286 protein-coding genes, 5 other RNA genes, 10 pseudogenes and 1 CRISPR repeat array (1 of these 302 running past the window's edge) are annotated in these 357,377 nt (G+C 66.2%); of the genes and pseudogenes, 136 read left to right on the top strand and 165 right to left on the bottom strand.

Annotated features, from left to right (window positions below; genetic code table 11):
• Together ACCQ05_RS20395 and ACCQ05_RS20400 are read left to right on the top strand one after the other, a co-directional pair.
• Positions 1-632 carry the 3' portion of a helix-turn-helix domain-containing protein gene (locus ACCQ05_RS20395; RefSeq protein ID WP_372392283.1) on the top strand. It extends 43 nt beyond the left edge of the window, so 632 of the gene's 675 nt are visible here — the last part of the coding sequence; the start codon falls outside the window, past its left edge; its stop codon occupies positions 630-632.
• Between the two features lie 73 nt (positions 633-705).
• Positions 706-1,065: a VOC family protein gene (locus ACCQ05_RS20400; protein WP_372392285.1), complete on the top strand. Its 360-nt coding sequence runs from the start codon at positions 706-708 to the stop codon at positions 1,063-1,065.
• A 316-nt stretch (positions 1,066-1,381) separates the two neighbouring features.
• On the opposite strand, the gene ACCQ05_RS20405 is transcribed toward ACCQ05_RS20400, so the two are convergent.
• Positions 1,382-2,014 carry a TetR/AcrR family transcriptional regulator gene (locus tag ACCQ05_RS20405; RefSeq protein ID WP_372392286.1) on the bottom strand — a complete coding sequence of 211 codons (633 nt, stop codon included), beginning with the start codon at positions 2,012-2,014 and terminating at the stop codon, positions 1,382-1,384.
• Between the two features lie 100 nt (positions 2,015-2,114).
• Between ACCQ05_RS20405 and ACCQ05_RS20410 the strand changes: the two are divergent.
• Positions 2,115-3,181, top strand: a pseudogene (locus ACCQ05_RS20410) (MBL fold metallo-hydrolase).
• 104 nt (positions 3,182-3,285) lie between these two features.
• Here the strand turns inward: ACCQ05_RS20410 and ACCQ05_RS20415 are convergent.
• Positions 3,286-4,040, bottom strand: a protein-coding gene (locus tag ACCQ05_RS20415; protein ID WP_372360522.1) for an IS5 family transposase whose coding sequence is annotated in 2 segments (ribosomal slippage) — positions 3,286-3,713 and positions 3,713-4,040 — 756 coding nt in all. Because the reading frame shifts where the segments join, the coding sequence is not laid out codon by codon here.
• A 384-nt stretch (positions 4,041-4,424) separates the two neighbouring features.
• Here ACCQ05_RS20415 and cas1f point away from each other — a divergent pair.
• The 7 genes from cas1f (at position 4,425) to ACCQ05_RS20450 (ending at position 17,383) form a co-directional block, all read left to right on the top strand.
• Positions 4,425-5,414, top strand: coding sequence for a type I-F CRISPR-associated endonuclease Cas1f (cas1f, locus tag ACCQ05_RS20420; protein ID WP_372392287.1), 990 nt, complete (start codon positions 4,425-4,427; stop codon positions 5,412-5,414).
• The gene (gene cas3f / locus ACCQ05_RS20425) at positions 5,411-8,794 is read left to right on the top strand and encodes a type I-F CRISPR-associated helicase Cas3f (RefSeq protein ID WP_372392289.1); all 3,384 of its coding nucleotides are present in this window, start codon (positions 5,411-5,413) and stop codon (positions 8,792-8,794) included. Before cas1f ends, cas3f begins: the two co-directional genes overlap by 4 nt.
• 395 nt (positions 8,795-9,189) lie before the next feature.
• Positions 9,190-10,560, top strand: coding sequence for a type I-F CRISPR-associated protein Csy1 (csy1, locus tag ACCQ05_RS20430; protein ID WP_372392290.1), 1,371 nt, complete (start codon positions 9,190-9,192; stop codon positions 10,558-10,560).
• The gene (gene csy2 / locus ACCQ05_RS20435; RefSeq protein ID WP_372392291.1) at positions 10,557-11,570 is read left to right on the top strand and encodes a type I-F CRISPR-associated protein Csy2; all 1,014 of its coding nucleotides are present in this window, start codon (positions 10,557-10,559) and stop codon (positions 11,568-11,570) included. Before csy1 ends, csy2 begins: the two co-directional genes overlap by 4 nt.
• Complete coding sequence (csy3, locus tag ACCQ05_RS20440; protein ID WP_372392293.1) at positions 11,498-12,634, top strand: type I-F CRISPR-associated protein Csy3; 1,137 nt, start codon at positions 11,498-11,500, stop codon at positions 12,632-12,634. The genes csy2 and csy3 overlap by 73 nt, the downstream gene beginning before the upstream one ends.
• 4 nt (positions 12,635-12,638) lie before the next feature.
• Positions 12,639-13,205, top strand: a complete 567-nt coding sequence (gene cas6f, locus ACCQ05_RS20445) for a type I-F CRISPR-associated endoribonuclease Cas6/Csy4 (protein ID WP_372392294.1) — start codon at positions 12,639-12,641, stop codon at positions 13,203-13,205.
• Positions 13,206-13,334: 129 nt separating this feature from the next.
• Positions 13,335-16,782: direct repeats of the CRISPR family, unit length 28 nt; unit sequence GTTCACTGCCGCGTAGGCAGCTCAGAAA.
• Between the two features lie 19 nt (positions 16,783-16,801).
• Complete coding sequence (locus ACCQ05_RS20450) at positions 16,802-17,383, top strand: SDR family NAD(P)-dependent oxidoreductase (protein WP_372392295.1); 582 nt, start codon at positions 16,802-16,804, stop codon at positions 17,381-17,383.
• Positions 17,384-17,470: 87 nt separating this feature from the next.
• Here the strand turns inward: ACCQ05_RS20450 and lepB are convergent, their stop codons facing one another.
• The 6 genes from lepB to arfB form a co-directional block, all read right to left on the bottom strand.
• Entirely contained in the window at positions 17,471-18,100 is a 630-nt protein-coding gene (gene lepB / locus ACCQ05_RS20455) for a signal peptidase I (protein WP_372392296.1), read from the bottom strand.
• Positions 18,101-18,525: 425 nt separating this feature from the next.
• The gene (dcp, locus tag ACCQ05_RS20460; RefSeq protein WP_372392298.1) at positions 18,526-20,706 is read right to left on the bottom strand and encodes a peptidyl-dipeptidase Dcp; all 2,181 of its coding nucleotides are present in this window, start codon (positions 20,704-20,706) and stop codon (positions 18,526-18,528) included.
• Between the two features lie 403 nt (positions 20,707-21,109).
• The gene (locus ACCQ05_RS20465; RefSeq protein ID WP_372392299.1) at positions 21,110-22,120 is read right to left on the bottom strand and encodes an isoaspartyl peptidase/L-asparaginase family protein; all 1,011 of its coding nucleotides are present in this window, start codon (positions 22,118-22,120) and stop codon (positions 21,110-21,112) included.
• Between the two features lie 199 nt (positions 22,121-22,319).
• Complete coding sequence (locus tag ACCQ05_RS20470) at positions 22,320-22,589, bottom strand: hypothetical protein (RefSeq protein WP_372392301.1); 270 nt, start codon at positions 22,587-22,589, stop codon at positions 22,320-22,322.
• A 118-nt stretch (positions 22,590-22,707) separates the two neighbouring features.
• Positions 22,708-23,337 carry a lysophosphatidylcholine acyltransferase gene (locus ACCQ05_RS20475; protein WP_372392302.1) on the bottom strand — a complete coding sequence of 210 codons (630 nt, stop codon included), beginning with the start codon at positions 23,335-23,337 and terminating at the stop codon, positions 22,708-22,710.
• A 2-nt stretch (positions 23,338-23,339) separates the two neighbouring features.
• The gene (gene arfB / locus ACCQ05_RS20480) at positions 23,340-23,771 is read right to left on the bottom strand and encodes an alternative ribosome rescue aminoacyl-tRNA hydrolase ArfB (protein WP_047694425.1); all 432 of its coding nucleotides are present in this window, start codon (positions 23,769-23,771) and stop codon (positions 23,340-23,342) included.
• A gap of 90 nt (positions 23,772-23,861) precedes the next feature.
• On the opposite strand from arfB, the gene ACCQ05_RS20485 reads away from it, so the two are divergent.
• Positions 23,862-24,401: a DUF2059 domain-containing protein gene (locus ACCQ05_RS20485; protein ID WP_372392303.1), complete on the top strand. Its 540-nt coding sequence runs from the start codon at positions 23,862-23,864 to the stop codon at positions 24,399-24,401.
• 457 nt (positions 24,402-24,858) lie between these two features.
• Here the strand turns inward: ACCQ05_RS20485 and ACCQ05_RS20490 are convergent, their stop codons facing one another.
• The 6 genes from ACCQ05_RS20490 to oleC form a co-directional block, all read right to left on the bottom strand.
• The gene (locus ACCQ05_RS20490; protein ID WP_372392304.1) at positions 24,859-25,629 is read right to left on the bottom strand and encodes a pseudouridine synthase; all 771 of its coding nucleotides are present in this window, start codon (positions 25,627-25,629) and stop codon (positions 24,859-24,861) included.
• Between the two features lie 95 nt (positions 25,630-25,724).
• On the bottom strand, positions 25,725-27,398 hold the full coding sequence (ubiB, locus tag ACCQ05_RS20495; RefSeq protein ID WP_228963238.1) for a ubiquinone biosynthesis regulatory protein kinase UbiB: 1,674 nt from the start codon (positions 27,396-27,398) through the stop codon (positions 25,725-25,727).
• Positions 27,395-28,039: a ubiquinone biosynthesis accessory factor UbiJ gene (locus ACCQ05_RS20500; protein ID WP_372392305.1), complete on the bottom strand. Its 645-nt coding sequence runs from the start codon at positions 28,037-28,039 to the stop codon at positions 27,395-27,397. Before ACCQ05_RS20500 ends, ubiB begins: the two co-directional genes overlap by 4 nt.
• A 517-nt stretch (positions 28,040-28,556) precedes the next feature.
• Positions 28,557-28,715, bottom strand: coding sequence for a DUF1328 domain-containing protein (locus ACCQ05_RS20505; protein WP_003468167.1), 159 nt, complete (start codon positions 28,713-28,715; stop codon positions 28,557-28,559).
• Positions 28,716-28,779: 64 nt separating this feature from the next.
• Positions 28,780-29,790 (bottom strand): 2-alkyl-3-oxoalkanoate reductase, encoded by a 1,011-nt coding sequence (oleD, locus tag ACCQ05_RS20510; protein WP_104541158.1) that lies wholly within the window; start codon positions 29,788-29,790, stop codon positions 28,780-28,782.
• Between the two features lie 99 nt (positions 29,791-29,889).
• Complete coding sequence (gene oleC / locus ACCQ05_RS20515) at positions 29,890-31,542, bottom strand: olefin beta-lactone synthetase (RefSeq protein WP_372392306.1); 1,653 nt, start codon at positions 31,540-31,542, stop codon at positions 29,890-29,892.
• A 635-nt stretch (positions 31,543-32,177) separates the two neighbouring features.
• Between oleC and ACCQ05_RS20520 the strand changes: the two genes are divergently transcribed.
• Complete coding sequence (locus ACCQ05_RS20520; protein ID WP_228315516.1) at positions 32,178-32,561, top strand: YkgJ family cysteine cluster protein; 384 nt, start codon at positions 32,178-32,180, stop codon at positions 32,559-32,561.
• Positions 32,562-32,787: 226 nt separating this feature from the next.
• Here ACCQ05_RS20520 and ACCQ05_RS20525 read toward each other — a convergent pair whose 3' ends face one another.
• From ACCQ05_RS20525 to ACCQ05_RS20540, 4 genes are all read right to left on the bottom strand, one after another.
• Entirely contained in the window at positions 32,788-33,714 is a 927-nt protein-coding gene (locus tag ACCQ05_RS20525) for an alpha/beta fold hydrolase (protein WP_372392307.1), read from the bottom strand.
• A 144-nt stretch (positions 33,715-33,858) separates the two neighbouring features.
• On the bottom strand, positions 33,859-34,998 hold the full coding sequence (fic, locus tag ACCQ05_RS20530; protein WP_372392308.1) for a protein adenylyltransferase Fic: 1,140 nt from the start codon (positions 34,996-34,998) through the stop codon (positions 33,859-33,861).
• A gap of 83 nt (positions 34,999-35,081) precedes the next feature.
• On the bottom strand, positions 35,082-36,098 hold the full coding sequence (locus ACCQ05_RS20535; protein ID WP_104541163.1) for a 3-oxoacyl-ACP synthase III: 1,017 nt from the start codon (positions 36,096-36,098) through the stop codon (positions 35,082-35,084).
• 101 nt (positions 36,099-36,199) lie between these two features.
• The gene (locus ACCQ05_RS20540) at positions 36,200-36,520 is read right to left on the bottom strand and encodes a DUF4156 domain-containing protein (protein WP_104541164.1); all 321 of its coding nucleotides are present in this window, start codon (positions 36,518-36,520) and stop codon (positions 36,200-36,202) included.
• Positions 36,521-36,904: 384 nt separating this feature from the next.
• On the opposite strand from ACCQ05_RS20540, the gene ACCQ05_RS20545 reads away from it, so the two are divergent.
• Both ACCQ05_RS20545 and ACCQ05_RS20550 read left to right on the top strand, forming a co-directional pair.
• Positions 36,905-37,366, top strand: coding sequence for an XAC0231 family protein (locus ACCQ05_RS20545; protein WP_228963231.1), 462 nt, complete (start codon positions 36,905-36,907; stop codon positions 37,364-37,366).
• 26 nt (positions 37,367-37,392) lie between these two features.
• A complete protein-coding gene (locus ACCQ05_RS20550) occupies positions 37,393-37,869 on the top strand; it encodes a tRNA (cytidine(34)-2'-O)-methyltransferase (RefSeq protein ID WP_372392309.1) in 477 nt (158 codons plus the stop codon).
• Positions 37,870-38,184: 315 nt separating this feature from the next.
• Here the strand turns inward: ACCQ05_RS20550 and ACCQ05_RS20555 are convergent, their stop codons facing one another.
• The 6 genes from ACCQ05_RS20555 to poxB all read right to left on the bottom strand — a co-directional run bounded on the left by ACCQ05_RS20555 (position 38,185) and on the right by poxB (position 45,667).
• Positions 38,185-39,408 carry an MFS transporter gene (locus ACCQ05_RS20555; RefSeq protein WP_372392310.1) on the bottom strand — a complete coding sequence of 408 codons (1,224 nt, stop codon included), beginning with the start codon at positions 39,406-39,408 and terminating at the stop codon, positions 38,185-38,187.
• A gap of 104 nt (positions 39,409-39,512) precedes the next feature.
• Positions 39,513-40,151, bottom strand: a complete 639-nt coding sequence (locus ACCQ05_RS20560) for a hypothetical protein (protein ID WP_372392311.1) — start codon at positions 40,149-40,151, stop codon at positions 39,513-39,515.
• Positions 40,152-40,244: 93 nt separating this feature from the next.
• Positions 40,245-40,949, bottom strand: a complete 705-nt coding sequence (locus tag ACCQ05_RS20565) for a hypothetical protein (RefSeq protein ID WP_372392312.1) — start codon at positions 40,947-40,949, stop codon at positions 40,245-40,247.
• A gap of 185 nt (positions 40,950-41,134) precedes the next feature.
• Positions 41,135-42,481, bottom strand: coding sequence for a sigma-54-dependent transcriptional regulator (locus ACCQ05_RS20570; protein ID WP_372392313.1), 1,347 nt, complete (start codon positions 42,479-42,481; stop codon positions 41,135-41,137).
• Positions 42,466-43,908: a sensor histidine kinase gene (locus tag ACCQ05_RS20575; protein WP_372392314.1), complete on the bottom strand. Its 1,443-nt coding sequence runs from the start codon at positions 43,906-43,908 to the stop codon at positions 42,466-42,468. Before ACCQ05_RS20575 ends, ACCQ05_RS20570 begins: the two co-directional genes overlap by 16 nt.
• Positions 43,909-43,957: 49 nt before the next feature.
• Positions 43,958-45,667 (bottom strand): ubiquinone-dependent pyruvate dehydrogenase, encoded by a 1,710-nt coding sequence (gene poxB / locus ACCQ05_RS20580; RefSeq protein WP_372394199.1) that lies wholly within the window; start codon positions 45,665-45,667, stop codon positions 43,958-43,960.
• Between the two features lie 364 nt (positions 45,668-46,031).
• Here poxB and ACCQ05_RS20585 point away from each other — a divergent pair, with 364 nt between their 5' ends.
• Positions 46,032-46,628 (top strand): OmpO family porin, encoded by a 597-nt coding sequence (locus ACCQ05_RS20585; protein WP_064507944.1) that lies wholly within the window; start codon positions 46,032-46,034, stop codon positions 46,626-46,628.
• Positions 46,629-47,051: 423 nt separating this feature from the next.
• Here the strand turns inward: ACCQ05_RS20585 and ACCQ05_RS20590 are convergent, their stop codons facing one another.
• From ACCQ05_RS20590 to ACCQ05_RS20615, 6 genes are all read right to left on the bottom strand, one after another.
• The gene (locus ACCQ05_RS20590; protein WP_372392315.1) at positions 47,052-48,077 is read right to left on the bottom strand and encodes an NAD(P)H-dependent glycerol-3-phosphate dehydrogenase; all 1,026 of its coding nucleotides are present in this window, start codon (positions 48,075-48,077) and stop codon (positions 47,052-47,054) included.
• Positions 48,078-48,092: 15 nt separating this feature from the next.
• Complete coding sequence (secB, locus tag ACCQ05_RS20595; protein ID WP_104541175.1) at positions 48,093-48,611, bottom strand: protein-export chaperone SecB; 519 nt, start codon at positions 48,609-48,611, stop codon at positions 48,093-48,095.
• Between the two features lie 109 nt (positions 48,612-48,720).
• On the bottom strand, positions 48,721-49,155 hold the full coding sequence (locus ACCQ05_RS20600) for a rhodanese-like domain-containing protein (RefSeq protein ID WP_104541176.1): 435 nt from the start codon (positions 49,153-49,155) through the stop codon (positions 48,721-48,723).
• A 66-nt stretch (positions 49,156-49,221) separates the two neighbouring features.
• Positions 49,222-49,644 carry a hypothetical protein gene (locus ACCQ05_RS20605; protein ID WP_228962994.1) on the bottom strand — a complete coding sequence of 141 codons (423 nt, stop codon included), beginning with the start codon at positions 49,642-49,644 and terminating at the stop codon, positions 49,222-49,224.
• Positions 49,645-49,672: 28 nt separating this feature from the next.
• Positions 49,673-50,143, bottom strand: coding sequence for a YiiD C-terminal domain-containing protein (locus ACCQ05_RS20610; protein WP_372394201.1), 471 nt, complete (start codon positions 50,141-50,143; stop codon positions 49,673-49,675).
• A gap of 276 nt (positions 50,144-50,419) precedes the next feature.
• Positions 50,420-51,229: a glycosyltransferase family 25 protein gene (locus tag ACCQ05_RS20615; RefSeq protein ID WP_372392316.1), complete on the bottom strand. Its 810-nt coding sequence runs from the start codon at positions 51,227-51,229 to the stop codon at positions 50,420-50,422.
• Positions 51,230-51,440: 211 nt separating this feature from the next.
• Here ACCQ05_RS20615 and ACCQ05_RS20620 point away from each other — a divergent pair, with 211 nt between their 5' ends.
• The 3 genes from ACCQ05_RS20620 (at position 51,441) to ACCQ05_RS20630 (ending at position 54,554) form a co-directional block, all read left to right on the top strand.
• Positions 51,441-52,211 carry a uroporphyrinogen-III synthase gene (locus ACCQ05_RS20620; protein ID WP_228962992.1) on the top strand — a complete coding sequence of 257 codons (771 nt, stop codon included), beginning with the start codon at positions 51,441-51,443 and terminating at the stop codon, positions 52,209-52,211.
• Positions 52,212-52,314: 103 nt separating this feature from the next.
• Positions 52,315-53,292: a uroporphyrinogen-III C-methyltransferase gene (locus ACCQ05_RS20625; protein ID WP_228962991.1), complete on the top strand. Its 978-nt coding sequence runs from the start codon at positions 52,315-52,317 to the stop codon at positions 53,290-53,292.
• Positions 53,289-54,554: a heme biosynthesis protein HemY gene (locus ACCQ05_RS20630; RefSeq protein WP_372392317.1), complete on the top strand. Its 1,266-nt coding sequence runs from the start codon at positions 53,289-53,291 to the stop codon at positions 54,552-54,554. Before ACCQ05_RS20625 ends, ACCQ05_RS20630 begins: the two co-directional genes overlap by 4 nt.
• Before the next feature lie 203 nt (positions 54,555-54,757).
• On the opposite strand, the gene ACCQ05_RS20635 is transcribed toward ACCQ05_RS20630, so the two are convergent.
• Both ACCQ05_RS20635 and ACCQ05_RS20640 read right to left on the bottom strand, forming a co-directional pair.
• Positions 54,758-55,303: a hypothetical protein gene (locus tag ACCQ05_RS20635; protein WP_372392318.1), complete on the bottom strand. Its 546-nt coding sequence runs from the start codon at positions 55,301-55,303 to the stop codon at positions 54,758-54,760.
• 113 nt (positions 55,304-55,416) lie between these two features.
• Complete coding sequence (locus ACCQ05_RS20640) at positions 55,417-56,712, bottom strand: acetyl-CoA C-acetyltransferase (RefSeq protein ID WP_372392319.1); 1,296 nt, start codon at positions 56,710-56,712, stop codon at positions 55,417-55,419.
• Positions 56,713-56,800: 88 nt separating this feature from the next.
• On the opposite strand from ACCQ05_RS20640, the gene ACCQ05_RS20645 reads away from it, so the two are divergent.
• The 3 genes from ACCQ05_RS20645 (at position 56,801) to xopAG (ending at position 60,511) form a co-directional block, all read left to right on the top strand.
• Complete coding sequence (locus ACCQ05_RS20645; RefSeq protein ID WP_228964769.1) at positions 56,801-57,685, top strand: hypothetical protein; 885 nt, start codon at positions 56,801-56,803, stop codon at positions 57,683-57,685.
• Positions 57,686-58,571: 886 nt separating this feature from the next.
• Positions 58,572-58,820, top strand: coding sequence for a hypothetical protein (locus ACCQ05_RS20650; RefSeq protein WP_228964768.1), 249 nt, complete (start codon positions 58,572-58,574; stop codon positions 58,818-58,820).
• 173 nt (positions 58,821-58,993) lie between these two features.
• Positions 58,994-60,511, top strand: a complete 1,518-nt coding sequence (gene xopAG / locus ACCQ05_RS20655) for a XopAG/AvrGf1 family type III secretion system effector (RefSeq protein ID WP_372392321.1) — start codon at positions 58,994-58,996, stop codon at positions 60,509-60,511.
• A 133-nt stretch (positions 60,512-60,644) separates the two neighbouring features.
• Here xopAG and ACCQ05_RS20660 read toward each other — a convergent pair whose 3' ends face one another.
• The gene (locus ACCQ05_RS20660; RefSeq protein ID WP_372392323.1) at positions 60,645-61,292 is read right to left on the bottom strand and encodes a superoxide dismutase family protein; all 648 of its coding nucleotides are present in this window, start codon (positions 61,290-61,292) and stop codon (positions 60,645-60,647) included.
• Between the two features lie 46 nt (positions 61,293-61,338).
• On the bottom strand, positions 61,339-61,938 hold the full coding sequence (locus ACCQ05_RS20665) for a superoxide dismutase family protein (protein ID WP_372392324.1): 600 nt from the start codon (positions 61,936-61,938) through the stop codon (positions 61,339-61,341).
• Positions 61,939-62,285: 347 nt separating this feature from the next.
• On the opposite strand from ACCQ05_RS20665, the pseudogene ACCQ05_RS20670 reads away from it, so the two are divergent.
• A pseudogene (locus ACCQ05_RS20670) lies at positions 62,286-63,030 on the top strand (IS110 family transposase).
• Between the two features lie 339 nt (positions 63,031-63,369).
• Here ACCQ05_RS20670 and ntrC read toward each other — a convergent pair.
• From ntrC to glnA, 5 genes are all read right to left on the bottom strand, one after another.
• Positions 63,370-64,794 carry a nitrogen regulation protein NR(I) gene (ntrC, locus tag ACCQ05_RS20675; protein ID WP_372392326.1) on the bottom strand — a complete coding sequence of 475 codons (1,425 nt, stop codon included), beginning with the start codon at positions 64,792-64,794 and terminating at the stop codon, positions 63,370-63,372.
• Positions 64,787-65,836, bottom strand: coding sequence for a two-component system sensor histidine kinase NtrB (locus tag ACCQ05_RS20680; RefSeq protein ID WP_084624364.1), 1,050 nt, complete (start codon positions 65,834-65,836; stop codon positions 64,787-64,789). Before ACCQ05_RS20680 ends, ntrC begins: the two co-directional genes overlap by 8 nt.
• Positions 65,837-66,110: 274 nt before the next feature.
• A complete protein-coding gene (locus ACCQ05_RS20685) occupies positions 66,111-67,550 on the bottom strand; it encodes an ammonium transporter (protein WP_372392327.1) in 1,440 nt (479 codons plus the stop codon).
• Positions 67,551-67,572: 22 nt separating this feature from the next.
• The gene (locus ACCQ05_RS20690) at positions 67,573-67,911 is read right to left on the bottom strand and encodes a P-II family nitrogen regulator (RefSeq protein ID WP_002808480.1); all 339 of its coding nucleotides are present in this window, start codon (positions 67,909-67,911) and stop codon (positions 67,573-67,575) included.
• A gap of 274 nt (positions 67,912-68,185) precedes the next feature.
• Positions 68,186-69,595, bottom strand: a complete 1,410-nt coding sequence (gene glnA / locus ACCQ05_RS20695; RefSeq protein WP_104541188.1) for a type I glutamate--ammonia ligase — start codon at positions 69,593-69,595, stop codon at positions 68,186-68,188.
• 223 nt (positions 69,596-69,818) lie between these two features.
• Between glnA and ACCQ05_RS20700 the strand changes: the two genes are divergently transcribed.
• Positions 69,819-70,613, top strand: a complete 795-nt coding sequence (locus ACCQ05_RS20700) for an undecaprenyl-diphosphate phosphatase (RefSeq protein ID WP_372392328.1) — start codon at positions 69,819-69,821, stop codon at positions 70,611-70,613.
• Positions 70,614-70,746: 133 nt separating this feature from the next.
• Positions 70,747-71,565: an META domain-containing protein gene (locus ACCQ05_RS20705; RefSeq protein ID WP_372392329.1), complete on the top strand. Its 819-nt coding sequence runs from the start codon at positions 70,747-70,749 to the stop codon at positions 71,563-71,565.
• Between the two features lie 317 nt (positions 71,566-71,882).
• Here the strand turns inward: ACCQ05_RS20705 and ACCQ05_RS20710 are convergent, their stop codons facing one another.
• The 11 genes from ACCQ05_RS20710 to ACCQ05_RS20760 all read right to left on the bottom strand — a co-directional run bounded on the left by ACCQ05_RS20710 (position 71,883) and on the right by ACCQ05_RS20760 (position 83,727).
• Positions 71,883-72,503 (bottom strand): YbhB/YbcL family Raf kinase inhibitor-like protein, encoded by a 621-nt coding sequence (locus ACCQ05_RS20710; protein ID WP_372392330.1) that lies wholly within the window; start codon positions 72,501-72,503, stop codon positions 71,883-71,885.
• Positions 72,504-72,791: 288 nt separating this feature from the next.
• Positions 72,792-74,864, bottom strand: a complete 2,073-nt coding sequence (locus tag ACCQ05_RS20715) for a tetratricopeptide repeat protein (RefSeq protein WP_372392331.1) — start codon at positions 74,862-74,864, stop codon at positions 72,792-72,794.
• A 57-nt stretch (positions 74,865-74,921) separates the two neighbouring features.
• Entirely contained in the window at positions 74,922-75,908 is a 987-nt protein-coding gene (locus ACCQ05_RS20720; protein WP_228961997.1) for a YheT family hydrolase, read from the bottom strand.
• Between the two features lie 63 nt (positions 75,909-75,971).
• Positions 75,972-76,871, bottom strand: coding sequence for a lysophospholipid acyltransferase family protein (locus tag ACCQ05_RS20725; RefSeq protein ID WP_372392332.1), 900 nt, complete (start codon positions 76,869-76,871; stop codon positions 75,972-75,974).
• 21 nt (positions 76,872-76,892) lie between these two features.
• Positions 76,893-77,321, bottom strand: a complete 429-nt coding sequence (locus ACCQ05_RS20730) for a hotdog fold thioesterase (RefSeq protein WP_372392333.1) — start codon at positions 77,319-77,321, stop codon at positions 76,893-76,895.
• Positions 77,322-77,575: 254 nt separating this feature from the next.
• Positions 77,576-79,600, bottom strand: a complete 2,025-nt coding sequence (locus tag ACCQ05_RS20735) for a phospholipase D family protein (protein ID WP_372392334.1) — start codon at positions 79,598-79,600, stop codon at positions 77,576-77,578.
• Complete coding sequence (locus ACCQ05_RS20740; RefSeq protein WP_104541197.1) at positions 79,597-80,169, bottom strand: YceI family protein; 573 nt, start codon at positions 80,167-80,169, stop codon at positions 79,597-79,599. Before ACCQ05_RS20740 ends, ACCQ05_RS20735 begins: the two co-directional genes overlap by 4 nt.
• A 3-nt stretch (positions 80,170-80,172) precedes the next feature.
• Positions 80,173-80,649, bottom strand: a complete 477-nt coding sequence (locus tag ACCQ05_RS20745) for a SixA phosphatase family protein (protein WP_042820960.1) — start codon at positions 80,647-80,649, stop codon at positions 80,173-80,175.
• Between the two features lie 15 nt (positions 80,650-80,664).
• Positions 80,665-81,297, bottom strand: coding sequence for a nucleotide-binding protein (locus ACCQ05_RS20750; protein ID WP_104541198.1), 633 nt, complete (start codon positions 81,295-81,297; stop codon positions 80,665-80,667).
• Positions 81,298-81,631: 334 nt separating this feature from the next.
• A complete protein-coding gene (locus ACCQ05_RS20755; protein ID WP_372392335.1) occupies positions 81,632-82,549 on the bottom strand; it encodes an AEC family transporter in 918 nt (305 codons plus the stop codon).
• A gap of 542 nt (positions 82,550-83,091) precedes the next feature.
• Entirely contained in the window at positions 83,092-83,727 is a 636-nt protein-coding gene (locus ACCQ05_RS20760; RefSeq protein ID WP_372360265.1) for a tetratricopeptide repeat protein, read from the bottom strand.
• Positions 83,728-83,921: 194 nt separating this feature from the next.
• Here ACCQ05_RS20760 and ACCQ05_RS20765 point away from each other — a divergent pair, with 194 nt between their 5' ends.
• The 3 genes from ACCQ05_RS20765 to ACCQ05_RS20775 all read left to right on the top strand — a co-directional run bounded on the left by ACCQ05_RS20765 (position 83,922) and on the right by ACCQ05_RS20775 (position 89,398).
• Positions 83,922-87,629: an indolepyruvate ferredoxin oxidoreductase family protein gene (locus tag ACCQ05_RS20765; protein ID WP_372392336.1), complete on the top strand. Its 3,708-nt coding sequence runs from the start codon at positions 83,922-83,924 to the stop codon at positions 87,627-87,629.
• Between the two features lie 185 nt (positions 87,630-87,814).
• Positions 87,815-88,075, top strand: coding sequence for a helix-turn-helix domain-containing protein (locus tag ACCQ05_RS20770; protein WP_372392337.1), 261 nt, complete (start codon positions 87,815-87,817; stop codon positions 88,073-88,075).
• A gap of 3 nt (positions 88,076-88,078) precedes the next feature.
• Positions 88,079-89,398, top strand: coding sequence for a type II toxin-antitoxin system HipA family toxin (locus tag ACCQ05_RS20775; protein WP_372392339.1), 1,320 nt, complete (start codon positions 88,079-88,081; stop codon positions 89,396-89,398).
• Between the two features lie 47 nt (positions 89,399-89,445).
• Here ACCQ05_RS20775 and egtD read toward each other — a convergent pair whose 3' ends face one another.
• A complete protein-coding gene (gene egtD / locus ACCQ05_RS20780) occupies positions 89,446-90,432 on the bottom strand; it encodes an L-histidine N(alpha)-methyltransferase (protein ID WP_228962002.1) in 987 nt (328 codons plus the stop codon).
• A complete protein-coding gene (egtB, locus tag ACCQ05_RS20785) occupies positions 90,429-91,712 on the bottom strand; it encodes an ergothioneine biosynthesis protein EgtB (protein WP_372392340.1) in 1,284 nt (427 codons plus the stop codon). Before egtB ends, egtD begins: the two co-directional genes overlap by 4 nt.
• 71 nt (positions 91,713-91,783) lie before the next feature.
• Between egtB and ACCQ05_RS20790 the strand changes: the two genes are divergently transcribed.
• The gene (locus ACCQ05_RS20790; protein ID WP_372392342.1) at positions 91,784-92,968 is read left to right on the top strand and encodes an aminotransferase class V-fold PLP-dependent enzyme; all 1,185 of its coding nucleotides are present in this window, start codon (positions 91,784-91,786) and stop codon (positions 92,966-92,968) included.
• A gap of 296 nt (positions 92,969-93,264) precedes the next feature.
• Here the strand turns inward: ACCQ05_RS20790 and ACCQ05_RS20795 are convergent, their stop codons facing one another.
• From ACCQ05_RS20795 to ACCQ05_RS20810, 4 genes are read right to left on the bottom strand one after another with little or no spacing between them, the layout of a single operon-like run.
• The gene (locus ACCQ05_RS20795; RefSeq protein ID WP_372392343.1) at positions 93,265-94,737 is read right to left on the bottom strand and encodes an ABC transporter permease/substrate-binding protein; all 1,473 of its coding nucleotides are present in this window, start codon (positions 94,735-94,737) and stop codon (positions 93,265-93,267) included.
• Positions 94,734-95,471 (bottom strand): ATP-binding cassette domain-containing protein, encoded by a 738-nt coding sequence (locus ACCQ05_RS20800; protein WP_228962006.1) that lies wholly within the window; start codon positions 95,469-95,471, stop codon positions 94,734-94,736. The genes ACCQ05_RS20795 and ACCQ05_RS20800 overlap by 4 nt, the downstream gene beginning before the upstream one ends.
• Positions 95,472-95,519: 48 nt before the next feature.
• Complete coding sequence (locus ACCQ05_RS20805; RefSeq protein ID WP_228962010.1) at positions 95,520-95,846, bottom strand: EF-hand domain-containing protein; 327 nt, start codon at positions 95,844-95,846, stop codon at positions 95,520-95,522.
• 58 nt (positions 95,847-95,904) lie between these two features.
• Positions 95,905-97,110 (bottom strand): DesA family fatty acid desaturase, encoded by a 1,206-nt coding sequence (locus tag ACCQ05_RS20810; protein ID WP_372392345.1) that lies wholly within the window; start codon positions 97,108-97,110, stop codon positions 95,905-95,907.
• 143 nt (positions 97,111-97,253) lie between these two features.
• Between ACCQ05_RS20810 and ACCQ05_RS20815 the strand changes: the two genes are divergently transcribed.
• From ACCQ05_RS20815 to ACCQ05_RS20825, 3 genes are all read left to right on the top strand, one after another.
• The gene (locus ACCQ05_RS20815) at positions 97,254-98,081 is read left to right on the top strand and encodes an ABC transporter ATP-binding protein (protein ID WP_372392346.1); all 828 of its coding nucleotides are present in this window, start codon (positions 97,254-97,256) and stop codon (positions 98,079-98,081) included.
• A gap of 154 nt (positions 98,082-98,235) precedes the next feature.
• Entirely contained in the window at positions 98,236-99,246 is a 1,011-nt protein-coding gene (locus ACCQ05_RS20820) for a TIGR00266 family protein (protein WP_104541211.1), read from the top strand.
• 921 nt (positions 99,247-100,167) lie between these two features.
• Complete coding sequence (locus tag ACCQ05_RS20825; protein WP_372392347.1) at positions 100,168-101,205, top strand: patatin-like phospholipase family protein; 1,038 nt, start codon at positions 100,168-100,170, stop codon at positions 101,203-101,205.
• Positions 101,206-101,588: 383 nt separating this feature from the next.
• Here the strand turns inward: ACCQ05_RS20825 and ACCQ05_RS20830 are convergent, their stop codons facing one another.
• Together ACCQ05_RS20830 and ACCQ05_RS20835 are read right to left on the bottom strand one after the other, a co-directional pair.
• Entirely contained in the window at positions 101,589-103,790 is a 2,202-nt protein-coding gene (locus ACCQ05_RS20830) for a TonB-dependent siderophore receptor (protein ID WP_372392348.1), read from the bottom strand.
• Between the two features lie 239 nt (positions 103,791-104,029).
• Entirely contained in the window at positions 104,030-104,512 is a 483-nt protein-coding gene (locus tag ACCQ05_RS20835; protein WP_104541214.1) for an Lrp/AsnC family transcriptional regulator, read from the bottom strand.
• Positions 104,513-104,641: 129 nt separating this feature from the next.
• On the opposite strand from ACCQ05_RS20835, the gene phhA reads away from it, so the two are divergent.
• Positions 104,642-105,532 (top strand): phenylalanine 4-monooxygenase, encoded by an 891-nt coding sequence (gene phhA / locus ACCQ05_RS20840; RefSeq protein WP_104541215.1) that lies wholly within the window; start codon positions 104,642-104,644, stop codon positions 105,530-105,532.
• 333 nt (positions 105,533-105,865) lie between these two features.
• Positions 105,866-106,510, top strand: coding sequence for a DMP19 family protein (locus ACCQ05_RS20845; protein WP_372392350.1), 645 nt, complete (start codon positions 105,866-105,868; stop codon positions 106,508-106,510).
• Between the two features lie 409 nt (positions 106,511-106,919).
• Here the strand turns inward: ACCQ05_RS20845 and ACCQ05_RS20850 are convergent.
• The 11 genes from ACCQ05_RS20850 to ACCQ05_RS20900 all read right to left on the bottom strand — a co-directional run bounded on the left by ACCQ05_RS20850 (position 106,920) and on the right by ACCQ05_RS20900 (position 119,460).
• A protein-coding gene (locus tag ACCQ05_RS20850) for an IS3 family transposase (protein ID WP_372392351.1) occupies positions 106,920-108,007 on the bottom strand; the annotation gives its coding sequence in 2 pieces (ribosomal slippage) (positions 106,920-107,755 and positions 107,755-108,007; 1,089 coding nt in all).
• A 177-nt stretch (positions 108,008-108,184) separates the two neighbouring features.
• Positions 108,185-109,303, bottom strand: a complete 1,119-nt coding sequence (locus ACCQ05_RS20855) for a GDSL-type esterase/lipase family protein (RefSeq protein WP_372392352.1) — start codon at positions 109,301-109,303, stop codon at positions 108,185-108,187.
• 281 nt (positions 109,304-109,584) lie between these two features.
• Entirely contained in the window at positions 109,585-110,241 is a 657-nt protein-coding gene (locus tag ACCQ05_RS20860) for an RpiB/LacA/LacB family sugar-phosphate isomerase (protein ID WP_104541217.1), read from the bottom strand.
• Positions 110,242-110,501: 260 nt separating this feature from the next.
• The gene (kduD, locus tag ACCQ05_RS20865; RefSeq protein ID WP_228964741.1) at positions 110,502-111,257 is read right to left on the bottom strand and encodes a 2-dehydro-3-deoxy-D-gluconate 5-dehydrogenase KduD; all 756 of its coding nucleotides are present in this window, start codon (positions 111,255-111,257) and stop codon (positions 110,502-110,504) included.
• 180 nt (positions 111,258-111,437) lie between these two features.
• Positions 111,438-112,292 (bottom strand): 5-dehydro-4-deoxy-D-glucuronate isomerase, encoded by an 855-nt coding sequence (gene kduI / locus ACCQ05_RS20870; RefSeq protein WP_104541219.1) that lies wholly within the window; start codon positions 112,290-112,292, stop codon positions 111,438-111,440.
• 520 nt (positions 112,293-112,812) lie between these two features.
• Entirely contained in the window at positions 112,813-113,871 is a 1,059-nt protein-coding gene (locus tag ACCQ05_RS20875) for a LacI family DNA-binding transcriptional regulator (RefSeq protein ID WP_208622735.1), read from the bottom strand.
• 127 nt (positions 113,872-113,998) lie between these two features.
• Positions 113,999-115,582, bottom strand: a complete 1,584-nt coding sequence (locus ACCQ05_RS20880; RefSeq protein WP_372392353.1) for a family 43 glycosylhydrolase — start codon at positions 115,580-115,582, stop codon at positions 113,999-114,001.
• Between the two features lie 205 nt (positions 115,583-115,787).
• Positions 115,788-117,071: a TRAP transporter large permease gene (locus tag ACCQ05_RS20885; RefSeq protein WP_104541222.1), complete on the bottom strand. Its 1,284-nt coding sequence runs from the start codon at positions 117,069-117,071 to the stop codon at positions 115,788-115,790.
• Positions 117,071-117,592, bottom strand: a complete 522-nt coding sequence (locus ACCQ05_RS20890) for a TRAP transporter small permease (protein WP_372392354.1) — start codon at positions 117,590-117,592, stop codon at positions 117,071-117,073. The genes ACCQ05_RS20885 and ACCQ05_RS20890 overlap by 1 nt, the downstream gene beginning before the upstream one ends.
• Positions 117,593-117,602: 10 nt before the next feature.
• Positions 117,603-118,601 carry a TRAP transporter substrate-binding protein gene (locus ACCQ05_RS20895; protein ID WP_104541223.1) on the bottom strand — a complete coding sequence of 333 codons (999 nt, stop codon included), beginning with the start codon at positions 118,599-118,601 and terminating at the stop codon, positions 117,603-117,605.
• Positions 118,602-118,638: 37 nt separating this feature from the next.
• Entirely contained in the window at positions 118,639-119,460 is an 822-nt protein-coding gene (locus tag ACCQ05_RS20900) for a 2-keto-4-pentenoate hydratase (RefSeq protein WP_372392355.1), read from the bottom strand.
• A gap of 137 nt (positions 119,461-119,597) precedes the next feature.
• Here ACCQ05_RS20900 and ACCQ05_RS20905 point away from each other — a divergent pair, with 137 nt between their 5' ends.
• From ACCQ05_RS20905 to ACCQ05_RS20915, 3 genes are all read left to right on the top strand, one after another.
• Positions 119,598-120,671: an alpha/beta hydrolase gene (locus ACCQ05_RS20905; RefSeq protein ID WP_372392356.1), complete on the top strand. Its 1,074-nt coding sequence runs from the start codon at positions 119,598-119,600 to the stop codon at positions 120,669-120,671.
• On the top strand, positions 120,668-122,296 hold the full coding sequence (locus ACCQ05_RS20910; protein ID WP_372392357.1) for a carboxylesterase/lipase family protein: 1,629 nt from the start codon (positions 120,668-120,670) through the stop codon (positions 122,294-122,296). The genes ACCQ05_RS20905 and ACCQ05_RS20910 overlap by 4 nt, the downstream gene beginning before the upstream one ends.
• Positions 122,297-122,404: 108 nt before the next feature.
• On the top strand, positions 122,405-123,265 hold the full coding sequence (locus tag ACCQ05_RS20915; RefSeq protein WP_372394203.1) for a rhamnogalacturonan acetylesterase: 861 nt from the start codon (positions 122,405-122,407) through the stop codon (positions 123,263-123,265).
• Between the two features lie 308 nt (positions 123,266-123,573).
• On the opposite strand, the gene ACCQ05_RS20920 is transcribed toward ACCQ05_RS20915, so the two are convergent.
• From ACCQ05_RS20920 to ACCQ05_RS20955, 8 genes are all read right to left on the bottom strand, one after another.
• Positions 123,574-124,722, bottom strand: coding sequence for an aldo/keto reductase (locus tag ACCQ05_RS20920; RefSeq protein WP_372392358.1), 1,149 nt, complete (start codon positions 124,720-124,722; stop codon positions 123,574-123,576).
• 68 nt (positions 124,723-124,790) lie between these two features.
• Positions 124,791-125,255 (bottom strand): metallophosphoesterase family protein, encoded by a 465-nt coding sequence (locus ACCQ05_RS20925; protein WP_228964747.1) that lies wholly within the window; start codon positions 125,253-125,255, stop codon positions 124,791-124,793.
• A gap of 113 nt (positions 125,256-125,368) precedes the next feature.
• Positions 125,369-126,919 carry a PepSY-associated TM helix domain-containing protein gene (locus ACCQ05_RS20930; RefSeq protein ID WP_372392361.1) on the bottom strand — a complete coding sequence of 517 codons (1,551 nt, stop codon included), beginning with the start codon at positions 126,917-126,919 and terminating at the stop codon, positions 125,369-125,371.
• Positions 126,916-127,188: a hypothetical protein gene (locus ACCQ05_RS20935; RefSeq protein ID WP_228964749.1), complete on the bottom strand. Its 273-nt coding sequence runs from the start codon at positions 127,186-127,188 to the stop codon at positions 126,916-126,918. The genes ACCQ05_RS20930 and ACCQ05_RS20935 overlap by 4 nt, the downstream gene beginning before the upstream one ends.
• Positions 127,178-127,471, bottom strand: a complete 294-nt coding sequence (locus ACCQ05_RS20940; protein WP_372392363.1) for a hypothetical protein — start codon at positions 127,469-127,471, stop codon at positions 127,178-127,180. The genes ACCQ05_RS20935 and ACCQ05_RS20940 overlap by 11 nt, the downstream gene beginning before the upstream one ends.
• A gap of 510 nt (positions 127,472-127,981) precedes the next feature.
• The gene (glgB, locus tag ACCQ05_RS20945; protein WP_372392364.1) at positions 127,982-130,156 is read right to left on the bottom strand and encodes a 1,4-alpha-glucan branching protein GlgB; all 2,175 of its coding nucleotides are present in this window, start codon (positions 130,154-130,156) and stop codon (positions 127,982-127,984) included.
• 20 nt (positions 130,157-130,176) lie between these two features.
• Positions 130,177-133,527: a maltose alpha-D-glucosyltransferase gene (gene treS, locus ACCQ05_RS20950; RefSeq protein ID WP_372392365.1), complete on the bottom strand. Its 3,351-nt coding sequence runs from the start codon at positions 133,525-133,527 to the stop codon at positions 130,177-130,179.
• Positions 133,524-136,640: a maltotransferase domain-containing protein gene (locus ACCQ05_RS20955; RefSeq protein WP_372392366.1), complete on the bottom strand. Its 3,117-nt coding sequence runs from the start codon at positions 136,638-136,640 to the stop codon at positions 133,524-133,526. Before ACCQ05_RS20955 ends, treS begins: the two co-directional genes overlap by 4 nt.
• 371 nt (positions 136,641-137,011) lie before the next feature.
• Here ACCQ05_RS20955 and ACCQ05_RS20960 point away from each other — a divergent pair, with 371 nt between their 5' ends.
• Positions 137,012-137,899, top strand: coding sequence for a hypothetical protein (locus ACCQ05_RS20960; protein WP_372392367.1), 888 nt, complete (start codon positions 137,012-137,014; stop codon positions 137,897-137,899).
• Positions 137,900-138,278: 379 nt separating this feature from the next.
• On the opposite strand, the gene ACCQ05_RS20965 is transcribed toward ACCQ05_RS20960, so the two are convergent.
• The 4 genes from ACCQ05_RS20965 to ACCQ05_RS20980 all read right to left on the bottom strand — a co-directional run bounded on the left by ACCQ05_RS20965 (position 138,279) and on the right by ACCQ05_RS20980 (position 141,301).
• The gene (locus ACCQ05_RS20965; RefSeq protein ID WP_372392368.1) at positions 138,279-138,773 is read right to left on the bottom strand and encodes a hypothetical protein; all 495 of its coding nucleotides are present in this window, start codon (positions 138,771-138,773) and stop codon (positions 138,279-138,281) included.
• Positions 138,774-139,090: 317 nt separating this feature from the next.
• Entirely contained in the window at positions 139,091-139,648 is a 558-nt protein-coding gene (locus ACCQ05_RS20970) for a hypothetical protein (RefSeq protein ID WP_228964755.1), read from the bottom strand.
• Between the two features lie 183 nt (positions 139,649-139,831).
• A complete protein-coding gene (locus ACCQ05_RS20975; protein ID WP_372392369.1) occupies positions 139,832-140,359 on the bottom strand; it encodes a hypothetical protein in 528 nt (175 codons plus the stop codon).
• 246 nt (positions 140,360-140,605) lie between these two features.
• Positions 140,606-141,301 carry a DUF6058 family natural product biosynthesis protein gene (locus ACCQ05_RS20980; protein ID WP_372392370.1) on the bottom strand — a complete coding sequence of 232 codons (696 nt, stop codon included), beginning with the start codon at positions 141,299-141,301 and terminating at the stop codon, positions 140,606-140,608.
• Between the two features lie 521 nt (positions 141,302-141,822).
• On the opposite strand from ACCQ05_RS20980, the gene ACCQ05_RS20985 reads away from it, so the two are divergent.
• Positions 141,823-143,406, top strand: a complete 1,584-nt coding sequence (locus ACCQ05_RS20985) for a hypothetical protein (protein WP_372392372.1) — start codon at positions 141,823-141,825, stop codon at positions 143,404-143,406.
• Positions 143,407-143,490: 84 nt separating this feature from the next.
• Here ACCQ05_RS20985 and ACCQ05_RS20990 read toward each other — a convergent pair whose 3' ends face one another.
• Positions 143,491-143,958, bottom strand: a complete 468-nt coding sequence (locus ACCQ05_RS20990) for a lytic transglycosylase domain-containing protein (protein ID WP_372394205.1) — start codon at positions 143,956-143,958, stop codon at positions 143,491-143,493.
• On the opposite strand from ACCQ05_RS20990, the pseudogene ACCQ05_RS20995 reads away from it, so the two are divergent.
• The 4 genes and pseudogenes from ACCQ05_RS20995 to ACCQ05_RS21010 form a co-directional block, all read left to right on the top strand.
• Positions 143,945-144,199 (top strand): annotated as a pseudogene (locus tag ACCQ05_RS20995) (IS4 family transposase); the annotation flags it as partial. The gene ACCQ05_RS20990 and the pseudogene ACCQ05_RS20995 sit on opposite strands and share 14 nt — an antisense overlap.
• Positions 144,200-144,485: 286 nt before the next feature.
• A complete protein-coding gene (locus ACCQ05_RS21000) occupies positions 144,486-144,800 on the top strand; it encodes a hypothetical protein (protein ID WP_228964759.1) in 315 nt (104 codons plus the stop codon).
• A gap of 146 nt (positions 144,801-144,946) precedes the next feature.
• Positions 144,947-146,416, top strand: coding sequence for a hypothetical protein (locus ACCQ05_RS21005; protein WP_372392374.1), 1,470 nt, complete (start codon positions 144,947-144,949; stop codon positions 146,414-146,416).
• A complete protein-coding gene (locus ACCQ05_RS21010; RefSeq protein WP_372392375.1) occupies positions 146,413-147,129 on the top strand; it encodes a hypothetical protein in 717 nt (238 codons plus the stop codon). The genes ACCQ05_RS21005 and ACCQ05_RS21010 overlap by 4 nt, the downstream gene beginning before the upstream one ends.
• Before the next feature lie 142 nt (positions 147,130-147,271).
• On the opposite strand, the gene ACCQ05_RS21015 is transcribed toward ACCQ05_RS21010, so the two are convergent.
• On the bottom strand, positions 147,272-147,691 hold the full coding sequence (locus ACCQ05_RS21015) for a SymE family type I addiction module toxin (RefSeq protein ID WP_372392376.1): 420 nt from the start codon (positions 147,689-147,691) through the stop codon (positions 147,272-147,274).
• Between the two features lie 374 nt (positions 147,692-148,065).
• Complete coding sequence (locus tag ACCQ05_RS21020; protein WP_372392377.1) at positions 148,066-148,257, bottom strand: hypothetical protein; 192 nt, start codon at positions 148,255-148,257, stop codon at positions 148,066-148,068.
• Between the two features lie 167 nt (positions 148,258-148,424).
• Here ACCQ05_RS21020 and ACCQ05_RS21025 point away from each other — a divergent pair, with 167 nt between their 5' ends.
• The 3 genes from ACCQ05_RS21025 (at position 148,425) to ACCQ05_RS21035 (ending at position 151,286) form a co-directional block, all read left to right on the top strand.
• Positions 148,425-148,859, top strand: a complete 435-nt coding sequence (locus tag ACCQ05_RS21025) for a hypothetical protein (RefSeq protein ID WP_372392378.1) — start codon at positions 148,425-148,427, stop codon at positions 148,857-148,859.
• Positions 148,856-150,304, top strand: a complete 1,449-nt coding sequence (locus tag ACCQ05_RS21030; RefSeq protein ID WP_372392380.1) for an XVIPCD domain-containing protein — start codon at positions 148,856-148,858, stop codon at positions 150,302-150,304. The genes ACCQ05_RS21025 and ACCQ05_RS21030 overlap by 4 nt, the downstream gene beginning before the upstream one ends.
• A 176-nt stretch (positions 150,305-150,480) precedes the next feature.
• Positions 150,481-151,286 (top strand): IS5 family transposase gene (locus ACCQ05_RS21035; protein ID WP_372390521.1). Its coding sequence is split into 2 segments (ribosomal slippage): positions 150,481-150,811 and positions 150,811-151,286, totalling 807 coding nucleotides; the frame shifts between segments, so codons are not numbered across the junction.
• A 79-nt stretch (positions 151,287-151,365) separates the two neighbouring features.
• On the opposite strand, the gene ACCQ05_RS21040 is transcribed toward ACCQ05_RS21035, so the two are convergent.
• From ACCQ05_RS21040 to ACCQ05_RS21080, 9 genes are all read right to left on the bottom strand, one after another.
• Positions 151,366-151,725, bottom strand: coding sequence for a hypothetical protein (locus ACCQ05_RS21040; protein WP_228961556.1), 360 nt, complete (start codon positions 151,723-151,725; stop codon positions 151,366-151,368).
• 569 nt (positions 151,726-152,294) lie between these two features.
• On the bottom strand, positions 152,295-152,612 hold the full coding sequence (locus tag ACCQ05_RS21045) for a hypothetical protein (RefSeq protein ID WP_372392382.1): 318 nt from the start codon (positions 152,610-152,612) through the stop codon (positions 152,295-152,297).
• A gap of 66 nt (positions 152,613-152,678) precedes the next feature.
• Complete coding sequence (locus ACCQ05_RS21050; protein ID WP_372392383.1) at positions 152,679-153,098, bottom strand: DUF6367 family protein; 420 nt, start codon at positions 153,096-153,098, stop codon at positions 152,679-152,681.
• Positions 153,099-153,509: 411 nt separating this feature from the next.
• Complete coding sequence (locus tag ACCQ05_RS21055) at positions 153,510-157,355, bottom strand: LamG-like jellyroll fold domain-containing protein (protein WP_372394207.1); 3,846 nt, start codon at positions 157,353-157,355, stop codon at positions 153,510-153,512.
• Between the two features lie 77 nt (positions 157,356-157,432).
• A non-coding RNA gene (locus tag ACCQ05_RS21060) (sX9 sRNA) lies at positions 157,433-157,508 on the bottom strand.
• 64 nt (positions 157,509-157,572) lie between these two features.
• On the bottom strand, positions 157,573-158,601 hold the full coding sequence (gene pelA / locus ACCQ05_RS21065) for a pectate lyase (protein WP_372392385.1): 1,029 nt from the start codon (positions 158,599-158,601) through the stop codon (positions 157,573-157,575).
• A complete protein-coding gene (locus ACCQ05_RS21070) occupies positions 158,601-159,575 on the bottom strand; it encodes a pectinesterase family protein (protein WP_228964355.1) in 975 nt (324 codons plus the stop codon). Before ACCQ05_RS21070 ends, pelA begins: the two co-directional genes overlap by 1 nt.
• Positions 159,576-159,587: 12 nt before the next feature.
• Positions 159,588-162,782, bottom strand: a complete 3,195-nt coding sequence (locus tag ACCQ05_RS21075; protein ID WP_372392387.1) for a TonB-dependent receptor — start codon at positions 162,780-162,782, stop codon at positions 159,588-159,590.
• A 239-nt stretch (positions 162,783-163,021) separates the two neighbouring features.
• Positions 163,022-165,802: a TonB-dependent receptor gene (locus ACCQ05_RS21080; RefSeq protein ID WP_372360272.1), complete on the bottom strand. Its 2,781-nt coding sequence runs from the start codon at positions 165,800-165,802 to the stop codon at positions 163,022-163,024.
• A gap of 284 nt (positions 165,803-166,086) precedes the next feature.
• Here ACCQ05_RS21080 and ACCQ05_RS21085 point away from each other — a divergent pair, with 284 nt between their 5' ends.
• Positions 166,087-167,109 (top strand): PfkB family carbohydrate kinase, encoded by a 1,023-nt coding sequence (locus tag ACCQ05_RS21085; RefSeq protein ID WP_372392389.1) that lies wholly within the window; start codon positions 166,087-166,089, stop codon positions 167,107-167,109.
• A 445-nt stretch (positions 167,110-167,554) separates the two neighbouring features.
• Here ACCQ05_RS21085 and fabV read toward each other — a convergent pair whose 3' ends face one another.
• Positions 167,555-168,763, bottom strand: a complete 1,209-nt coding sequence (fabV, locus tag ACCQ05_RS21090; protein ID WP_372392390.1) for an enoyl-ACP reductase FabV — start codon at positions 168,761-168,763, stop codon at positions 167,555-167,557.
• A 283-nt stretch (positions 168,764-169,046) separates the two neighbouring features.
• On the opposite strand from fabV, the gene ACCQ05_RS21095 reads away from it, so the two are divergent.
• Together ACCQ05_RS21095 and ACCQ05_RS21100 are read left to right on the top strand one after the other, a co-directional pair.
• Positions 169,047-172,397, top strand: a complete 3,351-nt coding sequence (locus ACCQ05_RS21095) for an nSTAND1 domain-containing NTPase (RefSeq protein ID WP_372392391.1) — start codon at positions 169,047-169,049, stop codon at positions 172,395-172,397.
• Positions 172,394-172,795 carry a hypothetical protein gene (locus ACCQ05_RS21100; RefSeq protein WP_372392393.1) on the top strand — a complete coding sequence of 134 codons (402 nt, stop codon included), beginning with the start codon at positions 172,394-172,396 and terminating at the stop codon, positions 172,793-172,795. Before ACCQ05_RS21095 ends, ACCQ05_RS21100 begins: the two co-directional genes overlap by 4 nt.
• A 217-nt stretch (positions 172,796-173,012) precedes the next feature.
• On the opposite strand, the gene ACCQ05_RS21105 is transcribed toward ACCQ05_RS21100, so the two are convergent.
• The 3 genes from ACCQ05_RS21105 to ACCQ05_RS21115 all read right to left on the bottom strand — a co-directional run bounded on the left by ACCQ05_RS21105 (position 173,013) and on the right by ACCQ05_RS21115 (position 175,625).
• Complete coding sequence (locus tag ACCQ05_RS21105) at positions 173,013-173,141, bottom strand: hypothetical protein (protein WP_372392394.1); 129 nt, start codon at positions 173,139-173,141, stop codon at positions 173,013-173,015.
• A 628-nt stretch (positions 173,142-173,769) separates the two neighbouring features.
• Positions 173,770-174,402, bottom strand: coding sequence for a response regulator transcription factor (locus ACCQ05_RS21110; RefSeq protein WP_372392395.1), 633 nt, complete (start codon positions 174,400-174,402; stop codon positions 173,770-173,772).
• Positions 174,399-175,625 carry a sensor histidine kinase gene (locus ACCQ05_RS21115; RefSeq protein WP_372392397.1) on the bottom strand — a complete coding sequence of 409 codons (1,227 nt, stop codon included), beginning with the start codon at positions 175,623-175,625 and terminating at the stop codon, positions 174,399-174,401. The genes ACCQ05_RS21110 and ACCQ05_RS21115 overlap by 4 nt, the downstream gene beginning before the upstream one ends.
• Before the next feature lie 170 nt (positions 175,626-175,795).
• Here ACCQ05_RS21115 and ACCQ05_RS21120 point away from each other — a divergent pair, with 170 nt between their 5' ends.
• The 3 genes from ACCQ05_RS21120 to ACCQ05_RS21130 all read left to right on the top strand — a co-directional run bounded on the left by ACCQ05_RS21120 (position 175,796) and on the right by ACCQ05_RS21130 (position 178,532).
• Positions 175,796-176,362, top strand: coding sequence for a methyltransferase family protein (locus ACCQ05_RS21120; protein WP_372392398.1), 567 nt, complete (start codon positions 175,796-175,798; stop codon positions 176,360-176,362).
• A 234-nt stretch (positions 176,363-176,596) separates the two neighbouring features.
• Positions 176,597-176,989 carry a DUF2141 domain-containing protein gene (locus tag ACCQ05_RS21125; RefSeq protein ID WP_372394209.1) on the top strand — a complete coding sequence of 131 codons (393 nt, stop codon included), beginning with the start codon at positions 176,597-176,599 and terminating at the stop codon, positions 176,987-176,989.
• A gap of 25 nt (positions 176,990-177,014) precedes the next feature.
• Positions 177,015-178,532 carry a carotenoid oxygenase family protein gene (locus ACCQ05_RS21130; protein WP_372392400.1) on the top strand — a complete coding sequence of 506 codons (1,518 nt, stop codon included), beginning with the start codon at positions 177,015-177,017 and terminating at the stop codon, positions 178,530-178,532.
• On the opposite strand, the gene ACCQ05_RS21135 is transcribed toward ACCQ05_RS21130, so the two are convergent.
• Both ACCQ05_RS21135 and ACCQ05_RS21140 read right to left on the bottom strand, forming a co-directional pair.
• Positions 178,529-179,479 (bottom strand): IS481 family transposase, encoded by a 951-nt coding sequence (locus ACCQ05_RS21135; RefSeq protein ID WP_372391432.1) that lies wholly within the window; start codon positions 179,477-179,479, stop codon positions 178,529-178,531. The two genes, ACCQ05_RS21130 and ACCQ05_RS21135, sit on opposite strands and share 4 nt — an antisense overlap.
• Positions 179,480-179,600: 121 nt before the next feature.
• Entirely contained in the window at positions 179,601-180,848 is a 1,248-nt protein-coding gene (locus tag ACCQ05_RS21140; protein ID WP_372392401.1) for a serine hydrolase domain-containing protein, read from the bottom strand.
• 263 nt (positions 180,849-181,111) lie between these two features.
• Between ACCQ05_RS21140 and lldD the strand changes: the two genes are divergently transcribed.
• Positions 181,112-182,272, top strand: coding sequence for an FMN-dependent L-lactate dehydrogenase LldD (gene lldD, locus ACCQ05_RS21145; RefSeq protein WP_228963802.1), 1,161 nt, complete (start codon positions 181,112-181,114; stop codon positions 182,270-182,272).
• A 247-nt stretch (positions 182,273-182,519) separates the two neighbouring features.
• On the opposite strand, the gene ligD is transcribed toward lldD, so the two are convergent.
• Genes ligD through ACCQ05_RS21160 form a run of 3 tightly spaced genes read right to left on the bottom strand, consistent with a single transcriptional unit; the run spans position 182,520 to position 186,047 of the window.
• Complete coding sequence (gene ligD / locus ACCQ05_RS21150) at positions 182,520-184,694, bottom strand: DNA ligase D (protein ID WP_372392403.1); 2,175 nt, start codon at positions 184,692-184,694, stop codon at positions 182,520-182,522.
• Between the two features lie 4 nt (positions 184,695-184,698).
• On the bottom strand, positions 184,699-185,649 hold the full coding sequence (ku, locus tag ACCQ05_RS21155) for a non-homologous end joining protein Ku (protein WP_228963799.1): 951 nt from the start codon (positions 185,647-185,649) through the stop codon (positions 184,699-184,701).
• On the bottom strand, positions 185,649-186,047 hold the full coding sequence (locus ACCQ05_RS21160; protein ID WP_372392404.1) for a hypothetical protein: 399 nt from the start codon (positions 186,045-186,047) through the stop codon (positions 185,649-185,651). Before ACCQ05_RS21160 ends, ku begins: the two co-directional genes overlap by 1 nt.
• A 152-nt stretch (positions 186,048-186,199) precedes the next feature.
• On the opposite strand from ACCQ05_RS21160, the gene ACCQ05_RS21165 reads away from it, so the two are divergent.
• On the top strand, positions 186,200-186,361 hold the full coding sequence (locus tag ACCQ05_RS21165; RefSeq protein WP_372392405.1) for a hypothetical protein: 162 nt from the start codon (positions 186,200-186,202) through the stop codon (positions 186,359-186,361).
• A gap of 50 nt (positions 186,362-186,411) precedes the next feature.
• On the opposite strand, the gene ACCQ05_RS21170 is transcribed toward ACCQ05_RS21165, so the two are convergent.
• Positions 186,412-186,807, bottom strand: coding sequence for a DUF779 domain-containing protein (locus ACCQ05_RS21170; RefSeq protein ID WP_372392406.1), 396 nt, complete (start codon positions 186,805-186,807; stop codon positions 186,412-186,414).
• 116 nt (positions 186,808-186,923) lie between these two features.
• Here ACCQ05_RS21170 and ACCQ05_RS21175 point away from each other — a divergent pair.
• From ACCQ05_RS21175 to ACCQ05_RS21185, 3 genes are all read left to right on the top strand, one after another.
• Positions 186,924-186,999: non-coding RNA, sX9 sRNA (locus ACCQ05_RS21175), on the top strand.
• Between the two features lie 195 nt (positions 187,000-187,194).
• Positions 187,195-187,755: a hypothetical protein gene (locus tag ACCQ05_RS21180; RefSeq protein WP_372392408.1), complete on the top strand. Its 561-nt coding sequence runs from the start codon at positions 187,195-187,197 to the stop codon at positions 187,753-187,755.
• A gap of 117 nt (positions 187,756-187,872) precedes the next feature.
• Complete coding sequence (locus ACCQ05_RS21185; protein WP_228963794.1) at positions 187,873-189,207, top strand: peptidoglycan-binding domain-containing protein; 1,335 nt, start codon at positions 187,873-187,875, stop codon at positions 189,205-189,207.
• Between the two features lie 152 nt (positions 189,208-189,359).
• Here the strand turns inward: ACCQ05_RS21185 and adh are convergent, their stop codons facing one another.
• From adh to ACCQ05_RS21200, 3 genes are all read right to left on the bottom strand, one after another.
• The gene (adh, locus tag ACCQ05_RS21190) at positions 189,360-190,889 is read right to left on the bottom strand and encodes an aldehyde dehydrogenase (RefSeq protein WP_228963792.1); all 1,530 of its coding nucleotides are present in this window, start codon (positions 190,887-190,889) and stop codon (positions 189,360-189,362) included.
• Positions 190,890-191,239: 350 nt separating this feature from the next.
• A complete protein-coding gene (locus ACCQ05_RS21195) occupies positions 191,240-191,782 on the bottom strand; it encodes a hypothetical protein (RefSeq protein ID WP_372392409.1) in 543 nt (180 codons plus the stop codon).
• Between the two features lie 377 nt (positions 191,783-192,159).
• Entirely contained in the window at positions 192,160-194,286 is a 2,127-nt protein-coding gene (locus ACCQ05_RS21200; RefSeq protein WP_228963788.1) for a TonB-dependent receptor family protein, read from the bottom strand.
• A gap of 156 nt (positions 194,287-194,442) precedes the next feature.
• Between ACCQ05_RS21200 and ACCQ05_RS21205 the strand changes: the two genes are divergently transcribed.
• The 7 genes from ACCQ05_RS21205 to ACCQ05_RS21235 all read left to right on the top strand — a co-directional run bounded on the left by ACCQ05_RS21205 (position 194,443) and on the right by ACCQ05_RS21235 (position 201,812).
• Complete coding sequence (locus ACCQ05_RS21205; protein ID WP_372392410.1) at positions 194,443-195,645, top strand: amino acid aminotransferase; 1,203 nt, start codon at positions 194,443-194,445, stop codon at positions 195,643-195,645.
• Positions 195,646-196,109: 464 nt separating this feature from the next.
• Positions 196,110-197,120, top strand: a complete 1,011-nt coding sequence (locus ACCQ05_RS21210; protein WP_372392411.1) for a class 1 fructose-bisphosphatase — start codon at positions 196,110-196,112, stop codon at positions 197,118-197,120.
• 308 nt (positions 197,121-197,428) lie between these two features.
• Positions 197,429-197,881, top strand: a complete 453-nt coding sequence (locus tag ACCQ05_RS21215; protein WP_372392412.1) for a hypothetical protein — start codon at positions 197,429-197,431, stop codon at positions 197,879-197,881.
• Between the two features lie 254 nt (positions 197,882-198,135).
• Positions 198,136-198,603: a DUF4410 domain-containing protein gene (locus ACCQ05_RS21220; RefSeq protein WP_228963781.1), complete on the top strand. Its 468-nt coding sequence runs from the start codon at positions 198,136-198,138 to the stop codon at positions 198,601-198,603.
• A 145-nt stretch (positions 198,604-198,748) separates the two neighbouring features.
• Entirely contained in the window at positions 198,749-199,087 is a 339-nt protein-coding gene (locus ACCQ05_RS21225; protein ID WP_372392413.1) for a hypothetical protein, read from the top strand.
• Between the two features lie 554 nt (positions 199,088-199,641).
• The gene (locus ACCQ05_RS21230) at positions 199,642-200,196 is read left to right on the top strand and encodes an RDD family protein (protein ID WP_372394211.1); all 555 of its coding nucleotides are present in this window, start codon (positions 199,642-199,644) and stop codon (positions 200,194-200,196) included.
• A complete protein-coding gene (locus ACCQ05_RS21235) occupies positions 200,193-201,812 on the top strand; it encodes a hypothetical protein (RefSeq protein WP_372392415.1) in 1,620 nt (539 codons plus the stop codon). Before ACCQ05_RS21230 ends, ACCQ05_RS21235 begins: the two co-directional genes overlap by 4 nt.
• 192 nt (positions 201,813-202,004) lie before the next feature.
• Here the strand turns inward: ACCQ05_RS21235 and ACCQ05_RS21240 are convergent, their stop codons facing one another.
• Positions 202,005-203,516 carry a S10 family serine carboxypeptidase-like protein gene (locus ACCQ05_RS21240; protein ID WP_372392417.1) on the bottom strand — a complete coding sequence of 504 codons (1,512 nt, stop codon included), beginning with the start codon at positions 203,514-203,516 and terminating at the stop codon, positions 202,005-202,007.
• 438 nt (positions 203,517-203,954) lie between these two features.
• On the opposite strand from ACCQ05_RS21240, the gene ACCQ05_RS21245 reads away from it, so the two are divergent.
• The 3 genes from ACCQ05_RS21245 to ACCQ05_RS21255 all read left to right on the top strand — a co-directional run bounded on the left by ACCQ05_RS21245 (position 203,955) and on the right by ACCQ05_RS21255 (position 206,571).
• Complete coding sequence (locus ACCQ05_RS21245) at positions 203,955-205,301, top strand: S41 family peptidase (protein WP_372392418.1); 1,347 nt, start codon at positions 203,955-203,957, stop codon at positions 205,299-205,301.
• A 398-nt stretch (positions 205,302-205,699) separates the two neighbouring features.
• Positions 205,700-206,089, top strand: a complete 390-nt coding sequence (locus tag ACCQ05_RS21250) for a hypothetical protein (RefSeq protein WP_372392419.1) — start codon at positions 205,700-205,702, stop codon at positions 206,087-206,089.
• 77 nt (positions 206,090-206,166) lie between these two features.
• The gene (locus ACCQ05_RS21255) at positions 206,167-206,571 is read left to right on the top strand and encodes a hypothetical protein (RefSeq protein ID WP_372392420.1); all 405 of its coding nucleotides are present in this window, start codon (positions 206,167-206,169) and stop codon (positions 206,569-206,571) included.
• 76 nt (positions 206,572-206,647) lie between these two features.
• Here the strand turns inward: ACCQ05_RS21255 and ACCQ05_RS21260 are convergent, their stop codons facing one another.
• On the bottom strand, positions 206,648-207,922 hold the full coding sequence (locus tag ACCQ05_RS21260) for a right-handed parallel beta-helix repeat-containing protein (protein ID WP_372392421.1): 1,275 nt from the start codon (positions 207,920-207,922) through the stop codon (positions 206,648-206,650).
• Positions 207,923-208,250: 328 nt separating this feature from the next.
• On the opposite strand from ACCQ05_RS21260, the gene ACCQ05_RS21265 reads away from it, so the two are divergent.
• The 9 genes from ACCQ05_RS21265 to ACCQ05_RS21305 all read left to right on the top strand — a co-directional run bounded on the left by ACCQ05_RS21265 (position 208,251) and on the right by ACCQ05_RS21305 (position 221,962).
• On the top strand, positions 208,251-209,879 hold the full coding sequence (locus tag ACCQ05_RS21265; protein ID WP_372392422.1) for a TldD/PmbA family protein: 1,629 nt from the start codon (positions 208,251-208,253) through the stop codon (positions 209,877-209,879).
• Between the two features lie 855 nt (positions 209,880-210,734).
• Entirely contained in the window at positions 210,735-212,369 is a 1,635-nt protein-coding gene (locus ACCQ05_RS21270; RefSeq protein ID WP_372392423.1) for a TldD/PmbA family protein, read from the top strand.
• A gap of 14 nt (positions 212,370-212,383) precedes the next feature.
• A complete protein-coding gene (locus tag ACCQ05_RS21275; protein ID WP_372392424.1) occupies positions 212,384-213,718 on the top strand; it encodes a TldD/PmbA family protein in 1,335 nt (444 codons plus the stop codon).
• A complete protein-coding gene (locus ACCQ05_RS21280) occupies positions 213,715-214,533 on the top strand; it encodes a DUF4159 domain-containing protein (protein WP_372392425.1) in 819 nt (272 codons plus the stop codon). Before ACCQ05_RS21275 ends, ACCQ05_RS21280 begins: the two co-directional genes overlap by 4 nt.
• A gap of 214 nt (positions 214,534-214,747) precedes the next feature.
• Positions 214,748-215,740, top strand: a complete 993-nt coding sequence (locus ACCQ05_RS21285) for an AAA family ATPase (protein WP_372392426.1) — start codon at positions 214,748-214,750, stop codon at positions 215,738-215,740.
• Positions 215,741-215,756: 16 nt separating this feature from the next.
• Positions 215,757-216,647 carry a DUF58 domain-containing protein gene (locus ACCQ05_RS21290; protein ID WP_372394213.1) on the top strand — a complete coding sequence of 297 codons (891 nt, stop codon included), beginning with the start codon at positions 215,757-215,759 and terminating at the stop codon, positions 216,645-216,647.
• 43 nt (positions 216,648-216,690) lie between these two features.
• Complete coding sequence (locus ACCQ05_RS21295) at positions 216,691-217,878, top strand: BatA domain-containing protein (protein ID WP_372392427.1); 1,188 nt, start codon at positions 216,691-216,693, stop codon at positions 217,876-217,878.
• Positions 217,875-220,151, top strand: a complete 2,277-nt coding sequence (locus ACCQ05_RS21300; protein WP_372392428.1) for a hypothetical protein — start codon at positions 217,875-217,877, stop codon at positions 220,149-220,151. Before ACCQ05_RS21295 ends, ACCQ05_RS21300 begins: the two co-directional genes overlap by 4 nt.
• On the top strand, positions 220,148-221,962 hold the full coding sequence (locus ACCQ05_RS21305) for a carboxypeptidase regulatory-like domain-containing protein (protein ID WP_372392429.1): 1,815 nt from the start codon (positions 220,148-220,150) through the stop codon (positions 221,960-221,962). Before ACCQ05_RS21300 ends, ACCQ05_RS21305 begins: the two co-directional genes overlap by 4 nt.
• Before the next feature lie 270 nt (positions 221,963-222,232).
• On the opposite strand, the gene ACCQ05_RS21310 is transcribed toward ACCQ05_RS21305, so the two are convergent.
• Complete coding sequence (locus tag ACCQ05_RS21310; protein WP_372392430.1) at positions 222,233-222,868, bottom strand: DUF938 domain-containing protein; 636 nt, start codon at positions 222,866-222,868, stop codon at positions 222,233-222,235.
• A 184-nt stretch (positions 222,869-223,052) separates the two neighbouring features.
• Here ACCQ05_RS21310 and ACCQ05_RS21315 point away from each other — a divergent pair, with 184 nt between their 5' ends.
• Complete coding sequence (locus tag ACCQ05_RS21315) at positions 223,053-223,409, top strand: hypothetical protein (protein WP_372392432.1); 357 nt, start codon at positions 223,053-223,055, stop codon at positions 223,407-223,409.
• 82 nt (positions 223,410-223,491) lie between these two features.
• On the opposite strand, the gene ACCQ05_RS21320 is transcribed toward ACCQ05_RS21315, so the two are convergent.
• Positions 223,492-224,286, bottom strand: coding sequence for an EcsC family protein (locus ACCQ05_RS21320; RefSeq protein WP_372394215.1), 795 nt, complete (start codon positions 224,284-224,286; stop codon positions 223,492-223,494).
• 170 nt (positions 224,287-224,456) lie between these two features.
• Here ACCQ05_RS21320 and ACCQ05_RS21325 point away from each other — a divergent pair, with 170 nt between their 5' ends.
• A complete protein-coding gene (locus tag ACCQ05_RS21325) occupies positions 224,457-224,915 on the top strand; it encodes an SRPBCC family protein (RefSeq protein ID WP_372394217.1) in 459 nt (152 codons plus the stop codon).
• 150 nt (positions 224,916-225,065) lie between these two features.
• On the opposite strand, the gene proP is transcribed toward ACCQ05_RS21325, so the two are convergent.
• From proP to ACCQ05_RS21360, 7 genes are all read right to left on the bottom strand, one after another.
• Positions 225,066-226,556, bottom strand: coding sequence for a glycine betaine/L-proline transporter ProP (proP, locus tag ACCQ05_RS21330; RefSeq protein ID WP_228962520.1), 1,491 nt, complete (start codon positions 226,554-226,556; stop codon positions 225,066-225,068).
• A 700-nt stretch (positions 226,557-227,256) separates the two neighbouring features.
• Complete coding sequence (locus ACCQ05_RS21335; RefSeq protein ID WP_228962521.1) at positions 227,257-227,586, bottom strand: thioredoxin family protein; 330 nt, start codon at positions 227,584-227,586, stop codon at positions 227,257-227,259.
• A 299-nt stretch (positions 227,587-227,885) separates the two neighbouring features.
• Positions 227,886-228,284, bottom strand: coding sequence for a host attachment family protein (locus ACCQ05_RS21340; RefSeq protein ID WP_104541359.1), 399 nt, complete (start codon positions 228,282-228,284; stop codon positions 227,886-227,888).
• A gap of 228 nt (positions 228,285-228,512) precedes the next feature.
• Positions 228,513-229,553 (bottom strand): AI-2E family transporter, encoded by a 1,041-nt coding sequence (locus ACCQ05_RS21345; RefSeq protein WP_372392433.1) that lies wholly within the window; start codon positions 229,551-229,553, stop codon positions 228,513-228,515.
• A gap of 7 nt (positions 229,554-229,560) precedes the next feature.
• Positions 229,561-229,854 carry a hypothetical protein gene (locus tag ACCQ05_RS21350; RefSeq protein ID WP_372392434.1) on the bottom strand — a complete coding sequence of 98 codons (294 nt, stop codon included), beginning with the start codon at positions 229,852-229,854 and terminating at the stop codon, positions 229,561-229,563.
• A gap of 170 nt (positions 229,855-230,024) precedes the next feature.
• Positions 230,025-233,747 (bottom strand): M48 family metalloprotease, encoded by a 3,723-nt coding sequence (locus tag ACCQ05_RS21355; RefSeq protein WP_372394219.1) that lies wholly within the window; start codon positions 233,745-233,747, stop codon positions 230,025-230,027.
• A 368-nt stretch (positions 233,748-234,115) separates the two neighbouring features.
• On the bottom strand, positions 234,116-234,556 hold the full coding sequence (locus tag ACCQ05_RS21360; protein ID WP_372392435.1) for an NUDIX domain-containing protein: 441 nt from the start codon (positions 234,554-234,556) through the stop codon (positions 234,116-234,118).
• A gap of 240 nt (positions 234,557-234,796) precedes the next feature.
• On the opposite strand from ACCQ05_RS21360, the gene ACCQ05_RS21365 reads away from it, so the two are divergent.
• The 3 genes from ACCQ05_RS21365 (at position 234,797) to ACCQ05_RS21375 (ending at position 236,935) form a co-directional block, all read left to right on the top strand.
• On the top strand, positions 234,797-235,453 hold the full coding sequence (locus tag ACCQ05_RS21365; protein WP_372392436.1) for an SDR family oxidoreductase: 657 nt from the start codon (positions 234,797-234,799) through the stop codon (positions 235,451-235,453).
• Between the two features lie 109 nt (positions 235,454-235,562).
• Positions 235,563-236,627: a M4 family metallopeptidase gene (locus ACCQ05_RS21370; protein WP_372392437.1), complete on the top strand. Its 1,065-nt coding sequence runs from the start codon at positions 235,563-235,565 to the stop codon at positions 236,625-236,627.
• Positions 236,624-236,935: a protealysin inhibitor emfourin gene (locus ACCQ05_RS21375; protein WP_372392438.1), complete on the top strand. Its 312-nt coding sequence runs from the start codon at positions 236,624-236,626 to the stop codon at positions 236,933-236,935. Before ACCQ05_RS21370 ends, ACCQ05_RS21375 begins: the two co-directional genes overlap by 4 nt.
• Positions 236,936-237,435: 500 nt before the next feature.
• Here the strand turns inward: ACCQ05_RS21375 and ACCQ05_RS21380 are convergent, their stop codons facing one another.
• On the bottom strand, positions 237,436-237,876 hold the full coding sequence (locus tag ACCQ05_RS21380; RefSeq protein WP_228962526.1) for an SRPBCC family protein: 441 nt from the start codon (positions 237,874-237,876) through the stop codon (positions 237,436-237,438).
• A gap of 272 nt (positions 237,877-238,148) precedes the next feature.
• On the opposite strand from ACCQ05_RS21380, the gene ACCQ05_RS21385 reads away from it, so the two are divergent.
• A complete protein-coding gene (locus ACCQ05_RS21385; protein WP_372392440.1) occupies positions 238,149-239,309 on the top strand; it encodes an HDOD domain-containing protein in 1,161 nt (386 codons plus the stop codon).
• 460 nt (positions 239,310-239,769) lie between these two features.
• Here the strand turns inward: ACCQ05_RS21385 and ACCQ05_RS21390 are convergent, their stop codons facing one another.
• Together ACCQ05_RS21390 and ACCQ05_RS21395 are read right to left on the bottom strand one after the other, a co-directional pair.
• Positions 239,770-241,962 (bottom strand): ATP-binding protein, encoded by a 2,193-nt coding sequence (locus ACCQ05_RS21390; RefSeq protein ID WP_506191558.1) that lies wholly within the window; start codon positions 241,960-241,962, stop codon positions 239,770-239,772.
• A gap of 178 nt (positions 241,963-242,140) precedes the next feature.
• Positions 242,141-242,947 (bottom strand): IS5 family transposase, encoded by an 807-nt coding sequence (locus ACCQ05_RS21395; RefSeq protein WP_372360436.1) that lies wholly within the window; start codon positions 242,945-242,947, stop codon positions 242,141-242,143.
• 72 nt (positions 242,948-243,019) lie between these two features.
• On the opposite strand from ACCQ05_RS21395, the gene ACCQ05_RS21400 reads away from it, so the two are divergent.
• Positions 243,020-243,466, top strand: a complete 447-nt coding sequence (locus tag ACCQ05_RS21400) for a hypothetical protein (RefSeq protein ID WP_372392442.1) — start codon at positions 243,020-243,022, stop codon at positions 243,464-243,466.
• 118 nt (positions 243,467-243,584) lie between these two features.
• Here the strand turns inward: ACCQ05_RS21400 and ACCQ05_RS21405 are convergent, their stop codons facing one another.
• Complete coding sequence (locus ACCQ05_RS21405) at positions 243,585-243,992, bottom strand: VOC family protein (RefSeq protein ID WP_372392443.1); 408 nt, start codon at positions 243,990-243,992, stop codon at positions 243,585-243,587.
• Positions 243,993-244,303: 311 nt separating this feature from the next.
• Entirely contained in the window at positions 244,304-245,194 is an 891-nt protein-coding gene (locus ACCQ05_RS21410; protein WP_372392445.1) for a LysR family transcriptional regulator, read from the bottom strand.
• A 142-nt stretch (positions 245,195-245,336) separates the two neighbouring features.
• On the opposite strand from ACCQ05_RS21410, the gene ACCQ05_RS21415 reads away from it, so the two are divergent.
• The 7 genes from ACCQ05_RS21415 (at position 245,337) to ACCQ05_RS21445 (ending at position 251,655) form a co-directional block, all read left to right on the top strand.
• Positions 245,337-245,984, top strand: coding sequence for a hydrolase (locus ACCQ05_RS21415; RefSeq protein WP_104541328.1), 648 nt, complete (start codon positions 245,337-245,339; stop codon positions 245,982-245,984).
• 79 nt (positions 245,985-246,063) lie between these two features.
• Entirely contained in the window at positions 246,064-246,708 is a 645-nt protein-coding gene (locus ACCQ05_RS21420; RefSeq protein WP_372392446.1) for a hydrolase, read from the top strand.
• 29 nt (positions 246,709-246,737) lie between these two features.
• The gene (locus tag ACCQ05_RS21425) at positions 246,738-246,920 is read left to right on the top strand and encodes a hypothetical protein (protein WP_372392447.1); all 183 of its coding nucleotides are present in this window, start codon (positions 246,738-246,740) and stop codon (positions 246,918-246,920) included.
• Positions 246,921-247,675: 755 nt separating this feature from the next.
• Positions 247,676-248,179, top strand: a complete 504-nt coding sequence (locus ACCQ05_RS21430) for a hypothetical protein (RefSeq protein WP_372392448.1) — start codon at positions 247,676-247,678, stop codon at positions 248,177-248,179.
• Positions 248,180-248,518: 339 nt separating this feature from the next.
• Positions 248,519-249,028 carry a hypothetical protein gene (locus tag ACCQ05_RS21435; RefSeq protein WP_372392449.1) on the top strand — a complete coding sequence of 170 codons (510 nt, stop codon included), beginning with the start codon at positions 248,519-248,521 and terminating at the stop codon, positions 249,026-249,028.
• A 61-nt stretch (positions 249,029-249,089) separates the two neighbouring features.
• On the top strand, positions 249,090-249,743 hold the full coding sequence (locus ACCQ05_RS21440) for a hypothetical protein (protein WP_372392450.1): 654 nt from the start codon (positions 249,090-249,092) through the stop codon (positions 249,741-249,743).
• A gap of 79 nt (positions 249,744-249,822) precedes the next feature.
• A complete protein-coding gene (locus ACCQ05_RS21445; RefSeq protein WP_372394221.1) occupies positions 249,823-251,655 on the top strand; it encodes an XVIPCD domain-containing protein in 1,833 nt (610 codons plus the stop codon).
• Between the two features lie 53 nt (positions 251,656-251,708).
• Here the strand turns inward: ACCQ05_RS21445 and ACCQ05_RS21450 are convergent, their stop codons facing one another.
• On the bottom strand, positions 251,709-252,659 hold the full coding sequence (locus ACCQ05_RS21450) for an IS481 family transposase (protein WP_372360283.1): 951 nt from the start codon (positions 252,657-252,659) through the stop codon (positions 251,709-251,711).
• Positions 252,660-253,068: 409 nt separating this feature from the next.
• Between ACCQ05_RS21450 and ACCQ05_RS21455 the strand changes: the two genes are divergently transcribed.
• Positions 253,069-253,290, top strand: a complete 222-nt coding sequence (locus ACCQ05_RS21455; RefSeq protein WP_372392451.1) for an XAC0095 family protein — start codon at positions 253,069-253,071, stop codon at positions 253,288-253,290.
• A gap of 385 nt (positions 253,291-253,675) precedes the next feature.
• Here the strand turns inward: ACCQ05_RS21455 and ACCQ05_RS21460 are convergent.
• A non-coding RNA gene (locus ACCQ05_RS21460) (sX9 sRNA) lies at positions 253,676-253,751 on the bottom strand.
• 392 nt (positions 253,752-254,143) lie between these two features.
• Between ACCQ05_RS21460 and ACCQ05_RS21465 the strand changes: the two genes are divergently transcribed.
• The 4 genes from ACCQ05_RS21465 (at position 254,144) to ACCQ05_RS21480 (ending at position 258,172) form a co-directional block, all read left to right on the top strand.
• Positions 254,144-254,950, top strand: a complete 807-nt coding sequence (locus ACCQ05_RS21465) for an IS5 family transposase (RefSeq protein WP_372360436.1) — start codon at positions 254,144-254,146, stop codon at positions 254,948-254,950.
• A 19-nt stretch (positions 254,951-254,969) separates the two neighbouring features.
• Positions 254,970-256,310, top strand: coding sequence for a hypothetical protein (locus tag ACCQ05_RS21470; protein WP_372392452.1), 1,341 nt, complete (start codon positions 254,970-254,972; stop codon positions 256,308-256,310).
• 89 nt (positions 256,311-256,399) lie between these two features.
• A complete protein-coding gene (locus ACCQ05_RS21475) occupies positions 256,400-257,164 on the top strand; it encodes a DNA adenine methylase (RefSeq protein WP_372392453.1) in 765 nt (254 codons plus the stop codon).
• 390 nt (positions 257,165-257,554) lie between these two features.
• On the top strand, positions 257,555-258,172 hold the full coding sequence (locus ACCQ05_RS21480) for an NAD(P)H-dependent oxidoreductase (protein WP_372392455.1): 618 nt from the start codon (positions 257,555-257,557) through the stop codon (positions 258,170-258,172).
• 394 nt (positions 258,173-258,566) lie between these two features.
• On the opposite strand, the gene ACCQ05_RS21485 is transcribed toward ACCQ05_RS21480, so the two are convergent.
• Entirely contained in the window at positions 258,567-259,478 is a 912-nt protein-coding gene (locus ACCQ05_RS21485) for a LysR family transcriptional regulator (protein WP_228961686.1), read from the bottom strand.
• Positions 259,479-259,602: 124 nt separating this feature from the next.
• Between ACCQ05_RS21485 and ACCQ05_RS21490 the strand changes: the two genes are divergently transcribed.
• A complete protein-coding gene (locus ACCQ05_RS21490; protein WP_372392456.1) occupies positions 259,603-260,343 on the top strand; it encodes an SDR family oxidoreductase in 741 nt (246 codons plus the stop codon).
• Positions 260,344-260,401: 58 nt separating this feature from the next.
• Positions 260,402-261,301, top strand: coding sequence for an SDR family NAD(P)-dependent oxidoreductase (locus ACCQ05_RS21495; RefSeq protein WP_372392457.1), 900 nt, complete (start codon positions 260,402-260,404; stop codon positions 261,299-261,301).
• A gap of 43 nt (positions 261,302-261,344) precedes the next feature.
• Here the strand turns inward: ACCQ05_RS21495 and ACCQ05_RS21500 are convergent.
• The 4 genes and pseudogenes from ACCQ05_RS21500 to trhA all read right to left on the bottom strand — a co-directional run bounded on the left by ACCQ05_RS21500 (position 261,345) and on the right by trhA (position 262,749).
• Positions 261,345-261,421, bottom strand: a non-coding RNA gene (locus ACCQ05_RS21500) — sX9 sRNA.
• A gap of 53 nt (positions 261,422-261,474) precedes the next feature.
• Positions 261,475-261,775: pseudogene (locus ACCQ05_RS21505) on the bottom strand (type II toxin-antitoxin system RelE/ParE family toxin).
• Positions 261,763-262,020, bottom strand: coding sequence for a type II toxin-antitoxin system Phd/YefM family antitoxin (locus ACCQ05_RS21510; protein WP_029218202.1), 258 nt, complete (start codon positions 262,018-262,020; stop codon positions 261,763-261,765). Before ACCQ05_RS21510 ends, ACCQ05_RS21505 begins: the two are co-directional and overlap by 13 nt.
• A 66-nt stretch (positions 262,021-262,086) precedes the next feature.
• On the bottom strand, positions 262,087-262,749 hold the full coding sequence (gene trhA / locus ACCQ05_RS21515; protein ID WP_372392459.1) for a PAQR family membrane homeostasis protein TrhA: 663 nt from the start codon (positions 262,747-262,749) through the stop codon (positions 262,087-262,089).
• Positions 262,750-262,921: 172 nt separating this feature from the next.
• On the opposite strand from trhA, the gene ACCQ05_RS21520 reads away from it, so the two are divergent.
• Both ACCQ05_RS21520 and ACCQ05_RS21525 read left to right on the top strand, forming a co-directional pair.
• Positions 262,922-265,417 carry a DEAD/DEAH box helicase gene (locus ACCQ05_RS21520; protein ID WP_372392460.1) on the top strand — a complete coding sequence of 832 codons (2,496 nt, stop codon included), beginning with the start codon at positions 262,922-262,924 and terminating at the stop codon, positions 265,415-265,417.
• Positions 265,414-266,970: a ribonuclease H-like domain-containing protein gene (locus tag ACCQ05_RS21525; RefSeq protein ID WP_372392461.1), complete on the top strand. Its 1,557-nt coding sequence runs from the start codon at positions 265,414-265,416 to the stop codon at positions 266,968-266,970. The genes ACCQ05_RS21520 and ACCQ05_RS21525 overlap by 4 nt, the downstream gene beginning before the upstream one ends.
• Before the next feature lie 176 nt (positions 266,971-267,146).
• Here the strand turns inward: ACCQ05_RS21525 and avrBs2 are convergent.
• Positions 267,147-269,342, bottom strand: a pseudogene (avrBs2, locus tag ACCQ05_RS21530) (type III secretion system effector avirulence protein AvrBs2).
• A gap of 97 nt (positions 269,343-269,439) precedes the next feature.
• Complete coding sequence (locus ACCQ05_RS21535) at positions 269,440-270,597, bottom strand: ROK family protein (RefSeq protein WP_228961693.1); 1,158 nt, start codon at positions 270,595-270,597, stop codon at positions 269,440-269,442.
• A 106-nt stretch (positions 270,598-270,703) separates the two neighbouring features.
• Between ACCQ05_RS21535 and ACCQ05_RS21540 the strand changes: the two genes are divergently transcribed.
• Both ACCQ05_RS21540 and ACCQ05_RS21545 read left to right on the top strand, forming a co-directional pair.
• On the top strand, positions 270,704-273,364 hold the full coding sequence (locus ACCQ05_RS21540) for a TonB-dependent receptor (RefSeq protein ID WP_372392463.1): 2,661 nt from the start codon (positions 270,704-270,706) through the stop codon (positions 273,362-273,364).
• Positions 273,365-273,374: 10 nt separating this feature from the next.
• Positions 273,375-274,163, top strand: coding sequence for a DUF1868 domain-containing protein (locus ACCQ05_RS21545; RefSeq protein ID WP_372392464.1), 789 nt, complete (start codon positions 273,375-273,377; stop codon positions 274,161-274,163).
• A 285-nt stretch (positions 274,164-274,448) separates the two neighbouring features.
• On the opposite strand, the gene ACCQ05_RS21550 is transcribed toward ACCQ05_RS21545, so the two are convergent.
• A complete protein-coding gene (locus ACCQ05_RS21550; RefSeq protein ID WP_104544070.1) occupies positions 274,449-275,810 on the bottom strand; it encodes an MFS transporter in 1,362 nt (453 codons plus the stop codon).
• A 192-nt stretch (positions 275,811-276,002) separates the two neighbouring features.
• Positions 276,003-276,554, bottom strand: a complete 552-nt coding sequence (locus ACCQ05_RS21555; RefSeq protein ID WP_372392465.1) for a YdeI/OmpD-associated family protein — start codon at positions 276,552-276,554, stop codon at positions 276,003-276,005.
• Positions 276,555-276,793: 239 nt separating this feature from the next.
• Here ACCQ05_RS21555 and ACCQ05_RS21560 point away from each other — a divergent pair.
• Positions 276,794-277,341: pseudogene (locus tag ACCQ05_RS21560) on the top strand (RNA 2'-phosphotransferase).
• 165 nt (positions 277,342-277,506) lie between these two features.
• Positions 277,507-278,772, top strand: a complete 1,266-nt coding sequence (locus tag ACCQ05_RS21565) for a phospholipase D-like domain-containing protein (RefSeq protein ID WP_372392466.1) — start codon at positions 277,507-277,509, stop codon at positions 278,770-278,772.
• Positions 278,773-278,796: 24 nt separating this feature from the next.
• On the opposite strand, the gene ACCQ05_RS21570 is transcribed toward ACCQ05_RS21565, so the two are convergent.
• Positions 278,797-279,324 carry a CcdC protein domain-containing protein gene (locus tag ACCQ05_RS21570; protein ID WP_372392467.1) on the bottom strand — a complete coding sequence of 176 codons (528 nt, stop codon included), beginning with the start codon at positions 279,322-279,324 and terminating at the stop codon, positions 278,797-278,799.
• 240 nt (positions 279,325-279,564) lie between these two features.
• On the opposite strand from ACCQ05_RS21570, the gene ACCQ05_RS21575 reads away from it, so the two are divergent.
• The 7 genes from ACCQ05_RS21575 (at position 279,565) to ACCQ05_RS21605 (ending at position 285,217) form a co-directional block, all read left to right on the top strand.
• Positions 279,565-279,771, top strand: coding sequence for a hypothetical protein (locus ACCQ05_RS21575; RefSeq protein WP_104544072.1), 207 nt, complete (start codon positions 279,565-279,567; stop codon positions 279,769-279,771).
• A complete protein-coding gene (locus ACCQ05_RS21580; protein ID WP_372392468.1) occupies positions 279,758-280,870 on the top strand; it encodes a type II toxin-antitoxin system RelE/ParE family toxin in 1,113 nt (370 codons plus the stop codon). The genes ACCQ05_RS21575 and ACCQ05_RS21580 overlap by 14 nt, the downstream gene beginning before the upstream one ends.
• Before the next feature lie 139 nt (positions 280,871-281,009).
• Complete coding sequence (locus ACCQ05_RS21585; RefSeq protein WP_104544076.1) at positions 281,010-281,264, top strand: FitA-like ribbon-helix-helix domain-containing protein; 255 nt, start codon at positions 281,010-281,012, stop codon at positions 281,262-281,264.
• Positions 281,261-281,686, top strand: coding sequence for a PIN domain-containing protein (locus tag ACCQ05_RS21590; protein ID WP_372392469.1), 426 nt, complete (start codon positions 281,261-281,263; stop codon positions 281,684-281,686). The genes ACCQ05_RS21585 and ACCQ05_RS21590 overlap by 4 nt, the downstream gene beginning before the upstream one ends.
• A gap of 226 nt (positions 281,687-281,912) precedes the next feature.
• Positions 281,913-281,988: non-coding RNA, sX9 sRNA (locus ACCQ05_RS21595), on the top strand.
• 69 nt (positions 281,989-282,057) lie between these two features.
• Positions 282,058-283,038 carry an IS5 family transposase gene (locus tag ACCQ05_RS21600; protein ID WP_372392470.1) on the top strand — a complete coding sequence of 327 codons (981 nt, stop codon included), beginning with the start codon at positions 282,058-282,060 and terminating at the stop codon, positions 283,036-283,038.
• A 568-nt stretch (positions 283,039-283,606) separates the two neighbouring features.
• Complete coding sequence (locus tag ACCQ05_RS21605) at positions 283,607-285,217, top strand: alpha/beta hydrolase (RefSeq protein WP_372392471.1); 1,611 nt, start codon at positions 283,607-283,609, stop codon at positions 285,215-285,217.
• Between the two features lie 247 nt (positions 285,218-285,464).
• On the opposite strand, the gene ACCQ05_RS21610 is transcribed toward ACCQ05_RS21605, so the two are convergent.
• Positions 285,465-285,866 (bottom strand): hypothetical protein, encoded by a 402-nt coding sequence (locus tag ACCQ05_RS21610; protein ID WP_372392472.1) that lies wholly within the window; start codon positions 285,864-285,866, stop codon positions 285,465-285,467.
• A gap of 205 nt (positions 285,867-286,071) precedes the next feature.
• Here ACCQ05_RS21610 and ACCQ05_RS21615 point away from each other — a divergent pair, with 205 nt between their 5' ends.
• Positions 286,072-286,527, top strand: a complete 456-nt coding sequence (locus ACCQ05_RS21615; protein ID WP_372392474.1) for a hypothetical protein — start codon at positions 286,072-286,074, stop codon at positions 286,525-286,527.
• Positions 286,528-286,679: 152 nt separating this feature from the next.
• On the opposite strand, the gene ACCQ05_RS21620 is transcribed toward ACCQ05_RS21615, so the two are convergent.
• The 4 genes from ACCQ05_RS21620 to ACCQ05_RS21635 all read right to left on the bottom strand — a co-directional run bounded on the left by ACCQ05_RS21620 (position 286,680) and on the right by ACCQ05_RS21635 (position 289,354).
• Positions 286,680-287,159: a nuclear transport factor 2 family protein gene (locus ACCQ05_RS21620; RefSeq protein ID WP_228963155.1), complete on the bottom strand. Its 480-nt coding sequence runs from the start codon at positions 287,157-287,159 to the stop codon at positions 286,680-286,682.
• A gap of 38 nt (positions 287,160-287,197) precedes the next feature.
• Positions 287,198-287,758: a TetR/AcrR family transcriptional regulator gene (locus ACCQ05_RS21625; protein ID WP_372392476.1), complete on the bottom strand. Its 561-nt coding sequence runs from the start codon at positions 287,756-287,758 to the stop codon at positions 287,198-287,200.
• A 261-nt stretch (positions 287,759-288,019) separates the two neighbouring features.
• Positions 288,020-288,334 carry a hypothetical protein gene (locus tag ACCQ05_RS21630; RefSeq protein ID WP_372392477.1) on the bottom strand — a complete coding sequence of 105 codons (315 nt, stop codon included), beginning with the start codon at positions 288,332-288,334 and terminating at the stop codon, positions 288,020-288,022.
• A gap of 123 nt (positions 288,335-288,457) precedes the next feature.
• Positions 288,458-289,354 carry a pseudouridine synthase gene (locus tag ACCQ05_RS21635; protein WP_372392478.1) on the bottom strand — a complete coding sequence of 299 codons (897 nt, stop codon included), beginning with the start codon at positions 289,352-289,354 and terminating at the stop codon, positions 288,458-288,460.
• A gap of 223 nt (positions 289,355-289,577) precedes the next feature.
• On the opposite strand from ACCQ05_RS21635, the gene ACCQ05_RS21640 reads away from it, so the two are divergent.
• Complete coding sequence (locus ACCQ05_RS21640) at positions 289,578-290,528, top strand: IS481 family transposase (RefSeq protein WP_372391432.1); 951 nt, start codon at positions 289,578-289,580, stop codon at positions 290,526-290,528.
• 99 nt (positions 290,529-290,627) lie between these two features.
• On the opposite strand, the gene ACCQ05_RS21645 is transcribed toward ACCQ05_RS21640, so the two are convergent.
• Complete coding sequence (locus ACCQ05_RS21645) at positions 290,628-292,637, bottom strand: TonB-dependent receptor (RefSeq protein WP_372394223.1); 2,010 nt, start codon at positions 292,635-292,637, stop codon at positions 290,628-290,630.
• A 175-nt stretch (positions 292,638-292,812) separates the two neighbouring features.
• Between ACCQ05_RS21645 and ACCQ05_RS21650 the strand changes: the two genes are divergently transcribed.
• From ACCQ05_RS21650 to ACCQ05_RS21695, 10 genes and pseudogenes are all read left to right on the top strand, one after another.
• A complete protein-coding gene (locus ACCQ05_RS21650; RefSeq protein WP_372392480.1) occupies positions 292,813-294,009 on the top strand; it encodes an acetyltransferase domain-containing protein in 1,197 nt (398 codons plus the stop codon).
• A gap of 237 nt (positions 294,010-294,246) precedes the next feature.
• Entirely contained in the window at positions 294,247-295,485 is a 1,239-nt protein-coding gene (locus ACCQ05_RS21655; protein ID WP_372392481.1) for an alpha/beta fold hydrolase, read from the top strand.
• Between the two features lie 212 nt (positions 295,486-295,697).
• Positions 295,698-296,192, top strand: a complete 495-nt coding sequence (locus tag ACCQ05_RS21660; protein ID WP_228963150.1) for a hypothetical protein — start codon at positions 295,698-295,700, stop codon at positions 296,190-296,192.
• Positions 296,193-296,466: 274 nt separating this feature from the next.
• Positions 296,467-297,162, top strand: a pseudogene (locus ACCQ05_RS21665) (restriction endonuclease); the annotation flags it as partial.
• 33 nt (positions 297,163-297,195) lie between these two features.
• A pseudogene (locus ACCQ05_RS21670) lies at positions 297,196-297,597 on the top strand (transposase); the annotation flags it as partial.
• Between the two features lie 127 nt (positions 297,598-297,724).
• The gene (locus ACCQ05_RS21675) at positions 297,725-298,942 is read left to right on the top strand and encodes a S1 family peptidase (protein WP_228963149.1); all 1,218 of its coding nucleotides are present in this window, start codon (positions 297,725-297,727) and stop codon (positions 298,940-298,942) included.
• 371 nt (positions 298,943-299,313) lie between these two features.
• The gene (locus ACCQ05_RS21680; RefSeq protein WP_372392482.1) at positions 299,314-299,646 is read left to right on the top strand and encodes a hypothetical protein; all 333 of its coding nucleotides are present in this window, start codon (positions 299,314-299,316) and stop codon (positions 299,644-299,646) included.
• 296 nt (positions 299,647-299,942) lie between these two features.
• A complete protein-coding gene (locus ACCQ05_RS21685) occupies positions 299,943-301,856 on the top strand; it encodes a M61 family metallopeptidase (protein ID WP_372392483.1) in 1,914 nt (637 codons plus the stop codon).
• A gap of 458 nt (positions 301,857-302,314) precedes the next feature.
• The gene (locus ACCQ05_RS21690) at positions 302,315-302,569 is read left to right on the top strand and encodes a type II TA system antitoxin, ParD family (RefSeq protein WP_372392485.1); all 255 of its coding nucleotides are present in this window, start codon (positions 302,315-302,317) and stop codon (positions 302,567-302,569) included.
• Positions 302,569-302,784 (top strand): annotated as a pseudogene (locus tag ACCQ05_RS21695) (type II toxin-antitoxin system RelE/ParE family toxin); the annotation flags it as partial. The gene ACCQ05_RS21690 and the pseudogene ACCQ05_RS21695, both read left to right, overlap by 1 nt.
• Positions 302,785-302,913: 129 nt before the next feature.
• On the opposite strand, the gene ACCQ05_RS21700 reads toward ACCQ05_RS21695, so the two are convergent.
• The 6 genes from ACCQ05_RS21700 to ACCQ05_RS21725 all read right to left on the bottom strand — a co-directional run bounded on the left by ACCQ05_RS21700 (position 302,914) and on the right by ACCQ05_RS21725 (position 318,543).
• On the bottom strand, positions 302,914-303,204 hold the full coding sequence (locus ACCQ05_RS21700) for a HigA family addiction module antitoxin (RefSeq protein ID WP_372394225.1): 291 nt from the start codon (positions 303,202-303,204) through the stop codon (positions 302,914-302,916).
• Between the two features lie 16 nt (positions 303,205-303,220).
• Positions 303,221-303,502: a type II toxin-antitoxin system RelE/ParE family toxin gene (locus ACCQ05_RS21705; RefSeq protein ID WP_372392486.1), complete on the bottom strand. Its 282-nt coding sequence runs from the start codon at positions 303,500-303,502 to the stop codon at positions 303,221-303,223.
• A 139-nt stretch (positions 303,503-303,641) separates the two neighbouring features.
• Positions 303,642-306,065: an AAA family ATPase gene (locus ACCQ05_RS21710; protein WP_372392487.1), complete on the bottom strand. Its 2,424-nt coding sequence runs from the start codon at positions 306,063-306,065 to the stop codon at positions 303,642-303,644.
• On the bottom strand, positions 306,062-310,048 hold the full coding sequence (gene recB, locus ACCQ05_RS21715) for an exodeoxyribonuclease V subunit beta (RefSeq protein ID WP_372392489.1): 3,987 nt from the start codon (positions 310,046-310,048) through the stop codon (positions 306,062-306,064). Before recB ends, ACCQ05_RS21710 begins: the two co-directional genes overlap by 4 nt.
• Positions 310,045-313,449: an exodeoxyribonuclease V subunit gamma gene (recC, locus tag ACCQ05_RS21720; RefSeq protein ID WP_372392490.1), complete on the bottom strand. Its 3,405-nt coding sequence runs from the start codon at positions 313,447-313,449 to the stop codon at positions 310,045-310,047. The genes recB and recC overlap by 4 nt, the downstream gene beginning before the upstream one ends.
• 288 nt (positions 313,450-313,737) lie before the next feature.
• The gene (locus tag ACCQ05_RS21725; protein WP_372394227.1) at positions 313,738-318,543 is read right to left on the bottom strand and encodes a putative Ig domain-containing protein; all 4,806 of its coding nucleotides are present in this window, start codon (positions 318,541-318,543) and stop codon (positions 313,738-313,740) included.
• Positions 318,544-319,035: 492 nt separating this feature from the next.
• On the opposite strand from ACCQ05_RS21725, the gene ACCQ05_RS21730 reads away from it, so the two are divergent.
• The 4 genes from ACCQ05_RS21730 (at position 319,036) to ACCQ05_RS21745 (ending at position 321,337) form a co-directional block, all read left to right on the top strand.
• Positions 319,036-319,587, top strand: a complete 552-nt coding sequence (locus tag ACCQ05_RS21730; RefSeq protein ID WP_104543687.1) for a phage tail protein — start codon at positions 319,036-319,038, stop codon at positions 319,585-319,587.
• Between the two features lie 67 nt (positions 319,588-319,654).
• Positions 319,655-320,182 carry a phage tail protein gene (locus tag ACCQ05_RS21735; protein ID WP_372392491.1) on the top strand — a complete coding sequence of 176 codons (528 nt, stop codon included), beginning with the start codon at positions 319,655-319,657 and terminating at the stop codon, positions 320,180-320,182.
• Positions 320,183-320,242: 60 nt separating this feature from the next.
• Complete coding sequence (locus ACCQ05_RS21740) at positions 320,243-320,779, top strand: phage tail protein (protein WP_372392492.1); 537 nt, start codon at positions 320,243-320,245, stop codon at positions 320,777-320,779.
• A gap of 9 nt (positions 320,780-320,788) precedes the next feature.
• Positions 320,789-321,337 carry a GNAT family N-acetyltransferase gene (locus tag ACCQ05_RS21745; RefSeq protein WP_372392493.1) on the top strand — a complete coding sequence of 183 codons (549 nt, stop codon included), beginning with the start codon at positions 320,789-320,791 and terminating at the stop codon, positions 321,335-321,337.
• A gap of 169 nt (positions 321,338-321,506) precedes the next feature.
• On the opposite strand, the gene ACCQ05_RS21750 is transcribed toward ACCQ05_RS21745, so the two are convergent.
• Positions 321,507-321,794: a DUF6916 family protein gene (locus tag ACCQ05_RS21750; RefSeq protein ID WP_104543679.1), complete on the bottom strand. Its 288-nt coding sequence runs from the start codon at positions 321,792-321,794 to the stop codon at positions 321,507-321,509.
• Positions 321,795-322,173: 379 nt separating this feature from the next.
• On the opposite strand from ACCQ05_RS21750, the gene ACCQ05_RS21755 reads away from it, so the two are divergent.
• The 6 genes from ACCQ05_RS21755 to ACCQ05_RS21780 are packed head-to-tail and all read left to right on the top strand — an operon-like array spanning position 322,174 to position 326,265.
• Positions 322,174-322,968, top strand: coding sequence for an ABC transporter ATP-binding protein (locus ACCQ05_RS21755; RefSeq protein ID WP_104543677.1), 795 nt, complete (start codon positions 322,174-322,176; stop codon positions 322,966-322,968).
• On the top strand, positions 322,968-323,717 hold the full coding sequence (locus ACCQ05_RS21760; RefSeq protein ID WP_039441429.1) for an MlaE family lipid ABC transporter permease subunit: 750 nt from the start codon (positions 322,968-322,970) through the stop codon (positions 323,715-323,717). Before ACCQ05_RS21755 ends, ACCQ05_RS21760 begins: the two co-directional genes overlap by 1 nt.
• Positions 323,718-323,725: 8 nt before the next feature.
• Positions 323,726-324,259 (top strand): outer membrane lipid asymmetry maintenance protein MlaD, encoded by a 534-nt coding sequence (gene mlaD, locus ACCQ05_RS21765; protein ID WP_064507882.1) that lies wholly within the window; start codon positions 323,726-323,728, stop codon positions 324,257-324,259.
• Complete coding sequence (locus tag ACCQ05_RS21770) at positions 324,256-324,918, top strand: MlaC/ttg2D family ABC transporter substrate-binding protein (RefSeq protein WP_372392494.1); 663 nt, start codon at positions 324,256-324,258, stop codon at positions 324,916-324,918. Before mlaD ends, ACCQ05_RS21770 begins: the two co-directional genes overlap by 4 nt.
• The gene (locus ACCQ05_RS21775; protein ID WP_104543671.1) at positions 324,908-325,201 is read left to right on the top strand and encodes an STAS domain-containing protein; all 294 of its coding nucleotides are present in this window, start codon (positions 324,908-324,910) and stop codon (positions 325,199-325,201) included. Before ACCQ05_RS21770 ends, ACCQ05_RS21775 begins: the two co-directional genes overlap by 11 nt.
• An 11-nt stretch (positions 325,202-325,212) precedes the next feature.
• Positions 325,213-326,265: an MlaA family lipoprotein gene (locus ACCQ05_RS21780; protein ID WP_372392495.1), complete on the top strand. Its 1,053-nt coding sequence runs from the start codon at positions 325,213-325,215 to the stop codon at positions 326,263-326,265.
• Positions 326,266-326,343: 78 nt separating this feature from the next.
• Here ACCQ05_RS21780 and ACCQ05_RS21785 read toward each other — a convergent pair whose 3' ends face one another.
• From ACCQ05_RS21785 to ACCQ05_RS21810, 6 genes are all read right to left on the bottom strand, one after another.
• Positions 326,344-326,877, bottom strand: a complete 534-nt coding sequence (locus tag ACCQ05_RS21785) for a hypothetical protein (RefSeq protein WP_372392496.1) — start codon at positions 326,875-326,877, stop codon at positions 326,344-326,346.
• A 66-nt stretch (positions 326,878-326,943) separates the two neighbouring features.
• Positions 326,944-327,318 carry a hypothetical protein gene (locus ACCQ05_RS21790; RefSeq protein WP_228964476.1) on the bottom strand — a complete coding sequence of 125 codons (375 nt, stop codon included), beginning with the start codon at positions 327,316-327,318 and terminating at the stop codon, positions 326,944-326,946.
• A 15-nt stretch (positions 327,319-327,333) separates the two neighbouring features.
• Positions 327,334-327,879 carry a glutathione peroxidase gene (locus tag ACCQ05_RS21795; protein ID WP_372392497.1) on the bottom strand — a complete coding sequence of 182 codons (546 nt, stop codon included), beginning with the start codon at positions 327,877-327,879 and terminating at the stop codon, positions 327,334-327,336.
• A gap of 155 nt (positions 327,880-328,034) precedes the next feature.
• Positions 328,035-328,436, bottom strand: a complete 402-nt coding sequence (locus ACCQ05_RS21800; RefSeq protein ID WP_228964474.1) for a hypothetical protein — start codon at positions 328,434-328,436, stop codon at positions 328,035-328,037.
• Positions 328,437-328,720: 284 nt separating this feature from the next.
• Entirely contained in the window at positions 328,721-328,873 is a 153-nt protein-coding gene (locus ACCQ05_RS21805; protein WP_506191532.1) for a hypothetical protein, read from the bottom strand.
• Between the two features lie 41 nt (positions 328,874-328,914).
• The gene (locus ACCQ05_RS21810) at positions 328,915-330,447 is read right to left on the bottom strand and encodes a DNA recombination protein RmuC (protein WP_372394229.1); all 1,533 of its coding nucleotides are present in this window, start codon (positions 330,445-330,447) and stop codon (positions 328,915-328,917) included.
• Positions 330,448-330,766: 319 nt separating this feature from the next.
• Between ACCQ05_RS21810 and ACCQ05_RS21815 the strand changes: the two genes are divergently transcribed.
• Positions 330,767-332,182, top strand: a complete 1,416-nt coding sequence (locus ACCQ05_RS21815; protein ID WP_372392498.1) for an amino acid permease — start codon at positions 330,767-330,769, stop codon at positions 332,180-332,182.
• Positions 332,183-332,599: 417 nt separating this feature from the next.
• Here the strand turns inward: ACCQ05_RS21815 and ACCQ05_RS21820 are convergent, their stop codons facing one another.
• The 3 genes from ACCQ05_RS21820 to ACCQ05_RS21830 form a co-directional block, all read right to left on the bottom strand.
• Positions 332,600-335,077 (bottom strand): GH92 family glycosyl hydrolase, encoded by a 2,478-nt coding sequence (locus ACCQ05_RS21820; protein ID WP_372392499.1) that lies wholly within the window; start codon positions 335,075-335,077, stop codon positions 332,600-332,602.
• Between the two features lie 471 nt (positions 335,078-335,548).
• Positions 335,549-337,360 carry a sensor domain-containing diguanylate cyclase gene (locus tag ACCQ05_RS21825; protein WP_372394231.1) on the bottom strand — a complete coding sequence of 604 codons (1,812 nt, stop codon included), beginning with the start codon at positions 337,358-337,360 and terminating at the stop codon, positions 335,549-335,551.
• Positions 337,361-337,513: 153 nt separating this feature from the next.
• Positions 337,514-338,680: a glycerate kinase gene (locus ACCQ05_RS21830; RefSeq protein ID WP_372392500.1), complete on the bottom strand. Its 1,167-nt coding sequence runs from the start codon at positions 338,678-338,680 to the stop codon at positions 337,514-337,516.
• A gap of 398 nt (positions 338,681-339,078) precedes the next feature.
• Here ACCQ05_RS21830 and ACCQ05_RS21835 point away from each other — a divergent pair, with 398 nt between their 5' ends.
• A complete protein-coding gene (locus ACCQ05_RS21835) occupies positions 339,079-340,932 on the top strand; it encodes an Svx/AvrXca family virulence/avirulence protein (RefSeq protein ID WP_372392501.1) in 1,854 nt (617 codons plus the stop codon).
• Between the two features lie 120 nt (positions 340,933-341,052).
• Here the strand turns inward: ACCQ05_RS21835 and ACCQ05_RS21840 are convergent, their stop codons facing one another.
• On the bottom strand, positions 341,053-341,373 hold the full coding sequence (locus tag ACCQ05_RS21840; RefSeq protein WP_104543651.1) for a hypothetical protein: 321 nt from the start codon (positions 341,371-341,373) through the stop codon (positions 341,053-341,055).
• 304 nt (positions 341,374-341,677) lie between these two features.
• Complete coding sequence (locus tag ACCQ05_RS21845) at positions 341,678-342,844, bottom strand: class I SAM-dependent rRNA methyltransferase (RefSeq protein WP_372392502.1); 1,167 nt, start codon at positions 342,842-342,844, stop codon at positions 341,678-341,680.
• Between the two features lie 262 nt (positions 342,845-343,106).
• Here ACCQ05_RS21845 and ACCQ05_RS21850 point away from each other — a divergent pair, with 262 nt between their 5' ends.
• The gene (locus ACCQ05_RS21850) at positions 343,107-344,063 is read left to right on the top strand and encodes a TerC family protein (RefSeq protein ID WP_104543647.1); all 957 of its coding nucleotides are present in this window, start codon (positions 343,107-343,109) and stop codon (positions 344,061-344,063) included.
• 436 nt (positions 344,064-344,499) lie between these two features.
• Positions 344,500-345,285 (top strand): rhomboid family intramembrane serine protease, encoded by a 786-nt coding sequence (locus tag ACCQ05_RS21855; RefSeq protein WP_372392504.1) that lies wholly within the window; start codon positions 344,500-344,502, stop codon positions 345,283-345,285.
• Positions 345,286-345,648: 363 nt separating this feature from the next.
• Here ACCQ05_RS21855 and ACCQ05_RS21860 read toward each other — a convergent pair whose 3' ends face one another.
• Both ACCQ05_RS21860 and ACCQ05_RS21865 read right to left on the bottom strand, forming a co-directional pair.
• Positions 345,649-346,749, bottom strand: coding sequence for a glycerophosphodiester phosphodiesterase (locus tag ACCQ05_RS21860; RefSeq protein ID WP_372392505.1), 1,101 nt, complete (start codon positions 346,747-346,749; stop codon positions 345,649-345,651).
• A gap of 239 nt (positions 346,750-346,988) precedes the next feature.
• Positions 346,989-349,304, bottom strand: coding sequence for a TonB-dependent receptor (locus tag ACCQ05_RS21865; RefSeq protein ID WP_372392506.1), 2,316 nt, complete (start codon positions 349,302-349,304; stop codon positions 346,989-346,991).
• Positions 349,305-349,501: 197 nt separating this feature from the next.
• Here ACCQ05_RS21865 and ACCQ05_RS21870 point away from each other — a divergent pair, with 197 nt between their 5' ends.
• Positions 349,502-350,359, top strand: a complete 858-nt coding sequence (locus ACCQ05_RS21870; protein ID WP_372392507.1) for an acid phosphatase — start codon at positions 349,502-349,504, stop codon at positions 350,357-350,359.
• Positions 350,360-350,494: 135 nt separating this feature from the next.
• Here ACCQ05_RS21870 and mnmE read toward each other — a convergent pair whose 3' ends face one another.
• From mnmE to rpmH, 5 genes and pseudogenes are all read right to left on the bottom strand, one after another.
• Positions 350,495-351,835 (bottom strand): tRNA uridine-5-carboxymethylaminomethyl(34) synthesis GTPase MnmE, encoded by a 1,341-nt coding sequence (gene mnmE, locus ACCQ05_RS21875; RefSeq protein ID WP_372392508.1) that lies wholly within the window; start codon positions 351,833-351,835, stop codon positions 350,495-350,497.
• Between the two features lie 163 nt (positions 351,836-351,998).
• Positions 351,999-354,692 (bottom strand): polysaccharide deacetylase family protein, encoded by a 2,694-nt coding sequence (locus tag ACCQ05_RS21880; protein ID WP_372394236.1) that lies wholly within the window; start codon positions 354,690-354,692, stop codon positions 351,999-352,001.
• A gap of 79 nt (positions 354,693-354,771) precedes the next feature.
• Positions 354,772-356,499 (bottom strand): membrane protein insertase YidC, encoded by a 1,728-nt coding sequence (yidC, locus tag ACCQ05_RS21885; RefSeq protein ID WP_372392509.1) that lies wholly within the window; start codon positions 356,497-356,499, stop codon positions 354,772-354,774.
• 25 nt (positions 356,500-356,524) lie between these two features.
• Positions 356,525-356,958: pseudogene (rnpA, locus tag ACCQ05_RS21890) on the bottom strand (ribonuclease P protein component).
• A gap of 38 nt (positions 356,959-356,996) precedes the next feature.
• The gene (gene rpmH, locus ACCQ05_RS21895) at positions 356,997-357,137 is read right to left on the bottom strand and encodes a 50S ribosomal protein L34 (RefSeq protein WP_002805908.1); all 141 of its coding nucleotides are present in this window, start codon (positions 357,135-357,137) and stop codon (positions 356,997-356,999) included.
• Positions 357,138-357,377: the final 240 nt, after the last annotated feature.

Below are 357,377 nucleotides of genomic sequence, written 5' to 3' on the forward strand. Positions count from 1 at the left end.
CGGCCAGTGCGCCGGTGCGGGTATTGCCCGACGGCTGTGTCGACCTGATCTGGGATGGCGCTTCATTGTTCGTCGCCGGCCCTGACCATGCCGCAGCCATGGCCTGCGTGGACGCCGGCAACGTGCTCACCGGCGTGCGCTTGGCCGCAGGCGCGGCTGCCGGGGTGCTCGGTCTTCCGCTGCACCACATCGCCGACCAGCGCGTGGCACTGGATGCGCTGTGGGGCCGCCATGCGGGCGACTGGCAACAGAAACTGCGCGATGGCGCCGACGCGGTGCAGACATTGCACGCGCTGTGTCTGCAGCGCGCAGCGCCAGTGGATCGGCAGATGGCGTTTACTTTCGCACAGCTGACCGGCGCAGCGGCGCCGCGCCTGCCTGCGTTGTGCGCAAGCCTGGAAATCAGCGAGCGTCAGCTGCGGCGGCGCTGCCACGCCGCGTTCGGTTATGGCCCCAAGACGCTGGAGCGGATCTTGCGGCTGCAGCGTTTCCTGCGGCTGGCAGTCAGCCAGCCCACGCTGACCGCCGCTGCACTGGAGGCCGGGTATGGCGATGCGCCGCATCTGGTGCGCGATGCCCGCCAGCTGGCCGGTCTGAGTCCCCGCGAGCTGGTGCAGCAGCACGCGCAGTGATGGCCGTTTTCGCCAAGCCGCAGGGGCGCTGCGCGAGGCACGCTGTGCAACCACCGACCGCGAGGACATCGCCATGCAACACAGCGCACAGCACCGTATCGACTATCTGGAATTTGCCGTGACCTCCATCGCCACCGCCAAGGCGTTCTACGCCGCGGCGTTCGACTGGACGTTCCAGGACTACGGCCCGGACTATTGCGAGTTCCGCGATGGCCGCCTGAGCGGCGGCTTCTTCCACGGAGCGCCGCAGCCCGGTGGCGCCCTGGTGGTCCTGGCCTCCGACGATCTGGCCGCCTCCCAGGCACGCATCGAAGCCGCTGGCGGCACCATCACCCGCCCGGTGTTCGCATTCCCGGGCGGGCGGCGTTTCCACTTCACCGACCCGCACGGATACGCGCTGGCGGTGTGGACGCAGGATGCTGCCGGCGCGTGAGCCGCGCCGACACGATTACCGCCGACTGCGCGTAGACAGACGTTCTCAGCCTTCCACGGTGCAGGTACGCAACCAGCGACAGGCACGTTGGGCATTGCCGGTGCGCCTGCGGGCACGCAGCGTGTTCGAGCGCCATGTCGATGCTGGACGATGCCTGCCGGTGCGCACGGCTGCATTGCAGCGGCAGGCAGAACATCGCAAGTCAGACAGCGGCGCATGGACGGCACGAACAGCGCGCAAGGTAGGAGCGGCACGGCCGCTTTCGGGCAGAGGGCCGCACCCGGCTGCGCACGCGCCGCCATGTTGCAAAAGGCGCTTACGTGCGCCCGTACAGCGCCAGGAACATCGCCACCGCCGATTCGGCCACCTGCGCCTGCTGGGCGGCCGACAGCGGCGGCTGGCCGAAGGCCAGCTGCGGCCAGAACGCAAACCCCTTGATCAACGACTGCAGCTGTTGCGAGGCGAATTCCGGGTCCACCGGCGCCAGGCGGCCATCGGCCTGCGCGGCGCGCAACCAGGTGGTGGTGCCCTCTTCCTTGCTGCCCAGTTGGGCCAGCAGCGCGCGTGCGCGCTCGGGCGAGTGGATGCCTTCGGCAATGGCCACCCGCGACAGATCGATGAAGGCCGCATCGTCGAGCAGGCGCAGCTTCTGCTGCAGCAATTGCGTCAACTGCGTGCGCAATGATTGGTCGGCGCAATAGGCCAGATTCACCGCTTCGGCACTGCGTTGCCATAGCCCGCGCAGGATCTCGCCGAACAAGGCGTCCTTGCTGGGGAAATGGTTGTAGACGGTGCGCTTGGAGACACCAGCGGCGGCGGCGACCCGATCCATGCTGGTGGCCTCGAACCCGTGCTGGCGGAACTGTGCGATGGCTGCCTCGAGGATGGCGTGGCGCTTGCGGTCGGTGAGCCGCTGCGGCGCCGGGGCCGAATCGGATGAACTGGACATGGCCGCATGTTACACCGGCCAGTTTACATTTTCAGAATAAAACTACACTGTGTAGTGCAAGTAGAGCCGTTGCTGATGCCGGCTCCCCTCTACCCCAACGATGGAACCGTCGTGCTCGCCAAATCCCACCCGCTCTCCCAGGCCGCATCGCACGCGGCTTCGCCGCAATTTCGCAACGGGCGGTTTCGCAACGCCTTGCCGACCTCGCTGAGTTCGCCCGGCTTGCTGGGTGGCCTGCGGCTGCTGTGGGAACTGCTGTTCAACAAGCCCGTCCACACGGTGCCGTCCCAGGCGCTGCCGGTCACGTCGTTGACCGCGGCGCAGTTGCAGGCCGCGCCGGATCGCAGCCTGTTCCGGCTGGGCCACTCCACCGTGCTGATGAAGCTGCGCGGCGGCCTGTGGCTGACCGACCCGGTGTTCTCCACGCGCGCCTCGCCGTTCGCGTTTGCCGGGCCCAAGCGCTTCCATGCGCCGCCGATCGCGCTGGACGCGCTGCCACCGCTGGCCGGGGTGATCCTCTCGCACAACCATTACGACCACCTGGACCGCACCACCATCCGCGCACTGGCCGACCGCGTCGGCGTGTTCGTCGCCCCGCTGGGCGTGGGCGATCTGCTGGTGCGCTGGGGCGTGGATCCGGCCAAGGTGCGGCAGCTGGACTGGTGGCAGTCGGTGCAGGTCGATGGCCTCACGCTCACCGCCACGCCGTCGCGGCATTTCTCCGGACGCGGGCTGTTCGATCGCGACCGCACGCTGTGGTGCTCGTGGGCGATCCAGGATGCCGACCTGCGCGTGTTCTTCAGCGGCGACGGCGGTTACGGCCCGCATTTCAAGGCGATCGGCCAGCGCCTGGGGCCGTTCGATGTGGCGCTGATCGAAAACGGCGCCTACGACCCACTCTGGCCGGATGTGCACATGCAGCCGGAGCAGAGCCTGCAGGCATGCATGGATATCGGCGGCCGCATCCTGCTGCCGATCCACAACGGCACCTTCGACCTAGCCATGCATGTCTGGTCCGACCCGTTCGAGCGCATCGTGGCGCTGGCAGCAGCGGCAAACCTGCCGCTGACTACCCCGCAGATGGGCGAGCGGGTGGATCTGCGCCAGCCGGCCACCGGCGCGCGCTGGTGGCGCACGCTGCCGGAAACGCGGGCGCTGGCGCAATGAGCGGCTGGACCCTGGCCGACCTGCCGCCGCAGCGAATGCGCGTGGCCGTGATCACCCGTGCACTCCCGGCGAGCTGGATTACGACAACGCACTAAGGGGTGTCATCAATTGAGCAAGATGACGGAGGCGATCCAGTAGATCGCTCCAAGGAAGTTGCAGGCGGTCTTGTCGTAGCGAGTCGCAATGGCGCGGTACTGCTTGAGTTTGGCAAAGAAGTTCTCAATCAGATGTCGATCCTTGTACAGCACCCGGTCGTAGTCGCGCTGCACCTTACGGGTCGGATGGGAGGGGATGACGATCTGCGTCCCCCGCCGCTGCATCGGTTCGATGACCCGTGCACTGGCATCGTAGGCTCGATCAGCAAGCAAGGCTCCCACCGACACGTGCGGCAACAAAACATTTGCACCTTCCAGATCCGACGCCTGGCCTGCGCTCAGATGAAACGCCACTGGATTGCCCAGCGCATCGACCACTGCGTGGATTTTGCTGCTCAGTCCTCCGCGACTACGTCCGACGGCTTGTGGCTCCCCCCTTTTGCCCCGGCGCTGTGCTGATGCGCCCGGACGATGGTGCTGTCGATCATTGCGTATTCGTTGTCGGCGTCTTCGGACAGCGCCTGGAACACACGTTGCCAGACGCCGGCCCGACTCCAGCGGCTATGTCGCAGGTGGATCACGCGGAAATCACCGAAGCGCTCGGGCAGATCCCGCCAAGGGATGCCGGCTCGGTAGCGGTACAGCACCGCTTCGACAAAGAGCCGGTTGTCTTTGGCGGTGACACCGACGTAGCCGACTCGGCCAGGAAGCAGATCGCGGATGCGATCCCATTGATCGTCTCGCAGGGCGTAGCGACGTGCCATTGCAGGAGAGGGTGAAAAAAGGACAGCAAGCATCGCCTATCCGATCAATTGATGACACCCCCTAGCTGGTGCCGAAGCCAGTCTCGTACTGACCACGTGCAACCTCGACAAGGGCGAAGCGGCGCGACAAGCGCTGTGTGTCAGGTATGCGGATGCTGGCGTGCGTGTCGAGTGGTCAATGGAATGAGGGACGTCCGCGGTATGCGCTCTGCACCACTGCACACCGCGCATCACCGGGAAAGCAGACGCTTTTCATTGCCTTACCATGGCCGAAAAATGTCAGTTCGCCGATGCGGGAGCCAGCTTGCGAAGCCCGCTTGATAAACCTTAGTATCGGAAGAGGAAGACTGCCGACAGGTCACCTACTCAAGGAGAGATCCGCACATGGAAGAACTGTCGGCATCGGACCTCAAGACCATCCTGCATTCCAAGCGCGCGAACATCTACTACCTGCAGCACTGCCGCGTCCTCGTCAACGGTGGCCGCGTCGAGTACGTCACCGACGCAGGCAAGCGCGCGCTGTACTGGAACATCCCGATCGCTAATACCACCACGGTCTTGCTCGGCACCGGCACATCCGTCACACAGGCGGCGATGCGTGAACTGGCCAAGGCAGGCGTGCTGGTGGGCTTTTGCGGTGGCGGCGGTACGCCGCTGTTCTCGGCCAACGAAATGGATGTGGAAGTGGCCTGGTTCTCGCCGCAGAGCGAGTATCGGCCCACCGAATACCTGCAGGCTTGGGTGTCTTTCTGGTTCGAAGACGACTTGCGGCTGATGGCCGCCAAAGCATTCCAGCAAGCGCGCACCCTACGCATCAGTGAACAATGGCAACAGCGCGCGCTCAAGGAAGCGGGTTTCGCGCCGGATGGCGCCAGACTGGATGCGTTGCTGGCGAAAACCCGCCGCACTATCGAGCAGGCCCAGGACAACACCGCATTGCTGACCGAAGAAGCAAGGCTGACCAAAGCATTGTTCAAACTTGCCGTCGATACCGTCGGCTATGGCGACTTCACCCGCGCCAAGCGCGGCAGCGGAACCGATCCGGCCAATCGTTTCCTCGATCATGGCAACTACCTGGCATATGGCTTGGGCGCCACCGCCAGCTGGGTCCTAGGCCTGCCGCACGGACTGGCTGTGCTGCATGGCAAGACCCGACGCGGTGGCCTGGTGTTCGACATTGCGGACCTGATCAAGGACGCCAGCATCCTGCCGCAGGCTTTCCTGTCGGCGATGCGCGGCGACGATGAGCAGGCCTTTCGTCGCAACTGCGTCGAAGCCCTCACCCGCAGCGAAGCCTTGGACTTCATGCTGGATACGCTCAAGGCCATCGCATTGCAGACCGCCGCGACGAAGAGCGCGGGACCGACGCGGTGAACATCCTGCTGATCTCACAGTGCGACAAGCGCGCCCTGACCGAAACCCGGCGCATCCTCGACCAATTCGCCGAGCGGCGCGGCGACCGCACATGGCAGACGCCGATCACCGAAGCCGGCCTGACGACATTGCGCAGACTGCTGCGCAAGACCGCGCGCAAGAACAGCGCCGTCGCCTGCCACTGGATCCGCGGCCGCGACCATTCCGAACTGCTGTGGATCGTGGGAGACGCCCGCCGCTTCAATGCCGAAGGCGCGGTGCCCACCAACACCACCACGCGCAACGTGCTGCGGCGCGAAGACGAAAACGACTGGCACACCGCCGAGGATATCCGCCTGCTCGCGCAACTGGCGGCCCTGCTGCACGACATGGGCAAGGCCAGTATCGCCTTCCAGGCACGGCTGCGCGGGCAGCTGCAGGAGCGCAACCCCTATCGCCACGAATGGGTATCGCTGCGCTTGTTTCAGGCCTTCGTCGGCAACGACGACGATGCGCAGTGGCTGCAACGACTGGCCGACCCGGACGCTTGCGACGAAGCCGACTGGTTGGCCGACACGCGCTACCAGCGCGACGGCATCAACGCGGTGTCCCACTTTCCCTTCCGCGAGCTGCCACCGATTGCGGCGGCCGTGGCGTGGCTTGTGCTCACCCATCACCGGCTTCCGGTGGTGCCGGTCATCCAGGACAACGGTACGCAGGCAAGGCTGGGCAAGCGCGCGCCCACCTTCCATTCCGCATGGCTGGAGACGCCGCTATCGCTGCTGGCGCACGACTGGAACGAAATCCGCCAACCGGCCGACCCCAGCAGGATCCAGCCGTACTGGACACCCGCGGGCACCCTCCCGGTGATGGAAACGAAGTGGCGCGCACAGGCCGCGCGCCTGGCCAAACGCCTGTTGAAACGACGTGCGGGCCGCGCGGACAATTGGCTCGACAATCCATACGTCATGCATCTGGCCAGACTCAGCCTGATGCTGGCCGACCATCATTATTCGGCGCTACCCAAGGCCTCGCCGCAGCGCTTGCACGGCGATGGCCAAACGCAGCTGTACGCCAATACCGACCACGACGGCAACCTGAAGCAACCGCTGGACGAGCACTTGCTCGGAGTGGCCCGCGATGCTGGCCTGATCGCGCATGCGCTACCGAGCTTCGAACGCCATCTGCCAAGGCTTGCCAATCATCGTGGACTGCGCAAACGCAGTGCCGATCCACGCTTTTCCTGGCAAGACAAGGCATTCGATGCGGCCGCCTCGTTGCGCGAGACGGCGCGTGACCAAGGCGCCTTCATCGTCAACATGGCCTCGACCGGTTGCGGCAAGACGCTCGCCAACGCGCGCATCCTTTACGCCCTGGCCGATCCCCAGCATGGATTGCGCGCCACCTATGCCCTGGGCCTGCGCACGCTGACCTTGCAGACCGGCCGCAGCTTCCGCACCGATCTGCATCTGGACGAGGACGAACTGGCGATCCGCGTGGGCGGCTCGGCCAGCCGCGCCTTGTTCGAGTTCTACGAACACAAGGCCGAAGCGCATGGCTCGGCATCCGTGCAAGACCTGATCGAGGAAGACAGCCATGTCCTGTACGAAGGCGTCACCACCGATCACCCCTTGCTAGCGCGGGCGCTGCATGACCCGGAAATCGGCAAACTGCTGTCCGCGCCCATGTTGGTCTGCACGGTGGACCACATGGTGCCGGCAACCGAGTCGCTGCGCGCTGGCCGCCAGATAGCGCCGATGCTGCGCTTGATGAGCGCAGACCTGATCCTCGACGAACTGGACGACTACGATCTCGACGACCTGCCGGCCCTGACACGCCTGGTGCAATGGGCCGGCATGCTCGGCACGCGCGTGTTGCTATCCTCAGCCACGCTGCCGCCGTCCTTGGTTACCGGCATGTACCAAGCCTACCGCGCGGGACGCCAACACTACCGGCGCAATCGTGGAGAAGACGGCGGTCGGGCGGACATGGAGCTGGCGGCCCCTTGCCTGTGGAGCGACGAATTCAGCGTGCAGGTCGGCACATGCACAAGCGGCAGCAGTTTCCTCGACCAGCACTCGCAGTTCGTCGAGAAGCGCGCCACGCGGCTCGCCAAGGCCACGCCATTGCGACGCGGCGAACTGCTGCCATTGGACCTGCCGTCTCATCTACAGGATGCGTCACTGCATGCCACATTCGCCACGCATGTCCGCGATGCCTGCCTGCGCCTGCATGGTGCGCATGCGGAACACGATCCCGTCAGCGGCAAGCGCATCAGTTTCGGCCTGGTGCGCATGGCCAATATCGACCCCCTATTCGATGTCGCGCAGGCCTTGTATGCCGCTGGGGCGCCGCAGGACACGCAGATCCACCTGTGCGTCTATCACGCCCGCTTTCCACTGCTGCAACGCTCGGCCATCGAGCACCAGCTCGACGCGGCCTTCAATCGACGCGGCGATGGCAAGGGCGTCTACCACCTACCGGCCATCCGTGCGCTAATCGACGCCCACCCGCAACGCGAGCAGATGTTCGTGGTGCTGGCATCCCCCGTGTGCGAGGTCGGTCGCGATTGGGACGCCGATTGGGCGGTGGCCGAACCCTCGTCGATGCGCTCGCTGATCCAGCTCGCCGGGCGCGTGCAACGCCATCGTGGCACCACCGGCGACACCCCAAACGTACTGATCTTCGACACCAACCTGCGGCATTTCCGCCATGGCAACCAGGGCCGTCCGACCTATCTCAAGCCTGGATTCGAGAAGCAAGGAACGGACAGATCCGCAAAGCGGTTCCAATTGACCAGCCCATGGCTGCGAGATTCCCTGCTCACGGACGAATACCGCACGCTCACGGCCTTGCCACGCATCCGGCCACGGCCCAACGCGCAATGGCAACCGTCCAGCCGCTTCGTCGACCTGGAGCAGGCCCGCATTGCCACCTGCATGCTGAAAGACCTGACGTTGGATGCATCCAGCGGCTTGTCCACTCCACTGGAGACCGATCAGGCCGCCGTCGCCTGGAAGTATCCGCAAGCTGCCTTGACCGGTGTGCTGCCCCAGCAACAGCCGTTCCGTCACGATAGCCAACCCAGCACCACGTTGGCGTTCCTGCCGGACGAGGACGAGGCACTGCGCCTGCACAGGGTCGAACAATCGCCAGGTGGTCGCGGCACCGACCTCTATGTGCGCATCGAGCAGAGCCAACGGCGCGAGATCGTACTGACTCCCGCCCCCGGCATCGGCCCATGGGGCAGCTTCGAACTGGCAAGCCTGCTAGCCGAGCAGGCCGAGTACCTCGATCTGACGCTGGAGGCCTGCGCAAAAAAGCTGGCCACGGTGAAGGTCCCGGCCAACGACCAAGGCTGGCGGTATCACCCGTGGTTGGGGTTTGCCCTAGCGAAATAAGGGCGTCCCTGCCCTGCACTGCCTATGCGGCAGTAAGAGCGAACCGCAGTATTGACCTAGATTTCCTGAGCTGCGTATTCCGCAGTGACTTGCAAGATGACTTGCCAGTCGTATAGTAGCAGGACGCGGACTGAATTTTTTCGAACTGGGGTTTTGACATAGATGGTTAAAAACCCGGAATTGCTGGCAGGCAATTCCGGGTGGAAAGCAGAAGCCGGGTGCGAGTCCGGGCCTAGCACTGAGATTTGAAGTGCAAAGGAGGATATGAAGTGTTTAATCGACGCTTGGGAAGAAGAGTCGCATGAGGGATTGACCCTCCCAACACCCCACGACAGCTTGCTGCCGTGGGGATTCTACACGCGCGACTTATCAAAGGTCGAACGAAAGGATTCTCAATGAATGCAGAGCCAGGACAGACATTACGTTCCGAACGCTTCCGCACAGCCATCGCCGCTTTCATCGAAGCACGACGGCAGGCCAAGCTGAAGGACGAGGAAGGCGAGGACGCCACCGGAGCGGCGTCGAAATACGACTACGGGACCTGGTTGGCCGACGCCGCGCGCCGGGTGGGCCAGATCCAGGCCGTCACCCATGTGCTCAAGGCCACCCATCCCGATGCGCGCGGCAGCAGCCTGCACGTACCGCCCGGCGACCTGCCGCGGCATGCCGAGATCGGCAGCCACCTTCTGGGCGATGACTATGCGCAGGACGTGGTCGGCAACGCCGCCGCGCTGGACGTGTTCAAGTTCCTCAAGATCGAGATCGAGGGACGACGGCTGCTGGGCTGGATGCAGGCCGGCGACAGCGACCTGCGCGCCGCCCTGCACGCCGACGCCGAAGTCGCCGACGGTTGGATGCAGGCATTCGGTGCCTTGGTACGTAGCGATCCGCAAGCGCTTTCGCACGCGCAGGCCAAGCAGGTCTACTGGCTGGTAGGCGACCAGCCGACCGACGATACGCAGTACCACCTGCTGCAGCCGATGTTCTCCAGCACACTGGCGCATGCGGTGCACGCGGACATCCAGGATGCCCGCTTCGGCGAGACGAACAAGCTGGCGCGCCAAGCATGGCGCGCCAGGGAGCCGCATGCCGGCAGCTACCGCGATTACCGCAACCTGGTGGCACGCAAGCTCGGCGGCACCAAGCCGCAGAACATTTCCCAGCTCAACAGCGAGCGTGGCGGCGTGAACTATCTGCTGGCGTCGCTACCACCGACCTGGACGCAGGATCGGCCACGCAACCTGCTGAAGATCGGTTCGGCCATCGACCGGCTCGGCTATTTCAACGGCGTTCGCGCCATGGTGAAGCAGCTATCCGATTTCCTGCTGACAGAACCGCCGTCCAACCAGCAGACGCGCGGTACCCGTGAACGGATCGAGCAAGAACTTGGCGCGCAGCTGGCACTGTTCGCCGCAGAAACCCACGCCCGCTTCCCACCCGGCTGGACCCGCGATGCTGACTGCCAGCTTCCGCTGTACGAACGGCTGTGGCTGGACCCGGAGCGAGCCGAACTACCCGTTCGCATCGATCCACAACACCCCGAATGGACCCAGGACGATGAAGCCTTCAACGCTGCCCACACCTTCGGCGACTGGCCGGACGCGGTCGCCGATCACTTCGCCAACTGGGTCAACGCGCGGCTGCACGCAGCCGGGCTGACCAGCGTCGGCGACAGCGAACACCGCCACTGGGCCAGACAGGCGATCGTCGACGCAGCTTGGCCAGTGCCGCTGCAACGGCGCCCGCTCGCGGGGAGTCACCCATGAATGCCTGTCCCGCTTTCAGTCATCTGCTGGTGTTGCCCCGCCTGCAGGTGCACAACGCCAACGCCGTCTCCAGCCCGCTGACGCATGGTTTCCCGTCGATGACCGCGCTGCTGGGAGTCATGTGGGCGCTGCAACGCAAGACCCATGCTATCGGTCTGGACCTGGCATTTCGGGCGGTTGGAGCGATTTGCCATGACCACCAGGAGCACGTGACGCAGGGCGGCTTCGTCAAGGCGTTCCATCTGACGCGCAACCCGGTCGGCAAGGACGGCAAGACCGTCGCCATCGTCGAGGAAGGCCGTATCCATCTGGAGCTGAGCCTGTTGCTTGGCGTGCAAAGCAAGCGCTGGATGGACGACCCGCATGCCCATCAGGGCGACACGGCCAAAGTGGCCGAGATTCTCGCCGGCATGCGCATCGCCGGCGGCAGCGTGCAGCCACCGGCGATGCCATCGCGGCACCGCTACCAGCCATGGACGCTGGACCTGACCGGCACCGAGGACGACCGTACCGCGCAATTCCGCAAGACGCGCATGCGGCTGCTGCCCGGCTTCGCGCTGGTGGAACGTGGCGACCTACTCGACACCCGTGTCGCCGAACTGCAGGCCATCAACCCTGCCGCCACCCGGCTCGATGCGTGGCTATCGTTGTCGCGCATCAATTGGCACCACCGCCCGGGCGAGCACCCGAAAGACGACAGCGCATGGAGCAACGACCGCAGCGGAAGCGGCTGGATCGTACCTATCCCGGTGGGCTACGGCGCGCTGAGCGATTTACATGCGGCTGGCAGCGTGGCCAACGCACGTGATGCCAGCACACCGTTCCGCTTCGTCGAAAGCCTTTACTCGCTTGGGCAGTGGATCAGCCCGCACCGCCTGGACACCCCGCAACAGTTGCTCTGGTACGCAAGCAACTCCCCGGACCGGGGGCTATACCGTTGCCGCAACGACTTTGCCACTGCAACAACCGTGTCCGAACTGCACGACGATTTCAATTTCGCTCTCGACTGACCGACCTCACGACAAGGAATTCCAACATGGCAACCGAACTCAAGACCGCCTCTGTTCTCGCCTTCGAGCGCAAACTCGACCCGTCCGACGCATTGTTGTTTTCCGGCAGCTGGGCCTCGCGCGCCGCATCCGACGATTGGAAGCCCGTCAAGTTGCGCGAGAAATCCGTGCGCGGCACCATCTCCAACCGGCTCAAGACCAAGGATCAGGATCCGGCCAAGCTCGATGCGGCGATCGAGAATCCCAACCTGCAGACCGTGGACGTGGCCGCCTTGCCGCTGGAGGCAGACACGCTGAAGGTACGATTCACCTTGCGCGTGCTTGGTGGCACGGGCGATCCCTCGGCCTGCAACGATGCCGACTATCGCAAGAAACTTGCCGCCACGGTCGCCGGCTACGTGCAACAACACGGCTTCGACGCTCTCGCCCAGCGCTATGCAGCCAATCTCGCCAATGGACGCTTCCTCTGGCGTAATCGCATCGGCGCAGAACAGGTGGAGGTTCATGTGGCGCACCTGAAGAACGGGACACCCGCCGCGCAATGGACGTTCCAGGCACACGCACACTCGTTGCGCAGCCTGCAGGCTCCAGCGGCTGAAACCGCGGATCTGGCTGCTTTGTCCGCGCTGGTCGCCTCCGCGCTGGCGGGCAGCACACATGTGCTGCTGCAGGTTACCGCCTTCGCCCGCGTAGGCGCGGGCCAAGAGGTATTCCCCTCCCAGGAGTTGATCCTGGACAAGGGCAGCAGCAAGAAGAGCAAGACGCTTTACCACGTCGGCGAGGGCGACAACGCCGTGGCCGCCATCCATTCGCAGAAGATCGGCAACGCGTTGCGCACCATCGACACCTGGTACCCGGAGGCTGAAGAGAATGGCCCGATTGCGGTCGAACCGTATGGCTCGGTCACCACGCAAGGCAGGGCCTACCGGCAGCCCAAAGCCAAGCTGGATTTCTACAATCTGCTCGACGGCTGGGTGATCAAGGACAAGTTGCCGGAGCCAGAACAACAGCACTTCGTGATCGCCACGCTGATCCGGGGCGGCGTCTTCGGCGACGCGGGCTGACGCTATGGACCACTATGTGGATATCCAACTTCGCCCCGACCCGGAGCTTGCGCCGCATCAACTGCTCAGCGGCCTATATGTTCGCCTGCATCGGATGCTTGCGCAGCACGGGCGACAGGACATCGGCGTCAGCTTCCCCCGCTACGATTTGCGCAAGCCCACCCTGGGTACCCACGTGCGCCTGCATGGATTACTTGCTTCGTTACATACAGTGATGGCCCTGCCTTGGCTGCAAGGCATGCAAGATCATCTGGCGGTATCGGACATCAACGCGGTGCCGGCTGACGCACAGCATCGACAAGTGACGCGGGTACAGGCCAAGAGCAGCCCGTCGCGCCTGCGCCGCCGGGCGATGCGGCGTCACGGACTGGATGCCGAAGCAGCGTTGCAGCGCATCCCGGATTCGGCCGCCGAACAGTTGCAACTGCCCTTCGTGGTTCTGGGCAGCCGCAGCACAGGGCAACCGTCGTTCCCACTCTTCATCCGGCAGGGCCCACTGTCGTCCACAGCACTACCGGGCATCTTCAATAACTATGGCCTGAGCCAGGACGCCACCATCCCCTGGTTCTGACCCTTTTTTCAGGAGCGGCACGCAGATCCTGAAAATCAACGACTTGGCGGGCCTCCCGGGAAAAGGGGCCCGTTCTTTTTGAGGGGTGCTTTTTCCGTAGCTTCAATGGGTTGAGTGATTTTTTGTCTAGTTCACTGCCGCGTAGGCAGCTCAGAAAAAGCTCGCTCACGCGCGCGCGCAACAGCACCAGTTCACTGCCGCGTAGGCAGCTCAGAAACGCATCCAGCAGCTCCTGCACCTTCGCCAGCGCGTTCACTGCCGCGTAGGCAGCTCAGAAATACGCAACCGCTTCGACGAGATGCGGCTGGACGTTCACTGCCGCGTAGGCAGCTCAGAAATGTCCAAGGTCGACAAGCACTCATCTGGGTGCGTTCACTGCCGCGTAGGCAGCTCAGAAATATGGCTCCGCGTCCGGCAAGGGTAGATTGGCGTTCACTGCCGCGTAGGCAGCTCAGAAAACCAGCGCAGACACGGTGCGCATCCTCATCAAGTTCACTGCCGCGTAGGCAGCTCAGAAAATGCCCATGCGGGTTGCAATTGCCAGGGCGGCGTTCACTGCCGCGTAGGCAGCTCAGAAATCATGGACGGACGCAATATACGCGCGTCGAGAGTTCACTGCCGCGTAGGCAGCTCAGAAAGTCATGCGACGCGTCTGGATGCCCAGGTTTACGTTCACTGCCGCGTAGGCAGCTCAGAAATCCGCCAGGAATGTTCTGGTATGCATGGGGCGGTTCACTGCCGCGTAGGCAGCTCAGAAAAAAGGCCGAAACATCCAGGCTGGTGCGCGCATGTTCACTGCCGCGTAGGCAGCTCAGAAAACGCGAGCAAGGCCATATCCAGGCAATGCATAGTTCACTGCCGCGTAGGCAGCTCAGAAATGGGTTTCCAGTAGCGCCGGGCTGCCGAGTCGGTTCACTGCCGCGTAGGCAGCTCAGAAAACGCCGGCACGCGCATGACGGGCCTGCCCACGGTTCACTGCCGCGTAGGCAGCTCAGAAATGGCCGTTGGTGAGGCGCATGCGCACGATGTGGTTCACTGCCGCGTAGGCAGCTCAGAAAGTCCTGCGAAAGAGCGACGACGACAGGCGCATGTTCACTGCCGCGTAGGCAGCTCAGAAAGCCTTCGAAGCGCACCTGCAGCGGCGCGCCGCGTTCACTGCCGCGTAGGCAGCTCAGAAAGGCGCGGAGATCCGCTATACCGCGGCGCCGGAGTTCACTGCCGCGTAGGCAGCTCAGAAATTGGTCGCCTTGCGGTACATCGCCGCATTGATGTTCACTGCCGCGTAGGCAGCTCAGAAAATGCAATCCCTCGCGAAAGCGCTGCCGAGCGGTTCACTGCCGCGTAGGCAGCTCAGAAAATGTTGACCACGCCCGAGAGCGGCTGCTCGTCGTTCACTGCCGCGTAGGCAGCTCAGAAATACTGGGAAGCCAAGGCAAAGCAGCTGGAGCTGTTCACTGCCGCGTAGGCAGCTCAGAAATGGAGGCCCACCGGTTGGAGTGGATCTTCGGTGTTCACTGCCGCGTAGGCAGCTCAGAAAATCGGGGACAGCGGCCGAGGCGCCGAAAACGTGTTCACTGCCGCGTAGGCAGCTCAGAAAAAGTGGTGCCCGCGCCCTTAGATGCGTCCGCGGTTCACTGCCGCGTAGGCAGCTCAGAAACCATTCGCGGGTTCCCGAATGGCTATTGGTATGTTCACTGCCGCGTAGGCAGCTCAGAAATTCAGCCCATTGATGCGCGCATAGGCGGCACGGTTCACTGCCGCGTAGGCAGCTCAGAAAAGCACGGGACCACGTTCAAAGCCAAGATTCCAGTTCACTGCCGCGTAGGCAGCTCAGAAAAAGATCGTTGCCGCCGCCGGCCAGGCCGCAATGTTCACTGCCGCGTAGGCAGCTCAGAAATCCTTGGCGATGCCGCCGATCACGTCCTCCACGTTCACTGCCGCGTAGGCAGCTCAGAAAAATCGATCTTGTTGCTGATCGACCATGATGCGGTTCACTGCCGCGTAGGCAGCTCAGAAAACCACCGACACAGCGCAGCAAGCCGGAGCACGGTTCACTGCCGCGTAGGCAGCTCAGAAATAATTGAGATTTGGGTATTGTGTGGTTGTAGCGTTCACTGCCGCGTAGGCAGCTCAGAAATGGGGCCGCAGCTGGTGGCGGCGAAGGTGCTCGTTCACTGCCGCGTAGGCAGCTCAGAAATGTACGGCATCAGCACGCCGCGGCGGATGGCGGTTCACTGCCGCGTAGGCAGCTCAGAAAAATACCGGCATCCCGGTGCTGGAAACGGTCATGTTCACTGCCGCGTAGGCAGCTCAGAAATCAGTAGGTGGTCGGTTCGACCATAGGTTCGCGTTCACTGCCGCGTAGGCAGCTCAGAAAGCACAGGGGCGGTGGTAGAAAACGACGATATTGTTCACTGCCGCGTAGGCAGCTCAGAAACTGCAGGTCCGCGATTGGGTCGGAAGGCTGGTGTTCACTGCCGCGTAGGCAGCTCAGAAATACTAGGAGAAGATCATGAAGGAACGTGTTTCGTTCACTGCCGCGTAGGCAGCTCAGAAATTGCAAGCTACCGCGTGCATAGCATCCACATCGTTCACTGCCGCGTAGGCAGCTCAGAAATACATCGAGCCCACGGAGGGCTGATCATGGAAGTTCACTGCCGCGTAGGCAGCTCAGAAAGCAGAGATTCACAGGCGATACCGCCTGCCAGCGTTCACTGCCGCGTAGGCAGCTCAGAAAACGCGCTTGAGCGCCACGACGTTCGTTCCAGCGTTCACTGCCGCGTAGGCAGCCCAGAAAATCAACATCGGCGCAGCTGTGTCGGGCACGACGTTCACTGCCGCGTAGGCAGCTCAGAAAGCCCCGAAGATCCTGCCCAGCGATCGGGCGCAGTTCACTGCCGCGTAGGCAGCTCAGAAATTTCCAGCCACAAGCGATCTGGAGCGCGCTGGGTTCACTGCCGCGTAGGCAGCTCAGAAAATTTCAGACGGCGGCCAGTGGAAGATGGCCGCGTTCACTGCCGCGTAGGCAGCTCAGAAAGCAAAATCCAAGGCCTCTCGTCCCGTCATCGTGTTCACTGCCGCGTATGCAGCTCAGAAAAGTGGAATCGACGCCTGCGCCTGAGTGGTTCGGTTCACTGCCGCGTAGGCAGCTCAGAAATTGGTAATGCCGATCTGGAGCTGTCCCACATCGTTCACTGCCGCGTAGGCAGCTCAGAAATCAACGCCACCACCTCTTCGGTGCTCGACTGGGTTCACTGCCGCGTAGGCAGCTCAGAAATCAACCGGGCCAAGACCCGCGGTACCCAGTCCGTTCACTGCCGCGTAGGCAGCTCAGAAATTGTCAAAGCCAAGGATCTTGGTCAATTGCGCGTTCACTGCCGCGTAGGCAGCTCAGAAAACGCAGCAAGGTCTTCGTGCATGTCAACGCAGGTTCACTGCCGCGTAGGCAGCTCAGAAATCGAGGAAGCCCTGCCGGATCTCCTCGGTGGTGTTCACTGCCGCGTAGGCAGCTCAGAAAAGCTGCACGGAGCGCAGCACCCCGGAACTGGCGTTCACTGCCGCATAGGCAGCTCAGAAAATGCACCACCGCCGACGGAATGGAGCTGCAACTGGGCAGCAACTACCTGGCACATTTCGTGCTCACCGCACGGCTACTGCCCTTGCTGCGCGCCGCCTCGGCACCGCGCGTGGTGAACCTGTCCAGCATTGCCCATCGCTCGGCGCGCATCGACTTCGACGACCTGCAGGGCGAACGCCCCTATCGCGCCTGGAAGGCGTACGGCCAGTCCAAATTGGCGATGCTGATGTTCAGCAGGCAGCTGCAGCGGCGCAGCGATGCGCACGGCTGGGGCCTGCGCGCAGTCGCCGCGCATCCGGGCATCGCGCAGACCGCCTTGATCGCCAATGGGCCGGCGGCTGGAGGTCGCCGCACGGCGATCGACCTGCTCACCCGATGGCTGGGTCCGGCCATCAGCCAGAGCGCAGCGGCCGGCGCCCTGCCCACGCTGTATGCGGCAACCGCGCCGCAGGCACAGGCCGGCGGCTACTACGGCCCGGGCGGGCTGTTCGAGCTCAAGGGCAGCCCGGCCCCGGCCAGCGTGGCCCGCCAGGCACAGGACCCGGACGTGGCGGCACGCCTGTGGGAAGCCTCATGCACGCTGACCGGCGAGATGTTCTGACCTGGGGCGGAGCCGTGCGCGCCCCCCTTGCGCGCACGGCATGGATGCGCAGGACGGCGCGGTGAAACGCGGCCATCGCTGCGCCGCTTACAGCCGGATCCACTCCAGCCCGTCGCCGCGCCGGTAATACACCGCCACCACCTTGCCATACACCGATGCGGCATCGACGAACCCGAAGTAACGTCCATCCAGGCTGTTGCCGCGATGGTCGCCCACCACCAGCAGCTTGCCCGCCGGCACCTGCACATCCTGCAGATCCGGCCCGCCGCCTGCATCCAGGTCCAACTGCGCCATGCGCGTGCCGAAACGTTCGCGCGTGGGGTCGTCGTCGATCTGCAGCGGCTGCCCGTTGATCGACAGATGCCCATCGTGCAGATCCACGCGGTCGCCGGCCACCGCCACCACGCGCTTGATCAGGCGGGTGCCGTCGCGTGGCGAATCGAACACCGCTACCTCGCCGCGCTGCGGGTGTGCGCCCTCGATGAGGACGTGGTTGCTCAGCGGCAACCGCCAGCCATAGGCATGCATGTCGACCACCACGCGATCGCCTGGCTGCAGCGTCGGCTGCATCGAGCCGGTCGGCACCTGGTAGTGATTGGCGAACGAGGAGCGCGCGGCGGTCAGCAGCACCAGCATGACCAGCAATGGCAATAGCTCCTTGCGCGACCAGCGGGCAGCGCGCTGCCAACGGCAGGAAGGGGAATGCGATAAGGGCATGACAGACCTGTCGGGCGGCAGCGAGCCACGTCGGCTCGAGGCGACGATGCGCCTGCATGGCAAGCGGCGATGGTGACGAAAGGCATGGCAGCGTGGGCGGCATCGGTCGCTGGCCTGCCTCTTCCTGGCTCACGGCGATTGCTGCCTGCGTTGTGTCTGCCGCCGGCATCGCCGCAACATGCCCGCTCGATCCGCACACCCGAAAACGGGATGGCGCATGGCCATCCCGTTCCGGTGTGCAGGCAACAGGTCGTGCATGCGGCCGGCCTCGCAGCAATGCAACGCTGACTCGGTCGACCCACGGTTTTCCAGCAGCGTCTTCACGCTGGGAGCCTTGCCAACGACGCAAGGAAAACGGGATGGCCGCAAGGCCATCCCGTCTTGGTTCATCGCTGGCAGCCGCGTGCGTCGCGCACGCAGGTGCCTCATTCGGTCAAGCCACGGTTTTCCAGCAGCGCTTTCACGCTGGGATCCTTGCCGCGGAAATCGCGGTACAGCGTGGCCAGGTCGACCGTGTTGCCGCGCGAGAGGATCTTGGCGCGGAAGGTGTCGCCGTTCTTGCGGGTCAGGCCACCGTTTTCCTTGAACCACTCGAACGCATCGTCATCGAGCACTTCCGACCAGAAGTACGCGTAGTAACCGGCCGAGTAACCGCCGCCCCAGATGTGATCGAAATAGGTGCTGCGGTAACGCGGCGGCACTTCGGCCAGGTCCACCTTGAAGCGCTTCAGCGCATCGGCTTCGAACTTGCTGACGTCCTGTAGCGGCGCATCGGCCGGCTGGGTGTGCCAGGCCAGATCCAGCAGCGCGGCCGACAGGTATTCGGTGGTGGCGTAGCCGCTGTTGAAGGTCTTGGCCTTCTTGATCTTTTCCACCAGCTCGGCCGGCATCGCTGCGCCGGTTTGATAATGCTTGGCGTAATTGGCGAAGACCTTGGGATCGGAGGCCCAGTGCTCGTTGAACTGCGAGGGGAATTCCACAAAATCGCGCGAGGTGCTGGTACCGGCGATCGAGGGGTACTTCACCTTGGAGAACATGCCGTGCAGCGCGTGGCCGAACTCGTGGAACAGCGTGGTGACGTCGTCGAAGCTCAGTAGCGCCGGCTGGCCGGCGGCCGGCTTGGTGAAGTTGCACACATTGTAGACCACCGGCTTGGCACCGGTGAGGCCGTCCTGTTCGACGAACACGTCCATCCAGGCGCCACCGGACTTGCTGTCGCGCTTGAAGTAGTCGGTGTAGAACAGCGCCATCGAGCTGCCGTCGGCATCGAAGACTTCATACACCTTCATGTCGGCGTGGTAGGTCGGGATGTCGGTGCGCTGTTTGAAGGTGATGCCGTACAGCTGCGTGGCCGCATAAAACACGCCGTTCTGCAGCACATTGTCCAGTTCGAAGTACGGCTTGATCTGCGATTCGTCCAGGTCGTACTTGGCCTTGCGCACCTGCTCGGCGTAGAAGTCCCAGTCGGAGGCGGCGAGCTTGAAATCGCCGGTCTTTGCATCAGCACGCTGCGCGTCGATGACCTTCTGCATCTCGGCCGCTTCGCGGCGTGCCTTGGCGGTGGCGGCCGGCACGGTGTCGGTCAGCAGCTTGAGCGCCGCTTCCGGGGTCTTGGCCATCTGGTCGCCCAGGCTGTAGGCGGCGTAGTTGTCGAACCCCAGCAGCTTGGCCTTTTGCGCGCGCAGCTGGGCCAGGCGCTGGATGGTCTGGCGGGTGTCGTTGGCATCGCCCTTTTCGGCGCGGGTTTCAGAGGCCTTGAGCACCTCGGCACGCAGCTGGCGGTCCTTCAGCGAGGCCAGCACTGGCTGCTGGGTGGTGTTCTGCAGGGTGAGCAGGTACTTGCCGTCGAGCTTGCGCGCCTTGGCGGCATCGGCGGCGGCGGCGATATCGCCCTCGCTCAGGCCGTCGAGCCGGGCCTTGTCGTCCACGACCACCGCACCGGCGGCCGAGGCGGCAACCAGACGGGTGTGAAACTGGGTGGAGAGGGTGGTTTCTTCCACGTTGAGCTTGCGCAGGCTGTCCTTGTCGGCATCGGACAGTTGCGCACCGGCGCGCACCAGTTCTTCGTAATCGCGCTCGAGCAGGCGCTTTTGTTCCGGCTCCAGGTTCAAGGTATCGCGCTGGTCGTAGAGCGTCTTGACGCGCGCGAACAGCTTGGGATCGAGATTGATCTCGTCCTGGTGTGCGGCCAGCTTGGGCGCGATCTCTTCCTGGATCTTCTGGCGTGCGTCGCTGGTATCGGCCTGGACCAGCCCGAAGAAGATGCGCGACACGCGCGTGAGCGTCTCGCCGCTGCGCTCCATGGCTTCGATGGTGTTGTCGAAGGTGGGCGGCTCGTTGTTGTCGGCGATCTTGCGCATGTCGGCCAGGTGCTGGCGCATGCCCTCCTCGAAGGCCGGCAGGTAATCGGCGTCCTTGATCTTGTCGAACGGCGGCGCCTGGAACGGCAATGTGCTGGCGGTCAGCAGCGGGTTCGGCGCGGCATCGGCGGCGGGGGTGACGGTGTTCTCGGACACGGGGGTGGACTCCTTACCGGACGGCTCTTTTCCAGAACATGCGGCCAGTGCCAGGGTGATGGCAGCGGCCAGAACGACGGTACGCGACATGGCGTGTAATTCCTGAGTGGTTGGTACGGCAGCCGGTCACGCTAGCGGGTTTGCGCGGCGGTGGCATGTGCCGTTGGCTGGGGCCGCTGAACGGCGCCCTCATCCGCCCTTCGGGCACCTTCTCCCGCAGGCGGGAGAAGCGTGGAGCCACGAGCGGGAGCGGGGAAGCTACGGCGAGGTTGCGGTGCGCGACTTGCGGGCAGAGTGGCTGGGCGAGGTCGTGCGGCTGCAGGCGAGGTGGGGCTGCCCGCCGGGGTGGGGCTGCCCGCGGCGGCTGCCCGCGCACGCAAGGCAGCCGGCGGGCGGGCGGTCGCTGGAGACCGCCGCCGGCTGGAGGTCGTCGGCACCAGCTGCGCCAATGCTGCCGGGCGGCGAGCGCCCCGCACCGGTACGCAGCGCGTCCTTACAGCGTCTCGTCCTTGAAGATGGCCACATGCGGGGTGCCGTCCGCGCCGATCCAGCCGCGGTACATGCCTTCGGTATTGAACGGAAATGCGATGTTGCCCTGCGCGTCCAGCGCAATGGCGCCGCCATCGCCGCCGGCGGTGGGAATCTCCTGGTCGATCACCGCCTCGGCCGCCTGCTGCAACGAGTGCCCGGCGTATTTCATGCGCGCGCAGATATCGTAGGCCGCCACCGCGCGGATATAGAACTCGCCCCAGCCGGTGCCGGAGACCGCGCACTGCGCATTGGCGTAGGTGCCGGCGCCGATGATGGGCGCATCGCCGACGCGGCCGTAGCGCTTGTTGGTCATGCCGCCGGTGGAGGTGCCGGCGGCCAGATGGCCGTCGCGGTCCAGCGCCAGTGCGCCGACGGTGCCGAAATGCCTGGCGGTTTCCAGCTCCAGCGCGGCCTGCGCCTGGCGGTCGCCGGCCTCGGCCTTGAGCGCCTTCTGCAGCTGCTGCCAGCGCTTGTCGGTGCGGAAATAGCTTGGATCGACCAGGGTGACGCCCTGCTCGCGCGCGAATTGCTCGGCGCCGTCGCCGACCAGCATCACGTGCCTGGAGCGGTCCATCACGCGGCGCGCCAGCTGGATCGGGTTCTTGACCGTGTGCACGCCGGCAATCGCCCCGGCCTTGCCGCTGGCGCCATCCATGATGGCCGCGTCCAGCTCGTTCTTGCCGTCGTGAGTGAACACCGCACCGCGCCCGGCATTGAACTGCGGCGCATCCTCCAGCACGGAGATGGTGGCTGCCACTGCATCGACCGCACTGCCGCCGCGGTTCAACACCGCATGCCCGGCGCGCAGCGCGCGTTGCATCGCCTCACGCGCCTGGGCTTGTTCGTCGGGCGAGAGGCTGGATTTCTCCACGCCCGCACCACCGTGGATGACCAGCATCGGCGTGGCCGCGAGCGCCGGGCCGGTACACAGCAACAAGGACAGGCAGAGCGCACGGACGGATAAGCTGATCATGGTGTTTCCTCCTTGCAAGTGATCAAGATACTCGGTGGGGCGGGCACGGGCCGGCTCTCTGTCGCAAGCGAGCAGGACATGTTCGGCTTCGAGCGAGACGTTCGGTTGCAAGTAACCGCAGCGCCAAAGTGGGGTGCTGCACGAATCACGCAAGAGCTGAAGCAGCCAACCGATGAACAACATCTGGCCTGCGCGTCTTTCAGGGAAGATCGCGCATTGCATGGGACAGTCGTTGCTGAAACCTCGTCCCCAACATGCGATCCACCGCGCCGAGCCTGGTGACCTCACTCTCGGGATCGAACGACCGGCCTTGCAGCACCGCCTCCGCATCGTTGTGCAGTGCATACGCCAGGTGCGCGGCGGCACGCACCGATGGAGGCGATTCACTCTGGCTTCCGAGGTGCCCGGCCAGCATGCGCCGGAGCTCATACAACGCGAATGCGAACAACTGTTCCAGGGTGATGTTCATTCGAACACTCTCTTCCTGTGCTCGTAGGCCTGATTGCCTTGCCGCGCACCGCATCGTGTTTCCAAGCAGCCGCGGCACTGGGTGGACTCACACGCACGTGCCGCGACTCGTCCGCGTCCTACAACGTATCGCGGTGCTTGCCGCGCCACGGGCGGTACCAGCTGCGGATGGCGGCGATGTCGGCCGCCATGTCGGTGCCAGTCCAGAACGGCTCGCCGATGCCCACGGTCTTGCTGGGGTAGTCGAAATACACCGGCAGGATCGGCACCTGCGCGTCGGAGGCGATCTTCCAGAAGCCGGCCTTCCACTGCTCCACCCGCTTGCGCGTACCTTCGGGGGTGATCACGTACCACATCTGCTCGGAATTGCGGATCAGCCGCACCGCCTGGCCGATGGTGCCCTGGGGCGAGCTGCGGTCCAGCGGGATGCCGCCGAGCTTGCGCAGCAGCGGGCCCAGCGGCCACCAGAACAGCTGCGCCTTGCCCAGCACGCGCACTTCGAAGCCCAGCGCGAACTTGGCCGCAAAGCCCAAAAAGCCGTCCCAGTTGGACGAATGCGGCGCCACGATCATCACCAGCTTGGGCTCGTCGGGCAGCCGCCCGAGCAGGCGCCAGCCGGTCAGACGCAGCGCTGTGCGGCCCAGCCAGCGGCCGAAGCGGCCGTGCGCACGCGGCATTCTGGGCGGGGATGGCTGCAGCAGGATGTTGGCCTGTGTTACCGGTGGCAACGACGGGTCGGGTTGACTCACGCTTACTCCCAGTGGGACGCCGAGCGTCCACGCTTGATCTGACTGCGCTCACGCTTGGCATCCAGCCGCCGCAGCTTGGCGCCATGACTCGGTTTGGTGGCGACCCGGCGCTTTGGCACCGACAGGCACGCACTGATGATCTCGGCCAGCCGCTCGCGCGCATCGTCGCGGTTGCGGTCCTGGGTGCGGAAGCGCTGTGCGTCGATCACCAGCACGCCCTCGGCGGTCATGCGGCGGTCGCGCCGCGACAGCAGCCGCGCACGCAACGGCTCGGGCAGCGACGGCGATCCAGCCACGTCGAAGCGCAGCTCCACCGCGGTGGAGACCTTGTTGACGTTCTGCCCACCGGCGCCGCTGGCGCGCACGAAGCGTTCGACGAGTTCGCTGGGCGGAATCGTCAGGCTGGGGGTGATCTGGATCGGGTCGCTGGCCATACGCGTCGATTGTATCGGCAGCGGCATGCATGCGCGCGCGAACGCCGGCTTCCCGTATGCTGCGGCCGGTTCCCACTGCAGGATGCTCCGATGACACCCGATTCGCTCGCCGCCGTACGCGCCCTTGCGCGCCGCCTGAGGCTGCTCGCCTTGCTGGCCCTGGCCGCCCCGGCCGCGCTGGCGCAGGCGCCCACCGATGCCGACGTCAACCGCCTGCTGGCCGCCTCGCGCGCGCAGACCATGCTGGACACCATGTTGCCGCAGATCGAGGCGATGCAGCAGCAGCAGTTCGCCCAGCTCACCGCGCAGCGCCAGCTCGATGCCGCCCAGCAGGCACAGCTGCAGCGCATCCAGGAGCGCACCCGCCAGACCGTGCGCAAGGCGCTGTCCTGGTCGGAGCTGCGGCCGATGTACGTGGACATCTACAAGCGCTCGTTCTCGCGCGAGGACGTGCTGGCGATGGCCGAGTTCTACGAGAGCTCGGCCGGCCAGAGCCTGCTGGACAAGACCCCGGCGCTGACCCAGAACCTGATGGGTGCCATCCAGCAGAAGATGCTGCCCCTGTTTGCCGATCTGCAGAAGGATCTCGAGCAGATCGTCAATACGCCTGCCCCGGCAAGGAAGCCTTGAGGGGCGGGATTGGAGAATCGAGATTTGGGAGTGGGAACCGCGTGATCGCTGCGACGGGTGTGGGCGTGGGATTGGACTGCGTTGTTGGTGACGGCAGTGCTCTACCTGTTCGGTGACGGAAGAACACGGTGCGTTCTTCTCTTTGCGGGAGAGCGCCTGTTACGAGCCGACCCCCATCCGCCCTTCGGGCACCTTCCCCCGCAGGCGGGGGAAGGAAGCAGCACGGGGAGGCGAGCATTGGGCGTCGCGCTCGAGCGCCTCTTCCGCCCGCGCGCCCGAGCCCCTTTCCCGCTCGCGTGCTCAAGCCCCCTCTCCCGCTCGCGCGCCCGAGCCCCTATCCCGCTCGCGTGCTTGAGCCCCTCTCCCGCCCGCGGGAGAGGGGTTGGGGTGAGGGACGCTTGCGCGGATGTCCAGCGGACTGAGTGGACGTCTCGATCTCCGAACCAGGCACGCCACATCACGCAGGCTGCATGACTCCCAACCCCGCCATCTCCCACCCGAACAACGCACACGCCTTGGAAAATTCCACATCCAGCGGTGCGGTGACGCTGATACGCCTGCCGTCGGCCGGGTGCGGAAATTCCAGGCGTTCGGCATGCAGCAGCATGCGGTGGATGCCGAGCATGCGGAAGCTGCGGTTGTGGCGGCCATCGCCATGGCTGGTGTCGCCGATCATGTGATGCGACAGGTGCTTCATGTGGCGGCGGATCTGCCGGAAGCGGCCGGTCTGTGGCTGGCAGCGCAGCAACGCATAGCGCGAAGTGGTAAACCCGGTGGACGGGATGTCCAGCTCACCGGTGGCAAGACGTTGGAAATGGGTCACCGCCGGCTTTTTCACCGGTTTGCCCGGGCCGCCATCCAGGTCGTGGTCGACGACGAACTGCGCCTCGGCCGGCCAGCCGCGGCATACGGTCAGGTAGTGCTTGTCCACCTCGCCGGCCATCAGCGCCTTGCCCAGCGCGCTGGCGCTGTCGCGATCAAAGGCCAGCAGCAGGCAGCCGCTGGTGGCGCGGTCGAGCCGGTGCACCAGGAAGATCGGCCGGCCCAGCTGTTCGCGCAGGCGGTCGGCCAGGAAGTCGTCTTCCCCACGCGCCAGCTTGCTGTCGTGGACCATCAGGCCCGCGGGTTTGTCGACGACGGCCAGGACCTCGTCCTGGTAGAGAATCTGCAGATGCTTGGGGGATGTGCTCACCGGCGGATTATCCGCATCGCTGACACCGCGTGCCACTGCGTCGGCACTGCCCCGCGCTGGCCCATGCCGCTCTCCGGCAGCGCACTGGCGCCGCGCACCGCAGGGCGTGCGCGGCGCAGCCAACGCGCCGCCTAGCGGCGCAGCCAGGCCACCAGCAATGCGGCCGAGCCGGCGCCGCCGCTGATCCAGCTCCACACCGGCACCGTGCCCAGGTACCAGCCGTCCGGATGCAGGCCGTACAGCACCGCGGCGACCACCAACAGCCCGCTGCCGGTGATGGCGGTGACCACGCGGGTCTGCAGCTTGCGCAGACTCAATTCCAGCGCGCGCAGTTCGGTGGAGCGGATCTCCAGCTGATGGCGGCCTTCCACCTGCTGTTTCAGCCAGCTGTGCACCAGGCGCGGCATGTCCGGCGCATGGGTCATGATCTCCGGTAGCCGTTTGCCCAGCTCGCCGAGCACGCGGCGCGGGCTGTAGCGCTCGCGCAGGATGCGTTCGAGCACCGGACGCGCCACCGCCCAGATGTCCAGCTTGGGGTCGAGCTGGCGGCCCACCCCTTCGATGTTGAGCAAGGTCTTCTGCAGCAGGATCAGCTGCGGCTGCAAGGTCAGCTCGTAGCGCTGCGCCACGCGGAACAGCTTGATCAATACCTGCGCCAGCGAGATTTCCGACAGCGGCCGGGTGAAATACGGCTCGCACACCGAGCGCGCTGCCGCTTCCAGTTCGTCGATGCGCACGTTCGAGGGCATCCAGCCCGCTTCAACGTGCAGCTCGGCCATGCGGCGGTAATCCTTGTGGAAGATCGCCATGAAGTTCTCGGCCAGGTAGTACTGATCTTCCTGCGAGAGCTGGCCCATGATGCCGAAATCCAGCGCGATGAAGCGCGGATTGAGGCGGCGCTCCGGGTCCGCATCGACCCAGATGTTGCCGGCATGCGCATCGGCGTGGAAGAAGTTGTCGCGGAACACCTGGGTGTAGAACACGCGCACGCCCTTGGCCGCCAGCGCCTTGCGATCGATGCCGGCCGCATCGAGCCTGGCGATGTCGTCGGAGGGAATGCCGTACACGCGCTCCAGCGTGAGCGCGCGCTCGGCGGTGTGCGACCAGATCACTTCCGGCACGTACAGATCGTCCGAGCCTTCCCAGAACCGGCGCAGCACGCTGGCGTTGGCGCCTTCGCGCTGCAGGTCCAGTTCGGCAGCCAGGGTGCCTTCGATCTCGGCCACCACTTCGCGTGGGCGGATCTTCTCGGCGCGCGGATGGGTGCGTTCGACCAGCGTGGCCAGCGAGTGCAGCAGCGCGATATCGGCATCGATCTGGCGCTCGATGTCCGGGCGCAGCACCTTGACCACCACCGCGCGGCGCACGCCGTTGGCGTCGGGCGGCAGCGTGGCCGCATGAACCTGCGCGATGGAGGCAGATGCCAGCGGCACGGTGTCGAAGGAGGCGAACGCCACGCTGACCGGCAGGCCCAGCGCAGCTTCGACGATCAGCCGGGCGGCCTCGCCGTCGAACGGCTTGACCCGGTCCTGCAGCAAGGTGAGTTCTTCGGCCACGTCGGCCGGAATCAGGTCGCGCCGGGTCGACAGGATCTGCCCGAACTTGACGAAGATCGGCCCAAGCTCCTGCAAGGCCAGCCGCAGCCGCGCACCGCGCGATTGTGCGGCGATTTCGGCACTGGCACGCGGCACGAACGGTTTGGCCAGGCGCAACCAGCGCTCGGCCGGGGTGCCTTCGAGCAAGGCATCCAACCGGTAGCGCAGAATCACACGGCCGATGCGGCTGGCCCGCAGGATCGCCTTCATGCCGCGCCTCCGGCGGCGCGCAGGCGGGTGACGCGTGCAGCCAGGCGTTCGACAGCGTCGCGCAGCTCGTCCACGTCATCGTGGAAAGCCTCAAGCTCGGCACGCGGCACCACATCGCGCGATTCTTCGGTGACGAATTCGGCCGCGCTGTGCGCCAGATCCACCGCGCTGCGCCGTACCTGCTGCAAGGCGGCACGCACCGCGCCGGCGATCTGCACGCCCAGGATCTCGCCAAACACCGCCACGAACGGCAGCTGCCAATCCGGATCGAAGCGCCCGGCCAGCTGCTGCAGCTGACGCGCCAGCTCCGCATCGCCAGAGACCTTGAGCCGCCCCGCCGGCGCACCGCTGCGGCGCGCGTTGGCCAGCAACGGCAATTGCCCAAGCAGGCCGGCCAGGCTGCTGCGCACCGCCAGGTCCGGTTCCTGCGCCGGGTCGACCGGCCCAACCAGCAGCCGGCGTTCGTGCACGCGGATCTGCAGCGCCAGGGCGGGCGCGTCCAGGGTCAGCGCGATGCGCTGGCCTTCCAGCGGCAGCAGGGCGTCGCGGGTATCCGGGTCCAGTGCCAGCGCGCGGTTGAGCGCTGCCTGCAGGGCCTGGCCGGCGAGGGGCTTGAATGAGTCGAAGAATGATCCGGGCATGGCGGCATTCTACCGCCACCGCATGTCGCAGCCGCCTGACGGCGGTCTGCCTGCCGCTGCTGCTGCCGCTGCGTGCCAGGTACGAAGGCACGACCATGATATCGACGTCTCAAGCCGGCTGTGGCCGGTGCCAACTCCGCCTGGCTGGCCGAACGCTTGCGCACATGGTCCATGTCGACCGGAGCGTGAGGCACGCGCATGCGCAGCGGCGCCTGGCGATCCGGCCGTAGGACGCTCTCATCCGTAACGTGCACCAAGCAGCAGCCGCGCGCAGTGTGCGAGGTGAAGCGTGTGCCGCCCAATCCTGCATCGCTCGCTCTGATCGGCAGCTTGGACGTATCGCCATCGGCGAGGCATCGCTGGCGGGCGGCGACGCGGGCGCGCTCTGTGGAACGCCTGTAGCGCGCATCCCAGGCTTGGCGGAGTGCCACAACGCAGATGGCCCGCCTCCTTGCGGAAGCGGGCCATCGCGCGCCGATCGGCAGCGCCGCTGCCGGGACGTAGCGTGCGTGAGGCGTTATACCTTGCCGCGACGGAACATCGAGATCACTGCCAGGATCAGGAACACCACGAACAGGATCCAGGCGATGTTGGTCGCCGCACCGGCGATGCCGCTGAAGCCCAGCACAGCGGCAATGATGGCGATGACGAAGAAGATGATGGCGTAATGCAGCATGGCAATGATTCCAAAAGTTGTCGTGCCGAATCGGCGCAGACGTATCTTGTGGATGCAGCAGTCTTTATCGGGTGATGGCAATGTCGTTGGAAGATGAGGATCGCAAGCGGTTGAGTCCCTCTTCGATGCTGATGCGCGGTACATAGCCGAAGTCGCGGCGCGCCGGCTCCATGCTGTACCAGTGCGGCGTGCACAGCTGCTCCACCAGAAATCGCGTCAGCGGCACTTCGCCTGGCAGACGCAACAATGGCCACAAGGTCTCGCACACCGCGCCGATCCGGTAGGCGGTCTTGAACGACAGCGAACGCGTCACCGCCGGCGCGTCCACCGCAGCCAGCAGGCGGTTGAGCAACTCGCGCATCGGCAGCGGCTCGCCGTTGGAAATGAAGTACGCCTTGCCGGCGCAGGCCGCGCCCGGCGCAAGATGTTCGAACGCATCGAAGTGGGCCTGCGCAGCGTTGTCGATGTAGGTGCTGTCCACCAGGTTGCTGCCATCACCCACCATGCGTAACCGCCCGGCACGTGCGCGCGCCGCCAGACGCGGCAGCAGATGATTGTCGCCCGGCCCCCAGATCAGGCGCGGGCGCAATGCCACCGTCGCCAGCTGCGCGTCGTTGGCCGCCAGCACCGCGCGTTCGGCGATCGCCTTGGTGGCGGCATACGCGGCGCGCAGGTCTTGCCCATACGGCACTTCGTCGGCGCCCAGTCCTTCCACCGGGTTGGTGGCGCGATGGGTGACGCTGGGCGTGGAGGTGTAGATCAACCGCGGCACGCCGTTGGCGCGGCAGGCATCGAGCACGTTCTGCGTGCCCACTACGTTGGCCTGGTGGTAGCTGTCGTAGCTGCCCCACGCACCGGCCTTGGCCGCGTTGTGGAACACCGCATCGATACCGGCGAATGCATGCCGCACCGCCTGCGGGTCGGCCAGATCGCCGCGGATCTGGCCCACGCCCAGCGTCTGCAATACCGGGTAATCGCCACGCTGGAAGCTCACCACCTCATGCCCGCGCGCGCGCAGGCCGCGGCACAGCGCCTGGCCCAGGAAGCCGCCACCGCCAGTCACCAATACCTTCATCGCGCCATACCGTTCATTGGAGGGAGCACACCATAGCCGGCCGCCATCGCCTTGGCGAATGGCCCGCCGACACGCCGCCAGTGGGTTTGCTGCAGACCGTTATCCACGCTGTTGCGCCGCCCACACCGCCAAGGTCTCGCGGCCGATCTTGGCGTTGTGGCGGATATCCACCGGAAAGCCCGGATGGCGCAGGAAGCGCGTGATGCCGGCGGTGTGCGCCTGCGCCGCGCCCAGCGCGCGCAACGCGGTTTCCACCTGCGCAAATGCCGAGGCCGGCACGCCCGGCTGCAACTCCACGCACAGCACCGGCTGCTGTTGTCCAATCGCACCGACGCCGACCAAGGCGGTGCGACGCACCTGTGGGTGCACGTTGAACACCGGCTCCACCTGTTCGGTGTACAGCGGACCGGTGGCGGTTTCCACGCGGTGGGTCTTGCGGCCGCAGAACCACAATTGGCCTTGCGCATCGAAATAGCCGACATCGCCCATGCGATGCACGACCCGCTCGCTGCCGTCGCTGCAGCGCTCGCGAATCTTGGCGATACGGGTGGCCGCATCGCGGTTGAAATAGGTATCGGTGGCAGTGGGCCCGGCGACGGTGATCTCGCCCACCTCGCCCGCTGCCAGGACGCGTGCGCCGCTCCACTCGGCGATCGGCGCATCGTCGATGGCGATGATGCGCACCTGGTTGGGCGCGACCACCTGGCCGACACAGGTGCCGGCACCGGCCTCGGTGGCCGCACGCGTGGCATCCAGGGTGCGGCCCTCGATCGCCGCCACCGGCAGGCATTCGGTCGCACCGTATGGCGTCCAGAATTGCGCATCGGCAGGCAGCAGCGCGCGGATCTTCGCCACTACATCCGGCGGCACGGGCGCACCAGCGGAGGTGGCCAGGCGCACGTTGGGCAGCGGCTGTCCGTAGTCCGCGAGTACGCGCATCAGCGCCGGCGAGCCGAACAGCTGGGTCACACCGAAGCGTGCGATTGCGTCGTGCAACTTGCGCGGGTCGGCCGTGGCCGGGCGGGTCGGATCCATGTCCGGAATCACCGAGGTCAGCCCCAGCGCCGGGTCGAACAAGGCGAACGGCGGAAAGGTCGGCAGATCCACGCCGCCAGGCTGCATGCCGAAGGCGTTGCGCAGCAATTCGATCTGTCCGACGAAATGCCGGTGCCGGTACACCACGCCCTTGGGCACGCCGGTCGAGCCGCTGGTGAACAGGATCGCCGCCACATCATCGGCCGCGGTCTCGGCCAGCTGCGCCGCGGCGCCAGCCCCATCGCGCTCCACCCGCGCCAGGGTCACCCCGCCCCAGCCGTAACGGCCGCCGACGGTGACGATCCGCTGCGCGGACCGCGCCCAACGCAACAATCGCCGCGCCAGCTGCGCCAGCGCAATGCCGATGAAGGCCTGCGGCTGCGCTTCATCCAGGCATTGCTTGAGCGCGCGCTTGTCGATACCCGGGTCCACCAGCACCGGTACCGCACCGGCCTTGAACAACGCGAACATCAGCAGGAAGAACTCCGGCGACGGCCGCACCATCACCACCGTGCGCATGCCGCGGCCGATGCCGTGCACCGCCAGCCCGGCCGCAATCGCATCGCTGCGCGCGTCCAGTTCGGCATAGCTCAAGGTCACATCGTAGGCCGCAAACCCATTGGCGCCGCGGCGCCCCGGGCAACGGATGGCAATCTGGTCGGGGCGCTCGCGCGCCAGCTGCGGCAGCGTGGCCGCGATATTGCAGGGACTGGTCATCGCGTGATTATCGCGGATAACGCGGCAGTTACGGGCCTGCGTGCGAAAAACTTGCACAGCCTTTTCTGCCTGCGCTGGGAACGATCGCCCTGTGCGACGGGCAAGCCGCAACACAGGTAGGAGCGTGGCGGTACTCATGCACGAGGCCTGGATGTAGACGCGATGGAGACGCGTCGCACGGCTCTCGGCACCCCAACACGTGACCGCAGCTGCGCAAGCAGGGCGTGTCGTTGGACATCGGTAATTCATTTGCACGCTCTCCATGCGCACCCATGGGAGCAGGCGCTCGGCGCACGGCGTGTGCGTCGCTCCGGGCTGGCCACGTGCTGCAATCAGCGATGCTGCAACGACGATGGCACCATTGCAGAGCATGTCGCCGTCCACACTGCTGGCGAACGCGGCAAGGCGGCGCGGTGTCGCAGGGCAAGCGGCAGATCGGCGCTGCCCGACCGCCGCCGCGGATGGCGGCCCAGCCGAACCCCGTTCTGGTCCTGCCCTCGGCAGGCAGGCCCTTGCCACGCCGCCGCCCAATGAACCGCTAATGGGGCCACGCAGGCGCCCCTTGTGTCAGCGCGCAATTCGGTCAGAATGCCGCGCTCTCCACGTTTGTTTTGCCGCGCAAGGCCCGGCATGCCATGGCACATCCCTGCCTTACCTGCGGCGCCTGCTGCGCCTATTTCCGCGTCAGTTTCCACTGGAGCGAAGCCGATCCCGCGCTGGGCGGCAGGGTGCCGATCGAATTGACCGACGCGCTACGCACCCACGAACGGGTGATGCGCGGCACCTCGCAGTCGCAGCCGCGCTGTATCGCGCTGGATGCCGACATCGGCCGCTACAGCCGCTGCAGCATCCACGACCGCCGCCCGTCCTCCTGCGCAGCCGTGCCGGCCTCGCTGGAATTCGGCCAGCGCAGCGCGCAGTGCGACAAATCGCGCCTGGCGCATGGCCTGCATGCATTGACCGAAGCCGACTGGGTCGGTGTGGACGACGCGCAGCGCAATCCGCTGCCGACCCTGTAAGGTTCAGCGCGCCGCGCCGGCGCGCGCTTTTCCAGTGCGGGAAGCTGGCGCTCTACGGGCACAGCCTTGGCCGCGCAGCATGCACTGCAGTGCGGCTCCCCGCACAGCCCCGGCCGTACGGCTCAGCGACGAGCCGCAGACACCTTGAGTGAAGCACGGCCCGGGCAGAGGCGGCGACGCGCGAAAGGCCCGTCGTCGTCTTCGATGCACACGTGCGTGCGGTGCGCTACACGCGCTGGAGCGGATTGCGCTCAAGGAACGCCCGGATCGCCGGCACCAGTACCTCATGCTTGTCTTCCAGCACGTAGTGATTGGCATCGTCGAACGCGGTGACCTCGGCCTGCGGCAGCGCACGGCGGAAACCGTCCAGAAAGTGCTTGTCGAAGCAGATGTCGCGCAGGCCCCAGGCAATGAACGCAGGGCGGTCGGCGAACGAGGGCAATGCCTGCGCCGAGCGTTCCAGCAACGACCAGCCCTTGTCGGCCGGCGACAGCGGGATGTCCTGCATGAAGCGGATGGTGGAAATGCGATTGCGCCAGCTGTTGTACGGCGCCACGTAGGCGCGGCGCACGGCCGATGGCATGCGTCGCGACACGCCCAGCCAGGAGGCGCCGGACGAGAACGCGTTGAAGGTGCGGATGAACCATTCGCCCGGCCGCCAATGGCGTCCCATCGCGATCTGCCAGGGCATCGGCTTTTCCGGCGGCAGCGGAAAGGCCGCCGTGTTGGTGATCACCAGCCGCTTGACCTGCGCATGGTGCGACAACGCCCAACCGAAGCCGATCATGCCGCCCCAGTCGTGCACCGCCAACGTGATCGGGCCGGTGATGCCCAGGTGCCGCAACAGCGTGTCCAGGTCGTCCACGCGCGATTGCAGGGTGTAGTCGTAACGCGGCTGCGCGTCAGGCGCATCGTCGGGCTTGTCGGACAGGCCCATGCCGATGTGGTCGGGCACGATGCAGCGGTAGCGATCGGACAAGCCGCTCACCAGATGTCGCCACAGATAGCTCCACGACGGATTGCCGTGAAGCATGACAATCACCTCTGCAGACGCCACCTCGCCATCGCGCGGGCCTTCGTCCAGGTACGACATCGCAATGCCGGGACGCACCTCAAGGCGCTTGGGGGTGAAGGGATAGCCGGGGTAGTTCATGCCAAAAGGATCCGATTTATTTCGAGAAGAGCCAGATCGCGCTGGCGTTGGCCCGGGCGATGCGGATAAAGACTCCTGCAGCGATCACGTGTCCCTCCACATCAAACGGCAGCGATTGGCATACATTTGCAGGAATCGTAGAGATCATTGTGCTTCTTGCGGGCTTGCTCGGTAAGGCGGCAGTTGATGACTGTCGGCAGAGAGTAATTGCAGGAAGGCAGGATGCAGGAACAACTTCTCCTTGCCCAAGCGCTGCTCCTTGAGCACGCCGATATCCACCAACTCCTTGAGATGACGCGCTGCTGTCTGACGCGTCACCCTGAGCGCATCCACCACGTTCTGAATGCGGCAATAGGGTTGATTGAAAATCACATCGACAAGCTCGCGGCTATATGCCCTGGGTGCAAGAAGGCGAACGTGATCGCGCGCCTGTGCCTCCAGGCCGCGGATCGCCTGAATTTTCGCAGTTGTCCAGGCAGCGGTCTCCGCGACGGCAGCAAGCATGTAATCAATCCACTCGGCCCAGTGCCCATGCCGCGTCACGTCCAGCAGCAGGCGGTAGTAATCGCTGCGGTGGCGGAGGATGTAGCGCGACAGATACAGCACCGGAACATCGAGCAACCCCTGTTCGATCAGCATCAGCAGATTCAATACTCGCCCGGTGCGACCGTTGCCATCGGTAAATGGGTGGATTGCTTCGAATTGGTAATGCGCCACTGCCATCCGGATCAGGGGATCAACCTCGGTGTGGTCGTGGATGAAGCGCTCCCAGTTCGCGAGTTTGTCGCGCAGCAGCGTTTCGCCCACCGGCGGGGTATAGATGATCTGCTGAATCTGGTCGTTGGCCAGCGCAGTACCCGGTACCCGACGAATCTGCATTTGCACCGCCTTGATGCGGCTGCATACCACTACTGCAGTGTCAGTACATAGCGGCCGCTGCTGAAGCGATTGAAATCCTTCGTGCAGCGCACTGCGGTAACGCAGCGCTTCTTTGGTCGCGGGATTTTGGGCGCGCTCCTGATCGTCTGCGTACCGAAATAAATCGTCAGTGGTCGTGACGATGTTTTCGATCTCCGAACTTGCTTGCGCTTCCAGGACCGGAATCGTGTTGATCAACACCGTTGGGTTAGGCAACAACGCCGTGGCTTGTTTCAACTCGGCCAGGGCGGTGCGGGCAACAATGCAAGCCTTGAGCAGGCTGCGGGTTTCGATGTCTCCCGCCGGCGGCAGCGGCGGAAGCGCATTGTGGGGCTTGGTCGGATCGAAAGCGGATGTGTCGTCCATGTCACCTGCTCATGTTGCGGGAACGAACATGATGCAGAGACGAGTTCTAAAAATCCATTTTTTTTAACACGTCCCTACAGCATTTACCAAACCACTTCCGCCATCGAGCAGTTCAGTCCAGAACCAATCCCCATCAGGGCGATACGGTCGCCCTTCTTCAGGCGGCCCAGCTCCTTGAGCTTGCTCAACACGATCGGCACCGAGGCCGGCCCGATGTTGCCGTGCTCGCCGAAGATGGTCATGACCTTGGCCGGGTCGATGCCGAACGACTTCACGAACGAGGCGGTGTGCGGGCGGCTGACCTGGTGGATGACGAACTGGTCCACCTCGTCCACCGCCCAGCCCAGCACCTGCTTGGCGGCCAGGAAGGTCTTCTGCGCCAGCTTGATGCCTTCGATCAGCAGCAGGCGGGTGTCGGTGACCATGCGGTCCAGGTTGCCCCGGCACAGCTTGTTCCACTCGGTGGCCGAGCGGGTCACCCCGCCCTTGTAGCGCGGTGCGTCCGGCACCAGCTCCGAGCGCGCCATCACCATGGCGGCGGCGCCGCAGCCCAGGGTCAACGCGGCCAGCTCGTTGCGGAACTCCTCTTCGGTGACGTCCGGCGAAGTCATGCGCTCCAGGGTCTTTTCATAGACCAGGTTGGCGGTCTCGCCATCGACGACCAGCGCGTAGTCGATCTCCCCGCGCTCGAGCATGCGCGCGGCGATGTCCATGCCGTTGATGAAGGCCAGGCAGGCGTTGGCGACATCGAACGTCATGCAGTGGTCGCCCACGCCCAGGTTGCCGGACACGATGGAGGCCGTGGACGGCTCCAGGTAGTCGCGGCTGACCGAGGTGTTGACCAGCAGGCCGATCTTCTCGATCCCGATCCCGGCATCGACCAACGCCTTGCGCGCAGCCTGGGTGGCGGCGTCGGATGCCTGGACATCCTGATCCCACAGCCGCCGTGCATGGATGCCGGCAACGTCGCCCAACACGTCGGTCTTGATCCCGAGACGGTCGTAGGTCGGTTGCAGGCGCTCGTTGATTTCCTTGGAAGTCAGCGTGTGCGGCGCATCAATGTGCGCCAGTCCCGCGATGGAGACATTCTGGAAGAGCATCGAAGTAGCGCCATGGCGTCAGGCGAGGGGGCGCTAGTCTAGCTGCTGGCCGGTTTTACCGCATCTTTACAATTGAATCGCCCCCGCCCCAGCCCAACGGTTCAGCGCGGCGGGCAGCGGAAAGCGGTGAAGCGCTGGCTTCCGTCGGCCGGTTGACCCTGCGCCTGGACCGCATTGGCATTGGCGCCCGGGGCCTCGTTGCGCGCCAGCGTTTCCAGTTCTTCCTGCACGCGCAGGGGGTTGCGGTTGTAGAAGCCGACCTTGCTCTTGACCGACACCACCACCTCGCCCTGCTGCTGGCAGCCTGCCGGGACCGGCCCTGCGGGCAGCACCTGCACGCCTTTGCCGCTCTGCTCGATCGGCACCCAGGTGCATGCCGCGGCGGTGGTGGCAAGCAGAACAGACAGCATCAGCACGCGCATACGTCGTCACACCTGAGGGCAAAACCGGATTGTGCCGCAGTTGCCCGGTCGCCAAGCGCGCGGCCGGGCGCAGGCCGTAAGCCGCATTCAGCACGTTCGAACACGCCGGCCCGCTTCGCGCGCCACCACCGTGGCGCCATCGGTTGCCGGACGCCGCGTCCGGGTGTCCGGACACGGACACCATCGCCTCTCAAGAAACTCATTGAAAACAAATACATAAAGCTGGCACGCCGTTTGCTCCGGTTATCGGGCAACCGCGTCATCGGCTGAAAAATGAATTTCTGCTGAATCTTAGAAAAAGAAACGCGAAAGTTCTTGCGCTTACCGAAACGGTGTACTACCTTACTACCACACCACTTATCACACACACCAAGAGACCCCGCCATGAACGCTCAGACCCTGCGCATCGCCCTCTCCGCCGCCCTGCTTGCCGGCACCTCCCTGACCGGTTTCGCCCAGGCCGCCACCGTCACCACGCTGGACACCGTGCAGGTGCGCCCGGCTGCCGACCAGATCGCCCAGCAGACGCTGGAACGCAACAGCGACATCCGCACCCTGGCCGCCGTGCAGGTGCGCCCCTCGGCCGAGCAGCTGGCCGCCCTGGCCGCCGAACAGGCTGGCCCGCGTGTCGTCACTCTCGCGGCAGTGCAGGTGCGCCCCTCGGCCGAACAGCGTGCCGAACTGGTCGTGCGCAGCAGCGCAGCGACCGCCCAGGCCGCCTCCAGCCAGGCAGCTGCCGCGATCGGCGCGCTGATGGGCCAGGTCATCGTCAACCTGCCGGTGCCGCAGCTGCAGCCCTCGCCGGCCGAACTGGAAGCACTGGTCGGCGCCGCCATCAGCCTCTGAGCACGCGCGCGGCTACACTTGCGCGCATGCCAACACCTGTCCTCGATGTCATCCTGTTTCAACCGGAAATTCCGCCCAACACGGGCAATGTGATCCGCTTGTGCGCCAATACCGGCGCGCGCCTGCACCTGATCGAGCCGCTGGGCTTCGACCTCAGCGACAAGCAGCTCAAGCGCGCCGGCCTGGACTATCACGAATATGCGCCGCTCAAGGTGCATGCCGATCTGCCGACGGCCCTGGCGGCCATCGCGCCCCGGCGCGTCTTTGCGCTGAGCACGCGCAGCACCGTGCGTTACGACACCCCGCAATTTGCCGATGGCGATGCGTTCCTGTTCGGCCCGGAAACCCGCGGCCTGCCGGCCGAAGTGCTGGAGTCGATCCCGCCGCAGCACCGGCTACGGCTGCCGATGCGCCCGGACAACCGCAGCTTGAACCTGTCCAACACCGTGGCGGTGATGGTGTTCGAAGCCTGGCGGCAATGGAACTTTGCCGGCGGCCAGTAACCACACCCGGCAACAGCGACCAGCACGCAGCGGCTGGCATCGGCATCCATTACGCCCCGGCGCCGTTTCCAATGTACCGCGCATGCTGCGCCGACCATTGCAGACTTTGCGTGGAAGGGCATCCGCAGTGTTGCCCCTGCATGTCTCAGCATTTCCTGGCCCTTCGCGAGTTTCCTGCGCGAATGCATTCTTGTTGTCTGTCGCCGCCAGCACCGGATCGACGCTGGCCAGCGTTGGCGTCGCATCGCCTTGAACAAGCGCTGGCCGCCGCGCACCTTCCTTCAGCGTTGCGCCCCGCGTGAGCGCACGCGCGCATCACGCTGCCGGCTGCAGACCGGTGGCCGCCTGCACCATGCCGCGGCAGCCGGCCCATAGCGCCACCGCCAGCAACGCGATCGCGCCCAGGGTCAGGAACGCGATGCGATAACCGAAGGCATGCGCCAGCCAGCCACCGAACGCCGGGCTCAGTGCTGCGCCAATCCCCTGCACCGTCATCACCGCGCCCTGGCCGACATTGACCCGGCCGGTGCCTTGCAGCAGGCGCGCCACCAGGGCCGGCACCACCACGCTCTGCAGCCCGGCGCCCAGACCATCGAGCACCTGTACCGGGAACACGCCCCAGCCATGGATCACCGAGGCGGCCACCAGCGCGCGCAGCGGCAAGGCCAGGAAGGCCACCAACAACACCCACCAGTGCCCGTGCACCCGGATCCAGCGCATCGCCAGCAAAGCCACCACCACCATCGTGGCCTGCGCCACCACGATCGTGGTGGCGGTCAGCGCGCTCGGGTCGCCGGCGTGCGCCGCCACGATCGCCATGCCGTACAGCGGCAGCATCGCGGCGTTGCCGAGATGGAACAGCCCCAGCGTGACGGCCAGCAGCGCCAACGGGCGGCAGGTCAGCAAGACCCGCCAGCCGCCCAGCGTGTCTGCGCCGTCGGCATGGCGCAGGCCACGTGCGGCACGGTGATCGATGGCATTGGCCGGAATCGCCAGCACTGCCGCCAGTGCCAGCACACCAAACACCGCCGTCAGCGCAAACACCGCACCAAATCCGTAGCGCCACCCCAACCATCCGGCCAGCACTGCGGCCAGCATGTTGCCGGCATGGTTGGCGACCTGGTTGCGTGCCAGCTGATGGTCGAAGCCGCGCGCGTGCACCAACCCCAGGGTGATCCCGGTCAATGCCGGGCCGATGCCGGCCGCCGCAAGCGCCGAGGCGATCTGCGCGGCGACCACACCGGATGAGGTGGGCCGCAGCCAGATCAGCGCGGTGGCCAGCAGGATCGCCACGCAGCCAATCACCACCACCGCGCGCTTGCGCCGGGTAGCATCGACCAGCGCGCCGGCCGGCGTGGTGGCGAGCATGCCGGCGATGCCACCCACGCTCATCACCGTGCCGATCGCCGCCACCGACCATCCCCTGGACTGCAGAAACACGCTGAGAAACGGCCCCAGCCCGTCCTGCACATCGGCCACGCTGAAATGCAGCGCTTCCAGTGCGCGTGTACCGCGCGGCCTGGCCTTGGTCATCGGCATGGCAGTGCTCGGCCATGCGATGCAACGCCGGCACACAGGCCGGCGTGCGTGACCGACCGGAGGGCAACCATCTCGACCGAACACGGTGGCTGCATGTCCGGCTCCTAATGCTTGGGCTTGGGCTTGGGCTTGGGTTTGGGCTTGGGTTTGTGTGCAGGGCCGTGCGGCGGATGCGCGATTTGCTTCAGCGTCGCCGCCTTGCCGCCCAAGGCATGGGCATGGATCAGCAGGCCGTGCGGGGTTGCCTTGGTATCGCCTTCGGCAACCAACGGTTTGCCGACCACCAATTGCCTGGCGAACTGCGCGCCGGCGTGCGGCGGAAACCGCACCGTCACCTCGTCGTCGAGCAACACGCCATGCACCTGCCCGTGCGAGCCGTGCAACAGCCGCGCGATGGTGCCGGCGTGCTGGGTGAGCTGCGGCTTGGGCGGCTTGCCGGCCGGCGGCTTGGGCGTGGGTTTGGCGTGCGGCCCGTGCGGGCCCTCATCGACGATGCGCTTGCCACCCTGCGGGTCGATCGCCAGCGCCACCAGCATGTGGACATCGCGCGGCTTGAGGCCACGCACGGTCAATGCGCTGCCCGGCTTGAGCGCCTTGAGCAGGGCCGCCGACAGGTGCGGCGGGGTGTGTACCTCGGTGCCGTCGGTCAGCAGCAGGCCATCGATATCGGCCTTGGGATTGAGCAGGAAACGCGCCAGGGTGCCGCGGGTTTCGGGAAGGAAATCAGGATCGACCCAATGCATGGAGGACTCCAAAAAAGCGACCGGCACGGCCGGTCGAACCGCTGGCCGCGCAGGTGCGTGGCCAGCGGAGTTACGAACGAGGAACCTGCCGGCTCAGCGAACGGCCGGCGGCACCGGAGCGCCCGGCGGCGGCAGCGGGCCGTCCGGACGCGGCGCGGTGAACAACGCGCGCAGCGAGGCGCGGTCACGGCCCAGCTGGGTGGCTTCGATGGCGCGGCCGTCCGCGGTGGCCACGCCGAAACCGTTGGCGCTCAGCGGCGCGCCCACGCGCAGCAGGTCGGTGAACTGCAGCGCCCGGTGCGGCGGCATCCGGACCACGCTGCCATCGCTGACCAGCGCGCCATGGACCTCGCCGGCAGGCCCGTACACCAGGCGCTGGATGGTGCCGTGGGACTGCAGCGGCGTCAGTTGGCCGGGAGTCGGCGGCGGCGGTGGCGGCGCGCCGAAGGTGGGCGGGCGATCGACCACCTCGCGGCCGCTGCGGCTGGAGCGGATCGAGCTGGCCTGCAGCACCGGCAAGTTGCCCAGCCGGAAGCCCTGCACCACGACGCTGTCGCCGGCACGCACGGCAGTCTTCACCTCGCTGGACAGGTGCGGCGGGAAGCCCACCTGGGTGCCATCGCGCAGCCACAGGCCGTCGATATCGCCATTGGGATTGAGCATGAAGCGCTCGACGCTGCCGTTCACGCTCACCGGCGCGGCGGCGACGGGCGGCGGCGGGGGTGGCGCACCAACCTGGGCGGCAGCGGCGCCGATGGTGCAGGCCAGGGCGAGTGCAAGAACGGTCTGACGCATCATGGGAATGTCTCCGGCGCGGCGGAAAGGGGCCGCGTGCCAATACCACAGCAGCAATCGTGCCAACCGATAATTGGCTGTTTTATAAGGGAATTGCTGCACAAGTCAGCGAACGCAGACGTCTTGATTTCATCCACCTTGTCCGCTTTGGGGACACCCCGGAGCCGACGGTGGAGCGTGCGCAGGCGTCACAACCCGTATTCCTCCAGTTTGCGATAGAGCAGCTGCCGGTGGATGCCCAGCCGACGCGCCGCCTCGGCCCGGTTGCCCAGGCTCTGTGCCAGCGCCGCCTGGATCATCTCCCGCTCCAGGCGCGCCACCGCCTCGGGCAGGCTCCCGACCGGCGCCGGGGTCGACGGTGGCGATGGTTCGCCGGCATCGGCCAACGCCTCGTCCAGGTCGGGCGCATCGATGCTGGTACCGCGCACCAACACCTGGCTGCGCTGCATGACATTGCGCAACTCGCGCACGTTGCCCGGCCAGCGGTGCGCCAGCAGCCGTTCCTGCGCCGCCGACGACATCCCCTGCCCCCGCCTCGTGCCGCCGCGCAGGAAGTACTGCGCCAGCAGCAGGATGTCCTGGCCCCGCTCGCGCAACGGCGGCAGTTCGATCGGCACCACGTTCAGGCGATAGCGCAGGTCGCTGCGAAACCGCCCGTCGGCCACGCAGGCCGCCAGATCGCGGTGGGTGGCGGCCAACACCCGCACGTCCACCTTCTGCGGGCCACTGCCCCCCAACGGCGTCACCTCGCCTTCCTGCAGGAAGCGCAGCAGCTTGGCCTGCATCGGCAGCGGCATGTCGCCGATTTCGTCCAGGAACAGGGTGCCGCCATCGGCCTCGCGAATCAGCCCGAGCCGGTCACTGCCGGCGCCGGAGAACGCACCCTTGCGGTGGCCGAACAACTCGCTTTCCATCAACTCCAGCGGGATGGCCGCGCAATTGACCGCAACGAACGGCGCGTTGGCACGCGCACTGGCGCGATGCAGCGCACGCGCGGCCAACTCCTTGCCGGTACCGGTTTCGCCGGTGATCAGTACCGGCAGGTCGGACGCGGCCGCCAGCCCGATGCGCTTGTGCACGGTGCGCATCGCCGGGCTGTGCCCGACCAGGGCATCGTCTTCCTCGGCCGGTTGGGTGATCTCATCGGTCTCAGCTGCCGTGTCGTGCACGCGGCTCAGCAGCGCGCGCTGTACCACTTCGACGATGTCTGCGCGCCCCACCGGCTTGACCAGATGATCGAAGGCGCCCAGCGTCATCGCCTCGATGGTGTTGCCGCTGGACACATGCGCGGTGAGCATCACCAGCGGCACCTGGCGCGCCTGCGCATCGCCCAGGCGCGCCCGCAGGACCTCGATGCCATCCATGCCGGGCATGCGGAAATCCACGAACGCCATGTCGATACCGCCTTCGCTCAGTCGCGCCAGCCCGTCCGGCCCATTGTCGGCGGCGACCACGGTGTGGCCGAGCGAGCGCAAGGTGGCCTGCAAGGTCGTGCTAAACGCCGCATCGTCGTCGATGATCAGGATGCGCGCCATGGCAGCTCCACGATGAAATCGGTCAGCCCGTCGGTGTGTGCGTAGCGCACCTGCCCGCCGTGCGCGCGCACGATCTCGCGCACCAGCGCCAGCCCGAGCCCGTTGCCGTCGCTGCGCCCGCTGACGAACGGCTCGAACAGCTGCGCGGCGATCGGCTCGGCGATCGCCGCGCCACGGTTGGAGACCCGCAGCTGCAGCACGCCATCGGCTTCTGCCGCCTGCAGCGTCACCTCGCTGCCCGGCTCGGCGTGCTGTACGGCATTGCGCAACAGGTTGTGCACCGCGCGCCCGAGTTGCTGCCGATCCAGTGTCCAGCGCAGCGGCGCCGCCGGCACCTGCAGGCGGGGCGGTGGCATGTCCGGTGGCAACAGGTCCGGGGCCAGCAGCGCACCCAACCAGGCCTGCACCTCCACTGTCTCCAGTTGCAGACGGATCGGCTGCACCATGCCGAGCAGGCTCTCGACCACTCCATCCAGGCGCTGGATCTGCGCCAGCATGATCTCGGCGTGGGCGGCCGCGTCGGGCGTGGCATCACGCTGGGCGATCTCGTTCTCCACCGCCAGCCGCATCGTGGCGATCGGGTTGCGGATCTCGTGCGCCACCGTGGCCGTCATCCGGCCAAGCGCGGCCAGGCGTTCATGCCGCGATAGCTCGTCGGCCAGGCGACGCGTCTGTGCCAGCGCCTGTGCGTTGCGTTGTGCGTAGTCGTTGACCGCCGCGCCCAGCCGATCCAGTTCCGGCGCGCCGGTGGGCGGGATGTGCGGCGTCTGCGCATCGGCCGCCAGTGCCTGCTCGATACGCCGCAAGCGCTGGCTCCAGCGCCGCACCACCAGCCCCAGCGCAATCGCCGAGACCGCCACCATCGCGAAGATCAACAGCATGCCGACGACCAGCGGGCGCCAGGCATCGGCCTTGCTGGCCGGTACCCGCGTCATCGTCCATGCCGCACTGCCCGACACCAGCGGACAGGCGCTGATCAGCAGCACTTCGCGGCGACCAGCCCGACGGTACTGAACGGCAGTCCTGTCCTTCACCGCCTGCTGCGCCGTGCCCACGATGGTGGTCCATTCGGCCGCGGGAATATCGGTCTTGTGGTCGCTCCCATCGTAGGTGGGGTACGCGTAGGCGATGAAGCCCCGGTGCAGGTCCCAGACGCCACCTTCGACACCCGGCGCGTCGGCCAGCACCAGCTGCACCACCACGGCGGCCAGGCCGATTCCATCGTCGCCGGTGCGCGCCGCCTCGCTCGCCCCGGCATACCGCTGCACGATGCGCGCGCATTGCGCGCTCACTTGCTGGCGCGCTTCCTCCAGCCGCACGCCCTCGGTCTGCTGGTACAAGCCGTACAACATCGTGGCCACGCCCACACAGGCGGCCACGATGACCACCCAGATCAACAGCAATTGCCGCAGCAGCGAACGAGGCATCGAACGACCCCAGGAAGATCAGGCGGTAATGTGCAGCGCGGCCGCTGCCTCAACGCAGATTGGTCTTGACCAGCTGCAACACCTCATCACCGCGCCCGCTCATCACCGCCTTGAGCATGTACAGGCCCATGCCCTTGGCCTGTTCGAGCTTGATAGCCGGCGGCACCGCCAGCTCCTGGCTGGCGATACGCACATCCACCAGCGCCGGCCCGGAATGCGCAAATGCCTGCCGCAACGCGCGCTCCAGCTGCGAGGACTCATCGACACGGATGCCCAGGATGCCCATCGCATTGCTCATTGCGGCAAAGTCCGGATTACGCAACTCGGTGCCGGTATCCAGATAACCGGCCGCCTTCATCTCCATCGCCACGAAGCCGAGCGAGGCATTGTTGAACACCACCACCTTCACCGGCAGATTCAGTTGCGCCAGCGAGATGAAGTCGCCCATCAGCATCGCAAAGCCGCCATCGCCGGACAACGAAATCACCTGACGCCCGGGAAACGCCGCCTGTGCGCCCAGCGCCTGCGGCATGGCATTGGCCATCGAGCCATGATTGAAGGACCCCAGCAGGCGGCGCTTGCCATTCATGCGCAGATAACGCGCTGCCCACACGGTGGGCGTACCGACATCGCAGGTGAACACCGCATCCTGATCGGCGATCTGGCTGATCAGCCGGGTGACGAACTGCGGATGCAGCGGTTCGCCCGGATCGGCGGGCACTGCCAGGTCATCCAGTCCGTCGCGTGCGCTGCGATAGTGCTCCAGCGATTTTTCAAGAAAGCGGCGATCGTCCCGGCGCTGCAACTGCGGCAACAAGGCCGCGATGGTTTCGCCCACATCCGCCGCAATGCCTAGTTGAAGCGGCGTGCGCCGCCCCAGCGCGCCCGGGTCGCGGTCCACTTGTACGACGGTGGCATCCTTGGGATAGAACTGCCGATACGGAAAATCCGTGCCCAACATGAGCAAGGTGTCGCAGTTGAGCATGGCGTGGTAGCCGGAACTGAAACCGATCAAGCCGGTCATGCCCACATCGAAGGGATTTTCCCACTCCACGTATTCCTTGCCGCGCAGCGCATGCACGATCGGCGCGCCCAGCGTATCGGCCAGCGCCACGACCGCGTCGTGCGCATCGGCACACCCGCTGCCGCACAACAGGGTGACCGCCTTGCTCTGCTGCAGCAGCTCGGCCAGCTGCTGTACATCCTCGGCAGCCGGCAGCACGCGCGGCGCACGCAGCGCCGGCCACGCGCTGGACATGTGCTTGTCCACCTCCAGCAACGCGATATCGCCGGGAATCACCACCACCGCCACTCCCTGCTGCAGGATGGCCGTACGCATCGCCCGGTGCAGCACTTCCGGCAGCTGCGCCGGGTTGGTGACCAGCTCGACGAAGTGGCTGCACTCGCCGAACAATTCCTGCGGATGGGTTTCCTGAAAGTAACTCAGGCCGATTTCGGACGAGGGGATATGCGCGGCGATCGCCAGCACCGGCTGGCGGCTGCGATGGCAGTCGAACAGCCCGTTGATCAGATGCAGATTGCCCGGCCCGCAACTGCCCGCGCACACCGCCAGTTTGCCCGTCACCGCCGCCTCGGCGCCTGCGGCAAACGCGGCCACTTCCTCGTGGCGCACATGCATCCACTTGATCGTCTGCATCTCGCGCAAGGCATCGGTCAACCCATTGAGGCTGTCGCCGGTCACGCCCCAGATCCGCTCCACGCCCGCGCTCTGCAGCGTCTCGGCCAGCAACCGCGCCAACGTCTTCTTCTTGCCCACGATGCAGCTCCGCTGTTGGTTCAACGAACTGCAATGCTCCCAGCGACCATGTCACTGCAATGTGCTGGTGGACCGACGACGCGCAAGAATTGTCGTTTCTGCGGCTTTTTCAGCCTTCTGCCGATCCATGGTCACATAAGCACCAGCACGTCACGCTTTGCCTGGGCACTACGCGCATCGACAAGCCACCACAAGAAAGCGCAGCTGAATCTGGCGCGATGATTCATCAACTGCTCAGTCCAGAATTCATGTCGCGTTCCATCGAATAACGGAGAATTTACATCTCGGCAGCGAACGGCATCCGCCTCAGCGCCGGCCCAAACCAATAAGTACAGGTATCTCGATCATGAAGACTTCTCTGCTGGCCCTCGGCCTTCTTGCAGCCCTGCCGTTTGCGGCCTCCGCTGCCGAAAACCTCTCCTACAATTTCGTCGAAGGCGACTACGTGCGCACCCCGACCGAAGGTCGCGATGCAGACGGTTGGGGCCTGAAGGCTTCGTACGCCGTCGCTCCGAACTTCCACGTGTTCGGCGACTACAGCAAGCAGAACGCCGACGACAACGACAACGTGTTCGAAAGCTCCAACTCCGACTTCCAGCAGTGGGGCGTGGGTGTGGGCTACAACCACGAGATCGCCACCAGCACCGACTTCGTTGCGCGAGTTGCGTACCGCAAGCTGGACCTGGATACCCCCAACATCAGCTTCGACGGCTACAGCGTGGAAGCCGGTCTGCGTAATGCCTTCGGCGAACACTTCGAAGTCTATGCCCTGGCTGGCTACGAAGATTTCTCCAAGAAGCGTGGCATCGACATCGGCGACAACTTCTACGGCCGCCTTGGCGCCCAGGTGAAGTTGAACCAGAACTGGGGCATCAACGGCGACATCCGCATGGATGGCGACGGCAACAAGGAATGGTCGGTCGGCCCGCGCTTCAGCTGGTAAGCCGCACGTTTGACTGCAGCGCGACTCTCTCTCCCGCGCTGCATCGGAAGCCCGGTCCCCCGACCGGGCTTCTTTCTTTTGGGCGATCGGTGGCGGTGCGCCTTGGCGCGACGGTCGGCCATCGCTGGCATTGCCGGTCGATCAGCGATTGGCCACCCGCTGGCATGTCGCATGTCGGCCATATCGATGCGCCAAGACGATCGTGGCGACACCGCAAGGCGCAGCGCGGGACCACCTCGGCGCACAGGCATCATGGATGCGCGATCACCACCAAGGCAATGCGGTACTGCGCCAAGGCGCACTCCTGCTGCCCTTGCGGGTTCGACGCAGCGGCGAACGACGCTCCCCCTCCAACCAAAACGCCCGGCAATGCCGGGCGTTTTGGTTGCTTCAATCACATTGCCGCCATCGGCATGCGAACGATCAGGTAAACAAGGTCTGCGGATACTCGGGCTTGCGCTCGCGTGCCAGCAGGCCCTGCAAACCGGCCTCCGGGGTCATCTCGCCATGCAATACCGCGCGCACGGCGTTGGAGATCGGCAATTCGATACCGTGCTGCTCGGCCTGGCGCATGACCTCGTCGGCCGTCTGCACCGATTCGACCACCTGACCGATCTCGCGGATCGCATCGCTCAGGCTCTGCCCACGCCCCAGCGCAAGGCCCAGCCGGCGGTTGCGCGACAGATCGCCGGTGCAGGTGAGCACCAGATCGCCCAACCCGGCCAGTCCCATCAAAGTCTCCGGACGGGCACCGATCACCGCGGCCAGGCGCAGCATCTCGTTCAAACCCCGCGTGATCAGCCCGGCACGGGCGTTGAGACCAAGCTGCATGCCGTCGGCCACACCGGTGGCCACGGCCAGCACGTTCTTCATCGCGCCACCCAGTTCGGCACCCACCATGTCATCGCCGGTGTAGGCGCGGAACGTGGGGCCATGCATCGCATCGGCCACGACCTGCGCGAACGCGGCGTCCTCGCCATGCACGGTGATGGCGGTCGGCAATCCGAGCGTGACCTCCTTGGCGAAGGATGGCCCGGTGACCACGGCCAGCGGAACCGCCGGGCCGAGCAGATCGCGCGCCACTTCATGCAGGAAGCGTCCGGAACCGGGTTCGAACCCCTTGGTCGCCCATGCCACGCCGGCGTTGGCCGGACGCAACGGGGCGATCAGCCGGATCGTTTCGGTGAAGGCATGCGAGGGCACCACCACCAGAATCCAGGCGGCGTCGGCGACGGCCGTCTGTAGGTCGGTGGTGGCGCGCAGACTGTCGGGCAGCGCAATGCCGGGCAGGTAACGCACGTTCTCGTGGGTGCGGTCGATGGCATCCACCATCGCCGCATCGCGCCCCCACAGCACGGTCGGGTGACCGTGCCTGGCCAGGAGCGCGGCCAGGGCCGTGCCCCAGGAACCGGCGCCGAGAACGGCGATCTTGTGGGTCGAATCGCTCATCGGCGCAACCGCAGCTTAGGCGTTGCCGGCCGGCTCGGAATCGGCCAGCGAGGTGCCTTCGCCCTGCGAACGCTGACGCAGGGTCTCGGCGTACAGCGCTTCGAAGTTGATCGGCTGCAGGTAGAACGGCGGGAAGCCACCGGCCTGGATCAGGTCGCTGACCAGGGTGCGCACATACGGGAACAGGATGTTCGGGCACTGGGTACCGAGCAGCACGTCGATCGCCTGCGGCTCCAGGCCGACCAGGCCGAACACGCCGGCCTGCTGCACTTCGGCCACATAGGCGGTCTTGCCACCGGCGGTGCAGGTCAGGGTCACGGCCAGCACCACTTCGAACGCGTTGTCGTTGAGGCGCTGCACCTTCTGGTTGAGGTTCAACTGCAGCTCGGGCTGGTTGGCGTCGTTGAACACCGCCGGGGCGTTGGGCGATTCGAAGGACACGTCCTTGACGTAAATCTTTTCGATGGTGAAGGCGGGACCAGCAGCAGCGGCGTCGGCCGGCGCAGCGGCGCCGTTGAGGATTTCGTCGGACATTCCTAACTCCAGAAACGGTTCGGTGGATGCAGCGTTGAGTGATGCAGACGTGAAAGCGCGAGTATCTCATGCAAGCAATGGGGGCTTGCCAGGTGCCGCACAAGGCGGATCAGCGGCCCTTGATCAGAGGCAGCTCGGCCATTTGCCAGGCGGCGATGCCGCCTTCGAGCCAGTAGACCTTCTCGAAGCCGGCTTTCTTCAGCGTCTTGGCCGCACCGGCAGAGGTGTTGCCGCTACGGCAGACCACCACCACCGGCGATGCCTTGGCGTTGGCCAGCAGCTTGCTGGCCGGGTCGAACTTGGCCAGCGTCACGTTGCGGCTGCCGGCGATATGGCCTTTTTCGAAATCGGCGGCGGGCGACAGGTCGATCACAAGCGCGTCTTCGCTGTTGATCAGGCGGGTCAACTCGGCCGGCTTGAGTGCGCGGTAGCCGCGGAACAGGCGCGCAACCTCGGTGACGATCAGGGCGATGGTCAGGCCCACCAGGGCCAGCGACAGCATGGGGTTGCGGCCGACAAAGGCCTGCAGCTCTTCGAAATTCACGGGGTCAGGGTCAGTCGAGCGGGCGGGAATTGTCGCACGCACGACGGCCAGCGCACACCGGCCTGGCTATTGGCCCTGCCACAGGTCGGGCAGGCCGCTGGCCAGCCACCAGCGTTTGCGCTCGGCATCCCAGCGCCAGATCTCGATGCTGCGCACCAGCCGTTCGGCCTGGGTATTGCGGTTGATCACCCGCAACTCCACCTCGCGGCGCAGGTCGCCGTTGGCGTCATCGCCGGTGCGCAGCTCGCGGTAGCCTGAAATCTGCACCTGCTCGTAGCGCGAGCGTTCCAGGTCGCTGACCGGGTGGGCCTGGGCATAGGCCGGTTCGACAAACCCCTGCGCGGCGTCGAAATCGCTCCAGCGCACCGCGGCCGCATAGGCCGCCTGGGTGGTTTCCAGCGCACGCGCCTGCGCCCGGCTGCCGGCCGAGGCCACCCCGCTCAGCAGCGCCAACCCCAGCACGAGCACCGCTCCAATGACTGCACGCATCCGCATTCCCCCCGATCCAGCCCGCATCCTACCGTTTCGGGAACGCCACGAAACGCCCGCTCAAGGTGGCTGCGGCCGTTCCCGAACCTAGCGCGATCTGCGCGCGCATGCCGATCCGCGCCTTGCCGCGCTGTTGGAAGGTGGCCAGAAACGCCTCCCAGCCGCCCAGCTCGGAGGGCGCCGCGTCGGCCACCAGTTCTTCGTACACCGGCGCCACGTAACGCAGCTGGCTATCGGCCACATAGACGTCGGCGTCGTGCCCGGCCAATTGCAGTTGCAGCGTCAGCCAGCCCCAGCCGGCCAGCGTCATCAGCGATGCCAGGCTGCCACCGAACGCATTGGCCTTGTCGTTGACATTGGCCTGCAGCGGCGCACGCAGGCGCAAGGCGCCGTCGTGCAGTCCATCGACGGCGATGCCCATCGACAGCACCGGCGGCATGGCGATGAATTGCTGCTGCAGCGACTGCAGGGCGGATGCGAGCGTGTACGAAGGAGTCATCGACGAAGGCTGGAAGACGGCGAAGGGCGGCATCATGCCGCAATGTCCGGCGAGCGTCTTGTGCATGGACATGACATGCGGTACCGCATGGTGAACGCATGCGGTATCGGCATCGCCACTGGTGGTGCCGATACCGCAGCACACCGGCGCGCTGGTCGCTGGCCAATCGCAGCTCAGGCACCGCCGACCGCGCGCGCGAGTGGCCTGCCTTGCGCACTGCCGGCGCAGGCGCGATGACTCCGGCGTTGGCAGCGCGCAGGCGCTGCGTCGGCGTTTTCAGGGGGCAAAGACCACCTTGCGGTAGCCCTGCGCCACCCGCAGCAGTGCGGTGGCCTTGGCCTTCCATTGCGCGCTACGCTGCTTCTGTGCCTGGGTCAGCGGCGCGTCGATGGTGCTGGTGAACACGATCTGCTCCGGTGCTGCATGGAAGAACTTGTCCTGGATGCAGGCCGCCGGGGAGAGCTGGTAGGTGGCCAGCCGGTGCGCCACCGGCGACTCGTTCCAGCCGAACAGAAAGATATCGGCCATGGTGTGCCAGCGCGCATCGGCGGCAAGCAGCACCCGCGCCGCCTCGCGGCTGAGGATCAGCGCGCCGGCGCACACCGGCCAGCAATGCTGGTGGCGCGATGGCCGTACCAGGCGCAATTGACGGCCGGCAATCTCGGTCACCTTGGCATCGAGCTTGATCCGGTTATAGGACGGTTCCAGCCGCACGATGCTGGTGCCGGGCGGGAGCCAGTCGGTGCTGCGCAACAGCGCCGGCAATGCATCGGACAGATGCATGTCGTCTTCGAAGATGGCGATATAGGCATCGTCGGACTCGGCGGCGATGCGCCAGGCCGCCTGGTGGCTCAGGAAGCAGCCGATGTTGGAGGCGGTCCAGCGACGCGGGCCGCTGCTGTAGCCATCGCCGGATCCTTCCAGCGGGCGCTCACGCACGAACGCGGCGATCTGCTCCGGCGTCAAGGTCGCGCCATCGACCGCGGGCAGCCGTTCGAACGCCAAACCCAGCGCCTGGAACCGCGCCGACATCGCCTGCAGCCGGTCACCGCTGCGCTGCATGTTGATGAGGTAGGACTTGATCACGGCGCCACTCCAGCTCGGTTGTCGTGGCGGATCGTGGCGCGATCGGGCGGATTTGCAAGAGGGGATGAAATGAGATGCTGGTCTCACACATGCTCCGCACTGCGCTGGACCGCTGTGCACACCTCGTGCGCCTGTGCCGGCCCGGCTGGTGGTCACCCGAATGCCCAGCGCCCAGGCGCGCACGACAGCGATGCTCTCGCATAATCGCGGCATGACCCGTACGTCCACCGCCAGCTGGACCCTGATTTCGCTGCGCCCCAGCGGCGAGCATGCGCCGCTGCGGCGAGCCGCCGCGCGCCACGGCGGGCGCGTGCTCGCGCTGTCGCCATGGAGGCTGCAGACCAACGACACCGCGCCGGCGCGCAGCGCGTTGCAGCAGGCCTTGCAGGCACCTGTCGTGGTGTTCACCAGCCCCGCCGCGGTGCAGGCGGCGCAGCGGCTCGCACCCTTGCGCCGGCCGCCGCAGGCGCACTGGGTCAGCGTGGGCGAAGGCACCGCACGCGCGCTGCATGCCTGCGGCGTCGAGGCGGTGGTGCGCCCGGCCCGCATGGACAGCGAAGGCCTGCTCGCGCTGCCGCTGTTGCAGCCGCCGCTGCACACGGTGGGGCTGATCACCGCACCCGGGGGCCGCGGCATGCTCGCGCCGGCGCTGGAGCAGCGCGGCGCCCGCATCCTGCGCGCAGAGGTGTATCAGCGTGTTGCGTTGCCTCTGCGCCGCGCGGCGGTGCAGGCGCTGGTGGCGGCACTGCCGCGCAGCGTGCTGGCGCTGAGCAGTGGCGAGGCGCTGGCGCTGGTCCTGCAGCAACTGCCAGGCGCGCTGGTGGACACATGGCGGCAACGTCCGGTGGTCGCCTCCAGCGAGCGCATGTGCGCGTCCGCGCTGGCAGCCGGATTCGATCATGTGGTGCGTGCCGACGGCCCCCTGCCAGCGCAGTTGGCCGAAGCCGCCGCTGCAGTCATGACACGGCCGCGACCTTGCTGAACTGCGAACTCGAGCGCGGCTTGCAGGCGTCCGCCGACGCACGCCATGCTGTGGCCGATGACTGCGGCGCCCGCGCCTGTGGCGACCATCCGAGGATGTGCGAATGACCGAAATGCCCGCTCCCGCGCGACGCGTTCCCTGGGCCTGGCTGCTGCTGGCGATCGCCGTGCTGGCCGTGGGCGTGGCGCTGTTTCTCGGCTGGCGTGCATGGCAGGGCTATCACGCCGCGCAGTTGCAGGCGGCACAGGCGCAGCAACAGCGCTGGGACGGTACGCAGCAGCTGCTGGAGACGCTGCGGCGCGACCAACGCCTGGCCAACGAGCGCCTGCAGGATGCGGCTGCCACCAATCGCGTGTTGCGCGACGAAATGCTGGGCCTGAGCCAGCGCAGCGCGCTGCTCGAAGAGACCGTACAAAAACTGGCCGATCCCAACCGCCACGGCGCCCAGGCACTGCGGCTGGATGAAGTGGAACTGCTGCTGCGGCTGGGCCAGCAGCGGCTCAGCATTGCCGGCGACGCCGATGGCGCACGCCGCGCGTACGCGCTGGCTAACGGCGCGCTCAACGGCATCGACGATCCGGGCTATCTCAATCTGCGCCAGGCGCTGGTGCAGGAACGCGACGCGCTAGATCGCTTGGGTGCCGGCCCGCAGGCGCAGGTGGGGCAGAACCTGGACCGCATCGCTGCCGATCTGCAGCGCCTGCCCGAGCAGACCGCGCAGGCCAGCGACGCGGCGCGGCCGTGGTGGCAGAAAGTGCTGGCGCCGCTGGTGGAGATCCGTCCCAGCCGCGGCGATGCGCTGCTGACCGGAGGCGAGCGCCATGCGGCCGGCGACGCGCTGCAGATCGAACTCAGCCTGGCCCGCGCGGCCGCCGAGCGTGGCGATGCGCAGGGCCTTGCCCAGGCGCTGCGCCGGGTGGACACCTGGGCCACCCGGCTGTGGCCGGATTCACCGCAACGCAGTCAGGTGCGCTCGCGCCTGCGCGCCTTGCAACAAGCGCCGCTGCGTCCGCAATTGCCGGAACTGGGCACCACCCTGCTGCAACTGCAGGCCATGCGTGAAGGGAGATCCACCCAATGAAAGTGTTGCGTACCGTGTTGATCCTGTTGGTTGCCGTGGCGCTGGGCGTGCTCGGCGCGCAATGGCTGTCGCACCAGACCAGCTACGACCTGGGCAATGTGGTGGTCAGCGTCGGCGGTAACGACTACCGCGCCGCGATGCCGCAGGCGGCATTGATCCTGATCATCGCGTTGCTGGTGCTATGGCTGCTGTGGACCTTGATCAGCCTGCCGTTCCGTGTGTGGGGCAAATATCGTCGCAAGAAGGGCCGCGCGCGCCTGATCGAAGGCCTGCGCGCCGCCGATCACGGCCAGTGGCAGCGCGCCGAGCGGCTATTGGTCAATGCCAGCGAAGACGAGGAAGTCAGCGGCATTGCGTTGGCCGGTGCGGTACGGGTGGCCGATGCACGCGGCGATGAGGCGGCAGCCAATGCGCTGGCCCAACAGTTGGCCGAGCGCGATCCCACCGCGCATGCCCTGCTGCAGGGCGAGCGCCATCTGGCACGACAGCACCCGATCGAGGCAATCAATGCGCTGGATGCCGCCGGTGCCCAGCCATTGCCGGCGCGCGGCCTGCTGCTGCGCACCCATGCGCTAACCCAGATCGGGCGCGCCGACGAGGCCTACGGCCAGCTGGGCGCGCTGCGCCAGCAAGCGGTGCTCGCGCCGGAGGCCTACAGCGCGCTGGAGGCCACGCTGGCCGAACAGACCCTGCTGCAGGCCGGCGATGCCAACGCGCTGGCCGAACGCTGGGAAGCGTTGCCCAAGCCGCTGCGCACCCAGCCGGCGGTGGTCGGCGCCTATGCGCAGCGCGCCGCCGTGCTGCATTGGGACGACGCCGCCGTGCACAGCCTGGAACAGGCGCTGGAGACGCAGTGGGACGAATCGCTGGTGCGCCTGTACGGGGTGCTGCCGCTGGAGAAATATGATTCGCGCCGTGCCAGTGCGCAGCGTTGGCTGACCCAGTATCCGGACAGCCCGGGCTTGCTGTTGACGCTGGCACGTCTTGCCCGCCACCAGCAGCAGTGGTCGCAGGCCGAAGAGTTCCTGCATCGCGCGCTCGCCAATGGTGCCGGCAGCGACGCCTGGGAAGAGCTGGGACACGGGTTTGCCGCTGCCGGCGATCTGCTGTCGGCCCAGCATTGCTACGCCAATGCGTTGCGCGCGGCGCGCGGCGAGCCGGTGATCGAGGGCATGCCGCAGCAGTCGCCGCGCGGGCCGCTGATCGCGGTCGGCACCACGCCTGCGTCCGATCCGCTCGCATCGGACGATCGCCTGCCTTGACCGGCTTGGCGTGTGCCGCTCCCGGCCGGGAGCGGGGAGCGAGGCGCTGGCTGGCGATCACCGATACGCCGACCCATGCGATGGGTTGGCCGCTGCGATAGCGCCCTGTACAAGCACTCGCGCAGCCAGTGCGCGCGCGTGCCTGGAAAACGACGCGCCATGTGCAACCGTCAACAGCCGTAGGGCCCTGGCGCTACATCCGATCAGTTGCCGCGCCAGGCCGCGGGCGGTGGCGGCGGCAGTTCCTGCAGGAAGGCGTCGCAGGCCCCCAGATACCGCGCCTGCCGATGACCGATCGATCGCGGCGACAACACCCGCGACCCCAGCCTTCCCACCAGCAGCATTGCCGCCATCACCGCACTGCCGATCACCCAGCGGAACTCGCTATGCAGCGACAGGCCGCACACCAGCAGCGCCGACACCGAGGCCAGCGCCACAGCGACATAGCGCACCCGGCGGCGCTCGTGCAGGCTGCACAGGGTCAGCACATGCCCGCTGCGCTTGCGCAGCGCGATCGCCAGAATCAGATACGGCAGCACGCCCAGCAGCAGCGCGGCGTAGATCACCGGGTGGTGCCAATGAAAGATGTAGCGGCGCGGCGGCATATCCGCCGGCGCATTGCACTTGACGCAGCGTGGCGGCAGGTTGGCCCCTGGCGTGCACACCAGCTCATCGCCCTCGCGCCACACATCGCCCTGCACTGGCGTCAGGTACAGGCTGGGTGGCTCGTGCTGCGTATCGTTCGACATCCATGCGTCCTTGCAGGTTGGGGATTCGGGATTCGGGAGTGGGGATTCGCTAGAGCGGGTTCGCGTTTGCGAATCCCGAATCCCGAATGCCCAATCCCACGCTGCGCAGCAGCCTAGCGCTCGACGATCGCCACCACGCCCATGCCACCGGCGGTGCAGATCGAAATCAACGCACGGCCGCCGCCGCGTTCTTCCAGCTGCTTGGCGGCGGTGGCCACCACGCGGGCGCCGGTGGCGGCGAACGGGTGGCCGGTGGCCAGCGAGGAGCCCAGCGGATTGATCTTGTCCGGATCGATCCGGCCCAGCGGCGCATCCAGGCCCAGCCGGTTGCGGCAGTAATCCTCGCTTTCCCATGCCCGCAGCGTGCACAGCACCTGCGCGGCGAAGGCTTCGTGGATTTCGTAGATGTCGAAATCCTGCAGGGTCAGGCCCTGGCGCGCGAGCATCTGCGGCACCGCGATGGTCGGGGCCATCAGCAGGCCTTCGCCGTGCACGAAATCCACCGCCGCCACCTGCGCATCGCGCAGGTAGGCCATCGGGGTATGGCCGTGCGCCAGCGCCCAGGCCTCGCTGGACAGCAGCACGGCGGCGGCACCGTCGGTGAGCGGGGTGGAGTTGGCAGCGGTTAGCGTGCCGCGCCCGGAGGTCTTGTCGAACGCCGGGCGCAAGGTGGCGAGCTTCTCCAGCGAGGTGTCCGCGCGCAGGATGTTGTCGCGCGACACGCCACGGAACGGGGCGATCAGCCCATCGAAGAATCCGCGCTCGTACGCCGCCGCCAGCTTGTGGTGCGAGGCCACCGCCCACTCGTCCTGCGAATCGCGGGAGATGTTCCATTCCTTGGCCATGTCCTCGCAATGGTCGCCCATGCTCTTGCCGGTGCGCGGCTCGGCCACGCCGGGAAACTCGGGCTTGAGCTCGCTCAGCTTGAAGCCGCGCAGCAGCGCCTTGAGCTTGTCGCCGGTGGCCTTGGCGCGGTTGGCGGCCATCAGGCGCGCGCGCAATTTCTTGCCATAGACGATCGGCACTTCGGAGGTGGTGTCCGAACCGCCGCCGATGCCCGAATCGATCTGCCCCAGCGCGATCTTGTTGGCGATGGTGATCACCGAATCCAGGCTGGTACCGCAGGCGCGCTGCAGGGTGATGCCGGGGGTCAGCGGCGACAGGCCCGACGACAGCGCGGCCTCGCGGGCCAGGTTCCAGTCGGAGGAGTGCTTGATCACCGCGCCCATCGCCACTTCGCCCAGCTGCTGGCCGTGCAGCCCGAAGCGCTCGACCAGCGCGCCCAGCGTGCGCACCGACATGCCCAGGTTGCCCACGTCCGCGTATGCGGTGTTCTGACGACAGAACGGGATACGGACGCCGCCGAGGATGGCGACGGGACGGGCTGCGGGCATCGGTTGACCTGGCATGAAGGACTCGGGGACATGGCCTGCACAGGGCCGGCAGGCATAATGGCGGCAGTGTAGCTTCGACCCCGTGATGGGCCAACCGCGAATCATGAGCAAGACCGAACACGGCGTGACCGCCATGGGTGTGCTGGCGCTGGAACTGACCGGCGGCACCGCCCCCGAGCGCGGCGCCCTGGCGCCCGAGCAGGCCGGCATGCTGGCCGAGCGGATCGGCCGCGACCTGGCGCAATGGATCCCCGAAGTGCGCGAGCTCGAGCTCAGCGTGGCCATGGCGCACTTCGACCCGGCTGAAGTGCTGCGCCCGGGCTGGCCGCTGCACCGCCGGCTGGAAGAACTGCATGCCCGCGCCCCGGGTCGCGAGCAGGGCCCGCGGGTGCTGGCCTTCGGCGCCGATGCGCAGGGCGAGGTTCCGCTGCCGTTCCAGGCCGACGCGCAGCTCACCGGCGGCGGGCTGCGCGTGTTGCCGTTCCTGCTCACCGGCGATGCGCAGATCGTGGCCACCGTGGCCGAGGCGATGGAAGAGGTGCTGCTGGCCCAGGGCATGGCCCAGGCCGACACCGCGCTGCTGGCGCAGGAGAGCTTCGGCGCGCGCATCGAGCATGCGCGCTACCTCACCGCCCACGATCTGGCGGCGATGATCTCGATGCAGTACGACAACCAGGGCCTGGCACCGCTCTGGCCGTTGATCGAGGCCGCCCTGCTCGCGCCCACCAGCGAAGAATGGCTGGAGCAGGCGCCGGAGCCGGTACTGCGCTATGTCGATGGCGAAGTACGCATCGCCCTGTTCGATCCGGCCGGCTGGTGCGACTACTACGCGCACGACCGCGAACACTGCGAGCGCCTGCGCGGGGTCTACGAACAATTCCTCTCGCGTCAGCGGCAGATGGCCGCGGTGCTGGAGGCACACGGGCTACCGGTGCTCTACGTGCATGTGGAGCCGGACCAGGATCCGCGGCAGGCGCTGGCTGCGTAAGCCCGACGACCCGCTCTATCGCTCCCGCATTGCGTGATTCTAGAGGCGGGATTTACGTGGCCGATGCAGCGAAGCACGCATGGCCGCCTTCGCGGCTGGGTCTGGCAAGGTATTGCAGCTCTCGTGCAGGCCGGCAACGCTGCCATCGTCACTTCGCGCGGCGGCACGATTCCGCCACAGGATCAGCCAGGACGGACGCGGGACGGGCCGGGCGGCGTCCACCGATGCTTCGCCTGCACAGGAAGCGCATTCGCAGGCCCGCAACGTACCTATCGGAGCCCGCATACGGTAACCCGGTGGCGGCGATGGCGTGTATTTCCGATACCCAATCGGCACCTGGTCGCATCGGCGACGCCAGGCGCGGACCAAACAGCTAAGCGTTCGCGCGAATGATGACGCTGACATTGCGCGTTGCAACGCTGGCTGCATCTGTTGATGACGTCATGGAAGCATGGGTAGGATCGCCCGCCGACACGGCTGCGCGGGGATCGCCACGCGTAGCAGGTGGAGTTGCAGACAGGCGTTGCAAACCACGCTCTGCAACTCTTTGCACCTGGAGCGCCCGCGCGCATTGCGATGACCTGCGCAGCGCACTTCGACGCTTGCCATCTCCAGCATGGCTCATGACCCACCAGCAAGCAGTCGTCAGTGCTGGGGCGGACGGCGCGCAGGAATCGAAGTAGACGCGTGGCACATGCCGGTTCCGAGCACCGGCACGCCCTTCTGGCGACCGCAAAGTAGTTGTTGGCTGCTCTTAGCCGTCGAACGATTCCAGATGGGGCGATACCCATCCTGATCTTCAATCTCCCTACCTGCATGTCTTGGTCGATATCACGCGTGCATGGCTCTGCCGGGCCGCGGTAGATCGCTCGACCGGATGCGACAGATGCCCCTCAGCGCACCTGCTCGTTTACGACATCACGTCTTCGCAGTGGAAATGGATGCGCGCCTAAGCATCAGGCACAGTCGTTACGCGATTCGACGGAAGCAGCCCGCATGGCGCCACGCTCAGATTTCCGATGCTGTGATCACCACTGCGCGCATCATCGACATTGCCGGCCGACATATCGAAGCGGCTTCAGCACTCCGCAACGACGCGCGCGACAACCCAAACCATGACGTAACTGCACGCTGATTGGCGGCCGTTCTCTGCTGATGACCCAGCGCGAATCAACGTTACCGGGAACACGCAACCGCACATCGCGACACTCAGCTACTCGACCAACGGCCCTTTCGTCGCGATGCTTCGCCGAGTCTCGACTCTCAACCAGTACAGCTGGTCTCTATTCTGCATCGAGAGGACACATCATGCGCACCAAGACCACACAAACATTGACCACCCTTCAACGGCATCTTGTCCCCACCTCCTCGCCAACGCAGCACCCGCCTGCAGCGTCACTCACATCGCCGGGCCCCAACGAGGCGACCGGTTTGCTGGGGGCCCTACCCGCCCGAAAAGCCCGGCAAGCAGCGCAAGAAGGCCCACACCAGGAAAACGGCGGACGCGTTAGAAGCTGGGCCTCTCGGGCCGCCAAATATGCGCTGGGAATCGCGGGCGCCGGTTATGTTGTAGACAACTTTTTCTTGTCCACGACCGCACTGGTCGATGGCAAAGCCGGATTTACCAGCAATGAGCGCCTGGAAAAGGCATGTGCAAAAGCGGAGAAATATTACGCTCGGTACCACAGCGCCACCGAGGAAGAACGCGTATCTCATGGCCGTCCTTTCGTACCGATCAAGACATGCGGTTCCAACCAGTTCGCCACCATGAGCGACTACCGCGCGGCAACCAAGGTCCATGTCAGCCATCTGTTCGACACCAAGAATGCACGGGAATCGCTGCTGACCAACCTCAGCTGTCTCAAGGGCGAGCGGATCAAGCAGGAGTGCATCGCCAAATATGCGCCTGCGCAGGTGCCGGCCGACCCGGACCTGAGCAAGAGCCAGATTTACGACAAGAAGAACAAGTATTCGCTGACCGGCGTAGCCAATGCCGAAACCGGAGCGAGTGGATATATCTCGCGCTCCATCACCCACCCCTTCATCAACCGCGGCATGCAGCACTTCAAGCAGGCTTCCAATAGCGATAAAGCGCTGTCTCTCAAGCAATGCATGGAGTCGCTTCAACGCGCATTGGATGGTAATGACACGCTCGGCGCGCAGGCGCAGCATGCCGCCGGCCAGGCAATCCTGAATTTTCGGCAAGTCTATGCGGCCGACGAGCATTGGGGCCACCCCGAAAAAGTGATCATGAAGACCCTGATCGCAAACGGGCTGCTGTCTCAGGAGCAGACCGACAGGATCGATGCGACCCTGATGTTCGAAGATCCCTCCACCAGTATCCTGAAGAGAAACACCAGCATCGCCGGGCCGTTTCTTCAAAAACTGGACACGAAGATTCAGTCCAGGCGCCTGCAGGATCAGCCCGAAGCGCTTGCGGACTTCATGGAGATGGCAAAGCAGAAGAACATGGAAGGCCTGCCGATCGCGCACTTCAAACTCAACGCCGAAGGCACCGGCTTTGAAGACTGCTCCGGCTTGGGCGACTCGTTCACCAGTGCAAACGCCGTTGCGTGCATCAACCATGCACGCTTGATGAGCGGCGAGCCACGCCTTTCGAAACAGGATGTCGCGGTGGTGGTTGCCTGCCTGAATGCCGTATACGACGACGCCAGCAGCATCCGGCATTCGTTGCATGAAATCGCACGCGGATGCTTCGTGGGCGCTGGCTACTCCACCGAGGACGCCGATACATTTTATGAGCAGATTTGCAAGGATGCTGCGCAGGCTTTCTACGCAGGAAAATCGATGATTAGCAGCGACTAGAGCTATTTGACCAAGCTCTGCCCACGCATCCGCACTGGATGCAACACAACGCCGGGTGAGCATTCCAGAGTCGCGATGGTGTGCCACTGACGCATTGCGCCGCGGCGTGAACCGCCGCGCAATGCGTGCGCGCTTACTTGGTGGCAGCCTGCGCGTTGTCGGTGGTGATCACGCCACAGGCCAGGCGGCCGCCGGCGTTGCCGGTGGGCTGGGTTTTGTAGTCGTCGGCATCGGCATGCACGATCACCGCGTGGCCTGCAATGTCAAACTGATCGGCCTTGCCCAGGTTGACGTTGCTCGACACCGGTCCGTCGATGCTGGCATTGCCCTGTGCGTCGGCCTTGATGTTGGGCATGTCGCCGCCGTGGTGCGGATCGGCCGTGACGCTGCCATGGTCGGACTGGCCCGGATTGAAGTGGCCACCGGCGCTGCTGCCGTCCGGCGCGCTGCAATCGCCTTTTTCATGGATGTGGAAGCCGTGTTCGCTGTCGGGCTTGAGGCCGCTCAGCTGGCCGGTGACACGCAGTGCGCCGTCGACGGTCTTGAAGGTGACCGTGCCGGTGACCTGGCTGTCCTTGGTCGGCTTGAGCTCGGCGGTGGCGGTAGTAGTGGCCGCCGCTTCGGTGACCATGGCCGCGGCATGCTCGCCACCGTGCGCCGCTTCGGCCGGCGTGCCTGCCTGCGGCGCGGGAGCGGGATCGGCCGGTGCGGGCTCCTCGCGCTTGCATGCGGTCAATGCCAAGGCAGTGGCCAGAAACAACGTGGTGGGAAGAATGCGCATGGAAAGCTCCTGTAGGGACCGCGAATGCGGCCATGGATGCCCCGACTCAGGGCTGCGAAGGGGATGAGCGCCACTTGGTGACGCGAATGACGCCGCAGGCCAGCCGTGCGCCGGCGTTGCCGCTGGGCTGGCTGCGGTAGTCGTCCGGATCGGCATGCACGACCAGTGCCTTGCCGACCACGTCGCCGGGCGCACCGTCACCCAGGCTGATGCCGGAGACAATCATGTCCAGATGCGCGACGCCCTCGGCATCGGCGCGCAGGTTGTCCATGTCGCCCAGATGGTGCGCGCCGTTGCCGGCCCGTCCATGCGGGGCATTGGCGGGATTGAAATGCGCACCGGCGCTGCTGGCATCGGCAGCACTGCAATCGCCGCGCTCATGCGCGTGGAAGCCGGCCACTGCACCGGCACGCAGCCCACCGACGGTGCCGGTGATGCGGATGCCCTGCAAGGCAGGCACCAGCACCACACGGCCGCTGACCAGGCTACCCGAGGCCGACGCGAGCGCGGCCTCGGCCTGCTGCACCGAGCGCGCGGGCACCACGCGCGCTGCCGGGGGCGGCGGCGGAGGTGGTGGGGGCGTGCTGCTGCAGGCAGCGAGCGCCAGAGCGGTAAGAGCAACGATCGTGGACGACCGGTAACGCATCGAGCTGTTCTCCTGATCAGGCTGGAAACCTATGCGGGCGCATGTTCACGTGTCATGAAATGCGCTTGGGCAGCCCAGGAGTTTACGAGGCTGGTGTCGCGAGCCGGCATATGTGCAAAAGCGCCCCTCACCCCAACCCCTTATCTCTTGGCGATCTGCCAGATTAGGCGTCGAGAGCCGGCGTGGTCGACCGATAGCCCACAGGTCTGAGTGACCGCGGGAGAGCGAGGTCGCCACGCCGGAATCTCCTGGCAAACGCCCGAACAGTTGCTCGAGTAGGCGCTCGTAACGATAAGGCTGGGCTGCACAGGAGAGCTCTCGACCCTTGGAGCATAGCGGAGTTATCCATGAACGACAGTGCAGGAATCGATGTCTGCAAGCAGTGGCTGGATGTCCATATTCACCAGCTGCGTCAGGGGCGGCGCTTTGCCAACAACGCTGCGGGCCTGCGCCAGGTGTGCGCCTGGCTGGGATCCATGGAGCTGCATCAGGTGGTGCTGGAGGCAACCGGCAACTATGAGCAGATGGCGCTGGACGCATTGCATGCGGCCGGCCTGCCGGTGGTGCGCATCAATCCTCGGCAAGGGCGCGACTTTGCCCGGGCAACCGGGCAACTGTCCAAGACCGATCAGCTGGATGCACGGGTGCTGGCGCAGATGGCAGCAGCAGTTGAGTGAATTGGACGCGCGCATTGCCCAGCAGGTGGCTGCACGTGCGGAGCTGGAGGTGCTGCGTCAGGTCAAGGGGGTCGGCCCGGTCCTGCTGGCGAGCCTGGCGGCGCAGTTGCCGGAGTTGGGCCGCTTGACCGGCAAGGCGATCGGCAAGCTGGTCAGGGTGGCGCCGCTGGCACGCGATAGCGGCCTGATGCGCGGGGTCCGCCACATCTGGGGTGGACGGGCCTGCGTGCGCCAGGTGCTGTACATGGCGACGCTGGTGGCGGTGCGCTTCAACCCGGCACTGCGCGACTTTTACCAACGGCTGCGTGAGCGCGGGAAGGCCGGCAAAGTGGCCCTGGTCGCGGCAATGCGCAAGCTGCTGGTCATCCTCAACGCCAAGATGCGAGATCAACTGGCGGCTGACGCCGCCGGTTGATCAAGACAGTTGCTCTCCCGCAGGCGGGAGAGGGGCTCGACTGCGAAGTTTTATGCCTGCCTTGCCTTGCCCGCCTTGCCTGTCTTGCCTTCCCCCGCGTGCGGGGGAAGGTGCCCGAAGGGCGGATGGGGGGCGTCGTGCGCCGCCAGATAATCGAGACAGTGACGCGTGCGAGCACACGGCCAGCCCATGCACGCTTACCGTCGTGATGCTCATCAAACTCACCGGTTCGCTACATGTTTCCAATACCTGCGCGCAGTACGGCTCTTCGCAGGCGCCCCGCCCCCCCAACCCCTTTCCCACCGGCGGGAGAGGGGCTCAACTCCGCGTGCGGGCTAATCAACGACGCTTGCGTCCTGGCCCGAGCTTGCGGGTGATGGTATTGCGGCCCAGCCCCAGGCGGGCGGCGGCTTCGGCGCGACGGCCCTGGGTCAGTTGCAGGGCAGCTTCCAGAAGCGTCTTGTCCAGGCGTTCGCGCGCTTCGGCATGCAGGCCCTGCGCGCCTTCGCTCAGGCGTTGCGCGGCCCAGCTGGACAGCATGTCGTCCCATTGCCCGACGCTGCTACGGCCGGCGCGCTGGCGGCCGCGCGCCAGGGCAGCGTCCACGTCGACCAAGTCGATGATATCGGCCGTGGCCAGCGCGGCCAGGCGCCAGCAGACGTTTTCCAGCTCGCGCACATTGCCGGGCCAGTCGTACTGGCGCAGCGCTTCCAGCGCCGGTGAAGACAGCCGCTTGGGCAGCATGTCGAGCTTGCGCCCGGCCATGGCCAGGAAGTTTTCCGCCAGTTGCGCGATGTCGCCGCGGCGTTCGCGCAGCGGCGGCAACTGCAGGCGCACCACGTCCAGCCGATGCAATAGGTCGGCGCGGAAGCGGCCCTGTTCGACCAGCGCTTCCAGGTCCTGGTGGGTGGCGGCGATCACGCGCACATCGACGCGGATCAACTCGCGGCCGCCGACGCGGAAGAACTCGTTCTCTGCCAGCACGCGCAGCAGGCGCGTCTGCAACGGCAACGGCATGTCGCCGATTTCGTCCAGGAACAAGGTGCCGCCATCGGCCTGTTCGAAGCGACCGATATGGCGTTTGGTGGCACCGGTGAAGGCGCCGGTTTCGTGGCCGAACAGTTCGCTTTCCAGCAATTCGGCCGGGATGGCAGCGGTATTGAGCGCCACGAACGGTTTGCGCGCGCGCGGCGATTCGTTGTGCAACGCGCGTGCGACCAGCTCCTTGCCGGTGCCGGTTTCGCCGTTGATCAATACCGACAATGGCGCCTGCGCCAGCCGGCCGATGGCACGGAACAGCGCGCGCATTGCCGGGGTGTCGCCGATCAGCGCGGCCGAGCCTTCGGCCAGTGGAACGACGCTGTCCTCGACCGCCGCATCGGCATCGGGCAGGGCGCGGGCGGCCAGCGCCACCGCATCGTCCAGGTCGAAGGGCTTGGACAGGAATTCGTGCGCACCGCCGCGGAAGGCGCCGGCGGTGCTGGCGACATCGGTGTAGGCCGACATCACGATCACCGGCAGCTGCGGGTGCCTGGACTTGAGCTTGTCCAGCAGGGTCAGGCCGTCTTCGCCGGGCATGCGCACATCGGTGAACAGCAGGTCCGGCGTGGGCCGCATCGCCAAGGCCTGCAGCGCGGCGGCGGCGCTGTCGAAACCGTCGACGGCGTAGCCGGCATCGCGCAACGCGGTGGACAGCACGAAGCGCACCGAACGGTCGTCGTCGACCACCCAGATATGGTGGGATGCGGCGGCGGCCTCAGCCATGCAGGTGCTCCTTGTCGTGGTCGCCGGCCAGTTCGGGCAGCAGCAGGGTGAAAACGGTATGGCCCGGACGCGAGCGGTAGGTCAGCGTGCCGTGGTGTTCGCGCGAGACCTGCTGGGCCAGTGCCAGCCCCAGGCCGCTGCCTTCGGCGCGGCCGCTGACCAGCGGCAGGAACAGGTGCTCGGCCAGCTCTTCGGGCACGCCGCCGCCGTCGTCGATGATCTCCAGCCGCAGCGACATCGCATGCACGCGGTCGCGGATGCGCTGGCCGTGTTCGACGCGGGTGCGCAGCGTGACCCGGGTGGCGCCGGCCTGGAAGGCATTACGGACCAGATTCCACACCGCCTGGGTGAGCCGGTCCACGTCGCCGAGAATGTCGGGAATGCTGGGGTCGTAGTCGCGCTGCACCTGCACCGACCAGCCGCCTTCGGCCTCGGCCAGGCGCAGCACCCGTTCGAGTACCACGTGGATGTTGAGGCCCTCGTGCGGGCGCAACGGCGAGGGCGAGAGCAGGCGTTCGAGCAGGGTGTTGAGGCGTTCGATCTCGGTGCCGATCAATTCGATCAGCTCGCGCTCGTCCTCGTCGCGGCCGCCCGAGCGGCGCGCCAGCAGTTGGGCGGCCCCCTTCAGGCCGGCCAACGGGTTACGCAGTTCGTGCGCCAGGCCCTTGAGCGCAGCGCTCAGGGCGTTGGGCAGGGCATGGGTGGGATCGAGCGCGGGAAATTCGTCGACCGGATGGGTCTCCAGCAACCAGCCACCGTCGTCCAGCCGCGACAGCCAGCCTTCGGCAAAGCGCGGGGCGTCGTTGGGCAGGCCCAACGCCAGCCGATGCAAGCGCAATACGTCGCGCTCGTCGTTGAGCAGGAACCGCGCCAGCGCATCGCCCTGCACTTCCAGGGCGGCCAGGGGCTGGTCGACCAGCCGCCGGGCGCTGACCCCGAGCCAGCGCGCAAAGGCCGGATTGACGCCCAGCACGCGGCCCTCGCGATCGGCCCAGGCCACCGGGGTGCCCAGGCTGTCGAGCGACGGGGTGGAGGTCGTCATCGGCATTGCACCAATTTAGTGCAAGCAGCGTCGGCGTGCGCGAATGGCCCGCCGAACGATGCTTGCGTTGAAGACGGTGGCCGGGCTGGCCGGCGGTGGGCTGCTCCGACCCGGCGTGCATCCGCGCCAACCGTGACGGGCGAGAAGCTGGTCATGCAGGCACCTTTTCAGTGGATCCGCAGCCCCACCGGCCGCGGGAGACACCGACCCGGCACAGGCCGCGCCGGCCGGGTCGTCACGCCACCCGCGGCAACGTCGCCGCGGGCGCTCATGCTCAGGACTCGTACGCGGCTTCGCCGTGCGAGGTGATGTCCAACCCCTCGCGCTCGGCCTCTTCGGTCACGCGCAGGCCGAACACCAGCTTGGCCACCAGGAACCCGACCACCGACACCACGCCGATCCAGCCCACGGTGATGCCCACGCCCAGGGCCTGTATACCGACCTGGTGCACGATGTCGTAGTCGCCGCCCTTCTGGCCGCCCAGCGAGGCCGCCGAGAACACGCCGGTGAGGATCGCGCCGACGATGCCGCCCAGGCCATGCACGCCGAACACGTCCAGGCTGTCGTCGGCACCCAGCAGGCGCTTCAGACCGGTGACGCCCCACACGCACAGCACGCCGGCCGCCAGGCCGATGACGATCGCACCGAACGGCCCCACGGTGCCGCAGGCCGGGGTGATGCCGACCAGGCCGGCGACCATGCCCGAGGCCACGCCCAGCGCGGAGGACTTGCCCTTGATGATCTTCTCGGTCAACGACCAGCCCAGGATGGCGGCCGCGGTGGCCAGCAGCGTATTGAGGAAGGCCAGCGCCGCACCGGCATTGGCTTCCAGGTTGGAGCCGGCGTTGAAGCCGAACCAGCCCACCCACAGCAGCGAGGCGCCCACGAAGGTCAGGGTCAGGTTGTGCGGCTTGATCGCCTCACGCCCGAGGCCGGCGCGCTTGCCGACGAAGTAGGCGCCGACCAGGCCGGCGATACCGGCGTTGATATGCACCACCGTGCCGCCGGCGAAATCCAGCGCGCCCAGCCCGAACAGGTAACCGCCGGTGGCCCAGACCATGTGCGCCAGCGGCAGGTAGCCGAAGGTGAACCAGATCACCGAGAACAGCAGCACCGCAGCGAACTTCACCCGCTCGGCGAAGGCGCCAACGATCAGCGCGCCGGTGATGCCGGCAAAGGTGGCCTGGAAGGCGACGAACACGTACTCCGGCAGGCTCACGCCCTTGGTGAAGGTCGCTGCCAGGGTCTCGATGGTGACGCCCTTGAGCAAGGCCTTGTCCAGATTGCCGATCCACGCGCCTTCGCCCGAGAACGCCAGGCTGTAGCCGTAGACCACCCACAGGATGGTCAGCAGCGAAAAGACCGTCGCGATCTGGATCAGCACCGACAGCACGTTCTTGGCGCGCACCATGCCGCCGTAGAACAACGCCAGGCCTGGCACCACCATCATCAGCACCAGCAGGGTGGAGGTGAGCATCCAGGCGACATCGCCCTTGTCGACCACCGGTGCGGCCTCGGCGGCCGCCGTCGGCGCCGGCGGTTGCGCGGACGGCAGCGGTTCGGTGGTGACCGGCTCGGTCGGCAGCGGGGTGATCTGCGCACCGGACTGCGCCTGCGCGCTGCCCATGCCGCCCACCACCAGCGCGCTGAACAGCATCAGCATGCACACGCTGTAGAACCGGGCTTTCCACCCGGCAAAAAGAGCTGTCTTCATACGAACTCCGGAGGGGGTGGACTCAGAGCGCATCGGCGCCGATCTCGCCGGTGCGGATCCGCACCACTTGCTCGATCGCGGTCACGAAGATCTTGCCGTCGCCGATCTTGCCGGTGCCGGCGGCGTTCTGGATCGCCTCGACCACCGCGTCCAGCCGGTCGTCGGTCACCACCGTTTCGATCTTGATCTTGGGCAGGAAATCCACGACGTATTCGGCGCCGCGATACAGCTCGGTGTGGCCCTTCTGGCGTCCGAAGCCCTTGACCTCGGTGACGGTGATACCCGACACGCCAGCGGCGGACAGGGCCTCGCGGACCTCGTCGAGCTTGAACGGCCGGATGATGGCGGTGATCAATTTCATGCGCATACCCCGAAAGGTGGAAGGAACCGGCCGGCATTGCGCCGACCGGCGGTGTCATTCACCTGGATGCCAACCCCGGCATCCAATCGTTCGCAGAGCGCGCAGACCTCGGCCGATGCCATGCATCGGCCACGTGGGAGAGGTCAGGACCGCGCAGTGCGAACGGTGTGCTCTCTCGTACCCCTGGACTCCCCGGCGGTGCCAGGGAGCCATCGAACATGAGCGGCGATGGCGGAGGTGGGAGGGGGGGCCTCCGCCATCACCGCGGTGGAACTCAGTTGCCGTAGTACAGCTGGTATTCCAGCGGATGCGTTGCCGCACGGAACTTGGTGACTTCCTGCATCTTCAGCGCGATGTAGCCATCGATGAAGTCGTCGCTCATCACGCCGCCGGCCTTGAGGAACTCGCGGTCCTGGTCCAGCGCTTCCAGTGCCTGGTCCAGGCTGGAGCAGACCTGCGGGATCAGCTTCTCTTCTTCCGGCGGCAGGTCGTACAGGTCCTTGTCGCTGGGAGCGCCCGGGTCGATCTGGTTCTTGATGCCGTCCAGGCCGGCCATCATCAGCGCGGTGAAGGTCAGGTAGCCGGACTGCAACGGATCGGGGAAACGCATTTCGATGCGACGCGCCTTCGGATTGGTGACCCACGGAATGCGGCACGAGGCCGAACGGTTACGCGCCGAGTAGGCCAGCATCACCGGTGCTTCGAAGCCCGGCACCAGGCGCTTGTAGCTGTTGGTGCCGGAGTTGGCGAAGGCGTTGATGGCGCGGGCGTGCTTGAAGATGCCGCCGATGTACCACAGCGCCAGCTGCGACAGGCCGCCGTAGCCGTCGCCGGAGAACAGGTTGGTGCCGCCCTTGGTCAGCGACTGGTGCACGTGCATGCCGCTGCCGTTGTCGCCGACGATCGGCTTGGGCATGAAGGTGGCGGTCTTGCCGTTGCGGTAGGCGACGTTCTTGATGATGTACTTCATCGTCAGCAGCTCGTCGGCCTTCTGCACCAGCGAGGAGAACTTGGTGCCGATCTCGCACTGGCCGGCGGTGGCCACCTCGTGGTGGTGCACTTCGGTCTCGATGCCGACCTGCTCCAGGGTCTTGATCATTTCCGCACGCAGGTCGTGCAGGGTGTCGGTCGGCGGGACCGGGAAGTAGCCGCCCTTCACGCCGGGGCGGTAGCCGCTGTTGCCGCCGTCGTACTTGGCGCCGGTGTTCCAGGCTGCCTCTTCCGACCCCACCTGGAAGAAGGTGTGGCCCATGTCGTTGGCGAAGCGGACCGAATCGAAGATGAAGAATTCCGGTTCCGGACCGAAGAAGGCCTGGTCGGCGATGCCGGAGGACTTCAGGTAGGCCTCGGCGCGTTTTGCAATCCCGCGCGGATCGCGCGTGTAGGCCTGCATGGTCGCCGGGTCCAGGATATCGCAGGTCAGCACCACGGTCGGGTCGGCGAAGAACGGATCCAGGTAGGCGGTGCCGGCATCGGGCAGCAGCACCATGTCCGACTCGTTGATGCCCTTCCAACCCGCGATCGAGCTGCCATCGAACATCTTGCCTTCTTCGAACAACGCCGGCTCGATGATGTTGGCCGGAAAGGTCACGTGCTGCTGCACGCCACGCATATCGACGAAGCGCAGGTCGACGAACTCGACCTTGTTGTCCTTGATCAGCTTTTCAACATTTTCCACGGACATCGGAAGAAACCTCGGATTGGAGTGAAGTGGCTCGTGGGCGGAACTACAGCAGGGACCATGCCAAGCCGCAGGGCTTCACAAGTCGTTGATTTTGCTAACCTCGGTCGAGATCGCTGGCGGGGCGAAAACACCGAATTGGTGCAAATCACCGCCATCGTGCACCGATATGGTGCATGCCGCAATGCACTATCCTCTCGCCTCCCCCGCACTCCTTTCCCGCCCGATGTCCGACCTCATTTCCGCCCTGTTGCTGGGCATTCTCGAAGGCCTCACCGAATTCCTGCCGATCTCCAGCACCGGCCACCTGCTGATCGCCGAACAATGGCTCGGACGCCGCTCGGACTTCTTCAATATCGTCATCCAGGCCGGTGCCATCCTGGCCATCTGCTTGGCGCTGCGGCAGAAGCTGTGGACCCTGGTCACCGGCCTGGGCGAGCGCGCCAACCGCGACTACGTGCTCAAGATCGGCGTGGCCTTCCTGGTCACCGCGGTGGTGGGCCTGATCGTGCGCAAGGCCGGCTGGCAGCTGCCGGAAACCATCCAGCCGGTGGCCTGGGCGCTGCTGATCGGCGGTGTGTGGATGCTGGTAGCCGAGCATTTCGCCAGCAAGCTGCCCGAGCGCGACGTGGTGACCTGGAAAGTGGCCATCGCGGTGGGCTTGGCGCAGGTGGTGGCGGGCGTGTTCCCGGGCACCTCGCGCTCGGCCTCGGCGATCTTCCTGGTCATGCTGCTGGGCCTGAGCAAGCGCTCGGCGGCGGCGGATTTCGTGTTCATGGTGGGCATCCCGACCATGTTCGCGGCCAGCGGCTACGCGCTGCTGGAGATGTACAAGGAGGGCGGCATCGGCAGCGAAAACTGGACCGACGTGGCAGTGGCCTTCGTGGCCGCCACCCTCACCGGCTTCGTGGTGGTGAAGTGGCTGCTGGGCTACATCAAGAAGCACCGCTTCACCGTGTTCGCGGTATACCGCATCCTGCTCGGCGCGGCCCTGCTGCTGTGGTTGCCGGCGGTGGCCTGAGGCATCAACGCCGCCTTGCCCCTGTCGGTTGCCGCGTGCGGCCGATAGGGCGCATGCGCGAGCAGTGACGCCGGTCATTGCCCTGGCGGCGGGCTGGCAGTATCACTGAGGCATCGACCACCGGGAGCCACCCATGCGTGCCGTGTTCTTCGCCCCGGCCCTGCTGGCGGCGGGCATGACGGCCTGCGGCTCGGGCGCGCCGCCCGACGTTGCCAAGGCCGGCCATTCCGGACCGGACACCGCCGCCGCGCCGGCGGCCGTGGACGCAGCGGTTGCCGAGGCCGCCCCGTTGCGCGCGGCGCTGCAGGCCCGCCACTGGCAACTGCTGCAGGCCAGCGATGCGCACGGCACCGCGCTGGCCAGCCTGTTCGTGGCCGGCAGCGCGCCGCTGCAACTGGATTTCGGCGATCGACGCATCCAGGTCAGCCAGACCTGCAACGCGCTGGGCGCCCACTACAGCGTGGCAGCCGCGCAGCTGCAGATCGGCCGGGTGGTGTCCAGCAAGCGGCTGTGTGCGCAGCCGCGGAAGATGGCGCAGGAACAGGCGGCCAGCGCGTTGCTGTCCGGCCGGTTTGCCGTGGCGCTGGACACCACCCAGGCCGCCCCGCAGCTGCGCCTGACCCGCAGCGATGGCACCCGCCTGTTGTTTGCCGGCATGCCCACGGCCGACACCCGCCACGGTGGCCCCGGGCAGACGCTGTTGCTGGAAGTGGCGGCCGACACCGTGCCCTGCCCCGCCGACCCGGCACGCGCGTGCCTGCAGGTGCGCGAGCAGACCCCGCAGGGGCGGCCTGCGACCGCGCAATGGACACCGCTCGACGGCAGCATCGAAGGCTTCGAGCACGAGACCGGCATCGGTACCTTGCTGCGCGTCACCCGTTACCCTGCCACCCCGGGCTCGGAGGATGCGCCGGTGTATGTGCTGGATCAGATGATCGAGGCGAGGGGGTAGTTCGGGATTCGGGATTCGCAGGAGCAGGTCGCCGGGCGGTCCGGCGGCAAGAGGTTGTGTAGATCACTCACAGGCGCATCGGATCGGATGCGACTACGCAGCAGAACACCAGGACGCGTCCAGCGATGAGTCCGGGTCTTCGCAATCGACGATCACATAGCGAGAGCGACCGCGTAGTCGCTGCGCGGCCGCACTACCGCTCTTAGAGCGGCTAATGGTCGTCAGGTTGCGCACGGCGCGGAGGAACCGGGTGTACGTGTGGTACACCTCGCACCGAGCACCGGCTGCGCCCGCCTGGCGGCAACGCAGTCGTCTTGTCAGCTGCCTTGGCGCAGCGACGGATTCAGCGTGTAGGTGCCGTGCAACGCGGCCTCGGCCAGCACGTGGCCCTGCATCGCCGACAGCAGCTCAGCGGCGGTGAACGGGGTCGGCAGCTGCAGCTGCGCCACATCCAGCGCGAACACGCGGAAGAAATAGCGGTGCACGCGCAGGTCGTTGAACGGCGGGTACGGGCCGTCGTAGCCCAGATAGTCGCCGGCCATGTCGGGGTTGCCGGCAAACCACTGCGTGTAGGAGTTCAGGCCCTGGCGAGCGCCCGCCGGGCCAGCCGGCTGCTGCTTGCCCTTGGGCACGAAGCCGTCGCTGCAGCTGCCTGCCGCAATGGCGTGCACGTTGGCGGGGATATCGGCCATCGCCCAATGCACGAAATCGGTGCGTGGCTGTTCGACCGGAATCTGCACGTCCGCGCGACCCACCGTCTCCGGCACCGTAGGTACATCCGGGTCCAGGCACAGCAGCGCGAACGACTGCGTGCCGGCCGGGACCTCGCTCCAGGCGAGCTGCGGATTACGGTTGGGGGCGAAGCCGTCCGGGGTGCCGGCGGCAAATTCCGCCGCGATCGGCTTGCCGTTTTCGATGCTGGTGCTGGTCAAGCGCATGCTCAAGTCTCCGTGGATCGGGGTGCCTCAGCGTGCCTGGATCGACGCGGCAGCGGAAGCCGTCACCGTGGAACCGTGTGTGGCGCGGAGCTGAGCGCATGCATTGCCAGACGCGCCAGCCGGGATAGCTGGACATCCGTAGGAGCGGACCTGGCCGCGACAGGCTTCACCGGCATCGGTCATGCTGCGTCGCGGCCGGGGCCGCTCCTACGACTGCCGTGCGCATCGCAATCGCCTGTTCCTACGACTGCCGCGTCGCTTGCGGAACGGCAAGCGACAGGCCGTGCGTCAGTCCTGCGGGTAGCCGAAGCGCACCGCGATCAGGGTGAGCAGGTCGAACTGGGCACCAAGCACGCTGCGGTAATCGCGCCAGCGGCCTGCGGCCAGGCGCGCCGGGCCGCGCGGTTCCACCAGCGGGAAGCGCAGTCCGAAGGCCTGCTCCAGCGCGTCGGATATGCCCTGCGGATCGCTTTCGATACCGTCCAGCCGGATGATCCGGTGCGGGTACAGATCGCGCTCGTGCAGCACCGCCAGTTGTTCCAGTGCGGCCAGCAGCCAGTCGGCGGCCTGCTGCGGCGATTGCAGCGCCAGCGGTGCCGGGGCACCGGCCGAGAGCCAGTCCAGCAGCATGTCGCGCGGGTCGCGCAATGCGATCGCCAGGCGCCCCTCGGGCAGGTGCGGGCGCAGCGCGGCGAGCAGGCTGTTGTCCCACCACAGCAGCCAGTCGATCACATTGCCGTCGTCGATGCCGCGACGCGGCAGCTGGGCCTTCCAGCCTTCCACCAGCGCCATCGGCGCGAGCTCGCCGGAGGCCAGCTGCTCGACGGTGCGGTAGCTCTGCAGCGCGTCCGACGGCGGGGTGGTGCCGTAGCGATCGCCGCGTACCAGCGGGGTGGCGGCGTCCATCACCGCGATCAGGCGCTCGACATGCGAGCCGGGCACGCCCCAGACGAACAACGGGCGCGCGGTGACGCTCTCGGGAATGGTCCCCAGCGCCGGCCACTGCATCGGCTGCCTGGCAGCCTGCGGCGGCAACGGCAGGCGGTGCGGGGCCTGTTCGCGCTGGAACTGCATCCAGGTGGCCAGGGCCGCGTCGGGCTGGCCGGCGCGGTCCTGCACGTTGCCCAGCCAGGGCCGCAACACGGTCTGCTGCGGGGCGGGCAGGGATTCGATCAGCGATTGCACGCAGGCGATCGCCGCCGGCGGGTCGCGCTCGAGCAGGGCTTCGACGATGCGCTGCTCGCCGCTGATGCGGCCCGGCTCCACCGCCACGATCTGGCGCGCCACCATTTCTGCGTCATCGGCATGGCCCTGCATGTCGTGCACGCGCATCAGCGCTTCCAGCGCCGGCAGGTGCTCGGGCATGGCCAGCAGCCAGCGCTCGATCACCGCCTGCGCCTGCGGCCCGCCGACCGGCTCCACCGCCAGGCGGGCCAGCCACAGGTCGTGCGCATTGGCCGAGGTGGCCAGCGCCGCGTCCAGGGTATCGCGCGCATCGTCCACCGCGCCCAGCCGCTCCCAGGCGGTGAGCAGCGCATGCAGGGTGCGGCGGTCGGTCGGCCAGTGCGCCAGCGCCAGGCGCAGATGCGCCACGGCCTGGTCCGGGCGACCGGCCTGCAATTCCATCTCGCCGGCGAGCCGGCGCATGGCCGGGATGTCGCCGCCGGGCTGGGCCAGCACGCCCTGCATCGCGGTCAGTGCATCGTCCAGGCGCCCCTGGCGCTGGGCCAGCTGGGCGATGAAGGCGCGCAACGCGGTGCCGGGCGGATTGAGCTCCACCACGCGCTCGAACGCGCGCTCGGCAAAGGCGAAATGCTCTTTCTGCAGGTAGGCAAAGCCCAGCGCGAACATCACCCGTGCATCGTCGGGCAACTGCTCGGCGGCGCGGGTGAGCAGCGCCAGCGCGCGGTCGGCCTGGCCGCGACGCATGTCCACCACGCCATCGACCGCCAGCAACTGCGGGTGCTCCGGCGCCAGCCGCGCAGCGGTGCGGCTCAGCCGCTCGGCTTCGTCCAGGTCGCCGCGCGCCACCGCCAGGTGCGCCTGCATCACGTAGGCGTTGAACTGGTTGGGGTCCAGCGCGGTGCTGCGCGACAGCGCGGCATCGGCGGCGGCCAGATCGCGTGCGGCCAGCAGCAGGCCGGCGCGCAGCAGGTGCAGATCGGCGTCTTCCGGGGTCAGCGTCAGCGCGGTGTCGATGCTGTCCAGCGCCAGCGCCGGCTGACCTTGCTGCTGCAGGGCCAGCCCGAGCCAGCGGTGCGGCTGCGCATCGTCCGGCGCACTGGTGGCCCATTCGCGGGCCAGCGCCACCGCATCGTCGGCCGCGTTGCGGCGCAGGGCTTGAAGAATGGCGTCTTGCATGGCGGCGGTGTGTCCCGGACAAACCGCTATTGTAACGATGCGCGCCGCAGCGCCGACCTACCGGGTGGCGGTCAGCCGCTCGGCCACCCAGCGCTCGGCAAAGCCGTCGCCACGGGCGTTTTCCAGGAAGCCGCAATGGCCGCCCCAGCGCGCGATCTCCAGCTGCGCGTGCGCCGGCAGGCGCCAGGCGGCGAAGTCTTCGAACGGGATCACCGGGTCGTCTTCGGCCATCAGGATGTCCGAGGGCACCTGCAGCCCCGCCAGGCGCTCGCCGGCGATCGAGTAACTGTCGAAATAGGCCTCCAGCGAGCCATGCCCGGTGTGCTGCACCGCCAGCCAGGCCATCAGCTCGCGCATGTCCAGCGCCAGGGTGGCGTCGTCGTAGCCGTGCTGGTCCGGGAACAGGGCGCGCTTGCGCAACAGCGATTCGCGCCATTTGCGGCGGAAATACCAGTCGTAGAACTGCGGGCCCTTTTCCAGCCGGGTCATCGTCGCCGCCGGATCCAGCAACGGACATACCGCCGCCACCCGTGCCAGCGGCAGGCCGGCGGCCGGCGCACGCAAGGCCAGCCGCAGCGCGAAATTGCCGCCCAGCGAATACCCGGCCGCCAGCAGTTGCGCCGACGGAAAGCGCTGCCACAGATCGCCCGCGGCGTTGACCACCTCGTCGATGCGGTCGGAGTGGAACAGGTCCACGTTGAGGTGATGGGTGCCGCCGTGGTCGCGGAAATTCAGCCGGAACACCTGGTAGCCCAGGCCGAGCAGGCGCGCGGCGGTCAGCCGCATGTAGTTGGAGTCGGCGCTGCCTTCCCAGCCGTGCAGCAGCAACACGGTGCCGCGCACCGGCGCATCGCCGGGCGGCACGCTCATCCAGCCCTGCAGGCGCACCCCGTCGCCGCCGTCGAGAATATGTTCGCTGGTGACCGCGCCACTGGCGGCCAGCAGCTGCCGGCTGCGCAGCCGGCGCAAGGCACTGCTGCCCAGCACCGATTGCACGTGCGGGTTACGCAGCCAGCGCGGCGGCTGGTAGTCGGAGGCGTTCATGCGCGCGCCGGGCCGGACAGTGGCGTGGTGACCATCGGGGCGATGCGCGCATGCATTGCCGGCTCAGGACTCCATCGCGGCGATGATGCGCTGCCGCGAGGTCTCGGCCAGACGGCGGCGGCCTTCGATATCGAACGCGCCGATCGGCTCCAGGAAGTGCACCTCCGCCAGCCGCGACGGCTCGCCCAGCAGGCGCACGATATTGGCGAAGAAGCTCTCGCGTTCGCCGAAGGCCACCACCGCCTGCGCATCGCCGCGCACGCCATAGCGCAGCGCCACCGGCTGCACCGGCACGCCGGCTTCCACCGCGGCCTGGAAGATGCGCGCATGGAACGGGCCCACTTCGGTGCCGCCGCGGGTGCGCCCTTCCGGAAACACGCCGACCGGCTTGCCGCTGCGCAGGCGCTGCAGCATTTCCTGCAGCACGCCGCCCAGCGATTCGGTGCTGCCGCGCTGGTGGAAGATGGTCTGGCCCTTGGTCGCCAGCCAGCCCACCAGCGGCCAGCCGGCAATCTCGCGTTTGGCCACGAAGCCCATCACGCGCTGGCTGTGCAGCATGGAGATATCCACCCAGCTGACGTGATTGGCCACGAACAGCGTCGCGCCCGACAGCGGCGTGCCGAAGCGGCGCAGGCGGAAGCCGAAGATGCGCATCAGGTTGCCCTGCCACCAGCGGATCATCACCTCGTCCAGGCTGTCATCGCGCCCGGTGCGGATGCGCGCCAGCGGCGGCGCCACCACGCACAGCATGGTGACCGGCAGGCAGAGGCACAGATGCAGCAACAGCAACGGCACCCGATACAGGTACCGGAACCAACGCAACGCGCCGCGAGCGTCGCGCGTGGCGTCCAGGGATGACTCGCTCATTCGACCAACGGGACCGGTAACAGGGGAAGAAGGCACAGCTATTGTGACAGCAGCTTGGCGGCGGCGCAGTGCCGGCGACGGGTGGCGCTGTTCCACCCATGCCGTTGCCGGGCCTGCTCAGCCATGGGTGCGTGCCACCACCGCCAGGGTCAGCCGCGACACGCAGACCCGCTTGCCGGCCGGAGTTTCGATGACGATATCCCAGACCTGGGTGCTGCGCCCCACGTGCACCGCGCGCGCGGTGCCGATGACCAGGCCATCGGTGGCGGCGCGCAGATGATTGGCATTGATCTCCAGCCCCACGCACATCTGGCTGGTCATATCCACGCACAGATTGCCGGCGCTGCTGCCCAGGGTTTCGGCCAGCACCACCGAAGCGCCGCCATGCAGCAGGCCGTACGGCTGTTTGGTGCGCGTATCCACCGGCATGGTGGCGCGCAGCCAATCGTCGCCGGCCTCGGTGAACACGATGCCAAGATGCTCGATCAGGGTATTGCGGCTGGAGGCGTTGAGGGTGGCAAGATCGACGGGTTCGCGAAAGGTCATGGGCTGGGAATCGGGAATCGGGAATCGGGAATCGGGAATCGGGAATCGGGAATCGCAACAGCATCTGCGGCGTCGGGGCCTGATGCAACGACAGCGACGGGTTGGCTCACGCGGTGACGGTAACAGGCCAGGAAGGTGGTTGCTTGTCGGACGCTGGCGGAATCGGCCCCACGCACGGTGGCCTCGAGTCCAGCGCCCGGCACTGGTGCTGCAAGCGGCGCCGGCATCGCGTTGCGGTACCGTGCCGCCCAGGCTCAGAGAATCGGCACCAGGCCGGCACCGAACGCGGTGAGCATGCGCACCAGCAGCCACTTCGGTCCCACGTTGACCTCGGGGAAATCGCCGACCGCCACGTAGCACTGGCGAAACTGCGGGTCCTGCCGCTTGAGCGGGAATGGGCAGTCCGGACCGGGCTGGAACTCGTAGTTGGTGGCATAGCGCCAGGGCCAGAAGTCCAGCACCGGCAATGCCTCGGAGACCTTGCCTACGCTGTAGTTCAAGCCGCTCAGCACCGGCGGTTTTTCGCGCGGGGCCACGGTCCAGGCGTTTTCCGGGCTGATATCGCGCTCGATGCTGGCCGCCAGGGCCTGCGCAAAGCGCGCATCGTCGATCACCACCGCCGCCTCGGTGTTGTAGTTCTCGCTGCGCGGGTCGAAGTTGTGCGTGCCGATTACGCCGATGCGGCGGTCCACCACCAGCGACTTGGCATGCAGGCCCATGCGTGCACCCACGCGCGTTACCGGCAGCGGCTTGTTGACCGCGCGCGTGCCCAGGAACGAGGGCCGGGTTTCGGTACGCAGCACGCGGCGATCGACCTCGCTGCCACCGCGCGCACGGCCGCCACCGCTGCTGCCGCGCAACGTGCTCGCCGGCGCCCGCGCTGCGTCGCCGTCGCCACCGCCACTACTGCCACGCATCGCATTGCCGGCGGCGCTGCCACCGATCAGGCGGTTGTCGCGGCTGTCTTCGTTGGTCTCCGATGCCGGGTTGAGCGGGTCCGGCACCAGGTTGGCGTAGTCCACCGGCGCATCCAGCGGAAACGGCTTGAACTCGTAGACGTTGAAGCCCAGCTCGCGCATGTTGCGGCGTTTGAACTTGTAGGACAGCGCATACACGATAGGGTTGTCGGTGGCGGCCAGGCTGTTGGTGGACACCACGATGCGCGGCGGCTGCGGGCGGGCGCGCAAGCTGCGGAAGATCGCCTGGGCTTCGTCGGACAACACCAGATAAGGTGTCTGCAGCAGCACCTCCCGCTGCGCACCGGCGATCAGGCCATCGAGCTCCGGCGCGGTGGACACCGCCTTCGAGGCGTGCTCGCGGCGATGCTTCTGCGGCAGGTCGGCCACGTACACCACACGTTGCACCGGCATGGCCGGGGTGACGAAGACATCGCGCACGAACTGCGGATCGCTCGCCTCCTGGTCCACCCGCGCCACCCGGTCCGGGCGCCGGAACTGCGCCGGCGGCATCTGCGGGGCGCCCTGTTCCAGCAGCAGGCGGCCAACATCGTTCAGGCGTTCGGCCGGCACGCTGCGCCGCGCGCGCCAGAACGCATCGAAATTGGCGGCCATGGCGCGCACCTCCGGCCCGGCCAGGATCACGTCGCGGTCGCGGAAGTTGTACTCGCTGTCCCAGTCGTAATAGTCGTCCTGGTAATTGCGCCCGCCGACCACGCCCAGCACGTCGTCCACCACCAGCAGCTTGTTGTGCATGCGCTGGTTGAAGCGCCGGAAACAGCACAGCACGCTGCCGGCGTAGTCGAAGTAATTGAGCTTGACCTTGCCGAAGGTGGGGTTGTAGATGCGCAGCTGCAGGTTTTCATGGCTGCTGGCGAGCGCACCGAGAATCTGCAGGTCGGCGATCGCCGAGAGCTGGTCGATCAGGATGCGTACCTTGACCCCGCGCCTGGCGGCGTCGGTCAAGGCATCCAGCACCATGCGGGCGCTGTCGTCCTTGTCGAAGATGTAGGTCTGCAGGTCGATGCTGCGGGTGGCACTGCGGATCAGGTTGAGCCGCGCCACCAGCGATTGTTCGCCATGGTCGACGATGGTGGCGTAATGGCGCGGCAGCGTCGGCGTGGAGGCGGTGATGGCCTGCCCGCCCAGCGCGCGCAACGGCGAGGGCTGGGCACAATGATTGGCCTGGGTGCACTCCACCACCGTGCTGCGTGCGGCGGCAGCGACACCGGCAGCGCGGTTGCGCTCGGTTTGCGACAGGCCGGCGCATCCGGTGCCGAGCAACAGCGTTGCCAGCACCAACCCCCTGAACAAAAACTTCACGGGCGCCGCGCCTCCTGCAACCGCCCACGCAGAATGAACGTCACCCTGTCGCCCAGGGCCATCTGCCACGCATTCATTCCGTAACGTCCACGCAGCACCGTACCTCGGCTGATCACGTCGCAATCATAGCCCGGTCGTGCGCATTCAGCTGGCGCCACATGCAGCGTCTCGATGTGGGTGATTCCGCGAATGGTCAGGTTGCCGGTGATGTCCCCACCGTCCTTGATCGCCTCTTCGGTGTACGGCAGCGATTCGAATTCCACCACCGGGTAGCGCGCGACATCGAAGAAATCCTCGCCGCGCATCCAGCCGGTGTAGCGGTCCTTGCCCGGGATCTCCACCTGGGTGGCATCCAGCCGGAAGCGCACCTGCTGGCGCTTGTCCGGCAGCTCCACCACTTCACCGCGAAAGCGCGGGAAAAACCCCTCGATCTTCATCCCGAAGCGGGTTCTGATCTCGAACCCGAAGCGCGATTGCGCCGGATCGATGGTATGCACCTTTTGCTGCGCCAGGCAGGGAAGCGTGACCCAGAGCGCGAGCCAGGCGAACCAGCGCAGCGACGATGACACGGATCAAGGCCACCAGAAGGCGGTCAGGCGGGCGATGCCCGGCTCGATGGTGGCCTCCAGCGGCAACGCCAGCAATGCGATCGAGGCCGTCGGCATGCCGCGGTAATCGCCGGTCTGGCCGCTGTGCATCAGCGCGGCCAGCCGCTCCAGGCCGGGGTTGTGGCCGACCAGCAACAGGCGCTCGGCCTCGCGGTGCTCGTCCACCAGGCTGGCCAGGGTGCCGGGGGTGGCCTCGTAGATGCGCTCGTCCAGGCGTTGTTCGATATAGCCGGTGAGTTCGAGTACCGCCTCCAGGGTTTCGCGCGCGCGCCGGGCCGGCGAGCACAGCACCCGGTCCGGTACCAGCCGCTGTTCGCGCAGCCAGCGCCCGGCCGCCTCGGCCTCGGCGATGCCGTGCGGCGACAGCGGGCGATCGAAATCGGCCTGACCGGTGTCGGCCGGCTCGGCGTGGGCATGTCGCAACAAGATCAATTCGCGCATGGGAACTTTCCGGTTCTAGGACTTCTTGAGCCACTTCAACAGCGGCTCCCAGTCCTGTTGATGGTCGCGCACCTGCGCCGAGCGATAGTCGAACAAGCTGCGCCCCAACCCGGCCATGACCACATAGGCCTGGGTGTCGCGCAATTGGGTCACCAGCGGATACGGCCAACTGCCGATCATGTCGGCGGCCTGTTGCGAGGTCTGGGTCCATGGGCGGGCGCGGTTGAGCACCAGGCCCACCGGCAGCTTGCGCTGGTGCACGCGCGGCACCTTGGCCAGCGTGTTGAGAAAGCCCACCACCGCTTCGATATCCAGCGCCGAGGACAGCACCGGCACCACGATGGCATCGACATGGTCCAGGAAACCGCCCAGGTCGTCTGCCATGGCACCGGCCGGCGCGTCGATGATCAACGTATCGGTGCCTTCGGGCACGGCGGCCTGCCAGTTGCGGCGTTTGGTGGCGTCGATCGGCAATACCGCGCTGTCCAGACCGGCCCGGCGCTGCGCCCAACGCGTGGACGACCCCTGTGGATCGGCATCGGCCAGCACGGTGCGCTGGCCCTGCAACGCCGCATGGGCGGCCAGATTGGTGGCGATCGTGGTCTTGCCGACGCCGCCTTTGGAGGCGGCCACCAGGACTGTCTTCATGCACGCCTCGCTTCCGGGAGCTGGTCCGCAGCGTACACCGCGCCAAGGTGAGGAAGTAGTCGAAACGCGTTAAGCGCGGCGACCGAGCGTCAGCGCACGAGGTTGCGGCAGCTGCGTCGCGCAGACGAATGCCGCCATGGCGAGCGCTGCGCGCGCATGCCTCGCGCTGGCCAAGACCGCTGCGTGGTGTGGCTGACCGAGGCCGGGCATGACCGACACGGTGCGGTCATCGCAATGCAGCATCCGAAGAGGACGCGCGACAGCGCCAGGTCCGCATGCTGGACAGGCAACCCCAGCACGGCGAACAGTCCTGGCCGTGCGCGGTGCGCCCCGCTCACGCCACCAGCCGCGCCAGCAGCCAGGACCAGGCGGGCAAGGTCAGCAGCGACAGCAGGATGCTGTAGCCGACCATCGCGGCGGCCAGGCGCGGCGCCAGCCGGTGCGAGATGGCCAGCGCGGCAGCGGTGATCATGGTGGGCATGGCCGATTCGAGCACGGTGGTCTGCAACATCAGCCCGTGCAGGCCCAGCGCCCAGGACAGCGGCAGCGCCAGCATCGGCATCACCGCCAACTTGAAGGCCAGGCCCAGCGCCAGCGGCCTGAGCTCGTCGGCGGGCAGACGCAGTTGCAGCGAAAAGCCCACCGCCAGCATCACCAGCGGCAGCATGGCATCGGCCAGGCTCTTCAGGCCCGAGCCGATCCAGGCCGGCGGCTGCGCGGGCATCAGGGTCAGCGCGAACAGCAGTGCCCACAACGGCGGGAATTTCGCTACCCGGGCCAGGATCGTCATGGCGCTAGGCGGGGCGTCGCCGCTGTACCGGGCCAGCACGTACAGGCCGAAGGTGGACAGCAGCACGAAGGTGCCGAACTGGTCGTAGACCACTGCGTAGGGCAATGCCCGATCGCCAAGCATTGCGCGCACCATCGGAAACCCGATGAAGCTGGAGTTGGTGAACACCACGCACATCAGCAAGGCGGCGTAATCGGCGCGACCGATGCGCAGCAGCCGGCTGCAGCCCCACAGCAGCGGCACGATGAGTGCGGTCAACAGCCACGGCATGGCGATCACCCCGCCCAGCGAGGCGTCCAGATGCAGCCGCGGCACATAGGTCAGCACCGAGGCCGGCAGGCAGATGTACAGGACGATGCGGTTGAGCACATCGGCGCTGTTGTCCGGCAACACCTTCAGTCGCGCGAATACCAAGCCCAGGCCCAGCATTGCCAGGATCAACGCAAATGCATCCACCGCCATGGAGTGATCGTGTCCGTTGAAAACCGGGTGCAGGATCGCATGGCACGCTCTCACCGGTGCGTGGCGGCGCCTGGACCGGTCATGCGCAACCTGCGATCCGCAGCAGGGATCGTCGAACCGAACGGACCGGTCGCTCACGCGCAGCGCGCCACAGGCTCCCGCATGCAGAAAGGACAGCGCAGCGTGAAGTTGAGCTCAGCGTTGCGAACGGCGGTACGCCGTGATGACGGCGTCCCGCAGCGGCTCGCCCAGAAGCTGCAAAGCCGACCGGGCCCGATCACCCAGCCAATGCATGCAAGGCGAGGCTTGCACATGCACATCGGTGATCTCGGCAGCGTCCTGCAGCGTTTGCCTGGCCGCTCGCCATCGACCGGGTCGTCGACCGCATGGACGCCGCCGACACGCCCACGACCGTCCTTGCGGCATGCCCCGCCACAGTGCCTGGACAACGGCCCTGCCACCGACCAGGCCAATGGCCGGCCGCTATGGCCACCGCATGCAGCGCCCGCGCTGCGGGCTATCCCCACAGCGCGGCGCCTTGCTTACGGAAACGCCGGCGGGTTGGCCTGCCAGGCGGCATGCACCTCGGCCAGGCTGGCGCGCTCTGCCTCGCGCCAGTCCGGCAGCAGGCTGGCGTAGTTGGCGGTACTGCTCCAGCGGTCCGGCCAGGTGCGCACGGCGGCGGCATACCATTCGGTCGCCTCCTGCTTGCGTCCGGCCCGCCACAGGGCCAGGGCGGCCGCGGTCGGCAGCCATTGCGGCGTGGCCGGGCGGCCGTTGGCCAGATTGGCCCATTGCTGCAGCGCCTGGTCCGGCTTGTCGGCACGCAACAGATCCCAGCCATAGTTCCAGGTGATTGCGCGGTATTGCTGGCTGCCGTTGGAGACCAGGGCCAGCGCACCCTGGTACAGCTCGTCGCCCAGCTGCGTGCGTCCGCCGGCGTAGGCCAGCGAGGCCAGCTGTGCGCGTGGCTCGGCGGCACGTGCGTCGCGTTGCACCATCGCGGCCAGGCGATCGACGACGGCATCGCCCTGGCCTTGCACGGCCACCACCGGTTTGGTCGTGGCACGGTCTTCGTCGAAATAGAACTCCTTGGGCTTGGGCAGGTGTTGCGCCTGCGCCAATGACCACACGCCTCCGAGCAGGGCCAGTGCGGCCCATGCGTATTTCCTTTTCACTGTGTTTTCCCCTGACAGCAAACGACCCTTCCCGTTCCCATCCTACCCGCAGCACGGCGGCTGCGCATCCGCATGCGAACGGGCGCGTGAAGGCTGACTGTTACACTTTGCGCCGCCGTTTTGGAATCCGACGGGCAGGTCAGATGGTTTCAGATGACACGCACCGGGTCCCAGCCACCCTTTCCGGGCACGCCATGACCAGTACTGCTGCACTTTCCTCTCCCGACTCTGCCAACACGCCGGAGCTCGGCCGGGTGGATGCGGACTACACGCTGGAGCACAAATACACGCGCGCCGATGGCCGCATCTACCTGTCGGGCGTGCAGGCGCTGGTGCGGCTGCCGCTGATGCAGCGGCTGCGCGACCAGGCCGCCGGCCTGGATACGGCCGGCTTCGTCAGCGGTTATCGCGGCAGCCCGCTGGGCGGGCTGGACTTGGAACTGTGGCGCGCGCGCAAGCATCTGGACGCGGCCCGGGTGACCTTCACCCCCGGTCTCAACGAGGATCTGGCCGCCACCATGGTCTGGGGCACCCAGCAGACCAACCTGTTCCCCGGCGCCAAGGTGCAGGGCGTGTACGGCATGTGGTACGGCAAGGGGCCGGGCGTGGACCGCAGCGGCGACGTGTTCAAGCACGGCAATGCCGCCGGCACCTCCCCCTATGGCGGCGTGCTGGCGCTGGCCGCCGACGACCACGCCTGCCGCAGTTCGACCCTGCCGCATGGCTCGGAAGACGAATTCGTCAGCGCGATGATGCCCATCCTCAACCCGGCCGGGGTGCAGGACATCCTGGACATGGGCCTGCTCGGCTGGGCGATGAGCCGCTATACCGGGCGCTGGATCGGCTTCAAGACCATCGCCGAGACGGTGGAATCGTCCGCCTCGGTCGAGGTGAACCCGTTCGCGCGCAGCATCGTGCTGCCGGAGGACTTCGCGCTGCCGCCGGGAGGCCTGAGCATCCGCTGGCCTGACCCGCCGGTGGATCAGGAAATGCGCCTGCATCGCTATGCGGTGGCCGCCGCGCAGGCGTTCGCGCGCGCCAACGGCATCGACAAGGTGGTGCTGGATTGCCCGCAAGCGCGGCTGGGCATCGTCACCACCGGCAAGAGCTACCTGGATGTGCTGCAGGCGCTGGAATATCTGGGCCTGGATGCGCGCGCCTGTGCGCAGATCGGCATCCGCGTCTACAAGGTCGGCATGACCTGGCCGCTGGAGCCGGTGGGCATCGGCGCGTTTGCGCGCGGGCTGGAAGACATCGTGGTGGTGGAGGAAAAGAAGGCCTTCATCGAGCGGCAGATGAAGGAGCTGTTCTACAACTGGCCGGCCAGCGCCGGAGCGCGGCCGAGCATCGTCGGCAAGTACGACGAGCATGGCGCGTGGATCCTGCCTTCCACCGGCGAGCTGACCCCGGCCACCATCGCCGCGGTGATCGGCAAGCGCATCCTGCGCCTGCTGCAATCGAGCACGATCAACACCGATTCGATCGAGCAGCGCCTGCGCTGGATGGATGCCAAGGAAGCGGAAATGGCGCTGCCGCGCGCACAGTTCCCGCGTGTGCCGCACTACTGCTCCGGCTGCCCGCACAACACCTCCACCGCGGTGCCGGAGGGCTCGCGTGCACTGGGCGGCATCGGCTGCCACTACATGGTGACGTGGATGAATCGCGCCACCGACACCTTCACCCACATGGGTGGCGAAGGCGTCACGTGGTCCGGGCAGGCGCCGTTCACCGACACCGCGCACGTGTTCCAGAACCTGGGCGATGGCACCTACTTCCACAGCGGCTCGCTGGCGATCCGGCAGTCGGTGGCCACCGGGGTCAATATCACCTACAAAATCCTCTACAACGATGCGGTGGCGATGACCGGCGGCCAGCCGGTGGACGGCACGCTGACCGTGCCGGACATCGCGCATCAGTTGCGTGCCGAAGGCATCCACGAGATTGCCGTGGTCAGCGACGACATCGGCAAATGGACGCGGCGGCGCGACCTGTTTCCTGCCGAGGTGGCCTTCCACGACCGCAGCGAACTGGAGGCGGTGCAGCAGCATCTGCGCACGGTCAAGGGCGTGTCGATCCTGATCTACGACCAGACCTGCGCCACCGAAAAACGCCGCCGCCGCAAGCGCGGCAAGCTGGTCGATCCGCCCAAACGCGTCATGATCAATTCGCTGGTGTGCGAAGGCTGCGGCGATTGCGGCGAGAAGAGTTTCTGCGTGTCGGTGTTGCCGAAGGAAACCGAATTCGGCCGCAAGCGCCAGATCGACCAGTCCAACTGCAACAAGGATTATTCCTGCGTCTCGGGCTTTTGCCCGAGCTTTGTCACCGTGCACGGCGGTGCGCCACGCAAGGGCAAGCGGCGCGACGCCAGCGCGCTGCTGGACAGCCTGCCCGAGCCGCCGCAGCGCACTACGCTGGAGCATCCCTGGAACATCCTGATCACCGGCGTCGGCGGCACCGGCGTGGTGACCATCGGCGCGCTGCTGGGCATGGCCGGGCATCTGGAAGACAAGGGCGCCACCGTGCTGGACCAGACCGGGCTGGCGCAGAAAGGCGGCGCGGTGACCACGCATATCCGCATCGCACGCCAGCCCGACGACATCCACGCGGTGCGCATCGCCGCCGGCGAAGCGGATCTGGTGCTGGGCTGCGACATGGTGGTGGTCAACGACTATTGGGCGCTGTCCAAGGTGCGCGAGGGCCGCACCCAGGTGGTGCTCAACACCTACGAGGCGATGCCCGGCACGTTCACCACCCAGCCGGACCTGCAGTTCCCCGCCGCGCAGATCATCGCCGGCGTGCGGACCGCACTGGGCGGGCGCGATCCCTTGCTGCTGGATGCCACGCAACTGGCCACCGCACTGCTGGGCGATGCCATCGCCAGCAATCTGTTCGTGCTGGGCTATGCCTGGCAGCATGGGCTGGTGCCGCTGTCGCATGCGGCGCTGATGCGCGCGATCGAACTCAATGGCGCGGCGGTGGCGATGAACCAGCAGGCTTTCGCGTGGGGCCGCCTGGCTGCGATCGATCTGCCTGCGGTGCAGCGCGCTGCGGGCCTGGCCGGCGCACCTGCGCCGGTGCACCTGCAGGGCGACACGCCGGCGCCACACGCGCCAGGCAGTTGGGAAGACCACGACCTCAGCGGCCAGAGTGCGCCGCGCGCGTTGGCGCAAACCGATGGCGGCACGCTGCATCGCGAAGTCGATGCACCGGCCGCGCTGCTCGACGACGAGCAGCTGGCAGCCTCGCTGGACGAAGCCATCGCGCGTCGCATCGCGTTCCTGACCGACTACCAGGATGCGGCCTACGCGCAGCGCTATCGCGCACTGGTGGACCGCGTGCGCAGCCACGAGGCACAGCGCGTGCCCGGCAGCAGCGCACTGACCGAAGCGGTCGCCCGCTACGCCTTCAAGCTGATGGCCTATAAGGACGAATACGAAGTGGCGCGGCTGTACACACGCGGCGATTTCCAGCGCCGGCTGCAGCAGCAGTTCGAGGGCGACTACACGGTGCGCTTCCATCTGGCGCCACCGTTGCTGGCAAAGAAGGACGCGCAGGGCAACCTGATCAAGCGCGAGTACGGGCCGTGGATGTTCACCGCCTTCAAGCTGCTGGCGCGGTTGAAGTTCCTGCGTGGCGGCAGGCTCGACGTGTTCGGCTACACCGCCGAGCGGCGCGGCGAACGCCAGCTGATTGCCGACTACAGTGCGACCGTGGCGCTGCTGCTGGAACGCCTGGATGCCGACAACGTGGGCCTGGCCGCACAGATCGCCAGCATTCCCGAACATATCCGCGGCTATGGCCACATCAAGCATGCGCATCTGCAGGACGCCAAGGCGCGCGAAGCGGCGCTGCTGGCGCAATGGCGCAATCCGAAGGCGCTGCATGTGGTGCAGATGGCCTGATGCGATGCTCAAGTCACAGGGGCTGCGCCAGGGCCCCTCATCCGCCCTTCGGGCACCTTCTCCAGCAGGCGGGAGAGGGAAGGGATAAAAGCAATCTATAGATTGCTTTTTGGTAATGCAACTTATAAATTGCTTTTTAGCAAGGAACGTCATACGTTGCCAATTCCTGACGCCCGTCATTCTCTATGGCTCTTTCCGCCTTCCCTATCCAGACGCCGCATCAACTGGGCCCGCTACTCAAGGCAATCCGCAAGCAACGGGGTTTGACCCAAGACCAGTTGGCAGAGCAGCTGGGCATTACACGTCAGGCGGTTGGCGCCCTGGAACGCATGCCCGAAGCGGCTACCTTCGAGCGTCTGATGCGCGTCTGGGCCATCCTCGGCGTGGAGGTGTCACTGGCCGTGCGCAACACCGATCCCCGCATGCCTCTCGAAGAAGATTGGTAAGCCATGGCCGACTTATATGTCTGGATGAACGGACAACGCGTCGCGCAGTGGCGTGAAGATCCACAGAGTGCACGACTGACCTACTTGCCAGAATGGCTGGATTCCTCCCTGGCGCGTCCCCTCTCGTTGTCGCTACCGCTGCTCCCGGAAGGCCAGTCGCATCGCGGCGATGTCGTCACGCACTATTTCGACAACCTGTTGCCTGACAGCACGAACATCCGGCGTCGCATGCGGGAACGCTTTAGGACCGACTCGGCCAGCACCTTCGACCTGCTGCGGGCGGTCGGCCGCGATTGTGTCGGTGCGATCCAGTTGCTCGCAGTCGATCAAGAGCCCGAGCATCTGCGCACCATCCAGAACAGGCCACTGACCGAGCTCGGCGTCGCCGATATGCTGCGCGGGGTCACCGCGCCCACGTTGCCCGGGCACCATGGTGATGGCGACGAATTTCGGCTGTCATTGGCTGGCGCCCAGGAGAAGACCGCTCTGCTATTGCACCAGCGGCAATGGTGCGTGCCGTTGGGCAGCACGCCGAGTACGCACATCTTCAAATTGCCGCTGGGTCTGGTCGGCAATATGCGTGCCGACATGCAGGAATCGGTGGAGAACGAATGGCTGTGCGCGCAATTACTGGCTGCCTTCGGTATTCCCGTTGCAGCAACCACGATGGGGCGGTTCGAAGATCAGCGCGCTCTCATCGTCGAACGGTTCGACCGACGCCTTTCGTCGGATGGACAGTGGTGGATGCGACTTCCGCAGGAAGACCTGTGCCAGGCATTTGGCGTGTCTTCGTCCAAAAAATACGAGAGCGACGGCGGCCCTGGCATTGTGGAAATCATGGAGTTACTGCGCCAATCGAGTGAGCCCTCCGACCGCGCGACCTTTTTCAAGTCGCAAATCCTGTTTTGGCTACTCGCAGCCACCGACGGGCACGCAAAGAATTTCAGCCTGATGATCGAGCCTGGTGGCCGGTTCCGCATGACACCGCTTTACGATGTTCTATCGGTTTATCCCATCCTTGGCCGCCGCCCCCAGCAATTGGATCCACATCGCGCGTCGCTGGCGATGGCCGTCGTTGGTAAGAACCGGCATCGCCGCCTGAAAGATATCCGGCGTCGCCACTGGAACGACACTGCACGGGCCTGCGGAGTGCGTGGCGGTGCAGAGTCCTGGATCGAAGAACTGTTGGGGCAGGTGGAAGGCGCATTGGATCGTGTCGCCAATACGCTTCCACTGGAATTTCCGAGTCTCCTCGCAGAAACCGTCTTCGGCGGCATCAGACAAGCGGCCAAACATCTGCGTGAGATGCCGCCAGACCGCTGATAGCAGCCAAATACATCCTCGACCAATCGTAGGCTTGCCTGGCAACCCTACGCAGGACGCAGCAAGCGCAGACCGAACCAGTCCTTGGCATCGTTCCAGCCGTGGGTGACCTTGAGCCCGGCCGCGGCGGCCAGTTCGGCGAAGCGCGCATCGGTGTACTTGTAGCTGTATTCGACCTGCATCGCCTCGCCCTCGGCGAAGGCAATGTCCTGGCCACCCACCTGGACGCGCTGGTCGCGCTGGCTGACCAGGAAGGTCTCGATGCGGCCGCGTTCGCGCGCATAGACCGCCTTGTGACGGAAGCCATCGAGATCGAAATCGCTGCCGATCTCGCGGTTGAGCCGCGCCAGCAGGTTCAAGGTGAACTCGGCGGTGACGCCGGCGGCATCGTTGTAGGCCGCCTCGATCAGGCCGGCGTCCTTGTCCAGATCGATGCCGATCAACGCGCAGCCGTCGCTGCCCATGGTCTGGCGCATCGCATCCATCAGCGCGATGGCGGCGGTGTCGGTGAAATTGCCCAGCGTCGAGCCGGGGAAGAACACCAGATGCCGGCGCGCCGGGCGCTGCGCATCGGGCAGGCGCAGCGGCTTGGTGAAGTCGGTGCAGACCGGCAGCATCTGGATCTGCGGAAACTGCTGGGCCAGCCGTGCGGTGCTTTCCAGCAACGCGGTGCGCGAGATTTCCAGCGGCGTATAGGCCACCACATCGCGCAGGCCCTGCAGCAGCAGCTCGGTCTTGCGGCCACTGCCGCTGCCGTATTCCACCACGTGCACACCGGCACCGATGGCCTGGGCGATCGAACCCATGCTGGCTTCCAGCAAGCCCAGTTCGGTGGCGGTGAGGTAATACTCCGGCTGCCGGGTGATGGCCTCGAACAACTGCGAGCCGCGCGCGTCGTAGAAATACTTGGACGGCAGCGTCTTGGGCGTCTGCGCCAGCCCGGCCAGCGCGTCGGCGGTGATGTCGTCCGGCTGCGGACGCAGGTCGGTCAGCGCGGCATGGGCGCGTTGCATGGCATGGGCGGCAGCGTTCACGGCAGATCCTTGGCAAGGCGCACACCGGCAAACTGCCAGCGCGCGTCGGAGGGGAAAAAGTTGCGGTAACTGGCGCGCATGTGGCTGGCCGGCGTGGCACAACTGCCGCCGCGGAGCACCCATTGCGCGTTCATGAATTTGCCGTTGTATTCGCCCAGCGACCCCGGCCACGGCGCAAAGCCCGGATACGGCAGATACGCGCTGCCGGTCCACTCCCAGACATCGCCAAACAACTGCTGCAGGCCGGTATCCACGGCCTGCGCGCCGCGCGGATGCAAGGCATCGCTGTCGACAAAGTTGCCCTGCACCGGCACGCCGGTGGCAGCCAGTTCCCATTCGGCTTCGGTCGGCAGGCGTGCGCCGGCCCAGCGCGCGAAGGCGTCGGCCTCGAACAGGCTCAGATGGCAGGCCGGCGCGTGCGGATCGCGCACGCGCCAGCCATCGAGCGTGAACTCGCGCCCCTGCGCGTCCCAGTACAGCGGGTGCTCCCAGCCCTGCGCCTGCACCATCGCCCAGCCGTCGCTGAGCCAGGCGCCGGCGTTGCGGTAGCCGCCGTCGTCGATGAACTGCTGGAATTCGGCATTGCTGACCACGCGGCTGGCCAGCGCATGCGCACCCACCAGTACGCGGTGACGCGGCGACTCGTTGTCGTAGGCGAAGCGCTCGCTGTGCGGCCAGGCAGGCGCACCGATCTGTGCAATCTGCTCCTCGCGCGCATGCCAGCGCACCGCACTGCCAACGGCCGGCGGCGCTGCAGGCGTCTGGCGGTAGGCAGGCTGCAACGGGTTGCTCCATAGCGCGTGCTTGATGTCGGTCAGCAGCAGCTCCTGGTGTTGTTGCTCGTGCTGGATGCCCAGCTGCACGATGGTGCAGGCCTGCGCATCCAGCAGGCCGTCGCGCAGGCGTTGCTGCATGTGCGTATCCACCGCCGCGCGGTAGTCGCGCACCTGCTGCAACGACGGTCGCGACAACACGCCGCGGCGCGCGCGGGCATGCATCGGGCCAACGCTCTGGTAGTAGCTGTTGAACAGGAAGTCCCAGGCCGGATCGAACACGCGGTAGCCCGGATCGGTCTGCAGCACGAACCGTTCGAAGAACCACGTGGTATGCGCCAGATGCCATTTGCTGGGGCTGGCATCGGGCATGCTCTGCACCATGGCGTCTTCGGCGCTCAGGGGTGCGGCGAGGCGATCGCTGAGCGCGCGGGTCTGCGCATAGCGGTCCAACACGCTGAGCTGCTGGTGCTGGTGCTCGACCAGCAAGGGTGAGAGTGCAGACATCGCCGTATGCTTGGGGAGCGCCCGTGAACGCTCCGTGTCGGCGCGATGGCAGCCGGCGGTAAGCTGTACGCATGTCATCGTCCCTGTTGTCCAGCCCGCTCCCCGCTCCTCTGGATTGGGCACACCGCCAGCAGGCGTTCGTGCTGCCCGGCGAGGTCGTTTATCTGGATGCCGCTTCGCGCGGACCGTTGCTGCATGCGGTGCAGCAGGTGGCACACCAGGCCGTGGATGCGCTGGCCGCGCCCTGGCGCTTGCCTTTCGATGCGTGGCTGCAGCAGATCGAACATCTGCGCGCACTTGCGGCCGGCCTGTTCGACCATGATGTCGATGCGGTGGCACTGCTGCCATCGGCCGCGCATGGCCTGGCCACCGCCGCGCGCAACCTGCCCTTGCAGCGCGGCGATGCGGTGCTGGTGCTGGAGGGGCAGTTCCCGTCCAACCTGCTGATCTGGCAACGCCGCTGTGCGGAGGTGGGTGCGCAGGTCGTGGCAGTACCGACGAGCACCGGCAGCGTGTTGACCGATGCCGTGTTGCAGGCCATTGCCGACACTCCGGCGCTACGTATCGCCAGCCTGCCGCAGGCGTACTGGCTGGATGGGCGGCAGCTGGATCTGGACCGCATCAGCGCCGCGCTGCAGGCACGCGGTGCAGCGCTGGTGCTGGACCTGAGCCAGAGCCTGGGCGTGCTCCCTACCGACCTGCCGCGCTGGAAGCCGGAGTTTGTGGTCAGTGTCGGCCACAAATGGCTGCTGGGGCCGATGGGCCTGGCCTGGCTATGGGTAGCGCCGCGGTGGCGTACACAGGGCGTGCCGATTGAAGAACACTGGATCGGCCGCGATGCCGGTAGCAGCTGGGAGTTTCCGGTTGCACAGTCTCCGCAGTATCGCGACGGAGCACGCCGCTTCGATGCCGGCGGGGTGGCCGATCCGCTGCGCATTGCGATGGCGACGGCCGCGCTGCAGCAGGTCAGCGCCTGGCAGCCGGTGCGCATCGCACAGGCGCTGGGCAGCCTGACCACGCGGTGGGACGCCGCCTTGCATACACGTGGCCTGGGCCACTGGTGCACGCCTGGACATGCACCGCATCTCACCGCCCTGCAGCCGCCCGCCGCTGCGCTGGATGCGGTAGCAACGACGCTCGGCGCGCTCGGAGCGATCTGCACGCGCCGGCACGGGCGCTTGAGGATTGCGCCGCATTTGAATGTCACCGATCACGCGCTGGACCGCGTGATCGCAGCGCTTGCGGGTGAACGCTGAGGTATGGGCAGCGTTCCCGGTCACCTGCGCCCCGACGCGTAGGAGCGGACCTGGCCGCGACCGGGCTGGCCCGAAGGCTTCGCGCTGAGCGAGGCGGACAGGGGCTGTGCCAGGGCCCCTCATCCGCCCTTCGGGCACCTTCTCCCGCACGCGGGAGAAGGAGGTGACTGACGCTGGTGGGAGAAGTGAGGTGACTGACGCTGGTGGGAGAAGGACGTGTTCGGTGCTGGCGATGGCGGGCGGATGCAGCTGGGACAACGCTCGATGACGGCAAGCCCAGACCCGCAGGCTGCGTCTTAGCGCTGCTGGCCGATTCGCACACCGCGCGGCGTCGCCCAGCGCTCGAGCCCCTCGAATACCGCCTGCACCAGCAACGCCAGCAGCGCGGCCGGGATCGCGCCTTCCAGGATCAAACCGATATCGTCCAGGCGGATACCGGTGAGGATGGGCTGGCCATAACCGCCCGCGCCGATCAGTGCGCCCAGGGTCGCGGTGCCTACGTTGATTACTGCGGCGGTCTGGATGCCGGCGACGATCGTGCGGCGTGCCAGCGGCAGTTCGATGCGCCACAACCGCGTCCATGCCGGCAGGCCGATCGCTTCGGCGGTCTGGCGCAGCTCGCGTGGGATCGAGGTCAGCCCGGCGTGCGTGTTGCGCACGATCGGCAGCAGGCTATACAGGAACAGTGCCGCAATCGCCGGCCTGGCGCCGATGCCGAACAGCGGGATCATGAAGACGAACACCGCCAGTGAGGGCAAGGTCTGCAGCACGCCGGTCAGCGACAGCACCAGCTGGCCCAGCCGTGGCCGTCGTGCCGCCAGCACGCCCAATGGCAGGGCGATCAGCAATGCCAATCCCAACGAGCTGCCAACCAGTGCCAGATGCTCGCCGGTGTAACGCCATAACCGGCTGATGCGCGAGGCGGTGTCCGAGACGGGCTTCACGCCCAGCCATTGTGCGGCCACTGCAGATTCGCTCTTGCGCTCCAGCTTCACCTGCGCATTGAGTTGCTGCATGGCCGCTTCGTCGATGCGTCCCTGCAGGCCGTGCAAGGTCTGCAGCATCTTCGGCGCACGCTGTGCCAGATCCTTGCGGTACAGGAACACGGCCTGGTACTCGGGAAAATAATGAAGGTCGTCGCGCAGCACTTGCAGCTTGTAATACGGAATTTCCGCATCCGTGCTGTACAGATCGGTGACCTCGATGGCGCCGCTCTCCAGCGCGCGATAGGCCAGATCGTGATCCAGGCCGGTGGCGGCCTGCGGCAGGGCATAGGCGGCGCGCACGCCCGGCCAGCCGTCGGCGCGCTGCATGAATTCGTTGCTCAGCCCGATCTTCAAATCCGGGTGGCGCGCCAGTTGCGACAACGTGGTGATGCCCAGCGCCTGCGCGCGCGCGCGCCGCATGCCGAACGCATAGGTGTTCTGAAAGCCGAGCGACTGCGTCATCGCCAGTCCGCGCGCGTCCAGTGCAGCGCGCAGCTCGGCCTGGCTGGCCTTGGGCAGTTGCAGCAGTTCCTGCGCCAGGGTGCCGGTATATTCGGCATAGGCATCGATCTGCCCGGTTTCCAGCGCACGCCACAGGATGCGTGTGCCGCCGAGCTGGGCGCGATGCTGCACATCCACCCCGTCGCGCTTGCCGGCAGCGGTGGCGATTTCGCCCAGGATCACCGCTTCGGTGAAGTTCTTCGAGCCCACGGTGACCTGCGCCGCGTGTACGCCCAGGCTGCACAGCAACAGCAGCACTGCCACCACCGCACGCGCGCTCATGCGAACTCGCCGATGCTGCGCTGGGCAGTGAGAAACCGCTGCACGAACGGGTCGGCCGGGTGCTCGAGCAGCGCGCGCGCACTGCCCTGCTGCAGCACGCGACCGGCGCGCATCAGCACCAGGGTGTCGGCCAGATACGCCGCCTCGGCGACATCGTGGGTGACCAGCACCACGGTCTTGCCGAGCCGAGCGAACAGCGCGCGCATCTGTTCCTGCAGGTCGTAGCGCACGATGGGATCGAGCGCGCCCAGCGGTTCGTCCAGCAACAGCGCCGGTGGGTCGAGCATCAGCGCGCGGATCAGGCCCACGCGCTGGCGCTGACCGCCCGACAGCTCGGCCGGGTAGCGCGCCAGCAACTCCGGCGGCAGCTGGCACAGCGCGCACAGCGTCTGCAGGCGCGCATCGATGCGTTCGCGCGTCCAGCCCAGCGTCTGCGCCAGCAACACCACATTGCTGTGCGCATCCAGATGCGGAAACAGACCGCCCTCCTGGATCACATAGCCGATGCGCTGACGCTGCGCCTGCAGCCGCTCGCGTTGCAGTGGCGTGCCATCGAAGCCGACCGTGCCACTGTCGGGCCATTCCAGCCCGACCAGCAGGCGCAGCACGGTGGACTTGCCAGCGCCGCTGGGCCCGATCACCGCGGTGGTGACGCCGCTGGCGAACGCCAGGCTGACATTGTCGAGCGCGAGGGACTGGCCGTAGCGCCGGCTGACCTGATCGAGTGTGAACATGCGCTCGAGCTTGCCGAAGGCGACGTCAGTCGAGCGCGAAGGCGTGCATCAGCGCGGCGGCGCCAGCAGCTCGCGTGCGCTCAGGTAGCCGTCGCCGTTGGCATCCTGGCGCGCGAAGCGCTCGATCAAGGTGGCGCGATGCGCGGCACGGGTGATCGGCTTGCCGCGCCGACCAGGCAACTCCTCGCCCTGCAGCACGCCGTCGCGATCGGTATCGCGCTGATCGAAGGCGTAGCTCATCCAGGCCAGATATTCGTCGCGACTGACCCGGCCGTCGCCATCGCCGTCCATGCGCTTGAGATACTCCTGGCTGTCCTGCACCTGGGCGTGCACGCTGCCTGTGGCGGCGCACGCCAGGCAGAACGCCAGCAGCAGGCGCGCGCCCGATCCGCTCGGCGCACTGACCCACTTGGCCGCCAGCGCGCCGCTGCGCTTACGCACCACTCAGCGCATACCCCTTGAGCCGTGCCGCATAGGCCTGCAGCGCGGCATTGCCGCTGGCTTCGGCTTCGTGGCACCACTGCTGCAATTGCTTGAGCCGTTCGGAGGCGTCATGGCTGCGCGCTTCCAGCACCGCGGTCAGACGCGCGCGATAGTCCACCAGCGTGCGCATGCGCGGGCGTTGCGCCACCCAGGCCTGCAGCTGCGCGCGTGCATCCGGCTTGAGCCAGCGGCCATCGTCGACCAGACCCTTGCGCAGGCGCCGCGGCAACAACTCGCGCAGCTTGGCGCCGGTGGCAGCGGCCTCTTCGCGCAGCGCCGGCTTGAGCACGTTGCGCTGGTAGTCGGTCATGGCCTGGAAGCGATGCGACAGCAAGGCCTTGAGCGTGTCCGCATCGGGCACGGCGATGTTGGGGCGGATATCCAGCGACGGCGCCACCCGCAACACCTTGGCAAGGCCCAGCGCCTGCAGGCCGACAATGGCGATCCAGCCGATATCCAGCTCCCAGCGCCGCATCGAGAAACGCGCCGAACTGGGGAAGGCATGGTGGTTGTTGTGCAGTTCTTCGCCACCGATCCACAGCGCCCACGGCGTGAGGTTGGTGGAGGTGTCGGCCGATTCGAAATTGCGATAGCCCCACCAGTGGCCCAACCCGTTGACCACGCCGGCGGCCCAGAACGGAATCCACGCCATCTGGATCGCCCACAGCGCGATGCCGGGCAATCCGAACAGCACCGTGTTGATCACGCCCAGCGCGATCGGGCCGGCGTTGGCATGCGGGGTATACAGATGCCGTTCGATCCAGTCCGACGGCGCGCCCTTGCCGTATTGCTCGATGTCCGCACGCTCGGCACGCGCCTGGCGATACAACTCCACACCGCGCCAGAACACCTGACCGATGCCCTTGGTCTGCGGGCTGTGCGGGTCTTCGTCGGTTTCGACCTTGGCGTGGTGCTTGCGATGGATCGCCACCCATTCGCGGGTGATCATCGAGGTGGTGAGCCAGGTCCAGAACCGGAAGAAATGCGCCAGCACCGGGTGGAAATCCACACCGCGATGCGCCTGGCTGCGATGCAGGTACAAGGTCACCGCAAAGATGGTGAGCTGGGTGAACACCAGCAGCACCGCAAGCATGCCCCAGACACCTAGACCGGCAACGCCGGCGGTCAGGAAGTCGATGATCGGGTCGGGCAGCATCGGCAAGTCCACAGCGGCGGCGTCTCGTTGGTTGATGCAGACATGATGGGGGCGATCGCGGCAAACTTCACCCTTCGCTTGCGTAGGGTGTTGGCTACCTTCCTAAGCGATTCACACGTCTCCCCATTGCCGATCTTTTCCGTATGACTGTTGCTGTCTCTTCTTCCGCCGATACGAACGCATTGATCGAACTCGACCAGGCAACTGTGATGCGCGGCCAGGTTCGCGTGCTGCACAGCTTGTCCTTGCGCATCGCGCTGGGGCAGCACACCGCCATCCTCGGACCCAATGGCTGCGGCAAGTCGTCCTTCATCAAGCTCATCACCCGCGAGCTGTATCCGCTGGCGCGCGGCGATGGCCAGGCGGCAGTGAAGGTGCTGGGGCAGACGCGCTGGCAGGTGGACCGGTTGCGCTCGCAGCTGGGCATCGTCACCGGCGATCTGAGCGTCAACCTGGCCGACATGCCGGGACTGGATGTGGAAAGCGCGGTGCTGTCAGGTTTCTTCGCCAGCTACGTGGTGCCGCCGCATCGGGAGATCGACGAGGACATGCGCGCCCGTGCGCGCGAAGCGCTGGCACTGGCGCGCGCCCTGCCGCTGCTGGACCGCCCGTTCGCCGAATTGTCGGCCGGCGAAGCCCGCCGCGTGCTGATCGCCCGCGCCCTGGTCAACCGTCCACAGGCGTTGCTGCTGGACGAGCCTTCCACCGGCCTGGATCTGGTCGCCCGCCAGCACCTGATCGATACCATGCGCGATCTCGCCCGGCAGGGCATCACGCTGGTACTGGTGACCCACCACATCGAAGAGATCGTGCCGGAGATCGCACGGGTGATCCTGCTGCGCGCCGGCAAGGTGGTAGCCGATGGCAGCCGCGATGCCTTGCTGACCGATGCCAGCCTGTCGGCGGTGTTCGATGGCCCGGTACGCGTGCAGCGCGATGGCGAGCGCTATTGGGCCACGGTAGGCGCATGACGCGCTGCCCGCCGTGAGCAGCGCGGCGCGTTGCCATACCGGCGTCCTTCGCAGCTGCAGCCCGACCGCCGCGTGAGGTCGTGACCTTGGACAGGGGGCGCAAGCGCTGCCGCTAAGGCTAGACTCCGCACACACACAGACAGGAGTCGTCCCGATGGCCCAGTGGTATTTCCATGTTCCCGGACAGGCCGACCGCATCGGTCCGCTCGACGATGCCAGCGCGCGCGCGCACGCTCAGCGCCAACCCGACGCATTGGCCTGGCGCGACGGACTCGATGGCTGGACCCCGGCCCGGCAGCTGGCCGAGCTGCACAGCGGCGGCAGCGCCCCGCCGCCGCTGACCGGCGCGGCCGGCAACGCCGACGAGATCGATTACCGCATCGTCGGCAACGACATGCAGTTCGTCGAAGTGGAGCTGGACCCGGGCGAAAGCGCGATCGCTGAAGCCGGCGCCCTGATGTACAAGGATTCGGCCGTGCAGATGGACACCGTGTTCGGCGACGGCTCGCATGCCGGCCAGAGCGGCGGCGGCGGACTGATGGGCAAGCTGCTGGCGGCCGGCAAGCGCGTGGTCACCGGCGAAAGCCTGTTCACCACCGTGTTCACCCATGCCGGCAGCGGCAAGGCCAAGGTGGCGTTCGCCGCGCCCTACCCGGGCACGGTGCTGGCGCTGCGCCTGTCCGAACACGGCGGGCGGCTGATCTGCCAGAAGGACAGCTTCCTGGCCGGCGCGCGCGGGGTGTCGCTGGGCATCGCGTTTCAGAGGAAGATCCTCACCGGCCTGTTCGGCGGCGAGGGCTTCATCATGCAGAAACTCGAAGGCGACGGCTGGGTGTTCGTGCACGCCGGCGGCACCGTGATGGAGCGCGAGCTCGGCCCGGGCGAACGCATCGACGTGGACACCGGCTGCGTGGTCGCCTATCACGCCGGCGTGGACATGGACGTGCGCCGCGTCGCCGGTCTGAAGAGCATGTTCTTCGGTGGCGAAGGCGTGTTCCTTGCCACGCTCACCGGCCCTGGCAAGGTGTGGCTGCAATCGCTGCCGTTCTCGCGCATGGCCGGCCGCATGCTGCAGGCCGCCCCGCAGGCCGGTGGCCAGCAACGCGGCGAAGGCTCGGTGCTGGGCGGCCTGGGACGGCTGCTGGATGGCGACAACCGGTTCTGAGGGCTTCGGCGCGGTCGGGCCGCGTTTGCCGCGTTCTGTGGAACAAGCGCCATTCGGTGAACGCCCAGAAGCGGCGGCCAGATCCGGCTTGCCTCGGAAGTGCGCCTGTCCTGGGCGACTGTCGCCCCCGCTGCCCCCATCCGCCCTTCGGGCACCTTCCCCCGCAGGCGGGGGAAGGACATGCATGGCGTCGAGGTCTGGGGGAAGTCGATCTGCGCGAGCATGTGTGGCGTCGAGATCTCGGAGAGTCGGTCACTGCGCGAGCGGGGGTTGCGTTGCGCCGTCGCTCACTGAGCGGTACAGACATGCGCAATGGCGCTACTGCACGGGCTGAGCCGGCACGCTCGGGCTGAACCGGCACACTGTCCGTCCCCCGTAGACGGCCCCTCTCCCGCCTGCGGGAGAGGGCTGGGGTGAGGGCAGCAGGTTCGCCCGCTGGCGCGATTGGCGACGCCTGGACGCTGCTGGAACGGCCTCCCCCCCATCCGCCCTTCGGGCACCTTCCCCCGCAGGCGGGGGAAGGACATGCATGGCGTCGAGATCTGGGGAAGTCGGTCCCTGCGCGAGTAGGGGTTGCGCTGCGCCGTCGCTCACTGAGCGGTACAGACATGCGCAATGGCGCTACTGCACGGGCTGAGCCGGCACGCTCGGGCTGAACCGGCACACTGTCCGCCCCCGCAGACTGCCCCCTCTCCCGCCTGCGGGAGAGGGCTGGGGTGAGGGCAGCAAGCAGGCACCGTATCTGAAGCGCGCACCGTCCTCGCCCGTTGGCGCGATCGGCGACGCCTGGACGCTGCCGGAACGGCCTGCCCCCATCCGCCCTTCGGGCACCTTCCCCCGCAGGCGGGGGAAGGACATGCAGGGCGTCGCCCTGTCCGCGAGGCGTGTATTCTCCCTCGCCTTTCCCAACACGTTTCCGCCATGACTGCGCTCCACTGCCCCCGCTCGCTTACGCTGTTGTGCATGCTCGGTCTGCTCGCGGCCTGCGGTGGAGAGCCGCGCGCGGCCGCACCGGCGCCGGTCGTGAAGCCGCCCACCACCGCCGCGCCCAAGCCGGTGAAGATCGGCATCGCCCTTGGCGGCGGTGCGGCCAAGGGCTTTGCGCATATCGGCGTGATCAAGATGCTCGAGGCCAACGGCTTCGCACCAGTGGTGGTGTCGGGCACCAGCGCCGGCAGCGTGGTCGGCGCGTTGTATGCCAGCGGCATGGATGCGTTCCAGATGCAGGAAAAAGCCGTCGCGCTCGACCAGACCAGCATCCGCGATGTGCGGCTGTTGTCCGGCGGCCTGGTGCAGGGGCAGAAGCTGCAGGACTACGTCAATGCGCAACTCGGCGGCAAGCCGATCGAGAAGTTGCGCAAGCCGTTTGCGGCCGTGGCAACCCGCCTGGAAGACGGCGAACGCACTGTGTTCGTGCGCGGCAATGCCGGCCAGGCGGTGCGCGCGTCCAGCAGCATTCCCGGCGTGTTCGAGCCGGTGACCATCGGCAAATACCACTTCGTCGATGGCGGCGTGGTCAGCCCGGTGCCGGTGGATGCGGCGCGCCAGCTTGGCGCCGAGTTCGTGGTGGCGGTGGATATTTCCAGCAAGGCCAGCGGCAAGAATCCGGGCGATCTGCTGGGGACGGTGAACCAGTCGATCTCGATCATGGGCCAGCGCCTGGGCGAGGCCGAACTCAAGCGCGCCGACGTGGTGATTCGCCCCAAGGTCAGCGATATCGGCTCGGCCGATTTCAACCAGCGCGGCACCGCGATCCTGGAGGGCGAGCGCGCGGCGATGGCGGCGATGCCACAGATCCGCGCCAAGATCGCGCAGTTGCAGGCCGCACGCAGCAGCGCCGTGCGCAACGCCGCCGAACAGGCCGCCGCCGCAAAACAACAGGCCTACCAGCGCTGCCTGGAACAGCGCTCGCGCTGGGACAAGCTGCGCGGCAAGGACGAGGACTGCGTGGCACCGTGAGGCCGCTGCAGGTGCGATGGGAGGCCTGATGGCACCGCGCGATAGCGCCGCTGCCGCGCAGCGCGCGTAGCACTGCAGTCGTACACGCACACGATCGACATCGCCGGCCATGTGGCATCGCGGGTAAAGCTTCTCGCCTGCTTGTGCAAGGACCAATCGAAGGCAACGCAATGACAGTGGATGCTGGCGCCGGATGACCGATGCGGCGCGAGATACGCCTCGGCTGGGTTGATCGGTACGGCATCGCGGCCAGGGCCGCTCCTACAAGAGCAGGCGCACTTTTCGTGTGTGCTGCGTGGCCTTGGCGTGTCGTCAACCGCTGGAAACCGCTCCCCGTCGGAACGGCCCCGGCCGCGAAGCTCTACCAATGGCTCCGCACGCGCTCAATACCGCCAGCGCAACGACAGGCTGATGAAGCGCGGTTCGCCGTAGTTCTGGTAGTCCAGGTTCGCCCAATAGGTCTTGTCGAAGGCGTTGCGCACCGCCAGCGTGGCAGTCCACTGGTCGCTGATGCGGTAGTTGGCGTTGAAGTGCACCAGCGCGTAGGGGTTCTGCACCACGGTGACCGGGGTGGTGGCGCCGCTGCCATCGCCGGTGGGCCGCGCGATATTGAAGCCGCGCACCGCACTCTGCCAGCTCACGCCGCCGCCGATGCTCAGCCGGTCCCACGCACCCGGCAGGCGCCACTGGGTGGAGAGCTGCAGATAGTCTTCGGGCAGGTTGGCGTAGATGGCGTCGGTGGGCGCGCGGGTGACCTTGACGTGGGTATAGCCGGCATTGATCGTCCAACCGGGCAGCACTTCGCCGTTGAAGTCCACTTCCCAACCGCGGCTCTTGGTGCCGTCCACGCCGATGAAGGCCGAGGTGCCGTCCGGCAGCGAGCCTTCCGGCTGGGTCATGTCGCGCACCGCGAAGTTGTCCTGCCTGGCTTCGAACACCGCCGCGGTGGCCATGGCGCGGCCATCGAGCAACTGCGCCTTGATGCCGGCCTCCAGGTTGGAGCCTTCCACCGGCGCGAGCAGGTTGTTGTCCTTGTCGCGGTAGTTCTGCGGGTTGAAGATTTCGGTGTAGCTGGCATACACCGACACGTCCGGCACGATGTCGTAGACCAGGCCCACATACGGGGTGACTTCATCGCTCACCTCGTAGCGGCCGCTGGTGCCGGTGTAGGCACCGGCCGCATTGAAGGACTGGGTGCGGGTCTCCCACGAGCTCAGGCGCGCGCCGGCGATCAGCGACAGCGGATCGGCCAGGCGAAACCGCGTCGAAGCGTACACGCCGCGCTGGGTGGTCCGCGCTTCGTTGCGCCGGCCGGTGCGTGCGTAGGTCACTTCGGAAATGTCGCCGTCCCAGTTGCGGATGTTCGGAATGAAATAGCAGCGCTCGCGCACGCCGGTGGGGCTGACGCAGGTGGCCCAGTCGGCGGGATAGGTTTGCGCGGTGGGATAGGCGGTGGACTGCAGGTCCTGCCAACTGCCGCCGATGACCACGTCGTGCTGGCGGCCGAACAGCGAGAAGCCACCGGACAGATACACGTCCACGCCGTCGCGGGCGTCTTCGGTTTCGCCGGCGGCGGTGCGCAGGAACACGCCGCTGCCATCGGCCGCTGGATAACCGGTGCCGTAGACGCGCATGTTCTGCACCTGGCCCTTGGTGTGCGCGTAGTTGACGCGCAGCAGCCAGTCCTCGCCGATGCGTTGCTCGAGGTTGGCGAACGCGGTGCTGGTTTCGCGCTGCCAGCGCGTCCACTTCGGTGCCATGTTGGTCGAGCGCGCCAGATTGGCGAAGGAGCCGTCGGCCGCGAAGAACGGCACCGTGCCCCAGGTCGAACCGACCGGGGTGTTGTCCTGGCGCTGATAGCCGACGGTGAGCGTGGTGGCCTCGGTCAGGTCGCCTTCCAGTACCGCCATGCCGGACATCTTGCTGTCGTGATAGCGGTCGTAGTAGTAATCGCGGTCCTGCCAGGCGGCCACCACGCGGCTGCGCCAGCGCCCGTCGCTGCTCAGCGGCGCATTGACATCGGCCTGCATGCGACGGAAATCCCAGCGACCCGCACTCACGGCGAACGAGGCATCGAACTCCTTGCCGGGGCGCTTGCGCAGCAGGTTCACCGTGGCCGAGGGGATGCCCGCACCGGTGAGCAGGCCGTTGGCGCCGCGGATCACTTCGATGCGGTCGTAGAAGACCGTGTCGTATTCCTGGTTGGTGGCGCCGCTGTAGGTGGGCAGGCCGTCGACCTGGAAGTCGGTGATCTGGAACCCGCGCGCGAAGTACAGCGGGCGCTGGGTGTCGTAGAACGAGACGTTGACGCCGGTGACGTTGCGCATCACATCGTCGATGCTGAACAGCGATTGTTCTTCCAGCCGCTGCAGGCCGATCACGCTCACCGACTGCGGGGTTTCCTGCAAGGTCAGCGGCAGCCGCGTGGTGGTGGCCGGCTGTGCGCGGCTCACCGTCCCGTTGACGTTGACCTGGTCAAGGGTGGTGGCGTCGGCCAGGTCGGCGGCGTGGACGGCGGGCGCCAGGCTCAGCGCGCACAGCAGTGCGACAGACAGCGGGGTCGGTGACGGGGTGAGTGCAGGCATTGGTTTCTCGTCGAACGGGCGCGCACGCCAGGCGTGGGCGGCACAGGGGGTCGGGGCGGCGTCGTGCTCAGGCGATGGACTGGCTGGCCTGGCAAGGCTGGCGGATCGACGAGAAGGACATGGCTGGAACGGCCAGATGTTACGCAAATGTAAATCGTTAGCGTTTGCGAGGCAAGGTTTTGCGTGAATCGGCGGCGGCGGGCGATTGCGATGTCCGCGCCCGCTCCCGCGGGTCGCGCTCAGGCCAGGTGCGACAGCGGCAGCCCCTCGGGCGCCTTGACCGTGCGCAGCACAAAGCTGGAATTGACGTCGGACACGCCGGTGGCGTTGAGCAGGCGGTCGAGCAGGAAGCGCGAGAAGTGTTCCAGGTCGCGTACCTGCACCTGCAGCAGGTAGTCCATATCGCCGGTCAGTGCCCAGCAGGCCACCACTTCATCCCAGCCACGCACGCCATCGGCGAACAGCTCGATATCGGCCTGGCCGTGCTGTTCCAGTTGCACCCGCACGAAGGCCTGCAGCCCCAGCCCCAGCGCACGCGCATCCAGCCGCGCGCCATAGCCGGCGATGATGCCGGCCGCCTCCAGCCGCTGGGTGCGGCGCAGGCAGGCCGAGGCGGACAGATTCACCTGCATGGCGAGTTCGGCATTGCTGCTGCGCCCCTGCGTCTGCAACAGGGCGAGCAACCGCAGATCGGTGCGGTCCAAGGCGATGGGTTGATCCATATGTTGCGCAGCAGCAGACCAAGACGCATGAATCTTGCGCGCCAGCGGCCGTGCTGCGCAAGATTCGCAACCCTGTTGCGCAACTCTCCGGTTAAGGTGAAGCCCTGCCGCCACGGACCTTCTGCACGCATGAATACCGCCCCGCGCCGCGTCGAAAACCAGCTCACCGACAAGGGCTACGTACCGGTCTACACCACCGCGGTGGTCGACCAGCCGTGGGACGGCTACAGCGCCGACGACCACGCCACCTGGGGCACGCTGTACCGGCGCCAGCGCGAGTTGCTGGTGGGCCGCGCCTGCGATGAATTCCTGCAGGCGCAGGACGCCATGGGCATGGACGACACGCAGATCCCCCGCTTCGACGCACTCAACGCGGTGCTGCAGGCGGCCACCGGCTGGACCCTGGTGGGTGTGGAAGGCCTGCTGCCGGAACTGGACTTCTTCGATCACCTGGCCAACCAGCGGTTCCCGGTGACGTGGTGGATCCGCCGTCCGGACCAGATCGATTACATCGCCGAACCGGATCTGTTCCACGACCTGTTCGGGCACGTGCCGTTGCTGATGAACCCGGTGTTTGCCGATTTCATGCAGGCCTACGGCCGCGGCGGGGTCAAGGCGCATGGCATCGGCGCGGACGCGCTGCAAAATCTGACGAGGCTCTACTGGTACACGGTGGAATTCGGCCTGATCAACACCGCGCAGGGGCTGCGCATCTATGGCGCAGGCATCGTGTCGTCCAAGGGCGAATCGCTGTATTCGCTGGAATCGGACGCGCCCAACCGTATCGGCTTCGACCTGCAGCGCATCATGCGTACGCGCTACCGCATCGACACCTACCAGAAGACCTATTTCGTCATCGACAGCTTCGCGCAGTTGATGGACGCCACCAGCCCGGACTTCACCCCCATCTACGCCGCGCTGGCGCAGCAGGCGCAGCTGCCGGCCGGCGATGTGCTGGACAGCGACCGGGTGTTCCAGCGCGGCAGTGGCGAAGGCTGGAGCCGCGACGGCGACGTGTGAGGGCGCAAGGCGCCACTGCTGTGGCACGCGGCACGCGGCACGCGGCACGCGGCACGCGGCACTGCAGCTTACGCGCCAGCGCTCTGCCGGCAAGCTGACGCCAGCTGGGCGCGCACGGCGCCTTCGCGCCACGCGTTGACGGTCGCATGCGGGACAGGTCCCGGCGCCTGCTGGTTGCCGACGCCGCGCGCGCTGACGCATGCGGAGTCGATCGTTTGCAGACACCGGCCCTGCCGTCTTCCCTGGGGAATTGGACATCGCGTGCAGGCGCAGCGGCTCGACAGCATCGCCACTGCGCACTAAGGTCGGGGTTCCCCACATCGCCTTCGCCCAATGGACCTGACGCATCTGCGGATCCGGCGCCTGGAGCTGGACGACACCCGCCTGCTGTTCACCCTGGCCAATGGCATGCGCATCGATGAGCCCATCGCGGCCCATCGCCTGCTGCAGCGGGCCGCGCCACCGCAGCGCGCGCACTGGCAACTGACCGACGATGGCTTCGGCGTGAACTGGCCGGCGATCGCACCGCCCACGGCCGACGGCCTGCTCAACATGCCAGAGCTGCTGTGGCGCCGCCGCGCCGCGCGCGCGCAGGCCAAGCTCGTCAGTCTGCGCGGGCGTCCGGATGCGCTGTCGCCCGGCGAGCGCGAACTCATCGCGCTGGCACGGCTGGAGGCGGACATGAGCGAGAGCGGCTACGCCCGCTATTTCGACCGCTGGGATGCGGCGACCCGCAGCGATGCGTTGCGCGGGCTGGCGGCGATGGGCGCGACGCAGACGCGGCAGGCCATCGAGGGCCTGGGCGCGGTGTTCGAACGCCTGGAAGAAGACCCGGACCTGCTCAGCATCGAAGACATCCTCGATGCGATGAACGAGACCGACCGCCAGCGCGTGCAAGGCTGGGAAGAGGTGTATTACCGCCGCCTCGGCGACCTGGCGCGGCTGGGATTGACGCACTACGGGGTGGACAAGGCCTGAGCGGCGCAGGCACTGCGGGTAACGCAGCGTGCCTGCAGATCACACGAGACAGCTCGCGCAGCGCAGGCAGACAGCGCACGACGCTCCTGATGCAAGCGCGGGTGTGATCGCACGCAGGCACCCGCCCCACTTGCGTGCCAACAGCGGAAGGCACGTTGGATGGCGGCGGTGGATACAGCCAAACGCGAGGCATCGGCAGTTCGTAGCGCCACGCACTCCCACCAGCAACGTCGTACGCATCATGCATCCTGCAAGACGAACATGCTGCAGGCAGACAGCGCATGACGCTTCTGGTGAAAGCGCCACGTGTAATCGCACGCAGGCATCCGCTCCGCTGTACCAACATAGAGCATGTTCGATAGCGGCGATGGGGTAATCCCCCCGCTTTTAGCGGTCGACAAAAGTGGAGCTAAGGGGCCATCGCAAATTTCATCGCTGGCGTGATGCCGCCGAGCGCCATATTGGGGCGCTCGTGGTTGTACGTCCATAGCCAGCGTGTGGCTTTGTCCTGAACCTGCTCGATGGTGTCGAACAACGTTGTGGCCAGCCAGGCATAGCGGACGGTGCGGTTGTAGCGTTCGACGTAGGCGTTCTGTTGCGGCTTGCCGGGCTGGATGTGCTCGATCCGAATGCCTCGCTGCTGTGACCAACCTAACAGCGCGCCACTGATGTACTCCGGGCCGTTGTCGCAGCGAATGGTTTTTGGCTTGCCGCGCCACTCGATGATCTGCTCCAGCGACCGGATCACCCGGGCCGAGGGCAGCGACAGGTCGACCTCAATGCCCAGGCCCTCACGGTTGAAGTCGTCGAGCACGTTGAACAACCGGAAGCTGCGACCATCAGCCAACTGGTCATGCATGAAGTCCATCGACCAGACCTGGTTGATCGTCTCCGGCACTGCCAACGGCTCTGGCCGCTCGCGCACCAGCCGCTTCTTCGGCTTGATCCGCAGGTTCAACTCCAGCTCCCGGTAGATGCGGTACACCCGCTTGTGGTTCCAGCCAAAGCCCTTCACGTTGCGCAGGTGCAGGAAGCACAAGCCGAACCCCCAATCCCGATAGGTGGTGGTCAACCGGACAAGCCAATCGGCAATCCGGGCGTTCTCCTCGCTGGCCTTGGCTTGATAGCGAAAGCAGGTCTCGCTCACCGCAAAGGTCCGGCAGGCATGCCGGATGTTTGTGTGGCCACCATCTACTGCCCATTGGGCCATCTCCCGGCGTTGAGATGGCCTCACCATTTTTTTGCCATCGCCTCCTTCAGCAGATCGGCACTGAGCTGGGCATCTGCGTACATCTTCTTCAAGCGCCGGTTCTCGTCCTGCAGCTCCTTGAGCTGGGACATCAGTGATGCGTCCATGCCGCCGAACTTACTGCGCCACTTGTAAAACGTCGCCGAGCTGATTCCGTGCTCGCGGCACAGCTCCGGCACCGGTGTGCCGGCCTCGGCCTGCTTGAGCACGGCGATGATCTGGCTGTCGGTGAAGCGGGATGTCTTCATGGAAACTCCTCGGAAAAGGGTACGAGAAAATTCCACTTCTGGCGTCAGCTAACCTGCGGGGGGATTACCATGGCGGCGGATACCAAACGCGGGGCATCGACGGTGCGCAGCGCCATGCGCTCCAACCGGCAGCGTCGTACGCATCGCGCATCCTGCGCGACGCATACCGTGCAGGGCTCAGCCCGCTGGCTTGACCGTGTATGCCAGCAGCACGACCAGGTCCTCGTCGCCGGTCTGCTGCAGCGCATGCGTGCTCCCCGGCCGCGTGAGCAACGCATCGCCGGCAGCGACCTCGTATTGCTTGCCATCCAGCGCGTACAGGCCCCGGCCGCTGACGATGTAGTAGATCTCGTCCTTGTCGTGCAGGTGCAGGCCGATGCCGGCGCCCTTGTGCAGCACGCGCTTGCGCAGGACGAACTTGAGGTCGGGCGCGTCGGCGAAGAACGGATACGCCGTGGTGGGGCCGGCACCGCCGTGCGGGCCGGGTTGTTCGCGGGCGAGGTCGCGCTCGTGCACCACCAGCGAGGGATGCGCCTGCGCGGCGCGGCGTGCCGCTGTATCGGGCGCTGCACCGCAATCGGCATCGCGGCGCAGCTGCGGTTTGAGCGCCGGTTGCAGCTGCACCCAGCCGTGCACCACCAGGCAGGCGATGGCGGTGGCGCCAGCGCGGCTGAAATGGGTGCCGTCGGCCATGTTCTTTTCGGGCACGAACAGGAAATACGGTTTGGCGGCCTGCTCGCCGAGCGCGCGGATCCAGTCGCTGGAGCTGGCGTTGAGATCGATCATGCCCACCTGTTCTTCGGCAGCCAGGTGCTGCATGGCCAGGGTGTAGCGACCGTGCGTGTCGAGCAGCGCGCCGAAGTCGTAGAGCAGGCGTGCGGCGGGGGTGATCAGGATGGGGGTGGCGCCGGTGTCGCGTGCGGTGGCAATAAAGCGGCGCAGGAACTGCACGTAGTCGGTGTTCGGATCGGTGTAGCGGCTAGGATCTTCGCGCTTGGCGTCGTTGTGGCCGAACTGGATCAGCAGGATGTCGCCGCGTTGCAACTCTTTTGCGATGGCATCAAGTCGCCCTTCGGCGATGAAACTGCGGGTGCTGCGGCCGCCCTTGGCATGGTTGTGCACCTGCCACTGCGCAGGGTCGAACCAGCCTTGCAGCAGTTGCCCCCAGCCGGCCTGCGGCGCGCGCTCGGGCCCGTACTCGGCGGCGGTGGAATCGCCGGCGATGAAGATGCGTTGTGGCGCGGCCTGAGCAAGGCCGGTGCAAAGCAGCAGCAAGGCAAGGAGCAGCAGACGCATGGTGGCTCCGGGGAGGTGGTAAGTACACAGCGCTGTTCCTTCTCCCTTTGGGAGAAGGTGCCCGGAGGGCGGATGAGGGTGCGGGTGTACTGAAAATCCTGGACCGCCTTACTGTCGTCTCACGTCTTTATCCGTTTGAGGCAACCGTCTTGCGCCGTACCCTCACCCCAACCCCCCGCTCCGCGCCCCGGCCCGCGCTGGCAGCGCGGACGCTCCAAGGCACGCGCGCCAGTGGCGCGCAAACAGTGCCTCCGCGCCCCGCAGGAGAGCGGCGTTAGCCGTTACGCAGCTGCGGCTTCGGGCTTGCCCAGTACACCGGCGACGAAGGCGCGGATCTCGGCGTCCTGGGCATTGTCGAAGAAGCACTGCTGGAAACGCTCGCCGCCGATGGCCTGCTTGATCAGTTCCGGGTCGATGGCGCGCAGGCCGTCCAGGTACGACTTAGCGGTGGCCTGCTTGACTTGGGTCAGGATGCCGGCGTTGGCGACCTGCGATTCACGGCGCTCGGCCGGGTAGCCCATGCCGCGCTCGCCACTGAAGGCCTTTTCGAAGATGTAGCGCACGTTGATCTCCGCGCCCCAGCCGTAGCCCTTGGCGAACGCCAGCGACAGCGCGTTGCCGTTGTTGACCTGGGCGAACAGGTAGGCGTCGGTCGGCTCGATGCAGTAGCCGCAGAACACGCCCGGATGCGCATTGAGCGACATCATGGCGCCCTGGCCGGTGCCGCAACCGGCGACCACGAAGTCCACCGCCTTGGAGTTCAGCAGCAGGCTGGCGACGATGCCCAGGTGGATGTAGGTCAGGCGGTGGTCGTTGTCGCCGTCCATGCCGACGTTGAACACGCTGTGGCCCTGTGCGCTGGCGACGTCGTTGAGCTGCTGCAGGATCACCGGGTTCTTGGCGGCCTGGCTGAACTCATTCATGAGTGCGATTTTCATGGGAATGCTCCGATTGGGTTGGGGAAGAGTGGTTCGGAAAAGATGGAAGCGATGATGCTGCCGCGAGACGGTTCGATTGCGGTGCCTGTGCGGGGTGCGCTGGAGGTGACCAAGACGCTGCGCGCCGTTGATTGCGGTTCCGGGCGGGGCTGCTGCCCTCATCCGCCCTTCGGGCACCTTCTCCCGCAGGCGGGAGAAGGACACCACATCGCGGCGGCGGCACGCGTTGGACGCTGCGCGCCATCGCCGTGCGATCTGGATCAGCGTGCCAGCCAGCCGCCGTCGACCGGAATGATGGCACCGTTGACGTAGTCCGAGGCACTGCTGGCCAGGAACACCGCGGTGCCGCCGAGGTCGGCCGGTACGCCCCAGCGCGCGGCCGGGATGCGCTCCAGGATCGACTGGTTGCGGGCTTCGTCGGCACGCAGCTGCGCGGTGTTGTCGGTGGCCATGTAGCCCGGTGCGATGGCGTTGGTGGTTACGCCCTTGCTGGCCCATTCGTTGGCCAGCAGGCGGGTGATGCCGGCGATGCCGGACTTGCTTGCGGTGTAGGACGGCACGCGGATGCCGCCCTGGAACGACAGCATCGAGGCGATGTTGATGATCTTGCCGCGGCCTTGGGCGATGAAATGGCGGCCGGCGGCCTGCGCCATGAAGAAGGCCGATTTCAGGTTGACGTTAAGCACGTCGTCCCAATCCTGCTCGCTGAAATCGACCGCGTCGGTGCGGCGGATCAGGCCGGCGTTGTTGACCAGGATATCCAGCCCGCCCAGGCCGGCGAGGGTTTCCTCGACGATGCGCTGCACCGGCTCGATGCTGATCAGGTTGGCTTCGATGGCGATGAAGCGGCGGCCCAGCGCCTTGACCTTTTCCTCGGTCTCGGTGGGTGCCTGGATGCCGGCGGCGGCGATGTCGGCACCGGCCTCGGCCAATGCCAACGCGATGCCCTGGCCCAGGCCGGTATTGGCACCGGTGACCAGTGCGACCTTGCCTTCGAGACTGAACGGATTGCTCATTACCTTATCGCTCCTGCTGGGTGTATCACGGTGTGAGGGATGGACCGCGCAGCGCGCGGCAGAGTGCGTTGATGCGTTTGGACTGCGGCGTCGCCAACGCCCAAGGTCGAGCGCGCCGACGGTGTCGGTGCCGGCCTGGATCGCAGGCCTCACCGACGCGAACGAGGGAAAAAATCTGGTTTATTTGAGCTGGCAGATATCCAGCACGTGCATGTCGGTGTAATCCAGGTTTTCGCCGCCCATCGCCCAGATGAAGGCGTAGTTGCTGGTGCCCGCGCCCATGTGGATGGACCACGGCGGCGACACCACCGCTTCGTTGTTCTGGATCACGATGTGGCGCTGCGCGTCGGGCTCGCCCATGAAGTGATAGACGCGGTCGTTGGCACCGAGATCGAAGTAGAAGTACACCTCGCTGCGGCGGTCGTGCAGGTGCGGCGGCATGGTGTTCCAGACGCTGCCCGGCTTGAGTACGGTCAGGCCCAGCAGCAGCTGCGAGGACTGGCAGGTGGCCGGCACGATGTACTGGTAGATGGTGCGCTCGTTGCTGGTTTCCAGCGCGCCACGCTCCAGTGCCACCGCGTCCTTGATCGACAGCTGCTTGGTGTCCAAGCGCGCATGCGCCGGCGTGGAGGCCAGGTAGAACTGCGCCGGGTTGGCCGCATCGGCCGAGGCGAAACTGACCTCGGTGCTGCCCATTGCCACGTACAGCCCGTCCTTCGGCCCCAGCGTGTAGACGGTGCCGTCCACGGTGACCGTGCCAGTGCCGGCACCCACGTTGATCACGCCGAGTTCGCGCCGTTCCAGGAACGGGTGGCCCGCTGCGGACGCCGGTTCGGTCTGCCTGGGCAGCTCCAGCGTCTTGCCGACCGGGGCGGCGCCACCGAGCACGAAGCGCTCGTAGTGGGTGTACTTGAGGGTCACCGCATCGTTCACGAACAGGCCGTCGAGCAGATAGAGCTCGCGCAGGTCGTCGTTGCTGGCGCCCTTGATGGCGTCGGGATGGGTGGCGTAATGGGTTTTGCAGTACAGGGACATGCGCCTCTCCGGTGACAAGCGGGTGGGGTCGTGGGCTTGCACCAGGCCATTCTACCGACTCTGGTTAACCGGTGTCATTGCGCAGTGCACGAAAGACGGTGTCGGTGGCTTTGGTCCCTTCTCCCATCGGGAGAAGGTGGCGCGTAGCGCCGGATGAGGGTGCGAGGCTGCGCACGGCGTTGGATGTGCGGCTTGATTGGTCGGGTAGAAGCTCATGTGCGCCTCCTCCGTCAGCTCGTGCCTGAGCTTTTTGGATGGCTGTCTGCCGCCGTACCCTCACACCCTCACCCCAACCCCTTTCCCGCAGGCGGGAGAGGGGCTTCACGGCAGCGACCGGCGGACTGCCTTCCCCCGCCTGCGGGGGAAGGTGCCCGAAGGGCGGATGGGGGCAAGCTGTTGGCCGATCGAGCCAGCTGTTCTCACCCTGTCGGGCACGACGCCCTGCAAGGCGGAGCAGAAGGCCGGCACCGTGGGGCGCGGCGCGCGGCCCTCACTCTTCCGGCGCGGCACGGCGCAGCGCTCAATCTTCCGGCGGTTGGCAGGAGTCGCGCACGATCAGGTGCGGGCGCACGCTGGCGGTGGGCAGCTGCGGGGCGTTGTCGGGCTGGATCAGCATCGCGGCGGCAGTACGCCCGGTGTCACGGGTGTGTCGGCGCACCGAGGTCAGCGGCGGCCACAGGCGCGAGGCCAACGAGCTGTCGTCGTAGCCGATCACCGACAGCTGGCGCGGGATGCTGATGCCGGCGCGCAAGGCCACCTTGTAGATACCGGCGGCCATTTCGTCGTTACCGGTGAAGATGGCGGTGGGGCGCTTCTTGCCCAGCAGCAGCTTTTCGGCCGCGGCCACGCCCGATTCGAAGGTGTAGCCCGCCTCCACGATGCGTTCGGGCGGCAACTCAATGCCGCGCCGGCTCAAGGCGTCGGCAAAGCCGGAGGTGCGCTCGATCGAAGACCGGTAGGCGCTGGGACCGGTGACCAGGGCGATGTCGCGATGGCCGAGCGAGAGCAGATAGTCGGCCGCCTCGGCGGCGCCATCGCGGTCGTGGGTGATCACCGTCTGCGAGGTGGTGTCCAGCGCGATCGAGGCGATGCGGGTGTAGCGGCAGCCGATCTCGGCGAGCATGTCGGCCAGCGCCTGGTCTTCGGAGGCACGCGGCACCAGGATCACCCCGTGCAGCTTCTGCGCCTGGGCGAAGCGGCGCACGCCTTCGATGTAGCCGGGGCTGCGGCTGTCGCAGGGGTGCACCACCAGCTCGAAACTGGAACCGCGCAGCGCGTCCAGCGCGCCGTACTGCATGTCCACGATGTATTGCGCGGTAGGGTTGTCGTAGACCATGCCGATCAGGAACGAGCGCCGGAAGGCCAGCCCGCGCGCCAGCGGGTCGGGTGCATAGCCGACCTCGCGCATCAGCGCCTCGACCTTTTCGCGGGTGTCCTGCCGCACCAGCGGCGAGTTGTTGATGATCCGCGAGACGGTCTTCTTCGACACGCCCGACATCCGCGCGATGTCGTTGATCGTGGCGACCTTGCCCTTCGGCAGGCCGGGCATTCCCTCTTCAGGCATCTTGCGGGCGGGCATAGCGGTCAACCAGTGAAGTTGATTGGATTCTACCGGCCCTGGGGCCGGCAGACCTGAGCGAGGCCTGCCGCTGCACCGCACCTGCCGCAGCCGGCAGCGCGGCGGCAGGCCCGGCGGTGCAGGACGGTCAGTCCAGGGCGCGGTAGCGGAAGTTGCGGAACTCCACCTGGCCGTTACCTGCGGCATACAGCGCCGGCTTCAGGGCCAGGAACTTGCCGGCGACATTGTGGTGGTAGCCGGACACTTCCATCTGCACCGGGTATTTGGTCCAGGCCTTGCCGTCGGTGCTGCTGTGGATGGTGACGATGTGGCGGTTGTTGGTGACCCGCAGCCACAGCGTGCCGCCGGTGCTGCTGGGCGCCAGCTTGGCCGGGCGCTCCTCGCCGTAGCGGTGCATGACGAAGTGTTCGCCATTGCTGCCCACCCCTGCGTAGAGCTTGTCGCTGTAGAACAGCAGCGCCCCACCCTGGCCGCCCGGGCTCACCGTCATCTGCACCTCGAACTGGTAGGCCGGGTCGGTGGCGATCACCGTCAGCGGCGAGGCATCGCGCGGCGCGCTGCCCTTGCCTTGCAGCCGCAATACGCCATCGCCCACCTGCAGGCGCCTGGCCTCGTCGGCGGCCGGATTGAAGAACGCCCACTGCGGGCCGAGCGTGCTGGCGCGGAAGTCGTCCGACAATGCCAGCCCGTGTTGCAGGGCCTGGCCGCTGGGCTTCTTCAGCGGTTTGCCCAGGTCCCCACCCTTGGCGACGAACCAGCCATCGGGCGTCCATTCGATCGGGTCCAGCAGCGCCTGCCGGCCCAGCGTCCAGAAGCCGTTCTCGTAGCCGTGGTAGAGCATCCACCAGCGCTGGTCGGTGCCTTCCACCAGGGTGGCATGACCACGCGACCACCATGGCTCGTCGGCGCTCTTGGTACGAGTGATCGGGTTGTTGGGCGCGTTCTGCCAGGGGCCATGGATGGAGCGCGAGCGCGCAGTGATCACCATGTGCCCGGTGGGCGGGCCGGCGGTGCCGCCCACTGCGGTGGTCATGTAGTACCAGCCGTTGTGGCGGGTGATCTTGGGGCCTTCCTGCGCATAGCCTTCCACGTCCCAGCTTTCCGGGTACTTCCAGCCGTCGTAGACGTGCTTGGGCGTGCCTACCACCTTCAGGCCGTCGTCGGAGAGCTGCACGTAGTCGCCGCCACTCAGGAACAGGTAGCGCTTGCCGTCTTCGCCCACCGCATGGCCAGGGTCGATGTACTTACCAAGACCGATGTCGATCGGCTTGCTCCACGGGCCGGCGATGTCATCGGCCCAGACCACGAAGTTGCTGCGCTCGCCCTGGTCGCCGCGCCGGGCCGGGAAATAGATGTAGTAGCGCTTGCCGTGCTTGATCAGGTCCGGCGCCCAGATCGCGCCCACGTTCTGGGTGATGGCGTGGCCCAGCGGCTGCCAGTTGACCAGATCGCGCGAATGCCAGATCGGCAGGCCAGGATAGGCATCGAACGACGACAGCGTGAGGTAGTAGTCGTCGCCGTCCTTGAGCACCGAGGGATCGGGGTGATCGCCGGCCAGCACCGGATTGAGGTAGGTGCCATTGCCCTGATCGGCGATGCGTTGGTTTTCGATGCCGCGCTTCCAGTCCGCCGCGCCGCTCAGGCCCGCGCACAACAGCAGTCCGCCGGCCAGCAGCCAACGCCATCGGGGTGAGGTGGTACGTACACGCATGCTCTCTCCTGGTCCCCGCGCTGCGGGGCGATACGGTTGCCGGTGGCAATGCCACCGGTTAACCAGATGAGGCGGAACCCTCCCGCCGGCAGCGATGCCATGTGCCCTGGACGCGGCATCGCACGCGGCCGGCAGACGGCGGGACCGCAACGGCGCCCAGGCCGCCGCGATCGCCCGTGCACCGGGCACGCAATCGCTCAGCTCCTCATGCGCGCAACGCGCGCGGCAACCACAACGACAATTCGGGGAAGAACGCCACGATCAGCAACACGCACAGCGCCGCCAGCCAGAACGGCCAGATGGTGCGCATGCTCTGGGCGATGGTGATCTGCCCGATCGAGGTGCCGATGAACAGCACCGAGCCGATCGGCGGAGTGATCAGGCCGATACCACCGGCCAGCACCATCACCAGACCGAAGTGGATCGGGTCGATGCCATAGGCCTTGACCACCGGCAGGAAGATCGGCGTGCAGATCAGGATCTTCGGCGCCAGGTCCATGAACATGCCCAGCAGCAGCAGCATCACCACGATCATCAGCAGCACGGTGTTCTTGCTGTCGGCGATGGCCTGCAGGAACTTCACCGCCGCTGCCGGCACCTGCAGATAGGCCAGCAACCAGCCGAACACGGCCGCGGTGGCGATCACGAACAGGATCACGCCGGTCGTGCGCGCCGCATGCGTCACCGCAGCGAAGAACTCGGCCCAGCGCAGCTGGCGATACAGCAGCGCGGTGACGATCAAGGCGTACACCACCGCGATCGCGGCGCTTTCCACCGCGGTGAAGATGCCGGCGCGAATACCGATGAAGATCAACGCCACCAGGCCCAGGCCCGGCAATGCACCGATCAGGCGCAGGGCCACCGCACGCCAGCCAGGAAACGGCTCGGTGCCATAACCGCGATGGCGCGCCACCGCGTAGCCGGTGACCATCATCGCCGCGGTCATCAGCAACGCGGGGACGATGCCGGCCGCGAACAGGTCGGCGATCGACAGGCCGCCACCGGCCGCAGCCGAGAACAGGATCAGGTTATGCGAGGGCGGCACCAGCAAGGCCACCAGCGCCGCGGTCATGCTCACGTTCACCGCGTAATCGCGGTCGTAGCCGCGCTTGATCATCTGCGGAATCATCGTGCCGCCCACTGCCGACACGTCGGCGATCGCCGAGCCGGAGACGCCGCCGAAGAACAGCGACGACAGCACGCTGACCTGGCCCAGGCCACCGCGCACACGCCCCACCAGGGACGAGGCCAGCGCGATCAGGCGTTCGGAAATGCCACCGCGCAACATCAGCTCGCCGGCGAAGATAAACAGCGGAATCGCAATCAGCGAGGCCGAGCCGCTGCCGGCGGAGATCTGCTGCACCAGCACCACGGTGGGCAGGTCCAGATACAGCAGCGTGGCCAGTGCAGCCGCGCCCAGCGCGTAGGCGACCGGCACGCCGATCAGCAGCAGCACCACGAAGGTACCCAACAACATCGCGATACCCATCAGCGCACTCCTCCGACATGGACCGGGCGCAGCACACGCCACAACTTGTACAAGGCAAACACCACCATCAGCGCACCGCCGATCGACAGCGGCAGGTAGTTGATGCTCTGCGGCATCTGCGCGCCGGCCATCTTGATGTCCAGGCCATCGAGAAGCAGCGCCGCGCTCCACCACGCCAGCACCGCACCGATGGCGATGATCATCAACGGGCGTATCACTTCGAAGATCCGGCGCACCAGCGGCGGCACGTGCTCGCCCAGCAGGTAGAAGCCGAAATGGCGGTTGGTATGCACGCCGGCGGCAGCGCCCAGGCTCAGCGCGGTACTCAGCAGCAACAGCGTCACCGGCTCGGTCCAGCTGGGAGAGTCGTTGAGCACGTAGCGGGTGAATACCTGCCAGCCCTGCACGACCACCAGGCCCAGCAACGCGATGGATGCCACGCCAACGGCGGTATCGGAAACGCGGTCCAGCGCGCGCTGCAACGGCGCGACCGGGACAGCAACGGTATCGGGTTCGGTCATCGGGACACCTCTATGCAAAATCGCGAATGCGGCGGTACAGCGCTTCGATCTCCGGCTGCTTGCGGTATTCGGCCAGCAGCGGCGCGGCGGCGGCGCGGAACGCCGGCATGTCGACCTGATTGAGCTTGACGCCGTAATCGATCACCTGCTGGCGCGCGACCGTCTCGGACGCATCCCACAACTCGCGCATCACCGGCACCGACGCGCGCGCCAGTTCCACCACTAGGCCGCGATCGGCCGCGCTCAGCGACTCGAAGCTCTGCCGCGACATCACCAGGATGTCCGGCGCATAGGAATGCTCGCTCTGCGACCAGTACCGTGCCGCTTCGAAGTGCCGGCTGGACTGGAAGCTGCGCATATTGTTTTCCGCACCGTCGATCATGTGCGTTTCCATCGCCGAGAACGTCTCGCCCAGCGACATCGGCGTGGGGTTGGCGCCCAGCATGCGCATCAGCTTGAGGAAGATGTCCGACGAGGCCACGCGCAGCTTCAAGCCCTTGAGGTCTTCCGGGCGGTGCAGCGGATGCTTGGTGTTGTAGAAGCAGCGCGCACCCGAATCGTAGATCGCCAGGCCCACCAGGCCGCGCTGTTCGAAGCTGCGCAGCACGCTGTCGCCCACATGCCCGTCGATGGCACGGCGCAGATGCGGCACCGAATCGAACACGTACGGCAGGCACAAGGCCTGGGTCAACGGAAAGGTGTTGTTCAACGCGCCCGAATAGACGCGGGTGATATCGATGGCGCCGAAGCGCGCCATGTCGATCGCTTCCGACTCGCGGCCCAACTGGCCTGAGTGGTACTGGCGCAGCTTGAGCCGGCCGTTGGTGCGGGCTTCGAGCTGCTTGCCGAACCAGCGCACCGCTTCCACGGTGGGGTAGTCACCCACATGCACATCGGTGGCGGTCAGCAGCTGGCCGCCGGGAATCGGCGTGGTGGCGCCGGCGCCCAGCCAGGGGCCGGCAGCGGCGGCACCGAGCCCGGCACCGAGGAAATGTCTGCGTGTGATCATTGGCGCCCTCCCAAGCGTCTGGTCACGGGGTCCGCGCTCAGCTGGCGGACACGGCCGTACAGGAAATGTCGCCGATGCCGGCGAAGCGAATCAGGGCATGCTGTCCCACTTCGATGTCGTGGATACCGGTGGCATTGCCGGTGGCAATGAGATCACCTCGCTTGAGCGGACGCCCGCGCTGGGCCGAACGGCTGAGCGCGAATGCGTAGGCCGCGCGCAATCCACCGGGCAGCGTGGTGGCGCCTCCGGTCCCGACGACCTGGTCGTCGATCAGCGTTTCGGCAGTCAGTGCGGTCTCCTCGCGGCCCAGCCAGTCGGTGACTTCCGGCCCCAGGATCAGCCCGTTGTTGTTGCCGAAATCGGAGATCACCACGCGCGGTCCCAGCTTGTTGATGGTCGCCAATGGGCTGCTGGCGATCTCGACCCCGATGAACAGCTTCGCCGGCAGTGCAGCGGCCTCGTCCGGGGTGTATCGCGTCTTGCCGCCGGGTGCATCGGCTTCCAGGCGCAGCACGTATTCGGCTTCCACCGCGCCGAAGCCGCCGACATAGATCGGGAACTCGGTTGTTCCACCGGTAGCATTCCAGAGCTTCTGAGAGAAGATCGGACCCAGCAGCCGTTCGTCGCCGGAGGCATCGCGGCGCTCGGCGGCGATGTAGCCCACCTTCCAGCCGACCACCTGGTCATGCCACTGGCTGATGGCAATGTCCTGCACCTGGTAGGCGGTGACCAGGTCGGCGGGGATTTGCCCGGGAAAATCGGCTAGCGATGCCCCGGCACGGCGTGCCTCCACAAAGCGCTGGGCGATGTCGGACAGCGCGGATGTGGACGTTGGCGGGGTGGCGGCGTCGTTGCTCAAGGGTGTCTCCCTGATGGATGTTTTGTTGCACTGCCAATCGACAGCGGCACGGTGTGCTGTATATGGTAAACCGGTGTCATTGGCAATGTGCAGTGCGGCATTGTGACCGCGATTGCGAAGCGACCCTGGGAGGGGCGATGCGACAGACAAGCCATCAACGCCATGGCCACGAGCCCTTACGCCGGCTGCGCCGGAGCCTTGCGCTGATCTTGGGTGCCCTGATGCTGACCGCCATGCCCGCCTGGGCGGACGAGGCAGCCAGCGCCGATACGCCGGCCGAGCTGGCCAGCCGGATCGCACTCTGGCCGGCCGGCATGGCACCGGGAGACACCGCGCTGGCGCAGCCGCAGCGCATCGTGGACCGCAGCAGCGATGCCGCCCGCCCCGACCGCTACATCCAGTCCATCAGCCAGCCCTATCTGGTGGTGTACCGGCCCAGGCAGCCCAACGGCACCGCGCTGCTGGTCACCCCGGGCGGCGGCTACCAGCGCATCGTGCTGGACAACGAAGGCAGCGCACTGGCGCCTGGCTTTGCCGACCAGGCCGGCATCACCCTGTTCGTGCTGCGCTACCGGTTGCCGGGCGAAGGCCATCCGAACGGCGCCGACGTACCGCTGGCCGACGCCCAGCGTGCGCTGCGGCTGATCCGCGCCAACGCGGCGCGTTACGGCATCGATGCGCACCGGATCGGGGTGATGGGGTTTTCGGCCGGTGGCCATGTCGCCGCCAGCCTGGGCACGCGCTATGCCGCACAGGTGTACCCGGCGCAGGATGCCGCCGATGCCTTGAGCGCCCGGCCGGACTTCCAGCTGCTGATCTACCCGGTGATCGACATGGACAGCGCCAACGCGCATCCGGGCTCGCGGCAGCGCCTGCTCGGCAGCGCGCCCAGCGCTGCGCAGGTGCGCGCCTACTCTCCGCAGCTGCACGTGGACGCGCGCACGCCGCCGGCCTTCCTGCTGCATGCGCAGGACGACAGTGTGGTGCCGGTGCGCAACAGCCTGCTGATGCACGACGCACTGCTGCGCGCCGGGGTGCCCAGCGAGCTGCATGTGTTTGCGCAGGGCGGCCATGGCTTCGGCACCGAGCGCATCGCCGGGCTGACCCTGGCCGCCTGGCCGCAGCTGGCGCAGGCCTGGATTGCCCATCTCACCACGCCACCGGCATCGGCGGCATTGGCGGCATCGGCGAAGAAGGATGTCGGGCGATGAGCGCACCGCGCGCGCCCGACCCGCGCCGCCGCACGCTGCTGCGCGGTGGCCTGCTTGCAACCGCCGCAGCCGCCCTGCCCGGCGTTGCCGCAGCCGCCGCGGCGCCAGCGCCACCACGCCAGGACAGCGCGCCGCTGGCACACCTGCGCAGCGGCACCGTGCGCGGCCTGCGCGATGCCGGCATCTGCGTGTTCAAGGGCATCCCGTACGGCAGCGACACCGGCGCGCGGCGCTTCCAGGCCCCGCTGCCGGAAGTGCCCTGGCAGGGCGTGCGCGATGCCACCGGCTTCGGCGCCGCCGCCCCGCAGTCCAAGGCCAGCGAACCGAGCAGCGAAGACTGCCTGTTCCTCAACGTGTGGACGCCGGCCCTGCGCGATGGCGGCCGGCGGCCGATCCTGTTCTATATCCACGGCGGCGGCTACACCACCGGCTCGGGCAGCGACCCGCTCTACGACGGCGTGCGCCTGTGCAAACGCGGCGATGTGGTGGTGGTCACGGTCAATCACCGGCTCAACCTGTTCGGCTACCTGTCGCTGGCGCAACTGGGCGATGCCAGCTTTGCCGATTCGGGCAATGCCGGCCAGCTGGACCTGATCCAGGCGCTGCACTGGGTGCGCCAGCATGCGGCCGAATTCGGCGGCGACGCCGGCAATGTCACCGTCTTCGGCCAATCCGGCGGCGGCGCCAAGATCGCCACGCTGATGGCGATGCCGGCCGCACGTGGCTTGTTCCACCGCGCCTGGACCATGAGCGGCCAGCAGGTCACCGTGGCCGGCCCGCGTGCGGCCAGCCAGCGCGCGCAGCTGCTGCTGGACGCGCTGAAACTGACACCTGGCGACCTGCCGCGGCTGCGCACGTTGCCGGTGGCGCAGCTGTTGGCCGCCGCCGCGCAGGTGCGCGACCCCTCGCGGGTGGAAAACAGCGCGCTGTATTTCGGCCCGGTGCTGGATGCGCGCAACGTGCCGGTGCATCCGTTCTGGCCCACCGCGCCGCTGCAGTCTGCGGGCATTCCGATGGTGATCGGCAATACCCGCGACGAGACCCGCGCGTTTCTCGGCAACGATGCGAAAAACTTCGCGCTGAGCTGGGACGAATTACCGGCCAGGCTGGAAGCCCAGCAATACGTGGACCTGTTGCCGCAGGTGGTGATCGCCGAATACCGCCGGCTGTATCCACACTACACGCCGTCGCAGGTGTTCTTCGCCGCCACCACGGCCGGACGCTCCTGGCGTGGGGCGGTCGAGGAGGCCGAAGCGCGCGCACGCCAGGGCGCGCCCACCTGGGTCTATCAACTGGATTGGGGCTCGCCACTGGATGGCGGCAAGTTCGGCGCCTTCCACACGCTGGATATCCCGCTGGTGTTCGACACCATTGCCCAGCCCGGTTCGCGTACCGGCAACAGCCCTGCCGCGCAGCAGATGGCCGAGCAGATGAGCAGCGCCCTGCTCGCGTTCGCGCGCCATGGCGACCCCAATCAACGCGGCCTGCCGCGCTGGAAGCAATATTCGCTGGAGCGTCGCCAGACGCTGCTGTTCGATGTGCCGAGCCGGCTGGCCAACGACCCGCGTGGCGGCGAACGCGTGTTGTATCAGCAAGCCCCCTTCATCCAGCGCGGCACGTTCTGACCGCCTTTCCTCGACGGTGATCCCATGCGTTTGTGTTCTCTTGTTGCGCCGCTGTTGGTGTTTGCACTGGCTGCGGCCAGCGTGCCGATTGCTGCCGCTGCCGCCGGCATGGGCAGCACAGCTGCGGTAGCACCTGCGTTCGCCGCCAGCAAGATCGTGCTGGTCGGCGATTCCACCACCGCCGTGCAGGGTGGCTGGGGGCCGAGTTTTTGCGCGCAGCATGTGACCTCGTTCCTGAGCTGCGTGAACCTGGCACGCGGCGGGCGCAGCACGGCCAATTACCGTGCCGAAGGCTCGTGGGAGCTTGCGCTCAAGGAGTTGCGCAGCGGCGGGTACCGGCAGGTGGTGGTGCTGATCCAGTTCGGCCACAACGACCAGCCCGGCAAGCCGGGGCGTTCGACCGACCTGGCGACCGAATTTCCTGCCAACCTGCGCCGCTATGTGGCCGAGGCGCGTGCCGCCGGCGCCATGCCGGTGCTGGTGACGCCACTGACGCGCCGGCAGTTCGAACGCGGCCAGCTGCTGGACGACCTGGGCCCCTGGGCGGAGGCCACGCGTGCGGTGGCGCGCGAACTGCAGGTGCCACTGATCGACCTGCACGCGCGCAGCCGCGCGCTGGTGCAGGGCATGGGCCCGGTGCTGGCCATGCGGCTGGCGCAGCGCCCGGCTGACCCGCAGCAGGTGATCGCAGCGCAATCGGGCACCACCATCGGCAAGACGCCGGCGCAAACGCCGCCGTCATCGTCATCGTCATCGTCATCGTCGAAAATGCCTGAAGCCGCCAGCGTGCCTGCAGCCACCGCGACTGCCACTGCACAGGACAATGCCAGTGCAGAACCGATGGGCCAGGCCAAACTTGCCTTCGACTACACGCATCTTGGCCCCGAGGGCGCGGATGTCTTTGCGGCGATCATTGCCGACGAGTTGGCAAGACACGTGCCTGCCTTGCGGCCGCTGTTGATTCCGTGATGCGTGGCGGCCAGCTGCGCTTGGCATGATCGGGAACTTGACGCGCAATGACGCTAAGGTCGTTCCCGGGCCTACAGAGCAGGGTTGGCGCAATCGACTGCTCATCGCGGGCGTGGTCGCTTGTTCCGCACCCTCATCCGCCCCTTCGCTGCACCTTCTCCCCGATGAAGGGGACACTGTCCCGGTAGGAGAAGGAAATGCAGCGAGGCTGCGCCTTGTTGGACGCATCGCACGAGCACCTGCCACGCCCACCCCGCTCGCCCTGGCCGCCACGCAGATGTTTGATCAGGCGGTCCAGGCATCATCCCTCAACGCGCAACGGGCACCGGCGCATCCGCCTCGATCACGCCTTCGCGCTTGAGCTCCTCCCACACCGCCGCCGGAATCGCCACGCGCATCGATGCTGCATTGGCGCTGGCCTGTTCGGCCGTGCGGGCACCCGGAATCACCGCCGACACCACCTTCGGGGCAGCCGCGAACTGCAGCGCTACGGTACGCAGATCCACACCATGCCGCTCGCAGATCGCCATCGCCTTCTGTCGTTTGGCCGGCGCCCATTGCGGCACGGTGCCATCGTAGAGATAGCGTTCGCGCCCGGCCAGATAACCGGCCAGCAGTGGCGCACCCACCACCACCGAGGCGCCATGCCTGGCGATCTTCGGAAAGGTGTCGTGCAAGGCCTGCGCGTGGTCGAGCAGCGAGTACTGGCAGGCCAGCAGGAAGATGTCCGGGTCGGCCTCTTCGATCGCGCGTAATGCAGGCTCGGGGCGATTGACGCCAAAGCCCCAGGCCTTGATCAGGCCCTCCCTGCGCATCCTGGTTAGCTCCGGCATCGCGCCCCTGGCCGCTTCGGCGAAGCGCTGCTCCCAGGGCATGCCCAGATCTTTTTCGTTGTCCGGCGACAGGTCGTGGATGTAGACGATATCGATCTGCGACACGCCCAGGCGCTGCAGGCTGTCTTCGATCGAACGCCGCACGCCGGCGGCACTGTAGTCGTAGCGGTAGTCGAATGGCGAGGGCTGCACCCACATCGTCTTGGGCGGCTTGCTGGTGGCGGTGAGCAGCCGCCCGACCTTGGTGGAGAGCACATAGTCCTCGGCACGATGGGTGTGCAGATGGTGGCCCATGCGCCGTTCCGACAGGCCCAGCCCGTACCACGGCGAGGTATCGAAGTGACGCACGCCCGATTCCCACACCGCCGCCAGGGTCTGCTCGCTCTGCGCATCGCTGGTGGGCGCAAACCCATTGCCGATCGCCACACCGCCGAAGCCAAGCCGCGTACCCGGTCGATAGCGCACGGTCTTGTCGGGCGGATTGGTCGGCAGCGACGCGGCTGTGGCCTTGCCACGCGTGGGCATCACGCTGCCGGGTGCAGATGGCTTGGCCATCAGCGGTGCGGCGGCCAGGGCCGCGGTGCCGGCAACGGCGGCGGAGAGGAATTGGCGACGGGTGTTCATGGAAACTCCTGGCAACAACGCAAGGCCGCAGGATGGCCCCGCCAGCGTGCAGGCCAGGTCAGCGACCTTTAACGCAGCGCCAGCACCTGCAATTGCGCACGCGGCGCGCCATCGCCCAGCCACAGCTGCGCCACGCTGACAGGCAGGCTGAAGCGGCGCGGACCGGCGCTGCCCGGATTGAGGTACAGCACGCCTTCGCGCGTGTGGATTGCCGGCTTGTGCGAATGCCCGCTGACGATCACGTCCGCCTGCACCTGCGGTGCCAGTGTCTTCAGATCGTGCAGCACGTGGAGACGCACACCCGCGATCTGCAGATCCAGCGTCTGCGGCAGGCCCGCCGCCCAGGGCTGGTTATCGACATTGCCCGCGATGACATGCAACGGCGCCAGCGCCTGCAACGCCTCGAGCACCTGCGGCTTGCCGACATCGCCGGCATGGATGATCTGCGCGCAGCCGCTGAGCGCGGCGAGCGCCTCGGGCCGCAACAGCCCGTGGGTGTCGGAGATCACACCGATGCGCGTGCCGGCGGACATTGCGTCAGTACCTAGTGCGGATACGGCGGCCGCATTTTACGGACGCTGCGTGGCAGTGGACGTGATGTCGGCGCCGTCGCACCTCCTGCCACGCGGTGCACCGATGCCGCCACTCAGGCGGCGGCGCGCTCCCACGCCCACACACTGTTCGGATCGCCGCGCAGACCGCGTCGCTTGCCGGCACGCGCCATCTGCCAATACGCCCACGCCATGACCAGGGCGACCAGATCGACAACCAGCGTTACCGGATCCTGCCAGGGAACGGTGCGGCCTTGCACTGTAAAACAGCTGGCCAGCGGGATCGCTGCAGTCAACACGGCGCAGGCCAGCAGCACCTCATACGCGCCACGCGCAGTCGGGCGCAGCGCGGCCCACACCACGCTGGCGCCAAACACAGCGTAGTAGACATGCCGCTCCTGGCCCTGCGGCAGAAACCGCGCCGCGATGAACAAGGCGGAGATGCCGGCCACGCTACCCAGACAGACGCCGACCGTGAGCCGCGCCATCGCATGTGTGCGGCGTGGCTGCGCGGGTTGGCGGCGCTTGCGCCGGGTTTCGATCCACAACAGGTTGCCGCTGTAGAACAGGAAGGCGCCGCCCAGGCCGAGCAGGAAGTACAGCCACTGCACCGCCACATGCCCGAAGTTACCGAAGTGCAGTGCCTGCAGCCCGCGCAGGGCGGCGGTGCCGGGCGACATCGTGGCCGGCTCCAGCACGCGCAGTACCTGGCCGGTGGTGGCATCCAGCGCCACCCCGCCCAGGCTGTTGAGCCGGCGCTGATCGTGATGGCCATAGACCTCCACCCGCGCGTTGGCATCGCCGGCGTCGTGGTAGGCCAGGCTTTCCGGCACGAAGCCCGGGCTGGCCGCGCGCGCGCGATCGAGCAGCGTTGCGATCGGCAGCAGCGGCGCGGCGCGCTTGGCCGGCGCCACATGCGGTGCCAGTTCGAAATCCGGCTCCAGGATCTGCATCAGCTTGCCGTCGAACACCAGGAACTGGAACGGCGCCAGCAGCAGCACGCCCAGGCATAGCACCGCGCCGGACCAGGCGAAGATCACGTGGAACGGCAGCGACAGCATGCCCACCAGATTGTGTGCGTCCTGCCACAAGCGCTTGACGTTGGCGCCCAGGCGCAGCGCAAACAGGTCCTTGAAGAACACCGGCGCATACAGCACCACGCCGCTGACCAGCGCCAGCCCGTACAGCACGCTCACCACGCCGAACAGATAAGTGCCGAACACGCGCGGCAGGCCGGCGGTGAAGTGCAGGTCGTACAGGAAATCGGCAAAGCCGGTGCGTTGCGGCAGTTCCAGCAGACCGCCGTCGGGTGCGTGTTGATACTGGCGCATGCCGCCACTGGCATCGGCCTGGGCGCCATACCAGTACAGCCGCGCCAACGGCCCATGCTCGCCGGGCAGCAACACCAGGAACGACTCGGCCACCTGTGGATGCGCAGCGAGAACGCGATCGAGCAGCGACTGCGCGGCGGCGACCGGTTCGGCCGGCGATAGCGACGACGCGCGCGGCGCCACTTGCCAGCCGCTCAATTCGTGGGTGAACACGGTGAGGGCACCGGCATAGAAGGCGATGAACAAGGCCATGCCGGCGAGCAGCCCCATCCAGCTGTGTGCCGACAGGAACGCGCGCAAGGTGGCGGCCTTCATGCGGGAAGCTCCGTCCAGCCCAGCGCCTTGATGGCGGCCAGTGCGAGGTAGCACAGCAGGGTCAGCCCGCCCAGGCACCACCAGGCACGCGCCGCACTACGGAATGCGAACGGCCAGGCCATCGCGCCGATCCAGACCGGGAACATCAGCAGCAGCCACGCCAGCGTGTAGGACTGCCGCGGCCCCGGCAGCAGCAGCGCGCACAACCCCACCAGCGCCACCGCCAATGGCAGGCCCAGCACCACCGCTGCCAACCATCTAGCCCACATGCCGCACCTGCCTGCGCTGCGCGCGCGCCTGACGCCAGAGATCCACACACGGCAGCACGATGGCCGCCAGCATCAATGCAGTCAGCGCCGCGAAGATGCCCGCCCACACGCCCAGCGCAGCGATGGCGCAAGCCAGCGACAGCGCAAACAGCGCAAGGCCGCCCGCACGCAGCGGCCGTCTCCAGCGTGGAGTGCGCTGCCACAGGCGCTGGTGCACGGTGGCCAGGTAGAACAACGTTGCCGCCACGGCGGCCGCCAGCAGGTAGACACCGGTCAGCAGCATCGGGCGGCACCGGTGTCTGCGATTGCAGGTGTGCATGCCCCGCACGCAACGAAACAGCCATGCTCGTGCGCACGCTGGCGTGGCCGCACAAGCTGCTGCACGCTGGCGTTCGGGGCCACGCAATCAAGGTGCCCACGCCATACTGCGGGCGCTGCACATGGCGCAGACCCGATTTCGCTCACACACTTCACCACAGGCACGCACGCTGCTCCGGCAAGGACGGTCACGGAAGGCATGGCGGCGGCTGTGCCTTGCCGCCCTCCCCGGGCGGCGAAGGCGCGAATCTAGCAGGTGTCGCACCGCCGGGCCAAGCGCCCGGTGGTACGACCTTGTTTCAACCAGAAACAGCCAATCCGGCAAGCGTGGCGGCCAAACCGACTGCGCATCTGCCAGGCGGACACGGCCGGTCCTCGTACTCGGCAGGGATCGCTCGAACACGCAGGACCTTGCGCGCCTTCCATCCTTGCCTGACAACTGCTCGCTCGGCTCGGTTAGCCGCTCCGCGTAGCATCAGCCCTGCGGGGTCAACACGATGGCGCCCAGTGGCGGCAGCAGCAGCGGCAGCGATTGCGCGTGCCCGTGCATGGATTGCTGCTCGGCGCTCACGCTGCCGCCGTTGCCCAGGTTGCTGCCGCCGTAGAGCCCGGCGTCGCTGTTGAACACTTCGCGCCACTGGCCACCCTGCGGCACGCCGATGCGATAGCCGTGCTGCACCACCGGGGTGAAGTTGACCACCACCAGCACCGGCGCATCGCCGCGTTTGCCCTTGCGCAGGAAGGCGACCACGCTGTTGGCGGCATCGTCGCCCACCACCCAGGCAAAACCGGACGGGTCATCGTCTTGCGTGTGCAGCGCGGGGTATTCGACATACAGGCGGTTCAAGTCGCGTACCAGGGTCTGCACGCCGCGGTGGCGCGGCTCGTCGAGCAACTGCCATGGCAGGCCAGCGTCGTGGTTCCACTCGGTGGGTTGGCCGAACTCGCAGCCCATGAACAGCAACTTGCGGCCCGGGTGGGTGAACATGAAACCCAGGTAGGCACGCAGGTTGGCGAAACGCTGCCAGTCGTCGCCCGGCATGCGGCCCAGCAGCGAACCCTTGCCGTGCACCACTTCGTCGTGCGAGATCGGCAGCACGAAGCGCTCCGAATACGCGTAGACCATGCTGAAGGTCAGCTCGCCATGGTGGTAGCGGCGATAGATCGGGTCCAGCCCCGCGTAGTGCAGGGTGTCGTGCATCCAGCCCATGTTCCACTTGTAGTGAAAACCCAGGCCGCCGTGCGCCACGTCGGCGGTGACACCGGGAAAGGCCGTGGATTCCTCGGCGATCATCACCGCACCCGGGGTGTGCTCGCGCACCACCGAGTTGAGCCGGCGCAGGAAGGCGATGGTTTCGTAGTTCTCGCGCCCGCCGTGGATGTTGGGCACCCACTCGCCGGCGTTGCGGCTGTAGTCGCGATACAGCATCGAGGCCACCGCATCCACGCGCAGGCCGTCCACGTGATAGCGCTGCAGGAACTCCAGCGCACTGGCGATCAAAAAACCGGACACCTCGCGGCGGCCGTGGTTGTAGATCAGCGTATTCCAGTCGCGGTGGAAGCCCTCGCGTGGGTCGGCGTGTTCGTACAGCGCAGTACCGTCGAAATGCGCCAGCCCGTGCGCGTCTGTAGGAAAGTGCGCCGGCACCCAATCCACCAGCACGCCGATGCCCTCGCGGTGGCAGCGGTCGACGAAGCGGGCAAAGCCATCGGGCGAGCCGAAGCGCGCAGTGGGCGCGAACATTCCCAACGGCTGGTAGCCCCACGAACCGCCGAACGGGTGTTCGGCAACCGGCATCAGCTCCACATGGGTAAAGCCCATGTCGGCTACATAGGGAATCAGACGGTCGGCCAGGCCGTCCCAATCCAGATCCACACCTTCTTCGCGCAGCCAGGAGCCGGCGTGGATCTCGTAGATGCTCATCGGCGCGTCGTGCGCCTGGCGACGCGCGCGCGTGGCCATCCAGCCATCGTCGCTCCACTGGAACGGCGTGGGGTCGGCCACGATGGAGGCAGTACCCGGCGCCAGCTCTGCGCGCCGCGCCACCGGGTCGGCCTTGGCCGGCAACTCGTGGCCATGCGGGCCGCGCAGGTGATACTTGTAGTGCGCACCCGGGCCGACATCGGGGACGAACAGCTCCCACACACCGGACTGGTGGCGCAGCCGCATCGGGTGGCGCCGCGCGTCCCAACTATTGAAATCGCCCACCACCGCCACGCGCGAGGCGTTGGGTGCCCATACCGCAAAGCGCGTGCCGCGCACGCCGTCCACCTCCACCACGTTGGCGCCCAGCGCATCGGCCAGCTGCAGGTGGTGGCCTTCGCTGATCAGGTGCAGGTCGAAGTCGCTGAGCTGCGGCCCAAACGCGTACGGGTCGGCGGTGTCCTGCTCGCCGCCCGGCCAGCCGATGCGTAGGCGGTAGCCGCCCTGCGCCGGAAGCTCGCCGGCGAACAGGCCCGGCTCCGGGCCGGCCTCCAGCGCGATCGTCTGTCCGTCGTCCAGCACCGCACTGACGCGCTCGGCGCCAGGCAGATAGGTACGCAACACGCGCCCGTTGTCGCCCGGATGCGCACCCAACACGGCGAATGCATCCCCATGGCGCGCCTCGGCCAGGGCGCGGATAACGCCGGGATCCCATCGATTACTCACTGCTGTCATTACTCCACTCATCATGTGTCTCCTGCACCGGCGCGTGCGCGCTGCAGGATGCGTCGCAACCCTTCGATCGGCACCATCAACCAGCCGGGCCGGTTGGCGGCTTCATAGCGCACCTCGTAGCAGGCCTTCTCCACCAGGAACAGCAAGGTGGCGGCGTTGAACGCCGCCGGCGCGATCCACGGGTGGGCGCTGGCGTCGAGCACGGCATGGTAAGCGTCCAGGAAGGCCTGTGTGGAGCGGCGGCGGAATTGCACCAGGAATTGGTCCAGATGCGTGTCCACGCCGACCCCGGCGCGCGCGGCCGTGCCCTCCTCGCCGCGCGCCGACACTTCACTGGCGTAATCGAGCGAGCGCAGGAAGCCGGCCACGTCGCGCAGCGGGCTGGCCTTGGCGCGCCGCTCGGCCAGCGGCTTGGCCGGTTCTCCCTCGAAGTCGATCAGCACCACATCGTCGAAGGCCACCAGGATCTGGCCCAGGTGGAAGTCGCCATGCACGCGGGTCAGCAGCGAATCGGCCAGCACGCTGGGCGCCCGGGCAAGCAGTGCATCCAGCTGCGGACGTTGCGCCAGAATGGCCTCCAGCGCCTCGCGCTCGGCGGGCTCCTCGCTGGCGGCCAGGCGCGCGTTGACCGTGTCCCACATCTCTTCGACCTGTCGCGCCACCCCGGCCACCACATCGTTGGCGGTGGGCAGGTCGATGCGCTGCGGGGCGAAGTCGGCATCGTCGGTGTCGCGCGACAACGCTTCGTGCAGCTCTGCCAGGCGCTTGCCCACCACCGCCGCGAACGCGTCGTAACCGGCGATGGCTTCGGCGCGCGCCTCATCGGTCTGCGCGGTGGCGTACTCGTCGAAGCTGCGCGCCAGATGGTCCAGCGTCCAGCGCCAGGCATCGCCCTGGTTGCGGATGAAGCCCTGCAGCAGCGCGATAGTGGTCACCGTGCCCTGGTTGTCGATACGGCTCACGCTGCCCAGCAGGGGCGCGGCATTGGCGTAGCCCATCTCGGTGAGCCGGCGGCCGATCTCGATCTCGGGATTGGCGCCGGTGGCCACATGCCGCAGCAGCTTGAACACCGCCTTGTCGGCCACCACCAGCGAACTATTGCTCTGCTCGGCCGACAGCCAGCGGATCTCCGGGTCGTCCGGGATCTCCAGCGCGGCCAGCGCCGGGGTGGATTCGAAGCGCACCTGGCCCTGCTGCGCGGCATCCTCGCCGTCGTGGAAATCCAGCGTGGCATTGCGGCGCAGCGCATCGATCACCCCGCGCACCATCGGCTTGAGCGCGAACCCGTCGGTGAGGTAGCCCACCTCGCGGCCCTGGCGCACACGCGCCAAGGCCAGCTGCTCGGCCAGCGTACTGGGATGCTCGCGCTCCCACACGATACCCACCGGCAGCATGTAGCACTCGTGGCGGCCGTCTTCCAGCTCCACCGCCAGCTCCAGCAGGCTCATCGGCTCATCGCCGGGCAGCGGCGTGCGACGTGAAATGCGCACGCTGCGCAGGGCCTGGTCCTTGGCCGAGAACCAGCGCCGCGCCGACAGCCAGGCCGGCAGGATCTCGCCTTCCAGCGTAGGCAGGTGCGGCAGCAGCGCATTGCTTTCGTCGGTATCGCCGCGCAGCACCAGCGTGCGGTAGTCCGGCAACGGCACCGGGCTGGGCACGTGCCAGTCCGGCAGGGTGCCCTCGCTGACCAGCTGGAAGGCATAGAAGCCGAACGGCGGCACCGTCAGCAGGTAGGTCAGCCGCCCGATCGGCGGGAAGCTGCCGCCGCCGATGATGTCCACCGGCACGCGGCCCTCGAACTCGGACAAGTCCAGCTCCACTGCCTGCAGCGTATGCGACAGGTTGGCCACGCACAGCACCGTCTCGTCCTGGTAGCAGCGCAGATAGGCCAGCATGCGGCGGTTACCCGGGTACAGGAAACGCAGCGCGCCGCGGCCGAAGGCCTGGTAGCGCTTGCGCACGCTGAGCACGCGGCGGGTCCAGGTCAGCAGCGAATGCTGGTCGCGCACCTGCGCTTCCACGTTCACCGCCTGGAAGCCGTACAGCGGGTCCATCACCGGTGGCAACACCAGCTGCGCGGGATCGGCGCGCGAGAAGCCGCCGTTGCGGTCGATCGACCACTGCATCGGTGTACGCACGCCATCGCGGTCGCCCAGATGGATGTTGTCGCCCATGCCGATTTCATCGCCGTAATACAGCACTGGCGTGCCCGGCATGGTGAGCAGCAGGGAGGTCATCAACTCGATGCGGCGGCGGTCGCGTTCCAGCAATGGCGCCAGCCGGCGACGAATTCCCAAGTTGATGCGGGCGCGGCGGTCGGCGGCGTAGGTCTGCCACAGATAGTCGCGCTCGGAGTCGGTGACCATTTCCAGCGTCAACTCGTCGTGGTTGCGCAGGAAGATCGCCCACTGGCAGCTCTCCGGGATCTCCGGGGTCTGGCGCATGATGTCGGTGATGGGAAAGCGGTCTTCGCGCGCGATCGCCATGTACATGCGCGGCATCAGCGGGAAGTGGAACGCCATATGGCATTCGTCGGCGTTCTGGCCGAAATACTGCTGGGTGTCTTCCGGCCACATATTGGCCTCGGCCAGCAACATGCGGTCCGGGTATTCGGCATCCAGGGTGGCGCGGATCTTGCGCAGGATGGCGTGGGTTTCGGGCAGGTTTTCGTTGGAAGTGCCCGAACGCTCGATCAGATACGGCACCGCGTCCAGGCGCAGCCCGTCGACCCCGCGGTCCAGCCAGAAGCGCATCACTTCCAGCACCGCTTCCAGCACTGCGGGGTTGTCGAAGTTCAGATCCGGCTGATGCGAATAGAACCGATGCCAGAAGTATTGGCCGGCCACCGGGTCCCAGGTCCAGTTGGATTTTTCGGTATCGCAGAAGATGATGCGCGTGCCGGCGTATTCCTGGTCGGTGTCCGACCACACGTAGAAGTCGCGCTCCGGCGAGCCGGCCGGCGCATTGCGTGCGCGCTGGAACCAGGGGTGCTGGTCGGAGGTGTGGTTGATCACCAGCTCGGTGACGATGCGGATGCCGCGCGCATGCGCCTGCGCCACCAGCTGCTCGAAGTCTTCGATGCTGCCGTAGTCCGGATGCACCGCCATGTATTCGGCGATGTCGTAGCCATCATCGCGGCGCGGGCTGGGGTAGAACGGCAGCAGCCAGATGGTGTCCACGCCGAGCTCGGCGATGTAGTCCAGCTTGGAGATCAGCCCGGGAAAGTCGCCGATGCCATCGTCGTTGGAGTCGAAGAACGACTTGACGTGCACCTGGTAGATGATGGCGTCCTTGTACCAGCGCTGGTCGGCGACCACCGCCGACTGCTCTGCATCGGCCTGTAACGCTGCAACTGCATTCATGCGACCTCTCCTGCGCGGATGCGCCATAACGCGAACGGCCGCGTCGCCTCTAAGCGGATGTGCTGGTGTTTGCCGTACCACGTGAAGCGATGCCCATCCCATAGATCGTCCACCGCGACGCTGGCGTGGTCGGGCAGGCCCAGCTCCCAGAGCGGGATTTCGATATCCGCGTCCTGCCCCGCGTGCGGGTCCAGGTTGATCGCCACCAGCACCATGGTGCGGCTGCGCGACAGGTAGCCGGCATCCAGGAACTTGCCGAAATACAGCACCTGGTCGTTATGCGCCTGGTAGAAGCGCGTGCCCAGGTGCGACTGCAGCTCCGGATGCATGCGGCGCAGCTGGTTGAAGCGGGTGATCTCATCGACGATGTCGCCGGGCGCACGCTCGGGCCAGGCGCGCAACTGGAACTTCTCCGAATCCAGATACTCTTCCTTGCCCGGCGCCAGCGGCGTGGCCTCGCACAGTTCGAAGCCCTGGTACATGCCCCATAGCCCCGACAAGGTGGTTGCCAGCGCCGCGCGGATCAGATGGCCGTTGCGTCCGCTGGTCTGCAGGAAGAACGGGTTGATGTCCGGCGTATTGACGAAGAAATGCGGGCGGAAGCACTCGCTGGGCACGCCTTCGTTCAACTCCTGCATGTAGGCCTGCAATTCGTGCTTGTGGTTGCGCCAGGTGAAGTAGGTATACGACTGCGAGAAGCCGCACTTGGCCAGCCGGTACATCATCTTCGGTCGGGTGAAGGCTTCCGACAGGAACACCACGTCCGGCCGGCGCCCGCGCACGTCGGCGATCAGCCACTCCCAGAACGGGAACGGCTTGGTATGCGGGTTGTCCACGCGAAACAGCGTGACGCCTTCGTTGACCCAGAACAGCACCGCATCGCGCAGCGTGTTCCACAGCTCCGGCACCGCCCCGCTGGCATAGAAATCGACGTTGACGATGTCCTGGTATTTCTTCGGCGGATTCTCCGCATAGGGAATGGAGCCATCGGCGCGCCAGGTGAACCAGTCCTTGTGTTCCTTCAGCCACGGGTGGTCGGGCGCGCACTGGATGGCAAAATCCAGCGCCACTTCCAACCCCTGCCCGCGCGCAGCCTGGATCAGGCGGCGGAAGCCCTCGAGCCCGCCGAGCTCGGCATGCACCTCGGTGTGCCCGCCATCGCTGGCCCCGATCGCATACGGGCTGCCCGGCTCGCCGGCGACCGCGGTCACCGAGTTGTTGCGCCCCTTGCGATTCCTCAGGCCGATCGGGTGGATCGGCGGCATGTACAGCACATCGAAATTCATCGCGCGGATATGCGGCAGCCGCGCGATCACATCGTCGAAGGTGCCGTGCCGCGCCACATCGCCGCTCTGCGAACGCGGGAACAACTCGTACCAACTGGCAAAGTGTGCCGCGCGACGCTCCGATTCCACCCGAAAGGTGACCGGGTACTCGGAGCGGAACGGTTTGTCGTCGGCCAGCGCCATCGCCTGCGCGGTGTCCGGTTCCAGCACGATGGCCAGTTGCTGCAGCGGCTCGCCCTGTGCGCCGATGCGGGTAAGGATGTCCTGCAGCCGCGCTGCCAGCTCGCCCTCGCTGCGTGCATGCGCCGCCTCGACCACCGCAACGGCTTCCTGCACGTCCACCGGCAGCACCGTATCGGCCGCGCGCTTCTTCTCCAGATCCGCGTGCAAGGTGGCAAACACATCGCGCCACGCCTCCACGCGAAATTCGTAGGTGCCGATGCGCTCCAGCGGAAACTCCGCGCGCCAGCGGTCGTTGCCCAGTGCGCGCATCGGTGCGCTGGCCCAGCTCTTGGCATCGGCCGCACGCCACAGTACCGCCACCGCGATGCGGTCGTGCCCATCGCAGAACGCATCGGCCTCCACGCAGATGCGGTCGCCCACGGTGCGCTTGACCGGGAAGCGGCCGTGATCCACCGACGGCGTCACCGACTCGATGCAGACGCGTGGCCAGGTGCCGGCGGTCTGCGCGCGCGGACGCATGCGCGGCACCGCCAGCACATGCCGTGCCGGCACGCTGCGATACACCCGCACCTCGCCCGGCTCCAACGCGTCCAGCGTCGCGCCCGACAGCGTGCGCCCATCCTCGGCCACCAGCGCCTCGGCATCGCCCAGCAACCGCAACAGGTCGGAGGCCGCCACCGGCACCACATGCCGGGTATCGCTATTGATCAATAACAAGGACGGCAATCCGCCCAGCGGCTCCACCGCCACGGCGGTTAGCCCGGTCGCCTCGCGCAACAGCGGACGCAGCCGCAGGCCGGCGTTGCTACCCGGCAGCCGGTCGCGGCTGCGCAGGGACGCCGGCAAGGCGTGCAGCTGGGTCTCGTCCAGCAACCATGCCCCACCCAGCGCCAACGCCAGCTGCCAGTGCTGTTCCGGCGCTGCGGCACGCTTGCCATCGGGCGCATCCAGCACCGCCACGACCTGCGACGCCAGTGCGCGCAACGCCGTATCTTCCTCGAAGAACCAGCTGCCGCGCCCATCCCACCAGGCCAGCGAAGAGAACGCCGCATCGAAGCCCGCGCCGGACAGCTGCTGCAAGGCGTCCAGGCCCAACCCGGGCGTCCATGCGGCAAAGACCACCTCCGGCACCTGCGCATGCAAGCGTGCAATCAACTCGCGCCAACGCTGTGCCGGCACCTGCTGCGGCTGTAACAGGCGGAAGCCACCCACGCCCTGCCCGGCCCACTCCAGCAGGCGCGTGCTCCACCATTCCACCAGGGCCGCACCTTCCTGCGCATAGCTGAAGCGGGCCTCGGCCACCTCGGGCGTGGCCCGCGGCTGACGCGGGTCCGGCACCGCCGTGCTGCGCGCCCGAAACCACTGTGGATTGTCGCGCACCACCGCGCTGGCGCCACCGACCTCGTCCAGCCGCACGTCGATCAGCAGCTGCACGCCGGCCTGCTGCGCGGCCTTCACCGCCTCGCGCAGCCGCGCTTCGTGTGCCTCGCCGCCGCCGGTGGGCTCCATCAGCCGGCCTTCGGCGTCGCGCGCGAACGGCGCTGCCATCACTACGTAGTCGCAACCGGCATCGCGGGCGGCCACACAGCGCTGCTCCAGCCCGCTGGACGCCACGGTTGCGTCATTGAGAACACAGATCCGCATGACGCCCCCTAGCAGGCAACGGCGCGCGAACGCACCGTGACGGAAGACCCCACGCGGTACACCCCGCGTTGCACTGTCGCAGGCGCTGCCACGCGGCGCGCCAGTCCACCACCTGCCCGGACCACCCCCTGCCCACACGACACCGGGACGCCCCTGCCTACCGTGACTGCACTCATGCGCAACTCCGCAACGATTGTTGACCCATGCAGTCAAGCACCCCCGTTGCGAAGTTCATGTGTCGGTGGAATTGACGAAAATCCAACAAGCGTGAAATGGCGGTGACGACCGCGGCCGCATGGAGCGGCGCGCCCCCCATAACCCGGCGCGCACCGATGCAGTATGCTGCCCACTCGTTTGCAAGGAGCGCACGGATGCGGAGTTATGTCGCGATCGCAGCGATGGTCGTCGCCGCGGTTGCACAGGCCAGGGAGCCCAGGCTGAAGTTGGAGCGCGCGCACGAAATTGCCATGCTCTGGCAGGATTTCAGCGTCAACGACGACATCGTGAAGGAGGACTACGTAGGCTCCCTGCGAGTCGCCGACCTGGACCAGGACGGTACTCATGAAATCGTCTACCTCAGCGCATCCTATTGCTCAGCGTCCACCGCAGACTGCCCCAACGGCATCACGGTCCTCAGCAAACTCATTCCCAGAAAGACGTCCGCTCGTCCTATCACGGACCAATGGGAAATCAGGGCGCGCAAGACCGGCTACACCCCGGATGCAACCGAGCACATTCCTGGCGAAGTCATGGATCTGGCGATTTCCGGCAATCGCATCGACGTGGCCTTTGTCGTACAGAAGCAGTCTTCCATCTGCAAACGGGAATTGCGCAATGCGGACGGATCGGAGCGCTGCCCTGCACCGGGCCGCTACACTTGGGCCTACACCTGGAAGCGCGGCAGCCTGACGCGGGTCACGCAGGGCGAGCGCTACGAGCGAAACGCCTCAACGGGCAATTTTCCGGTGCCGGTGCTGGGCACATGGGTCACTGCCGGCGTTGCGTGCGGCGATCCGGACATGGCCGATCCCAAACACACCCTCACAGTGGAGTGGAACAGCATGGTCGGCAAAGGCGAGGAACTGTGGCCTGCCGCGGTCACCTTGCTGGCGCGCACTCCCTGGACCTGGCGGATCATCACCACCTCGGCAACACCGCCACACAAGGAAGTCCCCGCCGTCTTCATGCTGAGCGAAAGGGAATCACGCCTGATCATTGCCGACCAGACGCGGGTCAGGACGTTTGATCGCTGCCGCTAGGTGCCGCATCAGCATGGCCTGTCTAGCGCAGTCACCGCGTTGAAGCGGTAACTGATGTCACTGGAGTGGACATGCCGTTCAAGGAAACGCGTGCTCATGCTCGAATGCGCGTTGCGGAAGTGGCTGACCACACCAAGGGCAGACCCGCGCGACCACGGGCTCACCGTTGATCGACCAGCGTGGATCGCCCAGGAACGCCGCAAGGCAAAGCGGACGTCGGCCCCATCGTCTGTCACCGATCGGAGCATACGGATACGGCACTCACCTGTCGGGTCGGGCACACCGCGTTGCTCGCTTGGAAGAGCAGGCATCCAACCAGGCACCGTGCCATGGCTGGCAAGGCGAACATGGACGTAATCGATCAGCCACAGAGTGCACGCTACCACCGCGCCCAGCGCACTGCCCCTGCCAGCAGCGGATAGACCACGCGCCACGCGATGGCCGAGGCTGCCACCACCAACAGCCCGAACAGCGTAGGCAGCACGGCACCAAAGACGAAGGTCATTCCCAGCACGAACCCGAACAGGTACTCGGCACGATACGCGGGCACGACCAGGCTGGTCGCTACGATGCACAGGAACACGGCCGATGCCGCCGATTCGCTTCCTGTCACGAAGGCCACCGAGAGCACGATGCCCGCAGCCATCGCACCAACAGCCCCCAGCACCGCGTACCGGATCGCGTCAGGCGAGCCAGATGCGCGGCGGCTCACCAGATCACCGGCCAGCGCTCCCAACCCCGGCAGGACCAGCAAACCCCACCAGTTGGAAATGGTCGGCAGATCCGCGCGATTGAGCAGATGATGGCTCCTGACGCCGCCATGCAGGAACTCCCAACCCAGATGCAGCCCGGCCACGGCGATGGCAAGTGCCACGGGCCCCCATCGCACCCCAGCCTGTCCCTGTCTTTGCATGTTTTGTTCCTTGTCGGTAGCGGCCCTGCCGCACACGTGCCTGCGCCAGGGCCCCAAGCTGCGCTGCGCAGAATGATCATAAGCGGGGGGTAAGGCGTCGAAGGCTGTGCCTGGCGGCACCATGACTTCTGGCAGCGGCGCTGTGTGGCAACGACATCATGCAGTCGAATGAGGCATCGGCCCGCTCACGGTCGTCAGCCTCACCCTGGCTATCGGAACCGATCGCCAAGGAAACAGCTTATCTGGGCGAGCGAGCCGAACGCGCTGGTCCCGAGGGATCAGGACTGGCTGCGGTAGCGCTGATGGATCCAATGTTCGATGGCCACTGCCACATCGGCACAGTTCAACCTCGCCGCAGTAACGATGTCCTCGCCCGTCGGGGGGCAGATGATCCCCAGCTCGGCTTCAAGCCAGGCACGCAAGCCGGCGGCGGAATCGGGATCCGCTGGACGCTGGCTCAGGTCATCGAAGCCGAGCTCGTCGTAGCCGATTCCGAACAGCTGGAGAAACTCGCGAAAATTACGTGCCAGGACGCTATTTCCGTTTCCCTCCGAACCGAGATGCACAATCGGCACAGTGCCCGCGTCCAGGCTGTCGCGTAACCAGAAGGCCAGGATCGAACCGTCCGGCCCGGCGCCGAAGTAGGCGAACTGCGATGCCATCGCCTCATCGCCGTCGAACCAGGCCTGGACGCCACCGAAATCGTCCGGCCTGATCTTCATGCAACCGCTGATGGGATAGCCGGTCCTGTCCAGGTAATCGCACACCATGCGCAGCTCCACGGGCAGCACCGTTCCGACGGGCACGTGTGCGGCGATGCGTTCGAACTTGGTCATCGTTCAAGACCCTCCAGCTGCATGCAAGCGACCTGCCCGATCCTCGCCGGCGCGCCGATATCCGTCAATCCGAACAGTGGGTAGCCCGAACTGAGCGGCACGCCTGTCCCAGGCAGCCAGCCTGGCAATGCAGGCCATCGGACAGCCCGCGAACTTGTGCAACTGCGCGTTCGAGCCACAGGGTCAAGCGTCGAAATAGTCCGGGTAGTAACGTGGGCTGATGCAATGCTTGTTGTCGACTGGCGGATCGATCGGCTCGAGGCCTAACGCCATCAAGGCCGGCTCGATACGCGCTGCATGCGCGACGTTGGCGTCAGTCACCCCATAGCCATCCGCCACAGAGAAGCGGATCTCGTCCGCGCCGCACCAGACAAACACCGGCCCGCCATGCATCTGCTGCCACCCAGGCTGTTCGATCAGGGAACCGGGAATCAACGAAGCAAGTGCGGCAAACACATCGCCCGCGTAGGCGCGCCCCACTTCCGGCTGTGGCGGCACCACACGATGCCGCACCGGCGCAATCCCCAAGCTCGCGAACGCATGCTCCAGCGTCTGCAGCGACGGATAGCCGAACGCAGCAAGCAAGCGGTCACCGTCATTGGCATGCCCACCCGCGGCCCTGACAAACCGAAACACACGCAAACGCCTCGCCCAGGCGCGCAACTGCATCTCGGCATGTTCTTCAAACAACCAACGCGACCAAGCGTCCATACCGTCCTCGTTGCCTTGAAGCGTATCGCCGCCCACCGGCCAGACCCATCCGTGGATGGGCACTGTGTCCTTGCGGCGACGGGATGTCACATTCGTAGCAGTGGCTGACGCCAAGCTGCTCGAGCCAGCGCTCGCGTCGGCATAGGATGGCATGAACCGGTCAGCGACAAGTGGCGCCGTCGCCCAAGCTGCAGTGTTGCGGGGGTCGGCAGGTGATCCCAATTCCGTCGCCGTGAGCGCCCTCGTTCAACGCACCTGAAGTTTTGGCCTGAGATCTTCCACCAAGCGCTTGCGACTGCTGCGCGGATACTCCAGCGGTGAGAATGGCATCGCGGCTGCTTCGTATTGGCCGATAGTATCCAGGCACTGTCGCCTTTGCTCCGCCGAATACACGTCCTTCGATCCGTTGTCGCTCATCTGTATCAATACTTCCTGCAAGATCTCCTTTCGCGCGATGGAGGCTTCCGACGAGACGTCCGCGACGCAGAGACTGAAGACCCCTTTCAAGAAGTGGTGCCAGCCACTCTCGGTGCGCTTGTCGAGACCTTCGGCAATGACGCTACCCGTCTCGGTAAAACTGTCGGGCAAGCGATACACCGTCTTGTCGAGTTCCATGAGCGCGGCTGCGAAATTGCGCCTGAAGCGCTCTTTCAGGGCGGTATGCGCCCGCTGCGCACCCTCGCTGGCTCTCGCCTCCAACGCCAGCACCACCCAGGCGGCGTTGCCCGGATGGAAGTATCGCCCGGGCGCCAGCGCGTGCACCTGAAATTCGCCAAAGGCCTGCGAGATGAATCGACCGTCCTCGGTGACCGTGTAGGAGGGCTCGGGCACGAGCCTTTCATTCACCAGCAGGGTCAGTGTATCGGGCGAAATCGCACAGGCCGCAGCCAACTGCTCGGCGGTCCAGTAGTGATGGTCCAGATACGCTTCCAGATCGCTCATGCGATGAACGGTGCTCCATGCAAGACACGTCGCCCCAACGCGACATGCGGCCATCCTCCCAAAGTCGTTTGCGGCCGTCAATCGCACCTTCGGCAGACACACTCCATCGCTACACGGAATGCCATATTCCGTTAACGAATGATCATTTCGCAGTTGAAGCGCCCCGATTCTCCGGCTTGATGGCATTTTCGAGTCACTGACGACGATGACGCATGCCTCACAAAGCGGCCATGAATGCGAGGGCCCGCCCGAGCACTTCGATTGCACGCAGAAAAGTTCGCACTGTGTTTACCCGAACCGCTGATGGCGGCATGCAAGACGGTGTCTGCGTGCCGCACGTCGACCGTGGGCTCGCGTTGATCGAGGCATAAGCTCTGGCGCCAGCGATCCGTGCGCTGCAATCGCGGCTGGCACCGCTATGCGTCCAGTGAATGATGTGCCGGCCATCAACGCCGCACATCAACAACCCCGCAAGCCGAGGCGGCGGCACGCCGCCATTTCTCCCCCAGCGAGGACATGCCGTGACGAAGATCCCTTCAGCTAGCACTTCCCAGCCAACGCGATCGACAAATGAAGAGGTGGCGATCGAAATGCCACCACTACAACAGCTCAACGAGACACCGTCACCTGCGGCGGGCCCTGCACTGTCGGGCCTGGCTCGTAGGCCTTCCGGACGACGCAGCAACTCGGAACGCAGCGAAGGATCTGGCGACACTGCCGACAGACACCAACACACCGGTGAGAGCCCGCTGCTGCATACCTCAGGCGCGTCGCTGCTGCATGGCAACGAGAGCAGCAGCGAGCACTTCTTCGATGCCGACGAGTCCTTTTCGTCGGCAGGCTCTTCTTCCATTCCGCACCAACACCCTGCGCCACCAGATCCGCAAGTGCACACATCTGCAATCACCAGCGCAACGACACGCACCGAGCGCTTGGGTGCACTGGCTGCATCGATCGGAACCGGCGCAGCGCATGGCGTGCGCACCATCCTTGGACCGACCGCCACCGCGGTGATGGCTGCAGCGCGCGGCGCACTACCGCTCAGTTTTGACAAGCAATACCTGGGCGCTGCGTTGGGGCACCTGGTGCACCAGTCCACTTCAGTGGGGCCAACCACATTCGCGCGCGAGTTGCTGGGCGAGGGATTGTTTGCCGCTCTTCGCCAGCTCCCGCCTGAAGCGGTCGTCGCCCTGCAGGCTGTGTCGGGCACGCTGCAGATGGCGCTGCATACACTGCGAAGCAACCGCGAGAAACGCAACCCAGACGCGGCAGCGCGAGGCTTCCACAATCTCAGTCTCGAACAATGGGATGCCTTGTCCGAAGACGAACGCAACGACAAGAAAGCCGAGCAGCAACATTACTCGGATCTGGTCACCCGGCTTGCGCTGGGCGGCATCCTGAGCAACATCGCCGTGGGTGCGGCCGGCAAGGCATCCGGCCAACCGGAGATGGCGGCCAGGCTGCTGGCCAGTGATCTGAAGATCGCCGCTTATGCCGCAGCGCGCGACACGATCCAGGCGACTTTCAAGATGGTGGGAACGGCCGGACCCACTAATGGCGGAATCAGCGATCCGCACATCACCAGCGCCGGCAGGTTCTACGGCATGGCCAACGTGCTGACCAACCTGGCATCGAACGAGCTGGCATCGCCGGACTTTGCAGCGGCCAGGCAGCGCTGGGCAGGGCTGAACTCGCCTTTCAACAAAGGGGAGGCGACCCGCGTCATCTTTCGTCAATCGGCAGTGAACACCGCCTTGAACGTCGGCCTGGAGACATTGGACTGGATCAACGTCACCCAGCACGAAGCCGACGAAGCCGGGACCAAGCAAATCTGGGAACCAGCGTGGAAGGGCAAGCGCGAGGATTACGAGCGGGTGATGGATCACTCGGTCGCACGCACGGCCGCCATCAACTCCAATATCGCGCTCGGTACAGCCATCAACATGATTGGCGCCTGGGTCGGGTTGTCGCCTGCACGCAGCGGATTGCTCGCCAATACTGTGTCTGGCGTAGTTGCCGGCATGCAATACAAGACCATCGGTGCCACCTGGCAGGCCGAGGCAGCAGTTCGCGGCGCCGAAGCATCTCGCGCGCAGCCTGAATAAGCACAGCGCTCAAACCGCCGCGCTCGCCACCCGGTGAGCGCGGTGATGTACGTCGCTACACCCTCCACGGCTGCCGCGACAGCGTCATTCGACAACCACACCGCGCCTGATCAGAATCGCATGAATGGCGTGCGCATATTTATCGCGCTCCGCGGGTGTTTCGGAATGATAGGCGCCCACAGCGGCCCAGGTATTTCCGTATTTATTGGTCATCTCGCGTAGCCGCCAAGCCGCCACATACACGCTGACGCAAGGATGCATCAACGCGTCCTTGGAGATACCGTAGTTGGAGAGGCGTCGTAGGTGGATCGAATTGATCTGCATGCTTCCATAATCGATCGTACCGTTGTTGTTGCGATGGATCGCATCGGCACGGCCACGCGGCTCCTGCCACGCAATGGCGCCTAGCACACATGGATTGACATGTTGATAACTGGCGGCTTCTTCAAAGCAGTCTGCCCGTGCGAGCGGCGCGGCGCATAGCAACGCCACTGCAATCAACACCCGTCGCCGAGGCGCGGCAACAGGCCAGGGCTGTGAGCGGCTACAGATCCTGTCGTTGCTCGATACGCAGGCCACCTTCGCCAGTTGGCTGGCAGGACTGGGCTGCGAGGCCGCCGGTATCGCCCAGTGGCGATCGCCGCGCAACAGCACACGCAAGCTCTATTCGACGCTACGCGTCGGTCGCGAGGCGCTGGTCAGAAGATGGCCGATGGAACCTGTCTCACGCTGGCTGGAACGCTTGCGCACACTGCCCGACGCAGTGCGCGAGCAGATGACGCAAGTGCCGTAAAAACGTGGGGATACCTAAGTTTATTACTCCCTTCCTCTTTTAGGCAGCCCGTAAATTTTGTCGAGAACTGCGGACTAATTCTCATAACGAAGCAGTGAGCATCCCACGATGAGACGTTTTGTCGGCTTGGATCTGCTGAAGCCTGCATACACTGCGCCGCGAAACCCGATATCGCTGATTTTAGGAAACTCCGTAGGTGCAAGCAGTCTTTCTTGGTGGAAAAACAAGAGCCCAACCGCACTTAACATTGTAAATGAATTTCACACCATCAATATCTGGAGCCACAATGATCATTAACTCTATGGCCGACGGCCAAGTGACGTCCAATCAGCTTGTTGAATTCACGTTGCGCCCGATTTCGTACAGCTTGAAAGGCTCAAGCGGCACGCTCACTGGCACGGTGAATGCTGGCGAATGCAAGAATGTGGACGCCTCCGCTGTTGGCAAAGGCCCTTACAAGGTCACTTTGGGGTATGTAAACCACTCGTATCAGGCACAGCCTGTATCGGTGGATGACAACGACGCGCTGGTCACCTTCTGGATGGCGTTTCCTGCCGGGCCGAACGGTCCGCAGAGTCTGGTATTTCCGCTTCAACAGTAGAGCGGGCTGCGGCTTTGTGAGCATAGACAGTCACCCAGGAGCAGCCCGAGCTGATCTCGAGGCGCAAGGCTGATACATTTAATGGCGATTACATACGAACGCACGCCGCCGATCGTCACCGTAATAGTCTGTGCGGCCTCGGGTCCATGACACCCGAGGCCGTTCTGGGCATCGCTGCATCGCTGGCCAACACGGGCCGCTTCACCGAAGCGACCGAACTGGTCCGACCGCTCGCGCAGGCCACCCCTGATCATTGGCCCTATGCCTCTGCCCTCGCCGATCTGCTTGAAGCGAGCAACATGCAGGAGCACGCGATAGCGTCGCTTCAGAATTTCGTCGTACGCTCACCACACACAACCGAAGCATGGTCCCGGCTTGCCGGAATGCTTCATCAGGCTGGACAATTCCGCGCGGCGGTCGATGCCGCACGCCAGGTGACGTGGCAACGGCCAGATTTACCCCAAGCGCACAATCGCCTTGGTTGTCTGCTGGAATCGGAGGAGCCCGAGCTGGCACTGGCTGCATTTAGCTGTGCGAGCGCGCTTGCCGAAGATTGGACCACTCCGCGCCTCAACCAGTCACGCCTCCTGCGCGAACAGGCAAAGTGTTCGGAGGCGATCGCAATGCTACGCGACATGCTGGCGCGAGGACACGACCACTATCAGGTACATGTTGCGCTGGCGGAAGCACTGCTCGAAGACGGCCAGTACGATGAAGGATGGCAAGCCTACGAATGGCGTTTTGACGCAGGCGGACACACGCCAGCCTTTCCAGGCACGCACGCTCCTATCTGGGACGGCAGCCCACTCCACGGACGCATCCTCATGGTGTGGCTAGAGCAGGGTCTGGGCGACCAGCTGCAATTCTGTCGCTACCTCCCCTACATCGCCGCCTTGGGTGGACGTGTATGGCTGCAAACGCCACGCGTGTTGCAGCCGCTGTTACAGTCGCTAGGTGTGGTGGAGCGCTTCTTCGACGAAGGCGACGCCGCAGAAGGGTTCGATCTGCAGATTCCGCTACTCAGCCTTCCTCGCGTGCTTGCGAAGGTACTGCCGACAGTGCCCTGCAACGTTTACCTTTCCGCCAATGAGGTGCTGCCCGCCGCCACTGCTGCGCTGATCTCCACCCACTCCGCCACATTGCGGGTGGGATTGGTGCACGCCAGCCGTGCCGACCATCCTAGTGCGGCGCGGCGCGACTGTCCTCTGCAGTTGCTCAGCGGATTGGCGGAAATACCCAATGTCCGCCTCTACGGCTTGCAATATGATCCTGACGCTCCTCAGCCACTCTCCGACAGCTCGCTGGTGAACTTGGGCTCTGTGCTCGGCGACTTCGCGCAGACTGCAGCAATCGTGCGTGAGCTGGACCTTGTCATTACCGTTGACACCGCCATGGCGCATCTCTGCGGTGCCATCGGGCACCCGGTCTGGACGTTGCTTTCCCGGCCATGCGATTGGCGTTGGCAGGGGCATCGCAGTGCATCGGTCTGGTATCCGTCGATGCGCCTCTATCGGCAAGCACGGCGCGGCGACTGGTCATCGCCGTTGAACAGAATGGTTCGTGATCTCGCAGCGCTTGCCCAGCAAAAGGCTCATCGTGTCGGCCTTCCCCAATGAGCGTGGTTGCAGGGAGCAGAACGCCGACAGGGGAGCTGCCGTCGCTCTTCGTGGTTGCGCTGCCACGATCCCTGTCGACATGGGTCTTCGAAAGTGCCCGCGCCGCGCTGAACCTGCGGTCGCCCTCATGGACCAGTGCTGGCGAAATTCTCAACGTAGAGCGATGGGCCATGCTCTCGCAACAATGCGACGGCGGCCGCTTCACGCAGGAAAGCGACAGGGCGCGCTTCGAACGATGGTCTTGTTTCTTGGACACGGTGGTGCGCCCCTGCGATCATGCTTACAAGGATGTCGTTCAGCCCTTCGTGACCTCACGCTGGCTGTCGGAGGCAAACGGACAATCTTTGCGCCTGCTTCGGGTGAACCGACCATTGGCCGACGTCGCGTGGTCGATGTTGGAGGCCGGTTGGCACTATCCCGGTGTAGCCGCAAAGGTCACACTCACCAACGTAGATCGCGTCCTGTGCGGGCTGTTACAGGCCCGTGCCGCCTTGGCGCAACTGGATGCAATCGATATCGATTTCGACGCGCTGATACAAGGGTCCAGTGCCCTAAGCGAGGCACTTGAGCGGCTGTATCCGGAAGCCTCGATGCATCGCATTGCGCAAGGCAACAAGGATTTCCGCGCTCACTCGTATGCCATCCTGGAGCGCCGGTTGACAACTCAATGGCGTGCGTTAGCTGCTCGTATCGAAGAGCTTTCCTCGCCCTGAAGACGGCTTCACTACAAGAGTGTGGCTTGCGCTCAGAGGCGACCCGACTCTAGTTGCACCAGAGTGGTGTCGGCTGGGCCGTGTTTCAACAATAATCTGGATCGGGTCTCGTGTTGATTTTTCTCTGGATCCACCGACGTAATCACTCCAAGCCCGATAACTCGACAGCCGACGCGCATGAGCCATGCGCAGGTGAGTGGCGACGGGTTGGTCGGTCGTGTGCCACGCTGACGACCAGCTCGCCGTTGCGCATGCTTATGTGGAGTTTGCTGCCGATGGTGAAGCCGAGTTGTTCCAACCAGCGGCCGCGTAGGCGCAGCGTGGGGATGCGTTGGTGGCTGTCGGGGTAGTAGCCGTAGCCGACGGTGCAGTGTTGCGGGGCACGCGGGTGGCCTGGGCAACGCGGCTTGCTGGGATCGGGGCGGGGCTCGGGGATGGGGGTGCGCTCGACGTACGGTGGTGGCTTGAGTGTGGGGTCGAGGGTGCGCCAGACGACCTCGGTGGGCGGCGGCACCGTGGCGCGCTTGCGCGCTGGCTTGGGACTGGACGTGGATCGACGCATGGCAAAGCCCTCCTTGACGAACAGGCCCCGCCGCCGGGTGGCGACGGGATGTCGGGAGGTTAGAAACCGAAGACAGACGGCGGGCGTATTTCCCCGAAGGGTGTTGTATTAGCCGCCCTCCCGACGCAGGCGTTGCGTCGGCTGCGCCAGCAGGAAGCTGCAGGCACAAAAAACCCACCGGGATTTCGGAGGTGGGTACCGCTGTCTTAGGAGTTTCTACGCTCCGTGGCCAAAAGACTGCTACGCGCTGCGTGACATGTCAACTGGTTGATGCTGGCAATCTGGAAAGCGTTGATGGAAGATCTTGCTTACCGTTTGAAGCAGCAGAGGCAGAGTTGGATTGGAGAACGGAGAGTGCTACCACCCGCGCGCACTCATTGCTTCTCTTTCCAAGCAATGACCAAAACGGTCGACAAGAGTGCGTCAATGGCGTCAAGATCGATGGAGGCAGGCCATGAAATGGGGTCCTCGAAGCGTAGAGCCTGTGGATACCAAGCACGTAAGAACAAGAAGAAATTTCTTTTTCCTGTTATTGATGCTCCTTGCGGCTGGACTTCAGGGCGCATGCGCCGATCCTAGAGGAGATTCCACTACGCCATCTGCGTCAGCACCAGTCACTGCGCAGCATACGACTGCAGGCGATCGCTCGGAGTCAAGCAAGCCCAGAATTAGCTCTCAAGAGCTGGAAGCCAGGCTGCTTCGGTTTGTCGATGGATTCAAGTCATCAGCCGATATGAATTACATGCGCCTGGAGGCCGCACTGGGCGCAAAGTTCGGCGGCACCTCATACTTTGTGCATCCTTTTCACGTCATGAAAAATGTTCCCCTGAGTGACGGGTACACTTTTTACGCAACACATATACCCGCAGAAAAAATCTTCGCGAGCATGGAAGTCGCAGTCGGTTTCCCCGAAGGTATCGACCCAACCCGTACGCCTACCTCACGTTGCGTTTGGGATGCAACAACGCTGTCACGGAAACTAGAGGAGATCGGTTACAAGCGTGGTGGACAAAGGCCTTTCCAGGGAGGATGGCTGCGCCAGCATTGGCGCCCGCTCAACGACGGAACGCAGGGCTTCTCCGTCGCGTTGCTGATCTACCGAACCAGTGAAGACAGTGGCTCGCGCGAATGCGCTTACGGCATGCAGATCGATGGGGGCAAGTCATGATACGTGTCGACCCAAGAATCGAGCCCCTGCTGGCACAGATGGCAAACGATCCGCGCCTTCCCAAAGATGCTGAGTCCAGTATTCGTCAAGCGCTATCGGAGTCGCCCTACCTATCGAACTTGCTTGGCAATGCGATCGAGAAGGGGCATATCGGATCGATCGCGGTCTCGCACGGTCAGAACAACGGCGGTCATTTCCAGGATGGCAAAAATGGGAGCGCTGGCACGCTCAACATCAGCGCAGCAGCGTTCAGCGATTTCACGGGCGCGCAGCGTCTTGATTACATCACCGAAGTACTTGGGCATGAAACGATGCATGGTGTGCTGGCAGAGCATCGTGCTCAAGCACTGGCAGAGTTCGCAAAGACAATGGGCAACCGGATGCAGGAGGCGCACGAGAATCGCGAGGGTCAGGTCGACCTTACTGGGCCAACACGCGCGTATCTGGATAGCACCCGGGAGGATGAGGCGCTCTCAGAGATCTCAGGCATGCGTGCACTTCACGACCGCATCAAGCATCAGAACCCTGGAATGCCAGATGAAATGGTCGAACTTCGGCTGCTCCAGCGCTCGACCACACGTTGTGTAGATAGAGGGGTCGTTCCACCGCAGTTTGCCAGCGGATTGACGTATGAAAAGCTAACGACGCGCCCGTTCTCACGTAATGATGCGCTGACAAAGTCCGTGGAACAGTGCTTCTACGACGGTCGCGGCACGCTGGGCCCGCATGGCGACTCCGATTACCGGAACTACTATGGCGTCAATCCGATCAGTCACATCGCGCAGAGCTACGCGCATCTGGCGCAGGATCGCCAACCTCCGGAAGTTCGCATCGATCTCAAATCGTTGGGCCTGGACCCAAGACAGCTGGAGCGCAATGGGCTGGACCTCGGTTCTGCAAAGACCTTCAACATCGTTGACCTTGGCAAGGACGGCTATGGCATGGTCCAGCTCAAAGACACTGGCGCACGCGGCGTCAGCTCTCCCAATCTTGCGACACCGACCGGGCCAAGCCGCGCACTGACGCCTGCAGAAGCGGGGCACCCGGACCATGCCATGTATCAGCAGATCCGAAGCAAGGTGGAGCAGCTAGATGCAGTCAACGGCCGCACGTTTGATACCACCAGTGAACGAATGACAGCCAGTCTTCTGACGCTAGCCAAGGACAACGAGTTGAGCCGGGTGGACCACGTTTTGCTCAGCGAAAAAACCAAAGATCTTACGGCTGCACAGAATGTCTTCGTGGTACAGGGCAGACTGGATGACCCAGCGATGTTGCGTGCACATATGCCCACTGTCGAAGCAGCTCAACGCCCGGTGCAGGAAAGCTTTTCGCAACTGGAATCCGTCAACCAACGCCTGGAACAAGATCGCGCGCGGGGACAATCGCTAGAACAGCAGCGCTCGCAGGAGCAACAACAGCGCGGGCCGACTCCTTCGCTGTGAAGATGACCCAGCAGCCGAAGAAGGTTATCAACATGCTCAAATTCATCTGCTGATCGTCTACCAAAAACTCAACCTGATCAACCTGACCCCGTTCTTCATGATGATCTCTAACACCTGAGTTAAGAGCGGCTAACAAAACCCTTGAATTTTGTTGAGTCGGTGGCAACATTGCCTGCATGGCACGTCGCAACGAGATCCCAATTGCGCTGTGGAAGCGCATCGAACCACTGATTCCGCAGGTCAAGCCTTCCCCCAAAGGTGGACGGCCTCGTCTCAGTGATCAGCAGGCCCTCAACGGCATCGTCTATGTGCTACGTACGGGCATTCCGTGGGAAGACCTGCCTTCGGAACTTGGCTATGGCAGCGGCATGACCTGCTGGCGGCGGTTGCGTGATTGGCAAGCCAGCGGGGTGTGGCATCGTCTCCATCAGGTGTTGCTGGCCGAGCTACGTCGCGCCGACAAGCTGGATATGAGCCGAGCAAGTCTGGACGCCGCCAGCGTGGCCTCCCCCCGGGGGGCTCGTATACAGGGCCAAACCCAACCGACCGCGGCAAGCTCGGCAGCAAACGGCATCTGATCGTCGATCGCAACGGCGTGCCGCTGGCTGTGTGCGTCACCGGTGCCAATCGACACGACTCGGTTGTCTTCGAGGAGTTGCTTGATGCATTGCCTGCGATCGGTGGAAAACCAGGGCGCGCGCGACGCTGGCCAAGCAAACTGCATGCCGACAAGGCCTACGACATCGACCGTTGCCGCAATGCCCTCAAGCAGCGCGGCATCATTGCGCGGATTGCACGCAAGGGCATCGAACGCAACGACCGCCTGGGCCAGCATCGCTGGGTTGTCGAGCGCACGCACGCTTGGTTCGCCGGGATGGGCAAGCTGCGCATCCGCTTCGAGCGCAGCATCGATATCCACTTAGCGTTGCTCTCGCTCGCATGCTCCATCATCTGCTTACGCATGCTTCCTTGGTTTTGTTAGCTGCTCTAAGCCGCGCCGCCAAGCGGCGTCGGCTTGAATGAATTGTTATAACTCATTACGCAAAGACTTTTATGCCACTTTAATCCTGGCTAGTCAGGTTGACGCCGACAATATCTACATCCATACGAACACTAATTTCAGAGCTGCTGATATCGTGAGAAGCTGGCAAAATTTTTACTCGAGCCTCTACCTCTATGTTCCAGTCACTATCGTGGTCGTCGCCGTCTGAATCGATGTACTGCACAACGCACGCGCCCTTGATTCGAATAAAAATAGTGTCGGGTGCTTCTTCGCAAGAGTACTCGATCTTTTCTTGGTCAAGGCTTATGACGCTCCCTTCGTAGCTCCCGCGGTCTCCGTCGTCAACCTGGTGGCCATGTCCGATAACACGCTTGCCGATCTCCTCCACAAAAACTTCTTCAATTGATTTTGTAAACATCGACACAACTCCTTGTGAGGCATGACCCCTGAATTAAGCCGACACGGAAGCAACTTCGGCTTGAATGAGTTGTTAGCCCTCAGTGCCGCAGATTGAGTTGGCTCTGCTGAGCTCATCGGGCGCGAGATGGGTCTTGAATTCTGAAACTGCGTCTCTGAGCTTGCGAAAAGACGAGTGACTTACGTCCAGGCGTGTCTCGAACTCAGCCAGTGTGGCCTCATTAGCGTCTCGCAGCTTATGAAGGGTGCTCACAAGGTTATCCAGATTGGACTTAAAGCCTCCAAACTCCTCAAGTCCGTGCCGCGTATTTGTTGCCTGGAAGAGGCAAGTGACCTGGCTGTATGTGCGTCGATGAGCCTCAAGTGTTGCAAGTGCGTCGCTCCGAAACGCGGACCATCGCGCTTGAACTGAAGCCCTCCGACTCTCAACAAGGGACCAGATGGAAACAAGCAGCGCAATGGCAGAAAGCGTAAGCGCTAGCTTTTCTCCAACGGATACCTTTGATCGCTTCATGAGGGCTAGTGCCTGAATTAAGCCGGCCCGCGAAGCGGTTCGGTTTGAATGAATTGTTAGGCCCGCTTGGACGGAAACTTGAGAGCTACATCTTGTATGTCCATAGGCGATGCACTGTCCTTAAAGAATAACCTTCCACCGTCCTCGATGAAGTAGGTGAGCGACTGCTGGATGAGCGCAATGGCCAGCGTGAGAGATTGCCAGCTATCAACGCCGATTATTGTAAGGGGCTTGCTGGTAAAGCCCTCCATCCTAATGGTGCAGCCCCAACTCTCATCATCAATTTGGTGTGGTGTATTCAACGCAAAGTGAAAGGCCACCTTCTCGCCCTTGTCGGACTCTCCATCGCGTTCACTACTGGCAATAGCGTTCATGGTTGGTAGTGGGCCTAACACCTGAGTTAAGCAGTTCCGCGAAGCGGCGTCGGCTTGGACGAATTGTTAGGCCTCATCGCGGACCGCCACAAGGGCACCGCTGGCAGACCCGAGGAGGATGAGCCGCTCCTGTCGGTGCACGTACACCGACAGGAGCGACCGAGCGCGAGCGGCCGGTGGGCTCTCTGAGACGGAGACGGTGCAGCTAGAGTCTGCGGCCGCCAAAAACTGTAGCGAGGCGGCCGAAACATTCAGTGCGCCAGAATATTGCCGCTTTGCCGCAGCAATATTCTGCTCCGACGCCGGAAACCTATGTTTGTCGTGGCGGGTGCCGTCTTTGTTCCAGGAATACTCGCCTTTGAGACCCTTCCGCGTAATGTGTACGTGCTCTTGATGATGAGCTTCCCTTCCGTGCGGCTTGTCTATGCGGATGCTCCACGGTCCCTTCTGCGTGGCAGGCGTGTAGCAAACGAAGACCTCGGACATGATCCTCTCCAATGAGGCCTAACTACTGTTGGACCGCCTAAGCACGGCGTAACACAATCCTCGCCGACTCCCCGACCGTGGTAAATCGTCACGAGCACTTGAAGCTCACCGCTTTTCAGCTATGTCCGTCTGACGCCAGGTGTTATGCCGCATCCCCAGTGCGGCCACACTCAGTGCCACGATGCTCCATGCCTTGCTCAACATTGTTTCTTCCCCCTGAAGAAATGTGTGGCTTTGCGGCTGCGTTACATACTGCGTGTCTTGATCCTCGCCGAGTTTTTGGGTTGCGTCAATGTGTTTACGCGATTGAGCGCTGGCTTTGTCGGGTTTGCCCTCATCCGCCCTGCGGGCACCTTCTCCCGCGTGCGGGAGAAGGGACTCACGTGCGGGAGAAGGGATTGGTGTGTTGGGTTATTGGCTGTTTTTTGCGGTTGCCGGCTTGGCTGGGGTGGGTAGAGCGAGTTTATTGTTGAGTTCGGTAATCTCTGGGGCGTTGCTTTCGGTCACCACACGCACCTGCGCGGTTTTTGGATTTGCTGCGTTGGTTAGCGGCAGGCGTACCTGGGTGGTGATTGGCTGCAGATTGCGTGGCGCGGCGAGCGCCGGAAACGCGCTCCGCGCCAACTCCTTGCCACGCGCATCCTCCAGCACCACAAACCCCGCCGGCGCATCGGCGTGGCCGAGGCTGTGCACGGTCACTTCGATGGCGTCTGCAGTCACGCGCACATCGCCGTGGCCAATGCCCAGGTCCGGGCGCAGTTCGACCGGGGTGGTGGCTGCGATGCGTTCGAGCTGCAGCACGGTGGTGCGACCTGCGGGGAAGTCGATGTCGATGGATGCGCTTTTTTGGAAGGTGCGCTCCTGCGTCTTGGCGTTGCTGTCGAGCTTGCCGTCATTGGCTTTGCTTACGCCCTGGGTGATGCGCCATTGGCCCGGGGCGACGTTCCAGCCGGTCATGCTGGCGCGCTGCGCTTTGTTGGACGTGTTGTAGGCGATGACAGTGAAGCGGTCTTGTTGGGGTGCGGGGATGGCGATGGCGACCTGGGTGGCAGCCTCCGGGTCATTAAAGCGCCAGCTCACGGTGTGGCCGGGGTAGGTCTGGTTGCGCTTGAGTGCCACACCGCCTAGGCGTGCGCGTTGCAGGTTGACCGTGGGGGATTCGACGCGGTCGCTCCACCAGTGGCCTTCGGTGTTCATGTAGAAGTTCTGCAGTTTCTCTCTTGCCTCGCTGCGGTAAATGGCGGCGAGATAATCCAGATTGCCGGTTTGCTCCCAGGCCACGTGGTGCGGGAAGTCCGGGGCGCTGCCTTCGTCTTTATTTGCGGCGTCGATGAGCTTGCCACTCCAGTCGCTGCGCTTGCCCATGACGTCGAGGAAGTTTTCGTTGAGCAGCGATAAACCATTGGGGCCGCTGTTGGCGACGCGGTAGTCGATGGGTTTGAGATAGCGCTGCTCGCCGGTGAAGCGGTAGGCGGCCCAGAAGGTGTGCAAGGTGTCGGCGCCGCCGCTGCCTTCGAACAGTTCGCCGCCGCGGGTTTTGCCGGTTTGCCAGTTGATCTCGTTGGGCAGCGCCCAGTTGCCCTTGGCGTTGGTGTAGGCGTGTGCGAGATAGCCATCTGCTAACCCTGTGACGATGCGGCGGCTGTTGGGGTCGGCGTTATAGGCTCCCAGCAGGATGGCCGGGTGCACGATGGGGAAGGAGTACGGTTTTTGCCATTGCCAGTTGGGCTCGCGGTAGATCTTGCGGCCGCCGAACCAGTTGCTGGCGAACAGCAGGTGGTCTTGCGGGTTGACCTGGATGACATTATCGAACGCCTTGACGGTTTCCATCAGGCGCTCGACGGTGCGCGGGTCGCCCCAGTTGAGATACAGCAGGGCGCTGTTGAGGTTGATGCCCTCCTCATACGCATGCAGCTCGTCGGTTTCGATGGTGGACAGGCCGTTGGTAAACATGCCGTTGCGGTAGTTGGCATCGGACAGCGCCAGCATGGAGGCATTGAGCAGGTCCGGGTCCACGCCCATCAGGGCGACGCCGGGCCATTGCTGCACCAGGTCCGAGTCGTCGGAGATGCCGCCGCCGAAATCGCCGTAGGCCACCTGGCGCTGCTCGATCCACCAGCGGATGTAGCGGCGGGTGGCGCTGAGGTCTTGCAGTTGCCAGAACGCCCAGGCGGGCACGCCCTTGGGCACGCTGGGCAGCTCGACAGGCAACGCGCCCTGGTTGGCGTAGCTGATGTCGTTCCAGTACTGGCGGCCGAGCGCGTGGTCCGGGTCGACGCGCAGCAGGTCGGTGATGTCGGCGTCCAGGCGCTTGTAGAGCAGCTGGCGCTTGGAGGTGGTGTGTTCTTCTACCAGGAAGCCCCAGTTGTCCTTGACCTGGTTGAAGCGGTCGGCCACGTGCTCCTTGATGGCCTCGTTGCGCGGCTTGAACACCAGTTGCAGCTGGGTGCCGTCCAGCGCGTTGGCATCGAAGCCGGGCGCGGCGGCGGCGATGCTGAGCATCAGGCTGTCGTTGCTGAGGATTCTGTCGCGCAGGTCCAGCCACAGCGTGCGGGCTTGGCCGGGGGCGACGGCGACCGAGACGTCGATCATGTCGCGCGCGGGCCAGATGGGGTCCTTGATGCGGATGTTGAGCGGGATGCTGCCGTTGTGGGTGGCCGGCAGGTTCAGCGCCGGCAGGGTGATGGCGATGCCGTCCAGGCCGTCGTGCATGTTCTCCCAGCCGTAGGACCAGCTGCGCATCAGCGCCTGATCCGGGGGCGGGTCGCCCAGGCTGGAGGGCACCAGGATGTGCACGATGGGTTGCTGCGCGCGTGCTGCGGCCTTGTCGCTGGGGCGCTTACGGGCAGGCGCCTTGGTAGGCAGCGCGATCACGGTCTGGCGCTCGCTTACCGGATAACGGCCGGCGATGACGGCACGCAGCGCGGCGAGGTTGTCGTAGTCGGGCTGGATGTCGCTGCGCACGGTGTAGCTGAGTTGCGCGCTGCCCTTGGGCACATCGCCCGGTTGCACGTTGTAGGCCCAGATTTCCTGGATGGGGGTTTCCTGCGCGGTGTTGGCAAAGCGCAGGGTGCCGCCGCGGCGCTCGGGGAACTGGTCCACGCTGCGTACCACGCCCTGGCTGCGTGCGAACAAGGGCTGCGGCTGGGCGTCGGATGTGGCGTACGTGGCCTGGCCATAGGCGGCGCCGCGCAGCTCGATGCGGTTGACCGGCTCGTCCGGCAGGGTGAGGTCCAGCGCCTTGCCGCCTTCGACGTAGGTGTTCCAGTCCGGCAGCTGGAAATAGTCGTTACGCCCGGGCAGGCGCGAGCGGTTGTAGACGCCGGGCCAGGTGGTTTCGGCGATGCCGTCGGTGGCCTTCCACATCCATTGCTTGAGGTCGCGTGCGTCGGTGAATTCCACCTTGCGAATGCGGGTGACCGGTGCGTCCAGCAGTGGCGGTGCGTGGCCGTTGTCCCAGCCGTAGCGGTGCAGAAAGGCGGCATGCTGGGCCTGCGCGGTGGGTGCTTCGGCGCTGGTGGGCTCCTGCAGGCGTGCGAGCGCGGCGGCGCCGCTGGCGTCGAGCATGCGGTCGTAGATGCGGAGTTCGTCGAAGTCGCTGCCGCGCAGGAAGTTGTAGCGGCTCTGCACCTGGTGCGGCGACATCACGCGGCCGGCCAAGCCGAACTGGTCCAGCGCGGCATCGTAGTCGAGCGCGCCGCCATTGGCGCAGGGCGCACCGCAGTCCACGCGTGCGGCTTCTTTCCCATCGACATACAGGCGCACGCCACGGGTTTCGTCCCAGGCGAAGGCGATATGCGTCCAGTCGCTGGCAGTGGGGGGTTTATCCAGCTTGAAGGAGACGCGGGTGCGCGCGAGATTGGCGTCGGTGACGAAGGCATCGAAGCCGTGGCCGTTCCAGTCGATGCGCAGCCAGGCCATGTCCCAGCTGGTGTGGTCGGCGTAGCCGACGCGGAAGATCACGAACGGCGCTTCGCCGACGGGATAGCGCGAACGCCAGAAGAAGCTGAGCGTGCCGCGCTGGGTGTAGAGGTTGCCGGGCGCATTCCACGACAGCACGCCGTCGTCGGCCCATTCGATGGCGTTGCCACGCTTGCCGGTGGGCACCAGGGTGATCTTGTCGCGGAAGTTGGGCACGCCGTCGCCGCGGGCCACGTCGGCTTCCAAGCTGCGATCGGCGGACACGCGGAACAGCAGTTCCGGTGCAGCCACGGACGCTGCGCTTGCCGGCAACGCGATCAGACACACCACACCCATCAAAAGCTTCAGCACGCTTACCTCACTTCTTGAAAAACATCGCCGCGCGGGGGCGCCGCGCGGCGGGTACCGAGAGCAGCCAACAGCGCATCGCGCGCTGTTGCCAGCTGGCGTGGACGGCGTACCCGCAACCGCAGTGTACGAGGGGTACATGCCGGTTTCGTGCACCGGCCGCGCCAATCTGGTGGCTGCGCAGTCGTGTCAGCTGCCCTGACGGCTACAGCCCGTTGGCTGCCCTCCACTTGGGAATCTCGTCCTTCAGCAGCTTGTCCGGCCAGGTGCCGTGCCAGGCATAGCCGACGCGGCGTTCGTTGGGCACCTGCATGTAGTCGGTCAAGGCCTTGCCCTCGCGGTTGGCATACAGCGGGCGTTGATTCTGCAGGTCGTAGAAGCGTGCCCACAAGGAGGCGCCCGGTTGCGCGACCAGGATCACGTCCTTGCCGGTTTCCTGTTTGGGGTCGTCGATCTTCTTGGTGGCCAGATCGCGCATGCGGTGGGTGTCGAACCAGACTGCGGCCGCCTGCACCGCGGTCTTGATCTTGGCCGAGGGATTGGGCTGGCGCATCAGAAAGCGCACGATGCTGACCGATTCGCCCGAGGCCAGCGAGGCAAGCTCATACGCGCGCGCCTTGGCCGGCTTGAGGGTGACCTCGTCGTATTGCGCACCCCAGATGGTGAGGGTGCCGCCAATCTTGACCTGGGTGGCGAGCACGCATTCCAGGCCCTTGGCCACGGCCTGGGTGGACTTGGCGCCATGGCTGCCGCGCAGTTGCGCGCCGGTGTCGCCCTTGCCCTCGCCGATGTCCTGCAGCAGGTTGAGCACGCGCACCATCGCGTCGTCGTTGTAGGTGATCTGGTGATGGTAGGACGACAGGTCCGGGTAGAACTGTGGCCAGCCGCCGTTGGCGTACTGCGCCTTCAGCAGATAGTCCACGCCACGACGCGCGGCGGCGATGTACTTGGCGTTCTTCTCGTTCTTGAAGGCGGTGGCCAGGTACGTGATTTCGTACGTGGTGGCCTTGTTGTCGATGGTGGCATCGTCCTTGCGGCCGGGTTGCTGCAGCTCGGCGATTTCCGCGGCGGTGAAGGTGCGGGTGTAATCGACGGCCACGCCCTTGTACTGCTTGGACCAGCCGCCGGAGGCGGTCTGCAACAGCAGCATGTTGTCGGCGATCTTGTCGGCCATGGCCGACAGCGGGGCCAGCAGCAGTGCGCCGCTGAGCGCTAATGTGGAGAACTTGATCATCAGAACGGCCTCCAGTTGCCAAGAATGGTGTTGCGGTCCAATGCGGCGGCCTGCGCGGCGGTGAGCTGGCGCGACCACTTCACGCGGCGCGAGGGGTTGGCGCCGTCGCCACTGCTCTGGTATTCGCTGTAGCGGGCGGTGGCCTCGTTGGCGGCATTGCCCCAGTTGTTCCAGCCTTCGGGCACGATGTGCTTGCCCAGCTGGCTGCTGATGAAGCTGACGCTGGCATAGGGGCGCCATGGGCGGCCCAGGAACACCCGAGACACGCCGCTGGCGGCGGTGACGCGCGCATTGCGGAACACGAAACCGCGCGCGGCTTCCTGCGGGGTGGAGGCGGCGGTGAGATAGCCATCGCCCAGCGAATGCAGCTGCACGTTTTCGAACAGTGCGGTGCCGGCACCGAACACGAAGTCCACCGTGCCTTCGACATAGCAATCCAGGAAGTACGACAGCTTGGCGCCACGCAGGTACAGCGTGTCCTGGTAGCCCAGGAAGCGTACGTTGCGGAACGCGGCGCGGTCGCCATCCACACGCACCGCCACCGCCTGGCCTACCGGGCCGGCGTGGTTGCCCAGGCTCAGCTGTTCGGCGGTGAAGTCGTTGCCGGCGATGATGACGCTGGACGAGCCGGAGGTGCCATATTCGGTGCCGGTGGCCGGGTTGATGCGCGAGGCGTAGTTGTCGTAGGTGATGACGGTCTGGGTAGCGCCGGCGCCGGTGAGCTTCAATGCGGGGGCATTGGCCGGCACCACGATCAATTCCTGATAGACGCCGGCACCGACCTTGATCTGCGCGCGTTTGCCGCCCTGTACCGCGGCGTCGATGGCGGCCTGCACGGTGCGGTAGCCGGCGTTGCCCTGCTTGGCCACGGTATAGACCGGGTCGGCGGCGATGGCGATGCCACTGAGGGAGAGCCCCGCCGCCACAGCGGTGGCGGCGAGCGTACGTAATACCATCCTGCGATGCAGTTGCATGGGTTGCTCCTGTCAGAACTTGTAGCGCGCGCCGATGTAGTACTGACGCCCGGTCACGGTGTACTTGTCGGGCAGTTCCAGCGTGGAATCGACGTAGCGGCGATCGGGGGTGTCGAGTAGGTTGATGGCCTCGAAGGTCAGCGACAGGTGGTCGTTGAGCTTGTAGGACATGTTGAAATCGACGTTTTCAACACTGTATTTACCGGTGACATCGGCCGTGGCCAGGCGCCGACCATCCAGGTCGTAGACGTCTTCCTGGGCCAGGATGTTGTTGATGTAGCCGTCGCGATAGCTGGTGGACACGCGCGCACTGAAGCGGCCGTCGTCGTAATAGACGGTGGCGTTGTAGGACTGCGGCGAGAGATTGAGCAGGTCGCGTTCGGTGGTGGTGGTGGTGATGCTGGTATTGCTGTTGCCGGCGGTGCTGAACAGGTAATTGATCTTGGAATCGACCTGGGTGTAGTTGAGCTGCACACCGAAGTTGCGCCAGAAGCCGGGCAGGAAGTCGAAGGCCTGCTGGTAGGTCAACTCGAAGCCCTTGAGCGGGCCGCCGGGCGTGTTGAAGTAGCTCTGTACGTTGAAGATGGTGTCGGGCGTGAAACCTGCGGGCAGCAGGTCCAGCGAATAGCCCATCGCTTCCCAGGTGGTGAGCACGCGGGTGCGCTGTACGTAGCTGTCGATGTCCTTGTAGAACACCGCCGCCGACAGCAGCGAGCCTTCGCGGAAGTACCATTCGGCGCTGAGGTCGTAGTTGGTGGAGCGGAACGGGTCGAGCTTGGGGTTGCCCAGATTGATCGAGAAAAAGCGCCCATCGTCGAAGAACTGGGTGGGGCCGCCGCTGACGCTGGGCGACAGATACGCCAGCGTGGGCCGCGCCATGGTCTTGGCCGCACCGAAGCGCAACACCACCTCTTCGCCGACATCCCACGACAGGTTCAACGAGGGCAGCACATCGCGGTAGTTGTGGTTGACCGTGGTGGGCACCAGCAGGCGCTCGCCGGGCGCGGCGGTGGCGCTGGCCACGCCGAAGAACGATTGGCAGTTGGGCGAGATGGCGCCGGCGGCGGTGGCCGTGCATGGCGCATAGCCGCTGGCGGCGATCTGGGTCTGCACGTAGCGCACGCCCAGGTTGCCGCGCAGCGCGCGGCCCCACAGGTCGGTGTTGAAATCCAGCTGCAGGTAGGTGCCCAGGCTCTTTTCGTTGACGGCGAAATTGTTGTTGGACGAGCCGAAGTGGCCCACATCGGCCAGGCGGTAATCGCCGCCGGGCACGCCGGTATCGCAGTTGCAATTGATGTTGAGCAGGTCGGCGACCTTCTGGAAATCCGGAATCACCCAGGTGGTGGGGAAGCTGCCGTTCAAGCTGCGGCCGAATCCATCCAGGTTGGTGCTCAGGTCGGCCACGCCCACGCCGGCGGGCAGTGCCTGCGCCAGACGTCCGTAGGAGATGTTGCGCGACTCCGACGTATCCATGTCGTAGTTCTTGTAGGCCAGCCCGGTGCGGAAGGTGAAGGTGGGGCTGATGTTGAATTCCAGATCCAGCTTGGCGGTGTCGAAGGTATTGCTCACCGATTGCGGATTGAGCCGCACTTCGCTGATGTTGGTGCCGCGTGCGGTGCCATTGCTGTTGACCGGTACCGCGCCATAGCCCAGCCACTGCCAGTTGTTGGTGCTGCCGGCATCGAACGGGAAGGTCATGCTGGGGTAGTCGCCACCACCGCGGCGGTCGAGCACGAAGCCGTCCAGGTTGGTGTTGTCGAAACTCACCATCGAAAACTCGGGGCGTTCGTAGTCCGAGGTCGAGTGGCCGACCAGGGCATTGACGCGCACCTGGTCGTTGAAGCGGTGCTGCAGGTCCAGGCTGAACTGCTTGAACTCGGTGGATTCTTCGATGTTGCTGGATTCGGTGCGGAAGTCGACGTTGTCGAACACGCCGTAGGTGAGCCGGTTCTGCTCGTCCACCTGTGCCTGCCGCACGGCGATCTGGGTCTTGCCGCCGAAGTTGGCGGTGCGGTGCAGGTTGGCGCCGACCGAGTCTTCGCGCTGGTCCTTGTCCAGCTTGGAATACAGCAGGTCGAAGTTCAGCAGGGTGTCCTCGCTGACCTTGAACTGCAACGCGCCGGTGACGCCCAGCCGCTCGATCTGGTGATCGGTGCGGATATAGCGCGGGTAGCGCGGAATCCACGCATCGGTGGCGGTTTCATAGGCCTGGATGTTCTCCGGCGTATTGGCCGGGCGCGCGATGCCGGTGCCGCAGGTGGTGGCGCTGATGCCGTAGCTGCCCCAGCCGTTGTTGCGGTCCTGGTTGGCCTGCGAACCGACCCCGGCGCGGGTTTCGTTGGACAGCGGGTTGCGCGGGGTCTGCGGGTTGTAGCCCACCGGCGAGCAGAAGCCGTAGGTGCCGTTGTTGGTGGCGGTGCTCTGGTTGGAGTTGCGATAGTTGCCGTGCTCCCAGCGCACCGGGTTGTAGCCTTCCTCGCGCAGATGGCGTTCGCTGTAGGACACCGACATCAGCGCGCCGAAGCGGCCATCGGCCCAGATGTTGCTGATCAGGCCGGACACGCGCGGATCGTTTTCGCGCGAGAGATCGTTGTAGCCATACTGGGTGGAGGCGGCCGCCTCGAAGCCGTCGAAATCGAACGGCCGCGAGCCGCGCAGGTCCACCGTGGCGCCGAGCGAGCCTTCGTCGGTCTGCGCCGACTGTGTCTTGCTGATGGTGACGCGGCTGAACAGTTCCGAGGCGAAGGTGTTGAAGTCGAAACCGCGGCTGCGGTTGACGCCATCGCTGCCGCTGCCGGCGGTGGCCAGCGCTTCCAGCCCGTTGATGCGCACGCGGGTGAAGTCCGAGCCCAGGCCGCGCACGGAGATCTGCTTGCCCTCGCCGCCTTCGCGGTCGATCGAGACGCCGGCGATGCGCTGCATCGATTCGGCCAGATTCAGGTCGGGAAACTTGCCGATGTCTTCGGCATGGATGGCATCCACCTGCTCGACGCTGTAGCGCTTGGTGTCCAGCGATTGCTGCAGGCTCTCGCGATAGGTGGCCTTGACCTGCACGCGGTCCAGATCCACCGCATCGGTGGTCGGCGCCGGCGCGGTCTGCGCGGCGGCGGCGGCCGCGTGCAAGGCCAGGACGATGGCCACAGACAGACGTGCGGTGGGCAGACGGGCGGCCGCCATACGGGCGGGACGGCACGAACGGACATGCATGATGCGGCTCTCTCCATGGCACAGCTGCAAAGACGCTTGCGGCCTCCCACGGGCCACGGGCGCGAACTCGTTACATCGCCGGCCACCGCGCGGCGCGCCGTTCTGTGGCGCGATGCGGTGCTGCGGCGTGGATCACGCCCACCGCGTTGCATGCGCGCACGGAACTGCGGCGCAGGCGGCAATGCGATCAGGCGTTCAAATGGGGCCCGCTGCGCCTGTGCGCAGCGGGCGGGCAATACTCAGAACTTGTAGCGCAGGCCCAGCAGGTACTGGCGGCCGGTTTCGGCGTATTGCAGCGGCAACTGGCCGGTGCGCGGCGAGGACACCCACTCGTCCTGGGCTTCGTTGGTGAGGTTGATGCCTTCCAGGCTCAGCTCCAGCTCCTTGCTGATCTTGTAGCGCAGCGAAGCGTCGATCATGGTGGTGCCGGTCATGCCGTGCACGCCATCGACGTTGAAGCCGGCTTCCGCACCCGGTGCCTGGGTGAGGTAGTCGTCGCGGTTGGTGGCCGACACGCGGCCTGCGAAGGACTCGCCTTCGTAGAACAACGTGGCGTTCCACGACGAGCGCGACAGACCCAGCAGGTCGTTCTTCATCACCGGCGCGCCACTGCTGGCCAGGTACTGGATCTGCGAATCGACCCAGGTGTAGTTGAGCTGCACGCCCAGGTTGGCCCACTTGCCCGGCAGGAAGGTGAAGGGTTGGGTGTAGTTGGCTTCCACGCCCTTCAGTTCGCCGCCCGGGGTGTTGAGCGGGATGCTGAAGGCGAAGTCGTCGTTGACGGTGGCGCCGGTGCCGTCCAGCAACGAGGCCGGCAGGCCACTGCTGGAGTACGGACGCACTTCGCGCGCGGTCTGGATGAAGCTTTCGATGTCCTTGTAGAACAGGCCGACGCCGAGCATGGCGCCTTCCTCGAAGTACCACTCCAGGCCGAGGTCGACGTTGGTGGCTTCGATCGGGTCCAGGTCCGGGTTGCCGCCGGCCACGGTGCGCGCACCGCCGGCCACGGCCACGGTGACGCCCGGGGTGAGGCTGCCCAGGCCGGGACGGCTCATGACCTTGGCTGCGCCAAGGCGCAACAGCAGGTCCGGTGCCAGCTCGGCGACCAGGTTGAACGAGGGCAGCGTGTTGTCGTACTTGCGGCTGACCGTGGTCAGTGCCGGGGCGTTGTTGATCAACGCATAACCGGTGGACTCCTGCTCGGTTTCCACGTAACGCACGCCGAAATTACCCGACAGCGGGATGGATCCCAGATCGGTGGAGAACTCGCCCATCAACCACACGCCGCGATCCTTTTCTTCGACGCTGCGGCTGTTGTTCACGCGCGGCGCCACGGCGAAGGTGCCGCTGTTGCTGTAGATGCCGAGCTGGTTGGCCACGGCATCCAGGTTGGGCACCACCCAGTCGGCCGGGCTGCCGTTGATGCCCTTCAGCCCGGCCTGTTCGGTCAGGCCCACCGGCATGATGGTGCTGCCGTTGGCGAAGGTGGGCACGGCCAGCTCGTTGGCGCGGCGCAACTCGACCGTGCTGAAGCTGTAGTTCTTGGCCAGCACGCCGCCCTTGAGGCGGAAGCCGGGGCTGATGTTCCAGTTGAAGTCGACCTGGCCGGTATCGAAGTCGTTATCGACCGACTGCGGGCGCAGGCGGATTTCGGCCAGTTCCCAACCGGTGGGATCGGTCGGGTTGATGCCGTAGTTCAGCACCGGCGCGCGGCTGTTGCCACGGTAGTCGTAGCTGTACCCGTCGACGTCGTACTTGTCCATGATGATGGTGGTCTGGATCGGGTTCTCGTGCGCCGAGCGCGAGGTGCCGACCCGGGCATTCATGCTGAAGGCATCGTTGAAGCGATGCTCCACATCGAAGCTGATCTGCCTGAACTCGGTATTCCACTCGTCGTGGCGGTTTTCCGAGCGGATATCCACGTTGTCGAACTCGCCATAGACCAGCGCATTGTTGCGGATCTCGCCATTGCGCACGATGGTGCCCGGCTTGCCGTCGCGCACCGCACGGCGCGGAGTGAGCCCGTCGCGGTTGCGGCTGAAGGAGATCGCTTCGATGTAGTGCTCGTCGCGCTTGGCATCGATCTTGGAATACAGCATGTCCAGCGACAGCGTGGTGCGGTCGGAGGGCTTCCATTGCAGCGCGCCGGTCACGCCCAGGCGCTGCTGGTCGTGGATCTGCTGGGTGTAGCGCGGAAAACGCGGGTGGTAGACATCGGCCGAGCGCGCGGCGGCGAACGGCGAGGCCGCATTGAAGCCGCCGTTGCTGGTGCCGTTGGCCCAGCGGCCGGTGTTGGCGCCTTCTTCCAGCACCTCACGCTCGGTGAAGGCCACCGACAACAAGGCGCCGAAGGTGTTGTCGGCCCAGGTGTTGGCGATCAACGCGGCCACGCGCGGGTTGGCCTTTTCGGCCATGGCGTTATAGGCCGCCTGGCCGCTGGCGGCGAAGGTGAAGCCGCTGTAGTCGAACGGACGCGCGGTGCGCAGGTCGACGGTGGCGCCCAGCGAGCCTTCTTCCACGTCGGCCGAGGCGGTCTTGCGCGCGATCAGCTGCGAGAACAGGTCCGAGGCGAACACGTTGAAGTCGAAGCCGCGGCCGCGGTTGGTGCCGCCGCTCTGGTCGCCGGCGCCCACGGTGGTGAGTGCCTCCATGCCGTTGATGCGCACGCGGGTGAACTCCGGGCCCAGGCCACGCACCGAAATGGCGCGGCCTTCGCCGGCTTCGCGGGTGATCACCACGCCGGGGATGCGCTGCAGCGACTCGGCCAGGTTGAGGTCGGGGAACTTGCCGATGTCCTCGGCGACGATGGCATCGACCACGCCGGCTTCGCCGCGCTTGATGTCCAGCGCCTTCTCAACGCTGGCGCGGTAGCCGGTGACTGTGACGGTATCCAGGTCGACAGCGGGCTCGGCAGCCGATGGGGCGGCGTCTTGCGCGCCAACCTGGCCGCTCAGCGCCAGGCCGATCGACAATGCCAGCAAGGTAACCGGTGTCTTCCGGTTGGTGGTCCGAAATTGCATGTCCTCCCCTCCCAAGGGTCCATGAACAACATGAATGTCTGGTTGTGAGCGGCAATGACACCGCTGGTCAAAACGACGTTACCAGCTGAATCGTCGTTCAACATCTTGCAGCGCAGCAGAAATGCATCCGGATTTCGCCTAAATGGGGCGCAAGCCGTCACCCCGTGTCGCATGCTGGGCCTGTCCGAGCGTCTCCAGGCAAGGCTAGAATGACACCGATGGTCATCTTAACGCGCTGCGGTTCCCCCACCCCGTGACGCACCACACAGCCGAGGTACTGCCGCATGAGTCGAGCCCGCATCCTGTGTTTTGGTGAGTTGTTGTTGCGCCTGGGGGCGCCTGGGCACGAGTGGCTGCTGCAGCAGCCGCGACTGGATGTGCACTGCGGGGGCGCCGAAGCCAACGTCGGCGTCTCGCTGGCGCACTTTGGCCATGACGTGGCCATGGTGAGCACGGTGGCCGACAATCCGCTGGGTGCGGCGGTGCTGGGCGAACTGCGCCGGCATGATGTCGACACCCGCCACGTGCGGCGGGTGGAGGGCCGGATGGGTCTGTACTTCCTGACCACCGGCGCGATCCACCGCCCAAGCGAAGTGGTCTACGACCGCGCCGACTCGGCCTTTGCGCTGGCGCCTGCCGATGCCTACGACTGGCCGGCCCTGCTCCAGGGCGTGCAGTGGCTGCACCTGTCCGGGGTGAGCCCGGCGCTGGGCGCCGACGTTGCGCAGGCCACGCTGGCGGCCGCGCGCGCCGCGCGTGCGGCCGGGGTCAAGGTCTCCTTCGACGGCAATTACCGGCCCAAGCTGTGGCAGCGCTGGCAGGGCGATGCGCGCGGCATCCTGCACCAGCTGTTTGACTGCGCGGATGTGGTGTTTGCCGACTACCGCGACATCGGCGTGGTGCTGGGTGGGCAGTTCCCGCAGGACACGCTGGAAGCGCGGGTGGAAGCGGCCGCGCAGCAGGCGTTTGCCGCCTTCCCGCAGCTGCAGTTGATGGCGTGCACGCAGCGTGTGGCGCACAACGTGGACCACCACAGCCTGGGCGCGATGCTGGTGCCGCGCGAAGGCGCGCTGGCGCATGTGCCCAGCGAAGAACTCACCCCGATCATCGACCGCATCGGCGGCGGCGACGCGTTTGCCGCCGGCGTGCTGCACGGCCTGATCGAGGGCTGGCCGCTGCAGGACACGGCGCGCTTCGGCCTGGCCGCCGGGTGTTTGAAGCATTCGATTCCGGGCGATTTCAATCCGCTGTCGGTGGCCGAGGTGCAGGCCTGCGTGGGGGATGCGCGGTTCGATGTGAGGCGCTGATGCGCTGGGATTGGGGATTGGGGATTAGTAGGCGGGAGTCGGGATTTTGGAATTCGGCAAGCGGTGCGTGCTGCGCGCGTTTCTCCCTTCTCCCCTCGGGACATTGTCCCCCTTTACGGGGGAGAAGGTGCCCGAAGGGCGGATGAGGGCACGGCCGCTGCAGGGAATCCTCATGGATCACGCAGACGCCGCGCTTTCTGCATGCACCTTCCAGACACCAGGCGACTTACCCACGCCGTTCTGTCAGCCGCTCCAGGCCACCGGCAACCGCAGCGCACCCGGCAGCAATGCGCCATGTCAGCGTCTCGATCGCACAACACGCCGCAGAGCCAAGCGCCGACACCGACGGAAACGGCCGGTATTGCCTACCGGCCGTTCTCGAGTGCAACAGTGCGGGAACTCGAAGCGCCAGGCACCGGCTCCTGCGAATCCCAAATCCCGGCAATCACCCCAACTCGATGCAATCGAACTTCACGTCCGGATCCACATCGGCGTCGTAGTCCACGTCGCTGCGTTCGAAGCCGAACAGCTTGAGGAACTCGTGCTTGTAGCCGGCGTAGTCGGTGAGCTGGAACAGGTTCTCGGTGGTGACCTGCGGCCATAGCGCCTTGCAGGCGTCCTGCACGTCGTCGCGCAGCTCCCAGTCGTCCAGGCGCAGGCGGTTTTCGTCATCCACTTCGGCCGGCTGGCCGTCTTCGCGGTACAAGCGCTCGCGGAACAGGCGGTCCAGCTGCTCGATGGTGCCTTCGTGCAGGCCCTTTTCCTTCATGATCTTGTAGACCATGGAGATGTACAGCGGCATCACCGGGATGGCCGCGCTGGCCTGGGTGACCACCGACTTGAGCACCGCGACATTGGCGCCACCGCCACGGCTGGCCAGGCGCGCGTTCAAACGCTGCGCGGTGCGGTCCAGGTCCACCTTGGCCTTGCCGAGCGCGCCGTGCCAGTAGATCGGCCAGGTGATCTCGGTGCCGATGTAGCTGAAGGCCACGCTGCGCGCGCCCTCGGCGAGCACTCCGGCGCCGTCCAGCGCATCGATCCACAGTTCCCAGTCCTGCCCGCCCATCACGGTGACGGTGTCTTCGATCTCCTGCTCGGTCGCCGGCTCGATCGAGGCCTGGATGACGGTGTCCTTGTTGGTGTCGATGGCGGTGGCGGTATAGGTGTTGCCGATCGGCTTGAGCGCCGAGCGCTTCACTTCGCCGCTGCCGGGCAGCTTGCGCACCGGCGAAGCCAGCGAATACACGACCAGATCGACCTGGCCGCCCATCTCGGTCTTGATCAGCTCGATCACCTTCGCGCGCGCCGCGTCGGAGAACGCATCGCCATTGATCGACCTGCTGTACAGACCCGCGGCCTTGGCGTGTTTGTCGAACGCGGCCGAGTTGTACCAGCCGGCGGTACCCGCCTTGGTGGGGCTGCCGGGTTTTTCGAAGAACACGCCCAGCGTGTCGGCGCCGAAGCCGAACGCGGCCGTGATGCGCGAGGCCAGGCCGTAGCCGCTGGATGCGCCGATCACCAGCACCTTCTTCGGGCCGTCGGTGCGCACGCCGCGCGCGCGGGTGGCGGCGATCTGTTCGAGCACATTGCGCTCGCAACCGATCGGATGCGTGGTGGTGCAGATGAAGCCGCGCACTTTGGGATGGATGATCAACGTGGACTCCTGGTCAGCAAGATGCTGGCGGCATCTTAGAGCGTGTGGCGCATGCGAAACAGCCTGATGCGCAACACACGCTACTGTATGGATGCGCGTGGCGGCCGCCGGCCACGCACCGTTGGCCGCACCATCGCCGGCCCACGCCGCCGCGAACAGCGACCGCAATCGAAGTCCACCGGCGCCGGCTATGCTACGTTTTCGTCCCTGCCGTGCTGCGCTTGGCCGCGCCTGGTGGCGATCGTCAAGGCCCCTTCCAGCTGTGCGACCGGTGTCCGAGTGCATGTCCCTTCGTAGCGAGCGCGTCACGCAACTTGGCTCGGTGCCGCGCTTCCGCCTGGGCGCGTTGCTGGTGGAACCGGAACGGTTGCTGGTGATCGACGACGGCCAGACCATCGCGCTGGAACCGCGCATGATGGAAGTGCTGATCGCGCTGGCCGAACGCGCCGGCGAGGTGGTCAGTGCCGAGCAGTTGCTGATCGAGGTGTGGCATGGCAGCTTCTACGGCGACAACCCGGTGCACAAGACCATCGCCCAGCTGCGCCGCAAGCTCGGCGACGACAGCCGCCAGCCGCGCTTCATCGAAACCATCCGCAAGCGCGGGTACCGGCTGCTGCCGAAGGTGGTGTTTCCCGAGGATTACCGCGGCGCGGTGCTGGGTACGCAGACCTGGAGCCACGGCAGCCCGTACGTGGGCCTGCAGGCATTCGACCCGGCGCATGCGCAGGTGTTCTTCGGCCGCAGCCATGCCATCGCGCAGGTGGCGGCAGCGCTGCGTGCGCAGTTGCACAGCCAGCGCGGGCTGGTGCTGATCAGTGGCGCCAGCGGCTGCGGCAAGACCTCGTTGCTGCGTGCCGGCGTGGTGCCGCTGCTGACCCAGCCGGGCGGGCTGGACGGGCTGGAAGCGCTGGCGGTGGCGTATTGCAACCTGGCCCAGTGCCGCGGCGGCGATGTGCTGGACACCCTGGCGCGCGCACTTGCAGGATGGGAGCCGGGCCAACGCGCGGTGTTCTCGCCGGCGCAGATGGCGCTGCTGCCGGACTGGCTGCAGCGCCCTGCACCGCTGCATGCGGCCATTGCCGAAGCGATGCGTCACGCTGCACCGCCACGCGAAGGCGCAGCGGCGCAACGGCATCTGCTGCTGGTGATCGACCATGCCGAGGCGATGGTGGCCACACCCGGCATCACCGATGCCGACCGCGCCGCACTGGCGGCGGCATTGCAGGCCTTGTGCGGCGGCACGCAGGTGGCGGTGCTGATGCTGACGCGCAGCGACTTCTACCCGCGCCTGATCGATGCGGTGCCGGAGATCGTGGAACGCAAGCGCGGCGACGGGCACGTGGACCTGTTGCCGCCGCGCGATGGCGAGATCGGCCAGATCATCCGCGTGCCCGCCGCCATGGCGGGGCTGCGCTTCGAGCAGGACCGCGACAGCGCCAGCCACCTGGACGATGTGCTGCGCGATGCCACTGCACGCCAGCCCGATGCCTTGCCGTTGCTGCAGCACTTGTTGCATGCGCTGCATGCGCAACGCAGCGAGGACGGCTTGCTGACCTTTGCCGCCTACCGCGCCCTGGGCGGGCTGGAAGGCGCGCTGGCGCATCACGCCGAGCGCACCTTCGGCGCATTGCCGGCCAGTGCGCAGGCCGCCTTGGGCCAGGTGCTGACGCTGCTGAGCGTGATCCACCCCGACAGCGACGCGGTGACCGCGCGGCGTGCGCCGTGGTCGGCGCTGCCCGATGCCAGCGGCGCGCGCACGCTGGTGGATGCCTTCGTGCAGGCGCGCCTGTTCGTCAGCGAGCTGGTGGCCGGCGAACCGGGCTTCGCGGTGGCGCACGAAGCGCTGCTGCGGCAGTGGCCGCGCGCGGCCGAGTGGATCCATGAAAACCGCCGCCTGCTGCAGGCGCGCAAGCGGTTGCAACTGGCCGCACAGCGTTGGGCCGCCGAAGGCCGGCGCAGCGATCACCTGCTCAACAGCGGGCGCCCGCTGAGCGAAGCGCGCGAAGCGGCGCGGCGCATGCCGCAGGATCTGGACGCAGCGGAGCTGGCCTTCCTGCGTGCCTGCGAGCGCTCCCAGCAGCGCCGTCGCGGCCTGTATGGCGCCGCCGCCGGCTTGCTGGTGCTGCTGGCCAGCGCCTCGCTGCTGCTGGGCTGGCAGGCGCGCCAGGCGCAGCAGGCGGCAGAAGAACGCCGCGACCAGGCGCAGCAACTGGTGAGCTACATGCTGGGCGACCTGGCCGAGCAGTTGCGCACGGTGGGCAACCTCAAGCTGCTCGACAGCGTGGGCAGCCGCGCGCTGCGCTATCTGGAAAACCTGCCGAGTATCGGCATGCAGCCGACCGAGCTGGTCAACCACGCCCGTGCCCTGCGCACCACCGGCGAGGTATTGATGAACCAGGGCAAGCTGGATCAGGCGCAGGCGGCGTTCCTGCGTGCCTCGCGCATCGCCGAGCAGGCGGTGCAGCATGCTCCGAACCTGCTGGAAGCGCGCGCAGAGACAGGGCAGGCCGCCTATTGGCGCGGGTATCTTGCGTACCAACGCAAGCAACCGGCAGTGGCGCGCGAGCACTGGTCGCGCTACCTGGCCATTGCCGAGGCCCTGCAGCGCACCGCCCCGCACGACCCGCGCTGGCAGCTGGAGCTGTCCTACGCGCTCACCAATCTCGGTTCGCTGGCGCAGAACCAGGGCGCTGCGGCCAGCGCCATTCCCCTGTTCACCCGCTCGATCGCGCTCAAGCAGCAGGTGCTGGCCGCCACGCCGGGCAACACCAGCGTGCGCTATGAGTTGATCAATGGCCTGTCGTGGCGCAGCTCCGCACAGGAAACCCAGGGCCTGTTGGCCGATGCCGAAGCCGGGTACCGCGAACAGATCGCAATGCTGCGCACGCTGGTGGCGGCCACGCCGGATGCCGACACATGGCGGCGGCGGTTGGCCACCTCGTTGCTGCTGGCATCCAACCTGGCGCTGGCGCGCGGTCAGACCGCACAGGCCCAGGCCGATGCGCAGGCCACCGTGGCGATCCTGCAGCCGTTGGTCGCCCTGCAACCGGACAACCTGCAATGGCAGCGCGACCTGTCCCATGCCTACGCGCAGATCGGCTGGGCGACGGCACTGGATGGACGCCCTGCACAGGGCCAACGTGCGTTGCAGCAGGCCCGGCAACGCCTGGCACCGTTGCTGCAGCAAGGCCAGGCGCTACCGGAATGGCAATGGCTGGATGCGGTGATCGGCCTGCGCCTGGCGTATCTGCAGCCGGCCGCATCGCCCGCGCGCGCGGCAGCCCTGCAGGCCAGCGTCGCCAGGCTGGAGGCGCTGCATCGCGCGCGGCCGCAGGATCCGCTGGGGCCGACCACCCTGGCGCACGCACTGGTGTGGCAAGGAGAGCAACACGCCGCAACCGGCCAGGCCGGTCCAGCGCGCCAATGCTGGGAACGCGCGGTGGCGGTGCTGGGCCAGGACGCCGGCGCCAGCCACAACAAGGCCTTGCTCGATCCCTGGATCCGCGCGCAGATCCATCTGGGTCGGCAGGCGATAGTCATGCACCAACTCGGGTGGCTGTATCAGGCGGGCTACCGTCATCCGGGGTTCGTTTCCTTCTATGCCCCGCTCCCCAAGGAACAGACCTCGTCATGACGGAACAGGAAACCAAGTGCCACCCCGAGACGCACATTCATTGCGACATGTCGGTGGCGTATGTGGAAATCGGCGGCAACACCGGCCACGGGAAGTACCAGTACCACTTCAGGCCAGGGCTGATGCTGGTGCCCGGCGACCAGCGCAATGTCACCATGTGCTACCGGTTCGACGACGCGGTGGGATTCAACTTCAAGATTCGCAACCTGATCAGCTCCGATTCGCAGAACCAGATCAGCAACATCAAGTACGACCGCGACGGCCGCTGGGTCTCGTTCCGCAATGCCAACGATCGCTCCACGCTGATCTTCTTCATGGTGGTCGTCGAGGACCTTCAACGCCACGAAACCTTCAGCTGCGACCCCGAGGTGGGCAACGATCCGCAGATCACCCCGTGAACCTGCCCTCGCCGGGACGGGGATGTGCATCCTCCACCGGCGTCGGTCCACGCAGCACCGCGAGGGCCGCCGACGGCGGTCCTCGCCTGCCCATTTTCTGCCCAAGCATTGACCACGGTCCAGCACGGCATCGGCGTCCAGCGTTCGCATCAGCGGCGGCGTGCAGCTCCCTCGACCGGTCGTCTCTGCTGTGGGTGTCGGCAACCACGCTGCTGCCTCAACCCTGGGCTTGAGCCAGCAGAGCGGCCTGGACCCACGGGCCGGGCAATTCGGCCTGGGTCGGGAACGACCAGACGACCATGACGGCCACGATCAACCGCAAGGCAAGGTATCGGAAGGGGCGCATGACGGGCTCCGCAGCAGGCCGGAGCGCGACGCGGTTCCGGGCGGCTCCAGAGGCCGCCGGACGACCTTGCTGTCTGGGGCGGCGCCTGACCTGACGGCAACCTTACGGTTGCTGCCTGATGCTGATTGACGCTTTAAATTTCATATAAAACAAATAGATAGCTCAGCCCCATTTGGTGATCAACAGGTGTCCCGAGTGGCTTCGCCCCGTACCCTCACCCCGACCCCCGCTCCGCGCCCCAGCCCGCGCTAGCAGCGCGGGCGCTCCAAGGCACGCGCGCCAGTGGCGCGCAAGCGGTGCCTTCTCGCCCCGCAGGAGAGGGGCTTGATGCTTACCTCCTCCCCTCGGGACATTGTCCCCCTTTATGGGGGAGAAGGTGCCCGCAAGGGCGGATGAGGGTACGGGCGAAGCCTGGTGTGATCCATCGCTAGGTGGCTTCGCCCCGTCCCCTCACCCCAACCCCCGCTCCGCGCGCCAGTGGCGCGCAAGCGGTCCCTTCTCGCCCCGCCGGGACAGGGGCTCTTTCCTGCGAGCATCGGCGCCCAATGCTTGCATCGGCCCCTGACTTCATGCCGCCCCGGGGTCGCGCTTTTTACGAATCCCCACTCCCGACTCCCAAATCCCGGCATCAAATCACCCGCAACGTAATCGCCTTCAACACCGCCCGGGTGCGGTCGCGGGTGCCGAGCTTTTCCAGGATGGTGGAGACGTAGTTCTTCACCGTGCCCTCGGCCAGGAATAGGGTGCGGGCGATCTCCTTGTTGGAGTAGCCGCCGGCCAGCAGGCGCAGGATGGCGACCTCGCGTTCGTTGAAGGTCTCGCGCGGGGCCTGCTGGTCGCGGAACTGGTAGCGGGCGCGCACCGGGTCGGTGCTGACCGGCTGCAGCAGGGTGTCGCCGGCGGCGACGCGGGCGATGGCGTCGCGCAGGTCTTCCGGGGCGGCGTCCTTGAGCAGGAAGCCCTGCGCGCCGGCCTCGCTGGCGCGCAGCAGCAGGTCGCTGTCGTCGAAGGTGGTCAGCAACAGCACCGGGGTGCGGTCGCCGCGGGCGCGCAGCTGCTGCAGCGCCTGGATGCCGTCGATGCCGGGCATGCGGATATCGCTGAGCACCACGTCCACCGTGGTGGTGGCCAGCGCGTCCAGCAGGCCCTGCCCGTCGTCGGCCTCGCAGACCACCTCCACGCCTTGCTGCTGCAGCAAGGCGCGCAGGCCGGCGCGGACCAGGACCTGGTCGTCGGCCAGGGCGATGCGGAGTGAACTCATCGCGGCAGTGTAGCAATCAGATGCATGCCGCCCTGCGCGGTGCGCTCCAGTTGCAGCTGGCCGTGCAGGGCCGCCAGCCGCTCGCGCATGCCGGTGATGCCGTTGCCCTCGCGGATGCGCTCGGCGCGGTGGCCGTCGTCGTGGATGTCCACGCGCAGCTGCGCGTCCTGGCACTGCAGGTGCACGGCCACTTCGTTGGCATCGGCATGCCGCACCGCGTTGGTCAGTGCCTCCTGCACCAGCCGCAGCAGCAGCTCGGCCACGCGGGCGTCGGTCACGCGCACGTCGGGATCGATCTGCAGCCGCAACGCCGGGCGCGGGAACGGTGCGGCCAGCGCGCGCAGGGCGGTGTGCAGGTCCAGGCCCTGGTCATCGCGCAAGGACTGCACCACGTTGCGGATGTCCGACAACAGGTCGGCAGACAGCTGCTCCACCACCCGGATGTCGTCGCGCCCTGCCAGTGCCGGGTCGGCGGCGAGCAGGCGCAGATTGATGCGCATGGCGGTGAGCTTGTGCCCGGCCACGTCGTGCAGCTCGCGCGCCAGCCGCAGGCGCTCGGCATCGCGCGCGCTGTCGGCCAGCAAGGCGCGCGTGGCCAGCAGATCGGCGTTGACGTAGGCCAATGCGTCGCGCGCGCGCTCGGCACTGCGCGCGTAATAGGCGGTGAGCGCGGCAAACGCCTGGAAGCTGGCGTAGACGACGACCGACAGCAGCGCGTTGTCGAAGCCGGCGCGCACGAACAACGCATACATGATCGCGTTCATGACCAGCGCCATCGCCACCACCCGCAGCGGCGGCCACACCATCGCCAGTTGCGCCACCAGCATGACCAGCAGCACCGGGGTGGTGCCGGCACGCGGCTGCAGCGCCGTCAGGCCCAGCGCCAGTGCGGCCTGCAGCAGCAACGACACATTGCGCACCACGTGCTGGCGCGGCAGCAGGTCGTGCAGCAGGAACAGGACGGTAAACCCGGCCAGTCCCACCCAACGCCAGCCACCGTGCGTCGATGGGATGGCGTTGAACGACAGCGCCACCGCCGCGATCGCCAGCAGCCCGGCCAGGCTCAGGGGTTGGATCAACTCGCGCAGGACATGTTTCATGCGGCGATGCTGACCGCCGCGCCGCTGCCCGGCAATGGGGCGCGCGCAGAAGGTGACTTCTGGCAGGTGGGATCGATGACCTGCGGCTCCTGCGGGTCGCACCGGCGCTGGGCACACTGGCATCACTGGCCGCGGGACACCGATGCCAGGTGAGACAGCCCAGCGCCTGGCATGGACCACGCGCTGGATGGCAGCCGGGCTGCCGCCATCTCAACCGCCTGCTGTCTGCTTCCTGCTGGCTGTGTCCTTGCCGATCCATCCACCACGTATCCCACCACTACCGGAGCTCTCCCATGCCTGCATCCCCTCTGCTCACCGCACTCAGCCTGCTGTGGATCGGTTACGAACTGTGGCTGCGCCAGCAGCGCCGTGCGGCCGATGGCGGCGCGCATGATCGCGGCACCCTGGGCCAGCTGTGGCGGGTGCTGTCGCTGTCCATTGCGGCGGCAGTGGGGTTGGCGTTTGCCGGCGTCATGCACTGGCCGCATGCCTGGCAGGAACCGCTGCGGTGGGCGGCGTGTGCGCTGATCGGCGGCGGGCTGGCGGTGCGCGTGTGGGCCATCACGGTGCTGGCGCGCTGGTTCACGGTGGACGGCACCATCCAGGCCGGTCATCAGCTGGTGCGCAGCGGCCCGTATCGCTGGCTGCGGCATCCGTCCTTCACCGGCGCGCTGATGGCTTTTTACGGGCTTGCGCTGGGCATGGGCAATGCCGCGTCGCTGCTGGCGATCGTGCTGCCGGTGACCTGGGCGTTCCTGCGCCGCATCCGCATCGAAGAAGCCGCGTTGCAGCGCGCCTTTCCCATCGTCTACCCGGCGTACGCGGCGCACAGCCATCGCCTGCTGCCGCTGGTGTGGTGAAGCCGCCGCGTCCTGCGAGCGAAGCCACTTCGCCGGCTCGCACACAGGTTCGGCCCCGTACGGCGTGGGATCGATCGCCTGCCGCAGTGTGTGGGCAGGCTGCGTATGGGCCGATCTGCGACCGGCGCCACCGCCACGGCCGTGACCCGCTGCGTACCATCGGCCCCAGCCTTCGCCGTCCAACACTGTCAGGAGCATTGCATGCTTGCCCGCACCCTTGCCTGTGCCGCCGCCCTGGTCGGCCTGCTCGGCAGCGCTGCCGCCTACGCCGCCGAGCTGGATGTGGGCATCACCGGGCTGCGCTCGCAGCAGGGCACCTTGCGTATCGCGGTCATCGCCAGCGCCGCGCAACTGGATGGCAGCCAGCCGCCGGTGCAGGCGCAGACAGTGCCCATCGCCAGCACCGCGCCGCATGTCCAGTTCAAGAACCTGCCGCCGGGGCGCTATGCGGTGATGATCAATCACGACGAGAACGCCAACGGCAAGCTGGATACCAACCTGATCGGCATGCCGGTGGAAGGCTACTGCTTCAGCAACAACCCCACCGGCATGCGCAAACCCGGCTTCGACGAGATCGTGTTCGCGCTGCCGGCCGCCGGTAAACGCATCGCCGTGCAGATGCGCTGAGCCTGCCACCCGAAAGGAGCACCGCATGCACCGCCGCCGCTTCCTGCAATCGGTGCTGGCTGCCGCCGGCAGCGCCGCGCTCGGCAGCCTGGCACTGCGCAGCGCGCCGGCCGATGCAGCGGACGCTGCCGCGTTTCATGCGCAGTTGCAGCGCACACCGTGGCTGCTGGGCTGGCGCAGTGTGGACAGCGCCACCTTGGGGCCGACCAGCGTGCCGCTGCAGGGCACCCTGCCCGACGGGCTGGCAGGCAGCCTGTATCGCAATGGACCTGCCTGGACCGAGCGCGCCGGGTTCCGCTACGAACACTGGTTCGATGGCGACGGCATGCTGCATCGCTGGCAGTTGGGCGGCCCCCAGGTGCGGCACCTGGGGCGCATGGTGGCCACGCATAAGTTCACCCAGGAGCAACAGGCGGGGCGTTTTCTGTACCGTGCCGCCGGCACCGCGGTGCCGGACATGCAGCCGGCACGCAACAACGACGACGTCAATACCGCCAATACCTCGGTGATGCGGCTCAACGGCCGCCTGTTTGCGCTGTGGGAAGCCGGTTCGGCGATCGAGGTGGACCCGGATGCACTGGGCACGCTCGGCCCGGTGACCTGGCGCGAGGATCTGGCAGCCATGCCGTTCTCGGCGCATCCGCTGATCGATGCCGACGGCAGCGCCTGGAACTTCGGGTCGATCAGCATCGTGGGCGCCACCGGTGTGCTGCTATGGCATCTGAATGCCGACGCCACGCTGCGCACCGTGCAGTTGCTGCAGACCGACGCGCCCGGCTACCTGCACAGCTTTGCGATGACGCAGCGGCATCTGATCCTGGTGCTGGCGCCGTATCGGCGGCTGGATGGCGACGGCGCGTTCTTCGAACAACTGCGCTTCACGCCCGAGGCGCCGTGCCGGATTGCGGTGGTGCCCAAGGATGCGCTGGACCAGCCGCGCTGGTTCGAGGCCGACTTCGCGGTGGCCTACCACTTCGCCGATGCCTACGCGCAACGCGACCGCATCGTGGTGCGCGCCATCGTGCATACCGACCCGGAACAAGCGCGCTCGCCGATGCGTGCGGCCATGCACGGCGACCCGGCGGCCGCGCCGGCCCCGGTGCAGCTGCGCAGCCTGCATCTGGACCTGGCCAGTGGCCGTGCGCACTGGCAGGCGCATCCGGTGGACGACCTGGAACTGCCGCTGTTCGACCGCCGCACGCCGGGCACGCAAGGTGCGCGCCTGTACGCGCCGTGCATCGACGGGCCGAACCAGTCGCCGTTCCTCAATGCCGTGGCGGCCTACGACCTGGAGCGCGACCGGCGCCAGGTGCATCGCTATGGCGCGCATGTGCTGGCCGAAGAGCACGTGTTCGTGCCCCGGCCAGGCAGCGACCGCCCCGACGATGGCTGGCTGGTCGGCACCGTGCTGGACACCCGACGTGCACGCACCGGGCTGATGGTGCTGAACGCGCGCCACGTCGATGCCGGGCCAGTGGCGCAGGCCTGGCTGCCCTACGCAGTGCCGCTGGGATTCCACGGGCAGTTTGCCTTCGACGCCTAGCTGTGTAAACCCACCACGTTGTTCAGTGGAATGTGGATGCGGGAGATGGGTGGGCGTTTTCCGAGACTGGCATGGGGCCGATGCCAGTTGTAGTGATGGAGCCAGGGCAATAGGTGCGCGGCACGTTGCTCGGAGTTGTCGTAGCGGTGGGCATAAGCCCACTCACGCAATGCCGTCTGGATGAAGCGTTCTGCCTTGCCGTTGGTGCGTGGGGTATAGGGGCGGGTGCGGTAGTGCCTGAGGTTGAGGCGCCGGATGGTGCGGGCGAAGGCCTTGGAGCGATAGCAGGCGCCGTTGTCGGTCAACACCCGCTGGAAGGTCACGCCCAGGCTACGGTAGTAGCGCAATGCGGCGATCAACGCCCGGCAGGCACTAACACCGCACTCATCTGGATGCAGGCTGGTAAAGGCAACGCGGGAGTGATCGTCGATGGCGACATGGACATACTCCCATCCGGCGCCTCGGCTGGTCTGGGTACGGTCCCCCGTGACGCGATGGCCGGCTTGCTGGAAGCGCCCGAGCTTTTTGATGTCCAGATGCAACATGCCGCCAGGCTGGGGGTATTGGTAGCGCACGACAGGGGGCTTGGGTTCCAGTTCGGCCAGGCGATGCAGGCCGGCACGGCGCACGATGCGCGCGATGGTGCTGTGGCCCACGTTCAGGTGGGTGGCGATCTGCCAATAGGTGGCGCGTTGTCGGCGTTGCTGCAGGATCTGCTCGACCAGTTCCGGCGGCGTGGCATGCGGACAGTGTTGAGGGCGCGAAGAACGGTCCTGCAGGCCGTCCTCTCCCAGCAGGCGGTAGCGCGCCAGCCACTTGTAGGCGGTCCGCACGCTCACGCCACTGGCGTGCGCGGCCTCTTCCACTCGCAAGCCGTGCTCCACGATGCGCTGCACGAGCAAGGCTCGACCTCGCGGCGTCAAACGGGCATGTTTATGCAGGTTCATCCGGGGCTCCTGGGGGCTGGGTTGGTGTGGTAACCCCCATCTTCCAGATCGGCCCCGGATGAACAACCTACTGAGAGATCACACCTAGCGCGGCGCGCCGCGTCGGCCGATGCCCTGTCAGTCAGCGCGCCGCCGCGGCCTGTGCGCGCAGCTTCAGCGCGTGCGCCCACAGCATGTCGTACAGCTTCACCTGCGCCTTGGCGTCGCTGCCGTCCAGCGAGGTATTGCTGAGCATCACCAAGGCGTTTGCGTGGTCCAGATCCGAGAGCATCTCTGCGCGCACGCCCGGATCAGAGCCGCCATGCCCGATGCGGGTGACGTTGAACTTGGTGGACCAGAAGATGCCGGCATTCTTTTCGCTGACGACGACGATGCCGGCATTCTTTTCGCTGACGACGACGTTGTCGGGCACGTTGCTACCGGCGCACTGAAAACGCAGCATCTCCGCGGTGGTGGCCGCATCGAGAATGCGGGTGCCCTGATAGCGCCCACCATCGAGCAGCGCGATGAACAGCCGGGACAGGTCGTTGACGCAACTGCGCAAGCCACCGTCCGGATAGGTCACCAGTTCGTACGGTCGCACCGGCACACTCAGGCCCATGTGGCCGACATACAGCATGGCGTGCGTGCCGGCCGGCAGTTCGGCCACATGCCAGGCGGTGCGCTGCATGCCCAGCGGCGCGAAGATGCGTTCGCGCGTGTAGGCTTCGAACGGCTGGCCCACCGCCCGCTCGACGATATAGCCCGCCAGGCCCGCGCCGATGTTGGAATACGCGCGATGCGTACTGGGCCGGTTGGGCAGATAGTTCTGCGGCAGATCGTCGCGCCCGCCCGGTGCCAGATAGCCGCGCAGGAAGTCCGAAAGCGGTTCGGCCGTGGCCCCTTCCCAGCGGTAGGTGTCGCGGTAGACCTCCCAGCGGTCGGTCAGGCTGGAGGTATGCGTGGCCAGCTGCCGCAGCGTGATCGGCACCTGCGGGAACTGCGGGTTGCGCACGGCGAACGGCAGGTAGGAATTGATGTCCGCATCCAGCTGCAGCCTGCCGTCCTGCACCGCCTGCATCAGCGCCACGCCGGTGACGGTCTTGCTGACCGAGCCGATGTTCATCACCGTGTCCGGCGTGAAGGCAAGGTTGCGTGCGCGATCGGCGAAACCGAAGCCAGCGCTCCACACCACGCGATGGTCGCGGATGATGGCCGCGCCCATGCCGACCACGCCGGCCTCCTGCATGCGCTGCTCGATGCGCCGCTCGAAGCTGGATGGCACGCTGGCCGCCATCGGTGTTTCGGCTGCCAGCGCGTCTGCGATCCAGGCCAGGGCCAGGCTGGCTGCCAGCCATGCAGACGGTCCGATCGTTTCCGCTGCGCGCATTGCCACTGTCTCCCGGATGGCCGCCCTGCAGCCTGCGATGTCCGATGCGGACAGGACCGCATTGGCGTGCGGGCCACGACTGCATCCTGCTGCCCGCAGGCACCGGAGACCAGCGCCATGCGACCAAGCCCTGCCAATGGCGACGAAACCGGCGATGCACGGAGCAAAACCCCGGCATGGAGCGGATGACCGGCCGGGCGCGCGATGCCCTCGCATGCCGATCGCCTTACACTCGGCCGCTCCCCTGCCTCGCCTGGTCTTCGATGATCATTTCCGCCGCTTCCGACTACCGTGCCGCTGCCCAGGCGCGCTTGCCGCCGTTCCTGTTCCACTACATCGATGGCGGTGCGTATGCCGAGCACACCTTGCGGCGCAATGTGGCGGACCTGGCCGATATCGCGCTGCGCCAGCGGGTGCTGCGCAACATGTCCGACCTGAGCCTGAGCACCGAGCTGTTCGGCGAGACGCTGGCGATGCCGGTGGCCCTGGCACCGGTGGGGCTGACCGGCATGTACGCGCGGCGCGGCGAAGTGCAGGCCGCCCGTGCGGCGGCGGCGCGCGGTATTGCGTTTACCTTGTCCACGGTGTCGGTCTGCCCGATCGAGGAAGTGGCGCCGGCGATCGAACGGCCGATGTGGTTCCAGCTCTATGTGCTCAAGGACCGTGGCTTCATGCGCAACGCGCTGGAGCGTGCCAAGGCCGCCGGCGTCACCACGCTGGTGTTCACCGTGGACATGCCCACGCCGGGCGCGCGCTATCGCGATGCGCATTCGGGCATGAGCGGGCCCAATGCAGCGCTGCGGCGCATGCTGCAGGCGGTGACGCATCCGCGCTGGGCCTGGGACGTGGGCCTGCTCGGCAAGCCGCACGACCTGGGCAATATCTCCGCCTACCGCGGCAGCCCCACCGGCCTGCAGGACTATATCGGCTGGCTGGCGGCCAATTTCGATCCGTCCATCTCGTGGAAGGACCTGGAATGGATCCGCGACTTCTGGACCGGGCCAATGGTGATCAAGGGCATCCTGGACCCGGACGATGCGCGCGATGCGGTGCGCTTCGGCGCCGACGGGATCGTGGTCTCCAACCACGGCGGGCGCCAGCTCGATGGCGTGCTGTCCAGTGCGCGTGCATTGCCGGCCATTGCCGATGCGGTGAAGGGCGAGCTGAAGATCCTGGCCGACTCGGGCATCCGCAGCGGGCTGGACGTGGTGCGCATGCTCGCGCTCGGTGCCGATGCGGTCTTGCTGGGCCGCGCCTTCGTCTATGCGCTAGCCGCAGGCGGACAGGCCGGGGTGGAAAACCTGCTGACGCTGATCGAAAAGGAAATGCGCGTGGCGATGACGCTGACCGGCACGCATTCCATCGCCGAGATCAGCGCAGATGCCCTGAGCCGGGTGACGCGCGAGGGGGTGGTGTCGCCTTGATGCCGGGATTTGGGATTTGGGATTTGGGATTTGGGATTCGGGATTCGGGATTCGTCAAAGCGTCGCGCGTTTACTATTTCGATTCTTGCGGTTGCTGACGCGTCAGATTTATCGATACACGCAATCACGTCGCACTGACGTGTGCCGCTTTCTGCGTAGGAGCGCGCCCGGGCGCGACCGGGCTTTACCGGGACAGCTGTCGCGCGCAGGCACGCTCCTACGGGACGTGCGCTGCCGTGAGCAGCAGCTAGCTGGGCAGTGATTGCTTGAGCGCCAGCACGCTGGCCCAGGGGTCGCGGCGTTGGCGCCTGGCACGCTGCACGGCCTTGTCCAGCGCAAACGCATCCGGGCCGCTGAGCTTGCCCAGCTCCTCCCAGCGCAGCGGCACTGCCACGGTGGCAGCGGCGCGTGCGCGCAGCGACCACGAGCACACGCTGGTATTGCCGCGCCCGTTGCGCAGCCAGTCGATAAAAATCACGCCTTCGCGCTTGGCCTTGCTCATGGTCGCCACGTAGCGCTCCGGCGCCTGGGTGGCCAGCGCCTGCGCAAACGCCTCGCAGAAGTCGCGCGCCTGCTCCCAGCTCGCCTCCGGCACGATCGGCACCACGACGTGCAGGCCCTTGCCTCCGGACAAGCGCACCGCGCTTTCCAAGCCCGCTGCCCGCAGCTTGGTGCGGATGTCGCGCGCTGCCGCCACCACCTCGCTCCAGGCGACACCTTCGCCCGGGTCCAGATCGAAGACCAGGCGGTCCGGGTGTTCCGGATCGTCGATGCCTGCGCCCCAGGGATGCAGCTCCAGGGTGTTCATCTGCACCAGTTCGAGCAAGCCCGCCGCATCGTCGATGTACAGATAGTCCTCGGTGCCGCTCTTCTGCTGGAGCGCGACCGTCTTGATATGCGCACCCAGCTGACGGGCCTGGTGCTTCTGGAAGAAGCAATCGCCGCCCACGCCATCGGGGCAGCGCAGCAACGACAGCGGCCTGCGTGCCACTTCGGCCAGCACCAGCGGCGCCACTGCACGGTAGTAGGCGGCCACCTCGCCCTTGCTGATGCCCTGCGCAGGAAACACCACACGCTCGGGATGGGTCACTGTCACGCCGTCTGCGGATACACCGGTCGCCGCACGGGACGTGACTGATCGTGCAGCGGACGTGGCGACTGTCGCTGAGGTGCTACTGCGCCTGGAGCGCAGATGAGTCACGCGTTCCTGCGCAGGCCCGTCGGCTGCACTGGACGTGGTCACTTGGCTGCTCGTGGCCTGGCGCGCGACGCGCTGCTTGCGTGTGGTGGTGCGCGCTGCAGTGCCGGGGCTGCCGCGGTCGCCACCCAGGTCCCTCACCGGCTTGTCCGGTCGTAGACGCTTGAATGCGGCCTGCCGCAGCAGGCCCTGCCGCGCCCAGCCGCGGAAGGCGATCTCGGCGATCAACTCCGGCCGTACCCAATGCACATCGCGTGGGCGACCAGGCAGATGCGCGGGCAATGTCAGCGGGGCGGTGTCGCTGCGCAGCGCGCGTAGCTGGGCGATGATCTCGCCAAGCAACGCGACATCGAAGCCGGTGCCCACGCGACCCACGTAACGCAGCGCTTTACCTTCCGGTTGCGCCAGCAGCAGCGCACCGAACCCGTTGCGCGCGCCCTTGGGGTCGGTATATCCCACCACCACGAACTCGTCGCTGTCTGCGTGCTTGGTCTTGACCCAGTCGGCACTGCGACCACCGTGATGGACCGCCTCCGCACGCTTGCTGACAATGCCTTCCCAGCCCTTGTCGGCACTGGCGGCGAAGACGTCGGGGCCACGCCCGATCACGTGGTCGCTATAGGCCAGCGTGCCTGGCGTCTGGCCAAGCAACGCGCGCAACAGCTCTTTACGCTGCACCAGCGGCGTGTTGCGCAGGTCCACTCCGGCCACGCCAAGCAGGTCGAATACCAGGTAGCGCAAGGGTTGCGGCGCTGTGCCGTCGAGCGCCTGCTGCAAGGCCGAAAAATCGCTGCGTCCCTGCGCATCCAGCACCACCAGCTCGCCATCCAGCCGCGCATCGCGTATCGGCAGCGCCTGGATGGCGCGGGCAACCTGCGGAAAGGTGGCTGTCCATGCCTGGTCGTTGCGCGAGCGCAGTTGCGCGTTACCGTCGACCAGATCGGCCAGCAGACGATAGCCGTCCCATTTGATTTCGTGCAGCCAGGCATCGCCGTCCGGTGCCTGTTCGCGCAGCAAGGTCAGCTGCGCGCGCAGGCCGGTGGGGCAGCGAGCGTCACGCGCGCCGTCCAGTGCGAGTGCGCGGGTGCGCCACTGGCTGTCGTTCGGCTTGCGTCGGGTGCTCGGTACCTTGCTGGTCTGCGGGGTAGTTGTAGCGCGTCTGTCCGGACTGCCGGAGCCACGCGGGTCGATGCGAACCTTGGCCCTGCGGTTGCGCGCGGCCATCGGCCTAGCCGGCCTTGCGGCGCGGCGCGGCCTTTGCCATCTTCTTGGTCGCCTTGCTGGCGGTCTTCTTGGTCGCCTTCTTCGCGGCTTTCTTGGCCGCTGTCTTCCTTGCGGGCGCCGAGGCGGCGGCAGTGCTGGTCTTCTTGGCCGGCGTACGCGTATTGGCCTGCAGGCTCTTCTGCAGCAGCGACATGAAATCCACCACGTTGGTGGTGGCGTCTTCGTGCTGCGGCGGCTCGGCCTCCACCTTGGTGGTGCCGCCCTTGGCCTGGATGCGTTTGCGCAGGATCTTTTCCAGCTTGCCGCGGAACTCGTCGTGGTAATCCTCCGGCTGCCAGGCGCCGGACATCGACTCGATCAGCTGCCTGGCCATCTGCTGCTCCTTGGCGGTGATGCGGTAGTCGCCCACTGCGCCAGCCGGCAGCTTGTAGTCCTGCGGGTCCACCAGTTCCTGCTGGTAGCGCAGCAGCAGCAGGATCAACGCATCGCCTTGCGGCATCACGGCGGCCAGGTATTCACGGGTGCGTATCACCACCTTGGCGATGCCGACCTTGCCGGTATCGCGCAGGGTTTCGCGCAGCAGCACATAGCCTTTCTCGGCTTTCTTGCCGGGAACCAGGATGTAGGGCTTCTCGAAATAGCGCGGGTCGATGTCGGCCGCGTCGACGAAGGTTTCCACTTCCACGGTCTCGTGGCTTTCCGGTGCGGCCGAACGGATGTCCTGTTCCTCGACGATGACATAACTGCCCTTGTCGTACTCGAACGCCTTGACGATCTCCTTCCATGGCACCTCGTCGCCGGTATCGGCGTTGACGCGCTCGAACCGGATCGGCTTCTTGTCGCGCGAATCCAGCATGCGAAAGTGCAGATCCACCTTGCGTTCGCCGGACATCAACGACACCGGCACATTGAGCAGGCCAAAGGACAGCGTGCCGGTCCAGATCGGTCGTGCCATCAGTGCGCTGCTCCGTGGACGGCAGCGTCGGGAATATGGTCTAGCGCCAGCCAGGCATCCTCGACGATATCGCGTGCATGCGGCCAATCCAGACGCGAGCTGCCGCGCATGCTTTCCCATTGCGCCGCCAGCGCCTGCTCGCACTGTGCATCGGCGCCACGCGGCCAGTCGGCTGCGTGGGTGACGCGCGCAAACGCATAGACCGGCGACAGATCGCGCCAGGTCGGACCGCCACGGCGACGGCGGCGCTGGTAATCGGCCAGGCTGTAATAGTGGAAGTCCTGGGCCACACCCACCGGATCGGCAACAAGCACGTTTTGCTGTGCGCGCTTGGACGATGCGGGGTCGAGGTGGGCGCTGAACAGGCGACGATCGGGACGGCGGTCCAGGGTGCGCATGGGTCCGCTCCACGGTGCGGCAGGGGGCTGCCATCAGTACCGCCGCTGCCGTGATCCATACGTGAGAAATATGCATGGATTTTGCGATTTGCGCGGCCTTCACCGCGCGCGCGGTGAACTCGGGCTTTCCGATGGACTGCAGGAGACTAGCCATGACCCGCGATCCCCTACGCGAGCAACCCGCCCAACCGGGCGAGCAGCGCGGCAAACGCGATGCCGAACAGTACGAGGACCGGGGCGCCGGCGACTCGCCAGACACCCTGATTCCCGCCGATGACGACACCCCAGCCAAGACGCCAGGCAGCACACCGTGACACCTGTCGCGTTCGTTTGATCGCCGAGCCGCGCATGCTGGCTCAGCGCATCACACCCGCCCGGCCGCCGAGAGCTGCGCCATCTCCTCGTCGCTGAACAGGCGCGAGCGCACCAGGAATCGCACGCCCTCGCCGTTCTCCAGCGAAAACATCCCGCCGCGCCCGGGCACCACGTCGATGATCAGCTGGGTGTGCTTCCAATAGGCGAACTGCGATGGGCTGATATAGAACGGCGCACCGGCGATCTCGCCCAGCAGCACATCGCGGTCGCCCACGATGAAATCGCCCACAGCAAAGCACATCGGCGAAGAGCCATCGCAACAACCGCCAGATTGATGGAACAGCAGGTCGCCATGCCGCGCACGCAGCGTGTCGATCAACTGCTGCGCGGCAAGCGTTGCCATCACCTGCGCCGGTAACTCAGTTCGCGTGTTGCTGTCTTGCATCGGCCCACTCCCGCAGCCATCTCCGGCCACCATGCCGAGCACGATACGCCAGGCACGCGTACTGGCATGCATATAAGAGCACGGCCGCCAGGCGCGCAGTAGGTGCTCGGTGCAGCATGTACCACGCGTACACGGCGGCTCCTCCGCGCTGTCCGCACCCATCGCACGACCGCTCGCTATGTTTTGTTGGCCGCTCCAGATCCAAACGCTGATGCCGGTGCGATGGTGGCGAGCGAACCGGGCAACCCCCGTAAAAGCCTCCCTCACATCCCATTTTTATACTGCCTGCCAACGTGCGCGGGACGGACGTGCCTGCAGCTGGCGCACGGCCCCTGCCCCGCTGCCGGTTCACCATGAACCTGAATGTCCTAGGGAAGGAACACCACCATGACCCAACGTTTGCTTACTGCCGCCCTGCTGGCCTTGCTTCTGCAGGGTTGCCAGGCACCGGAATCCACTCCCACGGCGACCAACACGGCTGGCCCGGCGGCCACGCCTGCTGCAGACGTGCCAGAACCGGCAGCACGCCCCGCCACGGCCGCCAATCGTCCCGAATTATCACCGGGAGCCTGCAAGAAAACCGACGATGGATTCACCGCGTTTCTAGAGGCAATCGTTGCCGATCCAGCGGTGCGTGCTGCCTACAGTGTCCCCGTGGTGGAAGAACGAGACCTGCGTGACCCCTCCAAGCTGGTAAATCGCCAGAGCGAGCCGTTTCGATTGACCTTGATCGATTACAGCTGGTCCTACAACGAGCCGGACAAGGACCCGAGCGAACTCGACCGGGTCAAGCTGGACTTTAAGCTGGAGGGCGACCGGATGCGCGTGGACTTTGTCAGAGCGGAGTTTTCCGCGGATGATGAAGTCCTCAAGACGTTCGGTGCGCCTGAAGCATATATATTCGAATATACCCAGGACTGCTGGCAGTTGGCACAGCATCTGCGCTAAGAGCAGCGGCCGCCAGGCGACCGCTCGCTACGTTTTGTTGGCCGCTCCAAATGCTGCAGTCCCCGCCGCGCTGCGGGGGCTGCAATGAGTCAAGCCCATCGACAAAGGAGAAGTACGATGCCCAGGTATAGAATCGTGGAGTCGGTAGGACACGGCGTTCAAACGGCTCACGACTATGCGGATCTTGAGCGCCACCATCCTACCCGCGGCAATGAGCGTGGCCGCGTCTATGCCACAGTCAACGGTGAACGCGAAGAACTACTCGGCAACTACCGCGGCTCGGCAACCGTCTCGCATGACGGCGACCATTATGTCTCCAAGGATTTCGTGCTGAAAGCCGGCAATCTGGACGAGGTACCAGTGCCGGCCATTGCCAGCGGTTACATCGGCAAAGTCGATCCACGCGATGGCATCGTGCAGATCTATGACAAGCCAGCCTCCGACCCTCGCCGCGAGATGATTGCCCAGTACCGGCATCTGGACCTGCGCAATACGCAGCTGGAGACAGGTGACCGGATCGAATACGGGCAGTCGGTCGGCATCCAGGGCGGCTTCAACAAAGGGGATCCCAGAGCCTTTGGCAAGCACGTGCATGTGGACATCAACACCAGCTATCTGCCGCAGGCCGACCGCTATATCCGCGACATGGATAGCGGCGCGATCACGACCGATCAGCGCCCCCAGCACGCACAGCCCAATCTCACCGGCCCGGCGCAGGTATCGGACATTTCCGGGAACGGTCGGACGGTTGCCGCCCCGGGAGGCGCCACGGCCGTGAGCGCCACACCCATGGCCGATGGCGTTCTGCGCAAGGACGAACATGGCGCGGAAGTGAAAGCGCTGCAGGAGCGCCTCAATGCGCTGGGCTACACCGATGCCCGTGGCCAGGCATTGGGTACCGATGGCAAGTTCGGCGACCGCACCCGCCAGGCCGTGCAGGCATTCCAGCGCGATCACCAGCTGAGCGACGATGGCATCGTCGGCCGCGACACTTTCAAGGCGCTGGCCGCGGCACACCCTCGGCAGCCTGACCAGGCGGCCACCACCGTGCCGGGCCAGCGCAGCGAGGCATCGCGCCCACTGCTGCTGTCGGACCAGGGGCACCCGCAGTACCCGATGTATCAGCAAGCGCTAGGTGCGCTGGAAAAGCTCGGTCCCTCGGGAGGCTTCAAGGACCGCAAGGAGCTGGAGCAGACCGCCGGCACGCTGGTGCAGGACGCCAGCCTCAGCGGGCTGAGCCGCATCGACCATGTTACCCCCAACAAGGCCGGCGATGGGTTGTTCGTGGTGGAAGGTCGGCTGGACGACCCGGCACACCGCCGCGCCTATGTCGATCGCGGTCAGGCAGCGCAGCAGACCCTGGAACAGTCCACGCAGAGACTGCAACAGGACCTGGCCGGTAGTGTCGACCAGGCGCCCGCACGCGACACCAACCGCGCCATGGCGATGTAGGCGTCCAGTCCCGACGTTACGCACGCTCCAATGCGGCCATTGGCACTGCACCGGAGCGTGGCCTTGCAGACGTCGATGCCGGCACGCTCATCCGCAGGCGATCGGCAAGGGTGTGCAGCCTCGTCCTCCGGGCGGGCTGCACACCTCGTCCCTCAGAAGAACCCCAGCGCCTTGGGCGAATAGCTCACCAGCAGGTTCTTGGTCTGCTGGTAGTGATCGAGCATCATCTTGTGGTTTTCGCGCCCGATGCCCGACTGCTTGTAGCCCCCGAATGCGGCATGCGCCGGATAGGCGTGATAGCAGTTGGTCCACACGCGCCCGGCCTGGATCGCGCGGCCCATGCGGTACAACCGCGCCGCATCGCGGCTCCAGACGCCTGCGCCCAGGCCGTACAAGGTGTCGTTGGCGATCGCCAGCGCATCGGCCTCGTCCTTGAACGTGGTCACCGATACCACAGGGCCAAAGATCTCTTCCTGGAATACGCGCATCTTGTTGTGGCCCTTGAACACCGTGGGCTTGACGTAGAAGCCCTCGGCCAGATCGCCATCGAGCGTGTTGCGCTCGCCACCGATCAAGACCTGCGCACCTTCCTGCTTGCCGATGTCGATATAGGACAGGATCTTTTCCAGCTGCTCGCTCGATGCCTGCGCGCCGACCATGGTGTTGGGGTCCAGCGGGTTACCCTGCTTGATCGCCGCCACACGCTTGAGCGCCTTTTCCATGAACCTGTCGTAGATCGATTCCTGGATCAGCGCACGCGACGGGCAGGTGCACACCTCGCCCTGATTGAAGGCGAACAGCACGAAGCCTTCCACCGCCTTGTCGAGAAAATCGTCGTCTTCGGCCATGACATCGGCAAAGAAGATGTTCGGCGACTTGCCGCCCAGCTCCAGCGTGACCGGAATCAGGTTCTGGCTGGCGTACTGCATGATCAGCCGGCCGGTGGTGGTTTCGCCGGTGAAGGCGATCTTGGCGATGCGCGGATTGCTGGCCAGCGGCTTGCCTGCTTCCAGGCCAAAGCCGTTGACCACGTTGAGCGCGCCGGGTGGCAGCAGGTCGCCGATCAGCTCCATCAAGACCAGAATCGAGGCCGGCGTCTGCTCGGCCGGCTTCATCACCACGCAGTTGCCGGCCGCCAGCGCCGGTGCCAGTTTCCAGCACGCCATCAACAGCGGGAAATTCCACGGAATGATCTGGCCCACCACGCCCAGCGGCTCGTGGAAGTGATAGGCAATGGTGTCGCTGTCGATCTCGGAAATGCCGCCTTCCTGCGCGCGGATCGCACCGGCGAAATAGCGGAAGTGGTCCACGCACAGCGGCACGTCGGCGTTGAGCGTTTCGCGCACCGGCTTGCCGTTGTCCCAGGTCTCGGCGTAGGCGAGCAGTTCAAGGTTCTGTTCGATGCGGTCGGCGATCCTGAGCAGCACGTTGGAGCGCTCGGTCGTAGAGGTCTTGCCCCAGGCATCCTTGGCCGCATGCGCGGCATCCAGTGCCGCTTCGATGTCCTGTGCGTTGGAGCGGGCGATCGAAGTGAACACCTTGCCGCTGATCGGTGTGGTGTTGTCGAAGTACTGGCCACTGGTCGGCGCCACCCACTTGCCACCGATGAAGTTGTCGTAACGCGGCTTGAAGATCGATTGCGGATCGGTGTTGAGCGGCTTGGTGGAAGGTTGCGCGTTCATCGTGGGCTCCGGCTGAAATGACGGCCCACGTGTATACCCGCCGCGGGGCGAGCGCAATGTCGGCAACAATGCTGTTGCGCTGCGTCATCATCCAAGCGCAATGAGCACTGCATCCGAGCTCACATTCGGTTGCATTGCATCATCGCCGGCAGTGCCAGGATCGTGCTGCAAGACCGCGAGGACGCGTAGTCCCGGTCAATCCAGGAGATGACGATGCGCCCGTACCCGAAGGCGGCGGCGAGGCCTCAACGGCGGCGCCCCAGACACTAGCGCGACCATCAGCAGGCATGCGCCGCTGGCGCCCGCCATCAGCATGACCACCGCGCCGAACGACTATCCGCCGGACTCGCTCACACGGACACGAATCTGCCGCGGCGTTTTACGTGGCCCTGCGATCCCCGTGCCTTGGCGCCTGCCTCGGCCGGCACCGGCTCGTCCGCAGATGTCTTGCAGTCGGCGACGGTTGTCTGCCGATAGGAACGCAGCTGCCATGCAGCAGCGCCATTGACCTGCTGCCACGCGTAGACCCAGCGGTAGCGCTGGCCGGCATTGCAGGCATCGATGGTGATCTCATCGCGCGGCCGGCCGCTCACTGGCAACGGCGCTGCGTCTGGGGCCGCATCGGTACGCGTCCCCAAGGGATTATCGAAGGACGCCGCACTGACACGGACATCCCCCAGGCCGGTCACGGTGGCCGGCGGCGGCATCTGCCTGGGTTGGTCACTGGACCGGGACTGCTGCAGCAACCAACCGTGGATCTGCGCGATGGCCGGCGAACCAGCGGGGTAGTCGCGCACGATGCGCAGGTCCACGTGATCTGCCCATACCGCGCCGCAAGCCAGCAGACCGACCACGATCGCTGACGCACCGAGGTTCTGCTTCCATTTCATCATCGTCGCGCTCCATGCCCTGAGTGAGGGGCCAAGGCTAGCACGCAAGGTCGAGGTGCCTGCACCGTCGTACCAGGCATCTGCTGGCCGCCATGCCTGCACTGCCGCACGCACACGCGTGCCGTCTGCCGCGCTGCCCTCGCGTGTGGCTTAGAGCGGCCAACAAGCTGAGATCGAGCAGTTGGTATCCCGCCAGTAATGGCCTTCATCGCGCAAGAGACACCGGTCTGCTGGTGCGTGATCGACGGCGCTTCTGCGCGCCCGCACGCGCGTCTGCGGTGGACACGAGCCGGATAGCCGGTTGGCCCACCAAACGCGCTTTTCAGATAAGCGCAGTGCAGCGGCATGCGCGTCGAAGGACGCGCACGGTCGCTCTCTGCTCACCCACCAAAATCCCACTGCAGCCCCATCGTATAGATGCGGTCCGGGCCGGGTTCGTAATAGCGTCCGTTGCCGTCGTTGACGATCACCGAGCCCCCGTACTGGCGGTCCAGCGCGTTATCGATGCGCGCAAACGTGCGTAGCGCCCCGTGCGCGGTGGTCCAGCGGCGCGAGGCTTCCAGGTTGACCACTGCATAGCCGGGCGCACGCTCGGTGGCCAGGTCGTTGACCACGGTGGCATCGGAGGCCACCGTCTCGGCGGCGAACTGCCACTGCATCGGTTGCCACTGCCAGCGTGCGAACAGCTGCTGCCGCGGCACGCCGGGCAGGCGCGACCCGCTGGCCACCGGCGCGGTAGGCACCGCGCAGCCGCTGCTGGCGCAGGTGAGATAGCCATCGCGCACGCTGGCATCGACAAAGGTGTAGGCCAGCTGCAGCTGCTGGGTGGCGCCCAGCGGCTGCTGCCAGCTCAGCTCCGCGCCCTGGCGGCGGGTGGCGCCGATGTTGCGGAAGGTGCTGCGGCCGTTGGTGTTGCTGGCCACCGCCAGTTCGTTGTCGGTGTCGGCACGGAACAGCGCCACCTGCAGCGCCGCGCCGCTTTGCGCGCGCCACTTGCTGCCGATTTCATAATTGCGGCTGGTGGCCGCGCCCAGGTCCAGCGCCAGACCGGCCGCGCCATCGTTGCGGTAGCCCAGCTCGTTGAAGGTGGGCGTTTCGAAGCCGCGTCCGGCCGAGGCGTAGAAACGCAGATCGTCGGTGGCGCGGAACACGATCCCGGCCACCGGCGTGGTGGCCGAATACTCGCGCCGGCCGCTGTCGTCGGGATTGCGGCCCACGATGTAATGGTCGTTCGAGACGAAGCGCACCTGGCTATGGCGCACGCCCAGCAATGCCGACCAGCGCGCGCTCCACTGCCACCAGGCCTGCGCGAACTGGTCCACGTTTTCCACCCGGTCGCGCTGGTTGCGGCGTAGCGCTCCCCGCACGCCCAAGGTATCGCCGACGAAGTTCTCGTAGCCGGTGCGATGCTGGCGCTGGCGGTCGACATTGGCGCCGACGGTGAGCTGGAGGGGCCGGCCCAGCGCCTGCCCCTGCCAGGCCCAGCGCGCGTCGGCGCCTTCGTAATTGCTGTCCAGATCGATCACCCCGCCGGCATGCAGCGGGTTGCGCTGCACTGCCACCGGCACCGACAGGAACTGCTCCACGCTGCGCGTGCCGCCATAGGCCATCAGCCGCAGCGTCTGGCTGTCGAACTGCTGGGTGAAGATGGCCCCGGCCTGACTCTGGCGTACCGACTTGCGGGTGTTGAACTGGGTGGCCACCGCCGTGGCCTGGCGCGGATCGGCGTTGAACTGGGCCCGGCTCAGGCCCAGCGGGTCCTGCGCATCGGGCGCATCGAGATGGTTGAGCACCAGATCCAGCCGGCTGCCGGGCGCCAGGTCGACACCCAGCTTGGCGTTGACCGAATCGCGCCTGGCGCGGCTATGGTCGCGGAAGCCGTCGGTCTCGAAATGGTTGGCGGCCAGGTTGTAGTGCACCGCGCCCTGCTGGCCGAGCAATTGCGCACCGACGTTGACGGTGGCGTTGCTGCCGTAGGTGGCGCGCAGCCGCCAGGGGTCGTCTGGGGCGCCGTCGGCGCTCCACAGCTGCAGCACGCCGCCGGAGGAATTGCCGTACAACGCAGAAAACGGCCCGCGCAACACTTCCACCCGCGCCGCGCCCAGCACGTTGAAGTGCGACAGCTGGCCCTGGCCATCGGGCATGCTGGCCGGAATGCCGTCCACCAGCAGCCGCACGCCGCGCACACCGAAGGTGGAGCGCGCGCCGAAGCCGCGGATCGACAGCTGGGTGTCCTGCGCGTAGTTCTGGCGGTCGCGCGCCACCAGCCCGGGGATGCCGTCCAGCAACTCGGACACCTGCGCGCCGCGGCGGTTGTCGTCATCGGCCGCCACCACGGTGAACGAGGCCGGCAGGTCGAAGTCGTCCACCCCGTGCACCCGGGCGGCATCCACCTGCACGGCCGGCAGTGTCTGGGGCGCGGGTGCCGGCTCGGCGGCCAGGGCGGGCACCGCGGCGCTCGCGGCGAACAGGCCGCAGGCAGCGGCCAACAGGGTGAGTCTGGGCATGGGCGTAGTGTCCCTCATCCGTACTGCGGCCGCATCGTTGCGTACGGAACGAAGCATGCTACGCCCGCCATGGGCTGCTACGATGAAGTGGTTTGGCCCTGCAGCGGCCAACCATCCGGAAGTACCCCACTCTTTCGTCCTTCAGCGAGTCATGCCGTGTCCTTCTTTGCAAACGTAGAACAGGTTCCAGGCGACCCCATCCTGGGCCTGACCGAGGCCTACAACGCCGATAGCCGCCCCAACAAGGTCAATCTTGGCGTGGGCATCTATTACGACGAAAACGGGCGCATCCCGCTGTTGCGCGCCGTGCACAAGATCGAGCAGCAGCTCGCGCAGGAGGCCAAACCGCGCGGTTACCTGCCCATCGACGGCCTGGCTGCCTACGACAAGGCCACCCAGGAGTTGCTGTTCGGCGCCGAGTCGGCACTGGTGGCCTCCGGTCGCGTGGCGACCTCGCAGACCGTCGGCGGCAGCGGTGCGCTGCGCGTGGGCGCAGACCTGCTCAAGAAGCTGCTGCCCACCGCCACCATCGCCATCAGCAACCCCAGCTGGGAGAACCACCGCGCGGTGTTCGGTGCGGCCGGCTTCGAGGTGGTGGACTACACCTATTTCGACGCCGCCAGCCACGGCCTGAACTTCGACGGCATGCTGGCCGACCTGGCCAAGCTGGAGCCGGGCACGGTGGTGCTGCTGCACGCCTGCTGCCACAACCCCACCGGCGCGGACCTGAGCAAGGACCAGTGGAAGCAGGTTGCCGGGCTGTTGAAGGAACGCAACCTGTTCCCGTTCGTCGACATCGCCTACCAGGGCTTCGACCAGGGCATCGAGGCCGATGCCTATGCAGTGCGCCTGCTGGCGGCCGAAGGCATCGACAGCTACGTGGTCGCCAGCTCCTATTCCAAGTCGTTCTCGCTGTATGGCGAGCGCGTGGGCGCGCTGTCGGTGGTCTCGGCCACCGCCGCCGAAGCCAAGGCGGTGCAATCGCAGGTCAAGCGCATCATCCGCACCATCTATTCCAGCCCGTCCACGCACGGCGCCGCGCTGGTGGCCGGCGTGCTGACCAGCCCGGAACTGCGCGAAGTGTGGGAGCAGGAGCTCACCGAGATGCGCGAGCGCATCCACGCCCTGCGCGCCGGCCTGGTCGACAAGCTGGCCACCCTCGGCGCCCCGGAATTCGCCTTCATCCAGCGCCAGGCCGGCATGTTCTCGTACTCGGGCCTGACCCGGACCCAGGTGGACCGCCTGCGCGACGAGTTCGCCATCTACGCCGTCGGCACCGGCCGCATCTGCGTGGCCGCCCTGAGCCAGCGCAACCTGGACTACGTGGCCCAGGCCGTGGCCACCGTCAGCCGCATGTAAGCGGCCCCGCCGCGGCGCGCGGCGGCATCGACGTACGGCAGACCGGGAGCGCGCAAGCCTCCCGGCTTTTTTGTGCCCGCACACGCCGCTCCCTTCCCCCGCCTGCGGGGGAAGGTGCCCGAAGGGCGGATGGGGGCGAAAGCGCGCAAGCCTCCCGGTTTTTTGTGACCGCACACGCCGCTCCCTTCCCCCGCCTGCGGGGGAAGGTGCCCGAAGGGCGGATGGGGGCGAAAGCGCGCAAGCCTCCCGCTTTTTTTGTGCCGCAGCCGCCGCTCCCTTCCCCCGCCTGCGGGGGAAGGTGCCCGAAGGGCGGATGGGGGCGCTCAGCATGCAAGGCGCACACACCACACCCCCATTCGCACAGATCCGATCAACCACGATACAAAACGCGCAGCAAGTGATCGAAATCTAACGGCGCAATGGCGACAATGGCGGCCCACTTCCTACAACAGGCTGCCCGCTCCATGTCGCGTCCCTCGCTGACCCGCTTCCTGATCGAAGAACAACACGCCGGCCGTATCGATGCGGAATTGCGCCAGCTCATCACCATCGTCTCGCGCGCCTGCAAGCGCATCTCCATCGCCGTCAGCAAGGGCGCGCTGGGCGGCGTGCTGGGCGATGCCGGCACCGGCAACGTACAGGGCGAGGCGCAGAAGAAGCTGGACGTGCTGAGCAACGACATCCTGCTGGAAGCCAACGCCTGGGGCGGTCACCTGGCCGCGTGCGCCTCCGAAGAGATGGACCACAGCCAGCCGGTGCCCGACCAGTACCCCAGCGGCGACTTCCTGCTGCTGTTCGACCCGCTCGACGGCAGCTCCAACATCGACGTCAATGTCTCGGTGGGCACCATCTTCTCGGTGCTGCGCGCGCCCAAGGGCACCGAAAAGCCCGGCGACGAGCACTTCCTGCAACCGGGTACCCAGCAGGTGGCCGCCGGCTATTGCATCTACGGCCCCAGCACCATGCTGGTGCTCACGCTCGGCCACGGCACCCATGCCTTCACCCTGGAGCGCGAGGAAGGCAGCTTCCTGCTGACCCAGCGCGACATGCGCGTGCCCGAAGACACCGCCGAATTCGCCATCAACATGTCCAACCAGCGCCACTGGGAACCGGCGATGCAGGCCTACGTGGGCGACCTGCTGGCCGGCGCGGAAGGTGCGCGCGGCAAGAACTTCAACATGCGCTGGATCGCCAGCATGGTGGCCGACGTGCACCGCATCCTCACCCGCGGCGGCATCTTCATCTACCCCTGGGACAAGAAGGATCCGAGCAAGCCCGGCAAGCTGCGCCTGATGTACGAAGCCAACCCGATGAGCATGCTGGTGGAACAGGCCGGCGGCGCCGCCACCACCGGGCGCGAACGCATCCTCGACATCCAGCCCACGCAACTGCACCAGCGCGTGCCGGTGTTCCTGGGCTCCAAGAACGAAGTGGCCGAGGCGACGCGGTACCACCTGGATGCGGACAAGGCGTAAGGCTGAACGCCTGGCCCAGAAGCCAGCGGTCGTGTGTTATCCGAAGACACCCGCATCCTGCGGGTGTCTCTTTACCCGCCCCCCGACAACGCATCGGTGCAGATGCCGGTTGGAGCAGTCGATAATCCCAGGCGCCTGGTGCCCGCGCGCACCTTGTGGATCGATACGTGTCCGAGGTTGTGCGCGTGCCAGCGAACAGCTATGCATCAGGCAACACCTGACCTTCCAGCCGCTTCCTGCCGAACCCCGCCTCATCGGAGAACCCGCTTGCCGGACGCCCACATCATTTTTTCTTCGAGACAGCCTGCGTGAGAGACGTCTTGCTTGCGCTTGCACACGCACTGAAAGTCAGCCTGGCCTTCTTGGGCTCGGTGCTGTTGTCATGCGTCGCGGCAACGATTCTGAGCGGCTTAATCATTGCCGTGATTGTGGCAACGTCGGGCAGTGGTGAAACGGCGACTACATTTTTTCTGTATTACTGTTTCTTCGCATTCGGCATTGGCTCGCCGTTCTTTGTTCTTCTGGGCGTTCCAACGCTGCACTTTGTTCCTGGCCTGAAACACGCACATCCTTACCTGGCGGGAATTGCTGCAGCAGCGATGGCGGGAAGTCTCTGTCTACTCCTGCGCTTGATGCACGACGCTTCAGCGTCATTCGACTCGTTGGCCTCCTTGGCCGCATTTATCGCTTGCCCAGCGCTTTGGGCAGCGATTGCAAGCTGCATCTATCAGCGCACCAGGGAACTGAAAGCTGCTGCGTGACGGCAGCACGCGCAGGGCGATTGGAAGCGCAAGAGCGAGGAAAGACGCGTCAAGCCACAGGACGCCCTGCGGCGCCAGGAGTGACACAGGCACCGATACGGCGTTCGATCCCCAGGCGCGACGCCATCGTCAAGCACTCAAACGTCGGCCGATAGCCGTCAGAATTCCCCCGACATGCGATAGCCGTCTGCTTTGCTACGCTTGGTTACCAGCCGGAACGCGGCTGGCTCGAATGGACTCCACCGGGGATATAGATGAAGAAGATTGGTTGGGCGCTCGCGATGACGAGCGCTGCATTGCTGTGCGCCTGCTCCACCAACAGCGTGGTCCGCCAGAGCTACAAGGCCGACGCTGCTACGACGTATTGGTACGAGATCAAGGGCAACGAGGATACCGATGCTGCGAGTCTGGCGATGTTTCGACGTCAGCTCGATGCCAAGCTCGGTGAGGCCAAACTGCACGGCGTGCAAGGTGCGCCGGGAGCGCGTGAACTGGACATCAGCGTTACCCACTACTACATGCGCAGCAACGGTGCACGGTTCTGGGCCGGCATCATGGCCGGGCGTGACAAGGTCAAGACCTCCATCGAGGTCAAAGATGCCGGCAAGACGGTAGCCGCATTCGATGTGGAATCGACCAATACTTCGGCGTGGGGTACCTCGGAAGGCCTGATCGAGACGCATGCTGAAGAAATCGTCGAGCGCCTGACAAAAATGCGATAAAGCCTGCGGGCGCAGGACCTCACACAAGCACAGTGGTGCTCGCGCTCAGCATCAGGTGTCTTGCGCAGCATCCGCCTCATCTGCACGCCGTACCGAATGCTGTCACCGCTCGGGGCGGCAAGGCACTCCTTCAAGAGAAAAGATCATGGACGTCAGCAATCTGTCTTTCAATAAATCCCACAAGCAGCAGGCCAATGCCAGGGATGCCGTCAGTGGACTGCGCTGGATCCTGTTGGCATGCCTGGCGGCCGGGTTGAGCTTTGTCACTGCGGTCGCGATGGCCGCCACGGCAGGCGTGGGAACCGTCACCACCATCGTTTGCATCGTACTGAGCGTGCTGGCAGTCGGCTGCGGCGCGTATGGCGGTTACCTCACTGCGACGGCGCTGGGGTGGTCGTCATTCGTTACCGCGCGATGGTGCTGTGCGCGATCATCCCGCTTCTTAAATATGTGTGCTTCGCGGTACTGGCAGTACAGGCAGTGACGAAGATCCGCGCGGCGGGATACCTGTTTACGCCAATCGGACCATTACGCAGCGCGAATGCTTGATAGAGGATTCAGATGAGTGGAGCATTGCCGGAAGATCACAGCCGGGGGCCCGCTGCGATCCGGCTTTCGATCACCGTAGACGCGCACTGAGTGCCTCAAGTTGCCTGCTGTCCTGCCGCTATCGCCTGCATCAACCGCATCGACGCAATGAGTGCCCTGCACATGGAGCAGTATTGGTATGCCCAGGAAAATGGAGCATCGATCGGGGCGACCCGGATGCAGGCACAGGCGTGGTTTGCCGAAGGGCGCATCCACGCACACACGCTGATGTGGACGGCAGGCATGGCGGGCTGGGAGCCCTACGCGCGCTGCTCGCTGTCGCAAGCCACTTCACCACCGATTTCTGATAGTGCAGTGAGCTTAGTGGCGCTGCATGCCGGGCAAGCCGGTGGCAGCATGCCGGCAGCACGCAACTTCGACTCCACCGATTTCCTGGCGACGATCAGCCGGCCACAGCTTGCGCTTCCGGCCGACGCCCCGGTGCTGCACGTGTATGCCGATGGCTGGCAAGACATCCGTGCGCATCCATGGCGCCGCTGTTTTGCGCGCAGCTTCGACACGTTCGCGCTCGGCCTGCTGCTATGGTTCTCCATCGGTATTGTCGTGGGTACGATCAGCCCGCCGCTGTATTCGGCGCTGGTGGCGCCGGTCTCCAGCAAGGCACTGCTCTCCGGCATCCTGACAAGCCTGTTGCTAATGCCGGTGCTTGCCATCTGGATCGGCTTGTGCGGCACGACGCCCGGCAAGTGGTTGTTCGGCATCCGCGTTCTGCGTGCGGATGGATATGCGCTGGGCTTTGCAGATGCACTGCGCCGCGAGGGACGGGTGTTCGTATTCGGCATGGGCCTCTGCGTGCCGTTGATCAGCATGATGACGCAGTTATTTGCTCTCGTGAAACTGATCAACGCAGGCAAGACCTCCTGGGACTTGAAGGCGGGCTGGGTGGTCACGCACCGGCCGACAGGCCGCTGGCAGATCACGCTGTATGTGGTAGCCGGCATCTCGGCGATGGCATTGGTGGCGCTGATGCGCTGGATGCAATGAGCACGCAGCACCTTCATTTACGCGACAGGCGGGGCTATCTCGGTGTGTGGGAGATGGTCCAGGTGCAGGCCGAATTCGGACGTGGCCGCTATCGTGCCGACACCATGTCCTGGCGCCCTGGCGAGACAGCGTGGACCTCGCTCGGACGCCGCTGGAGCCCGCACATGACACCGTGGCTGCCCGTCTTGGGGGCACTCGCACTGTTCGGCTGTCTGGTCCTTGGCGTGGCGCTGCCGTTATGGGGTTTTCACATTCCCGGGCGGCTGCCATTGCCGCTGGCCTGGCATCTGAGCCTGTTTGCCGTGTCGCTGCTATTGACTGCAACGGTGCTGGGTATCGCGATCAAACGCGACCCCGGCTACGGTCCCTCGCGTGCGTGGACGTCGGTGTGGTTGCTGATCTTGGCACTGCCATTGATTGCTGCATTGCTCTATCAGGTGGTGAGTAACGATCGTGCACGTCACGAGGATCCAGACGCGCGAATGGTGCTGAGTACCGACAAGCGGGTGCTAAGTATCGACGGTAATATCGCGGCGAACTTTATTGATGACTTCAACGCTGCCATGGCGCGTGCGCCGCATCTGCAGCGGATCGATATCCGCAGTGGCGGCGGGTTGGTCGGTGACGCACTTGAAGTCGCCAAGATCATCCATGCCCGCGATTTGGTGGTGCGTGTGGATGACTATTGTGCCAGCGCCTGCAGTTTGCTGTGGGCGGCATCGCCCGAGCGTGAGCTCGGCCTGCGAGGCTCCATCGGATTGCACCAAAACAGGCTACTGGGTAACGCACCCAAGGAATGGCGCGAATCTGCGCTGGCGCAGGGGGATGCGCAATCGCGCGCCATCCTGCTGCGCGCCGGATTCGGACCTGACTTGTTGTCCAAACGCAGCCATACGCCGCCCAACGCGATGACCTGGATCGATGCCACCGAGTTGATCGAAAGCGGTGTCAGCGTGCGTATCCTGGATGCGCATGGCAAGCCCGCGACACGTGCTGCCATTGCCATGGCCGGCGCCTTGTACCAGATGGGCGCAAGCGATGCCTCCTGGCACGTCTACCTGGCTTATGCGGCCAAACAGCCGGACGAGGTCCTGCAGCGCGCACCATCGATTCGCCAGGCATTGCTTGCCAAGGACAAGGACATTGCAACTGCCTGGTTGCGCAGGCTCTACGCTGAAATGACGGCGTTCGCCTTTAGACGCTCGAGCGATGCCGACATGATCCGCTGGGGTCGAGGCATCGCGGCGCTCTGGGATGACACCGTGCGCAGCCAGCACAGGGCGCAGTGCAACACCTTGCTGGGCAATGGCGAGCTTCCGCAAGACGAGCAAACCCGCACACGGGTGCGCGGCCTGCTTGCAGATTTGATCGCCCGTACCGCAGTGCAGGCACCGCAACACGCGGTATCCGATGCTGAGGAACAGGCCGCGCGTCTACGCTACAACACCCTGTTCTGGGAGGCGCTGGCATCACAGCCGCACCCGGTCGAGTGGGCGACATGGTCGCAACCACAGCGCTGCAAGGTGTCGGCGCAACTCTATCGTGATGCGCTTGCGCTACCACCTGCACAGGCAGCGACATCGTTACGCGCGTTGCGGACCATCCACTTCGATTGAGTCACGCGTGGTCGGTCGCGCTGCCAGGCCGAATCCCCAGTCCCGGTAAGCATATGGCTGCTGCCGGATCTTGGGGGGGATTACCAGACCCTCCCACCCGAGGGAACACGCGCCTGTCCACGCTGACGTACACGGCCCATCGCCACGGCAGCCGTCTGGCCCGGCCATGCCCGCAAGCGTGGCCGAGCGCGGCTAGCGGGTGGTGGCCTGCACGATGAAGGCGCGCAGGTCGGCGGCGAGCACGCGGCGCTGCTGCGGGTCTTCCGCCACGCCGTGCCCGGCCGGGTAGGCCGCCAGGGTCAGCCGCGTGCGGTCGATGTCGGCGTGGTCCAGCATGTAACGGCCGTCGTAAAGCGGTGTGGCAATGTCGTAATAGCCGCCGGCAGCGAATACACGCAAGCGCGGATTGGCGCGCATGGCATCGGCGAGCCAGTCGGTCGCGTCGATGGTGTTGTCCTGTTCCTGCGTTGCGGTGGCTGGGGCGCGGAAGTACCAGCTGCCGTTGTTGATCGTCAGGTTGAGCGGGCGATACGCCGCCGCCATCCGGTAGCCCAGGGTCGCCAGATAGCTCTCCATCAAGGACGCCGGGCGCTTGCCGAGCGTCATCGATGGATCGTTGTACGGCGCGGCAAGTCCGTCCAGCGCCGCCGTACCCACCACGCGCGTATCCAGACTGCCGATCCGCGCGTCGGATGATGCCAGGTGCACTGCCTGCCGGAACTGGTTGCGATCGATGCGCAATCTGGACGCTTCCAGCACTTCGGCCGGCACGCCGATCTGGTCGCTCATCTCGGCCGCGACGGCATGCAAGCGTTCGGCCGACAGGCTGTTGCCTTCGAGCAGCGCGGGCGCGTAGCGATTGCGCGCGAACACGAGTGCGTCGTCGTAAGCCTGCTGCGGGGAAGCGCCGGGAACACGCCGCAGGCCGTGCGCGTAAGCCGTCGTCGCCAGGCTGGGAAGCAGCGTGACTGCATCCAGGTCCTCGCCCTTGCCGATCCCCAGGAACAGCGACAGCAGCATGACGCCGGAGATGTTGAGCCTGGGATGCGCGGCATCGGCATGCAGTACCGCCAGGCTGCGCAAGGTGCCGTAGCTTTCGCCGAACAACAGTTGCGGGCTGTCCGTGCGGTGGTTGGCCTCCAGCCAGTCGCCGATCACCGCGACGATCGCGGCTGCGTCGCCCGGCGTGTTCCAGACGCTGCTGGCATCGGCCCCGGCCATCGGAAAGCTGGCGCCCGTGCCCAGCGGATCGATGAAGACCAGATCGGTAGCGTCCAGGATGCTGTCCGGGTTGTCGACGACCCGTCCGCTGGTCGCGTCGTAGCGCTTGGGGCCAATGCCCTCCATCTGCAGCGACCACGACGCCGCGCCCGGGCCGCCGTTGTAGACGAAGGTGACCGGGCGCCGGACGCCCGGCTTGGCGGGCGCCACATAGGCCTGGGTCACGACGACCCCGATCACGCCGCCGTCGGTACCGCGCACCGGCCACTCGCTCACGATGGAGCGATATGGCAGCCGCTGTCCCTGGTGCAGCCATCCCTGCACCGTCGTGACCGGAGGCCCGGCCGGCCGGGTACGCGTGGCGGTGGGTGCGAAGGCCTTGGCCGCCGCATCGGCGGCAGAGACATCGCGCACCGCGGCTGCGTGGGCAAGCGGGGCAACGAGCGACGCGAGCAGGAACACCATCGGAGTCAGACGACGCATTGGCAGCAGGGATGTGGTGGCGGTGGCAGTAGGTAAGCAGAAGGCGTGCCACCACCGGTGACGGCCGGTATGGGCGTGCCGTTCCTGTACCTGGGCGCCCGCTACCGCGCAGGCGAATGTCCGCGAGCTCATGGCGGACGTCCGCGGACACCGCAGCGGACAGTGCGCCTGCTCGGCCGCCGCCGTCGGGCCAGCGGCGATGCCTGGCATGGAATGTGTATTCCTTCGGACATCCTTCCTCGTCCATGGCAGTCCCGCACCATGTCCAACACCACACTTGCTGTTCGCCGCCGCCGCACTGGAACCATCTCGCGCAGAACGCTCCCGCTGCTGGCGGCGTTGTCGCTGGCCCTGGTGGGCACCTGCCAGGCGGCCGCGCAAACGCCAGCCTCCTCACCGACGCCCCTACAGGGCTGGGCTGCCATGGCGGACAGGGACGTGAATTTCGCGCTGCAGTGGTTCAAGGACACATCGATCCTGGCCGTGTACCCGGATCCTGCCGCGTTCGCGGCCGTCATGGCCAAGGCACGCGCCCAGGCGGACCGGGACCTGGCGCAGGTCAGCAGTTTCGAAGGCTACCGCCAGACCATGCTGCACTTCTTCTCCACCTTCAACGACGCACATGCCTACGTGTCGATCAAGCTGGCCGCCACCGGCTATCAATGGCCCGGCTTCCAGGCGGTGTATCGCGGCGGCCGTTTCGTGGTCGCCGGTTCCGACGGCAGCGTGGCCGATGGTGCGCAGATCACCGCCTGCGATGGATCGCCGATGACCGCGTGGTCCGCACGACTGGCGCCCTACGAGAATGTGATTCCCGGCGTGCAGTCCACCTACGCAAGAATCGCCCCCCTGCTGTTCCGCGATGGTGCCAGCCCCTTCCTGCAGCGCCCGAAGCAGTGCACCATCGATGGGCGCAGCGTGGACCTGCAATGGAAACCCATCCCGTACACCGACTGGATGCGCATCCGGACCGCGGTCAAGCCGCCGCTGGGCAAGGACGTGACCATCACCCCGTTCGGTGCCGACGGTGCGTGGGTGCGGCTGGGCAACTTCTCCCCGGACAACCGGCGACAATCGGATCAGTTCTACGCCTTGTATGCAGCCGCGCCCTCGCTGCGCGACAAGGCGGTCATCGTCTTCGACGTGCGCGGCAACGGCGGCGGGCCGTACGAGTGGTTCATGGGCGTACTGCGGTCGCTGTACGGCAACGACTACGCGAACTACTACGCCCGCGAGCGCCTGAAGATCTTCGAGGCGTATCGCATACTCGACGACCAGGCGTCGACGCCATCGCACGAGCCCGACGATGCGGATGCCCCGGCGGAGCCACCCATAGACGGCATTGCGTTCGATGCGGACGATCGTCTGTTCAATGCGGCCAAGGCGCGTGGCGAACAGGTGCTGCACGCACCGGTGAACCACCAGAGGGTGCCCAAGCCGAAGCGACCGCCGGCCAATCCGGTGCGCGCTCGGGTTATCGTGCTGACCGACTACGACTGCGCGAGCGCCTGCGTCGCCTTCGTCGACGAACTCAAGCAGTTTCCGGGCGTGCAGCAGGTGGGCACCGAGACCTTTGTCGACTCGCGCACCGGCTCGCCGATCAGCGCGCCACTGCCCAGCGGCAACGGCGTGATCGGCGTGCCCTACATGACCCGCGACGGCCGCCCACGCGGCGATAACCAGCCGCAGATTCCCTCGCTTGTGTTCGATGGCGATATCGCCGACACCGCGGCCGTGCAGGCGTGGCTGAGGTCGCACGTGCTGGCTCCGGCCGCCACGCGCTGAGGTTGGCCATGGTCGACCATGTCGACGACCGCGTCGGCATGGCCGACAGCGCCAGCGCCTGCCCGCCTGCACTTCCCTGCGGCGATCGCATGCACCCCGCTACGCGTGCCTGTTGCCGGGCTCGCTGCTGTGCATCGCCACGCCGCGCGATCCGGCCATGCGGCGCACTCTGCAGCGCACCGGAGCGACCGGCATCGCCAGGATCGCCAGGCACGTCCGACGTGCCGGCGCTCGGTGCCAGGGGCAAGGATTGCTTCCCTCGTGCTTTAATGCGTTGCGCTCGCGCTTCGTGGCCGGGCCGCCAGCGCCTGCATGTCCTACAGCGCATCACCGCGATGCCTGGATGCGGGCATGTCTGCATATGACGTTGATCACTCCCGCACGGAGATGGCATCGGTATGACCATGGGTAATGCTCGTCTCCTGCTCGTCGTGGCGGGCATGCTGTTGCCTTATGCGGTGCGTCTACCGTTCGGAGTGGACTGGTTGCGCCAGTACACCGACACCGGCGTGGGCGGATGGCTGTTGCTGGGCGGATTCAATGCGATCGCCTGGGGCGCGTTGCTCGGCATCAGTTTCCTGTACCGACGGCCGATCGCACTGTTGGTGCCGTGCCTGATCGGCTTTGGAGCGCTCGCCTGGGCGCACGCCAGCCTGGATCTGCGTGCCGATGCGCAATCGGCGCTGGCGCTGATCTTCATTCCGATCTATGCGCTGCTGCCGATCGCCATCGGTGGCGTGCTCGGCTACCTGCTGGACCGCCGGCTTCGGCGCAGCGCCACGCCGTGAGCCTGCGGCGGGCGCCGGGGTCGCCCCCTTGCCCATGAGCTCGGTGCTGCACCGAACTGGGTAACAAGGCATCGACGATGTTGCAGGAGACAGGCGTGCCGGAAATCTGGAGTGTCAATCCGAACAAGGGCCTGGGCCCGTTGGAATTCGGCATGACGCAGGCTCAGGTGGCCGCCTTCGAAGCTGTCATGGGGCCGCTCGATGACACCACCACCGAAACGCTGCCTGATGGCGGGCTGGCGATAAACGAGTTTCGAGACCGCGACGCGCCGTTATGTTCGTTTCAGGACGGAAGACTGGCCTATCTCTCGATTGGGCAATCGGACACGATCGATGTCAGGTTTCACCGACCCAAGGGCGAACCGCCGGTTTTCGTCAGTGCGAAGACCGGATTTACCTGGCCGCAGCTGGTACTTTTTTCGCCGGGTCGCGAGCACTTCAAGGCGCAGGACCTGATCGAGATCTCCAACCAGGTGCAGTGACGGGCCATCGTGTGCTAACCGATTCTGGCTTCGGAGCAGGCCTGCATGCTGTCATCGGCCTGCGCCGGCGCGCAGACTACTGCGCCTCGAACGCACCCAGGTCCGGTGCGCGCCCGTTGAAGGCTTCGCCGGCATCGGCACCGGCATCGATCAGCGCACTGCCCGGGGCCAGCGTGGCGAAGGTGATTACCGGCAGATCGCCGTTGGGCTGACGCGCGCGGGTGAGCTGGCGCTCGTCCAGGCTGACGAAATCACGTGCCACAGCCGTCAGCGCAAGGGTGAAGGAGTTGCGTCCGATGGTATTGGCGCTGGCGGCGCCCAGGTTGGCGATTTCGGTGCGTGCGCCATAGCCGAGGTTGTTGGCCAGGGTATGGCCGTAGCCGGGCACGTCGGTGCGGTTGTCGGCCAGGGTGGAGAGCATGTCGAAGTTGGCGCGGCCGTTGTCGATGGCGGTGTTGCTGATCCAGGTCTGGCCACCGATCTGGTGGTTGGCGTAGAAGCCGTTGCTGCGATTGCCGACCGCCAGATTGAACGCAATACGATGCTGCGGCACCGGCTGCGGATAGGCGCTGCCATTGCGTCCGTAACCGCCGGCCTTGAAGCCGTTGCCATCGCCCAGCGGCGTGCCATCCACGTCGAGCCCGTTGCGGAACGCCCAGTTGTGCTGCAGCGTGACCGCTTCCCAGGCATTGATCAGGTCGAAGCCGTCGTCGCTGTTGTTCCAGGCACGGCTGCCTTCGATGAGGTTGCCGCGGCTGCCGGCGGCCGCCGGATGCACGCCGAAGCCGTCGATGTTGCCGTAGGAGAAGCTGTTCAAGCCCTTGTTGTTGTATGCATCGACATTGCGCACGCGGTTGTTGCTGCCTGACACCAGATACCAGCCGATCGCCTGGCCGTCGTGGATCGCCAGGCGCTCGAACAGATTGCCGCTGCCGCCCTCCACCCGGAAGGCCTCCGACTGGGTCAGGCGGTCGGCGATGGTGATGGGCACGCCAATCACCTCGAAACCGCGAAACGTGCAATTGCTGGCCCTGATCCGGAATGCAGCCACGCGCTGGCCTGCCGGGGTGACCGCGGAGAAGTCGAACACCGGCCGCTCGTTGGTGGCGCCGACATAGGCGATGCCGTTCTTGGTGATGTCGTTGACGATCGCGTAGGGCTGCCGAACCGTGCTGATGTTGGCCGTGGTGAGGCGATAGGTGCCGCCGCGCAGGTAGACGGTATCGCCGCTGGACGCCGCGGCCTGCGCGGCCATCACGGTGGCGAACGGCCGCGCGCGCGTGCCGATGTTGCTGTCCGAGCCGGTCGGCGATACATACCAGTCGGCGGCGGCGCTCACCATCGGAAGCATGCCCGACACGATAACAAGCGCTGCCACACCGCAGCGAGCCGTGGTTTTTTTCATCAAGTGTCCCCTGAGTGATGTAGACCTGGCGCGCCTTGCCACGGCCGCACGCGGAGCGACCGCAGCAAAGCCGCAGAGGCGGCGAGGCTAAACGGCGCATGCGTCCGGCCACAAGCACTCGCGTTCGCTTACTGCGACGGCCGTTACGTTCTGCAGTGCGGCCTGTGCTGCGGATCTGACAACCGGCGGCACTTGACCAAACCGGCACGTGCGGTAAGGCTCGGATGCTGGCGTGCACCTGTTGCGCTGCGCGCATCGATTGGAGAGACCGCACGTGGACCGTCGTACCTTTCTCACCCTGTCCGGCATCGGGGCCGCCGGGCTGCTGCTGCCCAATACGCGGCTGATCGCGGCCGAGCAATTGCTTGCGCCGGTGGATGCAGCGCGCAACCGGCGCCTGGCCGACACCGCGCTCACCACCGCCAAGGCAGCGGGCGCCAGCTACTGCGATGTACGCGTGGGCCGCTACCTGCGCCAGTTCGTGATCACCCGCGAGGCGCAGGTGGAGAACGTGGTCAATGCCGAATCCAGTGGGGCCGGCGTGCGCGTGCTGGCCGACGGTGCCTGGGGCTTTTCCGCCACCAATACGCTCACCAGCGATGGCGTGGCCAGCGCCACGCGGCAGGCGGTAGCCATTGCCAAGGCCAACGCGCGGCTGGGCGGTACGCCGGTACAGCTGGCACCGGTGACGCCGGCAGGCGACGTGCGCTGGCGCACGCCGATCAGGAAGAACGCGATGGAGGTGCCGCTGCAGGACAAGGTGGCCCTGCTGATGGATGTCAATGCGGCCGCGTTGAATGCCGGCGCCACCTTCGTGGCCTCGCGCCTGTTCGCCATCAACGAGCAGAAGTATTTCGCCAGCAGCGATGGCTCCTATATCGACCAGGACGTGCATCGGCTGTGGCTGCCCTTCACCGTGACTGCGGTGGACAAGGCCAGCGGCAAGTTCCGCACCCGCGACGGGCTGTCTTCGCCGATGGGCATGGGCTACGAATACCTGGATGGCGATGCGCGCGAGAAGCATGCGCTGCCGGGCGGGCTTGTCGCTTATGGGAAAAGCTACGATGCCCGCGAAGACGCCATCGCCGCCGCCAAGCAGGCGCGCGCCAAGCTCACTGTGCCATCGGTGAAGGCGGGCAAATACGATCTGGTGATCGACCCGAGCAACCTGTTCCTCACCATCCACGAATCGGTAGGCCACCCGCTCGAGCTCGATCGCGTGCTCGGCTATGAGGCCAACTACGCGGGCACCAGCTTCGCCACGCTGGACAAGCGCGATGCGAAGTTCCGGTGGGGCAGCGATGCGGTAACCTTCGTCGCCGACAAGACGCAGCCGGGCAGCCTCGGCGCGGTGGGCTACGACGACGAAGGCGTCAAGACCAAGCAATGGGAGCTGGTGAAGGACGGCATCCTGGTCGACTACCAATGCACGCGCGACCAGGCCCACCTGCTCGGCAAGACGGCTTCGGATGGCTGCAGCTACGCCGATTCCTGGTCCAACGTGCAGTTCCAACGCATGCCCAACGTGTCGCTGGCGCCGGGCAAGACACCGCTGGCGGTTGCGGACATGATCAAGAACGTGGAGCGCGGTCTGTACATCCACGGGCGAGGTTCGTATTCGATCGATCAGCAGCGCTACAACGCGCAGTTCGGCGGGCAGTTGTTCTACGAGATCGAGAACGGCCAGGTCACGCGCCTGGTGGAAGACGGCGCCTACCAGATCCGCACGCCGGAATTCTGGAATGCCTGCAGCGCGGTCTGCGATGAGCGCGACTTCCGCCTGGGTGGCTCGTTCTTCGACGGCAAGGGCCAGCCCAGCCAGGTGTCGGCGGTCTCGCATGGGTCATCCACCGCTCGGTTCGATGGCATCAACGTGATCAATACCGCACGTTCGTTGGGGTGAGGGCTGCGAGCAAACAGTTGGCAGTGTCTTTGGCAGAGCGGTCTTACTTGGAGATAGTCACAGCGCTACTTTCGACGTCCTGGTTGTTTAGATGCGATCAAAAGCCTCGTGAGTCGAGGGCGCGGCGCCCTCACCGCTCGCGGGACACGCCGCAAGTACGTCCCTGTAGGCTCGGTGGCGGCATCCATGCCGCCACACGGTCCCGCAATCGGCAAGGACACCGCACCAGGATGTTGGTCGGTTGCCTTCCCAAAAGCTTGTCCGTTGCTCGGCTTGCATCGGCACACTCGTCCCACCCACCGTTATCAAGCAACGCACTTCATGCCTTGCTTGCAACCATGCACACCGACCAGCGTGACCGGTCCTTGCCCGCCCACCGTCGCGGGACCCTTGGCGGCATGGATGCCGCCACGGAGCTTACAAGGACGTACTTGCAGCGTGTCCTGCGATGGTGGGCGGGCAAGGGCCCTGCAGCCAGGCCGCAGCTGTATCGCTGCGCGACCGAAACCTTCACCAAGTCGACCGGCTGTTTGGAGCCTGTAAGCCACCTGCTGCGCACAACGGTGCAATCGCCACGCGCGGCCCGTTAGTCAACAGGACAATGCGAGCGGCATCGATCAACCGCGCGTGGCCGCAATAACGTTGCACGCATGTGCAACCAGTCGTGTTCGCCATGCTTCAACACGGACATGCCGGGCGATTGGCCGCATGTGCGACAACGCTTATCGACATACCCCTGCCGAAAGTCATTTGACGCAGCAATCATCGCCCGGCAAGAATCGGCGATATCGCGTGGAGAGGCCTCCGCGCGTCACCACTCACCGCGCGCCGCGCGGGACTATTGGGGAGTTGCCCGTGCAGCGACGTGATTTCCTGGCCCTCACCGGGCTGACCATGGGCGGATTGATGGTGCCCGCCTATTTCGGCAATGCGATTGCCGCCGAACAGCTGTTGACGCCCTTCGATGTGGGCCGCAAGAAGCGGCTGGCCGATGCCGGGCTCACTGCCGCACGCCAGGCCGGGGCCAGCTATTGCGATGTGCGCATCGGCCGCTACCTGCGTCAGTTCGTGATCACCCGCGAAGACAAGGTGCAGAACGTGGTCAATACCGAATCCATCGGTGCCGGCATCCGCGTGATCGTGGGCGGGGCCTGGGGCTTTGCCGCCACCAACGAGCTGACCGAGCAAGGCGTGGCCAAGGCCGCCGCGCAGGCCGCGGCGATCGCCAAGGCCAATGCCAAGGTGCAGGGCACGCCGGTGCAGCTGGCAGCCACGCCCGGCGTGGGCGAGGTCAGCTGGAAAACGCCGATAAAGAAGAACGCGATGGAAGTGCCGATCAAGGACAAGGTGGACCTGCTGCTGGGCGTGAACGCCGCCGCCACCGCGGCCGGTGCCAACTTCGTCAACTCGATGCTGTTCGTGGTCAACGAGCAGAAGTATTTCGCCAGCACCGACGGCTCCTACATCGATCAGGACGTGCACCGTATCTGGGCACCGATGAGCGTGACCGCCATCGACAAGGCCAGCGGCAAGTTCCGCACCCGCGACGGGCTGTCCGCGCCGATGGGCATGGGCTACGAATATCTGGACGGCGCGGCATCGGGCAAGTTCGTCTCGCCCAACGGCGTGGTGAACTACGGTCTGTCCTACGACATGAAGGAAGACGCCATCGCCGCGGCCAAGCAGGCGCAGGAAAAGCTCAAGGCGCCGTCGGTCAAGCCCGGCAAGTACGACCTGGTGCTGGACCCCTCGCACACCTGGCTCACCATCCACGAATCGGTGGGCCACCCGCTGGAACTGGACCGCGTGCTCGGCTACGAGGCCAACTTCGCCGGGACCAGCTTCGCCACGCTGGACAAGCTCAAGGCCGGTTTCCAGTACGGCAGCGACAAGGTGCATATCGTGGCCGACAAGACCCAGCCCGGCAGCCTGGGCGCGGTGGGCTACGACGATGAAGGCGTCAAGACCAAGCAGTGGGATCTGATCCGCGACGGCAAGCTGGTGGACTACCAGGCCATCCGCGACCAGGCGCACATCCTGGGCAAGACCGCCTCCGACGGCTGCTGCTATGCCGATTCCTGGTCCAGCGTGCAGTTCCAGCGCATGGCCAATGTATCGCTGGCCGCCGGCAAGACGCCGCTGAGCGTGAGCGAGTTGATCAAGGACGTGGAGAACGGCATCTACATCATCGGCGACGGTTCGTTCTCCATCGACCAGCAGCGCTACAACGCGCAGTTCGGCGGCCAGCTGTTCTACGAGATCAAGAACGGCGCCATTACCCGCATGCTCGAAGACGTGGCCTACCAGATCCGCACGCCGGAATTCTGGAACGCCTGCAGCGCCGTGGCCGACCAGCACGACTACCGCCTGGGCGGTTCGTTCTTCGACGGCAAGGGCCAGCCGAGCCAGGTCTCGGCGGTCTCGCATGGTTCGTCCACCGCCCGCTTCGATGGCATCAACGTCATCAGCACCGCCCGCTCGCTCGGCTGACAGGAGAAACCCACATGAGCATCCTTACCGAAGCGCAGGCCAAGGCCATCCTGGACAAGGTCATCAAGCTGTCCAAGGCCGACGAGTGCACCGCCACCCTCAGCGGCTCGATCGACGGCAACATCCGATTCGCGCTCAACAACGTGTCCACCAGCGGCATCGTCGACAACACCGACCTGCAGGTGCAGGTGGCGTTCGGCAAGCGCGTGGGCGTGGCCACCATCAACGCCTTCGACGACGCCTCGCTGGAACGCGTGGTGCGCCGCGCCGAAGACCTGGCCAGGCTGGCACCAGAAAATCCGGAGTTCATGCCGGCGGTGGACAAGCAGACCTACAAACCCAGTCCTACCTTCAGCGACTCCACCGCCGCAGTGGACCCGGCGTTCCGCGCGCAGGTAGCCGCCGATTCGATCGCCCCGTGCAAGGGCAAGGGCCTGATCGCGGCCGGCTTCCTGGAAGATGGACAGAGCTTCACCGCGTTCGCCAACAGCAAGGGCAATTTCGGCTATCAGCGCGGCGCACGCTTCGACTACACCTGCACCGTGCGCACCGAAGATGGCCGCGGCTCGGGCTGGGTGGGCCGTAACCTGAAAGATGCGGCCGACTTCAAGGCCGAGCAGGACATCCGCATCGCCATGCGCAAGGCCAGCGATTCGGCCGAGGCCAAGGCGCTGGAACCGGGCAAATACACCGTGATCCTGGAGCCGGCGGCAGCGGCTGGACTGATCTCGTTCATGATGGATTTCTTCGACGCACGCATGGCCGATGAAGGTCGCAGCTTCCTGTCCAGGAAGGGCGGCGGCAACAAGCTCGGCGAGCAGGTCTACGATCCGCGCGTGAACATCAGCGCCGACCCGTGGGACCCGCGCGCGGCAGTGATGCCGTGGGACGAGGAAGGCCTGCCGCGCGAGAAGATGTCCATCGTCGAGAACGGCAAGGTCGCCAACCTGCAGTATTCGCGCTATTGGGCGCAGAAGAATGGCAAGCGTGCGGTCGGCGAGCCGGGCAACCTGCTGATGGCCGGTGGCGAGAAGAACATCGCCGAGCTGGTGCGTGGTACCGAGAAAGGCATCCTGGTCACGCGCACCTGGTACATCCGCATGGTCGACCCGCAGACCGTGCTGCTGACCGGGCTGACCCGCGACGGCACCTTCTACATCGAGAACGGCCAGATCAAATACCCGGTGAAGAATTTCCGCTTCAACGAATCGCCGATCATCATGCTCAACAACATCGACGAACTGGGCAAGCCGGTGCGCGTGGCCGGCGACGAATCCAGCTACGTGATGATGATTCCGCCGATGCGGCTGCGCGATTTCACGTTTACCTCGTTGTCGGATGCGGTGTGAGTAGGGGCCGGGATTGGGCATTCGGGATTCGGGATTCGGAGAGCGGAGCACGCGCTCCGCAATCCGGTGCGTTGTCCACGCCTCCCGTCCCCGGTATGCGAGCTTCTGCGGCGCCTGCAACGCGCCGCCATTTTCTGCAGCTGCTGCTTGGTAGCGTCGCTAGTTTGGCGCTGCCGCGGCACGCACGTGCGGCCGGGGCTTACGATTTCTGGTTTACGCGCTTGCGCTATGACTCCGGGGATTGGGATGTGGATGCGCGCATGCCGTCCAACCTGATCACCTCGTTGATCGACTACACGCAATTGCGCGTGGACCCGCAGGAACACGTCATCGACCTGGCCGATCCGCGCATGCTGCAGGCGCCGTTCTGCTATCTGTCCGGACACAAGCTGGTGGAGTTCAACCCGGCCGAGCGGCGCAACTTCGAGCGCTACGTGCGCAACGGTGGTTTCGTGTTCGTGGACGACTGCAACCACGATATCGATGGTTTGTTCGCCACCTCGTTCGAAGCGCAGATGAGCGCCCTCTTCGGCAAGCGCGCCCTGCAGAAGCTGCCGAACACGCATCGCCTCTACAGCGCGTTCTTCAAGTTTCCCGAGGGCCCGCCGGCGACCAGCTTCGAGCTCAATGGCTGGGGCGACGACCTGGTGCACGATTATCTCAAGGGCATCCACATCGACGGCCGCCTGGGCGTGCTCTACAGCAACAAGGACTACGGCTGCGAATGGGATTACGACTGGCGCAACAAACGCTTCCTGGCCGAAGACAACACCAAGTTTGGCGTGAACATCGTGATGTACGCGCTGACCAACTGACATGCTGCGCCCAGCCGCACCGGTGCACGATGATGGAAGGTTGCCAGTGCCGTTGCGTCTGTCGGTACACGTCCATACGCGGGGCAGCGTGATGCGCCCAAGCTCCGCACCAGCCGCCACGGGCTTGATGCGCACGCGCACGGGCGAAACCTCACCCGCACTACCAGATCGCACACAGCCACGCACACACGCAGCCACTTGACGAGATCGCCCCATGCCCTCCCCCGACGAACACATGCTTAACGCCCAGCTCTCCCAACTTGGCGCGCTGCGCGCGGCACTGGCGCAGGCCGTGGTCGGGCAGGAGGCGGTGGTGGAGCAGCTGCTGATCGGCCTGCTGGCCGGCGGCCACTGCCTGCTGGAAGGCGCGCCCGGGCTGGGCAAGACCTTGCTGGTGCGCTCGCTCGGCCAGGCGTTGGAGCTGCAGTTCCGCCGCGTGCAATTCACCCCGGATCTGATGCCCAGCGACATCCTGGGCACCGAGTTGCTGGAAGAAGACCATGGCACCGGGCACCGGCATTTCCGCTTCCAGCAAGGCCCGATCTTCACCAACCTGCTGCTGGCCGATGAGCTCAATCGCACCCCGCCCAAGACCCAGGCCGCGCTGCTGGAAGCGATGAGCGAACGCACGGTCAGCTACGCCGGCACCACCTACGCGCTGCCGGCACCGTTCTTCGTGCTGGCCACGCAGAACCCGATCGAGCAGGCCGGCACGTATCCGCTGCCGGAAGCGCAGCTGGATCGGTTCCTGTTGCATGTGCGCGTGGACTACCCCAGCGAGCAGGAAGAGCGCGACATCCTCAGCCAGACCACCGGCACCGCCAGCGCGCAGGTGCCCCAGGTGATGGACGCGGCCAGCGTGCAGGCGCTGCAACAACATGTGCGCCAGGTGCATGTGGGCGCGGAGCTGCTGACCTGGATCAACCGCCTGGTACGCGCCAGCCGGCCCGGCCCGCAGGCCAGCGACGCAGTGCGCCAGTGGGTCAAATGGGGCGCCGGCCCGCGCGCCGGCCAGTCGCTGGTGCTCGCGTCCAAGGCACGCGCGCTGTTGCATGGCCGGCTCGCCGCCACGCGCGAGGATGTGCTTGCGCTGGCCGCGCCGGTGATGCGGCATCGCCTGCTGCTGTCCTTCGCCGCCGAAGCCGAACAACGCACAGCCGACGATGTGATCGCCGCGCTGCTGCACGCCGTGCCGTTCCCGTCCTGATCGGGCTGTGACACAGATGCCGTTGCCGTCGCTGATTCCTGCCGAGGTGCGCAGCCGCCTGCGCGGCCTGCAGTTGCGCGCGCGTCAGGCGCAGGGCGCGCAGGGCATCGGCCAGCACGCCAGCCGCAGCCGCGGTGCCGGGCTGGAATTTGCGCAGTACCGCGCCTACGAGCCGGGCGACGCACTGCGCCAGATCGACTGGAAACTCTACGCACGCTCGGACCGCTTCTTCGTGCGCGAAGCCGAGCGCGAAAGCCCGCTGACGCTGTGGCTGTTGCTCGATGCCACCGCATCGGCCGGGCAGACCGACAGCGCGCGGCCAGAGCACAGCCGCCTGCACACGATGGCAACCCTGGCCGCCTGTGCGGCGGAAGTAGCGTTGCAGCAGGGCGACCGCGTCGGCCTGTACGCCTTGCATGGCGGCGGCCTGGTCGCGGTGCCGGCCGGCGTCGGCAGCCGTCAGCGCGACCGCCTGTGGCTGGCCTTGCATGGCTTGCGCGCGGGTGGCCGCTGGCCCGGGCTGGACGCGCTGCGGCCGTTGTGGGAACGCATTGCCGCGCACGACCTGCTGTTGTCCATCGGCGACGGATTCGACGAGGAACTGGCCGGCGCGCTTGAAAAATTCGCCGCCGCGCGTCGCGAGGTGCTGCAGCTGCAGGTGCTGACCTGCGACGAACGCGATTTCCCGTTCGCTGGCGGCCATCGCTTCCGCGATCCGGAAACCGGGCAGGAGCTGCTCGGCGACGGTGCGGCCATGCGCGCGGACTACCTGCAGCGCTTCGCCGAAGCACAGCGCGCGCGGCAGGCGCGCTGGCAGGCCGCCGGCATTCGCCACGCCGTGCATTACCTGGATGCGCCGGCCGATGCCGCGTTGCGCCAGTTGTTCGCGCAAGGCGCACCGCGATGAGCCGGCAGGTCGTCCGCGCCCACACCGCCAGGCGGGTGCCGCAGTGAATCTGCTGCTGCTCTTGCCCGCCGGCCTGGCTGCACTGGCCGCCCTGATCCTGCCCTTGCTGATCCACCTGGCACGGCGCAGCGAGCACCGGCCCACCGACTTCGCCGCGTTGCGCTGGCTGCGGGCGATGCCGCGCCCGCGCCACCGGGTACGCTTCGACGAGTGGCCGCTGCTGGTGCTGCGTTTGCTGTTGCTGGCCGCACTGGCCGTGCTGCTGGCCGAGCCGGCACTGCGCGACCGGCAGGACAGCCGCCCGCGCATCGCGGTCAGCCCGGGCGTGGATCTGGCCGCGGCACGCGCGCTGCCCCACGCCGATGACGCGCAATGGCTCTGGCTGGCGCCAGGGTTTGCGCCGATCGATGCCGATACCGCTGATGACCCCAGCCCCGCAAGCTTGGGCAGCGCGCAGCCGGTCGGCAGCCTGCTGCGCGAACTCGACGCCAGCCTGCCGGCCGATGCGGCGCTCAGCGTGATCGTGCCCGCGCAGTGGGGCGCGCTGGATGCGCAGCGCGTGCAGCTCGCGCGCGCCGTGCAGTGGCAGGTGCTGCCCGGCCGCTCACCGCTGCCAGCGCCTACGCCACCGGCCACGCTGCGCCTGCAGGTGGTGGCCGACGACAGCGCGGCGCCGGCGCTGCGCTATCTGCGCGCGGTCCATGCGGCATGGGCGCTGCCGGGCAGCCTGCCGGTCGTTGCGCCGGCGGCGGCGCAACCGTCGCGCTGGGCGCCCGGCACGGTGGTGGTCTGGCTGTCGCCCAGCGCCCCGCCGGCGCCGGTGGTCGCCTGGGTCGCGGCGGGCGGACAACTGGTACTGCAGGCGCAGGCACCGGTTCCGACTGCACTTGCCGCACCGCTGCAAGCGCTCACCGAAACCGATGGCGCAGCCCTGCTGGATGCCGCAGCGCTGGGCCGTGGCCGGGTACTGCGCTGGACCGCACCGCTGCAGCCGCCGCAGTTGCCCGCGCTGCTGGATGCCGATTTTCCGGCCCGCCTGCGCGCCGCGCTGCAGCCGCCGCCCACCGTCCAGACCGCGCCGGCGCAGACCCAACACCCGCAGCGTGGCGCCACGATCCGGCTCGACCTGCCGCCGCAGTCGCTGGCACCGTGGCTGATTGGCCTGGTGCTGCTGCTGTTCGCGCTCGAACGCTGGCTGGCTACCGCACCACGCCGGAACGCAGCGGCATGAGCACCCCCGAGCTGCAGCGCGCGTGGCAGGCCGCACGCCGGCGGGCGGCGGCCGGCGTGCTGCTGTTCGGGCTGCCGCTGGCAGTGCTGCCGGCGGTGCTGGCCTGGCGCCTGCAGGCCGCACCCGCGCCGTGGTGGCTTGCAGGCGCGCTGGTTGCGGGCCTGCTGGTGCTGGCAGCGGTGGCACTGCGGGCAGCACGCCGGCTGGACCAGGCCTGGCTGATCCGCCGGCTGGACCAGGCGCCGGCGCTGGAAGACAGCAGCGACCTGCTGTTCGTCCCGCGCGACCGCCTCGGCCCGCTGCAGGCGTTGCAACGGCAGCGACTGGAACAACGCCTGCGCAGCAGCCCGCCCGATCTGCGTTCGGCCTGGCCGTGGCGGCGCGCCGGGCCGTGGAGCCTGCTGGGCGTGCTCGCCTGTGCGGCGCTGCTACTGTGGCCGCCGCAGGCACCATCGCCATCGGCGAACGACGACCGTGTCGCCGCCGCGCGTGCCACCCGCGGCGCCCCTGTGCTGCGGCAGGCGCGGCTGCACAGCACGCCACCGGCCTACACCGGCCTGCCCGCCGCACGGCTGCCCGGCCTGGACGCGCGGGTGCCGGCCGGCACCCGGCTGGACTGGCAGCTGCAGGTCAGCCCCACCCCGCGCACGGTAGCGCTGCGGCTCGGCAATGGCCGCCTGGTCGCGCTGACCCGGCAAGGCCGCAGCGACCAGTGGCAGGGCCAGTGGCTGGCCGAACGGCCGGCGCTGTATCGCATCCTGATCGATGGCGCGCCCGCCGACGGCAGCTTGCACCGGCTGGACGTGCTGCCGGACCGCCCGCCGCAGGTCCGCGTACTGGCGCCCGAGCAGAGCCTGGTGCTGTGGACGCCGGGCAAGGCGGGCTGGACGCTGCAGTTCGACGCCAACGACGACTACGCCGTGGCCGCCAGCGCCGAACTGCGGCTGACCTTGGCCCAGGGCAGCGGCGAGAACATCACCTTCAGCACCCAGCGCCGCACCCTCACCGGCAGCGGCCCGGCCAACCGCCGCCGCTTCGCCATCACCCTGCAGCCACAGGCGCTGGGCATGGCCGCCGGCGACGACCTGATCGCCCAGCTCATCGTCCACGACACCCGCCAGCCCGGCCCGCAGGAAGGCCGCAGCGCCAGCGTGATCCTGCGCTGGCCACCGCCCGAGGTGACCATGGCCGCCGGCCTGGAGGCCAGCGTCAAACGCACCCTGCCGGCCTACTTCCGCAGCCAGCGCCAGATCATCATCGACGCGCAGGTGCTGCTGAAGGAACGACCGCGCCTGGACGCGGCCAGTTATCTCAAGCGCTCCGACGCCATCGGCGTGGACCAGCGCCTGCTGCGGCTGCGCTACGGCCAGTTCCTGGGCGAAGAGAGCGAAGGCGCGCCCCAGGCCCCGCCCGCCGCCGACGCACCTACCAGCGCTGCCCCGGCCGACGATCTGCCAACAGCCGACATGCCGATCGCCGATGCCCCTGCGCCGCCGGAGCACCCGCCTGCCACGGCCGGCAACGACGATCACGACGATCACGATCACGACGCGCATCCGCCCGGCGCCGCCGCGCTCGACGACCATGACCATGACCACGACCACGGCGCCGCGCCCGCCACGCGCAGCGGCTTCGGCCAGGCGCAGGACGTGCTGTCCGAGTTCGGGCACACCCACGACCACGCCGAAGCCGCCACCTTGCTCGACCCCAAGACCCGCGCCCTGCTGCGCGCCGCGCTGGACCAGATGTGGCAGTCCGAAGGCGAGCTGCGTCAGGGCCACCCCGAGCGCGCCCTGCCCTATGCCAACAAGGCGCTGGGCTTCATCAAGCAGGTGCAGCAGGCCGAGCGCATCTACCTGCCGCGGGTGGGCACGCAGCTGCCGCCGATCGACCCCAGCCGGCGCATGAGCGGCAAGCGCGACGGGCTGGTGCACGGCGCCGATGCGCTGGTCGAGCGCAGCGTGGCCGACCCGCAGCCGATGGCGTTGTGGCAGGCGCTGGGCGAGCCCGCAGCGACCAGCGATGGCGCCGCGCTGGATGCCTTTGCGCGCTGGCTACCCGCGCACGAAGCCGCCCTCGACGACCCGCTCGATCTGGCGGCCGCCATCGAGACCCTGCGTGCCAGCCCCGCCTGTACCGCTTGCCGGCAACGCCTGCGCGCGCTGCTCTGGCCGCTGTTGGTCCGCCCGCCGGCGGCCGTGCAGCCGCGCCCAGCCGCCGATGCCGGCGGCCAGCGCTATCTCGATGCGCTGCACGCACAGGAGCGCCCATGATGCCGGCCTGCGGTGTCCTGGCGGCCCTGGCCGCGATCACCGTGCTGGCCTGGTGGCGGCTGCGCCGCGCGCGCCTGCCGGCCTGGCGCAAGACCACGTTGCTGGCGCTGCAACCCGTGTGCGCAGCGCTGCTGTACTGGGCGCTGTTTCCGCCCTCGCAACCCGGCACCGCCGGCACCCTGGTGGTGGCCACCGCCGGCGCCAGCGCTGCGGCACTGCAGGCCGCAGCGGGCGACACCGTCATCGCCCTGCCGGAAGCCCCCGCTGCGCTGCGCATGGCCGAGCGCATGCCCGATCTGGCCACCGCGCTGCGCCGCCACCCCGGCACCACCGGGCTGCGCATCGTCGGCGCCGGCCTGCCCGCGCGCGACCGCGACGTCGCACGGGGCTGGCCGCTGCGCTATGCCGCACCGCCGCCCGTCCCCGGCCTGAGCGCATTGGACACGCCCGCGCTCGCCGCGCCCGGCACCGAGGTGGCGATCCAGGGCCGCATCGGCGGGCTGCGCGCCGCCAGGCTGGAGCTGCTGGATCCGGCCGGCCGGCGCGTCGACCTGGCCAGGCCCGACGCCGATGGCCGCTTCCGGCTCAGTGGCAACGTGCGCGGTGTGGGCGAGAGCGTGTTCCTGGTGCGGGTGCTCGGCCCCGATGGTCGGGTACGCGACCAGGCCACGCTGCCGGTGTCGGTGGTGGAAAGCCCGGCGCCCAGCCTCTGGATCCTGGCCGGCGCCCCGCAACCCGACCTCAAGTACCTGCGCCGCTGGGCCAATGACGCCGGGCTGCAGTTGCACACCCAGATCGCCACCGGCGGCGGCATGCAGCTGGGCGATGCGCCGCGCCCGCTCGATGCCGCCACGCTGGACCGCAGCGACGTGCTGATCGTCGACGAGCGCGCGCTGGCCGGGTTGCCGCGTGCGCAACGCAGCGCCCTGCGCGCGGCGGTCGAACGCGGGCTTGGGGTGCTGCTGCGCTTGAGCGGGCCGCCCGATGCCGCACAGCGCAGCGCGATGGCCGACCTCGGCCTGGCGCTGGGCGGCGATGGCACCGCCGCGCCGCTGCAGATCGCATCGGCCTCGGCCGCTGCGCAGCCGCCTGCCGCAGCGACTGCGGGCGGTACGGACGCGGGCCGGCAGCCAGGCGACTCGGCCGATCCCACGACGGCAGCGCTGCCCGCGCTGGAGCGACGCGCACTGGCGCCCACCGATGCCGACGCCATCGCCGTCGGCCGCGCGCCCGACGGCACGCCCTACGCCTGGTGGCGCGCCCTGGGCCGCGGGCGCATCGGCCTGATCGCCATCACCGACAGCTACCGCCTGGTACTGAGCGGCCGCTCCGACCTGCACGCCGCATTGTGGAGCCAGACGCTTGCCGCAGTGAGCCGGGCCAAACCCAGCGCCCGCGCGCCCATCCGCACCGGCTGGCGCGACCAACGCATCGACCTGTGCGGCCTGGGCACTGCCGCGCAGCTGCAGGCACCCGACGACAGCCGCCAACCGCTGCCGCCGGCTCCAGACACCGGCACCGCCGCCTGTGCCGGCCTCTGGCCCGGGCAGGCCGGCTGGTACCGCTGGCAGGACGGCCAACGCCGCGGTGCGCTCTACGTCCGTGCCCCCACCGAGGCGCCTGCCCTGTTCGCCAACACACAACGCAGCGCCACCCTGGCCCTGGTCGACACCAGCGCATCGCCACATGCAGCGCACGCCACAGCGCAGCCTGGCCCGCGCTGGCCATGGTGGCTGGCGTTCGTGCTCGTTGCCGCGTTGCTGTGGTGGCTGGAGCGGTGGCGCAGTGGCAGGACGCAGCAGGCCGGCTAGGCGCCGGACGTGCACGGCCAGCGCGTCGCACTGCGGGCGCCCGGGTGCAGCACGTGCGAGACCGGCGCGTCGCCTGGAGCAGCCGCGCCGCGAACCTGGACCGGGCACGCAGCAGACACCCATGTTGAACGTCGCCCTTGTGACACCCACCGACACCAGGCTTCGCCGCCCCCCTCATCCGCCGCTGCACAGCGGCCTATCCCGGTGAAAGAAGGCATCTGCGTCAGTCTGTTGTGGCGCGGCCACGCGGTTTCTTGCGTCGCGGTGGGCCTACCCGCGCCGCCACACCCGGCACTGATTGTTGGCCGGCAACGCCACATCCTCAATCAGGCGTAATCCGACCGATGCCGCCAGCGCATCCACCGCTTCGGCGTCGCGGATGCCCGATGCGGGGTCGCGCTCGCGCAACATCGCATCGAAGGCCCGGTTGCTGTCGCTGGTGAAACGGCCATCGCGATTGAACGGCCCATAGATCGCCAGCACCGCCGCTGGCGCCATCACCGCCGGCAACCCGGCAAACAGCGCCTGCACCTGCGGCCAACCCATGATGTGCAGGGTGTTGGCGCTGTAGACCGCGTCGTAACCCCGTTGCCCGTCGGCCAGCACCGGCACTGGCGGTGGCGGCGCCAGGCCGGGCGCAGGCGTCAGCACCGCCTGCAGCGACACCGGCGGTGGCGTATTCGGCAAGGCCGCCTCGTCCAGCCATTGCCGCATGCCCGGCAACTGATCGGCGTGGTCGCTGGCCTGCCACTGCAGCCACGGCATCGCGGCAGCGAAATGCACGGCGTGCTGGCCGGTACCCGCGCCGATCTCCAGCACGTGGTGGCGATCGGCGAAGTGCCGCTGCAATACCGCAAGGATTGGATCGCGGTTGCGTGCGGAGGCCGGTGAGAAGGGCTTGGTCATCGTACTGGAATGCCTTTTGCGTTCTCGATTATGCCTGGCGACACGCCAGGCGAGGTCAAGTGACCAGATTGCCGATCAGAACGTCTTTGGTAATAAGCATATGGAATATGGATCTCCATCCCATCTCTTGATGCGCCAACGATGCACTATCTCGCTCGGGGGACCTACTCACGAGGACATGTGCATGAACAAGGCCGTTGCTTTTTGCACCACGAGTATCTTGTTGGCTGCTGCCAGCCTGATGTACGCGCCAAGCGCTAACGCACAGGCATCAACCGTGCTGCTTGATTGCACAGGCAGTGATTATTGCTGGGCAGGGGTAGATAGTCCCGGGTCTCCGCAACCATTCAAATATGCATGGAGTTTCAGCAACACGGCCGGTGCCATCTTCCCTAGGAACTGCACAAATAGTTCCGACTGTTCTTTCTACCGTCCGCGGGGCAACACCTTCATCAACGCTACGGTGATGGTGAGCGACGCCAATAACCAATTCATTGGATCCGCCACCGCACGCGCCCTGTGTACGGCGCAACCTATTTGACTGGGGCCTGACGACAGCTTGCATACGTTAGTGATCGGGTCGATCAGTCGAGGTGCGGCTGATCGACCCGATACGTTAGCTCTCAGCGCGGCGCAGGCAGCGCCTCATACGCCCGGCGCACCGCATCGGTGCCGAACTGGCGCTCCAGCCGGCGCACGATGAAGTGGCCGCGTGCCATCGCCTGGAAATGGCGCATGAACACCGTATTGAGCGTGGCGCCGCTCACCGCGCCCACCAGCGGCACGGCCTGCACGGCGAGCTTCTCCCCCACATTGACCGAGAACTTGGCGGCGATGCGCGACACCAGCGAGACCAGCGCCGGTGCGCCCTTGCTGGCGAAGCCGTGCGCGGCGACATGGCGAGCGGCCGCACTGAGCTGTTGCGCCATTGCCGCGCGCACCGCGAAGTAGCCCGATTCGGCACCATCGTCGACCGCGCTGCGACCACCGTGCGCCAGCACTTCCAGGCAGGCCAGCGCGGTTTCCGGGTCCTGCAGCGATTCGCCTTCGGCGCGGGCGATATCGGCGATCGAGCGCAGCATCACCGTGGTGGTCAGCGGCAGCTCCACCATCAAGCCGGGCAGGCCGAAGAAGCCGCCGGCGCCACCGGCCACCGCAACCGCCAGCGTATGGCCGGTGGTTGAGGCCGGCTGCAGCGCATCGGTCTTGCCACGCAGGCTCAGCAGCGCGGACTTCATCGCCACTTGCAGGGCGCGGCGGGTGGCGGCATCGATGCTGCGGGTCACCAGCCTGGGCAGCCGCTTGCTGATCAGGCTCTCGATCGGCGCGCCCAGCGCATTGGCCAACTGGGCCGCCACGCCGGGGTTTTCCAGCAAGGCATGGGCGGTGGCCAGGTCGCGCTGCGCGGCAGCGTCCATCACCGGTATCGGAAGCGTCGTCATGCCTGCTCTGCTCATCGAAGGACCGTGCCAATGGTACCCAGCGCCATGTGAGCGCTACACAAGCGCCGCGCCCGACCATCGCGCAAGGCTGCAATTGGCAGGCAAAATGCGCCATCATCGGCATCTACGCAGCCAATGCCCTCGACATGAAGCACGAGATCCGCCATAGCGTCGTGATCGCCGCCGCACCGGAGGTGGTCTCTGCCGCGCTGTCCGAGCCGGCGCAACTGGCGCGTTGGTGGACGCGCGAGGTGCGCCAGGTCGATGGCCGCGTCTGCCTGGACTGGAGCGGGCACGGCTGGCACGTGGAACTGCGCATCGATGCCGGCGCCGACCATCGGCTGGTGTGCTGGCGCTGCGAGCGTTCCAACATGCTCGACACCAGCGCCTGGGAGGGCACGGTGATGCGTTTCGACCTGATCTCCACTGGCGAAGGCACGCGCGTGGAATTCGTACAGTCCGGCTACCGCGAGTCGCCATGCCTGGAGGTCTGCCGCCAGGGCTGGCAGTTCTTCCTGGGCAGCAGCCTCAAGCGTCATGTCGAAACCGGGAAGGGCATGCCGTATCCGGACATGCCCGATACCCGCGATCCGGCGCTGCGCTGAGCGCCGGCGCCAGGCCAGGAGCGGCTACCACAACGTAGCGAGGGATCATCAGGTCGGCGCGCATGTACCACAGCGTACGCGTGGTACATGCCGCACCGGGCACCGGCCGCGCCCGCCTGGTGGTGAGCGCAGTCGTTTGCTCAGCCCCTCTTAGGCGGTGCGCGGCTGGCCCACCGACGGCTGGTGGGTCAGCGGCAGCTGCGCATCCACCGTCACCGGGCTGTCGGTCTGCAACAACGCACGCGCTTCGGCGTCGCTGGCCACGGCCGGCGGCGAGCCGCGCAGCGGCAGGCCGGCGGTTTCGCGCACGAACAGCATCGTCACCAGGCCGATCGCCGCCGCCCCCATCAGGTAATACGCCGGCACCAGCGGGTCGCCGGTGCGTTCCACCAGCCAGGCGGTGACCAGCGGCGTGGTGCCGCCGAACAACGACACCGAGACGTTGAAGGCGATCGACAGGGCGCTGTAGCGCACCGGGGTGTAGAACAGCGCCGGCAGCGTGGACGGCATCGAGCTGGTGAAGCACACCAGCGCCAGGCCCAGCAGCATCAGCCCGGCGAAGATCAACCCATCGTGGCCGCTGCCGATCAGCAACAGGCACGGAATCGCCAGCGCAATCAGCGCAACACAGGCGCCGATGATCATCGGGCGGCGGCCCAGCCTGTCGCTGAACAGGCCGCCGACGATATTGAGCGGCATCATCACCAGCATCACCAGGATGATCAGCAGCAAGCCCTTGCTCTCGGCATAGCCCATGGTGACGCTGAGGTAGCTGGGCATGTAGGTCAGCAGCATGTAGTCGGTGACGTTGAACACCAGCACCAGACCCACGCACTTGAGCAGCTGCGGCCAGTGCAGGCGCAGCAGCGTCATCAGGCCCTGGCCGGCGGTCTCGCGTTCGCGCTGCTCCGATTGCTCGGTATAGGCGCGAAACGCCGGGGTTTCTTCCAGTTTCATGCGCATGTACAGGCCCAGCAGGCCGAGCGGGCCGGCGATCAGGAACGGCACGCGCCAGCCCCAGTCCAGCATCTGCTCAGGGGTCACGCTCATGTGCAATGCCGTCACGGTGGCGGCGCCGGCGATGTAGCCGCCCAAAGTGCCGAACTCCAGCCAGCTGCCCATCAGGCCGCGATTGCGGTCGGTGGCGTATTCGGCGATGAAGGTCGCCGCGCCCCCGTATTCGCCGCCGGTAGAAAAGCCTTGCACCAGTCGCGCGATCAGCAGCAATGCCGGGGCCCACAGGCCGATGCTGTCATAGGACGGAATCAGCCCGATGCTGAAGGTACCCAACGCCATCAGGATCATCGTGGCCGCCAGCACTTTCTGACGTCCGTAGCGATCGCCCAGCGGACCGAACACCATGCCGCCGATGGGCCGCACCAGGAACGCCACGGTAAAGGTGGCAAAGGTGGCGATCAGCTGCGCGGTGGGATTGCTGGCCGGAAAGAACACCTGGCCCAGCGTCACCGCCAGATAGCCGTAGACGCCAAAATCGAACCACTCCATCGCGTTGCCCAGCGCTGCCGCGCCAACGGCGCGGCGCAGCATGCCGCGATCCACCACGGTGACCTCGTCCAGTTGCAGCTGGCGGCGGCGTTTGAACCAGCCAAAATGCGATCGAATCGCGCGCGTGTCGTGCATGTGCAATCTCCGGAAACGGCCACCGCTACCTGCTCGTCCTGGCAACGCACAGGACACGGCCAATCGCATGCACGGCATCGGCACATGCATTGCAACAGCCGGAGGCATTCCCGGACGGCCGCGTCAACTCAGCGGCGCTGCGGGACAGATGACCAATGGGATGGGCGTACACCCAAGGGCTTGATCAGCGCGACATGGTACACCAGCGCGCCGATCGCTGCAGGCGCGACCGTGAAAAACGCTCGATTTGCAGGGATTTCCGCAGCGCAATGGGGTCTCACCCCTTCGCGTGGAGCGGCTGAAAGAACATGCCGAACGGTCGGCAGATAAGTATGGGCGATGCGCCTGGATCCGCGATGTACACGGGATACTGTCGATGCCCGGCGCCGCACGAAATGCACGATTTCCAGGGATTTCGGCAGTCGGGATCGATCTCATGGCCGCGTAAAGCGGCTTACAGAACGTAACGGACGGTGGTCGGATACACGTGGACGAGGCGCTCAGCGCCGAACTGCGTGCGTGGCGCTGTCGCTGCCAAACACCGGCAGCATCCATCTGGCGGCTGCGCAGTCGGTTGTCGGCTGCGATGCGTCGCGTTCGACCACATGCACCGCGCATTGCACGCCATACGACACGTCAACCTCACTTGCCCAGGGCAAGATCATTGCCCGTGTTGAGAAGGCTTACGTGCAACGCGATGTCACTGCGTATCCAGTGCCGTCAACAGGTCCTGCAGATCCTCGCGCGTCTGCGGGCGCACGGCGCGTGCGACTTCTTCCCCATCGCGCAACAGGATCACCGTTGGCCACAGCTTGACCCGGAAAGACCGTCCCAACGGCCGGCCTTTTCCGTCTTCGACCTTGCGGTAGTCCACCGCATCGTAAGCGCCCAGCAGTTTCTGCAGCAGCGGCTGGGCGGCAATGCAGTGCCCGCACCAGTCGGTGCCGAATTCCAGTATCTGCAGCCCAGGCTGCGCGTCGACGGCGCTGCGTTCCGGTGCCTGCGTGGCGTATTGACGAACGAACCCCATCGGCACTGTCTCCGTGGCTGTGCGTGATTGATGCAGACAGCCTGCCATGTTTGCGTGCCTGGCATGGGCTCAGGCACGGATATCGACACCTTCGATGCGCAGTCCAACCGCGGCTGCATGGGCAGGACATATGACGCGTCTTCCTGCGATTCACTACGCCACGCATCTCTGCGTGGCGTAGCCCGCACCCGCGGTCATCAGGCAGGCACGGCACGTCGCGGAAAAAACAGACGTGCGTCAACTGTTGCCTCGTCCAGGCAACCGCGCCCGCCCTTTCTGCAACGATCGACGAAGCCGCCTCAGGACAACGCGCGCTGGATGTCTTCCAAGGGCAGATTGGTCAGGTCCTTGGCCAGATCGCCCACCAGGCGCTGCTGGGTTTGCTTGTGCAGCAAGGGGCGCACGCGGCCCAGGGTGGTGGGGTCGGCGACCAGCACCAGGTGTGTGTATTCGTTCTTCAGGGCACCATCGTTCAGAGCCTGCGACAATTGCTTGGCAAAGGTCATCTCCTCCAGGTCTGTCTCGGTGAGATCGCGCGGTGCCTTGCCGGCCGGGCCTTCGTCGTCGACGTTTTGCACGTCGGTACGCGCATGCTGGCGCAGGACCAGCTTGGCTTCGTTGCCGGTGTTGGTGAACCAGCGCGCTTCGCCGCCGTCGGCGACCACTACCAAGGCACCCTGAGGAATTTGCAGACTCATCCGATGTTCTCCTGATCGATGTCGGCACGGCACGTGTTGCACCGCGTCGACATCAAACCTAGGCGAGAAGATGTAAGCGTTGCGCCTAGCCGGTGTCAGCGTGGCGTTAGCGCGCGATGGCCAAGCCAAGCACGTGCATTGATCATGCGCAACGCTTGCCGGCTTTCGGTCGATGCAAGGATTGCGGGTCGATCCGCGGCATGTGTGTCGTATCCGCGGGCACAGCCGTTACGGCTGTTTTTGCCCCGGAATCGAGGTGGGCGTGTCCAGCGCCTCCTGCACGTACAGGCGTTTGACCAGCACAAATCCCACCACCGTCAGCGGCGCAGCCAGCAACACGCCGGCCGGGCCGAGCAGGCTGCCGATGCCGAACAAGGAGAACAGCATCAGTACCGGCGGCAGGTCCACGGTGCGTTGCTGGATCAGCGGGATCAACACATTGCCTTCGATCTGCTGCACCACCACGAACAGGGCCGCCGTGGCCAACGCCATCTGCGGACTCACGGTGAAGCCCAGCAGGATCGCGGGAATCGCCGCCACGATCGGGCCAACGATCGGCACCAAGTCCAGCAGGCCGGCGACGATGCCGAGCGCCAGCGCTCCGGGGATGCCCAGCGCCCACAGCCCCAGGCCGGTGAGCACGCCCACCACCGCCATGGCCAGCAGCTGGCCGCGCAACCACAGCCGTAGGGCGGTGCCACTGGCCTGCAAGGCGTCGTCGGTGGTGGCCCGCACATGCGCCGGCAGCAACAGCAGTACGCCGCGCCGGTACAGCTGCGGCTGCGCGGCCAGGTACACCGCGCCGGCCAGCACCAGGAACAGGTTGGCCACGCTGCCGGTGAGACCCAGCGCAAATGCACCGGCGCGTGGCGCCAGGTTGGACACGCGTGCCGGCGCCTGCCGGGCCAACTCATCCAGCGCAGGTCCCAGCGGCCCGGCCGCGATCCAGTCGTGCAGCCGCGTCCATGCCTGCGGCAAGGTGCGCTGCAACGCGCCCACCTCCGAGGCGAGCTGCGAGCCGAACAGCCACAACAAGGCGGTGAACCCCAGCGCGAGTACGACCACCACCACCGCCAGCGCCCAACCGTCGGACAGGCGCGTATGGCGTGTCACCCAGCTGGTCAGCGCGCGCAGCAGCACCGCCACCACGATTGCGCCGAACACCATCAGCAGCAGGTCCGAGAGGGTCCACAGCAACCATGCGCAGCCCACCAGGGCCAGCACCACGATCACACGGATGACAAAGGCACGAAGCTCGGAAGAGGGCATCTGCGGCTCACGGCAAAAACGGCCGACAGCCTAGCGAGGACGGCGAGAAGGCCATGTGCCCGCGGCAGCGCGGTGCCGGCGGCGCAGTGCCCCATTGCACGCGGCGCACACCAGCGCTGCCGCCGGCGACCAGCTGGCGCAACGCACGCATCGCGATGGCCGGCGCATCGCCAACAGCGCGCCCGTACCGGTAGCCGTGCGCCAAGGCCATCTGGTCTGGCAGCTGTTGGTGCATGTCGTTCGGCGATGGCGGCAGCACGATGCCAGCATCGGTCTGGTCGAAGTCACTGGCCCACCGCATCTCGGCAGCAGGCCGCCGGGCGCGCGCCTCAGGGCGGCGAACAGGACCTCGCGCATCGGCCAGGTGGATGTGGACGGAGCGCCCGGAACCGGCATCTAAGAGGGCCATGCGCCAATTCCGAGCACCGCCGCGCCCGCGCGGCGGCTGCACAGTGGTGGTGTTGGCTGTTCTCAGCCCAGATACGGCCGTTCGCTACCGAACAGCAACTGCTTGGCACCCTCGCGCCATGCCTGCGGGCAGCGCTCGCCCAGCAACACCGCCGCCATCGCATACGCCAGTCCGCGCCCGACCAGGCTGACGCCGGTCAGGGCCGCATCGGCGTGCTGCTGGTCGGCACCGGCCTGCACGGCGGCGAAGAAGCGCGTGATGCCGGCCGCATCTTCGCCGGTGGCGCGCACGGTGGCCTCGCGCAACGGCTCCACCGGCCAGCCCTGGCGAGCCGCCAGCGCCCAGGCAGTGGGCGCGGTGAACATGTCCAGCCCGGCGGTGGCATCGAGCGCGCGCGCCTGTTGCAGCAGCGCTGCGCTGGCGCCCTGCGAGGCGGCTGCCAGGCGCACGATCCGCGCCTGCACGTCCGGGTTGGGCGCCGCGTCGGTCACCGCGGCATCCAGTTGCCCGCCGGCCAGCGCGTGGTAGCTCTGGTACGGCGTGCCTTCGGTGTCCTTGCCGGTTTCCAGCGCCAACGCGGACGCCAGCGACGGCGAGCGTTGCGCCAACGCCGCAAGATCGGGCGCCTGGCCACGGTAGCGTTGCAGACGCGCCAGCATCGACACCACTTGGTCGGCCATGGCCGGAGACTGTGCAGCCTGTTCGTACAGCGCCTGTGCCTCGGGCAAGTTCTGCCGTTCGGCGTGCACGCTCGCCGCAGCGCGCTGCAACCAGGGATCCTTCGGCCAGCGCTGCTGGGCGCTGAGAAACGCCTGGTCGCGCGCGGCCGTATCGGGGGCGCAGCGGATGGCCGCGTACTGCAGTCCGGAGACAGCCGGATGCGCGGCGGCCAGCGCGGTCTGCTGCGCGCACACCTGCGCGCGCTGCTCGGGTGTGGCGATGTCCTGCTGCGCACGCAAGGCCACCACGTCCTGCCGATTGCGCTGCAACCGCTCGGCCACGATCGCCGGCAGTGTCTGCGGCGCGGCGGCGTACAACTGCTGTATCCATTGCTCCAGATAGGGCGACTGCGCATCGTCCCAGCGTGCATGCGCCTGCATCATCGCCAGGTCCTGCGCCGGGGTGAGTTCGCCCAGCAGCTGGTACGGCGGCCGGTCGGCCACGGCGGTGAGTACCTCGCGGTACTGGCTGCCCTTGTCGCTGACCTGTGCCGGCGGCGCATCGAAGACCGCATCGGCGGTGGTGCGCTCCCAGCGCGCATTGCCCAGCCGGCGCGTGCGGTCCTCGGCGGCCGAGCCGTAGCTGGCGCGCCAGTTCACCAACAGTGCCGCACCGGCCACGTTGTAGGCGAACTGGCCACCGTGCCCGCCGCCGGGCGCATCGAAGCGTTCGATCTCGGTACCCTCGAGGGTGCGCGTGCTGATGTGGTGGCTGGCCTGCTCGGCCAGCTGGAACACATGGCGGCTGTTGGCCGGCAGCGAGGCGCTCTGGTCGTCGATGCTGACCGTCACCGTCTGCTGCAGGCCGTTGTAGGCCACCACCTCGGCCAGGCCCACGCTGCCACCGGCCCACAGCACGCCGGCCACGATCGAGGCTGCGACCGCCACGCGCGCCACAGACGGAAACAGCCCGTCTGCGGCCAGAAACCGCTGCCACAGGTTCTGCTTGAGATTGCGCTGCCGCGCATCGCCCGGCAGGCGCACCGGGTAGTCGCCGGGTGCGGCGGCCGGGGTGTCGTTGGTGGGCGTGTGCTCGCCACTGCGCAAGCGTTGCGCCACCGCATCTTCAGCCTGCAGCAGCTGCTCCAGGCTGGCATCGCGCAGGGCCTCCAGGGCCTCCATGGTGACCTGCACCCAGCCCTTGGCGACCTTCATCCAGGAATCGATGTTGTGCTCGTCGGCCTCGGCCAGACGGAACTCCGGCAGGCACTGCTCCCAGCGCTCCTGCCCCAGGGCTGCCGACAGCGGCGCATTCAAGCGCAGCGTGGGCGCCTGTGCATACACGTGGCGCAGGGCGCGTTGCACCTGGTTGCAGGCCGCCACCAGCTGGCGCAGTTCCTTGGCTGAGACGCGGCCATCGGCAATCACCGCGTGGAAGGTCTGCAGGTGCAGCAGATACGCATCGTCCAGGTCGGCGATGGCGTGGTCGGTGTAGTGCAGCACCGCCAGATAGCCGCGCAGCAGCGCCGGCCAGCCACCAGCCAGGCGGTTGGCGGCGGCCAGATGCACGCTGCGGCAGCGGCGGTCATGGTCGCTGACGCGGGCGCGCAGCACCTGCAATTCGTCATCGAGCTCGGCGATCACCGCCGGCAGCTGCGCACGCGACAGGTTGGTGCCCTTCCAGGTCAACACCCCGCCGGTGGCGCGCAGTCCGCCGTCCATCAGGCCCTGCAAGCTGGCGCGCTGGCGTTCGCGCTCGCGCAGCTGCTCGATGGCCTGGCCATCGGCGGGCAGGTACAGGCCATCGAGCGCCTGCAGCAGATCGCCATCGGGCAACGGGTCGGCGTACAGCTCGGCCAGGGTGCGGGCATTGCGCGTGCAGGAGCGGCCCAGGTACAGGCCCTGGTAGCGGCGCGACAGGGCAAGCGCCGCAAAGTCGCGCTCCAGGGCCGCCAGCGAGACGGCGGTGTCGACGAAGCCGCTCACCTCGCCGGTGAGCAGCCGGCGGCAGACCTGCTCGCGCAGCGCCTGCGCGTTGCGCAACAGCGCCATCGCCGGGCGCGCATCGATCGGGCAGGCGATGTAGTGGCGCTTGAGGTTCTCTTCGCGTGCGGCGCTGGGCGGGTGGGTGGCCCACATCTGCGAGGCTTGCGCGATGTCGTGCTGGAACAGGCGGTGCGCCTGTGCGGCCTGCGCCGGGACGCTGGGCGTGGCGCCATGGGCGGGGTCGTTCAACACCACGCGCATGTGTTCGATGATGCGCGACTGGATCGCGAACAGGTCCTTGACCGGGCGCTCCTGCGCAAACTCGCGCCCGGCAAAACGCACTGCGCGCTGCCAGGCATCGTCCGCCGCTTCCAGCTTGTGCAGCGCATGCACCAGCGCATCGCTGCCGGTGAGCGAGGCGGCCACCAGGTCGGCCTGGTATTCCATCTCGCGCGAGAGCGCACGCTGCGCCAGCACCACGCCGCGGAAGGCGATTTCCACCAGCGAGCGGATCGACCACACGATCAACGACAGGCCCCAGCCGATCCACGCCACGCGCAGGTCGATCCGCGACAGCGTCGCCAGCAGCTTGTCCAGCGCATCGCGCTTGCCGACGATATGCGCGGCGATCTGCTGGGCGATGTAGACCCAGCGGCCGACCGCCATGGTGCGTTGGGCGAAGTGGCCGAACTCGTGCGCCAGCACTGCCTTCAGTTCGCCCAGGTTGAGCACATTGACCAGGCCCAGACCGATATCCAGGTTCTTGCGCGAGGGCAGCAACAGATTGAGCAGCGACAGGTCGTAGAACACTCCGGCGTTGACCTGCGCCGACAGGTAGACCTTGTGCGGACGCGGTGCGCCGGCCTCGTCGGCCAACCGATGCAGGAAGGCGAACAACTCCGGTTGCTCGGCCGGGCTGAGCTCCAGCGCGCGGGTATCGCGTTCGGCGCGCTTGTTGAAGATCAGCGCCTTGGTCATGAACACCGCCAGGAACGCCGCACCGATCGCGACCAGCCAGAGCCACACCGCCTGATCGCCGCCCGAGCCCTGCACCAACCCGGATGCCAAGCGGTAGGCGGTCCAGCCGAACCAGCCCAGCAGGCCCAGATACACGGCAATGAAACCGCCCAGCCCCAGCATGGCCAGCCACGCATGCCGACGGTATTTGCTGCTGGGCGCGGTCAGCCGTTCCGGCACCACGGCCGGCCTTTGCGGATAGAGCGATTCCATTCTTCGTTCCTTGATGCGTGACCGGGCGCTCAGCCGTCATCGGCGTCCCGGCCGGGTGAGTCGACACGTGTGGTTCACCATCCGCAGGCCAGCTCCCCTGGCCGCGGCAGTGCGACGTTAGCCGAGCGGCGCGGCAAAATCCATGTGCTGCCGCAAGGCGCCGATCACCGGCGACCGGCAGCGCGTCGATACGCGTGCTGGGGATCGAGGTCGGGCGCGCAAGGTGCGCCGGGCACCGACGCGATGCGGTGACCACGCCTGGCGCCACCGCTGGCCTGTCAGCCGGCCACGCCGCGCTCGGCCTGCAGCTGTTGCACCGCCTGCAACGCCGAGCGGGTCAGCGGCGTGGGCAGCGCGTCCAGTGGGAACCAGCCGATGTCGTGCAGGACGTGCGGCTCGCGCAGCTGCGCCTGTTCGCTGCCTTCGATGCGGGCCACATACACCGGCGCCACCCAGTGCTGCGGCGGGTCCATGTCCGGTTCGAAATGGCTGACCACGCACAGTACGCAGTGCGGATGCACCTGCAGGCCGGTTTCTTCCAGCACCTCGCGCACCACGGTGGCCTCCACCGTCTCCATCCAGTCCACCTTGCCGCCAGGCAGGCCCCAATGCCCCTGCTCGGGCGCGCGTCCGCGCAACACCAGCAGCAAGCGGCCATCGCGGCGCTGGATGAAGGCACCGCAGCCAACGCGTGGGCGCAACTCGGAAGACAGGGACATCGGGCACTCTCGCAGAACCAGGCACGCAAGTGTCCCAGATGCGAGGTATGCGGGTCATGCATCGCGGCCAGGCGATGCCTTCGCGCACCGCATCGGTGCCACGCCGCCGGCATTCGCCGATGCGGGCTGCGAGTGCGCTCGGGCAACGCATACGCCGTGACCTGGCGCTGACGCTGCTTTAGCGCGGCACCGGCGAGGATGCGCGTCTTCCGCGCCACGGCGCGCAATGCTGGAGGTGGTATGTCTCGTATCTTGGTGATCGGTGGCCACGGCAAGGTCGCACGTCTGCTCACGCCATTGCTGGTGCGCGCTGGGCACCAGGTGACGGCAATGTTCCGCAATCCCGGGCACGAAGCCGATGTGATCGCCGATGGCGCCACGCCGTTGGCGTTGGACATCGAACATGCCGATACCGATGCCATTGCCGCGCAGCTGGCCGGCCACGATGCGGTGGTGTGGTCGGCCGGTGCCGGTGGCGGCGATGCCGCGCGCACCTACGCCGTGGACCGCGATGCGGCGATCCGCTCGATGCAGGCCGCCGAGCGGGCGCGCGTGCGCCGCTACGTGATGGTGTCCTACCTCGGCGCAGGGCTGGAACACGGCATCGGGCCGGACGACCCCTTCTTTGCCTATGCCCAGGCCAAGGGCGCGGCCGATGCGCATCTGCGCGGCACCGCGCTGGACTGGACCGTGCTCGGCCCCGGCCGCCTGACCCTGGATCCGCCCACCGGCCGCATCACCCGCGATCCCGGCAGCGATACCGAGGGCGGCGTCTCGCGCGCCAACGTGGCCCAGGTGATCGCCGCCACGCTGGCGACGCCGGCCAGCATCGGCAAGACCATCGGCTTCATCGATGGCCAGACCCCGATCCAGCAGGCGCTGGCGCAGCTGGACTGAACGGCAGGCGGTCTGCGGCGCGGCGCGCCCGGCACGGGCGGTGCGGTCTAACGATTTCCTAAAGCCGGCGCCGGCATAGTCGCCGGTGCCGTTCCTGTGGAGGTCGCTGATGTCCGCATTCGTTTCGCCGCGCCGGGCCGGGATCCTGCCGCCCTATCTGCTGGACCATGTGGCCCAGGCAGCCCCCGACCATGCCCGCCGCTGCGCGCGGCTGTCGCGTGAAGTCACCGCGCAGCTACGCCAGCAGCGTGCGCTGGGCTTGCTGGCGCGAGCCGATGACGCGGCGGCGCCAGTGTCACGGGCCACGCATGCGGTGCAGCGCAGGATCTACGACGCCAGGCAGGGCAGCATCCTGCCCGGCACGCTGGTCCGTGACGAGGGCGCCGCCGCCACCGACGATGTCGCGGTGAACGAAGCCTATGACTACCTGGGCGCCACCCACGACTTCTACCAGACGGTGTACGGGCGCAATTCCATCGACGATGCGGCCATGCCGCTGATCGGTACCGTGCACTACGAGCGCGGCTACGACAACGCGTTCTGGAATGGCGAGCAGATGGTGTTCGGCGATGGGGATGGCGAAGTCTTCAACCGCTTCACCATCGCGTTGGATGTGATCGGCCACGAACTCACCCATGGCGTTACCGAACGCACCGCCAACCTGATCTACCAGGGCCAGTCCGGCGCGTTGAACGAGTCGGTGTCGGACGTGTTCGGCATCCTGATCAAGCAGTACAGCTTGCGCCAGAGCGCGCAGGACGCCGACTGGATCATCGGCGCGGGCTTGTTGATGCCGGGCATCCAGGGCGTGGGCCTGCGCTCGATGCGCGCCCCCGGCACCGCCTACGACGATCCGGCCTTGGGCAAGGACCCGCAACCGGCCACCATGGCCGGCTATGTCGACACGCAGGAAGACGATGGCGGCGTGCACTACAACTCCGGCATTCCCAACCACGCGTTCTATCGCGCGGCGGTGGCGATCGGTGGCGCGGCCTGGGAGAGGACTGGCCGGATCTGGTATCGCACCCTCACCGGCGGCGAGCTGACCGCCAAGGCAGACTTCGCCACCTTTGCCGCGCTCACCGTCAGCGTGGCCAGCGCCGATTACGGTGCCGACAGCGCCGCAGCACGCGCCGTCCATCAGGCATGGCACGACGTGGGCGTGCGCGTATGAGCGTGCAACGGCCGCCGGTGGAAGCAGGCGTCACCCTGCGCCTGGCCCGAGAGGGAGGCGTGGCCGCATTCCCGGCCATGCGCCGCGAACGCCAGCTGGTGATGGATGACCTGGACGAGGCGCAGCGCCTGCAACTGCGCGGCCTGCTGGACCAGTGCCTGGCGCATGCCTTGCCGCCACCGCAGGCCGGGGGCGGCGACCGCCGCTATTTCAGCATCGCCTGGGAGGGCGCCAGCGAACCGCTGCGCATCCCCGAAGAACACGCGCCGGCCGCGATCGTGCGGCTGTGGAAGCAGGGCACGCTGTAGCGGCAGATGCCTGCGCGTGGCCTGCGCAGGCCTTGCCCTCGTCCGGCCCGTTCCGCACAAGCTGCCTGCCTGCTGTGCAACCTCTCGCGGCGCAGATAGCAAAACGGACATCACGCCTGAGGTGATGTCCGTGGAAGGTGGTCCAACTGCGGATGCCTGCACCCTTTAAGCTGCCTAGATGCTCTAGAACTGCACAGCTGGTGACCCATGGTGATGGCAGGCGCGTTAGCGCGACGTGCAGCGCAGCGGTCAGCTTGAAGACACTCCGCTCATTGCTGCGTTGCAGCTTGCCGCGGGTGCAGGATTGCTATCGGTCTCCCTCCCCCGCAGCACGCGGGTGGCACCGCCGTGAACACCGCGCATCCAAAGGACGCGGCGACGCACGGCAGTCGCCGGTCCAGGCGCACCACCGCCGATCGCACGGCGGCGGCGCGCGCACTGGCATCGACACAGCAACAAGCGGCGCGATACACGTACACGCACCACCGCACAGGCCACGATCAACCCTGCGGCTGCGCTTCCAACAGATGCGCCAGCAAGCCCAGCGAATCCTGCCAACCGAGATAACAGGCATGCAGCGGGATCTGTTCGGGAATGCCTTCCTGCACCACGTGCAGATCGGTGCCGCATGGCAGCGCCTGCAGGCGCACGGTGGTCAACATGGTCCCCGGCAGTGACGGGTCGTCGAACACATCGTTGTAGCGCAGCAGGGCACCGGGCTGCAGCTCCAGGTAGGTGCCACCGAACGCATGCCGCTGCCCGCTGGCGAAATGGGTGAAGGCCATGCGGAAGGTGCCGCCCACCTGCGCGTGCACGTGCTCGATGCTGCCGGTGAAGCCGGCCGGCGGCAGCCACTTCACCATCGCATCGGCATCGAGGAAGGCGCGGTAGACCAGCTCGGGGCTGGCGCGTAACACACGGTGTAGCGTAACGGTGGACATCGGCACTCGCTCGGCTGGCAGTGGAGGTTGCGATGCTACCGGTCAATGGCGGCCGCGCGCACGTGCAATGCTGCCTGGCCAGCAGGCAAGCGGACGCGAGAGCCGTCGCTTGCGCCTGGTCGCGTGGACTGCACATGCCGGGCGCGCCGGGCCTGCGCAAGCTCGCCAATGGCCAAGCGCTCGCGGCCTTGCGAAGCGCGCCCGCGCGCACTCCACGTTGCCGCCGCGCCCGCCATCGCCGATAGTCTCGGCACTGATTCAGACAACCGCCCATGATCCTCGCCACTGTGTTGCTGCTTGCTGCCGGCCTTCTCGCTGTCGCGACGATCGTCGGCGCTATCGTCTGGATACGCAGGCGCCAGCGCGCGCCCGAAGCCGCGGTGCCGGCGGCCACCGCTGGCGCGGCCTCTATCGCGCCGGCGCCCGCGGCGGAGCCGCTCGCCGTCCCGGCACGGGTCCAACCGCAGCCACCGTCGCCCCACGCAGCGGCGCCATTGCAGGACGCGCCACCGCCGATGCGCCCGTTGCTGCGGCGCATGTATGCCGTGGTGATGGATACCCCCTCGCTGGCCGAGGCCAGCCTGCCCACCGACCCGGCACAGCTGGCGGTGCTGGATGCGGTCGCCAATGCACTGGCCCATGTCGACCTGCGCCCGCAATTGCTGCCGCGCCGCCCGCACCTGTTGCCGCAACTGATGCGTGCGGTCAACGATCCGGACGCCTCCGGGCGCGGCATCGCCGCGATCATTGCGCAGGACCCGGCGCTGGCCGCCAACCTGCTGCGCATCGCCAACAGCGCGCTGTACCGCCCGCAAGGCGCCCCGCTGGAAAGCCTGGAACGGGCGGTGGTACATATCGGCACCGAGGGAGTGCGCCAAATCGTCGCCGCAGCAGTCATGCAGCCGGTGCTCAGCCTGGACGGCGGCCTGCACTCGCGCCTGCCGGCCGCGGTGTGGGACTACGCCCTGCGCACCGCCACGGCGGCCGCTGCCTACATGCGCGAACGTGGCGGCGACAGCTTGTCGGCGCAGCTGGCCGGTCTGCTGCAGGGACTGGGTGCGGTGGTGATCCTGCGGGTGCTGCGCGATGCCTATGCCGAACGCCCCGGCCTTCCCTACAGCCTGGAGGTGGCCGCGGCGCTGGTGGAAGGCCATACCGCCGCGGTGGCCAAGACGATCGCCACTACCTGGGACCTGCCGCCCGTGCTGGGCACCGCGCTGGACGAACAGCGTCCCGAGCACGACACCACCCTGCTGGGCAGCTCGCTGGGCCGCGCGTTGCGCTACGGCCGCCTCGCCGCCGCCCTGGCAATGCTCGCCCGCCATGGCGCCGAGCAGGAATCCCACGCCTTGACCGTGCTCGCCACGCTGGAACCGGACGACGCCGCCAATACCGCGCTATGGCAGCGGCTGGTGGCCGCAAGCGTGGAGTAAGCCTGCAGCTGACGATGACCGCGTGATGCGGCAAGTGGGACGCCGTTGCCACCTCATGGCGCACCGATGCCGTCACCTTGCCCGCAAGTGGTCTGCAACCGCCAATCCGCGGCTGCGCCGGTCATGCACAGGCCCGCCGATGCCTTCGAGCATGCAACGCGACCACAGCGCAATCGCCTGCGGTCGTCGCATCTGTCGCCACCCGCGTCGGCGCCGCACTGCAGGGATGCATGTCTGCTGAAATCCCGGATAGGGACTCTCTGCAGTTGCCAGACACGGGCACGGCCGGTCTGCAACGTTGCAGCCGCCGATGCCACCGTCTGCCGATCTCGAACCGCCGGGTGCACTGCAGTTACCCGGCTTGCAGCGCACATCTTGCCTGCAAGGCCGCGCCCTGGAGCTTGGCGGCAACAGCGACGACAGCTGTGCATTCCGCTGCACGCAGCGTCGTCACCTGCACTCAGCCCTCTGTCGCAATCAACTCCTTCACCCGCGCGGTCAGTACGCTCACGCTGAAGGGCTTGGTCAGCACCGCCATGCGCGGTTCCAGGTGGTGGTCGTCCAGTAGCGCGTTCTCGGCGAAGCCGGTGATGAACAGCACCTTGAGATCCGGGCGATGCGCACGGCTGGCGTCGGCCATCTGGCGGCCGTTCATGCCGCCGGGCAGGCCCACGTCGCTGATCAGCAGGTCGATGCGCACGTCCGATTGCAGGATGCCCAGGCCGGCCACGCTGTCGCCGGCTTCGATCACGGTATAGCCCAGCTCCTGCAGCACTTCGCCCAGCAGCGACCGGATGGACGGTTCGTCGTCGACGATCAGCACCGTCTCGCCGGCATCGGTGGGAGTGAGTTGCAGCGGCTGCCCTTGTGCATCGGACTGGGTCACCTGGCCCAGATGGCGCGGCAGATAGATGCACACCCGCGAGCCCTTGCCGACTTCCGACTGGATGCGCACCTGCCCGCCGGACTGCTTGGCGAACCCATAGATCATCGACAAGCCCAGTCCCGTGCCTTCGCCCAGCGGCTTGGTGGTGAAGAACGGATCGAACGCGCGCGCCACCACCTCCGGCGGCATGCCGGTGCCGGTGTCGCTGACGCACAGCGACAGGTACGGGCCCTGGCGCATGCCCAGTTGTCGCGCCAGATCGTGGTCGATCCAGTGGTTGCTGGTGTCGATGCGCAGCTGGCCGCCATCGGGCATGGCGTCGCGCGCGTTGATGCACAGGTTGAGTAGCGCATTCTCCAGTTGCGAGGCATCCACCAGCGCCGGCCAGAGCAGCGGATTGGGGACGTTCTCCACCCGGATGCCCGGCCCCACGGTGCGCTGCACCAGTTCCAGGATATCGACGATCAACTGGCTGACATCGGTCGGCGTGGGCAGCAACGTCTGCCGCCGCGCGAACGCCAGCAACCGGTGGGTGAGCGCCGCTGCGCGCGTGGCGGCGCTTTGCGCGATGCCGAGGTAGCGCGGCAGTTCGGCAAAGCGCTGCTGCTCCACGCGCAGGGACATCAACTCCAGCGCGCCGGAGATGCCGGCCAACAGATTGTTGAAGTCGTGCGCCAGACCGCCGGTGAGCTGGCCCACCGCTTCCATCTTCTGCGATTGCCGCAGCGCCTCTTCCACGACCATCAGCTCGCTGGTGCGCGCGGTGACGCGCTGTTCCAGCGTCTGGCTCAGCTCGCGCAAGGCGGCCAACGCACGGTCGCGCTCCTCGGACAAGGCGTGGCGGGCGTCGATATCCAGCAGCACGCCGGGAAACCGCAACGGCGTGCCGTCCGGCCCATGCTCCACGCGCCCGTTGGCCTCCAACCAGTAGTACTTGCCGTCGCGACGCCTGACCCGGTACTGATGCACGTATGCACCACCACGCGCCACCGCTTCGCTGATCGCCACGCGCAGGCCCTCGCGGTCGTCCGGATGCACGTTGGCCATCACCAGTTCCATCGGCAGGTCGGTCCGGCTGCTGGAAGGATCGAAGCCGAAGTTTTCGGCGAATGCTTCGTCCACCGAAAACACATCGTTGTGCAGATCCCAGATCCAGGTGCCGATGATCGCCCCGGCCGCCAGCGCCAGCTGCATGCGCTCGGCGTTGCGGCGCGCGGCAACTTCCGCTTCCAGCGCGCGATCGCGCTCGCTGGTGCGGTTGACCACCTCGTGCACCAGATGCGTGTTCTGGTTGCTCAGCATCGCGTTCTGGATGTCGCGATGCCGTTCGGCCGCGACCTGCGCGGTGGTTTCGATGGCGATGTTGAGCAGCCCCACGATGCTGCCGTCCTCGCCGCGGATGGGCGAGGCGGTGGAATTCCAGTACGTGGTTTCGTGCACGCCGTTACGCAGCATCGGCAGGGCGATGGCCGACTGGCCGTAGCCTTCCCCGGTGCGCATCACCCGGGCGAAGTCGTCAGCGATCGGTGCGTAGGTTTGGCCCCACACCTCGGCCACCGGCTGACCCAGTGCGTGCGGGTGGCGGTCGCCCAACGACTGCAGATACACGTCGTTGTAGAGCATGCGCAGCTGCGGCCCCCACAGCACCGCGCCCAGCAACTTCGCGTTGAGCACCATCGACAGCGCCGAGCGCAGCGACTGCGGCCAGGTATGCGGGTCGCCCAGCGGCGTGGCAGCCCAATCGTGCGCGCGGATGGCCGCGCCCATGACCCCACCACCGGAGAGAAACTCCAGACCGCTCGGTGCAACGACGGGATGGACTGTACTCACGTGGCGGCCGTGCCTGGTAGGAAGTGGCGGCATTGTGGCATGCAGGCCAAGGCAGGGCAGGACGCTGGCAGCAGCGGCGTGCGTCACACGCTGCGGCCAACGTGTTTAGAGCGTGTTATGAACTTTGAAATAGAGACGCGGCATTTCCAAGCATGAGGATGGAGAAGACGACGAAGTGGAGTCCGGCCAGGGTTTCCGGTAGGCGTTCGTAATCACGGGCCAGGCGTCGGAACCGATTGACCCAACCGAAACTACGCTCTACGACCCAGCGGCGCGGTAGCAATACAAAGCCCTTCTTGGCCTCCGGCAGTTTTACGACGTGCAGCTCGATGCCTTCCTCCAGCGCAGCTTCGGCCGGCCCTTCGCCGGTGTAGCCTTGATCGACGAACGCCAGTTTCACCGTCTCGCCGGTGACATACTGAACTTCCTGCGCCAGCGATCGCACCTGGGCGCGTTCCTGCTCGTTGGCTGGGGTGACCTGCACTGCCAGCAAGTGGCCGAGCGTGTCCACCGCCATGTGCACCTTGCTGCCCTTCTTGCGCTTGTAGCCGTCGTAGCCGGCACGTGGTCCGCTTTCGCATGTGGACTGCACCGTTCGGCCATCCAGGATCACAGCACTGGGCTGCCCCTGCTTGCCTTGCGCCACTCGCAAGATCGAACGCAAGTCGTTGACCATGGCCTCAAAGCAGCCGGCCTGCAACCACCGTTGGGTTTGCTGGTAGACCGCCTCCCACGGCGGAAACTCGTGGGGAATCAAGCGCCAGGGCGCTCCAGCACGCGCCATCCAGCGCAACGCGTTGAACATCAAGCGCAGGTCATACTTGCGCTGCGGTGCCTGTGGATCCATCAGCGTCAAGTAGGGTGCAGCGAAGGCCCATTCTTCATCGGAAACGTCGGTCGGATAAGGGCGTGGTGGCTTCATCCGCTTACGATAGCCGCGAAAGCCTCAAGTTCATAACACGCTCTAGGATGCGCAGGCATCGGGGGGACCACCATGGACAGGATCAGCATCGCGCGCCGCATCGCGCTGGGATTGGCAGCACTGGGCATGCTTGTCTGCATGCAGGCCGCCATCGCGCAGAGCATGCGCTCGGCCACCGGCAAGGCCACCCGCACGTACCTCCCACCGACGCGCCAGCCCCATAACTCCATGGCGCGCGACACCACGCCGTTCAATTGCGAGCAATACCGCGCGCACCCGCATCCGGGCATGGTGCGCTATTGCCAGGGCATCGAGAACATGATGCTGCGCAACGAGGCACGCAGCCAGGGGCGTCCCGCTCCATCGGATTCCATCATCGCGCTGCCGGGCCTGGGTACGGCGGAGGCCAAGCAACTGGGCTACGCGTGCGTGGGCGGGCAGGCGATGAAGCGGCTGCGCAATGGATGGGAGCAGGTGTCGGCTGCTGCGGGTGGGTGGCAGCGGTGTCGGGGTGGGTAGGCAAACGTTCTCGTACTGACATTCAAGCCGAGGTAGCTCACTCGCAGCCGCGCGGCAGCGATGCGATCGCAGGGCGCCAACTCTAACCCACGACAGGCAATGCCGACGCCGTTAGCGCTTACGTCGCAACAGCGTCGTAACCGGCAGCGGTGAACTCGATCAGGCAATAGCCATGCCCAAACAGATCGGCCATCACCGCGATGCGGCCCCATGCAGTGTCACGGATCGCCTGCTCTTGCGTCGCTCCGGCGGCGAGTGACTGAGAGACCGCCTGCTCGAGGTCGTCGACAACGAAGTCCAGATGCACGGGTGTCCAATGTCGGGCGTAGGAGCGCGGCTGATTCGCACCTGGAGCCGCCTGCGTGCCTGGGGCCTTCGCCAGAAGGTACAGCTTGGAGGAGGTGCCAATCAGCTCAACCGCATCCTTGCCGAAGCGGCGCGCGGGCCGCAGAGCAAAGGCAGCGCAGTAGAAGCGCTCGGCGGCTTCGATATCGTTGACGTCGATGTTGACCAGCATGTCGGACATGGCGGCAGATTCCAGAAATAGATCGAGTAATGCGCAGCACTGGCTTGGTAGATCACTGCTGGACATCCATATCCACGAACGTTCAGTGATACCTCAATGGCTACATTCTGACGAGGGAATCGCGGACTAGCATCATGACCTGCTCATCGGACCTTCGAGTCGGCGATCTCGTGGACTGGCGCTGGGCACACTCATCCTCCTGCGATTTGCCGATCAATCGGCGCACCGAATTTCGCCGCTTTTGCACGGGATGGCCCGCACGCTCCACACCATCGAGTCACCCCTTTGCTGCACCAGCGAACCGACAGCGATTACGCAGACGTGCCAATCTCCGCGGCGTCCGCGAAGCAGGCGATCAGCAGCTCGGTCAGTACCCTGACCTTACGCGCCGGATGCGGGCTTGGCGGCCTGACCACGAACATGCCGGCCGGGCGCACCGGATGCGCCTGCATCAGCGACAGCAGCGCGCCGGAGCGAAGGTGTTCGCCGACAAGGCCTTCGGGAAGCATGGCGATGCCCAGCCCCGCCAGTGCAGCCGATACCAGCGCTGTGCCGTTGTCGCCCTTGAAGCGGCCGCGCGGCCTGACCACGAGCACCTTCGTGCCATGCATGAATTGCCAGCTTTCGGTGCCTTGCATCAGACATTCGTGGGAAAGCAGCGCATCCGGATGCTCTGGCGCGCCATGCACGGCGACGTAGGACGGTGCAGCCACCAGCTTGCCCACGACCGGGCCAACACGCCGAGCGATCAGGTTCGAGTCGGGAAGATGGCCGAGCCGTATCGCGCAATCGTAGCCCTCGCCCACCAGGTCCACATGCCGGTCGCTATAGCACGCGTGCACATGCAGGGCGGGATGCAGTTGCGCCAGCTTGGCAAAGATCGGGGCCAGATGCGTCGGCCCGAAGGACAACGGTGCGGCGATCCGCAAGCGGCCGCGCAGGTCGCCTGCTGGCGAGATGGCTTCCCTTGCGGCATCGATCTCCGCAGTGGCCCTGGCCGCATAGTCCCGGAATGTGGAGCCCGCTTCGGTCAGTGATGCGCCACGTGTCGTGCGGGCCAGCAACTGTGTGCCCAGTTCTCCCTCCAGCCGCGCCAGCTGCCGGCTGACGATCGACTTGGCGATACCGAGCCGTTGCGCCGCAGCGGTGATGCCACCGGCATCGGCAACCTCGACGAAGGTCCGCAAATCCTCGATATCCATCCAGCGTTCCCCAAAGCGCGACACAGTGTGGCCGATTGACTCGCTACCGTAGCAGGTAACGCACTGGCAACCTCGGTTCGGCACTCGCCCCTGCAGGCGGGCGCCACCGTCGGACACCTCTTCCACTTCCGAAAGGATAGCCATGCCCCTGCGCAACGGCCTTGCCTCATTGCTTCGTCCGGAGGACTCGGTCCTCGTGCTGATCGATCATCAGCCCTATCAGCTCACCAACCTCAACAGCCACGATCCGCAGTTGGCCGTCAACAATGCCGTTGGTTTGGCGAAGGCCGCCAAGGCGTTCGGCGTGCCTACGATCCTGACCAGCGTGCTTGCCGAACGCGGCGGTTTCATCTTTCCCCAGATCACCGACGTCTTTCCGGACCAGGAGGTGATCGACCGGACGCTCATCAACACCTGGGAGGATTCGAAGGTGGTCGATGCGGTCAAGGCCACCGGACGCAAGCAGCTGGTGATTGCGGGCCTGTGGACCGAGGTCTGCGTCGCCATGCCGGCGATTCAGGCGCTGGGCGAAGGATGGGATGTCACGGTCATCACCGATGCATCCGGTGGCACCTCGGTCGAGGCGCACCAGGTAGCCATCCAGCGCATGATCGCCGCGGGCGCGAACGTGATGACCTGGCTGGCGCTCGCGGCGGAATGGCAACGCGACTGGGCGCGACTGGCGACGGCCGGCCCCATGACCGAGGTGATGAAGTACCACGCCGCAGGCAGTGGCATCGCATTTCTGTGGGAGCAGCAACTATTGCACACACCCGTGCCTGCCGGCTGAGCGGCGCGTGCTCGCTACACGCTGCCTGGCGCACGTTCGACGGACGTGCGCTACCTTCGCCATCAAGTAGAGCCTATCAATGACCAGCGAGACACTGCGCAACCCCCAGACCGACCAGCTTCTATCGCCTGAAAACTCGGCGCTGATCATCATCGACTATCAGCCGATTCAGGTGTCCTCGATCCGCTCGATGGGACGCGACGAGTTGGTGTTCAACATCACCAGCGTGGCCAAGGCGGCAGTGAATTACCGCCTGCCCATCATCCATTCGACCGTCAATGTCGCAACCGGCCGCAACAAGCCGCCGATCGCCGAACTGCAACGGGTCATCGGGCATCTGCCAACGTACGACCGCACCTCGATCAATAGTTGGGAAGACACCGAGTTCAAGCAGGCGGTCAAGGCGCTCGGGCGTCGCAAACTGATCCTGACGGCGCTGTGGACCGAGGCCTGCCTGACCTTCCCTGCCTTGGACGCCATGCAGGAGGGCTATGAAGTCTATGTTCCGGTGGATGCGGTGGGCGGCACCTCGCCTGCCGCTCATGAAGCGGCACTGCGACGCATGGAGCAGGCCGGCGCAAAATTGATCAGCCGCGTGCAACTGTATTGCGAGCTACAGCGCGACTGGGCGCGCGAGGCGACCGTGCCGGGCTTCATGGACGTCTTCGAGAGTTTCGACGGCTTCAATCCTGAAAAGGGTACACCGCCCGCGCAGGTGCGCTGAACTAGCGACGACGGGTAGCCAGCCAGCGCATGATCGCCGCGGGCGTGAACGTGATGACCTGGCTGCCGCTCGCGGCGGAATGGCAACGCGACTGGGCGCGACTGGCGACCGCCGGCCCGATGACCGAGGTGATGAAGTACCACGCCGCAGGCAGTGGTATCGCGTTCCTGTGGGAGCAGCAGCTGTTGCACACGCCCGTGCCTGCCGGCTGAGCGGCGCTTGCTCGCTCCACGCTGCCTGGCGCACGTTCGATGGACGTGCGCCACTTTGTCGCCATCAATGACCAGCCAGACACTGCGCAACCTCCAGACCGACCGGCTTCTATCGCCTGCAAATTCGGCGCTGATCATCATCGACTATCAGCCGATCCAGGTGTCCTCGATCCGTTCCAGCCGTTGACAGCCTGCGTTAGCAGGACTAACCTCATGCCCTCAGCCTTGAGCGAGTCACGCTAGCTGACCGGCAATGACCGCACGTGCTGTGATCTTGCTTTCTTGGCGACGCAGCTGGACCACGCGATGCGTACAACCAAGTGTTCGGTATGCTGTCAGTTCTGCCAGTTCATATAGTAAATTTTTAACGGCCCACATCGCACATGGCGATGCGATTGGTGACGCTCCAAAAAACTAAAGAATCAAGGCAACTTCCAGAATTCCTGTGGTCCAACCATTCCAGGTGGCGACCCCGTCCTTCTGCAAAGAGCGGTCTAACCACGGGGTGCCAGCTTTTTACGTCACGTGACAGACCAAGTCGCTGCGATCGATGTCCGCGGCCCATAAGATGCGCAGGTGCGGGGTATCCTTCTTTGTCAGCCTTTCAGGATCTGCTGATGCGTTCCGCCCGAGTCGCCCTTCTCGTTATGACCACACTTTGCGAGCCTGCCCTGAGCGCTTGTGCTCACACGCCAGCCCAATCCACGGAGCCGCTATCGAAGGAGCAAGCCGACATGACGTTGCCGGAGACCGTCATGGCTGAGAAAATTGCGCTTAGCGCGGAGGAGATGGGCCTCCGTTTCTTGAAGCTTATTACTAGCCTAGATTCGCGCGAAGATATAACTCCAGGGCGCATTCAAGATGTCATGGGCTTCCGGATCTCCGTTGCTCCCGGTGCGCTTGGCGCGGTAATCTGGAGTGAGGACTTGGGCGACGGTTGGCGGTATGCATTCGACTACGTTCCTGCATCTCCATCGCTATTACCAGGGGTGGGTCTTTCATTCGAGAACACTGCTGGCCACTTCTTTGACATGAAAGCGATTTGCAGCCTGGATTTTCAACGCTACGACAGCGCGTTGAAGAGTGCCGGATTTGTTGCTTCTCCCACATACGGACCAATTAGCCAGCTTGAGAACTGGCGCTATGCAAAGTTTGCGGAGCGCGGAAGTATCGTCTTGTCTCTAATTCCGCAGAGTGCTGCTGCCGGTTCTTCAGGCCAAGTCTGCGTTAAATCCATCACTACATTGAATGGTCGGTAAGACGCTCCGGAGAACCTCTCATGGCCAGTCGCAGCCTTCACCTCGAAGAAGCGTGGTCCGTACAGTCAGGCAAAGATGCTGATGAATCTACTCCCTTTTAAGCAAAATTTGCATGCGTAGCCTGCCTGCATGAGCAAGACAGCTGCTGCCGCTTCCAATTTGCTAGAGTTACGATGAAGCGCCCGCGCAGAAGGATTGCTGATGAGACCCATAAAGACCATTTCACTCTCACTTCTCGCCCTATGCCAAAGCATGCTTTGTGCGTGTGCGCATACGCCTGCCAACCCGACCTCGCAACTCCTAGAAGAGCCACGCACAATAACGACGCCTGACACATCGATGGTCAATCCCACGCTCAGCGCGCTTGAAATTGGCGGCAGTTTTTTGAGGCTGCTTCAAGGGTTGGATTCCAGAAGAGATCTGACAGTCCGGCGTGTACGTGAAGTCACCGGAATCTCTCTGAAAAAAGCCTCCTTCCCCTCTGAGAATATTGAGTCATATATCCACGGCCAAACGCTTGGCAATGGTTGGAGCTACTCATTGGAGCTCATTCCCGAATCCCGCTCGTTGAAGCAGGGAATAAGCTTGTCTTTCATCAACCAAAAGAATGAATATTCCAGCCTGGAGGGAAACTGTATCGACTTTGAGAGATACAAGAATTCGCTTGTTAATTCTGGATTTTTCGATTCGCCGATATATGACGAAATAGGTCGACTGCGGAGTTGGCGGTTTTCTAAATTTGCGAAAGGCGGAAGTGGCGATGATATTATCATTTCGCTTGTTCCAGCAGACGAGACACCCGGTTCGCCTGGCAGAATCTGCGTCAAATCAATTGGCACATTGAACTAGTAAGGAATGGGAGCATGCGCACCAAGCTTTATTCGTCCTCAACCCGTCTTTAGGATCTGCTATGCGCTTCCCCCGAACCGCCCTGTTATTCCTGACTGCATTGTGTGGGATTGCGATGAGTTCTTGTGCTCATACAGCGGCCCAACCTCTGAAGCCGTTTCCGAAGGAGAACGCCGACATGACTTTGCCGGAGGCCGTAACGGCCGACAAGATTACTCTTAGCGCGCAAGAGATCAGCAACCGTTTTTTGAAACTGATCGAAAGTCTTGATTCTCGGGATGACATAAATCCTGAACGTATTCGGGAGACGATGGGAATTCCTCTCAAAGCGCCTGAGCAGGGCAAGCTGTCGGTGGGCTACTGGAGTGTCGACCTAGCCGATGGATGGCGCTATGCATTCACATACACGCCGGAGTCGGCCTCTCTTTTGAGGGGCGTCGACTTGACGTTTCAAAATAGCGTGGACGACTTCGCAAACATGTCAAGCATATGCGCGCTAGATTTTGAGTATTATGACCGCAAGCTCAAGGCAATGGGATTCATGGCGTCCCCCACCTATGGTCCGATCGGACAGTTGGAAGATTGGCGCTATACAAAATTGGCAAAAAGTGGGCCTTCAGGAAATATCGTGATCTCTGTGATTCCTCAGAATCTGGTTCCCCGTGAGGAAACGCGTCTCTGCGTTAAATCGATCGGAACATTAAACGGGCGCTAAGCCTCTCGGGAGAAAGCACATGGTCAGTCCGAGCCCACAGCTTGAAGCTGCACTCTCGCGCTTTTCTGCAAACCAAGGTGTGAATAGTGACCAAGCTGCCCAACTGCGCACTGCGATCACCACTGATGCCAGGTTACTGGCGCAGTTCGAACAGCAGGCTCAATCAGGGCAGCTGAAGGAATTCACTATACAGAACTCGAACAGCAGTCAGCCAAATTTGACGGGAACCTACGATAAGCAACATGGCGTCATCACGTTGCCTGCAGCGAATCTACAACCCTCGGGCACAGCTGCAACCAGCGATCTGAAAGCTTCGCTGCAGATTCAACAGATGTCTGTGGCACTCGCACACAGCACCTACCAAGACGCTGCGGGGAACCAGCATCCTGTCACGCAGGATATGGTCGATAATCTGCAATCCAGCATCAACAGGTCACCCTATCTCGCCGATGAAATAAAAAAGGCTGCAACCACCGTTGATACGTCTGATACCAGCAGCCCAAGGAGGGCTCAGCTGGAAGGCTTTGGTTTTGTTGGGCCCGGCGTGTCTGCCGGGGGCACATACGATGGCAACCGAAAGATAATGAATCTACCCCCGATCGGTCTGCAATCGGCATCGCAGTTCACACCGGGCGGCAGCTTCAATGCACAAGACCTGACGTTTGTCTTGGGGCACGAAATACAACACAGCTTCAACCATGCGGCCAAGATGCACGCAACCATGCAATTTCTAGCTGATATCGAGAAGCAAGCGAAGATCAAGGGCCCGGTGCACGACTATACCGATGAGCTCAGGGCTTACATACAGGCGGGGCGGGAGGACGAGGCAAAAGCGGAAATTGCCGGTTGGAATGCTTTGCTGAGCCGCGAGAAACAGCTCAATCCTAATGCAAATGGCCTCGACCTGATGCTTGCCGCCCGGACCACCAGGCAGCTGGACTTCATATCAAGAGATCCTTCCAATCCTGCGGCGGCGGTTGCCAAGCCTAATCTTACATTCAATCAGGACGGGAGCCTCTCCCAGACAACCGGCAACATTGCGGCAATGGGTCAGAACTACTTTGATCGCCCATCTCCTCTATACGCACAGCCGGGTCAGCGCCCGGTAGGTATAGGCGAGCACCGCAATCAAGCAGGTCAGCTTCAGCCCACTGCGGACTACGCCAATTACTACGGCACCTGGGCAATCGAGCAGATTCTGCAGGCAGAAGACCGTGCAAACGTGGTGCATCAGGGCGTTCGGCCACGCGTCACCATCGATATGGCAGGGCTGGGGCTAAAGGAACACCTGATCGAGAATGAAGGCCTGGACCGTGGGCCGAACAAGGCGCCGTTTCCTTACCACGACAGGAGTACTGCCCCGCCCACGCTCCACCATTTTGACCATACCCAGGACGGCAGCGTGAACCCGGCACATGACCATAGCTATGTTCCGGTTGTTCCTAGTGCGCCCGCAGCTGGCCTACGCGGTCCCGACGACCCTACGCACCCAGACCACGCCATGCTTGAGCAGATCCGTGGCGGTGTACGCAAGATCGACGAGAGTGTGGGCAAGCCCTATGACGACATGAGCGAACGCGTCAGCCGCTGCCTGCTGGCTGCGTGCAAGGACAACCGCGATGCGTATCCGGATTCCAATGACCGGTCGCTGTCAGGGAGCGCGCTCAGCCGTGTGGACCACGTTGTGATGGGCAAGACTGGCAATGTCTTCGCGGTCGAAGGCCGGCTGGACGACCCTGCACATCAGCGGGTGCATGTGCATATTGATGAGGCGATTCGTACGCCTGTCGAGCAGTCTGACCAGAAATTATTAGCAGCTAATCAGGCTATCGCGCAGGAAAGAGAGCTTGTGCAGCAGCAAGAACTCGCGCGCGGGTTCAGCGAACCGAGCCAAGGCGTGCCCCTCCGCTAACGCGCTCGCAACCGCGCTGGGCAGCGGCACGGTCACGCCTACGCGGAATCGCGCTAGCTGTGTAAACCCACCACGTTGTTCAGTGGAATGTGGATGCGGGAGATAGGGGGGCGTTTTCCAAGACTGGCATGGGGCCGATGCCAGTTGTAGTGATGGAGCCAGGGCAATAGGTGCGCGGCACGTTGCTCGGAGTTGTCGTAGCGGTGGGCATAAGCCCACTCGCGCAATGCCGTCTGGATGAAGCGTTCTGCCTTGCCGTTGGTGCGTGGGGTATAGGGGCGGGTGCGGTAGTGCCTGAGGTTGAGGCGCCGGATGGTGCGGGCGAAGGCCTTGGAGCGATAGCAGGCGCCGTTGTCGGTCAACACCCGCTGGAAGGTCACGCCCAGGCTACGGTAGTAGCGCAATGCGGCGATCAACGCCCGGCAGGCACTAACACCGCACTCATCTGGATGCAGGCTGGTAAAGGCAACGCGGGAGTGATCGTCGATGGCGACATGGACATACTCCCATCCGGCGCCTCGGCTGGTCTGGGTACGGTCCCCCGTGACGCGATGGCCGGCTTGCTGGAAGCGCCCGAGCTTTTTGATGTCCAGATGCAACATGCCGCCAGGCTGGGGGTATTGGTAGCGCACGACAGGGGGCTTGGGTTCCAGTTCGGCCAGGCGATGCAGGCCGGCACGGCGCACGATGCGCGCGATGGTGCTGTGGCCCACGTTCAGGTGGGTGGCGATCTGCCAATAGGTGGCGCGTTGTCGGCGTTGCTGCAGGATCTGCTCGACCAGTTCCGGCGGCGTGGCATGCGGACAGTGTTGAGGGCGCGAAGAACGGTCCTGCAGGCCGTCATCTCCGAGCAGGCGGTAGCGCGCCAGCCATTTGTAGGCGGTCCGCACGCTCACGCCACTGGCGTGCGCGGCCTCTTCCACTCGCAAGCCGTGCACCACGATGCGCTGCACGAGCAAAGCTCGACCTCGCGGCGTCAAACGGGCATGTTTATGCAGGTTCATCCGGGGCTCCTGGGGGCTGGGTTGGTGTGGTAACCCCCATCTTCCAGATCGGCCCCGGATGAACAACCTACTGAGAGATCACAGCTAGCGTGTTTGCGGCCATCCGTTACCACTACAACGGCCGGTGCTCATCGTGCGTGCGACAAGCTGCTTGACCCGGCTAACACGTCGTCGCACACTCCTGCTTGGAGCCTAGAAACTCCTCACGAAGCGGCACCCACCTCCGACATCTTGGTGGGTTTTTTGTGTCCGGTCGAAAGGCTTGGCACTGCTCGGCGTTCCTGCGCCGGGAGGGCGGCGAATACAACACCCGCAAGGGGAATAAGCCCGCCGGCTTCGTGCGGTTTCTAGCCTCCCGGCATCCCGCTGCGTTGTGCAGCGGGAGCTGCCTCACGGCAAGGAGAGCGGCATGCACGACGAACCCGGCTACTGGATGTCCGAAGGCACGCAATACCACCTGCTACGCGTACGCGACCAGCTGCGCCTGCTCGCTACCTTGGCCACGCCGCGTTCGTGCGACGAAGGTGCCATGGGCATGCCGGCCATTCCACTACAGCAATGGGCGCATTGCTTGCAGCAGTTGGCTGAGCAGGTGGATGATGTCCTTGGTGACTTGAGCAATCCCAGGTAGTGCGCGTCCTTCGATGCAAGCAAGGCGCCATGTGACCCGCCAAGCGTGCAGCAATTACCAAACGACCCTGATCCACCCGTGTGCGCAACACCCGGGCTAGGATCAGTGCGTACAGGCGAAATACCATAGACCACATCACTACCATCGGGCTGCATCTTACTGGCAACATCAGCGTTGTGCGTAAACGCGTGGGTACAGCGGGCGCATGCACAAGGCATACGCTTCAGACACCTACAAAGCATCGAACAAGTACGTCAAGAGAGCGAAGCAGCTGTATAACACGATGGCACGGGACACCGCGCCCTTCAACTACTAGCGATTGGGTGGGAGCAGGTGTCGGATGTTGCGGTGGATGGCAGGGCCGCCGGATTAGATAACTAAGAGCGTCTAACAAAACGTAGCGAGCGGTCGTCAGGTGGGTGCGGACGGCGCGGAGGAACCGCAGTGTACGCGTGGTACATGCCGATTCCGAGCACCGACCGCGCCCGCCTGGCGGCCGCGCAGCAGTTTTGCTAGCTGCTCTAAACCTGCCCCCGTTATCATGCTGTAGGTTTTGAGGCGGTAACGGGCTGATTGCGAGGCAAATTCCTCTGCCCCTTTCCTCGTCATTAAGAGGCCCGCTATTTTTTCCGTTGTGGCACCTCAACCCGTCTCAGAGCTACCATTTGATAAGCTCTTCCAAGGCAACTAGGAGTTGAAATTTAATCCGCTAACGCTGAGGATGTAGTGGAAGGGAGACGTCAGGTAGAAGCAGCACTGGCGTCGTCTGAAGGAGTTATTGGCCCTCCGTTTCAAATACTATCGCACCTAGAGCGTGTTATGAACTTGAGGCTTTCGCGGCTATCGTAAGCGGATGAAGCCACCACGCCCTTATCCGACCGACGTTTCCGATGAAGAATGGGCCTTCGCTGCACCCTACTTGACGCTGATGGATCCACAGGCACCGCAGCGCAAGTATGACCTGCGCTTGATGTTCAACGCGTTGCGCTGGATGGCGCGTGCTGGAGCGCCCTGGCGCTTGATTCCCCACGAGTTTCCGCCGTGGGAGGCGGTCTACCAGCAAACCCAACGGTGGTTGCAGGCCGGCTGCTTTGAGGCCATGGTCAACGACTTGCGTTCGATCTTGCGAGTGGCGCAAGGCAAGCAGGGGCAGCCCAGTGCTGTGATCCTGGATGGCCGAACGGTGCAGTCCACATGCGAAAGCGGACCACGTGCCGGCTACGACGGCTACAAGCGCAAGAAGGGCAGCAAGGTGCACATGGCGGTGGACACGCTCGGCCACTTGCTGGCAGTGCAGGTCACCCCAGCCAACGAGCAGGAACGCGCCCAGGTGCGATCGCTGGCGCAGGAAGTTCAGTATGTCACCGGCGAGACGGTGAAACTGGCGTTCGTCGATCAAGGCTACACCGGCGAAGGGCCGGCCGAAGCTGCGCTGGAGGAAGGCATCGAGCTGCACGTCGTAAAACTGCCGGAGGCCAAGAAGGGCTTTGTATTGCTACCGCGCCGCTGGGTCGTAGAGCGTAGTTTCGGTTGGGTCAATCGGTTCCGACGCCTGGCCCGTGATTACGAACGCCTACCGGAAACCCTGGCCGGACTCCACTTCGTCGTCTTCTCCATCCTCATGCTTGGAAATGCCGCGTCTCTATTTCAAAGTTCATAACACGCTCTAGGGAGAATGAATGAACAGCACTTTGGAAGTGAACATAGACGAATTGGATCTGGATTTAAAGAACCCGCGTTTTGCAGGTCTGACCAGTCAGCGAGAGGCCCTAGAAAAAATTGTCGTTAATCAAGGCATTAAGCTTGTCAATCTTGCAGAAGACATTTTAGTGAATGGCCTTAGCCCTGCGCACCGAATGTTGGTGATGAAAGCCCCCGGGAAGAAAAGCTCTACCTACGTTGCTCTTGATGGCAATCGTCGCTTAGCAGCTCTCCGTGTATTGGCAAACCCCGCTGTTCTCGATGGCATGGCTGGTGTTGGAGATATTACCGCCAGGCGTTTGCGTAACTTGGCGAAAGATTTTTCCCTCGCGGATGTTCAACCTATTGATGTTTCCGTTTGCAAGGATAAGGATGAGGCGCGTCATTGGATTGAGGCGATTCATACTGGGCAGAATGAAGGACGTGGAGTCGTGGAATGGGACGGCATCGCAAGGGCGCGCTATCGGGGGGATACTTCTGGCTTGAAGGTGCTGGATTTTGTGCGAGCAGCGGGTAAGTTATCCACTGAAGAAGAAGCCGCGCTAGAACGCTTTCCAATCACAAACTTGGATCGATTGCTGGGAACGCCTGAGGTCCGTGAACGACTGGGCTTAGTTTATGAAGATGGTGAGCTTCACTCAGACTTGCCTCATAGTGAATTAATCAAACCATTGAAGCGCATTGTCTCGGACATTGCTCTTAAAAAGATTAATGTTAGCAAGATCAAGAGCAAAGATGATCGATTGAATTATCTCAATACTCTTGCATCGTCACTACCTGATTTGAGTAAGAGAACTGGCACCTTGGAAGCCTTGGATCAGCTGTCAGCGCAGAGCAAAACAGGCACTTCGAAGGCAGGGGCAAGTTCGAAGAGCAAATCGCTTATTGATCGGAAGACCCTTATCCCATCCAACTCGCAGTGCCCGCTTAATATTGACGATCATAAGCTTCAACAAATTTGCAAAGAGTTGAGGAAATTGCCTCTGGAAAATTATCCGGTTGCCATTGCTGCATCTTTTCGCGTCTTTTTGGAGTTGTCACTCGATCACTTTGGGATTGGAAATAAAATACTTCAATATAATGCAGACATTCTTTTGAAGCAGAAGCTGGAGAAGGTTGTTGCTCATTTACAGGAAAAAGGGCTGGCAACTAAACGAGATCTGCAGGAGTTTCGTGCACTTGCATCCAATTCAAATAAGGCTTTGAGTATTGATCGATTGCATGGCATAATCCACAGTAAATATTCTCTACCCACTCCGTCGGAGTTGCGTTCTGGCTGGTCTGAGGTGCAGGTCGCTTTTACCAAGATTTGGGCTTAAAGATGAAAAGTGAACCACGACCATCCTTTTATACGCCACTTCGTTATCCCGGGGGGAAGGGCAAATTAGTTCCTTATGTCAAAAAGATCATGGAGACCAACAATTTGGTCGATGGATCTTATGTTGAGCCATATGCGGGCGGTGCGGCAGTTGCGATGGAATTGGTTCTTCAAGAATACGCCAAAAAGGTCTACATCAATGATATTAGTGCGGGCGTAGCGGCCTTTTGGCGCTCACTTCTGGAGGATACTGATCGCTTGTGTGCCCTTATTCGTGACACGGAAGTAACCATTGAAGAGTGGCATCTTCAAAAGAAGATCCAGAAAAATCCTAATAGCTATGATGATTTGACGCTTGGCTTCTCAACTTTTTTTCTCAATCGCACCAATCGCTCCGGAATATTAGGGGCGGGCGTTATCGGTGGGAAAGGTCAAATGGGGAAGTGGAAGCTAGGCGCTCGCTTTAATAAAGATGACCTTATTCAGCGTATCCATGCAATTGCAAGAGTGCGGGATCGCATTGAATTTCATCAACTAGACGCCATCAAATTTCTAGATTTGGTTACTCCAAGGTTGCCTGCTAAGAGTTTAATCTATCTTGACCCTCCATATTACGTGAAAGGAAGCGATCTTTACCTGCATCATTATCAGCATGACGATCATGTAAAGATCGCCAAGCGCGTAGCGCGTTTGAAGAGCAAGAATTGGATTGTCTCTTATGACAATGCCGAATCTATTCACGGGATGTATAAGAATTTCCCGGGGATTATCTACGGTTTAAGTTATAGTGCTCAAGATCGGTATAAGGGTGCTGAGGCAATGTTTTTTCTGAGAATCTCATCATTCCCGATTTAGTCAGACCCATGCATTTAATCGACTCAACCGTGAACGACTTGAAAAAATCTTCTCAATAAATTGATGTCAATTGATAATTAAGTGCAAGCAAGCCTGGTGATGTACCTCCCAGACCTTTTCCCGGCAGAACCAAGGAAGCTCTGAATAATCCCTCCGCGAGCTTACGATCGATAACTGAGTCAACTGCAGCCGCGCGGCTGTGGCGTGATCGCTGATGGTATTGCGTAGGCGGGCATGCCGAGCCGCCACCCAAGTGCTTCTTTGATTGATGGCGTGTGCAGCTAGCGAGGTACCGGCCCGGAGCGCAAGGCGATGTCATGTTGCGTGTGAGCATGGCGGTCACTGGGCACCGGTACGCTGTGGCGCGATTTCGACAGGAGATTACCCAGGATGCATGCCTTGATGGTCGTTGCACACCCCGAGCCACGCTCGCACACGCACGCAGTGGCCGCGCAGGTACGCGATGCCTTTGTGGCGTCCGATCCGTCGCATACGGTTGAGGTCGCCGACTTAGCGCAGGAAGGATTCGACCCGCGGTTCAACCAGGCCGATATCGCGCTGTTCCAGCAGCAGGCGGCACCGCCGCCGGATGTGGCGGCCGAACATGCGCGGCTGGAGCGTGCCGATGCGTTGGTGCTGGTGTTCCCGATCTATTGGTGGAGCATGCCGGCGCTGCTGAAGGGCTGGATCGACCGGGTGTTTACGCTGGGCTGGGCGTTCGACGAGGACGCGGACGGCGGGATCGTGAAGAAGCTGCAGCACCTGGACGTGCACCTGCTGGCGATCGGCGGCGCAGACGAGCGTACCTATGCGCGCCATGGCTATTTCGGTGCGATGAAGACGCAGATCGCCCACGGGATCTTCGATTTCTGTGGGGCGCCAGTTCGCACCACCGAGCTGCTGACCGTTCCGGATGCAGGGTTTCCGCAGTCGCACCTGGAGACAGCGCGCGCAGTCGGTGAGCGGGTGTTCGCCGCGCAAGAACCGGCTGACGGCGCACGCGGGTGACCACGGCGCTGCGCGATGATTGTCGGCTGGCCGGCGATGGTGCTTGCCGTTGGTGCGTGAGGTCAGGCGGCCGCACTGGCCTGGAGCATGGGCTGGACCGGATGATGGGCGATATGGGGGTGCAGCGGCGCGCCGGCGCACAGCATGGGATTGCAGGTGCCGCGATGGACAGGGTTTGACGCAGGCGCAGTCTCACTGCGTTGCCGATGCACCGCTCATCGGCACTCTCACCGCCTGCCGTGCACCACCCACGACCAGGCGCGTATCGCTGCGCATGCGCCACAGGTTGCGCCAGCGCGCGGGGCGTCCGTGGCGGCCTGAGCGATCGAGCGGTCACGCGATGGCAACGGCCTTGGCGGCGCAACGCGGCGCAACGCGGCGCACGGCAGCGTGCCTACCCCGGTGGTCGCGCCATACCTGCATGCTTGGCGAATTCGCCCGCGGCCCAGTCCAGGAACACGCGCACCCGCGGCGACAACTGGCGGGCGTGGGAGTAGAGCAGCGAAACCGGGTTGGACGACGGCGGAGTGTCGTGCAGGATTTCCACCAGCGTGCCCTGCTGCAGGTCCTGCGCCACATGGAAGCGCGGCACCTGTGCGATGCCCAGGCCGAGCCGAATCCCGGCCAGATAACTCTCGGTGCCGGTGACAGTGAGCAGGCTGGGCGGTGCGAAGGTGCGCATGCCTTGCGCGGTCTGAAACTCCAGCGGCGTGACCACGCCGGTGGTGATCGACCGCAAGCCGACCATGCGGTGTTCCTGCACGGCCTCCGGATGCGCAGGCGTGCCATGGCGGCGCAGATACTCCGGCGTGGCGCAGGTGAGGCGTTCGAGCATGGCCACGCGGCGCGCCACCAGTTCGCTGTCGCGCAGCGGGCCGTAGCGTAGTGCGCAGTCGATGCCCTCTTCGACCAGATCCACCCAGCGATCGCTCTCGCTCATGGCCAGCTGGATCTGCGGATATTGCGCAAAGAAATCCGGCAACCCGGGCAGCAGGAAGTGCCGCGCCAGCGTGCCCTGCACTTCCACTCGCAGCTGGCCCTTGGGCGCGACACCGCGGAAGCCTCCCTCGGCTTCGTCCACGTCGTCGAGGATGCGCGTGCAGCGTTGATGGAAGAGTTCGCCATCGAGCGTGGGTCGCACCACGCGCGTGGTCCGCTGCAACAGACGCACACCCAGGCGCGCTTCCATGTCGGCGATGACCTTGGTGGCGGTCGAGCGCGGTAGTTCCATGTCGTTGGCAGCGGCGGTAAAGCTGCGCCGCTCCACGATGCGCACGAACAAACGCATGGCAGCGAAGCGATCCACGGCACTCCCTGCCCACTGTTCGGGCGCTGGAAACAGTGCTGTGCATTCTAGTGTGATTATCGTCGTGTCATTGCATTGGATAGTTTTCGCAACGCTGCAGCCCGCGGCATAAACGGACACATCCATGACTCAACAAAATACGCCGGTCGCCCTGGTCACCGGTGCCTCACGCGGTATCGGCGCTGCCATCGCGCAGCGTCTGGCGCACGATGGATTTGCAGTCGTGCTCAATTACGCCGGCCGAGCGGACGAAGCCGAGCAGGTGGTACGCGGTATCGAAACCGCTGGCGGCCGTGCCATCAGCGTGCAGGCCGATGTCAGCGACCCGGCGGCGGTGGAGCGATTGTTCGCCGCGGCAGAAGGCGCTTACGGCGGTGTGGACGTGCTGGTCAACAACGCCGGCATCATGCAGCTGGCCACGTTGGCCGATAGCGACGATGCGCTGTTCGACAAGCAGATTGCGATCAACCTGAAAGGCAGCTTCAACACCTTGCGCCAGGCTGCACGGCGGCTGCGCGATGGCGGCAGCATCGTCAATCTGTCCACCAGCGTGGTCGGCCTGAAGCTGGAGACCTATGGCGTGTATGCGGCCACCAAGGCAGCGGTGGAAACGCTGACGGCAATCCTGTCCAAGGAGTTGCGCGGGCGCCAGATCACCGTCAACGCGGTCGCGCCCGGTCCCACCGCCACCGCACTGTTCCTCGACGGCAAGCCGCCGGAGCTGATCGAACGGTTGTCCAAGGCCAACCCGCTCGAACGCCTCGGTAGCCCGGAAGACATCGCCGCGGCGGTGGCGTTCCTGGTCGGCCCCGACGGCGGCTGGATCAACGGGCAGGTGCTGCGCGCCAACGGCGGCATGGTTTGAACCTCGCTGGCGCGCCGCGTTGGGCGCGCGCCGCGTTCTTCCCTCCATGAGCAAGGACATGAGCAAACGCATTCTGGTGACCGGCGCGTCCAGCGGCTTCGGGCGGTTGACCGCCGAGGCCCTGGCGGCCGCAGGTCACACCGTCTACGCCTCGATGCGCGATACCGCCGGCCGCAATGCCGGTGTGGCGCAGGAGATGGCCGACCTGGCCGGCAAGCGGCAGCTGGCCTTGCGCACGATCGCGCTGGACGTGCAGTCGCAGGACTCGGCAGAGGCGGCGGTGGCCGCCATCGTGGCCGAGGCCGGCGGGCTGGACGTGGTGGTGCACAACGCCGGGCACATGGTGTTCGGCCCGGCCGAGGCCTTTACCGCCGAGCAGTTGGCGCAGCTCTACGACATCAACGTGCTGGGCACGCAGCGGGTGAACCGCGCGGCGTTGCCGCAGTTGCGGGCGCAGCAGCAGGGCCTGCTGGTCTGGGTGTCCAGCAGCAGCTCGGCGGGCGGCACGCCACCGTATCTGGCGCCTTACTTCGCGGCCAAGGCGGCGATGGATGCGCTGGCGGTGCAGTACGCCCGCGAGCTGGCACGCTGGGGCATCGAGACCTCGATCATCGTGCCGGGCGCCTTCACCAAGGGCACCAACCATTTCGCGCATGCCGGCGCACCGCAGGACACCGCACGCGCGGCGGCCTACGAGGCCGGCCCGTATGCAGGCTTTGGCGACCAGGTGCAGCAGGCCTTTGCGCGCCTGGTGCCCGAAGACGCCGACGTCGCCGACGTGGCGCAGACCATCGTGCAGGTGGTGGACACCCCGTTCGGCAAGCGGCCGTTCCGGGTGCATATCGACCCGGCCGGCGATGGCGCCGATGTGGGCTTTGCGGTCCTCGATCGCCTGCGTGCAGAGATGCTGCACCGTGTGGGATTGGGCGACCTGTTGGCACCGCGCATGGTGGAATGACGGGGCACGGCAGGCGCTTGGAGTGGCCTGCCGGCTGTAGAGCGGATAACACGACGTGGCGAGCAGTCATCAGCTCGATGCGGACGGCGCACTCACAGCCGGAGTGTCGGCGTGGTGCACCCAACACCGACCGCGCCCGCCTGGCGGCCATGCCGTGGTTTTGCTGGCCGCTCCTAGCGTGAAAGACGGTTCTTGCGAAGCGCGCGCTCCGGGCGCATGACGTGCACCACCACGATGCGCTGCCCCATCCAGGCGGTAGAACACGCGGCAAGGTGGTTCGACAATCTGGCGATAGCGCGAGCGCTTGAGTTCCTGTGGCCGGCTTCCGCTGTCCGGGTGTTCGATCAATTGCTCAACGTGCGCGAACATCCGTTTCACCAGTGCCGCTGCAGCGGGCAAGTTGTCAATTGCGATGTAGCCGGCAATCGCGTCCAGATCAGCCAATGCCGGCACCGACCAGATTATTTCAGCCATCGCGCCATGCGTTGCTGTGCCTGTTCATGGCTCAGCGTACGGCCTTCCGCTACTGCCATTTCTCCACGGGCAATTCCTTCGAGGAGCGCCATGCGCTGCTGCATGCGCTCATAGCTGGCAACATCCACCAGATAGGCACTGGGTAAACCGTGCTGTGTGATCAGGATTGGCTCCTTGTCGCGCTCTGCAGCTGCAAGAAGTTCGGTAGCCTGACGTTTGAGCGTGGTGACAAGTTCGGTGCGCATGGAGTGACATTGAAGTATCACTTAGGGCGAGGCAAGCGGCCGGCCCGAGGACGCCAAACTGCGCCCTCACCCCTCGCTGAACGGCCGCAGGCACAGCCAGATCGCATACCAGTGCGACAGCGCGCCGCCCAGCACGTGGGCATGCCAGATGGCGCGGTTGTAGACCATGGACTTGCGCACGTAGAAGCCCACGCCCACGGTGTAGAACGCGCCGCCGGCGACGATGAGCCACAGCACCGCGCTGTCCAGCCCGGCGATCATCTGGTTGACCACCACGATGCCCGCCCAGCCCAGCAGCAGGTAGATCGCCACCCAGAAGCCCTTGGCGATGCCGGGCAGGCACAGTTTGGCGTACACGCCGAACAGCGCCACGCTCCACACCGCCAGGATCATGGCCCAGCGCCAGGGGCCATCGAGCGCGACCAGGAAGAACGGGGTGTAGGAGCCGGCGATCATGACGAAGATGCCGGCGTGGTCGAACTTGCGCAGCATCGGCTGGCGCTGCGGTGGGGCGAAGTTGTAGGCGGCCGAGCAGGCGAACATCACCAGCAGGCCCAGCGCATAGACGCAGGTGGCAAACAGCATGGTCTGGTTGGCATGCGCGCGCCACACCATCCAGCCGCCACCGACGATGGCCAGGAACAGGCCGGCCGCATGCACGAGGACATCGGCACGGCGGGCAGCGGGAGTCTTGTAATGCGGAGCGAGGGCGCTGGGGGGCACGGGCACGGCGGGTCTTCGAAAGGGGGAGCCCATAGCGCGCAGGTCGGGCATGGCGCAGTGGGGGCCACAGCATACCTGCTTGCTGAATTCGCTCAGTGACACGGGCTCGCCCATTCGGGCCGTGTCTCATACCCTGAGACGCCTCCCCTGTCTCATGCCCCTCTTTGGGAGCTGCCGTATGCCTCCGTTTGCCCTCGCTCCCCGCACCGAAGCCGCCGAACGCGCCCTGGCCACCACCGATGGGCGTCCCAGCGGCGACGGCGCACTGCTCACCCAGCGCCTGGAACGGCGCTACCAGGACCGCATCACCGGTAGCTTCACCCTGCCCGGGCGCGAAGGCCGCTATGCGCCGATCCCGGACGATGTGCCGGCCGCACTCGCCGACGCACTGCGCGCGCGCGGCATCGGCCAGCTCTACAGCCATCAGGCCGAGGCCTGGGCGGCGAGCCAGCGTGGCGAGCATGTGGCGATCGTGACGCCCACCGCCTCGGGCAAATCGCTGTGCTACACGCTGCCGGTGGTGAGCGCGGCGATGACCGCCGGGGCCAAGGCGCTGTACCTGTTCCCGACCAAGGCACTGGCGCAGGATCAGGTGGCCGAGTTGCTGGAACTCAATCGCGCCGGCGAGCTGGGGGTCAAGGCCTTCACCTTCGACGGCGATACGCCGGGCGATGCGCGCCAGGCGATCCGCCTGCATGGCGACATCGTGGTGAGCAACCCGGACATGCTGCACCAGGCGATCCTGCCGCATCACACCAAGTGGGCGCAGTTCTTCGAGAACCTGCGCTATGTGGTGATCGACGAGATCCACACCTACCGCGGGGTGTTCGGCAGCCATGTCACCAACGTGCTGCGCCGGCTCAAGCGTATCTGCGCGTTCTACGGCGCCAACCCGCAGTTCATCCTGTGCTCGGCCACCATCGGCAACCCGCATGCGCACGCGCAGGCCCTGATCGAAGAACAGGTGCATGCGATCACCGAGTCCGGCGCGCCCACCGGCGACAAGCATGTGCTGTTGTGGAATCCGCCGGTGGTCAATGCGGACCTGGGCCTGCGCGCCTCGGCACGTTCGCAGAGCAACCGCATTGCGCGCATCGCGATCAAGAGCGGGCTGAAGACGCTGGTGTTCGCGCAGACGCGGTTGATGGTGGAGGTGCTGACCAAGTACCTCAAAGACATCTTCGACCACGACCCGCGCAAGCCGGCGCGCATCCGCGCCTACCGCGGCGGTTACCTGCCCACCGAGCGGCGCGAAGTGGAGCGGGCGATGCGGGCCGGCAACATCGACGGCATCATCTCGACCTCTGCGCTGGAACTGGGCGTGGATATCGGCGCGCTGGACGTGGTGATCCTCAATGGCTACCCCGGCAGCGTGGCGGCCACCTGGCAGCGTTTCGGCCGTGCCGGGCGGCGCCAGCAACCGGCGCTGGGCGTGCTGGTGGCCAGCTCGCAACCGCTGGACCAGTATGTGGTGCGGCACCCGGATTTCTTTGCCGATGCCTCGCCCGAGCATGCGCGCATTGCGCCGGACCAACCGCTGATCCTGTTCGACCATATCCGCTGCGCGGCGTTCGAATTGCCGTTCATCGCCAGCGAACCGTTCGGCCCGATCGACCCGCTGGTGTTCCTGGAAGCCTTGGCCGAAAGCGAAGTGATCCACCAGGAGGGCGAGCGCTGGGAATGGATCGCCGACAGCTACCCGGCCAACGCGGTGAGCCTGCGCTCGGTGGCCGACGGCAATTTCGTGGTGGTGGACAAGAGCGATGGCAAGCAGCAGATCATCGCCGAGGTGGATTATTCGGCCGCCGCGCTCACCTTGTACGAAGGTGCCATCCACATGGTGCAGAGCACGCCGTACCAGGTGGAGCGGCTGGACTGGGAGGGCCGCAAGGCCTATGTGACGCGCACGCATGTGGACTACTACACCGACAGCATCGACTACACCAAGCTCAAGGTGCTGGACCGCTTCGACGGCAGCCTGGCCGGCCGTGGCGATTCGCACCATGGCGAGGTGCATGTGGTGCGGCGTGTCTCCGGCTACAAGAAGATCCGTTACTACACGCACGAGAACATCGGCTACGGGCCGGTGAACCTGCCCGACCAGGAACTGCACACCACCGCGGTGTGGTGGCAGCTGCCACAGGCCACGCTGGGCAAGGCCTTCGCCTCCAGGCAGGATGCGCTGGACGGATTCCTGGGCGCGGCGTACGCGTTGCACGTGGTGGCCACGGTGGCGGTGATGGCCGATGCGCGCGATCTGCAGAAAGCCGTCGGCAACGGCGATGGCGCGTGGTTCGCGGTCGCCGACCAGACCGGGCGCGGGCAACTGCGCGGAGTGGAAGAAGGCGAGCAAGGCGCGGTGGAACTGCAGCAGGCCTTCGTGCCCACGGTGTACCTGTACGACAACTTCCCCGGAGGCGTGGGCCTGAGCGAGCCGCTATGGCTGCGTCAGGCCGAGCTGCTGCAGCGCGCCGATGAATTGGTGCGGCGTTGCGATTGCAGCGCCGGCTGCCCGGCCTGCGTGGGCCCGGTGCTGGCCGCGCACGAGCAAGGCAAGGGCGAATCGCCCAAGTCGCTGGCGTTGACGGTACTGGCATTGTTGTTCGATGCCGATGCGCCGCTACGCCATGCCACCCAGGTGGACGAGGATCTGGCGCTGGACGTGCTTGCATGAGCGTAAGTGCGGAGCGACTGCGGCTGCTGCGGCGCCAGGCGGGGCATGCGGACGCGCCTGCGCCGGCTGCGGCGCAGCGCAGTGAAACGCTGCGCTGCGATACACAGGCCACCGCGCAGAGCGGCACGACCGATGCGGCGCCGGCCTGGGACATCGCAGGCGCAGCGCAGTCTCCTGCTCCACCGATGCGTGCAGCCATGGCCAGGCGACCAGCCGCCGATGCAGCCGCCGTTGACGCTGTTGCAGGCAGCGCGCGCATGGGCGCCGGCAGCGCTGCGCCAGCGGGATCATCTTCGACGCAGAACGCGACACCACCTGCGCCTGGCACCGTCCCGGGCGTCAGCGCGGAGCGTCTGCGCCTGCTACGCCGTCAGGTTGGCGGGTTGACGCCTGCAACGCGCAAGGACGATGCGGCGCTGCCGACGCGTGCGCAGCGGGCTGCGGCATCCAGCGCAGTGTCACCTGCTGCACGCGCACCTGCGCGCGCTACAGCGCCTGCACACGAGGGTGCCGTGAGCAGCCGTTCGCATGACGTACGCGCACACACCGCCGCCGCCACGCCTGTGCGCCGCACCTTGCCGTCGCCTCCACCGCCTGCGCGCGAGGCATCGGTATTCGCGTGGGTGGAGCACGATGTGCGCCACACACCCGCGTCGGCACCCGCTGTCGATGCCGTGCATGCGGAAATCGTTGGCCGCTCGCCGGTAGCGCGCAACAGCACGACACCATCGTCGACACCGCCGCTGCAGCGACGCACCGACATCGCCGGCCTGCGCAGGATGATCGGCCTGCGCGAACGGGCGATCTCGCCGCACACGCCGCTGCCTGCGGCCTCTACCGATCGGCAGCTGCCAGGCAACGAGATCGCACCGGGCCTGCATCTGATCGAAGCCTTCCTGCCGCAACCGATTCCGGGCCAAGCACTCTCGCTGGCCTTCGCCAAACGCCAGGACACGGTCGACCCGCTGGACCTGCTGTTCTTCGATACCGAAACCACTGGCCTGGCCGGCGGTACCGGCACGCGCGCCTTCATGATCGGCGTGGCCGATTGGTACATGGACCAGGCGCAAGGCAGCGGGCTGCGCGTGCGCCAGTTGATGATGTCCACGATGGCAGCAGAAGGCGCGATGCTGGATCTGTTCCGCAGCTGGCTGTCGCCGCGCACGGTGTTGTCCAGCTACAACGGCCGCTGCTACGACGCGCCGTTGTTGAAGACGCGCTACCGGCTGGCGCGCCGCGGCGACCCGATCTCCGCGCTGGACCATGTGGACCTGCTGTTTCCCACGCGCCGGCGCTATCGCGGCACCTGGGAGAACTGCAAGCTGTCCACCATCGAGCGGCAACTGCTGCGCGTGGTGCGCGAGGACGACCTGCCCGGCTCCGAAGCGCCGGCCGCCTGGTTGAGCTACCTGCGCGGCGGCAGCGCGCGCAACCTGCGCCGCGTGGCCGAGCACAACCACCAGGACGTGGTGACCTTGTCGCTGCTGCTGCAGCGCCTGGTGGCGGTGGACGCGCAGGACCGCGAGGTGATTCCGTTGCTGGAGACGCCGTAGCGCCGCAGCAGGCGCAGTGGTGGCGCAGTGCGCGCGTCCTGGGCGGGAGCGCCGGTGCAGTTTGCCGGCGAAGGCGATGTCCACCCGCAACACTGCAAGGCGCGCACCCATTGGCGACCACGCAAGCGGTCATGCCGCCGGGCCACGCGCGCCGGCGCAGGATCAGTGCGCCGTCATCACTCTTCTGGCTCGGTCTGTTTGGCTTGCTCGTTGAGGTAATGGGTCACCGGTGCACCACGGTACTGATCGGTCAGTCGCCCCAGGGATTGGGCGCGTGCATCCACCGCCTGCCTGGCTGCGCTGTCGTGCGCAGGTTCTGCCGAGCGATCCAGAAGGCGGCCTTCGCGCACTGCCGCCACATGGGCCGGGTCGGCGGGCCTGGAGGCGGCGCGGAATTCGCCGGTGCGCTGCGCCACGATCGCCGCATCGCGTGCGGTGTCGATGGGGGTGTCTGGCGGCAGGTCCAGCTCCATGCCGGTGTGACCACGTGCCAGCGTGCGGTTTTCCAGCAACGCGAGCAGTTCTTCCTCGGGCTGGTCGGTCAGCAGGCTTTCGCCGGCATCGCGAAAGGCACCGGCGGTGGTGCGCTGGATCCCGAAGGATTCGCCGCTGAGCTTCTGCATCTCGCCGAAGTTGCGCCAGACGTAATAGTCCTTGTCGTGGTTGGCGCGCGGCAGGGAGAAATCCTCGTACCGATAGCCGGACGAAAACGCCGCCTGCGCGTAGGACGAGTCCGGCTGGCGCAGGCGTGCGCGTGCGAGCTCCATGGCCTTGCCTGCAGCGCTTTGCTGATCGGTGGCCACCGCCTCCACGATGACCGGGCGCATCCGGTTCCAGCTTTCCAGCCACTGCACCGCAGTGTCGGCCAGTCCCTCCGGGCCCTCGTCCTTGCCCGGGAAGAACTGGCGCAGCTGCGCGTCGGCAAGCATGCCCTGGCTGAAGACCGGCACCACATTGATCTTGGCCAGCAGCCGATCGAGTGCGGCCCGGCGTGGCGCATCCTGGGAGTGCAGCGGATTGATCTGGTAGCGCTTGTACAGATTGGACAGAAATTGATCGAAGCCGCCCGTGTAGTACTTGGCATACAGCTTGATCGCGGCCCCCTGGCGCAGGTCCGGCCGGCGCATCAGCAGCATCGCCACCGCCTCGGCGGTATCTTCCTTGCAATCCAGCGCCACCGACATCGCCTCCGGCTTCTGCAGCGCGTGCTCCAGTGCCTGCTCCACCGCGGCAATGGTCTGATCGGTCTTGATGAAGTTGCCATCGACCGGGTTGCGGATCACCAGCGGCATCTCGCGCAACTGGGCGAACGGTACCTGCGAGACCAGCCTGTTCTGCGGATCGTCGGTCATGCGGCCAATGCTGAAGTCGTGCATCAAGACCGGCACGCCGTCGGCACTGACCTAGACATCCAGCTCCAGGTTGCGATACCCCTGTGCATAGGCGCGATCGATGGCGGCCAGCGAGTTTTCCGGAATGCCGGCGTGGTTGTCGAACAGGCCCCGGTGCACCATCACGTCCTTGCCCAGCGCGCGCGTGCTGGGCGCCTGGAAGTACGCGTCGTGCACGAGCTCCTTGCGGTGCTTGCGCAACAGCGCTTCCTTTCCGGCCACCAGATGATGGTCGTTGGCCTTGAAGAAGGCTGCGCCGCCGTCGCGCGCCGGCACCTCGTGCCCGTGGTAGCGCGCGGCCTGCTGCAACTTGCGGCGCGGCTGGGTGGGTGCGGTGGGCTTCAGCCAGCCCTGTGTTTTCAGCAGAGTGCCTGGCAGATCCAACGCCTTGCCCAATGCGGTGCGTGCTGCATCGCTGAAGGTGTCGTCATGCGCAAACGCGCGTTGCAGATCGAAGATGATGCGGCCTTGTTGCGCATCGACCAGCACCGGGCCGGCCGCTGCTCGGGAGCGATCCGGCAAACCGGCTGTCATCGCTTCGAACGCGGCGGTGTCCAGATACACCGGCTCCAGCGCTCCGGCGGCAAAGCGTGCCGCGATGCTGGCGGGTCCGGTCGCCTTGCCGGCCTTTGCAAGCTGCTTGGCCAGCGTGCTTTGCGCGGCCTGCACGGTGATCTGCCTTGCCTGCACTTCGGCCAGGCGTTGCTCCGAAAACTCGCTGTCCAGTGCCACCAATGCCTGCTTGCCGGTCATGGCGCTGTCGTCCAACGGCACCAGTGGCGGTTGCATCAGCGCCTGGCGACGCGGGCGTGGACCCAGTGGCGGGTTACCGCCGGGCAGGTGCGGCAGCTCCATCGGGGTGGCCGGGCTGGTGTGCGTCGGTGTTGCCAGCGCGGTGGTGGGCGTGGCGGCTGGTTGCGAAGGGGCAATACGCATGACGACCTCAAGAGCACTGCGGGCGGCCAGTAAAGCGCCTGGCATATGACAATGCGCAACCGAGGCGAACTCTGCCGCCGCGATGCGAAACGACGCCCCGGCGCAACGCCGGCACGCGCATCGGCTGCTCCACCACCTGCGGCTAGAACAGCGTTTCCTTGAACGGCAGCATGGCCGCGCCCAGCACCGTGGCATGTGCCTGCACCTGCCCGACCAGCAACGCCGGATACGGCGATGCGACGCCGCGCCGTGGTGCGGGCTCGAAGGCGACACGGGCGATCAGCCGCTGCGCAAGATCTGCCGGCAGACGCGCGCCGAAGACGATGACGCGCGGGTCGATCAACGCGATGATCGCCGCCACCGCCAGGGTCACGGTGGATTGCACCGCATCCAGCCAGGCGTCGATCTGCGGCCACGCCGGATCGTAGTGCTGCAGCATGGTGTGCAGGTCCGCCAGCACATGGCCATCGGCGACGAGCGCCTGGCGCAGGCTTTCCAGCGTTGGCCGCGCGCTGCCGGTGATGGCCGAGATACGCCCCAGTTCGCCCACATTGCCGTGCGCGCCGCGGCGCACCCGACCGGCGGCGATCACGCCCGCGGCAAACCCGTCGGCGATCGTCAGGTAGACCAGATCCGGCGATTGCCGGCCGACTCCGTACAAGGCTTCGGCCAGGGCCGCGCAGTGGGCGTCGTTGTCCATCCACACCGGCAGCTGCAGGCGGTCGGCGATGAACCGGTCCAGCTCCACCTGCATCCAGTCGGCGGCCAGCGTGAGCGGCGGGTTGACCCGCGTGCCGTCGCCGATGCGCGGGCCGGTCATGCTGACACCCACCCCGAACAACCGCTGCCGGTCCACGCCGGCGGCCTGCAGCAACTGCTCCACCAGGTCCGGCAGCCGCGCCGCGACCAGGTCCAGCGTCAGCGGGAACGCGGTGAGCTGGCGCATGCCGCGCACCTGGCCTGCGAAGTCGATCAGCACCACCGCGATGCCATCGACCATCAACGACACCCCCACGCTGTACGCGTAGTCGGGCACCAGACTCAACTGGACGCTGGGTTGGCCGCGACCGCGCCGCAGCGACGGGCCGAGCTGGAGCAGCCCATGGGCAACCAGCGGGTCGATGATGCCCTTGGTGCCAGGAACGCTGAGCCCACTGGCGCGCGGCAGGTCGGCACGCGCCACCTGGCCGGCGCTGCGGATCAGATCCAGCAACGCGCGCTCGCTGGAACCGGCTGCCTGGCCGTCGCTACGGCGGCGGTAATGCGAACGGATGGCCGCGTGGGCGAAAAAGGAAGACATGGGGCAGCAGAAGGACCGGTAGTGTCACACAAGTTTAAATTAAGCAGATTAATTTAATTCGCCTACGGCTACCGTGTTGGGGCCGCCCGACAGCGCGGATAGTGCCATGCGTCTTTTTCATCCCTCGTTCCCTGGCCCGCTTGGGCCCGCTGCAGCCCGCGTCCCACAGCGTCGCATACTGTCCTACGCGCTGGGCATGGCCGTGGTGGGCTGGATGCAGATGCCGGCGCAGGCCATCGCCGCATCCGCCGATGCCACGGCGCAAACCCTGGATGCGGTGCAGGTGCGGACCTCCTTCCAGTCGCAGAACAGCCGGGCCATCGCCACCAAGCAGGCCGCGCCCACGATCGTGGATTCGGTTGCCGCCGACAGCATCGGGCAACTGGCGGATTTCAACGTCGGCGATGCGCTGCGCCGCGTCACCGGCGTGAGCACCGTGGAGTACCAGGGCGAGCCGCGCTACGTGACAGTGCGCGGCCTCAACGGCAACTACAACAGCATGCTGATCGACGGCTTTGCATTCGCAAGCAACGACATCGGCAGCCGCCAAGCAATGATGGATGTGCTACCGGCCAACTTTGTCGACCGCATCGACGTGGTGAAGTCGTTCCTGCCTGAAAACGACGGTGGCGCGATCGGCGGCGTCACCAACCTGGTCACCGCCACCGGCTTCGGCCGTCCGGACGGCCTGCTGACCGCCTCGGCCAAAGGCGGCGCCAACCTGATGGGAAGCCGCTATGGCGGCCGTACGCCAGTGGGCGAAGGCGAGCTCAAATGGGGCAAGCGCTTCGGGCGTGACGGCGAGTTTGCATTCCTGGGCGCAGCCAGCTTCTGGCGCCGCGAGATCCCGGTGCCGCAGCAGGAAAACGGCGGCGCCCTGAACTGGTACAACGCCGACGGCACGCGCGCTCCGGTGCCCTATGGCGGCGTGGGCGACGCGGTGCCCAGCGAGCGGCGCTGGTACAACTACGACAACACCCGGCAACGGCGCGGCCTCACCGCACGCGTGGACTGGCAGCCGGACGGTCCGCTCAGCGGCCATGTGTCCGGTTACAGCTTCCGCCAGCGCGAGGCCTCGGACCGCTATACCCAGAACGCCCAAGTGCAGAACAGCGCGCGCCTGACCCGCACCGGCCCGCAGGGCGGTACGCTCGATAACCTGAATCAGTACGTCGAACTGGGGCAGTTGCGCTGGAAGCGCGCGCTGTCGGGCATCAACGGCGAACTCCTGGCCGAGCTGCCGGCGCAATGGCGCGCCGCGCTGCGCGCGAGCACCTCGCGCGCCACGGTGGACAACCCGCAGACCTGGGACCGCTTCCAGCAAAACCGCCTGGCATACGGGTTCGACTGGAGCGACACGCTGCCCGCCTTCACGCCGCTGGACCCGGCCCTGGCCGACGACCCGGCGCGCTATCCCAACGCCTATCACCAGCAGGAGCGCACCGACTACGCCGAACGGGTTGGCGACCTGCAGTTGGAGCTGCGTCGCAACATGGACGAGGACAACCGCGGGTTGGGGCTGGCCGTTGGCGCGCGGCAGGTGCGCACGCACATGCGCACCGCTGTGCAGCGCACCACCTGGAACGGCTTGCCTGGCACCCTGGCCGACGTGCTCGGCAGCCCGACCTGCGCCCTGGGCTGCAACGCGGAGATGATGACCATCGACCCGGCATTGGCCGACGCGCGCTGGGATGCGCTGGCCGGCCAAGCGCGCGGGGTGGCGGACACCACCGCGCAGAACAGCGGCAGTTACGCCGTCGACGAACAGGTGCGCGCCGGCTTTGCCCAGGCGCAATGGCGCGGCGAGCGCTGGCTGCTGGCCGGCGGCATCCGCCTGGAGCAGACGCGCTTTGCCAGCGCCGGCCAGCAGCTGAGCGGAACCACCTGGACGCCGGTCAGCGCGGTGCGCACCTACCGCAACTGGTTGCCATCGCTCAGCGGGCAACTGCAGACCAGCGCCAACGGCACGCTGCGCATCGGCGTCTCGCGCTCGATCGGGCGCCCGCGGCTGGACCAGATGGCCTTGAACGGCGGCGTGCTCACGCCAGGCAGCACGCCGCCGACGCTCAACCAGGGCAACCCGGAACTGCAGCCACGCCGCTCGCAGAACCTGGACCTTGGCCATGACTGGAGCTTCGACGACGGCGGCAGCCTGCTGTCGGTGGCGCTGTTCCACAAGACCATCACGGATGAAATCTTCCGCTACGGGCAGATGGACAGCATCGACGGCGAGCAGGTGCTGGTCACCCAGCCGCGCAATGTGGACTGGCCGGTGCGCCTGCGCGGCGCCGAGCTGGGGGCCATCAAGGAGCTGGGGTCATGGCGGCCTGCGCTGGACGGCCTGTCGGTGACCGCCAATGTGACGTTCCTGCACGTGGACTACCCGGTGGTGCTCGGCGATGGCAGCCGCACCACGCTGGACGTGCTGCCGCAGCAGCCCAAGCAGTTGTGGAACCTGACCCTGAATTACGCCCGCGGGCCGCTGCGCAGCACGCTGGCCTGGAGCCGCACCGGCGAGCTGTGGGACGACCGCTACCCCAACTACAGCAGCCAGCAGGAGTTCTATCGCAACCGCTACCAGCAACCACTGGACCGTCTGGATCTAAAACTGGCCTGGGATGTGTCGCCCACGCTGGCCGTGAGCCTGGACGTGCTCAATCTGGCCGGTCAGGGCTACCAGTACCGCATCGGCCGTCATCAGGAATACGTGCAATCGGCGTGGAAGATGGCCCCCACCGTGATGCTCGGCGTCAACGTCAAACTCTGAGGAGCTGTGCATGTCGTCATGTCTGGATACCCCCTTCAGCCGCCGCCGGCTGCTGGCCGCCGCTGCAGGCACCGCGGTGTTGGCCACCGCCCTGCCCACGCTGGCCGAGACACCGCCACCGCCGGATGTGGGCCGCAAGTTCCTGCACTCCAGGCGGCCGATGCCGTTTGCCGGCAATACCTTCGTTGGTCATCTCGAACAACAGGGCGATGGCTACGACAGCTTCGACCGCGTGCTGGACATCTACCGCGAACTGCCCGAGCACCGCTTCGCGAACAAGTTCGCGCTGCTGCCGCCCAGCAGTTATCACGTGACCCTGCTGGGCGGGGTCAACGAGAGCGACCGCGCCAGCGGGCCATGGCCGGGCGATCTGACGCGCGATGTGGCATTGAGCGATATCCATGCCGATTTTCTCGCGCGGTTGAGGCAGCGCACTGCGGCGCCACTGGGTGCATGCAGCTTTGTGGTCGATCCGGCTGCGGCACGGACCGGCAACAATGACAATCTGCTCATCCCGCTGCGCCCTGCCGATACGCAGACCGCACAGCGCCTGGAAACCGCGCGCCAGGGGCTGATGACGCTGACCCGCCTGCAGCGCCCGGACTACGTCAATTTCCAGTTTCATATCTCGCTGGCCTACCTGTGTCAGACGCTCGATGGCGCAGAACAGGCCGCCTATCGCACTGCAGTGGGCGACTGGCTCGAGCGACTGGCGGCAGCGGGTCCGATCACGATCCCGCGCTTTCACTTCTGCACGTTTGCGGATATGTACGCGTTTCGGACGTTGCGGGAGGTATGAGTTGGGGAGTCGGGAATCGATGTGCGGATCGCGCGTCGCAGCCGGTGCCTGATCGATGGCGGTTGCAGTGGAATGGATGCATGGCGACGTGACGATGCGGTTGTCACCCTCCATCCGTTACGAGGGCAGCCATCTGGCTCACGTGGGTGTGGTGGCCCCTGCGATCTCGCGCCCATGCGTGGAGGACGACCAGCCCCCTGGCGATCGCTGCGTGCAGTGACGCGCTTGCCGACTGTGCCGCTCTCGCACGGCCGACAAGCCGCCTCACCGCACGCGCAAGCAACCTCACCGCACGCGCTTGCGCATCGCCGCTTCGTCATCCAGCCAGTTGCTGCCCTTATTGGTCAGGAAGAACATGTAGACCACCAGCGACACCGCGATTACCGCCGTGGCGTAGATCACGAACTCGCTGACATGCCCGGTCTTCAACGAGGCCTGGTACAGCAGCGGCGCGGTACCGCCGAAGGCCGAGTTGGCCAGTGCGTAGCCCAGGCCCACGCCCAGCGCACGCACATGGGTGGGAAACAGTTCGGCCTTCACCACGGCGTTGATCGAGGTGTAGCCGGTCAGGATCACAAAGCCCACGGTGAGGATGGCGAAGGCCATCAGCCAGTCGGTCTGCTTGGGCAGTTCCATCACCAGGAACCAGGTATACAGCACGCCGCCGATGCCGAAGAACACCAGCAAGGTCTTGCGGCCGACGATGTCCGACAACCAGCCGCCCACCGGCTGCATCAGCATCAACACCGTCAGCGCCACCAGGTTGATGATGGTGCCGGCCATCACGTCGCCGCCGGCGAACGCGCTCTGGATCATCTTCGGGCCGGTCACCGAGTAGGTGTAGAACGCGATGGTGCCGCCGGCAGTGATCAGGAAGCACAGCAGCAACGGGCGCCACTGGTTGACGAACAGCTCGCGCATCGAGCCCGAGGCCCTGGCCTTGCCGGTACGCGAATCGGCGATGGATTCGGAGCTCAACGACTCGTCCATGGTCCGGCGCAACCAGAACACCACCAGCGCACCGACACCGCCCAGGCCGAACGCCACCCGCCAGCCCCACGCCGATACCTGCGAGGCATCGAAGAAATGCAGCATCACCAGCAAGGTGGCCTGCGCCAGCACATGGCCGCCCACCAGGGTGACGTAGTGGAACGAGGACAGGAACCCGCGCCGTCCGGGAATCGCCGCTTCGGACATATAGGTCGCGCTGGTGCCGTACTCGCCGCCGGTGGCAAAGCCCTGCAGCAACCGCGCCAGCAACAGGATGATGGGCGCGGCGATACCGATGGTGGCCACGGTGGGCGTGATCGCGATGACGAACGAGCACAGCGCCATCATCGACACCGAGATGGTCAGCGCCAGGCGGCGGCCGTAGCGGTCGGCGAAGCGGCCGAAGTACCACGCACCGATCGGCCGCATCAGGAAGGTCATCGCAAAGATCGCCCACACGAACAGGGTGGCGTTCTTGTCTTCCTTGGAGAAGAACTGCGATTCGAAGTAGGTGGCGAACACCGAGTAGACGTAGACGTCGTACCACTCGACCAGATTGCCGGCCGACCCCTTGAGCGTATTGGACACCGAGCGGCGAAGGCTGCCGGGCGCTGCGCCGGAACCGGCGGCAATTGGAGACGATGGGGGTGCGCTCATGCGGTCGGAACCTCTTTGGTGGGGCAGCTCCGGAGTATAGGTGCGTGCTGGTGTGACGCATGTAAGCATTTCGGCGCATAGGCAGGTCTCGCGCAAGCGGCTAGTCCGTCTACAGCGCGCGGGTGGAAAACGGCCGAGGTGCGGCCTGCACCGCCGTCGTTCCACTGCGACCTTCAGGCTCAGCGTGGCGCTTCAGCTCGCTTTTGGCGTCGGTGCGGTCAACGACTTGCTGTACATCCCGGAGCGGTCGAAGCAGCACGCACGGCGCTTGCCCGACGCCAGCATGTCGCAGGCGGTGGCGATGCGCTTGACCCGCGTGGCGGCCTTCTTGCCCGACACGATCCAGACGATCCAGTCGCGCCGCGCCAGCGCGGTGATGTCGTCCCAGGTCGCACGCGCGGCCGGCTGCGCGGCCAGTGCGGCATGCAGATCGTCCGGCACCACCGGCTCGGGTTCCACGTCCACCGGCGTCATCTCCACTGCGACCTCGTCACCGGCAGCCACGCCGGCTGCCTGCTGCAAGGCATGGTCGACCTTGAGCCAATGCCCGCCCTGTCCATCCGGTTCAAGCGTGGCCTGCAACGGCTGCCCGGCGAATGTGCCGGTGACGGTCACCATGCTGCGCGTGGGCAGCGTGTTGCTTGCTGCGGCGGGCAGCTGCAGAAATAGCCAGGTGGCCGCCTTGGGCGCTGCAGGTTCCAGCAGCGTGGCCTTGCAGCGAACGGTGGCAGCGACCCTGGGCATCCGCGCACGATAGCACCGCGCAGTCACGCGATGGCATGCAACGGACACGTCCATTGCGGCACACGTGGATCTGGCGGCCCTGCGGTCACTGCAAGGCAACCCACGCCCAAGACCGCGTCGCCACCCATCCGGGGGCGACCCACCCGGCAAGCGTGTACGCTGGACCGGCAAACGTGTGCCGCCCACCAGGCAGCCCAGGCACGCGGCAGCACGTCTCTGCAACGAAGCAAAGGCACACCATGTCTCAGCAGCTGACCGACACCAGCAAGTTCCTCAGCTATGTCCTGCGGCATGCGCCGGAGGCGATCGGCTTGACGCTCGATCAGGACGGTTGGGTAGACATCCACGCCGTCATTGCCGGCGCCGCAGCCTCAGGCCGCCAGCTCGATATGGAATTGCTGCAGGCAGTGGTTGCGCAAAGCGACAAGCAACGCTTCACGCTGTCCGACGACGGCCTGCGCATCCGTGCCGCACAAGGCCACTCCACGCCAACCGTCGCACTGCGGCACCAGGCGCTGCGTCCGCCTCGGATGCTGTATCACGGCACCGCCACGCGCTTTCTCGAAGCGATCCTGGCGCAAGGCTTGCAGCCGGGCCAGCGCCACCACGTCCATTTGTCCGCCGATCCGCAAACCGCTACGACCGTCGGGCACGCCACGGCACGCCGGTCGTGCTCGGCGTGCACAGCCTGCAGATGCACGATGCCGGGTTCGGCTTTTTCCAGGCCGACAATGGCGTCTGGCTGACGCCGCATGTGCCGCCCAGCTATCTGCACGTGCCGGAGTAAGCTCGCCAGCCGCAGCGATTGCGCCTGGCATCACGATGCCCGCCGGCAGATGACATGCAACTGCGCCTCTCCGGCCGTCGCCTTCCCTTCACGACCCCCATGCCGGCAGCCTTGCCAGAATGCCCGCCGTTTATGCCCGCACTGCGGGACATCGGAGTGGGATGCATGATCTGGATCATCGTGGCCGCCGTGGTCGTCACCTTGCTGGTGGGGCTGCTGCTGCTCAACTTCGCCACGCCGGAGAAGAAGCTACAGCACATCCCCAAGCACCTGTACGACGTGGCCGACCCGCAGTTCAAGCGCGAGATGTCGGTGCTGCTGGGCCCGGCCATCCTGCCGGGCAATCGCATCGACGTACTCAACAATGGCCACGAAATCTTTCCGGCCATGCTGGCTGCCATCCGCAGCGCGCAGCACACCATCACCTTCGAAACCTACATCTACTGGTCGGGCGAGATCGGCCGCGAGTTCAGTGACGCGCTGTCCGAACGCGCACGCGCCGGCGTGGCGGTGCGGGTCACCATCGACTGGGGCGGCAGCCTGAAGATGGACCATGCGCTGGTGGACACCATGACCGAGGCCGGCGTGGAAGTGCACCGCTACCGGCCGCTGGCCTGGTACAACCTGCACCGCGTCAACAACCGCACCCACCGCAAGTTGCTGGTGATCGATGGCCGCATCGGCTTCACCGGCGGCGTGGGCGTGGCCGACCAGTGGATGGGCAATGCGCAGGACCCGGAGCATTGGCGCGACACCCATTACCGCATCGAAGGCCCGGTGGTGGCGCAGGTGCAGACCGCCTTCAACGACAACTGGATCAAGACCACCGGCCGCGTGGTCAACGGCGCGCACTACTACCCGGCGCTGGAAGCGGCCGGCGACAGCGATGCGCAGCTGTTCGTGGCCTCGCCGGCCGGCGGCAGCGAGAGCATGCACCTGATGTACCTGGTCGCCATCGCCGCCGCGCGCAGCACCATCGACCTGGCCGCCGCGTACTTCGTGCCCGATGCATTGATCACCCGCTCGCTGCTGGAAGCGCGCAGCCGGGGCGTGGCGATCCGCGTACTGCTGCCGGGCAAGCATATCGATGCGGTGTCGGTGCGGCTGGCGTCCAAGGCCAGCTGGGAGCCGCTGCTGCAGGCCGGCATCGAGATCCACGAATACCAGCCCACCATGCTGCATACCAAGCTGCTGATCATCGACGGCCTGCTGGTGTCGGTGGGGTCGACCAACTTCGACATCCGCTCGTTCCGCCTCAACGACGAGGCCAGCCTGAACGTCTACGACCGCGCGCTGGCCGCACGCATGACCGAGGTATTCGAGGGCGATCTGCAGCGCGCCGAGCGCTACACGCTGCAACGCTGGCGCGCACGGCCGCTGCGGCAGAAGCTGGGCGAGAAACTGGTGTTCCCGTTCCGCTCGCAGGTGTAGACCACGCCTGCTCGGGAATGGCGGTCAGCGCACCGAGTCCGCCGCGCCAGCCTGCAGGCGCAGCTGGCGCAGACGCCACCACAGCCCGGCGATGTGCACCAGCGCATACAGCACCAGCGCGGCCGCGATGCCCAGGGTCAGCGGGCTGGCCTGCGACCCGGCCACCGCCGCACCGGCGGCGAAGGCGCCGCTGGCCCAGCGCCACGCCAGCCGGCCCAGCAGCACCAGCATCAGCGCCGCGCCGATCCAGGGGTTGGGCGTGTACCAGCCGCGGTCCTGCACCCATTCGGCAGGCGTGTAGCGCAGCGACACCACGCCCAGCCCGATGCCGGCCAGCGCTCCCAGCGCGATCCCCGGCCGCACCTGCGGCAAGCCGTACAGCGCGAATCCCAACGCCGCCGCAAGGATGAGCAGGGCCATCGTGCGCACTCCGGTCGCCAACGGTTTCCACGGCTGCCGGCCGAAGCTGCGCCGGATGCGCCGGTAGCAGAGAAACCCGATGGCAGCCATCGACAGATACGGCGTGAACGGGGCGATGGCGTGGGCGGGCATGACGCGGTCCTGGTCGAGTGGCCGCTGCAGGATGAAACCCGGCCACGCCGCCGACAAGGTGCCAAGCGTCACTTCTGCTGCCGGCCGTGTGTGTCGACACGCAGCTTCGCTCCGGCGGCTGCGGCTGCGGCTGCGGCCAGCCCCGCCGGTGAATGCCACGCCTGCGCGCCGGAGCCGTGCCACACGCCAGTCCGCGCTGCGGCGGTAGACTTGCCGGCAGTATTCCCCCACTGCAGTGCCATGTCCGCCATCAAGCATCACGCCCGTACGCTGATCGACACGCTGCCCGACACCGCAGGGTGGGAGGACGTGCTCCATGCGGTGAGCGAGGCCCGCTTCCAGGCGGCCGTGCTCGACGGCATCACCGCCGCCGACCAGGGCGACTTCATCGCACCGGCGCAGCTCACCGCACTGTTCGCCGGCTGGGGTGTCGATGTTGCGGCGTGAGTGGACCGTCCCGGCCGCCAAGCAGCTCGCCCACGCCCAGGATCATTACCACGCGCTCAACCCGGCCGCGGCCGCGGCGATGGCGCGACAGGTGCTGGAGGCCACCCGCTCGCTGGCCGAACAACCCGGCAGAGGCCGCGCCGGCCGGGTGCCCGGCACCCGCGAATGGGTGGTCACGCAGACCCCGTACGTGTTGGTCTACCGCGTGCGCGACGACACGCTGCAACTGCTGCATGTCCATCTGGACCCCAGCGACTGGCTGCCGCGCACCGAACCGCTGATCGAGCGCCTGGAACCATGGATCGCCGCGCTGATCAGCGCGCTGCTGCATGTGCTGATGCTGCTGATCCTGCTGTCGGCCTCCACGCCCTCGGTGACCCCGCCGCAGGGCTCGGCCAGTGGTGGCCGCACCAAGGTGGACTTCGTCGGCGACACCGACCAGCCCCAGCAACCGACCCCGTCGCCAACGCCCACTCCGCCCTCGCCCACGCCTGCGCCGGTACAGCCGCCGCCGGCCGCCTCGCCGGTGCAATCCACCCTGGTGCAGAACGCCAGGAACCCGGTGCCGCCGCAAGGCAGCACGCGCAGGGGTGGCCTGACCGAACAGCGCCAGGCCCGGCCCGTACAGCGCCCCACCCCGCCGCAACCGCCGGCCGAACCGTCATCGCCGCCGCAGCGCCGCCCGGAAACCTGGACCGGCCGTCCACCGGGCATGCTCGACGAACCGGCCGACGCCGCCGAAGACGGCACCGCGTACACGCCCACCATCAGCCAGGGCCGCCGCAACGACCGCAACAACGCCCAGCCCAGCATGGATATCGGTGGCTACCAGGTCTATTACGACGTGCGCAGCGAAACCCAGCTGCGGGTGTGGAAGGAACAGGGCATGCAGGAAATCGCCATCATCCTGCCCGGTACCCAGCAACGCATGGTTTGTCCATTGGAGGTCGCGCTCAAGCGCGGCTCCAGCAAATGCCGCCTGCTGCCGCCGGACTCGCCGGAACTGAAGAGCATCGGCGACGCCCGCGAGGTCATCAACATGATGGAGGTCTACCGTCAGGGCGAACCGGTCTGGCGCGGGCCGGGGCCGTATCGGTGAATGGTGGGGCTAGGTCTGGCCTGGGTTCCACCTACCTGCTAACGCGGGAATGACTGCATCGATACCGTGCGTGTTGAGGTTGCCGGAGTGCTTGCACTTCTCTAAAGTGCAATCAACCTGATGTCGCCGGGAGAGCTACATGCCTTCTTTCACCGTCCGTAATATCCCCGACGAGGTGCATCGCGCGATCCGCGCGCGTGCCGCACTCCACGGCCGCAGCACCGAGGCGGAGATCCGCGCAATACTTGAATCAGCCGCCAAACCCGCAGACCGGGTCAGACTCGGCTCCCTGCTGGTGGACATCGGCCGCGACGCCGGCCTGACAGCAAAAGAGGCCGACGCCTTCGACAAGCTGCGCGACAAGGCCGCGATCAAGCCGATCGGTCTGAAGTGATCCTGCTCGATACCAATGTCATCTCCGAGCTTTGGCGACCTCAGCCCAACCCGCAGGTCGTCGCCTGGATCGATGCGCAGGCCGTCGAAACACTGTTCTTGTCGGTCGTGACCGTGGCTGAGCTGCGTTTCGGTATTGCCGTGATGCCCAAGGGCCGCAAGCGCTCCACGTTGCATGCACGGTTGGAAGGCGAGGTATTGCCGCTGTTCGACGGGCGCCTGCTCTCATTCGACCTGGATGCATCACACATATTTGCGGCGCTTGCATCGAAAGCCAGAGCCGCAGGGCTCACACTCGGGCGTGCCGATGCCTATATCGCCGCAACGGCAGCCGCGCAAGGATTGGCTGTTGCCACTCGCGACACGGTCCCCTTCGAGGCGATGGCGTTGGACGTCATTAATCCGTGGAGTCAAGCGCCTTAATTTTTTTGACGCGAATTAATATTCTGCCTCCTGGATCAACGCATGCTTATCTTTGTTGATGAATCAGGCACCTTCACTCCGAGTGAAAATGTTGACGCCTTCTCAGTGGTCACGGCTTATGTCGTCCCAGAAGATCAACTACCTTCAGCACATAATGCACTTCTAAGAGCAGCTGCCAAACTACTGCGCGGCCGCCAGGCGGGCGCGGTCGGTGCTCGGAATCGGCATGTACCACGCGTACACTGCGGTTCCTCCGCGCCGTCCGCACCCACCTGACGACCCCTCGCTAAGTTTTGTTAGCCACTCTAAGAAAGGTCTGATCAACTCACCACAGATGCGCGACACTACCGCCTCATGTAGAGGATTCATCCATGCAGCTGACGTTCGGTGACGCTGAGGGCCTGGGCAAGCGTAAGCAGACCCGGCGCGAGATATTTCTGGCCGAGATGGAGCAGGTCGTTCCGTGGCAGCAACTGCTCGGGCTGATCGCGTTGCACTATCCTACGTCGGGGCGGCCAGGTCGGCAGCCGTACGCACTGGCGACGATGTTGCGGATTCATTTGCTGCAGCAATGGTATGCGTTGAGTGATCCGGCGATGGAAGAAGCGCTGCACGAGATCCCGACCTTGCGGCGTTTTGCCCAGCTCGGTGGGTTGGACGACATTCCCGACGAGACCACGATTCTCAACTTTCGGCGCCTGCTGGAGACCCATGGCCTTGCCGCACGGATGCTGGAAGTGGTCAACGCGCATCTGGCGCGCAAGGGCCAGAGCCTGCGGTCGGGCACGATCGTCGATGCGACGCTGATCGCTGCGCCCAGTTCGACCAAGAATGCCGACCATGCGCGCGACCCTGAGATGCATCAGACCAAGAAAGGGAATCAGTGGTATTTCGGGATGAAGGCGCACATCGGCGTGGATGAGTTTTCCGGGCTGGTACACCATGTCCATTGCACAGCGGCTAATGTCGCCGATGTCACTGTGACGCACGCATTACTGCATGGCAAAGAAGACAGCGTGTTCGGCGACAGCGGCTATACCGGCGCGGACAAACGCCAAGAACTGCGGGACTGCGAAGCAGCATTCTTCATCGCCGCCAAGCCCTCGACGATGCAAGGCATCGGCAACAAACGCGAGCGTGCTCGGGAACAGCGTTGGGAACACTTCAAGGCCAGCGTGCGCGCGAAGGTGGAGCATCCATTCCGGGTGATCAAGCGCCAGTTTGGCTACACCAAGGTCCGCTATCGCGGTCTGGCCAAGAACACGGCACAGGTGCTGACCTTGTTTGCGCTGTCAAACCTGTGGATGACGCGCAAGCAGTTACTACCTGTGATGGGGAGCGCGTGCCTGTAACCCGGGCGATTCCCAAGGAAAACGCCATAAATGGCGAGAACCCGAGGCTCCAAACGCGACTCTCCGGAGCGATGCCACATTCCGCCCTGTCAGGCATCGTTGTTCAGACCTTCCCTAAAGCTTCGACGTGCAAAAGAGCCCAGATACGCTATCGCGTTTCGCTTGGCGCATAGACAGAAAAAACAAAGGAATCTCGCCCTACGACAAAGCGTCTACTTTTTTGACTCAAAATCAGGACCAAACACACGCTGCGGTAGCAAGCGCGCCCCACCGGGAACAAGCGGAATCTAGCGCCGACATCAGATCGGCTGCCTGTCAGGCAGTTTGAAAGCAACGATGGCTTTTTTTATCCACTTGGGGCTGGCCCGGCTTCGCGCTGTCGCTTGTGCTGCCCGCGATGCTGGCTGGAGTCGGAGTCGGGTCCGGTTGAGGAGGTGATTCCTGGACATGCAGATCGGATATGGTGACCAGGCCTCGCGATGGCGGCGCACGGTCGGCCGGGAACTGGCTAGAGTCTGCACAGGGCCGTGTGCGCCCGCCTCATCCACCTGCTTTCCAAAGGATCCGCATGTCCCTGCACCCTCTCGCGCCTCGCCTGAGTCTGGCCGTTGGCCTGCTGTGCGCCTGCGCTGCGCACGCTGCCGAGCCGGTGGCTGACCATCGCCTGCTGCGTGTGACGCTGGGTGAGGCCACCGACCAGCCCACCTCCGGGCGCCTGCTGGTGTTCGCCACCCTGGCCAAGGAGGCGCAGGCGCAGGCCAAGGACGGCAAGGTGGATGCGGTGGACACCAACCCGTTCCGCCCCAGCGCCACCGCGGTGGCGGCGCAGGAGGTGACCGGGCTGGTACCGGGCGGCAGCGTGCAGATCGACCTGGACAACATCGCCTTCCCCAGCGGGTTCTCCGCACTGCCGGCCGGCGACTACCTGTTCCAGGCGGTGCTGGATCCCAACCACAGTTACGGCTACATGGGCCGCGATGGCGGCGACCTGCTGAGCGCGGTCACCTCGGTCACCCTGGGCGGCAAAACCGCAGCGCTGCCTACGCTGACGCTGGGTACGCAGCTGCCGGCCTCGGACGCCCCGTGGCAGGTCTCGCCGCGCGCGCCGCAGGCCGTGCGCGACGCCGTGCCCGAGGCCAGGCTGCACAGTGCCGATGCCTCGATGCTGAGCCCGTCACTGAGCGCGTTCTGGGGCAGGCCGGTGTCGCTGCGCGCCCGCGTGCTGACGCCGCCCGGCTACGACGCCAAGGCCGCCACGCGCTATCCCACCGTCTACGTCACCCATGGCTTCGGCGGCAACTACAACCGCTTTGCCGGCAGCATCGCCAGCACCTGGAGCGCCATGGCGGCCAAGCAGATGCCGCCGATGATCTGGGTGTTCCTGGACCAGTCCACCCCCACCGGCACCCACGAGTTCGCCGACTCGGTCAACAACGGCCCGTGGGGCACGGCGCTCACCGAGGAACTGATTCCCGCGCTGGAAAAGCAGTACAGGATGGACGCCAAGGCCAGCGGCCGCTTCCTCAATGGGCATTCCTCCGGCGGCTGGGCCACGCTGTGGCTGCAGACGCGCTACCCCAAGCTGTTCGGCGGCACCTGGTCCACTTCGCCCGATTCCAGCAACTTCCATGACTTCACCGGCCCGGATCTGTACGCGCCCAATGCCAACATGTACCGGCGCGCCGACGGCAGCCAGGTGCCGCTGATCCGCGACCACGACAAGGTGGTGGCCGATCTGGAAACCTTCGCCAAACTCGAACGCGTGCTGGGTCCGTACGGCGGCCAGTTCACCTCGTTCGACTGGGTGTTCTCCCCGCGCGGGCCCGACGGCCGCCCGTTGCCGATGTTCGACCGCGACAGCGGCAAGGTGGACCCGGCCGTGGTGGCCTACTGGCGCACGCACTACGACATTTCTGCACGCGTGGCGGCGCAGTGGCCAAGGCTCAAGCCCGACCTGGACGGCAAGATCCACCTGATCGTCGGCACCGCCGACACGTTCTACCTGGATGGCGCGGCGCGTAAATTCCAGGCGGTGCTGGACGGCCTGGGCGCCAGGAGCGACTTCCGCTACCTGGAAGGCCGCACCCACTTCGACCTGTACACCGAAGGCGACGACAACACCGCGCTGATGAAGAAGATCGCCTGGGAGATGTACGCAGTGGCACGCCCGAAGCAATGAGGGCGCCGCTGCGTACCGGTCATCGCGAACGTCCGATCGCGCCAATGCATCCGCCGGTCGGGGGGGCATGACGTGCGTCATCCGGCTTGCGAAGGTCTTGGGCTTTTTCGATCTGCTCTGATCGCGGTCGTGCGTGGATCGAAGCCGATGCTGACCTGTGGCTGGCTCGTTACAGGTTGAGCGTCGCTGCAGAGGCCCGGGAGCATCGCGCCAGCAGGAAGGACGATGATCCAGCCAGGCCGCCTGCTCAGGCCGAGCGCTTGGGCAAGTCCCACTCCATCTGCTGACGCAACACCAGCAGCAGCACCTTCAGGCGGCCGGCGCGCACCATGGCGGCCGGCGTCTGGCCGTCCAGGGCGTTCATCGGCTCGCGGAACCAGCGGATCAGGCTCTCAGTGTTGCCGCCGTGCAGCGCCCAGGCGTGGCAGACGATTTCGCCCAGCGCTTCGATACCCGCGCTGCCCAGCAGCTTGAGATGCTCCGGGGTGAACTTGAACATCGACAGCACCAGTTCCGCATCGTCCGCGTTGCCGTGCTCCACGCTCATCTGCTCGCTGTGCGCGGTGCTGTAGCTGGACGGCTGCGCACGCAAGGCTTCGGCCCGGCGCATTCCGGTGAGCAGTGAAGCGATGAGGTCGGCGCGTTCCATGGGGTGATCCGGCGGTGTCTTGCGCGCACGCTAGCGGTGGCGCTGCCGGCGCTCAATCGGGAGTCTCCCGACAGCCGCCGCCCTGCCGGCCCCGTCGTCGGCAGCACTTAACACCGGGCTTGCTAGGATCCGGGCGCGTGATCGGCAGCCGCCCTGCCCGGCCATGCTGTCGTCATTGGAGTGCCACCTCATGAGGAGTTGTCAGATGCCCTGGAAATCCGCTCTTGCCTTGCTTGCCCTGTCCACCGCCGCACTGCCGGCGCTGGCCCAGTCCGACCGCCAGGTGGCCGAGGACATGATCACCCGCGCGTCCAATGTCTGCCCCGGCCACAGCACCGACCGCACCTCGCCCACCGTCAAGGCGGTACCGGTCGGCGCATTGCGGGTAATGCTCGACCGCGGCCTGGTGATGTGCCCGGACCGCCGCCTGGATGCTGCCGCCCCGGCGGTGTTCTATGGCCGCCTGGGCGTGTTCGCCTGGAATCCGGAAGTGCCCGCCGCCAAGACCGTGATCGTCCAGCAGATCGGCGCAATGACCCGCAAGGACGACTACCCGGTTGAAACGCTGGTGTGGGATGCCAAGGGCACGGCGCTCAAGCAGCAGACCGTGCCGATGTTCGAACCGCGACCCGGCGCGGCGGTGTTGTACAAAGTGCGTTGAGGCCATGGGCGAGTGCGGTGCGGCATTCCCGCGCTCGCCCCATCGCCTGGCTGCTCATCGCCAAGGCAACGCCATGACGTCTCGGCGCGCGCTGCGCAGCGGCGATTGCCGCGGCGCAAACGGCGCAATCAGCGATGCGTCCAATGCGGCGGTCAAAGCCCCAGGTCGGACAGGCTTGGGTGCGCATCGGGCCTGCGCCCAAGCGGCCAATGGAACTTGCGCTCGGATTCCTGGATGGGCAGGTCGTTGATCGACGAAAAGCGCGCGCGCATCAAGCCATCGGCATCGTATTCCCAGTTCTCGTTGCCGTAGGAGCGGAACCAGTTGCCGGAATCGTCGCGCCATTCGTAGGCATAGCGCACTGCGATGCGGTTTTCGGTGAACGCCCACAGCTCCTTGATGAGCCGGTACTCCAATTCCCTGGCCCACTTGCGTTCGAGAAACGCCTGCGCCTGGTCGCGGCCGGTGACGAACTCGGCGCGGTTGCGCCAGCGTGTGTCCACACTATAGGCCTGCGCCACCTTGGCCGCATCGCGGCTGTTCCAGCCGTCTTCGGCCAACCGCACTTTCAGCAGGGCGGTATCGTGGGTGAATGGCGGCAACGGCGGGCGGGACGATGCGGACGATGACATGGCAGAACTCCTCAAGGAAGGTAAAACACGCAGGGGCGCTACCCAAGCAACCGACGGGCAGCATGCTGGGCAGTGGTTGCGGAGTCCGTGCCGCCAAAGACCAGGGCCACGGCGATGGCGCCGTCGATCAACACCAATAACTGCTGTGCCAGCGCATCCGGGTCTGGTCGGCCGGTGGCCACCACCAGGCCGTGCAGATAGGCGTGCAGGCGCTGCTTGTGCGCGCGTGCCGCCACGCGGATCACGTGATTCGGATCACCGGTCTCGCCAGCCGCATTGAGAAACGCGCAGCCGTGGAAGCGGCTGTCGGCAAACCAGTCCTGCAGCGCGTCGAAGCACGACAGCAGGCGCGCCACCGGATCCTCGCTCTGCGAGGTGGCCGCCTCGAACCAGGCCATCCAGCGCGCGTCGCGGCGCAACAAGGCCGCTTCCACCAGGGCGTCCTTGGTCGGATACAGGCGATAGAGCGTCTTGCGCGCCACCCCGGAGGCCTTGATGATCGCCTCCATGCCGGTGGCATGGATACCGCCGGCATAGATCAGGCGCTCGGTAGCGTCGAGCAGTGCGGCATTGGGCTGGGCGTCGGGGAGCGAGGACATGGGCGGTTAGAGAATGATCGTTCTCAAAACTGTAGAACGATCGTTCTCTAGTGTCAATGCTTTGGCGCGATGCTGGAGTCGACGTGCGATCCGGCCTCGTTGTTTGCTGGGTGCATGGATGCCCGCATTGCTGGAGCGGTCTTACGATGAGAGGTTTCCCAGTGCTGGCGTGAGACCAGCAACTGCTGCATGCATCGGCTCCGGCGTAGCAACTGCGCGCCGGCACACCCGCATGACGTACCGGGTCGGTCAACTCGTCATCTACGCGCCTGCTGCATGGGGCTGGCCTTCGACCCACGGCGCCTGCGCGTGGATCTCATCTACCAGGCGGCGCAACGCACGCGCAGCGGTGAAGATGCCCTCGCCCAACGCGGGCACGCTGTGACTGTCCAAGGCCGCGCCGTCGCACACCGCCACCATGTCGGCCTGCGCGGTGATCGTGCGCAACAAGGTGTGGAACCTATCGATCTGGTCGATGGTGACGCCGAAGGTGAAGTGCTCTGGCTGCGTCAGCCTGTTGTTCGTCAGCACGGCATCTGGCGGACTGCCTGTCTTGCGGTTTTTCGTTGTCGTCATGGCACTGGCGCTCGACGTGTGCGGACGGCTCGTCCGTGAGCTCACGCCAGCGCATTATCTCGAATATCTGAAAATCAGATAATGCAGAAGGTTTATGGCGTGCGTCCTCGTGCTGCCATCGTTTCAAACTGACTGCAACGGTCCAACGCTTGCAGTGAAGTCTCTCGGCTCGCCGGTAATCGGATCATCGAACGCCAGCGTGTGCGCAAACAGCTGCAACGGGCGTTCAAGATCATCCGGCTGCTGCTCCTGCAGCTCCGGGTAGAAGCGGTCGTGCAGGATCGGGGCGCCCAACGCGGCCATGTGCACGCGCAGCTGATGCTTGCGGCCGGTGACCGGCTCCAGCCGATACGTCCAGGTGTCCGTACCGCGCGCGACCACATCGATCACCGTCTCGCTGTTCGGCTCGCCCATGCACTCGCGCATACGGAAGAACGGTTCGCCCGGCTGCAGCCGGCTGCGGTGCACGTAGGGAAACGTCAGACCCGGTAGCGGCGCTGCCACCGCCAGATAGTGCTTGCGGATACGTCGCTCGCGAAACAACGCCTGGTAGACCCCGCGCGTAGCCGGGTTGGCCGAGAACAGCACCAGCCCGGCGGTGTCGCGGTCGATGCGGTGCAGCGGCACCAGCGATGGGTTGTCCAGGCGCAGTGCCAGCCGGGTGAGCAGCGTCTGGCGCACGTAGGCACCTGCAGGAACCACCGGAAGGAAATGCGGCTTGCAGGCCACGATCAGCTGCGCATCGGCATGCACCACCGATTCTGTGGCCGCAATCACCGGCTCATCGACCACTTCGCGGAAGTAATGCAGCTCTGCGCCAAGCCGGTAGGGCGCATCGACATCCATGACCTGCTGCTGCGCATCCAGCACACGACCACGCGCAAAGCGGGCGCGCCAGATGGCAACGTCCACGCCCGGAAAACTCGCGCACAGCGCCTCCAGCACGGTGCTCCAGGGGCCGGCCGGAAGCTGGAAGCGGCTGGCAGGAACGCCATCGCGGATGGGGCGGGCAGTGGACATGGCAACGACGCAGACGCACTCGGGCTCGGAAACGGCCATCGTACCGCGCCGTGCCGATGCTCCCCGCCGGGGTGCACCAGCACCGCCAGGTGGAGAGGATGCCACCGAGCGCTGTGCAGCGTGCGCTAGCGGGCGCTAGTTGTGATCTCTCAGTAGGTTGTTCATCCGGGGCCGATCTGGAAGATGGGGGTTACCACACCAACCCAGCCCCCAGGAGCCCCGGATGAACCTGCATAAACATGCCCGTTTGACGCCACGAGGTCGAGCCTTGCTTGTGCAGCGCATCGTGGAGCACGGCTTGCGAGTGGAAGAGGCCGCGCACGCCAGTGGCGTGAGCGTGCGGACCGCCTACAAGTGGCTGGCGCGCTACCGCCTGCTGGGAGAGGACGGCCTGCAGGACCGTTCTTCGCGCCCTCAACACTGTCCGCATGCCACGCCGCCGGAACTGGTCGAGCAGATCCTGCAGCAACGCCGACAACGCGCCACCTATTGGCAGATCGCCACCCACCTGAACGTGGGCCACAGCACCATCGCGCGCATCGTGCGCCGTGCCGGCCTGCATCGCCTGGCCGAACTGGAACCCAAGCCCCCTGTCGTGCGCTACCAATACCCCCAGCCTGGCGGCATGTTGCATCTGGACATCAAAAAGCTCGGGCGCTTCCAGCAAGCCGGCCATCGCGTCACGGGGGACCGTACCCAGACCAGCCGAGGCGCCGGATGGGAGTATGTCCATGTCGCCATCGACGATCACTCCCGCGTTGCCTTTACCAGCCTGCATCCAGATGAGTGCGGTGTTAGTGCCTGCCGGGCGTTGATCGCCGCATTGCGCTACTACCGTAGCCTGGGCGTGACCTTCCAGCGGGTGTTGACCGACAACGGCGCCTGCTATCGCTCCAAGGCCTTCGCCCGCACCATCCGGCGCCTCAACCTCAGGCACTACCGCACCCGTCCCTATACCCCACGCACCAACGGCAAGGCAGAACGCTTCATCCAGACGGCATTGCGTGAGTGGGCTTATGCCCACCGCTACGACAACTCCGAGCAACGTGCCGCGCACCTATTGCCCTGGCTCCATCACTACAACTGGCATCGGCCCCATGCCAGTCTCGGAAAACGCCCACCCATCTCCCGCATCCACATTCCACTGAACAACGTGGTGGGTTTACACAGCTAGTGCAGCGGTTTCCAGGGGGTCTTGCGCTGCGCCAGTGCGGCTGTCAGCGCGTCGCAGGCCGCTCCCGCCTGCCACGGCATCGGCCGCAGTACGCCAGCCTCACAGCTTCATGTTCACGCCAATAAATACCTGCCGGCCGGCCGATGGCGAGAACATGGGTTGCGCCTGTGCCTGGAAGAAGCTGTCGTACCAGACGTACTCGTACAGGCGCCCGGTGACGTTGCGCAGCTGCAGGTCCACGCTCCATGCCGGGTTGACCTGATAGCGCGCGGTGAGGTCGAGCGTGGCCATGCTGCCGAACTTGCCGGCGATATTGCGCTCTTCCAGGTAGTAGTCGCTCTGCGCACGGCCCTGCAGCCCGAGCTTGAGCGCATCGGTGGCCTGGTAGTCCACGCCGATGTTGCTGATACGGCGCGGCGTTGCCATCACTTCGTTGCCCTGGATGGAGACGCTGGCATCGCGACTGTCGCGCGCGATCTTGGCCTCCTGGTAGGCATGCGAGGCCCACACCGTCCATGCCTCGCCCAGCTGGGCGTTGATCTGCGCATCCACGCCGCGGCGCCGGGTCTTTCCCAGCACCACGTTGGTACCGGTGGCGGGCATGTTGGAGATCTCGTTGGCCGCGTCCTGCTGCCAGATCGCCAGGCGCGCCTGGCTGCGCGGCAATGGGCTGAACTTCATGCCCAATTCCATGCCGGTATTGGTGGACGGCGCGATGGCGGCCTGGCCCGGAGTCAGGTAGGCCGGCGGGGTGGAGCCGGTGAGTACCTGGAAGGTGCGGCCCCAGTTCGCATAGACATTGGTGCGCTCGGTGAACGCGTACACCACGCTGAGCTTGGGCTGCTCGATGGTGCCGTAGCGCTGCAGCGGGGCACGCACACCGCCCGGCAGCGTCGTGTCGCCGTCGAAGCGGTCCACGCGGTAGGCCGGCACGATCTTCAACGCCTCGATCGGCTGGTAGATGGCCTGCACATACGCGCCCCAGTTGTCGAACGTATGCCGGTCGTCGTTCTGGATGCGCGCCGGGCGCGCATTGAAATCGGTGGGCTCGCTGTAGCTGAAGCGAAAACGCTGGTAGCGGTTGTTCTGGTGCTCGTAGTTCAGGCCCGCCTCCAGGGTCAGCTGGTCGTCGGCGCGCCAGGTCAGCGTGTTGAGCATGCCGATCTGCGATTCGTCCCAGATGCGGCGCTGGCGTGGCGCATTGCCCACCGGCAGGTCGCTGAAGCTCACCCGGCGGTCGTCCTCATAGCTGTTGTAGTACAGCTTGGTGCCGAAGAACACCGCATCGCTGAGCGTCAGATCCAGGTGCAGGCCCACCTGGCGCATGTCGCGGTCGCCGCCGTCGTTCAAGCTGTGCCGCTGTGTGGCGCGGCGGGCGGTGCGCAACTGCTCGGCGGTCAGGAAGCCCGGCTCGTCGGCCTCGTTGTGATACGCGCGCGCGGTCAGGCCGATGCGCACGCCTTCTTCCAGGCTGCCGGCGTACCACTTGCCGCCCAGCGAGTATTTGCTGGACGTGTCGTGCTGGCGGTAGCCGTCCGATGCCTGCCACCCCACGAAATAGTTCTGCGCAAACCCGTCGTGCTCGCGCCCCACCGCCAGCTGCGCGTCACGGGTGTTGAAGCTGCCGTACGACAGACGAGCGTCGGTATAGTTGCCGCCCTGGCGCGTGCCGAAATTGACGTTGCCGCCGATGTTGTGCAGCCCGTAGCGCGGGTCGTTGGTGCCACGTACCACTTCGATATAGCTGATGTCCAGCGGGAACAGCATGTCGATGAAACGCTGGTTGCCGCTGTTGACGTTGCTGGGGATGCCGTCGATCAGGGTCTTGATGGCGTTGATGTAGCCCTCGCCGTTGAACGCGCGGAAGCTGACCTTGCCCGACTCGTTGCCTTGCCGCGTCTCGGTGAGCTGGATACCGGGCATCTGGCCCAGCAGCTCCCAGCTCTGCGACACGTTCTTGTCTTCGATCTCGTCGGCACCCAGCACGTCCACCGAGGTGAGCACCTGGTGGGATGCCAGCTGGCCATCGGCATGATGGTGCACATCCACCTTGCCGAGCGTCAGCGCCGAATCGGACGACTGGGCGCGCAGCTCCGGCGGAAACAGCATGGTGACGAACGAGGCGGCCAATACTTGGGTCAGGGACAAAGACGAACGGGTCACAGGCAGCTGCAGTTTGTGGAGGTCGATGGAATATTATAACATTCGTGACCGACAGCCCAGTGCGCTGACGCTTTGCGTCGCGCTGCTGGCTGAGGCGATGACGCGATTGGAAGGAGTACGAATGAGGGCTGCACCCACGCTTACGCCGGCAGCGGTTGCGCTGCCTTCGGCTGCGGTCAGGCCGGGCGCCGGCCGCCTGCAGAGCATCGACGCGCTACGCGGTTTCGTGATGGTGCTGATGCTGCTGGACCACCTGCGCGAAACCTGGTTTCTGCATGTGCCGGTGGCCGACCCGATCGATGCGACGACCGCGCTGCCAGGGCTGTATTACGCCCGCCTGGCCGCCAGCCTGTGTGCGCCGGTGTTCGTCGCGCTCACCGGCATTTCCGCCTATCTGTTCGGCACCAAGCACACCCTGGCGGAAACCCGCCTGTTCCTGATCAAGCGCGGCCTGGTGCTGATGGCGCTGGAAGTGCTGTTCCTGTCCGAGCTGTACTGGGGCGTGGCCAGCCCGACCTTCTGGCTGCAGGTGATCTGGTGCATCGGCGTGTGCATGATCGTGCTGGCCCTGTTGATCGGCCTGCCGCGCAAGCTGCTGCTGGCCGGCGGCCTGGTCATCGTGGGCGGGCACAACCTGCTCGATGGCATCGACCTGCAACCGGGCCATCCGCTGTTCGCGCCGTGGGCGATGCTGCACCAGCGCGACGTGATCGCCCTGCCCTTCGGCTTCGTCGCCAAGACCACCTACCCGGTACTGCCGTGGATCGGCGTGATCGTGCTGGGCTATGCCATCGGCCCGTGGTTCGGGCCGCACGTGGACGCCAGCACGCGCAGGCGCCGGCTGATCGGCCTGGGCACTGCCATGCTGTTGGGCTTTCTCGCGCTGCGGCTGTGGAATGGCTACGGCGATGCCCCGTGGTTCGTGGTCGACAACGACCCGGCGCGCACGCTGATGAGCTTCCTGGCCCTGACCAAATATCCGCCATCGCTGCTGTTCCTGCTGCTCACCCTGGGCGTGGGCGCCTTGCTGCTGGCCGGCTTCGAACGCCTGGGCCAGGGACGCATCGCCACCGCGCTGGCGGTGTTCGGCGGCGCACCGATGTTCTTCTACCTGTTCCACCTGACCGTGCTTCGGCTGCTGTATCACGCCGCCGAAGCGATCTGGGGACCCACGCAGGGCACGGTGTTCGGCGTGGACCATTACGGCTGGGTGCTGGCGTGGTACGTGGCGCTGATCGTTCCGCTCTACCTTCCCACCGCATGGTTCTCCCGGCTCAAGGCCGCCCGGCGCGATATCGCGTGGTTGAAGTATTTCTGAGCTGCGGTGAGTGACTTTCGGGCGATACGCGCCATGCCGCATTAGGCGATGCTGCGGTTCCCTACCGAGAGATGGAACTCGATGCGTCGCTCTACGCTCCGCGCAGCCGCTGCCTGCCTCGCTGCCCTGCTTGCGCCGCTGGGCGCCGCTGCCCAGCCCCCGTCACCGTCATTTAACGCGTGCGCGGACGCCGCGCCGCAAACACCCCTGGCCGGTAGCGAATGCCTGGTCGCCCAGGTGCCGCTGCGCCATGCAGCCGCCGATGCCGGCACCATCGATCTGTTCGTGCGCCGCGTGCCGGCGGCCGATCACACCAAGCGACGCGGAGAGGTCTGGCTGATTGCCGGCGGGCCGGGCGAAGCCGGTGCCTCGCTGTCTCCGCTGATCAGCACCTACCAGCGCGCGTTTCCTGGCTACGACCTGATCATTCCCGACCACCGCGGCACCGGGCGTTCTACCCGTTTGTGCCCGGAGCAGGAAGCGCCGCGAAGCGCAGACGGCGTGGGGCTGGCCGGCGCCGAATGGGGCCCGTGCATTGGCGGGCTGTACGCAACCCTGCAGCGCACCCAGGCTTTTTCCATCACCGAAGCGGCGCAGGATCTGGCCTTGCTGATCCGCCAGCAACGGCGCCAGGGCGAGGTACTGCTGTACGGCGTGTCGTATGGCACGCAGCTGGCGCTGCGCGCCCTGCAGGTGGCACCCATGCCGCTGGATGGGCTGGTGCTGGATGGACTGGTGCCGCCGGAAACCGCCGTACAGTGGGACCTGAGCCACCGCACCACCGTGGTGGATGCCGTGGGACGCGCGCTGCTGGACGAGGCACATACGGCCACCTATCGCAGCGTGCTCGCCCGCATCGATACCGCCGCATGGCGCGACCAGGTTCCGGGCAAGGACCTCAGGCGCTTTCTCGGCACGCTGCTCAACTTCCCTGCGCCGCGCGACAGGATTCCCGCCATCATCGATGGCCTTGCCCGCGACGATGCCACCCTGCTCACTGCATCCGTCGCCGACCTGCAGACCGCGGTGGCCGCACTGGGCCAGAGCGGCGACAACCGACCGGCACTGCCGCTGGTGATGCTGATCGCCGCGTCCGAGAACAACGCACGGCCCGCCCTCACCCGCGACATGGTCGTAGCCGAAGCCAGGGACGCCTTGTTCGTCAGCCCCATCCCCGGCCTGTTGGTAGACGCCGGCCTGCCCACCTACCCGCGCGACGCCTGGTTCGGCCGCAGCCCGACCACCCTGCCGCGCACCCTGGTCATCCACGGCACCCTGGACCCCAACACCCCGTATGCCGGCGCGCAAGCGCATGCCGCTTTGCTGCAAGCGGCAGGCCCGGTGAGCTTCAGCACCGTCGAGCGTGGCGCGCATCTGCTGGCGTTTGCTGCGCCACAGTGCTTTGCGGGTGCGGTTGCTGCGTTTGCGGCACATCAGACGGCGGATGCGCGCTGTATCGAGCCAGCGGCAGAATGACGGGGGGATGGGGTGCAGAAACGAGGCTGCACACCTAGTCGAAACACGGTCGTCGGCGAACGGGGAAATTATCGGTGTCCCGAGAGTGGAGTGTGCCAACGGCCGAGCTGCGAACTTTCATTGAACCGTAAGCGGATTGAAACTGCCGTTTGCAGTAACGTCGCCGTGCCCCACGCCCGAGTCGCCGATGGCGCAGACCAAGGAGGCATCCGATGACAGCGCAAAGAAGATTCACGAAGAAGGAAATCATGCGTTGCATGGCAGTCACCGTAGTGGCGCTGAGTGCAGCATGCGCCAATGCGTCGCCATTGGCTGGTGCAAGGGTCGACAACTTTGCAAACAAGTGGGCATCTGCCACTGCCTGCGGTTCTGGCCACTTCTTGAGCATGGAACTCGAGCAGCAAAACGCCCATGTCACCGGAGCGTGGAGCGAGGGAACCAACGCGCGTGGCGGTGGCGGAAAACTGCAAGGGAATGTGCGTAGCGGACAGCTCTACGTTCGCTACTGCAGCGACGATGGCGAGGCGGGCTATGCAGCATGCCCCAACTTCTCCGGTGAGCAAGATTACTTCGTTCTCGATCAGGGAACCCTCCTTCGCTACCGGAAGTTCGGCGATGCGTATAAGCGAGATGTCGTCTTGCACCCGGATGTCACCGGCAAGCAGATTTCATCCGAACCCTGCGCAGACACGGAAAGTGATCGATGAGCAGGCAGCGCGATCAATCGACCACTCAGCCGCCTTGGGTGGTATGAGAGGGCACACATGCTTTTGGCCCTGAGCTTTTCAGAGGGCATTGCTGCAGCCACGCAGGTCCGCTGACGTACGCATAAGCGGACTCAACCATCGCAGGAAATGAGGTCTCTTGCGTCCGAGCGGGCCACACCGATGCCTGGCGAGACGTTGCTCGCAACTGCGCTGATGCACTGCTGACAAAACCGGTTGCAGCGGCTATGGTCAGTGCTGGAACGGGGGTTCTTGCATGGGACGCAGAAAGAAGCAGAGCGGGTTCGAGGCATTGGCCGCATTGCCGTGGCCGGTTGGCCTGATTGCGGGAATCGTGGCGTATCTCGGTGTGCGCCACGGCATCGGCTGGTGGCTATCGCACCAAGGCGGAACACTCGCGCAAGGCATTGCACAACAAGCGGATGGCATGTTCGCGCCAATGGCGTGGATGCTGCTCGGCCTGTGCTGGATGGCCGCGCTGTTCTCCTATCTGGGCACGCGCCAACGCCGCCGCTTTCTGGAAACCCGCACAACGCTCGAAAGCCTGGCAGCCGGTGGCTGGCGCCAGTTCGAACAACTGGTAGGCGAAGCATTTCGCCGCCAGGGCTACAGCGTGGAGGAAACCGGTCTGGCCGGCCCGGACGGCGGCATCGACCTGATCCTGCGCAAGGATGGGCGGCGCACGCTTGTGCAATGCAAACAATGGAAACGTCAGCAAGTTGGCGTCAGCGTTGTGCGCGAAATGTACGGCCTGCTCGCCCATCACCAGGCCCACGCGGTCAAGATTGCGTGTATCGGGACCTACACGAAAGATGCAGAGCGCTTCGCCGAAGGCAAGCCGATTGAGCTGATTGGCGGCGAGCAGTTGTTGAACATGATCAGAGCGGTGCAGCAGCACGCCACAGCACAGCCGACGACGCCATCCGCGCGGATCGAGCCTGCTTTTGCTTCAACCTGACCCCGTTTCTTAGACCCCATTTCTTAGATCGTTGCCTCCCCGCAGTTACAAACACCCAGCGCGAAGCAATTGGTCAACCTGTATGCACGACGGATGCAGATCGAGCTGGCATTTCGTGATCTGAAGTCACATCGTTACGGCCAAGCGATGGAAGACAGCCTGACCCGACGCGGTGAGCGACTGCAGATCTTGTTGTTGCTCAATACGCTGGCCACCTTTGCCAGTTTGTTGGCAGAACTGGGCTACGAAGCCACCGGTATGGCCCAGTGGCTATCGCCGTGCAACAGCACACGCAAGCTCTATTCGACGCTACGCGTCGGTCGCGAGGCGCTGATCAGACGTTGGCCGATGGAACCTGTCTCACGCTGGCTGGAACGCTTGCGCACACTGCCCGTCGCAGTGCGTGAGCAGATGACGCTGGTGCCGTAAAAACGCGGGGATACCTAAGAGCCTGACCCCGTTTGTCGCGCGATTAAATTTTTTTATTTTTGTGAATTGAGCTTGAGGTCTGAGCGTGCAATACTGCGTTTGCAGGGGAATTTCCATGGAGATTAGGATGAAAAATATTTTTAATCTTGCCTGTATAAGCATTGTTTTTATTTCCTTTCATTCAACTGCTCAGATAAGATACCTGACTTCTGAAAGTGACGAGGCTAAAGCTTATTCAAAGAGCGCAATGATTTCGGCTACTGAGGCGGCAAGAAGGGTTAATATTCAAGAAAACTCAAAAAAAGATTTATCTGCCCTGGCTCGCAGCTACAGTGGACGCCTCGCAGGTGCATATTGGGAGGAATCTCCTGAGTTTCGATTTGTTATCCGACTGAAGGGTAACGAGCAACCGCCCTCTGCCAAAATTTCAACGCCTTTTGGCGAGGTGCCTGTAGTTATAATGACGGGTGCTAGCAAGACCTCAGAGGAGGTGAAGAAAATAATCAGTAGCAATCAGGATGCTTTGTTCAAAGGTGTGCCTGGGTTGCAGGGCACTTCCTATGATGAGAAGACTGGTCAAATAGTTTTATATGTAAATGTTCCAGATTCGGAAAAGGCAAGCTTAGAAGCAGAAATCCCGGCTCTTGAAAAGGTGCTTGGAAATCCAGTGCGAATCCAATTCCTGCCTGGGCCGTTACGTCAAACAGCTTATCTGCGTGGCGGGAATATACTTCAGGGCTCTAACGGCAATCAATGCACTAGCGGCTTCATGGTTTGGGATACTGCGACCAAGACTGCGGGGGTATTAACAGCCGGCCATTGCCCAGACAACATGATTTATTATAATTGGGTGCCGGCTGGGCAGGCAGGGCAGATTGTTGCAGTCTTGGACTTTAAAAAAGAGATGTTCGATGCCGGCCACGATTTGCAATGGCATGGTTATCCGAGTGTCGGTTACACTCCATCATCATCAATAACCGGTTCAACCACTAGCTCGGCCGGGGTCCGAGCTATCCAGTTTTCAGGCACCGCTAGCGTAGGTGAGCGGCTTTGCCATCGCGGTGTAAATACTGGATTTTCCTGTGGTGTTGTTTCGGCTACAAGTTTCGGGTTCCCTCCAAAAGCTTGTAATGGTCAAGATTGTGATAGCTCGGCGTATATGACATTAGTCGGAGACGAGTTGGCATGCTTTGGTGGTGACAGTGGTGGTCCTGTTTGGAGTGGAGCTACTGCATATGGCATCGTTAAATCTGCTGCCTTTTCAGGCGCTAATCCCGGGCAGTGTGGATTACTTGTGTATATGCGGATTGGAAGAATCCTTGACGCTGGTCTACGCCTTTACTAACAAGTTTAGCATTGGAATAATTATTTGGATAATGACCCAATTTTATTCAAAGTGATTTTCCTTACAAGATCAAGGTCTGTTGAGATGTAACCAACGGTACGCGCCCATCGTAACGTGCTGTTAGGCCATATCTTCGGACTCTTTCTCGCAGTCCCTGATTACGCGCGCAAATCGCGACACGCACCCCACGGACCCGACGCTCACAGCGTTGGGATTGGCGTTGAACGTTTCTTCGCTGATGAAACTCAGGGCCAGGTTGACTTTCCAACCTCGTCCCCTCCTTACGTTCGAAAGCCTAGTCGAGTGCTCCTTGACCTCCCATACATCCCCAACCCGCCATCCTCGGCGCAGCCTCGACTGGAGAACGCACGATGATGAAGTGGATGGGCGCCGCGCTGGCCGCGGCATTGTTGGTGAGCGGTTGCTCCAAGGTGGAGGGCGAGAAGTTCGTTGGCCACTGGGTCAATGTGCAGACGCAGGACGAGACGATGGACATCGAGCGCAATGGCGAGACCTTCATGGTCCGCAGCACCACGCCGAAGTTCTTCAGCCGCAAGCCCAAGACCGAGAGCTACCCGGCGGTATACAAGAACGGGGCGTTGCAGGTCACCAATGATGGGGAGACGGTCAACTTCGTCATCGACGAGACCAACGGCCACCTCAACACCGGCGGCGAGCAGTACCAGCGCGTGCAGACCAAGTAAGCGCATCACGACAAGGCCCGCACGGCGGGCCTTGTCGTTTCTGACGAAGACAGGTCGCGGCTGCACCGGGTGGTGCGTGCGCGCGTAAGCGGTCATCCACCTGCTTTCGTCCTGGCGCGATGTGGATGTGAGACGGCAACGACTGCGCCAAGCTGCGCGCAACAACCGGCAACCGGACATTTCATAGCGGACTGAACCTGCGGCCTGCACCGAACAACGTCAGCACGCTGGTGCAGCCGGTATAGGATCACGCCCTTTCGTTGCCGGTGCGTGTTGCGCGCCATCCAAGAGACTCGATGACGATCTGTTTTCCACGCGCGGTGCTGCTGTCGGTTGTGCTTGCCGTTGTTGCCACTGCGGCGTTTGCCCAGTCCAGCGCCGGCCCGGTGTATTTGGCCCCGTCGGCCACAGTGGCGCCGCCGGTGGATCGGCCGTTTGCCGGGGTGATGGAGGTGCGCGTGGACGCCTCCGACGTGGCGCGGCGCATCTTCCACGTGCAGCAGCGGGTGCCGGTCGCGCCGGGTGCCGCGGTCACGCTGCTGTATCCGCGGTGGGAGGCTGCCAGCCATGGGCCGAGCCTGACCGTCACCGACCTGGCCGGCCTGCAGGTCAGTGCGGCGGGCCGCCGTGTGCGGTGGCGACGCGATGCCTACGCGCCGCATGCCTTCCATGTGGATGTGCCGGCAGGCACGCAGGCCATCGATGTGCAGTTCCAGATGGTGGCCGGCGGCGACCTGCTGACGCGCGACATCGTGTCCGTGCCGTGGCAGCGCCTGCTGCTCTACCCGGCTGGCTGGTATGCGCGAAACATTCCGGTGGCCGCCGCGCTGACCCTGCCCGAGGGGTTGCGGCCGTTCAGTGCGCTGGACGTGGAGCATGCACAGGGCGCGCACTATCGCTTCAGGACGACATCGCTGGAAACGCTGCTGGACGCGCCGGTGCTGGCCGGCCGCCATACCGCGCAGCTGCCGCTGTCCGCCGCCGGGGCCGGCGCCGTGTCGCTCGACGTGGTGGCGTTGCGGCCGGGCGACCTGCATATACCGCCCGCACGGGTGGCGGAGCTGCAGGCGCTGGTCGCGCAACTGCGCGCGGTATTCGGCCCGCCGCCGTTCGCCCGCTACGCGATCCTGGCGCGGCTGAGCGACGAGGGGTCGTCCGGCGGCACCGAGCATCGCGCGTCCAGCGAGAACGGGTTGGCGTCGTCGCACTTCCAGCAATGGCCGGAGCAGCTGCTGTACCGCGACCTGATCGCACACGAGATCGTGCATGCCTGGAATGGGTTCTACCGCACCCCCGCCGACCTGTGGGCACCGACCCCGAACGTGCCGGTCTCCGGCAGCCTGTTGTGGATGTACGAAGGACAGACCGAGTTCTGGGGACGGGTGCTGGCCACGCGCGCCGGCCAGTTCAGTGCCGATGAGGTGCGCGACCGCCTGGCCATCGATGCGGCGGAGATCGCGCAGCGGCCCGGACGGGCGTGGCGGCCCCTGTCCGACGATGTCCACTACCCGGCCTTCATGCTGCGCCAGCCGGTGCCGTGGCGCGATTGGCAGCGCCGGCGCGATTACTACGCCGAAGGCGTGATGCTGTGGCTGGCGGTGGACGCCGAACTTCGCGCGCGCAGCGGCGGCGATCGCGGCATCGACGATTTCGCACAGCGATTCTTTGCCGGCGCCACGCCGGACGCGCCCACACGCACCTACACGTTCGACGACATCTGCGCTGCGTTGCACGCGGTGGCGCCTGCCGACTGGGCGGGTTTCCTGCGTGGATGGGTCGATGCGCACGACGAACTGGACACCACGCGCGGGCTGACCCGGCACGGCTGGGCATTGGTCTACACGGACACGCCGACAGCGGTATTCCGGGCCAGCGAGGAGGAGGCAGGGGTGTCCGATCTCAGCTATTCGATCGGATTGGCTGTGCGCGCCGATGGCATGGTCCGCACGGTGACCTGGAATGGCCCCGCGTTCGCGGCCGGGCTGCGGCCAGGCACGCGCCTGCGCACCGTCAACGGCGCGCCGTTCGACCAGCAGGTCTTGCGCGATGCAGTGCGCGGCTCGACGCATCGCCCCATCGTGCTGGGCATTGCCCAGGACGACCACCACGCAGAGGTGGCGATCGCATATGCAGGGCCGTTGCGTTACCCCAGGCTGCAGCGGCTTGCCGACCGGCCCGATACGCTGGCTAAGCTGCTGGCGCCGCGCTGAGGCGGCAGCCGGCAGCGCCGTCCGTCGCCCTTGTGGCCATTCCCTCTGCCCTTGCATGGCGCACAGGCCTTACAGTGCGCGGGCACGCCGGTTCATGGCGCTGCCAGCCCAATCAATCCAGCAACCACGAGGGTGTCATGAGCAAGGGGATGGACCAGAAGAAGAACCAGAAGAAAGAGCCGACCAAGACGCTGAAGGAAAAGCGCGCGGCCAAGCAGGAAAAGAAGGGCAAGTAAGCCGCCTGGCCGCCAGCAGGCGGACGAGGTCAGGTGGAGGCCTGGCCTCGCGGTGGGTGCGATGCGCTGAGTGTTTGCCTGCAAACTCGGCACTTCTGGATTTGCCCATTCACTACTGACGGGACCTGGGATACCACTTGCAAGCCGCTGCAGACCGGCAATGCGCCGGCTGGGTCGGCTTTGTTTTTGCTAATGCGGGTTTGTGCGGATTTGGAGTTCGTCATGAGCTGCTTGACCATCGATTTGAGCGATCAGCAGCATCAGAGCCTGAAGGCGCTTGCTGCCTTACAGGGCAAGACCACCAAGCAGTACGCGCTTCAGCGCCCCTTTCCTGGCAACGTTAACGCCGATCAAGCGTGGGAGGAGTTGAAGGACCTGCTTGAGGAACGTGTCGCCGAAGGCCTTGCCGGCAAGGTGTCTACCAAGCGCATCAGCACCATCCTGGATGAAGAATTGGCCGAGGGCCGTCGCGGTTGATGCACGGCTACGTCCTTACCGACGCAGCCGAGGCCGATCTGCGCGGGGTCATCCGCTACACCTCGGCGCGCTGGGGCCAGGCGCAGGTTCGCCGGTACATCGCAGACCTGGAACAGAGCATTGCCCCTCTCGCAGCAGGGGAATGCACTTTCAAGGATTTGAGCACGCTGTACCCCGCGTTGCGGATGTCGCATTGCATGCACCATTCCATCTTTGGCCTGCCGCGTGAGCGCGCTCCGTCGCCGATCGTGGCGATCCTGCATGAGCGCATGGATCTGATGGTGCGTTTAATTCGCCAGCAGGCTATGACTCACGGCCCACGTAGCGATGGTGTGGCTCTCGACTCAGGCCATCAGGCGCTTGATGCGAGCCGGCAGGTCGCCCAGCGTGCGATGGGCTTGTTCCAGTTCGTAATCGGCTTGCAGGCCCAGCCAGAAGCGCTCGGTGGTTCCCAACGCTGCAGCCAGGCGCACGGCGGTGTCGGCAGTGATACCGCGCTTGCCCAGTACGATTTCATTGATGCGGCGTGGCGGCACGCCGGTGGCGCGGGCGAGCGCGTTCTGGCTGATGCCCAGTGGCTCGAGAAACTCTTCGAGCAGGATTTCGCCTGGATGAATGTTGGGTAAGACTGTCATGGGCAGATGCCTGTGCTCAGTGGTAATCGACAATTTCGACCTCGGCGACATCTCCCTCCATCCACCGGAAGCAGATGCGCCACTGATCGTTGATCCGGATGCTGTACTGCCCGCGCCGCTCGCCCTTCAACGCTTCCAGCCGGTTGGCGGGTGGAATGCGCAGATCGTCGAGGTGCGCGGCAGCGTTGAGCATGCGCAACTTGCGGCGCGCGACCGACTGGATGTCGGCCGGCAACCGGCGGGAGCGCTTACCCAGCCAGATCTTTTCGGCTTCCTTGTCGATAAAGCTCCTGATCATGCAGCGACCATAACGCGATCCGTCATATGACGCAAGCCGTTATGGCCGGACGGTCAGTCAGCTTCCGTAGGCATCAGTCATCCGAAAATTTCGGATGACTGGCTCTTGCTGTAACTCAACTTTCGTTCGATACCCTTCATCAGAACAACGACCCCTGCACGGGCATGACAGTGGGTGGTTCTGTTGCTGGCTTGGCGGGTGCCGCCTGCTGCTGCGCACCCAATCGCCACGCCAGCCCAGAGATCCGAGCGGCGTGCCTTGCGAGTGCGGCGCGGATGACCGCTTCGCTGCCGGACAGGTGCAGGGCGCGGCGGGCGCGGGTGATGCCGGTGTAGAGCAGTTCGCGGCTGAGCACGCGGGCGTCGCGGGTGGGCAGCTGCAGCCACACGGTGTCGAATTCGCTGCCCTGGGCCTTGTGCACGGTCATGGCGAAGGCGCTTTCGTGGGCCGGCAAGGCGGCGGGGTGGAAGCCGCGCACCTGGCCGTCGCCGTCGCCTGCGAACCAGGCGACCAACGGGCCTTGCGCACGGCGCTCGGCGCCGGCGGCGGCGCGGTGCGGGCTGCCGGCAGGTTGGTCTGGCCGGGACGAGGGCGCTTGGTCGCCGGGCGGCGGCGCGGCGCCTGCGGCGCTTCGCGCAGCCGAGGGATCCGCTGCGCGTCGTTCCGCAGATGGATGTGCTTCGCTCTGCCCTGCGAAGAAACTCGCGTCGCTTGGGCCCGGAAAGGGGTTCGCCTCGCTGTGCAAGCAGATGCCGACATCGCCGTTGAACAGGCCGTGGCGGTAGCTGTTTTCGGTGATCAGCAGCAGGCGGCCGTGGAACCAGGGCGAGCCGCTGCCCAGGCGGCGGGTGCCGGCGCCGGTGTCGGCCAGCAGTTGTTCGATGCGGGCGTTGAGGCCGCGCGCGCCCTGCGGGCCGGCGCGCACGGCGGTGAGCAGGCGCAGGCGCCCGGCTGCACGCAGGGCGGCGGCCGGGTCGGTGGCGTCGGCCAGCGCGCGCCAGTGGGCGAGCAGTGCGTCGCGGCCGTCGCTGAGCGGGTCGTCGCCGTCTTCGTGGAAGTGCACGCCTTGCAGGTCGCCGCTGCGCAGCAGGGCAAGCGTGGTGTCGGCATCGCCCGCGCGGATGGCGTCGGCCAGTGGGGCCAGCGCGAAATTGTCGGCCTGGCGGTAGCCGCGCAGCAGGTGCACGCGGTGGCCGGCGAGCCCACCGGTGTGGGCAGGCGGGGACGTGGCGGCAGGCGTGCTGCCGAGCAACGGTTGCAGGGCGTGGGCGTCGTCCGGCTGCAGCGCATCGCCGGGGCCGGCGGCCTGCAGGATGGCGGCGAGCACGTCGCCGGCTTCCACCGAGGGCAGCTGGTCGGCGTCGCCGAGCAGGATGAGCTGGGTGCCGTCGGCGACGGCTTCGACCAGCTTGCACATCAGCGGCAGGTCGACCATGGAGGCCTCGTCGACCACGATCAGGTCGAACGGCAGCGGGTTGTCGGCGGTGTGGCGGAACTGCGGGGCGTCTGGGATGACGCCGAGCAGGCGATGCAGGGTGCTGGCGCCGGTGGGGAGGGCGGTGGTCCAGGAGGGGTTGGTAGGGGCGTTGCCCTCACCCGCCCTGCGGGCACCCTCTCCCGCAGGCGGGAGAGGGGAAGTGTTTGGGTGTGGTGCGGTAGACGGGAGAGGGGAAGCGTCTGGGTGTGGTGCGGTAGACGGGAGAGGGGAAGCGTCCGGATGCGGTGCGGTAGACGGGAGAGGGGACGTGTCCGGGGTCGGTGCGGCGGAGGGGGGTGGCAGGCCCTGCTCCATCGCGCGGGCCACGGCCAGGCGCAGGCTCTCGGCCATGCGCTCGGCGGCGCGGCCGGTGGGGGCGGCCAGGGCGATGCGGGGCGGCGGTGTGCCGGCGGCCTGGGCCTGGGCGATGCGCAGCAGCAGCAGGCAGGCGATGGTGGTGGTCTTGCCGGTGCCGGGGCCGCCGGTGACCAGCAGCAGCGCGCGGCGCAGGGCCAGCGCGGCGGCCTGGGCCTGGCGGTCGATGGATGGCTCGGGCAGGCCCGTACCCTCACCCGCCCTTCGGGCACCCTCTCCCGGGGGGAGAGGGGATGAGGCGGCTGCGTTCGGGAACAACTGCGCGAACAGCGGTACCAGCGCTGCGGTATCGAACGCGGGCATGGGCTGGGCGGCGATGCGCTGCAGGCCCAGCGCCAGGCGGCGTTCGTACTCGCGATAGCGGCGCAGGTAGAGCAGGCCGTGCTCGAGCACCAGCGGGCGGTCTGCGGCGGCGGGCTGATCGGGCGCGGGTTGGTCGACCCAGCGCGAGGCGGCGAGCACGCGTTGCCAGTCGGCGGGGTCCGGCAGGGTGGGCGGGGGACCATCGCGTGGGTCCAGCAGCATGGCGGCGCGGGTCGGGTCCAGCCCGGCGTGGCCACTGGTGACGGCCAGCGAGGCGAGCGCGGCGCCGGCCAGGACCTGTGGGTCGGTGTCTGGGGCAAGCCGTTGCAGGCTTTGCGCGAAGGCTACGTCCAGCGTGCGCAGGGCGCCGGCCTGGTGGAGGGCGGTGAGCAGGCTCGAGGGGGTCATGCGGTGGGGGCTCCCGGGGCGGACGGACCCTCACCCCAACCCCTCTCCCGTGGGGAGAGGGGCTTTGAGGCGTTGCTCTGCTGGGAGGAAGGGGGTTCTGGGGCGTCACGCTCTTGCGGGAAGGGAGACCTCGGGGCCTCGCTGGTACCGGGATCCTTTGGCTTGCCGGCGAACAGGGCATCCAGCGCATGGACCAACGCCGGGTCGAAGCGCCAGGCGTAGACGCCGGGTGCGGACGCTCCGTCGTGCGGGGCGTCGGCCCCGGCGGCCGGTGCGGGCATGGCGTCCGGCACGGCCTCGTCCGTGTCCTGGCGTGACGCATCCAGGCCGCGGCAGAACAGGTAGCGCACGCCGCCGAAGTCGCGGGCGTAGTCGTAGGCCTCACTCAGGCGGAAGCGCAGCCAGCGGTGCAGGGCCAGGGTGTAGATCAGTGCCTGCAAGGTGTATTCGCTATGCGCCATGGCGCGTGCCAGGGCGTCGGGGGCGTAGCTGGGCAGGCGGTTGGACTTGTAGTCCAGCACGTACCAGCGGCCGTCGACGGTGTAGGTGAGGTCGATCAGGCCGGTCATCAGGCCCTCCAGCCGCTGGCGCGCGCCGAAGGCCTGGCGGTCGCCGACCACCTCGAAGCGGTGCAGCAGGGCCAGCAGCGCGTCCACGCGGGTGGGCTGCATGGCGAAGTGGAATTCCATTTCGTTGCGGCGCTGCGGCTCGGGCACGGCGGCCAGGGCGGTGCCTTCGGGCAGGGTCACGGTGAGGGTGTTGCCGATCAGCGCAGTGAGCATGCGCAGGCCGTCATCGAGCTCGTCCTGCGCGTAGCCGCCGCGTTGCAGGGCGTCGATGATCGGGGCGACCTGGCCCTCGGGCGCGGGGTCGCCGGGGCGCCAGTGCTGCCAGGCGGCGAAGTCGCACCGCTCGAACACGTCGTGCATCACCACGCCGAAGCGGTTGCCGGCAAAGCGCGGATCGAACGGTTCGGCCTCGGTGACCGCGGCCGCGGCGTCGCTGGCCGGTTCGTCGGTGCCGCCACTGCCCACCACGGTGGCGCTGGCCATCGGGTCGGTGGCGGTGCCGGCATCGGCGTTGGCCAGCTGGGTGAAGCTGTAGACCCACCAGTCCGGGGCGATCTGCCGCTGCGGGATGCGCGCAGGCGGCACCTGCGCCTCGGGCGGTGGTGGCAGGCGTGGCAAGTCGGCCGGCGGGGTGGCGGTATCGACCACCACCACGCCCGCGCCGGCCGCACCCTGCAGCGCATCGAGCGCACGCAGCATGCCGGCCAACGGCGTGCGTTCGTGCTGGTGGAAACTGCCGCTTGCGATCCACAGCGCGTGCTCGGCGCGGGTCAGGCCGACATACAGCAGGCGCGCGTCTTCGGCGCGTTGTTCCTGCTTCCAGGCCGCTTCGGCCGCGCTCCAGGCCGGGTCGTCGTCGCGGCTCCACTTGGACACGTTCCAGTGCAGCTGGCGGCCGGTGTCCGGCGCATGCACCACGCAATGGCGGCCAGCACCCTTGTCGCTACGGCCGATGCCGATGTAGGGCAGGAACACCAGCGGGTATTCCAGGCCCTTGCTCTTGTGCAGGGTGACGATCTGCACGCGGCGCGCGTCCGATTCCAGCCGCAGTTGCTGCGCTTCGTCGTTGTCGTCGGCATTGGCGATGCGGCGCGCCAGCCAGTCGACCAGGCCGTGCGGGCCGAGCGCGCGAGCGTCGGCTTCCTGCAGCAGTTCGGCCAGTTGCAGGTAATTGGTGAGGCGGCGTTCGCCATCGACCAGGGCCAGCAGGCGCTGTCCGTGCGCGGCGCCGAGTTCGCCGATCAGCGCCAGCGGACCGCCGCGTTGCCAGCGTTCGCGCCAGTCCAGCGCCTGCTGCTGCCAGCGGCGATGCCGCTCGCCGTCGTGTTCCAGGGTGGCGATGGCGATGGCGTCCTGTCCGATCAGCACCGTGGCCAGTGCGGCGCGCAGGCGGCTGTCGTCGCCCGGGTCGAGCAAGGCCTGCAGCAGCGCCAGCAGTTCCAGCGCTTCGTCGGTGGCGAACAGGCTCTGCTTGCCGGCGGCCACCGCGGGAATGCCCACCGCGCCCAGCGCCTGCTGGATGCGGGTGGCCTCGCCATGGCTGCGCACCAGCACCGCGATGTCGCCAGCCTGCACCGGGCGGGCGTTGATGGTGGCGCTGCCGTCGCGGCCGGCGGCCAGCCAGCCGCGGATCGCGGCCACGCAGGCGGCGGTGGCCAGCTCGCGGGCGCGGCCGGCGCTCCAGGGCTTGGGTTTTCCTTTCGCGGGCTGTGGCGGCTCTGGCGCGCGCCACAGCGTCAGCGCCGGGGCGGTGGCACCGTCGCGTTGCAGGTCGGTGTCCAGCCGCTTGGTGCCCGGCTGCACCGGGTGGAAGGCGATGCCGTCGGTGAGGAAGGCATCGGCGTAGCCGGCCTGCGCGTATAGCGCGTCGATCGCCGCCAGCACGCCGGGGCGCGAGCGGAAATTGTGGCTCAACGGCGGGGCCGGTTCGGCGCTGACCGCCGCGGCCAGATAGGTGCGCACATCGCCGCCGCGAAAGCCGTAGATGGCCTGCTTGGGGTCGCCGATCAGAAACAGCGACGGCGCGAATCCGGCCGCCTGCGCGAGCGCGCCGTTGCCGAACACGCTGGAGAAGATCGCCCACTGGCGGTCGTCGGTGTCCTGGAATTCGTCCACCAGCGCGATGGCGTATTGCGCGCGCAGGCGCCTGACCAGCGCGTCGACCTGCGGGCCTTCCAGCGCCTGCGCCACGCCGTCGACCAGGTCGTCGTAGGTCTGCACGCGGCGCTGGCGCTTGAGCAGGGCCAGCCGGGCGATGGCGTCTTCGCGCAGGGCGTGCAGCAGACGGATGCGGCGGCGTGTCCGCCATTGTTCGACACCGGCCAGCGCGGTGAGATAGCCATCGATGGCGTGGCTCAGCGGCGAGGCCGGGGTGCGATCGACGAATTTCTTGTTGGTGCCCGCGGCCAGTTCGGCCGCGGTCAACTTGATCAGCTTGGGATGCGGTGTGCTGTCCTGCGACGGTGCCGCGGCGAAATCCTCGAACCAATGCCACAGCGCAGTGAGCCATTCGGGTTTGTAGCTGACCTTGCTCAGCACGCCGCCGTCGATGGCAGTCATGAGGGTTTCGAAAAACGCCGTGCCATGCGCCTGGAAGGCGGCCGCCAGGGCGTGGCTGGCAGCATGCACGGCCTGCAGCAAGGCGGCGGCATCGTCGCTGTCGGGAGAGACTGCCGGCAGCAGCGCGGTATGGCGCAGCAAGGCTCGCAGATCCGTGGCCAGTGCCGGCGGGCCACCCGACCACAGGGCGATCAGGTCTTCGGCCATCACCGCATCGGCGGCGCGCTGGCGCCACAGGTCGGCGGCCACTTCGCCCAGCAGTTCGCGGTCGTTGGCGAGCAGCTGCGGGGCGGCAAAGGCCTGGCCGCTTTCCAGTGCGTGTTCGCGCAGCACACGCGCGCAGAAACCGTGGATGGTGAACACCGCGGCGAGGTCGATTTCTTCCACTGCCTGCTGCAGGCGGCGGCGCAGCGCGGCGGGGGTCTCGGTGCCGGCGGCCAGGTGCGTGGCGAGGATGGCGCGGGTGAGCAGGGCGTCGGGGGCGTCCTGTAGGAGCGGCCCTGGCCGCGACGGGTTGTCGGCGAGGTCGGTCGCGGCCTGGGCCGCTCCTACAGGAGCCGCGGGCGCCGGGTCGGTCGCGCCTGGGTGCGCTCCTACGAAAGGCGATGGCGCATCGGGGACCAGCGTGGCGGCCAGCGCCAGGCGCTCGCGGATGCGCCGGCGCAGTTCCTGGGTGGCGGCCTCGGTAAAGGTCACCGCCAGGATCTGGCCGATGCGCAGGCCGCGCTCGACCACCAGGCGGGTGAACAACGTGGCCAGGGTGAAGGTCTTGCCGGTGCCGGCGCTGGCCTCGATCAGGCGCACGCCGTCCAGCGGCAGCTGCAGGTACGGGTCGGTCACGGTGGGCGCGCTCATTCGCCCTCGTCCTGTGCGCCATGCCAGTGCCGCCAGCTTTCGATCACGCGCTGCGGATCCAGCGTCGCGTCGGTGTTGGCGCGTTCCAGCAGGTCGTAGAGCCGATGGCTGGTGGTGGCGAACGCGCTGAACCGCTGCGCATCGGCGAACGGGTCGCGGCCGCGGTTGACCAGGCGCAGCTCCGGGCTGTGCGATTCGCTCCAGCCGAAGCTGGCCTGCCATTGTCCGGCCGCGTCCTTGATGGCCTTGTCCAGATCGTCGCCGCGCGCGGCCTGGTGGTATTTCCAGCTGCTGTACGGCGCGAACGGCAGTGGTGCCTGCAGGCCCTGCCGATACAGCTGCAGCAACTCGCCCAACGCGGCGCGCGCCTGCGCCTGCGCCAGCGGCTGTGCATCGATGGGATGCGGGCCCAGGCCGTCGTCGTGCTCGAAGAAGCGCACGTACGGCACCTGCTCGCCGGCGGCGCGCAGCAGCAGCCATTCCAGTCCATGACGAATCGCGTTGCGGCCGGTGAGCGCGCCCACCTGCACGCGCCCCACGCCGTGCGCATACCAGCCAGGCACGCGGCCATGCAGCGCGACATCGCCGATCTGCACCTGCAGCCGCTGCGACTGCGCGTCGGCCTCGCCACGCCACTGCCGGAAGGCCTGCGCATACGGGCGCAGTTGCGTCAGCCGTTCGTCGAGCTGGCGCCGCCCCAGCGGGCCGGACGGCAGCAGCGCGCGTGCGCGCAGACGTTCGTACAGCCCGTCCACCTCATCGGCCAACGCGGCCTCGAACACCTGTTGCTGCAAGCCGTATTGATCCAGCCCGCGCGTGGGTGCGAGCAGCGGTTCCAGATCGCTGTCTTCGCTGGCCGGATCGGGCAGGCGCATCCCCAAGCGATGGCGCAGGAACTGCCCGGCCGGGTCGCCGAACAGCCGGCGCAACTCGTCGATGGACACGCTGCCCGGCAAGCCGCTGTCATCGGCCGGCAACGCGCCGGCCACCCACGGCGCCAGCGGTTGGCGCTGGCCGGTGAGGCTGTCCACGGCCGGGCGCCATTGCCGGCGATAGCTGAAACGGCGCGGGTCCGCACCTGCGTCGCTCTGCGCACCGAAGGCGGCCGCGGCGAACGGCTGCAGCGGGTGCTGCACCACCAGGGTGTCGGCGGCAGCGGCAGCGGCGTGGTAATGCGCCGCGGTGGCCAGCAATTCGCTGACCAGCACCGAAGGCTCGCGCGGGCTGCCATCGCGCGCATCGGCGCCGAGATAACTCAGGTAGAACACGTCCTGTGCGGAGGCGAACAATTGCAGGAACAAAAAGCGGTCGTCCTCGCGGGTGGAACGGTCGCCGTGGCGGCGGCGCGCAGTGCCCAGTTCGGCGGTGAGGCGATTGAGTCCGGCGGCCGGGTCGCGGCGCGGAAAATCGCCATCGTTCATGCCCAGCAGGCAGATCACCCGGAACGGCAGCAGGCGCATCGGCACCATGCGCCCGAAGCTGATGCCGCCGGTGAGCAGCGGCGCGCGCGTATCCGATTCGCCCAGCACGGCGGCAAAGTGCGCGCGCACCACCTCGGCGGGGACGCTGCCGGGGTATTGGGCGCGTTGCGCATCGCGGGCGAACTGGTCGATGAGGCTGCGCAGGCGGTCCAGCGCGCGCTGCGCGCGCGGGGCCGAAGGCGCGGTGGGAATCAGCGCATCCAGCAGCTCCAGCAGGCGTTCGCGCCACTGGATCGGCGTCATCGCTTTGGCCAAGGCGGACTGGTGGCGTTCGAGCACACCCAGCAGCTTCAACAAGATATCGAGCGCGGCCAGCGCGCTGCCTTCCAGCTGCGGCCACGGCGCCACGCCGTCGATATCGTCGTCGGCACCGCTGGCGTGGCCGAGCAGCAGCCGGTCCAGCGCGAAGCGCCAGGTGTAGGCGTCGTCGCCCGGGGCCTGGTGCTGGCGCCGATGCATGGCGTCCAGGCCCCAGCGCGCGCCGGCGGCATGCAGCCAGCCGCGCAGGCGTTCCAGCCCGGCCTCGTCCAGGCCGGCGGCTTCGGCGATCGGCGCGCTGGCGATCAGGTCCAGGATCTCGTGCAGGCCGAAGCGTGCGATCGGCAGCTTCAGCAGGGTGACAAACACCTCGGCCAGCGGTTCGCTCGCCAGCGGGCTGGCGTCGGCCAGCGCATACGGCAATGCGTCGTCGTTGCCATGACTGCCGAACACCGCGTCCAGGTAAGGCACGTACGGGTCGATGTCCGGCGACAGCACCGCGATCTCGCGCGGCTGCAGCGGCGGTTCGAAGCGCGCATCGTCCAGCAGCGCGCGCAGTTGGTCGTGCAGCACCTGCAGCTCGCGCAGGCGGGTGTGACAGGCGTGCACCTGCAGGCTGGGGTCGTGGAGATCGACCGCCGGCAACGCGGCCGGCACCACCGGAGCGCGGCGATGGAACAGGTCGCTCTGCATGCGCCGCAACAAGCTGTCGCCCAGGCCGCCGTCGGCGAGCGGGCGGCGGCCGGACTCCAGCGGATCGGCGTAGGCGGCGATTTCGGCCAGCGGGTGCACCACTTCGTAATCGCCGATCAAGGCCATGAAGTCGCGGCCGGCCGCGCCCCAGGCCTGCAGCAGCGGGTTTTCCTGCACCTGGTCGGCGAACAACGCCGCCGCCCCACCCTCGCGGCGGCGTTGCCACAGGGTCTGCAGATCGCCCCAATACCCTTGCGTGGGCGTGGGCAGATAGAAATGCAGCGTGCCCACGCGCGCCTGCGTGGCCAGCACGCGCAGCACATCGGGCGAGATATTGAGGATGGCGAAGGCGAACAGCCGCGCCGGCAAGCCCTGCGGCAACGGACCATCGTCACGGGCGTAGCGGTCCAGGTACTGGCCGATGCGGCGCGCGCGGTACTGCCGGCCGGTGGCGATGCTGCGCCACAGCCGCGCCTGCGGGTCGTCCGGCTCGGCGCCGCCTTCCCAGCGCAGCAACCAGTCGCGGCGCCAGGCCTGGTACTTCTCGAACACGCTGCCCAGCTCGCCGGCCAGCGCCCAGGGCTTGAGCGCATCGCCATCGGCCAGATAGCCGGCCAGCGGCGCCAGTGCCGCATCGCCGCCCAGATCGGCCTGCAGCGCGGCGTACAGCCGCCACTGCGTGGTAGCCATGTCCAGATCGTCGTCGGCCGGGCCGAGGTTGCGCTCCAGCGCGCGCGCGACGAATTCGCCGGGGGTGAGGAATTCCAGATTCGCCGCCACGCCGTGCTCGGCCGCCAGCGTGGACTGCAACCAGCGCCGCATCGCCACCTGCGGGATCAGCACCACCTCCGGCTGCAGCAACGGCTGCCCGGGCACCGGCCGGCGCAGCTCCTGCGCGAGCAGGGCCGCCAGGGTATCCAGCGCATTGGATGGATAAAGACGGAAATCGGGCGCGGAGGTGGCGTGCATGCGTGCATGCATTGTGCCGGATGCCGCACAGGCGCGCGCTCGCGGACGCAACGCCGGCCATTAGCCAGCAGGAACCGCCACCGGTGCTTGACCGGATACCGATCCCGCAGCATCTGCCTGGGATGCGCGATTGGCAGCCAGGCGAACGCACTGCAGATCGGGGGCTTCCTCCGACGACCGCCCATCTTCGCGCCAGGCCATGGCACCGCTGCGCACCGGCCCAAACGCACTGGGCCGAACATCACGTCCGGCCCAGTGGGTTGGCTTATTGCATGGCGCGCAGCGCGATCAGTAGGTCTTTTCCAGATTGATCATCCAGATCTGGTCGTTGCCACTGTCGCCATCGGTGATGCCGCGGTATTCCAGCCGCGTGGACAGGCCCTGCTCGGTCAACAATGCCGCGCCGATGCCCACCATCAGGCGATTGCGGTCGAATGCGGCCTGCCCGGTGCGGTAGAACGGACCGCCACTGAGATCGGCATAACTCAAGGTGGCATCGCCGCGGCCCTGGAAGTCGCGCTGATACTCCACGCGCAACTGCGGAGTGAACCGTCCCCAGGCCACTTCGCGGCGCCATTCCAGGCGCAGGCCCAGGTTGCCGGTGCTGGTGGCCACGTCCATGTCGGCATAGCGCAGTGCGAACGGCGCCACGCCCTGTTCGACATAGCCATCCAGCGTGGCACGTGCCACATCCACGCGCGCATACGGGGTGATCTGCAGCTCGCCGCGTTGCAGATCCGCGCCGGTGGACAGCGAGGCGATCCACTGCTTGCCGTCGCGGCTGCCTTCGGCCAGCGAGCTGTCGTCGGTGACGAAGCGGCGCAGGTCGTAGGACAGCAACTGGTAGCCCACCAGGGTGTCGAAGAACAACGCCTTGCCCGGATGGAAGCTGGCGTACAACGCCATGGTGTAGGCGGTGCCCCTCATGCGGCTGCCGCGCGTGCCCACATCGCTGTCGTCGCGGCCCCAGCCCAGGCCCGCACCGATCGCCAGCGACGGCGCCAGCCGGTAGTCGGCACCCACGCTCAGGCCATCGGTCTGGAAATCCACGCCGTTGCTGTTGGCCTGCCGGTTCAGGCTGCCGGAGCGGATCGCACCGCCGATCCACAGGCCCAGATCGCCCTGGCCCTGCGCACCGGTGCTGCTGCCTGCCGCCGCCGGCGCATCGCGGAAGTCGTTGTCGGCATCCTGCGTGTCCCGGCTGCACGGCTGGGCACTGATGCCGCGGTCGGCCTCGCGGCAATGCGAGGTGGGCTGGAAGCTCACCGCATTGCTGACGCCGCCGCCGCCGCGGTGGGTGGCTTCCAGACGGCGCTGGAAGTTGTCGATCTGCGCCCGCGCAAACCGCCGGGTGGACTCGGACTGCGCATCGATCAGGCCACGCACTTCCGCGTCCTGGCTCGGGTCGCGGCGCGGTGCGATGTTGAACACCACGCTGGCCGGGAGCGAGGTGGCAAATGCATTGGACAGGGTGAACTGCACCGTGGCCTGGCCGACGAAGGCCGGGTTGGGCGTAAAGGTCAGCACGAAGCTGGGCGGTTCGGCCATCGCGGTCGCCGCCGTCGATGGGCCGGACCCGCCCGCCGCCGAGGCGATGGCCGCACCGCCGACGCGGGTGATGCTGGCCGTACCCGCCGAGGCCGGCAGCACCGCGACCACCGCGGCGGCCACGAACGGCCCACCGGTGGCATTGCGGGTGATATCCACCTGCTGCGCTTCGCCAGGCACTGCCTCTGCGGTCACCGACACCGCCACCGGGCGGGCATTGACGGTGAGGGTCAGCGTGGTCGCCGCCGAGGTACCGCCCGCACCGGTGGCGGTATAGCTCAGCACGTCGGTGCCGATGAAGCCGGCGTTCGGGGTGTAGATCACCTGCAGGCCATCTACCACCGCGGTGCCGTTGGCAGGAGCGGCGGCAATGGCGATCGTGCTGATCGTGCCGGTGTCGTTGGCAGTCACCGCCACGCTCACTGCGGTGGCGTCCATGGTCACGGCGGTGTCTGCAACCGCCACCGGTGCGGCGCTGCCCACGGTGAAGGTGTAGGCCTGCGAGGCGCTGGCGGCACTGGCATCGGTCACGGTGATGGTGAACGTGCTGCTGCCTTCGGCGCTCGGCGTGCCCGACAGCGTGCCGTTCGGGGCCAGGGTCAACCCGGCCGGCAGGGTGCCGCTGCTCACGGTGAAGGTGTAGGGCGCCACGCCGCCGCTGACGGTCAGCGTCTGCGTGTAGGCGGTGCCGCTGACGGCCGGCGGCAGCGTGCCCTGCGCGATCACCAGCGTGGCCGTGTTGACGGTGAGCACATAGCTGCGCGATGCCTGCGCGGCCGGGCTGGGCGTGCTGTCCGAAACCGTCAGGGTGAAGTTGAAGCTGCCCGAGACCGTTGGCGTGCCGCTCAGCCCGCCGGTGGCCGCATCCAGCACGATGCCGGCCGGCAGGGTTCCGGCGGTCAGCGCATAGGTGTACGGCGCTGTGCCGCCGGTGGCCGGGGTGATCGCCGCCGTGTAGGCCTGCCCGGCGGTGCCGGCCGGCAAGGTGGAGGCCGGCAGTGCCAGGTTGGGGCCCGCCACCGTCAGCGCATAGGCCTGGGTGCCGGTGAAGGCGTTCGCGTCGGTGACCTGGACAGTGAAGTTGAACGTGCCTTCCACCGTTGCCGTGCCGGACAAGGTGCCGGTGCTGGCCAGCGTCATCCCGGCCGGCAGCGCGCCGCTGCTGATTGCATAGGTGTACGGCGCGGTGCCGCCGCTGGCGCTCAGGCTCTGGCTGTAGGCAGTACCGCGCGTGGCAGCCGGCAAGGTCGGCGGCGCGATGACCAGGGTCGGCGCGGCGATCGCCAGCGTATAGGCCTGCGTGGTGCCGAACCCGTCGGCATCGGTGGCGCTCACGCTGAAGGAGAAGCTGCCGGCCGCACCCGGGGTGCCGGACAGCACGCCGCCGCTGCTCAGGCTCAACCCGGGCGGCAGGGCGCCCGCGTTGAGCGCATAGCTGTACGGCGCATTGCCGCCGCTGGTGCTCAGCGTCTGGCTGTAGGCCGCGCCGAAGGTGCCGGCGGGCAACGTTGCCGGCGCGATGACCAGCGTCGGCGATACCACCGTCAGCGTATAGCTGCGGGTGGCCTGCGCGGCCGTGCCGGTGGTGCTGTCGGTGGCGGTGAGGGTGAAATTGTAGGTGCCGATCGTGGTGGACGCGCCACTGAGCGCACCGGTGGCGCTGTTGATGGCAATGCCCGCCGGCAAGGCACCGACGCTGAGCGTATAGGTGTATGGGGCGATGCCGCCGGTGGCCGGGTTGATGGCGGCGCTGTAGGCCTGGCCGCCAGTGGCGTTGGGCAGGGTGGTCGCCGGCAGGGTCATGGTCGGCGCCGCCACGACCAGGGTGTAGGCGCGGCTGCCGGAGGTCGGGTTACCGCTGTCGGTGGCGGTCACGGTGAAATTGAAGCTGCCGCTGCTGGTGGGCGTGCCCGATAGCACGCCAACGCTGCTCAGGGTCATCCCGGCCGGTAGCGCGCCGGCGGTGAGCGCAAACGTATAGGGCGCGGTACCGCCGCTGGCGAGCACGTTCTGGCTGTATGCCGTGCCCGCGGTGGCCGCCGGCAGCGAGGCCGGCGCGACGGTGACCACCGCATCGTCGTTGAGGATCGTCGCGGTGCCGGTGGCGCGGGCAATGCTCGCGTTGCTGGCTCCGGACAAGGCCAGGCTGAAGGTCTCGTCGGCTTCGACCGCAGTGTCGCCATTGATCGTCACTGCCACGCCCTGCGCGGTCGTCCCCGGGGCGAAGGTCAAGGTGCCGGAACGGGCGACGTAGTCGCTGCCGGCCGTGGCCGAGCCGTCGGCGGTGGCGTAGTTGACCGTGACGGTCTGGGCGCTGGGCGCGCTCAGACTCACCGTGAAGGTGAGGGTGGTCGTGCCGCTGTTGCCTTCGCTCACGCTGACGTCGTCGATCGACAGCGCCGGCACCGCATCGTCGTTGACGATGGTGCCCTGCCCTTGCGCATCGGTGATGGTCGCGCCGCTGACGTTGCTGACGTTGACGAAGAAGGTTTCGTTGGGTTCGTTGAGCGTGTCGCCATTGACCAGCACGATGAAGGTGGCGCTGCTGCTGCCGGCGGGAATGGTCTGCCCGGTCAGGCTGGAGGCCACGTAATCCACGCCCGCGCTGGCGGTGCCGTCGGCGCTGGCGATATCGAAGCTGACGCCACCGCTCGGCGCTGGCTGGCTCAGCGAAACGGTGAAGGTCGCGTTGGTGGTGCCGGCGTTGCCCTCGTTCACCGACACGTCGTTGATGCTCAACGCAGGCTGGTCGTCGTTGAGGATGGTGCCGGTGGCGCTGGACGGCGAGCCCACGGTATAGCCGGTGCCAGCGCTGAGGCCGATCAGCACCGTCTCGTCGGGCTCGACCGTGCTGTCGGCAGTGGGATTGATCGTGATCGTGCCGGTGGTCTGCCCGGCCGCAATCACCAGCGGGGAGCTGACGGCCGCATAGTCGGTGCCCGAGGTCGCGGTGCCGCCCACGTTGAAGCCGACCGAGACAGCCGACACGGGCGCCTGACTCAGGGTAACGGTGTAGACCAGGTTGGTGGCGCCATCTTCGCTGACGCTGGCCGGCGACACGCCAATGCTGGCGGTCGGGAAATCGTCGTTGACGATGGTGGCGGTGGCGCTGGACGGGCTGCCCGGTGAATAGCCGGTGCCGGCAGCGACGGTAAAGGTCACCGTCTCGTCCGCCTCCACCGTCGCATCGGCGATCGGGGTGACGCTGAAACTGGCGGAGGTAGCATTGGCAGGGACCACGACGCTGCTCACCGCGCCGGAGTAGTCGGTGCCGCTGGTGGCGGACCCGCTGCGGGTCAGGTTCACCGTCGTGGGCGAGCTGTTGGTCTGGCTCAGCGTCACCGTGTAAACGAACGGGGTGCCGCTATCCTCGTTGGCGCTGGCGGGAGAGACCGCGATGCTGGCTTGACGCGAGGGGTTGATGGTGATGTTGAAGACGACCTGATTGCCGTCCTCATCGCCAAGGGTGAACGTGTCTGACGTCGCACCATCCCCGTTGTTGGTATAGGTCACCTGCTCGGTGCTGTCGGGATTCTGGCCAGGCAGGCTGTAGCTGCCATGCGACGGAGAGACGTTACCGGTCTGCATGCCGAAGTCCGATGGCCCATCGCAGTCGCCGACCTCGAAAGTCACCGAGCCGCCCGAGTTGATGGTCGCGCTTTTGGGAGACGGGCAGTAGACGGCGAGCGCAGCCTGAGAGGTCGCCAACAACACCAGCGCCGTCAGCCACTGCAAGGCCAGGCGCACGCCGCGTGCCGCGGTGCAATTCATAGACATTCGATGATCCCCTGGAAACACGCCACCCCGCTGGCGCTGGCAACAGTCCTGGTGCCTCAGATCAGTGCGTCATTCATGCCTTTGAAGGCATATCCGCGCTGCGGCGCCATTGAAACAGGAACTGACTGCCAGTTAAAGAACAAAAAATTAATACTTCATTCCAGTTTTGATGCATCGCGGCTTGCTGTGTGTGGGTCCGGCCGGTATGTGTAGGGCTGCTCCTGGCATGAGGCCGGGGGTTTATCTACTCGGGAGAGCTGGATGAGCGAGTTCTTCATCGGTCAGATCATGCTGACCGGCTTCACCTATGCGCCGAAGTATTTTGCGCAGTGCAACGGGCAGTTGCTGCCGATCAATCAGAACCAGGCCCTGTTCAGCCTGCTGAGCACCCGTTACGGCGGCGATGGCAAGACCACCTTCGGCCTGCCCGACATGCGCGGCCGCACGCCCATCGGCTACGGGCCGTCGGTGGATCCGGCATGGCAGCCACCCGCCGCGCCGATCGGCCAGAGCGCCGGCGCGGAGAACGTGACGCTGGTGGGCGACAACCTGCCCCCGCACCTGCACATACTCGATTGCAGCAGCGGTAACGGCGACAACCGCGCTCCGACCGGGCGCCTGTTTGCCAACAATGTCGTCAGCCCGGGGCCGGGCACGCCGCACGCACTGTATGCCGCACCCGGCACGATGGTGCCGCTGGCCCAGTCCACGATCGCCAGCAGCGGCGGCAATCAGGCGCACCCGAACCTGCAGCCGTACACCACGCTGAATTTTTGCATCGCGCTGTCCGGCATCTTCCCCTCGCGCAACTAGGCGTCTCCGCATTCGGGCGCAGGGCGCGTTGTCGGCGCGCGGCGCTTCATCGACCAGGAAGGACTACATGGGCACTCCATTCATCGGCGAAATCCGCATGTTCGGCTTCGGCCGTACTCCTCAGGGCTGGCAGGCATGCGACGGCACCCTGCTGCAGATCTCCGAATACGAGCCGCTGTACCTGCTGCTCGGCACCACCTACGGCGGCAATGGCACAAGCACCTTCGGCGTACCGGACCTGCGCGGTCGTCTGCCGATCCACCAGGGCCAGGGGACTGGATTGAGCAACTATGTGCTGGGCCAGCGCGCCGGCACCGAGACGGTGACATTGATCGACCTGCAGATGCCGGCGCATACGCATACCGCCCAGGCCACCACGGCGGCAGCCACCGCGACAGCGCCTGCCGGGCTGGTGCCGGGAGCAGTCGATGGCGGTCTGTTCTATGCCACTAATCTGACCGGCGCCACCCAGGTGACGATGTCCGCGCAGAGCACTTCGTTCGCCGGCGGCAGCCAACCGCACAGCAACGTCATGCCGACGCTGACGGTGCAGTACTGCATTGCCACCACCGGCATCTTTCCGCAGCAGGCCTGATCCCATGCGCCGCACCGACCCGGCTGCGGTATGCATCCCCACCATCGGAGAAACCCGCTCATGACCGAACCCTATATCGGCGAAATCCAGCTGTTCGGCTTCGACTACAACCCCTATGGCTGGGCATTTTGCAACGGCGCCGTGCTGCCGGTCGCGCAGAACACCACGCTGTATTCGCTACTGGGTGTGGCCTACGGCGGCAACGGCAGCAGCACCTTCCAGTTGCCGAACTTCTGCGCACGCGCCGGTTGTGAGCAGGGCCAGGGGCCTGGCCTGAGCCCGCATCCGCTGGGCAGCAACTTCGGCTCCGCCTCGGTGAGCCTGCAGCAATCGCAGATCCCGATGCATCAGCACGGAGTGAACGCGTTCTCGCAAGCCGACGCGACCAAGCGGACCGGCACACCCGCCAGCGGCGCGGCCCTGTCGTCGCTGAACATCAACAACGAGCGGCCGTTCCTGGCGGTCGCGCCCGACAAGCAGTTTTCCCCGACCATGCTGCTGCCCACCGGCAATGGCCTGCCGCACGAGAACCGGCAGCCCTATCTGGCGGTGAATTTCTGCATCGCGCTGCAGGGCGACTACCCGGTGTTCAATTAGGCGATGCCAATGCCTGGGCGCGTTACGCAGGCCAGCGCGCCATCGCGTCTGTGCGCAAACGCACCCGCCGCAGCGGGGCTTGAACTGCGGCCGGAGCAGCCCACCGATATCACGTGGCTGGAAGATCTCTACGCCAGCACCCGCAGCGACGAGCTGGCGCCGGTGCCGTGGCCGGAAGCGACCAAGCGCGCCTTCCTGCAGCAGCAGTTCGCCCTGCAGCGCGCGCATTACCGACAGCATTTTGCCGGTGCCGAGTTTTCGATCGTGCAGGTGGAAGATCTGCGGATCGGCCGCCTGTACCTGCACCGCGCTGCCACGCACCTGACAGTGGTGGATATCAGCCTGCTGCCCGAGTGGCGTGGCCGGGGCATCGGCTCGCAGCTGATCGTCCACGCGCAGGCACTGGCACGCGAGGCCGGATGCACGGTGTCATTGCACGTGCTGCACGCCAATCCCGCCGCCCAACGTCTGTATGGACGCCTGGGATTCGTTGCGGGCGACAGCACCCAGACGCACCTGCAGATGCATTGGCACCCCAGCGATCACCCGCCTGCTTGAGAGCGCCAGGTTGGGCCTGCCCAATCCGGAAGAAGCCTGCAAAACGTCGTGAGCAGTGGGCGGGTGGGCGTGGACGGCGCGCCCAGCACCGGAGCGTGGACTGGTCCGAGCACCGAGCGCATCCGCCTGGCGGCTGCGTAGTCGCTGTGTCAGCCGTTCCAGGGCGCGCTCAGTTGAAGACGGCCTGATACAGAAACCCGTCGCGCTCGCGTGCCACCGGCACCAGAAAGATACCGATCTCGCCCAGCCGCGCGTGACGCATCTGATAGGTTTGCTGCGGAAACAGGAACGCCGACCCATTGCGGAACAACAGCGAGAACGGCGCGCGTTGCGAACGACGTGCGTTCTGCAAGGGCCGCGCTTCCACCAGGACGAACGGAACCTCGCCATCATTCAATGCGGCGGCGAAGGTCTCGTTGACGCTGCCGGCGAAATGTTCAAGCGTCAACAACTCCATGGAGGACTCCTGGGCGACGAGGTAGCGTAGATCCTCGCGTCTTGTCGCTTGTCCCACAAGATGTCGGAACCGGCAACGCGACACACTCGACAGATCACAGCGTCCAATGCTCAGGCGGCACAGGACGATCGCGGGCGCATCGAAGTCGATATGCACCATCGCGGGGGCTTCGATCGCGCGCCCCACTGCTCCCTACTACGGCGTACGTTGCGCGCGTGGATCAGAGCGGATGCGCTACGGGACACGCTGTTACGCAGATCGCGCCATCTGCGCCCACATCGCAGGCCCGGCGAATGCGACAATACTGCACGCCACGGTTCGGTTATGTTCAGCCGTGTGACGGCTACTCTATCGCGTTGGAATTCTGTTAAAGGCTTCGATGACGGCGTCCGCTTCCCCTGTCGTGCAATTGTCCGGCGTCCGCATCGATCGCGGCGGGCGCGCGATTCTGCGTGATGTCTCGCTGCAGGTGCCGCACGGCAGCATCACCGCCGTGCTGGGTCCGTCGGGAAGCGGCAAGTCCACGCTGCTGGCTGCATTGACCGGCGAACTGCGCCCGGTGGCCGGCAGCGTGACCTTGTTCGGCAATCCCATCCCGCACGGCAGCCGCGCGCTGCTGGAGATGCGCCGCAATGTCGGCGTGCTGTTGCAGGGCAATGGGCTGTTGACCGACCTGAGCGTGGCCGACAACGTGGCATTGCCGCTGCGCACGCACACGCGCCTGCCGGCGCCGGTGCTGCAGCGCCTGGTCCAGATGAAGCTGCACGCGGTGGGCCTGCTCGCCGCCGCCGATGCCTGGCCGCGCGAGTTGTCCGGCGGCATGGCGCGGCGTGTGGCCTTGGCGCGCGCGCTGGCGCTGGACCCGCCCTTGATGATCTACGACGAGCCGCTGACCGGGCTGGACCCGATCGCCTCGGGCGTGATCATGAGCCTGATCCAGCGCCTCAACGACAGCCTGGGCCTGACCAGCATCATCGTCAGCCACCATGTGCACGAGACGCTGCCGATCTGCGACCAGGCGGTGGTCATCGCCAACGGCGGCATCGTGTTCGCCGGCACGCCCGAACAGCTGCAGGACAGCACCGACCCGTTGGTGCAGCAGTTCCTGCACGGGCAGCCGGATGGCCCGATCGCCTTCGATGCCGCGCCGCGGCGCGACCGGAGTGCTGCCTGATGGCCTTCGCCGACTCGATTCGCGCCTTCGGTCGCGCCGGGCTGTTTTCGTTGACCGTGCTGCGCGGCTCGTTGCCCACGCGCGATTTCATCGCCGAGCTGGTGCGCGAGATCTACAAGGTGGGCGCGCGTTCGCTGCCGATCATTGCGGTGGGCGGCGCCTTCGTCGGCCTGGTGCTGACACTGCAGGGCTACCGCACGCTCACCACCTACGGTGCATCGGACGCGCTGTCCACGCTGCTGGGGCTGTCGCTATACCGCGAACTGGCGCCGGTGCTGACCGCACTGTTGTTCATCGGCCGTGCCGGCAGCTCGATCGCCGCCGAGCTCGGCCTGATGCGCGCCACCGACCAGATCAAGGCGCTGGAGCTGATGGCCATCGATCCGGTGGCCAAGGCAGTGGCGCCGCGCTTCTGGGCGGCCGTGCTGACGGTACCGCTGCTGACCGGCGTGTTCTGCTCGCTGGCCATCACCGGCGGCTACTTCGAAGCGGTGCACGTGCTGGGCATCGACAATGGCACGTTCTGGTCCGGGCTGAGCAACAGCGTCGACTTCTGGGACGACTTCGGCGTGGCGATGCTCAAGTCGGCGATCTTCGGCGGCACCGCCGCGCTGGTGGCCGCCTATGTGGGCTTCCATGCCGAGCCGACCATCGAAGGCACCTCGATCGCCACCACCCGCGCAGTGGTGAACGCCTCGCTGCTGGTGCTGATGTTCAACTTCGTCCTTTCTGCAATGTTGTTCAGGTGAGATAGCCCATGGCCATGCGTGGACCACGACTCGAATTCGCCGTCGGCGCCTTTTTGCTGCTGACCCTGGCCTCGCTGCTGGTACTGGCAGTGGCCTCGACCAACCAGCGCTGGGGTTTCGGCTCCAGCCAGTACACCCTGATCGCGCGCTTCAGCCAGATCGGCCAGCTGCGTGCGCAGGCGCCGGTGAAGATCGGTGGCGTGACCATCGGCAAGGTGTCCGACATCAGCCTGGATCCGACCAAGTTCGATTCGGTGGTCACGCTGTCGCTGGACACCAAGTACAAGGACCTGCCTGCCGACACCTCGGCCGGCATCTTCACCAGCGGCCTGCTGGGCGAGAGTTATATCGGGTTGCAGCCGGGCGGCGACCCGGAAACGCTCAAGCCGGGCGAAGAGATCGGTTTCACCCAGCCGGCGGTGGATCTGCTGCAGCTGGTCGGCAAGTACATGTTCAGTGGCGGCGGTGATAAATCCGCTGCAGACGGTCAGGCCGCCCCGCCTGCCCAGCCCGCTTCTCCCTCTACGGAACCGCACCAATGAAGACCATCCTGCTCTCCGCCGTCCTGGCCTCGACCCTGCTGGTGTGCGCACCGGCCACCGTGCTGGCGCAGCCGGCCGCCGCCAGCGCGCCTGCGCAAGGCGCGGCCACCAAGACCGTCATCGACAGCAGCACCCGCATCCTGAGCACGCTGGAACAGCGCCGCGCCGAATTCCGCAGCAACCCGGCCGCGCTGCGTCAGTACATCGACGGCGAATTGAACAAGGCCTTCGACCGCGACTACGCCGCACGCCTGGTTCTGGGCGTGCACGGTCGCGGCGCCTCCGATGCGGACATCAAGCTGTTCGCCGATGCCATGGCCGACAACCTGATGCAGCGCTACGGCACCGCGCTGCTCAACTTCGAAGGCAAGCCGACCTTCCGCGGCAAGTCCGAAACCGCGCTGCCGGGCAACCGCGGCGTCAAGGTGTCCACCGATCTGCTGCGTGCCGGCAACGACCCGACTCCGGTCGACTACCTGATGCGCAATGTCGGCGGCCAGTGGAAGATCTTCGACGTGATGATCGAAGGCATTTCCTACGTGCAGACCTTCAAGACCCAGTTCGATGGTCCGCTGCGCGAAAAGGGCATCGCCAAGGTTGCCGCAGACCTGCGCAGCGGCAGCATGCAAGTCGGCGCGGCGCCGACCAATGGCAAGTAACAGCCCGGTGCAGCGCAACGGCGACACGCTGGTGGTGACCGGCGTGCTCGACCGTGCAGCGGTCACTGCGGCCTGGCCGCAGGCGATCGCGCACCTGGATGGCGTGCGCACGCTGGACCTGTCGGGTGTACAACGTCTGGACAGTGCCGGCCTTGCGATGCTGGCCGAACTGGCCGCGCGCCTGCGCGGCGCAGGCCCTGCAGCGGTGGTGGGCGAGGCGTCCGGCCTGGACGACCTGCGTGCCGCCTATCGCCTCTCCCCCACTCTCGATTTCCAGGCCTGAGCGCCACACACATGAAACAGTTCCGTCCCCTCCCCCTGCTGGCCTGCCTGTTGCTCGGCGCCTGCGCCAGCCAGGCGCCGAAGTCCGCGCCGCCCTCCTCGGCCAGTCGCGACACCGCACCGAGCGCGCAGGCGCCGGTCCGCGACGATTCCGCAGTGACCGCGCAACCGGTCGCGGCCGGGTTCGCCGCAGCCGACGCGCCACCGGCCGCAGTGGCACCAGCCGATCAGGCTGGCGCCAGTGCCGATGCGGCGCCCGCCGGCGCCCCCACCGCCGCCGAGGACGACTTCGACGCGCTGTACGGCCCCACCATCCCGCAGGCCGGCACCAACGGCGCTGCCGCGCAGCCGGGCGCCGCACCGGCCTACGACCCGTGGGAGCGCTACAACCGCGGCATGCACCGCTTCAACCTGGCGGTGGACCGCGGCGTGGCGCGTCCGTTGGCGACCGCCTACACCAAGGTGGTGCCGGGTCCGGCGCGGCTGGGCGTGACCAATTTCTTCGACAACCTCGGCACGCCGCTGACCATGGTCAACCAGCTGCTGCAGGGCCACCCGATCTTCGCGGCGCAGTCGCTGGGACGCTTCGTGATGAACTCCACGCTGGGCATTGCCGGGCTGTTCGACCCGGCCAGCGCGGCGGGCATTCCGCGCCGCAGCGAGGACTTCGGCCAGACCCTGGGCGCGTGGGGCTGGCGCAATTCGCGTTACTTCGAGCTGCCGCTGTTCGGTCCGCGGACCGTGCGCGATACCTTCGGCCTGGGCGGCGACATTCCGCTGTCGTGGGTGCGCCAGGTCGACGACGGCGGCGCGCGCTTCGCGCTGCAGGGCCTGCAGCTGGTGGATACGCGCTCGCAGCTGATGTCGCTGGACTCGCTGCGCGACCAGGCACCGGACGAATACGCGCTGACCCGCGACGCCTGGATGCAGCGCCGCAATTACCAGATCGTGCGCGACCTGCGCAGCCATCGCGAGCAGAACAACGAACTGCCCGACTATCTGCGCGAAGACAAGGACAGCACGGTGCCGGTAGATGCGATGCCGATTCCGAGCTGGGTGCGTTGATCGGCCGAGTTTGCGTGTTTTACTGAAGATAGGAAGAAAAAGCCGGGGATCGCTCCCGGGCTTTTTTGTGCGCTGTCTTCATGAGCCTTGGGGTGGGGACGGCGGGGGCGGCGGCAGTTGCAGCACCGTCCTGGCGGCAATCTCGCGCGGAGGGAAGTCCTCAGGCAGGGCATGCACACCGTAGATGGCGCGAATCACCGGCAATATCAGCATCGACTGCAGCGAAGCGGTCTTTCTTTCCGGGTTGTAGAGGTCTTCGATCTCGAAAAGTGAGGCGTCCCCACCCACCAGTTCAATCGTGTCACCCGTCGCACGGGTCGCGATCAGGTAGTGACGCCCGACGACCAGCTTGACCGCACCGCACAATACGCTTGAAAACTGTATGTTCACGAGCCGAGTCGGATCGCCATAAAGATTCTGCACAAGCGCGATCTTGCCCTCCACCCAAGCGGAGTGTGCACCAAGCCAGAAGTCTTCGCGCCGATATCGCGCCTGATCCAAACGAAAGATGAAGACGCTGGTGGCGTGCTCCAGGGATTGCTCAAATGTTGGATGAGCGGGTATGGAACATGCATTTACTTGACCTGCCGCGATGCCAAGCAACACGGCCATGACGGTGCTGCTAATGCGTCGCATATTTAGGCTCTGCATAGAAATCCGAACGAATGATGTTGTTGGTCATAGTCGAGCCGCGACATAGGCCGCCAGAATCGCCTTCTGCAGTTCCGGCGGCAGCTTCGCATAGTCGTCCGCACGGTCCTGGAATTTGTCTGAAAGTGTGGTGGACAGATCAAAGCCATCCAGCACTGCAGCGATTACCAGTAGCGTGCACACCGCAAACTCACGTGCGTGGCCCGGCACAAGCGTGTGAGCGCCCAACTCGACGACTTCGTACGGATACCAATCTTTGCCCGGCTCGAACCGGCCACCGCGCGCAATTACGGATGCGAGCGCCCGTGAATGCCGCTCTGCGTCCTGTCCATAATCGCGCTGGGCAATGAAGCGCACTTCGTCAGGCGTCAGTGACTGCAGCAGTGCCGCCAATGTTGGCACTGACTCCGCCACGGACTACGCAGCCAGCGCCGCATCCACCGCCGCACGCAGGCGGGCATCGTCTGCCGGCACATCCGGAGCGAAGCGGTCGATGACGGTGCCGTCGCGGCCGACCAGGAATTTCTCGAAGTTCCACAGCACACCCGGCGCGGGGTTGGGTGCGATGCCGTAGCCGGCGAGCTTCTCGCGCATCGGGCCGTCGCCGGTGGCCTGCGGGCGTGCGCTGGTCAGTGCCTGGTACAGCGGATGGGTGTCGGCGCCGGTGACGGCGATCTTGGAGAACATCGGGAAGGTGACGTCATAGGTGAGCTGGCAGAACTGGGCGATCTCCGCTTCGCTGCCGGGCTCCTGGCCGTTGAAGTCGTTGGCCGGAAACGCCAGCACTTCCAGGCCCTGCGCCTGTTTATCGCGATACAGCGCTTCCAGACCTTCGTACTGCGGCGTCAGTCCGCACTTGGAGGCCACGTTGACCACCAGCAGCACCTTGCCGCGATAGTCGGCCAGGGTGGCGGGTTCGCCGTCGATGCGGGTCACGGGAATATCGTGGATGCTCTGGCTCATCGAAGTGGCCTGCCTGGATGGAGCGCCAGAGCATAAACCGCGCACGCCAGCGATGCAGCCCGCCAGGTCGGTCGATCAGCGCGGCGGCAAAACGCAGGGGCAGGACAGCGACGGCCTGGCGATGATGGTCCCGTGGCATCTACGACTCGAGGTCTTCAATCGATGCACAGCGCCGCCTGGCCCTTGCCGCCGACCACCTCCTGGCGGCAGCCGAAGCGATCGCTGTCGCGCTGGCAGGTGCCGGTGGTGGCGGTGCCGGTCGGCACGATGCTGGTGGCCAAACAGTCGCCATCGCAGTCGGCGTTATCGCTGCAGGTCTTGCCGGCATCGGCGTACGGCACGATGCAGCGCGGACTCTGCATGCGTCCCACCGGGCGCACCTGGCCGCCCCTGGCAGCGCAGTCGGCAGCGTCCGTGGATGCCGATGCCGCGTGCGCGGATGCGGGTGCGGATGCAGGGGTCGCGCCCGCCGCCAGGGACGGTTGCGTGGTGGGCGCATTGCTGCAGGCGGCCAGCAGCAGTGCGGACACTGCCACGTACATCCATCGGCTCGACATGTGGATCTTCTCTTTGAACAGGGAGTGCGCCAAGCATCGCGACCGCTGCGTCAGCGTGGCGTGCTCGGGGTGGGTGGGTTCGTCTTCCAGCGTGCAGGACCGTGCCTGGACGCGATGATGGGTGGTCGGGAAGACCTCCTCGCGCCCCGGGGCGCTGCTACGCAACGTCGGTAGGATGCAGGGCCTTGCCGATCACACGTCCTGCGGCCGGCCATCACGACGGCGATCACCTGCAGTGATGCCGCAGCACAATGCCCTGCGTCGCGCAGATGCCGTCTTGTCGCTCATCGTGCAAAGGCTCTTTGCGGGTCGAATGCGGTGCCGGATTTGAGCACGCCGTAGACCAGATGCAGCAGCTTGCGCATGGCGGCGCAGACGACCTGCTTGCCGTGTTTGCCGCGTGCCTGCAGGCGCGGGTTCGGGTTTGTCGGGGGCATCCGATGCGGTCACGCTCCACATCGGCGCACTGCCAGCGTCCTCATTCCTGCTCGTCGCCGGCCTCGTCATCGCTGCTGCCGGTGTCGTCGTTGCCGGCGATATCGAGCAGGCCTTGCGATTGTTCGCTGGCCAAGGTCTCCACCCCGCGCAGGCGGCGCTCGATGGTGCGGGTCTTGCGACTGGCCTCGCCCAGGCTCTTGCCGACGGTGCCGATCTGCCGCTCGGCTTTTTCGAGGATGCCGGCGAACTTGCCGAACTCGCTCTTCACCGCGCCCAGCACCTGCCAGACCTCGCTGGAACGCTTCTCGATCGCCAAGGTGCGAAAGCCCATCTGCAGGCTGTTGAGCAGGGCGGTGACCGTGGTCGGGCCGGCCAGCACCACGCGGTACTCGCGCTGCAGCAGGTCGACCAGGCCGGCGCGGCGAATGACTTCGGCGTACAGGCCCTCGGTGGGCAGGAACATCACCGCGAAATCGGTCGTCTGCGGCGGGCAGACGTACTTGTCGCTGATGGACTTGGCCTGCACGCGGATGGCGCGCTCCAGCTGCGCGGTCGACTGCTTGATCGCGTCCAGGTCGCCCTTCTCCTGCGCGTCGATCAGGCGTTCGTAGTCCTCGCGCGGAAACTTGGCGTCGACCGGCAGCCACACCACCGTGTCCTCGCCACGCCCGGGCAGGCGGATGGCGAAGTCCACCGCTTCTGCGCTGTCGGGCTTGAGCCGTACGCCACGCGCGTACTGCTCCATCGTCAGCGTCTGCTCGAGGATGTTCTCCAGCTGCACTTCGCCCCAGCCGCCACGGTCCTTGACGTTGGTCAGCACGCGCTTGAGATCGCCCACGCCGGTGGCCAGCTGCTGCATTTCGCCCAGGCCGCGCTGCACCTGCTCCAGCCGCTCGGACACCAGCTTGAAGGAGGCATCCAGGCGGGTGTTGAGCGTGGTCTGCAGTTTTTCGTCGACCGTGGCGCGCATCAGTTCCAGCTTGCTGGCGTTGTCGCTCTGCAGCGCAGCCAGCTGCTGCTCCAGCGTGGCGCGCATTTCGCCGATGCGCAGCTCGTTGCGCTGGGTGAGTTCGCTCAGGCGCTGGCCCAGCGCGTCGGTGAAGCGCTGCTGCGACTGCCCGGCTTCGTCGCGACCCTTGCGCGCGTCCTCGGCCAGCGCTTGGCGCAGGGCGGCCATGTGGGTGTCGGTGCGCGCGATCAGTTCGGTCAGCTGCTGGCCGAACACGTGGATGCGGGTTTCCTGCTGCTGGCCGAAGCCATCGAGCTGGGTGCGTAGTTCGGTCAGCCGCGCGGTCAGCAACTCGCCGGTGCGTTGCTGGGCCTGGCTGCTTTCTTCGCGCGCCTTGCGGGCATCTTCGCCCAGCGCTTCACGCAATTGGTCCAGGCGTTGATCGGTGCGGGTGGACAGTTCGGTGAGATTGCGCGCGAAGGTTTCCAGACGGCTGTCCTGCTGCCGGGACAGGCCTTCGAGTTGCTCGCGCAATTCGCCGCGGCCGTCGCGCTGTTCGGCGCGCAGCGCCTGCTCCAGCCCGCTGGTGGAAGGACGCCGCAGCAGCAGGGCCAGCTGCAGCACCAGGACTGCGCATAGCAGCCCGAGAAGGATCAGGGATTCGGATGACATGCGGGCAGTGTAGCGGCGCTGGTCGCAAGGGCTGCGTCAGCGCGGTCCTGATCGCAAGGTGGGTTTACACCGCTGGGGCCGCTGTCGCAGCTGCGCGCGGCAGGCACCCGCCCATCGATGGCCTCCGGCGCGGGACGGAGCGGCCTCGGATCGGCATGCCCGGCAGCGCCGCCAGCGTCGTGGACACCGTGGCGCGTGACCTTGGACAGATAGCTTTGCTGCAGCGCGTTGGGCGACACTCGGGAATTCTTTTTGGTTCTTCGAGGTTCGCATGTCGTCTTGGCTACGGCGCAAATCCATCGACCAGGTCACCGTGCACGAGGCCGGGCGGCAGCTGGTGCGCAGCCTGAGCTGGCCGCATCTGATCGCACTGGGCATCGGCGCCATCGTCGGCACCGGCATCTACACCTTGATCGGCGTCGGTGCCGACAAGGCCGGCCCGGCGGTGCTGCTGTCCTTCGTTGCCGCCGGCATCGTCTGCGCCTGCGCGGCGCTGGCGTATGCGGAGATGGCCACGATGATGCCGGCCGCCGGCAGCGCCTATACCTACAGCTACACCGCACTCGGCGAGAGCATCGCCTGGGTGGTGGGCTGGAGCCTGGTGCTGGAATATTCGCTGGTGGTCAGCACGGTGGCGGTGGGCTGGTCCGGCTACTTCGTCGGCTTCCTGCAATGGCTGGGAGTGGAACTGCCACAGACACTGATTGCCGGGCCGCATGCCGGCGGCATCGTGAACCTGCCGGCAGTGGTGATCACCTTCCTGGTGGCCGGCCTGCTGATGGCCGGCACCAAGGAAAGCGCCACGCTCAACGCGGTACTGGTAGTGCTGAAGATCATCGCGCTGGGCGTGTTCGTGGCCATCGCCTTGCCGACGTTCAACAGCGCCAATCTGCAGCCGTTCATGCCGTACGGCTTCTCCAAGGCGATGGGGCCCGATGGCGTGGAGCGCGGGGTGATGGCGGCTGCGGCCATCATCTTCTTCGCGTTCTACGGCTTCGATGCGATTTCCACCGCGGCCGAGGAAACCAAGAACCCGGGGCGCGATCTGTCGATCGGCATCGTCGGCTCGATGATCGGCTGCACGCTGATCTACGTGCTGGTGGCGCTGGCGGCGGTGGGTGCGATGAGCTTCACCGTGTTCGGCAAGAGCCCGGAGCCGCTGGCGCTGATCCTGCGCGAGCTGGGCCACGGCGAGGCGGCGCTGGTGATCGGTGCGGTGGCGATCATCGCGCTGCCGACCGTGCTGCTGGCGTTCCTGTACGGGCAGAGCCGCATCTTCTTCGTGATGTCGCGCGACGGGTTGTTGCCGCGCGGCTTGTCCAAGGTCAATGCGCGCACCGGCACGCCGGTGGCGATCACGCTGTTCACCGCGGTGCTGGTGGCGGCATTGGCCGGTGTGGCGCGGCTGGACGAGATCGCCGCGCTGGCCAATGCAGGCACGTTGGCAGCGTTCACGGCGGTGGCGGCCTGCCTGTTGGTGTTGCGCGTGCGCGAGCCTGGCCGCGCGCGCGCGTTCCGCACACCGCTGGCCTGGGTGGTGGGGCCGGTGGCGATCGGCGGCTGCCTGTATCTGTTCTGGAGCCTGCCCGCCAAGACGCAGGGGTGGTTCCTGCTGTGGAATGCGCTGGGCGTGGTGGTGTATCTGGCGTACGGGCGGCGCAATAGCCGGTTGAACCAGGCGGGGTGAGGCGCGAGGTCCCCCTCGCCCGCGGGAGAGAGGCTTTCAGAACACCGCAGCAATGCCAGCACTCCCTTCTCCCGCTGGGACATTGTCCCCCTTCATGGGGGAGAAGGTGGCGCATAGCGCCGGATGAGGGACGCCTCGGACATGCAGCACGTGCCTGCGATGACGAACGCTTCGCGACGCGCCTTCAAGAATGAAGCGATGTAGGCGAGCTGTACCCTTTCCCCCCGGGAGAACGGACCAAGCCTGGTGTCATCCGGCTTGGCCAGTGGCTTCGCCCCGTACCCTTATCCGCCCCTTCGGGGCACCTTCTCCCAACGGGAGAAGGGAGCAACGAGCCCCTCTCTCCCGATGGGGGAGGGGCTCTCATCCGCCGGTCTGACGGATCAGGGCATCCGGCGGGTCAGGAGCACGTGCTGCTCACTGCGCTGCTGCAGGCGTGGCGCAGAACGAGGTAGGCAATGCGTCCGCTTGGGTGCCCCAGCCTTGGGTCGGGGCGCGGTTGGTGAGCGCAAACGACAACGTGCCGCCCTGCTGCAACTGCGCCCAATCCAGGAATACCTGCGGCTGCGGTTTGCCGTTCAGGCGCACGCCTTCCACGTACTGCAGCGCGCGGCCGTCGGCGCCGGGGGCATCGATGCGCAGGCGCCTGCCATTGCCCAGGTCCAGCGTGGCGCGTTTGAAGCGCGGGGTGTGCAGCAGGAATTGCCCGCTGCCCGGCACCGCCGGATACAGCCCGAGCGCACTGAACAGATACCAGGCCGACATCGTGCCGAGGTCGTCGTTGCCGGTGACGCCATTGGGCGCGTTGGTGAACAGCTGCTGCGCGGCGCGCACCACGGTGGCGGTCTTCCACGGCTGGCCGATCAACGTGTACATCCACGGCGCATGCAGGTCCGGTTCGTTGTTGGGGTTGTAGCGGTACTGGTTGTAATAGCTGTACGGGCCGACCACCCAGTGCGAGCGCGCGCCGTTGAGCGGGTCCTTGAGCAGGTCGTCGTAGGCGAAGAAGGTGTCCAGGCGTTTGCCTGCCTGTTCGCTGCCGTGCATGGCCTGCAGCATGCCGGGGATGTCCTGCTGCACCAGCCACTGGTATTGCCAGGCGGTACCTTCGTGGAAGCCGTGCTGCGAGCGTGGGCTGTACTGGTCGTTGGACGGCGCGTACCAGCTGCCGTCTTGCAGCCGCGGACGCGGGAAGCCGGCAAAACCGGTGTCGGCATCGCGCACGCTGGCGTCCCAGACGCGGTGCCAGTTGCCGCCGCGTTGGCGCAGCTGTGCGCTGTCCTGCGCATGGCCCAGCGCAGCGGCCATCTGCGCCAGCGCGCAATCGGCCAGCGCGTATTCCAGCGTGGCCGAGCCGCCGTGGTGCGGGTCCACGTCCATGCCCTTGGACGGAAACGCGCGGTCGTATTGCACGAAGCCATTGGCGAGATAACTCGCATTGCCCGAGCGCCCGGCGTGGCGCGAGTTGATCGGCGGTTGTCCAAAGGCGTTCTGGCGTAGCGCCGCATACGCGTCGGCTTCATTGCCCTGCAGCGCGCCGAAGCGCCACAGGTCGACCAGGAAGGGCGTGACCGGATCGCCGGTCATGATGTTGGTGTCGTAGTTGGCGTAACCCCAGCGCGGCAACCAGCCGCCCTGCTGATGGATGGCCAGCAGCGAGCGGCCGATATCGCGCGCACGTTGCGGGCGCAGCAGCGCCAGCAACTGGTTCTGCGAGCGATAGGTGTCCCACAGCGAGAAGTATTCGTAGTAGGTCCAGCCATCGGCGCGGTGGATGGCGTCGTCATAGCCGCGGTAGCGGCCATCGGCATCGCTGCCGGTGAGCGGTTGCAGTAGCGCGTGGTACAGCGCGGTATAGGCCACGCTGCGGTCATCGGTGCTGGCGCCCTCCAGCTGCAGGCTGGCCAGTTCCCGGCGCCAGGCCTGCTGCGCGCGTTGGCGCATCTGCTCCAGGCTCAGCGGTTTGCCGCCCTGCATGCCGTCGGTGCGCAGGTTGGTGCGGGCACCTTCGGCATCCACATGCGAGATGGCGCTGACCACGGTCACCGCACGCGCGTGTTTGCCGGTGCCCAGCGGAAAGCTGAGCCAGGCGCCATTGGGTTTGAGTTCGCCGCCCATGCCATGACGCGCGCCGGGCACGCCGCCGTCCTCGCCCCAGATGCCGTGCGCGGTGAACGGGCGATCGAATTCCAATCGAAACCAGGTGGTGTATTCGTGGCCGCCGCAGAAACTCTGGGTGACCAGCTTGCCTTCCACGACGCGGTCGCCGATCACCTGCACCTGGCTGCCGATCACCACATGGCGGTCGTTGGCCTGGGCCACGTTGACCAGCACATGGCCGGTGTCGGCGCCGGGTGCGAAGGTATAGCGCTCGGCCGCGGCGCGGGTGAGCGCGCTGGCTTCGGCATCGATGCCGCCGTAATCGGTGAGCCGCACCTTGTAGTAGCCGGCCTGGCCCACTTCGCCGTCGTGCGTGTAGCGCGCGGCATAGCGCTTCTGGTCGAAGGCCTTGGCATCGTTGGTGTCGAAGTCGCCGCCGGGGCCGATGCGGCCGGTCACCGGCAGGATCGACACCTGTCCGCCCTGCTCCCAGCAACCGGCACCGGACAGGAACGAATGCCCGAAGCCGCGGATGCTGGGGTCGTCGTAGCGCCAGCCGGCGTAGTGCGCGCCGATCGGGCTGACCTGGATCAGGCCGAAGGGTGCCGACGCACCGGGGAAGGTATTGCCGTCGTCCTTGCTGCCGATGAAGGTGTTGACCTGCGCCGGGTCCTGCGCAGCCAGCGGGGGTGCGATCAGCATGCCGAGCAGACACATGCCGGCGGCAGCGCGGCGCCACAGCGGCGTTGACGGAAGACGCGACCAGGCGCGATGGGAAGCAACGACAGGGAACATGCAGGACACCTCGGAGAGAGGGCGACCGAGGCCGCAGGTGGAATGACGCATGCCGGCCGCTGCAAGGTGCGTGGACCGGCACGCCAAGGGTGCGCGAACAACCACCAACCCCACAACACCCTCAGCAACAGATGGCGGCGAGGGCCGCTTGGGATCGGCAGGCACCGGCGTGGGCGTCCACTGCGGGCGCACCGCGCGCAGCCAGCGCTGCGCCGCAGCGTGGGAGTTGGTCGTCTTCGTGCAACCGATCGAACGATCGCGCGCGCTGCCAGCACACGGTGCGGCAACCACCGCGTGGATGACGCGGTTTCAGGCGCCGTCGGTACCGGCCCGAGCATCGCGCGCGACGCCCGCTTGGCCGCACTCAAACACTCGAACACGTATTCCGCCGCGATCTCGCGCCCGATCGGGCTGAACAGGCGGCTGTTGTAGAACTCGTCATCGAGCGTGTGGAGATCGGATCGGCCGAGGCTAGCGCTGGTCGTTGACGCCCGTGCCACGCCGTGCGCGCCGGGTCGCGTACAGCGAATGGTCGGCGCGGTCGACCACGGCAGTCAGTGCCTCGCCCGGCCGGCGCAAGGCGGTGCCCAGCGTGAACAGGATCGGCGCCTCGTCGCTGGCCGCGCTGTAGGTGCGCACCAGCTCTTCCAGCTGCGGCTCGCTGGCCTCGTGCAGCAGCACCAGAAATTCATCGCCGCCCAGCCGCACCAGGTGGTCCTGGCGACGCAGCGGGTGATTGAGGAACCAGGCCATCTGCACCAGCACTTCATCGCCGCGCTGGTGACCGTAGGTGTCGTTGACCAGTTTGAACTTGTCCAGATCCACCACCACGCAGCCCCAGCGCACGCTGGCGTCGCGCTTGTCCAGGTCGTCCAGGAAGCGGCGGTTGAAGCAATTGGTCAGCGGATCGGTGAACGACCACTCCATCAGCTGCCTTTCCTGCTGGCGCTGGCTGGTGATGTCCTGGGCATGGGCCAGCACCAGGGTGGCATCGGCCTCCACGTCGAGCACGTTGTGGTACTGCCAGTGGCGCAGGCTGCCATCGCCGGCGACCAGCTCGATCACCCCCGAGTCCTGGCCGTCGAGCACCATGCGCGAGAGATAACCGCGCAGGCCGCCGTGCCGCTCCGGGCGGATCAGCTCGAACAGCGAGCAGCCCTCCATCTCCTCCACGCGGCGGTCCAGCGAGCGTGCCGCCGCCGGGTTCACGCTGATCAGCCGGCCCTCCATGTCGTGGGTGCAGATCAGGCCCAGGCTGTACTGGAACATCTTGCGGAACTTGCGCTCGCTGGCGGCCAGCGCATCCACCGCACGGTGGCGGTCGGTGACGTCCTGGATCGCGCCGATCAGGCGCATGCGGCCATCCACGTGTTCCACCGCACCGGTGCTGTGCACCCACAGGTGGCGACCGGTGCTGCTGATCAACGGCAGTTCCAGGTCCCAGGGAATGCCCTCGTTGACGCAGGTGTCCACCGCCTCGGTGATCACCGCGCGCGCTTCCAGCGGGTAGAAGGCGATGGCTTCGCCGAGGGTGGGCTGGTAGCCCGGCGGCAGGTCGTGCATCCGGCAGGTCTCGTCCGACCAGGTCAGCGTGCCGGTGCCGACATCCACTTCCCAGCCGCCCACGCCGGCTACCCGCCCGGTGCGCTCCAGGAATGCCTCGCTCTCGCGCAGCCGCTGCTGAAGGCGGGCGTTGGTGTCGGCGCGCTCGAGCATCAAGCGGCGCTGCTCCAGCCCTTCGGCGGCCACCCGGGCCAGTTGCTGCAGGGCCTCCAGCTGGGCCGGCTGCAGCTGACGCGGGCACTGGTCGATCACGCACACGGTGCCCATGCGCAGGCCATCGGACAACACGATCGGGGCGCCGGCGTAATAGCGGATGCCGGGCGCGTCGGTGACCAGGGCGTTATGGCTGAAGCGCGGGTCGGCCGGTGCATCGGGCACCTCCATCACCGCATCACCCTGGATGGCGTGGGCGCAGAAGGCCAGCTCGCGTGGGGTTTCGGACGCGCCCGGCAAGCCGATATTGGCCTTCCACCATTGCCGGTGTTCGTCCACCAGCGACACCAGCGCGATCGGCGTGCCGGCGATGGCCTGCGCGGCGGCGGCCAGGGCATCGAAGAACGGTTCGGACCCGGTATCGAGCACCTGCAACAACGCCAGGCGGGCCAGGCGCTCGGCTTCGCCGGGGGAAACAGACGATGCGGCATCGCGCGGGTTCAAGGGAAAGCTGGCTCGGCGAAAGTCATCGGCGCAGTCTAGCCGAGCCGGCCAGGGACTCCGCAGGCGCATTGCGTGCACCAGCGCGCAGCTTGCCTGGTGCGGTGGTGGCCTCGCGCGCCGGTGCCCCAGGTGTGCGCACTTACCGCGCAGCTGCAGCGCCAGGTGCAGCCGTCTTCAGGGCAACGCCGGCAGGCGCAGCGCTGGCGTGTGGCTCGGCTAACGCGCCGCAGCAGGGGCCGGCACCGCCAGCGCCCTGCCCACCTGCAGCGCGGCCGCCACGTTGCGCGCGGCACTACGCACATTGTCGGCCGCCTCGGCCAGCGCCTGCTCCTGGGTGCAGGCGCGGTGCACCGCCGCGAACATCGCATCGATGCCATGGCCATGCAGCAGCCCGGCGCCAGTGCCCAGGCAGCCGGCGATGGCGATCACCGGCGTGGCATGCCGCTGCGCCAGCTGCGCCACGCCCAGCGGGGTCTTGCCGTGCAGGCTCTGGCTGTCCAGCCGGCCTTCGCCGGTGATCACCAGATCGGCCTGGGCGATGAGTGTCTCCAGGCCCAGCGCCTGCGCCACGATCTCCACCCCGGGCCGCAGCTGGGCGCCCAGGAACGCCACCAGCCCGGCGCCCAGCCCGCCGGCCGCGCCGCCGCCGGGCAGGCCATGCAGGCGCAGGCCGAGGTCGCGCTCCAGCAGGTCGGCGTAGTGCTGCAGGTTGGCATCGAGCTGGCGCACCATGCCCGGGGTGGCGCCCTTCTGCGGCCCGAACACCGCCGAGGCGCCGGTCGGGCCGATCAGCGGGTTGTCCACATCGCAAGCCACTTCGATATGGCAGCCCTGCAGCCGCGGGTCCAGGCCGTCGGTGTCGATCCGCGCCAGCGCGGCCAGCGCCGCGCCGCCGGCGTCGATCGGCCCGCCGTGCGCATCCAGCAAGCGCACGCCCAGTGCCTGCGCCATGCCGGCGCCGCCGTCGTTGGTGGCGCTACCGCCAATGCCGATGATGAAGCGCCGCGCACCGGCATCCAGCGCGGCCAGGATCAGCTCGCCCACGCCGGCGGTGCTGGTGCGCAGCGGGTCGCGCGCGGCCGCCGGCACCAGCGCCAGGCCGCTGGCGGCGGCCATTTCGATCACCGCGGTACGGCCATCGCCGGTCAGCCCGAAGAACGCCGGCACCGGCGTGCCCAGCGGGCCGCTGACGGTGCACTCCACCACCCGGCCGCCGGTGGCCGCCACCAGGGCGTCCACCGTGCCTTCGCCGCCATCGGCCATCGGCACCTTGGTGTAGCGCCAATCGGGAAACACCTCGCGGAAGCCGGCTTCGATCTGGGTGGCCACCTCCAGCGCGGACAGGCTTTCCTTGTAGGAATCGGGTGCGATCACGATCTTCATGTGGTCACTCGTTTCAGGACGGGGCCGCTGGCGCAGCACGGGGTCGGCACCGTGGCGGGGAGGCTGCGGCGCCCTTCAGTGTGAGGTTGACCCGGGGATGCTGGTCAACGCGCTGCCGCGCTGGGTCGGTGCCCACCCACGCAGCGCAAGCCGCATGGACTGCCGGCCACAACGCAGGTCGGCAGCGCGCGCAAGTCCAACCCGCACCACATCGCGAGCGCTTAGTTCGTTGCAGTTATGAAAAATACACCTATGGATCAATTGCGCCGCGTTCGCCGCTGCGCACACTTGCGCGGCCGGCGCATCCAGCGGCCGGCATTCCCCCTCCCGAGCTCAACAGCGCCGCACGTTTTGCAGGCGTTGCGGGCGTGTGCACCCCACCTTTCCACGAGAACCCCATGTCCATCGCATCGCGCGCGCTGCCCCGGCGCCTGTTGAGTCTTGCCCTGATCGCCGCCGGCCTGGGCGCGGCGTCCACCGCCAGCGCAGCCTGCACCGCGGGCAGCTGGGTCGCCCGCAGCAACGAAGCCGGCATGCCGCCGGTGCGCTACGAAACCACGCATTTTGCCTTCCGCTGGAACGGTAATGGCGTGTCCGATGCGGATGTGCGCGCCGCCGGCGAGCATCTGGAAATGGTCTGGGACACCTTCATCAACCGCCTGCAATTCCCCGAACCGTCGTGCAACAGCACGACCAAGTACAAGGCCAGCCTGCATCTGGATCCCAGCTTCGGCCTGAGCGGCGGCGTGACCGGAAGTGGCGGCATGGGCATGTGGATGGCACCGGGCGGCCTGCGCGACCACTGGGGCCTGGCGCACGAACTCACCCATGCCCTGCAAGGCCAGACCCTGGGCATGCGCGACTCCGACTACAGCGGCTGGATCTGGGAATCGCACGCCAACTGGATGACCCACCAGCTGCCGGAATTCCATTCCAGCGACGTGCATTGCTCGAGCATGCTGGTGAACTACCCGCACGTGTATCTGGGCTCCACCCGCGATCGCTACTGCAACTGGCAGTTCATGGAGTACCTGAAGAACCGGTTCGGCTACGCCATCATCAACGACCTGTGGGCCAAGGCGCCCAAGCCGGGCGAGGCCGGGCAGCGCACCGCCGACCCGTTCTCGGTGATCAAGGCCAACATGGGCTGGAGCCAGTCGCAGATGAACGATGTGTTCGGCGACTGGGCCATGCGCAACGTCAACTGGGACTACACCAACCCCGATGGCAGCGACCAGGGTGCGTTGTACCGCGCCCGCTACGGCAGCAACCTGTCCTTCGACCCGCAACGCACGCAGGACTGGGACAACCGCGACCGCGCGCTGCGCATGACCGTGCTCGATCCGGTGGCAGGCCAGGCCAATCGCTACCGGGTGCCGTTCGAGTGGGCACCGCAGCGCTGGGGTTACAACCTGGTGCAGCTGATTCCCGCCAGCGGCGCCAGCAGCATCCAGGTCGCGTTCGAAGGCCAGGTACAGAGCGCGCCGGCCGTCACCGCCCTGCCCGGCCTGGCCACCGACCCGCCCAGCATTCCGCTGCCCGATTCGGACTGGCGCTGGGGCGTGGTGACCATCGACAGCGCCGGCAAGGCGCGCTACAGCGCGCTGCAGCGTGGCGCCAAGGCCAGCCTCGGCGTTGCCCTGCGCAGTGGCGACCGCGCGGTGTACCTGATGGTGATGGGCGCGCCCAGCACCATGCAGAAGATCAAGTGGGACCAGTCGTACTACGCGATCTACCGCTATCCATGGAGCGTGACGCTGACCAACGCGGCCCCGGCCGGCAGCCAGCCCAATGCGCCCACGCCCACCCCGGTGGGCCGTCGCCACGCCAATGGCGGCGGCTGGGTCGCCAATACCGCCAATGTCGCCTCCACCGCCTATGTGGGCCCGTTCGCACGCGTGCTGGCCGGCAACGTGCTGGGCAATGCGCGCATCGAGGGCCATGCCACCGTGATGGGCGGCACCGTGCAGGGCAATGCCGTGCTCGGCGGGCTGACCGTGTGGCACCCCGGCGCCAGCATCGGTGCCAATGCGCAGGCCAATACCGTGTTCATGGGCCCGGGCGCCTTCGGCACGGTCAGCATCGCCGGCACCACCCAGGTGCGCGGCGACCTGGAATTGCGCCAAGGCACCACGCCCGGCCAGGGCGTGTTCTACGGCTATGCCGACGAAGCGACCATGCGCAATCCCGAGTTTGGCGCCGACCTGCGCCAGGCGGTGCCGGAAATCACCGCGCGGCCGGCCGGCTGGTGATACCCCGCGCGGCCGCTCAGCCGTCGCTCGCCCCGGCGCGGGCGAAACCCGCAGCGGGTGCGCCAGGACATGGCGCCCCGCAGCGCATCCGCGCAGCGGTGAGCGGGGATCCGGGCGCTGTCAGTCGTCCAGTTCGGCCAGGCGTGCGCGCACGCTGGCCACATCGATATGCTCGCGCACATGCGGCCACTGCCGTGCCCACACCGCGCGGAACACGACCCACGCACCGAACACGCCCAGGCAGGTCGAGCCCAGTGCCAGCAGCAGCGGATGCAGCGGCGAGCTGGTGCCGGTCTGGAACAGATACATGAAGGCTCCGGAGAACAGCAACCACACGCCGAACACCGGCCAGTTGCTGGCCAGCAGGCTGGCACCGGGCCGCTCGATCTCGCGCAGCAGCCGGCGCAGGGCCTTGCGTTCGTCTTTGTCGCTGGACCTCATCGGCTGCCGCTCCCTAGTGACTGTCTGCGTTGAACTCCCGGCTGCCGCGCGCTGCGATCGACCAGTGCCAGCGGGCGCACAGGCGTTGCCTGGTTGCGGCATTCCCGATAACAGAAACGCCTGCGCTGCCTGCAACATCGCACCTCACGCGATGCGGCTCGCTCGTACGAGACCGCCCCGCACTACCGCCTGAGCGCCGCCACGGCGTGGTGGCGTCCTTTGGCACTCACTCCTGCACTGCCACCGACCTGCACAAGCAGGCAGCGGGCCTTGCGCATTGCCCGCTGCCTCGCAGCTGCCGCCATCACACTACCCGGCAGAACACGGCCTTGAGATACCGCGACTCCTGCACGTGCGCCATGAATGGATGATCGGGGCCGGCGCCGGCCACCTTGAGGATCTGGATGGTGCGCCCGGAGAAGTAGGAAGCACGCCGCAGCATGTCCAGGAACTCCTGCTCGGCCACCAGCCCGGTGCACGAGAAGGTGGCGAACAGGCCGCCTGGCTTGACCACGCCCAGCGCCAGCTTGTTCATGTCAAGGTACTTCTTCAGCGCCGGAATCACCTGATCGCGGTCGCGGGTCATCTTGGCCGGGTCCAGGATCACCACGTCGAACTGTTCGCCGCGGTTGGCCGCATCGCGCAGCCACGGGAAGATGTCGGCCTGCACGAACTTGGGCCGCACGTTGTTGAGCTTGGCGTTGCCCTTGGCGATGGCGATGACGTCTTCGTCGATATCCACGCCCAGCACCTCGGCCGCACCACGGGCAGCGGCATACACCGCAAACCCGCCGGTGTTGCAGCACAGGTCCAGCACGCTCTTGCCTTCGACCTGCTCGCTCAGCCACTGGCGGTTGTCGCGCTGGTCGGCGAAGAAGCCGGTCTTGTGCGCGCCGGCCGGGTCGGCGCGGAACCTGATGCCATGCTCGGTGATCACCGCCGCTTCGGTGGTGGTATTGCCGTGGAAATCGAAGCTCTCCTGCTTCTGCACGTGTTCGTCGGCGAAGCTGTGGAAGCGGCAGCCCGGGAACTGTTCGCGCAGCGCCTCGTAGATCCATTCGCGGTGGCGGAACATGCCGGCGGCGAAGAACTCCACCACCACCAGGTCGCCGTAGCGGTCCACCACCAGGCCGGACAGCCCATCGCCTTCGCTGTGCACCACGCGCCAGGCGTCGGAGACGCCGTCGAGCTTGAGCCAGTCGCGGCGCAGGCTCACCGCCGCGGCGATCTTGCGCGCGAACCAGCCCGCATCCACCGGCACTGCCTGGTCGGTTTCCAGGATGCGCACGGCAATGCGCGAATGGCCGTTGTAGAAGCCGCGGCCGACCCACTCGCCGTCCACGCCGACCACATCGACGATGGTGCCGGGCTTGGGCTTGGCGGCGGGCTTTTCCACCAGCTTCTGGAAGATCCACGGGTGGCTGGAGCGCCACGCATTCTTGAGTCGGACGACGGGGACAGGAGTATTCATCGGCCCATTGTATCCGGCTGGATTGACGTGCCTGCCCCGGGCACGCAGAATCGGGCGCAGAAGGGGAGTAGCTCCCAGCGTTGTCGCCGTCATTACGAGCCCTGTCGTCAGGCGCTCCGGTGCAACGGCAACCGGCCAGGCCGGTTGTGAGCGAGACCTTCGCCGCGCAGGCGAAGGTCCGTCACCCGGAATCCACGATTTCCGTGTCACAAGGCCTCAGCCCCAGCGGCTGTCCAGGTCGTTTCACTTTTCGGGATGTCTTATGCAAACCATTGGCAATGTGTGGTTATGGGGTGGCTTCGCGGTCGTGGTGATCGTGGCGCTGATGGTCGATCTGGTGCTGATGCGGCACGGCGGCGCGCACAAGGTGACCTTCAAGGAAGCCACCTGGTGGAGTATCGGCTGGGTGCTGCTGGCGCTGGCCTTCAACGCCGGGCTGTGGTGGTACCTGCAGGGCAGCCTGGGCGATGCGGCTGCCGACCGGATCGGGCTGGAATTCCTCACCGGCTACCTGGTGGAGAAATCGCTGGCGGTCGACAACATCTTCGTGTTCCTGATGGTGATGACCTACTTCGGCGTCCCCGAGGAGCAGCGCCAGCGCGTGCTGATCATCGGCGTGCTGGGCGCGATTGTCCTGCGCGCGATCATGATCTTCGCCGGCTCGCTATTGCTGGCCAAGTTCCACTGGCTGCTCTACGTGTTCGGCGCGTTTCTGCTGCTGACCGGCATCAAGATGTGGTTTTCCGCTGGCAAGGAGCCGGATCTGGAAAGCAACCCGGTGCTGCGCTGGATGCGCGGACACCTGCGCCTGAGCCCGCAATACCACGGCAATCTGCTCAGCGTGATCAAGGACGGCAAGCGCTGGTTCACGCCGCTGTTCGTGGTGCTGATCCTGATCGCGGTGATCGATGTGATCTTTGCGGTGGACAGCATCCCGGCGATCTTCGCCATCACCACCGACCCGTTCATCGTGCTCACCTCCAACGTGTTCGCGGTGCTGGGTCTGCGCGCGATGTTCTTCCTGCTGGCCGGCATGGCCGACCGCTTCCACCTGCTGCCGTACGGGCTGGCGGTGATCCTGGTGTTCATCGGCACCAAGATGATGATCATCGACCTGTACAAGATCCCGGTGCTGGTGTCGCTGGGCGTGGTGGTGGCGATCCTGATCGCGACCATCGTGCTGAGCGTGCTGCGCCCGCCCAAGCCGGCCGGGCACTGACGGGCTGGGATTCGGGATTCGGGATTCGGGATTGGGGATTGGGGATTGGGGATTGGGGATTGGGGATTGGGGAATCGGGAATCGGGAATCGGGAATCGGGAATCGGGAATCGGGAATCGGGAATCGGGAATCGTGGCGCAGCCTGCGCTGCTGGCAACCATGCACACCGACCATCTCGACTGGTCCTTGCCCGCCCACCGTCGCGGGACCTTACGCGGCATGGATGCCGCGTAAGAGCTTACAAGGACGTACTTGCAGCGTGTCCCGCGATGGTGGGCGGGCAAGGGCCCTGCAGCCAAACCGCAGATCGTCCGTGATAACGCGCAGGCCGAGCCGCCACAGATCCGCGCCGGGGCTGGATTATTCCGTCGCCGGGTCTGCTTATCCCACGTTCGTTGGGCTTGTAAAAAACCTGCGCGCCGCCATCCGTGAATGCATGACAACGCCCTCTCTCGCCCCCGACCTCGCCACCCAGAGCCGCCTGGACCGCTCGCGGGTGCTGCGCGCCTTCAACCTCAGCCTTGCGGCGGTGGTGGTTCTGGTGGCGGTGTTCACCGCGCAGGATGCCTTCGACTGGCGCGCCTGGGCGGTGGCGCCGCTGCAGGCCGACGGCCTGATCGGCATCCTCACCGCCCCGCTGCTGCACGGCTCGCTCGCGCATCTGGGCGCCAACGCCGCTGCGCTGTTGATCCTGGGTACCCTGGCCGGCAGCGTGTACCCGCGCGCCACCGCCCTGTCGCTGCCGTTGCTGTGGCTGGGCTCGGGGCTGGGCGCGTGGCTGCTGGGCGAGCCCGGCAGCCGCCATCTCGGCGCAAGCGGCATCACCCACGGCCTGATGTTCCTGGTGTTCGTGCTGGGCTTGCTGCGGCGCGACCGCCCGGCGATCGCCACCAGCCTGATCGCCTTCCTGTTCTACGGCGGCATGCTGATGACCATCCTGCCGCACGAAGCTGGGGTGTCCTGGCAATCGCATCTGGGCGGCGCGGTGGCCGGCCTGGTCGCCGCGCTGCTGCTGCGCCTGCGCGACCCGCAGCAGGCCAGGCCGCGCTATAGCTGGGACGACGAGGACGAAGACGCTGCCTGGGAGGTGAGCAACCCCGAGCACGCCATGCTGGAACCGCCGCCACCGCGTCAGGTACCGGTGCTGTGGCAACGCCAGGACGACGGTTCGGAAAACGTGGTGCTGCACTTCCCACCGCGCGAGCGGCCGCCGGGGAGTTAGTGCCCGCGTGGAACGCTGACCGAGACGACCCTGGGTTCCCCGTAGGAGCGTGCCTGCGCGCGACAGCGCATGACCAGGATGCCCAGCCGCGCCCATGCCCGCGCTTGTTGACGGGTGCCACACGTGCGCGCGAGCGATCGCCGGGTACAGCTGCTCTCTTCAGACGAACATCAACCCCGTCGATGCTGTCTGCCGCCTCGCATGGCGGCGTGCCCAAGCGCTGGCGGGAGCGCCGAGGCGCCGCAACGAATGTGTGGTGGTGCATCGCCATCGGACCCGTGCCGTTGTACCGCGCGCGGCTGCGCGATGAAGCTCACTGGCAACGCCCCGTCGCGCTCAGGCGCGCTCCTACCAAAGCAATGCTTAGCGCGACGCTGTCCCGTTCAACGCACGCCGCGCCAGGCCCGGGTCGTCGGCGAAGAAGGCATCGATGCCGGTGTCCAGATACCGTTGCAGTTCCGCCAGCGCACCGGCCTCGTTGCGTGCGGTCGGCGCGTCGCCGCTGCGGTTGTCAGCGGCCAGGAAATAGTTCTCCGGCCGAAAGGTGTACGGCTGCACCTGCAATCCAGCTGCGTGCGCATCGCGCACCAGGCTGGTCGGTCGACCCAGGCGCTGCTGCGCGTCCAACGGAATGATGCTGCGCGTGTCCGGGCCGATCGCATCGGCATAGCCGGCAATCTGCTTCAGCCCGTCGGGCGTGATCATCTGACCATAGGTCCTAGGTGCTGCCCCGATGCCGGCATCGGGGAGTGGCATCTGCGGCCCGCCCAGCAGTTGCAGCAGACGGATATTGCCGGCGCGCCCGATCTTGCCGCGCAGATAGCGCAGATTGCCGGTCTCGAACGACTGGATCACCACCGGTGCGGTCTGGGTATAGGTGTGCGCGTGCAGCGCGGCCAGCACCTTGTCTTCCATCGGCAGACCGAGCGCGACGAAATAGCTCGGATGCTTGATCTCCGGGATCAGCCCGACCGTGCGACCGGTCGCCGCCGATTCGGCCGCGACGAAATCGATGATCTCCTCGAAGGTCACGATCTGGAACTGGCCGTCCCAGCGCGTGCCACGCAATTGCGGCAAGCGCTCGCGTGCACGCAAGGTCTTCAATTCGGCCAACGTGAAGTCTTCGGTGAACCAGCCGTCCATCACCTGGCCATCGATGGTCTTGCGGGTCTTGCGTGCGGCGAACTCCGGGTGGCTGGCCACATCGGTGGTGCCGCCGATCTCGTTCTCGTGACGCGCCACCAGCACCCCATCCTTGGTGGACACCAGATCCGGCTCGACGAAATCCGCGCCATCGACAATGGCTTTGGCATAGGACGCCAGGGTGTGTTCCGGGCGCAACGCGCTGGCACCACGGTGCGCAAGGATCTGCACCGTCTTGGCCAACGGTGCTTCGGCAAGCGCTGGGCCGCTCATGCCAACCATCATCGCCCCCACCAGCCAGATACGACCGAACTGCATCATGCCTATCTCCAACGAAAAACAGCGATCGAATCGACGCAGGCCGCCGGGCGGGACTGGCCAATGCGCGACGCAGGAAATACGACTGTACATCCCACGTCCACACCCGCCCGACAACCGCGCAAGACGTCTTGTTGACCACTCTAGCCGGTCCGCATCGACGGACCTCGGAAATCAGAAGTCAGTGAGCAACCGCGAACGCGCTCTTGCGATTCCCGGCTCCCGAATCCCGAATCCCATCCTCAGAACTTCGCATCCAGGGTCAGAAACACCTGCCGCGGCGCACTGGCGTGGAAGGCCAGCTGACGGCCATTGGGATCGCTGTTGGCGAACGCGGTGAGGTTGGAGGCGTAGCGCTTGTCGGTGAGGTTGGTGACATTGAGCGAGAGCTTGAGCCCCTGCAGCACACCGACCTGGCCGAATGCGTAGCCGGCACCGGCATCGAAGGAGGTGTAGCCGCCAAAGCCCTGGTCGTTGGTGTAGGTGTAGAAGCGCTCGCCGGTGTACTTGCCGCGCAGGTTGAGATTCCACGGCCCGTGATTGAAGGCCAGCTCGCTGGCGAACATGCGCTTGGGAATATCCACCGTGTACTTGCCTGCAGTGGGAATCACCACGCCGTTCTGCACGTAGTTGTCGTCGTAGGTGGAGCGGTTGATCGAGGCCGAGTTGTACCACTGCAGGGAGCTGGTGGGCTTCCAGATCACCGTCAGCTCGCCACCGCGGCTGCTCACCGAGCCCACGTTGAAGAAGCGCGTGGTGCATGCCGGCGAGGTGCCCTGCTGGATGCTGGCGCAGGGGTTGAGCGAGAGCAGGCGATTGTCGAATGTGACGTCGTAGCCCACCAGCGAGGCCTCGAAGCGGTCACGCACGAAGCGGTAGCCGGCCTCCAGCGTGCGCGACTTTTCCGGTTCCAGCGCGCCCACGCTGGCATCGAACGATGCCTGCGTCACCAGCAACGGGCCGCCGGCACCGCCGCCCTGGAACGCGGCGATGTTCTCCGCGTACGAGGCGAACAGTTCCTGGCCCTCGGCAAGCCGATAGCCCAGCCCGACCTGCGGCAACACCGATTCGCTGGCCTTGAGGGTGCCGGTCGCCACCGGCGCTTCCACCGCCAGGCCCGGCGTCGCGCGCGCTGTCATTTCGGTACTCGGGCTTTTGATGCCCAGGTCCAGGCTCAGGCGCTCATCGAGGAACTTGAAGTTGCCCTGCACGTAGAACTGCCGCGTAGTGATCACGTAGTTCTGCGAGAACAGGCGGCGGTTGGGGTTCTGCAGGAACTTGTCGTCGTCCACCGGCCCGGTGATCCAGTAGAAATTGCGCTCCACATCGTGGTGGTTGCGCTCGTACCACAGCCCGGCTTCCAGATGGTGCGGACCCAGGTTCCAGCCCAGCGAGGCGATGCCGCCGGTGCGGTTGATCCAGTAGTTGGTGCTGCGGATGGAGATCGGCAGTGCCTGCGGCGTGCCAGGATTGGAGGCCTGGCCCGGCGACCACCAATGTCCCTGGCCCTTGTTTTCGTGGTGATAGACCTGGGTGTGCAGGCTGATCGCCTCGTTGGGCTGGAAGTCGCCGGCCACGTAGAACAGGTCGTCGTCGCGCAGCGCGCGGCTCTGGTAGTACGCATCGTCGATGTTGTCCACGCCGCCGCTGAAGCCGCAGCGCGCCGGGTTGCGCGTGGCCGGCGCGCAGTACGCCGCCGCCAGGGCGCGGTTCCAGTCTGGCGCGTACAGGTTCCAGTCCCACCCCAGTCCGCGCGCCATGCCGCTCTTGGACAGATAGGAGTAATCGGCCTGCGAGGTGCGCGAGGTATCGGCGAAGGCGGTCAGCTTGCCGCCGTCGAACTGATACACACCCTTGGCGTTGAACTGGCGCGTGGTGGTGGGCGATTCCGGACGCGCCCACATGTCCGCTTCTGCGTTGATGCCGGACAGGTACGCCGAAAAGCCGTTGTAGTCGCCGGTATCCACGCGCAGGAAGGTGCGCCGGTTGGCGTCCGAACCCACCGTCTGCGCCACCTGCCCACCGAACACGCTGGACGGATCGGCCGAGTAGTACTGGATGGTGCCGCCCAGGTTGCTGGTGGACGCGGTGCCAAGCGCACCGATGCCAGAGGCCAGCTCCACGCCACCGAAGTTTTCCGCGATCAACGCGCGGCTGATGTTGAGGCCGTTGTAGTTGCCATAGGCGTTGTCGCCCAGCGGCAGCCCGTCCAGCGTGTAACCCAGACGCGTGCCGTTGAACCCGCGCAGGCTGATCGTCTGCGACTCCTCGTTGGCGCCGAAGGCATCGTTGGCCTGCACGTTCACGCCCGGCATGCGGTTGAGCAGCTTCTGGATGCTGGTGCCCGGCGGCAGCACCGGAACGTCCTGGACAGTGATGCGCTGCACCTGGCGGGTTTCGCCCTGGCCGATCACCGACACCGCATCGAGCTGCTGCACGGTGTCCGCGGCGGCGGTGGCATCGGCCGACACGTCGGCCGGTGTGTCGGCCGCCTGCACCGCCGGCGACAACACGAGCGCGGTGAACACGGCAGCACTGAGGAGATGGGTCTTGGGCATGGGAGGCGTGGGGGGACGAGTCAAAAGATGGCGGCAAGCGTGCGACAGCTGTCTTGCGTCGATACGACGATCAGATGACAGTGCCGCGACAGTCGGTGCGCATGCCGCGCCGCAGCTGCGTCGTGCCGGCATGCAGCTGTCATCTGCGCGTCGTAATCTGCGTGCTCTTGCAGCCGTGCCGTTCCGAGGAATTGCCCATGTCCCACCGCATCGCCCGCCGCTGGCCGCCGACGCTGGCAGGCATCGCCATCGCCGCGCTACTGTTCGGCAGCGACATGGCAGGTGCGCGGCAACCTGCCGCCCCGGCAGGCTCGGTGATCGCCACCGACGCCCGCGGTTACCTGGACACCTCACAGCTGCCCGACAGCCTGCGCCTGGTGCCAGCGCCACCGGCGGACGGCAGCGCTGCGCTCGCCAACGACGAGGCCGTCGCCAAGGCCATGCTCGCCCTGCGCGGCACACCGCGTTGGGATCTGGCCGCACGGGATGCCGTGCTGAGCTTTCCTGCCGCCGCAAACTCCTTCGGTTGCGCGCTCGGCGTGCAGGTCGACCAGGCCGCCACCCCACACCTGCTGCGTCTGCTCGAGCGCAGCATGCGCGACGCCAGTACCAGCACCAGCGCTGCCAAGGCGCACTACCAGCGCCCGCGTCCGTTCATGCGCAACGCACAGCCGATATGCACGCCCGACGACGATGCCGGCCTGCGCAAGAACGGCTCCTATCCGTCCGGCCACACCGCCATCGGCTGGGCCTGGGGCCTGATCCTGTCGGAGATCGCCACGGCCCAGCGCGATGCACTCCTGGCACGCGGCCGCGCCTTCGGCGATAGCCGCCTGGTCTGCAACGTGCATTGGCAAAGCGATGTCATCCAGGGTCGCATCATGGGCGCGGCCACCGTCGCCGCCTTGCATGGCAACCCAGCGTTCGAGAAAGACCTGGCGGCGGCACGTAAGGAGATCGACAAGGCGCGCGCAACACCGTTGCCTTCCGCTGCCGCAACAGCCTGTGCCGCAGAGAGTGCCGCGTCGCAGACCGTGTTACCCGGCGTGATGTAACGCACCCGGAGTGGAGCGTCCAGGCATTGGGGCTCGCCTGTCGATGGATGCATGACGCCGATGCGCTCAACACTGGCAGGCCACGTCCCATGGGCAAGGTGGTCAGGATGGCGACATAGGCATCGCCATGCCGCGTCACTTGCCGATGCAGAAGCTCGAAAAGATCTGGCCCAGCAACTCGTCGGCGCTCATCTTGCCGGTGATCTCGCCCAGTGCTGCATGTGCCAAGCGCAGTTCTTCGGCGGCCAGTTCGAGTTGTTCGAAACCCAGCTCCAGGTCGGCGGCATCGGCGTGTTGTTCGGCGCGGCGCAGCGCTTCCACATGGCGGGTGCGCGCGGAGAATTCGCCTTCGGCGCTGTCGCTTACATCGCCAAGTGCCAGGTCGCGCAGCCGGGTGTGCAATTGCTCCAGGCCCTGCCCGGTGATGGCCGAAACCGCAATCGCATCGCTGCCCAACGGCGTGCTGTCGGCCAGCAGGTCGCATTTGTTGTGGATCCATAGCTGGCGTGGCACCGCGTCGATGGCATCGCCGATGGCATCGCGCGCAGCCTGCGGGTCGCGCGCATCCAGCACCACCAGCGCCAGGTCGGCACGTTCGAGCTCGGCGCGCGCGCGGCGCATGCCTTCGCGCTCGATCGCATCTCCGCCGTCGCGCAGGCCGGCGGTATCGACCAGGGTCAGTTCGAAACCATCGAGCTGGATGGCTTCATGCAAGGTATCGCGGGTGGTGCCGGCGACATCGGTGACGATCGCACGGTCGCTGCCGGCCAATGCATTGAGCAGCGAACTCTTGCCGGCATTGGGTGGGCCGATCAACACCGCATGCAGGCCATCGCGCAGCTTGCGTCCGCGTTCTGCGTCGCGCAGCAGCTGTGCCAGCACTGTCCGCGCCTGCTGAAGCCCGTCGCGCACCTGCGAACCACCCAGGGTGTCGAGCGGCTCGTCGGCGAAATCGATCGCCGCCTCCACATGCACGCGCAGTCGCGTCAGCTGCTCGCTCACCGCCCCGATGCGGCGCGAGAACACGCCATCCAGCGAACGCCGCGCGGCACGTGCCGCGCGCACATCGCCGGCGGCGATCAGGTCGGCGATGGCTTCTGCCTGGGCCAGGTCGAGCTTGCCGTTGAGGAAGGCGCGCTCGCTGAACTCACCCGCACGCGCCTGGCGTGCGCCCAGCGCAACGCAGCGCGCCACCAACTGGCGCAACAACACGGGGCTGCCGTGGCCCTGCAGCTCCACCACGTCGTCACCGGTAAAGCTGCGTGGCGCCTTGAACCACAGCGCGATGCCATCGTCGATGACCTCGCCCTGCGCATCGCGGAAGCGCGCGTACTGCGCCTGCCGTGGCTGCATCGGCGCAATGCTCAGTCCCGCCGCGATCTGCAGCGCCTGCGGCCCGGACAGGCGCACGATTCCCACGCCACCGGCTCCGGCGGCACTGGCGATGGCAACGATGGTGGACGTGGAAGACGACATGGACACTGCTCTGGAATGGATTGAAGAAGACCGGCGCGGCGATGCAGCGGCCGCGCGGCAGGTGGTGGCATCCAGCCGATGCGCGTCCTTTGCGTATCACGCGCCTCCATCCCGGGGCGCGTTCTGCTGACAAGCTTCGCTGCAACGCGTCAGCCGTATGGAATCACAGCGACTGCAGCTGGGTACGCGCCTGTTCCGCACCGCTGCCTTGCGGCTGCAGTTCCAGATAGGTGGAGTACGCCTTGCGCGCCTTCTCGCGATCGCCGGCCTTGGCATAGGCATCGCCAAGATTGAGATAGGCCACTGCGCGCGAGGGGTCGATCTTCAAGGTGTTTTCCAGCCACCGCGCGGCTTCGGCATAGCGCTGCTGACGGTAATACACAAAGCCCAGGTTGTTGGCGGCCAGCGCGAAGTCCGGACGCAGCTTCAATGCTTCGGCAAATTGTTCGGCGGCATCGGCATAACGCTTTTCCTTGTACAGCTGCAGGCCGCGCTCGTTGGCCAGCTGCGCGCGTTGGCGGTCGCTGCTCTTGACCGCCGTCGGCAGTACCAGCCTGGCTTCGCCGCCCTGCAGCGTCTTCACCGTGACCGGCGCCGCGGTGGCGGCGGTACCGGCCGGGGCCGGCGCGGGACGTGCAGCCTCCACGCGCCCGTTGAGCGCGATCGCATCGGCCGACAGCTGCGCGGTGTCGGCAGTGAGGAATTCTTCGCCGCTCGGCACCTGGAACACGAACTCACCGCCCTGCGATCCGGGCAGGCTGCCGAACGCCGGCGTCTGCGCCGAGACCGCCGACACTGCCGGTGCCACATACGCGGCCAGCTCGGTGCCGGTGATCAGGCCATCGCCATTGAGATCGCCCTTGCCGGCAAGCGCCTGCAGCAGCACCCAGGTAAAGACCGAATGCCCGTTCGGCCCGCTGTCGGCCACCTGTTGATCGGCGCCACCGGCGGTGAGCATCTGGCGCGCGATGCGGCGTGCGTTTTCGCGCAGATAGGCGCTTGACGTCGGCCCGCCGCGCGTCAGCCCCAGTCCGCTGTAGCAGGCATCCATCACGAACAGCACATGCTTGGCCTGCAGGCTTTCGGCGATGTTCTGCAGATCGCTCATCGCGATGGCGTCGCTGGCCAGGTGCTGCGGATCCGAATCGACCGGAATGATGTAGCCCAGGTCGCGCCCCGATGCGAGCCGACGCGTGGCGCCATGCCCGGCGAAGAACACGAACACGCGGTCGTTGGTCTGCGCACGGCCTTCGCCGAGGCGGTCGTGGAAGGCGGCAAGGATGTTGTTGCGCGTGGCCTGCGCATTCTTGAGCACGATCACCTGCGAGGACGGAAACCCCAGTGGCCCGGTCAGGGTACTGGCAATCGCTTGCGCATCGTTGGCCGCATATTCCAGCTTGGGCCAGTGCGCGTAATCGTCGATGCCGATCACGATCGCCCAGGAGTTCGCGTACCCGGTGGTCACCGTGGCATCGGCCAGCGCGCTGGGCGCACGCGCTACCGAAAACTCGCGGCCGTTCCAGCCGGCGAATTGGTAGCCATCGGCAATCAATCGGTCCAGGATTTGCGGCAGAGCCTTCACCGCGCGGTCGTGGATGTCATGGAACAACACGATGCCGCGCTGTTCCTTGTTTACCTGGTCCAGTACACGCTGCACGATCGATTCTGGCACCGGGTCGGCCCAGTCCAGCGAATCGATGTTCCACATGATCGATTTCAGGCCCGCTTCGCCCAGTAGCTGCAGGCCTTCGGCATTGCGCGCGCCATACGGAAACCGGAACAGCGGCGCGCGCTTGTCGTCCACCGCACGCAGCAAGGTGTCGGTATCCAGCACCTGGCTGCGCAGCGCATCGCCGGTGGTCTTGGACAGCTGCGCGTGGGTAAGGCTGTGGTTGCCCACCGCATAGCCTTCTTCCATCAGCGAATGACTGATCTTCGACAGCGGCGCGAGTTGCGGCTTGCCGCTGGCATCCAGGCTACCGAGGTTGCGCCCCACTTCGAAGAACACCCCGGGCACGTCGTAGCGCTTGAGGATCGCCACGATTTCTTCGGTGTAGGCCTTGTGCGGGCCATCGTCGAAGGTCAGCACCACCGTTTTGGGCGGCAGGTCGCGGCCGAACACTTCGCTGTCGCTGTCGCGCGCGGAGAACGGATATGGCTCCACCACGCCATGGTCGCGCAGGATGGTCTCGCGCGTGTACAGCGTGCGCAGATGCGCCACGTAGTCGTCCCACTTCTCGCGCTTGGGCACGATCGCGCGGCTGCGGTCGAAGCGGCTGAAGATCTGGGTCAGCTCGGTGTTGTAGCTGCGCTCGATCTCATCCAGCGCCTCCAGATCCTCGCCGATGCGCTGGTGCAGCTTGACGGCCGGCAATGCCGAATCCTTGCCGATGCGCGCATGCAGATCGCGCAACACCTCGCCGAACGCCAGGCGGTCGGCATCGTACAGATCCGGCGCCGATTCCACCTCATCCAGCACCGTGGCAATGGTGGTCAGGCGGGCTGGATCCCTGGATGCCAGCACCGTGTCGAAGCGTGCGGCGATGCGCTCGCGCTGCTGCAGATTTTCATGGAACAACTGCTGCCCCACGCTGCTGGAGGTGGCGCGATCGCGCGGGCTTTGCCTGGCCTCATCGGCCAGCAGCACGATGATGCGGCGATGCCGGTCCAGTTGTTCGCGCAGTTGCGCAATCAGCGGCCGCGCATCGGCGCCATCGGCGTGCGACGGTGCGGCACCGGCGGCCGCTGCCGGTGCGCCGGCCTGGCTGCCGGCATCCTGCCTGCCACAGCCGGCCAACGCCAGCAGTCCCGCGCAACTTGCGCACAGCAACAGGCGATGCAACGGCGATGAGGTCACGACGGCGTCCTTGGCGATGGAGACGACATACTGCGCGGTGGCATGCACAAAGCCCGCCTTGCGGCGGGCCTTGGTGAACTTACTTGGCGTTGGCCTGGATGATCTTGCTCGGCTTCTCGCCGTGCTGGCGGATCATCCACCACTGGATCAACAGGCCCAGGCCGCCGTTGACCACCCAGTACAGCACCAGACCGGCCGGCATGAAGGCCATCATGACGCCGAACACCAGCGGCATGAACTGCATCATCTTGGCCTGCATCGGATCCATGCCCGGCGTCGGGGTCAGCTTCTGCGTGGCCCACATGATGGCGATGTTGAGCACCGGCAGGATGAAGTACGGATCGCGCGCGGTCAGGTCCTGGATCCAGCCCAACCACGGCGCCTGGCGCAATTCCACCGACTCCACCAGCACCCAGTACAGCGCGAAGAAGATCGGCATCTGGATCAGCAGCGGCAGGCAACCGCCCATCGGGTTGATCTTTTCCTTCTTGAACAGCTCCATCGTCGCCTGCTGGTACTTGACGCGATCGTCGCCGTAGCGCTCCTTGAGCTGCGCCAGGCGCGGCTGGAAGCGGCGCATCTTGGCACCGGACTTGTACTGCGCGGCCGACAGCGGATACAGCGCCAGACGCAACAACACCACCAGGCCGATGATGGCCCAGCCCCAGTTGTGCAGGAAGCTGTGCAGGTGGCTCAGCACCCAGAACAGGCCCTGGCCGATGATGGCCATGATCGAGAAGCGGCTGTAGTCGACCACGCGGTCCAGCCCCTTCACGTCTTCCTTGGCGATCAGGCTGACCAGCTTCGGGCCCACCCACAGGCGTGCCTCGGTGCTGGCGGTCTGGCCCGGCGCCACGGTGAATGCCGGTCCACGCAGCTCGGCCACGTCACGCGGGCCGTCCTGGGCCAGCACGTACAGCGACGCCTGGTCCTTCTGCGGAATCCATGCGGTAAAGAAATGGTGCTGCAGCAGCGCCACCCAGCCGCCGGTGATCTGGCGGTTCAGGCCGCCGTCGTCCATGTAGTCCTTGAACGCGCGGCGCTCATACCCTTCCTGCGGGCTGTACCAGGTCGCTCCGTTGAAGCTGAAGGAGTCCGGGTTGGTCATGCCGCGGCTGAGGATGGTCGGCACCCGGCTCAGCTTGCGGAACACATAGCCGTTCCACGGCGCACCGCTCTTGTTGATCACCTCGTCCTTGATCGAGATCGCATAGCGGCCGCGCTCCAGGGTGAAGGTGCGACGGATCGACACGCCGTTGGGGCCATTCCAGATAAACGGCACCACCAGGGTGTTCTGGCCCTTGGCCAGTTCGAACGTGGTGCCCGGCTGCTCGGCACGGAAGCCGCCCACGCCCGGTACTGGCGAATGATTGTCGCTGGCCCAGCCGCTGGTGGCGTTGTACGGGTGTGCCGGGTCTTCGGTCAGCAGGCTGACCGGCTCGGTGCCGTCCTTGGTCTGGGGAAACTGCAGCAATTCGGCGTCGAGGACGCTGCGGCCATCCAGCTTCAGGCGCAGCACGTCCGAGGTCAGCGTGATGACCGGCGCAGCGCCAGCCGCTGCCGGCGTCGCTGTCGTGGTGCTGGTGGCCGTCGGCGCTGCACCCGGCACGCCCGCCTGCGGGATCGCCTGGGCGGCAGGCACATTGGTCGCTGGCGCTGAGGCATCCGGATCGCGCGCCGCCGGCACCGCCTGGGTGGCCACCGCGGCCGGTGCATTAGCCGCCGCCTTGTCCTTGCCCCACTCCATCCACAGCAGCGCCGCGACCATCAGCCAGGCAAAAATCAGGAAAACACGGGTCTGGTTCATCGGGCAGCAACTCGCTCAGTCGGAACTACTGTTCCGGCTCTGTCGGGGAAGGGAGGATGGGTGCATCCTGGCGGGCGGCATTGTGCCGGGCGCGGCAGGCAGGGGCAATGCGCCGGCACGGCGCAGCAGGCGCACGAAGGCGTCGCGAATCTGTGGATTGGTCGCCTTGGCGGCTGCCGAACGCGCCACAATCACGTAGTCGCCACCGGCCAGTTCGGGCAGCAGGTGGCGCATGGCATCGCGCAGGACGCGCTTGATGCGGTTACGACCGACCGCGCGGGTATCGACCTTGCGCGACACCGCCATGCCCAGGCGCGGCGGTGTGTCGCCGGTACGCCAATGCAGGCTGAGCAGCGGATCGGAGATCCGACGCGCGGTGTCGAAGACAATCGTATATTGCGCACGCGTACGAACCCGCGCAGAGCGAGGAAATCGCCTGCACGGGTTCGATACGTTCACGGTAGGAACTGCCTCGGCCGCAGGGAGCGGCGCGGCAATCAAGCGCTCAGGCGCTTGCGGCCCTTGGCGCGGCGGCGAGCCAGGATCTTGCGGCCGTCGGCGGTTGCCATACGTGCGCGGAAGCCATGGTCGCGTGCTCGCTTCAGGTTGCTGGGTTGGAAAGTACGCTTGGTGGCCATGGGGCCCTCTGCATGAATGGAAACGGTGAACCGGCAATCTTATAGGACCGCATGAGCGCGGGTCAACTCCCCTGCCGCCTGCACCGTGACCGACAGCGCTGCATCCTGTGGATGGACCTGTGAATAAGTCTGGGAAAAGCCGGCCTGCGGTGCTAGGCTGGTCCATCCTCTTTTCACTTCCGGGCTGCGTGCACGGCGCCTTGCTGCGCGCCGCAGCCAGCAACAGATGATCACACTTTG

The organism is Xanthomonas sp. NCPPB 3582, assembly GCF_041475735.2.
GTDB classification, from domain to species: domain Bacteria; phylum Pseudomonadota; class Gammaproteobacteria; order Xanthomonadales; family Xanthomonadaceae; genus Xanthomonas; species Xanthomonas codiaei.

What these genes read in the sequence shown, in the direction of transcription:
- ACCQ05_RS20400 (WP_372392285.1), top strand. Translation starts at nt 706, where the DNA reads ATGCAACACAGCGCACAGCACCGTATCGACTATCTGGAATTTGCCGTG.
- ACCQ05_RS20405 (WP_372392286.1), bottom strand. Translation starts at nt 2,014, where the DNA reads ATGTCCAGTTCATCCGATTCGGCCCCGGCGCCGCAGCGGCTCACCGAC.
- cas1f (WP_372392287.1), top strand. Translation starts at nt 4,425, where the DNA reads ATGGAAGAACTGTCGGCATCGGACCTCAAGACCATCCTGCATTCCAAG.
- csy1 (WP_372392290.1), top strand. Translation starts at nt 9,190, where the DNA reads ATGAATGCAGAGCCAGGACAGACATTACGTTCCGAACGCTTCCGCACA.
- csy2 (WP_372392291.1), top strand. Translation starts at nt 10,557, where the DNA reads ATGAATGCCTGTCCCGCTTTCAGTCATCTGCTGGTGTTGCCCCGCCTG.
- cas6f (WP_372392294.1), top strand. Translation starts at nt 12,639, where the DNA reads ATGGACCACTATGTGGATATCCAACTTCGCCCCGACCCGGAGCTTGCG.
- ACCQ05_RS20450 (WP_372392295.1), top strand. Translation starts at nt 16,802, where the DNA reads ATGGAGCTGCAACTGGGCAGCAACTACCTGGCACATTTCGTGCTCACC.
- lepB (WP_372392296.1), bottom strand. Translation starts at nt 18,100, where the DNA reads ATGCCCTTATCGCATTCCCCTTCCTGCCGTTGGCAGCGCGCTGCCCGC.
- dcp (WP_372392298.1), bottom strand. Translation starts at nt 20,706, where the DNA reads ATGTCGCGTACCGTCGTTCTGGCCGCTGCCATCACCCTGGCACTGGCC.
- ACCQ05_RS20465 (WP_372392299.1), bottom strand. Translation starts at nt 22,120, where the DNA reads ATGATCAGCTTATCCGTCCGTGCGCTCTGCCTGTCCTTGTTGCTGTGT.
- ACCQ05_RS20470 (WP_372392301.1), bottom strand. Translation starts at nt 22,589, where the DNA reads ATGAACATCACCCTGGAACAGTTGTTCGCATTCGCGTTGTATGAGCTC.
- arfB (WP_047694425.1), bottom strand. Translation starts at nt 23,771, where the DNA reads ATGGCCAGCGACCCGATCCAGATCACCCCCAGCCTGACGATTCCGCCC.
- ACCQ05_RS20485 (WP_372392303.1), top strand. Translation starts at nt 23,862, where the DNA reads ATGACACCCGATTCGCTCGCCGCCGTACGCGCCCTTGCGCGCCGCCTG.
- ubiB (WP_228963238.1), bottom strand. Translation starts at nt 27,398, where the DNA reads ATGAAGGCGATCCTGCGGGCCAGCCGCATCGGCCGTGTGATTCTGCGC.
- ACCQ05_RS20500 (WP_372392305.1), bottom strand. Translation starts at nt 28,039, where the DNA reads ATGCCCGGATCATTCTTCGACTCATTCAAGCCCCTCGCCGGCCAGGCC.
- ACCQ05_RS20505 (WP_003468167.1), bottom strand. Translation starts at nt 28,715, where the DNA reads ATGCTGCATTACGCCATCATCTTCTTCGTCATCGCCATCATTGCCGCT.
- oleD (WP_104541158.1), bottom strand. Translation starts at nt 29,790, where the DNA reads ATGAAGGTATTGGTGACTGGCGGTGGCGGCTTCCTGGGCCAGGCGCTG.
- oleC (WP_372392306.1), bottom strand. Translation starts at nt 31,542, where the DNA reads ATGACCAGTCCCTGCAATATCGCGGCCACGCTGCCGCAGCTGGCGCGC.
- ACCQ05_RS20520 (WP_228315516.1), top strand. Translation starts at nt 32,178, where the DNA reads ATGGCACATCCCTGCCTTACCTGCGGCGCCTGCTGCGCCTATTTCCGC.
- ACCQ05_RS20525 (WP_372392307.1), bottom strand. Translation starts at nt 33,714, where the DNA reads ATGAACTACCCCGGCTATCCCTTCACCCCCAAGCGCCTTGAGGTGCGT.
- fic (WP_372392308.1), bottom strand. Translation starts at nt 34,998, where the DNA reads ATGGACGACACATCCGCTTTCGATCCGACCAAGCCCCACAATGCGCTT.
- ACCQ05_RS20535 (WP_104541163.1), bottom strand. Translation starts at nt 36,098, where the DNA reads ATGCTCTTCCAGAATGTCTCCATCGCGGGACTGGCGCACATTGATGCG.
- ACCQ05_RS20540 (WP_104541164.1), bottom strand. Translation starts at nt 36,520, where the DNA reads ATGCGCGTGCTGATGCTGTCTGTTCTGCTTGCCACCACCGCCGCGGCA.
- ACCQ05_RS20545 (WP_228963231.1), top strand. Translation starts at nt 36,905, where the DNA reads ATGAACGCTCAGACCCTGCGCATCGCCCTCTCCGCCGCCCTGCTTGCC.
- ACCQ05_RS20550 (WP_372392309.1), top strand. Translation starts at nt 37,393, where the DNA reads ATGCCAACACCTGTCCTCGATGTCATCCTGTTTCAACCGGAAATTCCG.
- ACCQ05_RS20555 (WP_372392310.1), bottom strand. Translation starts at nt 39,408, where the DNA reads ATGCCGATGACCAAGGCCAGGCCGCGCGGTACACGCGCACTGGAAGCG.
- ACCQ05_RS20560 (WP_372392311.1), bottom strand. Translation starts at nt 40,151, where the DNA reads ATGCATTGGGTCGATCCTGATTTCCTTCCCGAAACCCGCGGCACCCTG.
- ACCQ05_RS20565 (WP_372392312.1), bottom strand. Translation starts at nt 40,949, where the DNA reads ATGATGCGTCAGACCGTTCTTGCACTCGCCCTGGCCTGCACCATCGGC.
- ACCQ05_RS20570 (WP_372392313.1), bottom strand. Translation starts at nt 42,481, where the DNA reads ATGGCGCGCATCCTGATCATCGACGACGATGCGGCGTTTAGCACGACC.
- ACCQ05_RS20575 (WP_372392314.1), bottom strand. Translation starts at nt 43,908, where the DNA reads ATGCCTCGTTCGCTGCTGCGGCAATTGCTGTTGATCTGGGTGGTCATC.
- ACCQ05_RS20585 (WP_064507944.1), top strand. Translation starts at nt 46,032, where the DNA reads ATGAAGACTTCTCTGCTGGCCCTCGGCCTTCTTGCAGCCCTGCCGTTT.
- ACCQ05_RS20590 (WP_372392315.1), bottom strand. Translation starts at nt 48,077, where the DNA reads ATGAGCGATTCGACCCACAAGATCGCCGTTCTCGGCGCCGGTTCCTGG.
- secB (WP_104541175.1), bottom strand. Translation starts at nt 48,611, where the DNA reads ATGTCCGACGAAATCCTCAACGGCGCCGCTGCGCCGGCCGACGCCGCT.
- ACCQ05_RS20605 (WP_228962994.1), bottom strand. Translation starts at nt 49,644, where the DNA reads ATGCGTGCAGTCATTGGAGCGGTGCTCGTGCTGGGGTTGGCGCTGCTG.
- ACCQ05_RS20610 (WP_372394201.1), bottom strand. Translation starts at nt 50,143, where the DNA reads ATGACTCCTTCGTACACGCTCGCATCCGCCCTGCAGTCGCTGCAGCAG.
- ACCQ05_RS20620 (WP_228962992.1), top strand. Translation starts at nt 51,441, where the DNA reads ATGACCCGTACGTCCACCGCCAGCTGGACCCTGATTTCGCTGCGCCCC.
- ACCQ05_RS20625 (WP_228962991.1), top strand. Translation starts at nt 52,315, where the DNA reads ATGACCGAAATGCCCGCTCCCGCGCGACGCGTTCCCTGGGCCTGGCTG.
- ACCQ05_RS20630 (WP_372392317.1), top strand. Translation starts at nt 53,289, where the DNA reads ATGAAAGTGTTGCGTACCGTGTTGATCCTGTTGGTTGCCGTGGCGCTG.
- ACCQ05_RS20635 (WP_372392318.1), bottom strand. Translation starts at nt 55,303, where the DNA reads ATGTCGAACGATACGCAGCACGAGCCACCCAGCCTGTACCTGACGCCA.
- ACCQ05_RS20640 (WP_372392319.1), bottom strand. Translation starts at nt 56,712, where the DNA reads ATGCCAGGTCAACCGATGCCCGCAGCCCGTCCCGTCGCCATCCTCGGC.
- ACCQ05_RS20645 (WP_228964769.1), top strand. Translation starts at nt 56,801, where the DNA reads ATGAGCAAGACCGAACACGGCGTGACCGCCATGGGTGTGCTGGCGCTG.
- ACCQ05_RS20650 (WP_228964768.1), top strand. Translation starts at nt 58,572, where the DNA reads ATGCCCCTCAGCGCACCTGCTCGTTTACGACATCACGTCTTCGCAGTG.
- xopAG (WP_372392321.1), top strand. Translation starts at nt 58,994, where the DNA reads ATGCGCACCAAGACCACACAAACATTGACCACCCTTCAACGGCATCTT.
- ACCQ05_RS20660 (WP_372392323.1), bottom strand. Translation starts at nt 61,292, where the DNA reads ATGCGCATTCTTCCCACCACGTTGTTTCTGGCCACTGCCTTGGCATTG.
- ACCQ05_RS20665 (WP_372392324.1), bottom strand. Translation starts at nt 61,938, where the DNA reads ATGCGTTACCGGTCGTCCACGATCGTTGCTCTTACCGCTCTGGCGCTC.
- ntrC (WP_372392326.1), bottom strand. Translation starts at nt 64,794, where the DNA reads ATGGCTGAGGCCGCCGCCGCATCCCACCATATCTGGGTGGTCGACGAC.
- ACCQ05_RS20680 (WP_084624364.1), bottom strand. Translation starts at nt 65,836, where the DNA reads ATGACGACCTCCACCCCGTCGCTCGACAGCCTGGGCACCCCGGTGGCC.
- ACCQ05_RS20685 (WP_372392327.1), bottom strand. Translation starts at nt 67,550, where the DNA reads ATGAAGACAGCTCTTTTTGCCGGGTGGAAAGCCCGGTTCTACAGCGTG.
- ACCQ05_RS20690 (WP_002808480.1), bottom strand. Translation starts at nt 67,911, where the DNA reads ATGAAATTGATCACCGCCATCATCCGGCCGTTCAAGCTCGACGAGGTC.
- glnA (WP_104541188.1), bottom strand. Translation starts at nt 69,595, where the DNA reads ATGTCCGTGGAAAATGTTGAAAAGCTGATCAAGGACAACAAGGTCGAG.
- ACCQ05_RS20700 (WP_372392328.1), top strand. Translation starts at nt 69,819, where the DNA reads ATGTCCGACCTCATTTCCGCCCTGTTGCTGGGCATTCTCGAAGGCCTC.
- ACCQ05_RS20705 (WP_372392329.1), top strand. Translation starts at nt 70,747, where the DNA reads ATGCGTGCCGTGTTCTTCGCCCCGGCCCTGCTGGCGGCGGGCATGACG.
- ACCQ05_RS20710 (WP_372392330.1), bottom strand. Translation starts at nt 72,503, where the DNA reads ATGCGCTTGACCAGCACCAGCATCGAAAACGGCAAGCCGATCGCGGCG.
- ACCQ05_RS20715 (WP_372392331.1), bottom strand. Translation starts at nt 74,864, where the DNA reads ATGCAAGACGCCATTCTTCAAGCCCTGCGCCGCAACGCGGCCGACGAT.
- ACCQ05_RS20720 (WP_228961997.1), bottom strand. Translation starts at nt 75,908, where the DNA reads ATGAACGCCTCCGACTACCAGCCGCCGCGCTGGCTGCGTAACCCGCAC.
- ACCQ05_RS20730 (WP_372392333.1), bottom strand. Translation starts at nt 77,321, where the DNA reads ATGACCTTTCGCGAACCCGTCGATCTTGCCACCCTCAACGCCTCCAGC.
- ACCQ05_RS20745 (WP_042820960.1), bottom strand. Translation starts at nt 80,649, where the DNA reads ATGCGCGAATTGATCTTGTTGCGACATGCCCACGCCGAGCCGGCCGAC.
- ACCQ05_RS20750 (WP_104541198.1), bottom strand. Translation starts at nt 81,297, where the DNA reads ATGAAGACAGTCCTGGTGGCCGCCTCCAAAGGCGGCGTCGGCAAGACC.
- ACCQ05_RS20755 (WP_372392335.1), bottom strand. Translation starts at nt 82,549, where the DNA reads ATGGCGGTGGATGCATTTGCGTTGATCCTGGCAATGCTGGGCCTGGGC.
- ACCQ05_RS20765 (WP_372392336.1), top strand. Translation starts at nt 83,922, where the DNA reads ATGACCAGTACTGCTGCACTTTCCTCTCCCGACTCTGCCAACACGCCG.
- ACCQ05_RS20770 (WP_372392337.1), top strand. Translation starts at nt 87,815, where the DNA reads ATGGCTCTTTCCGCCTTCCCTATCCAGACGCCGCATCAACTGGGCCCG.
- ACCQ05_RS20775 (WP_372392339.1), top strand. Translation starts at nt 88,079, where the DNA reads ATGGCCGACTTATATGTCTGGATGAACGGACAACGCGTCGCGCAGTGG.
- egtB (WP_372392340.1), bottom strand. Translation starts at nt 91,712, where the DNA reads ATGTCTGCACTCTCACCCTTGCTGGTCGAGCACCAGCACCAGCAGCTC.
- ACCQ05_RS20790 (WP_372392342.1), top strand. Translation starts at nt 91,784, where the DNA reads ATGTCATCGTCCCTGTTGTCCAGCCCGCTCCCCGCTCCTCTGGATTGG.
- ACCQ05_RS20795 (WP_372392343.1), bottom strand. Translation starts at nt 94,737, where the DNA reads ATGAGCGCGCGTGCGGTGGTGGCAGTGCTGCTGTTGCTGTGCAGCCTG.
- ACCQ05_RS20800 (WP_228962006.1), bottom strand. Translation starts at nt 95,471, where the DNA reads ATGTTCACACTCGATCAGGTCAGCCGGCGCTACGGCCAGTCCCTCGCG.
- ACCQ05_RS20810 (WP_372392345.1), bottom strand. Translation starts at nt 97,110, where the DNA reads ATGCTGCCCGACCCGATCATCGACTTCCTGACCGCCGGCGTTGCCGGT.
- ACCQ05_RS20815 (WP_372392346.1), top strand. Translation starts at nt 97,254, where the DNA reads ATGACTGTTGCTGTCTCTTCTTCCGCCGATACGAACGCATTGATCGAA.
- ACCQ05_RS20820 (WP_104541211.1), top strand. Translation starts at nt 98,236, where the DNA reads ATGGCCCAGTGGTATTTCCATGTTCCCGGACAGGCCGACCGCATCGGT.
- ACCQ05_RS20825 (WP_372392347.1), top strand. Translation starts at nt 100,168, where the DNA reads ATGACTGCGCTCCACTGCCCCCGCTCGCTTACGCTGTTGTGCATGCTC.
- ACCQ05_RS20830 (WP_372392348.1), bottom strand. Translation starts at nt 103,790, where the DNA reads ATGCCTGCACTCACCCCGTCACCGACCCCGCTGTCTGTCGCACTGCTG.
- ACCQ05_RS20835 (WP_104541214.1), bottom strand. Translation starts at nt 104,512, where the DNA reads ATGGATCAACCCATCGCCTTGGACCGCACCGATCTGCGGTTGCTCGCC.
- phhA (WP_104541215.1), top strand. Translation starts at nt 104,642, where the DNA reads ATGAATACCGCCCCGCGCCGCGTCGAAAACCAGCTCACCGACAAGGGC.
- ACCQ05_RS20845 (WP_372392350.1), top strand. Translation starts at nt 105,866, where the DNA reads ATGGACCTGACGCATCTGCGGATCCGGCGCCTGGAGCTGGACGACACC.
- ACCQ05_RS20855 (WP_372392352.1), bottom strand. Translation starts at nt 109,303, where the DNA reads ATGCGTCTGCTGCTCCTTGCCTTGCTGCTGCTTTGCACCGGCCTTGCT.
- ACCQ05_RS20860 (WP_104541217.1), bottom strand. Translation starts at nt 110,241, where the DNA reads ATGAAAATCGCACTCATGAATGAGTTCAGCCAGGCCGCCAAGAACCCG.
- kduD (WP_228964741.1), bottom strand. Translation starts at nt 111,257, where the DNA reads ATGAGCAATCCGTTCAGTCTCGAAGGCAAGGTCGCACTGGTCACCGGT.
- kduI (WP_104541219.1), bottom strand. Translation starts at nt 112,292, where the DNA reads ATGTCCCTGTACTGCAAAACCCATTACGCCACCCATCCCGACGCCATC.
- ACCQ05_RS20875 (WP_208622735.1), bottom strand. Translation starts at nt 113,871, where the DNA reads ATGCCCGCCCGCAAGATGCCTGAAGAGGGAATGCCCGGCCTGCCGAAG.
- ACCQ05_RS20880 (WP_372392353.1), bottom strand. Translation starts at nt 115,582, where the DNA reads ATGCGTGTACGTACCACCTCACCCCGATGGCGTTGGCTGCTGGCCGGC.
- ACCQ05_RS20885 (WP_104541222.1), bottom strand. Translation starts at nt 117,071, where the DNA reads ATGGGTATCGCGATGTTGTTGGGTACCTTCGTGGTGCTGCTGCTGATC.
- ACCQ05_RS20890 (WP_372392354.1), bottom strand. Translation starts at nt 117,592, where the DNA reads ATGACCGAACCCGATACCGTTGCTGTCCCGGTCGCGCCGTTGCAGCGC.
- ACCQ05_RS20895 (WP_104541223.1), bottom strand. Translation starts at nt 118,601, where the DNA reads ATGATCACACGCAGACATTTCCTCGGTGCCGGGCTCGGTGCCGCCGCT.
- ACCQ05_RS20905 (WP_372392356.1), top strand. Translation starts at nt 119,598, where the DNA reads ATGCGACAGACAAGCCATCAACGCCATGGCCACGAGCCCTTACGCCGG.
- ACCQ05_RS20910 (WP_372392357.1), top strand. Translation starts at nt 120,668, where the DNA reads ATGAGCGCACCGCGCGCGCCCGACCCGCGCCGCCGCACGCTGCTGCGC.
- ACCQ05_RS20915 (WP_372394203.1), top strand. Translation starts at nt 122,405, where the DNA reads ATGGGCAGCACAGCTGCGGTAGCACCTGCGTTCGCCGCCAGCAAGATC.
- ACCQ05_RS20920 (WP_372392358.1), bottom strand. Translation starts at nt 124,722, where the DNA reads ATGAACACCCGTCGCCAATTCCTCTCCGCCGCCGTTGCCGGCACCGCG.
- ACCQ05_RS20925 (WP_228964747.1), bottom strand. Translation starts at nt 125,255, where the DNA reads ATGTCCGCCGGCACGCGCATCGGTGTGATCTCCGACACCCACGGGCTG.
- ACCQ05_RS20930 (WP_372392361.1), bottom strand. Translation starts at nt 126,919, where the DNA reads ATGAAGGCCGCCACCTTGCGCGCGTTCCTGTCGGCACACAGCTGGATG.
- ACCQ05_RS20935 (WP_228964749.1), bottom strand. Translation starts at nt 127,188, where the DNA reads ATGTGGGCTAGATGGTTGGCAGCGGTGGTGCTGGGCCTGCCATTGGCG.
- ACCQ05_RS20940 (WP_372392363.1), bottom strand. Translation starts at nt 127,471, where the DNA reads ATGCTGCTGACCGGTGTCTACCTGCTGGCGGCCGCCGTGGCGGCAACG.
- treS (WP_372392365.1), bottom strand. Translation starts at nt 133,527, where the DNA reads ATGAATGCAGTTGCAGCGTTACAGGCCGATGCAGAGCAGTCGGCGGTG.
- ACCQ05_RS20955 (WP_372392366.1), bottom strand. Translation starts at nt 136,640, where the DNA reads ATGCGGATCTGTGTTCTCAATGACGCAACCGTGGCGTCCAGCGGGCTG.
- ACCQ05_RS20960 (WP_372392367.1), top strand. Translation starts at nt 137,012, where the DNA reads ATGCGGAGTTATGTCGCGATCGCAGCGATGGTCGTCGCCGCGGTTGCA.
- ACCQ05_RS20970 (WP_228964755.1), bottom strand. Translation starts at nt 139,648, where the DNA reads ATGACCAAGTTCGAACGCATCGCCGCACACGTGCCCGTCGGAACGGTG.
- ACCQ05_RS20975 (WP_372392369.1), bottom strand. Translation starts at nt 140,359, where the DNA reads ATGGACGCTTGGTCGCGTTGGTTGTTTGAAGAACATGCCGAGATGCAG.
- ACCQ05_RS20980 (WP_372392370.1), bottom strand. Translation starts at nt 141,301, where the DNA reads ATGAGCGATCTGGAAGCGTATCTGGACCATCACTACTGGACCGCCGAG.
- ACCQ05_RS21000 (WP_228964759.1), top strand. Translation starts at nt 144,486, where the DNA reads ATGATCATTAACTCTATGGCCGACGGCCAAGTGACGTCCAATCAGCTT.
- ACCQ05_RS21005 (WP_372392374.1), top strand. Translation starts at nt 144,947, where the DNA reads ATGACACCCGAGGCCGTTCTGGGCATCGCTGCATCGCTGGCCAACACG.
- ACCQ05_RS21010 (WP_372392375.1), top strand. Translation starts at nt 146,413, where the DNA reads ATGAGCGTGGTTGCAGGGAGCAGAACGCCGACAGGGGAGCTGCCGTCG.
- ACCQ05_RS21015 (WP_372392376.1), bottom strand. Translation starts at nt 147,691, where the DNA reads ATGCGTCGATCCACGTCCAGTCCCAAGCCAGCGCGCAAGCGCGCCACG.
- ACCQ05_RS21020 (WP_372392377.1), bottom strand. Translation starts at nt 148,257, where the DNA reads ATGCGCCCTGAAGTCCAGCCGCAAGGAGCATCAATAACAGGAAAAAGA.
- ACCQ05_RS21025 (WP_372392378.1), top strand. Translation starts at nt 148,425, where the DNA reads ATGAATTACATGCGCCTGGAGGCCGCACTGGGCGCAAAGTTCGGCGGC.
- ACCQ05_RS21030 (WP_372392380.1), top strand. Translation starts at nt 148,856, where the DNA reads ATGATACGTGTCGACCCAAGAATCGAGCCCCTGCTGGCACAGATGGCA.
- ACCQ05_RS21040 (WP_228961556.1), bottom strand. Translation starts at nt 151,725, where the DNA reads ATGTTTACAAAATCAATTGAAGAAGTTTTTGTGGAGGAGATCGGCAAG.
- ACCQ05_RS21045 (WP_372392382.1), bottom strand. Translation starts at nt 152,612, where the DNA reads ATGAACGCTATTGCCAGTAGTGAACGCGATGGAGAGTCCGACAAGGGC.
- ACCQ05_RS21050 (WP_372392383.1), bottom strand. Translation starts at nt 153,098, where the DNA reads ATGTCCGAGGTCTTCGTTTGCTACACGCCTGCCACGCAGAAGGGACCG.
- ACCQ05_RS21055 (WP_372394207.1), bottom strand. Translation starts at nt 157,355, where the DNA reads ATGGGTGTGGTGTGTCTGATCGCGTTGCCGGCAAGCGCAGCGTCCGTG.
- pelA (WP_372392385.1), bottom strand. Translation starts at nt 158,601, where the DNA reads ATGATCAAGTTCTCCACATTAGCGCTCAGCGGCGCACTGCTGCTGGCC.
- ACCQ05_RS21070 (WP_228964355.1), bottom strand. Translation starts at nt 159,575, where the DNA reads ATGCAACTGCATCGCAGGATGGTATTACGTACGCTCGCCGCCACCGCT.
- ACCQ05_RS21075 (WP_372392387.1), bottom strand. Translation starts at nt 162,782, where the DNA reads ATGCATGTCCGTTCGTGCCGTCCCGCCCGTATGGCGGCCGCCCGTCTG.
- ACCQ05_RS21080 (WP_372360272.1), bottom strand. Translation starts at nt 165,802, where the DNA reads ATGCAATTTCGGACCACCAACCGGAAGACACCGGTTACCTTGCTGGCA.
- ACCQ05_RS21085 (WP_372392389.1), top strand. Translation starts at nt 166,087, where the DNA reads ATGAGTCGAGCCCGCATCCTGTGTTTTGGTGAGTTGTTGTTGCGCCTG.
- ACCQ05_RS21095 (WP_372392391.1), top strand. Translation starts at nt 169,047, where the DNA reads ATGTCCCTTCGTAGCGAGCGCGTCACGCAACTTGGCTCGGTGCCGCGC.
- ACCQ05_RS21100 (WP_372392393.1), top strand. Translation starts at nt 172,394, where the DNA reads ATGACGGAACAGGAAACCAAGTGCCACCCCGAGACGCACATTCATTGC.
- ACCQ05_RS21105 (WP_372392394.1), bottom strand. Translation starts at nt 173,141, where the DNA reads ATGCGCCCCTTCCGATACCTTGCCTTGCGGTTGATCGTGGCCGTCATG.
- ACCQ05_RS21110 (WP_372392395.1), bottom strand. Translation starts at nt 174,402, where the DNA reads ATGAGTTCACTCCGCATCGCCCTGGCCGACGACCAGGTCCTGGTCCGC.
- ACCQ05_RS21115 (WP_372392397.1), bottom strand. Translation starts at nt 175,625, where the DNA reads ATGCCAGTGTGCCCAGCGCCGGTGCGACCCGCAGGAGCCGCAGGTCAT.
- ACCQ05_RS21120 (WP_372392398.1), top strand. Translation starts at nt 175,796, where the DNA reads ATGCCTGCATCCCCTCTGCTCACCGCACTCAGCCTGCTGTGGATCGGT.
- ACCQ05_RS21130 (WP_372392400.1), top strand. Translation starts at nt 177,015, where the DNA reads ATGCACCGCCGCCGCTTCCTGCAATCGGTGCTGGCTGCCGCCGGCAGC.
- ACCQ05_RS21135 (WP_372391432.1), bottom strand. Translation starts at nt 179,479, where the DNA reads ATGAACCTGCATAAACATGCCCGTTTGACGCCGCGAGGTCGAGCCTTG.
- ACCQ05_RS21140 (WP_372392401.1), bottom strand. Translation starts at nt 180,848, where the DNA reads ATGCGCGCAGCGGAAACGATCGGACCGTCTGCATGGCTGGCAGCCAGC.
- lldD (WP_228963802.1), top strand. Translation starts at nt 181,112, where the DNA reads ATGATCATTTCCGCCGCTTCCGACTACCGTGCCGCTGCCCAGGCGCGC.
- ligD (WP_372392403.1), bottom strand. Translation starts at nt 184,694, where the DNA reads ATGGCCGCGCGCAACCGCAGGGCCAAGGTTCGCATCGACCCGCGTGGC.
- ku (WP_228963799.1), bottom strand. Translation starts at nt 185,649, where the DNA reads ATGGCACGACCGATCTGGACCGGCACGCTGTCCTTTGGCCTGCTCAAT.
- ACCQ05_RS21160 (WP_372392404.1), bottom strand. Translation starts at nt 186,047, where the DNA reads ATGCGCACCCTGGACCGCCGTCCCGATCGTCGCCTGTTCAGCGCCCAC.
- ACCQ05_RS21165 (WP_372392405.1), top strand. Translation starts at nt 186,200, where the DNA reads ATGACCCGCGATCCCCTACGCGAGCAACCCGCCCAACCGGGCGAGCAG.
- ACCQ05_RS21170 (WP_372392406.1), bottom strand. Translation starts at nt 186,807, where the DNA reads ATGCAAGACAGCAACACGCGAACTGAGTTACCGGCGCAGGTGATGGCA.
- ACCQ05_RS21180 (WP_372392408.1), top strand. Translation starts at nt 187,195, where the DNA reads ATGACCCAACGTTTGCTTACTGCCGCCCTGCTGGCCTTGCTTCTGCAG.
- ACCQ05_RS21185 (WP_228963794.1), top strand. Translation starts at nt 187,873, where the DNA reads ATGCCCAGGTATAGAATCGTGGAGTCGGTAGGACACGGCGTTCAAACG.
- adh (WP_228963792.1), bottom strand. Translation starts at nt 190,889, where the DNA reads ATGAACGCGCAACCTTCCACCAAGCCGCTCAACACCGATCCGCAATCG.
- ACCQ05_RS21195 (WP_372392409.1), bottom strand. Translation starts at nt 191,782, where the DNA reads ATGATGAAATGGAAGCAGAACCTCGGTGCGTCAGCGATCGTGGTCGGT.
- ACCQ05_RS21200 (WP_228963788.1), bottom strand. Translation starts at nt 194,286, where the DNA reads ATGCCCAGACTCACCCTGTTGGCCGCTGCCTGCGGCCTGTTCGCCGCG.
- ACCQ05_RS21210 (WP_372392411.1), top strand. Translation starts at nt 196,110, where the DNA reads ATGTCGCGTCCCTCGCTGACCCGCTTCCTGATCGAAGAACAACACGCC.
- ACCQ05_RS21220 (WP_228963781.1), top strand. Translation starts at nt 198,136, where the DNA reads ATGAAGAAGATTGGTTGGGCGCTCGCGATGACGAGCGCTGCATTGCTG.
- ACCQ05_RS21225 (WP_372392413.1), top strand. Translation starts at nt 198,749, where the DNA reads ATGGACGTCAGCAATCTGTCTTTCAATAAATCCCACAAGCAGCAGGCC.
- ACCQ05_RS21235 (WP_372392415.1), top strand. Translation starts at nt 200,193, where the DNA reads ATGAGCACGCAGCACCTTCATTTACGCGACAGGCGGGGCTATCTCGGT.
- ACCQ05_RS21240 (WP_372392417.1), bottom strand. Translation starts at nt 203,516, where the DNA reads ATGCGTCGTCTGACTCCGATGGTGTTCCTGCTCGCGTCGCTCGTTGCC.
- ACCQ05_RS21250 (WP_372392419.1), top strand. Translation starts at nt 205,700, where the DNA reads ATGACCATGGGTAATGCTCGTCTCCTGCTCGTCGTGGCGGGCATGCTG.
- ACCQ05_RS21255 (WP_372392420.1), top strand. Translation starts at nt 206,167, where the DNA reads ATGTTGCAGGAGACAGGCGTGCCGGAAATCTGGAGTGTCAATCCGAAC.
- ACCQ05_RS21260 (WP_372392421.1), bottom strand. Translation starts at nt 207,922, where the DNA reads ATGCTTCCGATGGTGAGCGCCGCCGCCGACTGGTATGTATCGCCGACC.
- ACCQ05_RS21275 (WP_372392424.1), top strand. Translation starts at nt 212,384, where the DNA reads ATGAGCATCCTTACCGAAGCGCAGGCCAAGGCCATCCTGGACAAGGTC.
- ACCQ05_RS21285 (WP_372392426.1), top strand. Translation starts at nt 214,748, where the DNA reads ATGCCCTCCCCCGACGAACACATGCTTAACGCCCAGCTCTCCCAACTT.
- ACCQ05_RS21290 (WP_372394213.1), top strand. Translation starts at nt 215,757, where the DNA reads ATGCCGTTGCCGTCGCTGATTCCTGCCGAGGTGCGCAGCCGCCTGCGC.
- ACCQ05_RS21300 (WP_372392428.1), top strand. Translation starts at nt 217,875, where the DNA reads ATGAGCACCCCCGAGCTGCAGCGCGCGTGGCAGGCCGCACGCCGGCGG.
- ACCQ05_RS21305 (WP_372392429.1), top strand. Translation starts at nt 220,148, where the DNA reads ATGATGCCGGCCTGCGGTGTCCTGGCGGCCCTGGCCGCGATCACCGTG.
- ACCQ05_RS21310 (WP_372392430.1), bottom strand. Translation starts at nt 222,868, where the DNA reads ATGACCAAGCCCTTCTCACCGGCCTCCGCACGCAACCGCGATCCAATC.
- ACCQ05_RS21315 (WP_372392432.1), top strand. Translation starts at nt 223,053, where the DNA reads ATGAACAAGGCCGTTGCTTTTTGCACCACGAGTATCTTGTTGGCTGCT.
- ACCQ05_RS21320 (WP_372394215.1), bottom strand. Translation starts at nt 224,286, where the DNA reads ATGGACGCTGCCGCGCAGCGCGACCTGGCCACCGCCCATGCCTTGCTG.
- ACCQ05_RS21325 (WP_372394217.1), top strand. Translation starts at nt 224,457, where the DNA reads ATGAAGCACGAGATCCGCCATAGCGTCGTGATCGCCGCCGCACCGGAG.
- proP (WP_228962520.1), bottom strand. Translation starts at nt 226,556, where the DNA reads ATGCACGACACGCGCGCGATTCGATCGCATTTTGGCTGGTTCAAACGC.
- ACCQ05_RS21335 (WP_228962521.1), bottom strand. Translation starts at nt 227,586, where the DNA reads ATGGGGTTCGTTCGTCAATACGCCACGCAGGCACCGGAACGCAGCGCC.
- ACCQ05_RS21340 (WP_104541359.1), bottom strand. Translation starts at nt 228,284, where the DNA reads ATGAGTCTGCAAATTCCTCAGGGTGCCTTGGTAGTGGTCGCCGACGGC.
- ACCQ05_RS21345 (WP_372392433.1), bottom strand. Translation starts at nt 229,553, where the DNA reads ATGCCCTCTTCCGAGCTTCGTGCCTTTGTCATCCGTGTGATCGTGGTG.
- ACCQ05_RS21350 (WP_372392434.1), bottom strand. Translation starts at nt 229,854, where the DNA reads ATGCGGTGGGCCAGTGACTTCGACCAGACCGATGCTGGCATCGTGCTG.
- ACCQ05_RS21355 (WP_372394219.1), bottom strand. Translation starts at nt 233,747, where the DNA reads ATGCTGGGGCTGGGCGGTTTCATTGCCGTGTATCTGGGCCTGCTGGGC.
- ACCQ05_RS21360 (WP_372392435.1), bottom strand. Translation starts at nt 234,556, where the DNA reads ATGTCCCTGTCTTCCGAGTTGCGCCCACGCGTTGGCTGCGGTGCCTTC.
- ACCQ05_RS21365 (WP_372392436.1), top strand. Translation starts at nt 234,797, where the DNA reads ATGTCTCGTATCTTGGTGATCGGTGGCCACGGCAAGGTCGCACGTCTG.
- ACCQ05_RS21370 (WP_372392437.1), top strand. Translation starts at nt 235,563, where the DNA reads ATGTCCGCATTCGTTTCGCCGCGCCGGGCCGGGATCCTGCCGCCCTAT.
- ACCQ05_RS21375 (WP_372392438.1), top strand. Translation starts at nt 236,624, where the DNA reads ATGAGCGTGCAACGGCCGCCGGTGGAAGCAGGCGTCACCCTGCGCCTG.
- ACCQ05_RS21380 (WP_228962526.1), bottom strand. Translation starts at nt 237,876, where the DNA reads ATGTCCACCGTTACGCTACACCGTGTGTTACGCGCCAGCCCCGAGCTG.
- ACCQ05_RS21385 (WP_372392440.1), top strand. Translation starts at nt 238,149, where the DNA reads ATGATCCTCGCCACTGTGTTGCTGCTTGCTGCCGGCCTTCTCGCTGTC.
- ACCQ05_RS21390 (WP_506191558.1), bottom strand. Translation starts at nt 241,962, where the DNA reads ATGGGCGCGGCCATCCGCGCGCACGATTGGGCTGCCACGCCGCTGGGC.
- ACCQ05_RS21395 (WP_372360436.1), bottom strand. Translation starts at nt 242,947, where the DNA reads ATGAAGCCACCACGCCCTTATCCGACCGACGTTTCCGATGAAGAATGG.
- ACCQ05_RS21400 (WP_372392442.1), top strand. Translation starts at nt 243,020, where the DNA reads ATGGACAGGATCAGCATCGCGCGCCGCATCGCGCTGGGATTGGCAGCA.
- ACCQ05_RS21405 (WP_372392443.1), bottom strand. Translation starts at nt 243,992, where the DNA reads ATGTCCGACATGCTGGTCAACATCGACGTCAACGATATCGAAGCCGCC.
- ACCQ05_RS21410 (WP_372392445.1), bottom strand. Translation starts at nt 245,194, where the DNA reads ATGGATATCGAGGATTTGCGGACCTTCGTCGAGGTTGCCGATGCCGGT.
- ACCQ05_RS21415 (WP_104541328.1), top strand. Translation starts at nt 245,337, where the DNA reads ATGCCCCTGCGCAACGGCCTTGCCTCATTGCTTCGTCCGGAGGACTCG.
- ACCQ05_RS21420 (WP_372392446.1), top strand. Translation starts at nt 246,064, where the DNA reads ATGACCAGCGAGACACTGCGCAACCCCCAGACCGACCAGCTTCTATCG.
- ACCQ05_RS21425 (WP_372392447.1), top strand. Translation starts at nt 246,738, where the DNA reads ATGATCGCCGCGGGCGTGAACGTGATGACCTGGCTGCCGCTCGCGGCG.
- ACCQ05_RS21430 (WP_372392448.1), top strand. Translation starts at nt 247,676, where the DNA reads ATGGCTGAGAAAATTGCGCTTAGCGCGGAGGAGATGGGCCTCCGTTTC.
- ACCQ05_RS21435 (WP_372392449.1), top strand. Translation starts at nt 248,519, where the DNA reads ATGGTCAATCCCACGCTCAGCGCGCTTGAAATTGGCGGCAGTTTTTTG.
- ACCQ05_RS21440 (WP_372392450.1), top strand. Translation starts at nt 249,090, where the DNA reads ATGCGCTTCCCCCGAACCGCCCTGTTATTCCTGACTGCATTGTGTGGG.
- ACCQ05_RS21450 (WP_372360283.1), bottom strand. Translation starts at nt 252,659, where the DNA reads ATGAACCTGCATAAACATGCCCGTTTGACGCCGCGAGGTCGAGCTTTG.
- ACCQ05_RS21455 (WP_372392451.1), top strand. Translation starts at nt 253,069, where the DNA reads ATGCACGACGAACCCGGCTACTGGATGTCCGAAGGCACGCAATACCAC.
- ACCQ05_RS21465 (WP_372360436.1), top strand. Translation starts at nt 254,144, where the DNA reads ATGAAGCCACCACGCCCTTATCCGACCGACGTTTCCGATGAAGAATGG.
- ACCQ05_RS21470 (WP_372392452.1), top strand. Translation starts at nt 254,970, where the DNA reads ATGAACAGCACTTTGGAAGTGAACATAGACGAATTGGATCTGGATTTA.
- ACCQ05_RS21475 (WP_372392453.1), top strand. Translation starts at nt 256,400, where the DNA reads ATGGAGACCAACAATTTGGTCGATGGATCTTATGTTGAGCCATATGCG.
- ACCQ05_RS21480 (WP_372392455.1), top strand. Translation starts at nt 257,555, where the DNA reads ATGCATGCCTTGATGGTCGTTGCACACCCCGAGCCACGCTCGCACACG.
- ACCQ05_RS21490 (WP_372392456.1), top strand. Translation starts at nt 259,603, where the DNA reads ATGACTCAACAAAATACGCCGGTCGCCCTGGTCACCGGTGCCTCACGC.
- ACCQ05_RS21495 (WP_372392457.1), top strand. Translation starts at nt 260,402, where the DNA reads ATGAGCAAACGCATTCTGGTGACCGGCGCGTCCAGCGGCTTCGGGCGG.
- ACCQ05_RS21510 (WP_029218202.1), bottom strand. Translation starts at nt 262,020, where the DNA reads ATGCGCACCGAACTTGTCACCACGCTCAAACGTCAGGCTACCGAACTT.
- ACCQ05_RS21520 (WP_372392460.1), top strand. Translation starts at nt 262,922, where the DNA reads ATGCCTCCGTTTGCCCTCGCTCCCCGCACCGAAGCCGCCGAACGCGCC.
- ACCQ05_RS21525 (WP_372392461.1), top strand. Translation starts at nt 265,414, where the DNA reads ATGAGCGTAAGTGCGGAGCGACTGCGGCTGCTGCGGCGCCAGGCGGGG.
- ACCQ05_RS21535 (WP_228961693.1), bottom strand. Translation starts at nt 270,597, where the DNA reads ATGTCTTCCTTTTTCGCCCACGCGGCCATCCGTTCGCATTACCGCCGC.
- ACCQ05_RS21540 (WP_372392463.1), top strand. Translation starts at nt 270,704, where the DNA reads ATGCGTCTTTTTCATCCCTCGTTCCCTGGCCCGCTTGGGCCCGCTGCA.
- ACCQ05_RS21545 (WP_372392464.1), top strand. Translation starts at nt 273,375, where the DNA reads ATGTCGTCATGTCTGGATACCCCCTTCAGCCGCCGCCGGCTGCTGGCC.
- ACCQ05_RS21550 (WP_104544070.1), bottom strand. Translation starts at nt 275,810, where the DNA reads ATGAGCGCACCCCCATCGTCTCCAATTGCCGCCGGTTCCGGCGCAGCG.
- ACCQ05_RS21555 (WP_372392465.1), bottom strand. Translation starts at nt 276,554, where the DNA reads ATGCCCAGGGTCGCTGCCACCGTTCGCTGCAAGGCCACGCTGCTGGAA.
- ACCQ05_RS21565 (WP_372392466.1), top strand. Translation starts at nt 277,507, where the DNA reads ATGATCTGGATCATCGTGGCCGCCGTGGTCGTCACCTTGCTGGTGGGG.
- ACCQ05_RS21570 (WP_372392467.1), bottom strand. Translation starts at nt 279,324, where the DNA reads ATGCCCGCCCACGCCATCGCCCCGTTCACGCCGTATCTGTCGATGGCT.
- ACCQ05_RS21575 (WP_104544072.1), top strand. Translation starts at nt 279,565, where the DNA reads ATGTCCGCCATCAAGCATCACGCCCGTACGCTGATCGACACGCTGCCC.
- ACCQ05_RS21580 (WP_372392468.1), top strand. Translation starts at nt 279,758, where the DNA reads ATGTTGCGGCGTGAGTGGACCGTCCCGGCCGCCAAGCAGCTCGCCCAC.
- ACCQ05_RS21585 (WP_104544076.1), top strand. Translation starts at nt 281,010, where the DNA reads ATGCCTTCTTTCACCGTCCGTAATATCCCCGACGAGGTGCATCGCGCG.
- ACCQ05_RS21600 (WP_372392470.1), top strand. Translation starts at nt 282,058, where the DNA reads ATGCAGCTGACGTTCGGTGACGCTGAGGGCCTGGGCAAGCGTAAGCAG.
- ACCQ05_RS21605 (WP_372392471.1), top strand. Translation starts at nt 283,607, where the DNA reads ATGTCCCTGCACCCTCTCGCGCCTCGCCTGAGTCTGGCCGTTGGCCTG.
- ACCQ05_RS21610 (WP_372392472.1), bottom strand. Translation starts at nt 285,866, where the DNA reads ATGGAACGCGCCGACCTCATCGCTTCACTGCTCACCGGAATGCGCCGG.
- ACCQ05_RS21615 (WP_372392474.1), top strand. Translation starts at nt 286,072, where the DNA reads ATGCCCTGGAAATCCGCTCTTGCCTTGCTTGCCCTGTCCACCGCCGCA.
- ACCQ05_RS21620 (WP_228963155.1), bottom strand. Translation starts at nt 287,159, where the DNA reads ATGTCATCGTCCGCATCGTCCCGCCCGCCGTTGCCGCCATTCACCCAC.
- ACCQ05_RS21625 (WP_372392476.1), bottom strand. Translation starts at nt 287,758, where the DNA reads ATGTCCTCGCTCCCCGACGCCCAGCCCAATGCCGCACTGCTCGACGCT.
- ACCQ05_RS21630 (WP_372392477.1), bottom strand. Translation starts at nt 288,334, where the DNA reads ATGACGACAACGAAAAACCGCAAGACAGGCAGTCCGCCAGATGCCGTG.
- ACCQ05_RS21635 (WP_372392478.1), bottom strand. Translation starts at nt 289,354, where the DNA reads ATGTCCACTGCCCGCCCCATCCGCGATGGCGTTCCTGCCAGCCGCTTC.
- ACCQ05_RS21640 (WP_372391432.1), top strand. Translation starts at nt 289,578, where the DNA reads ATGAACCTGCATAAACATGCCCGTTTGACGCCACGAGGTCGAGCCTTG.
- ACCQ05_RS21645 (WP_372394223.1), bottom strand. Translation starts at nt 292,637, where the DNA reads ATGCTGTTTCCGCCGGAGCTGCGCGCCCAGTCGTCCGATTCGGCGCTG.
- ACCQ05_RS21650 (WP_372392480.1), top strand. Translation starts at nt 292,813, where the DNA reads ATGAGGGCTGCACCCACGCTTACGCCGGCAGCGGTTGCGCTGCCTTCG.
- ACCQ05_RS21660 (WP_228963150.1), top strand. Translation starts at nt 295,698, where the DNA reads ATGACAGCGCAAAGAAGATTCACGAAGAAGGAAATCATGCGTTGCATG.
- ACCQ05_RS21675 (WP_228963149.1), top strand. Translation starts at nt 297,725, where the DNA reads ATGAAAAATATTTTTAATCTTGCCTGTATAAGCATTGTTTTTATTTCC.
- ACCQ05_RS21680 (WP_372392482.1), top strand. Translation starts at nt 299,314, where the DNA reads ATGATGAAGTGGATGGGCGCCGCGCTGGCCGCGGCATTGTTGGTGAGC.
- ACCQ05_RS21685 (WP_372392483.1), top strand. Translation starts at nt 299,943, where the DNA reads ATGACGATCTGTTTTCCACGCGCGGTGCTGCTGTCGGTTGTGCTTGCC.
- ACCQ05_RS21690 (WP_372392485.1), top strand. Translation starts at nt 302,315, where the DNA reads ATGAGCTGCTTGACCATCGATTTGAGCGATCAGCAGCATCAGAGCCTG.
- ACCQ05_RS21700 (WP_372394225.1), bottom strand. Translation starts at nt 303,204, where the DNA reads ATGACAGTCTTACCCAACATTCATCCAGGCGAAATCCTGCTCGAAGAG.
- ACCQ05_RS21705 (WP_372392486.1), bottom strand. Translation starts at nt 303,502, where the DNA reads ATGATCAGGAGCTTTATCGACAAGGAAGCCGAAAAGATCTGGCTGGGT.
- ACCQ05_RS21710 (WP_372392487.1), bottom strand. Translation starts at nt 306,065, where the DNA reads ATGACCCCCTCGAGCCTGCTCACCGCCCTCCACCAGGCCGGCGCCCTG.
- recB (WP_372392489.1), bottom strand. Translation starts at nt 310,048, where the DNA reads ATGAGCGCGCCCACCGTGACCGACCCGTACCTGCAGCTGCCGCTGGAC.
- recC (WP_372392490.1), bottom strand. Translation starts at nt 313,449, where the DNA reads ATGCACGCCACCTCCGCGCCCGATTTCCGTCTTTATCCATCCAATGCG.
- ACCQ05_RS21730 (WP_104543687.1), top strand. Translation starts at nt 319,036, where the DNA reads ATGAGCGAGTTCTTCATCGGTCAGATCATGCTGACCGGCTTCACCTAT.
- ACCQ05_RS21735 (WP_372392491.1), top strand. Translation starts at nt 319,655, where the DNA reads ATGGGCACTCCATTCATCGGCGAAATCCGCATGTTCGGCTTCGGCCGT.
- ACCQ05_RS21740 (WP_372392492.1), top strand. Translation starts at nt 320,243, where the DNA reads ATGACCGAACCCTATATCGGCGAAATCCAGCTGTTCGGCTTCGACTAC.
- ACCQ05_RS21745 (WP_372392493.1), top strand. Translation starts at nt 320,789, where the DNA reads ATGCCTGGGCGCGTTACGCAGGCCAGCGCGCCATCGCGTCTGTGCGCA.
- ACCQ05_RS21750 (WP_104543679.1), bottom strand. Translation starts at nt 321,794, where the DNA reads ATGGAGTTGTTGACGCTTGAACATTTCGCCGGCAGCGTCAACGAGACC.
- ACCQ05_RS21755 (WP_104543677.1), top strand. Translation starts at nt 322,174, where the DNA reads ATGACGGCGTCCGCTTCCCCTGTCGTGCAATTGTCCGGCGTCCGCATC.
- ACCQ05_RS21760 (WP_039441429.1), top strand. Translation starts at nt 322,968, where the DNA reads ATGGCCTTCGCCGACTCGATTCGCGCCTTCGGTCGCGCCGGGCTGTTT.
- mlaD (WP_064507882.1), top strand. Translation starts at nt 323,726, where the DNA reads ATGGCCATGCGTGGACCACGACTCGAATTCGCCGTCGGCGCCTTTTTG.
- ACCQ05_RS21770 (WP_372392494.1), top strand. Translation starts at nt 324,256, where the DNA reads ATGAAGACCATCCTGCTCTCCGCCGTCCTGGCCTCGACCCTGCTGGTG.
- ACCQ05_RS21775 (WP_104543671.1), top strand. Translation starts at nt 324,908, where the DNA reads ATGGCAAGTAACAGCCCGGTGCAGCGCAACGGCGACACGCTGGTGGTG.
- ACCQ05_RS21780 (WP_372392495.1), top strand. Translation starts at nt 325,213, where the DNA reads ATGAAACAGTTCCGTCCCCTCCCCCTGCTGGCCTGCCTGTTGCTCGGC.
- ACCQ05_RS21785 (WP_372392496.1), bottom strand. Translation starts at nt 326,877, where the DNA reads ATGGCCGTGTTGCTTGGCATCGCGGCAGGTCAAGTAAATGCATGTTCC.
- ACCQ05_RS21795 (WP_372392497.1), bottom strand. Translation starts at nt 327,879, where the DNA reads ATGAGCCAGAGCATCCACGATATTCCCGTGACCCGCATCGACGGCGAA.
- ACCQ05_RS21800 (WP_228964474.1), bottom strand. Translation starts at nt 328,436, where the DNA reads ATGTCGAGCCGATGGATGTACGTGGCAGTGTCCGCACTGCTGCTGGCC.
- ACCQ05_RS21805 (WP_506191532.1), bottom strand. Translation starts at nt 328,873, where the DNA reads ATGCCCCCGACAAACCCGAACCCGCGCCTGCAGGCACGCGGCAAACAC.
- ACCQ05_RS21815 (WP_372392498.1), top strand. Translation starts at nt 330,767, where the DNA reads ATGTCGTCTTGGCTACGGCGCAAATCCATCGACCAGGTCACCGTGCAC.
- ACCQ05_RS21820 (WP_372392499.1), bottom strand. Translation starts at nt 335,077, where the DNA reads ATGTTCCCTGTCGTTGCTTCCCATCGCGCCTGGTCGCGTCTTCCGTCA.
- ACCQ05_RS21830 (WP_372392500.1), bottom strand. Translation starts at nt 338,680, where the DNA reads ATGAAGATCGTGATCGCACCCGATTCCTACAAGGAAAGCCTGTCCGCG.
- ACCQ05_RS21835 (WP_372392501.1), top strand. Translation starts at nt 339,079, where the DNA reads ATGTCCATCGCATCGCGCGCGCTGCCCCGGCGCCTGTTGAGTCTTGCC.
- ACCQ05_RS21840 (WP_104543651.1), bottom strand. Translation starts at nt 341,373, where the DNA reads ATGAGGTCCAGCGACAAAGACGAACGCAAGGCCCTGCGCCGGCTGCTG.
- ACCQ05_RS21845 (WP_372392502.1), bottom strand. Translation starts at nt 342,844, where the DNA reads ATGAATACTCCTGTCCCCGTCGTCCGACTCAAGAATGCGTGGCGCTCC.
- ACCQ05_RS21850 (WP_104543647.1), top strand. Translation starts at nt 343,107, where the DNA reads ATGCAAACCATTGGCAATGTGTGGTTATGGGGTGGCTTCGCGGTCGTG.
- ACCQ05_RS21855 (WP_372392504.1), top strand. Translation starts at nt 344,500, where the DNA reads ATGACAACGCCCTCTCTCGCCCCCGACCTCGCCACCCAGAGCCGCCTG.
- ACCQ05_RS21860 (WP_372392505.1), bottom strand. Translation starts at nt 346,749, where the DNA reads ATGATGCAGTTCGGTCGTATCTGGCTGGTGGGGGCGATGATGGTTGGC.
- ACCQ05_RS21865 (WP_372392506.1), bottom strand. Translation starts at nt 349,304, where the DNA reads ATGCCCAAGACCCATCTCCTCAGTGCTGCCGTGTTCACCGCGCTCGTG.
- ACCQ05_RS21870 (WP_372392507.1), top strand. Translation starts at nt 349,502, where the DNA reads ATGTCCCACCGCATCGCCCGCCGCTGGCCGCCGACGCTGGCAGGCATC.
- mnmE (WP_372392508.1), bottom strand. Translation starts at nt 351,835, where the DNA reads ATGTCGTCTTCCACGTCCACCATCGTTGCCATCGCCAGTGCCGCCGGA.
- yidC (WP_372392509.1), bottom strand. Translation starts at nt 356,499, where the DNA reads ATGAACCAGACCCGTGTTTTCCTGATTTTTGCCTGGCTGATGGTCGCG.
- rpmH (WP_002805908.1), bottom strand. Translation starts at nt 357,137, where the DNA reads ATGGCCACCAAGCGTACTTTCCAACCCAGCAACCTGAAGCGAGCACGC.